At 68.5% G+C, this 422,156-nt stretch carries 395 protein-coding genes and 2 tRNA genes (1 of these 397 running past the window's edge); 189 read left to right on the top strand and 208 right to left on the bottom strand.

Going from position 1 to position 422,156, the window contains the following annotated elements:
* From AC07OH_RS16535 to mnhG, 8 genes are all read left to right on the top strand, one after another.
* Positions 1 to 267 (top strand): TRAP transporter large permease subunit (locus AC07OH_RS16535; RefSeq protein ID WP_495301410.1); only part of this gene is annotated, 267 nt, incomplete at its 5' end.
* A gap of 25 nt (positions 268 to 292) precedes the next feature.
* Entirely contained in the window at positions 293 to 679 is a 387-nt protein-coding gene (crcB, locus tag AC07OH_RS16530; protein ID WP_062468679.1) for a fluoride efflux transporter CrcB, read from the top strand.
* A gap of 76 nt (positions 680 to 755) precedes the next feature.
* On the top strand, positions 756 to 3,722 hold the full coding sequence (locus AC07OH_RS16525) for a monovalent cation/H+ antiporter subunit A (RefSeq protein WP_495301409.1): 2,967 nt from the start codon (positions 756 to 758) through the stop codon (positions 3,720 to 3,722).
* The gene (locus AC07OH_RS16520; protein ID WP_139701839.1) at positions 3,722 to 4,072 is read left to right on the top strand and encodes a Na+/H+ antiporter subunit C; all 351 of its coding nucleotides are present in this window, start codon (positions 3,722 to 3,724) and stop codon (positions 4,070 to 4,072) included. The genes AC07OH_RS16525 and AC07OH_RS16520 overlap by 1 nt, the downstream gene beginning before the upstream one ends.
* Positions 4,069 to 5,775, top strand: coding sequence for a monovalent cation/H+ antiporter subunit D (locus tag AC07OH_RS16515; protein WP_495301408.1), 1,707 nt, complete (start codon positions 4,069 to 4,071; stop codon positions 5,773 to 5,775). Before AC07OH_RS16520 ends, AC07OH_RS16515 begins: the two co-directional genes overlap by 4 nt.
* Positions 5,772 to 6,263 carry a Na+/H+ antiporter subunit E gene (locus AC07OH_RS16510; protein ID WP_489062474.1) on the top strand — a complete coding sequence of 164 codons (492 nt, stop codon included), beginning with the start codon at positions 5,772 to 5,774 and terminating at the stop codon, positions 6,261 to 6,263. The genes AC07OH_RS16515 and AC07OH_RS16510 overlap by 4 nt, the downstream gene beginning before the upstream one ends.
* Positions 6,260 to 6,538, top strand: coding sequence for a K+/H+ antiporter subunit F (locus AC07OH_RS16505; RefSeq protein WP_062468691.1), 279 nt, complete (start codon positions 6,260 to 6,262; stop codon positions 6,536 to 6,538). The genes AC07OH_RS16510 and AC07OH_RS16505 overlap by 4 nt, the downstream gene beginning before the upstream one ends.
* Entirely contained in the window at positions 6,535 to 6,885 is a 351-nt protein-coding gene (mnhG, locus tag AC07OH_RS16500) for a monovalent cation/H(+) antiporter subunit G (protein ID WP_495301407.1), read from the top strand. Before AC07OH_RS16505 ends, mnhG begins: the two co-directional genes overlap by 4 nt.
* 24 nt (positions 6,886 to 6,909) lie before the next feature.
* Here the strand turns inward: mnhG and AC07OH_RS16495 are convergent, their stop codons facing one another.
* Positions 6,910 to 7,905 carry an ABC transporter substrate-binding protein gene (locus AC07OH_RS16495; protein ID WP_167394993.1) on the bottom strand — a complete coding sequence of 332 codons (996 nt, stop codon included), beginning with the start codon at positions 7,903 to 7,905 and terminating at the stop codon, positions 6,910 to 6,912.
* Between the two features lie 120 nt (positions 7,906 to 8,025).
* On the opposite strand from AC07OH_RS16495, the gene AC07OH_RS16490 reads away from it, so the two are divergent.
* From AC07OH_RS16490 to AC07OH_RS16465, 6 genes are all read left to right on the top strand, one after another.
* Entirely contained in the window at positions 8,026 to 8,715 is a 690-nt protein-coding gene (locus tag AC07OH_RS16490; RefSeq protein WP_495301406.1) for a TetR family transcriptional regulator, read from the top strand.
* 80 nt (positions 8,716 to 8,795) lie between these two features.
* A complete protein-coding gene (locus tag AC07OH_RS16485) occupies positions 8,796 to 9,608 on the top strand; it encodes an ABC transporter permease (protein WP_495301405.1) in 813 nt (270 codons plus the stop codon).
* Positions 9,605 to 10,654, top strand: coding sequence for an NAD-dependent epimerase/dehydratase family protein (locus tag AC07OH_RS16480; RefSeq protein ID WP_495301404.1), 1,050 nt, complete (start codon positions 9,605 to 9,607; stop codon positions 10,652 to 10,654). The genes AC07OH_RS16485 and AC07OH_RS16480 overlap by 4 nt, the downstream gene beginning before the upstream one ends.
* A 10-nt stretch (positions 10,655 to 10,664) precedes the next feature.
* A complete protein-coding gene (locus AC07OH_RS16475) occupies positions 10,665 to 11,495 on the top strand; it encodes a GNAT family N-acetyltransferase (protein ID WP_495301403.1) in 831 nt (276 codons plus the stop codon).
* Between the two features lie 12 nt (positions 11,496 to 11,507).
* Entirely contained in the window at positions 11,508 to 12,575 is a 1,068-nt protein-coding gene (locus tag AC07OH_RS16470; RefSeq protein WP_495301402.1) for a dihydrodipicolinate synthase family protein, read from the top strand.
* The gene (locus AC07OH_RS16465; RefSeq protein ID WP_495301401.1) at positions 12,572 to 13,363 is read left to right on the top strand and encodes an ABC transporter ATP-binding protein; all 792 of its coding nucleotides are present in this window, start codon (positions 12,572 to 12,574) and stop codon (positions 13,361 to 13,363) included. Before AC07OH_RS16470 ends, AC07OH_RS16465 begins: the two co-directional genes overlap by 4 nt.
* 25 nt (positions 13,364 to 13,388) lie before the next feature.
* Here AC07OH_RS16465 and AC07OH_RS16460 read toward each other — a convergent pair whose 3' ends face one another.
* The 7 genes from AC07OH_RS16460 to AC07OH_RS16430 form a co-directional block, all read right to left on the bottom strand.
* Positions 13,389 to 14,411, bottom strand: a complete 1,023-nt coding sequence (locus AC07OH_RS16460) for an XdhC family protein (protein ID WP_062468715.1) — start codon at positions 14,409 to 14,411, stop codon at positions 13,389 to 13,391.
* A 16-nt stretch (positions 14,412 to 14,427) separates the two neighbouring features.
* A complete protein-coding gene (locus AC07OH_RS16455; RefSeq protein ID WP_495301400.1) occupies positions 14,428 to 15,090 on the bottom strand; it encodes an SRPBCC family protein in 663 nt (220 codons plus the stop codon).
* A 34-nt stretch (positions 15,091 to 15,124) separates the two neighbouring features.
* Positions 15,125 to 16,339: a vWA domain-containing protein gene (locus AC07OH_RS16450; protein WP_495301399.1), complete on the bottom strand. Its 1,215-nt coding sequence runs from the start codon at positions 16,337 to 16,339 to the stop codon at positions 15,125 to 15,127.
* Positions 16,340 to 16,361: 22 nt separating this feature from the next.
* Entirely contained in the window at positions 16,362 to 17,264 is a 903-nt protein-coding gene (locus AC07OH_RS16445; RefSeq protein WP_487850187.1) for an AAA family ATPase, read from the bottom strand.
* Between the two features lie 64 nt (positions 17,265 to 17,328).
* Positions 17,329 to 18,120, bottom strand: a complete 792-nt coding sequence (locus AC07OH_RS16440) for an FAD binding domain-containing protein (protein ID WP_495301398.1) — start codon at positions 18,118 to 18,120, stop codon at positions 17,329 to 17,331.
* Positions 18,121 to 18,154: 34 nt separating this feature from the next.
* Positions 18,155 to 20,539, bottom strand: coding sequence for a xanthine dehydrogenase family protein molybdopterin-binding subunit (locus AC07OH_RS16435; RefSeq protein ID WP_492677888.1), 2,385 nt, complete (start codon positions 20,537 to 20,539; stop codon positions 18,155 to 18,157).
* A 13-nt stretch (positions 20,540 to 20,552) separates the two neighbouring features.
* A complete protein-coding gene (locus AC07OH_RS16430; protein ID WP_099795899.1) occupies positions 20,553 to 21,050 on the bottom strand; it encodes a (2Fe-2S)-binding protein in 498 nt (165 codons plus the stop codon).
* Positions 21,051 to 21,240: 190 nt separating this feature from the next.
* On the opposite strand from AC07OH_RS16430, the gene AC07OH_RS16425 reads away from it, so the two are divergent.
* Positions 21,241 to 22,380, top strand: coding sequence for a helix-turn-helix domain-containing protein (locus tag AC07OH_RS16425; RefSeq protein ID WP_495301425.1), 1,140 nt, complete (start codon positions 21,241 to 21,243; stop codon positions 22,378 to 22,380).
* 10 nt (positions 22,381 to 22,390) lie between these two features.
* Here the strand turns inward: AC07OH_RS16425 and AC07OH_RS16420 are convergent, their stop codons facing one another.
* From AC07OH_RS16420 to AC07OH_RS16380, 9 genes are all read right to left on the bottom strand, one after another.
* Positions 22,391 to 22,768, bottom strand: coding sequence for a nuclear transport factor 2 family protein (locus AC07OH_RS16420; RefSeq protein WP_354347468.1), 378 nt, complete (start codon positions 22,766 to 22,768; stop codon positions 22,391 to 22,393).
* Between the two features lie 91 nt (positions 22,769 to 22,859).
* Positions 22,860 to 24,353 (bottom strand): M81 family metallopeptidase, encoded by a 1,494-nt coding sequence (locus AC07OH_RS16415; protein WP_495301397.1) that lies wholly within the window; start codon positions 24,351 to 24,353, stop codon positions 22,860 to 22,862.
* Positions 24,350 to 25,498: an ABC transporter substrate-binding protein gene (locus AC07OH_RS16410; RefSeq protein ID WP_495301396.1), complete on the bottom strand. Its 1,149-nt coding sequence runs from the start codon at positions 25,496 to 25,498 to the stop codon at positions 24,350 to 24,352. Before AC07OH_RS16410 ends, AC07OH_RS16415 begins: the two co-directional genes overlap by 4 nt.
* Positions 25,495 to 26,775 carry a Zn-dependent hydrolase gene (locus AC07OH_RS16405; RefSeq protein ID WP_495301395.1) on the bottom strand — a complete coding sequence of 427 codons (1,281 nt, stop codon included), beginning with the start codon at positions 26,773 to 26,775 and terminating at the stop codon, positions 25,495 to 25,497. The genes AC07OH_RS16410 and AC07OH_RS16405 overlap by 4 nt, the downstream gene beginning before the upstream one ends.
* 28 nt (positions 26,776 to 26,803) lie before the next feature.
* Positions 26,804 to 27,511, bottom strand: coding sequence for an ABC transporter ATP-binding protein (locus tag AC07OH_RS16400; RefSeq protein ID WP_493194076.1), 708 nt, complete (start codon positions 27,509 to 27,511; stop codon positions 26,804 to 26,806).
* Positions 27,508 to 28,275: an ABC transporter ATP-binding protein gene (locus AC07OH_RS16395; protein WP_495301394.1), complete on the bottom strand. Its 768-nt coding sequence runs from the start codon at positions 28,273 to 28,275 to the stop codon at positions 27,508 to 27,510. The genes AC07OH_RS16400 and AC07OH_RS16395 overlap by 4 nt, the downstream gene beginning before the upstream one ends.
* The gene (locus AC07OH_RS16390; RefSeq protein ID WP_495301393.1) at positions 28,272 to 29,231 is read right to left on the bottom strand and encodes a branched-chain amino acid ABC transporter permease; all 960 of its coding nucleotides are present in this window, start codon (positions 29,229 to 29,231) and stop codon (positions 28,272 to 28,274) included. Before AC07OH_RS16390 ends, AC07OH_RS16395 begins: the two co-directional genes overlap by 4 nt.
* A 7-nt stretch (positions 29,232 to 29,238) precedes the next feature.
* A complete protein-coding gene (locus tag AC07OH_RS16385) occupies positions 29,239 to 30,099 on the bottom strand; it encodes a branched-chain amino acid ABC transporter permease (RefSeq protein WP_062468750.1) in 861 nt (286 codons plus the stop codon).
* A gap of 88 nt (positions 30,100 to 30,187) precedes the next feature.
* The gene (locus AC07OH_RS16380) at positions 30,188 to 31,393 is read right to left on the bottom strand and encodes an ABC transporter substrate-binding protein (protein WP_495301392.1); all 1,206 of its coding nucleotides are present in this window, start codon (positions 31,391 to 31,393) and stop codon (positions 30,188 to 30,190) included.
* A 214-nt stretch (positions 31,394 to 31,607) separates the two neighbouring features.
* On the opposite strand from AC07OH_RS16380, the gene AC07OH_RS16375 reads away from it, so the two are divergent.
* Positions 31,608 to 32,372 (top strand): FadR/GntR family transcriptional regulator, encoded by a 765-nt coding sequence (locus AC07OH_RS16375; protein ID WP_489062442.1) that lies wholly within the window; start codon positions 31,608 to 31,610, stop codon positions 32,370 to 32,372.
* A 12-nt stretch (positions 32,373 to 32,384) separates the two neighbouring features.
* Here AC07OH_RS16375 and AC07OH_RS16370 read toward each other — a convergent pair whose 3' ends face one another.
* Positions 32,385 to 32,843: a GNAT family N-acetyltransferase gene (locus AC07OH_RS16370; RefSeq protein WP_495301391.1), complete on the bottom strand. Its 459-nt coding sequence runs from the start codon at positions 32,841 to 32,843 to the stop codon at positions 32,385 to 32,387.
* Between the two features lie 20 nt (positions 32,844 to 32,863).
* A complete protein-coding gene (locus AC07OH_RS16365; protein ID WP_062468761.1) occupies positions 32,864 to 33,844 on the bottom strand; it encodes a LysR family transcriptional regulator in 981 nt (326 codons plus the stop codon).
* A gap of 106 nt (positions 33,845 to 33,950) precedes the next feature.
* Here AC07OH_RS16365 and aptA point away from each other — a divergent pair, with 106 nt between their 5' ends.
* On the top strand, positions 33,951 to 35,306 hold the full coding sequence (gene aptA, locus AC07OH_RS16360; RefSeq protein WP_062468764.1) for an omega-aminotransferase AptA: 1,356 nt from the start codon (positions 33,951 to 33,953) through the stop codon (positions 35,304 to 35,306).
* A 22-nt stretch (positions 35,307 to 35,328) separates the two neighbouring features.
* The gene (locus AC07OH_RS16355) at positions 35,329 to 36,846 is read left to right on the top strand and encodes a CoA-acylating methylmalonate-semialdehyde dehydrogenase (RefSeq protein ID WP_095744313.1); all 1,518 of its coding nucleotides are present in this window, start codon (positions 35,329 to 35,331) and stop codon (positions 36,844 to 36,846) included.
* A 15-nt stretch (positions 36,847 to 36,861) separates the two neighbouring features.
* Here the strand turns inward: AC07OH_RS16355 and AC07OH_RS16350 are convergent, their stop codons facing one another.
* From AC07OH_RS16350 to AC07OH_RS16330, 5 genes are read right to left on the bottom strand one after another with little or no spacing between them, the layout of a single operon-like run.
* A complete protein-coding gene (locus tag AC07OH_RS16350; RefSeq protein WP_495301390.1) occupies positions 36,862 to 38,250 on the bottom strand; it encodes an FAD-dependent oxidoreductase in 1,389 nt (462 codons plus the stop codon).
* Positions 38,251 to 38,259: 9 nt separating this feature from the next.
* Positions 38,260 to 38,832, bottom strand: coding sequence for a phosphonate degradation HD-domain oxygenase (locus AC07OH_RS16345; protein ID WP_070063972.1), 573 nt, complete (start codon positions 38,830 to 38,832; stop codon positions 38,260 to 38,262).
* Positions 38,833 to 38,834: 2 nt separating this feature from the next.
* Positions 38,835 to 40,283, bottom strand: coding sequence for a phosphonoacetaldehyde dehydrogenase (gene phnY, locus AC07OH_RS16340; protein ID WP_095747021.1), 1,449 nt, complete (start codon positions 40,281 to 40,283; stop codon positions 38,835 to 38,837).
* Positions 40,284 to 40,304: 21 nt separating this feature from the next.
* On the bottom strand, positions 40,305 to 41,531 hold the full coding sequence (gene phnA / locus AC07OH_RS16335) for a phosphonoacetate hydrolase (RefSeq protein ID WP_062468779.1): 1,227 nt from the start codon (positions 41,529 to 41,531) through the stop codon (positions 40,305 to 40,307).
* Between the two features lies 1 nt (position 41,532).
* On the bottom strand, positions 41,533 to 42,279 hold the full coding sequence (locus tag AC07OH_RS16330; RefSeq protein WP_495301389.1) for a phosphonate utilization associated transcriptional regulator: 747 nt from the start codon (positions 42,277 to 42,279) through the stop codon (positions 41,533 to 41,535).
* A gap of 160 nt (positions 42,280 to 42,439) precedes the next feature.
* On the opposite strand from AC07OH_RS16330, the gene AC07OH_RS16325 reads away from it, so the two are divergent.
* From AC07OH_RS16325 to AC07OH_RS16305, 5 genes are all read left to right on the top strand, one after another.
* Positions 42,440 to 43,477, top strand: coding sequence for a putative 2-aminoethylphosphonate ABC transporter substrate-binding protein (locus tag AC07OH_RS16325; protein WP_495301388.1), 1,038 nt, complete (start codon positions 42,440 to 42,442; stop codon positions 43,475 to 43,477).
* A gap of 77 nt (positions 43,478 to 43,554) precedes the next feature.
* Complete coding sequence (locus AC07OH_RS16320) at positions 43,555 to 44,697, top strand: putative 2-aminoethylphosphonate ABC transporter ATP-binding protein (protein ID WP_095744307.1); 1,143 nt, start codon at positions 43,555 to 43,557, stop codon at positions 44,695 to 44,697.
* Entirely contained in the window at positions 44,694 to 46,418 is a 1,725-nt protein-coding gene (locus AC07OH_RS16315) for a putative 2-aminoethylphosphonate ABC transporter permease subunit (RefSeq protein WP_495301387.1), read from the top strand. The genes AC07OH_RS16320 and AC07OH_RS16315 overlap by 4 nt, the downstream gene beginning before the upstream one ends.
* A gap of 51 nt (positions 46,419 to 46,469) precedes the next feature.
* Entirely contained in the window at positions 46,470 to 47,600 is a 1,131-nt protein-coding gene (locus tag AC07OH_RS16310; RefSeq protein WP_307584858.1) for a 2-aminoethylphosphonate--pyruvate transaminase, read from the top strand.
* A gap of 77 nt (positions 47,601 to 47,677) precedes the next feature.
* Complete coding sequence (locus AC07OH_RS16305) at positions 47,678 to 49,120, top strand: MFS transporter (RefSeq protein WP_495301386.1); 1,443 nt, start codon at positions 47,678 to 47,680, stop codon at positions 49,118 to 49,120.
* A gap of 6 nt (positions 49,121 to 49,126) precedes the next feature.
* On the opposite strand, the gene AC07OH_RS16300 is transcribed toward AC07OH_RS16305, so the two are convergent.
* Positions 49,127 to 50,419 (bottom strand): SUMF1/EgtB/PvdO family nonheme iron enzyme, encoded by a 1,293-nt coding sequence (locus AC07OH_RS16300; protein ID WP_495301385.1) that lies wholly within the window; start codon positions 50,417 to 50,419, stop codon positions 49,127 to 49,129.
* A 167-nt stretch (positions 50,420 to 50,586) separates the two neighbouring features.
* Between AC07OH_RS16300 and AC07OH_RS16295 the strand changes: the two genes are divergently transcribed.
* The 3 genes from AC07OH_RS16295 to AC07OH_RS16285 all read left to right on the top strand — a co-directional run bounded on the left by AC07OH_RS16295 (position 50,587) and on the right by AC07OH_RS16285 (position 53,247).
* The gene (locus tag AC07OH_RS16295) at positions 50,587 to 51,126 is read left to right on the top strand and encodes a TRAP transporter small permease subunit (protein ID WP_489062425.1); all 540 of its coding nucleotides are present in this window, start codon (positions 50,587 to 50,589) and stop codon (positions 51,124 to 51,126) included.
* A 64-nt stretch (positions 51,127 to 51,190) separates the two neighbouring features.
* Positions 51,191 to 52,729: a TRAP transporter large permease gene (locus AC07OH_RS16290; RefSeq protein ID WP_062468805.1), complete on the top strand. Its 1,539-nt coding sequence runs from the start codon at positions 51,191 to 51,193 to the stop codon at positions 52,727 to 52,729.
* Positions 52,726 to 53,247: a hypothetical protein gene (locus tag AC07OH_RS16285; protein WP_307637887.1), complete on the top strand. Its 522-nt coding sequence runs from the start codon at positions 52,726 to 52,728 to the stop codon at positions 53,245 to 53,247. Before AC07OH_RS16290 ends, AC07OH_RS16285 begins: the two co-directional genes overlap by 4 nt.
* Positions 53,248 to 53,321: 74 nt before the next feature.
* Here AC07OH_RS16285 and AC07OH_RS16280 read toward each other — a convergent pair whose 3' ends face one another.
* The 4 genes from AC07OH_RS16280 to xseB form a co-directional block, all read right to left on the bottom strand.
* Positions 53,322 to 54,401: a TRAP transporter substrate-binding protein gene (locus AC07OH_RS16280; protein WP_354347505.1), complete on the bottom strand. Its 1,080-nt coding sequence runs from the start codon at positions 54,399 to 54,401 to the stop codon at positions 53,322 to 53,324.
* A gap of 130 nt (positions 54,402 to 54,531) precedes the next feature.
* A complete protein-coding gene (gene dxs, locus AC07OH_RS16275) occupies positions 54,532 to 56,376 on the bottom strand; it encodes a 1-deoxy-D-xylulose-5-phosphate synthase (protein ID WP_159277877.1) in 1,845 nt (614 codons plus the stop codon).
* A gap of 22 nt (positions 56,377 to 56,398) precedes the next feature.
* Positions 56,399 to 57,334, bottom strand: coding sequence for a polyprenyl synthetase family protein (locus tag AC07OH_RS16270; protein ID WP_495301384.1), 936 nt, complete (start codon positions 57,332 to 57,334; stop codon positions 56,399 to 56,401).
* Positions 57,331 to 57,597, bottom strand: coding sequence for an exodeoxyribonuclease VII small subunit (gene xseB, locus AC07OH_RS16265; RefSeq protein WP_062468817.1), 267 nt, complete (start codon positions 57,595 to 57,597; stop codon positions 57,331 to 57,333). The genes AC07OH_RS16270 and xseB overlap by 4 nt, the downstream gene beginning before the upstream one ends.
* 271 nt (positions 57,598 to 57,868) lie before the next feature.
* Here xseB and AC07OH_RS16260 point away from each other — a divergent pair, with 271 nt between their 5' ends.
* The 8 genes from AC07OH_RS16260 to AC07OH_RS16225 all read left to right on the top strand — a co-directional run bounded on the left by AC07OH_RS16260 (position 57,869) and on the right by AC07OH_RS16225 (position 66,745).
* Positions 57,869 to 59,014 (top strand): aromatic ring-hydroxylating oxygenase subunit alpha, encoded by a 1,146-nt coding sequence (locus tag AC07OH_RS16260; protein WP_495301383.1) that lies wholly within the window; start codon positions 57,869 to 57,871, stop codon positions 59,012 to 59,014.
* Between the two features lie 58 nt (positions 59,015 to 59,072).
* Complete coding sequence (locus AC07OH_RS16255) at positions 59,073 to 60,005, top strand: DMT family transporter (protein ID WP_369644206.1); 933 nt, start codon at positions 59,073 to 59,075, stop codon at positions 60,003 to 60,005.
* A 53-nt stretch (positions 60,006 to 60,058) separates the two neighbouring features.
* On the top strand, positions 60,059 to 60,967 hold the full coding sequence (locus AC07OH_RS16250; protein WP_489062421.1) for a sulfurtransferase: 909 nt from the start codon (positions 60,059 to 60,061) through the stop codon (positions 60,965 to 60,967).
* A gap of 29 nt (positions 60,968 to 60,996) precedes the next feature.
* Positions 60,997 to 61,554: a DUF2796 domain-containing protein gene (locus AC07OH_RS16245; RefSeq protein ID WP_495301382.1), complete on the top strand. Its 558-nt coding sequence runs from the start codon at positions 60,997 to 60,999 to the stop codon at positions 61,552 to 61,554.
* Positions 61,555 to 61,558: 4 nt separating this feature from the next.
* On the top strand, positions 61,559 to 62,305 hold the full coding sequence (locus tag AC07OH_RS16240) for an ABC transporter ATP-binding protein (protein WP_495301381.1): 747 nt from the start codon (positions 61,559 to 61,561) through the stop codon (positions 62,303 to 62,305).
* A complete protein-coding gene (locus AC07OH_RS16235) occupies positions 62,302 to 63,564 on the top strand; it encodes an ABC transporter permease (protein WP_495301380.1) in 1,263 nt (420 codons plus the stop codon). The genes AC07OH_RS16240 and AC07OH_RS16235 overlap by 4 nt, the downstream gene beginning before the upstream one ends.
* A 2-nt stretch (positions 63,565 to 63,566) precedes the next feature.
* Positions 63,567 to 64,193, top strand: coding sequence for a DUF3299 domain-containing protein (locus AC07OH_RS16230; RefSeq protein ID WP_070061814.1), 627 nt, complete (start codon positions 63,567 to 63,569; stop codon positions 64,191 to 64,193).
* A 188-nt stretch (positions 64,194 to 64,381) separates the two neighbouring features.
* The gene (locus AC07OH_RS16225) at positions 64,382 to 66,745 is read left to right on the top strand and encodes a DUF3300 domain-containing protein (protein WP_495301379.1); all 2,364 of its coding nucleotides are present in this window, start codon (positions 64,382 to 64,384) and stop codon (positions 66,743 to 66,745) included.
* Positions 66,746 to 66,785: 40 nt separating this feature from the next.
* Here AC07OH_RS16225 and AC07OH_RS16220 read toward each other — a convergent pair whose 3' ends face one another.
* Positions 66,786 to 68,057: a M20/M25/M40 family metallo-hydrolase gene (locus tag AC07OH_RS16220; RefSeq protein ID WP_495301378.1), complete on the bottom strand. Its 1,272-nt coding sequence runs from the start codon at positions 68,055 to 68,057 to the stop codon at positions 66,786 to 66,788.
* Between the two features lie 136 nt (positions 68,058 to 68,193).
* On the opposite strand from AC07OH_RS16220, the gene AC07OH_RS16215 reads away from it, so the two are divergent.
* Both AC07OH_RS16215 and AC07OH_RS16210 read left to right on the top strand, forming a co-directional pair.
* On the top strand, positions 68,194 to 68,832 hold the full coding sequence (locus AC07OH_RS16215) for a class I SAM-dependent methyltransferase (protein ID WP_495301377.1): 639 nt from the start codon (positions 68,194 to 68,196) through the stop codon (positions 68,830 to 68,832).
* Positions 68,833 to 69,038: 206 nt separating this feature from the next.
* The gene (locus AC07OH_RS16210) at positions 69,039 to 69,416 is read left to right on the top strand and encodes a hypothetical protein (protein WP_495301376.1); all 378 of its coding nucleotides are present in this window, start codon (positions 69,039 to 69,041) and stop codon (positions 69,414 to 69,416) included.
* 24 nt (positions 69,417 to 69,440) lie between these two features.
* On the opposite strand, the gene AC07OH_RS16205 is transcribed toward AC07OH_RS16210, so the two are convergent.
* On the bottom strand, positions 69,441 to 70,472 hold the full coding sequence (locus AC07OH_RS16205; RefSeq protein WP_495301424.1) for an asparaginase: 1,032 nt from the start codon (positions 70,470 to 70,472) through the stop codon (positions 69,441 to 69,443).
* 285 nt (positions 70,473 to 70,757) lie between these two features.
* Here AC07OH_RS16205 and AC07OH_RS16200 point away from each other — a divergent pair, with 285 nt between their 5' ends.
* The 9 genes from AC07OH_RS16200 (at position 70,758) to AC07OH_RS16160 (ending at position 77,799) form a co-directional block, all read left to right on the top strand.
* Positions 70,758 to 71,294, top strand: coding sequence for a GNAT family N-acetyltransferase (locus AC07OH_RS16200; RefSeq protein ID WP_495301375.1), 537 nt, complete (start codon positions 70,758 to 70,760; stop codon positions 71,292 to 71,294).
* Between the two features lie 189 nt (positions 71,295 to 71,483).
* Positions 71,484 to 71,924, top strand: a complete 441-nt coding sequence (locus AC07OH_RS16195; protein ID WP_495301374.1) for a surface-adhesin E family protein — start codon at positions 71,484 to 71,486, stop codon at positions 71,922 to 71,924.
* A 16-nt stretch (positions 71,925 to 71,940) separates the two neighbouring features.
* Positions 71,941 to 73,032, top strand: coding sequence for a hypothetical protein (locus AC07OH_RS16190; RefSeq protein WP_495301373.1), 1,092 nt, complete (start codon positions 71,941 to 71,943; stop codon positions 73,030 to 73,032).
* 129 nt (positions 73,033 to 73,161) lie between these two features.
* Positions 73,162 to 74,535: a chromate efflux transporter gene (chrA, locus tag AC07OH_RS16185; protein WP_495301372.1), complete on the top strand. Its 1,374-nt coding sequence runs from the start codon at positions 73,162 to 73,164 to the stop codon at positions 74,533 to 74,535.
* A gap of 10 nt (positions 74,536 to 74,545) precedes the next feature.
* On the top strand, positions 74,546 to 75,472 hold the full coding sequence (locus AC07OH_RS16180; protein ID WP_495301371.1) for a Fe-Mn family superoxide dismutase: 927 nt from the start codon (positions 74,546 to 74,548) through the stop codon (positions 75,470 to 75,472).
* A complete protein-coding gene (locus AC07OH_RS16175; RefSeq protein ID WP_495301370.1) occupies positions 75,469 to 75,927 on the top strand; it encodes a chromate resistance protein ChrB domain-containing protein in 459 nt (152 codons plus the stop codon). Before AC07OH_RS16180 ends, AC07OH_RS16175 begins: the two co-directional genes overlap by 4 nt.
* 134 nt (positions 75,928 to 76,061) lie before the next feature.
* Positions 76,062 to 76,358 carry a hypothetical protein gene (locus AC07OH_RS16170; protein ID WP_495301369.1) on the top strand — a complete coding sequence of 99 codons (297 nt, stop codon included), beginning with the start codon at positions 76,062 to 76,064 and terminating at the stop codon, positions 76,356 to 76,358.
* Between the two features lie 44 nt (positions 76,359 to 76,402).
* On the top strand, positions 76,403 to 76,768 hold the full coding sequence (locus AC07OH_RS16165; RefSeq protein WP_495301368.1) for a DUF2845 domain-containing protein: 366 nt from the start codon (positions 76,403 to 76,405) through the stop codon (positions 76,766 to 76,768).
* Positions 76,769 to 76,983: 215 nt separating this feature from the next.
* Complete coding sequence (locus tag AC07OH_RS16160) at positions 76,984 to 77,799, top strand: class I SAM-dependent methyltransferase (RefSeq protein ID WP_495301367.1); 816 nt, start codon at positions 76,984 to 76,986, stop codon at positions 77,797 to 77,799.
* 7 nt (positions 77,800 to 77,806) lie between these two features.
* On the opposite strand, the gene AC07OH_RS16155 is transcribed toward AC07OH_RS16160, so the two are convergent.
* Both AC07OH_RS16155 and AC07OH_RS16150 read right to left on the bottom strand, forming a co-directional pair.
* Positions 77,807 to 78,157, bottom strand: a complete 351-nt coding sequence (locus AC07OH_RS16155) for a DUF2200 domain-containing protein (protein ID WP_495301366.1) — start codon at positions 78,155 to 78,157, stop codon at positions 77,807 to 77,809.
* Positions 78,158 to 78,200: 43 nt separating this feature from the next.
* Positions 78,201 to 78,914 (bottom strand): helix-turn-helix domain-containing protein, encoded by a 714-nt coding sequence (locus AC07OH_RS16150; RefSeq protein ID WP_495301365.1) that lies wholly within the window; start codon positions 78,912 to 78,914, stop codon positions 78,201 to 78,203.
* A 204-nt stretch (positions 78,915 to 79,118) separates the two neighbouring features.
* Here AC07OH_RS16150 and AC07OH_RS16145 point away from each other — a divergent pair, with 204 nt between their 5' ends.
* The 8 genes from AC07OH_RS16145 to AC07OH_RS16110 are packed head-to-tail and all read left to right on the top strand — an operon-like array spanning position 79,119 to position 88,808.
* A complete protein-coding gene (locus AC07OH_RS16145; RefSeq protein ID WP_495301364.1) occupies positions 79,119 to 80,279 on the top strand; it encodes an NAD(P)/FAD-dependent oxidoreductase in 1,161 nt (386 codons plus the stop codon).
* A gap of 33 nt (positions 80,280 to 80,312) precedes the next feature.
* Entirely contained in the window at positions 80,313 to 81,764 is a 1,452-nt protein-coding gene (locus tag AC07OH_RS16140) for a M81 family metallopeptidase (RefSeq protein WP_495301363.1), read from the top strand.
* A 49-nt stretch (positions 81,765 to 81,813) separates the two neighbouring features.
* The gene (locus AC07OH_RS16135) at positions 81,814 to 83,391 is read left to right on the top strand and encodes an ABC transporter substrate-binding protein (protein WP_495301362.1); all 1,578 of its coding nucleotides are present in this window, start codon (positions 81,814 to 81,816) and stop codon (positions 83,389 to 83,391) included.
* Positions 83,392 to 83,406: 15 nt separating this feature from the next.
* The gene (locus AC07OH_RS16130; RefSeq protein WP_056574393.1) at positions 83,407 to 84,342 is read left to right on the top strand and encodes an ABC transporter permease; all 936 of its coding nucleotides are present in this window, start codon (positions 83,407 to 83,409) and stop codon (positions 84,340 to 84,342) included.
* A 25-nt stretch (positions 84,343 to 84,367) separates the two neighbouring features.
* Positions 84,368 to 85,285 carry an ABC transporter permease gene (locus AC07OH_RS16125; RefSeq protein ID WP_495301361.1) on the top strand — a complete coding sequence of 306 codons (918 nt, stop codon included), beginning with the start codon at positions 84,368 to 84,370 and terminating at the stop codon, positions 85,283 to 85,285.
* 13 nt (positions 85,286 to 85,298) lie between these two features.
* Positions 85,299 to 86,333 (top strand): ABC transporter ATP-binding protein, encoded by a 1,035-nt coding sequence (locus AC07OH_RS16120; protein WP_070095027.1) that lies wholly within the window; start codon positions 85,299 to 85,301, stop codon positions 86,331 to 86,333.
* Complete coding sequence (locus AC07OH_RS16115; RefSeq protein WP_495301360.1) at positions 86,330 to 87,331, top strand: ABC transporter ATP-binding protein; 1,002 nt, start codon at positions 86,330 to 86,332, stop codon at positions 87,329 to 87,331. Before AC07OH_RS16120 ends, AC07OH_RS16115 begins: the two co-directional genes overlap by 4 nt.
* Before the next feature lie 13 nt (positions 87,332 to 87,344).
* On the top strand, positions 87,345 to 88,808 hold the full coding sequence (locus AC07OH_RS16110; RefSeq protein WP_495301359.1) for an N-acyl-D-amino-acid deacylase family protein: 1,464 nt from the start codon (positions 87,345 to 87,347) through the stop codon (positions 88,806 to 88,808).
* A 106-nt stretch (positions 88,809 to 88,914) separates the two neighbouring features.
* Here AC07OH_RS16110 and AC07OH_RS16105 read toward each other — a convergent pair whose 3' ends face one another.
* The 5 genes from AC07OH_RS16105 to AC07OH_RS16085 all read right to left on the bottom strand — a co-directional run bounded on the left by AC07OH_RS16105 (position 88,915) and on the right by AC07OH_RS16085 (position 92,970).
* Entirely contained in the window at positions 88,915 to 89,133 is a 219-nt protein-coding gene (locus AC07OH_RS16105; protein WP_489062376.1) for a hypothetical protein, read from the bottom strand.
* A 131-nt stretch (positions 89,134 to 89,264) separates the two neighbouring features.
* The gene (locus tag AC07OH_RS16100; RefSeq protein WP_139701903.1) at positions 89,265 to 90,170 is read right to left on the bottom strand and encodes a ZIP family metal transporter; all 906 of its coding nucleotides are present in this window, start codon (positions 90,168 to 90,170) and stop codon (positions 89,265 to 89,267) included.
* Between the two features lie 112 nt (positions 90,171 to 90,282).
* Positions 90,283 to 91,182 (bottom strand): dienelactone hydrolase family protein, encoded by a 900-nt coding sequence (locus AC07OH_RS16095; RefSeq protein ID WP_495301358.1) that lies wholly within the window; start codon positions 91,180 to 91,182, stop codon positions 90,283 to 90,285.
* Positions 91,183 to 91,309: 127 nt separating this feature from the next.
* Positions 91,310 to 92,050, bottom strand: coding sequence for an aspartate/glutamate racemase family protein (locus tag AC07OH_RS16090; protein ID WP_495301357.1), 741 nt, complete (start codon positions 92,048 to 92,050; stop codon positions 91,310 to 91,312).
* A gap of 29 nt (positions 92,051 to 92,079) precedes the next feature.
* Positions 92,080 to 92,970: a transporter substrate-binding domain-containing protein gene (locus tag AC07OH_RS16085; protein ID WP_062468917.1), complete on the bottom strand. Its 891-nt coding sequence runs from the start codon at positions 92,968 to 92,970 to the stop codon at positions 92,080 to 92,082.
* A gap of 201 nt (positions 92,971 to 93,171) precedes the next feature.
* Between AC07OH_RS16085 and AC07OH_RS16080 the strand changes: the two genes are divergently transcribed.
* Positions 93,172 to 94,398 (top strand): D-amino acid dehydrogenase, encoded by a 1,227-nt coding sequence (locus tag AC07OH_RS16080; RefSeq protein ID WP_495301356.1) that lies wholly within the window; start codon positions 93,172 to 93,174, stop codon positions 94,396 to 94,398.
* On the opposite strand, the gene AC07OH_RS16075 is transcribed toward AC07OH_RS16080, so the two are convergent.
* From AC07OH_RS16075 to pdxR, 6 genes are all read right to left on the bottom strand, one after another.
* Positions 94,331 to 95,905, bottom strand: coding sequence for a PepSY domain-containing protein (locus AC07OH_RS16075; RefSeq protein WP_495301355.1), 1,575 nt, complete (start codon positions 95,903 to 95,905; stop codon positions 94,331 to 94,333). The genes AC07OH_RS16080 and AC07OH_RS16075 overlap by 68 nt on opposite strands.
* A gap of 17 nt (positions 95,906 to 95,922) precedes the next feature.
* Positions 95,923 to 98,088: a TonB-dependent receptor gene (locus tag AC07OH_RS16070; protein WP_495301354.1), complete on the bottom strand. Its 2,166-nt coding sequence runs from the start codon at positions 98,086 to 98,088 to the stop codon at positions 95,923 to 95,925.
* A 118-nt stretch (positions 98,089 to 98,206) separates the two neighbouring features.
* Positions 98,207 to 98,566 (bottom strand): DUF2946 family protein, encoded by a 360-nt coding sequence (locus AC07OH_RS16065; RefSeq protein WP_495301353.1) that lies wholly within the window; start codon positions 98,564 to 98,566, stop codon positions 98,207 to 98,209.
* Positions 98,567 to 98,642: 76 nt separating this feature from the next.
* A complete protein-coding gene (locus tag AC07OH_RS16060) occupies positions 98,643 to 98,942 on the bottom strand; it encodes a DMT family transporter (protein ID WP_495301423.1) in 300 nt (99 codons plus the stop codon).
* 26 nt (positions 98,943 to 98,968) lie between these two features.
* Positions 98,969 to 99,436, bottom strand: coding sequence for a carboxymuconolactone decarboxylase family protein (locus AC07OH_RS16055; protein ID WP_070061781.1), 468 nt, complete (start codon positions 99,434 to 99,436; stop codon positions 98,969 to 98,971).
* Positions 99,437 to 99,543: 107 nt separating this feature from the next.
* Positions 99,544 to 100,968: a MocR-like pyridoxine biosynthesis transcription factor PdxR gene (gene pdxR / locus AC07OH_RS16050; RefSeq protein ID WP_495301352.1), complete on the bottom strand. Its 1,425-nt coding sequence runs from the start codon at positions 100,966 to 100,968 to the stop codon at positions 99,544 to 99,546.
* Between the two features lie 141 nt (positions 100,969 to 101,109).
* On the opposite strand from pdxR, the gene AC07OH_RS16045 reads away from it, so the two are divergent.
* Positions 101,110 to 101,724: an FMN-dependent NADH-azoreductase gene (locus tag AC07OH_RS16045; RefSeq protein WP_495301351.1), complete on the top strand. Its 615-nt coding sequence runs from the start codon at positions 101,110 to 101,112 to the stop codon at positions 101,722 to 101,724.
* Here AC07OH_RS16045 and AC07OH_RS16040 read toward each other — a convergent pair.
* The 3 genes from AC07OH_RS16040 to polA all read right to left on the bottom strand — a co-directional run bounded on the left by AC07OH_RS16040 (position 101,721) and on the right by polA (position 106,811).
* Complete coding sequence (locus AC07OH_RS16040) at positions 101,721 to 102,623, bottom strand: LysR family transcriptional regulator (protein ID WP_495301350.1); 903 nt, start codon at positions 102,621 to 102,623, stop codon at positions 101,721 to 101,723. The two genes, AC07OH_RS16045 and AC07OH_RS16040, sit on opposite strands and share 4 nt — an antisense overlap.
* A 22-nt stretch (positions 102,624 to 102,645) precedes the next feature.
* Complete coding sequence (locus AC07OH_RS16035) at positions 102,646 to 103,932, bottom strand: M20/M25/M40 family metallo-hydrolase (protein WP_095946818.1); 1,287 nt, start codon at positions 103,930 to 103,932, stop codon at positions 102,646 to 102,648.
* Between the two features lie 62 nt (positions 103,933 to 103,994).
* Complete coding sequence (polA, locus tag AC07OH_RS16030) at positions 103,995 to 106,811, bottom strand: DNA polymerase I (RefSeq protein WP_495301349.1); 2,817 nt, start codon at positions 106,809 to 106,811, stop codon at positions 103,995 to 103,997.
* 97 nt (positions 106,812 to 106,908) lie between these two features.
* Here polA and AC07OH_RS16025 point away from each other — a divergent pair, with 97 nt between their 5' ends.
* From AC07OH_RS16025 to AC07OH_RS16015, 3 genes are all read left to right on the top strand, one after another.
* A complete protein-coding gene (locus AC07OH_RS16025) occupies positions 106,909 to 107,283 on the top strand; it encodes a hypothetical protein (protein WP_492677772.1) in 375 nt (124 codons plus the stop codon).
* 73 nt (positions 107,284 to 107,356) lie between these two features.
* A complete protein-coding gene (locus AC07OH_RS16020; RefSeq protein ID WP_495301348.1) occupies positions 107,357 to 108,406 on the top strand; it encodes a homoserine kinase in 1,050 nt (349 codons plus the stop codon).
* 171 nt (positions 108,407 to 108,577) lie between these two features.
* Positions 108,578 to 109,408, top strand: coding sequence for a BPSS1780 family membrane protein (locus AC07OH_RS16015; protein WP_495301347.1), 831 nt, complete (start codon positions 108,578 to 108,580; stop codon positions 109,406 to 109,408).
* A 6-nt stretch (positions 109,409 to 109,414) separates the two neighbouring features.
* Here AC07OH_RS16015 and AC07OH_RS16010 read toward each other — a convergent pair whose 3' ends face one another.
* The 3 genes from AC07OH_RS16010 to AC07OH_RS16000 form a co-directional block, all read right to left on the bottom strand.
* Positions 109,415 to 110,902, bottom strand: coding sequence for a DUF3999 domain-containing protein (locus tag AC07OH_RS16010; RefSeq protein ID WP_495301346.1), 1,488 nt, complete (start codon positions 110,900 to 110,902; stop codon positions 109,415 to 109,417).
* Entirely contained in the window at positions 110,899 to 114,735 is a 3,837-nt protein-coding gene (locus AC07OH_RS16005) for a DUF2339 domain-containing protein (RefSeq protein WP_495301345.1), read from the bottom strand. Before AC07OH_RS16005 ends, AC07OH_RS16010 begins: the two co-directional genes overlap by 4 nt.
* 109 nt (positions 114,736 to 114,844) lie before the next feature.
* Positions 114,845 to 117,292: a UvrD-helicase domain-containing protein gene (locus AC07OH_RS16000; protein ID WP_495301344.1), complete on the bottom strand. Its 2,448-nt coding sequence runs from the start codon at positions 117,290 to 117,292 to the stop codon at positions 114,845 to 114,847.
* Positions 117,293 to 117,494: 202 nt separating this feature from the next.
* Here AC07OH_RS16000 and AC07OH_RS15995 point away from each other — a divergent pair, with 202 nt between their 5' ends.
* Both AC07OH_RS15995 and AC07OH_RS15990 read left to right on the top strand, forming a co-directional pair.
* Complete coding sequence (locus AC07OH_RS15995; RefSeq protein ID WP_495301343.1) at positions 117,495 to 118,148, top strand: OmpW/AlkL family protein; 654 nt, start codon at positions 117,495 to 117,497, stop codon at positions 118,146 to 118,148.
* A gap of 220 nt (positions 118,149 to 118,368) precedes the next feature.
* On the top strand, positions 118,369 to 119,346 hold the full coding sequence (locus tag AC07OH_RS15990; RefSeq protein WP_495301342.1) for a GMP reductase: 978 nt from the start codon (positions 118,369 to 118,371) through the stop codon (positions 119,344 to 119,346).
* Between the two features lie 36 nt (positions 119,347 to 119,382).
* Here AC07OH_RS15990 and AC07OH_RS15985 read toward each other — a convergent pair whose 3' ends face one another.
* On the bottom strand, positions 119,383 to 120,249 hold the full coding sequence (locus tag AC07OH_RS15985) for an alpha/beta hydrolase (RefSeq protein ID WP_493194152.1): 867 nt from the start codon (positions 120,247 to 120,249) through the stop codon (positions 119,383 to 119,385).
* A gap of 88 nt (positions 120,250 to 120,337) precedes the next feature.
* Between AC07OH_RS15985 and AC07OH_RS15980 the strand changes: the two genes are divergently transcribed.
* Positions 120,338 to 120,413 (top strand) — tRNA-Ala (locus AC07OH_RS15980).
* 76 nt (positions 120,414 to 120,489) lie between these two features.
* Here the strand turns inward: AC07OH_RS15980 and AC07OH_RS15975 are convergent.
* Positions 120,490 to 121,197, bottom strand: a complete 708-nt coding sequence (locus AC07OH_RS15975; RefSeq protein WP_495301341.1) for an SDR family NAD(P)-dependent oxidoreductase — start codon at positions 121,195 to 121,197, stop codon at positions 120,490 to 120,492.
* Between the two features lie 151 nt (positions 121,198 to 121,348).
* On the opposite strand from AC07OH_RS15975, the gene AC07OH_RS15970 reads away from it, so the two are divergent.
* Both AC07OH_RS15970 and AC07OH_RS15965 read left to right on the top strand, forming a co-directional pair.
* Positions 121,349 to 121,424 (top strand) — tRNA-Lys (locus AC07OH_RS15970).
* Between the two features lie 124 nt (positions 121,425 to 121,548).
* Positions 121,549 to 121,833 (top strand): hypothetical protein, encoded by a 285-nt coding sequence (locus AC07OH_RS15965; protein ID WP_495301340.1) that lies wholly within the window; start codon positions 121,549 to 121,551, stop codon positions 121,831 to 121,833.
* Between the two features lie 5 nt (positions 121,834 to 121,838).
* Here AC07OH_RS15965 and AC07OH_RS15960 read toward each other — a convergent pair whose 3' ends face one another.
* Positions 121,839 to 122,840, bottom strand: a complete 1,002-nt coding sequence (locus tag AC07OH_RS15960) for an alpha/beta hydrolase (protein WP_495301339.1) — start codon at positions 122,838 to 122,840, stop codon at positions 121,839 to 121,841.
* Between the two features lie 152 nt (positions 122,841 to 122,992).
* Between AC07OH_RS15960 and AC07OH_RS15955 the strand changes: the two genes are divergently transcribed.
* Complete coding sequence (locus tag AC07OH_RS15955) at positions 122,993 to 123,979, top strand: DUF2272 domain-containing protein (protein WP_495301338.1); 987 nt, start codon at positions 122,993 to 122,995, stop codon at positions 123,977 to 123,979.
* Between the two features lie 46 nt (positions 123,980 to 124,025).
* On the opposite strand, the gene AC07OH_RS15950 is transcribed toward AC07OH_RS15955, so the two are convergent.
* From AC07OH_RS15950 to AC07OH_RS15925, 6 genes are all read right to left on the bottom strand, one after another.
* Positions 124,026 to 124,280: a DUF3297 family protein gene (locus AC07OH_RS15950; RefSeq protein ID WP_099795789.1), complete on the bottom strand. Its 255-nt coding sequence runs from the start codon at positions 124,278 to 124,280 to the stop codon at positions 124,026 to 124,028.
* A gap of 64 nt (positions 124,281 to 124,344) precedes the next feature.
* Positions 124,345 to 124,809 (bottom strand): ribonuclease HI family protein, encoded by a 465-nt coding sequence (locus AC07OH_RS15945; RefSeq protein WP_495301337.1) that lies wholly within the window; start codon positions 124,807 to 124,809, stop codon positions 124,345 to 124,347.
* A 29-nt stretch (positions 124,810 to 124,838) separates the two neighbouring features.
* Complete coding sequence (locus AC07OH_RS15940) at positions 124,839 to 125,309, bottom strand: DUF4124 domain-containing protein (protein WP_495301336.1); 471 nt, start codon at positions 125,307 to 125,309, stop codon at positions 124,839 to 124,841.
* A gap of 62 nt (positions 125,310 to 125,371) precedes the next feature.
* Positions 125,372 to 126,175 carry a DUF1295 domain-containing protein gene (locus tag AC07OH_RS15935; protein WP_495301335.1) on the bottom strand — a complete coding sequence of 268 codons (804 nt, stop codon included), beginning with the start codon at positions 126,173 to 126,175 and terminating at the stop codon, positions 125,372 to 125,374.
* Complete coding sequence (locus AC07OH_RS15930; protein WP_495301334.1) at positions 126,172 to 127,218, bottom strand: SAM-dependent methyltransferase; 1,047 nt, start codon at positions 127,216 to 127,218, stop codon at positions 126,172 to 126,174. Before AC07OH_RS15930 ends, AC07OH_RS15935 begins: the two co-directional genes overlap by 4 nt.
* Before the next feature lie 116 nt (positions 127,219 to 127,334).
* Positions 127,335 to 128,303 carry a LysR family transcriptional regulator gene (locus AC07OH_RS15925; protein WP_492677744.1) on the bottom strand — a complete coding sequence of 323 codons (969 nt, stop codon included), beginning with the start codon at positions 128,301 to 128,303 and terminating at the stop codon, positions 127,335 to 127,337.
* Positions 128,304 to 128,411: 108 nt separating this feature from the next.
* Here AC07OH_RS15925 and AC07OH_RS15920 point away from each other — a divergent pair, with 108 nt between their 5' ends.
* Genes AC07OH_RS15920 through AC07OH_RS15910 form a run of 3 tightly spaced genes read left to right on the top strand, consistent with a single transcriptional unit; the run spans position 128,412 to position 131,463 of the window.
* Positions 128,412 to 129,488, top strand: a complete 1,077-nt coding sequence (locus AC07OH_RS15920) for an aromatic ring-hydroxylating dioxygenase subunit alpha (RefSeq protein ID WP_495301333.1) — start codon at positions 128,412 to 128,414, stop codon at positions 129,486 to 129,488.
* 3 nt (positions 129,489 to 129,491) lie between these two features.
* Positions 129,492 to 130,442 (top strand): PDR/VanB family oxidoreductase, encoded by a 951-nt coding sequence (locus AC07OH_RS15915; RefSeq protein ID WP_495301332.1) that lies wholly within the window; start codon positions 129,492 to 129,494, stop codon positions 130,440 to 130,442.
* Positions 130,443 to 130,491: 49 nt separating this feature from the next.
* Complete coding sequence (locus AC07OH_RS15910; RefSeq protein WP_495301331.1) at positions 130,492 to 131,463, top strand: Bug family tripartite tricarboxylate transporter substrate binding protein; 972 nt, start codon at positions 130,492 to 130,494, stop codon at positions 131,461 to 131,463.
* A gap of 33 nt (positions 131,464 to 131,496) precedes the next feature.
* On the opposite strand, the gene AC07OH_RS15905 is transcribed toward AC07OH_RS15910, so the two are convergent.
* Positions 131,497 to 132,261 (bottom strand): AraC family transcriptional regulator, encoded by a 765-nt coding sequence (locus AC07OH_RS15905; protein WP_495301330.1) that lies wholly within the window; start codon positions 132,259 to 132,261, stop codon positions 131,497 to 131,499.
* Positions 132,262 to 132,360: 99 nt separating this feature from the next.
* On the opposite strand from AC07OH_RS15905, the gene AC07OH_RS15900 reads away from it, so the two are divergent.
* The 6 genes from AC07OH_RS15900 (at position 132,361) to AC07OH_RS15875 (ending at position 140,106) form a co-directional block, all read left to right on the top strand.
* The gene (locus AC07OH_RS15900; RefSeq protein ID WP_495301329.1) at positions 132,361 to 133,188 is read left to right on the top strand and encodes a sulfite exporter TauE/SafE family protein; all 828 of its coding nucleotides are present in this window, start codon (positions 132,361 to 132,363) and stop codon (positions 133,186 to 133,188) included.
* A 119-nt stretch (positions 133,189 to 133,307) separates the two neighbouring features.
* Positions 133,308 to 134,258: a hypothetical protein gene (locus AC07OH_RS15895; RefSeq protein WP_495301328.1), complete on the top strand. Its 951-nt coding sequence runs from the start codon at positions 133,308 to 133,310 to the stop codon at positions 134,256 to 134,258.
* Positions 134,259 to 134,311: 53 nt separating this feature from the next.
* Positions 134,312 to 135,838 carry an FAD-dependent oxidoreductase gene (locus tag AC07OH_RS15890; protein ID WP_495301327.1) on the top strand — a complete coding sequence of 509 codons (1,527 nt, stop codon included), beginning with the start codon at positions 134,312 to 134,314 and terminating at the stop codon, positions 135,836 to 135,838.
* A 286-nt stretch (positions 135,839 to 136,124) separates the two neighbouring features.
* Positions 136,125 to 136,814, top strand: a complete 690-nt coding sequence (locus tag AC07OH_RS15885) for a response regulator transcription factor (RefSeq protein WP_489061846.1) — start codon at positions 136,125 to 136,127, stop codon at positions 136,812 to 136,814.
* Between the two features lie 40 nt (positions 136,815 to 136,854).
* Positions 136,855 to 138,639, top strand: a complete 1,785-nt coding sequence (locus AC07OH_RS15880; RefSeq protein ID WP_495301326.1) for an ATP-binding response regulator — start codon at positions 136,855 to 136,857, stop codon at positions 138,637 to 138,639.
* 111 nt (positions 138,640 to 138,750) lie between these two features.
* Complete coding sequence (locus tag AC07OH_RS15875; RefSeq protein WP_495301325.1) at positions 138,751 to 140,106, top strand: DUF8696 domain-containing protein; 1,356 nt, start codon at positions 138,751 to 138,753, stop codon at positions 140,104 to 140,106.
* Positions 140,107 to 140,187: 81 nt separating this feature from the next.
* On the opposite strand, the gene AC07OH_RS15870 is transcribed toward AC07OH_RS15875, so the two are convergent.
* The 6 genes from AC07OH_RS15870 to AC07OH_RS15845 all read right to left on the bottom strand — a co-directional run bounded on the left by AC07OH_RS15870 (position 140,188) and on the right by AC07OH_RS15845 (position 144,366).
* Positions 140,188 to 141,348 (bottom strand): ABC transporter substrate-binding protein, encoded by a 1,161-nt coding sequence (locus AC07OH_RS15870; protein WP_495301324.1) that lies wholly within the window; start codon positions 141,346 to 141,348, stop codon positions 140,188 to 140,190.
* 103 nt (positions 141,349 to 141,451) lie between these two features.
* Positions 141,452 to 142,696, bottom strand: coding sequence for an Lcl C-terminal domain-containing protein (locus tag AC07OH_RS15865; RefSeq protein WP_495301323.1), 1,245 nt, complete (start codon positions 142,694 to 142,696; stop codon positions 141,452 to 141,454).
* A gap of 114 nt (positions 142,697 to 142,810) precedes the next feature.
* Positions 142,811 to 143,389, bottom strand: coding sequence for a dihydrofolate reductase family protein (locus tag AC07OH_RS15860; RefSeq protein ID WP_492677718.1), 579 nt, complete (start codon positions 143,387 to 143,389; stop codon positions 142,811 to 142,813).
* Positions 143,390 to 143,420: 31 nt separating this feature from the next.
* Positions 143,421 to 143,795: a hypothetical protein gene (locus tag AC07OH_RS15855; RefSeq protein WP_495301322.1), complete on the bottom strand. Its 375-nt coding sequence runs from the start codon at positions 143,793 to 143,795 to the stop codon at positions 143,421 to 143,423.
* Positions 143,796 to 143,858: 63 nt separating this feature from the next.
* Positions 143,859 to 144,014, bottom strand: coding sequence for a hypothetical protein (locus tag AC07OH_RS15850; RefSeq protein WP_495301321.1), 156 nt, complete (start codon positions 144,012 to 144,014; stop codon positions 143,859 to 143,861).
* A gap of 82 nt (positions 144,015 to 144,096) precedes the next feature.
* Positions 144,097 to 144,366 (bottom strand): hypothetical protein, encoded by a 270-nt coding sequence (locus AC07OH_RS15845; protein WP_495301320.1) that lies wholly within the window; start codon positions 144,364 to 144,366, stop codon positions 144,097 to 144,099.
* A gap of 112 nt (positions 144,367 to 144,478) precedes the next feature.
* Here AC07OH_RS15845 and AC07OH_RS15840 point away from each other — a divergent pair, with 112 nt between their 5' ends.
* Positions 144,479 to 144,766 carry a helix-turn-helix domain-containing protein gene (locus tag AC07OH_RS15840; RefSeq protein ID WP_495301319.1) on the top strand — a complete coding sequence of 96 codons (288 nt, stop codon included), beginning with the start codon at positions 144,479 to 144,481 and terminating at the stop codon, positions 144,764 to 144,766.
* A gap of 13 nt (positions 144,767 to 144,779) precedes the next feature.
* Here AC07OH_RS15840 and AC07OH_RS15835 read toward each other — a convergent pair whose 3' ends face one another.
* Complete coding sequence (locus AC07OH_RS15835) at positions 144,780 to 145,043, bottom strand: hypothetical protein (RefSeq protein ID WP_495301318.1); 264 nt, start codon at positions 145,041 to 145,043, stop codon at positions 144,780 to 144,782.
* Between the two features lie 353 nt (positions 145,044 to 145,396).
* On the opposite strand from AC07OH_RS15835, the gene AC07OH_RS15830 reads away from it, so the two are divergent.
* Positions 145,397 to 146,383: a LysR family transcriptional regulator gene (locus AC07OH_RS15830; RefSeq protein WP_495301317.1), complete on the top strand. Its 987-nt coding sequence runs from the start codon at positions 145,397 to 145,399 to the stop codon at positions 146,381 to 146,383.
* A 4-nt stretch (positions 146,384 to 146,387) separates the two neighbouring features.
* Complete coding sequence (locus tag AC07OH_RS15825; RefSeq protein WP_495301422.1) at positions 146,388 to 146,852, top strand: GNAT family N-acetyltransferase; 465 nt, start codon at positions 146,388 to 146,390, stop codon at positions 146,850 to 146,852.
* 4 nt (positions 146,853 to 146,856) lie between these two features.
* Here AC07OH_RS15825 and AC07OH_RS15820 read toward each other — a convergent pair whose 3' ends face one another.
* Together AC07OH_RS15820 and AC07OH_RS15815 are read right to left on the bottom strand one after the other, a co-directional pair.
* Positions 146,857 to 147,201, bottom strand: coding sequence for a hypothetical protein (locus AC07OH_RS15820; RefSeq protein WP_495301316.1), 345 nt, complete (start codon positions 147,199 to 147,201; stop codon positions 146,857 to 146,859).
* Positions 147,202 to 147,277: 76 nt separating this feature from the next.
* Positions 147,278 to 147,763, bottom strand: a complete 486-nt coding sequence (locus AC07OH_RS15815) for a DUF2165 family protein (RefSeq protein ID WP_495301315.1) — start codon at positions 147,761 to 147,763, stop codon at positions 147,278 to 147,280.
* Positions 147,764 to 147,862: 99 nt separating this feature from the next.
* Here AC07OH_RS15815 and AC07OH_RS15810 point away from each other — a divergent pair, with 99 nt between their 5' ends.
* Positions 147,863 to 148,219 carry a tetratricopeptide repeat protein gene (locus AC07OH_RS15810; protein WP_495301314.1) on the top strand — a complete coding sequence of 119 codons (357 nt, stop codon included), beginning with the start codon at positions 147,863 to 147,865 and terminating at the stop codon, positions 148,217 to 148,219.
* A 6-nt stretch (positions 148,220 to 148,225) separates the two neighbouring features.
* Here the strand turns inward: AC07OH_RS15810 and AC07OH_RS15805 are convergent, their stop codons facing one another.
* From AC07OH_RS15805 to AC07OH_RS15780, 6 genes are all read right to left on the bottom strand, one after another.
* The gene (locus tag AC07OH_RS15805; RefSeq protein WP_495301313.1) at positions 148,226 to 148,861 is read right to left on the bottom strand and encodes an FABP family protein; all 636 of its coding nucleotides are present in this window, start codon (positions 148,859 to 148,861) and stop codon (positions 148,226 to 148,228) included.
* Between the two features lie 79 nt (positions 148,862 to 148,940).
* A complete protein-coding gene (locus AC07OH_RS15800; protein WP_495301312.1) occupies positions 148,941 to 149,366 on the bottom strand; it encodes a hypothetical protein in 426 nt (141 codons plus the stop codon).
* Positions 149,367 to 149,384: 18 nt separating this feature from the next.
* Complete coding sequence (locus tag AC07OH_RS15795) at positions 149,385 to 150,713, bottom strand: adenylosuccinate synthetase (protein WP_495301311.1); 1,329 nt, start codon at positions 150,711 to 150,713, stop codon at positions 149,385 to 149,387.
* Between the two features lie 10 nt (positions 150,714 to 150,723).
* The gene (locus tag AC07OH_RS15790) at positions 150,724 to 151,695 is read right to left on the bottom strand and encodes a VWA domain-containing protein (protein WP_492677698.1); all 972 of its coding nucleotides are present in this window, start codon (positions 151,693 to 151,695) and stop codon (positions 150,724 to 150,726) included.
* A 40-nt stretch (positions 151,696 to 151,735) separates the two neighbouring features.
* Complete coding sequence (locus AC07OH_RS15785; RefSeq protein WP_495301310.1) at positions 151,736 to 152,677, bottom strand: BUD32 family EKC/KEOPS complex subunit; 942 nt, start codon at positions 152,675 to 152,677, stop codon at positions 151,736 to 151,738.
* A 16-nt stretch (positions 152,678 to 152,693) separates the two neighbouring features.
* Positions 152,694 to 154,004: a hemolysin family protein gene (locus tag AC07OH_RS15780; protein WP_489061873.1), complete on the bottom strand. Its 1,311-nt coding sequence runs from the start codon at positions 154,002 to 154,004 to the stop codon at positions 152,694 to 152,696.
* Positions 154,005 to 154,027: 23 nt separating this feature from the next.
* On the opposite strand from AC07OH_RS15780, the gene AC07OH_RS15775 reads away from it, so the two are divergent.
* Positions 154,028 to 154,879 carry a symmetrical bis(5'-nucleosyl)-tetraphosphatase gene (locus tag AC07OH_RS15775; protein WP_495301309.1) on the top strand — a complete coding sequence of 284 codons (852 nt, stop codon included), beginning with the start codon at positions 154,028 to 154,030 and terminating at the stop codon, positions 154,877 to 154,879.
* A 24-nt stretch (positions 154,880 to 154,903) separates the two neighbouring features.
* On the opposite strand, the gene AC07OH_RS15770 is transcribed toward AC07OH_RS15775, so the two are convergent.
* Positions 154,904 to 156,457, bottom strand: coding sequence for a M20/M25/M40 family metallo-hydrolase (locus AC07OH_RS15770; RefSeq protein ID WP_495301308.1), 1,554 nt, complete (start codon positions 156,455 to 156,457; stop codon positions 154,904 to 154,906).
* A 134-nt stretch (positions 156,458 to 156,591) separates the two neighbouring features.
* Between AC07OH_RS15770 and AC07OH_RS15765 the strand changes: the two genes are divergently transcribed.
* Complete coding sequence (locus tag AC07OH_RS15765) at positions 156,592 to 157,536, top strand: LysR family transcriptional regulator (protein WP_495301307.1); 945 nt, start codon at positions 156,592 to 156,594, stop codon at positions 157,534 to 157,536.
* Between the two features lie 2 nt (positions 157,537 to 157,538).
* Here the strand turns inward: AC07OH_RS15765 and AC07OH_RS15760 are convergent, their stop codons facing one another.
* On the bottom strand, positions 157,539 to 158,054 hold the full coding sequence (locus tag AC07OH_RS15760) for a response regulator transcription factor (RefSeq protein ID WP_495301306.1): 516 nt from the start codon (positions 158,052 to 158,054) through the stop codon (positions 157,539 to 157,541).
* Between the two features lie 235 nt (positions 158,055 to 158,289).
* Between AC07OH_RS15760 and AC07OH_RS15755 the strand changes: the two genes are divergently transcribed.
* A complete protein-coding gene (locus AC07OH_RS15755) occupies positions 158,290 to 159,327 on the top strand; it encodes an AraC family transcriptional regulator (protein ID WP_495301305.1) in 1,038 nt (345 codons plus the stop codon).
* On the opposite strand, the gene AC07OH_RS15750 is transcribed toward AC07OH_RS15755, so the two are convergent.
* From AC07OH_RS15750 to AC07OH_RS15715, 8 genes are read right to left on the bottom strand one after another with little or no spacing between them, the layout of a single operon-like run.
* Complete coding sequence (locus AC07OH_RS15750) at positions 159,324 to 160,289, bottom strand: ABC transporter substrate-binding protein (RefSeq protein WP_495301304.1); 966 nt, start codon at positions 160,287 to 160,289, stop codon at positions 159,324 to 159,326. The genes AC07OH_RS15755 and AC07OH_RS15750 overlap by 4 nt on opposite strands.
* Positions 160,290 to 160,323: 34 nt before the next feature.
* Positions 160,324 to 161,466, bottom strand: a complete 1,143-nt coding sequence (locus AC07OH_RS15745) for a c-type cytochrome (RefSeq protein ID WP_495301303.1) — start codon at positions 161,464 to 161,466, stop codon at positions 160,324 to 160,326.
* Between the two features lies 1 nt (position 161,467).
* Complete coding sequence (locus AC07OH_RS15740) at positions 161,468 to 162,256, bottom strand: ABC transporter ATP-binding protein (protein WP_495301302.1); 789 nt, start codon at positions 162,254 to 162,256, stop codon at positions 161,468 to 161,470.
* A complete protein-coding gene (locus tag AC07OH_RS15735; RefSeq protein WP_495301301.1) occupies positions 162,250 to 163,317 on the bottom strand; it encodes an ABC transporter permease in 1,068 nt (355 codons plus the stop codon). Before AC07OH_RS15735 ends, AC07OH_RS15740 begins: the two co-directional genes overlap by 7 nt.
* Positions 163,314 to 164,315, bottom strand: a complete 1,002-nt coding sequence (locus AC07OH_RS15730; protein ID WP_062482528.1) for an ABC transporter substrate-binding protein — start codon at positions 164,313 to 164,315, stop codon at positions 163,314 to 163,316. The genes AC07OH_RS15735 and AC07OH_RS15730 overlap by 4 nt, the downstream gene beginning before the upstream one ends.
* Before the next feature lie 32 nt (positions 164,316 to 164,347).
* Positions 164,348 to 165,172 (bottom strand): class II aldolase/adducin family protein, encoded by an 825-nt coding sequence (locus AC07OH_RS15725; RefSeq protein WP_495301300.1) that lies wholly within the window; start codon positions 165,170 to 165,172, stop codon positions 164,348 to 164,350.
* A 3-nt stretch (positions 165,173 to 165,175) separates the two neighbouring features.
* Positions 165,176 to 166,285 carry an LLM class flavin-dependent oxidoreductase gene (locus AC07OH_RS15720; RefSeq protein ID WP_062482534.1) on the bottom strand — a complete coding sequence of 370 codons (1,110 nt, stop codon included), beginning with the start codon at positions 166,283 to 166,285 and terminating at the stop codon, positions 165,176 to 165,178.
* A 33-nt stretch (positions 166,286 to 166,318) separates the two neighbouring features.
* Positions 166,319 to 167,317: an ABC transporter substrate-binding protein gene (locus AC07OH_RS15715; RefSeq protein ID WP_495301299.1), complete on the bottom strand. Its 999-nt coding sequence runs from the start codon at positions 167,315 to 167,317 to the stop codon at positions 166,319 to 166,321.
* A gap of 147 nt (positions 167,318 to 167,464) precedes the next feature.
* Between AC07OH_RS15715 and AC07OH_RS15710 the strand changes: the two genes are divergently transcribed.
* The 4 genes from AC07OH_RS15710 to AC07OH_RS15695 are packed head-to-tail and all read left to right on the top strand — an operon-like array spanning position 167,465 to position 171,895.
* Positions 167,465 to 168,697, top strand: a complete 1,233-nt coding sequence (locus tag AC07OH_RS15710; RefSeq protein ID WP_495301298.1) for an acyl-CoA dehydrogenase family protein — start codon at positions 167,465 to 167,467, stop codon at positions 168,695 to 168,697.
* Positions 168,694 to 169,665, top strand: coding sequence for an ABC transporter substrate-binding protein (locus AC07OH_RS15705; RefSeq protein WP_495301297.1), 972 nt, complete (start codon positions 168,694 to 168,696; stop codon positions 169,663 to 169,665). The genes AC07OH_RS15710 and AC07OH_RS15705 overlap by 4 nt, the downstream gene beginning before the upstream one ends.
* A complete protein-coding gene (locus AC07OH_RS15700) occupies positions 169,662 to 170,261 on the top strand; it encodes a cysteine dioxygenase family protein (RefSeq protein WP_390345733.1) in 600 nt (199 codons plus the stop codon). Before AC07OH_RS15705 ends, AC07OH_RS15700 begins: the two co-directional genes overlap by 4 nt.
* Entirely contained in the window at positions 170,258 to 171,895 is a 1,638-nt protein-coding gene (locus AC07OH_RS15695) for a rhodanese-related sulfurtransferase (protein ID WP_495301296.1), read from the top strand. The genes AC07OH_RS15700 and AC07OH_RS15695 overlap by 4 nt, the downstream gene beginning before the upstream one ends.
* A gap of 72 nt (positions 171,896 to 171,967) precedes the next feature.
* On the opposite strand, the gene AC07OH_RS15690 is transcribed toward AC07OH_RS15695, so the two are convergent.
* The 5 genes from AC07OH_RS15690 to AC07OH_RS15670 all read right to left on the bottom strand — a co-directional run bounded on the left by AC07OH_RS15690 (position 171,968) and on the right by AC07OH_RS15670 (position 177,712).
* Positions 171,968 to 173,437, bottom strand: a complete 1,470-nt coding sequence (locus AC07OH_RS15690) for a DEAD/DEAH box helicase (protein ID WP_139701960.1) — start codon at positions 173,435 to 173,437, stop codon at positions 171,968 to 171,970.
* A gap of 130 nt (positions 173,438 to 173,567) precedes the next feature.
* Entirely contained in the window at positions 173,568 to 174,443 is an 876-nt protein-coding gene (ypfJ, locus tag AC07OH_RS15685) for a KPN_02809 family neutral zinc metallopeptidase (protein ID WP_495301295.1), read from the bottom strand.
* Between the two features lie 112 nt (positions 174,444 to 174,555).
* Positions 174,556 to 175,122 (bottom strand): dCTP deaminase, encoded by a 567-nt coding sequence (dcd, locus tag AC07OH_RS15680; protein ID WP_062477547.1) that lies wholly within the window; start codon positions 175,120 to 175,122, stop codon positions 174,556 to 174,558.
* An 85-nt stretch (positions 175,123 to 175,207) separates the two neighbouring features.
* Positions 175,208 to 176,494 (bottom strand): guanine deaminase, encoded by a 1,287-nt coding sequence (gene guaD / locus AC07OH_RS15675; protein WP_492734426.1) that lies wholly within the window; start codon positions 176,492 to 176,494, stop codon positions 175,208 to 175,210.
* A gap of 102 nt (positions 176,495 to 176,596) precedes the next feature.
* Entirely contained in the window at positions 176,597 to 177,712 is a 1,116-nt protein-coding gene (locus AC07OH_RS15670; RefSeq protein WP_495301294.1) for a BMP family ABC transporter substrate-binding protein, read from the bottom strand.
* On the opposite strand from AC07OH_RS15670, the gene AC07OH_RS15665 reads away from it, so the two are divergent.
* Positions 177,711 to 178,649, top strand: a complete 939-nt coding sequence (locus AC07OH_RS15665) for a hypothetical protein (RefSeq protein WP_495301293.1) — start codon at positions 177,711 to 177,713, stop codon at positions 178,647 to 178,649. The two genes, AC07OH_RS15670 and AC07OH_RS15665, sit on opposite strands and share 2 nt — an antisense overlap.
* Positions 178,650 to 178,738: 89 nt before the next feature.
* Here the strand turns inward: AC07OH_RS15665 and AC07OH_RS15660 are convergent, their stop codons facing one another.
* On the bottom strand, positions 178,739 to 179,566 hold the full coding sequence (locus tag AC07OH_RS15660) for an SDR family NAD(P)-dependent oxidoreductase (protein WP_495301292.1): 828 nt from the start codon (positions 179,564 to 179,566) through the stop codon (positions 178,739 to 178,741).
* A gap of 104 nt (positions 179,567 to 179,670) precedes the next feature.
* On the bottom strand, positions 179,671 to 180,618 hold the full coding sequence (locus AC07OH_RS15655; protein ID WP_062477569.1) for a GlxA family transcriptional regulator: 948 nt from the start codon (positions 180,616 to 180,618) through the stop codon (positions 179,671 to 179,673).
* Between the two features lie 174 nt (positions 180,619 to 180,792).
* Here AC07OH_RS15655 and AC07OH_RS15650 point away from each other — a divergent pair, with 174 nt between their 5' ends.
* Entirely contained in the window at positions 180,793 to 182,058 is a 1,266-nt protein-coding gene (locus AC07OH_RS15650; RefSeq protein WP_495301291.1) for an MFS transporter, read from the top strand.
* Here the strand turns inward: AC07OH_RS15650 and AC07OH_RS15645 are convergent.
* The 3 genes from AC07OH_RS15645 to AC07OH_RS15635 form a co-directional block, all read right to left on the bottom strand.
* Positions 182,048 to 184,579, bottom strand: coding sequence for a penicillin acylase family protein (locus tag AC07OH_RS15645; protein ID WP_495301290.1), 2,532 nt, complete (start codon positions 184,577 to 184,579; stop codon positions 182,048 to 182,050). The two genes, AC07OH_RS15650 and AC07OH_RS15645, sit on opposite strands and share 11 nt — an antisense overlap.
* Before the next feature lie 114 nt (positions 184,580 to 184,693).
* Positions 184,694 to 185,503 (bottom strand): helix-turn-helix domain-containing protein, encoded by an 810-nt coding sequence (locus AC07OH_RS15640; RefSeq protein WP_495301289.1) that lies wholly within the window; start codon positions 185,501 to 185,503, stop codon positions 184,694 to 184,696.
* A 102-nt stretch (positions 185,504 to 185,605) separates the two neighbouring features.
* Positions 185,606 to 186,559, bottom strand: coding sequence for a LysR substrate-binding domain-containing protein (locus AC07OH_RS15635; RefSeq protein WP_495301288.1), 954 nt, complete (start codon positions 186,557 to 186,559; stop codon positions 185,606 to 185,608).
* Positions 186,560 to 186,665: 106 nt separating this feature from the next.
* Here AC07OH_RS15635 and AC07OH_RS15630 point away from each other — a divergent pair, with 106 nt between their 5' ends.
* The gene (locus tag AC07OH_RS15630; RefSeq protein WP_495301287.1) at positions 186,666 to 187,979 is read left to right on the top strand and encodes an MFS transporter; all 1,314 of its coding nucleotides are present in this window, start codon (positions 186,666 to 186,668) and stop codon (positions 187,977 to 187,979) included.
* Here the strand turns inward: AC07OH_RS15630 and AC07OH_RS15625 are convergent.
* Entirely contained in the window at positions 187,940 to 189,007 is a 1,068-nt protein-coding gene (locus AC07OH_RS15625; RefSeq protein ID WP_495301286.1) for an adenosine deaminase, read from the bottom strand. The two genes, AC07OH_RS15630 and AC07OH_RS15625, sit on opposite strands and share 40 nt — an antisense overlap.
* A 236-nt stretch (positions 189,008 to 189,243) precedes the next feature.
* Here AC07OH_RS15625 and fabA point away from each other — a divergent pair, with 236 nt between their 5' ends.
* The 3 genes from fabA to AC07OH_RS15610 all read left to right on the top strand — a co-directional run bounded on the left by fabA (position 189,244) and on the right by AC07OH_RS15610 (position 191,487).
* Positions 189,244 to 189,759 (top strand): 3-hydroxyacyl-[acyl-carrier-protein] dehydratase FabA, encoded by a 516-nt coding sequence (fabA, locus tag AC07OH_RS15620; RefSeq protein ID WP_056574156.1) that lies wholly within the window; start codon positions 189,244 to 189,246, stop codon positions 189,757 to 189,759.
* Between the two features lie 10 nt (positions 189,760 to 189,769).
* Positions 189,770 to 190,990 carry a beta-ketoacyl-ACP synthase I gene (gene fabB / locus AC07OH_RS15615; protein ID WP_495301285.1) on the top strand — a complete coding sequence of 407 codons (1,221 nt, stop codon included), beginning with the start codon at positions 189,770 to 189,772 and terminating at the stop codon, positions 190,988 to 190,990.
* Between the two features lie 101 nt (positions 190,991 to 191,091).
* Complete coding sequence (locus AC07OH_RS15610) at positions 191,092 to 191,487, top strand: nuclear transport factor 2 family protein (RefSeq protein ID WP_495301284.1); 396 nt, start codon at positions 191,092 to 191,094, stop codon at positions 191,485 to 191,487.
* 6 nt (positions 191,488 to 191,493) lie between these two features.
* On the opposite strand, the gene AC07OH_RS15605 is transcribed toward AC07OH_RS15610, so the two are convergent.
* The 12 genes from AC07OH_RS15605 to AC07OH_RS15550 form a co-directional block, all read right to left on the bottom strand.
* On the bottom strand, positions 191,494 to 191,871 hold the full coding sequence (locus AC07OH_RS15605) for a hypothetical protein (RefSeq protein ID WP_495301283.1): 378 nt from the start codon (positions 191,869 to 191,871) through the stop codon (positions 191,494 to 191,496).
* Between the two features lie 86 nt (positions 191,872 to 191,957).
* Positions 191,958 to 193,127, bottom strand: a complete 1,170-nt coding sequence (locus AC07OH_RS15600) for a BMP family ABC transporter substrate-binding protein (protein ID WP_489061924.1) — start codon at positions 193,125 to 193,127, stop codon at positions 191,958 to 191,960.
* A gap of 52 nt (positions 193,128 to 193,179) precedes the next feature.
* Positions 193,180 to 194,100 carry an ABC transporter permease gene (locus AC07OH_RS15595; RefSeq protein WP_056574139.1) on the bottom strand — a complete coding sequence of 307 codons (921 nt, stop codon included), beginning with the start codon at positions 194,098 to 194,100 and terminating at the stop codon, positions 193,180 to 193,182.
* A 3-nt stretch (positions 194,101 to 194,103) separates the two neighbouring features.
* Positions 194,104 to 195,267, bottom strand: a complete 1,164-nt coding sequence (locus tag AC07OH_RS15590; protein ID WP_062477508.1) for an ABC transporter permease — start codon at positions 195,265 to 195,267, stop codon at positions 194,104 to 194,106.
* On the bottom strand, positions 195,254 to 196,804 hold the full coding sequence (locus AC07OH_RS15585; protein WP_495301282.1) for an ABC transporter ATP-binding protein: 1,551 nt from the start codon (positions 196,802 to 196,804) through the stop codon (positions 195,254 to 195,256). The genes AC07OH_RS15590 and AC07OH_RS15585 overlap by 14 nt, the downstream gene beginning before the upstream one ends.
* Positions 196,805 to 196,912: 108 nt before the next feature.
* A complete protein-coding gene (locus AC07OH_RS15580; RefSeq protein WP_099795716.1) occupies positions 196,913 to 198,310 on the bottom strand; it encodes an NCS2 family permease in 1,398 nt (465 codons plus the stop codon).
* A gap of 76 nt (positions 198,311 to 198,386) precedes the next feature.
* A complete protein-coding gene (locus AC07OH_RS15575; RefSeq protein ID WP_495301281.1) occupies positions 198,387 to 199,382 on the bottom strand; it encodes a LysR family transcriptional regulator in 996 nt (331 codons plus the stop codon).
* Positions 199,383 to 199,476: 94 nt separating this feature from the next.
* Positions 199,477 to 201,936 carry a xanthine dehydrogenase molybdopterin binding subunit gene (xdhB, locus tag AC07OH_RS15570; protein ID WP_495301280.1) on the bottom strand — a complete coding sequence of 820 codons (2,460 nt, stop codon included), beginning with the start codon at positions 201,934 to 201,936 and terminating at the stop codon, positions 199,477 to 199,479.
* Between the two features lie 2 nt (positions 201,937 to 201,938).
* The gene (gene xdhA / locus AC07OH_RS15565) at positions 201,939 to 203,552 is read right to left on the bottom strand and encodes a xanthine dehydrogenase small subunit (protein ID WP_495301279.1); all 1,614 of its coding nucleotides are present in this window, start codon (positions 203,550 to 203,552) and stop codon (positions 201,939 to 201,941) included.
* A gap of 186 nt (positions 203,553 to 203,738) precedes the next feature.
* On the bottom strand, positions 203,739 to 204,536 hold the full coding sequence (locus AC07OH_RS15560; protein ID WP_495301278.1) for a TSUP family transporter: 798 nt from the start codon (positions 204,534 to 204,536) through the stop codon (positions 203,739 to 203,741).
* 141 nt (positions 204,537 to 204,677) lie between these two features.
* Positions 204,678 to 205,931: an NRAMP family divalent metal transporter gene (locus AC07OH_RS15555; protein ID WP_492677630.1), complete on the bottom strand. Its 1,254-nt coding sequence runs from the start codon at positions 205,929 to 205,931 to the stop codon at positions 204,678 to 204,680.
* Positions 205,932 to 206,076: 145 nt separating this feature from the next.
* Positions 206,077 to 206,991: a LysR family transcriptional regulator gene (locus AC07OH_RS15550; RefSeq protein ID WP_495301277.1), complete on the bottom strand. Its 915-nt coding sequence runs from the start codon at positions 206,989 to 206,991 to the stop codon at positions 206,077 to 206,079.
* Between the two features lie 86 nt (positions 206,992 to 207,077).
* Here AC07OH_RS15550 and AC07OH_RS15545 point away from each other — a divergent pair, with 86 nt between their 5' ends.
* The 4 genes from AC07OH_RS15545 to AC07OH_RS15530 are packed head-to-tail and all read left to right on the top strand — an operon-like array spanning position 207,078 to position 212,348.
* Positions 207,078 to 209,237 carry a thiamine pyrophosphate-dependent enzyme gene (locus tag AC07OH_RS15545; RefSeq protein WP_495301276.1) on the top strand — a complete coding sequence of 720 codons (2,160 nt, stop codon included), beginning with the start codon at positions 207,078 to 207,080 and terminating at the stop codon, positions 209,235 to 209,237.
* 14 nt (positions 209,238 to 209,251) lie between these two features.
* Positions 209,252 to 210,874, top strand: coding sequence for an indolepyruvate oxidoreductase subunit beta family protein (locus AC07OH_RS15540; RefSeq protein ID WP_495301275.1), 1,623 nt, complete (start codon positions 209,252 to 209,254; stop codon positions 210,872 to 210,874).
* Positions 210,875 to 210,888: 14 nt separating this feature from the next.
* Positions 210,889 to 211,881 carry a Bug family tripartite tricarboxylate transporter substrate binding protein gene (locus AC07OH_RS15535; protein ID WP_495301274.1) on the top strand — a complete coding sequence of 331 codons (993 nt, stop codon included), beginning with the start codon at positions 210,889 to 210,891 and terminating at the stop codon, positions 211,879 to 211,881.
* Between the two features lie 20 nt (positions 211,882 to 211,901).
* Entirely contained in the window at positions 211,902 to 212,348 is a 447-nt protein-coding gene (locus tag AC07OH_RS15530) for an acyl-CoA thioesterase (protein ID WP_495301273.1), read from the top strand.
* 18 nt (positions 212,349 to 212,366) lie between these two features.
* Here the strand turns inward: AC07OH_RS15530 and AC07OH_RS15525 are convergent, their stop codons facing one another.
* Positions 212,367 to 212,843: a low molecular weight protein-tyrosine-phosphatase gene (locus tag AC07OH_RS15525; protein ID WP_495301272.1), complete on the bottom strand. Its 477-nt coding sequence runs from the start codon at positions 212,841 to 212,843 to the stop codon at positions 212,367 to 212,369.
* Positions 212,844 to 213,097: 254 nt separating this feature from the next.
* Here AC07OH_RS15525 and AC07OH_RS15520 point away from each other — a divergent pair, with 254 nt between their 5' ends.
* The 5 genes from AC07OH_RS15520 (at position 213,098) to AC07OH_RS15500 (ending at position 218,383) form a co-directional block, all read left to right on the top strand.
* Positions 213,098 to 213,322, top strand: coding sequence for a hypothetical protein (locus tag AC07OH_RS15520; RefSeq protein WP_495301271.1), 225 nt, complete (start codon positions 213,098 to 213,100; stop codon positions 213,320 to 213,322).
* A 289-nt stretch (positions 213,323 to 213,611) separates the two neighbouring features.
* The gene (locus AC07OH_RS15515; RefSeq protein ID WP_495301270.1) at positions 213,612 to 213,827 is read left to right on the top strand and encodes a hypothetical protein; all 216 of its coding nucleotides are present in this window, start codon (positions 213,612 to 213,614) and stop codon (positions 213,825 to 213,827) included.
* Between the two features lie 214 nt (positions 213,828 to 214,041).
* Positions 214,042 to 214,785, top strand: coding sequence for a PA4824 family protein (locus tag AC07OH_RS15510; protein WP_495301269.1), 744 nt, complete (start codon positions 214,042 to 214,044; stop codon positions 214,783 to 214,785).
* Between the two features lie 24 nt (positions 214,786 to 214,809).
* On the top strand, positions 214,810 to 217,575 hold the full coding sequence (gene mgtA / locus AC07OH_RS15505; RefSeq protein WP_495301268.1) for a magnesium-translocating P-type ATPase: 2,766 nt from the start codon (positions 214,810 to 214,812) through the stop codon (positions 217,573 to 217,575).
* Positions 217,576 to 217,666: 91 nt separating this feature from the next.
* Positions 217,667 to 218,383, top strand: coding sequence for an MgtC/SapB family protein (locus AC07OH_RS15500; protein WP_062480849.1), 717 nt, complete (start codon positions 217,667 to 217,669; stop codon positions 218,381 to 218,383).
* Between the two features lie 117 nt (positions 218,384 to 218,500).
* Here the strand turns inward: AC07OH_RS15500 and AC07OH_RS15495 are convergent, their stop codons facing one another.
* From AC07OH_RS15495 to xdhC, 4 genes are all read right to left on the bottom strand, one after another.
* Positions 218,501 to 219,943, bottom strand: a complete 1,443-nt coding sequence (locus AC07OH_RS15495; RefSeq protein WP_062480847.1) for an NAD-dependent succinate-semialdehyde dehydrogenase — start codon at positions 219,941 to 219,943, stop codon at positions 218,501 to 218,503.
* Positions 219,944 to 220,118: 175 nt separating this feature from the next.
* Positions 220,119 to 221,462 carry a glycerate kinase type-2 family protein gene (locus tag AC07OH_RS15490; protein WP_495301267.1) on the bottom strand — a complete coding sequence of 448 codons (1,344 nt, stop codon included), beginning with the start codon at positions 221,460 to 221,462 and terminating at the stop codon, positions 220,119 to 220,121.
* Between the two features lie 69 nt (positions 221,463 to 221,531).
* Positions 221,532 to 222,743, bottom strand: coding sequence for a urate hydroxylase PuuD (locus AC07OH_RS15485; RefSeq protein WP_495301266.1), 1,212 nt, complete (start codon positions 222,741 to 222,743; stop codon positions 221,532 to 221,534).
* A gap of 215 nt (positions 222,744 to 222,958) precedes the next feature.
* Positions 222,959 to 223,765: a xanthine dehydrogenase accessory protein XdhC gene (gene xdhC, locus AC07OH_RS15480; RefSeq protein WP_495301265.1), complete on the bottom strand. Its 807-nt coding sequence runs from the start codon at positions 223,763 to 223,765 to the stop codon at positions 222,959 to 222,961.
* A 53-nt stretch (positions 223,766 to 223,818) separates the two neighbouring features.
* Between xdhC and AC07OH_RS15475 the strand changes: the two genes are divergently transcribed.
* The gene (locus tag AC07OH_RS15475; RefSeq protein WP_492677606.1) at positions 223,819 to 224,322 is read left to right on the top strand and encodes a hypothetical protein; all 504 of its coding nucleotides are present in this window, start codon (positions 223,819 to 223,821) and stop codon (positions 224,320 to 224,322) included.
* A 2-nt stretch (positions 224,323 to 224,324) separates the two neighbouring features.
* Here the strand turns inward: AC07OH_RS15475 and uraH are convergent, their stop codons facing one another.
* Entirely contained in the window at positions 224,325 to 224,675 is a 351-nt protein-coding gene (gene uraH / locus AC07OH_RS15470; RefSeq protein ID WP_070061690.1) for a hydroxyisourate hydrolase, read from the bottom strand.
* A 94-nt stretch (positions 224,676 to 224,769) separates the two neighbouring features.
* Here uraH and AC07OH_RS15465 point away from each other — a divergent pair, with 94 nt between their 5' ends.
* From AC07OH_RS15465 to AC07OH_RS15430, 8 genes are all read left to right on the top strand, one after another.
* Positions 224,770 to 225,444: a GntR family transcriptional regulator gene (locus AC07OH_RS15465; protein WP_056574067.1), complete on the top strand. Its 675-nt coding sequence runs from the start codon at positions 224,770 to 224,772 to the stop codon at positions 225,442 to 225,444.
* 8 nt (positions 225,445 to 225,452) lie between these two features.
* On the top strand, positions 225,453 to 226,415 hold the full coding sequence (puuE, locus tag AC07OH_RS15460) for an allantoinase PuuE (protein WP_062480836.1): 963 nt from the start codon (positions 225,453 to 225,455) through the stop codon (positions 226,413 to 226,415).
* Positions 226,412 to 228,199 (top strand): 2-oxo-4-hydroxy-4-carboxy-5-ureidoimidazoline decarboxylase, encoded by a 1,788-nt coding sequence (uraD, locus tag AC07OH_RS15455; RefSeq protein WP_495301264.1) that lies wholly within the window; start codon positions 226,412 to 226,414, stop codon positions 228,197 to 228,199. Before puuE ends, uraD begins: the two co-directional genes overlap by 4 nt.
* Positions 228,200 to 228,222: 23 nt before the next feature.
* Entirely contained in the window at positions 228,223 to 229,449 is a 1,227-nt protein-coding gene (locus tag AC07OH_RS15450; protein WP_495301263.1) for a M20 family metallopeptidase, read from the top strand.
* Between the two features lie 251 nt (positions 229,450 to 229,700).
* Positions 229,701 to 231,194 (top strand): NCS1 family nucleobase:cation symporter-1, encoded by a 1,494-nt coding sequence (locus tag AC07OH_RS15445; RefSeq protein ID WP_495301262.1) that lies wholly within the window; start codon positions 229,701 to 229,703, stop codon positions 231,192 to 231,194.
* Between the two features lie 30 nt (positions 231,195 to 231,224).
* Positions 231,225 to 231,962, top strand: coding sequence for an aspartate/glutamate racemase family protein (locus AC07OH_RS15440; protein ID WP_070061684.1), 738 nt, complete (start codon positions 231,225 to 231,227; stop codon positions 231,960 to 231,962).
* Positions 231,963 to 231,976: 14 nt separating this feature from the next.
* Complete coding sequence (locus AC07OH_RS15435; protein ID WP_495301261.1) at positions 231,977 to 232,738, top strand: GntR family transcriptional regulator; 762 nt, start codon at positions 231,977 to 231,979, stop codon at positions 232,736 to 232,738.
* Positions 232,739 to 232,971: 233 nt separating this feature from the next.
* Entirely contained in the window at positions 232,972 to 234,462 is a 1,491-nt protein-coding gene (locus AC07OH_RS15430; protein WP_070061682.1) for a nucleobase:cation symporter-2 family protein, read from the top strand.
* 29 nt (positions 234,463 to 234,491) lie between these two features.
* Here AC07OH_RS15430 and AC07OH_RS15425 read toward each other — a convergent pair whose 3' ends face one another.
* On the bottom strand, positions 234,492 to 234,887 hold the full coding sequence (locus tag AC07OH_RS15425; RefSeq protein WP_495301260.1) for a hypothetical protein: 396 nt from the start codon (positions 234,885 to 234,887) through the stop codon (positions 234,492 to 234,494).
* Positions 234,888 to 235,061: 174 nt separating this feature from the next.
* A complete protein-coding gene (locus AC07OH_RS15420; RefSeq protein WP_495301259.1) occupies positions 235,062 to 235,919 on the bottom strand; it encodes an aldo/keto reductase in 858 nt (285 codons plus the stop codon).
* A gap of 273 nt (positions 235,920 to 236,192) precedes the next feature.
* Here AC07OH_RS15420 and AC07OH_RS15415 point away from each other — a divergent pair, with 273 nt between their 5' ends.
* The 9 genes from AC07OH_RS15415 (at position 236,193) to AC07OH_RS15375 (ending at position 246,466) form a co-directional block, all read left to right on the top strand.
* Positions 236,193 to 237,284 (top strand): tartrate dehydrogenase, encoded by a 1,092-nt coding sequence (locus AC07OH_RS15415; protein WP_070061680.1) that lies wholly within the window; start codon positions 236,193 to 236,195, stop codon positions 237,282 to 237,284.
* Between the two features lie 197 nt (positions 237,285 to 237,481).
* A complete protein-coding gene (locus AC07OH_RS15410; protein WP_070061679.1) occupies positions 237,482 to 238,432 on the top strand; it encodes an ABC transporter permease in 951 nt (316 codons plus the stop codon).
* A complete protein-coding gene (locus AC07OH_RS15405) occupies positions 238,429 to 239,313 on the top strand; it encodes an ABC transporter permease (RefSeq protein WP_192195509.1) in 885 nt (294 codons plus the stop codon). Before AC07OH_RS15410 ends, AC07OH_RS15405 begins: the two co-directional genes overlap by 4 nt.
* A 6-nt stretch (positions 239,314 to 239,319) precedes the next feature.
* A complete protein-coding gene (locus AC07OH_RS15400) occupies positions 239,320 to 240,312 on the top strand; it encodes an ABC transporter ATP-binding protein (RefSeq protein ID WP_495301258.1) in 993 nt (330 codons plus the stop codon).
* Positions 240,309 to 241,136 carry an ATP-binding cassette domain-containing protein gene (locus AC07OH_RS15395; protein WP_495301257.1) on the top strand — a complete coding sequence of 276 codons (828 nt, stop codon included), beginning with the start codon at positions 240,309 to 240,311 and terminating at the stop codon, positions 241,134 to 241,136. The genes AC07OH_RS15400 and AC07OH_RS15395 overlap by 4 nt, the downstream gene beginning before the upstream one ends.
* A 52-nt stretch (positions 241,137 to 241,188) precedes the next feature.
* Entirely contained in the window at positions 241,189 to 242,682 is a 1,494-nt protein-coding gene (locus AC07OH_RS15390) for an ABC transporter substrate-binding protein (RefSeq protein WP_062479362.1), read from the top strand.
* Positions 242,683 to 242,689: 7 nt separating this feature from the next.
* Positions 242,690 to 244,090 carry an amidase gene (locus tag AC07OH_RS15385; protein WP_495301256.1) on the top strand — a complete coding sequence of 467 codons (1,401 nt, stop codon included), beginning with the start codon at positions 242,690 to 242,692 and terminating at the stop codon, positions 244,088 to 244,090.
* A 26-nt stretch (positions 244,091 to 244,116) separates the two neighbouring features.
* A complete protein-coding gene (locus AC07OH_RS15380) occupies positions 244,117 to 245,565 on the top strand; it encodes an aldehyde dehydrogenase family protein (protein WP_495301255.1) in 1,449 nt (482 codons plus the stop codon).
* 4 nt (positions 245,566 to 245,569) lie between these two features.
* Positions 245,570 to 246,466, top strand: a complete 897-nt coding sequence (locus tag AC07OH_RS15375) for an NAD(P)-dependent oxidoreductase (protein ID WP_495301254.1) — start codon at positions 245,570 to 245,572, stop codon at positions 246,464 to 246,466.
* Positions 246,467 to 246,519: 53 nt separating this feature from the next.
* Here the strand turns inward: AC07OH_RS15375 and AC07OH_RS15370 are convergent, their stop codons facing one another.
* The 4 genes from AC07OH_RS15370 to AC07OH_RS15355 all read right to left on the bottom strand — a co-directional run bounded on the left by AC07OH_RS15370 (position 246,520) and on the right by AC07OH_RS15355 (position 249,125).
* Entirely contained in the window at positions 246,520 to 246,915 is a 396-nt protein-coding gene (locus tag AC07OH_RS15370; protein ID WP_139702724.1) for a hypothetical protein, read from the bottom strand.
* 528 nt (positions 246,916 to 247,443) lie between these two features.
* Positions 247,444 to 248,154: an orotidine-5'-phosphate decarboxylase gene (gene pyrF / locus AC07OH_RS15365; RefSeq protein WP_495301253.1), complete on the bottom strand. Its 711-nt coding sequence runs from the start codon at positions 248,152 to 248,154 to the stop codon at positions 247,444 to 247,446.
* Positions 248,155 to 248,195: 41 nt separating this feature from the next.
* The gene (locus tag AC07OH_RS15360) at positions 248,196 to 248,522 is read right to left on the bottom strand and encodes an EthD family reductase (protein ID WP_495301252.1); all 327 of its coding nucleotides are present in this window, start codon (positions 248,520 to 248,522) and stop codon (positions 248,196 to 248,198) included.
* Between the two features lie 60 nt (positions 248,523 to 248,582).
* Entirely contained in the window at positions 248,583 to 249,125 is a 543-nt protein-coding gene (locus AC07OH_RS15355; protein ID WP_495301251.1) for a carboxymuconolactone decarboxylase family protein, read from the bottom strand.
* Between the two features lie 58 nt (positions 249,126 to 249,183).
* Between AC07OH_RS15355 and AC07OH_RS15350 the strand changes: the two genes are divergently transcribed.
* The 4 genes from AC07OH_RS15350 (at position 249,184) to AC07OH_RS15335 (ending at position 253,305) form a co-directional block, all read left to right on the top strand.
* Entirely contained in the window at positions 249,184 to 249,507 is a 324-nt protein-coding gene (locus tag AC07OH_RS15350) for a winged helix-turn-helix transcriptional regulator (protein ID WP_495301250.1), read from the top strand.
* A 196-nt stretch (positions 249,508 to 249,703) separates the two neighbouring features.
* A complete protein-coding gene (locus AC07OH_RS15345; RefSeq protein ID WP_495301249.1) occupies positions 249,704 to 250,120 on the top strand; it encodes a hypothetical protein in 417 nt (138 codons plus the stop codon).
* A 144-nt stretch (positions 250,121 to 250,264) separates the two neighbouring features.
* Positions 250,265 to 252,394 carry a tripartite tricarboxylate transporter substrate-binding protein gene (locus AC07OH_RS15340; protein ID WP_495301248.1) on the top strand — a complete coding sequence of 710 codons (2,130 nt, stop codon included), beginning with the start codon at positions 250,265 to 250,267 and terminating at the stop codon, positions 252,392 to 252,394.
* A 530-nt stretch (positions 252,395 to 252,924) separates the two neighbouring features.
* Entirely contained in the window at positions 252,925 to 253,305 is a 381-nt protein-coding gene (locus AC07OH_RS15335; RefSeq protein WP_495301247.1) for a cupin domain-containing protein, read from the top strand.
* Between the two features lie 129 nt (positions 253,306 to 253,434).
* Here AC07OH_RS15335 and AC07OH_RS15330 read toward each other — a convergent pair whose 3' ends face one another.
* The 6 genes from AC07OH_RS15330 to AC07OH_RS15305 form a co-directional block, all read right to left on the bottom strand.
* Positions 253,435 to 253,668: an ATP-binding protein gene (locus AC07OH_RS15330; protein ID WP_354348206.1), complete on the bottom strand. Its 234-nt coding sequence runs from the start codon at positions 253,666 to 253,668 to the stop codon at positions 253,435 to 253,437.
* A 71-nt stretch (positions 253,669 to 253,739) separates the two neighbouring features.
* Positions 253,740 to 254,414 carry a tRNA-uridine aminocarboxypropyltransferase gene (locus tag AC07OH_RS15325; protein ID WP_495301246.1) on the bottom strand — a complete coding sequence of 225 codons (675 nt, stop codon included), beginning with the start codon at positions 254,412 to 254,414 and terminating at the stop codon, positions 253,740 to 253,742.
* A gap of 142 nt (positions 254,415 to 254,556) precedes the next feature.
* Positions 254,557 to 255,549: a tetratricopeptide repeat protein gene (locus tag AC07OH_RS15320; protein WP_495301245.1), complete on the bottom strand. Its 993-nt coding sequence runs from the start codon at positions 255,547 to 255,549 to the stop codon at positions 254,557 to 254,559.
* A 41-nt stretch (positions 255,550 to 255,590) separates the two neighbouring features.
* Positions 255,591 to 256,295: a hypothetical protein gene (locus AC07OH_RS15315; RefSeq protein ID WP_495301244.1), complete on the bottom strand. Its 705-nt coding sequence runs from the start codon at positions 256,293 to 256,295 to the stop codon at positions 255,591 to 255,593.
* Positions 256,296 to 256,978: 683 nt separating this feature from the next.
* Entirely contained in the window at positions 256,979 to 257,332 is a 354-nt protein-coding gene (locus AC07OH_RS15310; protein WP_495301243.1) for a hypothetical protein, read from the bottom strand.
* Between the two features lie 96 nt (positions 257,333 to 257,428).
* On the bottom strand, positions 257,429 to 257,776 hold the full coding sequence (locus tag AC07OH_RS15305; protein WP_495301242.1) for a hypothetical protein: 348 nt from the start codon (positions 257,774 to 257,776) through the stop codon (positions 257,429 to 257,431).
* Between the two features lie 227 nt (positions 257,777 to 258,003).
* Here AC07OH_RS15305 and AC07OH_RS15300 point away from each other — a divergent pair, with 227 nt between their 5' ends.
* Positions 258,004 to 258,954, top strand: coding sequence for a class I SAM-dependent methyltransferase (locus AC07OH_RS15300; RefSeq protein ID WP_495301421.1), 951 nt, complete (start codon positions 258,004 to 258,006; stop codon positions 258,952 to 258,954).
* A 341-nt stretch (positions 258,955 to 259,295) separates the two neighbouring features.
* Here the strand turns inward: AC07OH_RS15300 and AC07OH_RS15295 are convergent, their stop codons facing one another.
* Entirely contained in the window at positions 259,296 to 259,568 is a 273-nt protein-coding gene (locus tag AC07OH_RS15295; protein WP_495301241.1) for a hypothetical protein, read from the bottom strand.
* Between the two features lie 495 nt (positions 259,569 to 260,063).
* Positions 260,064 to 260,978 (bottom strand): LysR family transcriptional regulator, encoded by a 915-nt coding sequence (locus AC07OH_RS15290; protein ID WP_235926729.1) that lies wholly within the window; start codon positions 260,976 to 260,978, stop codon positions 260,064 to 260,066.
* 235 nt (positions 260,979 to 261,213) lie between these two features.
* On the opposite strand from AC07OH_RS15290, the gene AC07OH_RS15285 reads away from it, so the two are divergent.
* Positions 261,214 to 264,759: an indolepyruvate ferredoxin oxidoreductase family protein gene (locus tag AC07OH_RS15285; protein WP_495301240.1), complete on the top strand. Its 3,546-nt coding sequence runs from the start codon at positions 261,214 to 261,216 to the stop codon at positions 264,757 to 264,759.
* A gap of 25 nt (positions 264,760 to 264,784) precedes the next feature.
* Here AC07OH_RS15285 and AC07OH_RS15280 read toward each other — a convergent pair whose 3' ends face one another.
* Complete coding sequence (locus AC07OH_RS15280; protein WP_495301239.1) at positions 264,785 to 266,254, bottom strand: HD domain-containing phosphohydrolase; 1,470 nt, start codon at positions 266,252 to 266,254, stop codon at positions 264,785 to 264,787.
* 150 nt (positions 266,255 to 266,404) lie between these two features.
* Between AC07OH_RS15280 and AC07OH_RS15275 the strand changes: the two genes are divergently transcribed.
* On the top strand, positions 266,405 to 267,019 hold the full coding sequence (locus tag AC07OH_RS15275; RefSeq protein ID WP_495301238.1) for a DUF308 domain-containing protein: 615 nt from the start codon (positions 266,405 to 266,407) through the stop codon (positions 267,017 to 267,019).
* Here the strand turns inward: AC07OH_RS15275 and AC07OH_RS15270 are convergent.
* Positions 266,988 to 267,962: a metallophosphoesterase family protein gene (locus AC07OH_RS15270; protein ID WP_495301237.1), complete on the bottom strand. Its 975-nt coding sequence runs from the start codon at positions 267,960 to 267,962 to the stop codon at positions 266,988 to 266,990. The two genes, AC07OH_RS15275 and AC07OH_RS15270, sit on opposite strands and share 32 nt — an antisense overlap.
* Positions 267,963 to 268,168: 206 nt before the next feature.
* Here AC07OH_RS15270 and AC07OH_RS15265 point away from each other — a divergent pair, with 206 nt between their 5' ends.
* From AC07OH_RS15265 to AC07OH_RS15230, 8 genes are all read left to right on the top strand, one after another.
* Complete coding sequence (locus AC07OH_RS15265; protein WP_495301236.1) at positions 268,169 to 269,410, top strand: 3-methyl-2-oxobutanoate dehydrogenase (2-methylpropanoyl-transferring) subunit alpha; 1,242 nt, start codon at positions 268,169 to 268,171, stop codon at positions 269,408 to 269,410.
* Between the two features lie 5 nt (positions 269,411 to 269,415).
* On the top strand, positions 269,416 to 270,429 hold the full coding sequence (locus AC07OH_RS15260) for an alpha-ketoacid dehydrogenase subunit beta (RefSeq protein ID WP_062472230.1): 1,014 nt from the start codon (positions 269,416 to 269,418) through the stop codon (positions 270,427 to 270,429).
* Positions 270,430 to 271,635 (top strand): dihydrolipoamide acetyltransferase family protein, encoded by a 1,206-nt coding sequence (locus AC07OH_RS15255; RefSeq protein WP_495301235.1) that lies wholly within the window; start codon positions 270,430 to 270,432, stop codon positions 271,633 to 271,635.
* 173 nt (positions 271,636 to 271,808) lie between these two features.
* Entirely contained in the window at positions 271,809 to 273,149 is a 1,341-nt protein-coding gene (locus AC07OH_RS15250) for a C4-dicarboxylate transporter DctA (protein ID WP_495301234.1), read from the top strand.
* Positions 273,150 to 273,154: 5 nt separating this feature from the next.
* A complete protein-coding gene (locus tag AC07OH_RS15245) occupies positions 273,155 to 273,862 on the top strand; it encodes a GntR family transcriptional regulator (protein ID WP_192195479.1) in 708 nt (235 codons plus the stop codon).
* A gap of 161 nt (positions 273,863 to 274,023) precedes the next feature.
* On the top strand, positions 274,024 to 275,133 hold the full coding sequence (locus AC07OH_RS15240; RefSeq protein ID WP_495301233.1) for an AI-2E family transporter: 1,110 nt from the start codon (positions 274,024 to 274,026) through the stop codon (positions 275,131 to 275,133).
* A gap of 145 nt (positions 275,134 to 275,278) precedes the next feature.
* Positions 275,279 to 275,716 (top strand): DUF2141 domain-containing protein, encoded by a 438-nt coding sequence (locus tag AC07OH_RS15235; RefSeq protein WP_495301232.1) that lies wholly within the window; start codon positions 275,279 to 275,281, stop codon positions 275,714 to 275,716.
* Positions 275,717 to 275,728: 12 nt separating this feature from the next.
* Complete coding sequence (locus AC07OH_RS15230) at positions 275,729 to 277,228, top strand: carotenoid oxygenase family protein (RefSeq protein WP_495301231.1); 1,500 nt, start codon at positions 275,729 to 275,731, stop codon at positions 277,226 to 277,228.
* Between the two features lie 51 nt (positions 277,229 to 277,279).
* Here the strand turns inward: AC07OH_RS15230 and AC07OH_RS15225 are convergent, their stop codons facing one another.
* Positions 277,280 to 278,353: an aromatic ring-hydroxylating dioxygenase subunit alpha gene (locus AC07OH_RS15225; protein ID WP_495301230.1), complete on the bottom strand. Its 1,074-nt coding sequence runs from the start codon at positions 278,351 to 278,353 to the stop codon at positions 277,280 to 277,282.
* A 350-nt stretch (positions 278,354 to 278,703) separates the two neighbouring features.
* Between AC07OH_RS15225 and AC07OH_RS15220 the strand changes: the two genes are divergently transcribed.
* Genes AC07OH_RS15220 through AC07OH_RS15210 form a run of 3 tightly spaced genes read left to right on the top strand, consistent with a single transcriptional unit; the run spans position 278,704 to position 281,096 of the window.
* Positions 278,704 to 279,732 carry an ABC transporter substrate-binding protein gene (locus AC07OH_RS15220; RefSeq protein ID WP_495301229.1) on the top strand — a complete coding sequence of 343 codons (1,029 nt, stop codon included), beginning with the start codon at positions 278,704 to 278,706 and terminating at the stop codon, positions 279,730 to 279,732.
* Positions 279,729 to 280,256 carry a nucleoside deaminase gene (locus tag AC07OH_RS15215; RefSeq protein ID WP_495301228.1) on the top strand — a complete coding sequence of 176 codons (528 nt, stop codon included), beginning with the start codon at positions 279,729 to 279,731 and terminating at the stop codon, positions 280,254 to 280,256. Before AC07OH_RS15220 ends, AC07OH_RS15215 begins: the two co-directional genes overlap by 4 nt.
* Before the next feature lie 9 nt (positions 280,257 to 280,265).
* A complete protein-coding gene (locus AC07OH_RS15210) occupies positions 280,266 to 281,096 on the top strand; it encodes an urease accessory protein UreD (RefSeq protein ID WP_095744141.1) in 831 nt (276 codons plus the stop codon).
* A gap of 20 nt (positions 281,097 to 281,116) precedes the next feature.
* Here AC07OH_RS15210 and AC07OH_RS15205 read toward each other — a convergent pair whose 3' ends face one another.
* The 3 genes from AC07OH_RS15205 to AC07OH_RS15195 all read right to left on the bottom strand — a co-directional run bounded on the left by AC07OH_RS15205 (position 281,117) and on the right by AC07OH_RS15195 (position 283,240).
* The gene (locus tag AC07OH_RS15205) at positions 281,117 to 281,611 is read right to left on the bottom strand and encodes a hypothetical protein (protein ID WP_495301227.1); all 495 of its coding nucleotides are present in this window, start codon (positions 281,609 to 281,611) and stop codon (positions 281,117 to 281,119) included.
* A gap of 52 nt (positions 281,612 to 281,663) precedes the next feature.
* Positions 281,664 to 282,083, bottom strand: a complete 420-nt coding sequence (locus AC07OH_RS15200; RefSeq protein WP_492734294.1) for a sel1 repeat family protein — start codon at positions 282,081 to 282,083, stop codon at positions 281,664 to 281,666.
* Positions 282,084 to 282,187: 104 nt separating this feature from the next.
* Positions 282,188 to 283,240: a YeiH family protein gene (locus AC07OH_RS15195; RefSeq protein ID WP_495301226.1), complete on the bottom strand. Its 1,053-nt coding sequence runs from the start codon at positions 283,238 to 283,240 to the stop codon at positions 282,188 to 282,190.
* A 70-nt stretch (positions 283,241 to 283,310) separates the two neighbouring features.
* Between AC07OH_RS15195 and AC07OH_RS15190 the strand changes: the two genes are divergently transcribed.
* Complete coding sequence (locus AC07OH_RS15190; RefSeq protein WP_495301225.1) at positions 283,311 to 284,195, top strand: LysR substrate-binding domain-containing protein; 885 nt, start codon at positions 283,311 to 283,313, stop codon at positions 284,193 to 284,195.
* Positions 284,196 to 284,250: 55 nt separating this feature from the next.
* Here AC07OH_RS15190 and AC07OH_RS15185 read toward each other — a convergent pair whose 3' ends face one another.
* Together AC07OH_RS15185 and AC07OH_RS15180 are read right to left on the bottom strand one after the other, a co-directional pair.
* Positions 284,251 to 284,457, bottom strand: coding sequence for a YbdD/YjiX family protein (locus AC07OH_RS15185; RefSeq protein WP_495301224.1), 207 nt, complete (start codon positions 284,455 to 284,457; stop codon positions 284,251 to 284,253).
* A 17-nt stretch (positions 284,458 to 284,474) separates the two neighbouring features.
* Positions 284,475 to 286,547, bottom strand: coding sequence for a carbon starvation CstA family protein (locus AC07OH_RS15180; protein WP_095744137.1), 2,073 nt, complete (start codon positions 286,545 to 286,547; stop codon positions 284,475 to 284,477).
* Positions 286,548 to 286,767: 220 nt separating this feature from the next.
* Here AC07OH_RS15180 and AC07OH_RS15175 point away from each other — a divergent pair, with 220 nt between their 5' ends.
* The 10 genes from AC07OH_RS15175 to AC07OH_RS15130 all read left to right on the top strand — a co-directional run bounded on the left by AC07OH_RS15175 (position 286,768) and on the right by AC07OH_RS15130 (position 298,033).
* Positions 286,768 to 287,172: a type IV pilin protein gene (locus tag AC07OH_RS15175; RefSeq protein WP_495301223.1), complete on the top strand. Its 405-nt coding sequence runs from the start codon at positions 286,768 to 286,770 to the stop codon at positions 287,170 to 287,172.
* Complete coding sequence (locus tag AC07OH_RS15170) at positions 287,166 to 287,726, top strand: prepilin-type N-terminal cleavage/methylation domain-containing protein (RefSeq protein ID WP_495301222.1); 561 nt, start codon at positions 287,166 to 287,168, stop codon at positions 287,724 to 287,726. The genes AC07OH_RS15175 and AC07OH_RS15170 overlap by 7 nt, the downstream gene beginning before the upstream one ends.
* Positions 287,723 to 288,868, top strand: coding sequence for a PilW family protein (locus tag AC07OH_RS15165; RefSeq protein WP_495301221.1), 1,146 nt, complete (start codon positions 287,723 to 287,725; stop codon positions 288,866 to 288,868). The genes AC07OH_RS15170 and AC07OH_RS15165 overlap by 4 nt, the downstream gene beginning before the upstream one ends.
* Positions 288,865 to 289,482 carry a pilus assembly PilX family protein gene (locus tag AC07OH_RS15160; RefSeq protein ID WP_495301220.1) on the top strand — a complete coding sequence of 206 codons (618 nt, stop codon included), beginning with the start codon at positions 288,865 to 288,867 and terminating at the stop codon, positions 289,480 to 289,482. The genes AC07OH_RS15165 and AC07OH_RS15160 overlap by 4 nt, the downstream gene beginning before the upstream one ends.
* 26 nt (positions 289,483 to 289,508) lie before the next feature.
* A complete protein-coding gene (locus AC07OH_RS15155) occupies positions 289,509 to 292,577 on the top strand; it encodes a pilus assembly protein (protein WP_495301219.1) in 3,069 nt (1,022 codons plus the stop codon).
* Between the two features lie 17 nt (positions 292,578 to 292,594).
* Entirely contained in the window at positions 292,595 to 293,119 is a 525-nt protein-coding gene (locus AC07OH_RS15150; protein WP_495301218.1) for a GspH/FimT family pseudopilin, read from the top strand.
* Between the two features lie 127 nt (positions 293,120 to 293,246).
* Entirely contained in the window at positions 293,247 to 294,095 is an 849-nt protein-coding gene (locus tag AC07OH_RS15145) for a DUF6502 family protein (RefSeq protein WP_495301217.1), read from the top strand.
* Positions 294,092 to 295,513, top strand: a complete 1,422-nt coding sequence (locus AC07OH_RS15140; RefSeq protein WP_495301216.1) for a DUF5666 domain-containing protein — start codon at positions 294,092 to 294,094, stop codon at positions 295,511 to 295,513. The genes AC07OH_RS15145 and AC07OH_RS15140 overlap by 4 nt, the downstream gene beginning before the upstream one ends.
* 107 nt (positions 295,514 to 295,620) lie before the next feature.
* Positions 295,621 to 296,913 carry an FAD-dependent oxidoreductase gene (locus AC07OH_RS15135; protein WP_495301215.1) on the top strand — a complete coding sequence of 431 codons (1,293 nt, stop codon included), beginning with the start codon at positions 295,621 to 295,623 and terminating at the stop codon, positions 296,911 to 296,913.
* Between the two features lie 208 nt (positions 296,914 to 297,121).
* The gene (locus tag AC07OH_RS15130) at positions 297,122 to 298,033 is read left to right on the top strand and encodes an amino acid ABC transporter substrate-binding protein (protein WP_495301214.1); all 912 of its coding nucleotides are present in this window, start codon (positions 297,122 to 297,124) and stop codon (positions 298,031 to 298,033) included.
* 47 nt (positions 298,034 to 298,080) lie between these two features.
* On the opposite strand, the gene AC07OH_RS15125 is transcribed toward AC07OH_RS15130, so the two are convergent.
* From AC07OH_RS15125 to AC07OH_RS15080, 10 genes are all read right to left on the bottom strand, one after another.
* Positions 298,081 to 298,638, bottom strand: a complete 558-nt coding sequence (locus tag AC07OH_RS15125) for a C40 family peptidase (RefSeq protein ID WP_495301213.1) — start codon at positions 298,636 to 298,638, stop codon at positions 298,081 to 298,083.
* Positions 298,639 to 298,740: 102 nt separating this feature from the next.
* Complete coding sequence (locus tag AC07OH_RS15120) at positions 298,741 to 299,391, bottom strand: DUF938 domain-containing protein (RefSeq protein WP_495301212.1); 651 nt, start codon at positions 299,389 to 299,391, stop codon at positions 298,741 to 298,743.
* A gap of 130 nt (positions 299,392 to 299,521) precedes the next feature.
* On the bottom strand, positions 299,522 to 301,711 hold the full coding sequence (locus AC07OH_RS15115; RefSeq protein ID WP_495301211.1) for a metallophosphoesterase: 2,190 nt from the start codon (positions 301,709 to 301,711) through the stop codon (positions 299,522 to 299,524).
* 296 nt (positions 301,712 to 302,007) lie between these two features.
* The gene (locus AC07OH_RS15110; protein ID WP_495301210.1) at positions 302,008 to 302,250 is read right to left on the bottom strand and encodes a hypothetical protein; all 243 of its coding nucleotides are present in this window, start codon (positions 302,248 to 302,250) and stop codon (positions 302,008 to 302,010) included.
* Positions 302,251 to 302,621: 371 nt separating this feature from the next.
* The gene (locus tag AC07OH_RS15105; RefSeq protein WP_495301209.1) at positions 302,622 to 303,296 is read right to left on the bottom strand and encodes a response regulator transcription factor; all 675 of its coding nucleotides are present in this window, start codon (positions 303,294 to 303,296) and stop codon (positions 302,622 to 302,624) included.
* 5 nt (positions 303,297 to 303,301) lie between these two features.
* Entirely contained in the window at positions 303,302 to 304,666 is a 1,365-nt protein-coding gene (locus AC07OH_RS15100) for a cache domain-containing protein (protein ID WP_495301208.1), read from the bottom strand.
* Between the two features lie 34 nt (positions 304,667 to 304,700).
* Entirely contained in the window at positions 304,701 to 305,639 is a 939-nt protein-coding gene (locus AC07OH_RS15095) for a VTT domain-containing protein (RefSeq protein ID WP_307637233.1), read from the bottom strand.
* Between the two features lie 150 nt (positions 305,640 to 305,789).
* Positions 305,790 to 306,800: an aldo/keto reductase gene (locus AC07OH_RS15090; protein ID WP_447741911.1), complete on the bottom strand. Its 1,011-nt coding sequence runs from the start codon at positions 306,798 to 306,800 to the stop codon at positions 305,790 to 305,792.
* An 89-nt stretch (positions 306,801 to 306,889) separates the two neighbouring features.
* A complete protein-coding gene (locus AC07OH_RS15085; protein ID WP_495301207.1) occupies positions 306,890 to 308,428 on the bottom strand; it encodes an alkaline phosphatase D family protein in 1,539 nt (512 codons plus the stop codon).
* A 115-nt stretch (positions 308,429 to 308,543) separates the two neighbouring features.
* The gene (locus AC07OH_RS15080; protein ID WP_495301206.1) at positions 308,544 to 309,788 is read right to left on the bottom strand and encodes a YVTN family beta-propeller repeat protein; all 1,245 of its coding nucleotides are present in this window, start codon (positions 309,786 to 309,788) and stop codon (positions 308,544 to 308,546) included.
* A gap of 153 nt (positions 309,789 to 309,941) precedes the next feature.
* Between AC07OH_RS15080 and AC07OH_RS15075 the strand changes: the two genes are divergently transcribed.
* Positions 309,942 to 310,520, top strand: a complete 579-nt coding sequence (locus AC07OH_RS15075) for a sigma-70 family RNA polymerase sigma factor (RefSeq protein ID WP_495301205.1) — start codon at positions 309,942 to 309,944, stop codon at positions 310,518 to 310,520.
* Positions 310,507 to 311,190 carry an anti-sigma factor family protein gene (locus AC07OH_RS15070; protein ID WP_495301204.1) on the top strand — a complete coding sequence of 228 codons (684 nt, stop codon included), beginning with the start codon at positions 310,507 to 310,509 and terminating at the stop codon, positions 311,188 to 311,190. Before AC07OH_RS15075 ends, AC07OH_RS15070 begins: the two co-directional genes overlap by 14 nt.
* 10 nt (positions 311,191 to 311,200) lie before the next feature.
* Here AC07OH_RS15070 and AC07OH_RS15065 read toward each other — a convergent pair whose 3' ends face one another.
* From AC07OH_RS15065 to AC07OH_RS15045, 5 genes are all read right to left on the bottom strand, one after another.
* Positions 311,201 to 312,442 (bottom strand): MFS transporter, encoded by a 1,242-nt coding sequence (locus AC07OH_RS15065; RefSeq protein ID WP_489059491.1) that lies wholly within the window; start codon positions 312,440 to 312,442, stop codon positions 311,201 to 311,203.
* 116 nt (positions 312,443 to 312,558) lie between these two features.
* The gene (locus AC07OH_RS15060; RefSeq protein WP_495301203.1) at positions 312,559 to 313,326 is read right to left on the bottom strand and encodes an enoyl-CoA hydratase/isomerase family protein; all 768 of its coding nucleotides are present in this window, start codon (positions 313,324 to 313,326) and stop codon (positions 312,559 to 312,561) included.
* Complete coding sequence (locus AC07OH_RS15055; protein ID WP_495301202.1) at positions 313,323 to 314,288, bottom strand: Bug family tripartite tricarboxylate transporter substrate binding protein; 966 nt, start codon at positions 314,286 to 314,288, stop codon at positions 313,323 to 313,325. The genes AC07OH_RS15060 and AC07OH_RS15055 overlap by 4 nt, the downstream gene beginning before the upstream one ends.
* 46 nt (positions 314,289 to 314,334) lie before the next feature.
* Positions 314,335 to 315,498, bottom strand: a complete 1,164-nt coding sequence (locus AC07OH_RS15050) for a CaiB/BaiF CoA transferase family protein (RefSeq protein ID WP_495301201.1) — start codon at positions 315,496 to 315,498, stop codon at positions 314,335 to 314,337.
* Positions 315,499 to 315,500: 2 nt separating this feature from the next.
* Positions 315,501 to 316,286, bottom strand: coding sequence for an enoyl-CoA hydratase-related protein (locus AC07OH_RS15045; protein ID WP_495301200.1), 786 nt, complete (start codon positions 316,284 to 316,286; stop codon positions 315,501 to 315,503).
* A 98-nt stretch (positions 316,287 to 316,384) separates the two neighbouring features.
* Here AC07OH_RS15045 and AC07OH_RS15040 point away from each other — a divergent pair, with 98 nt between their 5' ends.
* A complete protein-coding gene (locus tag AC07OH_RS15040; protein ID WP_495301199.1) occupies positions 316,385 to 317,197 on the top strand; it encodes an IclR family transcriptional regulator in 813 nt (270 codons plus the stop codon).
* 4 nt (positions 317,198 to 317,201) lie between these two features.
* Here AC07OH_RS15040 and urtE read toward each other — a convergent pair whose 3' ends face one another.
* The 10 genes from urtE to ppk2 form a co-directional block, all read right to left on the bottom strand.
* Positions 317,202 to 317,894, bottom strand: a complete 693-nt coding sequence (gene urtE / locus AC07OH_RS15035) for an urea ABC transporter ATP-binding subunit UrtE (protein WP_495301198.1) — start codon at positions 317,892 to 317,894, stop codon at positions 317,202 to 317,204.
* Between the two features lie 261 nt (positions 317,895 to 318,155).
* Complete coding sequence (gene urtD / locus AC07OH_RS15030) at positions 318,156 to 319,034, bottom strand: urea ABC transporter ATP-binding protein UrtD (protein WP_095744117.1); 879 nt, start codon at positions 319,032 to 319,034, stop codon at positions 318,156 to 318,158.
* Positions 319,031 to 320,248, bottom strand: a complete 1,218-nt coding sequence (gene urtC / locus AC07OH_RS15025) for an urea ABC transporter permease subunit UrtC (RefSeq protein WP_495301197.1) — start codon at positions 320,246 to 320,248, stop codon at positions 319,031 to 319,033. Before urtC ends, urtD begins: the two co-directional genes overlap by 4 nt.
* On the bottom strand, positions 320,245 to 321,792 hold the full coding sequence (gene urtB, locus AC07OH_RS15020; protein ID WP_495301196.1) for an urea ABC transporter permease subunit UrtB: 1,548 nt from the start codon (positions 321,790 to 321,792) through the stop codon (positions 320,245 to 320,247). The genes urtC and urtB overlap by 4 nt, the downstream gene beginning before the upstream one ends.
* A 184-nt stretch (positions 321,793 to 321,976) precedes the next feature.
* Positions 321,977 to 323,245 carry an urea ABC transporter substrate-binding protein gene (gene urtA / locus AC07OH_RS15015; RefSeq protein ID WP_495301195.1) on the bottom strand — a complete coding sequence of 423 codons (1,269 nt, stop codon included), beginning with the start codon at positions 323,243 to 323,245 and terminating at the stop codon, positions 321,977 to 321,979.
* 117 nt (positions 323,246 to 323,362) lie between these two features.
* Positions 323,363 to 324,046, bottom strand: a complete 684-nt coding sequence (locus AC07OH_RS15010) for a hypothetical protein (RefSeq protein ID WP_495301194.1) — start codon at positions 324,044 to 324,046, stop codon at positions 323,363 to 323,365.
* 127 nt (positions 324,047 to 324,173) lie between these two features.
* Positions 324,174 to 324,506: a nucleotide pyrophosphohydrolase gene (locus tag AC07OH_RS15005; RefSeq protein WP_492677463.1), complete on the bottom strand. Its 333-nt coding sequence runs from the start codon at positions 324,504 to 324,506 to the stop codon at positions 324,174 to 324,176.
* A 43-nt stretch (positions 324,507 to 324,549) separates the two neighbouring features.
* Positions 324,550 to 325,983, bottom strand: a complete 1,434-nt coding sequence (locus AC07OH_RS15000) for an MFS transporter (RefSeq protein ID WP_495301193.1) — start codon at positions 325,981 to 325,983, stop codon at positions 324,550 to 324,552.
* A 71-nt stretch (positions 325,984 to 326,054) separates the two neighbouring features.
* A complete protein-coding gene (locus AC07OH_RS14995; RefSeq protein WP_495301192.1) occupies positions 326,055 to 327,089 on the bottom strand; it encodes an extracellular catalytic domain type 1 short-chain-length polyhydroxyalkanoate depolymerase in 1,035 nt (344 codons plus the stop codon).
* A 49-nt stretch (positions 327,090 to 327,138) separates the two neighbouring features.
* Entirely contained in the window at positions 327,139 to 328,065 is a 927-nt protein-coding gene (gene ppk2, locus AC07OH_RS14990) for a polyphosphate kinase 2 (protein ID WP_495301191.1), read from the bottom strand.
* 158 nt (positions 328,066 to 328,223) lie between these two features.
* On the opposite strand from ppk2, the gene AC07OH_RS14985 reads away from it, so the two are divergent.
* Positions 328,224 to 329,867 carry an inorganic phosphate transporter gene (locus AC07OH_RS14985; RefSeq protein ID WP_492677457.1) on the top strand — a complete coding sequence of 548 codons (1,644 nt, stop codon included), beginning with the start codon at positions 328,224 to 328,226 and terminating at the stop codon, positions 329,865 to 329,867.
* Positions 329,868 to 329,876: 9 nt separating this feature from the next.
* Complete coding sequence (locus AC07OH_RS14980; RefSeq protein ID WP_489059512.1) at positions 329,877 to 330,917, top strand: transporter; 1,041 nt, start codon at positions 329,877 to 329,879, stop codon at positions 330,915 to 330,917.
* Between the two features lie 13 nt (positions 330,918 to 330,930).
* On the opposite strand, the gene AC07OH_RS14975 is transcribed toward AC07OH_RS14980, so the two are convergent.
* Positions 330,931 to 331,872 (bottom strand): LysR family transcriptional regulator, encoded by a 942-nt coding sequence (locus AC07OH_RS14975; protein WP_167394989.1) that lies wholly within the window; start codon positions 331,870 to 331,872, stop codon positions 330,931 to 330,933.
* Between the two features lie 146 nt (positions 331,873 to 332,018).
* Between AC07OH_RS14975 and AC07OH_RS14970 the strand changes: the two genes are divergently transcribed.
* From AC07OH_RS14970 to AC07OH_RS14935, 8 genes are all read left to right on the top strand, one after another.
* Positions 332,019 to 332,969, top strand: a complete 951-nt coding sequence (locus AC07OH_RS14970) for a Bug family tripartite tricarboxylate transporter substrate binding protein (protein WP_495301190.1) — start codon at positions 332,019 to 332,021, stop codon at positions 332,967 to 332,969.
* Between the two features lie 9 nt (positions 332,970 to 332,978).
* Complete coding sequence (locus AC07OH_RS14965; protein WP_495301189.1) at positions 332,979 to 334,553, top strand: GMC family oxidoreductase; 1,575 nt, start codon at positions 332,979 to 332,981, stop codon at positions 334,551 to 334,553.
* Positions 334,554 to 334,673: 120 nt separating this feature from the next.
* On the top strand, positions 334,674 to 335,531 hold the full coding sequence (locus tag AC07OH_RS14960) for a 3',5'-nucleoside bisphosphate phosphatase (protein ID WP_062482136.1): 858 nt from the start codon (positions 334,674 to 334,676) through the stop codon (positions 335,529 to 335,531).
* Positions 335,528 to 336,505 (top strand): DMT family transporter, encoded by a 978-nt coding sequence (locus AC07OH_RS14955; protein WP_495301188.1) that lies wholly within the window; start codon positions 335,528 to 335,530, stop codon positions 336,503 to 336,505. Before AC07OH_RS14960 ends, AC07OH_RS14955 begins: the two co-directional genes overlap by 4 nt.
* A gap of 16 nt (positions 336,506 to 336,521) precedes the next feature.
* On the top strand, positions 336,522 to 337,157 hold the full coding sequence (locus AC07OH_RS14950) for an L-threonylcarbamoyladenylate synthase (protein WP_495301187.1): 636 nt from the start codon (positions 336,522 to 336,524) through the stop codon (positions 337,155 to 337,157).
* Positions 337,158 to 337,200: 43 nt separating this feature from the next.
* A complete protein-coding gene (locus AC07OH_RS14945; RefSeq protein ID WP_495301186.1) occupies positions 337,201 to 337,872 on the top strand; it encodes a site-2 protease family protein in 672 nt (223 codons plus the stop codon).
* 17 nt (positions 337,873 to 337,889) lie between these two features.
* Positions 337,890 to 339,221, top strand: a complete 1,332-nt coding sequence (locus AC07OH_RS14940) for a tryptophan--tRNA ligase (RefSeq protein WP_495301185.1) — start codon at positions 337,890 to 337,892, stop codon at positions 339,219 to 339,221.
* Positions 339,222 to 339,297: 76 nt separating this feature from the next.
* Entirely contained in the window at positions 339,298 to 339,900 is a 603-nt protein-coding gene (locus AC07OH_RS14935) for a LuxR C-terminal-related transcriptional regulator (protein ID WP_056578680.1), read from the top strand.
* A gap of 78 nt (positions 339,901 to 339,978) precedes the next feature.
* Here AC07OH_RS14935 and shkS read toward each other — a convergent pair whose 3' ends face one another.
* Positions 339,979 to 341,394, bottom strand: coding sequence for a surface-behavior sensor histidine kinase ShkS (gene shkS / locus AC07OH_RS14930; protein ID WP_489059525.1), 1,416 nt, complete (start codon positions 341,392 to 341,394; stop codon positions 339,979 to 339,981).
* A gap of 203 nt (positions 341,395 to 341,597) precedes the next feature.
* On the opposite strand from shkS, the gene AC07OH_RS14925 reads away from it, so the two are divergent.
* Entirely contained in the window at positions 341,598 to 341,999 is a 402-nt protein-coding gene (locus AC07OH_RS14925; RefSeq protein WP_489059527.1) for a phage holin family protein, read from the top strand.
* A gap of 76 nt (positions 342,000 to 342,075) precedes the next feature.
* On the top strand, positions 342,076 to 343,086 hold the full coding sequence (locus AC07OH_RS14920; RefSeq protein ID WP_495301420.1) for a LacI family DNA-binding transcriptional regulator: 1,011 nt from the start codon (positions 342,076 to 342,078) through the stop codon (positions 343,084 to 343,086).
* Between the two features lie 34 nt (positions 343,087 to 343,120).
* Here the strand turns inward: AC07OH_RS14920 and AC07OH_RS14915 are convergent, their stop codons facing one another.
* Positions 343,121 to 344,323, bottom strand: a complete 1,203-nt coding sequence (locus AC07OH_RS14915; protein ID WP_495301184.1) for an MFS transporter — start codon at positions 344,321 to 344,323, stop codon at positions 343,121 to 343,123.
* 144 nt (positions 344,324 to 344,467) lie between these two features.
* Between AC07OH_RS14915 and AC07OH_RS14910 the strand changes: the two genes are divergently transcribed.
* Positions 344,468 to 345,379, top strand: a complete 912-nt coding sequence (locus AC07OH_RS14910; RefSeq protein ID WP_495301183.1) for a LysR family transcriptional regulator — start codon at positions 344,468 to 344,470, stop codon at positions 345,377 to 345,379.
* A 118-nt stretch (positions 345,380 to 345,497) separates the two neighbouring features.
* Here the strand turns inward: AC07OH_RS14910 and AC07OH_RS14905 are convergent, their stop codons facing one another.
* Positions 345,498 to 346,565 carry an L-idonate 5-dehydrogenase gene (locus tag AC07OH_RS14905; protein WP_495301182.1) on the bottom strand — a complete coding sequence of 356 codons (1,068 nt, stop codon included), beginning with the start codon at positions 346,563 to 346,565 and terminating at the stop codon, positions 345,498 to 345,500.
* A gap of 14 nt (positions 346,566 to 346,579) precedes the next feature.
* Positions 346,580 to 347,533 carry a 2-hydroxyacid dehydrogenase gene (locus tag AC07OH_RS14900; RefSeq protein WP_495301181.1) on the bottom strand — a complete coding sequence of 318 codons (954 nt, stop codon included), beginning with the start codon at positions 347,531 to 347,533 and terminating at the stop codon, positions 346,580 to 346,582.
* 179 nt (positions 347,534 to 347,712) lie between these two features.
* Between AC07OH_RS14900 and AC07OH_RS14895 the strand changes: the two genes are divergently transcribed.
* Positions 347,713 to 348,474, top strand: coding sequence for a glucose 1-dehydrogenase (locus AC07OH_RS14895; protein ID WP_495301180.1), 762 nt, complete (start codon positions 347,713 to 347,715; stop codon positions 348,472 to 348,474).
* 10 nt (positions 348,475 to 348,484) lie between these two features.
* Here the strand turns inward: AC07OH_RS14895 and AC07OH_RS14890 are convergent, their stop codons facing one another.
* Positions 348,485 to 349,852: an amidohydrolase gene (locus AC07OH_RS14890; protein WP_495301179.1), complete on the bottom strand. Its 1,368-nt coding sequence runs from the start codon at positions 349,850 to 349,852 to the stop codon at positions 348,485 to 348,487.
* Positions 349,853 to 350,033: 181 nt separating this feature from the next.
* Between AC07OH_RS14890 and AC07OH_RS14885 the strand changes: the two genes are divergently transcribed.
* The 4 genes from AC07OH_RS14885 (at position 350,034) to AC07OH_RS14870 (ending at position 357,042) form a co-directional block, all read left to right on the top strand.
* Positions 350,034 to 350,984, top strand: coding sequence for a LysR substrate-binding domain-containing protein (locus AC07OH_RS14885; RefSeq protein WP_495301178.1), 951 nt, complete (start codon positions 350,034 to 350,036; stop codon positions 350,982 to 350,984).
* 206 nt (positions 350,985 to 351,190) lie between these two features.
* Positions 351,191 to 352,417, top strand: coding sequence for an efflux RND transporter periplasmic adaptor subunit (locus AC07OH_RS14880; RefSeq protein ID WP_495301177.1), 1,227 nt, complete (start codon positions 351,191 to 351,193; stop codon positions 352,415 to 352,417).
* Between the two features lie 9 nt (positions 352,418 to 352,426).
* Positions 352,427 to 355,591 carry an efflux RND transporter permease subunit gene (locus AC07OH_RS14875; protein ID WP_159278060.1) on the top strand — a complete coding sequence of 1,055 codons (3,165 nt, stop codon included), beginning with the start codon at positions 352,427 to 352,429 and terminating at the stop codon, positions 355,589 to 355,591.
* Positions 355,591 to 357,042, top strand: coding sequence for an efflux transporter outer membrane subunit (locus AC07OH_RS14870; RefSeq protein WP_495301176.1), 1,452 nt, complete (start codon positions 355,591 to 355,593; stop codon positions 357,040 to 357,042). Before AC07OH_RS14875 ends, AC07OH_RS14870 begins: the two co-directional genes overlap by 1 nt.
* Before the next feature lie 28 nt (positions 357,043 to 357,070).
* Here AC07OH_RS14870 and AC07OH_RS14865 read toward each other — a convergent pair whose 3' ends face one another.
* From AC07OH_RS14865 to AC07OH_RS14855, 3 genes are all read right to left on the bottom strand, one after another.
* Positions 357,071 to 358,153: a hypothetical protein gene (locus AC07OH_RS14865; protein ID WP_495301175.1), complete on the bottom strand. Its 1,083-nt coding sequence runs from the start codon at positions 358,151 to 358,153 to the stop codon at positions 357,071 to 357,073.
* A gap of 97 nt (positions 358,154 to 358,250) precedes the next feature.
* On the bottom strand, positions 358,251 to 358,583 hold the full coding sequence (locus AC07OH_RS14860) for a hypothetical protein (RefSeq protein ID WP_495301174.1): 333 nt from the start codon (positions 358,581 to 358,583) through the stop codon (positions 358,251 to 358,253).
* Between the two features lie 214 nt (positions 358,584 to 358,797).
* Positions 358,798 to 360,225, bottom strand: a complete 1,428-nt coding sequence (locus AC07OH_RS14855; protein ID WP_495301173.1) for a short-chain fatty acyl-CoA regulator family protein — start codon at positions 360,223 to 360,225, stop codon at positions 358,798 to 358,800.
* Positions 360,226 to 360,345: 120 nt separating this feature from the next.
* On the opposite strand from AC07OH_RS14855, the gene AC07OH_RS14850 reads away from it, so the two are divergent.
* From AC07OH_RS14850 to AC07OH_RS14830, 5 genes are all read left to right on the top strand, one after another.
* On the top strand, positions 360,346 to 360,756 hold the full coding sequence (locus tag AC07OH_RS14850; protein ID WP_369631784.1) for an acyl-CoA thioesterase: 411 nt from the start codon (positions 360,346 to 360,348) through the stop codon (positions 360,754 to 360,756).
* On the top strand, positions 360,753 to 361,910 hold the full coding sequence (gene prpC / locus AC07OH_RS14845; protein ID WP_495301172.1) for a bifunctional 2-methylcitrate synthase/citrate synthase: 1,158 nt from the start codon (positions 360,753 to 360,755) through the stop codon (positions 361,908 to 361,910). The genes AC07OH_RS14850 and prpC overlap by 4 nt, the downstream gene beginning before the upstream one ends.
* 62 nt (positions 361,911 to 361,972) lie before the next feature.
* A complete protein-coding gene (acnD, locus tag AC07OH_RS14840; protein WP_495301171.1) occupies positions 361,973 to 364,567 on the top strand; it encodes a Fe/S-dependent 2-methylisocitrate dehydratase AcnD in 2,595 nt (864 codons plus the stop codon).
* A gap of 2 nt (positions 364,568 to 364,569) precedes the next feature.
* Positions 364,570 to 365,760: a 2-methylaconitate cis-trans isomerase PrpF gene (prpF, locus tag AC07OH_RS14835; protein WP_495301170.1), complete on the top strand. Its 1,191-nt coding sequence runs from the start codon at positions 364,570 to 364,572 to the stop codon at positions 365,758 to 365,760.
* 29 nt (positions 365,761 to 365,789) lie between these two features.
* Positions 365,790 to 366,653, top strand: coding sequence for an isocitrate lyase/PEP mutase family protein (locus AC07OH_RS14830; protein WP_307694644.1), 864 nt, complete (start codon positions 365,790 to 365,792; stop codon positions 366,651 to 366,653).
* 6 nt (positions 366,654 to 366,659) lie between these two features.
* Here the strand turns inward: AC07OH_RS14830 and AC07OH_RS14825 are convergent, their stop codons facing one another.
* The 24 genes from AC07OH_RS14825 to fliE form a co-directional block, all read right to left on the bottom strand.
* Positions 366,660 to 367,394: an RNA polymerase sigma factor FliA gene (locus AC07OH_RS14825; protein WP_139704662.1), complete on the bottom strand. Its 735-nt coding sequence runs from the start codon at positions 367,392 to 367,394 to the stop codon at positions 366,660 to 366,662.
* Between the two features lie 25 nt (positions 367,395 to 367,419).
* Entirely contained in the window at positions 367,420 to 368,223 is an 804-nt protein-coding gene (locus AC07OH_RS14820) for a MinD/ParA family ATP-binding protein (RefSeq protein ID WP_495301169.1), read from the bottom strand.
* A 5-nt stretch (positions 368,224 to 368,228) separates the two neighbouring features.
* Positions 368,229 to 370,553, bottom strand: a complete 2,325-nt coding sequence (flhF, locus tag AC07OH_RS14815; RefSeq protein ID WP_495301168.1) for a flagellar biosynthesis GTPase FlhF — start codon at positions 370,551 to 370,553, stop codon at positions 368,229 to 368,231.
* Positions 370,550 to 372,658, bottom strand: a complete 2,109-nt coding sequence (gene flhA, locus AC07OH_RS14810; RefSeq protein ID WP_159274400.1) for a flagellar biosynthesis protein FlhA — start codon at positions 372,656 to 372,658, stop codon at positions 370,550 to 370,552. Before flhA ends, flhF begins: the two co-directional genes overlap by 4 nt.
* Positions 372,655 to 373,797 (bottom strand): flagellar biosynthesis protein FlhB, encoded by a 1,143-nt coding sequence (gene flhB / locus AC07OH_RS14805; protein ID WP_495301167.1) that lies wholly within the window; start codon positions 373,795 to 373,797, stop codon positions 372,655 to 372,657. The genes flhA and flhB overlap by 4 nt, the downstream gene beginning before the upstream one ends.
* A gap of 134 nt (positions 373,798 to 373,931) precedes the next feature.
* Positions 373,932 to 374,576, bottom strand: a complete 645-nt coding sequence (gene cheZ / locus AC07OH_RS14800) for a protein phosphatase CheZ (protein ID WP_495301166.1) — start codon at positions 374,574 to 374,576, stop codon at positions 373,932 to 373,934.
* The gene (gene cheY, locus AC07OH_RS14795) at positions 374,573 to 374,965 is read right to left on the bottom strand and encodes a chemotaxis response regulator CheY (protein WP_056582361.1); all 393 of its coding nucleotides are present in this window, start codon (positions 374,963 to 374,965) and stop codon (positions 374,573 to 374,575) included. Before cheY ends, cheZ begins: the two co-directional genes overlap by 4 nt.
* 37 nt (positions 374,966 to 375,002) lie before the next feature.
* A complete protein-coding gene (locus tag AC07OH_RS14790; protein ID WP_495301419.1) occupies positions 375,003 to 376,094 on the bottom strand; it encodes a protein-glutamate methylesterase/protein-glutamine glutaminase in 1,092 nt (363 codons plus the stop codon).
* Positions 376,095 to 376,096: 2 nt separating this feature from the next.
* Positions 376,097 to 376,690: a chemoreceptor glutamine deamidase CheD gene (cheD, locus tag AC07OH_RS14785; RefSeq protein ID WP_062469392.1), complete on the bottom strand. Its 594-nt coding sequence runs from the start codon at positions 376,688 to 376,690 to the stop codon at positions 376,097 to 376,099.
* A complete protein-coding gene (locus AC07OH_RS14780; protein WP_495301165.1) occupies positions 376,687 to 377,514 on the bottom strand; it encodes a CheR family methyltransferase in 828 nt (275 codons plus the stop codon). Before AC07OH_RS14780 ends, cheD begins: the two co-directional genes overlap by 4 nt.
* Before the next feature lie 91 nt (positions 377,515 to 377,605).
* Entirely contained in the window at positions 377,606 to 378,910 is a 1,305-nt protein-coding gene (locus AC07OH_RS14775) for an EAL and HDOD domain-containing protein (RefSeq protein ID WP_495301164.1), read from the bottom strand.
* A gap of 22 nt (positions 378,911 to 378,932) precedes the next feature.
* A complete protein-coding gene (gene cheA, locus AC07OH_RS14770; protein ID WP_495301163.1) occupies positions 378,933 to 380,945 on the bottom strand; it encodes a chemotaxis protein CheA in 2,013 nt (670 codons plus the stop codon).
* Positions 380,946 to 380,995: 50 nt separating this feature from the next.
* Positions 380,996 to 381,904: a flagellar motor protein MotB gene (gene motB / locus AC07OH_RS14765; protein WP_489059555.1), complete on the bottom strand. Its 909-nt coding sequence runs from the start codon at positions 381,902 to 381,904 to the stop codon at positions 380,996 to 380,998.
* Positions 381,905 to 381,917: 13 nt separating this feature from the next.
* Complete coding sequence (gene motA, locus AC07OH_RS14760; protein ID WP_495301162.1) at positions 381,918 to 382,778, bottom strand: flagellar motor stator protein MotA; 861 nt, start codon at positions 382,776 to 382,778, stop codon at positions 381,918 to 381,920.
* Positions 382,779 to 382,840: 62 nt separating this feature from the next.
* Positions 382,841 to 383,431, bottom strand: a complete 591-nt coding sequence (gene flhC, locus AC07OH_RS14755; protein WP_062469371.1) for a flagellar transcriptional regulator FlhC — start codon at positions 383,429 to 383,431, stop codon at positions 382,841 to 382,843.
* A complete protein-coding gene (gene flhD / locus AC07OH_RS14750; protein WP_370680118.1) occupies positions 383,428 to 383,796 on the bottom strand; it encodes a flagellar transcriptional regulator FlhD in 369 nt (122 codons plus the stop codon). Before flhD ends, flhC begins: the two co-directional genes overlap by 4 nt.
* A gap of 350 nt (positions 383,797 to 384,146) precedes the next feature.
* On the bottom strand, positions 384,147 to 384,431 hold the full coding sequence (locus AC07OH_RS14745) for an EscU/YscU/HrcU family type III secretion system export apparatus switch protein (RefSeq protein ID WP_495301161.1): 285 nt from the start codon (positions 384,429 to 384,431) through the stop codon (positions 384,147 to 384,149).
* Positions 384,428 to 385,648 (bottom strand): flagellar hook-length control protein FliK, encoded by a 1,221-nt coding sequence (fliK, locus tag AC07OH_RS14740; protein ID WP_495301418.1) that lies wholly within the window; start codon positions 385,646 to 385,648, stop codon positions 384,428 to 384,430. Before fliK ends, AC07OH_RS14745 begins: the two co-directional genes overlap by 4 nt.
* Positions 385,649 to 385,679: 31 nt before the next feature.
* Complete coding sequence (locus tag AC07OH_RS14735; RefSeq protein WP_223301366.1) at positions 385,680 to 386,045, bottom strand: flagellar protein FliT; 366 nt, start codon at positions 386,043 to 386,045, stop codon at positions 385,680 to 385,682.
* Positions 386,045 to 386,464, bottom strand: coding sequence for a flagellar export chaperone FliS (gene fliS, locus AC07OH_RS14730; protein WP_495301160.1), 420 nt, complete (start codon positions 386,462 to 386,464; stop codon positions 386,045 to 386,047). Before fliS ends, AC07OH_RS14735 begins: the two co-directional genes overlap by 1 nt.
* Before the next feature lie 14 nt (positions 386,465 to 386,478).
* Positions 386,479 to 387,927, bottom strand: a complete 1,449-nt coding sequence (gene fliD, locus AC07OH_RS14725; RefSeq protein ID WP_492677414.1) for a flagellar filament capping protein FliD — start codon at positions 387,925 to 387,927, stop codon at positions 386,479 to 386,481.
* Between the two features lie 54 nt (positions 387,928 to 387,981).
* Positions 387,982 to 388,347, bottom strand: a complete 366-nt coding sequence (locus AC07OH_RS14720; protein WP_139700351.1) for a flagellar protein FlaG — start codon at positions 388,345 to 388,347, stop codon at positions 387,982 to 387,984.
* A 163-nt stretch (positions 388,348 to 388,510) separates the two neighbouring features.
* Positions 388,511 to 390,157 carry a flagellin N-terminal helical domain-containing protein gene (locus tag AC07OH_RS14715; RefSeq protein WP_495301159.1) on the bottom strand — a complete coding sequence of 549 codons (1,647 nt, stop codon included), beginning with the start codon at positions 390,155 to 390,157 and terminating at the stop codon, positions 388,511 to 388,513.
* 166 nt (positions 390,158 to 390,323) lie between these two features.
* Positions 390,324 to 390,641, bottom strand: a complete 318-nt coding sequence (fliE, locus tag AC07OH_RS14710; RefSeq protein WP_095946630.1) for a flagellar hook-basal body complex protein FliE — start codon at positions 390,639 to 390,641, stop codon at positions 390,324 to 390,326.
* 280 nt (positions 390,642 to 390,921) lie between these two features.
* On the opposite strand from fliE, the gene fliF reads away from it, so the two are divergent.
* The 14 genes from fliF to AC07OH_RS14640 all read left to right on the top strand — a co-directional run bounded on the left by fliF (position 390,922) and on the right by AC07OH_RS14640 (position 402,971).
* Positions 390,922 to 392,622 (top strand): flagellar basal-body MS-ring/collar protein FliF, encoded by a 1,701-nt coding sequence (fliF, locus tag AC07OH_RS14705; protein ID WP_495301158.1) that lies wholly within the window; start codon positions 390,922 to 390,924, stop codon positions 392,620 to 392,622.
* Positions 392,615 to 393,616 (top strand): flagellar motor switch protein FliG, encoded by a 1,002-nt coding sequence (gene fliG, locus AC07OH_RS14700; RefSeq protein WP_062469343.1) that lies wholly within the window; start codon positions 392,615 to 392,617, stop codon positions 393,614 to 393,616. The genes fliF and fliG overlap by 8 nt, the downstream gene beginning before the upstream one ends.
* Positions 393,603 to 394,376, top strand: a complete 774-nt coding sequence (gene fliH, locus AC07OH_RS14695) for a flagellar assembly protein FliH (RefSeq protein WP_495301157.1) — start codon at positions 393,603 to 393,605, stop codon at positions 394,374 to 394,376. Before fliG ends, fliH begins: the two co-directional genes overlap by 14 nt.
* A 4-nt stretch (positions 394,377 to 394,380) precedes the next feature.
* A complete protein-coding gene (gene fliI, locus AC07OH_RS14690; protein ID WP_159274390.1) occupies positions 394,381 to 395,808 on the top strand; it encodes a flagellar protein export ATPase FliI in 1,428 nt (475 codons plus the stop codon).
* A complete protein-coding gene (gene fliJ, locus AC07OH_RS14685; RefSeq protein WP_062469337.1) occupies positions 395,805 to 396,263 on the top strand; it encodes a flagellar export protein FliJ in 459 nt (152 codons plus the stop codon). The genes fliI and fliJ overlap by 4 nt, the downstream gene beginning before the upstream one ends.
* A 19-nt stretch (positions 396,264 to 396,282) precedes the next feature.
* Positions 396,283 to 397,614: a flagellar hook-length control protein FliK gene (locus AC07OH_RS14680; RefSeq protein ID WP_495301156.1), complete on the top strand. Its 1,332-nt coding sequence runs from the start codon at positions 396,283 to 396,285 to the stop codon at positions 397,612 to 397,614.
* A 117-nt stretch (positions 397,615 to 397,731) separates the two neighbouring features.
* Entirely contained in the window at positions 397,732 to 398,247 is a 516-nt protein-coding gene (gene fliL, locus AC07OH_RS14675) for a flagellar basal body-associated protein FliL (RefSeq protein ID WP_495301155.1), read from the top strand.
* A 30-nt stretch (positions 398,248 to 398,277) separates the two neighbouring features.
* Positions 398,278 to 399,279: a flagellar motor switch protein FliM gene (gene fliM, locus AC07OH_RS14670; protein WP_095946623.1), complete on the top strand. Its 1,002-nt coding sequence runs from the start codon at positions 398,278 to 398,280 to the stop codon at positions 399,277 to 399,279.
* Positions 399,272 to 399,700, top strand: coding sequence for a flagellar motor switch protein FliN (fliN, locus tag AC07OH_RS14665; RefSeq protein ID WP_354343156.1), 429 nt, complete (start codon positions 399,272 to 399,274; stop codon positions 399,698 to 399,700). Before fliM ends, fliN begins: the two co-directional genes overlap by 8 nt.
* Positions 399,697 to 400,167 (top strand): flagellar biosynthetic protein FliO, encoded by a 471-nt coding sequence (gene fliO / locus AC07OH_RS14660; RefSeq protein ID WP_495301154.1) that lies wholly within the window; start codon positions 399,697 to 399,699, stop codon positions 400,165 to 400,167. Before fliN ends, fliO begins: the two co-directional genes overlap by 4 nt.
* Positions 400,164 to 400,922 carry a flagellar type III secretion system pore protein FliP gene (gene fliP, locus AC07OH_RS14655; RefSeq protein ID WP_062469318.1) on the top strand — a complete coding sequence of 253 codons (759 nt, stop codon included), beginning with the start codon at positions 400,164 to 400,166 and terminating at the stop codon, positions 400,920 to 400,922. The genes fliO and fliP overlap by 4 nt, the downstream gene beginning before the upstream one ends.
* Complete coding sequence (gene fliQ, locus AC07OH_RS14650) at positions 400,919 to 401,188, top strand: flagellar biosynthesis protein FliQ (RefSeq protein ID WP_062469313.1); 270 nt, start codon at positions 400,919 to 400,921, stop codon at positions 401,186 to 401,188. Before fliP ends, fliQ begins: the two co-directional genes overlap by 4 nt.
* Positions 401,185 to 401,982: a flagellar biosynthetic protein FliR gene (gene fliR / locus AC07OH_RS14645; protein WP_495301153.1), complete on the top strand. Its 798-nt coding sequence runs from the start codon at positions 401,185 to 401,187 to the stop codon at positions 401,980 to 401,982. Before fliQ ends, fliR begins: the two co-directional genes overlap by 4 nt.
* Positions 401,983 to 402,092: 110 nt before the next feature.
* Positions 402,093 to 402,971, top strand: coding sequence for a hypothetical protein (locus tag AC07OH_RS14640; RefSeq protein ID WP_495301152.1), 879 nt, complete (start codon positions 402,093 to 402,095; stop codon positions 402,969 to 402,971).
* Between the two features lie 17 nt (positions 402,972 to 402,988).
* Here AC07OH_RS14640 and AC07OH_RS14635 read toward each other — a convergent pair whose 3' ends face one another.
* Genes AC07OH_RS14635 through AC07OH_RS14620 form a run of 4 tightly spaced genes read right to left on the bottom strand, consistent with a single transcriptional unit; the run spans position 402,989 to position 407,759 of the window.
* Entirely contained in the window at positions 402,989 to 404,116 is a 1,128-nt protein-coding gene (locus AC07OH_RS14635) for an FAD-dependent monooxygenase (protein WP_495301151.1), read from the bottom strand.
* Between the two features lie 41 nt (positions 404,117 to 404,157).
* Positions 404,158 to 405,987 (bottom strand): gamma-glutamyltransferase family protein, encoded by a 1,830-nt coding sequence (locus AC07OH_RS14630; protein WP_495301150.1) that lies wholly within the window; start codon positions 405,985 to 405,987, stop codon positions 404,158 to 404,160.
* Between the two features lie 9 nt (positions 405,988 to 405,996).
* On the bottom strand, positions 405,997 to 406,932 hold the full coding sequence (locus AC07OH_RS14625) for a VOC family protein (RefSeq protein WP_495301149.1): 936 nt from the start codon (positions 406,930 to 406,932) through the stop codon (positions 405,997 to 405,999).
* A complete protein-coding gene (locus AC07OH_RS14620; protein ID WP_495301148.1) occupies positions 406,923 to 407,759 on the bottom strand; it encodes an alpha/beta fold hydrolase in 837 nt (278 codons plus the stop codon). Before AC07OH_RS14620 ends, AC07OH_RS14625 begins: the two co-directional genes overlap by 10 nt.
* A 348-nt stretch (positions 407,760 to 408,107) precedes the next feature.
* On the opposite strand from AC07OH_RS14620, the gene AC07OH_RS14615 reads away from it, so the two are divergent.
* Positions 408,108 to 408,944 carry an IclR family transcriptional regulator gene (locus tag AC07OH_RS14615; protein ID WP_495301147.1) on the top strand — a complete coding sequence of 279 codons (837 nt, stop codon included), beginning with the start codon at positions 408,108 to 408,110 and terminating at the stop codon, positions 408,942 to 408,944.
* A 164-nt stretch (positions 408,945 to 409,108) separates the two neighbouring features.
* Positions 409,109 to 409,987 carry a Bug family tripartite tricarboxylate transporter substrate binding protein gene (locus AC07OH_RS14610; RefSeq protein WP_495301146.1) on the top strand — a complete coding sequence of 293 codons (879 nt, stop codon included), beginning with the start codon at positions 409,109 to 409,111 and terminating at the stop codon, positions 409,985 to 409,987.
* Between the two features lie 73 nt (positions 409,988 to 410,060).
* Here AC07OH_RS14610 and AC07OH_RS14605 read toward each other — a convergent pair whose 3' ends face one another.
* The gene (locus tag AC07OH_RS14605; RefSeq protein ID WP_489059587.1) at positions 410,061 to 410,432 is read right to left on the bottom strand and encodes a hypothetical protein; all 372 of its coding nucleotides are present in this window, start codon (positions 410,430 to 410,432) and stop codon (positions 410,061 to 410,063) included.
* A gap of 200 nt (positions 410,433 to 410,632) precedes the next feature.
* Between AC07OH_RS14605 and AC07OH_RS14600 the strand changes: the two genes are divergently transcribed.
* The gene (locus AC07OH_RS14600; protein ID WP_495301145.1) at positions 410,633 to 411,289 is read left to right on the top strand and encodes a dihydrofolate reductase family protein; all 657 of its coding nucleotides are present in this window, start codon (positions 410,633 to 410,635) and stop codon (positions 411,287 to 411,289) included.
* A gap of 97 nt (positions 411,290 to 411,386) precedes the next feature.
* On the opposite strand, the gene AC07OH_RS14595 is transcribed toward AC07OH_RS14600, so the two are convergent.
* From AC07OH_RS14595 to AC07OH_RS14555, 9 genes are all read right to left on the bottom strand, one after another.
* Complete coding sequence (locus tag AC07OH_RS14595; protein WP_495301144.1) at positions 411,387 to 412,010, bottom strand: pentapeptide repeat-containing protein; 624 nt, start codon at positions 412,008 to 412,010, stop codon at positions 411,387 to 411,389.
* Positions 412,011 to 412,158: 148 nt separating this feature from the next.
* Positions 412,159 to 413,370: a flagellar hook-associated protein FlgL gene (gene flgL, locus AC07OH_RS14590; RefSeq protein ID WP_159274373.1), complete on the bottom strand. Its 1,212-nt coding sequence runs from the start codon at positions 413,368 to 413,370 to the stop codon at positions 412,159 to 412,161.
* Positions 413,371 to 413,399: 29 nt separating this feature from the next.
* The gene (flgK, locus tag AC07OH_RS14585; protein ID WP_495301143.1) at positions 413,400 to 415,364 is read right to left on the bottom strand and encodes a flagellar hook-associated protein FlgK; all 1,965 of its coding nucleotides are present in this window, start codon (positions 415,362 to 415,364) and stop codon (positions 413,400 to 413,402) included.
* A gap of 111 nt (positions 415,365 to 415,475) precedes the next feature.
* A complete protein-coding gene (locus AC07OH_RS14580) occupies positions 415,476 to 417,194 on the bottom strand; it encodes a methyl-accepting chemotaxis protein (RefSeq protein WP_495301142.1) in 1,719 nt (572 codons plus the stop codon).
* A 10-nt stretch (positions 417,195 to 417,204) separates the two neighbouring features.
* Positions 417,205 to 417,732 carry a chemotaxis protein CheW gene (locus AC07OH_RS14575; RefSeq protein WP_307694672.1) on the bottom strand — a complete coding sequence of 176 codons (528 nt, stop codon included), beginning with the start codon at positions 417,730 to 417,732 and terminating at the stop codon, positions 417,205 to 417,207.
* Positions 417,733 to 417,748: 16 nt separating this feature from the next.
* Complete coding sequence (locus AC07OH_RS14570; protein WP_495301141.1) at positions 417,749 to 419,371, bottom strand: methyl-accepting chemotaxis protein; 1,623 nt, start codon at positions 419,369 to 419,371, stop codon at positions 417,749 to 417,751.
* 16 nt (positions 419,372 to 419,387) lie between these two features.
* Positions 419,388 to 420,968 (bottom strand): methyl-accepting chemotaxis protein, encoded by a 1,581-nt coding sequence (locus AC07OH_RS14565; RefSeq protein ID WP_495301140.1) that lies wholly within the window; start codon positions 420,966 to 420,968, stop codon positions 419,388 to 419,390.
* 190 nt (positions 420,969 to 421,158) lie between these two features.
* Positions 421,159 to 421,440, bottom strand: a complete 282-nt coding sequence (locus tag AC07OH_RS14560) for a hypothetical protein (protein WP_495301139.1) — start codon at positions 421,438 to 421,440, stop codon at positions 421,159 to 421,161.
* Positions 421,441 to 421,447: 7 nt separating this feature from the next.
* A protein-coding gene (locus AC07OH_RS14555) for a methyl-accepting chemotaxis protein (RefSeq protein ID WP_495301138.1) crosses the window boundary here: on the bottom strand, positions 421,448 to 422,156 show its end. The gene runs 857 nt beyond the window's last position; the window shows 709 of its 1,566 coding nt (coding positions 858-1,566); its start codon lies off the right edge, out of view; it ends in the stop codon at positions 421,448 to 421,450.

Here is a 422,156-nt window from a genome sequence, read left to right as displayed (position 1 = left end):
GTGGTGCTGCCGATGATCCAGAAGGCGGGCTTCGACCTGGTCTGGTTCGGCATCTTCATCGTGCTGCTGGTCGAGATCGCCGAGGTCACGCCGCCCGTGGGCTTCAACCTGTTCGTGCTGCAGAACATGACAGGCAAGGACAGCAACGTGATCGCCAAGGCCGCGATTCCGTTCTTCTTCTGTCTCGTGCTGTGCATCGCGCTGATCACGCTGTTCCCGGGTATCGTCACGATCCTGCCCGACCTGGTGATGGGCAAGGAGAAATGACAGTGCGACGACGACAAGGGAACGGATGCCTCCTCTATTGCCGGTTCTAGCGATCTGCGTGGGCGCCTCGTGCGGCGCCCTCGCCCGCTGGGGCCTGGGCCTGTGGCTCAACACCGGCGGCCCCGTGCCCTACGGCACGCTGGCCGCCAACCTCGTGGGCGGCTACCTCGTCGGCGTGGCGGTGGCCGTCTTCCAGGCGCTGCCGCAGCTCGACCCGGTGTGGCGCCTGCTGCTCATCACCGGCTTCCTCGGCGGCCTGACGACCTTCTCGAGCTTCTCGGCCGAAGTGGTCGCGCTGCTGCTCGGCGGACGCCCCTTGCTGGCGCTGGGCACCGGCCTGCTGCACCTGTGCGGCTCACTGGTGCTGACCTGGCTGGGCATTCGCAGCGTGCAGCTCGTGCTGGCTTCGTGACAGCGAAAAAACTGCTCGACCTCCTGCGGTTATAGACAGGGGTTCTCCAGAGGGTCGGTCGATAGAATCGACCCCAATGCCCCTCGCCCTTCTCGTCGCACTCCCCTTTCTTGCCAGCGTGCTGGCCGCGTTGATGCCGTCCAACGCGCGCAACCGGGAGTCGACCCTTGCAGGGCTCGTCGCATTGGGCTGTGCCATCCAGGTCGCATGGCTCTTTCCGCAGATCGCACACGGCAACGTGCTGCGCCAGGAAATCGAGTGGCTCCCCGCCCTCGGCCTGAACCTCGTGTTCCGCCTCGACGGCTTCGCGTGGCTGTTCTGCATGCTGGTGCTGGGCATCGGCGCGCTGGTGGTGCTCTATGCGCGCTACTACATGTCGGCCTCCGACCCGGTGCCGCGCTTCTTCTCGTTCTTCCTCGCGTTCATGGGCGCGATGATGGGCGTGGTGCTCTCGGGCAACCTGATCCAGATGGTGCTGTTCTGGGAGCTCACCAGCCTGTTCTCCTTCCTGCTCATCGGCTACTGGCACCACCGGCGCGACGCGCGGCGCGGTGCGCGCATGGCGCTCACCGTCACCGGCGCGGGCGGGCTGTGCCTTTTGGCCGGCGTGCTCGTGCTGGGCCGCATCGTCGGCAGCTACGAGCTCGACATCGTGCTGGCCTCGGGCGACATCATCCGCGCGCACGCGCTGTACCCGGTGGCGCTGGTGCTGATCCTGCTCGGCGCGTTCACCAAGAGCGCGCAGTTCCCGTTCCACTTCTGGCTGCCGCGCGCCATGGCCGCGCCCACGCCGGTGTCGGCCTACCTGCACTCGGCCACCATGGTGAAGCTGGGCGTGTTTCTCATGGCGCGCCTGTGGCCCGTGCTCTCGGGCACCGAGCAATGGTTCTGGATGGTCGGCGGCGCGGGCGCGATCACGCTGCTGCTGGGCGGCTTCGCGGCGATGTTCCAGCGCGACCTGAAGGCGCTGCTGGCCTACTCGACCATCTCGCACCTGGGCCTCATCACGCTGCTGCTGGGCCTGAACAGCCCGCTGGCGGCGGTCGCGGCCGTCTTCCACGTCATGAACCACGCGACCTTCAAGGCCTCGCTGTTCATGGCGGCCGGCATCATCGACCACGAGACCGGCACGCGCGACATCCGCAAGCTCAGCGGCCTGATGCGGCTCATGCCCATCACGGGCACGCTGGCCATCATCGCCAGCGCCTCGATGGCCGGCGTGCCGCTACTCAACGGTTTTCTCTCGAAGGAAATGTTCTTCGCGGAGACGGTCTTCATCCAGGCCACGCCCTGGATCGATTTCAGCCTGCCGGTCATCGCCACACTCGCGGGCATCTTCAGCGTGGCGTACTCGGCGCGCTTCGTGTTCGACGTGTTCTTCGGCCCGCCCTGCGGCCCCGACGTACCCAAGCCCCCGCACGAGCCACCGCACTGGATGCGCGTGCCGGTCGAGCTGCTGGTGCTGGTGTGCCTGGTGGTGGGCGTGGCGCCGGCCTGGTCGGTCGGCCCGATGCTCGCGGCGGCGGCCACGCCGGTGGTCGGCGGCACGCTGCCCGTCTACAGCCTGGCCGTGTGGCACGGCTTCAACCTGCCGCTGATGATGAGCTTCGTCGCACTGGCAGGCGGCGCCGTGCTCTACCTGCTGCTGCGCCGCCCGCTGGGCAGCGGGCGCCTGGAGCACACGCCGCTGCTGCACCGCTTCGACGGGCAGGTCATCTTCGAACACCTGATCGCGCTGCTGAGCGAAACCGGCCGGCGCAGCCGCCGCCTGTTCGGCACGCGGCGCCTGCAGTGGCAGCTGCTGTGGCTGGTGGTGGTGGCCGTGGCGGGCGCCGCAGCGTCGCTGTGGGCCACGCCGGCCGACCGCGGCACGCGCGAGCTGCTGCCGTTCTCGCCGATGTTCGCGATGACCTGGCTCATCGGCTGCACCTGCGCAGTGGCCGCCGCGTGGCAGGCCAAGTTCCACCGGCTCGCGGCGCTGATGCTGGCCTCGGGCGCCGGGCTGGTCTCGTGCGTCACGTACATCTGGTTCTCGGCCCCCGACCTCGCGCTCACGCAGCTGGTGGTCGAGGCCGTGACCACGGTGTTGATCCTGCTGGGCCTGCGCTGGCTGCCGATGCGCAGCAAGGATGTGGTGCAGCCCGCGCGCATGCGGCTGCGGCCCTGGGGCCGGCGCGGGCGCGACCTGCTGGTGGCCACCGTCGCCGGCTGCGGCATGGCGGCACTGGCCTGGGCCCTGATGACGCGCACCTTCCCGCAGAGCATCTCGCCCTTCTTCCTCGAACGCGCGCTCACCGAAGGCGGCGGCACCAACGTGGTCAACGTGATGCTGGTCGACTTCCGCGGCTTCGACACCTTCGGCGAGATCACCGTGCTGGGCATCGTGGCGCTCACCGTGTATGCGCTGCTGCGGCGCTTCCGCCCGGCCATCGAATCGATGGCGCTGCCGATCCAGCAGCGCCTGCAGGTCGACGACGGCAGCAGCGACCTGCTGAACCCGCGCCGCGCCACCGACTCCGCCATCGGCTACCTGATGGTGCCGGCCGTGCTGGTGCGCCTCGTGCTGCCGGTGGCCGCGCTGGTGTCGGTGTATTTCTTCATGCGCGGCCACAACGCGCCCGGCGGCGGTTTTGTCGCGGGGCTGGTGATGTCGGTCGCGCTGGTGCTGCAGTTCATCGTCTCGGGCACCGAGTGGGTGGAAGAGCACCTGCGCATCTACCCGCGCCGCTGGATCGCCATCGGCCTGCTGTTCGCGCTCGCCACCGGCGGCGGTGCCATCGCGTTCGGCTACCCGTTCCTGACCACGCACACCGCGCACCTGCACGTGCCGCTGCTGGGCGACATGCACGTGCCCAGTGCCCTCTTCTTCGACATCGGCGTGTTCGCGCTGGTGCTCGGCGCCACCATGCTGATCCTGACCGCGCTGGCCCACCAGTCCATCCGAAGCCATCGCTGGGCCGACGAACAAGAAGAGAAAGAAGCGCAGGCGCGCGCCGCCGCCGAAGCCGAAGAAGCGGCGGCCACCACCGGGGGGGCCCGCTGATGGAAATCGTGCTGGCCATCGCCATCGGCGTGCTCACCGGCTCGGGCGTGTACCTGCTGCTGCGCCCGCGTACCTTCCAGGTCATCATGGGCCTGACGCTCATCTCGTACGCGGTCAACCTGTTCATCTTCAGCATGGGCCGGCTCAAGGTCGACAGCGAGCCGGTGCTGCTCGAAGGCTTCAAGGCCACGCTGGCCAACACGGCCGATCCGATGCCGCAGGCCCTGGTGCTCACGGCGATCGTGATCGGCTTCGCGATGACCGCCCTGTTCCTCGTCGTGATGCTCGCCTCGCGCGGCCTGTCGGGCACCGACCACGTGGACGGTGAAGAGCGGGAGGCGGTGGAATGAACGACCTCTTGCACCTGCTCGACCGCTTCCTTGAGTTCAGCATGCCGCACCTGGTGGCGGTGCCCATCCTCGTGCCCATGCTCACGGCGGCGCTGATGCTGCTGATGAACGAGAACCACCGGCGCACCAAATCCTTCCTCAGCGTGGTCTCGGGCCTGGTGGGCCTGCTGGCCGCGCTCGCGCTGCTGCGCTGGGTGAACGCGGCCGACACCGGCGGCGGCCCGGGCTCCATCGGCGTGTACCTGCCGGGCAACTGGCGCGCGCCCTTCGGCATCACGCTGGTGGCCGACCGGCTCTCGACCATGATGGTCGCGCTCACGGGCGTGGTGGCCTTCGCGGCGTCGATCTATTCGACCTCGCGTTGGGACCGCGCGGGGGTGCACTTTCATCCGCTGCTGCAGCTGCAGCTCATGGGCCTGAACGGCGCCTTCCTCACGGGCGACCTGTTCAACCTGTTCGTGTTCTTCGAGGTGATGTTGGCGGCCTCGTACGGCCTGCTGCTGCACGGCTCGGGCCGGCTGCGCGTGCGCGCCGGGCTGCACTACATCGCGATCAATCTCGCGGCCTCGTCGCTGTTCCTGATCGGCGCGGCCATCCTGTACGGCGTGACCGGCACGCTCAACATGGCCGACCTGGGCGCACGCATCGCCGAGCTGGCGCCGGGCGACCGCGGCCTCGTGCACGCAGCGGCGGCCATCCTGGCCACTGCGTTCTTCGCCAAGGCGGGTGCCTGGCCGCTCAACTTCTGGCTGGTGCCGGCCTACAGCGCGGCCGTGTCGCCGGTGGGGGCGGTGTTTGCGCTGCTCACCAAGCTCGGCGTGTACACCGTGCTGCGCCTGTGGACCGTGCTGTTCGCGCCCGACACCGGCGCCTCGGCCGCCTTCGGGCAGGCCGCGCTGGTGAGCGTCGGGCTGGCCACGCTGTTCGTCGGCGCCATCGGTATCGTCGGCACGCAGCGGCTGTCGAACCTCGCGGGCTACAGCGTGCTGGTGTCGGCGGGCACGCTGCTGGCCGCCATCGGGCTGGGCGAGCCGGCCGTGTGGGCCGGCGCGCTGTACTACATGCTGAGTTCCACGCTCGCGGTGGCGGCCTTCTTCCTGCTGATCGACATGATTGAGCGCTGGCGCAACGCGGGCATGAGCGTCGCGCCGCACGAGGCGGCGGGCAACGCCCCTTTCCTGGCCGAAGACCTGCGCGCGCTCGACGACGTGAACCTCGACGACGACGCCCAAGCGCTCTACGGCCGCGCCATTCCGGCCGGCGTGGCCTTTCTGGGCCTGAGCTTCATGCTCTGCACCCTGCTGCTGGCGGGCCTGCCGCCGCTCTCGGGCTTTGTCGGCAAGTTCGCGATGCTCTCGGGCCTGCTCGACAGCAAGGTCGTCACCACGGTGGGCTGGACCTTCCTCGGGCTGCTGATCGTCTCGGGCTTTCTCTCGCTGATCGCACTGAGCCGCACCGGCATCCGCCATTTCTGGACGCAGCCCCACGCCACCATGCCCTCGCTGCCCGCGCTCGAGGTGCTGCCGGTGGCGGCCCTGCTCGCAGCCTGCGTCGCGCTCACCGTCTGGGCCGAGCCCGTGATGCAGCACGCCCAGGCCACCGCCGGCGGGCTGCGCACGCCCACCGCATACCGCGAGGCCGTGCTCGGCGCCAAGCAGAAGCCCAACCCGGTGCCCGCGAAGAAAGAGGAGGCCAAGCCATGAAGCGCTTGATGCCTTCCCCACCGCTGTCGTTCGCGCTGTTCGTCATCTGGCTGCTGCTCAACCAGTCGCTCGAAGCGGCCACGCTGCTGTCGGCCGCGGTGCTCGCCATTGCCGTGCCGCTGATCACCAAGGGCCTGCGGCCTGCCAGGGTGCGCATGCGCCGGCCCGGCGTGGCGCTGCGGCTGTCGTTCCTCGTCACCTTCGACATGCTGAAGTCGGCGTACGACGTGGCGCGGCTGCTGCTCACGCACCGCACCGCCGACATCTCGTCGCACTTCGTGCAGATTCCGCTCGACATGCGCGACCCCAACGGCCTCGCCGTGCTCGCGATGATCATGTGCCTCACGCCCGGCACCGCCTGGGGCGAAGTCTCGTTCGATCGCACCACGCTGCTGATCCACGTGTTCGACCTCGAGGACGACGCGGCCTTCATCGCCCTGATCAAGACCCGCTACGAACGTCCGCTGATGGAGATTTTCGAATCATGACGCCTGTTCTCTTCTGGGCCCTGAAGGCCGCGCTCTTCCTGCTGGCCGTGGCGATGCTGTGCGCCCTGTTCCGCCTGCTGGCCGGCCCGTCCGCGCAAGACCGCGTGATGGCGCTGGACTGCCTCTACATCAACGGCATGCTGATGATGCTGGTGCTGGGCATCAACTACGCGAGCAGCGTGTACTTCGAGGCGGCGATGCTGGTGGCGCTGTTCGGCTTCGTGGGATCGACCTCGATCGCCAAGTTCCTGCTGCGCGGGGAGGTCATCGAATGAGCGGCACTGCCCTGCCCCTGTGGGCCGAGATCATCACCGCCGTGTTCGCGGTGCTGGGCGCGGCCTTCGCGGCCATCGGCTCCTTCGGCCTGGTGCGCCTGCCCACCTTCTTCCGCCGCATCCATGCGCCCACGCTGGGCGCCACGGTGGGCGCGTGGTGCCTGACGGTGGCCACCATCGCCTACTTCTCGGTGCAGGGCTTCAGCCTGTTCCTGCACGCGATGCTGATCGTGCTGTTCATCGTGCTGACGGCGCCGATCACCACCATCTTCCTGATGCGTGCTGCCCTCTTCCGCGAACGGCAGAAGGGCAACACGAAAGTGCCGCCCTCCTCCGAGTCGCGCTGAAGCGGCTTCTTCCTTCTCCTTGCCTCAGTTGGGCGCCATGCGCACGCCCTTGTCGAGGAACTCGTTGGTGAACAGCGTCGCCGGGTCGTAGGCCTTGTCGATGCCGATCAGTGAGGACACGAGCTCGTAGTCGGCCTTCACGCGCGCACCGTCGAAGGCGCCGAGTGCCACCTTGGTGGTGGTGTCGTCGCGCATCAACTGCTTGATGCGATTCCACTGGTCGCGCTGGTTGTCGGGCGTGAGGCCGCTCACGCTGGCCTGCAGCGCCTGCAGGCAGGGCTCGAAGCTCTTCACGCAGGCGTCGTAGGCGCGCTGGGTCACGGCCACGAACTTCTTCACCTGGCCGGGGTTCTTCGCGAGGTACGGGCCGTTCACGATCAGCGAGTTGCCGTACACGTTCACGCCCGCGTCGCGCCACGGCTGGAAGCCCAGGTCGGCGCCGAACTCGCGCGCCTTCAGGTCGTGCTCGTTGTAGAAGTCGCTGATGATGTCGACCGACTTGCTCTTCAGCGCCGCCACCTTGGCCTGGGGGCTCACGTTGACGAAGGTCACGCTGGCCGGGTCGAGCCCCACCTTCTTGGCGAAGGCCGGCCACATGAGGCGCGCGGCGTCGCCGGGCGGGTTGCCGATCTTGCGGCCCGCGAAGTCCTTGGGCCCGTTGATGCCCGAGGACTTGAGCCAGTAGAAGCCCTGCGGGCTGTTGGCGTAGATGACCATCACGGCCTTCACGTCGGCGCCCTTGCCCTTGGCCTGGATCGTGGTGGGCAGGTCGGAAATGCCCAGGTCGCTGCCGCCGGTGCCCACGCGCTGCGCCGACACGGCCGAGCCCTTGCCGGCCTCGATGTTCAGGTCGATGCCCGCCTCGGTGTACCAGCCCTTGGCCTTCGCAAAATAGATCGGCGCATGATCGGCCGTGGGTGTCCAGTTGAGCATCAGGCTCATGGCATCGGCCGCGAACGCGGCAGGGGCCGAGGCCATGAGCAAGGCGGTGGCGCCGGCGGCCGACAACAGCTTTTTCATGCGGAACACTCCAAAAGAAGGTAAAAACAGGTCCTGAAATTCATATTACCAACTGTTTGGTTGACAGGCAATCCAGATCATCCAGACTGCGCTGCCCCTGCCGGGAGAATCAAAAACACCATGACCGCCACCAAGCCCGCGAGCCCCGCCAACCCCGCCCGCACCGCCGTCGCCACGAAACGCGAGCGCGACCCCGTCGCCGCCAAGCAGGCACTCATCTCTGCCGCGGTGGCCGAGTTCGCCACCAAGGGCTTCGCGGGCGCGCGCGTCGACGAGATCGCCGCCAACGCCGGGGTCAACAAGCAGCTCGTGTACCACTACTTCGACAGCAAGCAGGGGCTGTACCTGGTGGCGCTCGAATCGGTCTATGCCGAGATCCGCGAGAAGGAACAGAAGCTCACGCTCGACGAACTCGAGCCGTTGGAAGCCATGAAGCAGCTGGTGGCCTTCTCGTTCGACTACCTGGCCGAGCACCCCGAGTTCATCGCGCTGCTGGCCGACGAGAACCGCAACCACGGCGCGCACCTGCGCGAGTCGGAGCGGCTGCAGAAGATGCACTCGCCCTTCATCGAGATGCTCGAAGCCACGCTCAAGCGCGGCGTGGCGGCCGGTGTGTTCCGGCCCGACTTCGATGCGATCAACCTCTACATCTCGATCGCCGGCATCTCGTATTTCTTCTTCTCCAACAACCACACGCTGTCGGCCATCTTCGGCAAGCCGCTCGATGCGCGCGGCGCGCTGCTGCAGCGGCGCCGGCACGTGATCGAGTTCGCGCTCAATGCCTTGCGGCCCGACAAAGCTGTCGCATGAAAATTATCAACTAGTTGGTTGACTCGGGTCGTGGCGACTCCTATGATTCGCCGCATTGCTTCCTAGACCCAGGAATTGAGATGACGGCACCTGATGGCGCTCTGGCGCCCCCCGCACCTGCGCTCTTGTCGGGCGAGCGCCCCGAATGGCAGCGCTGGGCCCTCGTGGTCGCGGTGCACCTGGCGGGCATCGCGCTGTGGGAGCTGGCGGTGCGGATCTTCGCGATCCAGCCCTTCATCCTGCCGGCGCCCTCGAAGGTGCTGGCCACGCTGGCCAACCCGAACTACAGCTGGCTCAAGAACACCGGCGTCACCGCGCTCGAAGTGTTCGGCGGCTACGCGCTGGGCCTGGTGCTCGGCATTCTTTGCGCCCTGCTCTTCATCACCAGCAAGCGGCTGATGCTGCTGGTGTTTCCGCTGCTGGTCACGCTCAACATGATCCCGAAGGTGGCGATGGGGCCGCTGGTGATCGTGTGGTTCAGCTACGGCATCGGGCCGAACATCCTCATCACGTTCAGCCTGTGCTTCTTCCCGATCCTGCTGACCACCATCCGCGGCCTGAACGAGACCGAGCCCGAGCTGCTCGACCTCGTGCGCGCGCTCAAGGGCTCGCGCTGGCAGCTGTTTCGCTACATCCAGCTGCCGGGCTCGCTGCCGTACGTGTTCTCGGGCATGAAGGTCGCCACCATCCTCGCCGTGGCGGGCGCGGTGGTGGGCGAGTTCATTGCCTCGGAACGCGGCCTGGGCTATCTGATGATCCAGGTCCAGGCCTCGCTGGACACGCCCGCGGTCTTCATGGCCGTGCTGCTCATCACGGGCCTGGGCGTGCTGCTCTATCTGCTGGTGCTTCTGCTGGAGCACCTCTTCATCACCCAGGACGCAAGAATCCAATGACCTCCACGCCTGTCCTCGACGACCTGCCCTTTCCCGAGCGCTTCGAGAGCGAAGCCGCGCTTGAAGACTACCTGGCCACGCCCTCGCGCGACCTCGTGCGCGACATGGCCCGCCTCGACGGCGACCTGATGATCCTCGGCGTGGGCGGCAAGATGGGCCCCACGCTGGCCCGCCTTGCGAAGAACGCCATGCCCGGTCGCCGCGTGATCGCCGTCGCCCGTTTCAGCGAAGCCGGCGTGCGCGAAGCGCTCGAAGCGCACGGCATCGAGACCCTCGCCTGCGACCTGCTCGACCGCGCCGCCATCGCCGCGCTGCCGCCGTGCGCCAACGTGGTCTTCATGGCCGGGCGCAAGTTCGGCGCCGACGCCGACAACCCGCTGACCTGGGCCATGAACGCGCACGTGCCGGCGCTGGTGGCCGAGCACTTCCACGCCTCGCGCATCGTCGCCTTCTCGACCGCCTGCGTGTACCCCTTCGTGCCCGTGACCGGCCAGGGCGCGAGCGAGAGCGACGCGCCCAACCCGCCCGGCGAATACGCCAACTCGTGCGTGGGCCGCGAGCGCATGTTCGAGTACTTCTCGCAGCGCCACGGCACGCCCGGGCGGCTGTTCCGCCTGAGCTACGCCATCGACCTGCGCTACGGCGTGCTGGCCGACGTGGCACTCAAGGTGTGGCGCGGCGAACCGGTCGACGTGACCATGGGCCACGTCAACGTGATCTGGCAGGGCGACGCGAATGCGCAGGCGCTGCGCTGCCTCGCGGCGGCCACCGTGCCGACCTCGCCGCTCAACGTGAGCGGGCCCGAGACGACGTCGATCCGCTGGCTCGCGGAAGAGTTCGCGCGCCAGTTCGGCAAGCCCGTGACGATCGCCGGTCAAGAAGCACCGACCGCGTGGCTCATGAACACCGGCGAGGCCGAACGGCTGTTCGGCTATCCGCGCGTACCGCTGGCACAGCAGATCCGATGGGTTGCTGACTGGATCTCACGCGAGCAACGCCAGTACGGCAAGCCCACCAAGTTCGAATCGCGCGACGGCAAGTACTGAGCCCATGACCATGCCCGCCGTCGACACCCTTGCATCGATCACGCCCGGCATCGCCCCGATGCTCGACGCGCTGGTCGCCGCGAGCGGCTGGAACCAGACCGCGCACGACTGGCGGCTGTTCGAGCGGCTCGGTACGGTGCATGGCGTGCGTGACGGTGAAGGCCAGCTCATCGCCAGCGGCGCGGTGCTGCCGATGGAAGGCGTGGCCTGGATCAGCATGATCCTCGTGATGCCCGCCGCGCGCGGACAAGGCCTGGGCCGCGCGGTGTTCGCGCGCTGCCTCGACCAGGTGAAGACCGCCGGCCTCGTCGCCATGCTCGACGCCACGCCGCAGGGCGAGCCGCTCTATGCGAGCTTCGGCTTCACGCCGCTGTGGCGCCTCACGCGCTGGCAGCGCGAGGCCGCACCCGCCACCACATCGCTCGCCACCGACAAGCCGGCGCTCCACAGCCTGGCCGCACTCGACGCACAGGCGCTGGGTTTCGCGCGCTCCGCCGTGCTCGCCGACCTGCTCGGCCGCGAGGACAGTCGCTGCGTGCGCAACGGCCTGGGCTTCGGCCTCGTGCGCACAGGCCGCACCGCGCACCACATCGGGCCGTTGCTGTCGTCCGATGAGGCCACGGCCGCCGCGCTGCTGACGCAGGCCGCACGCGGCATCGACGGCCGCATCTACATCGACGTGCCCGACGACCGCAAGGCCATGACCGCCGCATTGCGCGCCGCCGGCTTCACACCGCAGCGCGGCTTCGCACGCATGGCGCTGGCCACGCGCGAGGGCGCGCGGCCGCCCATCGGACACCCCGCCTTCATCCACGCCATCGCCGGCCCCGAGTTCGCCTGAGGACCTTCGCCCATGCCACTGAACCGCTCCGACCTTCCCGCCGACGTGCTTGCGCTGCTGTCGCAAGGCACCGTCATCCCGGCGCATCCGCTCGCACTCGACGCGCATCGCCAGCTCGACCGCCAGCGCCAGCGCGCGCTCACGCGCTACTACGTCGATGCCGGCGTGGGCGGCCTCGCGGTGGGCGTGCACACCACGCAGTTCGCGATCCGCGAGCGCGGCCTGTACGCCACCGTGCTCGAGGCCGCGATGCAGGACCGCCTGGCATGGAACGACCGCCCGATGGCGATGGTCGCCGGGCTGTGTGGCCCGACCGCGCAGGCGCAGGCCGAGGCGCGCACCGCCGTGGCTCTCGGCTATCACGCAGGCCTGCTGAGCCTGGCTGCGCTGGCCGGCTCGTCGGAAGACGCGCTCATCGCCCATTGCGAGGCGGTGGCGCAGGAGATTCCGCTGATCGGCTTCTACCTGCAGACCGTGGTCGGCGGCCCGATCCTGTCGAGCGACTTCTGGCGCCGCTTCGCGCTCATTCCCAACGCGCTGGCGATCAAGGTTGCGCCCTTCAACCGCTACCGCAGCATCGACGTGGTGCGCGGGCTGGTCGATGCACGCGCCGAGGAGCGCGTGTTCCTCTACACCGGCAACGACGACCACATCGTGCTCGACCTGGCGCTGCCCTTTGCCGCGATGCGCGACGGCGCGCCCGTGCAGGTGCGCTTTCGCGGCGGCTTGCTGGGCCACTGGTCGGTGTGGACGTCGAGCGCGGTGCACCAGCTGCAGCAGATCAAGGCCGAGCTGGCCGCCAGTGGCGGCGCACTGAGCCCCAACCTGCTCGCACTCGATTCGCGCGTGACCGACTGCAACGCCGCGTTCTTCGACGTGGCGAACAACTTCCACGGCTGCATCGCGGGCTGCCATGAGGTGCTGCGGCGCCAGGGTCTGCTCGAAGGCATCTGGTGCCTCGATCCCGAAGAAGGTTTGGGCCAGGGGCAGTCGGCGGAAATCGACCGCGTCTACCACCAGCATGGCGACCTCTCCGACGACGCCTTCGTGCGCGACAACCTGGCGCGGTGGCTCGCATGAGCGCCGTGCTGCAACCGCAGGAGTCGGCGCCGCTGATCCGCATGCGGCAGCTGCGCAAGGTCTACCGCAAGCGCAACGAAGAATTCCTCGCCGTCTCCGACGTCACGATGGACGTGCATGCGGGCGACATGATCTCGCTGGTCGGCCCCTCGGGCTGCGGCAAGTCGACGCTGCTGAAGATCCTGTCGGGCCTGCACGGCCACGACGGCGGCACGCTCGAGATCGGCGGCCCCGGTGGCGCGGGCTTCAACCCGGGCCGCGACGTCGGCATGGTGTTCCAGCAGCCACTGCTGCTGAAGTGGCGCACCATCCTGGAGAACGTGCTGCTGCCCGCCGACATCCTCGGGCTGGACCGCAAGGCCGCCAAGGCGCGCGCACACGAGCTGCTCGACATGGTCGGCCTCACGGGCTTCGCCGACAAGCTGCCCTACGAACTCTCGGGCGGCATGCAGCAGCGCGCGGCCATCGCGCGCGCGCTCATCCACGACCCGAAGCTGGTGCTGATGGACGAACCCTTCGGCGCGCTCGACGCGCTCACGCGCGAGAAGATGAACCTGGAGATGCTGCGCATCTGGGAGCGCAGCCGCAAGACCTTCATCGTGGTCACGCACAGCATCCAGGAGGCGGTGTTCCTGGGCTCGCACTGCGCCGTGCTCACGGCCGGGCCGGCGCGCATGGCCGACTTCTTCCGCATCGAGCTGCCCGAGCCGCGCAAACTGCACGTGAAGACCAGCCCCGAGTTCGGCGAGTACGTGCGCCGCATCTACGACCTGCTGGGCGTGGACTGAGCCCCGCGCAGCAGGTCGGTTCAGCTCAGCTGGGTTGCAGCTGCTGGATTTCCTTGGCACGCGCCACTTCGACTTCGCGCGGCAAGGTCACCGCGTTCTTCACCGCCAGAATTTCCGCCATCACGCTCACCGCGATCTCGGGCGGCGTCTTGCTGCCGATGAAGATGCCGATGGGCCCGCGCAGGCGCGCGAGCGACTCGGCCGTCTGGTCGAAGTGCTCGATCATGCGGTCGCGCCGCGCGTCGGCGTTGCGGCGCGAACCGATGGCACCCACGTAGAAGGCCTCGCTCTGCAGCGCTTCGAGCAGCGCGAGGTCGTCCAGCTTGGGGTCGTGCGTGAGTGCGACCACGCAGCTGCGGCGATCGGGCTTGAAGGCCAGCACGGCGTCGTCGGGCATCTCGGTGGTGATCGTCACGCCGGACAGCGTCCACGCGGTGCGGTACTCGGCGCGTGGGTCGCACAGCGTCACGGCGAAGCCGCTGAACTTGGCCATGGTCGCGAGGTACTCGGCGAGCTGGCCGGCGCCGATGAGCAGCATGCGGTACTCGGGGCCGAAGGTGTTGGTGAGCTCGGTGTCGTTCACCGTGAGCTCGTCGGGCGCGGTCGCCTCGGCCAGCCGCACCGCGCCGGTGGCCAGCGTCACCGTGCGGCGCATGAGCTTGCCGCGTTCGAGCTCGGCGACCAGCGTGTCGAGCGCGTCGGCGTCGGGCGCGTATTCGAGCAGCAGCTCAAGCGTGCCGCCGCAGGGCAGCCCGAAGCGGTGCGCCTCGTCGGCCGTGATGCCGTACTTGACGAGCGCGGGCGGCGCGCCCAGCGGCACGTCTTCGCCCTTGCCGTGGGCGTGGCTGTAGCGCGCGATCAGATCGTCCTCGATGCAGCCGCCCGAGACCGAGCCGACCACGGCGCCGTCCTCGGCCAGCGCCATGATCGAGCCCACGGGCCGCGGCGACGAGCCCCAGGTGCGCACCACGGTGGTCAGCAGCGCGCGCTTGCCGGCACGCCGCCAGTCGCGCAGCGTGCGCAGCACCATGACGTCGAGGTTTTCCATGGCAGGGCCCTGTGCGTCAGGCGGCATCGCCCGGGGTGGCGGCGTCCTTGGCGTCCTCGCCGTCCTTCTTGCCGAAGCCCATCTTCTTCATGAGGCCCGACATCACGCCGGCCTTCTCGGCGGGTGCCTCGGCCGTCGCTTCCGCGGGCGGTGCGGGCGGCGGGCCGTAGCGGCTTTGCATCTCGGCCTCGAAGCGCTTGAAGAAATCGTCGGCGGTGGACTTGGCCGCGCCGTCGATCAGGCGCTGGCCGAGCTGGGCGATCTTGCCGCCGACCTGGGCCTGCACGGTGTAGTCGAGTTCGCAGCCGGCAGGGGTCGGAGCCACGGGGGCGGCTTCGGCAGCAGGTGCGCCCTCTGCGATGGGTGCGCTGTCGGCCACGGCCACCGGCTTGAGCGACACGCTCGACGAGCCCTTGGCAAACCCCGCCACGCCGCCCTGCCCCTCGAAGGTGAGCTTGTAGCCGTCGGGCGCGACGATGTCCGACAGCATCACCTTGCCGCTGAACTTGGCCGACACCGGGCCGATCTTCACGGCCAGCGCCACGCTGTAGGTGTTGTCGCCCGTGAGCTCGAACTTGTCGCAGCCGGGGATGCACTTCTTGAGCGTCTCGGGATCGTTGAGCGCGTCCCAGGCCTGTTGTTGGGTGACGCCGAGGCGGCGGTTTCCGAGCATTTCCATGGTGGGTTTCCTTTGTTCCTTCCTGAGTCCGGTCCTAGCGACTGGCGCGCATCAGCGCGGCCAGGCTGGCGGCCAGCTGTTCGAGTGCATTCAGATTGTGGACCGCCAGCATCGCGTCCGCATGGCGGTGCAGCACGGCGGCCCCACGCGCCAGAGGGGCGTAGCCCTCGAAGCGCAGCAGCGGGTTGAGCCACAGCAGCCGGCGCGAATGCCGCTGGAGCCACTGCAGCTCGGTCTCAAGCTGCGCGGGCTCGCCGGTGTCGAGGCCGTCGCTGATCACCAGCACCAGCGTGCGGCGGCCGATGAGCCGGCGCGCATGCGACTGGCGCAACTCGGTCAGCGAACCGCCCAGCCGCGTGCCGCCCGCGAAGTCGTCGATGGCCAGGCTGGCGGCTCCCAGCATGGCGTCGGTGTCGGCCAGCCGGAAGGCCGGCGTGAGGTCGGTCAGCCGCGTGCCGAAGGCGAACACGTCGCGCCGGCCGGCGCGCCGCGTGGCGGCATGCAGAAAGGCCAGCAGCAGGCGCGCGTAGCGCTCCATCGAGCCCGACACGTCGACCAGCACCAGCAGCGGCAAAGGCTGTTCACGCCGCGACAGCCGGGGCAGGCGCAGGATCTCGCCACCCGTGCGGGCCGCCTCGTGCAGCACGCCGGGCCAGTGCATGCGGGCGTGCGCGCTGCCCGCATCGCCGGCCGGGCGCAGGCGGCGCGTGGGCAGCCGGGGCACCGGCAGCGTGATGTCGCGCGCCAGCCGCTCGACCAGCCGGTACTCGGCCGCACCGAGCGCGTTGAAGTCGGCATGCTGCAGTCGCTGGCGGTCGCTGGCCGTCATGGCGGCGTCGAACTTGATCTCCTCGTCGGGCTTCGTCGGTGCTGCGGGCTTCACGGCATCGCGCGGCGGGCTCAGCGCCTCGCGCACGCGCGGGCGGCGTTTGGAGGGCTCGGCCTTGCCTTCGGCGCTGGGCAGCATCTGGGCGAGCAGCTTGTTGGCCAGTTCGGGGTCGCGAAACCACGCGTCGAAGAGTTCACGGAACACCAGGCGGTCCTGCTCACGGCTGACCATCACGGCTTCCATCGCGGCGCTCAGGTCGAGCTTGTCTTCGACGCCGACCAGCGTGACCGCCTCGGTCGCGAGCGCGATGCGCATGGCATCGGTGCGCACGCCGGCGCGGCGCAGTGCGCGGCCGAAGGCGGCGATGTTGCCTGCCAGCTTGCCGCTGCGAACGTCGCCGAGTTGCTGGATGCCGGCCATGTAGGTGCTGCCTCGGCCTCGCTTAGGTGGCGAGCGGTTCCTCGGGCCTCAGCAGATCGGAGGCCAGCTCGTGCGTCAGCGCCGCCACGTCGTCGCGCTGCTTGAAGAGGATGCCGGCGGTGTCGACGACCACTTCGGGGTCAAGTTCGACGGTGTCGAGCGCAATGAGCGCCCGCGCCCACTCCACGCTTTCGGCGATGCCGGGCGCGCGCTGGAAGGCGTTGACGAACGGCGCCGAGCGCAGCCGCGCGACGAATGCCGCCACCTGCGCCGACAGCACCTCGCCGGCCTGCGGCACCTGCGCGCGCACGATGGCCAGCTCGCGCTCGCGCTCGGGGTAGTCGAGCCAGTGGTAGAGGCAGCGCCGCTTCACGGCGTCGTTGAGTTCGCGCGTGCGGTTGCTGGTGAGCAAGGTGACCGGCGGCACCACGGCGCGCACAGTGCCCAACTCGGGAATGCTGACCTGGTACTCGCCCAGGTACTCGAGCAGGAAGGCTTCGAAGGGCTCGTCGGCGCGGTCGACCTCGTCGATCAGCAGCACCGAACCGGGCGCCGGCGTCTGCAACGCCTGCAGCAGCGGGCGGCGGATCAGGTAGTGCGGCTGGTAGACCTCGGCCTCCACGTCGCGCGCCGCACCCGTGGCTTCGGCCGCGCGCATGTGCAGCAGCTGCGCGGCGTAGTTCCATTCATAGAGCGCCTCGCGCTGCTCCATGCCGTCGTAGCACTGCAGGCGCAGCAGCTCGCGGTTCAGGGCCGTCGACAGCGCCTTGGCCAGCTCGGTCTTGCCGACGCCGGGCTCGCCTTCGAGCAGCAGCGGGCGCTGCAGCTTGAGCGCGAGGAACACCGCAGTGGCCAGGCGGCGGTCGGCAAAGTAGCCGGCCTGCCGCAAGCCGTCGGAAAGGGCGTCGATGGTCGGGAAGATCATGGGCAAGCGTAGCGGAAGACGCGAGGCTGTCGCGCCTTCCGGTGGGCGGCGGCGCTGGGCTGCTTCAGCCGAGTGCTTTGGTCACGGCGCGCTGCGTCAGCACGCTGATCAGGTTCGCGCGGTAGGCGGCCGAGGCGTGCAGGTCGCTGTTCAGGTCGCTCGCGTCGATCTTCACGGCCGCGGCGGACGCGGCGGTGAAGCTCTTGTTGAGCGCATCTTCGAGCCCGGCATGGCGGAACACGCCGTTGCCCGCGCCGGTGACGGCCACGCGCACGCCGCTGTCGTACTGCGCCAGGAAGATGCCGACCAGCGGGAAGTTGGAGGCCTTCTGGCGCAGCTTCTCGTACACCGCGCGCTTCGGGATCGGGAAGCGGATGGCGACGATCAGCTCGTCTTCTTCGAGCGCCGTGGTGAACAGGCCCTGGAAGAAGTCGTCGGCCACAATTTCGCGCTTCGAGGTGACGATGGTCGCGCCCGAGGCCAGCACCGCGCTCGGGTAGCACGCCGCCGGGTCGTTGTTGGCCACCGAGCCGCCGACGGTGCCCATCGCGCGCACCTGCCGGTCGCCGATGCGCGACGCGAGATCGGCCAGTGCGGGGTACGCGGCCTTCACGTCGGCGTTGTTCGCCACGTCGAGGTGACGGGACATGGCGCCGACGGTGATCGCGCCGCCATCCTTCTTGATGCCGGTGAGTTCCTTGATGCCGCTGAGGTCGACGAGCTGTTCAGGCGCCGACAGCCGCAGCTTCATCGAGGCCAGCAGGGTCTGTCCGCCGGCCAGTGGCTTGCCGCCCGCAGCGATCAGCCGGGTGGCATCTGCCACGCTGGCGGGCCGTTCGAGTGTGAAGGCATACATGGGGTGATTCCTTCTCTGTTATTTCTTGTGTCGTTCAGGGCTTGGCGGCGGCCTGCATCGCTTCCCAGACGCGGCTGGACGAAGCGGGCATGTCGAAATCCTTGACGCCCAGCGGCGCCAGCGCGTCGAGCACGGCGTTGATGACCGCCGGCGGCGACCCGATGGCGCCCGCCTCGCCGCAGCCCTTGGTGCCCAGCGGGTTGTGGGTGCAGGGGGTGCAGACGGTGTCGAGCTTGAACTGCGGGAAGTCGCCGGCGCGCGGCATGGCGTAGTCCATGAAGCTGCCGGTGAGCAGCTGGCCGGTTTCGTTGTCGTAGACGCAGTTCTCGAGCAGCGCCTGGCCGATGCCCTGCACCAGCCCGCCGTGCACCTGGCCCTCGACGATCATCGGGTTGATGATGGTGCCGAAGTCGTCCACCGCGGTGAAGCGGTCGACCTTGACTTCGCCGGTCTCTTTGTCGATCTCGACCTCGCAGATGTAGGTGCCACCCGGGAAGGTGAAGTTGGTCGGGTCGTAGAAGGCGGTTTCGTTCAGGCCGGGCTCGAGCTTGTCGAGCGGGTAGTTGTGCGGCACGTAGGCCGTGAGCGCGACCTGGCCGAACGGGATCTTCTTGTCGGTGCCCTTGACCGTGAACTCGCCGTTGGCGAACTCGATGTCGGCGTCGCTCGCCTCCATCAGGTGCGCGGCGATCTTCTTGGCCTTGGTCTCGATCTTGTCGAGCGCCTTCATGATGGCCGCGCCGCCCACCGAGATCGAACGCGAGCCGTAGGTGCCCATGCCGAAGGGCACGCGGCCGGTGTCGCCGTGCACCACGTCGACGTTCTCGACCGGAATGCCCAGGCGCGCGGCCACGACCTGCGCGAAGGTGGTTTCATGGCCCTGGCCGTGGCTGTGCGAACCGGTGAACACCGTCACGCTGCCGGTCGGGTGCACGCGGATCTCGCCGCACTCGAACAGGCCTGCGCGCGCGCCGAGCGCCCCCGCGATGTTCGACGGCGCGATGCCGCAGGCCTCGATGTAGCTCGAATAGCCCATGCCGCGCAGCTTGCCCTTGGCCTCGGTCGCCGCCTTGCGCGCGGCATAACCGTCGACCTCGGCCAGCACCCGCGCCTTGTCCATGCAGGCATGGAAGTCGCCGGTGTCGTACTGCAGCGCCACGGGTGTCTGGTACGGGAAGCTGGTGATGAAGTTGCGCTTGCGGATCTCGTCCTGGCCCAGGTTCATTTCCCAGGCGCAGCGCGACACCAGCCGCTCCAGCAGGTAGGTGGCCTCGGGCCGCCCGGCCCCGCGGTACGCATCGACCGGCGAGGTGTTGGTGAACCAGGCATCGACCTCGACGTAGATCTGCGGCGTGGTGTACTGGCCCGCCAGCAGCGTGGCGTACAGGATGGTCGGCACCGCGGTCGAGAAGGTCGACAGGTAGGCGCCCAGGTTGGCGTCGGTGTGCACGCGCATGGCCAGGAACTTGCCGTCCTTGTCCATCGCCATTTCGGCGTGGCTCACGTGGTCGCGGCCGTGGGCATCCGACAGGAAGCACTCCGAGCGTTCCGCCGTCCACTTGATGTTGCGGTTGAGCTGCTTGGCGGCCCAGGTCAGGCACACGTCTTCGGCGTACAGGAAGATCTTGGAGCCGAAGCCGCCGCCCACGTCGGGCGCGATCACGCGCACCTTGTGCTCGGGCAGGCCCAGCACGAAAGCCGTCATGAGCAGGCGCTCGACGTGCGGATTCTGGTTCGAGACGTAGAGCGTGTAGTCGTCGGTGCCGCGGCTGTAGCTGCCGATGGCCACGCGCGGCTCGATCGGGTTGGGAATCAGGCGGTTGTTGACGAGGTCGAGTTGGGTGACGTGCGCCGCCGTGGTGAACACGTTGTCGACCGCCGCCTTGTCGCCCAGCACCCACTTGTAGCACTGGTTGTCGGGCGCCTCGTCGTGCAGCGTGGTGCTGCCGGTCTTCTTTGCGGCATCGGCCACGCTCACGAGCGCGGGCAGCACGTCGTAGTCGACCACCACGGCCTCGGCCGCGTTCTTGGCCTGCTCGACCGTCTCGGCCACCACCATGGCGACGTGGTCACCCACGTAACGCACCTTCTTGATCGCCAGGATCGGATGCATCGGCTCCTTCATGGGGGTGCCGTCGGGGTTGTTGATGAGCCAGCCGCAGGGCAGCCCGCCCATCTTTCCTTCGATGTCCTTGCCGCTGAAGATGCCGACCACGCCGGGCATCTTCGAGGCCTCGGTGATGTCGATCGACTTGATGACGGCGTGCGCGTGCGGCGAGCGCACGAAGACCGCATGGCTCTGGTTGGCCAGCGTGATGTCGTCGGTGTAGTTGCCCGCGCCGGTCAGGAAGCGATAGTCTTCCTTGCGCCGCAGGGCCTCGCCGATGTGCGGCAGGTTGGAGAAGTCGGAAGCACCCATGATGCGGCTCCCTTCAGGCTGCGACGGTGGTCTTGACCGGGGTGCCCGAGGCCATGGCCTCGCCGCCCATCTTCACGGCCTTCACGATGTTCTGGTAGCCCGTGCAACGGCACAGGTTGCCCTCGAGCAGCTCGCGGATTTCCGATTCGCTCGATTTGGGGTGGTGGGTACACAGGTCGATGGCGCTCATGACCATGCCCGGGGTGCAGAAACCGCACTGCAGGCCGTGGCACTCCTTGAAGGCCGCCTGCATGGGGTGCATGGTGCCGTCGGCTTCGGCAATGCCCTCGATGGTGGTGACATCGGCGCCGGCCGCCTGCGCGACCAGGATGTTGCACGACTTGACCGCGCGGCCGTTCAGGTGGACCGTGCAGGCGCCGCACTGGGCGGTGTCGCAGCCGACGTGGGTTCCGGTGAGGTGGAGGTGCTCGCGGATCGCGTGCACAAGGAAGGTGTTCGGTGGGGCGTCGACCGTGACCGGGCGGCCGTTGACCTTGAAAGCGACCTGCATGTGGCTGTCTCCGTGGAAGGTGATGGCTGGTTCTGCGAGGCATCTTGGATGCCACCCTTTCGCACTATCCTAGGCAAAACCCTTGACACTTGCACAGACCGCTGGAAATTCTCAAAATGAAACAGCTTGTCGTCCCGCGAGCCCGGAAAAGCCGCCCGCCCTCCCCGCGCGAAGAAGAATCCACATGATGATGTCCGCTTCCGCCGCCCCACCTCCCGTCGAGCGTTCGTTGGCCATTGCGCAGGCGCGCCGCGACCTGATCGAAGGCGACGGCCCGCGTCCGCGCACCGGCGTGCGGGTCGACCCGGGCATCACCCGCTCGTGGCAGCGCTGCCTCGAGGCCGGCCGCCGGCCCCAGCAGCGCGTGAGCTTCGAGCCCGTGAGCCGCACCGCCAGCCGCGAGGTCACGGAATGCAACCGGGCCCTGGTCACGGCGGCGCGTCCGGTGATCGAAAGGCTCTCGCGCGCCATTGCCGACACCCGCTATTTCGCCATCCTGACCGACGCCCGCGGCATCGTGGTCGACGTGGGTACCCTGCCCGACGGCACCGACCCCGCCGCCCGCTATGCGCGCGACATCGGGCGCATCGGCGTCGACCTGTCCGAAAACGCCATCGGCACCAGCGCCATCGGCACGGCGCTGGCCGAGCAGGAATCGGTGTGGCTGCACCGGGGTGAACACTTCTTTGACGACACCAGTGTGTACAGCTGCGCCGGCGCCCCGCTCTTCGGCCCCCGGGGCGACTGCATCGGCATGCTCGACCTCACGGGCGTGCAGGTGGTCGAGCGGCCCGAGCTGCGCCACCTGGCCACCCTGTCGGCGCGCAGCATCGAGAACCTGCTGGTACAGCGCGAGCCCTGCGAGCTGCTGCTGCGGCTGCTCTGGCCCGGCTGCCCGAGCAGCGAGACCACCGAGGGCCTGCTGTGCATCGACGCCGCCGGCCATGTCACCGGCGCCAACGCGGCCGCCCGACAGATGCTGCACCAGCCGCTGGCCTGCCATCCGGGCGGCCTGCATTTCAACGACCTGTTCGCGCTGCCGCTGCACATGATGTTCGACGCCGCCCGGCGCGGCGACGCCACGCTCGAGGTGCCGCTGTGGTCGGGCCTGCGCGTGCAGGTGCGGGCCCAGCGCGGCGGCAGCGAGCACGGCGACGTACCCGGCGCCGCGACCGACGGCCGCCCCCGCCTGCGCGACGTGGAAACCGCGCTGATCCGCAAGGCGGTGAGCGACGCGCGCGGCAATGTGGCCGAGGCGGCGCGCACGCTGGGCATCAGCCGCGCCACGGTCTACCGCAAGCTCTGGCGCGGCCGGCCGGCGGGCGACTGACCCCACCCTTTCAGGCGCCCACGGGCACGCGGTCGAGGAAGCCCGTCACCACGCGCAGCTTGCCCGCGTCGACCTGCGCGAAGTCGGTGCCCTGGATCAGGTCGTCGGCGCCGCTCGGGCCCAAGGTCCACGAGAAGCGCAGGTTGTCGCCGTGCGCCTCGGCCTTGCCCAGCAGGTGGAAGCGAAAGCCCGGATAGCGCTGGTGCACCGCGCCGACCAGCGCGCTGATCTGCTCGCGGCCGCTGGCCTGCGCCATCGGGTCGACATAGCGGGCGTCGGCGGTCCAGCCGGCGTCGATGAGTGCGGCGCGGCGCGCGGCGTCGGTCTCGTTCCAGACGGCAATGTAGCCCGTGGCGATGGCATGGGCGTCGTGGGCGGCGGTGTTCATGGCGACTGTTCCTTTCGAGGGTTCGACCCGCAACAGCGCGGGGTGAAGGAATGGTCGCGGGGCACGCGCCGCGCGTCGATGACGTGGCAGGTTATGCGGGCGCGTCCATCGACGCGTTCGCATCGAGCGGAAACACCGGCCGGCGCACCTGGCTGAACGGGAACAGGCTGTAGTCCGAACTGGTCACACCCGGGCTGTCGCACTCCACCAGCGCCGCCGACAGCGGCTCGAACACCGGCCGGCAGTACATGCGCGACTTCAGCAGCAGGAAACGCTCCTTGCGCGGGTCGAGCCCGGCGCACTCGAACACGCCGATGTCCCACGGCTCCTGCGTGCGCTCGGTGACGACGATGCGCGCCGCGCCGATGTCGAACAGCACGGTGCGGCCCATGCTGCTGCGCTGGCCGGTGTAGGTGGGGCCGGTGATCACGTACTCGCCGTCGCTGACCGTTCGCACGACGCCCGTCAATTGCACCGGCGTCTTCGTGAGGCCAATGCCTTCCAGCGACACCTTGTTGCCCAGCGCCACCGTCACCTCGGCGCCCTCGCCCGCCGCGACCAGCGCGGCCACCGCCTCGGGGTCGCACAGCGGCCCGACGCCGATGCCGTCCAGGCCCTGCGCCAGCGCCTCCTGCAGCACGTCCATCGTGTCGCAGCTGCCACCCGACATGCAGTTGTCGCCGTGGTCGAGCAGCAGCACCGGGCGCGTGGCGCCGCCGGCGATGAGCTTCGCGCGCGCGACCGATTCGGCCAGCGGCTCGCTGCGGTAGATGAAGGCCTCGCGCTCGGCCCACATCTGCGCCGCGATGCGGTCGGCCGTGGCCTGCGCGCGCGCGGGCGATTGCGCGTCGACCACGATCACGCTCATGCACGGCGCCGTGATGTCCGACAGCGAGAAGCCCGCCAGGATCGACACCGCCAGCGACTCGGATTCCTCCGCCGCGCGCGCCGCCTCGATGGCCCGCTGCATCGCGCCGGTGAACGAGGCGCTGCGCAGCGTGTGCGCCATGAGCGGCAGCTGGCGCCAGCGCATGTGCGGCTGGCTGCGCCCGGCCAGCAGGTCGAACAGCAGGCGGCCGGCGTGCTCGCCGGTCTCGTACATGTCGACGTGCGGGTAGGTCTTGAAGCCGACGATCACGTCGGCGTTCTCCACCATCGCGGGCGTCACGTTGGCATGCAGGTCCAGCGCCACGCCGATCGGCACGCCGGGCGCCACGGCGCGCAGGCGCACCAGCAGGTCGCCTTCGCCGTCGGTGCTGTTCTGCGCCACCATCGCGCCGTGCAGGTCGAGCAGGATGGCGTCGCAGCCCGGCGCCGCATCGACGATGCACTGCGTGAGCGTGGTGTAGGCCTGTGCATCGACCGGCCCGCTCGGGTTGGCCGAGGCCGACACCGGCGTGACGAGCTGCGCGCCGGCCGCTTCGGCCAGGTCGATGAAGGCCGACATCGCGGTGCGCATGCCCTTGTTGTCGGCGTAGGCCTGCGCGCCGAAGGTCGGGCCGTCGGGCCCGAAGGCCGCGAGCGGCGTGGGCACGGGCGAGAAGGTGTTGGTCTCGTGGTTGAGACGGGCGATCAGGACTTTCATTGGGCAAACTTTCCGGCGCTGCCCAGCATGGTGATGTCACCGAAGCTGGAGCCGTTGCGGTTGTCGGGACGGAACGCGACCGTGAAGCCATTCAGGTTCATGGGCGGCGAGTTCTCGATGCTGCGGCGCAGCGACTCGGTGGTGATCGGCCCCTTCACGCGCTGCAGCGATTCCGCAAAGGCCTTGGCCGTGATGTAGCCCTCCAGCCCCAGGTAGGAGCCTTCGCCTTCGCCTTCGCCTTCGCTGCCCGCGGCCTTCCGCGCGCGCTGGTATTCGTCGACGATGGGAAAGCGCGTCTTCCAGAACGGCGGCACCACCTGCGACAGCACGATGCCGCGGCTCTTGTCGCCGAGTTCCTTGTACAGAAGGAACGAGCTCGCCACCGAGTTCGTGTAGATCTGCGGATGGATGGGCGCGGCCACCAGCGAGCGGATGATGTTGATCGCAGGCGTTCCGGCTGCGATGACGTACACCGCCTGTGCCCCGCTCGCGATCACCTGCTGCGCGATGGCGGGATGGTCCTTTTCCTTCGGATCGAAGCGCAGCGACAGCAGGGCCGGCCGCTTGTTCTTCTCGAGCGCGGCCAGCGCGTCCTTCTCGATGCCCTTGCCGTAGGCGTCGTCGCTGGAGACGATGGCGATGCGCGTCAGGCCCACGGTCGTCAGGTGGTTCATCACACGCGAGACCTCGTCGGCATACGACTCCCGCACGTGGAAGATCGGCACCTTCGGCCCGCGCAGCACCGCCGCGCCGGTCAGCCCGCCGAAGATGAAGCTGTCGTACTTCGCCGCCACCGGCACCATGGCCGCGCCGATGCCCGTGCCCATGGTTCCGAACAGGCAGACGACGCGGTCCGTGCCGAGCAGCCTCTCGGCATTGGCCGCGGCCTTCTCGGGGATGTAGGCGTCGTCGTAGGTGATCATCTTGACGGGCCGGCCACCGACGCCGCCCGCCTTGTTCAACTGGTCGAGGAACAGCGTCTGGCCTTCCATGAACGCGAGGCTGTTCGGCGTGAACGGACCGGTGAGCACCGCGGACTGGCCGACCAGGATCGGTTCTCCGGCCGCCAGGGCCGCCGTCGACGCCGTGACCATGCCCATCGCCAGCACGCAGTGAAGGCCGATGCGGCGAAGCGCCGCCCTCACGCGGCCGCTCCCGCGCTCTGCAGCATCGCCTGCAGCAGCACATTGCAGCCGGCCTCGAGGTGGTCGGGCTGCGCGTCCTCGATCTCGTTGTGGCTGATGCCGTCCAGGCAGGGCACGAAGATCATCGCCGCGGGGCACACGCGCGCGAGGTACACGGCGTCATGGCCGGCGCCGCTGATCACGTTCATCCATGTCATGCCCTGGTCCTGCGCAGCCTCGCGCACGGCCGACACCAGCGCGGGCGTGAACGGCTGCGGCGGGAAGTACACGACCTGCTCGGCCGTCGCCTCGACCTTGCCCTTGGTGGCGATGCGCTGCACGGCTTCTTTCAGCGCCGCGTCCATGGCCGACAGCACCACGTCGTCGGCCGCGCGCAGGTCGACGCTGAGCTTCACGCGGCCCGGGATCACGTTGCGCGAGTTCGGGTAGTTATCGATCCAGCCGACCGTGCCGCGCCCGTGCGGCGCATGCGCGAGCGCGATGCGGTTCACCTCGACCACGAGTTCGGCGGCGGCCAGCAGCGCGTCCTTGCGCAGCTCCATCGGCGTGGGGCCGGCGTGGGCTTCCATGCCCTGCACCACCACGTCGTACCAGCGCTGGCCCAGCGCGCCCTCGACCACGCCGATGACGCGTTCGTTGGCTTCGAGCACCGGACCCTGTTCGATGTGCGCCTCGAAGTAGGCGCCGACCGGCGACGCCGCCGCCGAGGCGGGCACGGCGCCCGCATAGCCGATGGCCGACAGCGCCTCGGCCACGCTCACGCCCTCGGTGTCGCGCTGCGCGAGTGCGTGTTCGAGCGTGAAGGCGCCGGCGAACACGCCCGAGCCCATCATCACAGGAACGAAGCGCGAGCCTTCCTCGTTGGTCCACACCGCCACCTCGACCGGCGCCTCGGTGGCGATGCCGGCGTCGTTCAGGCTGCGGATCACTTCGAGCCCCGCAAGCACGCCGTAGTTGCCGTCGAACTTGCCGCCCGTGGGCTGCGTGTCGATGTGGCTGCCGGTGGTGATGGGTGGCAGCGCGTTGTTGCGGCCCGCACGGCGCGCAAAGATGTTGCCGATGGCGTCCACGCGCACCTCGCAGCCGGCCTCGCGCGCCCAGCGCGTGAAGAGGTCGCGGCCCTGGCGGTCCAGGTCGGTGAGCGCGATGCGACACACGCCGCCCTTCTCGGTGGCGCCGAGCTGCGCGAGCTGCATCAGCGAGTCCCAGAGGCGCTGGCCGTTCACGCGCAGGGCGCGCACGTCCGTTGCGGCGGAAAGTTCGTTCGTTGTGTTCATGATTTCTTGCGACGAATGAATGGCGGGTTCAGGCGAGACCAACGCCGAGGTATCTGTCTTTCACGTCGTGGTCGGCCATGAAGGCGGCGTTGCCGGCCTCGTGCACGATCACGCCCTGCTCCACGATGTAGTGGCGGTCGGCCAGCTGCACGCAGACCTCGAGGTTCTGCTCGACCAGCAGGATGGCCACGCCCGCGGCCTTGATGGTCTTGAGCTGCGCGACGATCTCTTCCACGATCACCGGCGCCAGGCCTTCCACGGGCTCGTCCAGGATCAGCAGGCGCGGGTGGTTCATGAGCGCACGGCCGATGGCCAGCATCTGCTGCTCGCCGCCCGACAGCTGCCCGCCGCCGTTGCGCCGGCGCTCCTTCAGGCGCGGAAAGATGCGGTAGATGTCGGCCAGCTGCCAGGGCGAATCGCGCCGCAGGCCGAGCAGCAGGTTCTCTTCCACCGTGAGCAGCTTGAAGATGCCGCGGTGCTCGGGCACCAGGCACACGCCGCGCGTGGCGATGCGGTGCGGCGGCTGGCCCGCGAGGTCCGCGCCCTGGAAGCGCACGCGCCCTTTCGTGGGCGTGACGGCGCCGGCAATGCTCTTGAGCGTGGTCGACTTGCCCGCGCCATTGCGCCCCAGCAGCGTGACCAGTTCGGCCTCGCCCACCGTGAGCGACACGCCCTGCAGCACATGGCTCTTGCCGTAGTGCGCGTGCAGGCCTTCGACTTCGAGGATGTTGCTCATGCCTTGCCTCCGGTGATCATGTTGCCCAGGTACGCCGTGCGCACGCGCGCGTCGGACCGGATGTCGCCCGGCAGCCCCTCGGCCAGCACGCGGCCCAGCTGCATGACAGTCACGGTGTCGGAGATGTCCATCACGATGTTCATGTTGTGCTCGATCAGCACCACGGTGTGCGCGTCGCGCAGGCCGCGGATGAGCTGCTTCATGTCGTCGAGGTCGTCGATGCCCATGCCCGAGGTCGGCTCGTCCAGGAAGATGGCCTTGGGCTTTGCGGCCAGCGCCATGCCCACTTCGAGGCGACGCTGCTGGCCGTGCGAGAGCACGCTGGCGGGCGTGTCGGCCAGCCGTTCGAGGCCGACGCGCGCGAGCACCTCGGCCACCGTGTCGGCGCACGCGCGCTCGCCGATGGGTGCGCGCCAGCAGTTCATGGCCTGGCGCGGCGCAACGCCCTGCGCCGCCACGCGCAGGTTCTCGCGCACCGACAGGCTGGGAAACAGGCTCGTGACCTGGAACGAGCGCGCCATGCCGCGCTGCACGCGCTGGTGGTCGGGCTCGCGCGTCACGTCGTGGCCGTCGAACACGATGCGCCCGCCGGTGGTGGTTCCGGTGCCCGTGAGCATGTGGAACAGCGTGGTCTTGCCCGCGCCGTTGGGCCCGATCACCGAGTGCACGGTGTTGCGCCTGATCTTCAGGTCGACGCCGCCGAGCGCGGCGAACTTGCCGTAGTGCTTGGTGACGCCGATGGCTTCGATGAGGATGTCGCTCATGCCTGTTCTCCTTGCACGGCCGGCGCCTTGGCCTCGGCCACCGTCTTTCGGAACACCCGTCGCCAGGCGCTTTCGCCCAGACCCCAGAGGCCGCGTTGCATGCCGATGCTCACGCCGATCAGCAGCAGGCCCAGCAGCAGCAGCCAGCGCGGCCACAGCGTGGAGAGCCAGTCGGCCAGCAGCACGTAGAAGGCCGAGCCCAGCACCGAGGCGAACAGGTTGCCGGTGCCGCCGATCACGGTGATGACCAGGATCATCTCGCTCGTGTGGTACTCGGCATTCGACAGCGGCGCGATGCCGGTCATCATCGCGTGCAGGCCGCCGGCCAGGCCGGTGACGGCGCCCGAGATCACGAAGGCCAGCAGCTTGAAGCGCTTCAGGTCGTAGCCCACGGCGGCGGCGCGGTCCTCGTTGTCGCGGATGGCCAGCAGCGTGCGGCCGAAGACCGAGTCGGTCACCTTCAGCAGCAGCGCGAACGCGGCCAGGAAGATCACCGCCACGAAGGCGTAGTACTTCCACGGCGTGTCCATGAAGGCCGGGCGCGGCACGTCGAGCAGGCCGTTGTCGCCGCCCGTGAGCCCCGAGGCCGTGTAGGCGATGAAATAGAACATCTGCGCGAAGGCCAGCGTGAGCATCACGAAGTAGGTGCCGCGCTGGCGGATGGCGACCCAGCCGACCACCGCCGCGCCCAGCGCGCCCATGGCGATGGCCGCCAGCAGTGCGAGCGGCATCGGCAGTTGCAGCCGCGTGAGCAGGATCGCGATGGTGTAGCTGCCCAGCCCGAAGAAGATGCCCTGGCCGAACGAGAGCAGCCCCGTGTAGCCCAGCAGCAGGTTGCAGCCCAGCGCGGCGAGCGCGTAGATGAGCACTTCGCTCGCGAGCGAACCCGAGCGCATGAACAGCGGCAGCGCGAGCGCGACGATCAGCGCCAGCAGGAAGGTGTATTTCTTTGGCATGGCGCGTTCATCCTCTGCGGCCGAGCAGGCCATGCGGGCGCAGCAGCAGCACGGCGCCCATCGCGATGTAGATCATCAGGCTCGCCCCGGGCGGCCAGATGGTGCTCATGAGGCTTTGCACGATGCCGATCAGCACGCCGCCGACCAGCGCCCCGCTGAAGCTGCCGAGCCCGCCGATCACCACGACCACGAAGGCCACGCCCAGCGCCTCGACGCCCATGAATGGTTCGGCCCCGCGGATGGGCGCGGCGAGCACGCCGGCCAGCGCCGCCGTGGCCGCGCCGAGCGCGAACACCAGGCTGAACACGCGGAACACGTTGATACCCAGCAGCGAGACCATCTCGGTCGATTCGCTGCCAGCACGCACCGCACTGCCCAGTCGCGTGCCTTCGAGCACCCACCACAGCCCCACCGCGAGCACGGCGGTGAAGCCGATCACGAAGAGCCGGTACTTCGGGTAGATGAAGCTGCCCCACATCACCACGCCCTGCAGCAGGTCGGGCGTGGGCACGCTGTTGCCCAGCGGGCCCCAGAACACGATGACGATCTCCTGCACCGCGAGCGCCAGGCCCACGGTCACGAGGATGTGGAACTCGTGCGGCTTGGCGTACACGCGGCGCAGCAGCAGCTTCTCGGCCAGCCAGCCGAGCGCGCCGACGAACAGCGGCACCAGCACGAGCGCGGCCCAGAAGTTCAGGCCCCACTGCATGGCCTGGAAGCACAGGTAGGCGCCCAGCAGGTAGAAAGCGCCGTGCGCGAAATTCACGAAGCGCAGCAGGCCGAACACGATGGACAAGCCAACGGCCAGCAGGAAATACAGCATGCCGATGCCGATTCCGTTGATGGTCTGGAGCAGGTAGACGGACATAGGTGTCGTGGGGGTGGCAAACGTGCAGGCGGCACGCGCCCTGCCCGCGCCCAAGAACGGCGCGGGCGCGGCGCGAAGCCGGGCGGCGTCAGGCCAGCTTGCAGCCGGTCTTGTCGACGGGCAGGAAAGACTTGCCCGAGCTCACCACGTCTACGTAGTCGGCCGGGTTCGCCATCTTCGACTTCGCCTTGCCCTTGAGCAGGTAGTAGTCCTTGATCACCTGGTGGTCGGCCTTGCGGATTTCTTCCACGCCCGTGAGGCCGTCGAACTTCATGCCTTCGAGCGCGGCGATGACGGCCTTCTGGTCGACCGTGCCGGCCTTGACGATGCCGTCGATGAGGATCTTGGTGCAGATGTACGAACCGGCCAGGCTGTAGTTGGGCACGATCTTCAGCCTGTCGGCGGTGCGCTTCACGAGGTCCTTGTTGAGCGGCGTGTCGACCGTGTGCCAGTACTGCGCACCGAAGTAGACGCCGTCGCACAGGTCGGCGCCCAGCTCGTCGAACTGCTCCAGGCCCGAGGCCCAGGCCATGAGGATCGTCATGTTCTTGTGCATGCCGAAGCTCACCGCCTGGCGCAGCGCGGCCGACGACTGCGCGCCGAAGTTCAGCAGCAGCAGCACGTCGGGCTTGGCGGCCATCGCGTTGGTGAGGTAGCCGCTGAACTCCTTGTCGTTGAGCGAGTGGTAGCTGTTGCCCACGTGCTCGATGCCCTTCTCCTGGAAGATGGTCTTGGCCGCGCTCAAGAGGCCGTCGCCGAACACGTACTGCGGCGTGATCGTGTACCAGCGCTTGGCCTTGGGCATCGACGCGATCAGCGGACGCACCGTCTGCTCGATCGCACCGAAGGTGGGCACCGACCAGCGGAAGGTGGCGGGGTTGCAGTCCTTGCCCGTGATCTCGTCGGCGCCCGCGGTGGTGATGAACAGGCCGCCGGCCTTCTCGGCCTCCTTGCCCATGGCCAGGGCTTCCGACGACAGGATGCCGCCCGCGAAGAACTTGGCGCCCTGCTGCTGCGAGGCTTCCTGCACCTTGCGCACGGCGGTGGCCGGCTTGCCTTCGGTGTCCAGCAGCGTGTAGGCCAGCGGACGATTCAGCACCTTGCCGTACTGCTCGATCGCCAGCTTGGTGCCCAGGTCGGCGAACTTGCCGTTGGCTGCGAAGGCACCCGACATGGGCACCGGTGCACCGAAGCGGATCACGTCGGTGGCCTGGGCGATGGCCGAGCGGCTCATCAGGAGCGAGGCCGGGGCGGCCGACAGGGCGGCGAGCTGAAGGAGTTGTCTGCGTTGCATGGGGTTCTCCGGTCGTGGTGTGGGAAGTGGGGAAGAAAACACAGTGCCTGCGATCGCCGGCAATTTAAGCGGATAAATAGGATTAATATGTTGGTAAAAACCCGTTAGCAAGCCCCGTGCCCAAACCCAACCCGACCCTGCCGATGACGCCGTTAAGATCGCGCGCTGTTGCGCATCCCGCGCATCTCCCGATGTGCATGGATGGAGCGTTTTGATGAGAGTGGGGCACAACCCTCCGAAGCGGCAAAAGCTCTCGGACGTCATCGTCGAAGACGTCAAGCGATGGATCGTTGCCGAGCGCAAGCAGCCCGGCGACCGGCTACCGAACGAGAAGGAACTGATCGAGCTCTTCGGCTATTCGAAGAGCACGGTGCGCGAGGCGCTGAAGGCGCTCGAGGTGCGCGGGCTGATCTCGATCCGCACCGGCCCGGGCGGCGGCGCGTACCTGCAGCAGGTGTCGGTCGACCATGCGTCGGAGCCGTTGCGCAACTTCCTGCACTTTCACCACCTGGACGGCCACCACATCTACCAGCTGCGCAAGGCGCTGGAGCCCGAGCTGGCCGTGAGCGTGGTCGGGCGGCTCACGCCCGAGCAGTTCGCGCGGCTCGAAGAGAACGTGCGCCTGTGCACCGTCGAGCCCACCAACGAGGACGAGTTGCGCACCCAGCGCGAGGCCGAGCTGGCCTTTCACACGATGCTGGCCGAGGCCTGCCCCAATCCGGTGCTGTCCTTCATGTGCCGCTTTCTCAACGACCTGCTGCGCGACCTCGTCGTCTACAAGAAGGCGCTGGACCACCACCACTTCGGCGAGACCAACGTGGACTACCACACGCAATTACTGGCGGCGTATCGCAAGGAAGATGCCGACGAGGTGCGGCGGCTGATGGCGGAGCACATGGTGGATGCGGAGCACCACATGCATGAGATGGAAGCGCACATTGGCGCTAAGCATTTGTTGCTGCCCAGCGGACAGCGATAGCACCACAAAGGTCTAGAAGACCTTGCGGAACCGCTCGGCCCTGCCAAAACGCACGGCGACAGTGCCGTTCGCCTCGAATCCGCATCGAAGGTAGAACGACCCGGCGTGTGGATTGCCGGTGACCTGGAGCGCCGACGCACCCTGGCGCCGGGAAAGCTCAACACAGTGCGCGACCAATACCTTGCCGATGCCGCGACGCCATGCCTCGGGCTCGACGAACAATCCATCGAGTTCGGCGCTGCCGTCATCGTTGGGCAGCACGACAGCGAATCCCGCCGTCACGCCATGGATCTCTGCCACGAACACCCGGCCATCGACGATCTGGGCCAGAGGCAGTTCGATGGCGTCCGGGTCGGACTGAATCGCCTCGCGATCGCCAGGGTTCGCGAGCGATGCGCGCCGCTGCAAGTCTTCGAGTGCCCGGTGTTCCGACGCAAGTGCAGGGCGAATACGCAGGGGTGTTTCGGTCATCTGGGGTGGTTTCAGTGCCTTCAGATCTTCGCACCGCCATGCGCCTGCTCCAGGCACGCCTGAAACGCCAACACCGCCCGTGAAGGCTTCGGCGACCGCCGCAGCAGGCTCACGAACCGGCACGCATAGTTGAAGCGCGCCGGCAGCACCGCCTTCATCAGCCCGCGCTGCTCGAACACCTGCGCGTAGTGGTCGGGCAAAAAGCCCAGGAAGCGCCCCGACAGGATCAGCGTCGCGATCGCCTCCTGGTCGAACCCCGTCGCCTTGCGCGACAGCCGCGCCCGGTGGCTCAGCTCCATGTTCGGCGAGTGGTACCCCAGTCCCGCGAAATGGTGCTCGCCCAGTTTCGACCACGTGAGCTTGCCATGCGGGCTGTCGAACAGCGGATGCCCCTGGCCGCAGTACAGCAGCATGGTCTCGTCGAACAGGTCGGCATACACCAGGCTCTTCGAGCTGCGGTGCGCCGGGATGATGCCGATCTGGAAGTTGCCCTCCAGCACGCCCTGCTCGATGGCGTTGATGGAGCCCACGTGCACCGCCAGGTTCACCTCGGGCGCGATCTCGGTGAAGCGGGCAATGGCCTCGCCGATGCGCGCCTTCGGGTTGGTCGCGGTCTTGTCGAACAGCGCCACGTCGAGCTGGCCGCCCATGCGGTTGTGGATGTCGTCGATGCTGCCGCGAAAGGCGTCGACCGAGGCCAGCAGGCGCAGCGTCTCGTCGTACACGCGCTGGCCCTCGGCCGTGAGCGCAAAGCCCGCCCGGCCGCGCCGGCACAGCACGAGGCCCAGGCGCGTTTCCAGGTCTTTCACGTGGCGGCTCACGGTGGAGGTGCCGATGTTCAGCTCCAGCTCGGCCGCCGCCATGCCGCCGCAGTCGACCACGCTCTTGAACACCTTGAGCAGGCGCAGGTCCATGTCGCTGAGCTGCCCCAGCACGGCGCGGTTGCGGGTGCCCTGGGCAGCGGTTTCGTCGGCGGGCGAGGCCTTGGCCTTTACTTGCATGGATCGTCAAGTGAACATTGATATTGCGCCATTCTCCACACTGAAGGCGTTGCGAACAATCGGCGCATCCCTTCACCCCCGGAGCCCGCCCTGCGCGGGATGCGCCATGACCCTCGCCACACCCGCCATCGAACCCACGCCCACCGCGCGCACCGACGCCGCCTGGCTCGAGGCGCACTGGATGCCCTACACCGGCAACCGCAACTTCAAGGCCGATCCGCGGATCATCGTGGAGGCCAAGGGCGCCTACTTCACCGACAACGACGGCCGCAAGATCTTCGACGGCCTGTCGGGCCTGTGGTGCTCGGGCCTGGGCCACGGCCGCCCCGAGATCACCGAGGCGGTGAGCCGCCAGATCGCCAAGCTCGACTACTCGCCCGCCTTCCAGTTCGGCCACCCGCTTTCGTTCGAGCTGGCCAACAAGATCAAGGAACTGACGCCCGCCGGCCTGGACTACGTGTTCTTCACCGGCTCGGGCTCCGAAGCCGCCGACACCTCGCTGAAGATGGCGCGCGCCTACTGGCGCACCAAGGGCCAGGCCGGCAAGACGCGCCTGATCGGCCGCGAGAAGGGCTACCACGGCGTGAACTACGGCGGCATCTCGGTGGGCGGCATCGCAGCCAACCGCAAGCTGTTCGGCCAGGGCGTCGAGGCCGACCACCTGCCGCACACGCAGCTGGCCAGCAATGCCTTCTCTCGCGGCATGCCCGAAAGCGGCGCCGAGCTGGCCGACCGCCTGCTCGACCTCATTGCGCTGCACGACGCCTCGACCATCGCAGCCGTGATCGTGGAGCCCTTCGCGGGTTCGGCCGGCGTGGTGATTCCGCCCAAGGGCTACCTGAAGCGCCTGCGCGACATCTGCACGGCGCACAACATCCTGCTGATCTTCGACGAAGTGATCACCGGGTTCGGCCGCTGCGGCGCGCTCACGGGCGCCGACGCCTTCGGCGTCACGCCCGACATCATGAACATCGCCAAGCAGGTCACCAACGGCGCGCAGCCGCTGGGCGCCGTGGTGGCCAGCAAGGACATCTACGACACCTTCATGGCCGCCGGCGGCCCCGAGTACATGCTCGAGTTCCCGCACGGCTACACCTACGGCGCGCACCCCGTGGCCTGCGCCGCCGGCATCGCCGCGCTCGACGTGCTCCAGAAGGAAGACATGATCGGCCGCGTGCAGACGCTGGCCCCGCACTTCGAGAACGCCGTGCACAGCCTGAAGGGCAGCAAGCACGTCGCCGACATCCGCAACTATGGCCTGGCCGCCGGCATCACCATCGCCGCGCTGCCGGGCGAGCCCGCACGCCGCCCCTACGAGATCGCGATGAACTGCTGGAAGAAGGGCTTCTACGTGCGCTACGGCGGCGACACGATCCAGCTCGCACCGCCGTTCATCGCCGAGAAGGCCGAGATCGACCGCATGGTCAACGCCCTCGCCGACGCTCTGGCCGAAACCAACTGATCCCCTTTCGAGACCTGAAGACATGCAACACGACAAGAACGTCACCGCCACCATCGGCCACTTCATCGACGGAAAGCACGTCGGCGGCGGCAGCCGCGTGCAGCCGGTGTTCGACCCCGCCACCGGCCTGTCGGCCAAGAGCGTCGCGCTCGCCGACAAGCTCACGGTCGAGCAGGCCATCGCCTCGGCGCAGGCCGCCTTCCCGGCCTGGCGCAACACGCCGCCGCTCAAGCGCGCCCGCGTGATGAGCCGCCTGAAGACGCTGCTCGAGGAAAACGCCGACACCATCGCCGCGCTGATCACCGCCGAGCACGGCAAGGTGCTGGCCGACGCGCACGGCGAGCTGCAGCGCGGCATCGAGAACGTCGAGTACGCCAGCTACGTGCCCGAGCTGCTCAAGGGCGAGCACAGCAAGAACGTCGGCCCGTCGATCGACTCGTGGAGCGAGTTCCAGGCGATGGGTGTCGCGGCCGGCATCACGCCGTTCAACTTCCCCGTCATGGTGCCGCTGTGGATGTGGCCGATGGCCGTGGCCTGCGGCAACACCTTCGTGCTGAAGCCCTCGGAACGCACGCCCTCCTCCACGCTGTTCATGGCCGAACTCGCGCTGCAAGCCGGCCTGCCGCCGGGCGTGCTGAACGTGGTCAACGGCGACAAGGAAGCGGTCGACACGCTGCTGACCGACCGCCGCGTGAAGGCCGTGAGCTTCGTGGGCTCCACGCCCATCGCCGAATACATCTACACCACGGGCACGGCCCACGGCAAGCGCGTGCAGGCACTCGGCGGCGCCAAGAACCACGCGGTGGTGATGCCTGATGCCGACATCGGCAACGCCGTGAGCGCGCTCATGGGCGCGGCCTACGGCTCGTGCGGCGAGCGCTGCATGGCGATCCCGCTGGTGGTGGCCGTGGGCGATGCCACGGCCGATGCGGTGGTCGAAGGCCTGAAGGTCGAGATCGCCAAGATGAAGGTCGGCCCCGGCACCGACAACGGCAACGACATGGGCCCGCTGGTCACCCAGCCGCACTTCGAGAAGGTCAAGGCCTTCGTCGACGCGGGCGTGGCCGCCGGCGCCAAGCTGGTGGTCGACGGCCGCGGCATCCAGGTCGAGGGCCACGAAGGTGGCTACTACCTGGGCGCCTGCCTGTTCGACCACGTCAAGCCCGGCATGACGATCTACCAGGAAGAAATCTTCGGCCCGGTGCTCGGCGTGGTGCGCGTGAAGACGCTGCAGGAAGCCATGGACCTGATCGACGCGCACGAGTACGGCAACGGCACCTGCATCTTCACGCGCGACGGCGAGGCCGCGCGCTGGTTCAGCGACAACATCCAGGTCGGCATGGTCGGCATCAACGTGCCGCTGCCGGTGCCCGTGGCGTACCACTCGTTCGGCGGCTGGAAGCGTTCGCTGTTCGGCGACCTGCACGCCTACGGCCCCGACGCCGTGCGCTTCTACACCAAGCGCAAGACCGTCACGCAGCGCTGGCCTTCGGCCGGCGTGCGTGAGGGCACGATGTTCTCGTTCCCCTCGAACCGTTGATGCGGTAGCCGCGGGTCAGGCCTTGTCGGCTTTTCCCGCGGCGTTCGCGAGCTTGCTGAGCATGCGGTCCACCAGCCATGGCTGGCGGTCCTCATCCTCAGCGCGTTCCTTGCGGCGGATCGCGTTGCGCACGACGATCGAGCCCACATAGCGCATCGGCTCCGGCGGAAAGTAGCCCAGCGGCCCGTTCGTGATCGGGCTGCGCGTCCATGCGTTGTCCTGGTCGAGCACCAGCGACGACAGGATCTGCCCACCCATGTAGGTCGGCCCCACCCCGTTGCCCGAGTAGCCGAAGCCGTAGTAGATGTGCGGCGCCCCATCGAGCTTGCCGAAGAATGGAAAGCCCGTCACCGAGCGGTCGGACGGGCCGTTCCAGCTCGCGGTGATCGGCGTGTCGCGCAATGCCGGGAAGAACGAATGCAGGGCCTGCGTGAGCTCGCCCTCATAAGGCGAGCGCTCATCGAACACCTTGGCCATGCGGCCACCCCACGCAAAGGTGTTGCCGCCCTTGCCCAGCATGATGCGGCCGTCGACCGTGCTGCGGTAGTAGTACACGAAGGTGCGCGAGTCGAGCACCGACACACCGTCGGTCAGCCCGATCTGCTGCAGCAGCTCGGGGCAGCGCTCGGTGATGATCATGTCGCTCGACACGATGGCGATGGTCCGCTCGAACTGCGGGAAGCGGCTGGCCATCCACGCGTTCATCGCCAGCACCAGTTTCTTCGCGCGCACGCGACCGGTGGGCGTGTGCACTCCCACGGGCTGGTCGGTGCTGAAGTCGAGCATCGGCGTGCGCTCGTGGATGCGGATGCCCATGGCCAGCGCCACGCGCCGCAGCCCACGCACCAGCTTGCCCGGGTGCACAGTGGCGGCGATCGGCGAGTACACGCCGGCCAGGTTGCGCGCCGAGCCCGAGCGCCGCGCCACCTCGTCGGGCGGCAGCGCGTGGTACGAGTGGATGCCGCGCGCCTCCAGCGCCTGCATCATCGGATCGAGCGTGCCGATCTGCGCCTGCGAGGTCGCGGTGTAGAGCGTGCCGTCGCGCCGCAGCTCGGCGTCGATGCCGTGCGCCGCGCAGAAGTCGGCGATGTGCCCCACCGCCGCTTCCGACGCCTTCACGAGGCGCACCGCCTCGTCTTCGCCGAACAGCCGCCGCAGGGTCAGGAACTTGGCCGACCAGGTGAGCAGGCAACCGCCGTTGCGCCCGCTCGCGCCGGCGCCGCACAGGTCGCTTTCGAGGATGACGATGTCGAGCGCGGGCGCCTGCAGCTTGGCCTGGATGGCCGTCCACAGGCCGGTGAAGCCGCCGCCGACGATGCAGACGTCGGCGCTGGTTTCACCTTGCAGCGCCGGGGCCAGATCGCCATCGTTGAAGAGCGCTTGTTCGATCCAGAAGGGGCGCATCCGTGTGCCTTAAGCGGTGGTGAGGGCTTGCCGGTGTTCGGCGGAACTGATCTCGAGGTGCCGCACGAAGTGCGCGAGACCGGGCATGTCGGCATCGGCCAGCTTGGCCGTGTCGTCCCACTGCCGCAGGCGCACTGCGTCCATCGCATACGGCAGCGTCTCGAAAGCCTTGGCCTGTGCCTCGTCGAAGACGCCGCCCTGCAACTGCAGGCTGCGCTTCGAGTCGGGCGACAGCGCCTCCAGGTAGCCGGGCACGCGCGCGCACAGGAAGCGCTTGGCGTCCACATGCAACCGGATCGGCTCCAGCGTGGCCGGGCCGAACAGCGCGCGCAGGAACGGCAGGCAGCGGTACTGGTGCAGGTCGTCCAGCCCCTGCTGCGTCGGCGTGCCGCCGAAGTCGTGCAGCAGGTGGCCCAGGTCGTGCAGCAGGGCGGCGGCGATCAGCGCGCTGTCCGCCCCCTCCTGCTCGGCCAGGTGCGCCGACTGCAGCGCGTGCTCCAGCTGCGTGACCGGCTCGCCGTCGTACTGCGCATGGCCCTTGGTTTCGAAGAGGCCGACGATGTCGGGGATGCTGAGGCTCATGGTTACCAGGGCAGCGAGTAGGTCTTGGTGTTGGTGAAGCTCTTCATCGCTTCGAGCACGCCTTCCTTGTAGCCCAGGCCCGAATCCTTGATGCCGCCGAAGGGCGTGAGCTCCAGGCGGTAGCCGGGCACTTCGCGCACATTGACGCTGCCCACGTTCAGCTCGCGGATGAAGCGCGTGATGTAGTCCAGGCGGTTGGTGCAGATCGAGGACGACAGGCCGTAGGCCGTGCCATTGGAGATGCGGATCGCCTCGTCGATGTTCTTGAAGCGGATCACCGGCGACACGGGGCCGAAGGTCTCGTGCTTGGCGACGGTCATCTCGGGGTCGACGTGGTCGAGCACGGTGGGCGAGTACAGCGCGCCGCGGCGCTCGTTGCCGTACAGCAGCTTCGCACCGGCCGCGATGGCTTCGTTGACGACGGCTTCGAACTGCTTGGCAGCCGCCTCGTCGATCACGGTGCCCATGTCGGTGTCGGGGTCCATCGGGTCGCCGTATTTCAGCGCGCGGGTCTTCTCGACCAGCAGCTCGACGAAGCGGTCTGCGACCGACTCATGCACCAGCATGCGCTTCACCGCCGTGCAACGCTGCCCCGAGTTCTTGTAAGACCCGTTGGCAGCCAGCGTCGCCGCTTCTTCAATGTCCGCGTCTTCCATCACGATGATCGGGTCGTTGCCACCCAGCTCCAAAATCTGGCGCTTGTAGGTGGCCTTTCCCGCGATGTACTTGCCGATGGGCACGCCGCCCGTGAAGGTGACGAGGTCGACGTCGGCGTTGGTGAGCAGCTCGTCGGCAATTTCCTTCGGGTCACCCGTGAGCACCGACAGCATCTGCGGCGGCAGGCCGGCTTCGTACAGGATGTCGGCCAGCAGGAAGGCCGTGAGCGGCGTCTTCTCGCTGGGCTTCAAGACGATGCGGTTGTTGGTCGCAATGGCCGGCGCCACCTTGTGGATCACCTGGTTCAGCGGGTGGTTGAACGGCGTGATGGCGGTGATGGCGCCCAGCAGCGGCTCGCGCATCGTGTAGACCTTGCGGCTCTTGCCGTGGTGCGTGAGGTCGCAGGAGAACACCTGGCCGTCGTCCACCAGCGCCTGGTTGGCGGCGAACAGCAGCACGTCGGAGGCGCGGCCCACTTCGTACAGCGAGTCCTTGCGCGACAGGCCTGATTCGAGCGTGATGGTGCGCGACATTTCATCGAGACGCGAGGCGATGATCTCGCCGGCGCGCATGAGGATCTTGTAGCGCTCGTAGCGCGTGAGCGTGGGCTTGTAGTCGCGGGCGATGCGCAGGGCATTGCGCACGTCGTCCAGCGTGGCCTTGGGCACGGTGGCGATCACTTCGCCGGTGTACGGGTAGGTGACCTCGATGGTGCGGTCGCGGTGGACTTTCTCGCCGGCGATGCGCAGCGCTTCGCGGTGGACGGTGCCTGGCTTCAGGATGGCTTGGCTCATGAGTGCTTGCTCCGTGTGGCTTCAGCGTGCGTGGTTCAGGGCGAGGTCGAGCGCATCGAAGTTGCGCAGCCGGCGCCCGGGTGCAATGCCTTCGACCGGGCGGTTGCAGATCAGCGGCACCTTCTGCTCGGACACACCGCCGTGCGAGCGCAGCGGCACTTCGAGCGCCGACAGGTCATGGCGGCTGGCGGCGGTGCCGATGACGGTGCTCTGCTCGCTCACCACCACGATGTCGCCGATGCGGTCCGGCGGCAGCTCGAAGCGCTTGGCGGCTTCGGCGCGCGAGAGCACGAGCTCCATGCCCGGAATGCCCTTGATGCGTTCGATCCAGCCCGGCACGCTGGCTTCGTCGGGTGCGTACACAGTGGCGAAGGAACCGAGCGCGCCGTGATGCACCACGTACGGATCGGTGATCGGCAGGATCACGCGGGCCTTTTCGGCGCCGTACCAGCCGTCGAGCACGTCCTGCAGGTAGATCACGTTGGGCGAGCCGTCGGCGCCATGCTTGTCGTTCATGCCGTGGTCGGCGGTGAGCACGATGGTGGCGCCCAGTGCATCGAGCTGTGCGAGGTAGCCGTCCATCATTTGGTAGAAGGCGTTCGCTGCGGGGCTGCCCGGCGCGGCCTTGTGCTGCACGTAGTCGGTGGTCGACAGGTACATCAGGTCGGGGCGCTGCGACTCCATCAGCTTCACGCCGGCGGCGAACACGAACTCCGACAGCTCCGCGCTGTACACCGAGGGCACGGGCATGCCGACCATGTCGAGCACGTTGTCGATGCCGTTCTCTTCCATCGTCACCTGGTCCGACTTCTCCGACGAGAAGCAGATGCCCTTCATCTTGTGGCCCAGCAGCTTGCGCAGCTTGTCCTTGGCCGTGACCACCGCGAGCTTGGCACCCGCATCGGCGAAGGCCGCGAGCACGGTGCCGGCGCGCAGGTACTTGGGGTCGTTCATCATCACTTCCTGGCCCAGCTCACGGTCGAAGAAGTAGTTGCCGCAGATGCCGTGCACCGCAGGCGGCGCGCCGGTCACGATCGACAGGTTGTTCGGGTTGGTGAACGAGGGCACGACGCAATCGGCGAGCAGATCGGCACCGTCCTTGCGCATGCGGGCGATGTAGGGCGCCACGCCGGCTTCGATGGCCGCGTCGAGGTAGGCCGGCTCGCAGCCGTCCACGCACACGACCACGATCGGACGCGCCATCCAGCGATAGCTCCTGGCATTGACTTCAAGTGTCTCCGGTGTCATTTCAGACTTCCTTTTGGGGTGGGTGGTTCGGGGTAGCGGTGGTGTTGCTGAAGCTGGACGCATCGCCGTCGATGCGGCCGAAGGCCTTGTGCATGCGTGCGCGGCTGCCGGCCACGTGTTCGCGCAGCGCGCGCCCTGCCGTGTCGGGGTTGCCGCTGGCGATGGCGTCGACGATGTGGCTGTGCTCGTCGGCCGAGACCCGCAGGCCGCCGCCGCTGTCGAGCGCGCGCATTCTGAAAAGGTGCAGCTCCTTGACGAGCCGCTTGTAGGTTTCAGTGAGCTTCTTGCTGCCGGCGGTGTCGAGCAGGATCTCGTGGAACTGCAGGTTGAGCTGCGCGTACTGCTCCACGTCCTGTGCCTGGGCCGCCGAGCGCATGGCGTCGACCATGGCGCGCAGGCGCTCCACGGCGTCGGGCTGGATGGCCAGGGCCACGCGCCGGCCGATGATTTCTTCCAGCGCCTCGCGCAGTTCGTAGATCTCGTCGGCCTCCTCGAACGCGATCTCGCGCACGAAGACGCCGCGGTTCTTCTCGTTGCGCACGAGGCCCGCCTCTTCCAGTGCGCGCAACGCCTCGCGGATCGGGCCGCGGCTGGTATTGAAGCGCTGCGAGAGCTCGCTCTCGTTGATGCGGCTGCCCACGGGGAGCTCGCCCGTCATGATCAAACGCTCGATTTCTTCCTGCATCAGCATCGGCAGCGAGCTGGACTGGAGGAACGCGAGGGCGGCGGAGTGATTGCTGGTGACCATGGGGCGTATTTTCCCGAAGGATCGTCAACTGTCAACAATTTTTTATTGACAGTCATCAATCAGCAACCTACATTGCAAACACCGGATGGCGTTGCCCACCCTCGCGCCGGCGCCAGCCCTCACCCTTCTTCAGTGACAGCCAGCCTTTCAGGAGAAACAGATGACGATGAAACAAAGCACGCGCCGTCTCACGGCCGCCCTGTGTGTTGCGGCCCTCGGCCTCGTGTCCGGCAGTGCGTGGGCGCAAAAGACGCCGCTCCTGGTCTACACGGCGCTCGAGACCGACGCCATGAAGCTGTACAAGGACGCGTTCGAGAAGGCCAACCCCGACATCGAGGTGAAGTGGGTGCGCGACTCCACCGGCATCGTCACCGCCAAGCTGCTGGCCGAAAAAGCCAACCCGCAGGCCGACGTGGTGGCCGGCCTGGCCGCCAGCAGCCTGGCGCTGCTGCAGCAGGAAGGCATGCTGCTTCCTTATGAGCCCAAGGGCTTCAAGGAGCTGAACCCCGCGTACTCCGACGCCGCGCGCCCGCCCGCCTGGGTCGGCATGGACGTGTGGGCCGCGACCATCTGCTTCAACACGGTCGAGGCCAAGAAGCTCGGCCTGCCCAAGCCCGAGAGCTGGAAGGACCTGACCAAGCCCGTCTACAAGGGCACGATCTCGATGCCGCACCCCGCCTCCAGCGGCACCGGCTACCTCGACGTGTCGTACTGGCTGCAGAACATGGGCGACGCCGAAGGCTGGAAGTACATGGACGCGCTGCACCAGAACATCGCGCAGTACGTGCACTCGGGCTCCAAGCCCTGCAAGCAGGCGGGCGCGGGCGAGTTCCCCATCGGCATCTCGTTCGAGTTCCGCGCGCACCAGGTGAAGAAGTCGGGCGCACCGGTCGACCTGATCTTCCCCAAGGAAGGCCTGGGCTGGGACATCGAGGCCACCAGCCTCATGAAGACCAGCACGAAGCTGGCGCAGGGCAAGCGCTTTGCCGACTGGATGGCGAGCAAGGACGCCAACCAGATCAGCGCGCGCTGGTGGGCCGTGGTGGCCTACCCGGGCGTGGTCTCCAAGCTGGAAGGCATTCCGGACAACTACGAGAAGCTGCTGGCCAAGAACGACCTGAACTGGGCTGCCAAGAACCGCGAACGCATCCTGGCCGAATGGAGCAAGCGCTACGAAGGCAAGGCCGAACCCAAGTAAGCCCGACGGCATCCCCCGGTTTTCAATTCAAGGGTGCCGCCGCAGCTGGTGACGCCCTCCAACGACGAGTGCGAAAAATGGACATGACCGACACCCGCTTCATCGCCAGCCAGTTGACTCCCACCTCGGCCCCGCCCGCGGCCCTCGAGATCGTCGGTGTTCGCAAGGACTTCGAGACCTTCAGCGCGCTGCGCGACGTGCACCTGCGCGTGAACCCGGGCGAGATGCTGTGCTTTCTCGGCCCCTCGGGCTGCGGCAAGACCACGCTGCTGCGCATCATCGCGGGCCTGGAGACGCAGACCGCCGGGCAGATCCTGCAGAACGGCAAGGACGTCTCGTGGCTCTCGCCGGACAAGCGCGACTACGGCATCGTGTTCCAGTCGTATGCGCTTTTTCCCAACCTGTCGATCGCCGAGAACGTGGGCTACGGCCTCGTCAACAGCCGCGCGAAAAGGGGTGAGATCAAGGCACGCGTCGACGAGCTGCTGAAGCTGGTCGGCCTGCCGACCTCGGGCGCCAAGTACCCGAGCCAGCTCTCGGGCGGCCAGCAACAGCGCGTGGCCCTGGCCCGCGCACTGGCCACGCGGCCCGGCCTGCTGCTGCTGGACGAGCCGCTGTCGGCGCTCGACGCGCTGGAGCGCATCCGCCTGCGCGGCGAGATTCGCCGGCTGCAAAAGCAGGTCGGCATCACGACCATCATGGTCACGCACGACCAGGAAGAAGCGCTGTCGATGGCCGACCGCATCGTGGTGATGAACCACGGCGTGATCGAGCAGGTCGGCACGCCGATGGAAATCTACGAGCAGCCGGCCACGCCCTTCGTGGCCGACTTCGTGGGCAAGGTCAACGTGCTGCGCGCGATGGCGCTGGGCAACCAGCGCTTCCAGGTCGGCGACATGGAGCTGCAGTGCGACGCCTGCGACGGCGCCTTCGAGCCCGGCGACGCGGTCAACCTGTACCTGCGGCCCGAAGACCGCGCGGTGGAACACCTGCGCGAGGACACGCCCAACCGCCTGCAGGCCAAGGTCACGAAGGTCGAGTTCCTGGGCGGCCTGTGCATTGCCGAAGTGACGGCCGACGCGCTGCACGGCCAGACGCTGGGCCTGCACTTCTCGCTGAACCAGCTGCATGACCTGGACATCCGCGAAGGCAACACGATCGACATCGCGCTGCGCGCCAACCGCATCCGCGCCTTTGCCGCGCGCACGTCGAAGCCATGAACACGCTGGCACACCCCCGCCCGGCTTTGGCCGCGCGCCCCGCCCTGCGCTGGAGCCGCGACGAGACCATCGCACGCGCCATCCTGTTCGTGGTGATGGCGATGCTGTTCGTGTTCCTCATCGCGCCGCTCTTGACCATCCTGGCCCACGCGGTGCAGGACAAGAACGGCCGCTTCGTCGGCCTCGCCCACTTCATCACCTACTTCCAGACGCCGAGCCTGCTGCGCGCGGCCTGGAACTCGGTGTGGGTGTCGGCCGCGGTGGTGATGATCTCGGTGCCCACGGCCTTCGTGTTCGCCTACGCGCTCACGCGCAGCCGCATGCCGGCGCCGCTGAAGGCGGTGTTCCGGCTCATCGCGCTCATTCCGCTGCTCGCGCCCTCGCTGCTGTCGGCCATTTCGTTCGTGCAGTGGTTCGGCAACCAGGGCGCACTCAAGTTCCTGCTGGGCGGCGCCTCGATCTACGGCGCGCCCGGGATCATCCTGGCCGAGGTCTACAACACCTTTCCGCACGCGCTGATGATCCTGGTCACCGCGCTGTCGCTGGCCGACGGCCGGCTGTACGAGGCGGCCACCGCCCTGCGCACGCGCCCGTTCCGTCAGTTCATGACGATCACCCTGCCCTCGTGCAAGTACGGCCTGATCAGCGCGGCCACGGTGGTCTTCACCTACGTGGTCAGCGACTTCGGCGCGCCCAAGGTGATCGGCGGCAACTTCAACGTGCTGTCGGTCGACGTGTTCAAGCAGGTGGTGGGCCAGCACAACTTCTCCATCGGCGCGGTGGTGGGCATGCTGCTGCTCATTCCGTCGATCATCTCGTTCGTGATCGACTACGTGGTGCGGCGCAAGCTGAAGGCGCAGCTCACGGCGCGCTCGGTGCCCTACACACCCAAGCCACGCAAGGTGGCCGATGCGCTGCTCACGCTGTTCTGCACCGTGGTCTGCAGCCTGCTGCTGGCCACCATCGGCATGGCGATCTACACGTCTGCGATCTCGCTGTGGCCCTACGACCTGTCGTTCACGCTCAAGCACTACCACTTCGTGCTGGTGGAAAGCGACATGGCCGCCGCCTACGGCAACAGCCTGCTCGTGGCCATGGTCACCGCGGTGGCCGGCTCGCTCATCGTGTTCGTGGGCGCCTACCTGATCGAGAAGACGCGCAACCTGGGCCTCATGCGCAAGGGCATGCACCTGATGGCGGTGCTGTCGATGGCGGTGCCGGGCCTGGTGCTGGGCCTGGGCTACGTGATGTTCTTCAACCATCCGTCCAACCCGCTGAACTTCCTGTACCAGACGATGGCGATCCTGGTGATCTCGATGGTGGTGCACTACTACACCTCGAGCCACCTCACGGCGGTGACGGCGCTCAAGCAGATCGACAACGAGTTCGAGGCCGTGTCGGCGTCGCTCAAGGTGCCGTTCTTCAAGACCTTCCTGCGCGTGACGGTGCCGGTGTGCCTGCCGGCCATCCTGGACATCGGGCGCTACTTCTTCGTGGTGTCGATGGCCAGCCTCTCGTGCGCCATCTTCTTGTACACGCCGGAGACCATCCTCGCGTCGGTCGCGATCATGCACCTGGACGACGCCGGCGACATCGGCCCGGCCGCCGCGCTGGCCAGCCTGATCGTCGTCACCTCGACGCTGGTGTGCATCGCCTACGCACTGCTCACCCGCGTGCTGCTCGCACGCACGCAGGCCTGGCGCAACCTCGGCCGCGGCTGAACGAACCCCTCACCTCTCGCCCCTCATTCCCTTTCCCTGCCTGGAGACACCATGAGTCAAGCCGCCCACCCCATCCTGCTCACGCCCGGCCCCCTGACCACCTCGGACCGCACCCGCCAAGCGATGCTGCGCGACTGGGGTTCATGGGACGCCGACTTCAACCAGATCACGGCGCGCATCCGCAAGGAAGTGCTCAACATCGTGCACGGCACGGGCACGCACGAATGCGTGCCCCTGCAAGGCAGCGGCACCTTCTCGGTCGAAGCGGCCATCGGCACGATCGTGCCGCGCAACGGCCATGTGCTGGTGCCGAGCAACGGCGCCTACTGCCAGCGCCTGGCCAAGATCTGCAAGGTGCTGGGCCGCAAGCTCACCACCATCGACTACACTGAAGAGAAACAGGTCTCGCCCGCCGACGTCGACCGCGCGCTCGCGGCCGACCCGTCCATCACGCACGTCGCGGTGGTGCACTGCGAAACCGGCGCGGGCGTGCTCAACCCGCTGCACGAGATCGCGCTCGTTGTCGCCAAGCACGGGCGCGGCCTGATCATCGACGCGATGAGCTCCTTCGGCGCGCTGGAGATCGACGCGCGCAAGACGCCCTTCGACGCCGTGGTCGCCGCCTCGGGCAAGTGCCTCGAAGGCGTGCCGGGCATGGGCTTCGTCGTCATCAAGCGCAGCACGCTCGAGAAGTGCGAAGGCAATTGCCACTCGCTGAGCATGGACCTGTACGACCAGTGGGTCTACATGGAGAAGACCACGCAGTGGCGCTTCACGCCGCCCACGCACGTGGTGGCCGCGCTCGACACCGCCATTGCGCAGTACATCGAGGAAGGCGGCCTGCCCGCGCGCGGCGGGCGCTACACGCGCAACTGCAAGGCGCTGGTCGACGGCCTCGCCACGCTGGGCTTCCGGCCTTTTCTCGACCCGGCCATCCAGGCGCCGATCATCGTCACCTTCCATGCGCCGGACGATGCCAACTACAACTTCAAGACCTTCTACCAGGAGGTGAAGAAGCGCGGCTACATCCTCTACCCCGGCAAGCTGACGCAGGTCGAGACCTTCCGCGTGGGTTGCATGGGGCACTTCGGCGACGCAGGCATCCCGGGCGCGGTCGCGGCCATTGCCGACACGCTGAAAGCCATGGGCATCCGGCAGGTGACGGCGGCCGTCGCGGCCTGAAGCACCTCTGGGCAGACCGGCGCATTGCAGCGCCGGTCCTACAACGCGGGGGTGATGCGCTTCGCATAATGCCCCGCATGACGGTTCTGCGCAGCGACATCCCTGCCCGCCTGGACCGCCTGCCGTGGTCGCGCTGGCATTGGCGCGTGGTGATCGCGCTGGGCGTGGCCTGGATCCTCGACGGCCTCGAGGTCACGCTGGTGGGCTCCATCGGCGCGGTGCTGGAGCGGCCCGACACGCTCGGGCTCACGGCCGCAGAAATCGGCTGGTCGGGCTCGATCTACATCGCGGGCGCGGTGATCGGCGCGCTGGTGTTCGGCCGGCTCACCGACCGGCTCGGGCGCAAGAAGCTCTTCCTGCTCACGCTCGTGGTCTACACGCTGGGCACGCTGGCCACGGCCTTCTCCCCCAACTTCGCCTTCTTCGCGCTGTGCCGCTTCGTCACGGGGCTGGGCATCGGCGGCGAGTACGCGGCCATCAACTCGGCCATCGACGAACTCATTCCGGCGCGCGTGCGCGGGCGCGTCAACCTGGCGATCAACGGCAGCTTCTGGATCGGTGCGGCGCTCGGCGCGGCGCTGAGCCTCGTGCTGCTCGATGCGCGCGTGATCGGCCCCGTGTGGGGCTGGCGCGCGGGCTTCGCGCTGGGCGCGGTGCTGGCGGTGGCGATCCTGCTGGTGCGCCGCCACGTGCCCGAGAGCCCGCGCTGGCTCATCGCGCACGGACGCGCGGATGAGGCCGAGCGCATCGTCGCGGACATTGAGCGCGAAGTCGAAATGCAGCACGGCCCGCTGCCCGCCGCGCGCGGCCACGTGATGTACACCGCCGCGCGCCCCAACAGCCCGCCGATGCGCGAGGTGGCGCGCGTGCTGCTGCGGCGCTATCCGGCGCGCAGCGTGGTGGCGACGGCGCTCATGGTGTCGCAGGCCTTTTTCTACAACGCGATCTTCTTCACCTACGCGCTGGTGCTCACGCGCTTCTACGGCGTGGCCGAGGGCCGCGTGGCGCTGTACATCTTTCCGTTCGCGCTGGGCAACGTGCTGGGGCCGCTGCTGCTGGGCCCGCTGTTCGACAGCGTGGGCCGGCGCCGGATGATCGCGCTGACCTATGTGCTGGCCGGCGTGGGCCTGGCGCTCACGGGCTGGGCCTTCATGCAGGGCTGGCTCGACGCGCGCAGCCAGGCGCTGTGCTGGTCGGCGGTGTTCTTCCTGGCGTCGGCGGCGGCCAGCTCGGCCTACCTGACGGTGAGCGAGGTGTTCCCGCTGGAGATGCGCGCCATGGCCATCGCGATCTTCTATGCCATCGGCATGGGCGCGGGCGGCTTCGCGGCGCCGGTGCTGTTCGGGATGCTGATCGAGACCGGCAGCCGCGGCGCGGTGATGGTGGGCTACCTGATCGGCGCCGCGCTGGTCATCGTCGCGGGGCTGCTGGCGTTGCGCCACGCGGCCGATGCGGAACGCAAGCCGCTGGAGGAAGTGGCGCCGCCGCTGTCGTCGGAGGCTGGCGGCGAGCGGCCCTGAAGACGGCTACAGCGCGCAGGTGCGAAAGCCGAAGAAGCCGTCGTCGCTGTCGGGCAGCGCAAAGCCACGGCGACGCGGCGAACGCAGGCGCGCGCGCGTCGCGAACGAGGCGCCGCGCAGCACGCGCGCGCGGCCGAAGGCGGCCACCGGATCGAACTCGCCGCCGGCGCTCCACGGATCGGCCCGGAAGCCCGGCCAGGGTTGCAGCGTGCCTGCGGTCCACTCGTGCACGTCGGCCCAGCGGAAGCCCCGCCGCGCGGCCGTGTGGGCGGCGATTTCCCATTCGACCTCAGTCGCGATGCGCCGGCCGGCCCAGCGCGCCCAGGCGTCGGCCTCCCACCAGCTCAGGTGCACGGCGCTGTGGTGCCCGGCCGCGCGCACGGTGACGCCGAAGCGCTGCTGCAGCACCGAGCCGCCGGTGCCGTTGCGCGACACGCCGATCTGCTCCACATGGCGCGGTCCGCGCCGGCCTTCGGTCTGCGCGGCGAGCCAGCGCCAGCCGTCGCCGTGCCACAGCTCCTCGCGGTCGTAGCCGCCGTCGTCGACGAACTCGATGTACTGGTCCCAGGTGACGGGCTGGGCGTCGATCTCGAACTCGGGCACGTCGACGCGGTGCGCCGCGCCTTCCTGCGCGAACAGGAAGCCGCTGTGCTCGGGCAGGCCGAGCTCCCAGCGTGTGGCCGGCAGCAGCAGCGGCTCGCGCGTGACGGCGGTGGGCGGCTGCTCGATGTTCAGCGGCAGGCCCAGCGTCTGCGCCAGCACCACGAGCTGTTCGCCGCGCAGGTCTTCATGGAACAGCGCCAGCCGGTAGAAGTACAGGCCGGCATCGGTCTCGGCGGCGTTCTCGAGCAGCTCGAGCGTGCTTTCGAGGGTTTCGAGCAGGTAGGCCTTGGTCTGGCCCAGGCCCGGCAGGTCGGGCGACCAGCAGCGATCGGCCGCGCCCTGGGCCGGGTTCCACCAGTCGTCGGCGTCGGGGTCGATGGCGGCCAGCCGCGTGGGGCGCACGGGGCAGTCGATGCCGAAGGCGCGCTGGGTGTTGCGCCCGATCCACCATTCGGCGAACCAGCCGATGTGGCCGGCCAGCCAGACCGGCGGCAGCACGGCCGGCTGCTGCGTCACGCGCATGCTTTCGCCCAGCGCTTGTTCGAACAGGGACAGCAGGTGCAGCGTGTGGTTGCGGGCGTCGATGAGGGCCAGCGAAAGCAGATCGCGGCCGGCGCGGCGCATGTCGGGCGAGTCGATCGACAGGGGCGGGCTCGCCGCACCGAAGGGCGTCGAAGGCGGCGGGCTCGAAGACATGGGCCATTATGGCGACCGCCCGACAGGCCCTCTGGCGACGCGGATTCCGGGTAAACCCGAGTTTGTGTCAAGGCAATACTAAGGTTCACCGAGATACCATTGCGGGCTTTGCGCGCAGCCCCCACCAGGGGCCGGCGCTTCACCTTGGGCTTCGCGGGAGACACCCCTTGTCTGTATTCCTCAAATTCGCGGCCGTCATGGACTGGGTCAGCGAAAAATTCGGCAAATTTGCCGGCTATGCGGTTCTGGCCGCGTCGCTCATCTCGGCCGCCAACGCCTTCGTCCGGTACGGCTTCGACTTCAGCAACAACGCCTTCCTCGAGATCCAGTGGTACCTGTTCGCCGCCACCGTGATGCTCGGTGCGCCGGTGGTGCTGCGCTACAACGAGCACGTGCGCGTGGACATCATCTACGGCAAGCTCAAGGGCCACGGGCCGGTGTATGTCGACCTGTTCGGCCTGACCTTCTTCCTGCTGCCGGTGATGGGTCTCATGACCTACCTCACCTGGCCGTTCTTCTGGAACACCTGGGTGTCGGGCGAGATGTCGGGCAACATCGGCGGGCTGATCCGCTGGCCCGCCGCGCTGCTGATGCCCGTGGGTTTCTGCACGATGTTCCTGCAAGGTGTCGCCGAGATCATCAAGCGCATCGCCTACCTGCGCGGACTGATCGAGATGAACACGCACTACGAGAAGCCGGTGCAGTGATGGCGTTCGTCGCGCTTCGCCAGACCGCCCCGACACCGCCCGCACCGCAGGACAAGTAGACATCATGCACATGGAAAATTTCGCCCCGATCATGTTCGCGGGGCTCGTGGTGATCATGCTGATCGGGTTTCCGGTCGCGTTTTCGCTCTCGGCCCTCGGCCTGATCTGCGGCTTCTTCGCCATCGAGATGGGCTGGTTCCCGGCCGGCTTCATGGCCAACCTGCCGCTCAACGTGTTCGGCATCCTGTCGAACGAGACGCTGCTGGCCATTCCGTTCTTCACGCTCATGGGAGCGGTGTTGGAGAAATGCGGGCTCGCCGAGGACATGCTCGACTCGATGGGCCAGCTCTTCGGCCCGATCCGTGGCGGCCTGGGCTACTCGGTGATCATCGTGGGCTTCATCCTCGGCGCCATCACCGGCACCGTGGCCGGCCAGGTGATCGCGATGGCGATGATCTCGCTGCCGGTCATGATGCGCTACGGCTACAACATGCGTTACTCGACCGGCGTGCTCGCCGCCTCGGGAACCATCACGCAGCTGGTGCCGCCCTCGCTGGTGCTGATCGTCATGGCCGACCAGCTCGGCACCGACGTCGGCCAGATGTACAAGGGCGCCTGGGGCCCGTCGATCCTGCAGGTGGTGATCTTCGCGATCTACACCTTCCTGGTCTCGCGCATCCGCCCGCACTACGTGCCCGGCCTGCCCGCCACGGCGCGCACGCTGCACGGCTGGGCGCTGTGGGGCAAGTGCCTGCGCGGCATCATCCCCTCGGCCATCCTGATCTTCGCGGTGCTCGGCTCGATGGGCGGCCTGCCCTTCATGGACAAGGCCATCGCCACGCCGACCGAGGCCGGCGCCATGGGCGCGGTCGGCGCGCTGGTGCTGGCGCTCATTCACCGGCGCCTGAACTGGGCGCTGATGAAGGACGCAATGGAAGGCACCATGCGCCTCACGGCCATGGTGGTGTTCATCCTGATCGGCTCGCGCGTGTTCTCGCTGGTGTTCCAGGGCGTGGACGGCGCCAAGTGGATCGAGCACATGCTCTCGGGCCTGCCGGGCGGCCAGATCGGCTTCCTGATCGCGGTCAACATCTTCGTGTTCTTCCTGGCGTTCTTCCTCGACTTCTTCGAGATCGCCTTCATCATCCTGCCGCTGCTGGGCCCCGTGGCCCACAAGCTGGGCATCGACATGGTGTGGTTCGGCGTGCTGCTGTGCGTGAACATGCAGACCTCGTTCATGCACCCGCCCTTCGGCTTCGCGCTGTTCTACTTGCGGGGCATCGCCGACACCCTGTTCAAGAACGGGGCGTTGCCCAAGAAGGTGGAGTCGCGCGACATCTACCTGGGCGCCGTGCCCTGGGTCGTGATGCAGCTGCTGCTGGTGGCCATCGTGATCTTCTTCCCGCAGACGGTGACCGTGTTCCTCGAGAAGGAAAAGGTCGTCGACATCGACAAGGTCAACCTCGACATGCCGGTCGACCCGAACGCGCCGCCCGCCACCGACAACGGCGTGAACATGGAAGACCCGTTCGGCAACCAGAAGACGCCCGAGGAAACGCCGGCGCCGGCGGCCCCGGCGGCGGGCGAAGCCTCCAAGCCGTGAGCGACGCCCGCCCCGGCGACGCCCCGAACGACCACCCCGCAACGCAAGAAGGCGGCCCGCTCGAAAGCGCCGCCTTCCCGCCGCTGCTGCGCACGCTGGCGGTGGTGCTGGTGGTCGATCTCTTCGCCTTCGCGCTGTGGAGCCTGCCGTCGCTGCGCACCACCAGCTGGTCGGCCACCAGCCTGTTCGTCTTCGGCGTGGCGGGCCTGTGCGTGATCTGGGTCGGCTACTGGATCGTCTACAGCCGCACCCGCCTCGAAGGCGACGTGCTGACGCAGACCTGGCTGTGGAACAAGCGCGTGAGCGCGCAGGACGTGGCGCAGCTCAAGCTGGTGCACATCCGCATGCTCGAGCGCGTGATCGCGCCGCGCCTGCTGGTGCGCCGGCGCTTCGGCGGCATCACCTGGTTCCATGCCTACGATCCGCAGGTGCTGATCGCGTTCGGCGAACAGGTGGCGATGCGCACGCTGCCCTCCGCGCCACCGCCCTCCCCCGAACCCGACCCCGCGTCCAAATGAAAAAAGCCCCGCCGAAACCGGCGGGGCTTTTTTTCTTGTGAGGTGCGAAGCGCCGGGTTGCGGCGCCGCGTGCCTTACAGCTTCTGCTGTTGCATGAAGCGGTCGAAGGTGCCTTCGGTGTAGCGGAACCAGGCGTTCTGGTCGGCCAGGAACTTGGACCAGTCGCTGTAGATTTTCTTCCACTCGGGGTTGCTGTTGTTCAGGTCCGAGTAGATCTGCTGGGCCGACTTGAAGGCGGCGTTCATCACGTCCTGCGAGAACGGACGCAGCTTGGTGCCCGAGCCCACGAGCTGCTTGAGCGCGATCGGGTTCTTGGCGTCGTACTTGGCCGTCATCGTGATGTTGGCGTGCGCGGCAGCCGCTTCGACCACGGCCTTGAAATCGGCCGACAGGCCTTCCCATGCCTTGGTGTTGATGTAGAAGTCGAGTTCGGGGCCGCCTTCCCACCAGCCGGGGTAGTAGTAGAACGGGGCGATCTTGTTGAAGCCCAGCTTCTGGTCGTCGTACGGGCCGACCCATTCGAGACCGTCGAGCGTGCCCTTTTCGAGCGCGGGGTACAGGTCGGCGCCGGGGATCGATTGCGGGATCACGCCGAAGGGCTCGAGCACCTTGCCGGCGAACGGGTTGGTGCGGAACTTCAGGCCCTTCAGGTCGGCGACCGACTTGATTTCCTTGCGGAACCAGCCGCCCATCTGCGCGCCCGTGTTGCCGCCCGGCAGGTTGATGATGTTGTACTTGGCGTAGAAGGCGCGCATCAGCTTCAGGCCGTTGCCTTCGTACATCCAGGCGTTCTGCTGGCGGGTGTTCATGCCGAAGGGCACGGCGCAACCCAGGCAGAAGGTCGGGTCCTTGCCGTAGAAGTAGTAAGGCGCCGTGTGGGCCATTTCAACGGCGCCGCTCTGGATGCCGTCGACCACGCCGAAGGCGGGCATCAGCTCGCCGCCCGCGTGCACGGAGATCTGGAACTTGCCGCCCGTCATGTCGCTCACGCTCTTCGAGAACACCTCGGCGGTGCCGAAGATGGTGTCCAGCGACTTGGGAAAGCTCGATGCGAGACGCCAGCGAACGGTGGCTTGCGCGTGAACCGCGGGCGCGATGCCGGCAGCCAGAACGCCCGCGATGCCGGCGTTTTTGATGAGGGAACGACGATCCATTGAATTCACTCCGAGTGCTTTGGAAAAAACAAAACGCGGCTTGTGACCGCGTCAGGGACTTTTGTGAGTCCTTTTGATTGTAAAAACGCGCTTACAGGTGGCCGGCGGGGGTTTACCCTGCGACCTCTTGTCAAACGAAGCGTTTCTTGATCGCGGCGGCAATGCCGTCGGCATCGAGACCGATCGATGCGAGCAGCTTGGCCGGATCGCCGTGCTCGATGAAGCGGTCGGGCAGGCCCAACTGCAGCACCGGCTTCTGCACGCCGGCGGCCTGCAGGGCCTCGACCACCGCACTGCCTGCGCCGCCCATGATGGCGCCCTCTTCGAGCGTGACGAGCGCGTCGTGCGTGCCTGCGACCTGCAGCAGCAACTCGACGTCCAGCGGCTTGGCCCAGCGCATGTTGACCACGGTGGCGTCGAGCGACTCGGCCGCAGTGAGCGCCGGGTACAGCAAGGTGCCGAACGCGAGGATGGCGATGCGCTGGCCTTCGCGGCGAACCTCGCCCTTGCCGAAGGGCAGCGCGTCGAGCGTGAGGTGCGGCGTGGTGCCGGCGCCCGCGCCGCGCGGGTAGCGCACGGCCACCGGATGGTTCTGTTCGTAGGCGCTCGTCAGCAGCTGGCGGCACTCGCGCTCGTCGGCCGGGCAGGCGATGCTCATGTTGGGAATGCAGCGCAGGAACGGGATGTCGTACGCGCCCGCATGCGTGGCGCCGTCGGCGCCCACGAGGCCCGCGCGGTCGAGTGCGAACACCACGGGCAGGTTCTGGATCGCCACGTCGTGGATCAGCTGGTCGTAGGCGCGCTGCAGGAAGGTCGAGTAGATCGCCACCACGGGCTTCAGGCCCTCGCAGGCCAGGCCGGCCGCGAAAGTGACGGCATGCTGCTCGGCGATGCCGACGTCGTAGTAGCGGTCAGGGAAGCGCTTTTCGAACTCCACGAGCCCCGAGCCTTCGCGCATCGCGGGCGTGATGCCCACGAGGCGGCCGTCGTGCGCGGCCGTGTCGCACAGCCACTGGCCGAAGACCTGCGTGAAGGTCTGCTTGGCGGCCGTGGTCGACTTGACCAGGCCCACCTGCGGATCGAACTTGCCCGGGCCGTGGTAGGCCACCGGGTCGGCCTCGGCGAGCTTGTAGCCCTGCCCTTTTTTCGTGACCACGTGCAGGAACTGCGGGCCGTCCAGGTGCTTGAGGTTCTCGAGCGTGGGCACCAGCGAGTCGATGTCGTGGCCGTCGATGGGGCCGACGTAGTTGAAGCCGAACTGCTCGAACAGCGTGGCCGGCACGACCATGCCCTTGGCATGCTGCTCCAGGCGCTTGGCCAGCTCGAACAGCGGCGGCGCGTTGCGCAGCACGCTCTTGCCGACGCTCTTGGCGGCGGCGTAGAAGTTGCCGCTCATGAGCTGCGCGAGGTAGCGGTTGAGCGCGCCCACCGGCGGGCTGATCGACATGTCGTTGTCGTTCAGGATGACCAGCAGCTTGCAGTCGCACACGCCCGCGTTGTTGAGCGCCTCGAAGGCCATGCCGGCTGTGAGCGCGCCGTCGCCGATGATGGCCACGGCATGGCGCTTCTCGCCCTTCTGCTTGGCCGCCATGGCCATGCCGAGCGCGGCCGAGATGCTGGTCGACGAGTGGGCGGTGCCGAAGGTGTCGTACTCGCTCTCGGTGCGCTGCGGAAAGCCCGAGATGCCGCCGAGCTGGCGCAGCGTGGGCATGCGCTCGCGCCGGCCCGTGAGGATCTTGTGCGGGTAGGTCTGGTGGCCCACGTCCCACACCAGCCGGTCGTGCGGCGTGTTGAACACATGGTGCAGCGCCACCGTCAGCTCGACCGTGCCGAGGTTGGAGCTCAGGTGGCCGCCGGTGCGCGAGACGTTGTCGAGCACGCAGGCGCGCACCTCGTCGGACAGCTGCTTGAGCTGGGCCCGGTCGTACTGGCGGATCGGCGAAGGGTCGTGGAGAGTGGGAAGCAGCGGAGCCATGGAGGTGGGTTCTTTTTTCTTCTCAGCGGTCGCGGTCGACCACCATGTGGGCCAGGGCGCGCAGTGCCGAGGTGTCGGCCAAGCCGCTCTTGTTCAGCGCGGCGATGGCATCGGCAAGAAGCTGGCTCGCCTGCGCGCGCGCGCCGTCCAGGCCGAGCAGCGACACGTAGGTGGGCTTGTCGGCCGCGGCGTCCTTGCCGGCGGTCTTGCCCAGGGTTTGCGAGTCGGCGGTGACGTCGAGGATGTCGTCGACCACCTGGAACGCCAGGCCGATGGCAGCGCCGTAGTCGCGCAGCGCCGCCAGCGCGGCCGGCGACACGGTGCCGCAGGCGGCGCCCATCTCGACGCTGCCCTGCAGCAGCGCGCCGGTCTTCAGGCGGTGCATTTCGCGCAGCTGGGTTTCGTTCAGTGCGATGCCGACGCTGGCCAGGTCGATGGCCTGGCCGCCGGCCATGCCCTGGCTGCCGGCCGCGCGCGCCAGCAGGCGGCACAGCAGGGCCTGCATGGCCGCGGGTACCTCGTCGCCCTCGGGGGCGAGCAACTCGAAGGCCAGTGCCTGCAGCGCGTCGCCCGCGAGCAGCGCGTCGGCTTCGCCGAACTTCACGTGCACGGTGGGCTTGCCGCGGCGCAGCACGTCGTTGTCCATGCACGGCAGGTCGTCGTGCACCAGCGAATAGGCGTGGATGAGTTCGGTGGCGCAGGCCGCACGCAGCGCGGCGTGGGCGTTGCCGCCGACCGCTTCATTGGCCGCGAGCACCAGCAGCGGCCGCAGCCGCTTGCCGCCGTCGAGCACGGCATAGCGCATGGCGTCGCCCAGCAGCACCGGCGCGTCGACGCCGACCCAGCGCGACAGCGCCGCCTCGACCGTGGCCAGGTGGGGCTCGGCCCAGCCGGCCAGCGTCTTCGCGTCCCAGGGGGCGGTGGTGGAGGCGGTGGAGGTCATCGGGACGGCGCTCATTCGGCCGTCCAGGGCTTGAGGCTGCCCGCGTCGAGCACCTTGATCTGGTCCTCGACCGCCTGCAGCTTGTCGCGGCAGAAGCCGAGCAATGCGGCGCCGCGCTGGTAGCTGCCCAGCAGCTGGTCCAACGGCAGCTGGCCCGATTCGAGTTCTGCAACCAGTTGTTCCAGTTCCTGGAGCCCGGCTTCGTAGCTGGCGGGCAGCGGCCCGGTGTCGGGCGTCGCCGCCGGGCTGGTCGTGGAAGGAGAAGGCACCTTGGGCATGCAACGAATCGTGGATGAAACGAAGCATTTTAGGGCGGGGGCGCAACGAAGCGCCGGGCAGCCTGCGCACGCGCGCGCGACCCTTTGCAACACCCTGTATGGCGCCCGGCCATGCGAGGCCAAAACCCGGCGGGCGCAAAAATGCCCCCCGGGTACAATCCCCGCTTCCCCCGCCGGTCACCGGCACACCTCTTCGGGCCGTCACCCTTGCAGACGGCGCCTTCCGTTTTTTTCTTTTTTTCTCCCTGTGGGGAGCTTGGTCAGGTCCTCCATGTCTGATTTAAGTCTTCAACTGCAGCAGGCCGCGAGCCAACTTCCAGTTACCGCGTATTTCGACGAGGCCTTGTACGCCCGCGAAATGCAGAACCTTTTCGCGCGAGGGCCCCGCTACGTCGGGCACCGACTGGCCGTGCCCGAGCCGGGTGACTTCCACACCCTGCCGCAGGAACACCAGGGCCGCGCGCTGGTCCACACGCCCAAGGGCGTGGAGCTCATCTCGAACGTCTGCCGCCACCGCCAGGCCCTCATCCTGCAGGGCCGGGGCCAGCTCGACACCCAGACCGGCGGCAACATCGTCTGCCCCCTGCACCGCTGGACCTACGCCGCGAAAGATGCGCGCACCACCGGCACACTGATCGGCGCCCCGCATTTCGACCAGGACCCGTGCCTGAACCTGCACAACTACCCGCTCACCGAATGGAACGGTCTTCTGTTCGAGAAGAACGCCGACGGCAGCGGCCGTGACGTGGTGGCCGACATGGCGGGCCTGGGCCCGCAGGCCGACCTCGACTTCTCGGGCTACGCGCTCGACCGCGTCGAGCTGCACGAGTGCAACTACAACTGGAAGACCTTCATCGAGGTCTACCTCGAGGACTACCACGTCGGCCCGTTCCATCCCGGCCTGGGCAGCTTCGTCACCTGCGACGACCTGCGCTGGGAGTTCAAGCCCGAGTTCTCGGTGCAGACGGTGGGCGTGGCCAACCGCCTGGGCCGTGCGGGCAGCCCGGTCTACCAGAAGTGGCAGGAGCAGCTGCTCAAGTACCGCGACGGCAAGCCGCCCAAGTACGGCGCGATCTGGCTCACCTACTACCCGCACGTGATGATCGAGTGGTACCCGCACGTGCTCACGGTGTCGACGCTGCACCCGGTGAGCCCGACCAAGACGCTCAACATGGTCGAGTTCTTCTACCCCGAGGAAATCGTCGCCTTCGAGCGCGAGTTCGTCGAGGCCCAGCAGGCCGCCTACATGGAGACCTGCGTGGAAGACGACGAGATCGCCGAGCGCATGGATGCCGGTCGCCGCGCGCTCATGCTGCGCGGCGACAACGAGACCGGCCCCTACCAGAGCCCCATGGAAGACGGCATGCAGCAGTTCCACGAGTGGTACCGCAACGCGATGCAACAACCACGCGCCTGAACGCCGCCCCGCCCCGCACCCGCCGGGGCTTTCTTTTTTCTGATCTGGATGTCAATCGATGCAAGCGCTGTGGATGGTGCTCGGGGCCTTTCTGTTCGCCACCATGAGCGTGGTCGTGAAGGTGGCCTCGCAATGGTTCAACAGCGGTGAAATGGTCCTGGGGCGCGGCCTCATCGGCATCGTGTTTCTCTGGCTGCTGGCGCGCAACCGCGGCACCTCGCTGGCCACCAAGTACCCCGGCATGCACGCCTGGCGCAGCACCATCGGCGTGGTGTCGCTGGGCGCGTGGTTCTACGCCATCGCCCACATGCCGCTGGCCACGGCCGTCACGCTCAACTACATGAGCAGCGTGTGGGTCGCGGCCTTCCTGGTCGGCGGCGCGCTGCTGGCCTGGGTGCCGGTGCCCGGGCGCGACGGCCGCATCGAGCGCCCGCCGCTGCAGGGCCCGCTCGTGATGACCGTGCTCGCGGGCTTTGCCGGCGTGGTGCTCATGCTCAAGCCCACGGTGGGCGGCGGCGACGGCTTCGCGGGCATGCTGGGCCTGCTGTCGGGCGTCACGGCCGCCTTTGCCTACATGCAGGTGGTGGCGCTGTCGCGCATCGGCGAGCCCGAGCTGCGCACGGTCTTCTACTTCGCGGTCGGCTCGGCCGTGGCCGGCGCCTTCGCCACGGCCGCGACCGGGTTTTCAGGCGGCAGCTCGTGGACGTGGCAGCATGCGCTGTGGCTGCTGCCGATCGGCCTGCTGGCCGCCCTCGGACAGCTGTGCATGACCCGCGCCTACGCCACCGCCAAGACCCAGGCCGGCACACTGGTGGTGGCGAACCTGCAATATTCGGGCATCGTGTTCGCGGCCTTCTACAGTGTGGTGCTGTTCGACGACCGCATCGACGCGGCCGGCTGGGGCGGCATGGCGCTGATCATCGCCAGCGGCATCGCGGCCACCGTGCTGCGCCAGCGGGCCGTGCCGAAGGCGCCGGCCGAGGAACACTGAACGCAGCAGCCACGGCACCCATCGCCGAACCATTTTTCGAAGGAGCTCTCACCATGTACACCACCCTCATCTCCGTCGAACAACTCAGGCAGCTGCGCGAGGGCGACTCGCCCCTCATGGTGTTCGACTGCAGCTTCGACCTCATGAAGCCCGAGGCCGGCGCGCAGCTGTACGCCGCCGCGCACATCCCGGGCGCGCAGTACGCCAACCTCGACACCGACCTCAGCGCCAAGCACGGCCTGCCCGGCGCGCGCGGCGACGTGGTGGTGGCGCAGGACGACGGCGTGCCCGCCTCGGGCGGGCGCCATCCGCTGCCCAGCCGCGAGAAGTTCGCGGCCTGGCTCTCGTCGGTGGGTTTTTCCAACACGATGCAGGCCGTGGTGTACGACCGCAACGGCGCCAACTACTGCGGGCGCCTGTGGTGGATGCTCAAGTGGATGGGCCACGACGCCGTGGCCGTGCTCGACGGCGGCCTGCAGGCCTGGCAGGCCGCGGGCGGCGAAGTGACCGACCGCGAGGAGCCCGCGCGCTTCCAGTCGAACTTCGTACAGGGCGAGCCCTTGGCCAAGCTCGTGACCACCGACACCGTGGTGCGCCGGCTCGGTCAACCTGACCAGCAGCTGATCGACGCGCGTGCCGGTGCACGTTACCGCGGCGAGGTGGAACCTCTGGACCCGATCGCGGGTCACATCCCCGGGGCCCTGAACCGGCCCTTCGCCGACAACATCGGTCCCGACGGCAAGTTCAAGCCCGCCGCGCAACTGCGCGCCGAGTTCGAAGCACTGCTCGCGGGGCGCGATGCGGCGACCGTCGTCCACCAGTGCGGCAGCGGCGTGAGCGCCGTGCCCAACCTGCTCGCGATGCAGATCGCGGGGTTCGGGACGACCGCGCTCTATGCCGGCAGCTGGAGCGAATGGAGCAACACGCCGGGGCTGCCGACCCGGCAAGGCGCAGAACCATGATGCACACCCTGCACACCCGACTTCGACGCATGTCATCCGGCTTCGCACTGACCGCCGCCGCGCTGTTCGCGGCCGCCGCCCTTCCCGCACACGCCCAGCAACAGCACGCGCATGTGCACGGCCAGCTCAAGCTCGACGTTGCCATCGACGGGCCCACCATCGTGATCGCCATGGAGTCGCCGCTGGACAACATCGTCGGCTTCGAGCGCGCGCCCAAGACCGACGCCGAGAAGAAGACCGTCGAAGCCGCCATCGCCCAGCTGCGCGCGGCCGACAAGCTCTTCACCATCGACCCCGCCGCCAATTGCAAGCTCGGTCCCGTCGATCTGCGCTCCGGCGCACTCGGCCTGGGCAACCCCGACCCCGCCGAATCGAGCGGCCACGCCGACCTCGACGCTTCTTTTTCCTTCAACTGCACCCAGGCCGCCGCCGCGAAGTTCATCGATCTGAACCTGTTCACGGCCTTCAAGGGCGCACGCCAGATCGACGTGCAGATCGCCAGCGCGCAAGGCCAGTTCAAGCGCCAGCTGAAGCGCCCGAGCGGCGCGCAGGCGGCGCAGCCTTCCCGTCTGACGCTGGGCAAGTGACAGCGTGAGCACCACCCCGCAGGCCGAGACCACGCCCTTGCGCGCCGTGCTCGCCGCCGAAGCCCTGCGCTTCACCTGGCCCGGCGTGAAGACACCGTGCATCGACATCGAGGCCCTGCGCATCACGGCGGGTGAATCCGTGTTCCTGCACGGCCCGAGCGGCTGCGGCAAGAGCACGCTGCTGTCGCTCTTGGCCGGCGTGCTGGTGGCCGACGAAGGCCGCGTCACGCTGCTGGGCCACGACTGGTCCAAGCTCTCGGGCACGCAGCGCGACCGCGCCCGCGTGGCGCACGTGGGCTACATCTTTCAGCAGTTCAACCTGCTGCCCTACCTGAGCGTGCTCGACAACGTACTGCTGCCCTGCCGCTTCTCGGCGCGGCGCGAGGCGCAGGCCGCGCGCAACGGCAGCTCGCGCAACGAGGCCGAGCACCTGCTCGACCAGATGGGCCTGGACCGCGCGCTGTGGAAGCGCCAGGCGCTGCAGCTGTCCGTCGGCCAGCAGCAGCGCGTGGCCGCGGCGCGCGCGCTCATCGGCCAGCCCGAGGTCGTCATCGCCGACGAGCCCACCTCCGCGCTCGACGAAGACCGGCGCGAAGCCTTTCTCGACGTGCTGCTCACGGCCTGCGCCGTGAACCACAGCGCGCTCGTGTTCGTGAGCCACGACCAGCGCATCGCGCCACGCTTTGCGCGGCACGTGCTGCTGCCGGAGATCAACCGTGCGGCATCGAGCGCGATGGCGGTGGACGCATGAAGGCCCTCTTTTCCATTGCCTGGCGCAGCGCCTGGAACCGCCGTTTCACGCTCGCGCTCACCGTGTTCTCGATCGCGCTGTCGACCTTCCTGCTGCTGGGCGTCGAGCGCATCCGCACCGAGCTGCGCGAGAACTTCGCGTCGTCGGTCTCGGGCACCGACCTCATCGTGGGCGCGCGCACCGGCTCCACGCAGTTGCTGCTGTATTCGGTGTTCCGCATCGGCGCGGCCACCAACAACATCTCGTGGAAAAGCGTGCAGGCCTTGCAGGCGCATCCCGGCGTCGACTGGGTGGTGCCGCTGTCGCTGGGCGATTCGCACCGCGGCTTCTCGGTGCTCGCGACCACGCCCGAGTACTTCACGCACTTCCGCTACGGCGACCGCCAGACCTTGAAGCTGCGCGAAGGCAAGCCCTTCGACGCGCTGTTCGATGCCGTGGTCGGTGCCGAGGTGGCCGACAAGCTGGGCTACCACGTGGGCCAGAAGATCACGCTGGCGCACGGCAGCGGCGAACTCAACGTGGCCGAGCATGCCGACAAGCCCTTCACCGTGGTGGGCGTGCTCGCGCGCACCGGCACGCCGGTCGACCGCACCGTGCACATCGGCCTGGCGGCAATGGAAGCCATCCACCTCGAATGGGTGGGCGGCGCGCCGATGCCGGGCGTGAAGATTCCGGCCGAGCAGGTGCGCAAGTTCGACCTCACGCCCAAGAACGTGACGGCCGCGCTCGTGGGCCTGAAGAACCGCGCCGCCGTGTTCGGCGTGCAGCGCTGGATCTCCACCTACACCGGCGAACCGCTCATGGCCATCCTGCCCGGCGTGGCACTCGACGAGCTGTGGAGCGTGATCGGCATCGGCGAGAACGCGCTGCTGCTGATGTCGGCCCTGGTCGCGCTCGTGAGCCTGGCGGGGCTGGTGTCGGTGGTGATGGCGGGCCTGAACGAACGCCGCCGCGAGCTGGCCGTGCTGCGCGCCGTGGGCGCGGGCCTGCGCCACGTGCTGGCGCTGCTGGCGCTCGAAGGCGCGCTGGTCACCGTGCTGGGCGTGCTGCTGGGCGTGACGACGGCGGTGCTCGGCATCGCCCTGCTCTCGCCATGGCTGCAGGCGCAGTTCGGGCTGACGCTGAGCCTGTCCGAACCTACACTGAACGAATGGCTGCTGACGGCGAGCCTGCTGGTCGCCGGCTGGCTCGCGAGCCTGCTGCCCGGCATCCGGGCCTACCGCCTGTCGCTGGCCGACGGCCTTTCTCCGAGAATCTGACCATGACGAAGACCTCCACACCCCGCGTGCTCACCGCCCTGTCGATGCTGCTGGCCGGCGCCGGCCTCGCAGCCGCCGCCTGGGCCGCCGAGCCCGCACCGAAGGACACCACGGCAACCAACCCGCTGGGCGGCAAGCCGGCCGCCACCGCGCCCCAGGCCGCGGCGGGCCAGCCGCGCCAGATCAGCTGGGAAGAGCTGGTGCCCAAGGACTGGGACCCGGCCAAGGCCTTCAAGGGCATCGACCTGAGCACGCTCGACGACGGCGACCCGCGCGCCAACGAGCTGCTCATGAAGATGCAGGAGGTGTCGAACAACGCGCCCACCAACCCCGCGCTCAACGGCGTGGAAGTGAAGATCCCGGGCTTCATCGTGCCGCTCGAAGAGGCCAAGGGCGAGGTCACCGAGTTCCTGCTCGTGCCCTACTTCGGCGCCTGCATCCACACGCCGCCGCCGCCGGCCAACCAGATCCTGCACGTCATTCCGCAAAAGGGCGCCAAGTTCCGCGCCATGGACACCGTGTGGGTCACGGGCAAGCTGCAGACGCTGCGCAACGACTCGATGATGGGCGTGAGTGGGTACCACGTGAAGGCCAGCAGCGTCACCAAGTACTCGGGCGGCGCCAAGTAACGACTTAGAGGTCTTTCCCCGGGCGATCGCCACGTCGCCCGGTGGTCTCGTGGTCCTGCGCCGACAGCACAGACGGCGCACCGCCGACACAGACCGTTGCATCCGGGGCGCAGGCTGTGTCATCGCCTGCGCTGGCCCGCCGTTGAAGGAGTTCCGGGCACCCTGCCGGCGTCTTCAGGACATGCCAGATGACACCCTCTCCCCACCGCCCCCTCCTTCAGCGGCGCCTCATGGCTTCGCTGTGCGTCGCAGCGTTGTTCGTTGCAGGCTGCGACAAGCCCGCACCACCACCTCCCACCGCTGAAGCACCGGCCACCCAGGCACCCGCGCCCGTCGCCGCACCGGTGCCGGCCGCCTACACGCCGCCCTCGGCCGAGCAGCTCTACCAGCTGGTCGCGCCGATCGCGCTGTACCCCGACAAGCTCGTCGCGCAGGTCCTGGCCGGCGCCACCTACCCCGATCAGGTCACCGCGGCCCACGACTGGTTGCAGCAGAACCGCACGCTCAAGGCCGGCCCGCTCGCCGACGCCGCCAACCAGCAGCCGTGGGACCCGAGCGTGAAGTCACTCACCGCATTCCGGCCCGTGATGGACCAGATGGCCGGCAACATCCCGTGGACCACGTCGCTGGGCAAGGCCTACTACAACGACCCGGCCGACGTGATGAACGCGATCCAGGTGATGCGCCAGCGCGCGTCGAAGGCTGGTCGCCTCAAGAACAACGACAAGCTGCGCATCGCGCGCGCCGCGACGCCGCCCAACTACACGCCCGCGCCCGACATGCAGCCGATGTACGCGGGCCCCACGGTGATCGAGCCGCCCGAGGAGCTGATCACCATCGAGCCCGTGCAGCCCGACGTGGTGTACGTGCCGCGCTACGACCCGCAGGTGGTGTACGACGCACCCATGCCCGTCTACCCCGGCTATGCCTATGCCCCGCCGCCGGTGGTGGTCGAGCCCGGCTACAGCCCCGGCCAGGTGGCTGCGGTGGGCGCGCTGGCCTTCGGCAGCGGCGTGATCGTCGGCTCGGCACTGGAGCGCCACGGCTGGGGCTGGAACGCCTGGAACATGAACTGGGGCGCACCACGCTGGCGCGACCGCGCGGCGCCGCCGCCGCCGGCCTACCGGCCCGCGGTGGTCTACAACAACAGCACGTATGTCTCGCGCTCGACCACGGTGGTCAACAACGTGCGCAACGTCTACAACAACAACTACGCGGGCGATCGCAGCGGCCCGCCACCCGGCGCGGCGGCATGGCAGGCGGCGCAGCAGCAAGAGCAGCTGCAACAACAGGCGCGTGCCCAGCAGCAACAACAGCAGCAACAGGCGCTGATGCAGCAGCAGGCGGCCCAGAACCAGTTGCGCGAGCAACAGCAGGCGCAACAGGAACAGGCTCGGCGCCAGCAGCAGGTGCAGCAGGAACAGGCCTTGCGCCAACGCCAGGACCAGCAGGAGCAGGCACGGCGTCAGCAGATGCAGCAGCAACAAACGGTGCAAAACCAGCAGCGTCAACAGCAGGCGCAGCAGGAACAGGTGCGCCGTCAGCAGCAGATGCAACAGGACCAGGCCCTGCGTCAACGGCAGGATCAGCAGGAACAGGCACGGCGCCAGCAGATGCAGCAACAGCAGGCCGCGCAGGACCCGCAGCGTCAACAACAGGCCCAGCAGGAGCAGGCACGGCGTCAGCAGCAAGCGCAGCAGGAACAGGCACTGCGTCAGCGGCAAGACCCGCAGGAGCAAGCCCGTCGCCAACAGATGCAGCAACAGCAGGCCGTGCAGGACCAGCAACGTCAACAACAGGCGCAGCAGGAACAGGCACGGCGTCAGCAGCAAGCACAACAGGAGCAGGCACTGCGTCAACGCCAGGACCCGCAGGACCAAACCCGTCGCCAGCAGATGCAGCAGCAACAGCAACAGCAACAGCAACAGCAACAGCAACAGCAGGCCGCGCAAGACCAGCAGCGCCAACAACAGGCCCAGCAAGAGCAGGCGCGTCGCCAGCAGGCGCAGCAACAGGAACAGGCGTTGCGCCAACAACGCCAGGACCAGCAGGAGCAGGGCCGCCGCCAACAGATGCAGCAACAACAGGCGCAACAGGAGCAGCTACGTCGCCAGCAGGAACAGCAGCAGGCCCAGGCCGCCCAGCAACAGCAACGGCAGGCGCAGCAGGAACAGGCCCAGCGAGCGCAGCAGATGCAGCAACAGGTTCAACAAGAGCAGGCCCGTCGCCAGCAGCAGTTGCAACAGCAACAACAGGCGCAGGCCCAGGCCGCACAACAGCAACGCCAGGCCCAGATGGAACAGGCGCGCCAGATGCAGATGCAACAGCAGCAAGCCGCCCAGGCCCAGCAACGCCAGCAACAGGAGCAGATGCAGCGCCAGCAGATGCAGCAACAACAGCAGGCCGCGCAGAACCAGGCCCGTCAGCAGCAGCAGCACCAGCAGGAACAGATGCAACGCCAGCAGGCGCAACAGCAGCAGGCCCAGGCTCAGGCCGCCGCGGCGGCTGCCGCCCATCGCCGCCGCCCGGGCGATCCCAACGCACCGCAGTGAACCCGCGGCCCCTGCCGCGGGCGCACTGCGCGCCACCCACTCAGTTCTTGCCGATCTCGGTCAGCAGCCGCGTCACGAGGTACAGGCGCGGCACGATCGAGTCGACCTCGATGTACTCGTCGCGCGCGTGGTAGCCGAAGCCCGCAAGGCCGAAGCTCTCGACCACCGTGGCCTTGCCCGAGCGGCCCGCGAAGCCCGCGTCGGTGCCGCCGCCGGTCATCGGCGTCAGCGCCAGCTCGCGGTCGAGCTCCTTGTAGATCGCCTGCGCCTTCTCGGCCAGCGCGCGGCCCTTGTCGCCCGCGACGAAGGCCGGGCGGCCCACCTCGACCTTCACGCTGGTCTCGGTGTCGGGAATCAGTTTGCCGCTGGCGATCTTGGCCTGCAGCGCCTCGGTGAGTTTCTTTTCGGCGCCGGGCTGCGTGATGCGGATGTCGCCCAGCGCCTGCGCCTTCTCGGTGATCTGGTTGATCGGGCCGGTGGCGCGCGCCACGGTCCAGTTCAGCGTCACGCCGGGGATGTCCTTGGCGAGGTCCTTGGTCTGCAGCATCTGGTACGACAGCTCGTACAGCGCGTTGCGGCCCAGCTCGGGCGCGGCGCCGGCGTGCGCCGCACGGCCCTTCACCTCGAGCGTGGCCTGTGCGATGCCCGCCGCGCCGAGCAGCAGCGACTCGCCCTTGGCCACCGCCTTGGCAGCCGTCGGCTCGAAGGACAGCACCGTGTCGTGCAGGTCGGCCGTGGTGGCGATGAGTTCGCCCGAACCCACCGAGCCCACCTCTTCGTCGGGGTTCACGAGCACCGTGAGCGTGTCGTAGTCGCGCCAGCCCGCATCGGCCAAGATCTTCAGCGACGCCATCATCACCGCGAGGCCGCCCTTGTCGTCGGCGATGCCGGGGCCATAGATGCGGTTGCCGTCCACCTTGTAGGGCTGGCTGTTCAGGATGCCCGGCGCGTACACCGTGTCCATGTGGCCCTGCAGCATGATCTTGCGCTTGCCCGTGCCCTTGATCGTGCCGATGACGATGTCGGCGCCCGCGCCGGCCGAGGCCTTGCGGCGCTCCGTCTTGAAGCCGGCCGCCTTCAGGCGCCCTTCGATCACGTCGGCCATCTTCATCAGGCCCTCGACGTTCAGGCTGCCCGACTCGATGGCCACCATTTCCTTCAGGTTGTCGATGACGGCGGGCTGCGCCTTCTCGGCAGCGGCGAGCAGCTTCGCGTCGGGGGCCGCCTGCACGGTGGCCACGGCGCCGAGCGCCAGGCCGCAGGCCAGGGCGACGGAACGCAGGGAAAAGAAAGACGAGGTACGCACGGTCATGAGAGTCTCTTTTCTTGGAGTGATTGGCGGGCGCCAGCATAGCGACATGGCGGGCGAAGCGGCGCAAATCGGCGACAGCGCCGCCGCGGCGGTTTACAGTGCGCCGCATCCTTCTACACGCCGCAGATCCAAGACCATGAGCCTCGCGAACGACGCCAGATTCTGGGACCGCAGCTCGCGCCGCTACGCGAAGAGCGCCATCGCGGACGAGGCCGGCTACACGCGCACGCTCGAGCGGACCCGCGCCCTCTTCCAGCCCGACGCGCGCGTGCTCGAACTGGGCTGCGGCACCGGCACGACGGCCCTGCGCCTCGCGGGCCACGTTCGCGCGTACCTGGCGACGGACATCGCCGAGGGCATGATCGCCATCGCCGAGGAGAAGCACGCCGCCGCTCCGGTGCCCGGCCTGGCGTTCCGCACGGCGACCGCCGAGACGCTGACACCGGGCGAAGGCCCTTTCGACGCCGTGCTGGGCTTCAACTACCTCCACCTGGTGCGCGACCTGCCCGGCACGCTGCGCCGCATCCACGCCCTGCTCGCACCGCAGGGCCTGTTCGTCTCCAAGACGCCCTGCCTCGGCGACATGACCCCGCTCTTGCGGCTGGCCTTGTTGCCCGCGATGCGCGCGATCGGGCTGGCGCCGCATGCCGGTGTGTTCCGGGCGGCGGAGCTGGGAGCGCATCTGCAAGCTGCCGGCTTCGAGGTGCTTGCCACCGAGAACCACGCGACGAAGGGTGGCGAGAACCGTCCTTACATCGTCGCGCGCAAGCACTGACCAGGGCTTCGGCGCATGCCGTCGCCCTCACGCCAGACGGCACGCCCGCGCACACCATCGCCCTGCGCTTCGGTCTGACCGAGGTCGCTCGGCTGCTGCAGGCGGCGCGGGGCCTGCAGGCACGGCACCCCGGCCTCATCGGCACGCTCGACCCCACGCAGCTTCGCCTGCTGCCCGAACTCGCAGCCCAGGGCTGCAGCGATGCGGTGAAGGTGATGGTCACGCTCGGCTGGCCACTCGAGGTCCGCGGCGGCGACTGGGACGCCTCGGCGCTCAACCACGCCGTGTTCTGCGGCGATGCGGCGCTTGTCCGGTTCCTGCTCGAACACGGCGCCGACTGGCAGGCGCCTCACGGCTTCGGCGACAACGCCTGCGGCACCTTGTCATGGGCTTCGCTGAACGAGCCTGTCGACGGTGGCGACTGGGTCGGTTGCGCGCAGGCCCTGGTGGCCCACGGCATGCCTTCCGCACGGCCCGACCCGGAGAATGCGGACGGCGTGCTCATCGGTACGCGGCGCGGCGTGTTCTCGGACGAGGTCACGGACTTTCTGCTCGCGGCATCTGCTGGCGCGGCGCGCCCGTAGGGCCGATGGCCACGTGAAGAGGCCTCAGTACTTCCAGAAGATCTTCTGGATTTCCTTGGTATCGCGGGTCTTGGTCAGCGCCAGTGCCATCAGCAGGCGAGCCTTCTGGGGGTTCTGGTCGTCGACGACGATGTAGTCGTTCTTGTCGTCGTCGACTTCGCCGTTGCGCACCACGACGCCGCTGCCGGTGCGCGTGGCACGCACGATGAAGACACCCTTCGAGCGCGCGTCCTTGACGGCATCCGCGATGTAGTCCGCGATGCTGCCGTTGCCGGTGCCATCATGAATGATCGCCTTCGTGCCTGCGGCCACCAGTGCGTCGTAGGGCGCGCGGCTCATGTTGCCGTGCCCATAGACGATGTTGACTTCCGGCAGCGACCGGATCTGGTCGATGTCGAACTCGCTGGCAACGGTGTGCGGCCGGATCGGGGCCCGGTAGAACAGCGGCTTGCTCTCCACGACGTAGCCCAGCGGGCCATAGGGCGACTTGAAGGTCTCGACCTTCAGGCTGTTCGACTTGGTCACGTCGCGGGCCGTGTGGATCTCGTCGTTCAGCACCACCAGCACGCCCTTGCCCACGGCCTCCTTGCTGGCGGCAACGACGGCCGCGTTGTAGATGTTCAGCGGGCCGTCGGCGCTCAGTGCCGTGCCGGGTCGCATGGCCCCCACCAGCACCACGGGCTTCGTGCTCTTCAGCGTGAGGTTCAGGAAGTAGGCCGTCTCCTCGATGGTGTCCGTGCCGTGGGTGACCAGCACGCCATCCACGTCCCCGGACTTGAGCAGTTCGGAAACCCTGTGCGCCAGCTTGAGCAGCCGCTCGTTGTTGAAGCTCTCGGAGCCGATCTGGAAGATCTGCTCGCCCTTCACGTTGGCGACGTTCTTCAGCTCGGGCACCGCGGCAATGATCTTGTCCACGGCCACGACCGCGGACTGGTAGGCGCCGGTGTTGGCGCTCGACGCACCGACGCCGGCAATCGTTCCCCCGGTCCCGATCACGACCAGGTTGGCCTTCTTCGCCTCCTGGGCCAACGCCGGCACACTGCCTGCCGCCAGCATCAGGAATCCGCACGCAAGGTGGCGGGTCATCCGCATCATCGATAGCTTCATATGTCTCCGTGATTTGATTGAACGTCAGGCGCCGCCAGAGCGAAAGAAAACGATCGATCTGCCCTCGCGGCAGCACCAGGAAGCACGACTCCGCACTGCACTTTCACAGGGGAACGTCCCATGGCGAGGCGATTGTTGCGGATCGATCGGCGGGCCGGTTATCACTTTTTGCACGCAGCCCATGCCGCAGTCTCATGGGCTGGCGCGGTCGATGCATGCGCTACAAACGCCTCCATGCAGCCTCATCTTCGAACCCCGCGCCTGGTCCTTCGACCCTTCACCATCGCCGATGCGGATGACGTTCAGCGCATCGCAGGAGATGTGCGCGTCGCCGAGCCGACGGCCAACGTTCCTCATCCCTACCCCGATGGCGCGGCGCAGGCGTGGATCGCATCCCACGCGGACATGTTCAGTGCCGGAACCGGGGTCGTCTACGCCGTGACAAGCGCAGAGAACGGGGAGTTGCTGGGCGCCGTGCAACTCGCTCATCGGTCCACGCTCCACCGCCGCGCCGAACTGGGCTACTGGATCGCCTTTGCGCACTGGTCGACCGGCATCTGCTCCGAAGCCGTCGGCGCACTCATCCACTACGCACACCACGAACTCGGATTGAGTCGCATCGTCTGCAGCAGCCTTCCGAAGAACATCGGCTCTGCGCGCGTCATTCAAAAGGCAGGGTTCCTCCTGGAAGGGCACCTCGTGAAGCACGTGAACCACCGCGGCGCTTTCGAAGATTTGCTGACCTACGGCCTGAACCTGCCTGACAGATAGAAACAAGGCGCTCATGCCGGTTGCAGCCAGGCGGCGGCTTCGGGCCTCACTGTTTGCGCGAGATTCGATAGGATGACGGCGCCTTGGCTGCAAGCAGTCAAGCGTCGACCCCACTGGCTGAACCTCGCAGCGTGCCACCGAGAAGAACGAACGCGCGGGGCCCCCATTGACACACAGGGAGTGAACAGAATGAAGCCTCATCCGCTCAAGCACCGCGCAGTGCGGGCCTTCCACCTCGTCGCATCCGCCTGCGCGGCAGCGACCTTGCTGACGGCAGTGCCCGCGCAAGCCGCCGACAACTGGACCGAGATCGCCACCACCCCTCGCAAGAAGGTGCTGCTCCAGCGCGAGTCGGTCAAACCGCATGGCGATGCCGTGGAGGCATGGACGCTCTATCGCTACGAGGAGCTGCAGACCGACGTGGGCAAGACCCTGTTTCGCACCTCGCGCTATCTCTACGACTACGACTGCAAGGGCGGGCGCGAAAAGATGCGCCGCGTCATCAGCCACAACGGGCCGCTGGAGGTGCACGACATCGACCTCGCCCGGCGCAGCGATTGGAGGCCCGTGGGCGGCCCCACCACGGTGAGCGGCATCGTGTTCAAGCACGTGTGCGCTCAGGCACGTTGACCGGGATGACGACGCCTTGACGACCTCGCTCGACGACCTGGCCGTCGCCGCCATCGGGTACTCGCCTTCGGATGAAGAGTCGCGGGCGGCCGCACGCCCGCCGTATCCGATGCCGACCGCGCTGGTTCCGTTCCAGAACGCGGCGCGAACCGCCCTGCACGCGCGCCTGACGCAGGGACCCGACCCTGACCCCTTCTGCTCGCGGCGCCTCTACGAATCCGCCCTGCGTTTCAGCGCCTGCGTGCCCACTGTCATCAGTGAGCACACCGACTTCAACGTGAGCGACGCTGTCTGCATGCTGCTGGCGGGCGGGTTGATTCCGGTGGCCACGGCGCAACGCGCCATCGAGGTGAGCGCCTCCGACCTGGCGCCGCGCTTCCTGCAGCGCGCCATCGTCTACCGCCTGCTGGCCGACGGGGATCTGCCAGGCGCCATGCAGGCCGCGGCAAGCCCGCACTTCGGCGATGCGCAATGGGTCGGTTGGCGGGCCATCGGCGAGCACCATGCGGCGCATGCCGATGCGCGGGGGTTCCTGGCGCTGTGGCCGAACTATGCATCCCGCCACGAACGCCACTGGATGGACAACATGCGGCGCCAGTTGGTCAAGGCCGTCTCCCGCCGCCATGGTTGGCGCGACGCACTGGCGTTGACGCACGACAAGCGGATCGGCACCAAGGGCCACGTCCACGGCATGGCCTTCATCGCACTGCAGCCGCTGGCGAAAGAAACCGCCGTGCTCGAACTGGACCACCTGCTAGCCAGCGCGCCCGAACTGGCTGAGCTGGACACCTCATTCGATGCGCTGGCTCGCCTGCAGCTGCTGGTGGACGCCCTGCGCGCCAGCACGCCGCACGCACCTGCAGACGATCCCCCGGCCCTGGATGCGGTCCTGGCGCGCATCATCGCTGTCGACGCCACGGTCTCGAAGGAGCAAAGCCGGCGCCGGGACTGGCTGCTGATGGACTGCTGGCCTCTCATCGGCGATGCGGCCACGCTCAAGCGCGTGCGTGCCGCCATCCGCGCGCCGTCGTACAAGCGAGAGTTGGCGAAGCTCTCCAAGGACATTCCGGCGGTTTCGCCGGACAGCACAGGGGCCGACAGCATCTGACGATCTGGCCCACGTTGCCAGCAGGGAATATCCACTGCTACGATGCCCTTCCGCGGGAAAACAGCCTCCCGCGCTGCAAAGCAAGACGGTGTCCCGTCCAAGCGCTGGTGACCTTCAACGGAGTTTTCCGTGGACACCGCCTTGCCTGACGCCTCCTCTGCGCTTCCCGCGCCCCCTACGCCCATTTCCTTTGCTGAAGCGCTTCGCTTCTGGCTCAAGCTCGGCTTCATCAGTTTCGGCGGGCCCGCCGGGCAGATCGCGATCATGCATGCGGAGCTGGTCGAGCGGCGGCGCTGGATCAGCGAGAAGCGTTTCCTGCATGCGCTGAACTTCTGCATGCTGCTGCCCGGCCCCGAGGCGCAGCAGCTGGCCACCTACATCGGCTGGCTCATGCACCGCACGCGCGGCGGCCTCGTGGCCGGCGCCCTGTTCGTGCTGCCCTCGCTGTTCATCCTCATCGCGCTGTCGTGGGTCTACCTGCGCTTCGGCAACGTGCCGGTGGTGGCCGGCATCTTCTACGGCATCAAGCCGGCGGTCACCGCGCTGGTGCTGCATGCGGCGCACCGCATCGGCAGCCGCGCGTTGAAGAACCGGTGGATGTGGGGCATCGCCGCCGCGGCCTTCGTCGCCATCTTCGCGTTCGACGCGCCGTTTCCGGCGATCGTGCTGGCGGCCGGCCTCATCGGCCACTTCGGCGCGCGACGGGCGCCCGAGGTGTTCGCACTCGGCGGCGGCCATGGCAGCGCGCAGCAGCACTACGGCCCGGCGCTGATCGACGACGACACGCCCACGCCGGCGCACGCGCGCTTTTCCCGCGCGCACCTGCTCAAGATCCTGGGCATCGGCCTGGGCCTGTGGCTGCTGGCCATGGGCGTGCTCGTCGCGACCCAGGGCCTGCACGGCACGCTCTCGCAGATGGGATGGTTCTTCACCAAGGCCGCGCTCCTGACCTTCGGCGGCGCCTATGCCGTGCTGCCCTACGTCTACCAGGGGGCCGTCGAGCAGTACCACTGGCTTTCCGGCGCGCAGATGATCGACGGGCTGGCGCTGGGAGAAACCACGCCGGGGCCGCTCATCATGGTCGTGGCCTTCGTCGGCTTTGTGGGCGGCTGGCTGACGCAGGTGCTGGGGCCCGATTCGCTGTTCCTCGCCGGCGCGCTGGCGGCGACGGTCGTCACCTTCTTCACCTTCCTGCCCTCGTTCATCTTCATCCTGGCCGGCGGGCCCGCCATCGAGGCCACGCACGGCAGGCTGGGCTTCACGGCGCCGCTGTCGGCGATCACCGCGGCGGTGGTGGGCGTGATCCTGAACCTGGCGCTCTTCTTCGCTTACCACGTGCTCTGGCCACACGGCTTCGGTGGCCGCTTCGATGCGGTGTCGGCGGTGATTGCCGTGGCCGCGACGCTCGCCCTGTTCCGCTTCAAGGTCGGAGTGATGACGCTGCTCGGTGCCTGCGCGGCCATCGGGCTGGCGCTCACGTGGCTGTCTGCCCTGCCGCGCTGAAGGAGTTCCCATGGACGCTCGGCCCCAACCATTGCCCTTCGACCCCGCCACGCTGCGAGGCCTGTCGCAGAAGCTTCTGAACAGCCATCACCAGAACAACTATGGCGGCGCCGTCAAGCGCCTCAACGCCATCCGCGCAAAGCTCGCCACGGCATCTTTCGCCGCCATGCCCGGCTTCGAACTCAACGGCCTCAAGCGCGAAGAGTTCATCGCCACCAATTCGATGCTGCTGCACGAGCTGTACTTCGCATCGCTCGGTGGCGACGGCCGGACGATGGAGCCCGCCATGGCACTCGCACTGGCGGCCAGCTTCGGCAGCGTCGACCGATGGCGCGAGGAATTCGCAGTGATGGGCAAGGCGCTCGGCGGCGGCTCGGGCTGGGTGCTGCTCACCTTCCAGCCGCGCGAGGGCACGCTGGTCAACCAATGGGCCGCCGATCACACCCATGCGCTGGCGGGCGGCACACCGCTCCTGGCGCTGGACATGTACGAGCACGCCTACCACCTGGACCACGGCGCCGCCGCCGGCGCGTACGTCGATGCCTTCATGGCCAACATCGACTGGGCCCCGGTGTACGCGCGCTACCAGCAGGCGGTGCACGCCGCCAGCGAACCCTTCGGCGCAGCGCAGGACGACGTGGCCGGTTCGATGCTGCTCGACGTGCGCCGCGCCGGCGTGTTCGCGCAGGCCGCGTCGATGCTCCCCGGCGCCCGCTGGCGCGACCCGGCGGCGGTCGATCGCTGGGCCGCCGAGCTGCCGGCCGACCGCGCGCTGGTCGTCTACTGCGTCTACGGCCACGAGGTGGGGCGCAGCACGGCCCTGCGGCTGCGCGCCGCGGGCCTGGACGCACGCTATTTGCGCGGCGGCATCGACGGCTGGCAGGCCGCCGGCCGTCCGCTCGAACCCAAGCCTGCCGACCCAGGAGCCACGCCATGAAATGGATCACCCGCGAACGCCCGAAGATCGACCGCATCGCCTGCCCGTGGTTGATCCTGCGCTTCATCGACCGCGAGGCCGAGTTTCTCTACGTGCCGCCGGCCGACGTGCTGGCCATGGCGCAAAGCACCGGCGCCACGCCCTACGACATTCCGGGCGTGGAGATGAGCCACGTCGGCGAGCGCTGCAGCTTCGACGCCTTCCTCGCGAAGTACCGGCTCGCCGACCCTGCGCTGCACCAGATGGCCGACATCGTGCGCGGGGCCGACACCTCGCGGCTCGACCTCACGCCGCAGTCGGCCGGGCTCTACGCGATATCGCTGGGCCTGTCGCGCGTGTTCGCCGACGACCACGTCATGCTGCAGCACGGGCTGGTGATGTACGACGCGCTCTATGCCTGGTGCAGCGAGGGCCGCGGCGAGACGCACAACTGGCCGCCGAAGATGCCCGGGTGAAGCGGGTCGGAGGACGATGGCCTGCCTTGCCGGAAGCACGCTAACATTTCGCCCGGCTCCGCCGCTCCACCCGGGTCGGACCATCGCGAGGTCTGCGACAACCCAGGGTGTCACCGCAAACATGGAGCGTCCCGATGTGGAGCATCCTGGCCGACCTTGTCGTCGGCATCTTCGATTTCGTTCTCGATGTCCTGCTGTTCCGGGGCCTGCGCCGCAAGCATGGCCAGCGCAACCGCAGCGTGGCGGAAGACACCGTCGAGGTCGCGCGCTTCGATTTCGTCACGCTGACGTTCATCGCGCTGGTCAGCGTCGGTTTGATGCTGGTCCTGGCCCTCGGCTTCGATGTGCCGGCGGGCTGGAGCGTGGGCATCGGCATCACCGTCGGCGCGATCTGGGGCCTCTGGCGGTACGCCCAGCTGGTTCGTGAGTGAGCGATGACCGCATGAAGCATTCAAGAGGGTCAACGATGCCGGGCGTGACTCGTCTCGCGCGCCTGGCCACGGGGCTGTCGATCGCAGCCACCGCCCTGCTCGCGACCGGCTCGGCCTCGGCACAGTCCCTCGCCTGCAACGGCTACCTCGTCGGAAAAGGGGCATCTCCTGCGACCTTGCTCCAGACCTGCGGCGAGCCGGTCTACCGGCAGGCAGTCTGCGTGCCGATGGTGCAGCTCGGCTGGGTCCTCACGCCGTTCCGGCCGGGCAGCCCCGAGGCCGTGCTGGCCAATCAATGCGTACCGATGGAGGAATGGACCTACGACCGGGGGCCGGGCACCTTCTTCGGCATCGTGCGCATCTACAACGGCACCATCGAATCGGTGCGCGACGGCGACCGCGGCCGTTGAAGCGCCGGGAAACGCCCGGCAACATCTCCAGTACCCACTACAGGGGAGAACGCCCGCGCAACGGCGTTGACGCCGATGCCTGGCAGGGCCACCATGGCCCATCGTCCCCGTCACGCATGCCCAAACAGGCAACGGACGCGTTGGAGCAAGGGAGCAGGCCCGCTCTGCAATGAATGGTCAAGCCATGCACTGCCCAGAGCTATCAAGGAGTTCCCATGGCTGCCGAAAGCGACAAGGTGTTCGCGGGCTCGATCCCGAAGTTCTACGACACGCTGATGGTCCCCTTGATCTTCGAGGGCTACGCCACCGACGTGGCGGCGCTCATCGCGGCGTTCTCGCCCGGCGCGGTGCTCGAGACGGCGGCCGGCAGCGGCGCCGTCACGCGGGCGCTGGCACCCCAGCTGCGCGCCGACGCACGCTACGTGGTGACCGACCTCAACCCGGCCATGCTCGACTACGCCGTCACGCGGCAGGCGGCCGACAGCCGCCTCGAATGGCGGCAGGCCGATGCGCTCGCCCTGCCGTTCGACGACGCCTCGTTCGATGTGGTGTGCTGCCAGTTCGGCGCGATGTTCTTTCCCGACCGCGTCGCCGGCTACAGCGAGGCACGCCGCGTGCTCAAGCCCGGCGGGCGCTTCGTGTTCAGCGTCTGGGACCGCATCGAGGACAACGCCTTCGCCGACGACGTCACCCGCGCCGTCGCCACCGTGTTCCCGGACGACCCGCCGCGCTTTCTCGCGCGCACGCCGCACGGCTACCACGACGTCGCACAGATCCGCCAAGACCTTGGCCGCGCGGGGTTCACCGACATCGAGATCAAGACGCTCGAGAAGCTGAGCCGCTCGCCTTCTGCCAGCGAGGTGGCCATGGCCTACTGCCAGGGCACGCCGCTGCGCAACGAGATCGAGGCGCGCGATGCGAGCCTGCTTCAGCTCGCGACCGACCGCGCGGCCGAGGCGATTGCCAGCCGGCATGGCACCGGGCCGGTGGCTGGGAAGATCCAGGCGCACGTCATCGTGGCGACCGGCTAAACACGCACTACGCCCGCAGGATCTTCTCGATCGCCTTGCCCTTGGCCAGCTCGTCGACCAGCTTGTCCAGGTAGCGGATCTTCTGCATCAGCGGGTCTTCGACTTCCTCGACGCGCACGCCGCACACCACGCCCTTGATCAACGCACGGTTCGGATGCAGTGCCGGGGCCTGCGCGAAGAAGGTCCTGAAATCGTTCTGCTGTTCGACCTGCTGCTGAAGCCCCGCCGCGTCGTAGCCGGTGAGCCAGCAGATGACCTGATCGACTTCGTCTTTCGTGCGTTGCTTGCGTTCCGCTTTCTGGACGTACATCGGGTACACCTTCGCGAACGGCATCGCGAAAATCTTGTGCTCGGGCATCGTCATGTCTCCTTCAAGTCGGGCCGCAGGCTGACGCGGACGCTCAGCCCTTGCGGCCACCTGCGGTCTTCTTCGCCACCACGGTCTTGCGCGCCGGCTTCATCGCAGGCGCCTCGCGCGCCGACTTCATGTGCCCGCTCTCCCCCGAGGTCATGCCCACGATCTTCGCGAGCTGGCGGCTCACGCTCACGTAGGCGTGGCCGAGGCGGCTGTCGAAGTACAGCGAGTCGCCGCGCGCCAGGCGCACCACTTCGCCATTGTCGAAGTACACGTCGATCTCGCCCGACAGCACATAGGCGAACTCTTCGCCCGTGTGGCGCACGAAGTCTTCGGGGCCGTTGATGCGGCGCGCGTGCACGGTGCCGACGATGGGGCTCATCTGCTTGCCGGCGGCGGTGGTGCCCAGGAACTCGTAGGCGATGGCCAGCCCCTTGTAGACCACGCCCTTGCCCGCGCGCGTGACGACCGGGCCGTCGAGCTGCTCGGGCTTGACGCCGGCGCCCGCGAACATGGCGTTCATGTCCATCTCGAGCGCGCGGCCCAGCGCGGTGAAGTTCTCGTAGCCGAGCGCGAGCTGGCCGCGCTCGGCGCGCGAGATGGTGGTGATCGACACGCCGGAGCGCTCGGCCAGTTGCGCCAGCGTCCAGCCGAAACGCTTGCGCGCGGTGCGCAGGCGATGGCCGAAAGTGGTGCGGTCCAGCGTGGGCGGCTCTTCCTTCAGCTTCGCCCCGCCCCGGTTCCCTGTGTGTGGAGTCACGCTTGGCTTTCTCTAGGTATGCCGGGTGATTCTGCCAGCCCCGCGCCCGGCCGGCCACGCACGGCGCGACAGCCCCGGCATGCGTTTTGCGTATGCGCAAATTGCGTGTACGCAAATTTCACCTCGGTGGTGCACCCATGGTTTCCCCTTGGTTGGCGCAAATCAATTTGCGTATCCGCAAATTTCTACCTACACTTTTCGGCGATGACAACAAGCACAACCACTCCCGTCGCGGCCGACTACCTCGTGATCGGCGGCGGCATCGCCGGGGCCTCGGTGGCCCACTGGCTCGCCCCGCATGCCCGCGTGATCCTGCTCGAACGCGAAGCCCAGCCGGGCTACCACTCCACCGGCCGTTCGGCCGCGCTCTTCATGGAGAGCTACGGCACGCCGCAGGTGCGTGCCCTCACCATGGCCAGCCGCGCCTTTCTCGAACACCCGCCCGAAGGCTTCGCCGAGCACCCGCTGCTCACGCCGCGCGGCGCGATGATGGTCGCGGGCACCGAGCACCTGCACGAACTCGAGGCGCACTGGGAGCTGCTGCGCGCCATGGACGTCGGCGCCCAGCGCCTCGACGGCGAGCAGGCGCGCGAGATGGTGCCGGCGCTGCGCCCCGAACAGGTGGCCGGCGCGGTGTACGAACCCGACGCCTCCGACATGGACGTGCACGCCATCCACCAGGGCTACCTGCGCGGCATGCGCCAGGCCGGCGGCAAGCTGGTGTGCGACGCCGAGGTCACGGCGATGGAGCGCGTGGGCGACCGCTGGCGCGTGACGGCGGGCGGCGCGGTGTACGAAGCGCCCGTGGTGCTCAACGCCGCCGGCGCCTGGGTCGACACGATCGCGCAGCTGGCGGGCGTGCGCCCGCTGGGCATCGAGCCGCGCCGCCGCTCGGCCTTCATCTTCGCGCCGCCCGAGGGCCAGAGCGTCGCGCACTGGCCGATGGTGTTCGCCGCCGACGAGGGCTGGTACATCAAGCCCGACGCGGGCATGTTGCTGGGCTCGCCGGCCAATGCCGACCCGGTCGAGCCGCAGGACGTGCAGCCCGAAGAGATGGACATCGCCATCGCCATGCACCGCATCGAGGAAGCGACCACGCTCGCCATCCGCCGCCCCACGCGCACCTGGGCCGGCCTGCGCTCCTTCGTGGCCGACGGCGACCTGGTGGGCGGCTTCGCGCCCGACGCGCCCGGCTTCTTCTGGGTCGCGGCGCAAGGCGGCTACGGCATCCAGACCTCGGCCGCCATGGGCGAGGCCTGCGCCGCGCTGGCACGCGGCCTGCCGCTGCCCGAGCGCATCGCGGGCTTCGGGCTCACGGCCGAGATGCTCGGCCCGCAGCGACTGCGCACCGCCGCTGCCGCCTGACAAGAACAACCCACAACCCCAAGAGACCATCCCATGCGTGTCTTCAGTGCTTCCCTCGCCACCGAAACCAACACCTTCGGCCCGATGCCGACCGGCATCGCCTCCTTCAAGGACCGCGGCTACTTTCCCGCCGGCCAGCACCCCGATGCGCTGACGATCTACTCGGGCCCGCTGTGGGCCGCGCGCATCCGCGGCAAGGAAAAGGGCTGGACGCTGCTCGAAGGCATGGTGGCGGGCGCGCAGCCCAGCGGCATCACCACGCGCCATGCCTACGAAACCCTGCGCGACGAGATGCTGAACGACCTGCGCGCGGCGCTGCCGGTGGACATGGTGCTGCTCGGCCTGCACGGCGCGATGGTGGCCGACGGCTATGACGACTGCGAAGGCGACATGCTGGCGCGCGTGCGCCAGATCGTGGGCCCTGATGTGGTGATCGGCGCCGAGCTCGACCCGCACAACCACCTCACGTCCGCCATGGTGGACAACGCCAACGTGATGGTCTCCTTCAAGGAGTACCCGCACACCGACGTGCTCGAACGCGGGCTGGAGCTGGTCGACATCTGCGCCGCGGCCGTGGAAGGCAAAGTCAAGCCGGTGGCCGCGATGGTCGACTGCGACATCATCGTCACCGTCCACACCTCGCGCGAGCCGGCGCGCAGCTTCGTGCAACGCATGCAGGCGCTCGAAGGCAAGGACGGCGTGCTCTCGGTCTCGCTCACGCACGGCTTCTCGTGGGGCGACGTGCCCGAGATGGGCACCAAGGTGCTGGTCTACACCGACGGCGACCAGGCCAAGGCGAATGCGCTGGCACGCCAGCTGGCCGACGAGGTCATCGCCATGCGCGACGGCCTCACCGTCAACTACCCCAGCATCGACGACTCGCTCGACGAGGCGCTGGCCTTCGACGGCGGCCCCGTGGTGCTGGCCGACGGCGCCGACAACCCCGGCGGCGGCGCGGCGAGCGACTCCACCTTCATCTTGCGCCGCATGCTCGAGCGCGGCATCACGAACGCAGCCCTGGGCCCGATGTGGGACCCGATCGCCGTGCGCATCGCCTTCGACGCCGGCGTGGGGGCGAAACTTCAGATGCGCATCGGCGGCAAGATCAGCCCGCTGTCGGGCGACCCGCTGGACCTCGAATGCACCGTGAAGGCGCTGCAGGAAGACCTGGTGATGACGGGCCTGTCGAACACGCCCACGGCCATGGGCGACTGCGCGCTGGTCGAGGTGAACGGCATCGACATCGTGCTGATCACGCGGCGCAACCAGGCCATGGGCACCGACCTGTTCACGCAGCTGGGCTGCGACCTGGCGGCCAAGAAGATCGTCGTGGTCAAGTCGTCGCAGCACTTCTACGCGTCGTACTCGCAGGTGGCCAAGCACGTGATCTACGCCGGCGCACCGGGCGCCGTGACGCTCGACCTCACCACCCTGCCGTACCGCAAGGCTCGCCTGCCGAAGTGGCCCATCGGCGTCGCCGCCTGAACTCCCTCTTCTTCTTTTTTGTTTCGCCCCACCGACCGGAGAACCGACGATGACCCGACGAACGCTTGCCGCCCTCGCTGCCCTGGCCCTTTCGGCCGCCAGCCTTCCCGCGCTCGCCCAGACGCCGCCCAAGACACTCAAGGTGGTGGCGCATGCCGACCTGAAGATCCTCGACCCGACCTTCACCACGGCCTACATCTCGCGCAACTTCGGCCACATGGTGTACGACACGCTGTTCGCGCAGGATGCGACCGGCAAGCCGCAGCCGCAGATGGTCGAGAAGTACACGACCTCCAAGGACGGCAAGCAGTGGAGCTTCACGCTGCGCCCCGGCCTGAAGTTCTCCGACGGGGCCGCCGTGACCTCGGCCGACGCCGTGGCCTCGCTGCAGCGCTGGGCGGCACGCGACAGCCTGGGCCGCGCCATGACGGCCGTCGGCGCCGAGTGGAAGGCCACCGACGCGCGCACGCTCACGCTCACGCTCAACGAGCCCTTCGGCATGGTGCTCGACGCGCTGGCCAAGCCCTCGGGCTTTCCGCCGGTGATCCTGCCCGAGCGCATCGCCAAGCTGCCGGCCACCGCGCCCCTCACCGAAGTCGTCGGCTCGGGGCCCTTCATCTTCAAGCGTGACGAATGGGTGCCGGGCAACAAGACGGTGTTCGTGCGCAACCCGAACTACGTGGCGCGCAGCGAACCGCCGAGCGGCCTGGCCGGCAGCAAGAAGACCAGCCTCGACCGCGTCGAATGGCTCTACCTGCCCGACGCCAACAGTGCGATCTCGGCGCTCAAGCGCGGCGAGGTCGACTACATCGAGCAGCTGGCGCCCGACTACATCGCGCCGCTGCGCACCGACAGCAACATCAAGATCGGCTCCGGCGGCGCCTACCAGGGCTTCCTGGTGATGAACCAGCTGCACCCGCCCTTCGACAACCCGAAGGTGCGCCAGGCGCTTCTGCAGGCCGTGAACCAGGAACGCTTCGTCGCGGCCATGGGCTTCCCGCTGGACATGCGCATGGCCTACTGCGCCACCTGGTTCATCTGCGGCAGCCCCAACGACACCTCGGCCGGCGCGGAGCCTTTCCGCAAGGCCGACGTCGCCAAGGCGAAGAAGATGCTCGCAGACGCCGGCTACAAGGGCGAGAAGGTGGTGCTGATGGTGCCCAGCGACGTGCCCTACCTCAACGCCGAGGCGCTGATGGCCGCGCAGACCATGAAGAGCATCGGCCTGAACGTCGATGCGCAGACCATGGACTGGGCCTCCATCGGTGCGCGCCGCGCCAAGCGCGATGCGGCCGACGCCGGCGGCTGGAACATGTACGTCACGGTGGCCGGCGAGTTCGACGTGAACTCGCCCATCAGCAACGCCTACCTGGGCGCGGCCTGCGGCAACACGCTGCCCGGCTGGCCCTGCGACAAGAAACTCGACGAGCTGCGCACCGCCTGGCTGAAGGAAACCGTGCCGGCCAAGCGCAAGGAACTGCTCGACGCCTTCCAGTCGCGCGCCTACGAGGCCGTGCCGTACATCAACGCCGGCCAGTACTCGGCCGCATTCGCGGCGCGCGCCAGCATCAAGGGGCTGGACAAGATGTGGGCCGGCATGCCCACCGTCTGGGTGCTCGACAAGTAAGCCACGCGCACCGCCATGGGCTACATCGTTCGACGCTTTCTTTCCACGCTGCCGGTGATGGCGGTGGTGGCCGTGGTGGTGTTCCTGCTGATCCACCTGTCGCCCGGCGATCCGGCCGCGCTCATCGCGGGCGACCTCGCCACCACCGAGGACATCGACAAGCTGCGCGCCGCGCTCGGCCTGAACCTGCCGCTGTGGCAGCAGTTCGGGCTGTGGATCGGCAAGATCTTCACCGGCGACCTGGGCACCTCGATCTTCACGCAGGTGCCGGTGACGCAGCTGCTCGGCCAGCGGCTGGAGCCCACGGTGTCGATCGCGGCGCTGACCATGCTCATCACGCTGGTGACGGCCGTGCCGCTGGGCACGCTCGCGGCCTACTGCGCGGGCACCTGGATCGACCGCCTCGTGATGCTGTTCGCGGTGCTGGCCTTCTCGGTGCCTGTGTTCCTCGTCGGCTACCTGCTGGTCTACACCTTCGCGGTGCAGCTGCCATGGTTTCCGGTGCAGGGCTACGTGAACTTCTCCGAAGGCCCCGGCGCCTGGCTGCGCGCGCTGGTGCTGCCCTGCGTGAACCTGGCGCTGGTGTACATCGCGCTGGTGACGCGCATGACGCGCGCCACCGTGCTCGAGGTGCTGCACGAGGACTACATCCGCACCGCGCGCGCCAAGGGCCTGGGCGTGCTGCCGGTGCTGGGCCATGCGCTGCGCAACGCGGCCATTCCCATCGCCACCACCATCGGCGCGGGCATCGCGCTGCTGATCGGCGGCGTGGTGGTCACCGAGACGGTGTTCGCCATTCCGGGTGTGGGCCGGCTGGTGATCGATTCGGTGCAGCGCCACGACTACCCGGTGATCCAGAGCGTGCTGCTGCTGTCGGCGGGCGTGTACGTGCTGATCAACCTCCTGATCGATTTGAGCTACCGCCTGTTCGATCCGCGCATCCAGTACTAGAACAAAGAACGAGCCCCACGACGCCATGTCCACTGCCCTGCCCTTGCGCGAGGCCGATGCGCCGGTGCCCGCCGATGCCGCCGCTGCTTCCGCCGAAGACGCCCCTTTCGTACCGCCGCGCTGGCGCTGGGTGCGCAAGCACCCGACGCTGATCGTCGGCGCGCTGCTGCTCATCGCGGTGGCCGCGCTGTCCATCGCCGCGCCCTGGATCGCCACGCACGACCCGCAAGACATCGACCCGCTCGCACGCATGCAGACGGCCTCGGCCGAGCACTGGTTCGGCACCGACGCGCTGGGCCGCGACGTGTTCAGCCGCGCCGTGTGGGGCGGTCGCGTGTCGATGATCGTCGGCGCCTCGGTGGCCGTGCTCGCCACCTTCTTCGGCATCGCGCTGGGCCTGGTGTCGGGCTTCGTGCGCTGGGCCGACGGCCCGATCATGCGGATGATGGACGGGCTCATGGCCATCCCCGGCATCCTGCTGGCCATCGCGCTCATGGCCGTGACGCGCGCCAGCCTCACCACCGTGATCATCGCCATCACCGTGCCCGAGATTCCGCGCGTGGTGCGGCTGGTGCGCTCGCTGGCGCTCACGCTGCGCGAGCAGCTGTTCGTGGAGGCCGCGCACGCGGTGGGCACGCGGCTGCCGGTGATCCTCGTGCGGCACGTGCTGCCGAACATCGTGGCGCCGCTGGTGGTGCAGGCCACCTTCGTGGCCGCCGCCGCCGTGCTCACCGAGGCCGCGCTGTCCTTCCTCGGCGTGGGCGTGCCTTCGCAGACGCCGAGCTGGGGGAACATGATGGCCGAGGGCCGCAACTTCGTGACCGTGGCGTTCCACATCATCCTGTACCCGGGCCTGCTGCTGGCGGCCACGGTGCTCGCCATCAACCTGCTCGGCGACGGCCTGCGCGATGCGCTCGACCCGCGCCTGGCGCGGCAGCTGTGAAGAGGAACGCGCCATGACCATTCCCATGTCCCAGGCCACCCTCGCTCCCGGCGAGCCCTTGCTCGAGGTCGACAACCTGCGCACCTACTTCAGCACGCTCGCGGGCACCGTGCGCTCGGTCGACGGCGTGTCGTACACCGTGCGCGCGGGCCGCACGCTCGGCGTGGTCGGCGAATCGGGCTGCGGCAAGAGCGTGACGGCGCTCTCGATCCTGCGGCTGGTGCCCACGCCGCCCGGTCGCCACATGGGCGCGGTGCGCCTGCGCGGCACCGACCTGATGCAGCTGAGCGAACGCGAGATGCGGCAGATCCGCGGCAACCGCATCTCGATGATCTTCCAGGAGCCGATGACCTCTCTGAACCCGGTGCTCACCGTGGGCCGGCAGATCGCCGAGACGGTGCAGCTGCACCAGAAAGCCAGCCGCGCCGAGGCGCTGCAGCGCGCGGTCGAGATGCTGCGGCTGGTGCAGATTCCCGAGCCCGAGCGGCGCGTGAACGAGTACCCGCACCAGCTCTCGGGCGGCATGCGCCAGCGCGTGATGATCGCGCTGGCCCTGGCCTGCAACCCCGAGGTGCTGATCGCCGACGAGCCCACCACCGCGCTCGACGTGACCATCCAGGCGCAGATCCTCGACCTCATCAAGCGCCTGCAGAAGGAGCTGGGCATGGGCGTGGTGATGATCACGCACGACCTGGGCGTGGTGGCCGAGAGCTGCGACCGCGTCGTCGTCATGTACGCCGGCAAGAAGGTGGAAGAGGCCGACGTGGTCGACCTGTTCGACCGCCCGCTGCACCCCTACACCCGCGCGCTGATGGCCTCGATGCCCGCCATGAGCACCTCGAGCGCGCGGCTGCATGAGATTCCGGGCATGGTGCCCGCCGCGCACGAACTCGGGCGCGGCTGCGCCTTTGCCGCGCGCTGTGCGCAGGCACGCGAGCGCTGCCGCCGCGAGACACCGCCGCTCTCGACGCAGGGCGACGGGCACGTGGTCGCCTGCTTCGCGGTGCAAGAGCAATGGACCGACGAGGCTGCCGAGGTGAGCGCATGACGACGACAACGACAACATCCGCCCAGGCACCGCTCCTGCAGGTGCGCGAACTGCGCAAGCACTACACCTCGCCACGGCGCTGGCTGCGACCGACCAAGCCCGCGATCCAGGCGGTCGACGGCGTGTCGTTCAACGTCGGGCACGGCGAAACGCTGTCGCTGGTCGGCGAGTCGGGCTGCGGCAAGACCACCACGGCCAAGTCGGTGATGCGGCTGGTCGAGCCCACCTCGGGCTCGGTGCGGCTGAACGGCGAAGAGCTGCTGACCCTGCCCGCGAACGCGATGCGCCAGCGCCGACGCGACCTGCAGATCATCTTCCAGGACCCCTACGCCTCGCTGAACCCGCGCCTCACGGCCGGCGACATCGTGGCCGAGCCGCTGCGCAACTTCGGCGACGTGTCGGTGGTCGAGCGCCGCGAGCGCGTGCAGTGGCTGTTCTCGCGCGTGGGCCTGCGGCCCGAGGCGGCGAAGAAGTTTCCGCACGAGTTCTCGGGCGGCCAGCGCCAGCGCTTGGGCATTGCGCGCGCGCTGGCACTGAACCCCAAGCTCATCGTCTGCGACGAGCCCGTGTCGGCGCTCGACGTGTCGGTGCAGGCGCAGGTGGTCAACCTGCTGATGGACCTGCAGGCCGAGTTCGGCATCGCCTACCTGTTCGTGGCGCACGACCTGGCCGTGGTGCGCCACATCAGCCACCGCGTGGCCGTGATGTACCTCGGCCACATCGTGGAGATCGCCGACCGCGACACGCTGTTCTCGGCGCCGCGCCATCCGTACACCGAGATCCTGCTGTCGGCCGTGCCCGTGCCCAACCCGCGCACGCCCGCACGCCGCCTGCTGCTGCAGGGCGATCCGCCGAGCCCGGCCAACCCGCCCTCGGGCTGCCGCTTTCACACGCGCTGCCCGATGGCGCAGGCCGTGTGCAAGGAGAAGACGCCCGAACTGACGGAGCGCCCTTCGTCTTCCCAGGGCGGCCATTGGGTCGCCTGCCACTTCCGTTGAAAGCATTGCCCTCATGACCGACAAGACACCCCACTACGACCTCTTGATCCACGGCGGCACCGTGATCGACGGCACCAAGGCCCCGCGCTTCGACGCCGACGTGGGCATCGTCAATGGCCGCATCGCCGCCATCGGCAAGCTCGCGGGCCACACGGCCGACCAGACGCTCGACGCCACCGGCCGCATCGTCGCACCGGGCTTCATCGACTCGCACACGCACGACGACCAGGCCGTGCTGTCGCACGCGCAGATGCCCTTCAAGGTGTCGCAGGGCGTGACCACCGTGGTGGCGGGCAACTGCGGCATCAGCGCCGCGCCGCTGCGCGCCGACATGGACCTGCCCATGCCGCTGAGCCTGCTCGAGACGCCGCCGGAAGACCGCTTCACGACGTTTGCGGCCTACCTCGACGCGCTGCGCGCCACGCCCTCGTCGGTCAACGTGGCGGCGATGGTCGGCCACTCGACCCTGCGCGCCGTGACCATGTCCGACCTCGACCGCCCCGCCACCGACAAGGAGATCGCCGCCATGCAGGCGCTGGTCGAAGAAGCCATGCAGGCCGGCGCCATCGGCCTGTCGACCGGCACCTTCTACCCGCCGGCCGTGAAGGCGACCACCGAGGAGATCATCGAGGTCGGCCGCCCGCTCACGGCTCGCAAGGCGCTGTACGTGACGCACATGCGCGACGAGAGCGACCACGTGATGGAGTCACTCGAAGAAACCTTCCACATCGGCCGCGCGCTCGACATCCCGGTGGTGGTGTCGCACCACAAGGTGCAGAACACGCAGAACTTCGGCAAGACCAAGGTCACGCTGCCCTTCATCCAGGAAGCGATGAAGCACCAGTGCATCGGGCTCGACTGCTACCCGTACACCGCGGGCTCCACCATGATCCGCACCGACCGCGGAATGATGGACGGGCGCGTGCTCATCGCCTCCAGCGTGCCGCACCCCGAATGCGCGGGCCGCGACCTGAAGGACATCGCGGCCGAATGGGGCGTGTCGGGCGAAGAGGCCGCACTGCGCCTGTCGCCCGGCAGCGCCATCTATTTCATGATGGACGAGGACGACGTGCAGCGCGTGCTCGCCTTCGACGAAACCATGATCGGCTCCGACGGCATTCCGCTGGGCGACAAGCCGCACCCGCGCCTGTGGGGCACCTTCCCGCGCGTGCTGGGGCACTACAGCCGCGACGTGGGCCTGTTCCCGCTGGAGACGGCGGTCTGGAAGATGACCGGGCTCACGGCACGCAACTTCGGCCTGCACGAACGCGGCGCGCTCAATGTCGGGCACCACGCCGACGTGGTGGTCTTCAATGCCGCCACCGTGCGCGACACCGCGAACTACGAAACACCGACCGAGCCCGCCGAAGGCATCGACGCGGTGATCGTGAACGGCGCCGTCACCTGGCGCCATGGCGTGCACAGCGGGGCGCGCAACGGGCAGGTGATCACTCGGCGCGACGCGCAAGCGAACTGACCCCTTCCAGAGCTACCGTGGAACCGGCTTTGCCGGGCCACCGGTATCGCCCCCGGCAAGGGGGTTGGCGAAGCGACACGAAGTGTCGCGCAGCCTGGAGGAGCAGCTAATCCGGCGCGTTCATCACGCGGTCGAACTCTTCGTCGGCCGGCACGTTGTCGGCATCGAGCTCGCTGGCATCGGTGAGGTCGATGCCCGTTTCGTCCGACAGGTCGTCGGACGCATCGGCTTCGAGTTCATCGAAGTCGTCGGCAGGCGTGCTGTCGTCATCGTCGTCTTCGGACGACGAGGCGGTGCGCGCGGTGGCATCGGCGTGGGGCGTCATGATCGAATTCCTCGGCAGATGAGTAAACGGCCCTCTATGGTGCGCCTGTTTTGCCCCTTGCGGTGGATCGACGGGCTGACGTCGGTGTCGGAAAGTTTCCCGTCTCCCGAGGCCGACGACACTCGTTGTCGTCAGTCCTTGTGGACGTGGCCGTGCTCGCCGTGCCCTTCATCATGGCCGTGTTCGTGGCCATGCTCGCCGTGCGCCAACCGGCTCACGAGCGTGACCAGCAGGATGCCCGCGGCGAGCCACGCGATCTGCGCCGCGGTCTGGCGCGCGGGCAGGCGTTTCTGCAGCTGCGGAATCAGGTCGGCCAGTGCCACGTAGACGAAGCTGCTGCCCGCCAGCACCAGGAAGTACGGCAGCCAGCCATGCAGCTGGTCGACCAGCCACCAGCCCGCGATGCCGCCGAGCATGGTCATCGTGCCCGCGAGCGACACCTTCACCAGCGCCGCGCGCGAATTGGCCGAGCTCTGGCGCAGCACGACGAGGTCGCCGATGTGGTGCGGCACTTCGTGCGCGAGCACGGCCAGCGCGGCCACGAGGCCCAGGCGGATGTCGGCGACGAAGGCCGAGGCGATCAGGATGCCGTCGCCGAAGCAATGCACGCTGTCGCCGGTGAGCACGGCCCAGCCGCCGCCGCCCGTGGGGGGTGCGTGGTGGTGATGAGCGTGCGAATGGTCGTGATGATCATGGCCGTGGTGGTCGTGCGCGCCCTCTTTCGCCGGTGCGGCATCGCCATGGTGGTGCTCATGCCCGTGGTGCCACAGCTCGGCCTTGTCGAGCAGGAAGAAGAACACCAGCCCGAACAGCAGCACCGCAAACAGCAGCGCGGGCTCGATGCGGCTTTCGAAGGCCTCGGGCAGCAGGTGCATGAAGGCCGTGGCCAGCAACGCGCCGGCCGCCAGGCTCAGCAGGTGCTGCGGGTTCACGCCGCCGCCGCCGCTGCGCACGCCCACGCGCAGCAACAGGGCCGCGAGCCAGACGCTTCCGATGCCGGCGACCAGGGTCGCCACGAGAATTACTATCAAATTCATAGCTGCTTGCGCAAATGGGACGGCCGTTATGACCTTGTTCCGTTCATAAAAAGAGAAAGGCCGTCACTTCGGACGGCCTTCGGCGGAGGGTGGCTACGGGCGCCGTCTTCGGTCAGGCGACACCATTGGCTTTGAACCAGGCCGTGGCACGCTGCCAGCCGTCGTCCGCGGCGCTCTTGAGGTAGCTGGGGCGGTAGTCGGCGTGGAACGCGTGGCCTGCTTCGGGGTACACGACGAAGCTCGATGCCTTGGCCGCTGCAGTTCCAGTGGCCAGAGCAGCTTTCATCTTATCAACCGTGTCAAGGGGGATGCCCTGGTCTTTTCCGCCGTACAGGCCGAGCACCGGCGCCTGCAGGCTGGCGGCGATGTCGACGGGGTGTTTCGGCTGCAATTCGCTGGCCTGCCCGACCAGCCGGCCGTACCAGGCCACGCCGGCCTTGACCTTGCCCGTGGCCGCATACAGCCACACGATGCGCCCGCCCCAGCAGAAGCCGGTGATGCCGGCCTTGCCGGTGTCGCCGCCATTGGCCTTGGCCCAGGCCAGCGCGCCGTCGAGGTCGGCCATGACCTGCGCGTCGGGCACCTTGGTGACGACCTCGGCCTGCAGCTTGGGAATGTCGGTGTAGCCGCGCGGATCGCCCTGGCGCGCGTACAGCTCGGGCGCAATGGCCAGGTAGCCCAGCTCGGCGAAGCGGCGGCAGGTGTCGGCGATGTACTCGTGCACGCCGAAGATTTCCTGGATCACCAGCACCACCGGCAGCCCGGTCTTGCCGGCCGGCGCCGCGGCATAGGCGGGCACCTCGAAGCCGTTCACGGTGTACTTGATGGGGCCGGCCTTCAGGCCTTCGGCCGGGGTCGAGATGGCCGTCTGCGCGGCCACCGGCAGCACGGCGGCGGCGTAGCCGACACCGAGGGCGGCCTTGAGCGCGGTGCGGCGCGTGGCCCCCTGCTCGGTGCTGTCGCCGGGGCGCAGCGAATCGAATTCGGAACGGTTGTCGTCGAAGGAGGTCATGCACGGGCTCCGGTTGAATCGTCTGACAAGGGGGTGTGGCGTAGAAAAACGCACGCCGCAATGTAGGCGAAATCGGGCCGGGCCGTGTGACCGGACCGTAAAGCAGCCGGGCCGCTTCGGGCTGCGGCTACGTGCCGTAGGCCCGCCGTGCCAGCGCCTCGGCCAGCACCTGCGCCGGATCGACGAGGCGCAGCCCCGCCACCGCGGCCGAGCCCTGCAGGCCCAGCGGAACCTCGGTGCAGCCCATGATGATCGTGACCGGGCCGTGCCGCTCGGCCAGCCGCAGCGCGACCTCGGAGAAGCAGCGTTCGGCCAGCGGCAGGTTGCCAGCCTTCACGCCGTCGAAGATCCCGCGCATGATGGTCTGGCGCTCGTCGGCCGACGGCACGTGGCAGCCCAGGCCGGCCTCGGCCAGCGCCTCTTCATACAGCCGCACGCGGTAGGTGCCTTCGGTGGCCATCAGCGCCACCTCGGTCGCGCCTTGTGCGGCCAGTTGCCGTGCAGTTTCGCGCGCCATGTGCAGCAGCTCGACCTGCGGAAAGCGTTCCTGCAGGTTGGCGTGCCACGCATGCGCCGTGTTGCAGGCGATGGCCACGGCACGGCTGCCCAGCGCGGCCAGCCGGCCCAGCGCCTGCAGCATCGGTTCGAGCGGCTGGTGCGCGCCCTGCGCGTCGGAGGCCAGCGCGCCGGTGCGGTCGGGCACCGGCACCTGCGCCAGCCAGTGCTCGGGAAAGGACTGGTCGCGCACCGGCTCGCCGCGCGCACGCATCTGCTGCGCGCAGGCCTGCACGAAGAGCCGGACGAAGTCGGCGCCCGCCGCGGGGCCCATGCCCCCGAGGATGCCGACGACCTGTGTGGCTGCGACCATGTCTTTTCTCTTTCGCTCTCTCTGTGCGATCAGGTCGCTGGTTTGTCGCTGAAGGCTTTCAGGTTTTCCTTCAGCTGGTCGCTCATCGGCAGATTCAGCGGCACGTTCTTCGGCGGGATCGGCTGCATGAACCACTTGGTGTAGAGCTTCTCGAACTCGCCGCTCTTCATCATCGCGGTGAAGGTGTCGTCCACCAGCTTCTTGAAGGCCGGGTCGTCCTTGGGCAGCATGCAGGCGTAGGGCTCGACCTGCAGCGACTCGCCCACCACTTCGTAGTCGGCCGGGTTCTTCGAGTTGGCGATGAGGCCGAACAGCAGGATGTCGTCCATGGCGAAGGCCACGGCGCGGTCGCTCTCGACCAGCAGGAACGCGTCGGCGTGGTCCTTGCCGAGCACGATGTTCATGTCGAGGTTCTTCTCGGTGTTGTACTTGCGCATGACCAGCGCGTTGGTGGTGCCGGTGGTGCTGGCCACGGTCTTCTTCGCGAGGTCGGCGTAGTCCTTGATCTTGGAGGACTTCTTCGTCAGCAGGCGCGTGCCCGTGTAGAAGTGGTTCACCGCAAAAGCCACGTCCTTGCCACGCGCGGTGTTGTTGGTGGTGGAGCCGCACTCCAGGTCGATGGTGCCGTTGGTGATCAGCGGGATGCGGTTCTGCGAGGTGACCGCCATCAGCGAGACCTGCAGGTTGGGCTTGTTCAACTTCTTCTTCACCGCCTCGACCACGGCGTTGGAGAGTTCCACCGAGAACCCGATCGGCTTGTTCGGGCCGTCCAGGTAGCTGAAGGGCACCGACGACTCGCGGTAGGCGAGCGAGATCTTGCCGGACTCGGCGATCTTGGCGAGCGTGTCGGCAGCCTGCGCGGCCGGTGCAGTGAAGAGGACCGCGGCAGCCAGGGACGCCATCAAAACGGAGAGTTTCATTCGAGCCTTCATCGGTTGGATTGAACAGACAACCAGTGTAAGAAGGAGTGACACATCGGGACAATTCCAATTAACCCCGGGGTCATGCCCAAAGGTTATGGGCTGGGTTCTTTTGGCATTTCCGGGCACGGCGAGGGGCCTCTACAGTCGCACGCTGTCTCTTCTGTTCCCTTTCTTCTTCACTTCCGGAAAGTTGCCTCCATGCATGTGTGCGTGCTCGGCGCCGGCATCGTGGGCCTGGCGACCGCCTGGCAACTCGAGCGCCAGGGCCACCAGGTCACGGTGATCGACCGCGCGGCGCCCGGCGCGGGTGCCAGCGGCGGCAACGGCGCGCAGCTGAGCTACTCGTACGTGCAGCCGCTGGCCGATCCGTCGATCTGGACGCAGCTGCCCAAGCTGCTGTTCTCCCCCACCTCGCCGCTGAAGCTGCGCCCGCAGCTCGACCCGCTGCAATGGCGCTGGGGCCTGGCCTTCCTGGCCGCATGCAACGCCGCGACCTCGCGCGACACCACCGCGCAGCTGCTCGCGCTGGCGGCCGCGAGCCGCACCGGCTTCGAGGCCATGCAGGCCGACATCGCGCCCGACTGCGACTTCTCCGCCACCGGCAAGCTGGTGCTCTATGCCAGCGCCGCCTCGCTGGCCGGTGCGCGCGCGCAGGTCGAGTTGCAGCGCACGCTGGGCAGCGAGCAGCGCATCGTCACGCCCGACGAGTGCGTGGCCATCGAGCCCGCGCTCGCGGACTACCGCGGCCAGATGGCGGGTGCGGTCCACACGCCGAGCGAGTGCGCGGCCGACTGCCTCAAGGTGTGCGCCGAGCTGATGCGCGCACTGAGCGCGCGCGGCGTGCGCTTCATGCTCGGTGCCGATGTGCACGGCTTTGCGCGCAGCGAGGGCCGTGTCGCCGCCGCGCAGACCAGTGAAGGCGACATCGAAGCCGATGCCTTCGTGATGGCGCTGGGCTCGGCCTCGCACAAGCTCGGTCGCGCGCTCGGCGCCTACCTGCCGGTGTACCCGCTCAAGGGCTACAGCATCACGGTCGACGTCGACCCCGCGCCCGGCGCGGCGCCGCGCGTGAACGTGACCGACAGCGCGCGCAAGGTCGTCTTCGCGCGCATCGGCTCGCGCCTGCGCGTGGCCGGCATGGCCGAGCTCGTGGGACACGACGCAAGCATTCCGGCCACGCGCATCGAGACGCTGGCCGACGCCACGCGCGCCGTGTTCCCGCGCGCCAGCCGGCTGGCCGAGCTGCATCCCTGGACCGGCATGCGCCCCGCCACGCCGAAGGGCCTGCCGATCATCGGGCGGCTGCCGCATGCGCCGTCGAACATGCTGTTCAACACCGGCCACGGCGCGCTGGGTTTCACGCTGGCCTTCGGCTCGGCGCAGCGGATCGCGCAGGCGCTGGACGCGGGCCCGTCGCGCTTTTGAGCTTGCGACCGAGGCGCCGCCATCCGATCACCACGCCGGTCAGGCTCAGCAGCGCACCGCCCGCGCTGAGCGCGACCAGCAGCACGTCCCACAGCGGGCGGTGCGCGAGCAGCGGCAGCCAGTCCCAGCTGTGCAGCATCGCGAACAGCCAGCGGCTCAGGCGCCGCGTGCTGTCGCTGCGGCCGAGCACGGCGCCGGTCTGCGGATCGACATGGACCCAGGTGGCGTGCGTGTCGGCGAACACCACGCGCCAGACGGGCAGCGGCTTCTCGCTGCCGCCGGTCATGGTGTGCGCGTCGCGCGTGTAGTAGTGGCTGTCGTAGGCGGTGAGCACGTCGATGCGCGCGACCGCGTCGGGCAGCAGTTGCGCGACGGCGCTGCGCAGCGCCTCCGGGTCGATCTGTTGCGGCTGCGCGCTGGCCGCGTCGCGCACCAGCGGCCGGCCGCCGGCGGTGCTGGCCAGCACCAGCGTCTCCCCCGCCGCGCGCACCCAGCGCAATTCGCGGATGTCGCCGCGCGTGGAAGCCAGCAGTGCAGCGGGCGCCGCATCGCCAGCTTCTACGACGAGCGGCCCGCCCTGCATCGCCGCCATGCGCAATGCCGGCGCGCCGCTGTCGAACACGCGCCAGGGGTTCATCGACATCAGTCCGCTGAAGATCCACGTCAGCGTGACGAGCGCGAACAGCAGCCCGCTGATGTGATGCCAGCGCATCATGAAGCCCTGGTACGGCGAGTGCGAGCCGCTCTTGTAGGTGCGCCGGAAGCGCCAGCGCATCACGCCCACCACGGTGCCCGTGAGCGTGACGGCGATGCCGACGATCGACAGCCAGTTGACGATGTCGGCCCAGTAGCGGTCCAGGCCCGTGCCGCGCAGCGGGTAGAGCCAGTGGATCCATGCGCCGGCGTAGTTCCACAGCCGCTCGGCGCGCGGTGCATCGCGCACCACCTCGCCGGTGCGGCCCGAGATGTACAGCCGCGTGGCCTGCGCATCGGCCAGGTCGACCACATGCAGCGGGCGGTGTGCGTCGAGCCCGCGCGAATGGGTGAAGGCGTCTTCGTCGATGGTGCCCCGGTATCGGAGCACCACGGCCTCGCCCCCATAGGCCTGCGCACTCACGAGCGCGCGGGCGCGGTCGACCTGGCGCAGCACGACGCCGGTCTGGGCATCGACGACGACCACGCCGCGCCCGGGCGGTGATCGACGCGCGCCGGGTTCGGCCGCGCTCGCCGGCACCGCGAGGTACACCGCCTGCCCGCCGCTGGCGACCGCGAGCCGCAATTCTTGCAACGGCCCCGCGATACCGGCCGCATCGAGCGCCTGCCGCGGCCCCAGCAAGGGCGCCTTCGCATCGAGCGCCGGCAGGTGCTGCAGACGCTCGGCTTCGGTGAGCTTGGGGTAGCCCACGTACATCATCACCACGCCCGAGACGAACCACATCGCGAAGAAGGCGCAGACGACCACGCCGAGCCAGCGGTGGACCAGGAACAACCAGCGTTTGGCATGCATGGCGGTGCTCCCTGGGTTCAGAAGCTCACGCGCACCGACACATCGGCCGTGCGCGGCGCGCCGAGGTAGGCGAAGCCGGCGCCGACGTTCGCGGCGTACACGCGGTCGGTCGCGTTGCGCACGCGGCCCACCACCGTGACGTTGCGGTTCACCTGCCAGCTCAGCCCGAGGTCGAGCAGCGTGTAGCCGGGCCAGTGCATCGTGTTGGCCGCATCGGCGTACACCTTGCCCACATGCCGCACGCCCGCCGTGGCCTGCAGGCGCGGCGTGATGGCGTACGACACCCAGAGGTTCGCGACCACCGCCGGCGTGTTGGTCGGCGTGCGGCCCGCGAGCGACACGCCGCCCTGGCGGAACTGCTCGTAGCGCGCATCGACGTAGGTGAGGTTGCCCTGCAGCGACCACTGCGGCGTGGGCTGCAGCCCGAGCGCCAGCTCCACGCCCTTGGACGACTGCTCGCCGACCAGCACCGTGAGCGTGCTGTTGTTCGGGTCTTGCGTCGCGATGTTCTTGCGGCGGATGCTGTAGGCCGCGAGCGTGGCCGTGCCCTTGCCCTGCCAGAAGTCGAGCTTGGTACCGACCTCGACCTGGCGGCCGGTGGTGAGCTCGCTGTTGTTGCGCACGTCGGCGAACGAGGCAGTCGAGAGCACGCCCGATGGCGGATCGGCCGCCGTGGCGTACTGCGCGTACAGGTTGGCGCCGGGCGCGAAGTCCCACACCAGGCCGATGCGGCCGGTGGTGGGCCGGTAGCCGCGATGGAAGGTGGCCGGGTTCGCCGCATCCACGGTGCGGCGGTTGACCAGGTCGAGGTCGATGCGCTCGTGGCGCAGCGCCGTCACGAGGTGCAGCGACGGCTGCAGCGCGGTGCGGTTCTCCAGATACAGCGCGGTGGTCCGCACCTTGTTGTCGCGGTCGGGGCGGAAACCGGGCGTCATGCCCGGCACGTCGAAGAAGCGCTCGGTGGCGAAGACATACGGATTCACCGTGCTCACGGTGCCGGGCAGGCTGTTGGGAAAACGCGTCTGCCGGTTCACGCTGAAGTCCAGCCCGAAGGACCAGTCGCTCTTGAGCCCGCCGAGCTGCCCCTTGTAGAGGCCCTCGACGCGGTTGCCCCACACGTCCTGGTCGTGCCGCTGCAGCAAGGCGCCCGAGCGGATGACGGCCGTGTTGCGCGCGTTGTAGCGGTAGTTCTCGACGTTGCGGTAGTCGCGCAGCGCGTCGTAGGCATAGAAGGTGTTCTTGAACTGCAGCACGTCGCTGGCCTGCCATTCGGTGACCGAGCGCAGCCACTGCACGCGCTGCGCGTAGAGGCCGTCGGCGCTGTTGTAGTTCTTGAAGCGTGTGCCGCGGTCGATGCGCATCTCGCCGCCCGCCGGGTTCAGCACGGGCGTGCCCCAGTAGGGCCGCGTGACGTCTTCGTCCTGGTATTCGTAGGCCAGCGTGTGCTTCAGGCCGCCGCCGAAGTCCGACAGCAGCGAGGCCGCGAGCTGCGTCGACTTGCTTGTGGTGCCGTCGGTCCAGCCGTTGGCGTCGCGGTGGTTCACGTCGATGCGCGCGTAGTGGCTGCCCGCGCCGCCGTCGCCGGCGATGCGGCGGTTCAATCCGAACGAAGCCTCTTTCAGGTTCTGCGTACCGACACGCAGCTGCGCTTCGGCGAAGTCGCTGCGCTCGGGCGTCTTGGTGATGTAGTTGATCGAGCCGCCCAGCGCACCCGAGCCGAACAGGAAGCTCGACGGGCCGCCGATGGCTTCGACGCGGTCGTAGATCCAGCTGTCGACCGGGCGGGCCGCGATCGAGTACTGCAGGTTGATGCCGTTGAACAGCTGCGCGATCGAGCCGCTGCCGAAGCCCCGGTAGCTCACGCCGACGTTGCCGGGCGCGTCGTGCGCGGTCACGCCGGGCACGGCGCGCAGCGCCTCCTGCGTGTTCTGCGCGCCGCGCGCATCGAGCACCGCGCGGTTCACCACCGTGACGGAAGCCGGCGTCTCGCGCGGCGTGAGGCCCAGGCGGCTCGCGGTGTCGGCGGGCGTGTCGAGGTCGAGCCGGCCGTTGGGGCGCGGGGCGTCGTCGGCCACTTCGATCAGGGGCAGCGACGACACGGCGGTCTGGGCTTGGACAGGCGAACTGACGGCGCCGAACAAGGCAAGCAGCCCCAAAGCGGGGGCACGGGAAAGGGTAGGCATGGCATCTCTCTTGCGGCGGCGCTGGCGAAAACAAATGGAGCGCAGCGCCGGCCGCACAACGACCGGAAACGCACCGCGCGGCCCGTCCAGGCGGCGTCAGGTGCAGGAACGACGAAACTCAGGAGAGATGCGTGGGCGGCGCTCGCGCCGGCGGCGGCGAGGCCGTGGCTGCCGCGAGGCGGGCAGCGGGAATCGATTGCAGCGCGCGGCCCAGCGGCAGCGGCGTGGGCAGCGTCACCTGCACGGTGGCAGGCGGCGGGCCGGAGACCATGCACAGCGGGCAGTCCATGACCGCCATGCCGACTTCGGCGGCGCCGTCGTCGCCCTGCACGATGAGCTTGACGGTGCCGGCAGCGGAACACACCAGCTCCATCGCCTGCGGGTTCACGAGCGGCGACGCGCCCGCGATCAACAGCGACGCCATGAACCACGCCAGCACCAGGCGGTGCATTGCGCAGAAGGTTCGAAGGGCGTGCATGGGCGCGGATTATGGCGTGCCCCGGCGGCGAGCGTCTGGATCGCCAACGGGCGCTGCGGGGCTTTGCCGTGTTCTTTCAGGGGGCCGGGACGAGCTTGAGCCCCACCATGCCCGCGAGGATGAGCCCGATGCACAGCAGCCGCATCGGCGCGGCCGAGTCGCCCAGCACCACGATGCCCACGATGGCGGTGCCCGCCGCGCCGATGCCGGTCCAGACCGCATAGCCCGTGCCCATCGGCAATGTGCGCATCGAGAACGCGAGCAGCACCACGCTCGACAGGCCGGCAGCAACGGTGAACAACGCCGGTACCAGCCGCGTGAAACCTTCGGACGACTTCATGGCGAAGGCGAACGCGATTTCCAGCAGCCCCGCGATGCCGAGCCAGACTCAGGCCATGCCGTTCAGGCCCTGGCGGCAGCGGCAGCCGTGGCGGCCGGCGTGGCGCGGAAGGTCACGCCGAAGCGGTTGAAGGCGTTCATCAGGCTGATCGCGTAGGTGAGATCGACCAGCTCCTTCTCACTGAACTCGGTGGTGGCCGCTTCATAGTCGGCATCGGGAACGCCCGTCTCGGCGACGCGCGTCACCGTTTCCGCCCAGGCGAGCGCCGCGCGTTCGCGTGCACTGAACACGGCGCCCGCGTCGTGCCACACGGGCACCAGCACCAGCTTGTCGACCGCGAGGCCGGCCTTGAGCAGGTCGCGCGAGTGCATGTCGATGCAGTAGGCGCAGCCGTTGATCTGCGACACCCGCAGGTAGACGAGATCGACCAGTTCCTTGGGCAGGCCGGTTTTCTGGACGGCGACGTGCACCCCGCCGAAAGCCTTGTAGACCTCGGGCGAAACTTTGGCGTAGTCGATGCGATGGCTCATGAGAAGTCCTTGTATGTGCTGATGGGGAAGGACTCGATCGTCGGCCATCTTGGCTCAGTCAAGAAGAGCCATGAACAGCCTTCGGTTCTAGGCCATGATTTCCCGGATCACATCAAGGCCAGGATGCGCCGACCCAACTTCTCGGCCGTGGCCCGGGAGTCGACGTTCGTGAAGTTGACGAGCAGCGCCGAGCTGCCTTTGCCGCTCTGCGTCCATTCCGACAGCGCCTCCGCGAACAGGCCTGCTTCGCGCATGCGCGCCACGAGCTTGCGGTCCGACTGGCGGCCCGCCAGCCGCAGGATCAGGTGCATGCCGCCGGGCAGCGCGTCGATGCGCACGTGCGTGCCCAGCACGCTCGCCAGGCCGGCGCTCGTCGCTTCGCGGCGCTCGGCGTAGAGCTTGCGCATGCGCTGGATGTGGCGCGCGAAGTGGCCCTCCTGGATGAACGCCGTGACGATCGACTGCGTGAGCTCGGGGCTGCCGCCGGCAAAGGTCTGGAGGATCTGTTCGAAGCGCTCGACCTGCGCCGGCGGCACCACGAGGTAGGCCAGCCGCAGGCTCGGAAAGAGCACCTTGCTGAAGGTGCCCGCATAGAGCACGCGCCCGTCGCGGTCCAGGCTCTTGAGGGCCGGCAGGGGGCGGCTCACGTAGCGGTACTCGCCGTCGTAGTCGTCCTCGACGATCCAGGCGTTGTGGCGCCCCGCCCAGTCCAGCAGCGCCATGCGCCGCTGGAGCGACAGCGACACGCCCAGCGGGCTCTGGTGCGCCGGCGTGACCACGGCCGCGCGCGCACGCGGCGCCGACTTGATGCCTTCGGCCACGACCATGCCCTCCGCGTCCACGGGCACCGGGACGGTCGCGATGTGCATCTGCGCGAACAGTTCGCGCGTGGGCGGGTAGCCCGGGTCTTCCAGCCACACGCGGTCGCCCGCCTTCAGCAACGCCAGGCCGATCAGTTCGATGGAGTGGCGGTAGCCCGAGGTCACGAACACCTGCGACGGGGCGCAGGTGATGCCCCGCGACACCTGCAGGTAGGCGGCGATTTCCGCGCGCAGCGCCGGCTGGCCGTAGACGGAGGGATGGGTCATGTCGAGCGGCTGCATGGCACGCACGCAGCGCGCGCCCAGCCGCGCCCAAATCTTTCGGGGGAACTCGTCCAGCGCGGGCAAGCCCATCTGGAACGGCAGGATCGATTGCGGGCGAAAGCCGATCGACGAGGTGGCGGGCTCGGGCGCAGGCTGTGTAACCGTCGCGGGCGTTCGCGGCTTGAGGCCCGGCGTCACGATGGTCCCGGCCTGGCCGCGGGCCTGGATATAGCCCTCCGCGGCCAGCAGCGAGTAAGCGGCGTCGATGGTGCCGCGGGCCAGGCCCAGCTCCTGGGTCAACGCGCGCGCCGAAGGGACGCGGTCGCCCGGCTTGAGCAAGCCACTGGCGATGGCGCTGCGCAAACGCTCGTAGATCTGGCGGTAGAAGGGCTCGGCCGCTGCGGGGTCCAGAGGCGAAAGGTTGCTGCTGGTCTTTGCGGCGGTCATGGCTTATGGGGCCCGCTCCGAAAGAACGCGCCGTGGTGATGACGCCAAATTATGGCCCAGCACCCATCTTCATTCATGGCTCTATGAACTAGGCCATGTGGTTCCTAGACTTCCTGTTTCACAAGCACCGAAGTCGTCACCATGAAGATCCTGCATGTCGTTTGCAGCCCCCGCGGGGAAGCCTCCGAGAGCCTTCGGCTCTCCCAACAAATCGTCGCGCGGCTGCTGGCGCGCGAACCGGACGCCACGCTGGTGCGCCGCGTGATCGGCGGCAACGCCCTGCCCCACATCGACGCGAACTACGCGCTGGCCCAGCATTCGGCCACCGCGCAGACCACGCAGGACGGCGCCGTGGCCCGGTCCGACGAACTGATCCGGGAGCTGGAAGCGTCGGATGTGGTGGTCATCGGCACGCCCATGCACAACCTGGGCGTGCCCTCCGCGTTGAAGGCGTGGATCGACCATGTCGTTCGGGCGCGCCGCACATTCCACACGGGCCCGGGCGGCAAGGTCGGCACGCTGCGCGACCGCCCGGTGTTCATCGCCATTGCCTCGGGCGGCAGGTTCACGGGCGAACACGCGCGCCAGCCGGATTTCCTGACGCCCTACCTCAGCGCCATCCTGGGCATGGTCGGACTGAAGGACCTGAGTTTCTTTGCCGTGCAGGGCACCGGCCTCGGTGAGCAGGCCGTCGCCGAAGCGCGCGCGCAGGCAGACCACGCGCTGCAAGCGCACTTCGCCGCGCGCGTCGGCTAGATCGCTTCCTGGATCGCCTGCTGCATGCAGCGCGTGATGCCGCGCACCGCCACCGAATCGGGCCGGCCCGCAAAGCGCAGCGCGCGCACCGGCACCGGAATGTGCGGCTCCAGCGTCAGCACCTCGACCTTGGCGCGGTCGGCCGAGCGCGCCGTGCAGCCGTCGACCAGTGCCACGCCCAGTCCATGGTGCGCCATGGCCAGCGCCGCGTGGTAGGTCTGCACCGTGACCACGGCCTGCTGGAAGCCCACGCCCGCCTGCCGGCAGGCCTGGCTCAGGCTGGTGCCGACCGGGTCGCGGCCGTCGAGGCCGATCACCGGGCGGTCGATGAGGTCGTGCAGTGCCACCGAGCCGTTGCGCACCAGCGCGCGCGGCAGCATGCCCTTGGGCGCCACGCACACCATGCGGCTGTCGGCCAGCGTCTCCTGCGTGAGCGAGGGGTGCACCGCGGGGCTGAAGGCGAAGCCCACGTCGGCCTCCTGCAAGAGCAGCGCCGACATGATCTGCGGCGAGTGCAGCGACTCGACCGTGATCGCGTAGCCCGGGTGCATCTCGCGAAAGGCCTTGAGCGCGCGCGGCAGGATTTCGTAGCTCAGCGCGAGCACGCTGAGGATGCGCAGCTCGCCCGTGTCGTTGCCCGCGCGCAGGTTCGCCGCCAACCGCTGCACCTCGTCGAGCTGCGCGAACAGCCGCTCGATGTGCGGGTACAGCGTGAGCGCCTCGGTGGTCGGCGTGAGCCGCCCCTTGGCGCGCTGGAACAGCGGAAAACCCAGCTGCAGCTCGGCATGCTGCAGCGTGCGGCTCACGGCCGGCTGCGTGATGTTGATGAGCCGCGCGGCCGCGCTCACGCTGCCCGCGAGCATGATCGCGTTGAAGACCTCGATGTGGCGCAGCCGCATGGCCGACAGCGGTCGGGGGCGGTCAGCGGACGGTGGTCTTGCCCGTCGCGATGTCCATCACCATGCGCACGCCCAGATAGAGACGCGGCTCGATGGAGTCGATCAGCACGTACTCCGCGTCGGCCGTGTGCGCGCCGAAGCCTTGCAGGCCAAAGCGCTCGATGACCGGCGCCTTGGTCTTGAGCGAAGCAAACGCCGCGTCGGTGCCGCCACCGGCGGCCTTGTCGTCGGCGCCCAACGGGCGGCCCAGCTCGTCCTTGTAGATGGCCTGCGCATGCTTGGCGAGCGCGCGCGACGCGTCGGTGGCCTCGAGCGGCGGACGGCGGCGTTCGAACTTCAGCTCGACCTTGGCGTCGGGCACCAGCTGCTTCTTCACGCGCTCGTTCACCTGCTGCTCGATGCGGTCGTAGTCGGCCACCTTGAGCACGCGCACGTCGGCGCCCGCCGTGGCGCTGGCCGGGATCACGTTGCGGTTGGTGCCCGACTTGGAGATGGTCCAGTTCATCTTCAGGCCCGTGGACGGGTCGGACAGGTCGCGCATCTGCAGGATCTGATGCGACAGCTCGTACAGCGCGTTCACGCCCAGCTCGGGCGCCGAGCCCGCGTGCGAGGCCTTGCCCGCCACGTTCAGCGTGACCGAGGCAATGCCCGCGGTGGCCAGCGAGAGCTTGTCGTCCTTGATGGACGCGCCCTCGAACGACAGCACGGCATCGTGCTCGCCGCCCAGCTTGGTGAGCAAGGCGCGCGAGCCGGGCGAGCTGATTTCCTCGTCGCCGTTGATCAGCACGGTGAGCGTGCCGTAGTCCTTGAACTTCAGCGCCTGCAGCATCGACACCAGGTGCGTGATGACGGCCACGCCCTGCTTGTCGTCGGCAATGCCCAGGCCGTAGGCCTTGTCGCCGTCGACGCGGAACGGCTGCTTGTTGAGCATGCCCACGGTGTAGACCGTGTCCATGTGCGCGATGAGCATGATCTTCTTCGTGCCCGTGCCCTTGAAGGTGGCGCGCACCACGCGGCCGATCTTCTCGGGCGTGTCTTCCATGCGGTAGGCGTCGGCGCTCGGGTCGATGAGCTCGACCTCGCCGCCCAGTGCCTTGAACTTGGCGGCGATGAGGTCGGAGATTTTCTCGAGGCCTTCGATGTCGCGGCTGCCCGACTCGATGGAGACCAGCTCCTTCAGCGTCTCGAGCAGGGCGGGCTTTTCCTTGGCGGCCAGCGCGGCGATGCGAGCATCGGGCGCAGCGGAAGCGGTGCCGAGGAAGGCCGCGCAGACGGCGGCAAGCAGGAAGGTGCGGGGCTGGAGTTTCATGGAGGTGCTTCTTCTTTCTTCGGGATGTCTCGTTGGGTCGTGCGAACGTGGATCAGCGGGGATCAGTGGGCCTTGTCCCAGTTGGGACCGACGCCGATCTCGGCGAGCAGCGGCACCTTGAGCGCCGCCACGCCGGCCATCAGGCGCGGGATTTCGGTGCGCACCCATTCGATCTCGGCCTCGGGCACTTCGAACACCAGTTCGTCGTGCACCTGCATGATCATCCTGGTGGCGCGCTTTTCTTCGTCAAGCACGTTCTGTACCTTGACCATGCTGAGCTTGATGAGGTCGGCGGCCGTGCCCTGCATCGGCGCGTTGATGGCCTGGCGCTCGGCCGCCTTCTTGCGGGGGCCGTTGCCGCCGTTGATCTCGCTCAGGTAGAGGCGCCGGCCGAACACGGTCTCGACATAGGTGTGCTCGCGCGCGAATTCGACGATCTGGTCCATGTAGGTCTTCACGCCCGGGTAGCGCGCAAAGTAGCGCTCGATGTACGAGGCCGCGGCCTTGGTCTCGATGCCCAGGTTCTTCGCCAGGCCGAAGCTGCTCATGCCGTAGATGAGGCCGAAGTTGATGACCTTGGCGTAGCGGCGCTGCTCGCTCGACACCTGGTCGGGCGTGGTGCCGAACACCTCGGCGGCCGTGGCGCGGTGCACGTCGACGCCATCGGTGAAGGCGCGCAGCAGCGACTCGTCGCCGCTGATGTGGGCCATGATGCGCAGCTCGATCTGCGAGTAGTCGGCGCTGGCGATCACGCTGCCCGCCGGTGCCACGAAGGCCTCGCGCACGCGCCGGCCTTCGGGCGTGCGGATCGGGATGTTCTGCAGGTTGGGGTCGTTGCTGCTCAGGCGGCCCGTGACGGCCACGGCCTGCGCATAGTGCGTGTGCACACGACCGGTGCGCGGGTTGGCGAGCTGGCCGAGCTTGTCGGTGTAGGTGCCCTTGAGCTTGGAAAGGCCGCGGTGCTCGAGGATCTTGGCGGGCAGCGGATAGTCTTCGGCCAGCTTCTCCAGCACTTCTTCGTCGGTGCTGGGTGCGCCGCTCGGCGTCTTCTTGACCACGGGCAGGCCCAGCTTGGTGAAGAAGATTTCGCCGATCTGCTTGGGCGAGCCGAGGTTGAAGGGCTGGCCCGCGATGTCGTAGGCCTCCTGCTCCAGCGCCATGATGCGCGTGCCCAGGTCGTGGCTCTGCGCGGCCAGCGTGGGTGCGTCGATCAGCACGCCGTTGCGTTCGATGCGGTACAGCGCCTCGCTCGAATCCATTTCGAGCTGGTAGATGTAGGCCAGCTTTTCTTCCTTCTGCAGCAGGGGCCAGAGCGTGCGGTGCACGTCGAGCGTCTGGTCGCTGTCTTCGCACGAGTACTCGGCGGCCTTGGCGATGTCGACCTGGCTGAACGAGATCTGGTGCGCGCCCTTGCCGCACAGGTCTTCGTAGGAGATGCCGCTGCGTCCCAGGTGGCGCTCGGCCAGGGACGACAGGCCGTGCGGCTTGTTCACTTCGAGCACGTAGCTTTGCAGCATGGTGTCGTGCGCGTAGCCCTGCACCTCGATGCCGTGGTTGGCGAACACGTGGCGGTCGTACTTGATGTGCTGGCCGAGCTTTTTCTTGTCGGCGTTCTCGAGCCAGGGCTTGAGCCTGGCGAGCACCTCGTCGATCGGCAGCTGCGCGGGCGCGTCGGGGTAGTTGTGCGTGAGCGGAATGTAGGCGGCTTCGCCCGGCGTGACGCTGAAGCTGATGCCCACGATCTGCGCGACCATTTCGTCGAGCGAGGTGGTCTCGGTATCGATGGCCGTGAGTTCGGCGGCCTCGAGCCTGGCGAGCCAGGCGTCGAACTGCGCCCACTCCATGATGGTGTCGTACTTCAGGTTGCTCGCGGGCGCGGCGGCCTCTTGCGCTTCCAGCTCGGAAGGCTCGTCGAACAGGCCGCCCTGGTCCCGGTCGGCCTTGGTGGCGGCCTTCTTCTTGGCGTTCTCTTCGATCAGCTCGGGCGGCACTTCCTGCGCTTCGAGCGACTTGACGAGGCTCTTGAAGCCGAACTTCTCGTAGAAGGGCTTCAGCTCGGCCGTCTGCGGCGCGCCGACGGGCAGGCCTTCGAGCGAGGGCAGGCCTTCGACAAAGCCGTTCAGGTCGCAGTCGGTGCGGATGGTGACGAGGCGCTTGCTCAGCGGCAGCTTGTCGAGCGACTGGCGCAGGTTCTCGCCAGCGGCGCCCTTCACTTCCGCGGCGCGTTCGACCAGCGCATCGAGCGAGCCGTATTCGAGCAGCCATTTCGCGGCCGTCTTGGGGCCGACCTTCGGCACGCCGGGCACGTTGTCGACCGTGTCGCCGATGAGCGTCTGGTAGTCGACCATGAGGCTGGGCGGGACGCCGAACTCGGCCGTCACGCCGGCGATGTCGCGTTTCTTGCCGTTCATCGTGTCGATGATGGTGATGTGCTCGTCGACCAGCTGGCTCAGGTCCTTGTCGCCGCTGGACACGATCACCTCGACGCCCTGCGCGGCCGCCACCTTGGCAAGCGTGCCGATCACGTCGTCGGCCTCGACCTCGGGCACGGTGATCACCGGCCAGCCGAGCAGCTTGACCACTTCGTGGATGGGGTCGATCTGGCTGCGCAGGTCGTCGGGCATCGGCGAGCGGTTGGCCTTGTACTCGGGGTACCAGTCGTCGCGGAAGGTCTTGCCGGGGGCGTCGAAGATGCAGGCCGCGTAGTCGGCGCGCACCTCGCGGCGCAGCGCGGTCATCATGTTGATCATGCCCCGGATCGCCCCGGTGGCCGGGCTCTTCGGGTCGCCGGGCACGGCGCGCAGATCGGGCATCGCGTGGAAGGCCCGGTACAGGTAGCTCGAGCCATCGACGAGCAGCAGCGTTTTCTTGTCGGTCATCGGGGCATTTTGCCGTGCCCGGACCGGCGCCCCGAACGACACCAGGGTCGGCTGGCGGCCGACACGCCGCCAGCGGGTGCACGCCTACAATCTGCGCATGCCTAGCTCCCCACTCCTGGTCGCCCGCCGCATCCTGCTGGCGCTGGCTTTCGCCACCCCCTTTGCCGCGCTTGCGCAGGCACCGGCCGCGCCCGCCGCCCAGCCGGCACCGGCGGAACCGCTACAAAATCAGGAGCAGGCCGACGGCCGGCGCAACCAGAAGGTCGAGCACCTCCACACGGAAGACAGCGGCGCCTCGGTCGACGAGGTGCGCTACGGTGGCCGCACGCAGAGCATCAACGTCAAGCCCAAGTCGAACATGCCCGGTTACGAAGTGCTGCCCAACGACGGCGGCAGCGCCCGCCCCGGTGCCAGCGGCGACGCGAACAGCGGCGGCAACGGCCCGCGTGTCTGGAACGTGCTGAAGTTCTGACCGTGACGCTGTCGTTCTCCTTCCTGCCCTCCCTCTTTTCTCCCGCAGCCGCCGTCCGGCGCTGAGCATCGCCATGGCAGTTTTTACCGAAGTCCAGTTCGGCGAGGCAGACGCGCTCGTCCAGCGCCTTGGCATGGGCGCCCTGCGCGAGCTGCGCGGCATCGAGGGCGGCATCGAGAACACCAACTACTTCGCCACCACCGAGTCGGGCGAGTTCGTGCTGACGCTGTTCGAGCGCCTGAGCGCCGAGCAGCTGCCGTACTACCTTTGCCTCATGAAGCACCTGGCCGGTGCCGGCCTGCCGGTGCCCGCGCCCGTGGCCGACCCGGCCGTGGCACCACCGACCGGCCATGCGCTGTCGATCCCCGCGCAGGCGCCCTGCGAGCTGCTGCACCGCGTGGCCGGCAAGCCCGCGGCGCTGGTGCAGAAGTTGTCGGGCCACAGCGAGCTGGCCCCCACGGCCGCCCACTGCGCCGAACTGGGCGCCATGCTGGCCCGCATGCACCTGGCCGGGCGCGACTACCCGCGCATCCAGCCGAACCTGCGCGGCCTGCCCTGGTGGAACGAGACCGCCCCGGTGGTGCTGCCCCACATGGACGAGGCGCAGTCGGCGCTGCTGCGCGCCGAGCTGGCCTACCAGAACCATGTCGCCGAATCGTCGGCCTATGCGGCGCTGCCGCGCGGCCCGGTGCATGCCGACATGTTCCGCGACAACGTGATGTTCGCGACCGGCGGCGAGCCCGACGCGCCGCCGCGCCTCACCGGCGTGTTCGACTTCTACTTCGCCGGCACCGACACCTGGCTGTTCGACCTGGCCGTGTGCCTGAACGACTGGGCCATCGACCTGGCCAGCGGCCGGCATGACGCCGCCCGCGCCGACGCCCTGCTCGCCGCCTACGAAGGCGTGCGCGCGCTGAACGCCTCCGAGCGCGCCCTGCTGCCCGCGATGCTGCGCGCCGCCGCGCTGCGCTTCTGGATCTCGCGCCTGTGGGACTTCCACCTGCCGCGCGAGGCCAGCATGCTCAAGCCCCACGACCCGACGCACTTCGAGCGCGTGCTGCGCGAGCGCGCCACCCACCCGCACGCCATCGCCCACGTCTTAGAGCCGGCGCTGGCAGCCTAAAGAAGGTGTGACCGAACCCGCCATGCCCGCTCATCCCGCCCAGACACACCCACTCTGCGTTGCAAATGCTCGCCATAGCCCAAGCTATGGCTGCGCTTTGCGCCTTGATTGGGCGCGTCTGGGCGGCCTGCTCGGCCACGCCGGATTCATTCACACCTTCTGACCCCCCACATGAAACTCCACCTCGTGCCGGCGCGCACCGGCTTCGACTGGGTCCGCCTCGGACTCAAGACCTTCTGGCGCCAACCGCTGGCCTTCATCTCGCTGTTCTTCCTGCTGATGGCGATGATCTCGACGGTGTCGATGCTGCCGCTGCTCGGCAGCGTGCTCGCGCCGATCCTGCTGCCCTTCATGACGCTGGGCCTCATGGTCGCGACCTCGGTGGCCGCGACCGACAACGCCGACGGCCTGGGCAACGCGGGCGACCAGGGCCGTCCCACGGGCTCGGCCATGTTCATCGCGGTGTTCGACGCCATGCGCACCGAATGGCGCTCGCTGGTGGTGCTGGGCGTGATCTCGGCCGTGTACTTCGTGCTGGCCGTCACGCTGACGGCGCTGGTCGACGGCGGCCAGCTCATGCGCGCCTACCTGCTCGACGAAGCGGTGACGCCCGAGGTCATGAAGAGCAGCGAGTTCCTCACCGCACGCACGCTGCTGATGTGCCTGAACCTGCCGCTGTCGCTGGCCATGTGGCACGCGCCCGCGCTGGTGCACTGGCACCGCGTGGAGCCGGTGAAGAGCGTCTTCTTCAGCATCGTCGCGCTGTTCCGCAACTTCGGCGCCTACGCGCTGTTCGGCCTGGCGTGGTTCGGCGTGTTCATGCTCGCGGGCATCGCCATCGGCCTGCTCGCCACCGTGCTGATCGGCGTCGGCGCCATGGGCTCCGACGGCGCGGCCCTGGCGATCGGCAACATCCTGATGATCGGCACGGCGCTGGTGCTGGCGGCCATGTCTCTGGCCTCGACCTGGTTCACCTTCCGCGACAGCTTCGACGCGAACTGAGCCCGCTCAGTCGGTTCCAGCCCTGTCCTTGCGCAGGCTCGCGAACAGCGACCACGCCATGCCTGCGAGCAACAGCAGGCCCACGCCCAGCGCCCCCCAGAGCCACCACTTGCGCGACGGATCGTGCGGCGCCGTCTTGGGAACCGGTGCGAGCGCGGCGGCTGCGACAGCGGCCTCGACCGCCGCCACCGGCAGCGTGACCGAAGCGCCGTCCGCCACGACAGGCTTGTCCGCCGCGTAACCCGGAATCAGCGTGGACAGCGCGAGCGGCGCACCTGGCACCGCCCCCTGGACCGCGCCCGTCTCGGGTGCCGCACGCCATGTGAGCGAGAACGGCGCGCCGCCCTGCGCAAGAAACACCAGCGTGCGCGGCGTGGCCCCCACGGCAATCGTCGGTGGCGTGGCGCCGAGCACGCTCACCGGACCGGCGGTGCGCAGGCGCAGGCGCGAATACACGGCGCCGTCGAGCGCCAGCACCGGTGAACGCGCCTCCCCGCCGGCTTGGGCGAGGCGATACACCACCGTGTCGAGCAGTGGTGCTTCGCCGGGTCCCGTCGGCAGCGGCGTCGCTCGACGTTGCTGGTGCCGCAGCGCATAAAGCGGGTTGCGCGGCACGAACTGCGTCGACGCCGCCGAAGCCGGCACGGCATCGACCAGGCCCGACACGCCGACCTGCGCCAGCGTGTTGATGTCGGCCAGGTCGATGCGCAGGCTCTGCACCGGCAGGCCGCGCGGCAGCGGGTAGTCGCAGTAATCCTCCGCGCAGCGCTCCGGCTTGAGCGCGCCGGACCATTCGATCGGCGCCACCGGCTCGACCTCCTGCACGCTGTCGATCTCCACCTTGGCCAGCGGCGCGCCCTGCTGCGGATCGCTCCAGCGCAGGCGCAGGAAACGCGTGCGCAGGTTGCCCAGCTCGACCGCCATGCGCTCGATGGCCTGGCCGCCGTGGGCCAGGCGCACCAGCTGCTCATCGCCGCCGACCGGGCGCCATTGCCGCAGGTCGTCGCTGGCTTCCAGCCGGAAGGCGAACAGGCCGCGCGCATCGGGCGCGACCTCGAAACGCGCCTGCAGCAGGCTGCCCTTGACCTGGCTCACGTCGATGAGCCACTGCGTCGCGTCGCTCGGCTTGGAGGCGGCCTTGCGGTCCAGCGCCAGCGAGCCGTCGGGGCGCACGGTGAAAGCCAGTGCGGTGTCGCCCGCTGCCGTGTTGCCGGGCAACGCGAAGATCGGCACTGCTTGCGAAGCCGTGCGCGGCGCTGCCGCCTCGTTGCGCAGCCAGGCGTAGGGCACTGCATGCCCCGCGGCGTTCTGCACCCGCAGGTCGCTGAGGTCGCCATGGGCGGCACGGCCGTAGATGGCGAGTGGCAACGTGAGCCGGTGATACGGCCCCGCGCCCTGCAGCGCGATGGGCGCGGAAGTGACCGGCTGCGCCTGTGCAGCGCCTGCCGCGGCCATCAGCGCGACAAGGACAACATGAATCGAACGACCGCTCATGCCGAACCTCCTTCGGCCGGCGCCGGCGCCGGCGTCGACTCCGCCTCTTCCTTCTTCGGCGGCACCGGCGCGAAGTACCCCACCAGCAGCAGCAGCGCGCCAACGGCAATGAACGACACGATGCGGAACAACCCTCCGCGGTCCGCCAGTTCGACGAAGAACAGCTCCAGCACCACGACGCCAAGCAGCGCAGCGCCCGCGATCCACAGCGTGCGCACCCGGCGCCCATGGCCGAGCACCATCGCGACCACGCCGCAGATCGCCCAGGTGATCGACAGCGCCGCCTGCGTGAGCCACGAGGCATAGAGCGCATCGAAACGCCATTCCACGCCTGCGTAGTGATGGCAGGTGCGCAGCACCATGCCGGTCAGCAGCGCGAGGCCGGTGAGGCCGACTGCGCCCTTCGCGACCATCGGCTGCACGCGCGCGAACGAGCCCTGCGGCAGCGCGCGCCACCAGAGCACCAGCGCGAACAGCACGAGCCATTGCGCGAGTTCGAGCGGATTGAGCAGCGGCACGTAAGGCAGCGGCGCCGCATCGCCGGGGCTCACGGCGTTGGTGACCCACACCCATGCGAGCAGGTACACCGCCACTGGCGTCGCAGCGAACTCCAGGTAGGCGCTGCGGTATTCGCTGAGCGGCCAGCGCTGCAGCAGCACGCGCGAGCGCAGCGCCCACAGCACGAGCGCCGGCACGAGGGCCCAGCCCAACAGTTGCCAGCTCGACCACTCGGCGCCGATGCGGCCGAGCTGCCACTGGCATTCGCGCGCCGCCAGCAGCAGGAAGAGCCAGAAGCCCGCGACGTGGAACGGCGTCAGCACCGAAGCGTCGAGCCAGCGCTTCTGCGCACGCAGCAGGCGCAGGTGCCACACGAGCGCCAGCGGCCAGGCGATCCAGCCGAGTGCGCTCGACGGCACGTAGAACAGCGTCGGCCCGCCGGCGATGCCGTAGGCGGCGATCAGGCCGAAGCCGGGCAGCGTGGCGATCGTCGCCTGGCCGAGCTGCGACCAGTTGCGCCGGTGCGCCACGAGCGCAGACAGCACGGAGGTCACGAGCACCACCGCCACGGCGGCCGCGGGCACGTGGCCCGCCAACGCGTGCAGGTTCAGCACCCGGACGCTTTCGTCCAGCATGCCGACCAGCCACCAGCCCAGGCCCCAGACCACCGGCGTCCACAGCACCGCAGGCCATGCGCACCACGCGTTCACCCAGCGCTTGCGCGCCGTGCCGACGGCCCCGGTTTCGCGCGGCCGTGCTTCATCGCGCAGCCAGTCGCCGGCCAGCAGCGCCGTGAGGCCCAGCACCACCGGCGTCCAGAAGCCCAGATGCCCGAACGCGGGACGCAGCGCGCGCATGTCGCCACTCGCCTCCGCCAGCACGATGAAGAGCACCGCCGAGACCGCATGCAGCACGCCGGCGAACGCCGCGAGCGGCAGGTGCGCCATGCGCAGCGCGACCCACAGCACGACGGTGGCGGTCAGCGGCCACAGCAGCGCGGCCTGGGTGAGGCTGATCTGGAACAGCATCGCCAAGTGCAGCAGGCCCACGCCCGCGATCACGCCCACCACATTGCCGAGCGACCACACGGGCTGCACGCCACGTGCCAGGGCCGCACGGTGCGCCTGCCGCATCGACCAGGCGGCGCTGCCGAGCACGCTGAGCGCAATGAGGCACGCAGCCGCGGCGCCTTGCCAGCCGCTTTCGAGCGCCTGCTTCGCATCGAGCCCGTCGCCTGCGCGATGCAGCGTGGCAATGAAGCCCGCCACCGCCAGCGCCTGCATGCCGAAGCTCACATGGGTGAGTGGCAGCAACGCGAAGCGCACGGCGACGGCGAAAGTGGCCGACGCAAGCACGGCCGTCGCAGCCGCAGCCCACGGCGGCGTGAACCACTGCCACAGCAGCAGCGTGAGCGCAGCCATGCCGAGCCACGGCAAGGCGCTGCCGACGATGGCTTCGAGGCTGTCGCCCTCGTCGAGCTTGGCGCGGCGCTGCATGGCCCACATCGCGAAGGCGCTGACGGCCACCAGCAGCGGGCCGATCACCGAGCCCTGCAGCAGCGGGTGCCCCGCCGCCCCATCCGGCTGCGTGGCTTCGAGCAGCTTCCACACGGCGCCCGCGAACACCAGGAACGAGAAGGCGCGCGCATAGACGCGTCCTTGCCGCGCGCCCAGCCAGTACATGCCGGCCGCTTCGACCGCCCACGCCGCGCCGGTCCACTGCCCTTCGAGGCCGAGCGGAATGGCGAGCGTGCCGAAGATCACGCCGACGATGGCGTAGGCCTCCGCCAGCAGCGCGAGCCCCTTGGGCTGCGTCGCGAACACCAGCCGGCCCATCACGAGATAGAAGGCCGCGAGTGCCATGGCAGAGAACGCGGCGCCGTAGTCCAACGGACGCATCAGCAGGTACTGCATGCCGAACGCGACCATCGGCGTGCCGAAGACGAGCGAGCTGTCGACACGGCCCGCGCGGCGCAACGTGTCGAGCGCGCGCGTGGCCAGCGGCTGCGCGGGCTGCACCGGCGCATCGAACAGCGTGCGCCGCGCAAAGAACAAACCGATGGCGGTGAACAGCAGGAAGAACACGATGAGGAACGGCTGCACGGTGCCGTACTGGTCGTCGGTGTAGTACTTGTGCGCCCAGCCGGCCGCCAGCGTGAAGGTGCCCACGAAGCCGATCAGGTTCAGCACGCGCCAGGCCTTGAACCACGCGATCAGCACGATGCCCACGTCGAGCACCAGCAGGTAGGTGAAGAGGCCCACCGGCTGGTTCGAGCCGGTCGATGCCAGCACCGGCGCCGCGAAGCCTTCGAGCGCGGCGACGATGGCCAGCACCGGCGCGTTCTGCAGCACGGCCAACGCGGCGCTGAGCACCGCCACGCCGAAGAGGAAGGCAAAGCCCACGCTGGCCGGCAGCAGGCCGCTGAGCTTCATGGCCGCGAGCGTCGTGAGATAGAAGACGCCGATGCCCGCGCCCTGCAGGATCAACGCATAGCCCGCGCGCTTGTGGCGCAGCAGCCAGCCCAGCACCAGCAGGCCCGCGCCCACCAGCGCGACCGCGGCGTAGCGCAGCTCGATCGGCACCGTGACGCGTTCGGCCGTGTAGCGCAGCAGGAAAGCCAGGCCAAGGAAAAGGATCAGCACGCCGAGCTTGACCAGCATGTTGCCGCCGAAGATCAGGTTGGCGATCGGCGCAGGCAGGCGGTCGCGCAGCGGGACCGGTGGTGGTGGCGGCGGAGGCGGCGGGGGTGGACGGCGGACCAGCGGCGGCACGGTGTCCGGTGCAGGGGCCGCGACGGTCTCCGGCGGACGTGGCGCGGCCGGTTTGTCGACCGCGGGAATGGCGGGTGCGGCTGGCGCTTGTGCAGCGAGCTCCTTGGCAACGACGGCCGGCCGCGGAACCTGCAGGGTCGAGATGCGGGGCCGCGCCATCTCGGCGGCGCGTGCGGTCGCCGGTTGACCCAGCGGCAATGACGGCGACTCGGCCGCCGGCGTGCTGGCCATCGAGGTGGCGAGGTCGCCGACCGACGTTGCTGCCGGGGCAACGGTCACCTCGCCCGCGCCCTGCGCAAGCCGGCGTTCCAGCTGGCCGACACGCGCCTCGAGTTCGGTCACCCGCTGCTGCAGCTTCAGCATGCCGTCTGCCGACGGCGTACCGGCAACGCGGCCGTCCGACAACGCGCCTTCAGCCTCGGTGCGCTGCGGCTCGTCCTTTTTCTTCTTGCCGAGCAGCTTCTGGAACACGAGCGCGCCGACAAGCGCGAGAAGCAACGCCATGGGCAGCGATTCGAGCATCGCCCCAATGAACAGGCCGGCCATCATGCCTACGAACCACATCCCTGACTCCCCTTGTTTTGGCGAGCCCGGAGTGTACGACTGCTACAGGAGAAAAGACGTTCTAACGCCCGGCCCGTCTTTGCAGTCAGCTACAAATTTTGTAGCAAATTCAAACAGGCGTGAGCTTCGCCACCGACAGCGCCAGCCACTTCACGCCGTGGCGCGCGAACTTCACCTGCGCCCGCGCGTCGTCGCCGGTGCCTTCGAGCGCGGTCACCGTGCCCTCGCCGAACTTGTTGTGGAACACCTGCATGCCTGAACGCAAACCGTGCGACGGCGCGGTCTTCTGCGGTGGCACGGGCGGGCTGGCGAAGGTGTCCTTGCCGGCGCTGCTGCCGCCACCACCGTAGCGGTTGCCGCCGCCCCCACCGTAGCCCCCGGCACCGCCACGCGTGCTGCCGTAGCCGCCGCCGTAACCGAAGGCCGAGGGCGCAAAGCCCTGGTTCTTCGGCGTGAGCCACTTGAGCGCACTTTCCGGCAGCTCGTCGAAGAAGCGGCTCTTGACGTTGTAGCGGGTCTGGCCGTGCAGCATGCGCGTCTGCGAATGGCTAAGGTACAGGCGCTTGCGTGCCCGCGTGATCGCCACGTACATCAGGCGCCGTTCTTCCTCGAGGCTCTCGAAATCGCTCATCGAGTTCTCGTGCGGGAACAGACCCTCTTCCATGCCGGTGATGAACACGCAGTCGAACTCCAGGCCCTTGGCGGCGTGCACGGTCATGAGCTGCACCGCGTCCTGGCCGGCCTGCGCCTGGTTGTCGCCCGACTCGAGTGCCGCATGCGTCAGGAAGGCCGCGAGCGGGCTCAGCGTTTCGCCGGTCTCGGCATCGGGTGCCAGCGGCTCGTCGAGCACCGGCCGGCTGGGGTCGAGCCCCTGGCTGGCGGGCGACTGGCGCAGTTCGTCGACCGGCAGCGCCACGGCATCGCGGCCGAAGCCTTCCTGCGTGACGAAGCTTTCGGCCGCGTTCACGAGTTCGTCCAAGTTCTCGAGGCGGTCGGCGCCTTCGCGATCGGCCTTGTAGTGTTCGACGAGGCCGCTGTGGTCGAGCACCAGCTCGATGATCTCGCGCAGGCTCACGCCTTGCGTCTGCTCGCGCAGCACGTCGATCTTGGCGACGAAGGCCGTGAGGTTCGAGCCGGCCTTGCCGCCGACCGCGCTCACCGCGTCGTGCAGCGAACGCCCGGCGGCGCGTGCCGCGTCCTGCAGGCTTTCGAGCGTGCGCGCGCCGATGCCGCGCGGCGGGAAATTGACGACGCGCAGGAAGCTGGTGTCGTCGTCCTTGTTCTCGAGCAGGCGCAGGTAGGCCAGCGCATGCTTGATTTCGGCGCGCTCGAAGAAGCGCAGGCCGCCGTACACGCGGTACGGCACCGAGGCGTTGAACAGCGCCGTTTCAATCACCCGGCTCTGCGCATTGCTGCGGTAGAGCACGGCCATTTCCTTGCGGTCGAAGCCGTCGCGCGCGAGCTGGCGCATTTCCTCGACCATCCACTGCGCCTCGGCGAGGTCGGTGGGCGATTCGTACACGCGCACCGGTTCGCCCGGCCCCTGCTCGGTGCGCAGGTTCTTGCCCAGGCGCTTCTTGTTGTGGCTGATGAGCTCGTTGGCCGAGTCGAGGATGTTGCTGTAGCTGCGGTAGTTCTGCTCCAGGATGATCTGGTGGCGCACGTCGAACTCGCGCACGAAGTCGGTCATGTTGCCCACGCGCGCACCGCGGAAGGCGTAGATGCTCTGGTCGTCGTCGCCCACGGCGATCACGCTGTTGTGCTCGCCCGGCGTGAAGTGGCCGCCGGCCGCCGTGTGGCCCGAGAGCATCTTCAGCCACGCGTACTGCAGGCGGTTGGTGTCCTGGAACTCGTCGACCATGATGTGACGGAAGCGCCGCTGGTAGTGCTCGCGCACCGGATCGTTGTCGCGCAGCAGCTCGTAGCTGCGCAGCATCAGCTCGCCGAAGTCGACCACGCCTTCGCGCTGGCACTGCTCTTCGTACAGCTGGTAGAGCTCGACCTTCTTGCGGTCGTCGTCGCTGCGCGCTTGCATGTCGCCGGGGCGCAGGCCGTCTTCCTTGGCGCCGGCGATGAACCACTGCGTCTGCTTGGCCGGAAAGCGCTCGTCGTCGACGTTGAACTGCTTCATCAGGCGCTTGATGGCCGAGAGCTGGTCTTGCGTGTCGAGGATCTGGAAGGTCGAGGGCAGGTTGGCCAGCTTCCAGTGCGCGCGCAGCAGGCGGTTGCACAGGCCGTGGAAGGTGCCGATCCACATGCCGCGCACGTTGACGGGCAGCATCGAGGTCAGCCGCGTCATCATTTCCTTGGCGGCCTTGTTGGTGAAGGTGACGGCCAGGATGCCGCCGGCGGACACCTGCCCCGTCTGCAACAGCCACGCGATGCGGGTGGTGAGCACCCGCGTCTTGCCGGAGCCGGCACCGGCGAGGATGAGCGCGTTGCCCGCGGGCAGCGTGACGGCAGCAAGCTGCTCGGCGTTGAGGTTGTTCAGCAACGGCGAGGCAGGGCCGCCCGTATCGGCTGCGGACGCGCCGGGAAACAGGTCGTGAGGGAGCATGGGCTCCATTGTAGAAAGCTGCCCCGCCCAGGGCCCCGCCGGGCGCGCTTGCCCCTGCGGGCATGACCTGGATCAAGGCAGTGCCCACTGGCGTGCGCCGGCCCGCCGCGCTTGCGACAGATCAAGCGAGGCGGCAGTGCCCGGCGGGAGACTGCCTTCCAGTTGCCGGCCCTGCGCGCCGGCCGTCACGACTGGAGAACACATGCAAAAGAAACTCGCCCCCGCCTGCATCGCCGCCCTGCTCGGCGCCATGGCCGCCCTGCCGGCTGCGGCGCAGGAAGCCCAGGGCAACTGGCTGGTGCGCGCCCGCGCCGTGTACCTGAAGCCGGCGAACCACTCGGCCCCGGTGGCCGACCTGTCGATTCCGGCCGATGCCATCACGGTCAACAGCAAGACCATTCCCGAGCTCGACGTCACCTACTTCTTCACACCGAACATCGCCGCCGAGCTGGTGCTGACGGTGCCGCAGAAACAGACGGTCACCGTGCAACAGAGCGCGCTGGGCGGCCCGGTGGACATCGGCACCTTCAAGCACCTGCCGCCCTCGCTCATGCTGCAGTACCACTTCATGCCCACCGCGAAGATCCGCCCCTACATCGGCGCGGGCCTGAACTACACGCGCCTGAGCAGCGTCAACCTGCAGGTGCCGACGGTCGGCCGCCTGCAGCTGCAGAACGAAAGCTTCGGCTTCGCGCTGGGCGCCGGCGTCGACATCGAGGTGGCGAAGAACACCTACCTCAACCTCGACGTGAAGAAGCTGCGCATCCGCAGCGCCGTGAACATGAACGGCGTGCAGCTGTCGACGGTGAAGGTCGACCCGTGGCTGTTCGGCGTGGGCATCGGCTACCGGTTTTGACGAAGAACCGCACTGCGGCCGTCGGGTATACGCAGCAACCCATAGGGTCAATACGACCCGGCAACTTGCGCATCATCGCCATGGCCGTAAAATCAATCACCGGGCCCAAGTTTCTTGCGTCCGGTTTTTTTTGGCCGTCATTTTCATGACGCGACCACGAGAACCGGCCGGACCAAGCGCTCATTCGTTCCACTCAACGATTCCTTTCTGGAGCCTGGTCATGCAAATCTTCGATTACGACAACATCCTTCTGCTGCCGCGCAAATGCCGCGTGGAAAGCCGCTCGGAATGCGACGCCAGCGTCACGCTGGGCGAACGCACCTTCCGCCTGCCGGTAGTGCCTGCCAACATGAAAACGGTGGTCGACGAGTCGATCTGCCTGTGGCTCGCGCAGAACGGCTATTTCTACGTGATGCACCGCTTCGACCTGGACAACATCCAGTTCGTGAAAGACATGCAGGGCAAGGGCGTGTTCGCCTCGATCTCGCTGGGGGTGAAGAAGCCCGACTACGACACGGTCGACCAGATGGTGGCCCAGGGCCTCGTGCCCGAATACATCACGATCGACATCGCGCACGGCCATGCCGACAGCGTGAAGAACATGATCGGCTACCTCAAGGCCAAGCTGCCCAAGTCGTTCGTGATCGCCGGCAACGTCGGCACGCCCGAAGCCGTGATCGACCTCGAGAACTGGGGCGCCGACGCCACCAAGGTCGGCATCGGCCCAGGCAAGGTCTGCATCACCAAGCTCAAGACCGGCTTCGGCACGGGCGGCTGGCAGCTGTCGGCGCTCAAGTGGTGCGCGCGCGTGGCGACCAAGCCCATCATTGCCGACGGCGGCATCCGCGACCACGGCGACATTGCCAAGAGCATCCGCTTCGGCGCGTCGATGGTCATGATCGGCTCGCTGTTCGCGGGCCACGAAGAGTCGCCGGGCAAGACGGTCGACGTCGACGGCACGCTCTTCAAGGAGTACTACGGCTCGGCCAGCGACTTCAACAAGGGCGAATACAAGCACGTCGAAGGCAAGCGCATCCTCGAGCCCCTCAAGGGCAAGCTGGCCGACACGCTGGTCGAGATGGAGCAGGACGTGCAGAGCTCGATCAGCTACGCGGGCGGCCGCACGCTGATGGACATCCGCAAGGTCAACTACGTCACGCTGGGCGGCGACAACGCCGGCGAACACCTGCTGATGTAAGCGCGACGGGCGGCCTGTCCGCCCGTCTCTTTTCTTTCAGGCCTCGAGCAGTTGCACCGCGTAGCGGTGCAGCGCATGCGCCGGATCGGCCAGCGCATCGACCACGCCGAAGTGGTCCAGCCCCGGCAGCACCTCGCACACCGGCACGGTGTGACGGCCCCACGCCTCGCGGATCATCGCGTTGTGGCGGATGAACTCGGCGCTCTCGTTGCCCCCTACCGCCGCATAGAGCTGGCCGCGCGCCGGCGCGGGCCACAGCGCCGGGCTCGCGCGCCGCGCGTCGGCATCGGTGAGCTTCAGCGTGTGCTCGAGGAACGGCGTGCGCTGCAACGGACGCAGATCGAACAACCCCGACACCGACAACGCATTGCGCACCAGCTGCGCGGGCAGATCGGGCGCCACCGCCTTCCAGTCGCAGGCCAGCAACGCCGCCGCCATGTGGCCGCCCGCGGAATGCCCCGCGACGGTGATGCGCGACGGGTCGCCGCCATAGGTCGCCACATGGCGCCACGTCCATTCGAGCGCCCGCACCATCTGCAGCAGGATGCCCGGCACCGTCACCGGCTGGTCGACCGGGCCCGGGCACAGCGCGTAGTTGGGCTGCACCACGCAGATGCCGCGGTCGTGGAAGGCGGGGCTGATGAACGAGTGGTCCTTCTTGTCCATGGCGCGCCAGTAGCCGCCGTGGATGAAGACCAGCACCGGCGCATCGGGCACGGGCGCCGGGAAGACGTCGAGCGTTTCGTTCGGGCCGGTGCCGTAGGGCACATCGATGCGGCACGGCAGGGTGTCGCGCGCCGCGGCGGAATCGCGCCCCCAGCGCGCGAAGTACGCGGGGTGGTCCTTCACCCGCGCCAGGTTGTTGTACATGCCTTCCAGCCAGGCGGGATCGTGCGCTTCCATGCGGTGCTTGCTCCTAGTTTTTCCAGCCGGCATCTTGGCACGACAGCGTGCATGGAAAGGCGCAGCTCGATAAAATGCGAGCTGTGTTGGGGGGGTAGCTCAGCTGGGAGAGCGCCGCGTTCGCAATGCGGAGGTCGTGAGTTCGATCCTCATCCTCTCCACCAACCGACCCAGCAAAAAAGGCCTTGGCAATCGCCAAGGCCTTTTTCGTTTGCAGCTGTGCGTTGCCGACGGGAAATGTCAGGCGTCGAGCGTCAGGTGCTGGCCGTGCAGCGCCGCGGCGCCCGGCGATGCCAGGAAGCCGATGGTCTGCGCCGCGACCGTCGTGGAAACCCACTCGGCCGGATTCGCGTCGGGCATCGCCTGGCGGTTGGCCGGCGTGTCGAGCACGCTGGGCGCCACGCTGTTGATGTTCACGCCGTGCGGCGCGGCCTCGGCCGCCATCGATTCCACCAGCCGCTGCAGCGCGCTCTTCGATGCGATGTAAGCCGCCATCGCCGGCAGGCCGCGCGCCGCCACCTTGGCCGTCACCGCGATGATGCGGCCCGCGCGGCGCTCGATCATCGAGGGCAGCACGGCCTGCGTCACGGCGACGAACGACCAGGCGTTGAGATTCATCATCCGGTCCCAGCTCGCACGCGTGAGCGCATGCGTCGCCTCGCCCATCTCGAAGCCGCCGGCAATGTGCACCAGCGCGTCGACGCGGCCGAAGGCCTGCAGCACCTGGCCGGTGAGCGCGGCCATGTCGGGCGCCGAGGTCACGTCGCCGGCCAGCAGCAGGTGCTGCGAGTTGTCCAGGCCCGGGAAGACTTCGGCCAGGCGACCGGCGTGGTGATCGACCAGCGCCAGCCGCGCGCCCTGGTCAAGAAAGTGCTGGGTCACGGCCCGGCCCAGCGCGCCCGCGGCGCCGGTGATCAGGACATGGGGGGTGTTGCTTGCATCGCTCATCAAAATTTCTCCTCTGACAGGGATGGGGTCGGGCCCCGAAGGTCGCGCATCCTAACGCCGTCGTACAAATGTGCAGAAATTTTTTGAAGTCCCAAAAAGATTGGTATATACTCGTGGTCTTGCCAGAAAACACTAACAGTTTTCAAAGCAAGGGCTCTTAGCTCAGTTGGTAGAGCAGCGGACTCTTAATCCGTAGGTCGAGTGTTCGAGTCACTCAGGGCCCACCAACCAACATCGCGGAAACGCTGGAAAGCCTGCTACCCACAAGGTAGCAGGCTTTTTTCATGGTGCGTTCGCTTGTGCGTTTGCTTGCGCCAACGCTACCCTTCGCAAGCCCCATCTCGACATCCCGTGAAGAAATCCAAAACTGCGCCATCGCCGAAATCCTTCGACCTCAAGCAGCACTGGCATTGGGGCCGCGGCATGCGCCAGTTGCGCATTGCCGACTTCCTGAAAGACGGCCGCCTGCTGGTCCCCGGCGACCTCACAGGCGAAGGCCCGGCCACCGATGACGGCACCGGCGCGCTGCGCACCGTGGGCGGCGTCCAGGTCGGCAGCGCCGACTATGAAACCGGCCTGATGTGGGTCGGCCGCAAGCTGCGCGAAGGCGATCTGCCGAGCAAGCCCCAGGGCTGACGCAGCTACGGCGCCGTGACGCGCCGAAGAAACTGCAACGAGCGCTCCAAGGCAAGTCGCCCCGGCGCATCGTCGAGGTTGAACTGGTACTCGTGCGGCAACGCCGGCGTCTGGTCGGCGGGGAAGAACAGGCTGTCGACCTGCACGCCCTTCGCGGCCAGCGTCTGCGCCATCGACCGCGACTGCCCTTCGAGCGGATCGCCGTTGCCCGCGGTGATGAACGACGGCGGAAAAGCCCCGGTCACATAGCGGCGCACCGACGCGGTCTCGAAGGCCGGCGCGTTCTGGAAATCCTTGCTACCGCTGTACGACCAGAACACGGTCCGCAGGAAGCCGCCGAACGCGCCGTCAAGCTTGGCCTGCGCCGCGTCGTAGGCCCCGCAGTGCAACAGCATGCCGCGCAGCTGCTCGCGTGCGATGACGGGCGTGAGGCCCACGGCTTTCGCGTAGCCCGGCACGGCCACCGCGTTCGCAACCTGCGCGACGATGTGCGCCCCTGCAGAGTCGCCGGCCAGCACGAGCCGCGCCGGGTCCACGCCTAGCCTCGCTGCCTCACGCACGAGATAGCCCAACGCCGTGTTCACCTGCCGTACCGGTACTGGATAGCCTTCTCCGGGCGCGATCGAATAGCCGACCGCCACCACGGTGAAGCCCTGTCCCGCCAGCACGCGCGCGTAGTTGGCCACGTCGCGCCGGTGGCCCGAGACCCAGGCGCCGCCATGCACCCACACGATGGTGGGCAATGGCTGGGTGCCCGCCGAGGCCGGACGGAACACGTCGAGGTAGGCATCCGGGTCGGCTTCGTCGTAGGGCTGGTCGAGCACCGCCGAGATGCCGGGCGGCACATGCTTTTGCAGCGACTGCGATGCGGCGTCCGATCCCTTGCCGAAGGCGTAGCGGATCATCAGCACCGAGGGCCACGGGCTCCACTGGAATGCGGCATAGCCCACGATGGCAAGGCCGGCGATGACGGCAATGGTGCGGAGCAGGATCTTCTTGAGCTTCACCGTGGGGGCGCCTGCACCGGACGGCCCGGCGCTTCAGGGTGCGCAGCCCGCATTCTGCTTGGCTTGCTGCACGAACGCCCCCGCTATGCTCGCCTCACATGCCGCCACCACTCTCCTCCGCTCACAGACAAGCGCCCCGCCACGCCGCGCGCATGCTGTTCGCTGCCCTGGCGTTGACGGCAATGCCGGCCTTCGCAACGGCCGCCGCCGGTTGCCTTGCCACGGCCTCGCACATCCCGCCACCGTCCCGCGCCCTGGCGATGGCGGCGCTGGCCCGGCAGGAACACTCGGCCTTCGGCGGCCAGACGATGGATGCCGAAGGCCGGCTCACCGAGTCCGGCGATTCGGAAGCGGAAGACACGCGCCATGCGCCCGGCGCGCTGCCCGCGTGGCAACGCGTGCTGCGCTACTGGCGCGCGGTCGATCCGCCGAACGAACGGCTGCCTTACCTCGTGCGCTTCGGCGCCCTGCGCGCGGCCGACCGCACGCTGTTGACCGAGGCGCTGAACCAGGCGAGCACCGCGCGCCTGCAGGGCCTGGGCGTCGGCCCCGACCAGGGACTGGACACGTCGGACCAGCGCGCCCTCGAGGTGGCCCTGCAACGCGTCGCGGTGATCGACACGCCCTGGTCCGCCGCGTTCATCAGCTGGGTCGCACGCGAGGCCGGTCTCGGTGCCGATGAGTTCGTCTTTTCCGAGGCTCACGTCGACTACGCGGGCGCCGCATGGCAGGCCGGCCTCGACGAAGCGGCGGGCCTCGCGACGCCACAGGCCCTGCGCGCCTGCGACCTGATGCGCACGCCGCCGCGCCCGGGCGACCTGGTCTGCCAGGCGCGCGGCGCAAGCGGTGCTGCGCTCGACAGCTTCGAAAAGATCGGTGAGGTGCTGGCCGGACGCCCCACAGGCGGCGCGCCGTTGCCGATGCACTGCGATGTGGTGGTGAACGTGGACGACGCGGGCTTCGACACCGTGGGTGGCAACGTGCTGCAGTCGGTCACGTGGCGGCGCCTGGCCTTCACGTCCGGCACGCGGCTGCTGGACCCGAGCTACCTGCCCGAAGGCTGCACGACGGGTGGCGTGGCGTGCGTCGATCGCCACATGAGCCGGCAGCCGTGGTCGCTGCTGCTGCAGTGGCGTTGAAAGAAAGAGAAGAGAAGCAGGAACGGCGGCGATGCGCCGCCAGCCATCAGTCGCGGTAGTACACCTCGACAGCGCCCTTGAGCTTGATCAGCAGCGGATAGCCCTTGCGGTCCAGTGTGCGGCCGGCCGGCACCTTGATCCAGCCTTCGCTGATGCAGTATTCCTCGACGTCCAGGCGGTCCTTGCCGTTGAAGCGGATGCCGATGGGGTGCTCGAAAATGGCGGGAATGTGGTGCGGGCTGCGCGGATCGGTCGAGAGGTGATCGGGCAATGCGGGCTTGGAGGTGGCTTCTTCGGTCATGGGGAAACGGGTTTCTGAATCGACCCGAATGATAGAACCTGCCGCCCTCCCCGCTTCGCAGCGTCTACCGCCGCTTCTTCCAGGCCTTGGCGGGCGGCTTCGGCCCGAAGCCCAGCGCGGCCCGCGCAAGCGCGTCGGCCTCGGCGTTGCGGTGGCGCGGAATCCATTGCACGTGCGCTTCGTCGAAGCCCTGCAGCAGCGTGCGCGCCTCGTCGAACAGCGGCGCCATGCGCACGATCGGCCGCACGTCGGCCCCGCCGCTCAGCTGTTCGACCAGCGTGCTGTTGTCGCTGAAGGCCTGCACCGCCGTGGCGCCGCGCGCCTGCAGTTCGCGCAGCGCGAGCGTCAGCGCCCGCAGCTCGGCTTCGTTGTTGCAGCCCGTGGTGTGCGTGGCCTGCGAGAAGGTGTGGCGGGTGCCGTCGGGCTGGGTGATGACGACACCGACGCCCATGCGTCCGGGGTTCGGCATGGCACTGCCGTCGCAATGGACGACCCACGGGGGAAGGCGCTCAGGCGCAGCAACGGTCATGAAGAAAAAGGCAAAGGCGACGAACGCGCTCAGCAGTTGCTGCGCTTGATGCCCGCGAGATTGCAAGGCCGCTGACCGGGCGGCGGCCCGGGGTCGTGCGGCGGACGCGGCGGCCGGGGGTGATACCCGGGACGCGGCGGGCCGTAGTACGGATCACCGCCCCAGATGTAGGTCGGTGCCGGATCGACCGCGGGCGCCTCGCCCACCGGGTAGCGCGGAATGATCGCCGGCCCCGAGGGCGCGGGCTGCGACGGCGGCGCGGACGGTGCCGCGTAGTCCGGCCGGCGAGGCTCGGCCTCCTCGCTAGGGGCACGCGGCGGTGCGGGCGGCGGCTCGTCGATCCGCAGCTGCCGCGACTGCTTGGTGCCCGACGGGCAGGTGCCGTCGGTGTAGACGATGCGGCCGTCGCCGTCGGTGCAGCGCACCACCTCCGCCTGCGCGGCCGGTGCGGCCACGACGAGCCAGAGCAATGAAACAAGAAGGAAGGTGGGCGAGCGCATGGAGACGCCCTTTGTAACAGTGCGCGGCCGCGCGAACAAGCGAAAGAAAGCGCGGGGGCCGCTCACGCCTTCTCGTCGACAGACCGCCGCCGCGGCCCCGGCACGAAGGCCGGCGTGCGCGCGATGTAGTCGCGGTACGCGGGCCTCCGCTCGCCGATGTCGGCCTCGAGCATCCGCACGCCCGACACGCGCAGCAGCAGCCAGGTCATGAGCACCGGCGACACCGCGCTCCACGCCCCGGCCCAACCCGCGCCGGCCATCGCGATCAGCCACAGGCCCCACCAGACGCAGGCCTCGCCGAAGTAGTTCGGGTGCCGGCTGTAACGCCAGAGCCCGCGGTCCATCACCTGCCCCCGGTTGGCCGGGTCGGCACGAAAGCGCGCCATCTGCGCATCGGCCACGGCCTCGAAACCGATGCCGCACAACGCCAACGCGATGCCCGCCATGTCGAGCCAGCCCAGCGACGTGGGCACCGCCGCCATGCCCACGAACAGCGGCGCCGACACGACCCACGCCAGCACCGCCTGCAACCCGAACACGAGGTACAGGCTCTTCCATCCGAAGTGCGGCGCGTTGCGTTCACGGATCGCCTGGTAGCGGCGGTCTTCGCCGTGGCCCCAGTTGCGCCACGTGATGAACACGCCCAGCCGCCATGCCCACGCGCCCGCGAGCACAGCCATCCACCACCCGCGCGCACCGGTCGACGGCAGCAGCGCCAGGTACACGAAGCCCGCGCCCGCGATGCAGGCGGACCACACGCGGTCGACCAGGCTCGCATCGCGCCGCGCCAGGCTGGCGAGCCACGTCAGCACGGCCAGCACCGCGGTCCAGCCGAGCCCCGCGAGCGCGATCTGCAGCGTGCTCATGCGCGACGCGGCTCGAACAGGTAGTGGCTCACCCACCAGCGCTGTCCCTGCTCGAAGCCGAAGAGCTCCGCCACCGACATGAAGAACAGCCGCCAGCGCGTCCACCACAGGCCGGCGTCGGCGCCGTAGGTGGCCTGGAACAGCGGACGCAGCGCCTCGCGCCGCTCGTCCATGTTGCGCAGCCAGGCCTCGGCCGTGCGCTGGTAGTGGTTGCCGGCCCAGCGCCAGCGGCGCAGCAAGCGCAGGTCGTCCTGGCAGTACAGCGCGAGGTCGTCGCTGGGCATCATGCCGCCCGAGAAAAAGTAGCGGCTCATCCAGTCGCTCGCATCGCGCACCTCGAAGGGATACGGCGCCTCGCGGTGCGCGAACACGTGCATGAAGAAGCGCCCCTGCGGCCGCAGCCAGCGCGCCACGTTGGCGAAGGCCTGCGGCCAGTTGCGCAGGTGCTCGAACATCTCGACCGACACCACGCGGTCGAAGCGCTGGTCGGTGTCGAAGCGGTTGATGTCCTGCGTGAGCACCCGCACGTTGCCCAGCCCGCGCTGCGCCGCCTGCGCCTCGATGTAGGCGCGCTGCGACTGCGAATTCGACAGCGCCGTGATCCGGCTGCCCGGATACCGCTCGGCCATCCACAACGTGAGCGAGCCCCAGCCGCAGCCCAGCTCCAGCACGTCCTGCCCGTTGGCCAGCCCGGCACGTTCGCAGGTCGTGGCCAGCGCGGCGGCCTCGGCCTCTTCGAGCGTGCGCGTGCCTTCGGGCCAGTAGCAGCTGCTGTACTTGCGGTGCTGGCCCAGCACCTCGCCGAAGAAGGCGGCCGGCACTTCGTAGTGCTGTTCGTTGGCCTTCTCGGGCAGCGGCGCCAGGTGCGCCGCGCCCATGCCGGCAACGAAGTCCTGCGTCAGCTCGGCCGCTGCCAGCGCGTTGCCGGCGTGCAGCTCGGTCAGCCGCTCGCGCAGCAGGCGGCGGATGCCCCGGCGCACCACGGCGTCGGGCACCAGGCCCCGTTCGACCCAGCGGATGGCGAATGCAATGTCCTGCGGCATGACGGTGTGCTCCTCGGCAAAGGCACGTCGGGAAGCGTGCCACAGGCACCTGTACGCGGGGAAACTGGTTTTGGATGAGGTTCGCGGTGGAGAGAAAGTCGATGCCGCCGCGAGCGTCAACGCGACGGGGTTCGCACCCTCTTCCTGGCCGGGGGAGCGGCCTGCGTGGTGATGTGCGGGTAGTGCTCGAAGGTATGTTTCATCACATCGCGCAGCCAGACCACGGCCGGGTCGTGATGAAAGCGCGGATGCCAGTGCTGGTTGAGTTGAAACTGGGGCACGGGCACCGGCGGCTCGAAGATGCGCACCGTGCCCATGCGGGCGAAGACCTCCCCCAGCTCGCGCGGCACGGTCGCGAGCAGATCCGGGTGCTGGTCCATCAGCAGCGGAACCATCAGGAAGTGGGGCGTCGTCACGGCCACGGTGCGGCGAACGCCCTGGTCTTCCAGCACCTTGTCGTAGCTCTCCGCCAGATGGCCGGTGAGCGAAACCACGATATGCCGCATCGCTTCGAAGCGCTCGCGCGTGAGGGTGGCGCCGATGTCCTTGTTCCGCGTGCTGGCGATGGTCACGATGGGGTGCAGGAACAGGCGCTGATGAAACAGCCCTTCGGGCGCCGCACGGATGGACCCCACCGCCAGGTCGGCCTCGCCTGACGCAAGCAGCCCTTCGACCTGCTCAAGCGGCACCTGCAGCGTGCGCAGCGAGCATCCGGGCGCCTCCTTCTTGAAGCGCTCGAGCAGCGGGGGCAGGAACACCAGCTCGCCCATGTCGGTCAGGCACAGGGTGAAGATGCGCTGCGCCAGCGCAGGCTCGAAGCGGGCGCCGGCCAGGATTTGCTGGCGCACGGTGGCCATCACCTCGACCACCGCGGCGCGCATGCCCTCGGCCTTGCGCGTCGGTGCCATGCGGCTGCCGACCTTGACGAACAAGGGGTCGTCGAAAAAAGCGCGCAGCCGGTTGAGCGCGTGGCTCATCGCGCTCTGCGTCAGCCCGAGGCCCTGCGCGGCCTTCGTGACATTGGCCTCGCGAAACATCGCGTCGAAGACCGCCAGCAGGTTCAGGTCGAGGTTTTCCGCATGCATGCGGCGCATTCTAGGAATGACTGGCATGACGTTGATACATGAGAACCCTCGCCCTACGCTGTGCCCATGCCGTGACCCGAACGCGGCGAACAACAAAGGAGACGCCCCATGTTCATCCAAAACACCTGGTACGTGGCTGCCTGGGACAACGAGCTCACGCCGCAGGGCCTGTTCGCCCGCACCATCATCGGCGTGCCCGTTCTCATGTACCGCAAGGACGACGGCGAGATCGTCGCCATGGAAGACCGCTGCTGCCACCGCGGCGCGCCCCTGTCGGTGGGACGGAGAGAAGGCAACTGCGTGCGCTGCATGTACCACGGCCTGAAGTTCGACGCCTCGGGCCAGTGCATCGAGGCGCCGGCCCAGAAGCGCATTCCCATCCAGGCCAGGGTGCGCACCTTTCCCGTGGTGCAACGCCACCGCTGGGTCTGGATCTGGATGGGTGCCGCCGACAAGGCCGACCCGGCGCTGATCCCTGACACGCCCTGGCTGGACGACCCGCACTGGCGCAGCCTGGACGGCTACATCCACTACGACGTCAACTACCTGCTGATTTGCGACAACCTGCTGGACTTTTCCCACCTGCCCTTCGTGCACCCGACCACGCTGGGAGGCAGTGCGGACTACGCCGCCGCGCAGCCCAAGGTCGAACGCATCGACCACGGCGTGCGCATCACCCGCTGGGCCCTCGACACCGAGCCGCCGCCGTTCGCCCAGGCGGTGAAGGACTGGGGCAGCAGGGTCGACCGGTGGAACATCTACAACTTCACCCTCCCCGCCATCCTGCTGATGGACTCCGGCATGGCGCCCACCGGCCAGGGCGCCGCCGAAGGCAATCGCGAAGGCGCGATCGAGTTTCGCGGCTGCCAGGCCATCACGCCCGAGACGGAAAACTCCACCCACTACTTCTTCGCGCATCCCCACAACTTCGCCATCGACCAACCCGAGGTCACGCACTCGATCCACCAGGCCGTGGTGGACGCCTTCGATGAAGACCGCGACATCATCACCGCGCAGCAAAAGAGCCTGGCGCTGGCGCCCGACTTCAAGATGATGGCCTTCGGCATCGACGCCGCGCTGAACCAGTTCCGCTGGATGGTCTCGCGCCGGCTGGAAGAAGAGGCGCTCGAAGAAGCTGCGACCCGCCCTGCTTCCACTGCAGCGCCCGAACCCGTCAAGGCCTGAGCCATGAAGCTCGTCGTCACCCGCCTCACGCACGAGGCGCAGGATGTGCTCGGCCTGGAGTTGCGTGCGCAGGACGGTGCCGCGCTGCCGCCCTTCACCGCGGGCGCCCATGTGGACCTGCTGCTGCCCGGCGACATCCGCCGACAGTATTCGCTGGCCAACTCGCCGCTGGAGCGCCACCGCTACGTGCTCGGCGTGGGCCTGGCGCCAGCCTCGCGCGGCGGCTCGGCCTTCGTTCACCAGCGCCTTGCCGTGGGCGATGTGCTCGAGGTGGGCGCGCCGCGCGCGCTGTTCGGCATCGACCCGGCCGCCACCGAGCATCTGTTCGTGGCCGGGGGCATCGGCATCACGCCCCTCCTGAGCATGATCCTCTGGTGCGAGGCCCACGCGAGGCCCTGGAAGCTGCTGTACTGCGTGCGCACGCGGGCCCGTGCCGCCTACGCGTGGACGCTGGCGCGCCACCACGACCGCGTGCAGCTGCACGTGGACCAGGAAGCGGCAGGCACGCCGCCCGATCTGGCGGGCTGGCTGGCCGGCGCGGCCCCGGGCGCCCACGTCTACTGCTGCGGCCCGGAAGGGTTGATGAATGCGGTCGGCACAGCCGCAGGTGTTGTCGGTATCGACAAGGCGGCCACCCATTTCGAGCGCTTCACGCCGCCGGAACCAACCACTCCCGCGGCGCCGGCCAGCAGCTTCACCGTGGTGCTGCATCGCAGCGGCCAGCGGATCGAGGTCGCGCCGCAGCAGAGCCTGCTCGATGCACTGGAAGGTGCCCACGTCAGCGTTCCCTTCTCGTGCCGCGAAGGCATGTGCCGCAGCTGCGAGGTGCCGCTGCTCGAAGGCGAGGCCGAGCACCGCGACTTCGTGCTCAGCGACGAGGAGCGCGACCGCCACACCTGCATCCTGCCCTGCGTGTCCCGCGCACGCAGCGCCGTGCTCGTTCTCGATCTCTGACGCCCCCCAATAACAAGCAGACAACTCAACCCCACCACTGGAGACAACCATGTTCAGAAAAATGACGGCCGCCTGCGCAGCGATCACGCTGGCGCTGCCCATCGCCGCGCAGGAAAGCTACCCCTCGCGGCCGATCCGCCTCGTCGTGCCCTACGCGGCCGGCGGTGCGACCGACTTCGTCGCGCGCACCCTCGGCGATCGCCTCTCGAAATCGATGGGACAACCGGTGGTGGTGGACAACAAAGCGGGCGCGGCGGGCGCCATCGGCGCCGGCGAAGTCGGCCGCGCCAAACCCGACGGCTACACGCTGCTGATGACCATCACCGATTCGCAGATCAACAACACGGCGCTGTTCAAGACCCTGGCCTACGACCCGCAGAAGGACTTCGTCGGCGTCACGCAGGTGGTGCGCAGCCCGGCGCTGATTTCCACGCACCCCGGCACCGGCATCAAGAGCATCGAAGACCTGAAGGCCAAGGTGGCCAAGGGCGGCGCGAAACTGAGCTACGGGTCCTGGGGCGTCGGCGGGCTGGGCCACCTGGCCGGCGAGAGCCTCAACCGCGCACTGAATGCCGGCATGGTCCATGTGCCGCAGCGCGGCGAAGGGCCCGTGGTGACCGACCTGCTGTCGGGCACCATCGACCTCGGCCTGTCGTCGGTGCCCAGCGCCATGCAGCATGTGCCGACGGGCAAGGTCGTGCCGCTGGCCGTGCTGGGGCGCCAGCGCTCCACCACGCTCCCGCAGGTCCCGACCATGAGCGAGCTGGGCTTCAAGGACCCGCTCTACGACACCAACGTCTGGGTCGGACTGCTGGCACCGGCGAAGACGCCGCAGCCCATCGTCGACAAGCTGGCCCGCGAGGTGCGCGCCATCGTCGGTTCGCCCGACGTCAGCCAGCTGTTCGTGAGTCGTGGCTTCGAGATGATGAACAGCACGCCCGAGCAGTTCGCGGCGTCGTACAAGGAGGAGTTCAACGTCATCACCCGGCGGATGCGCGACCTGGGCGTCGAGGCGCAATGAGGCAGGCGACCGCCCCGCGCCCCATGAGGCACGTCACGTCGCCATGAACGCCGACGGCTTCTGCCCGAGCCGCTTTCGGAACATCGTGGAGAAGGCCCCCGGGCTGTCGTAGCCCAGCTGAAGCGCCACGGTGGTCACCGACTGGCCCGTGGCCAACTGGGCCATGGCCGAAAGCAGGCAGGCCTGGCTGCGCCATTCGGCGAACGTCATGCCCGTGTGCAAGCGAAAGAACCGGCTGAACGTGCGTTCGCTCTGGTGCAGCTGCCGTGCCCAGGCGAGCGGAGGCGTGCGCACGTCGGGCTGGTGCAGGAACGCGATGCACAACGCCGCCAGGCGTTGATCGCTGGGCAGCGGCGCAAAGAAGGGCAATGCAGCCGCACGGCGCACCTCCTGCAGCACCAGGGACATCAACAAGCCATCGCGGCCCCGCTCGTCATACAGCGCCGGCACGTCGATGGCCTCGATCAGCAGCTGCCGCAGCAAGGGCGACACCGCCAGCACTTCGCACAGCGAACCGCCGCGCGGTGCCGACGCGGGCTCGATGTAGAGGCTGCGGGTGCTGACGCCCACCATCTTCACCCGGTGCGGCTTGCCGGCGGGAATCCACACGCCGCTGTGGGGCGGAACGACCCACGCGCCGTCGTCCGTGCCCACCTCCATCAGCCCGGTCGCGCCGTAAAGAAACTGGGCGCGGCGATGGCTGTGCATTTCGAGCACGGTGCCCGGCGCATAGTCGGTGCCGATGGCCAGAACGGCACGCGGCGTGAGGTCGAGAGCGTCGAGGGACTGGTTGCGCACAGCGAATCGGTGGGTTGGCCGGAACGCAAATATTGTTGACCGAAGCGCGCACGCGCGCCAAGCCACCCCGCTCTAGCCTCGAGGCTTCTTTCTGTGTCGATGGAGTTGCTCGTGTCGTTGTATCTGTTGTTGGTGGTGTGTGGATGCCTGACGGGCGTCACCACCGTGCTGTTCGGTTTCGGCGGTGGGTTCGTCGTGGTCCCGCTGCTGTACCAGCTCTTGTCCCAGCTGAACGGGCCTGACAGCGCCGTCGGGCAGTCGGCCATGCAGATCGCCGTCGCCACCTCCACGTGCGTGATGATCTTCGGCGCACTACTGGCGACCTGGCGTCATCAGCGTGCAGGGACGCTCGACTGGTCGCAAGTCCGCCCGCTGCTGGGCGCCCTGGGTGCCGGCGCGGTGCTGGGTGCGCTGGCCGCCACCGCGGTGCATGGGGAATGGCTGCGCTGGGCATTTGCGGCGTACCTTGCGCTGACCATCGGGGACTGCTGGCTCCGGCCCGGCTTTCTTTCGCCGGCTGCGGCGCCCAAGGCCGCGCCCTCTGCCACGGCCACGACGCTGTCGGGGCTGGTGATCGGTGGGATCGCCGCATTCCTCGGGGTCGGCGGCAGCGTGATGACGGTGCCCCTCATGCGCCGTCGCGGCATCGAGATGCGCCGCGCGACGGCCATGGCCAACCCGCTGTCCCTGCCGGTGGCGCTGGCGGGCACGGCCACCTACGTGGCCTTGTCGACCACATCGACGCCGTCGTTCGGGCCATGGCATCTGGGGTACGTCGACGTGCGCGCAGCGGCGACGCTCGTGGTGGGCTCCTGGATCGGCATTCGCGTCGCCGCACTGTGGATCGGGCGCATTCCGGACCGACTCCACGCCAAGGTCTACCTGGCCTTGCTGATCGTGGTTTTCCTGGCGATGGTGGTGCGCTGACCGCGTGGGCCTGCGCGGCCGCATCAGGCGTTCCCTAGGCGACAGGCGCGGCGCACAGTCTTTGCCATCATCGCGAATTCGACTGCCGCCCGCCGCCTGCTACACGGAGCCCTCCCCCCATGACCTCGCCTTTCACCACCACCGCCCTGGGCCTGTGCGGCCCGCTGCGCCAGCCGCGCCAGATGCTGGCCGACCAGACCTACGACGACCACAAATCGATCCACGACGACGCGACGGCGGAAAACCTGGGCTTGCGCGCCGGGCCGATCGAGGGGCCGACGCACTTCAGCCAGTTCGATCCCCTGCTGTTCCACGTGTTCGGCCAGGCCTGGTTCGAGACCGGCTGCATCAGCGCCCACTACCAGAACATGGTGGTCGAGGGCGAATCGGTGCGTGCCTTTGTCGACCTGCCCGCGCCCGGCGCCACCTTCGTGCGCCTGCGTGCCGAGAAGGCCGACGGCACGCCAGTGCTGACCGGCACCGCATCGATCGGCGATGCATCGCAGCACCCGCACGAGCTGCGCCAGCGCATCGCGAAGCTGCGCCCGGCCCAGGGCCTGGTCATCAACCGCGACCTGCGCGTGGGCCAACGCGGCGCCGTCGTCGAGAAGATCCGCATGGGCTTCGACCAGCACATGGGCGACCACTACCCCTTCACGTTGGCGGACAAGCTCAAGGTCATCACCGAGCCCAGCGACTGGTACACGCCCGAAGGCGGCAAGGGTTCGCCGTGGGGCCGGGCCATCATCCCGACCGAGATGATCAGCGTGCTGCTCGGCTCCACCAGCGCCGAAGCCCAACTGAGCGGCCGCAAGCCGGCGGTGGGCCTGTTCGCCGGGCAGGAGATTCGCCTGATCAAGGGCCCGCTCTTCGTCGACCAGGACTACGAACTCGAGCGCGAAATCATCGCGCTGAGCGAAAGCGCGCGCACCGAGTCCGTGTGGATACGCACCCAGGTGTACGAGATGCCGTCGCGCACGCTGGTGGCCGAGATGATCCTCAATGGCGCGACGATGAAGGCGTCGTACCCGAACTACGAAGCCGAGGCCAAGGAGCTCGGGCTGGCCTGAGCGCGGCATCGGCCCCATCCACCGGGGCAGAATCCCCTCTTTTTGGGTGCCGTATGCCAGCTGTACTTGAAGGGGGTTGCCTCTGCGGCAAGGTCCGATTCAGCACGAGCCAGCCACCGCTGCGCACGTTCGCCTGCCATTGCACCTTCTGCCAGCGCATGACCGGCACGTCGTTCTACGCCGAGTCGCTCTTTCCGATGGACGCCGTGCAGTTCAACGACGGCGAACTGCGGCAGTACGCACATCACTCGGACGGCAGCCACAAGAAAGTCTTCGTTCATTTCTGCCCCTCGTGCGGCACGACGATGGGCCTGACCTTCGAACGCTGGCCCGACGTGCGTGCCATCTCGCGCGGGTGCTATGACGATCCGAACGCGGTCGAACTCACGAGCCACATCTGGACCCGCTCTGCGCAAAGCGGTGTGACCTTGCCAGCCGACGTGGATTGCTTTGCCAGGGCGCGAGCCACGCTGGATGGCGTGCCCGAAGTGGCGTCACGGCATGAAGCACCTGTGCTGGCTCGGCCATCGAGCCCCCCCCCTCTCGTGAAACACAGAAGCAAGGTCATCGTGGTGGGCGGCGGCATCCTGGGTGCGTCGGCCGCGTGGCATCTGTCCCGGGCAGGCGCCGCAGTCACGTTGATTGAACGCGCCCCCGACGATCGCTCCTCTGCAACCGCCTCCTCTTTCGGATGGGTGGGTGCCAGCGCGAGCACGCCTTCCGACAACCCGACAGCGTTCGCCGAGCGGTTGAAGGCACTGGAGGCGTTCGCCCGTCTCGCGCGCGAACTCGGTCCGTTGCCGATCGCAGCGCGCGGCGCGCTGCTCTGGGGGTCTACGGAAGATGAAACGGCCGCCATGATTGCCGAGCATCGAGCCGCCGGCACACGGATGGAGCGACTCTCCCGCTCCCAGGTCGCCGAAAAGGAACCGCTGCTGGCAGAACCACCCCCGCTCGCTGCCTGGGCGCCCGGCGACTTCGCGTTGGAGCCCTCCGCCTTCGCACGCCAACTGCTGGCAGGCGCGCAGGCTGCCGGGGCATGCATCCGCCACGGAACGGTTCAAGCCATCGAAGCCGCAGGCCGTCGGATCACAGGTGTCGTGATCGACGGGCAGACCCTGCCTGCCGACAGGGTGGTGCTCGCCAACGGCCATGGCGCGCGCACGCTGGCCGCAACGGTCGGCGTCGACCTTCCGATCCATGCATCGCCGGCCGTGTTGATTCGATTCGGTGCGCAGGCGCAGGGCATTCGCCACCTGATCTGCGCGCAGGACATGGAGCTGCGCCCCGCCCTGGGAGGCGGCCTTGTGTCTGCTGCCGACTGTCCAGAAGAAGGCGAGGCCGGCCTTCCTGCCCTTGCCGCGCGAACGGGCAACGCCATTGCGCATCTGCTTGGGGCCGCGACGGCGCCATCGCTTCTGTCCATCAACGCCGTGCAACGTCCCATGACCACCGACGGCAGGCCACTTTGCGGCGCTGTGGGAGACATCGAAGGCTTGTATGCCGTGGTCGCGCACCCCGGCGTGATCCTTGCCCCGCTCCTGGGTCGGCGCTGCGCCGAAGCTGTCCTGGGTTCTTGACTGCGGCAGGGCCTGCAAGGTTCGCGAGCGCTTCGACAACGACACGGCTTGGACGACAGCCGGCCACCATGGTCTTCCGAGCGGCAGTCAGGCACGCAGTTGCCATCGACGATCACTGTGCAGGGCGACCGTTGAGGAAGGCGACGCACGCAGCAAGCAGGTCGCCGCAACGGAATGCCCCACGGCATATGCCTTCATGCGTATGTCGTTCGACTTGCCACGACCAGCGTCCTCATGACTTTGGTCATTTCAGGTTCGAGATCGTCCGCACTAACATGCCCGGACCATGGCCACTGCCACACCCTTGCCGTCACATGCCGCACCGTTGCGCAGCGAGGCCGGCATTGCCATCCCCGCTCGGGGCATCCTGGTGGTCGACGACCACGAGCTGGTGCGATTGGGCCTGCGGGCGCTGCTGCTGGCAGAGACCGGCAGCGTGCCGGTGTACGAGGCACGCTGCCTCGCCGACGCATTGCACCTGTACGAACTCCATGTCGCCTCGCACTTCCTGGTGCTGCTCGATCTCGACCTGCCCGACTCGCAGGGGCTGGACACCCTCGTGCGCTTCAAGCGCGCCTTTCCCGCATCGCGCGTGGTCGTGCTCTCGGGCAAGGACAGCCACGCACTGCTGCAAGGGGCGATGGCACTCGGGGCGCAGGCCTTCCTGCCCAAGACCGGTCACCTGGGCGAGGTGCTGCGCTACGTGCGGGACAACGACCTGGTCGGCATGCCGGCCCGGCTGCCTGCGGCTCCCGTCACTGCGCACACGCAACCGGCGACGGCCGAATTGCAGCCGCAGCCGCAGCTCAATGCGCGCCAGGTCGAGATCCTCGACTGGCTGCTGGCCGGCAAGTCGAACAAGGAGATCGCGCAGCTCTCGCGCCTGACCGAGGGCACGGTCAAGAACCATGTGTCCACCCTGTTGCTGCTGTTCGGCATGCGCTCGCGGGCCCAGCTCATCAGCAGCCTGAGGTGATCCGCGCGCGCGGTGCGGCCTTCGACATGGCGATGCCCGCATGCCTGCGATGAATGACGACCTGCATCCGCCCGCGCTGGCCCAGCGGGTGCTGCGCGAGCAGGTGGCCACGGTGCATGCCAACGCGCCGGCCGCCTACCTCGCGGACTTCCTCACGGCACAGACGCTGGGCATCGGCCTGTTCGTGGCCACGCGGCGCTGGCAGGTGCTGCTGTGGATGGCGCTGCACCTGGCACTGACCCTGCGGCGCGCGTACCGGCGCTACCAGCGCAGCCCCGATGCGGCGGCCCACCCCGAGTACTGGGCCCGCTTCAATGCACGCAACGTGCTGGTGCGCTCCTGCGTCTGGGGCCTGGCGCCCTGGCTGTGCGTGCCGCCGGGGCGCAACCTCGGGCTGTGGGTGATGGTGATCGTCATGATGATGGGCGGCTGCGCCGGCGGTGCGCTGTCGCTGGCCGTTCTCAAGCGCAACATCCCCCGCTTCATCGTGCCCAGCATGGCCAGCCTGACCCTGGCGCTGGCCTGGCGCGGCGACACCGTGCACCTGTTCCTGGCCACCGGCTGCCTGCTGTACATGGGCGTCATGATCATCTTCGCGCTGCAGCACCACCGGCTGCTGACCGCCGCGCTGACCATGCGTTTCGAGAAGGAGGCGCTGGCCGAGCAGCTGAGCCACCAGATTGCCGCCACCCAGCGCGCCAGCGAGGAAAAAACGCGCTTTCTTGCCGCCGCCAGCCACGACCTGCGCCAGCCCCTGCACGCCATCGCGCTGTTCGGCGCCGTCATCGAGAAGAAGCTCCAGGGCAGCGACGATTGGAACCACGCGGCGCGGCTGATGGATGCGGTCGGAACGCTCGGCGATTCGCTGGACACCCTGCTCGACATTTCGCGGCTGGACGCCGGCGAGGTGTCGCCGCAGATCCGCCCCGTGGAACTCAACCCGCTGTTCCTCGCGCTCAACAACGTGTTCGCGGCGCAGGCGACCGACCGGGACCTGCAACTGCGGCTGCGTGCCACGCCGTGCTGGGTGCTGAGCGACCCGCAGCTGCTGCAGCGGCTGCTGTCCAACCTCGTGGACAACGCGCTCAAGTACACGGTGCGCGGCGGCGTGGTGGTGGCCGCGCGGGCACGCGGGCCGCTGGTGTGGATCGACGTCTGCGACACCGGCATCGGTATTCCGCACGAGCACCTGGGCCGCATCTTCGACGAGTTCTACCAGGTCGGGAATCCGGGGCGCGACCGCGCGCAGGGGCTGGGCATTGGCCTGTCCATCGTGCATCGGCTCTCGCGCCTGATGGCGCACCCGCTGCAGGTGCGCTCGCGCCTGGACCACGGCAGCCGCTTTCGCCTGGTGCTTCCGGCGGTGTCGGCCTCGGGCGTCGCGCCGCTCGCCGTGCGCCCGGACGCTGCCTTGCCGTTGCCGCAGCGCGTGCTGCTCATCGACGACGAAGCCGCGATCCGCCAGGCCGTCACCGGGCTGCTGCAGGCCCACGGCGTGGCCGTCGACGCCGTGGCCAGCGAGGCCGAAGCCGAGGCCGTGCTGGTGCAGGCCGCGCACGGAAGCGCCCCTGTCGAGGTGCTGCTGTGCGACGTGCGGCTGGCCGACGGTGCCGACGGACTGGCCGCTGCGCTGCGGCTGCGCGCACGCTTCGGCCCCGGCTTGCAGGTGCTGTTGATCACCGGGGAAACCGCGCCGCGGCGACAGCAGCAGATGCTCGAATCCGGGCTGCAGGTGCTGCTCAAACCCGTGGCCGCCGACAGGCTGCTGCAGGCCCTGGCCTCGCTGACCCCGCACGACACGGCGCACGCACGCATGCGCTCCTGAGCACTTTTTTTTCTCGCCAGGTCGATGACCTTCGACACTGGATTGCAGGTAGCACCGACCCTACCGTGGAGGCCTTCTCATCCACTCCATCTGAAAAAAGGAAGGCCTCTCATGAACACCCCTCGCCCCGTTTTCCGTGCATGGCGCACACCCGCCGCGCTGCTGATGATGAACCTCGCGCTGGTGGCTTGCGGTGGTGGGGGAGGCGGAGGCGGCGGCTTCCCCGGCTTCGCTGTCGCGCCAGCACCGGCCCCTGCGCCTGCCGCCCAGGGCACGCCACCGCCCACACCGGAAGACACCACGCCCGCCATCACGACGCAGCCGTCGGACACCACCGTGGGCCAGGGCGTGGCCGCCACGCTGAAGGTCCAGGCCGCGCGCGCCACGGCCTACCAGTGGCAGCGCAGCGCGGATGGCGGTGCCAGCTGGACCGATGTCTCCGGCGCCACCGGCGACAGCTTCACCACGCCGGCCAACCAGCTGGCCGACAGCGGCCAGCAGCTGCGCGTGCAGGTGACGGGCGCCAGCGGCAGCGTGACCAGCCATGCCGCCACGCTCACGGTCAAACCCTGGGTCGCCACCGTGCTGGCGACCACCGGCGTGACCTACAACCACCCCTACCAGCTCGTCCTGGACGCCAGCGGCGCGAACCTCTACGTGGCCATGGGCGGCAACGGCTCGGTCTATCGCATCGACACGGCCAGCGGCACCGGCACCGAAGTCACGCCGGGGTCGACCATGAATACGCCGTATGGCCTGGCACTGGCCGCCGACGGCACCCTGTACGTGAGCGACCAGCACCGCATCAACAAGATCGCCCCCAACGCCACCACCTACAGCACCTGGGTCGGCGGTGGCACGCCCGGCTATGCCGACAGCCCGGCCACGCCGATGTTCGACAACCCCGCCAGCATCGCGCTCGACGGTGCGGGCAATCTGTTCGTGGCGGACCTGGGAAACAAGCGCGTGCGCAAGGTCGCGGCCGATGGCACCACGAGCACGCTCGCAGGCGACGGCACGCAGGCCAACCTGGACGGGGTCGGCACCGCCGCCCAGTTTGCGCGCCCGCAAGGCCTGGCGATCAGCCGCGATGGCCGCACGCTGTACGACACGGACACCGACAGCCTGTGCCTGCGCAAGATCGACGTGGCCAGCGCCACCGTGAGCACGCTGCTGGGCGATTGCGCCAACGGCGGCGTGGTCGACGGAACGACCGCCACGCCGGCCCGGCTCGGCTTCTCCTACGGCGTGACGGTGGATGCGCACGACAACGTGTTCCTGACGCACGCCTGGGACGGCGTGGCGCGCGTGGTCACGCCTGCGGGCGAGATCAGCACGCTGCGCGACAGCACCGGCGCGGCGATCGCGTTCAATTTCCCGATCGGTGTGGCAGTGGCCAGCGACGGCAGCGTCTACGTGGGCGCCTCCAACGGCAACCAGATCTTCAAGCTCACGCTTGCGCCCTGAGTCTGAGTGGAACCGCCGGGTCTTCCGGCTCGCACCGCGCGAACCGAAGACCTGGCGAGCGACATGCCCCGGCCACCTCTCCTACCGACACTCGTTCCAGTACCCGTCCGGGTTCGCCTCCAGCGGCGTGGCGATCCGCTTGAGCGACGTGCGGCCCTGTGCGTCCTTCGCGACCACGAAGATGTGCCCGTCCTGCACCGGGAAACCGTTGCGCAGAAACTTGAAGCCGCTGCGCACCGACGCAAAGTCGGCCGCGTTGAGTGCGTTGCGCAAGGCACCGCGATCGGCGACGGAGCCCTTGGTCTCCTTCAGCGCACTGTCGATCAGGAGCGCCGCATCGAAACCTTGCGCCGCGTACTGCGAGGGAATGCGCCCGTGCTTCTTTTCGAAGGCGGCAACGAAAGCCTTGCTCGTCGGACTCGGCAGGTCGGGGCCCCAGACCGCGCCGGCCACCACACCAAGCGCGGCCTCCTTGAGCAGCGGCAATGTCGTGCCATCGACCGTGCCCACGGTCAGCAAGGGCACCTTGCTCAGCAGGCCCGAGCGGTTCACCTGCTGGATGAAGTTCACGCCCAGGTCGCCAGGCAGGAAGGCCACCACCGCATCGGGCGCGACGCGCTGGATCTGCGCCAGCGCCGCCGCGTAGTCGGTCTGCTGGGGCGGGACGTAGATTTCGCTGATCACCTCGCCCGAGTAGTAGCGCTTGAAGCCGCGCAGCTGGTCCTTGCCCGCTGCGTTGTCGGGCGCAATGAACAGCGTCTTCCAGTAGCCCTTGTCGACCGCGTAGCGCCCCACGATCCCGGCCTGGTACTCGTCCTGGTACGAGGCGAAGACGAACCGGGTGTTGCACTGCTTGCCGGCGATCGGCGCGGGGCCGGCATTCGAGCCGACGAACAGCATGCCCGCCCGGGCCATCGGCTTGGCCATGGCCATCATCACGTCGGAGAAGGTCACGCCGGTGACGAAGCTGACCTTGTCCTTCTCGATCAGGCTCTGCACCAGCTGCGCCCCGCGCTCGGGGTTGTGCTGGTCGTCTTCCTTGAGAACCGTCACGGGAACGCCGCCGAGCATGCCCTGGCGTTGCTCGACCGCCAGCATGAAGCCGTCGTACTCTTCCTGCCCGAGCGCGGCCCCAGGGCCGGAGAGCGTGCCGATGAAGCCGATGTTGACCTGCGCGGAAGCGGCCAGTGCCGCGGCGCCCAAGGTGCAGGCCACGAGGGCCGTGCGGATGCGGTGGATCAAGGTGTTCCTTGTGAATGAGTGAAGCGAGTCTCGCCTGTTCCCGGCCGCCCTTTCCCCGGAAGCAGGTTCACGACGCTGCTTCGGGACCGACGCTCACTGCACATCACTCGCGCACGAGCCGGACCCCGAGGGGCATCGGCTGCGCCTCGCAAGAGACATCGCCCCCACCGCCCAGCACCCATCCGCCGATCCATGCACGGGCCTCCCGCGTCGCGGGGCCGGCGGTGCAGACGGTGGAGGACCGATACCCTTCGCGCAGCGGCTGCGTGCCGGACGCCGGGAAATCGGCGGCGGGGATGTCGAGCTTCTTGAACCAGCGCTCTGCGAGGCTGTTCACCTCCTTGATGGTGGGCAGGCGCCAACCCGGTTGTGTGGCGGCGTGCTGCAGGGCTTGCACATAGCGGTAGCGCCCGGCCGTTCCGGTGCAGCGCTGGCCGTTCCATACCTGCGGCTCGTCGCAGCGGCGCCACGCCAGGCCGGTGTGGCGGTCTTCGACCACGCCGCCGGGCACGCCGCGCTCATCGGGCACTTCGCGCCAGCGGCCGGTCTCGGGCACTTCGGGGCCGCGCACCAGGCGCACGAACAACGGCTGCGGCTTTCTCTCCATCCTGCGGTTGCAGCTGTAGACGAACCCGAGCTTGAAGCTCACGCACCAGATGCGGGTCTGGTCGTCGGGCTCGGAGCTCAGGTAGTGGCCCGGCACGGTGTTGGGCAGCCATCGCGCATCGACGGCGGCCTGCTCGGCGGGCCACCGCCCCGTCCGTTCGTTGATCAGCTCCCCCAGATCGATCAGGCCGTACAGCTCGGCCACCGTGGGCAGGCGCCAATCGGTGAAGCCGCACAGGCGCATCGCGTTCACCTGCGCCACATAGGCCATGGCATCGCCCGGCCGCCCGTCGCCGTAGTAGGAATAGGCGTCGGTGTTGGCCCGGCTGCCGGGCGCTGGCTCATTGTGCGGACCGTAGCTGTCGATCAGCTTGCCGGTGCCTGGCGGACCGGCCTGTGTCCTCATCCACGCCAGCTTGCCGCTGTCGGGCTTGCCCTCCCAGACCAGCCCGGACACCCGGTCGCGCACGCACGAGGTCAAGGGTTGGCCGGCCACCGCCTCGTAGTCGGGTGGGCCCGCGCGCAACATGCCGTCCTGCTTGGGGATCAAGGCCAGCGGCCCCGCGTCCGTGCACGACTGAGGGGCGGATCTGCCGTCTTGCTGCAAGCCCAGGCACGTGCGCGCGCCGGTGGGCGGCACCTTCACTGTCGTCAGTCCGGCGGTGGTCGTCGGCGACTGCGCGGCGGCAGGCGCGGCGGCCCATCCCAGCAGAGCGATCGCGGTGGCTGTTGCGCGAAGCATGCGCAGTGCATAGGCGCGGGCGGCGGAAAGGCTGGAGGTATTCATGAGGAGTTCGAACGGGGCAGATGGGTCTGGCGTGACGCCGGATTTCACTCGCGCTGCCGGGCTGTTCGACTACCCGGCTTTCAAAGCGCCGGCGACCTTGTAGGCACTGACGAGGAGGCCGGACGGCATGGCTTTCGTGCTGACGAGTTCGAGGGAGCGCGGTGGGGTTCCCTGCGCGAAGAAGCGCTTTCCAGCGCCCACCAGGACCGGATAAACGACCAGCAGCACTTCATCCACAAGACCGTGTTCGAGCAGTGTCGATGTCAGCGTAGAGCTGCCCCAGAGAATCAGGTTCGGGCCCGCCTGCGACTTGATGCGGTGAACGCCCTCGACGACGTCCGGCCCCAAGCTTTCGAACGGACCCCACGAAAGGCTTTCGGGGCGGTGGGTCACGACATGCTTGGTCGCTGCATTCAGTCCATCCGCCATCGCGCTGCTCGGCGCCTTGGGCCAGTAGTCCGACCACATGTCGTAGGTGCGACGCCCGAGCAGCAGATCGAAGCGCCCGCCATGCGCGGCGAGCACCTCATCCCGGCCGGCCGGGCTGCGGTACGGCGCGGTCCAGTCCGCGTAGGGAAAACCGTCTTCGCCCGAGGTCTGGATCACGCCATCCAGCGAGATGTGCTCCATGATTTTCAGCGTTCTCATGCGGGTCTCCGTGCTTGGGGTGGGAGGGTGCTCAATGGGCCTGCGCATCAAAGTATGCCGGCCACGACAGCGGCGAAGCCTGGAGCCCTTCGGCCCCACGGAATGCAGACAGGGCTTTCGCGCGTGAGCCGAAGTTCATCGTTGCCACGCCGAGGTTGAAGAACGTGTTCCGATCGGTGGAGCCGAGTTCGACTGCACGCTTCAGGGCGGATGCAGCCTCTTTGTGCTTGCCTTGATCGGAAAGCACGGCGCCCAAGCACGTCAGGGCAAGGACATTGCCAGGGGATTCAACGAGCGCTTTCGAGAGCAACTCTTGCGCAGAGGCAAGGTTCGCTTCCCACTTGTCGGGGTGGTTCCATGCGTCCTCGACAAGCGATCGACTGATGGAGATGAAGTCCTCGCTCATAGGCTGTTCAGGTTTCTTTCGACTCTATTCCGTCCAGCACTCGACTGACCGGCCCCGGTCGATTCAGGTTGCAAGCAGATGTTGAAGCACCGCTCTTTGCACCGGCAAGAGGAGCTTCTTCTGCTCGTAGCCGGCGAAGTGCGGATAGCGACGAGGGTCCACCGAAAGTTCACCACCAACAGTGAACGGTGGCGTCGGCAGCAGCACGGGGTTGCCCATCCGCGCTTCGCCGAGATGGCGTTGCTGGATGAATACTTTTGAAGTGAGTCGCTAGGGCCTGGTTGCTATGGCCCGATCACCATCAGGTTTGCTTGAATGGCACGGCGTCGCGTTCGTCGCGCAATGCGCCCACAATTTCGTCGTGGCCATGGTTGTCACGCTTGATAGCAACAGCCCCTTCTTCGTCGACCGGCACCTGTGTGTTCTTCGACCACAAGACGTGTTGGCCGGTGGTGTCGTAAATGTCGGTTTGAGTTTTCCGAACGGACGACTCGACGTGCTGTGTCTGGATTACCTTTCCGACGCACTCACTTCGGATGAAGACGCCTGCTGCCACTCGAACGATTGCCATGGTTTCTCCTTGAACGCTGTTTGCGCGATTGTGCCGAAGCGCGCCGCACATTGCGCTCTCCGCACGGAAGCCTCCTCACTCGACTTTTTCCAAGAGCAGTGACAATCACCCAATGGCCCAAGGAAAACGAATTTCTTCCGACATCGGAGACGACGCGATCGCAGCGATCAAGGCGTTCGGTGCTGCCGCCAAGCTGGCGCGCACAACGGCTGGCGAGGGCCAGGCCGTTGCTGCCGCGCGCCTGGGCGTTCATGTCCAGACGATCGCGCGGATCGAATCGGGGGAGCCGGGCGTTGCCATCGGGCACGTGCTCGGCATGCTGGCGCTCTACGGCATCTCGACGACGCTGCAACAGCGACAGCAGCAACCACCGGCGGAAAACGGCGAGCGCCCCGCCTGAGCTGTCAGCCTAGCTAGGCATCGCCCACGGCCGCACGCAGCGACTGCAGCGTGGCCTCGGCGATTTCGATGCGCCGCTGCAGCTCTTCATTGACCAGCCGCACGAGCGCGCCGAGTTCGGTGCGCGTCGGGTACACATCGTCGGTGTCGTTCACACATTGCGGCACGATGAGTTTCTCGATGCACGCATACGCGCGGCGCACCATGTGAAAGCTGTCGAGGTCGTCGCAGGCCTGCAAGGCGAGCGATTCGGCTGTGACGGAAGGGGCGAGAGCCATGCGTGGCCTCCAGGCAGTTCGGTTTGCAACAACCGTCGCACCCAACGCCAATTGAGGGCGGCAGCTCGAACAGGTTGGCGTACCGGGAACTGCTTGCGCAAACCGGCGAGCCTCGCGGCTCCCTGCTCGAGCCGCCAAAAAATGGAGGCACGAACGACAAAGCCACAGAGTCTCTGCGGAGAAATCTGCGGCTTTCGTCGCAGCAGTTACACGGGACGCCAATCCCGGCCACGCCTGTTTTTGACGTGACGGCCGCAGTATAGCCACGCACCCCCACCCCCTTCACAGCGCAAAACCGAGATGCCCCTACGACCCGTGCCCCCTCCCCCGATGCTGGAACAATGCGCCGATCTATGGATGGTCTCGATCTCATCAAAACGTTCCGCGAAGTCGCGTTCCGGCGCAGCTTCTCCCGCGCGGCCCTCTCGCTGGGCATGTCCAAGGCCACGGTCAGCCGCTATGTGGCCGAGCTCGAAGCGCGCAGCGGCGTGCGCCTGCTCAACCGCTCGACCCGCTCCCTGAGCCTCACCGACGCGGGCGAGGTGCTGCTGGAACGCAGCACCGAGCTGGTGACGATGGCCGAGAACACGCTCAACGACCTGCAGGCGCACGGCTCGCACCCGCGCGGGCGCCTGCGCATGAGCGCGCCGCACGGGCTCATCGCGGGCTGGCTTTCGGACGTGATCGCGGAGTTCATCAAGCTCTACCCCGACGTGTACGTGAGCCTGAATTTCACCAACCACGACATCGACCTGATCGAGGAAGGCATCGACATCCACCTGACGGGCGGGCGCATCGACGACATGAACCTGATCGTGCGCCGGCTGGTGCGCTTCGACATGGTGGTGTGCGCGTCGCCCGCCTACTGGGCGCAGCGCGGCATTCCGCAGGTGCCCGAGGACATGGCGCGGCACGACGTGCTGAGCTATTCGCCGATGCCCACCACGCACCTGCCGTTCGAAACCGACGGCAAGGCGCACGAGGTGGCGGTGCACAGCCGCATGGAGGCCAACGACGCAGTGGCGCTGATCGAGCTGGCGCTGCGCGGCGTGGGCGTGGCCTACGTGCCCGAGCCGCTGGCGCAGTCGCACCTGGAGCGCGGCGCACTGGTGCCGGTGCTGCGCGATTACATGCCGCACGAGCATTGGCTGTACGCCGCCTACTCGCAGCGCCGCCACAACAGCGCGGCGATGCGCGCGATGCTCGACTTTCTCGAAAAATCGATGGGGCCGGTGCCCGAACCGATGCCCGCGGCAGTGCCGGTGGCGCTGCCGGCCTGTCCCGTCAACGCCGCCATCGTGGCGCGCAACACACCCGTGCCCAATGGAAAGGCCCCCTGAGTTCATGACCACGCCCGCGCTCCTGATCCGCCCACCCAAGCCCGACGACTTCGCCGCCTGGAAGCCGCTCTGGGACGGCTACAACGCCTTCTACGGCCGCGAGGGCCCCACGGCCCTGCCCGACGCGATCACGCAGGTCACGTGGCAGCGCTTCTTCGATCCGTACGAGCCGGTGCATGCGCTGGTGGCCGAGCGCGAGGGGCAACTGGTGGGGCTGGTGCATTACCTGTTCCACCGCAGCACGAACCGCATCGAACCCAACTGCTACCTGCAGGATCTGTTCACGCAATCGTCCGAACGCGGCCAGGGCGTGGGCCGGCAGTTGATCGAGGGCGTGTACGAACAGGTGCGGCTCGCGGGCGCGCACCGCGTGTACTGGCAGACGCACACGACCAATGCGGCGGGGCGGATGCTCTACGACAAGATGGCAAAGCACGAGGGCTTCATCGTCTACGCGACGATGGTCTGATCGATCAGTACTTGATGGTGACGCCGGCCTTCACGCCGGTGTTGGCCTTGCCGTCCGAATGCGCGCCGCCCGAGAAGGAGACGTCGCCGCCGGTCTTGGCACCGACCGAATAGGTGGGCCGCTTGCCCGACGTGTCGGTGCCGGCCTCCAGCGCACTGCCATCCGGGCGCTGCACGCCGACCGTGGCGCCGTTCGTGCGGGCCGAGGTTTCGGTGGAGTTCACGTTGGGGGCGATGTAGGCCGTGCCCTTGTCGTCGCTGTCGATGGGCACTTTGACGGGCTCCGCAATGGCCACGACGGCCGCTGTGCAAGCAGCCACACCCAGGCACGCAAGAATCACTCTGTTCATGGGGACCGATGGTGGGTGCTGACCGTCGCGCGGGCTGTGGGCGTGGCCTCACGGCGCGCGTAGGACGAAGACGGCATCAATGCCACGACTGGTTGAACAGGAAGAACGCCGCGAGCACCCACAGCAACAGCACGAGGTGCGTGAGCTGCAAGCCATCCTGCCGAATCCAGTAGGCGAACCACAGGCCGCCCAGGTGCATGGCGAAGAGGAAGGCGGCAAAGCCGGCGAGCCCCAGGTTGAGCCACGGTCGTGCGGCCGCCAGGTCGCCGCCGACCACCAGCATCGCGCTGCCGGCCCAGAACGCCAGTGCCGCCACCAACTGCAGTGCCAGCACCACGCCCAGCGCCGCGCGGTGCAGTGCCACCGAGCGGATGGCCCGCGTGAGCAAGGGCGTGTCGATGGCGGGATCGACGCGCAACGGCGCCATCGACATCGTGCCGCCGACCGCGAACGCCGAGCCCGCAAAGCCGCGCCAGTTGTTGCGCACCGCAATCGACAGCCACAGCGCCATGCCCAGCGCGTGAAGGGACTGGAACAGCCAGACAGAGGTAGGGAGATTCATCGGGGCGCCTGTGGCGTTAAATATCAAAGATTATTCTTTGATATTGACGCGCCCGCCGGTCTGCGCTCAAAGTCCCTCAAGGAAGGTCGAACGAACGCCATGAACACCGCCGCCCCCACCCCACCCGGCCCCTCACCGGAAGCGCTCGAACGCCTGCTGGCCGCCGGCCGCGACGGCGCCCTGCTGCGCATGAGCCTCGCACTGGCGCACCACCGGCGCGACGACGCGCCCACGGCGCGGATGCATGTGGAGAAGGCGCTCGCCTTCGACCCCGAATTCACGGCCGCATGGCGGCTGCAGGGTCTGCTCGCGCTGGCGCTCGGCGATTCTGCGAAGGCCGAGGCCTCGTTCACTCAGGCGCTGGAGGTGGCGCAGCGGCGCGGGGAGCTTCAGCTGGTGAAGGAACTCACCGTGCGGCTGCGGCGCCTGCGCACGCCGAAGCCGCCCGCCGACTGAACGGCCTCAGGCCGCCGCCGTCTTCGCCAGCGGATTGAGCCCGGGCTCGCCGACGCGCGTGAGCGTGTTGCGATCGGTGTGATGGAAAGGCTCGGCCTGGCCCAGGATCTGCATCACGGTGTCCTGGTCGTACGACCAGGTGCCGTCGGCGTTGATCTTCACCGTGATGTTCCACGCCAGCGTGGTGAAGGCACGCTCCAGGAACGGGTTCGACACGATGCCGTTCACCAGACTGCCGTGCTCGGCGCTGAGCGTGAACTCGGTGTCGCCGGGCTTCACGTGGCCGCTGGCCATGGCCACCTGTCCGCGCGGAATGGCCAGCGTAAGGAACACGGTGCTGGTGGCCGGCTCCCACAGCCAGTAGCCGACCTGGTCGTGGTACATCTTGGTGAGGCCGGGCTTGTGGATGTAGGTGTGGTAGCGCAGGCCGTACAGCAGCTGCGGGCCGTTGGTCTGCGCGTCGATGGGCTGCAGCTCGTAGTGTTCGACGTACACCTGCGTCTTCGGGCCGTCTTTCTTCGGCTTGACGTCGACGCCCTTCGTGCCCTCCCAGATGCCCGCCATCGGCCGCAGCGGACCGAGGTTGGCGAGCGTGTCGGGATCGGCCGGGGGTTCGGTGTAGATGTCTTCGGGTGTGGTCATGGTGTGTGTCGTGGGAGAAAGAAAACGGAGAGAAGCTTGTCGGTTCTGATTCTGCTTGAGTGCCGCCGCAGGTAGGTCGTCAGAGCGTGCCCCAAACCTGCACGAGCCCGACGAGGTGCACCACACCGTACACGAAGCACACGAGCGAGCTCCACACCCAGAAAGCGCTGAGACGGCGCCGGTCGAACAGCCACATCGCGACGGCGACGAGCCCGCGCAGCAGGTACACGGCCGTGATGGCGGGCAGCACCAGCGCCTGCAAGGGCAGTGGCTGCAGCACGCCGGCACCCGCGAGCGCGTAGGCGGCCCACACGCCCAGCATGCCGGCGATGACCAGCGTGACGGCCACGGGGTACAGGTGGCCGGCCTCTGCGCTCGCGGCCATGCGCTCGCCCGCGCCGAAGAAGCGGTACCAAGCCGGGCCGCCGAAGATGACGCACACATGCAAGAGCGCGGCGATGGCGCTCAGCACGGCGCCGGCGATCAGGAAGACGTTGGAGGTCACGCAGGCTTTCTCATGAGATCAGAGCAGCAGGTCGCGCGCGCGGACGGCCTCGCGCACCGGGCCGAACGCGCCGAAGCGCACGGGCAGGCCGCTGAGGGCTTCCGCGCGCTGCACCCACTCGGGTGCGTTGGCGACGGGGTGCGGGTCGTACAGGGGCTGGGCGCCTTCCAGCAGGCGGGTCAGCACGTGCTGGTGGTCGAGGTCGGGTGCGTCGCTCAGCGGCAGCGACGACAGCGTGTGGCCGTCGGCGCCGCGGTAGCCGGTGCACCAGCGCAGGTCCGCGTGCGCGAGCGTATCGAGGTGGCTGGCGAGCAGCCCGTCGAGCGGACCGGCGGCAGCGAGCGCGTAGCGCAGCAGCACGGCGTCGGGATGGCCGCGGCGGAACGCGCCCTGCCAGCCCTCGTCGGCGTTGTGCGGCTCGGCCAGCCGCGCATCGAGCGCGCGGTCGTGCGTGGGTAGCGGCCCGGCGCCGTGCCGCGTGAGGTGGCTGCGCAGCACGCCCAGGTGCTGCACGGGCGACGCGATGCCCACGTCGCGCAGCACCGCCTCGACGGCGGCGGTGGAGACGGTGCTCCAGGTCGTGTGCGGATGAAAGCCGCGCCACTCGTCGAGCAGCACGCCCTGCGCGCCTTCGAACAGCACGGTGCCGGCGCGCGCGAGCCGTTCGCCGATGGCATCGGCGCTCGCGGGCGGCGACTGGCGCAGGCAGGGCTGCACGGCGTCGAGCCAGCGTGGTGCGAGCGAGGCATCGGCGAGCACGGCCAGCTCTTGCGCGGCGTCTGCCGACGAAGGCAGCGCGTTCGCGAACTCCCGGTGCAGCGCGAGGCGCAAGGCCTCGAGCCTGTCGAGCGTGCGCGCGGGGTGAACAAGGTCGCCGTAGTGCAGCGTCGTTTCAGGCGCGGCCAGTGCTTGCCGCACGGTCTCGCCCACACCGACGCCACAGCTGCCATGCGCGGCGGTGCCGCGTGCCCATTCGCGCAGGCGGCCAGCAGCCTGATGGAACGGCGTGGTCACGCGGCAGCGCGCATCGACGAACAGGCGAGCAAAAGCGTCGGGCACGCCCGCGCGCTGCAGCACCTCGGCCTCGACGCGCAACGCCGTCGGGTGCACCACCACCGGGCTGACGAGCACAGTCGCCACGCCGGCATGGAAGCTGCCCGCGCCGAACTGCGAGAAGGTGTGGTGGCGGCCGTCGGCCAGCACCACGTTGTGGCCGGCCTGCGCGCCGCCGTTGAAGCGCACCACGGTGTGGGCACCCCAGGCGCCGCACAGGAAATCGGTGAAACGGCCCTTGCCGCAGTCGCCGAAACCGAGGCCGAGCAGCGAAGCGTAGCGCGTGGAGCTCAATGGCAAACGGTCAACCGAAGAGCCGCTTCCACCACGAGCTGCGCGCCCCATTGCCCGCAGCCGGCGTCGCGCGGCGCGGTGCAGTCGGATCGAGCAGCGCGGCGTAGCCGTCGAGCGCGTGCAGCACGCCGCCCACGCGTTCCTTGGCCATGCCGGTGGCGCCCATCACGCGGGCCAGCGCGTCGAGATTGGGCACGGCCTTCTCGGTGAGCGCGACGATGCCGGCGGCCACAGCGCAGGCGTCGTCGGGCGAGTCCATGCAGATCACGTGGTCGCCCAGCAGCTCGCGCCAGCGCGGCTCGCAGCGGCGGCGACGTTGTGCGTCGGGGATCAGGAAGAACAGGTGCGTGGTCTCGGCGGCGGCGGCGATGACTTCCTCGATGGGAATGTCCTCGTCGAGCTTCTCGCCGATGAGCCCTTCGACCTGGTGGCGCGACACGGCCGGGTACGGCAGCTCGTCGCCGGTGACGAACAGGTAGCCGCGCTTCTTGCGCTTGACCCAGCAGTCCATGTCGGTGTGCTGCGCCATGACGTAGAAGGCCAGCTCGTAGCTTTCTTCGCCGCTGCCCCCGCCGCCGCCTTCGAGGTAGCTCCAGGTGAGCCACTGGTCCATGAGGTTGGCGGTCGATTCGAACTGCCCCACCTGCAGCGGTGCCTGGTCGGAGGTGGCGTCGCCGATGGCCATGAACAGCAGCTGGGGGTCGGCCACGCCGCAGTCCGTCAGCAGCTTCATGAAGGTGGGCAGCTCGCGGCGCGCGAGGGTCTGCGGGATGTCGCCCATCGAGCCGGTGACGTCGAGCGCGAACACGATGCCCAGCGAGTTCGGGTGGTCGGCGTTGTCGCGCGACTCGCGCACCTTGAGCCCCTGCGGGTTCATGAGCGCGTGCGTGGCGGTCTGCGTGAAGACCTCGCTGCCGGACTTGGCTGCGCGGTCGGCCACGATGGCCGCGTGGGCGGCGTGCGAATAGTTTCCGTAACCCATGGAGGTGCTCCTTCGTGAGGAAAAATTGAAAGGCTGACTGCTAGCCGGCCGGCGCGGGGTCGAAATGAACAAAGCGCGGCGGCCCGAAGGCTTCGCGCGAAGCGGCCGACAGTGCCTGCTCGATGCCCTGCGCGCCCAGGCGCTCGCAGGCGATGGCGTCGTCGCTGCACTCGCGCAGCAAGGCGGCGAGCGGTGCGGGCACAGCACCATCGGACAGCAACGCGCGCACGCTGCGCGCCGACGCCATCAGGTCCCGGCCGATGGCGCCGCCGGACACGTCCTGCTTCGCCTGCGACCAGCCGATCAGCAGCACGCCGTGGTCGCGCGGATGCACGAGCGCATGCGCAGGCGTGAGCGCGCGGTGCGTCCAGCCGGCGCCGTGCACGAAGGCCAGCACCTCGAGCATGCGCCGCCAGAGCCAGACGGCATGGCGCGCATCGATGCCTTGCGGATTGGCCTGCTGCACTTCCTGCAGGCTGCCCCAGAAACCGGTCGGGTGGCGCAGCACGAGCGCCTGCCGCTCGCCATCGCCCAGGCCCTGTGCCGCGCCCAGGCCCAGCGGCTGCGGCAGCCGCCGCGTGAAGTAGGCCGCACCGGCCACCGACAGGGCTTGCAGCGCCTGCAGCACGGCGGCCTCGCGCGCCAGCACGGCGTTGCCGGCCTCGTCACGCGCAAGCTTGATCGTCACGCGCTCGGGCAGCGCGCCGAGCCGTTCGGCCAACAGCACCTCGCTGTGCTCGCCCTTGCCCAGCGGCGCGAGCACGCGGTAGTGCGCGCCGCGCCATTGCAGCAGCCGGCCGGTGTCCGCGAGCTGCGCCGCGTTGGCGCGGCGCCAGGCGGCGCGAAAGCTCTCGCGCTCGACGGTTTCGGTGCCGCGCGTGATGGTGGCGCCGCAGTAGCCGCAGTTGACGGTGCGCCAGCGCGCCGCGCGCGGCAGCGGGGCCGAGCATTGGGGGCAACTCAGTGCAAGCAGCGACAGCATGGCCGCGCCCTCCTCTTCAGTCTTCTTGCGGCGCCGCCGGGTCCGGCGACGCCAGCACGCGGTCGATGCGGCGCCCTTCGAGCGCCACGATCTCGAAGCACCAGCCGGCGCAGTCGATGTGCTCGCCCACGGCGGGCAAGTGGCCCGACACGGACATCAGCAGGCCCGCCACGGTGTTGTAGCGCCCGCGCTCTTCGTCGGGCAGTTCGCGGATGCCCAGGCGCGCGCGCAGTTCCGACACGGGCATGAGGCCGTCGAGCTCCCACACGCCGTCGGTGCGCTGGTGGGCCCAGGCATCGGCCTGCATGCCGGGTTGCAACTCGCCGGTGATGGCCTCGAGCAGGTCGCGCGGGGTCATGAGGCCCTGCACCACACCGTACTCGTCGACCACGAACACGAGCCGGCCGGCGCGCGTGCGGAACTGCTCGAGCAGCTCCATGCCGGTGAGCGTCTCTGGCACGAACACGGCCGGCGTGGCCTCCTGGCCCAGCACGCCGGTGTGGGCCGAGCCCAGGCGCAGCAGGTGCGCCACGCTGATCACGCCGACCACGTCGTCCAGCGAGTTGCGGCACACGGGGTACCACGAGTGCACGAGGTTGAGCGCCGCGGCGTCGGCCACCTTCTGCAGCGCTTGCGCCACGGTGTTGGAGGCGTCGAGCCATTCGATGTCGGCGCGCGGGATCATGAGCGACGACAGGCGGCGATCGTCCAGATGGAACACGTTGCGCACCATCTGGTGCTCGTGCTGCTCGATGACGCCGGCGTCCACGCCTTCTTCGAGGCTGGCCGAGATTTCTTCTTCGGTCACCGAGCGCGCGGCGTTGGCGTCGATGCGCAGCAGCTTCAGCGTGGTGGCGGTGGCACCGGCCAGCAGCCACACGAAAGGCTTGGCGCCCTTGGCCAGGCTGCGCATGGGGCGCGACACGAAACGCGCCACCGGCTCGGGGTACAGCTGGCCGATGCGCTTGGGCACCAGCTCGCCGAAGATGATGGTGAAGAAGGTGATGCAGGTCACCACCACCGCGGTCGACACGACGCTGGCGGTGCCGGCGCCCATGCCGACGCTTTCCATCCACACCGCGAGCGGCGCCGCAAAAGCAGCTTCGCCCACGATACCGCTGAGCATGCCGATGGACGTGATGCCGATCTGCACGGTCGAGAGGAATTGCGTGGGCGATTCCATCAGCTTCAGCGCGGCCTCCGCCCCGGTGTCCCCCGTTTCGGCCAAGGCCGCGAGGCGTGCGCGGCGGCTGGTGGAAAGGGCCATTTCGGACATTGCGAACACCGCATTGAGGGTGGTCAGCAAGGCCAGCAGGAAGACATCCATGAACAGGGGGAGAGAATGAGGGAATGTCACTTTACTGTATCGGCGACGTCCAGGGCTGCGATGCCCCCCTGGGCCGGCTGCTCGACAAGATCGATTTCTCTCCCAGCCGCGACACCCTCGTGGTGCTCGGCGACCTGGTGAACCGGGGCCCCGATTCGGCCGCGGTGCTGCGCCGCCTGCAGGGCTACGGCGCCTCGGCGTTGAGCCTTCTGGGCAACCACGACCTGCACCTGCTGGGCGTGGCGCACGGCGTGCGCAAGGGTGGCCGCAAGGACACGGTGGCCGAACTGCTGGCCGCGCCCGACAGCGAGGCGATGCTCGACTGGCTGCGCCAGCAGCACATGGCGCTGCACCTGCAGATCGGCGGCGGCGACCTGCTGATGGTGCATGCCGGCGTGCTGCCGCAGTGGACGGTGGGCGACACGCTGGCGCTGGCGTCGGAGGTCGAGTCGGTGCTGCGCGGCCCCGCGCTGGGCGACTTCCTGCACGAGATGTACGGCAACACGCCCGACCACTGGGACGACGCGCTCACGGGCCACGCACGGCTGCGCGTGATCGTGAACGCGCTCACGCGCCTGCGCTACTGCACGCCCGAGGGCGTGATGGAGTTCGAGAGCAAGGACGGCGCCATTCCCGGCCCCGAGGGCTACCTGCCGTGGTTCGACGTGCCGGGCCGCAAGACGGCCGCGGCCACCGTCGCCTTCGGCCACTGGTCGACGCTGGGCTGGCTCTCGCGGCCCGACCTGCTGTCGACCGACACGGGCTGCGTGTGGGGCGGCTGCCTCAGCGCGGTGCGCTTCGGCGCGACGCTGGACCAGCGCGAACTGGTCCAGGTGAATTGCGAGCAGGCGCAGAAGCCCGGCAAAGGGGCCTGACGGGCACCCGCCCCGTTCGGAGGCTCAGAACCCGTGCGTCATCAGCGCGTAGACCGTCTGCACGCCGGTCACGTAGTTGCCCATGCGCAGGTTCTCGTTCGCCGCGTGCTGGTTGTTGTCGGCGTTCACCAGCGGAATGATCGCGAACGGCACCTGCAGCACGCGCACGATTTCCGCGGTCGGCACGGTGCCGCCCATCATGCGGATGCGCACCGGCTCGGGCGTGGTGCCGAAGGTGTCGGTCAGCGCCTTGTAGGCCCACTGGCCGATCGGTGAATTGATCGGCGAGCCCGCCGCATCGGCCCCCTCGCTGCGGTAGCTGAAGCTCGCGATCTTGTCGTAGCGGGCACGCTCCTCGTCGGTCGGCGCGCCCTTCACGAGGTGGTAGCCCTGCTTGACGATGTGCGCCTCGATCAGCTTGCCCAAATAAGGCGCGTCGGAGTCGGGCGTGGTGCGCAGGTCCATTTCGGCCTCGGCCTTGTCGGGGACGATGTTCGCCACCTTGTCGCCCACGGCCGCCGAGGCCATGCCGCGCACGTTCAGCGAGGGGTACTGCATCGCCTCCTGGTAGTTGGCGCCGACCTTGTCGGTGCGCGCGATGCCCAGGCGGCGCTTGAGCGCGGCCTCGTCGTCGGGCACGGCGGCCATGATCTTGCGCTCGGCCTCGCCGATCTTCACGCGGTCGTAGTAGCCGGGCACGGTCACGCGCCCGGTGTCGTCCTTCATCGTGGCCAGCAGGCTGGCCAGGCGCTGCGCCGGGTTGGGCGCGTAGTTGCCGTAGTGCCCGCTGTGCAGCGGCACCTTGGCGCCGTACACGGTGAGCCGCGCATCGGCCGCGCCGCGGTTGCCGAACACCAGCGTGGGCCGGTTGGTGGCGTGCATGGGGCCGTCGTGGATCACGATGGCGTCGCTGCGCAGCAGCTCGCGGTGCGCCTGCATGACCTGGCTGATGGACGGCGAGCCTTTTTCTTCCTCGCTGTCGAGGATCACCTTCACGTTGACCGCCGGCTGGCCGCCGCCGGCCTTCAGCGCGTCGATGGCGGCCAGCAGCATCATGATCGGGCCCTTGTCGTCGGCCGAGGCCCGGCCGAACACGCGCCACTCGGGGTCCAGCGGGCCGCTGAAGAGCGGGGCCGCGTCGATCTCTTCCCACTCGCCCTTGTCCGTCTTGCGCTTGAGCACAGGCGTCCACGGGCTCTTTTGCGCCCACTGCGCGGGGATCACCGGCTGGCCGTCGAGGTGCATGTAGAAGAGCACCGTCTTGCGCGCCGGGTCGCTGCCCGGGAACTCGGCGTAGAGCATCGGCTTGCCGCTGTTGGGCAGCTGCTTCGTCGTGAAGCCGCGCTTGCGGAAGGCCTGCTCCAGCCAGTCGACGTTCTTGCGGATGTCTTCCGGCACGGTGGCGTCGTTGGGCAGGGCCAGCAGCTCGAAGTACTCGCGGTAGGTGCCCTGCGCCTGGCGCTCGGCCTGGGCCGGCGAGAGTTCGGCCGACTGCGCGAGGCCGTGGCCCAGCAGCAGGACGGCCGTGGGGAGCAGCGCCATCAGGCGGCGGGGAAAGCGGGGGGAACGAGTGGGCATGGATGGCAGCGCAGAAGGGAGCAGAACGAGGAACGGGGTGTCTGCGCAGCATAAAAAGCGGGCAGCTTTTCAACAATTGCTATTTTCTTGAGCTACCTTTGCATTTCTTGCAAACCTCCTACTCCCTCATTCCCATGCCCAGCCGTCGCCTGCAGGAAACCTCGCTGCGCTACTTCCTCGAAGTGGCCCGCACCGGCTCGCTCACCGAGGCCGCCGCGCGGCTGAACGTCAGCATCTCGGCCGTCAGCCGCCAGGTGGCCGCGCTCGAAACGCTGGTGGGCGCGCCGCTGTTCGAGCGCCGGCCGCGCGGCATGGTGCCCAGCGCCGCGGGCGAACTGCTGGCGGCGCACGCCCTGCGCGGCGCGCTGGAGGCCGAGCGCGTGCTGTCGGACATCCAGGCGCTGCAGGGGCCGCTGAGCGGACGCGTGCGCATCGCCTGCTCCTCGGGCTTCGCCAACGAGTTCCTGCCGCGCACCATCGCGGCGTTTCGCGCGCAGTACCCGGGTGTGCGCTTCCGGCTCGATGCCACCGGCCCGACGCAGGTGAGCGATGCCGTGCTGCTCGGCGAGGCGGACATCGGCCTCACCTACAGCCGCGCGGCGGTGCGCGGCATCCGGGTCGAGCACCGCCAGCCGGCGTCGGTGTTCGTGGTCATGCGGCCCGACCATGTGCTGGCCGCCTCGCGCAGCGTGACGCTGGCGCAGATGCATCCCTTTCCCATCGCACTCAGCAGCCCCGAGAACACGGTGCGCCAGCTGTTCGACGTGGCCTGCAGCAACCGCGGCCTCGTATTCGAACCCGTGCTGGTGAGCAACCGCTTCGAGGCCATCGCCAATTTCGTGCTGCAGGGCGGCGGCCTGGGCATCACGGGAGAGATCACGGTGCGCGACCGCGTGCAGCGCGGCGAGCTGGTCGCGGCCGAGATCCGCGAGCCCGGCATGCGCGGGCGTTCGGTCGAGTTGCAGACGCTGGCCGATCGCACGCTGCCGGAGGTGGTGCGCACCTTCCTGGACTGTCTGCGCGAGCAGCTGCCGGCGGCCGGCCGCACGCCCACGCCGCGCACACGCAAGGCCGCCTGAACTCAGCCGCGCGCGGGCCCGGCCCCCGGGAACCTGATCACCCGGCGCTGCGTCGCGCCCGAGGGGCGCAGCAGCCCGCGCCGCGTGGCCTCGTGCACGGCCTGCGTGCGCGAATGGACCGACAGCTTGCGGTAGATGCTCTTGATCTGGCTGGCGACCGTGCTGTCGGAGCGGTGCAGCGCCTCGGCCACGCGCCGGTTGCTCCAGCCCTGGGCCACGAGTTCGAGCACCTTGAGTTCACGCGGCGAGAGCAGGCCCTCGTCGCCGGCGTCTTCCTGCGCCCGGTCGAGCCCGTGCGCCGCCAGGGCCGCCTCCTCGATGTCGCACAGGATCTGCCGCGCCGTGCGCGCAGCGGCCCACACGTCGCCGCGCTCGACCGCCGCCATCAGGTTGGCCAGCTCCAGCTGGTTGGCCTGGGCAAAGAGCCGCGCCGCGGCATTCGCGGCCACGGCGGGGCTCAAGGGCGGTGCGTCGTCCAGTTCCGAAATGGCACGCAGCTCGGCGCTTCCTTTGGACATGTCAATGCTCGCTCGGTCAATCAACGCTGGGGGAAAAAGTAAACCCGGTGTCCCTTTGCAATGAAATTGCCATGCAGGACGCCTGCTGCGAGCCTGAGGGCGCTTTGTAAACAGCCTTGACCATCCGTCTCAGTTCTTGGGAGAATTCCGCGAAATCTGTGATTTTTTAACGCTTAGTTAGTACTATTTGGCGGAACAGCCCGCCACACGCCCTGGCGCTGTTCCGACCTCGCCCATGACATCCAGCGCCGCCGCGGCCCCCGAACGCCCCCTCTCTCCCCCGGGCGTGGCGCACAGCCACTTCGACGTGCGCGCGGAGCCGCCCGACCGGCAGTTCCTGGCCTGGCGCGCACGCGTCGGCCATGTGATGGACGCGCTGCCCTCGCGCGACGCGCTCGAGCGCCCCTTCAACGCCGCGATCGACCGCTACGACGTGGGCGGCCTCGTCTTCACCGAATGCCGCTCCGACACGCTGGTGCTGGAGCGCTCGCTGGCCCGCGTGTCGACCGACAGCGTGCGCGACTTCGTGTTCCATGTGTTCGAGGAAGGTGGTGTGGACGACCTGCGGGTGCGCGCCACACCGGGTGCACGCCGCAAAGGCGAACCGCCACCCGCCCCCACCGGCACGCCCACGATCCTCGCGCTGGACATGAACCAGCCGGTGCGCATGCGGCGCCACGACTGCCGGGTCCACACTTTCTTCGTGCCCGGCACGCTGGTGCAGGAAAGCTTCCCCGACCCCGAGGCCATCCACGGTCGCATGCTCACCTGCACCACGCCGCTGGCACGGCTGGCGGCGGGGCACGCGATCTCGCTGGCGCGCGACATCGGCGGCATGACGCCGGCGGCCGCCCAGAGCGCGGTGCGCACGGGCGCGCAGCTCGTGGTGTCGGCCTTCGGCAAGCAGGCCGGCTTCGACGGCAACGCGCGCGCGGCGGCACGCGCCGCCATGTTCGACCGGGTGCGCCGCCATGTGCAGACCCACCTGCACCGCGCCGACCTCACGCCCGAGAGCGTGCTGGCCGCACTGCAGCTGCCGCGCCCCACGCTGTACCGCATGTTCCAGCACGAAGGCGGGCTGGGCAGCTACATCCGCAGCCTGCGACTGCGCCAGGCGGCGAGCGACCTGGCGCGCTACCCGCATGTGATGGTGACCGACATCGCGTATAGCGCGGGCTTTCGCAGCGCCTCGGATTTCAGCCGCGCCTTTCGTCGCGCCTACGGCATTGCGCCGCAGGACTTCCGCGTGCAGGCGCTCGAACGACGTCCCTAAGCAGCTGCGTTGAAGAAGCCCGTGTCGAACGTGCCCTTCACGTCGAGCGGCTGCTTGATGAGCCCCACCTGCCGGTAGAAATCGGCCGTGCCCTGTTGGTCGGCGATGACCTGCGCATCGATGGCAATCCACTGCTGCTGGCGTCGTTCGAACTGCAGCTTCGCCGCCTCGGGCGGAATGCCGATGATGCGTGCGAGCGTGGCCGAGAACGCATCGACATTGCGGTACGACCAGCGCTGCGCCTTCACCACGCGCTGCAGAAAGTCCTGCAGCACCGGCCGCTTGGCAGCAATGGCGGCGTCGGTCGCGGCGAGGTAGCTCAGCCCCGGCAGCAGGCCGCGTCCGCTGACCAGCACGCGCGCATGGCGGCTGATTTCGGCGAGCGCGGTGTAGGGCTCCCACGTCGCCCAGGCATCGACCGAGCCCTGCGTGAGCGCGAGCTTGGCATCGGCCGGCGCGAGGAAGCGCAGGTTCACGTCCTCGGGCTTCAGACCTGCGGCCGTGATCGCCTTGAGCGTGACGTAGTGGCCGATGGAGCCGCGGTTGGTGGCGATGCTCTTGCCCTTGAGCTCGGCAGCAGTCTTCAGCGGCGAATCGGGCCGCACCAGCACCGCCGTGCCGTAGGCGTCCGAGCGGTTCGCGCCGATGGCCTTGACGCGCGTGCCGGCCGCGAGCGCGAAGATCAGCGGCGCATCGCCGATGGGGCCCGAATCGACCGCGCCCGCGTTGAGCGCTTCGGCCAGCGGCGCGGCGGCCGGGAACTCCGACCACTGGATGTCGTAGCTCAGGCCTTCGAGCCCGCCCGCCGCTTCGAGCAACGCGCGCAGCCCGCCCTTCTGGTCGCCGGCCTTGAGCACCGGGCGACCTTGTGCACGCACGAAGGCGGGCAAGGTGGCGGTCGTGGCCGCAGCAAGGCCGCCGGCAAGCAGCTGGCGGCGCGATCGGTCGAGGTGTGAGGTCATGGGTTCGTTCTCCGTGGAAGCAGTGAAAAGGAAATCAGTGGATGAAGCCGCCCTTGACGAAGCGCACCGGCTCGGCGTCCATGCGGGCGATGAGCGCGCCCAGACCATCGGGCGGCAGCACGGTGCCTTTCGCCAAGGCTGTCGGCGGGCTGTCGCTGCGGCACAGCAGGTCGTCGTCGGACCAGCCGGCCTGTCCCGGCAGTCCGCGCACGCGCAGCCAGCCGTCGCGGTCGGCGATGAGCTGCATGCCCGCAAGCTGGTCGGTGCCGGCGATGAGCGCCAGCGCCTCCCAAGCGGCCGGTGAGTCGGCCACGCAATCGGCGGTGATGCCCGCCGCCTTCGCCCCGGGCGGCAGCAGCTGCACCGTCACCAGGCGCGGGTCTTCGCTGGGCGCGACGGCGCCCGCCACGACGCGCACGCGCTGCCCGCGCCACTGCGCGAGCGACCGGGGCGCCTGCGCGCCGCAGCGCACCGCCATGTCGGGCAGGCCGACGGGCTGTGGCCAGTGGCCCTGCGCGCGCAGGCTCTGACCCGCGCCTTGCGCCTTCATGTAGTCGATGAGCGCCCAGGCATCGGCCCCGTCGAGCGGGCCGCCGAAGCCGGGCATGGTGGCGGTGCCGTGAAGCACGCGCCAGAGCAGGTCGCCATCGGCGCGGCGCCACAGCAGCGGGCCCGTGAGGTTCGGCGGCCACACGGCCAGCGAGGCGGCCAGCGGCCCTTCGCCCTTGCCGTCGGTGCCGTGGCAGCTCACGCAGTGCTGCGCGTAGAGCACGCGGCCTTGCGCGATCGATGTGGCCGTGAAGCCGGTCGGCGACGCGTGGAAGCTCGCCGGCGTCGCAGGCACGAGCACGACGTTCGCGTGGGGCCAGGGCGCGGCGATCAGCAGCATCGGCACCAGCGCGAGCAGGTACCAGCGCGGGCGCCGCCAGAGCAACGCGACCGACAGCAGCAGCACCGCCACGCCGACGCACACCAGCGTCCACGCGAGGCTGCGCGCCTGCCCCAGGTCGATCAGCAGGTTCTCGCCCGACAGCCGGTGCGCCCACGGCCACGCCGGCTGGCCGTGCACATGGCGCACGAGACCGAGCGCATCGAGCACGCGCAGCAGCTGCAGTTGAGCGCCCTGGAGCAGGCCGATCAGCAGGTTGAGCCAATCGGCCTCGGGCTTGCTGTTCATGTCACCAGGTGGCGTCGAGCCCCAAGTGGCGCAGTGCCTCGTGACGAAGTTCTGCCAGCCGCGCATGGCCCCGATGCCGCGGATACGGCAAATCGACCACGAGCTCCGCCGCGATGCGCGCCGGCCGGTCGCTCAGCACGATCACGCGGTTGGCGAGGAACAGCGCCTCTTCCACGTCGTGCGTCACCAGCAGCGCCGAGAAGCCCGCGCGCTGCCACAGGTTGACCAGCTCGCTCTGCATCGCAATGCGCGTGAGCGAGTCGAGCTTGCCCAGCGGCTCGTCGAGCACCAGCAGTTGCGGGTCGTTGACCAGCGCACGCGCCAGCGCCACGCGCTGCGCCATGCCGCCCGAGAGCTGGTGCGGAAAGGCTTTGGCGAAGTCGGTGAGGCCGACGAGCTTCAGCGCTTCGTCGACACGCCCGCGCTGCGCCTTGAGCACGCCGCGCGCCTGCAGGCCGAGCGCCACGTTGTCCCACACGCTGCGCCAGGGGTAGAGCGTCGGGTCCTGGAAGACGACGATGCGCGACGGGTCGGGCCGCGTGATGGGTGCGCCGTCCTGCGCGATGCGCCCGGCCGTGGCGGGCTCCAGCCCGGCCACGAGACGCAGCAGCGTCGACTTGCCGCAGCCGCTCGGCCCGAGCAGCGCGACGAACTCGCCGGGCTTCACCGTGAGGTCGATGTCGTCGAGCACCTGCAGCGGCCCGGCCGGCACGTCGAACCAGTGGCTCACGCCCTGGATGTCGATCTGGGCGCCGGCCTGGCGCACGTTGGCTTCTGCGGTGGCTACCATTTCACGGTCCCCTTCTGCCACGACAGCACGCGGTCGCGCACCTTGAACAGCAGCGTGATCAGGCCCGAGCACAGCAGCGCCATGACGATCAGCGCGGCATACATGTTCGAGTACGAGGCCCAGCCCTGCGCCCACGACAGGTAGAAGCCCAACCCGGCCTTCACGCCCATCATCTCGGCCGTCACCAGCACCGAGAAGGCGGCGCCCAGCCCCATGAACAGGCCCACGAACACCTGCGGCAGCGCGGCGGGAATCGCCACGCGCAGCACCAAAAAGCGCTCGCTCGCGCCCATGGTGCGCGCCACGTCGTAGTAGTTGCGGTTGACGCCCGCCACCCCCGACCACGTCAGCACCGCCACCGGAAAGCCCGTGGCCAGCGCGATGAGGAACACGGCCGCCGCGTAGCTCGACGGAAAGAAGAAGAACGCCAGCGGCAGCAGCGCCGAGGCCGGCACCGGCCCCACGAAGCGCAGCACCGGATGCACCCAGTAGCCCGCGATGCGCGACCAGCCGATGGTCACGCCCGTGAGAAAGCCCGCCAGCGCACCCAGCACGAAGCCGTGGGCAAGCAGCCGCGCCGAATGCGCCAGGCTTTCGCCGAGGCGGCGCCAGTCGTCGATGTAGGTTTCGATGAGGCTCTGCGGCGGCGCGAAGAACGGCGTGGGCAGCAGCGCGAGCTTCGCGGTCGCGATTTCCCAAAGGGCGAACAGCACCGGCAGCGCCACCAGCCACGGCCCGGCCGGTTGCAGCGTGCGCGCCGCGCGACCCGCGCGCGCACCGAGCAGCGCCACGAGCAGCAGCACCGCACCGATGGCGATGGCGGCAATGCCGAACTCGTCGGTGTACGCCCAGTCGCTGAAGCCCACGGCCTTGTTGGGCCAGTAGACGGTGAGCAGGCCCAGCGCGACCCAGCCCGCGCTCGCAAGCGCGCCGGTGCGCCAGAAGCCTTCGGCGGGGCGCGCGAACACGGCGGCCGGCGCGGCCTTTTCGATGCCAGGGCGGCGCCAACTGCCCGGCGCCGATGGCGGTGCCTCGAGCACCCGGTCGATGACGGCGCTCATGCCAGCGGATCGAAGGACACGTGCTCCGCGAAGCGCACCGGGTCGGTGGTCTTCTTGAGCACGCCGACGCCGCGGAAGTCGCGCGCGTAGAACTCCACCTCGTCGCGCAGCTTGCGGCCCAGCGGGTGGTGGTTGTGCGTGAGCGTGCCCAGCAGCGCGCGCAGGTCTTCGACCGGCACCTTGGGCGAGTACTTGGCGAAGAGCTTGGCCGACTCGTTCGGGTTCTCGGCCACGTAGTCGGAGGCCTGCGCGATGGCGCGCACCAGCGAGGCGACGGTGGCCTTGTCCTTGCGCACCAGCTCGCCGCGCGCGCCGACGATGCAGCAGACCTTGTCCTTGTACTCGCCCGAGAGGTTGCTCGCGAGTTCGACGAAGGTGCCCTGGTTGCGCTTCTCGATGAGGTACACGTTCGGGTCGCCGTCGGCGATGGCGTGGATCTCGCCCTTCTTCACCGCGATGTCGAGCAGGTCGGCCGGGTACTGGCGCCAGGTCACGTCGCGGTCGGCGTCGATGCCGTTCTTGGCGAGCAGGATCGAGAAGAAGTTCTTGCCCGGGCTCGCGATGTCCGACACGCCGATGATCTTGCCCTTGAGGCTGGCCAGGCTGGTGGCGCCCGCGTCCTTGGCGCCCACCAGGCGCACGCAGCCGCCGTGCGAGCTGCCGACGATCTTCACGTCGAAGCCCGACTCGAGCGGCTTGAGCCAGCGGTGGATCATGCCCACGGCCGCGTCGGCCTTGGCGGTGGCGAGCGACTCCAGCAGTTGGTCGGTCGAGCCCGTGTAGTTGATGAGGTCCACCTGCAGGCCGTTGCGCTCGAAGTAGCCGCGCTCCTGCGCCACCACCACGGGCGAGAGGCAGAACGCAGCGGCGTTCCAGGCGAAGGTGAGCTTGCGCGCCTGCTGCGAGAAGGCCTGCGAGGCGATGAGGCCGCCCGAGGCGACCACGGCGGCCGCGGCGCCGGTGCGCAGCACGCTGCGGCGGGAAAGGGATGCGTTCATCGGGGAAAGGCTCCGGGGGTTCGTCGTCATCGTCAAAGCAGGAGTTCGGGTTCGGCTTCGAGCAGGCCTTCGTACAGGCTGTCGAAGGAATGGATGGCGCCTTCGGGCCCGCCGATCTGGCCGTGCGTGTGGCGCGCGGTGGCCTCGTCGATCGGCTGCGGCGTGCCCGCAGCCTCGGCCAGCAGCTGCGTGTGGCAGGCGTTGTCCAGCGCGATGTACCACCACGCGGCGGCCTCCACGGTGGGCCCGGCCGTCAGGATGCCGTGGTTCTTGAGGATCGCGCCCTTCCTGTCGCCCAGCGCGCGGGCGATGCGATCGCCCTCGCTGGTGTCGACCACCATGCCGGTGAAGTCGTCGAACAGCGCCACGTCGTCGTGGAACACGCAGGCGTCCTGCGTGAGCGTGTCGAGCTTGCGGCCCAGCGTGGACCAGGCCTTGCCGTAGGTCGAGTGCGTGTGGGCGGCGGCCACGATGTTCGGGTTGTGCTCGTGGATCGCGGCGTGGATCGCGAAGGCGGCCTTGTTGAGCGGCCGGTCGCCGACGACCGTCTCGCCCTTCGAATTGACGAGCAGCAGGTCGGACACCTTGATGCGCGAGAAGTGCACGCCCAGCGGGTTGACCCAGAAGTGGTCGGTCAGCTCGGGGTCGCGCGCCGTGATGTGACCGGCCAGGCCCTGCGCGAAACCGAAGCGCGCGAACAGGCGGAAGGCGCCCGCCAGGCGCTCCTGCCGGTGGCGGCGTTCGGCCTGCACGGTGGGGCGCGGCGGGATGGGGTCGAACCAGTGCTTCTGCTGCGGGTTCGCGTGCAGCTTCAGCGGCTGGGCTGTGTTCCGGTCGATGGAAAAAACGGCACTCATGGCTCAGGCTGCCTTGCGCTGCGACTGCAGGCGCTGCGCGACGAGTTCGCGCGTGCGCGGAATCAGCGCGCGGCCGTAGTCGGTCGCGTCTTCGAGCGGATCGAAGCCGCGGATCAGGAAGGTCGTCACGCCCAGGTCGTAGTAATCGAGCAGCGCATCGGCCACCTGCTCGGGCGTGCCGACCAGCGCGGTGCTGTTGGAGCGCCCGCCGATCTCCTGCGCGACCGCGGTCCACAGGCGCTTGTCCAGGCGCGAGCCCTTCTCGGCCGCGGCCAGCAGGCGCTTGGCGCCTTCGCTCTGCTGCGGGCCGCCGCGGTTGTAGCCCTGCACCACGCGCAGGCGTTTCGTCTCCGCCAGGATGTTCTCGGCGCGCGCCCATGCGGCCTCTTCGGTGTCCGCCAGGATCGGGCGGAACGACACCGAGAAGCGCACGCTGCGCCCGTGCTTCGCGGCTTCGGCGCGCACGCGGGTCGTGAGTTCGCGCGCCTGGTCGAGCGATTCGCCCCACAGCGCGTACACGTCGGCGTACTTGCCCGCGACCGGAATCGCCGCCTCCGACGCACCGCCGAAGTACACGGGCACGTGCGGCTTGCCGTGGCGGGTCTGCACCGGCTTCACTTCGGAGAACGCGTTCTGGAAACGGTAGTGCGCGCCTTCGTGGTCGAAGGGCTTCTCGGCCGTCCACACCTTGTGCAGCACCTCGAGGTACTCGTCGGTGCGGGCGTAGCGCTGGTCGTGGTCGAGCCAGTCGCCGTCGCGCTTCTGCTCTTCGTCGGAGCCGCCCGAGATGTAGTGCACGCCGAGCCGCCCGCCGCTGAACTGGTCGAGCGAGGCGAACTGGCGCGCCGCGAGCGTGGGCGCCACGAAGCCCGGGCGGTGCGCGAGCATGAAGTGGATGCGCTCGGTCACCGAGGCCGCGTAGGCCACGGTGAGCGTGGCGTCGGGGCTGGTGGAATGGTGCGGCACCAGCACGCGGTCGAAGCCGGCGTTCTCGTGCGCCTGCGCGAAGGCACGCACGTAGTCGCGGTCGATGGCCGGGCCCTTGGCGGCGTGGATCTCCGAGACCTTCTGGCCCTGGATCATGCCGATGAATTCAACGTCGTTCTGGCTCATGGTGTCCTCGTGGATGCGGATGGAATGAAGGGGTCAGGCGGCAGGAAGCCGCAAGAGGTTCTCGAAGCGGCGGTCCCACAGCGGCTTTACGTCGGCCGGGCCGTCGAGCACGCCGATCTTCTGGAAGGTGTCGGCCACGTCCTGGTGGCTGCGCACCACCGCGTCGGTGACGGGGCCCAGGCTGTAGTCGCCGCTGCGGCCGTTGAACAGCTCGACCAGGTCGCCCACGGGCACGCGCGTCTCGGCCGACTGCGCGCGGGCGTAGGCCAGGAAGTTGCCGTTGATCCAGGCGAACGCGCGCTGCAGGCGCTGCAGCAGGTCGCCCAGCGCCGCGCGCCGCAGCGTGTCGTCGAGCGCGCGCGGGTTGGCGTAGATGGGAAAGTTGCCCGACAGGTAGCCCACGCCGGTCTTGAGCGTGCGCGCGCCGTACTGGGTGCGCGCGAGCTGGCCGTTGTAGCCATAGATGGCCCACGCATCGAGGTCGCCGCGCGCAAAGGCCGAGAGGCCGTCGGCGGGCGTGAGGCTCACGGGCTGGATGTCGGCGAACGACAGGCCCGCCTCGGCCAGTTGCTTGGCCAGGTAGTAGTGCGAGGTGGTGGCGCGCACGTAGCCCACGCGCTTGCCCTTGAGGTCGGCAATGCTGCGGATGGCCGAGTCCTTGCGCGCCAGCGTGGCCTGGTTGTTGAGGTCTTCGTGCGTCACGGCCACGAGCCGCACGCTCGACTTCTGCCGCGCCGCGAACACCGGCGGAATCTCGCTGCCCGAGCCCAGGTCGAGCGCGTCGCCGTTGATGGCCTCGATGTGCAGCACACCGTTGTTGAGCTCGCGCCAGTCGATCTTGTAGGGCGTGTCGGCCTGGCCCGAGGCCGTGAGCAGCGGGCGCCACAGGCCCTTGTAGGTGCCCACGCGCAGCGTCACGCCCGACAGGTCACGCGACGGTGTGGCGGCCTGCGCCACGCCCGAAGCCGCCACGCCCCATGCGGTGGCGGCCTGCAGCAGGCGGCGTCGGTCCAGCGGGAAATCGGGTGTCATGGCTTGTGTTCTTTCTTCTTCACTCACGCTCGAGGAGAAGCGAGACCGTACCGAGGCGGGCCTCGAAAACGAACGCAGAAAAACGAATTTGGATATGCGCGATGCATCCTTCGCGCGCTGGCAGCGGGCCTTTACCGTGCGGGCACCATGAGTGCACTCCCCTTGCGCCGCGCGCCGGCCGTTCCCGACACAGACACCCCGCCCTCCATCGACCCCGCCGTGCTGGCCCGCCTGTCGGACCAGTTCGCGTCCACGGCGGCCGACCACGACCGCAGCGGCGCCTTTCCGCGCCAGAACTTCGAGGCGCTGCAGGCGCACGGGCTGATCGGCCTCGTCGCGCCCGCCGCATACGGCGGTGGTGGCGCCACGCTGGCCACGGCACGCCGCGTGATCGCGGCGGTGGCGCGCGGCGAGCCCGCCACCGCGCTGATCCTCACCATGACCTACCTGCAGCACCAGACGCTCGCGCGCCGCGAGAGCCGCTGGCCCGCGCACCTGCGCGAGCGCGTGGCACGCGATGCGGTGGTGCACGGCGCGCTCATCAACGCGCTGCGCGTGGAGCCCGCGCTGGGCTCGCCGGCGCGCGGCGGCCTGCCCGGCACCGTGGCGCGGCGCACGCCCGAGGGCTGGCGCATCGACGGCCACAAGCTCTACACGACCGGCATCGAGGGCCTGTCGTGGCTGGCGGTCTGGGCGCGCACCGACGAGGCCGCGCCGCGCACCGGCGTGTTCCTGGTGCCGCGCGACGCGCCCGGCATCCGCGTGATCGCGAGCTGGGACCACCTGGGCCTGCGTGCCTCGGGCAGCCACGAGGTGGTGTTCGAGGACGTCGCCATTGCCGCCGACCACGCCGTCGACCTGCGCGCGCCCGCCGACTGGGCGCCCGGCGCCGGCAGCCAGACCGACATCGACGCCCAAGCGGCGCAGCAGGCCTGGATGGTCGTGCTGCTGGGCAGCCTCTACGACGCCGTGGCGCGTGCTGCGCGCGACTGGCTGGTCGACTTTTTGAACCGGCGCGCGCCCGGCAGCCTCGGCGCGCCGCTGGCCAGCCTGCCGCGCGTGCAGGAGCAGGTGGGCGAGATCGAGGCGCTGCTGCGCACCAACCGCGTGCTGCTCGACGACGCAGCCGCCGCGGTCGACAGCGGCCACACCCAACACGCAACCGACAGCGGCCTGCTCAAGCACACCGTGACCACGCACGCCATCCGCGTGGTCGAACTGGCGTTGCAGTTGAGCGGCAACCACGGCCTCACGCGCCAGAACCCGCTCGAACGCCACTACCGCGACGTGCTGTGCAGCCGCATCCACACGCCGCAGAACGACGCAATCCTGGTCGCGGCGGGCCAGCGTGCGTTGCAGGCCTTCGGAGGTGCGGCATGAGCGCGCTGCCAATTTCCCGCCGCACCTGGCTCGCGCAAGGCGCCGCGCTGTCGCTGGCCGTGGCCGGCCCGCTGCGCGCCATAGCGCAACCCCAGGCCACGCTGGTGCTCGGCGACCAGGCCGGCGGCCTGCGCTCGCTGTTCGAGGCCTCCAAGGCCCTCGACGACGCGCCCTTTGCCTACCGCTGGGCCAACTTCCAGGGCGCCGCGCCGCTGTTCGAGGCGCAGCGCAGCGCTGCGGTCGACACCGCGATGGCCGGCGACCTGCCGGTGCTCGCGGCGGCCGTCGGCAAGACGCCGCTGAAGATCGTCGCCACGCGCGTGGGCAAGGCCGAGTCGCTGGGCATCGTGGTGCAGCCCGACTCGCCGCTGCGCCGCGTGGCCGACCTGCGCGGTCAGACGGTGGTCGTCTCGTCGGCGCGCGGCAGCATCTCGCAGTACCAGCTCTACGGCGCGCTCGAAGAGGCCGGCGTGCGGCGCGACGAGGTCACGGTGAAGTTCGTGCTGCCCACCGACGCGGCCGCCGCGTTCGCGTCGAAGCAGATCGACGCCTGGGCCATCTTCGACCCCTACTACGCCATCGCGCTGCAGCAGGGCGGGCGCATCCTGCGCGACGGGCGCGGCATCAACACGGCGCTGGGCTTCATCACCGCGAGCGAGCATTCGCTGGCCGATGCGGCCAAGCGCGCGGCCATCGTGCAGTTCCTCGAGCGGCTTGCCCGCGCGGGCGACTGGGCGCTGGCCAACCCCGAGGCCTATGCGCAGGCCTACAGCCAGCTCACGCGGTTGCCGATCGCGTCGGCGCGGCTCATCACGGCGCGCGCCTCGGTGGCGGGGCGGCCCGTGAGCGAGGCCGACATCGTCGCGCTACAAACTGTGGCCGACCGCTCGGCGCGTGACGGTATCCTTCCCACACGCGTGGATGTGCGCGCGATCACCGACACCCAACTCTGGAAACGCCCCGCATGATTGCTCCGCTGCGCGATTTCGTCGGCGCCTTCGGCCGGCTGCTCGACAGCCGGCCCGACGAGCCGCGCATCCTGTCCGAAGGCGGCGCGCTGCTGCGCACGCTGGTGGCGCGCGACGACTGGCTGCCCGACGCCTTCGCCGTGGCCGACCCGACCTACTACCAGCAGTTCCTGCTGCACGCCGACAGCACCGAGCGCTTCTCGGTCGTGAGCTTCGTCTGGGGACCTGGCCAGGCCACGCCGATCCACGACCACACGGTGTGGGGCCTCATCGGCATGCTGCGCGGCGCCGAGTACAGCCAGCCTTACGCACTCGACGCCGACGGCACCGCGCGGCCCCGGGGCGAGCCGGTGCGGCTCGATGCGGGCCATGTCGAGGCCGTGTCGCCCACCGTGGGCGACCTGCACCGCGTGCACAACGCGCACGCCGACCGCGTGTCGATCAGCATCCACGTGTACGGCGCCAACATCGGCGCCGTGCGCCGCCACACCTATCCGGCCGAAGGCGGGCGCAAGCCCTTCGTCTCCGGCTACTCCAACACGCTGCTGCCCAACCTGTGGGACCGCTCCGCCGAACTCCGAAACACTGCCGCATGACGACGACAACGACCGCCCCCTTTCCCCTGCTGCCCTTCGCCGCGCTGCGCGAACGGCTGATCGCGCGCGAGGAGACTGCGCTGCTCGACCTGCGCGAAGAAGACCCGTTCGCCCAGGAGCACCCGCTGTGGGCCGCCAACCTGCCGCTGTCGCGCATCGAGATCGAAGCGTGGCGACGCATTCCGCGGCGCGACACCTTCATCGTGCTGTACGGCGCGCACGACGGTGTCGATCTCGCGCCGCTGGCGGCACGCACCTTCGCCGCGCTGGGTTACACCAACGTGCACCTGCTCGACGGCGGGCTCGAAGGCTGGCGCGCGGCGGGCGGCGAGCTGTTCCGCGACGTGAACGTGCCGAGCAAGTCCTTCGGCGAACTGGTCGAGCACGAGCGGCACACGCCGTCGCTGTCGGCGCCCGAGGTGAAGGCGCTCATCGACAGCCGCGCCGACGTGGTCGTGCTCGACGCGCGCCGCTTCGACGAATACCAGACCATGAGCATCCCCTCGGCCACCAGCGTGCCGGGCGCGGAGCTGGTGCTGCGCGTGCGCGAGCTCGCGCCCGACCCGGCCACGCGCGTGATCGTGAACTGCGCGGGCCGCACGCGCAGCATCATCGGCACGCAGTCGCTCGTGAACGCGGGCATCCCGAACCCGGTGGCGGCGCTGCGCAACGGCACCATCGGCTGGAAGCTCGCAGGCCAGGTGCTCGACCACGGCGCCGATCGGCAAGCACCGGTCACGGTGTCGGACGCGAACCGCACGCAGGCGCAGGCCGACGCGCGCCGCGTGGCCGACGCCGCGGGCGTGCGCCGCATCGCCCTCGACGCGCTCGGCACGCTCGAAGCCCCGGGCCGCACCGTGTACCGCTTCGACGTGCGCACGCCCGAGGAGTACACCGCCGGCCACCTGCCCGGCTTCGCGAGCGCGCCCGGCGGGCAGCTGGTGCAGGAAACCGACCACCAGGTGCCGGTGCGCGGCGCACGCATCGTGCTGGCCGACGACGACGGCGTGCGCGCATCGATGAGCGCCTCATGGCTCGCGCAGATGGGCTGGGAGGTGTACGTGCTCGACGCGGTGCCACCGGCCGCCGCGCTCAGCGAAACCGGCACGCCGGCGTCGGCCTACCCGCCCGTCGCGGCCACGGTCGCCGAGATCACGCCGCAAGCCTTGGCCGAGTTGCTGAAGCAGCAGCCCGCCACCGCCGTGATCGACGTGACCACGAGCGCCAACTACGTGAAGCGCCACATCCCCGGCGCCTGGTACGCGATCCGCGCGCAGCTGGCGCAGGCGATCGACCGCCAGGCCCTTCCCTCCGCCCCGCGCTACGTGCTGACCTGCGGCAGCAGCCTGCTCGCGCGCTACGCCGCAGCCGACCTGCGCGCCCTGCTCGACGCGCGCGGCCAGCGCGACGTGGAGGTGCAGGTGCTCACGGGTGGCAACACCGCCTGGTTCGCCGCCGGGCTGCCGGCCGAGACCGGCGAGACCCGCCTGGCCACCGCCCGCACCGACCGCTACCGCCGGCCCTACGAAGGCACCGACGCGCCCGCAGAAGCCATGCAGGCCTACCTGGACTGGGAGTTCGGGCTGGTGGAACAGCTGGGGCGCGACGGCACGCATCACTTCCGCGTGGCCTGAGCGCGAAGAGCGCAGACGAAAAAAAGCCGGGCATGCCCGGCTTTTTTGCTTTCACTGTCGCGCGACCCCGGCTCAACCCGGCTCGGCCGCCTTGAACAGTGCCGCGACCTTGCGCTTGCTCTTGATGTTGCTCGAGATGCCGCGGGCGGGTGCGGCCTTGGCCGACGCTTCCCAGGCCGGTGCGGCTTCGCGCTCGCCGGACTCGTAGGGCTTGTCGAAGAACGGATCGCGCGGCGCGGACGGTGCGCGGTGCGGGCGACCGCCACCGCTCATGCTGCGGCGGGTGTCGGCTTCGCGGCGTTCGCGCGGCTGGTCGAGCACGTCACGTGCGTCGCCGGCTTCGCCTTCTTCACGCCAGTGGCGGCGTCCGTCGTTGATGCGGCCACGCGGGCGGTCTTCTTCGAACTCGACAGGTTCGAGCTCGATCTTCTTCTTGATCAGCTTCTCGATGTCGGCCACCAGGCGCGCATCGTTGCCGCCGCTGGCGAAGCTCACGGCCAGGCCCGAGGCACCGGCACGGCCCGTGCGGCCGATGCGGTGCACGTAGTCTTCGGCGTTGAACGGGATGTCGAAGTTGAAGACGGCGGGCACGTCCTTGATGTCCAGGCCGCGGGCCGCGACGTCGGTGCACACCAGCAGGTCGACTTCGCCGGCCTTGAACGAGGCGAGCGCCTTCAGGCGTTCGTCCTGGCTCTTGTCGCCGTGCAGTGCGGTGGTACGCAGACCGTCGCGCTCCAGCGAGCGTGCGAGGCGCGCGCAGCCGAGCTTGCTGTTGACGAACACGAAGGCCTGCGTAATGCCGCGCTGCTTGACGATCTGCTTGAGCGCACGGCGCTTGTCGTCGTCAGAGACGCTGTAGAAGTGCTGTTCGACGGTGGAGGCCGTTTCGTTCGGCCGTGCCACTTCGATGGTGACCGGGTTCTGCAGGTAGCTGCTGGCCAGGCGCTTGATCTCGGGCGAGAAGGTGGCCGAGAACAGCAGCGTGGTGCGCTGCTTGGGCAGGTAGCTCAGGATGCGCTGCAGATCGGGCAGGAAGCCGATGTCGAGCATGCGGTCGGCCTCGTCGAGCACGACGTATTCGACCTGGTTGAGCACCGCGTTCTTGGCTTCGATGTGGTCGAGCAGGCGGCCTGGCGTGGCCACGAGCACTTCGACGCCCTTCTTCAGCTCCAGCGTCTGCGGCTTCATGTCGATGCCGCCGAACACGACCGTGCTGCGCAGGTTGGTGTACTTGGCGTACAGCTTGACCTGCTGCGCGACCTGGTCGGCCAGCTCGCGCGTGGGCAGCAGCACCAGCGCACGCACCGGATGCCGCGCGGGCGAGGTGGAGGCGTTTTCGTGCTTGAGCATGCGCTGCAGCAAGGGCAGCGAAAACGCCGCCGTCTTGCCGGTGCCGGTCTGCGCGGCGCCCATCACGTCCTGGCCTGAAAGCACGACCGGAATGGCCTCTGCCTGGATGGGCGTCATGGTCTCGTAGCCCATTTCGGCCACGGCGCGGGCCAGCGGTTCTGCCAGCGAAAGATTGGAGAAGGACATTGTCATTGAGCCTTCTATTGTCGCACTGCCGCAAAAAACGGCAGTGACAACGAAACGACAACATCCGCGCAGGCCGAATTGCTATTTATTTAATAGCAAAAGCCCCAATGAATCCGGGGCTCTCGGGAGACAATCTTTACAGATTGCGCGTGTTGAAAGTGTCGCAGGACTTCATTTCACCCGTCTGATAGCCCGTGCCGAACCAGCGTTGGCGCTGTGCACTGGAGCCGTGGGTGAAGCTGTCGGGCACCACCGCACGGCCTGCAGAACGCTGCAAAGCGTCGTCGCCGATCTTCTGCGCGGCGTTCATGGCGGCCTCGATGTCGCCCGGGTCGAGCCACTTCTTCGATTCCTGCGAGTGGTGCGCCCACACGCCCGCGAAGCAGTCGGCCTGCAGCTCGACGCGCACGCTGATGGCGTTGTTCTGCGACTGGCTCAGGCGCCCGCGCATGCCGTCGACCTTGGCGGTGATGCCCAGTTCGTCCTGCACGTGGTGGCCCACCTCGTGCGCGATGACGTACGCCTGCGCAAACTCGCCGGGTGCGCCGAGCTGGTTCTTGAGGGTGTCGTAGAACGCGAGGTCGATGTAGACCTTCTTGTCGCCCGGGCAGTAGAACGGCCCCATGGCCGATTGACCCGTGCCGCAGGCCGTGGGCGTGGCGCCGCGGAACAGCACGAGCCGGGGCGCCTGGTAGTTGCCACCGCTCTTGCGGAACAGATCGGTCCAGACCACCTCGGTGTTCTTCAGCACGGTGGAAACGAAGGCCGCTTCGCGGTCGTTCGACGGCGGCTTGGGTGCCGGCCCCTGCTGTTGCTGCACCTGGACCGGATCACCGCCACCGCTGAGCAGGCCCAGCACGGTGAGCGGATTGATGCCGAAGACCCAGCCTGCGATGAGCGCGACCGCGATGGTGCCGATGCCGATGCTGCGGCCACCAAAAAGGCCTCCTCCACCACCGCCGTCACGGCGGTCTTCGACGTTGTCGGATTGTTCGTTGCCTTCCCATCTCATCGCAGTCTCCTTGCCGGCTTGCTGAACGGTGTATTTGCCGGAACGTCGCAGGATGGTACTTGGCCCGGCCGCCCGGAACGTAACCGGCGGTCAGGATGCCTGTATCAGGCTGTCAGGTCTTGGGCAGCGTGACGCCGCGCTGGCCCTGGTACTTGCCGCCGCGGTCCTTGTAGCTGGTCTCGCAGACCTCGTCGCTCTCGAAGAACAGCACCTGCGCGCAGCCTTCGCCCGCGTAGATCTTGGCGGGCAGCGGCGTGGTGTTGCTGAACTCCAGCGTCACGTAGCCTTCCCATTCGGGCTCGAACGGGGTCACGTTGACGATGATGCCGCAGCGCGCGTAGGTGCTCTTGCCCAGGCAGATGGTCAGCACGTTGCGCGGGATGCGGAAGTACTCCACGGTGCGCGCCAGCGCGAAGCTGTTCGGCGGAATGATGCAGTAGTCGCCGTGCATGTCGACGAAGCTCTTCTCGTCGAAGTTCTTCGGGTCGACCACCGTGCTGTGGATGTTGGTGAAGACCTTGAACTCAGGCGCGCACCGGATGTCGTAGCCGTAGCTCGAGGTGCCATAGCTGATGATCTTGTGGCCGTCGTTCTCGCGCACCTGGCCCGGTTCGAAGGGATCGATCATTCCTTCGTTCTCGGCCATGCGCCGGATCCATTTGTCGCTCTTGATGCTCATATGCGCTCGCTGATGCTGCTGCGGGGGAAATCGGGGCCGAATTGTGGCATGGGCGCCCTGCGCGCCCTCCCCCCGCCGGCGCCGCTCAGCCCGCCTGCGAAATCACCGTGCGCTCGACCAGCCGGTCGTCGCCCAGCACGATCATCGCGAACAGCAGCTCTTCGAGGTTGTTGGCCAGCGAGGTCTTGCGCGCCAGCAGCGGCGTGGCGGACGGGTTCAGTACCAGGAAGTCGGCCTCGCAGCCCGGCTGCAGGTTGCCGACCACGCCGTCGAGCCCCAGCGAACGCGCCGCGCCGCCGGTGTGGTGCCACCACAGCCGCGAGGGCGCGATGCTCAGGCCGGTCTTGGTCTGGCCCTCGCGACCGACGTAGTACGCGGCCAGCATGGTGTGGAAGGGGCTGAAGCTGGTGCCGCCGCCCACGTCGCTGGCCAGGCCGTAGGGTTGCTCGAGGCGATCGGCCGCGCCGAAGTCGAAGAAGCCGCTGCCCAGGAACAGGTTGCTCGTGGGGCTCACGGCGGCGGCCGTCTTGGTCTCGTGCATGAGCGCACGGTCGGTGTCGTCCAGGTAGATGCAGTGGGCGTACACGGCGCGTTCGCGCAGCAGGCCGAAGTCGGCGTACACATCCAGGTAGGAGCGCGACTTGGGGTACAGCTCGCGCGCCCACTTCACCTCGTCGCGGTTCTCGGCCACGTGCGACTGGATCCAGGTGTCGCCGTACTTCGCAGCCAGCTCGCCGGCGCCGCGCATCTGCGCGTCGGTGCTGGTGGGCGCGAAGCGCGGCGTGATGGCGTAGCCCAGGCGATCGACGTTGTGCCACTTGCGGATCAGCGCCTCGGTGTCGACCAGGCTCTGCTCGGTGTCGTCACGCACGCCGTCGGGCGAGTTGCGGTCCTGCAGCACCTTGCCGGTGATCATGCGCAGCTGGCGGCGCTGCGCGCTCTCGAAGAAGGCGTCGACCGAGGCGACGTGCGAGGTCGCGAAGGTCAGCGAGGTGGTCACGCCGTTGCGCAGCAGCTCGTCGAAGAACACGTCGGCCACCACGCGCGAATGCGCGGGGTCGGCGAACTTGGCTTCCGCCGGGAAGGTGTAGTTCTCGAGCCAGGGCAGCAGGCCGGCGGCGGGCGCGCCGATGATGTCGGTCTGCGGGTAATGCACGTGCATGTCCACGAAGCCCGGCGCCAGGATGCGGCCCGGCAGGTGGGTGGTGTGGGCGCCGGCATGGCGCTGCGACACGTCGGCATGGCTGCCGGCGTCGAGCACGCGCTGGCGGCCGGTGCTGTCGGGGGCGACGACCAGCAGGCCGTCTTCGTCGAAGACAGGCAGGCCGGCGGCATCGAATCGCAGGAGGGAGGCGCGGTAGGCTTTTTTCATCGTGGATTCGGAGGGTAATCCAGCCCCGGACGGCGGGAATTGCCCTGCGCGTATGAGTGCTATACGCGCAACGCTCTCTTCAAACGGGGCAAAGGGCCGCGCTCAGCGCGTCACCCGCCCCTGCACGCCCTCGGCCAGCCAGTTCATCTGCAGGATCTGCTCGTCGCTCAGCTGCGCGCCCTTGGCGATCGCGACGCGGCCTTCGTTGTCGCGCACGTCGGCCGCCACCGCGCGGAACGGCTGCAGCTTGCCTGCCGCGATGTCCTTCTGCCGCGCCTGCACCTCGTCCTGCACGGCCTTGGGTACCTTGGTGCCGAAGTCGCCGACGCGGATCATTCCTTCCTTCACGCCGCCCCAGAGGTTGCCGCTCTTCCAGGTGCCGTCGAGCACAGCCTTCGCGCGCTGCGTGTAGTAGCCGCCCCACTGGTGCGTGACCGCGACGATCTGCGCGTCGGGCGCGATCTTGCGCATGTCGGAGTGGTAGGCCACGGCCATCTTGCCGCGCTCCTGCGCGGCGGCCATCACGGCGGTGGAGCCGGTGTGGAAGGCGAGCACGTCGGCGTTCTGGTTGAACAGCGCCATCGCAGCGTCGCGCTCCTTCGGCGGATCGAACCACTCGTTGAGCCACACCACGATCACCTTGGCCTTCGGGTTCGCCGAGCGCATGCCGAGCGTGAAGGCGTTGATGCCCTGCAGCACCTCGGGAATCGGAAAGCCCGCGACGTAGCCGGCGATGTTGGTCTTCGTCATGCGCCCGGCCGCGATGCCCGCGAGGTAGCGGCCTTCGTAGTAGCGGGCGTTGGCGGTGGCGACGTTGGGCGCGGTCTTGTAGCCGGTGATCGACTCGAACTTCACGCCGGGGAAGTCCTTCGCGACCTTCAGCGTCGGCTCCATGTAGCCGAAGCTGGGCGTGAAGATCAGCTGGCTGCCCTGCTGTGCAAGGTCACGGATCACGCGCTCGGCATCGGCCCCTTCGGGCACGTTCTCGACGAAGACAGTGTTCACGCGGGGGCCCAGCGCGGCCTCGACGGCCTTGCGGCCTTCTTCATGCTGGCGCACCCAGCCGGCATCGGTGACCGGCGTGACGTAGACAAAGCCGACCTTCAGCGCGTCCTTGGCGGGAGGCGGCTTCGGCGGCGCGGTCTGGGACAGGGCGGGAGATAAAAAGCAAGCGGCTGCCAGCGCCAGAACGGCGCGGCCCGCGAGGTTTTTGTACATGGTGTTCCTCTACATGGCCCCGGAAAAGCAAGACCCCGCAGCAGGCCGGGACGCCCTGCTGCGGGGTTCGGATTTTAATGCCGCAGCCTCCCGCCAGCCATGGCCGCCGCAGAACGCGAACGCATCCTGCCGAACAGACGCATCGGATGCCGCGGCCAGGAACGCCGCACACTCACTACGATCCGTGCCTCCGCATCACACCCTGCCAGCCATGACCCTCAGCATGCATTTCGACTTCACGCCGCTGCCCCGAACGCCCGTGCTCGAGCCATGCATCGTCGCCAACGCGGCGGGCTACGACCTCTTCACCAACGAGACCGTCACCCTGGCCTTCGGCACGAAATGCGTGATGGTGAAGGCCAAGAACCGCGATCCGATCCCCTTGCCCTACTTCGAGCTGGCCGAGCTCACGATCGAGAACCGCGAAGTCGCGACAACGGGCGAGACCACGCAAGGCCTGGCGGGGCGGGAACACATCTCCGCCACGACGCAACCGACCCTGCAGAGCTTCATTTCCTTCGTCACGCATCTCGGCGAACTGCACCTGTTCTACCGCGGCATGCCGCCGACCGTGCTGCGCATGGCACTGGCCGAGGCCTTCGCCGTCTGGCGCCAGCACCAGCCGGAATGGCTCGAGAAACGACGCAAGGTCATGGACGCCTATGCCGACAGCGAAGGACTGGACGCGCAGACACGCGACGCGCTGAAAGCAAGATTGCTGACACCGATCGTGCCGCCTGCGTCGGCCGCGCCGCTCTCGTTTCCTTCCGCCGGCTTCCCCACCGACGACATGCCGGCGCCGGACACCTTCGACCCCGCGACCCGCCTCGGCGTGTGCCCCTCGTGCAATGCGGAGATTCCGTACTTCTCCGAGGAATGCCCCCAGTGCCGGGCACTTTTCGGACCAGACTCCGCATGGCAGGTGCGGCCGCTCTGACCGCCCCTGAAGTGAAGCCAGGCTGGCGGAGTTCCCCGGGCACGTCTTCTTCGTGCACGACCGACGGCCTCACCCACCGAACGCAGGCGTCATGCCGGTAGCGCGGTGGCGCCAACGCCATAGCGCGCCGCCGGCGCCGTGCTCGACAACCGCCCCGACATCGCACGCCGCGCCGCATCGAACGCATCCCACTCGGCCAGATCAGGCAGCGCCGGAATCGTGACCTGCTCGCCCTGGTCGAGCCCCGCAAGGGCCGCGTCGACCATGTCCTGCGCCGTCATCACGATCTCCTTGGGCAGGTGCGCCATCGGCACGCCCGCGACGCCCCAGAACTCGGTGGCTGTCGCACCGGGCAGCACCGCCTGCACGCGCACGCCCTTGTCCTTCAGCTCGTGCTGCAGCGACTGGCTCAGCGCCAGCACGAAGGCCTTGGTGCCGCCGTACACGCCGTTGAGCGTCTCGGGCGAGATCGCCACGATGGAGGCGATGTTCACCAGCGTGCCGCCGCCGCGTTCGACGAAACCCGGCACGGCCGCATAGGTGAGCCGCGTGAGTGCGCTCACGTTGAGCTCAATCATGTCCTCCATCTTGTCGATGTCCGAGCCGAGCAGCGGCGCGGCGGCACCGAAGCCGGCGTTGTTCACCAGCAGGGTGATGTCGCCGCGGGTGCGCAGCACGGCTTCCACGGAGGCGATGTCCTCCCGGTCGGACAGGTCGGCCGGAAGAACCTCGACCTTGCGCCCGGTTTCGTCCGAGAGCTTCGCGGCCAGCGCGGCGAGGCGCTCGCGGTTGCGCGCCACCAGGATCAGGTCGAAGCCGCGCCGCGCGAGGCGGTCCGCATACACGGCGCCGATGCCCGACGACGCGCCGGTGATGAGGGCCGTGCCCTTGTTCAGATTTGCTTGCGTTGCAGTCATGGAGTTTCCTTCGTCGCCACGGATGCGTGGCCGTGGGGAGAAGTTTCTTCCTGCAAGGCTATGGCGTAAATGTCATATAAACCACCTTTCAGGACATGCGCTGCTCAAGCGGTCGCAGCCTCCCGCCGGGCCACGCGGCGCACGCTCTGCGGCGGATGCCCCAGCGTGCGCAGGAAGGCGCGGCGCATGCGCTCGGGGTCGCCGAAGCCCGTTTCGCGCGCGACCACGCCGAGCGCGAGGCTGCCTTCGTCGATCAGCGCGCGTGCCGCCTCCACGCGCAGGTTCTCGACCGCATGCGCCGGCGACTGCCCGGTCTCGGCCTTGAAGGCGCGGCTGAACTGGCGCGGGCTGAGGTGCGCGACCTCGGCCAGTTCGTCCACCGACAGTGTCTCGCGCAGGTTGGCGCGCGCATGCACCAGCGCCTTCTGGATGCGGTCCGACTTGGGTGCCAGCTCGAGCAGCGCGGAATGCTGCGACTGCCCACCCGCGCGGCGGTGGTACACGACCAGCTTCCTCGCCGCGAACCGTGCCGCCTCCACGCCGAGGTCTTCCTCCACCAGGGCCAGCACGAGGTCGATGCCCGCCGTCATGCCGGCCGAGGTCCACACCGGCCCGTCGTTGATGAAGATGCGGTCGGGCTGCACCTTGACGGCAGGGTGGCGCTTCTGCAGTTCGCCCGCAAAGGACCAGTGCGTGGTCGCCCGGCGTCCGTCGAGCAGGCCCGCATCCGCCAGCCCGAAGGCGCCGGTGCAGATGCTGGTCACGCGGCGCGCGTTGCGCAGCCCCGCGCGCAGGAAGCGGCACATCTTCTCGGACGTGGGCGCGATGAAGAGCGCGCCGCTCATCACCAGCGTGTCGAACTTCCCCGTGCCGAAGCGCTTGCTGTCGGTGACCACGCCCGACGAGCTGGTCACGGGGCCGCCCTCTTCCGACAGCAGCTCGACCTGGTAGACCTGCTTGCCGGCATGGAGGTTCGCGAGCTCGAACGCGGCAATGGCAGCGAGGTCGAGGATCTGGAAACCGGGGAAGACGAGCATGCCGATGCGTTTCATGGCCATGTCCTGAAAAGAGGGTTGTTTGAAGCAGCAGACACAAGGCTAGACCAACCCGTCCCACCGCGCCAGCGGGAGGGATACGGCCTGCGCCCTTCCCGCGCCGCGATGGGTGCCCCCACCAATCGGCAAGCGCCAGCCCGCGCGGGCCGTCCCACAATGGGCGTTCCCACCATGACCAACCCGACGACAACGACAGCCGGCGCCCCTGCAGCCGAACCGGGCGCCCACGCACACTGGCAGCGCAACCTCGCCGTCTGCATGTTCGGCTCCTTCACGACCATCATCGCGATGACGCTGCTGCTGCCCTTCCTGCCGCTGTACGTCGAGCAGCTTGGCGTGAAGGACCACGCGGCCATCGTGCAGTGGTCGGGCGCGGCCTATGGCGCCACCTTCCTGAGCGCCGCGCTGGTCGCGCCGCTGTGGGGCCGGCTGGCCGATCGCTACGGGCGCAAGCCGATGCTGATCCGCGCGAGCCTCGGCATGGCCGTGGCGATGGCATTGATCGGCCTCGCGGCCAACGTGTGGCAGCTCGTGGGCCTGCGACTGCTCGCGGGCCTGCTGGGTGGCTATGCCTCGGGCTCGATGGTGCTGGTCGCCACGCAGACGCCGAAGGACCGCACGGGCTGGGCGTTGGGCACGATGTCGTCGGCCATCATGGCCGGCAACCTCGTGGGGCCGCTGGTGGGCGGGGTGCTGCCGCCGCTGGTCGGCATCCGCAACACCTTCTTCGCGGCCGGCGCGATGATCTTCATCGCCTTTCTCGCGACGGCCTTTCTCATCCGTGAAGAGAAGAAGGCGCCCTCCACCGCGAAGCAACGCGGCGCCTCCGACGACACCGGCTGGGCTGCCGTGCCCGACAAGCGCCCGCTGGTCGCGATGCTCTTCACCGGCATGCTGCTGATGCTGGCGAACATGTCGATCGAGCCGATCATCACGGTCTACGTCGCCACGCTGCTCGACGACCCGCAGCGCGTGACGATGATGGCCGGCCTCGTGATGTCGGCCGCCGCGCTCGGCAGCATCCTCTCGGCCTCGCGGCTGGGCAAGCTGGCCGACCGCGTGGGGCACTGGAATGTGATCGTCGGCTGTCTCGCGGTGTCGGCGCTGCTGCTGGTGCCGCAGGCCTTCGTCACGGCGGGCTGGCAACTGGTGGTGCTGCGCTTCCTGATGGGGCTGTCGCTCGGCGGGCTGCTGCCCTGCATCGCGAGCGTGATCCGCCATAACGTGCCCGAGCGCGTGGCCGGCAACATGCTGGGCTACTCGACCTCGGCGCAGTACACGGGCCAGGTGGCGGGCCCGCTGCTCGGCGGCTTCGTGGGCGGGCACATCGGCATGCGCGCCGTGTTCCTCGGCACCTGCGTGCTCATGGCCGCAGGCGCCGGGTGGAACTGGCTCGCGCAGCGAGCCGCGTCCCGTACGTCGTCCGCTACTCGCTGACGACGGCGCTGCGGTAGGCCGCGTCGCCCTTGATCTCCGCTTCGGAGAACGGCACCTTCAGCCACTGACCCGCGCTGTAGGCCCGGGTGTAGTCGGCGTTGTGCGCCGAGGCCGGGTCGTCCGACAGCGAGAACGTCAGGAAGGTGTGCGCCTCGACGCCGCCCTCGGGGAAGCGCACGATCTGCATGTAGCTGTTGCCGTTCGGGTTGCCGTCCATGGTGTAGCCGCCCTTGTCCAGACGGTTCTCGGAGCACGCGATGGTGAAGTAGCCCGGGCCGTGGCAGCCGCCGTACAGCGGAATCTTCTGGCCGCTGCGCGTGGCGAACAGGTAGTCGCCGCGCTGTGCATCGAGTGCGAAGCCGCTGGCCTCCACGCGCGCGACGGCCGCGCCGAAGGCCTGCTGCAGGGCACTCGCGGCGCCGGCCTTCAGGTCGCGCGGCGTGTGGATCGGATCGCTCGCGCTGAAGGGCACGTTGTAGAGCGTGGCCGCGGATTGCAGCGACGCGCGGTTCCAGAACTCGTCCCAGATGTGTGCGCCGCGCGCGCCGATCGTGCCCGTGTTGTTCCAGGCCCTGAGCACCGCGCAGGCCGGGCCGGTGTCCACGTCGCGCCCGATGGCGGCGCCGCCTTGCGGATCGGTTGCCACGTTGATCGTCGGCGTCGCACACACCATGGCCAGCGCCTGGTCCTTGAACAGCTCGGCCGTCAGCACGCGACTGTTGAGCACCATCTGCTTGACGGTCTCGGGCGTGGCCGCCTTGCCGGCGTAGCTGTCGGCGCCGTCGATGCGCGCCTGCGCCATCAGGTTGCCCAGGCGCGTTCGGAAGCTCACGGCCTCCGTGCCCGCGGGCCCCATGATGGCCGGGTAGCCGGTCATCGGCGCCTTGGGGTTCGCGAGCCAGTAGCTGTCGTTCGAGTTCTCGACGTAGTCGTCGCGCAGCAAGCTCGGCAGACGGGCCGCGCCGATGGCGCCCTTCTGCGCCGAGTCGGCATCGGTCTGCCAGTCGCATTCGCTCTTCGAGCCGTCGAAGAAGGGCACGCGCGGCAGCGAGGCGCCGGCCGCCGCGCCCAGCGGCGTCGTGCAACTGGCCACCTGGGTGGGCGACACATTGGGAATCGCGCCGATGTCGGCATACCAGGCCTTGGCCGCGCCGCGGCCCACGGCCACCGTGTTGACCCACGGAATGGCCGCCTCCTCGCGCTGGATGGCGATGAACTCGTCCAGCGACTTGGCCTGGTTCCAGCGCAGCCAGTTCTTGAAGGTGCGGTAGTTCTCGCCGTTGATGTCGCGGATCGCGAAGGCCGTGGTCTGGCTCCAGGCGAACGGCGGACCGAAGGTCGTGAGGTTGACCATCGGCCCGTACTCCGACTTGTAGAGCGTGCGCGTCACCGACGCCACGCTGCCGTCGGCCTGCTTCACGTTGACGGTGATGTTGAGCGCCTGCATCTTCACAGGCTTGCCGTCGCGCATGTAGCTGGTCGGGTCGCCCGCCGCGAGCTTCAGTTCGTAGAAGCCGAAGCGACGCGCGGTCGACACCGTGTGGCTCCACGCGATGTTGTCGTTGAAGCCGATGAGGATCACCGGAATGCCGAGGAACGAGGTGCCGCTGATGTTGAGCTGGCCCGGAATCGTGAGTTGCGCCTGGTAGAAGCGATCCGGTCCGCGCCAGTACCAGTGCGGGTTGCCGAAGAGCAGCGGGCTGCTGTCGCCGGTGGCGGCCGTGCCGAAGCCGATCATGTTGCTGCCCACGCCCTCCTTGCCACCGACCTGCAGCTCAGGCACGTTGACGACCGCCGCCAGCTGCAGCGCGGCCTTCTTCGCGCCGCTGCGCGCAGCCATCTTGGTGGGCGCGGCCGGTGCGGGTGCGATCGCATTGGCGATGTTCGGCAGGAAGTTGCTATAGCCGCCCGCGAGGTTGGCCGCGTACATGCGGCGGTAGATGTCCTCGGCCGTGATGGGCTTCACCCAGGCTTCGCTGCGGCAGGCCTGGTGCGCCGTGCCGCCGGCCTTCACGTCGCGCACGTAGCGGTTGTAGCCGGCGGCGAAGCCCTCGACCAATTGCTTCAGGTTGTCGGGCTGGGCCGCGATCATCTTCGCGAGCACATCGGCCGAGATCACCTGCTTGTGGAAGAAGTCGGAGTCGATGTTCTTCGGCCGCGCGATGGTGCTGCTGGCCACGAGCTGCGCGTCGCCGCCGAGGTACTGAGAACGCTCGCCGCGGTAGGTGAGGAAGGAGTCGGCCATCGTGCACAGGTCATCTTCCGCCTGCGCAAAACCGTAGCCGTAGCCCACGCCGGGCCAGTTGTCGGCCTTGATGTGCGGCACGCCCAGGGCGGTGCGGCGGATCTCGGCCTTGTAGCTGCCTTCGGCCGGTGGGTTGGTGGGCGGGTTGCCGCCGATGGGAAAGAACGGGAACCCGTTGCCGCCGCCACCACCGCCACCGCAAGCGGTGAGTGCAGCGGCCGTGGCCAACGCGAGCAGGGACAGCGGCATGGCGCCGCGCGGGGATGTCTGTCTCATGGATGTCTCCGGTTGATGCTCTCTTGATGGAGCACCGCCAGCTTAGGCAGGCAGACCGGCTGCGGCTTGAACGCAGCCGCTGTCCTGCGACAGCGCCTGGAGACTACTGAAGACTCAGTGTGCCATCCCGCGCCCCCACGCGTGCGAGGCCTGCTCGTCGGCCGTCACGCGCACCTGGTTCGACAGGAAGGACGGCGACAGGCCGAAGTAGCGCTGGAAGGTGCGGCTCATGTGCGCCGCGTCGGTGAAGCCGCTGACCAGCGCCACGTCGGTCAGCGGGCGGCGCGCGGTGAACTGCTGCACCGTGCGGCGCACCTTGGTCCACAGCGCATAGCGCTTGATCGACACGCCCACCTGCTGCGCGAACAAATGCGTGAGCCGGTCGGGCGAGAGAAAGGCCAGCGCCGACAACTCGCGCAGCGGGATCTGCCCCGCATGCGTGCGGATGGCCTGCAGCACGCGGTCGATGCGTGGGTCGATGGCGGCCTGCAGCTCGGGGCTCTCGGTGATCGACGTGACCAGCTTCGCGCTCAGCATCTGCAGGCGCCGGTCGGACAGCGCGCCGTGCTGCGCCGGTTCGAAGTCGTCGCGCGTGCGGCCGAAGCGGCGCGCGTCGATCGGCTGGATGCCGTGGCCGCCCATGTGCCGCGAGAGCATGCGGTAGGCGCTGGAGGCCGGGTCGAGGTTGAGCGACAGCAGCCCGCAGCCGTCGACGTCGAGCCGGCGCGACACATGCGGCCCCACCAGCGCGGCCGTGCAGCGCACGCGCGTGCCGTCGACCGCCTCCAGCGTGAAGGGATGGCCGCTCACCGAGGCCAGCAGCGTGGCCGACGAACGCGCCGTGAGCCCCGACTGGATCGCCGGTGTGATGTAGAGGAACCTGTCGTCCCACAGGTGCAGGGAGTTGTGCCGCGTAATGGTCATGCCGCCTCGCTTGGGTCTTGTCTCTTGCGCTTGTCTTGTCTCCAGCGGCGGATTCTCACGCATTGCGCCCCCGGCCCCGGCAAGGGCCTGCGCTCGGCGGGGTCAGCGCGGTGGCACGGCCTGCAGCTGCGCATGCTGGCGCACCGCCTCCAGCAGCAGCGTGGCCAGCCGGCTCGCCGGCGCCTCGGCGCGGGCCTGCGCGCGGTACAGCACGAGCGAGATCTGCGGCAGCGCCGGCAGCGAGAGCACCGAGCGATCGAGCGTGCGCACATGCGAGGGCAGCCCGAACGGCGTGCGCACCGTGAGGCCCAGGCCGGCCGACGTCGCGGCCCACAGCGCCGCCAGGCTGGCACTGCCGAAGGCGCGGCGCCACGGCAGGCCGGCGCGGTCGAGCGCGGTGATGACGATCTCGCGCAGCGGGCACGGGGCGTCGAGCATGATGAGCGGCAGCGGCTCCTTGCTCTTCACGGCGCGAACGCCCGCGCGGTGCTCGCGCTCGGTCCACCAGGGCGCATCGACGCGCTCGGGCGCCGTGGGGCCGATCCACAGCAGCGGCATCCGCGCCACGCGCTCGGCATGCGGCGACAGCGGCTGGTCGCCCGCGTCCCAGGCCAGGGCCAGGTCGAGCTGGCCCAGCTCGAGCCGCTCGCGCAGCTCGCCGCTGCGCGCCACGCAGGCCTCGATGCGCACCTTGGGGTGGGCGCGCGCGAAGCGGCCGAGCACGGCCGGCAGCAGCGTCTCGCCGAAGTCTTCCTGCAGGCCCAGCCGCACCCAGCCCTGCAGGTCGACGCCGCGCAGCGCGGCGCTGGCCTCGTCGTTGAGTTCGAGCATGCGGTGCGCGTAGGCCAGCAGCGTCTCGCCGGCATCGGTGAGCGCCAGGCCGCGGCCCTCCTTGCGGAACAGCACGGTACCGGCCTGCGCCTCCAGCTTCTTGAGCTGCGCGCTCACGGCCGAGGTCGAGCGGCCCAGCTTGTCGGCCGCGCGCGCGTAGCTGCCGAGGGCCATGCCGGTGGAGAAGGTGCGCAGCACGTCGAGATCGAACATCACCTGGGTCATCGCGGGTCCTTGCATGAGGCTTTTCGATCATCCTGAATTTCAGGACGATCCGCTCATTATTTTCTGATTTTCAAAACCTTTGCAGCGGCGGACACTGCGCTGCAACATGACCCCATCGCCCTCCTCCCCTCCGTTGTCGCCCCGCCACCGCTGGAAGGTGCTCGCCGCCGGCGTGGCCGCCAACGCGGCCTTCTCGGTCGCCTTCAGCGGCATTCCCATGACCGCCGTGCTCATGCGCACCGGCTACCAGCTGGACAACGCCGCGCTCGGCCTGGTGCTCGGCCTCATGGGCCTGGGCATCGCCGTGAGCGAGCTGCCCTGGGGCCTGCTGACCGACCGCTGGGGCGACCGCCCCGTGCTGCTGGCCGGCCTGGGCAGCACGGCGATCGCGCTGGTCGCGATGGCGCTGTGGGCCGCACCGGGCGCCGGCCATGTGCCGGGCCTCGGCGTGCTGGGCGCGGGGCTGCTGCTGGTGGGCCTGCTCGGCGGCAGCGTGAACGGTGCGAGCGGGCGCGCGGTGATGACCTGGTTCGACGCCAGCGAGCGCGGCCTCGCCATGAGCATCCGGCAGACCGCGGTGCCCCTGGGCGGCGGCATCGGCGCGCTGGTGCTGCCTTTCGTCGCCCTGCACTTCGGCTTCGCCGCGCTGTACGGCCTGCTCGCGCTGCTGTGCGCGCTGAGCGCGGCGATGAGCTGGGCCTGGGTGCACGAGCCGCCCGTGGCGCCCCGCCACGCGAACGTGGAAGCGCCGGCGCCGAAGACCGGCCCGCTGCGCGACGTGCGCGTGTGGCGCATCGTGGCCGGCATCGGCATCCTGTGCGCGCCGCAGTTCGCGGTGCTGTCCTTCGGCACGGTGTTCCTGCACGACTTCGGCCACGTGGGCCTGGGCACGATCACCGCGGCCATGGTCTTCGTGCAGGTCGGCGCGATGGCGATGCGCGTGTGGAGCGGCCGCTGGACCGACCGCCGCCGCAACCGCCCGGCCTACCTGCGCGCCTGCAGCGCGCTCAGCGTGCTGCTGTTCGCGGGCCTGGCTGCGCTGGTGATGGCGGCGGGCACCGAGGCGCCTTCACCCGCGCTGCGCGGGGCGCTGATCGCGCTGCTGGCCGTGAGCGGCGTGTGCGTGTCGGCCTGGCACGGCGTGGCGTACACCGAGCTGGCCACGCTGGCCGGCGCGGCGCGCGCCGGCACCGCGCTGGGCATGGCGAACACCAGTGTGTTCCTCGTGTGCTTCGTCACGCCCTTTTCCATTCCTCACCTGCTGGCGCTGCAGGGCTGGCCGGTCGTGTGGCTGGCGGCCAGCGCCTGTGCGCTGGTGGCCATGCCGCTGCTCGTGCCGCGCCGCAACGCCGGTCCCGGCGCCTGCACGGCCGAGCTGACTCAGAAGGTCGCGAAGACGGCGTTGAGCCGGTCGACGTAGGCGCGCTTGGCGGCCGCGTCGATGAAGCTGCCCTCGAAGCTGTTGGCCGCAAGCTGCCAGGCCTGCTGCACGCCCAGGCCGGTGGCGGCGAAGGTCTGCGTGAAGTTCTGGTTCATGTAGCCGCCGAAGTAGGCCGGGTCGTCCGAGTTGACGGTGGCGACCAGCCCCGCGTCGAGCAGCGCACCCAGGTTGTGCTGCGACAGGTCGGGGAACACGCACAGCTTGAGGTTCGACAGCGGGCACACGGTGAGCGGAATGCGGTCTTGCGCCAGCCGCTTCATCAGCGCCGGGTCTTTCGCGCTTTGCACGCCGTGGTCGACGCGCTCGACCTTCAGCACGTCGAGCGCGCTCCACACGTAGGCCGGCGGGCCTTCTTCGCCCGCGTGCGCGACGAGGTGAAAGCCCAGCTCGCGGCAGCGTGCGAACACGCGCGCGAACTTCTCGGGCGGGTGGCCGACCTCGCTCGAGTCGAGCCCCACGCCGATGAACTTGTCGCGGTACGGCAGCGCCTGCTCCAGCGTCTCGAAGGCATCTTCCTCGCTCAGGTGGCGCAGGAAGCACAGGATGAGCGAGGCGCTCACGCCCAGCTTGGGCAGTGCATCGACGCAGGCGCGGTGCAGGCCGTTGACCACCGTTTCCATCGACACGCCGCGCGCCGTGTGCGTCTGCGGGTCGAAGAACATCTCGGTGTGCACCACCTGGTCGGCCGCGGCGCGCTCCAGGTAGGCCCAGGCCATGTCGTAGAAGTCCTGCTCTTTCAGCAGCACGCTGGCGCCGGCGTAGTAGATGTCCAGGAAGGTCTGCAGGTTGGTGAAGGCGTAGGCCTTGCGCAGGTCTTCCACGCTGGCATACGGGATCGAGACACCGTTTCGCTGCGCGAGCGCGAAGATCAGCTCGGGCTCGAGCGAGCCTTCGATGTGCATGTGCAGCTCGGCCTTGGGCATGGCACGCAGCAGCTCGGGCAGGCGTTCGGCGGGAATGCGCTGCGCGAAGCTGGGGTCGAAGAGGGGGCGGCTGGAATCGGTCATGGGGCGTGGGAAATCGACGTTGTGATCGCGCACAGCATAAGGGCAGACACCCTGCGCGGCATCCCCGAAAACGTATACGCTGCCAGCCCCATTTCCCCCAAACTGATCTGGGTCAAATCGGGCCATGGCGGATGCGCTAGGCTTGGACCCCGGCAGGCCCGGCATCGGGCGTGTTCTCCCTCCAATCCGCGCGCAGCGTGCATTCGTGCCCCTGGCGCCGTCCTTGATCGACTCGCATGACCCTACAAAACGCCTTCACCCGCGAAGACCTGCTGCGCTGCAGCCGCGGCGAACTGTTCGGCCCCGGCAACGCACAGCTGCCCGCCCCGAACATGCTGATGGTGGACCGCATCACCCACATCAGCGCCGAGGGCGGTACCTACGGCAAGGGCGAACTCACGGCCGAACTCGACATCACGCCCGACCTGTGGTTTTTCGCCTGCCACTTCGAAGGCGACCCGGTGATGCCGGGCTGCCTGGGCCTGGACGCCATGTGGCAACTGGTCGGCTTTTTCCTCGGCTGGCAGGGCCTGCCGGGCCGCGGCCGCGCCCTGGGCTCGGGCGAAGTGAAGTTCACGGGCCAGGTCCTGCCGACCGCCAAGCTCGTCACCTACAGCATCCAGATCAAGCGCGTGCTCAAGGGCAAGCTGAACCTGGCCATCGCCGACGGCTCGGTGAGCGTCGACGGTCGCCAGATCTACACCGCCGAGGGCCTGCGGGTCGGCGTGTTCACCTCCACCGACAATTTCTGAGGGTTTCCCCATGCGACGCGTCGTCATCACCGGTCTGGGCATCGTTTCGTGCCTGGGCAACGACAAGGAGACCGTCTCCGCCAACCTGCGCGCCAGCCGCCCCGGCATCCGGTTCCAGCCGGCCTACGCCGAAATGGGCCTGCGCAGCCAGGTGGCCGGCTCCATCGACCTTCCCCTCGAAGACCTCATCGACCGCAAGCTTTATCGCTTCGTCGGCCACGCGGCGGCCTATGCCTACCTGGCCATGAAGGACGCCATTGCCGATGCCGGCCTGACCGAGGAGCAGGTGTCCAACCCGCGCACCGGCCTCATCGCCGGCTCGGGTGGCGCCTCCACGCTGAACCAGATGGAAGCGCTCGACCTGCTGCGTGAAAAGGGCGTCAAGCGCGTCGGCCCCTACCGCGTGACGCGCACCATGAGCAGCACCGTGTCCGCCTGCCTGGCCACGCCCTTCAAGATCAAGGGCCTGAACTACTCCATCGCCTCGGCCTGCGCCACCAGCGCGCACTGCATCGGCAACGCCATGGAGCAGATCCAGATGGGCAAGCAGGACATCGTGTTCGCCGGCGGCGGTGAAGAAGAACACTGGACCCAGTCGTTCCTGTTCGACGCCATGGGCGCGCTGTCCACCAAGTACAACGAGACGCCTGAAAAGGCCTCGCGTGCCTACGACGCCGAGCGCGACGGCTTCGTCATCGCCGGCGGCGGCGGCATGGTCGTGGTCGAGTCGCTCGATCACGCACTGGCACGCGGCGCAAAAATCTACGCCGAGATCGTCGGCTACGGCGCCACCTCCGACGGCTACGACATGGTCGCGCCCAGCGGCGAAGGCGCCGTGCGCTGCATGCAGATGGCCATGTCCACCGTCGACGCGCCCATCGACTACCTGAACACCCACGGCACCTCGACGCCCGTCGGCGACGTCATGGAAATGAAGGGCGTGCGCGAAGTCTTCGGCGACAAGGCGCCGGCCATCAGCTCCACCAAGAGCCTGTCGGGCCACTCGCTGGGCGCCGCCGGCGTGCACGAGGCGATCTACTGCCTGCTGATGATGGAAGGCAGCTTCATGGCCGGCTCGGCCAACATCGAGGCGCTCGACCCCGAAGTGGCCGACATGCCGATCCTTACCGCCACGCGCGAGAACGCCACCGTCGACACCGTGATGAGCAACAGCTTCGGCTTCGGCGGCACCAACGCCACGCTGGTGCTCAAGCGCTGGCAGGGCGCGTAAGAACGCCTGCCGGCCCCGTCGCGCCCGCGACGACGGGCCTGCGGGCGCTTCGCTAGACTGGGTTTTTCGTTCTTCCATCCATCCACCGCGCGAGGAGACCCATGGCGATCGACACCCTTTCCACCTGGCACCGGCTCGTCAAGACACGCGACGTGGCGGGCCTCGATGCCCTGCTGGCCGACGACGCCGTCTTCCTTTCGCCCGTGGTGCACCGGCCGCAGGTCGGCAAGGCGATCACGAAGCAGTACCTCGCCGCGGCCTTCCAGGTCTTCTTCAACGAGAGCTTCCGCTACGTGCGCGAACTCCAGGGCCCGACCGATGCCGTGCTCGAGTTCGAACTCGAACTGGATGGCATCGCCATCAACGGCGTGGACATGATGAAGTGGAACGCCGAAGGCCGGATCACCGAGTTCAAGGTGATGCTGCGGCCGTTGAAGGCGGTGAACCTGATCCACCAGAAGATGGCGGCGCAGCTGCAGGCGGTTGCGCAGCAGTAAACGCGCTCAGGGGCAGGCCAGTTCCGTCCTGGCCACGGCACACAGCCGGGCCTTCTCGGCCGCGGGCAAGGTGAGCCCCGGCATCAGCCCGTCCAGCCGCAGCACCGCCGGGTAGAGGCGCGTGTCCTGCGGGTTCTTGCGGTAGGCACGCAGCACCAGTTGCTGGCTTTCCTTGCCGCAATGCCGGCGCTGCTGGCGCGCCACTTCCTTGTCGTGTGCCGAACCGTCGCCGTTGAATTCGCCGGCGAAATGAAAGCACATTTCCGCGTCGTCCACGGCCTTGCGCAGGCGATGCTCTTCTTTCGAGAACGTCGGCGGTGCGGCGAACGACATCGACACGGCCAGCAGTGCCGCACCTGCCGCCATGACCCTGTGCAGCTTCATGGTGTGAATCCCTTTCCTGAATGAAAAAAAAGGGCCGTCCGCAGACGACCCTTCTCGTGGCAATCGCCGAAGCGATCGACCAATGATTACTTCTTGTCGCCGCCCGGCACCTTGCCTTCCACGCCCTTGACGTAGAAGTTCACGCCCGACAGGAACTTGTCGTCGGCGACCGCGTCCTTGGCGATCAGTTCCTTGCCGTCCTGGCCGACGATCGGGCCCTTCCAGATCGAGAAGCTGCCGTCCTTCAGGCCCTTCTTCACTTCTTCGACCTTGGCCTTGGCTTCGGCGGGCACGTCTTCGGCGATCGAGACGATGTCGATCGCGCCTTCCTTCACGCCCCACCAGGTCTGGCCGGTGGTCCACTTGCCGTCCAGCGCATCTTGCGTGGTCTTGATGTAGTACGGCGCCCAGTTGATGATGGCCGAGCCCAGGTGGGCCTTCGGGCCGTAGGCGGTCATGTCGGAGTCCCAGCCGAAGGCGCGCTTGCCCTTTTCTTGCGCGGTCTTCAGCACGGCCGGCGAGTCGGTGTTCTGGAACAGCACGTCGGCGCCGCCGTTGATCAGCGCGGTGGCGGCTTCGGTTTCCTTGGGCGGGCTGAACCACTCGTTCACCCACACGACCTTGGTGGTGATCTTCGGGTTGACCGACTGCGCGCCCAGCGTGAAGCTGTTGATGTTGCGCAGCACTTCAGGAATCGGCACCGAGCCGACCACGCCCAGCGTGTTGCTCTTGGTCATGGAGCCGGCGATCACGCCGGCCATGTACGCGCCTTCGTAGGTGCGGCTGTCGTAGGTGCGCATGTTCTCGGCGGTCTTGTAGCCGGTGGCATGCTCGAACTTCACGTCCTTGCTGTCGTTGGCGACCTTGAGCATGGGCTCCATGTAGCCGAAGGTGGTGCCGAAGATCAGCTTGTTGCCCTGGCCCACGAAGTCGCGGAACACGCGCTCGGCGTCGGCCGACTCGGGCACGCTTTCGACAAAGGTGGTCTTGATCTTGTCGCCGAATTCCTTCTCGAGCGCCTTGCGGGCGTTGTCGTGTGCGAAGGACCAGCCGCCGTCGCCCACGGGACCGACATAGGCGAATGCGATGTTCAGCGGGGCTGCTGGCGCGGGGGCCGGCGCGGCGGCGGGGGCCGGTGCCGGCGGTGCAGCGGGGGCGGCCGCCTCTTCCTTCTTGCCGCAGCCGATGAGGGCCGCCGAAGCCACCGCGGTGAGTGCCGCGAGCTTGAGCAGGGAACGCTTGTTCAGATCATTCATTGTCGAAATCCTCAGAAGAAAAGGACGGGTTGGCAAAAAAACGAGAACGCGATTATGAGCCGGGGTAGAACGGTTTCCCCATCGAGGCCGGCATGTTGATGCGGATGAAGGCGGGGTTGCGCGAGATCAGCGCCAGCACCACGATCGGCGCGATGTACTGGGCCATGCTGAGGAACTGCGAGGGCACGTCGACGCCGCTGCTCTGAAGGTGAAAGCCGAGCATCGAAACGCCGCCGAACAGGTAGGCGCCGAGCAGCACGCGGATCGGGCGCCAGGTGGCGAAGGTGGTGAGCGCCAGCGCGATCCAGCCGCGGCCGGCGACCATGCCCTCGACCCACAGCGGCGTGTACACGGTCGACAGGTACGCGCCTGCCAGCCCGCACAGCGCGCCGCCCGCGATCACCGCCAGGAAGCGGATGCGCCGCACCGGGTAGCCCAGCGCATGCGCCGACTCGGGCGATTCGCCCACCGAGCGCAGCACGAGGCCGGCGCGGGTGCGGTACAAAAACCAGATGAGCCCGATGGTCAGCAGCACGGCCACATACACCATCGGGTGGTGCCGGAACAGCGCCGGGCCGGCCAGCGGAATGTCGGCCAGCACGGGAATGGCGAAGGGCGTGCTCTCGGGCAGCTTGGCCTGCACGAAGCTGATGCCGGCGAAGGCCGAGAAGCCCACGCCGAACAGGCTCAGCGCCAGCCCCGTGGCGTACTGGTTGGTGTTGAGCCAGATCACGAGCACGCCGAAGAAGGCCGCGAGCAGCGCGCCGGCCGCCATGCCGGCCAGGAAGCCGAGCCAGGGGTTGTGCGTGATGACCACCGTCGCGAAGCCCGCGATGGCGGCGCACAGCATCATGCCCTCGGCGCCGAGGTTGACGATGCCGGCCTTCTCGTTGATCAACAGGCCCAGCGCCGCGATGGCGAGCACGGTGCCCGCGCTCAGGGTCGAGCCCAGCAGGAGTGCGTAGCTTTCCATGGTTCAGAGACCCCCTTCGGTGGCACGCGCGGTCGGCGCAACGGGCGCGGTCGGCGCGGTGATGGGCGTGCTGACCTGCAACGAACTCGTGGTCAACGTGGCGGCCTTGGCGCCGGCCTTGCGGCGGATGCGGTAGGCGATGAGCGTGTCGCAGGCCAAGAGCGTGAACAGCAGCAGGCCCTGGAACACGCCGGTGAGCGACTTGGGCAGGCCCAGGCGCGACTGCGCGAGTTCGCCGCCGATGTAGAACATGCTCATCAGGATGGCCGAGAAGATCATGCCCACCGGATGCAGCCGCCCGACGAAGGCCACGATGATGGCCGCGAAGCCGTAGCCTGCGGGCACGTACGGCGTGAGCTGGCCGATGGGGCCCGCCACTTCGAGCGCGCCCGCCAGGCCGGCCGCGCCGCCCGAGGTGAGCAGCGCGATCCACACGGCGCGGCGTGCCGAGAAACCGGCATAGCGCGCCGCCGCGGGCGCCAGCCCGCCGACCTGCTGCGCAAAGCCCGCGCGCGTGCGGAACAAAAACACCCACAGCGCGCCTGCGCCGACGAGCGCGATGATCAGCCCGATCGACACGCGCGAACCCTTCATGAGCCGCGGGATCTGCGTCACCGCCTCGAAGGTCTTGGTTTGCGGAAAGTTGTAGCCCTGCGGGTCTTTCCAGGGGCCGAAGACCAGGTAGCTCAGCATCAGCGTGGCCACGTAGACCAGCATCAGGCTCACGAGGATTTCGTTGGCGTTGAACTTGTCGCGCAGGAACGCGACGATGCCCGCCCACACCATGCCGCCCAGAATGCCCGCCAGCAGGATGGCCACGACGATCCAGCTGCCGGTGCTTTTGTCGGCCAGCAGCGCCACGCCGCCCGCCGCGATGGCGCCGCAGACGAACTGCCCTTCGGCGCCGATGTTCCAGACGTTGGAGCGAAAGCACACGGCCAGGCCGAGCGCAATGATGAGCAGCGGCGTGGCCTTCACCATCAGCTCGCCGATGGCGTAGCCGCTCTTGATCGGTTCGTAGAAGAACACCTGCAGGCCCTTGACCGGGTCCTTGCCGAGCGCGGCGAACAGTGCCACGCCGATGAGCACGGTGATCAAGAGCGCCAGGATCGGCGAGCCATAGCTCCAGAAGCGCGACAGCTCCGGGCGGGGTTCAAGCTTGAGCATGCGCGCCCTCCTTCTTGTTGTTGTTCTGGTGGGGCTGTGCCTGCGGCCACAGGCCGCTCATCCACTCGCCGATCTGCGGCAGCGTGGCCGCCGCGCGGTCGATCGAGGGCGACAGCCGCCCCTTGGCGATCACGTGCAGCCGGTCGCAGATGTTGAACAGCTCGTCCAGCTCCTCGCTGATCACGAGCACGGCGCAGCCGGCGTCGCGCAGCGCCAGGATCTCGGCGTGGATGAGCGCCGCTGCGCCCACGTCCACACCCCAGGTCGGCTGCGAGACGATGAAGAGCTTGGGGTTGGCGTCGATCTCGCGACCGACGATGAACTTCTGCAGGTTGCCGCCCGACAGCGAGCGCGCCGCCGCGCCCGGGCCGCCGGCCTTCACCTTGAAGCGATCGATGATGGAACGCGCCTGCTTGTCGAGCTCGGCGGTGCGGATCCAGCCGCCCTTGCCCACCGCATTGCTGCGCGTGAGCAGCAGGTTGTGCGCCAGGCCCAGCGTGGGCACGGCGCCGCGCCCCAGCCGCTCCTCGGGCACGAAATGCAGGCCCAGCGCACGCCGCGCACGCGGGCGCAGCCGGCCTGCCGGCTGGTCGAACACGCGCACCATGGCGGGCTCGGCGCGCACGTCCTCGCCCGAGAGCGTGTACAGCAGCTCTTTCTGGCCGTTGCCCGAGACGCCGGCGATGCCGACGACCTCGCCCGCGCGCACGTCGAACGAGATGCCGTCCAGGTCGACGCCGAACTGGTCTTCGCGCGCCAGCTTCAGGCCCTGCACGCGCAGCGCCACCGCGCCGGCATGCAGCGGGCGGTGCTGCAGCGGTGGCGGCTCGCTGCCGATCATCAGGCGCGAGAGCGACTCGGTGCTCTCGTTGCGCGGGTTGCACACACCTGTGACCTTGCCGCCGCGCAGCACGGTGCAGGCCGTGCACAGCTCCTGGATCTCGTGCAGCTTGTGGCTGATGTACAGGATGCTGCAGCCTTCCGAGGCCAGCTTGTTCAGCACGCCGAACAGGCGGATCACGGCCTGCGGGGTGAGCACCGAGGTCGGCTCGTCCAGGATCAGCAGCTTGGGGTTGGTGAGCAGCGCGCGGATGATCTCCACCCGCTGCATCTCGCCCACCGACAGCGTGTGCACGGGGCGCGCGGGGTCGATGTCCAGCCCGTACTCGCTGGCCTTGGCCGTGATGCTGCGGGCCACCTCGGCCAGCGCGAGCGACTTGTCCAGGCCCAGCCAGACGTTCTCGGCCACGGTGAGCGTGTCGAACAGGCTGAAGTGCTGGAACACCATGCTGATGCCCAGCGCGCGCGCCTGCTGCGGGTTGCGCAGGTTCACCGCCTGGCCGTCGAAGGTGACGGTGCCTTCGTCGGGCTTGACCGAGCCGTAGATGATCTTCATCAGGGTCGATTTGCCCGCGCCGTTCTCTCCGAGCACGGCATGGATTTCGCCGGGCTGCACGGCCAGGGAGATGTCGCTGTTGGCCACCACCGCGGGGTACCGCTTGGTGATGTGCGCCAGCTGGAGTCTGGGGGTTGTCATGCCGGGTTTCGTGGGTTTGTCTCGTTCAACTGCAACAAAGCGGGGACAGCTATAAGTTTAATAGCGTCCCCGCGACCATCGGCGCCCGACGGCGCTCTACTCAGCCTCTCAGTGCCCGCCGATGTAGGCGAACTTGAACAGGAAGATCGCCGCGATCACCCAGACCATCGCATGCACTTCCCGTGCCCGGCCGGTGCACAGCTTGAGCACCGCGTAGGTGATGAAGCCGAAGGCCAGGCCGTTGGCGATCGAGTAGGTGAAGGGCATGGCCAGCGCCGTGACGGCGGCCGGGATCACCTCGGTGGTGTCTTCCCAGTCGAGCTCGACCAGGTCGCGCAGCATCAGGCAGCCCACGAAGAGCAGCGCCGGTGCGGTGGCGTAGGCCGGCACCGAGCCCGCCAGCGGCGAGATCATCAGGCAGGCCAGGAACAGCAGCGCCACGACCACGGCCGTGAGGCCGGTGCGGCCGCCGGCTTGCACGCCGGCCGCGCTTTCCACATACGCCGTGGTGCTCGAGGTGCCCAGCAGCGAGCCCGCGAAGATCGCGCCGCTGTCGGCCAGCAGCGCCTTGTTCATGCGTTCCATCTTGCCGGGCACCAGGAGGCCGGCGCGCTTGGCCACCCCCATCAGCGTGCCGGTGGCGTCGAACATCTCGACCAGGAAGAACACCAGCACCACGTTCAGGATGCCGCCCTTGAGCGCGCCGAGGATGTCCAGCTGCATGAAGGTCGGTGCGATGGACGGCGGTGCGTCGAACACGCCGTGGAACTTGTTGCCGCCGAAGAAGAACGACAGCACCGTCACCAGCATGATCCCGATCAGGATCGCCCCGCGCACCTTCAATCGGTCGAGCGCCACGATGACGAGAAAGCCCAGCGTGGCCAGCACCACCGGCGCCGAGTGCAGGTCGCCCAGCGTGACGAAGGTGGCCGGCGAGGCGGCGACGATGCCCGCGCTCTTCAGCGCGATGAGCGCCAGGAACATGCCGATGCCCACGGTGATCGCCGTTCGCAAGGACTGCGGTATGCCCGCGATGAACAGCTCCCGCAACCCGGTGACCGTCACGATCAGGAACAGGCAACCCGAGATGAACACCGCGCCCAGCGCGACCTGCCACGTGTAGCCCATGCCGAGCACGACCACGTAGGCGAAGTAGGCGTTCAGGCCCATGCCCGGCGCCATGGCGATCGGGTAGTTGGCGTACAGGCCCATGATCAGCGTGCCGATGGCCGCGATCAGGCAGGTGGCGACGAAGACGGCGCCCTTGGGCATGCCCGCGTCCCCGAGGATCGACGGGTTCACGAAGATGATGTAGGCCATCGTCAGGAAGGTCGTCAGCCCTGCGATGACTTCGGTGCGCACGGTGGTGTTGTGCTCGGTCAGCTTGAAAAAGCGTTCCAGCAGACCGGCGTTGGCCGGTGCGGTGGCCGCACGCAACGGCGCCGCCTCGGTGGCCCCGGCGGCCCGGGGAGTGGTGGCCTTGGGCACCTCTTCATACCTGTTCATTTCGCTTGTCTCCAGCTGTTGTATGTGGCGGTTCGTTCATCGTTGCCTCGGTCGCGACGCCGGCGCGACGGAGGGCTCAGGGAGGATCGGAAAGCGGCTCAGCCGGCAGGGCTCGGGCAGTGGCGGCAGGCGCGGCATCGAAGCCGGGCCGCAGCGACGCCGCCACGCCCTTGATGCATTCGCGCAGCCAGCGCGCGGAGCTCGACGAATGCGTGCGTTCGTGCCAGAGCTGGTAGTACATGAGGCGCGGCAAGGCAGCCGGGCACTCGAGGATCTTCACGGGCAGCCGTGCGGCAAAGCGCTCGCAGTACTGGCGCCCGGTGGTCAGCACCAGCAGGCTCGAGGCCACCATGTCGGGTATGAGGCTGAAGTGCGCGCAGCGCGCCGTGATGTTGCGCTGCCGGCCCAGCTCGTCGAGCATCTGGTCGATGATGCCGCGCCCGCCCGGGTGCATGGGCGTGGGCGCGATGTGCTCGGCCGCCAGCCAGGTTTCCAGGTCCCACCCGCGCCGCACGGCCGGATGGTCCTGGTTGACCAGCGACACCACCTCGTCGCCGAAGAGGCGCGCCATGTGCAGGTCCTCCGGCGGCTTGAGCCAGTTGCCGATCACCAGGTCGACCTGCCCGAGCGCCAGGTGCCCGTGGTAGTCCGAGTCGGGCGAGAGCGCATGGATCTCGATCTGGCACAGCGGCGCCTCGCGCTTGACCTGCGCCACCAGCAGCGGCAGGAACAGCGGGTCCATGTAGTCGCTGGCCGCGATGCGGAAGGTGGTGGCCGCCGACTGCGGCTCGAAACCGCGCGCATCCGAGAACAACATCTCGGCCGCCCGAAGAATGCTGGCCGCGGGCTCGATCATGCGCAGCCCCGCGTCGGTGGGCACCATGCCCGAGCCCGAGCGCACCAGCAGCGGGTCGCCCGACAACTCGCGCAGGCGCTTCAGCGCGGCCGAGACGGCCGGCTGGTACATGCCCAGGCGAATGGCGGCGCGCGAGACGCTGCGGTCGGTCAACACGGTGTGAAGCACCCGAATCAGATGAAGGTCGATCTTGTCGAAAAGCGCCTGGTCTCTCATGGCTGTTCACACCTTTCTTGTCTGTGCGAACAGTTATACAGCGCAACATTTGGAGAACGGAAGGACGCTCGGACCGTGCGAGCACGGCCGGTGCTCATTCGCCAGAGGCTGCCTGCACCGCGGTCAGGGCGCGGAGGATGGATTCGCTCGTGGCCGGCGCCTTCAGCGGCGGATCGACCCGGTGTCCGCCCGCGGCCGACACGGCATCGCGGATCGCGAAGAACACCGAGAACGGCAGCAACAGCGGCGGTTCGCCCACGGCCTTGCTGCGGTGGATCGAGTCCTCGAAGTTCTGGCCCTCGAACAGGCGCACGTTGAACACCGGCGGGCAGTCGTTGGCCGTCGGGATCTTGTAGGTGCTCGGCGCGTGCGTCGTGAGCTTGCCGCTTTGCGGATGCCACACCAGCTCTTCGGTGGTGAGCCAGCCCATGCCCTGGATGAAGGCGCCTTCGACCTGGCCGATGTCCACGGCCGGGTTCAGCGACTTGCCCGCGTCGTGCAGGATGTCGGCGCGCAAGAGCTTCCATTCGCCGGTGAGCGTGTCCACCACCACTTCGCTCACCGCCGCGCCGTAGGCGTAGTAGTAGAACGGGCGGCCCTGCATCTTGTCCTTGTCCCAGCTCAGGCCGGGCGTGGCGTAGAAGCCGTCGGACCACAGCTGCTTGCGGTCGAGATACGCCTCGCCCACGACAGTGCTGAAGGCCAGCGTGCGGCCGTTCACCTCGACCTGGTCGTTGGCAAAGCGCACATCGGCGGCGTTGCCACCATGGCGCTCGGCGGCGCAGGCGGCCAGGCGTTCGCGGATCTGGCGGGCGGCGTCCTGTGCGGCCTTGCCGTTCAGGTCGGCGCCGGTCGAGGCGGCCGTGGCCGAGGTGTTCGCCACTTTCGTCGTGTCGGTCGCGGTGACACGCACGCGCTCGAAGCTCACGCCCAGTTCGTGCGCCACCACCTGCGCCACCTTGGTGTTCAGGCCCTGGCCCATCTCGGTGCCGCCGTGGTTCACGAGGATCGAGCCGTCGGTGTACACGTGCACGAGCGCGCCGGCCTGGTTGAAGTGCTTCACGTTGAACGAGATGCCGAACTTCAGCGGCGCCAGCGCCAGCCCGCGCTTGAGCACCGGGCTCTTCGCGTTGAAGGCGGCGATCTCTTCGCGGCGCAGGCGGTAGTCGCTGGTTTCTTCGAGCTCGGCCACGAGTTCGTGGACGATGTTGTCGGTCACGGTCTGGCGGTAGGGCGTGACGTTGTTCTCGCCCTTGCCGTAGAAGTTGACGCGCCGCACGTCGAGCGGGTCGCGCTTCAGCTCGCGGGCCACCGAGTCCATGATGTTCTCGATGGCGATGGCGCCCTGCGGGCCGCCGAAGCCGCGAAACGCGGTGTTGCTCTGCGTGTTGGTCTTGCCCGAGAAGCCGTGCATGGCCACGTTGGGCAGCCAGTAGGCGTTGTCGAAGTGGCACAGCGCGCGGGTCATCACCGGGCCCGACAGGTCGGCCGAATGGCCGGCGCGCGAGACCATGGTGATCTCGGCGCCGAGGATGCGGCCCTCGTCGTCGTAGCCCACGTCGTACTCATACCAGAAGCAGTGGCGACGACCGGTGATCATGAAGTCGTCGTCGCGGTCCAGGCGCAGCTTCACGGGGCGCTGCAGCTGGCGCGCCGCAATGGCCGCCACGCAGGCAAAGATCGCCGACTGCGATTCCTTGCCGCCGAAGCCGCCGCCCATGCGCCGGCATTCGACGTGCACTTCGTTCGAGGACAGGTGCAGCGCATGCGCCACCAGGTGCTGCATCTCGCTGGGGTGCTGCGTCGAGCAGTGGATGTGCAGCGTGCCGCCCTCCTTCGGAATGGCGTAGCTGATCTGGCCTTCGAGGTAGAACTGTTCCTGCCCGCCCACGTCGAGCGTGGCCTGGTGGCGATGCGGTGCCTTCGCGATGGCGGCGCGCACGGCGGCCTCGTCGCCTTCGTTGGCGGCCCCGCCGCTGCGCACGATGTGCATCGGCGGCACCACGTACTGGCCGCGCGCATGCGCGTCCTGCGGTGTGATGACGGGCGGCTGCGCCTCGAGGGTGATCGCGTCCTTGGCCTTGGCGGCGGCGCGGCGCGCGGCATCGCGGGTTTCGGCGATCACGGCGAACACGGGCTGGCCGAGGTAGCGGATCTGGCCGCCGTCGTTCACGGGCAGCAGGATCGGGTCATCGTGAATGATCGAACCGCAGTCGTTGGTGCCGGGGATGTCGTCGGCGGTGAGCACCGCGACCACGCCGGGCATGGCGCGGATGGCGTCGAGCGACAGCGCCGTCACGCGGCCGTTGGCCACCGGCGACAGGCCCAGCGCGCAGTGCAGCGTGCCGGCGAGTTCGGGAATGTCGTCGATGTAGGTGGCTTCGCCGGCCACATGCAGGTGCGCCGACTCGTGCGGGCGGCTGATGCCCACGCGCATGCCGCGGTCGTGCGCCAGCGCTTCGGCGCCCACGTCGATGCGGGCGGCGGTGTTCTTCAGGTAGTCGGCAAAGGCCTCGGCGGGCTGCAGCAGGCGGGCGTCGATGGGTTTGTTCATGGTCAGAGTCCTTCCGCCGCCACCTTGGCAACGACATGAGGCATCACGCTCCAGACGCTGGTTTCCTCGAGGGACAGCGCGTCCTGCGTGCGGGTTTCGAGCCACAGGCGCTGGATCAGGTTCTGCGCCACCTGCAGGCGGTAGTCGGCCGAGGCCCGCATGTCCGAGAGCGGCTTGAAGTCTTGCGCCAGCGCCAGCTTGGCGGTCGCCACGCTGGCCTGCGTCCAGGGCTTGCCCACGAGCGCGGCTTCGGCGTTGGCGGCGCGCTTGACGGTGGCGGCCATGCCGCCGAAGGCCAGGCGCACGGCCTTCACCGTGTCGCTGCCGGCTTCCAGTTCGATGGCGAAGCCCGCGCACAGCGCCGAGATGTCGCAGTCGAAGCGCTTGCTGATCTTGTAGGCGCGCACCTGGCGACGCATGGCGGCCAGCGGCACGGCCAGGCCCTGCACGAACTCGCCGGGCTGCAGCTCGTTCTTCATGTAGTCGAGGTAGAACGCGGGCAACGGCATGCGGCGCACGACGTCGCCGCGGCGCAGCTCGATCTCGGCGTCGAGCGACATCAGCACCGGCGGCGAGTCGCCGATGGGCGAGCCGTTGGCGACGTTGCCGCCCATGGTGCCGGCGTGGCGGATCGGCGGCGAGGCAAAGCGCAGCCACACGTCGGCCAGGCTGGGCACGCGCGCCACCAGCGCGCCGAAGGCGGCTTCAAGCGAGGCGCCGGCGCCGATGTAGAGCTCGTCGGCGCGCTCCTCGACCGCCTTCATCTCGGCCACGTCGCCGACATAGATGATGTCGCCGAGGTCGCGGAACTGCTTGTTGACCCACAGACCGACGTCGGTCGAGCCGGCCAGCAGCTGGGCGCGCGGCTTCTGCACGCGCAGTGCGGCGAGCTGGGCCAGGGTCTTGGGGGCGTGGAAGTGGTCGATGCGGGCGCCGAGCGGGGCGGCGTAGTCCAGGCCGTCGTTCTTCAGCGCGGTGAGCGCGGCCACCACGGGGGCGGTGTCCAGGCGCACGGCCGGCAGGTCGAACATGCGCTGGCCGGCGTCGAGGATGGGGCGGTAGCCGGTGCAGCGGCACAGGTTGCCCGACAGGTCATCGGCCAGCTGCTGGCGCGTGGGCTGCGTGCCCTCGGCCTGGTGGTGTTCGTAGGTGGCCCACAGCGACATCACGAAGCCCGGCGTGCAGAAACCGCACTGCGAGCCGTGGCAGTCGACCATGGCCTGCTGCACAGGGTGCAGCGGGTGGACGGCGTGCTTGGCGGTGGGTTCCGTCTTGGGCTTGCACTGCGACGCGCACTGTCCCTTGAGGTCTTCGACCGTGAACAGCGCCTTGCCGTGCAGCGTGGGCAAAAACTGGATGCAGGCGTTGACGGTCTGCAGCTGCAGGCCGTCGACCGCGCCGGGTGCGTGGGCGTCGGTGGCCAGCTCGCCGATGACGACGGTGCAGGCGCCGCAGTCGCCTTCGTTGCAACCTTCCTTGGTGCCGGTGCAGCGCGCATCTTCGCGCAGCCAGTCGAGCACGGAGCGGGTCGGATGGACCCCGCTGACGTCGACGATCTTTCCGCGATGGAAGAAGCGGATCGGTTGAATCGGTGTACTGCTGCTCTCGGTGCTCATGCTTTTTCTGGCTCGTGGGCGGCCCGTCATGGGCCAGTCATGGACGTTAGCGGCTTGCGTGGGGTCTTGCATACGGGCACGCCCATAACGCGTATGTGAGGGTCGGTATGCCACGTCCGGGGAAACCCTTGGATTGACGCTGCAATTCCCGGGCCACGCCGGAAACCGAGGGTTTTCAGCCGTTTTTCAGCCGTGTGCGATGGCGGTCCAGGCGGTGGCGAGCAGCGTCACGCCGGCCACGAAAAGCAGCCCGGCGACCAGCCATTGCAAGGTGCGCGGCTGCAGCTTGTTGGGCAGGCGATGGTGCAGCCGCGTCGCGGCGTAGACCACGGGCATGGCGCAACCGGCCAGCAGCGCCGAGTGCCACGAGAAGTGGCCCGTGGGCAACACGATGACCAGCCGCACGAGCGAGTTGAAGGCGAACATCAGCAGCAGCGCGCGGCGCACCAGTTCGCGGTCCAGCGGCTGGCGGTACATGTGGAACACGATGGGCGGGCCCGAGGCCGAGAACAGCCCGCCCAGCACGCCCGAGAGCCCGCCGATGAGGGCGAAGCTGGTGCGGCCCGACACGGCCGCCAGCGGCTTGCCCTGCAGCAACAGCAGCACGGCGCAGACCAGGATCGACACGCCCAGCAGGCCCCGCAGCCACGACACGGCGCTGCCGCTGAGCCACACGAGCAGCATGAGCCCGACGATCACGCCGACGGTGCTGCCGTTGAGCGCGGGCTTCATCAGCTGCCAGGGCACGGGGCCGGGGCGCGCTCGGAAGTAGGTCCAGGCGTTGATGAGGCTCAGCACGGTCGCGGCATTGGCCGCGTCGTTCACGCTGGCGATATCGAACACCGACACCAGGCCCAGCAGGATGAGGCTGAACGCAAAGCCCGTGAGGTTCTGCGCGTAGGTGGCCAGGCCCACGCAGGCCATGAAAATGAGCACCGGGACGGCGCCGGAAAGCACCGCCTGCACCGCGGACGCCGTCAGCACGCGCGACGGCGCGCGAGGCGGTGGAAGAAGGCGTGGGAGGGGAAGGAAGAAACGGACATGCAGGGGGACATCAGGGCAACGGAAACGCCGCGGGGCGGCCACCCGAGAATACCGCGCCCGCCGAGCCCTTGGCGACGGCGCTCAGTGCACCATGTCCCAGCCCATCATCAGCGCGGCGAAGCCCATCAGCGCGGTGCCGCCCCAGCCGAGCCAGCGGATTCGCCGCCCGGAGGTGAACGCCCCCATCACCTTCTCGCGGGTCACCAGGACCATCATGGCCGCCATGATCGGCACCGCCACCACGCCGTTGATGACCGCGCTCCAGTACAGCGCCTTCATGGGGTCGACGGGCGTGAAGTCGAGCCCCGTGCCCACCAGGGTGGCCACGGCGATGATGGCGTAGAACTCCTTGGCCTCGCGCCAGTGCCGCTCGAGCCCCTCTTCCCAGCCGAAGGCCTCGGCCACCGCGTAGGCCGCCGACGAGGCCAGCACCGGCACGGCCAGCAGCCCGGTGGCGACGATGCCGCCGGCGAACAGCCAGAACGCGAAGTCGCCGGCCAGCGGGCGCAGCGCCTCGGCGGCCTGCGCCGCGGAGGTCACGTCGTGCACGCCGCCCGCGTACAGCACGGCGGCGCCGACCACCATCACGAAGAACGCGATGAGGTTGGAGAAGGTCATGCCCATCCAGGTGTCGATGCGCACGCGCCGCAGGTCGTGGCGCACCTGCTTGTCGGTGCCGCGCCGCCCGCCCTTCAGGCGCCGTTCCTCGACCTCCTGCGAGGCCTGCCAGAAGAACAGGTAGGGCGAGATGGTGGTGCCCAGCAGCGCCACGAGCATCATCCAGTAGTCGCCGCGCCACTGCAGCTTCGGCACGACGAGGTCGTGCAGCACCTGCGCCCACGGCACCTGCACCACGAACACGGCCGCCACGTAGGCGAACAGGGTGAGCGTCAGCCACTTGAGGATGTGGGCCAGCTTGCGGTACGGCACGAACACCTGCAGCAGCACGGTGACCACGCCGAAGATCAGCGAATGGAAGTGCGCGCCGCCGCCCACCACCAGCTGCAGGGCCTCGCCCATGGCGGCGATGTCGGCCGCGATGTTGATGGTGTTGGCCACCACCAGCAGCGCCACCAGCGTGACGAGGAAACCGCGCGGCATGTGCTCGCGCAGGTTGGCCGCGACGCCCTTGCCGGTGACGCGGCCGATGCGGGCCGACACGAGCTGGATGGCCACCATGAACGGCAGCGACAGGAACACGGTCCACAGCAGGCCGGTACCGAACTGGGCCCCGGCCTGGGTGTAGGTGGCAATGCCCGACGGGTCGTCGTCGGCCGCGCCGGTGACGACGCCGGGGCCGACGTGGCGCAGGAAGGAGGGGATGCGTTTCTTCATGTGGTTCTGCTGGCTTGGGGCGCTGCGGCTCGGGGCGCATGCACAGGACACCGGGGCACGCTGCCAGTCAACCGACGCTCTGGCAATGAGCCCGTCGATGGTGGCACGCCCAACCTGACCACCACATGAATCGGACGCCGCCGCCTCAGGCCTTTTCCGAGAACAACGCCACGATCACCTGCCGCAACCAGCGGTTGCCCGGGTCGGCCTCGAAGCGCTTGCTCCAGTGCAGCGACACGGTGAAGTCGCGCAGCGGAAACGGCGGCTCGACGATGGCGTAGCCGCCCTCGGCCGCGAAGCCGCGCGCGATGTTGCGCGGCATCACCACCGCCAGGTCGGTGGCGCGCACGATGGCCGGCAGCACCATGAAGTGCTCGGTCGTCAGGCGCAGGCGGTCTTCGAGGTTCAGCAGCTGCAGGATGCGCAGCGTGTCGGCGTGGGTGCGCACGGCCACGTAGTCGAGCTCGTGCAGCGCGGCCAGCAGCGCCTGGCCGCTGCGCCGGCGCTTCACGAAGGGGTGGTCGTGGCGCAGCAGCACGATGTAGCGGTCTTTCAGCAGCTGCGTGCGCTGGGTGTCCTCCACGTGCGGCAAAAAGCCGAAGGCGAAGTCGACCCTGCCGCTGTCCAGCGCGGTGGCGATCTCGCCCGGCGCGAGCGGCATGGTTTCCACGCGCACGCCCGGTGCCAGCTCGCGCAGCCGCGCCATCAGCGCGGGCAAGAAGCGGCCCTCGCCGATGTCGCTCATGTGGATGCGAAAGAGCTTGCGCGAGGCCGCCGGGTCGAAGCGCTCGGGCTCGGCCAGGGCCTGCTGCAGCATCGCCAGCGCCGACTGCACGGGCACCGCCAGCCGCTCGGCGCGCGGCGTGGGCGCGACGCCGCCGAGGCTGCGCGTGAACAGCGCGTCGCCCAGGAGCAGGCGCAGCCGCGTGAGGCCGTGGCTGGCAGCCGGCTGCGTGAGGCCCAGCGCCTCGGCGGCGCGGCTCACGTTGCGGGTGCGGTAGACGGCGTCGAACAGCCGCAGCAGGTTGAGGTCGACCGCGTCGATATGCACCCCATTCATATTCGATAGCTGGGTCATTGCATTGAAGTATGACGCAGCTCCGCCCACACTCCCGCGTTCTCCCACGACAAGAAGCACGAGACACGATGGAAGTTTCATTCAGCAAGGAAGTGGAAATGCTGCGCCTGGGCGCAGGCGACACCTTCCACGGCGAGGGCATCCTCGCGATCACCAAGGGCCTGCTGCAGTCGGGCGTGGCCTACGTCGGCGGCTACCAGGGCGCACCGGTGTCGCACCTGCTGGACGTCATGGTGCAGGGCAAGGCCTACATGGACGAGCTGGGCGTGCACGTCGAGGCCTGCTCCAACGAGGCCTCGGCGGCGGCGATGCTCGGCGCCTCCATCCACTACCCGCTGCGCGGCGCGGTGACCTGGAAGTCGATCGTCGGCACCAACGTGGCGGCCGATGCGCTGTCCAACCTGTCGTCGCCCGGCGTGACCGGCGGCGTGCTGATCGTGGTGGGCGAAGACTACGGCGAAGGCGCCAGCGTGATCCAGGAGCGCACGCACGCCTACGCGCTCAAGTCGAGCATGTGCCTGCTCGATCCGCGGCCCGACCTGGGCGTGATGGTGCGCATGGTCGAGCAGGGCTTCCAGCTCTCGGAGGCGTCGAACATGCCCTGCCTGATGGAGCTGCGCATCCGCACCTGCCACGTGCGTGGCAGCTTCGACTGCAAGGACAACATCGCGCCCGCCGTGTCGACGCGCGCGCTGATGGACGAGCCCGCGGGCTTCGACTACATGCGGCTGGCGCACCCGCCCGTCACCTTCCGCCACGAGAAGCTCAAGGGCGACGAGCGCATGCCGGCCGCGCGCCGCCACATCGTGGCGAACGGCCTCAACGAACTGATGCCCGGCCGGCGCCACCCCGACCTGGGCATCGTGGTGCAGGGCGGTCTGTACAACGCACTGATCCGCAGCCTGCAGCAGCAGGGCCTGGCCGATGCCTTCGGCGACACCGACATCCCGATCCTGGTGCTCAACGTGACCTACCCGCTGGTGCCCGAGCAGGTGGCCGACTTCTGCGTGGGCAAGCGCGCGGTGCTGGTGGTGGAAGAAGGCCAGCCCGAGTACATCGAGCAGGACATCGCCACGCTGCTGCGCCGGCGCGACATCCAGACGCCGCTGCACGGCAAGGACCTGCTGCCGCAGGCCGGCGAGTACGGCGTGGAGGTGCTGTCGGGCGGCCTCGCGGCCTTTGCCGAGCGCTACCTCGGCGCGAGCGAGGCCGCCACCTCGGCGCAGGCCTGGCTGGCCGGCAACCGCGAACGCCGCGAGGCGGTGGCGCGCCAGCTCGACGCGCCGCTGCCCAACCGCCCGCCGAGCTTCTGCGTGGGCTGCCCCGAGCGGCCGGTGTTCTCGGCCCTCAAGCTGGCGCAGCAGGAGACGGGGCCGGTGCACATCGCGGCCGACATCGGCTGCCATGCCTTCGGCACCTTCGAGCCCTTCTCGATGGGCCACTCGATCCTCGGCTACGGCATGAGCCTGGCCAGCCGCGCGGGCGTGGCGCCGATGATGAACCGGCGCACGCTGTCGATCATGGGCGACGGCGGCTTCTGGCACAACGGCCTGCTCACGGGCGTGCAGAGCGCGCTGTTCAACGATGACGACGCGGTGCTGCTGATCTTCAAGAACGGCTACACCTCGGCCACCGGCACGCAGGACATCATCTCCACGCCCGACGACGAGATCAAGGAACGCGCCGTCGACAAGCAGCAGAGCCTGGTCGACAAGAACCAGACCATCGAGGCCACGCTCACGGGTCTGGGCGTGAAGTGGATGCGCACCGTGACCACCTACGACGTGGAGCGCATGCGCAAGACGCTCACCGAGGCGCTCACGAGCGACTTCAACGGCCTGAAGGTGGTGATCGCCGAGGGCGAGTGCCAGCTCGAGCGGCAACGCCGCATCAAGCCGTGGATCGCCGGCCTGCTCAAGAAGGGCCAACGCGTGGTGCGCGTGAAGTACGGCGTCGACGAGGACGTGTGCAACGGCGACCACGCCTGCATCCGCCTGTCGGGCTGCCCCACGCTCACGCTCAAGGACAACCCCGATCCGCTGAAGGTCGACCCGGTGGCCGTGGTCATCGACGGCTGCGTGGGCTGCGGCCTGTGCGGCGCCAACGCGCACGCGGCCACGCTGTGCCCGAGCTTCTACCGCGCCGAGGTGGTGCAGAACCCGAAATGGCACGAACGCCTGCTGCACGGCCTGCGCAGCGCGATCGTCGGCGCCCTGCGCCCGGCATGAAAGAGAACCGAGACATGGAACAGAACCGTCCCACCACCCTGCTCGTCTGCGCCCTCGGCGGCGAAGGCGGTGGCGTGCTCACCGAATGGCTGGTCGACGCCGCACGGCATGCGGGCTACGCGGCGCAGAGCACATCGATCCCCGGCGTGGCGCAGCGCACCGGCGCCACCACCTACTACCTCGAAGTGTTCCCGGTGCCGATGGCGCAGCTGGGCGGCCGCCGCCCGGTGTTCAGCCTGGGCCCGGTGCCGGGCGCGCTCGACGCGATCGTCTCGTCGGAGCTGCTGGAGACCACGCGCCAGATCGGCAACGGCATGAGCGCGCCGCTGCGCACGCTGGTCATCAGCTCGTCGGCGCGCGTGCTCACCACGGCCGAGCGCATGGTGCCCGGCGACGGCCGCGCCGACGCGCAGCGCCTGCTCGACGTGGTCAAGGCCTTCAGCCGCGAGCACCACGTGCTCGACATGGGCGCCATGGCGCGTGAGGCCGGCACGGTGGTCAGCGCCGTGATGCTGGGCGCGATCGCGGGCAGCGGCCTGTTCCCGTTCCCGCGCGAGGCCTACGAGCGCGCGGTGCGCGGCGGCGACGAGGCCGCACCCGACAAGCTCGGCAAGATGGCCGCCGCCAGCCTGCGCGGCTTTGCCGCCGCCTTCGAGGCCGTGCGCGCGCCGCGCGCCCAGGCCGCCTTCGTGCAGGGCGTGCTGGCCGGCGACGACACGCGCGACGCGCCCCCGCCGCCGCAGCCCCTGCCCGACGACGTGGCGCGCCGCTTTCCGCCGGCCGTGCACGACATGCTGGCGCTCGGCCATGCACGGGTGCGCGACTACCAGGACAACGCCTACGCCGCGCTGTACGCCGATCGCCTCGTGCGGGTGCTCGAGGCGGAGCGCGCCGCCGACCCGTCGGGCGCGCAGGGCTTCGCGGTCACGCGCGAAATGGCGCGCTGGCTGGCGCTGTGGATGGCCTTCGACGACATCGTGCGCGTGGCCGCGCTGAAGGGCCGCGCCAGCCGCGCGCAGCGCGTGCGCCAGGAAGTGCGCGCCGGCGACGACGACCTCGTGAAGGTCTTCGACCACTTCAAGCCCGGCGCGCCCGAATTCGCGGCGCTGCTGCCGCCGTCGCTCGCGCGCCGCGTGACCGCCTGGGACCGCGCCCGCCAGTCGCGCGGACTCTCGCCCTGGGCCTTGCCGCTGCAGGTGGGCAGCCACTCGGTGCTGGGCATGGCCTCGCTGCGCGTGCTGGCCTCGCTCACCTGGCTGCGCCGGCGCGGCAGCCGCTTTGCCGAAGAGCAGGCGCTGATCGAGCGCTGGCTGGCCGCCGTCGAGACCGGCACGCGCACGCACTGGGCGCTGGGCCGCGAGCTGGCGCTGTGCGGCCGGCTCATCAAGGGCTACGGCAGCACCAACGAACGCGGCAAGCACAACCTGCTGCACGTGATCGACGAGCTCGCGGGCCGCGCCGCGCTGCAACCCGCCGCACGCGCCGAGGCGATTGCGGCGGCCCGCGAGGCCGCGCTCGCGGACGAAGGCGGCAAGGCGCTGGACGCCGCGCTCACGCGCCACGGCGCCGCGCCGCGCCCGGTGCAGGCGCAACCCATCCGCTGGATGAAGCGGCCCAAGACAACGACCACGATCTGAGGAGACAAAGAACCATGACCCCACGTTCCGCCCCCGTTTCATCGCGCCGCCTGCTGCTGGCGCTCGCGTTGGCCAGCACCGCCCTGTGCGCGCCTGCCGTGCACGCCGACACCTGGCCCTCCAAGCCCATCAAGGTAATCGTCAACTTCCCGGCCGGCGGCGCAGCCGACCAGCTCGCGCGCGCCGTCTCGCAGCCGCTGCAGGAGGCGCTGAAGCAGCCCGTGGTGATCGAGAACCGCGGCGGTGCCAACGGCAACGTCGGCGGCGAGGCCGTGGCGCGCGCGGCGGCCGACGGCTACACGCTGCTCATGAGCTCGGGCGGCATGGTGTCGGTGAACCCGCACCTGTATGCGCGCATGAGCTTCGACCCCGCCAAGGACCTGGTGCCCGTGGCCGCCGCCGCGCGCGTGCTGGTGTTCCTGGTCACGCGCCCTTCGCTGCCGCCGACCGACGTGAAGTCGTTCATGGCCTACCTCAAGGCCAACCCCGGCAAGCTCTCGTACGGCTCGCCGGGCAACGGCAGCTCGCCGCACCTGGCGGGCGAGATGTTCAAGAGCCAGGCCGGCCTGTTCGCGCTGCACGTGCCGTACCGCGGCGCGGCGCCCGCCTTGCAGGACCTGCTGGCCGGCCAGATCGACTACGCCTTCGACCCCGGCATTGCCCTGAACCAGGTGCGCGCCGGCAAGCTCAAGCTGCTGGCCGTGGGCAGCCCGCACCGCTCGTCGCAGTTCCCCGACGTGCCCACGCTCGACGAGGCCGGCCTGCGCGGCTTCGACGCCGACACCGTCTTCGGCTTCTACGCGCCGGCCGGCACGCCGCCCGAGGTGGTGGCGCAGCTCAACACGCAGATCAACCGCGCGCTCGCGCTGCCGGCGGTGAAGGAGCGCATCGCGGCCATCGGCGGCGAGCCGGCACCGGGCACGCCGGCCGACTTCCAGCGCCGCGCGGCGGCCGATTCGCAACGCTTCGGCGCGCTGATCCGCGAGCGCGGCATCAAGGCCGACTGAGCAGCCGGGACAATCGACGGATGAGCAGCACCCCCTCTCCCACCGACGCTTCCGGCAAGGAAGTCGTCTACACCGCACGCGTCGAGTTCGGCGACTGCGACCCGGCCGGCATCGTCTGGTTTCCCAATTTCTTCCGCTGGATCGACGCGGCCTCGCGCCACTTCTTCGCCGAGTGCGGCGTGCCGCGCTGGGAGGAAACGGCCCAGACGCTCGGCGTGATCGGCACGCCGCTGGTCGACACGCACACGCGCTTCGTCAAGGCGGCCAGCTACGGCGACACGCTGCAGATCGCGGTGCGCATCACCGAATGGCGCGACAAGAGCTTCGTGCAGACCTACCGCGTGACGCGCGGCGACGACCTGATCCTCGAATGCGAAGAGGTGCGCATCTTTGCGGCCAAGCGCGAAGGCGGCGGCATCCGTGCGGTGCCGATTCCGCCGACGATCCGGGCGCTCTGCACGGGCTGAGCCACGAGGCCTGCCCGTTCAGGCCGCGTCGCGACGCAGCTGCGCGAGCAGGCCTTCCACGCCGAGGTCGATCAGGTCGAAGGCCTCGATGAAGGCCTGGTGGCCGCCGTACCACGGGTCGGGCACGTCGCCGCCGATGGCCTCGGCGAACTCCGAGAGCAGGCGCACCTTGCGCGCCGCATCCGCGGGCGCACGCCTGCGCAATGCGGCGCAGTGCTGCTGCGTCATGCCGATGAGCCAGTCGAAGCGCTCGAAGTCGGCCGCGCGCACCTGGCGTGCGCGGTGCGCGGGCATCGCGATGCCGCGCCGCAGCGCCTCGGCCACCGAGCGCGGGTCGGGCGGATTGCCGCGCTCCTCGTCGGAGATGGCGGCGCTGTCGACCTCCACCGCGAAGCCCACGCGCTGCGCCTTGTGGAGCAGCAATGCGTGCGCGGTCGGCGAACGGCAGATGTTGCCGGTGCAGATGAACAGGATGGCCGGGGTGCTTGGTTTCATGCGCGCCAACTATAGGCACGAGGAGCAGGCATTCGGCATAGGCCACCCTACCCATCGCATCCCCCGGTCGGGGGATGCCACGAGGGAGCGAGGGCGAATCGCACCCCTCTCTCCAATGGACAGCTCCCATATCTTCGGTATCGCCTGACACAACTCCTTGCGCTTCACTACGGCCCATGGTCAGTGCAAAGGAGGTCACGATGCCCCGACCCAGTCTTCACAGCGCGAGCATCACGCTGAAACTTCCCTTCGACATGAGCGCCGCGCAAGAGGTCGAGGCCCTGCGCGCCGCGGGCATTCCGGTGGACGACCTGGGCAATGCGCTGTCGGGCTTCCTGTTCGTGCGCTTCAGCGACGGCTGGCGCGGCGACTCGAACGTCTTCCGCTGGTTTCCGAGCCCCATCGAGCGCAGCGCGAACGACGCCCGCCTCCACCTCGCGCCACCCCGGCGCAGCCTGTTGCTGCATGCCAAGGGTTGACGCTGACAATGATGCGGTGCAACAATCCGGAAATCATCATTTCGGAGCCCCGTGCGTGGACAGTGCCAGTTGGATCAGTGACAAGACGCGTGCCTCGGCAGGCGTGACACCCCCGGCCCTCTAGCGCAGGCAGCTCCCGCGCTGGCGGCCGCCGTGTCCGCAGCGCGAACCCCTTGCCCCTCGGGCAAGCGGCTCCCCCTACCGATTCCCGTTGTTCTTCGTCGCTGACTTTGTCAGTCAGCTTGCGTGCGTCCGTGCGCGAGGCCCTTCAGCGTGAAGGAGCCTTGTCATGCGCCAGTTTCAAATTCGTCCGTTGCATCCGCAGGTGCGACCGTCGCACGGTCGTCCGTCGGCGCACGCCAGTGCACCTGCGCGCGTGAACCCGGCGCCGCACGTCGACGACGAGCAGGCCCTGGACCGCGCCGCCGCGCTGTGGACCACGCGCCGCATCCGCAGCTTCTTCCTGCTGCTCGAACAGCCCGGCCACGGCACCACGCGCCGCTGAAGCCCGCCCCTGCCACCCCACAGAACAGGAGGCCCCCATGGACCCGGACCCTTGCTTGCGCCGCTGTGCGCCGCCTTCCTTGCCCGATCGATCCCCCATTCACCTCGCAGCCTGCCGCGCTGCGGAGGAGCGCCGCCGGCTGACTGCTGAGTAAGCACGTCGTCACGGGCGTTTCCTTCCTTCGCGGCGCGCCGCATCCGAAGGAGAAACGCCCATGACCCGCGAACGCCTGCGGCGTGTCGTACGGACGGCCACGGCCGCCCGCGCCACCGCCCGCCCCTTTGCCTTTCGCCGCCCCGCGCCAAGCCGCGCGTGGCTGGCCACCCTCTGCAGCCTGGCCGCCACGCAGACCCACGCCGCCGGCGGCCACCATTCGGTGGACGACGCCGCCATCCTCGATCCGGGCCAGTGCCAGATCGAGACCTGGGGCGGCCAGCGCCTCGTGCACCTCGGTCCGGCCTGCCGTGTCGGCCCCGTCGAGCTGGGCCTGAACCTCGAACGTGAGCGCGGTGCCGATGGCCGCACCGTGCGCGCCGGCCCGCAGATCAAGTGGGCCTTCGCGCTCACCGACACGCTGAGCACCGGCGTGCTGGCCTCGGCCACATGGCAACGCAGCGATGCCGGCCATGCCTCGTTGCGCCTGGCCGACCGCAGCGTGGTGATCCCCGTCACCTGGCAGTTCGACGACGCCTGGCGCGCCCACCTGAACCTGGGCCGCGACTTCCATCGCGCACAACCGAGCACCAGCCACTCGGGCGCGGCGCTCGAATGGGCCGCCCTGCCCGCGCTGTCGTTCGTGGCCGAGCGCTTCCGCGAAGGCGGGCGCAACGCCTGGCGCGCCGGCCTGCGCTGGGCGGCCACGCCGGCCCTGAACGTCGACCTCAGCCATGCCCGCGACCTGCGCCACGACGGCCCGCGCGGCTGGACGCTGGGCCTCACCTGGGCGTTCGCTCGCTGAGCGCCCCCACACAGGAGAAAAACAATGAAGAACGTCCTGAAGTCCTTTTTCGAAAGCTTCCTGCACAGCCGCCACATGCGGCACCACTTCGAGCGCTGGCAGACGCTGCTGAGCGCCAAGCCCAGCAACCGCGGCTCGGCCGCGATGCCGCCCGAGATCGCCAAGGCGCTGGCCGCTGCCTCGCACACCGACGCGGGCGAAGTGCTGGTGCGCCTGAACAGCTCGTCGCAAGGCCTCACCGAAGCCCACGCGCTCGCGCTGCGCAAGCGGCTGGGCAGCAACGAGGTGCGCCACGAGCAGCCGCTGCCGTGGTGGAACCACCTGTGGCAGTGCTACCGCAACCCTTTCAACCTGCTGCTGACGGTGCTCGCGCTGGTCTCCTACATCACCGAGGACACGAAGGCCACGGTGGTGATCGGCAGCATGGTGCTGCTGTCGACCGTGCTGCGCTTCCTGCAGGAGTCGCGCTCCAACAAGGCCGCCGACCGGCTCAAGGCGATGGTCAGCAACACCTCGACGGTGCTGCGCCCCGCGCCTGGCGAGAAGGCCGGCCGCGCCGGTGACGAGGGCTTCGACCTCGCGCACGCCGGCACGCAGCGCATCGAAGTGCCGATGCGTGACCTCGTGCCCGGCGACGTGATCGCGCTGTCGGCCGGCGACATGATCCCGGCCGACGCGCGCCTGCTCTCGGCGAAAGACCTGTTCATCAGCCAGTCGGCGCTCACCGGCGAATCGATGCCGGTGGAGAAGTTCGCAGCCACCGCCGCCGACCACCAGGCCGGCGTGCTGGAGCGCGACAACCTGCTGTTCATGGGCACGAACGTGATCAGCGGCACCGCCACCGCGGTGATCGTGCACACGGGCGAGCGCACCTTCTTCGGCGCGCTGGCCCAGCGCGTGAGCGCGACCGACCGCGGCACCACCGCCTTCCAGGCCGGCATCAACCGTGTGAGCTGGCTGCTGATCCGCTTCATGCTGGTGATGGCGCCGCTGGTGCTGGTGATCAACGGCGTGACCAAGGGCGACTGGTGGGAGGCGGCGCTGTTCGCGCTGTCGATCGCGGTCGGCCTCACGCCCGAGATGCTGCCGATGATCGTGACGGCCACGCTGGCCAAGGGCGCCGTCGTGATGTCGCGCCAGAAGGTGATCGTGAAGCGGCTCGAAGCGATCCACAACTTCGGCGCGATGGACGTGCTGTGCACCGACAAGACCGGCACGCTCACGCAGGACCGCATCGTGCTCGAACGCCACACCAACGCCTGGGGCGAAGACTCCGACCACGTGCTGCAGCAGGCCTACCTCAACAGCTTTCACCAGACGGGGCTGAAGAACCTGCTCGACAAGGCCGTGCTCAGCCACGCCGAGGTGCAGCTGGACACGCAGCTGCAGACCGGCTGGCGCAAGGTCGACGAGGTGCCCTTCGACTTCTCGCGCCGCCGCATGTCGGTGGTGGTGGCGCACGGCGAGGACGAGCACCTGCTGATCTGCAAGGGCGCGCTCGAAGAGATCCTGTCGGTGTGCACCTCGGTCGAACGCGGCGCCGAAGTGCTCGCGCTCGACGCCGACGTGATGGCGCGCATCCACCGCGTGGCCTCGGAGCTCAATGCCCAGGGCCTGCGCGTGGTGGCCGTGGCCAGCCGCACGCTGCACGCCGGCGCGCGCAAGCCGGCCTACGGCGTGGCCGACGAGGCCGGGCTCACGCTGCTGGGCTACGTGGCCTTTCTCGATCCGCCGAAGGAATCGACCGCGCCCGCGCTGCAGGCGCTGGCCGCGCACGGCGTGGCGGTGAAGGTGCTGACCGGCGACAACGAGCTGGTCACGCGCAAGGTCTGCGGCGACGTCGGCATCGACGCCGGGCGCATGGTGCTGGGCCACGAGGTCGAGCGCATGAACGAGGCCGAGCTGCGGCAGGTGGTGGAAATGCGCCAGGTGTTCGCCAAGCTCACGCCCGCGCACAAGGAACGCATCGTGCAGGCGCTGCATGCCAACGGCCGCGTGGTCGGTTTCATGGGCGACGGCATCAACGACGCGCCCGCGCTGCGCGCCGCCGACATCGGCATCTCGGTGGACGGCGCGGTGGACGTGGCCAAGGAATCGGCCGACATCATCCTGCTGGAGAAGAGCCTGATGGTGCTGGAGCAAGGCGTGGTCGAAGGCCGCCGCACCTTCGCCAACATGCTCAAGTACATCAAGATCACGGCCAGCTCGAACTTCGGCAACGTGTTCTCGGTGCTGGTGGCCAGTGCCTTCCTGCCCTTCCTGCCGATGCTGCCGCTGCACCTGCTGGTGCAGAACCTGCTGTACGACGTGTCGCAGATCGCGATCCCGTTCGACAACGTGGACGAGGAATTCCTGAAGACGCCGCAGCGCTGGAACCCGGCCGACCTGGGCCGTTTCATGGTGTTCTTCGGGCCGCTGAGCTCGGTGTTCGACATCCTGACCTACACCGTGATGTGGTTCGTGTTCGCAGCCAATTCGGTGGAACACCAGACGCTGTTCCAGTCGGGCTGGTTCATCGAGGGCCTGCTGTCGCAGACGCTGATCGTGCACCTGATCCGCACCCGCAAGATTCCGTTCCTGCAAAGCCGCGCGGCCTGGCCGCTGTTGGCCATGGGCGCGGCCATTGCGGCCGTGGGCATCTGGCTGCCGATGGGGCCGCTGGCGCACTACTTCAAGCTGCAGGCACTGCCGCTCGCGTACTTCCCGTGGCTGGTGCTGATGCTCGTCGGCTACGCGACGCTGACGCAGGCCGTGAAGGGCTGGTACGCGCGCAAGTACGGCTGGCAGTAAGACAACAAGAACCACCCGGCGGACGCAGGGTCGCGGCTGTCACACAAGGCCGCTACCCTGCTTCGCACACAGAGGATCAGGAGGATCACGCATGGAAGCCATTCGCCACATCAACCTGCCCTCGCTGCTGGACACCCTGGTCAGCGTGGGCGCGGCCTTTCTGCTCGGCTCGCTGATCGGCTTCGAGCGCCAGGTGCGCCAGCGCACCGCGGGGCTGCGCACCAACACGCTGGTGGCCGTGGGCGCGGCCGTGTTCGTCGACATGGCGGCCCGCCTGGGCGGCCCCGACGGCGCGGTGCGCGTGGTCGCCTACGTGGTCTCGGGCATCGGCTTTCTGGGCGCCGGCGCGATCATGAAGGAAGGCGCCAACATCACGGGCCTGAACACGGCCGCCACGCTGTGGGGGTCGGCCGCGGTGGGCGCCTGCGCGGGCGCCGACCTGCTGGGCGAGGCACTGATCGCCGCGCTCTTCGTGCTGGCGAGCAACACGCTGCTGCGGCCGGTGGTGAACCGCATCAACCGCCGCCCGGTGCACGAGGAATCGAGCGAGGCCACGTACACGGTGCGCGTGATCTGTTCACGCGCGGCGCGGCCCGAGGTGATGGACCAGCTGCTGGTACAGCTGGAAGCCGCGAACTACCCGGTGCGCGACATCGACCAGCACGCCTTCGGGCAGGCCGACACGGAGATTGCAGCGACGCTGTACGCCACCGCGGTCGAGCCCGAAGAGCTCGACCAGGTGATCGCGGAGCTGGAAACGCTGGAAGGCGTCCAGCAAGCCTTCTGGAACGCCAGCGCGGAGGATTGACCTCCGGCCCATTCGAGGAACACCGCGGAACCGGCTTTGCCGGGCCGCAGGTGTTGCCCCCGGTGAGGGGGTTGGCGAAGCGACACGAAGTGCGCGAAGACTGGGGGAGAGCCCAGTTCAGACGCCGAGGATCGAAACAGCCTTGGTGTTCAGGTACGCCTCGATCGCCTCGGGGCCACCTTCCGAACCGTAGCCCGAATCCTTCACGCCGCCGAACGGCATTTCCGGCGAGGGCGTGGCGGGCTGGTTGATCCACAGCATGCCCAGCTCGAGCTTCTGGCTCAGCAGGTGCGCGCTCTTGATCGACTTGGTGAAGGCGTAGCCGGCCAGGCCGAACGGCAGGCGGTTGGCTTCGGTGATGGCTTCTTCGAGCGTGTCGAAGCCGCGGATGGCGGCGATGGGGCCGAAGGGTTCGTTGTTGAACACGTCGGCGTCCAGCGGCACGTCGGTGATGACGGTGGGCGCGAAGAAGTTGCCGGTGTCGCCGACGCGTTCGCCGCCGGTCGCGACCGTGGCGCCCTTCTTGCGCGCGTCTTCCAGCACATGGGCCATGGCCGTGAGGCGGCGGGCGTTAGCCAGCGGGCCGAGGTTGGTGCCTTCGACCAGGCCATCGCCCATCTTCAGGCCTTCGGCGTGCTTGACCAGCAGGCTTGCGAACTCATGGCGCAGGCTGTTGTGCACCAGGAAGCGGGTCGGCGAGATGCAGACCTGGCCCGCGTTGCGGAACTTGGCGGCACCGGCGGCCTTGACGGCCAGCGCCACGTCGGCGTCTTCGGCCACGATCACCGGGGCGTGGCCGCCCAGTTCCATCGTGACGCGCTTCATGTGCGAACCGGCCAGCGCGGCCAGCTGCTTGCCGACCGGGGTCGAGCCGGTGAAGGTGACCTTGCGGATGATCGGGTGCGCGATGAGGTAGCTCGAGATCTCGCCCGGGTTGCCGAACACCAGGCCCACCACGCCGCCCGGAATGCCGGCGTCGACGAAGGCCTTGAGCAGCGCGGCCGGCGAGGCCGGGGTTTCCTCGGGCGCCTTCACCAGGAAAGAGCAGCCGGTGGCCAGCGCGGCGCCGAGCTTGCGCACGATCTGGTTGACGGGGAAGTTCCACGGCGTGAAGGCCGCGACGGGGCCGACCGGCTCCTTGATGACCAGCTGCTGCGCGGCCAGGTTGCGCGAGGGCACGATGCGGCCGTACACGCGGCGGCCTTCGTCGGCGAACCATTCGATGATGTCGGCGGCGGCCATCATTTCGACCTTGGCTTCGCCCAGCGGCTTGCCTTGTTCCTGCGTCAGCAGCTTGGCGATGTCCAGGGCGCGTTCGCGGATCAGGCCGGCGGCGCGGCGCATCACGGCGGCGCGCTCGTTGGCGGGCGTGTCGCGCCAGGCTTCGAAGCCGCGCTGGGCGGCGGCCAGGGCACGGTCGAGGTCGACGATGCTGGCGTGCGCCACCTTGCCGATGGCCTTGCCGGTGGCGGGGTTCAGCACGTCGAGCGTCTTGCCGTCGGCGGCGTCGACCCATTGGCCGTCGATCAGCAGGCGGGTGTCGGTGTAGGTGGCGGTCATGGCGAACTCTTTCCTTCGAGGACTGGATGGTGAAAACGAAACGGGAAATCGGGCGCGCGGCGCGGCACCCCGTGGGGGTGCGCATGCGACAACGGCGGCCAAGCGCCGCCGGGGCCGTAGATTAACCTGAGTTCACAAAGCTTGCCGGCGGCCCCCGCCAGGGGCCGGGGCGCGCCTACAGCACGAGGATCGCGCGGAAGTCGTTGACGTTGGTGTTCGTCGGACCGGTCACGAACAGATCGCCGATGGCGTCGAAATAGCCGTAGGCGTCGTTGCGGTCGAGGTGGTCGGACAGCTTCCTGCCCTGCGCCGTGGCGCGCGCCAGGGTGTCGGGCGTGACGAAGGCGCCGGCGTTGTCTTCCACGCCGTCGATGCCGTCGGTGTCGGCGGCCAACGCCCACACCTGCGGCTGGCCCATGAGCGCGCCGGCCAGACCCATGCAGAACTCGCCGGCCCGCCCGCCGCGGCCCTTGGCCTGGCCGGGCTGGCGCGGGCGGATGGTGACGGTGGTTTCGCCGCCCGACAGGATGACGCAGGGCCGGGCGAAGGGCTCGCCGCGCAGGGCCACGGCGCGGGCGAGCGCCGCATGCACCTTGCCCACTTCGCGCGATTCGCCTTCCATTTCGTCGCTCAGCACGTGCACACCGATGCCGGCGGCGCGCGCGGCCGCGGCGGCGGCTTCGAGCGACTGCTGCGGCGTGGCGATGAGGTGGGTGCTGTGGCCGGCGAACGCGGCGTCGTCGGGCTTGGGGGTTTCGAGCGCGCCGCTTTCGAGCTGCGCGCGCACGGGCGGCGGCACCTCGATGCCGTAGCGGTCGAGGATGGCCAGCGCGTCGGCGCAGGTGGTGGCGTCGGGCACGGTGGGGCCGCTGGCGATCACGGCCGGGTCGTCGCCGGGCACGTCGCTGATGGTGAGCGTGACCACGCGCGCCGGCGCGCAGGCCGCCGCAAGCCGGCCGCCCTTGATGCGCGACAGGTGCTTGCGCACGCAGTTCATCTCGCCGATGTGGGCGCCGCTGTCGAGCAGTTGCTTGTTGATGCGCTGCTTGTCGGCCAGCGTGAGGCCCTCGGCCGGCAGCACCAGCAGCGACGAGCCGCCGCCGGAGATGAGGCACAGCACCAGGTCGTCGGCCGTGAGGCCCTGCGTGAGCGCCAGGATGCGCTCGGCCGCCTGCTGGCCGGCCGCGTCGGGCACGGGGTGCGCGGCCTCGACGATCTCGATGCGCTGCGGCACGCCTGCGGGGCGCGGCGGGATGTGGTCATAGCGCGTGACGACCAGGCCCGACAGCGGGGCGTCGGCCGGCCACAGCGCCTCGAGCGCCTGCACCATCGAGCCGCCGGCCTTGCCGGCGCCCAGCACCACGGTGCGGCCCTTGGGCGGTTTCGGCAGGTGCGCGCCCAGCGTGGACAGCGGCAGCGCGCGGTCCACCGCCACGCGGTACAGGTGTTCGAGGAAGGCGCGCGGGGCTTCGCGCGGGTCGGGAACGGCGGTTGCGGAGGGCGAGGTCGATGCGGTCATGGCTTGCGTGTTGTCTCGGTTGGCGATTGTGCGACGACCGGCGGCCCACCCCTGCAGGCCGCTGCGCCTCTAGTTCGTCTTGGCGCCGGCCTGGAACCAGCGGCTGATCAACGCCCGCTCTTCGTCGGTGATGTTCGTCGCGTTGTTCATCGGCATGATCTTGGTCACCACGACCTGCTGGTAGATCGCCTGGGCGTGCGCCGCCACCTGGTCGGGCGTGTCGACGCGCACGTTCTTCATCTGCACGGCCGCGCCGTGGCACATGAAGCAGCGCTGCTCGAGCACCTTCTGCACGTCCTGGAAAGCCACGGCGGGCGCGGCCTGGGCGGCGGTGGCCGCCACGGGCGCGGCCGGCTCGGGCTTCATCCACACGATGGTCAGGCCCAGCACCGCGATGCCGACCATGGCGTAGGGCAGCGGGTTGCCCGCGTTGCCCAGCTTGAAGCGGTGACGCACCACGAAGAACTGCCGGATGGCCGCGCCGCCGAGCATGATCAGCAGCAGCACGATCCAGTTGTACTTGTGCGTGTAGGTGAAGCTGTAGTGGTTGCTCAGCATCGCGAACAGCACCGGCAGCGTGAAGTAGGTGTTGTGCACGCTGCGCTGCTTGCCGCGCTGGCCGTGCACCGGATCGACCGGCCGGCCTTCGCGCAGCGCCTTCACGTTCTTGCGCTGGCCCGGGATGATCCAGAAGAACACGTTGCCACTCATGGTGGTGGCCATCATGGCGCCCACCAGCAGGAAGGCCGCGCGGCCCGCGAACCACTGGCAGGCCAGCCAGGTCGCGAAGGCGATGAAGACCGCGATCAGTACACCGACGATGGTGTCGCCGTTCTTGCGACGCCCGAAGATCTGGCAGATGCCGTCGTAGACCATCCAGAACACGACGAAGAAGGCCAACGCCACGGCAATGGCGGCGCCAGGCTGCCAGTCCATCTTGCTCTTGTCGATGAGGTACGTGCTCGCGTTCCACAGGTACGACATCGTGAAGAGCGCAAAGCCCGTGAGCCAGGTCGAGTAGCTCTCCCAGTACGACCAGTGCAGGTGGTCGGGCAGCTTCTTGGGCGCCAGCGCGTACTTCTGGCTGTTGTAGAAGCCGCCGCCGTGCACGGCCCATTGCTCGCCGCCCACGCCCTTGTCGAGCGATTCCTGGTCCTGCGGCTTCTCGAGGCTGTTGTCCAGCATCACGAAGTAGAAGGAGGCGCCGATCCAGGCGATGGCGGTGATGACGTGGACCCAGCGCAGCAGCAGGTTGGCCCAGTCGAGGTAATAGCTTTCCATGTGCTCTCTCTCAACCCTGTTGGCGCGTGGGGGCGCCAAGGAGGGGTTTCAGCCTGCTCACCACCGCGGGCGCTGTAAGCAGAGAAAGTGCCGCGAACGCAGGTCCGTTGAAATGGACCTCGCTCCGCTGCGGCTTGTTGTGGACCGAAAGTGTATACAGTTTTGGCACGAAGCGGGATGCTATTTGCGGCGTCGTCGCCAAGGGAAAACCCTGTTCAGCCCAGTGACTGCAACAACTGTGCCGCCACGGCGACCGCGATCACCTCGGGTTCCTTGCCCGTGATGCCGGGCACGCCGATCGGGCAGGTGACGCGCGCCAGCTCGTCGGCCGTGAAGCCGCGCGCCTCCAGCCGGTGGCGGAAGGTGGCCCATTTGGTCTTGCTGCCGATGAGGCCGATGTAGGGCAGGTCGTTGCGCGCGCGCAGGCGCTTCAGGCAGGCGATGACGATGTCCAGGTCTTCGGCGTGGCTGAAGCTCATGATCAGCACGCGGCTGCCGGGCGCGAGCGCGGCCACCGCGTCCTGCACGGGCTCGGAATGCTCGGTGTCGATCTGCGCGGGCAGTGCGTCGGGGAACACGCCGTCGCGGCTGTCGATCCAGCGCACCGAGAACGGCAGCACGGCCAGCAGGCGCGCCAGCGCGGCGCCCACATGGCCGCCGCCGAACAGCGCCACGGGCTCGAGCTGCGCGACCAGTTCTTTCTGCAGCGCGGGCGCGTCGGCCGCGCCGATGCGCCGGTAGGTCAGGAACATCACGCCGCCGCAGCACTGCCCCAGGCTCGGGCCCAGCGGGTAGCGCTGCACGCCGTCGAGGCTGCGGGTGCCGGCCAGGATCTCGCGCGCTTCCTGCGTGGCCTGGAACTCGAGCTGTCCGCCGCCGATGGTGGCCGTGAGGCCATCGGCCCAGACGGCCATCCAGGTGCCGGCCTCGCGCGGGGCCGAGCCCTGCGTCGATTCGACGCGCACCAGCACGGCGTCTTCCTGTTGAAGACGCGCCAGCAATTGATCGACCGCACCGTTCATGCCCGAAACCTTCGGTTGCCTGGCCCGCAACGACTCACGGTATAAACCCGGCGATGATGACGAACCGCCAGCTTACGCCGCGCCGCCTCGCCTGGGCCGCCACTGTTCTTTCCGCCTTGTGGCTCGCCGGCTGCGGCTCGACGGGCTCGGTGCCCGGCCAGCTGAGCGGCGCCAGCAGCGCACAGGGCAGCGGGCCCGCGCCGCGCGCCTCCAGCGCGGCCACCGCGCGCGACTACCGCCGCGACGCCGCACGCCACATCTACAACGCCAACCCCTCGCGCATCTACAAGGGCCAGATGCCGCCGCTGCTGTACGCGGTCGGCACGCTGCAGGTGAACCTGGACACCGGCGGCAAGGTGGTCTCGATGCACTGGCTGCGCGCGCCCAAGCACGCGCCCGAGGTGATCGCCGAGATCGAGCGCGCCGTGCTGCAGGCCGCGCCCTTCCCGCCCGCCCAGCGCCTGGGCGCGGTCACGTGGACCGACACCTGGCTGTGGGACAAGAGCGGGCGCTTCCAGCTCGACACCCTGACCGAAGGGCAGCAACAAGGCGACTGACCTCAGGAGCCGCGGTACGTGGAGTAGCTCCACGGGCTCACGAGCAGGGGCACGTGGTAGTGCTGGTCGGTGTGCGCCACGCCGAAGTCCAGCGCCACCTTGTTCAGGAAGTTCGGCTCCGGCAGCGTCACGCCGCGGGCCTTGAAATAACCCGCCACGTCGAACACCAAGCGGTAGGTGCCGACCTTGATCGAGTTGTTGTCGTAGAGCGGGCCGTCGCTGCGGCCGTCCGAATTCAGCGTGAAGCGCTTCACCAGCGTCGCGGCGTCGCCGTCGGTGGTGTACAGCGCCACCTCCATGCCGGCCGCGGGGCCGCCGTGCATCGTGTCCAGTACGTGAGTGCTCAAGCCCATGGGGCCTCCTTCAAAGGGTGTCGGATCGGTGAGATCGGGGTGCGGGAAATTCCGGTGGACAAAAGTGTATACAGTTACCGGCTTTGGGTCTATCATGAAAAACATGGAGTCCTCCACCACCCGTTCGATCGTCGATGCCCTCACGAAGGCCATCGTCGAGCACCGCCTTCAGCCCGGCACCAAGCTCGCCGAGCAGAAGCTGGCCGATCACTTCGGCGTGTCGCGCACCTTGGTGCGCCAGGCACTGTTCCAGCTCTCGCAGAACAAGCTGATCCGGCTCGAGCCGGCGCGCGGCGCCTTCGTGGCCGCGCCCGCCGTCGACGAGGCCAAGCAGGTGTTCGCCGTGCGCCGCATGCTCGAGGCCGAGATGACCCGCGCCTTCGTGCGCAGCGTCACGCCCGCCAAGATCAAGGCCCTCAAGGAGCACGTGGCGCTTGAGAAATCGGCCGTCGGCGGCGAAGACGTGTCAGGCCGCACCGAGCTGCTGGGCGACTTCCACGTGCGCATGGCCGAACTCATGGGCAACCAGGTGCTGGCGCAGATCCTGGGCGAGCTGATCTCGCGCTGCGCCCTCATCACGCTCATGTACCAGAGCACCAGCGCCGCCGAGCACTCCAACGACGAGCACGCCGACATCGTGAAGGCGCTGGCCGCGCGCGACGAGGAACTCGCCGTGCGCCTCATGACCGAGCACCTGGAACACGTCGAGGCCAACCTCACCTTCGACCGCAAGGTCCCGACCAACGACATCTCCCTCGCGCTGTCCTGATCCACACCATGACCGTCTACGACACCACCCTGCCCTACCCGCGCGACCTGATCGGCTACGGCCGCAACCCGCCCCACGCCCGCTGGCCCGGCGGCGCGCGCGTGGCGGTGCAGTTCGTCCTCAACTACGAAGAAGGCGGCGAGAACGCCACGCTGCACGGCGACGCGGGCTCCGAGCAGTTCCTCTCCGAGATGTTCAACCCGGCGAGCTTCCCCGACCGGCACATCAGCATGGAAGGCATCTACGAGTACGGCTCGCGCGCCGGCGTGTGGCGCATCCTGCGCGAGTTCGAAAAGCGCGGCCTGCCGCTCACCGTCTTCGGCGTGGGCATGGCGCTGCAGCGCTACCCCGAGCTCACGGCCGCCTTCAAGGAACTCGGCCACGAGATCGCCTGCCACGGCTGGCGCTGGATCCATTACCAGAACCTCGATGAAGCCACCGAGCGCGAGCACATGCGCCTGGGCATGGAAGCCATCGAAAAGCTCACCGGCGAGCGCGCGCTCGGCTGGTACACCGGCCGCGACAGCCCGCGCACGCGCCGCCTCGTGGCCGACTACGGCGGCTTCGAGTACGACAGCGACTACTACGGCGACGACCTGCCCTTCTGGATGAAGGTGCAAAAGACCGACGGCAGCGTCGTGCCCCAGCTCATCGTGCCCTACACGCTGGACTGCAACGACATGCGCTTTGCGCTGCCGCAGGGCTACTCGCACGCCGACCCGTTCTTCCAGTACATGAAGGACACCTTCGACGCGCTGTACGCCGAAGGCGACCCGAACGGCGACGACAGCCCCAAGATGATGAGCATCGGCATGCACTGCCGCCTGCTCGGCCGCCCCGGCCGCATCACGGCGCTGCAGCGCTTCCTCGATCACATCGCCACGCACGACAAGGTCTGGGTCTGCCGCCGCGTCGACATCGCACGCCACTGGAAGCAGGCACATCCTTTCGAAGCCGGAGCCGCATCATGAGCACCCCTCTCCTCACCCTTGCCCAACTCAACGCCGCGGGGCCGGCCGCTGCCGTCGCCATGCTCGACGGCGTGTATGAACACTCGCCCTGGATCGCGCAGCGCGCGCTGGTGCAGCGCCCCTTCCGCTCGCTCGCGCATCTGAAGCACGCGCTGGTGCAGGCGCTGGCCGCCTCGTCGGCCGACGAACAGATCGGCCTGATCCGCGCCCACCCGGAGCTCGCCGGCAAGGCCATGGTCAGCAAGACGCTCACCGCCGAATCGACCAACGAGCAGAACAAGGCCGGCCTGACCGACTGCACGCCCGAAGAGTTTGCGCAGATCCAGAAGCTCAACGCCGACTACAACGCCAAGTTCGGCTTCCCGTTCATCCTGGCGGTGCGCGGCCCGCGCGGCACCGGCCTGGCCAAGCGCGAGATCATCGAGACCTTCGCGCGCCGGCTGCACAACCACCCGAGCTTCGAGCTCGGCGAGGCGCTGCGCAACATCCACCGCATCGCCGAGATCCGCCTGAACGACAAGTTCGGCGCCGACATCACGCTCGGCAACGACGTGTGGGACTGGCAGGAGCAGCTGTCGGTGCACACCGACCCCGGCTATGCCGAGAAGGGCCAGCTCACCGTCACCTACCTGACCGATGCGCACCGCGCCTGCGCCGCGAACATCTCCGGCTGGATGCGCGACTGCGGCTTCGACTCCGTGCACATCGATGCGGTCGGCAACGTGGTCGGCCGCTACGAAGGCGCCACGCCCGACGCCAAGACCCTGCTCACCGGCTCGCACTACGACACCGTGCGCAACGGCGGCAAGTACGACGGCCGCCTGGGCATCTTCGTGCCCATGGCCTGCGTGCGCGAACTCAAGCGCCAGAACCGCCGCCTGCCCTTCGCCTTCGAGGTCGTCGGCTTCGCCGAAGAAGAAGGCCAGCGCTACAAGGCCACCTTCCTCGGCTCGGGCGCGCTCATCGGCCACTTCGACCAGCGCTGGCTCGACCAGAAGGACGCCGACGGCATCACCATGCGCGAGGCCATGCAGCACGCAGGCCTGAAGGAAGAAGACATTCCGAAGATCCAGCGCGACCCGGCGCGCTACCTCGGCTTCGTCGAGGTGCACATCGAACAGGGCCCCGTGCTCACCGAGCTCGACCTGCCGCTGGGCATCGTCACCTCCATCAACGGCAGCGTGCGCTACGTGGGCGAAGTCATCGGCATGGCCAGCCACGCCGGCACCACGCCCATGGACCGCCGCCGCGACGCCGCCGCCGCCGTGGCCGAACTCATCCTCTACACCGAGCAGCGCGCCGCGAAAGACGGCGACTCGGTCGGCACCGTCGGCATGCTCGAAGTACCCAGCGGCTCGATCAACGTCGTGCCCGGCCGCTGCAAGTTCAGCCTCGACCTGCGCGCGCCCAACAACGCGCAGCGTGACGCGCTGGCGAACGACGTGGTCGCTGCACTGAAGGACATCTGCCAACGCCGCGGCGTGCGCTACGAGCTCGAGGAAACCATGCGCGCCGCCGCCGCACCGAGCGAACCCACCTGGCAGCAGCGCTGGGAACAGGCCGTCGATGCGCTGGGCATTCCGCTTTTCCGCATGCCCAGCGGCGCCGGCCACGACGCGATGAAGCTGCACGAGGTGATGCCGCAGGCCATGCTCTTCGTGCGCGGCATCAACTCGGGCATCAGCCACAACCCGCTCGAGTCGAGCACCAACGACGACATTCAATTGGCCGTGCAGGCCTTCCAGTTGCTGCTGGACAACCTCGCCACCGAACAAGCCCACTGACCGACCCCACAAGAACAACCACCATGACCGACTACGCCAAACTCGACGCCTGGATCGACGCCCACTTCGACGAGGAAGTGCAATTCCTGCAGCAACTGGTGCAGGTGCCCACCGACACGCCGCCCGGCAACAACGCGCCGCACGCCGAGCGCACCGCCGAGCTGCTGAAGGACTTCGGCCTCGACGCCGAGAAGCACGCCGTGCCCGCGCAAGAGGTGAAGGACTACGGCCTCGAATCGATCACCAACCTGATCGTGCGCCGCAAATACGGCAACGGCGGACGCACCGTGGCGCTCAACGCCCACGGCGACGTGGTGCCGCCCGGCGAAGGCTGGACGCACGACCCGTACGGCGGCGAGATCGTCGATGGCAGCCTGTACGGCCGCGCCGCCGCCGTCAGCAAGAGCGACTTCGCCAGCTTCACCTTCGCGCTGCGCGCCCTCGAGGCCGTGGCCAAGCCCACAAAGGGCAGCATCGAGCTGCACTTCACCTACGACGAAGAGTTCGGCGGCATCCTCGGCCCGGGCTGGCTGCTCGAGAAGGGCCTGACCAAGCCCGACCTGATGATCGCGGCCGGCTTCAGCTACGAAGTGGTCACCGCGCACAACGGCTGCCTGCAGATGGAAGTGACCGTGCACGGCAAGATGGCGCACGCCGCCGTGCCCACCACCGGCATCGACGCCCTGCAGGGCGCCACCAAGATCCTGAACGCGCTGTACGCGCAGAACACGCTCTACCAGAAGGTCACGTCGAAGGTCGAGGGCATCACGCACCCGTACCTGAACGTGGGCCGCATCGAGGGCGGCACCAACACCAACGTCGTGCCCGGCAAGGTCGTGTTCAAGCTCGACCGCCGCATGATCCCCGAAGAGAACCCGGTCGAGGTCGAGGCCAACATCCGCCAGGTGATCGCCGATGCCGCCGCCGAAAGCGCGGGCATCACGGTCGAGATCAAGCGCATGCTGCTCGCCAACTCGATGAAGCCGCTGGCCGGCAACAAGCCGCTGGTCGACGCGATCCAGAAGCACGGCGGCGAGCTGTTCGGTGAGCCCATCAAGGCCATGGGCACGCCGCTGTACACCGACGTGCGCCTGTACGTCGAAGCCGGCATTCCCGGCGTGATCTACGGCGCCGGCCCGCGCACCGTGCTCGAGTCGCACGCCAAGCGCAGCGACGAGCGCGTGGTGCTCGAAGACCTGCGCCGCGCGACCAAGGTGGTGGCGCGCACGCTGGCCGACCTGCTCGCCTGAGCGCGCAGAAGGTGGCGGCTCAGTAAGCCGCGCGCCCTCATCCCCCGGCCCCTCCAAGGCGCCATGTCCCTCGCGGGGCATGGCGCTTTTTCTTTGCCCCGGCCCGCCCCGCATCAGGGAATCTACGGATATATGATTCCCCGCATGGTCTTGATTGAGTTCAATTTTTGTATACAAATAACGCACCCATAAAGACGGCGCGAAATTTGCGTCAAAAAGTCCCTCATCCCAACCAAGTACGAGGAAAGACCATGAGCACAGTCGCCAGCCATGCCCCCGCCGGGGCCAGCGAAGCCGGCATCGCGCCGCACGCGGAATCGAATGCCCTCATCAAGCCGGGCTACGACCCGCGCCTGACCAACGAGGACCTCGCCCCGCTCAAGAAGCAGACCTGGGGGCAATACAACATCTTTGCGTTCTGGATGTCCGACGTGCACAGCGTGGGCGGCTACATCACGGCCGGCAGCCTGTTCGCGCTGGGCCTGTCGAGCTGGCAGGTGCTGGTGGCGCTGCTGGTGGGCATCGTCATCGTGCAGATCTTCTGCAACCTGGTGGCCAAGCCCAGCCAGGTGACCGGCGTGCCCTACCCCGTGGTGTGCCGCGCCTCGTTCGGCGTGCTGGGCGCCAACATCCCGGCCATCATCCGCGGGCTGATCGCGGTGGCCTGGTACGGCGTGCAGACCTACCTGGCCTCGGCCGCGTTCATGGTGCTGGCGCTGCACATGGCGCCGGGCCTGGCGCCGTACGCCGACGTGGCGCAGTACGGCTTCGTCGGCCTCTCGGCCCTGGGCTGGGTGGCGTTCATGGTCATGTGGGTGCTGCAGGCCTTCGTGTTCTGGCACGGCATGGAAGCGATTCGCAAGTTCATCGACTGGGCTGGCCCGGCGGTGTACGTGGTGATGGCCGTGCTGTGCGGCTGGCTGGTGTGGAAGGCCGGGTGGAGCAACATCGACCTGAACCTGGGCGGCATCAAGTTCCAGGGCTGGGACGCGCTGCCGGTGATGCTCTCGGCCATCGCGCTGGTGGTGAGCTACTTCAGCGGCCCGATGCTCAACTTCGGCGACTTCTCGCGCTACGGCAAGAGCTTCGACGCGGTGAAGAAGGGCAACTTCTGGGGCCTGCCGGTCAACTTCGTGTTCTTCTCGCTGCTCACGGTGATCACCACGGCCGCCACGTTGCCCGTTTTTGGTGAACTGATCACCGACCCGGTGCACACCGTGGGCAAGATCGACAGCACCACGGCCGTCGTGCTGGGCGCGCTGACCTTCATGATCGCCACCATCGGCATCAACATCGTCGCCAACTTCGTCTCGCCGGCCTTCGACTTCTCGAACGTGGCGCCGCAGCACATCAGCTGGCGCACGGGCGGCATGATCGCCGCGGTGGGCTCGGTGTTTCTCACGCCCTGGAACCTTTACAACAGCCCCGAGGTCATCCACTACACGCTGGACGTGCTGGGCTCGTTCATCGGGCCGCTGTTCGGCATCCTGATTGCCGATTACTACATCGTGCGCAAGCAGCAGATCGACGTCGACTCGCTCTACACCATGAGCAAGCAGGGCAAGTACTGGTACAGCGGCGGCTACAACCCGAAGGCGATCCAGGCGCTGGTGCCCTCGGCCCTCGTGCCCATCCTGTGCGTGATGGTGCCGACGCTGCGCGGCGCCGCCAACTATGCGTGGTTCATCGGCATGGGCCTGGGCTTCATCCTGTACGTGCTGCTGAACCGCAACAACAAGACTTGAAACTGTAGAGAGTAAGAAAGGGACCGCGCCGTGCGCATCAAGATCATCAACCCCAACACCACCTGGAGCATGACCGAGAAGATCGGTGCCTGCGCCCGCGCGGTGGCGCACGCCGGCACCGAGATCGTGGCCGTGAGCCCGGCCATGGGGCCGGTCTCCATCGAGAGCCACTACGACGAGGCGCTGGCCGTGCCGGGGTTGCTGCAGGAGATCGCGGCGGGCGAGCGCGACGGCATCGACGGCTACGTGATCGCCTGCTTCGGCGACCCGGGCCTCAAAGCCGCACGCGAGCTGGCGCGCGGCCCGGTGGTGGGCATCGCCGAGGCCGCGATGCACCTGGCCAGCATGATCGGCAGCCGCTTCAGCGTGGTGACCACGCTGGGGCGCACCATGGGCCAGGCCTGGCACCTGGCCGAGATCTACGGCATGGAGCGCTTCTGCGCCAACGTGCGCGCCTGCGAGCTGCCGGTGCTCGAGCTGGAAGAGCCGGGCTCCAACGCCCGCGAGCGCATCGTCGACGAATGCCGGCGCGCGCTGGAAGAAGACGGCGCCGACTGCATCGTGCTCGGCTGCGCCGGCATGACCGACCTGTGTGCGCACATCGAGCAGGTGCTCGGCGTGCCGGTGATCGACGGCGTGGCCGCCGGCACCAAGCTCATCGAATCGCTGGTGGCGCTGAAGCTGCGCACCAGCAAGCGCGGCGAGCTGGCAAGGCCCTTGCCCAAGCCCATGATCGGCGCGCTCGAGGCCTTCACGCTCACGCGCTGAGCCACAATCGGCGGATGCCCCGCGCCAGTTCCAAACCCTCCGTCCCTTCCGCCGCCCCCGTTGCCGAAACGGCCGAGAACGGCATGGCGCCGGCCGACAAGAGCAGTTCCATCGAGAGCATCGCCAACGACATCGCCACCGCGATCGTCGAGAAGCGCCTGCCGCCCGGCACCTGGCTGCGCGAAGAGGCGCTGGGCCGCGTCTACTCCGTGAGCCGCACCAAGGTGCGCGCGGCGCTGCTGATGCTGTCGAAGGACAAGCTCATCGAGATGATTCCCGACAAGGGCGCCTTCGTCTGCCAGCCCACGGTCGACGAGGCGCGCGAGGTGTTCGCGGTGCGCCGCATCCTGGAGCGCGAGGTGGTGCGCCTGTTCATCGCCAACGCCCGGCCGCGCGACTACCAGACGCTCGAGCAGCACATCAAGTTCGAACGCACCGCGCTGCGCCAGAGCACCACCATGGGCACGGTGCGCGAGAAACTGCTGGGCGACTTTCACGTGGCGCTGGCCGAAGCCACCGGCAACCACACGCTGGCCGAGATGGTGCGCGAACTCGTGGCGCGCAGCTCGCTGATCGCGATGCTTTATCACTCGTCGAACGACCCGCACTGCTCGTCCGACGAGCACTCCGACTTCCTGCGCCTGTGCCGCAAGGGCGACGTCGAAGCGGCCGTGACCTGCATGATCGAGCACCTCGAACGCATCGAGGCGAGCCTCGAACTGGGCACCGAGAAGCCCGACCGCCAGCTCGACCTGGTCAAGGCGCTGCTGGCCTGAGCCGCTAAGCCGGAGCGTCGCTGACGCGCCCCACTCCCCATACCTGAGCGCCGGCCGAAACGCCGGATGCCCCGGCGCGCGCCTCCCACAGCGCTTCTTCGCCGGATTCGGGTTTACCTGAATCTGGATTGCCGCATAAATTGTATACAGTTTCGCGTACACAACTGGTGTGCGCGACGGCCCTCCGACGCGCATCACTGCTCCCGTTCCCCTCGCCGCGCCAGGAGACAACGATGACGGCAGATTCCCTTTCCAGCAATGTCCATCCCGTGGACCAGCGCCTGCCTTCGGGCAAGCTCGCGGCCCTCGGCCTGCAGCACGTGCTCGTGATGTATGCGGGCGCCGTCGCGGTGCCGCTCATCGTGGGCCGTGCGCTCAAGCTCTCGCCCGACGAGGTCGCGCTGCTGATCTCGGCCGACCTGTTCTGCTGCGGCATCGCCACGCTGATCCAGGCGCTGGGCGCCACGCAGTGGTTCGGCATCAAGCTGCCGGTGATGATGGGCGTGACCTTCGCCTCGGTGGCGCCCATGGTCGCCATCGCCAACGCCAACCCCGGGCAGAACGGAGCGCAGCTGCTGTTCGGCGCCATCATCGGCGCGGGGGTCATATCGATACTGATCGCGCCCTTGGTGAGCCGCATGTTGCGGTTCTTTCCGCCGGTGGTGACGGGCACGATCATCGCGGTCATCGGCATCAGCCTGATGCGCGTGGGCATCAACTGGATCTTCGGCAACCCCGTGGGCCCGACGGCGCCCGCGCTGGTCGACCCGGTGTACGCCAAGTGGCTGGCCGAGGTCACCTCGCCGGGCAGCTCGATCCCTGCGGTGCCCAAGGGCTTCGCGATCATGCCCACCGTGCCCAACCCCAAGTACGCCGATCTGTCGGGCTTCGGCGTGGCCGCACTGGTGCTGGTGTCGATCCTCCTGATCGTGAAGTACGCCAAGGGCTTCATCGCCAACATCTCGGTGCTGCTGGGCATCGTGATCGGCGCGGTGGTGGCCTCGCTCACCGGCCTCATGACCTACGAAAAAGTCGGCAAGGCCGCCTGGGTCGACGTCGTGCTGCCCTTCCACTTCGGCATGCCGCTGTTCGACCCGATCCTGATCCTCACGATGACGCTCATCATGATCGTCGTGATGATCGAATCGACCGGCATGTTCCTCGCGCTGGGCGAAATGACCGACCGCAAGATCAGCCAGCAGGACCTGGCCAAGGGCCTGCGCACCGACGGCCTGGGCACGCTCATCGGCGGCATCTTCAACACCTTCCCGTACACGAGCTTCTCGCAGAACGTGGGCCTGGTGGCCGTCACCGGCATCAAGAGCCGTTATGTCTGCGTGGCCGGCGGCGTGATCCTGATCGTGCTGGGCCTGCTGCCGAAGATGGCCGCGCTGGTCGAGTCGCTGCCCACCGTGGTGCTCGGCGGCGCGGGCCTCGTGATGTTCGGCATGGTGGCCGCCACCGGCATCCGCATCCTGTCGGGCGTGGACTTCAAGACCAACCGCCACAACGCGATGATCGTCGCCGTGGCCATCGGCGTCGGCATGATTCCGCTCATCGCCCCCAACTTCAAGCAGTGGATGCCGCACTCGATCCACTCGCTGATCGAGTCGGGCATCCTGCTGGCGTCGATCACGGCCGTGCTGCTGAACCTGTTCCTCAACGGTGCGAAGCACGATGAAGAAGCGGTGATCGCGGCGGCCAAGCACGCCGACGCGCACTGAGCTCCTGCCGACGACCTCCCAGGCCGAACCTAGGAGTGGACGTAGCCGGTTCGCGCCATGAAGGTCGCGATCAATGCAATGACGAAGGACGCGATGGATGTCAGGAATCGCGAGACGAACAATGCGTCCTTCTCGCCTTTGAGCAAGGGCGCAATCACTCCGTCGAGCTTTCCCACCACGTATCCGGAGATCAGCAACGTCGCGCCTTTCTCTATTTCCTTGAAGGCATCGACTTCGGTGCCATCGAGCGGGAATCTGAGAATTCCGTAGCCATAGCCAAGCAGCGCGCTCACCGTGCAAAGCAGCAAGCTCAAGGGCCGTCCCCGCTCATCGGCTGGTCCGGCAAACCAGATGCAGACCAGCACCGCGACTGCGGCGATAAAAAGAAAGACGAAGCCGCCGATAACCGTGGGATGCAAGTTCATGTCGCCAACCCTCCTTGATGCCTGGGAACAGAAGTCCTCAGGCATTTCAATAAAAAAGGGGTGACACACACATCCCTCGTTCGAGGGATTCCGCTGGCCGAGCTGCAAGCCTCTCACGCCAAGGCGTGACAGAGCATCAAGAAGTCCTGCGCAGGTCTCAGCGATGCAGCGACTTCAAATCATCGCCAACGGCGTCTTGCGCTTCGGCACCGGATAGATCCGGTCCAGCGCCGCCAGGGTCGTCGCATCGAGCTGCAGCTCGGCGGCGGCCCTGTTTTCTTTCAGGTGCGCGCTGCGCACCGCCTTCGGAATCGCCGCCACGCCCGGGCGCGCGATGACCGCGGCCAGCGCCAGTTGCGCGGCGCTCACGCCGAGCTCGACCGCCAGCCGGCCCAGTGCCTCGTCGCCCGCCAGCGCGCCCTGGTCGATCGGGCTGTAGGCCATCAGCGGCATGCCGCGTTCGCGCTGCCAGGGCAGCAGGTCGAACTCGGGGCCGCGCTCGCCGAGCGACAGGTACACCTGGTTGGCCGCGCAGGCCGAACCGTTGCCGATGACCTGCGCCAGCTCCTGCATGTCGTCGGTGTCGAAGTTGCTCACGCCCCAATGACCGATGCGGCCGGCCTCCACCAGTTCGTGCATCGCCTCGACCGTGTGCGCCAGCGGGTGGTTGCCGCGCCAGTGCAACAGGTACAGGTCGATGCGCTCCAACCCCAGCCGCGCCAGGCTGCGCTCGCAGGCCTGCCCCGTGCCGCGGCGGCTGGCGTTGTGCGGGTAGACCTTGCTGACGATGAAGAGGTCTTCGCGCTGCACATCGCCCGCGCGCAGCGCCTCGGCCACGGCCCGGCCGACCACGGTCTCGGCGCCGCCCTCGCCGTACATCTCGGCCGTGTCGATCAGGCGGTAGCCCAGGCCGATGGCCTCGCGCACCGCGGCCACCTCGGCCGCGTGGCGGGTGGCGTCTTCGCCCATGCGCCAGGTACCGAGACCAAGAACCGGCATCTCGCCGCCGGTGGGGAGTGGAAGTGTTCGCATGGGCACGATGGTACGCAGGCCCTTTGGGCGGGTGCCCGGGTGCGGGTTTTCCGCCCCCGGCGCCTTCTAATTTTTCGAAGCTCAAGTCAGTTCGATGACCATCAATTGCTTATCTTCCGCCGTGTTCTGGCGTTTTTGCCTTCGCTTTTTATCAATGCCCGGTGGGTGCCAACCCCCATCGCGCGCGCTCCACCCGCTCCTAGAATTTTTTGACGGCCCGGTGTCACAAGCGTCGGCGCTCTTATCGAAACGGTTCAGGAACAGGTTGAGTCAATGCAGCAGAAGCAAAAGCACAGGATTGCCGTCATTCCCGGAGACGGCATCGGCGTCGAAGTCATGCCCGAGGGCCTTCGCGTGCTCGACGCGGTCAGTCGGCGCTTCGGCATCGATTTCGCGTACGACCATTTCGACTGGGGCTCCGACCACTACGTGCGCACCGGCCTGATGATGCCGGCCGACTGGGCCGACAAGATCCAGGGCCACGACGCGATCTACTTCGGCGCCGTGGGCGATCCTGCCAAGGTGCCCGACCACATCGCCGTGTGGGGCCTGCTCATCAAGATCCGCCGCGACTTCGACCAGTATGTGAACCTGCGCCCCGTGCGCCTGATGCCCGGCGTGCCCGGCCCGCTGGCGCACCGCAAGCCCGGCGACATCGACTTCCTCGTCGTGCGCGAGAACACCGAAGGCGAATACACCTCGGTGGGCGGGCGCCTGTTCGAAGGCACGCCGCGCGAAATGGCGATCCAGGAAGCCGTGTTCACCCGCGTGGGTGTCGACCGCATCATCGACTACGCGTTCCAGCTCGCCAACCGCCGCAAGCGCAAGAACCTGGTGGCCGCCACCAAGTCGAACGGCATCTCGATCACCATGCCCTACTGGGACGAACGCTTGGCCGAGATTGCCACGCGCTACCCCGACGTGGCCACGAGCAAGTACCACATCGACATCCTGTGCGCGCACTTCGTGCAGCACCCCGACTGGTTCGACGTGGTCGTGGCCTCCAACCTGTTCGGTGACATCCTCTCCGACCTGGGCCCCGCCTGCACCGGCACCATCGGCATCGCGCCCTCGGCCAACCTGAACCCCGAACGCAAGTTCCCCTCGCTGTTCGAACCCGTGCACGGCTCGGCCCCTGACATCGCAGGCAAGGGCATCGCCAACCCCATCGGCCAGATCTGGTCGGCTGCTCTGATGCTCGACCACCTGGGCGACAACGACCCCGTGTACGCACAGGCCTCGGCGGCCGTGCTCTCGGCGATCGAGACCGTGCTCAGCGAAGGCCCGCGCACGCGCGACATGGGCGGCACCGCCAACACGGTGGACGTGGGCCGCGCGATTGCCGAGTGCATCGCTTCGGCATGACACCTCCCGCCCCTCTTTTTCGCAGGAAGCGAAACGCGCTGCGCACACCCGCAGCGTGCCCCCGTGCTCAGGGCACTGGGTGCTTCCCGCAGCGAAATGAAGGAGGAGGCCGCAGGCCGGGGGACATTCGCGGAGGGAAGTACCCGGTGGCCTGGGCACACGCCCTGAACAGCGACAAACAACGGAGCCACTGAACCATGGGCCTGTTCCTGCTCAAGCGCACCTTGACGCTCATCGGCACGCTGATCGGCGCGTCCGTCATCGTGTTCCTGGTGCTCGAAATTCTCCCCGGCAATGCCGCGCAGATGCTCATGGGCCCCGACGCCTCGCCCGACGCCGTCGCCGCCCTGGCCACCAAGCTCGGCCTCGACCAACCCGCCTGGACCCGCTACTGGCACTGGATCGGCGGCCTGCTCACCGGCAACCTCGGTGACAGCTATGCCTACAGCTCGCCCGTCATCGACCTGATCCTCGAGCGCCTGGCTCTCACCGTGCCGCTGGCCGTGATGGCCATGGCCCTGACTGTCGTCATCGCCCTGCTCGTGGGCGTGACGGCTGCGGCGCGCCATAACAAGCTCGGCGACGTCGGCCTCATGGGTATGGCCCAGGTCGGCATCGCCATTCCCAACTTCTGGTTCGCGATCCTGCTGATCCTCGTGTTCTCGGTGCAGCTGCAGTGGTTCTCTGCCGGCGGCTTCGAGGGCTGGGGCGAAGGCATCTTCGCGGGACTGAAATCGCTGCTGCTGCCGGCACTGTCGCTGGCTGTGGTGCAAGCGGCCATCCTCGCGCGCATCACGCGCTCGGCCGTGCTCGAGGTGATGCGCGAAGACTTCGTTCGCACCGCGCGCGCCAAGGGCGTGTCGCAGCGCATGGTGCTGTGGACCCACGTGCTGCGCAACGCGATGATCCCCGTCATCACCGTCATGGGCATGCAATTCTCCGAGCTGCTGGCCGGCACCATCGTGGTGGAGAACGTGTTCTACCTGCCGGGCCTGGGCCGGCTGATCTTCCAGGCCATCAGCAACCGCGACCTGATCGTGGTGCGCAACTGCGTGATGCTGCTCGCGGCCATGGTGGTCATCGTGAACTTCGTGGTCGACGTGCTCTATGCCGTGATCGACCCGCGCATCAAGGCGAGCGACATATGAGCGCCATCCTCTCCCCTTCCGTGCCCGCATCCGCCGCGCCCCTCGCGCCCGGCTTCTGGCGCCGCGCGGTCAAGCACCGCAGCTTCGTCATCGGCGGCGTGTTCGCGCTGCTGCTGTTGCTGGCGGCTCTGATCTCCTTCGTCTGGACGCCGTGGTCGCCTTACGCGATGGACATGGCGAACAAGATGCAAGGCCCCTCGGCCACGCACTGGCTCGGCACCGACGCCTTCGGGCGCGACGTGGCCTCGCTGTTGCTGGTGGGTGCGCGTGCGTCCATCCTCGTGGGCGTGATCGCCGTGGGCATCGGCCTCGTGGTCGGCACGGCGCTGGGCCTGCTCGCGGCTGCGAGGCGCGGCTGGGTCGAGGAAGCCGTGATGCGCCTCTCGGACTTCACGCTCGCCTTCCCCGCCATCCTCTCGGCCATCATGATGACCGCCGTGTTCGGTGCCGGCATCGTCAACGCCATCGTCGCGATCGGCATCTACAACATCCCGACGTTTGCACGCATCACGCGCGCTTCGGCCAACGCCATCTGGTCACGCGAATACGTCGCCGCCGCGCGCGCCTGCGGCAAGGGATCGTTCGCGATCACCATGCAGCACGTGCTGCCGAACATCTCCGCCGTGCTCATCGTGCAGATCACCATCCGCTTCGCCATCGCGATCCTGGCCGAGGCCGCCCTCTCCTACCTCGGCCTCGGCACGCAGCCGCCACAGCCTTCATGGGGCCGCATGCTCAGCGAAGCCCAGACCCTCATGTTCCAGCAGCCGCTGCTGGCCGTCTTCCCCGGCATGGCCATCGCCTTCGCGGTGCTCGGCCTGAACCTGCTGGGCGACGGTCTGCGCGACCTGCTCGATCCGCGCCTGGCCCGCGCAAGGTAGACCGCCATGCCCCTTCTCGAAGTCAACGACCTCCACATCGGCCTGCAGACGCAACGCGGCCCGGCCGAAGCCGTGCGCGGCATTTCCTTTTCGCTGGAGCGCGGCGAAACGCTGGGCATCGTCGGCGAGTCGGGCTGCGGCAAGTCGATCACCGTGATGTCGCTCATGGGCCTGCTGCCCTCCACCGCCAAGGTCACGGGCAGCATCAAGCTCGACGGCCAGGAACTCGTCGGCCTGCCCGAAAAGCAGATGTGCCAACTGCGCGGCAACCGCATCGGCATGATCTTCCAGGAGCCGATGACGGCCCTGAACCCCGTGCACACCATCGCGCGCCAGGTCGGCGAACCGCTGATGCTGCACCGCGGCCTCACCAAGGCGCAGGCGCGCAAAGAGGCCCTCGACCTGCTCGACCGTGTCGGCATTCCCGACGCCGCCTCGCGCCTCGACGCCTACCCGCACCAGTTCTCCGGCGGGCAACGCCAGCGCATCGGCATCGCGATGGCCTTGGCCTGCGGTCCCGACCTGCTGATCGCCGACGAGCCCACCACCGCGCTCGACGTGACGATCCAGAAGCAGGTGCTCGACCTGATCCAGGGCCTGGTCGCCGAAATGGGCATGGCGCTGATCCTCATCTCGCACGACCTCGGCGTGATTGCCAGCAGCGTGCAGCGCATGCTCGTGATGTACGGCGGCAGCGCGGTGGAAAGCGGCCCCACCGAAACGGTCTTTGCCGACCGCACCCACCCCTACACGCGCGGCCTGTTCGCCGCGCGCCCCGCGCTCGGCGCCGTGCACGCGGGCCGGCTGCCCACCATCCGCGGCAGCGTGCCCGAGCTGGTCGACATTCCGCGCGGCTGCGGCTTCGCGGGCCGCTGCGACTTCACGACCGACGCCTGCCACACCACGAAACCGCCGGTGACGCGCCAACCCAACGGCCATGCGGTGAGCTGCCTGCACCTCGACGCCGTCGCCGCGCACGCCACGCTGGCCGCCGCATGAGCACCCCGATGACTTCGACGTCTTCTGCCTCCACCCCGCTGCTGCAGGTGACCGACCTCGTGCGGCACTACGCCCTGCCGCGCGAAAAACTCTTCGGCCCGCCGCCCACCGTGAAGGCGCTCAACGGCGTGAGCTTCGAGGTGCAGGCAGGCAAGAGCGTGGGCATCGTCGGCGAATCGGGCTCGGGCAAGTCGACCATCGCGCGCCTCGTGATGGCGCTGGACACACCCACCTCGGGCAGCGTCGCGCTCGAAGGCCGCAACCTGCACGCGCTCTCGAAGGCCGAGCTGCGCACCGCGCGGCGCGACTTCCAGATGGTCTTCCAGGACCCCTACGGTTCGCTCGATCCGCGCCAGACCGTCGCACGCATCGTCGCCGAGCCGCTCGAAGCGCTGGCCGAAACGCGGCGTGCCGAGCAGCGCGAACGCGCCGCCGAAGCGCTCGCGGCCGTCGGCCTGCGCACCACCGACCTCGACAAGTACCCGCACGAGTTCTCCGGCGGCCAGCGCCAGCGCATCGCCATCGCACGCGCGCTCATCACGCGCCCCAAGCTCATCGTCGCCGACGAGCCCGTGAGCGCACTCGATGTGTCCGTGCAGGCCCAGGTGCTCAACCTCATGCAGGACCTGCAGCAGCAGTTCGGCATCAGCTACCTGCTCATCAGCCACGACCTCGCGGTGGTCAACCACCTGTGCGACGAGGTGTGCGTGGTGTTCAAGGGCCAGATCGTGGAACGCGGCCAGCCCGCCGAACTTTTTGCCCACGCGCAACACCCATACACACGCACCCTGCTGTCGGCCGTGCTGCACACGCCATCGCGGTAGGCCCGAACGGGTCGAACCGGTAGCCTCTTTTTTCTTCCAGGAGAACCCCCGAATGTTGAAGCGACGCACCCTCATGGGCACCGCCATCGCCGCCGCGATCCCCGGCGCCTTCCCGCTGTTCGCGCAGGCCCAGACCGGCAAGAACATGCTGACCATCGGCATGCCGCTGGAACCGCCGGGCCTGGACCCGACCACCGCCGCCGCCTCGGCCATTGCCGAGATCGCACACTACAACATCTTCGAGACGCTGACCAAGATCAACGCCGACGGCAGCGTGACGCCGCTGCTGGCCGAGAGCTGGACCGTGTCGCCCGACCTGAAGACCCACACCTTCAAGCTGCGCAAGGGCGTGAAGTTCGAGAACGGCGAGGCCTTCGACGCCGCCGCCGTCAAGTTCAGCTTCGAGCGCGCGGCCGGCGAGAAGAGCACCAACAAGGACAAGCGCTTCTTCAGCGAGATCAGCCTGAAGACGCCCGACGCCGACACGGTGGTCATCACCACCGCGCAGCCCAACCCCGACCTGCTCTTCATGCTCGGCCAGGCCACCGCCTGCATCGTCGAGCCCAAGAGCGCCGACACCAACGCCACCAAGCCCGTGGGCACCGGCCCCTACAAGCTCGACAGCTGGCAGCGCGGCTCGGCCTGTTCGCTGGTGAAGTCGCCGACGTACCGCAACCCGGCGCTGGCCAAGGTCAACAAGTTCGTCTTCAAGTTCATGTCCGACTCGGCGGCGCAGACCGCGGCGCTGATGGCCGGCGACATCGACATCTTCCCGCGCGCCGGCACGCGCAGCGTGGGCCAGTTCCGCGCCAACCCGCGCTTCCGCGTGCTCGAAGTGGGCACGCGCAGCAAGGTGATCCTGGCGATCAACAACAAGCGCAAGCCGCTGGACGACGTGCGCGTGCGCCGCGCCATCCTGGCCGCGGTGGACCGCAACGTGGTGATCCAGGGTGCGGCCGACGGCTTCGGCAAGGCCATCGGCAGCCACTACCCGATCGGCGCGCCGGGCTATGTCGACACCACCGGCATCAACCCCTTCGACATCGCCAAGGCGAAGAAGCTGCTGGCCGACGCGGGCGTGAAGACGCCGCTCGAACTGCGCATGACGCTGCCGCCGCCTTCGTACGCGCGCCAGGGCGGCGAGGTGATCGCAGCCCAGCTCGCGGCCATCGGCATCAACGTGAAGATCCAGAACGTCGAATGGGCCCAGTGGCTCAGCGGCACCTTCGGCGGCGGGCACGATTTCGACCTGAGCATCGTCGCGCACGTGGAACCCTTCGACCTCGTGAAGTACACCGAGCCCGACTACTACTGGGGCTACGACTCGAAGAAGTTCCGCGATCTGTACGCCTCGGTGCAGAGCGAGCCCGACGAGAAGAAGCGCAACGCGCTGCTCGGCGAGGCGCAGAAGATGCTCGCCAACGATGCCGTCAACGGCTTCCTGTTCCAGGCCGTGTTCCCCACGGTCGCACGCAAGGAAGTGAAGGGCCTGTGGCCGAACATGCCGATCGTCGCGAACGACCTGGCCGCCATCTCGTGGGGTTGATGCGGCGATGACGAAACCTCTTTACGCCCTGGGCGTGCAGGAACTGCACGCCGCCTACGCCGCCAGGGAACTCTCGCCGGTCGAGGTGACGCGCGCGGTCAACGAACGCATCGCGGCCTGCGAGCCGCAACTGCGCGCCACCTGGCTGTTCCGCCCCGAGGCCGCGCTCGAACAGGCGCGCGCCTCCGAAGCGCGCTGGCGCGCCGGCGCGCCGCGCGGCACGCTCGACGGCGTGCCCGTGACCATCAAGGAAAACCTCGCGACCGAGGGCGACCCGATGCCGCTGGGCACCGCCGCCTACGAACTCGTGCCGGTGAGCTACGACTCGCCGCCCGCCGCGCGCCTGAAGGCCGACGGTACGGTGATGGTCGCCAAGACCACGATGCCCGACCTGGGCATGCTGTCGTCGGGCCTGTCGAGCTTTCACGACCTCTCGCGCAACCCGTGGGACACCTCGCGCACGCCGGGCGGTTCCAGCGCGGGCGCCGGTGCGGCGGCCGCCGCAGGCTACGGCCCGCTGCACGTGGGCACCGACATCGGCGGCTCGCTGCGCCTGCCGGCGAGCTGGTGCGGCATCTTCACGCTCAAGCCCAGCTTCGGCCGCATTCCGCTGAGCTCGCCCTACATGGGCCGCTGCGCCGGCCCGATGACGCGCACCGTGGCCGACGCGGCGCTGATGATGGCTTCGGTCGCGCAGCCCGACGACCGCGACTATTCGGAACTGCCGCCGCCCGTGATCGACTGGAACGCCTTCGAGGTCGATCCGTCGTTCCTCAAGGGCAAGCGCGTGGCACTGCACATGGACGCGGGCTGCGGCCTGCCGCTCGATCCGCAGATCGCGCAGGCCATCCGCGATGCCGCCAAACGCATCGAGGCCGCTGGCGCTCACGTCGAGGAAATCCCGGCCTTCATGACGCCGCAGATGCTGCAGGGCATGGACCACTTCTGGCGCATGCGCTCGTGCCTGGACATGCAGGCCATGAGCGCCGAACAGCGCGCGAAGATCCTGCCGTACATCCGCGAATGGGCCGAGAGCGCGGCCGGTTTCTCGGGTGCGCACGTCTTCGACGGCTACAGCCAGTTCGTCGCCACACGCGCGGCCACGGTCGCCGCCACCAAGGCGTACGACTTCGTGATCTCGCCGGTGTCTCCGAACATGCCCGCGCCCGCGGACCATGCCTCGCCCACCAACGACCCGATGCGGCCGCTGGAACACATCGGCTTCACGGTGCCCTACAACATGTCGGAACAGCCTGCCGCCTCGGTCAACTGCGGCTACTCGGCCGAAGGCCTGCCCATCGGCCTGCAGGTGGCCGGCCGCCGCTTCGACGACCTGGGCGTGCTGCAGTTCAGCCGCGCCTTCGAACAGATTCGCGACGCCCAGAAGCCCTGGCCTGAGCCAATCTGAACCGCAATACGGAGACACACCTTCCCATGAACGCCACCCACTACATCGACGGCCGCCGCGTGGCGTCCGAAGCCGACGCCACCATCGACGTGATCGACCCGAGCGACGGCCAGAAATTCGGCGAGATCGCACGCGGCACCGCCGCCGACATCGACGCCGCCGTGGGCGCCGCGCGCCAGGCCATGGGCGAGCACTTCGACGGCCCCTGGGGCGCCACCACCGCACTCGAGCGCGGCCGGCTGCTCGCCAAGCTCGGCGCCGCCGTGATGCAGCACCACGAAGAGCTGGCCCAGCTCGAGGCGCGCGACACCGGCAAGGCGCTGCGCGTGGCGCGCAACGACGCGACCGCGCTGGCGCGCTACTTCGAGTACTACGCCGGCGCCTGCGACAAGCTGCACGGCGACACCCTGCCCTACGAGCGCGGCTACACCGTGCTCACCGTGCGCATCCCGCATGGCGTGACGGGCCACATCATTCCCTGGAACTACCCGATGCAGATCGCGGGCCGCAGCGTGGGCGCCTCGCTCGCCGCGGGCAACGCCTGCGTGGTGAAGCCGGCGGAAGACGCAAGCCTCTCGCTGCTGCGTCTGGCCGAGATCGCGACCGAGGTGGGCTTTCCGGCCGGTGCGCTCAACGTGGTCACGGGCTACGGCAAGGAAGCCGGCGCGGCGCTGTGCGCGCACCCGGGCATCGACCACATCTCGTTCACCGGCTCGACCATGACCGGCCGCAGCGTGGGCCTGGCCGCGGCCGAGCGCCACTGCCCCGTGACGCTGGAGCTGGGCGGCAAGTCGCCGCAGATCGTGTTCGCCGACGCCGACCTCGACGCGGCCGAGCCCGTGCTGCTCAACGCCATCATCCAGAACGCCGGCCAGACCTGCTCGGCGGGCAGCCGCGTGCTGGTCGAGCAGTCGATCTATGAAGAGGTCGTGCAGCGCCTTGCCAAGCGCTTCACGGCCGTGCGCGCGGGCACGCCCGCCGAAGACCTGGACATGGGCCCGCTCATCAACGAGAAGCAGTTCCGCCAGGTGCGCGACATGGTCGCGACCGCCGAGGCGAGCGGCATGAAGGTGGCGGCGCGCGGCACCGTGTCGCCGCAGGCACCGTCCACCGGCTACTACCAGGAAGCCGTGCTGTTCCGCGACGTGCCGCATGACAGCGACCTGGCCCAGCGCGAGGTCTTCGGCCCGGTGCTGGCCGTGATGCCCTTCGCCGACGAGGCCGAGGCGGTGCGCCTGGCCAACGGCACCGACTTCGGCCTGGTGGCCGGCGTGTGGTCGCGCGACGGCGGGCGCCAGCTGCGCATGGCGCACAAGCTGCATTGCGGCCAGGTCTTCGTCAACAATTACGGCGCTGCGGGTGGTGTAGAACTGCCGTTCGGCGGCGTGAAGTCGAGCGGCTTCGGCCGCGAGAAGGGCTTCGAGGCCCTGCTCGGCTTCACGACCCTCAAGACCATCGCCATCAAGCACGGATGAATTCATGACCACCACAGAACAGCAACAATCAACCTCGCGCAAAGTCGGCCTCATCGGCGTCGGCCTGATGGGCCACGGCATCGCCAGCAACATCGTCAAGCACGGCCACCAGCTCACGGTGCTGGAGCACGCGGGCAACCAGCCGATCGACGACCTGCTGAGGGCCGGCGCCACCTCGGTGAAAGATGTGGCCACGCTGGCCGCGCAGGTCGATGTGCTGATCCTGTGCGTCACCGGCACGCCGCAGGTCGAGGCCGTGATGCTGGGCGACAACGGCGCGCTGAGCACGCTGCGCCCCGGCACCGTGGTGATCGACTGCTCCACCGCCGTGCCCGCCTCCACCGCCAAGGTGGCGCAGGCGGTGCTTGCCAAGGGCGGCCGCTTCCTCGACACGCCCATGACCCGCACCGCCAAGGAGGCCGCCGAAGGCCGCCTGAACCTGCTGGTGGGCGGCGACGCCGAGGTGCTGGCCTCGTGCCTGCCGCTGCTGCGCTGCTTTGCAGAGAACGTCACGCACGTCGGCGATGTGGGCGCGGGCCATGCGATGAAGCTGCTGCACAACTTCGTGTCGCTGGGCACCGTGGCGCTGCTGTGCGAAGCCGCGGCCTGCGCGCAACGCGCCGGCGTGAAGCCCGAGGTGTTCGTCGACGTGCTCGCCAAGGGCGGCGGCAACGGCGTGGCGCTGGAACGCCTCAAGCCCAAGCTGCTGACGGGCAGCACCGATTCGCTGAAGTTCTCGATGGCGAATGCGAAGAAGGACCTGGGGTACTACAACGACATGGCGGAGCAGGCGTCGGCCAGCCATGGCATCGCGCAGGCTGTGGATGCCTTGCTGGCCCACGGGGTCGAAACCTTCGGGCCGGATCGCATGGTGCTGGACCTGGTCGAAGCGCTGCGCTGACATTCTTCGGGGCGCGTGCGAAGCGCTGAGCTGAACCGCCCCATCTCACGCCATCACTCGAACCGTATCTCGGCCACGGTCGGCGCATTCGGCTCCCTGGTGGTGGCATTCGCAAGGGCACCATCTTTCTCGTTCCTGAACCAGTAGCGACACCCGGTTCGAGAAATCATCGTCACGCACATCGAGCCGTCGGCGTTGAGCACCCATTTGCCCGACGCCTTGCCGGGCCCGCTCTGGTTGACGAAGTCGACGCGGCCATCCGCATGGAACTGCCAGCGCGAGACCATGCCCGTCGAGAGATTGCTTGAAACGATGGGCTTGCCGATCAAGGTGCTTTCGACCTCGGCTTTGCTCAGGAACACGCGGCCCCGGATGGGCAGGGGCTCCTCGGAGATGGCGGGCACGACGGCGATGCAAAGCAGCGCGCGGATGGCGTAGCGGGTGAACATGACATGCCCCTCTGACGTCGCGCAGCCGGCATGCGTTCAGCCGTGCGCGTGCGTCCAAGCGCCTGGTTGGCCTGTCAGCAACGCCCGATGGCGTTACATGGCATTAACTAAAAAGCGCTACTTTTCTGCGCGCCAGATCCGGCCGGCGTACGCGAACGAGGCCTGCTTCTTCCTGCGCGCCACAGCCACGCCAGGAGGCGTTGGCCCAAGATCGAGACGAGGAAGGCGGCGTTCTTTTTCTGCGACGACACGGCTTGTGCTCCGATGGCCCCTCGGCAAGGTGGCCGGAGGGCGTTGTGGGGTGGCCTGCGCCAACTCCGTGGCAACGGCGCCGACGACGGCGAAAGAACACTGTGAAGGCAACTGTGCAGTTGCTTGTATGGCGCTGTGTCGTGGGTACCGCGCTTTTGAACGGCCTGTTGATTTCTGCGCAGGCGTGACCCGCGTCGACGGTCGCATCGACAGGGTCGGCGCTGGGCAGCCGTCGATCGCTTTGCGCGATCGCCAGTCCAAGCCAGCCTGACCGCTTCAGCGTTGCCGGATGGCGGTCGCCAGCTCAGCGCGCACGGCCGCGAACACGGCAGCAGGATGGGCGGCACGCGATATGGGACGGCCGATGACCACGTGCGTCGCGCCCGCCCCGATGGCCTGCGAGGGCGTCGCAGCCCGCGCGTGGTCATTCTTTTCATCCCCTGGAAGCTGCGTGCCCGGCGTCACGATCAGGGCATCGGGCGGCAGGATCTCGCGAAGCAGCCTCACCTCCAATGGCGACGACACAACGCCATGGCAACCAGCCGCGGCTGCCAGACGGCCCAGTCGTGCGACCTGCTCTGGAACCGTCGAGCCGACGCCCACCTCTTCCAGATCCTGGTCACTCATGCTGGTGATGACGGTGAGCGCCAGAACCTTGAGTTGAGGGAACGGGCTCGCGGCCTCGACCGCCGAGCGAAGCACGGCGGAACCGCCCGAGGCGTGCACAGTCACCATCGAAGCCCCCAGGTGTCCGGCTGCGGTGACCGCACCGGCCACCGAGCTTGGAATTTCCAGCAGCTTGAGGTCTAGGAAAACGCGCTTACCTGCATCAACGAGCTCGCGAACGACCGAAGGTCCGGCCGCCGTCAGCAGCTGCAGGCCGACCTTGTAGTGCGTGGTCGCTGCGCCCAGCTGCTTCACGAGGTCCGCCGCCAATGCGGCGGCAGGGAAGTCGAGCGAAACGATGATGCGGCTGTCTGTACTCATTGACTTGTCCTCCATGCCGACGCCCCGCGCTCGGAAGAAACTCAGGCTTCCGAACGCTCCACGATCACCTCACTGATCTGCACCATGGGTTGAATGTCCGTGTAGTTGGCGATGTCGCCCCGGATCTCCTCCTGGTGCTGGGCAGAGGCTGCCCGGTACGCTTCGACAGAAGTGCAGACGAATTCGCACTTCGCGATGTACGCAGGGTCGGTGCCCGCACCACGCCCCGAGATTCCCTTGTCCACCATGTAGTACAGGCACGCTGCGCCGAGCAGTCGTTTCATCATGGGCATGTGCCGCTCGCGGTAGTACGCGTGATCGAAGCGCGCGCCTGCGGCGTAGGGGTACATGACACTGACCTTGATCATCGAGATTTCTCCTGTGGTTGCACGCTGGTTGGTACGCCGACAGCTCGGCCAGACACCGACTCAAGCGGGGAATCGCGCGCCCGACGCTTCCAAGGGCAGGCGCAGCCCGTTCGTGAGGTAGCTGACGGTGCGATAGAAGCCGGCCAGCATCAGCAGTTCGATGATGGCTTCTTCGCTGAAGTACGTTCGCAACGCGTCCCACAGTCCATCGTCGATGTCGGCGTGCGCGTGCAAGGCGTCGCACAGGCGCAGAAGCACCTGGTCCTCGGCCGACCAGCAGGCGTCGTTCGCCGACGCCGTGACGGTCGCCTGAACCTGCTCCGGCGTCAGGCCGGCGAACCTTGAGAAGGCCGTGACGTGGACACCCCATTCATATTCGGATTTGCACAATGCCGTTGTGCGATGAATCACGATTTCGCGCTGTCGGATGCTCAAGTGGCCTTTGTCCAGCAGCCCGCCGGCAAAGAACTTTTGAAACAGACGCGCGTCGCGTGCCAACGTCGTGAACAGCCGCAAGGGAGGCTGTCCCTTCATCACCCTGTCGAGTGACCTGGAAATGTCTTCGCCAAATGGTGGCGTTGCGGGTTCGATGCGTGCGGGCATGCAGACTCCTGATTCAATGGCCACGCCATCGTAGGCACGTTGCTGTATAAAGTAAAGCATGACGACACCTCGCATCGGCCAACCCGTTCGCGGCTCCACCACCGGCCGCCCCCTCATGGTCGCGCTGGACCTGCTGGGCCGGCGCACGGCGCTGCGCGTGCTCTGGGAACTTCGGGAGGGCTCGCTGACCTTCAGGGCCCTGCAAGACGCTTGCGAGACGAACACCCGGTTGCTCAACACGCGGCTCACTGAACTGAGGGAAGTCGGCCTGGTCGAACATGCCGAGGGTGGCTATCGACTGACGGACGAAGGACGGCGGCTTTCGAAGGCGTTGAAGCCGTTGTCAACCTGGGCGGACCAGTGGGGGCATGGAAAGCGATGAGAAGGTGACTCGCGCCATGGCGTACCACCGCTGAGCATCAGCGGCGAATGGCTCCGCCTATGATCAGAAACGTTTTTTTGGAGGAGACCGTGACCGGCATGTTCGCGCTGCCCAGCTTGTCTCGCAGGTCGTGCGGGACACATCGCCTCAGTCCCATGGAAGACCTATGAGAAAAATCTTGCCTCTCTGCCCCCTCGTGTTGCTGTTCGCCCTCTCGGGTCAGGCCATTGCAGGTGCCAATACGGCGCGACTGAACTGCACGGGGACTCGCGCGGGGCATGCACTCACCTTGGTGGGTGATGTGCCCGCCTCCATCGTGGAGATCGATCTGAAACTCTCCTACCGCGGGCAAACCATGCGCCTGGTCTCACCACAGGCAGAAACCTCCGAGTCCACTGACTTTCGTCGTGGCATCTTCAGGTTGGAGGCTGTGCTGTCCGGTTCGAACAGGCTCCAGCTTCAAGCCAAGCCCAAGAGCATCAAATACAAGGGCAGCATGGGTGCCGGCAGACTCAACGCCAGCTTTGGCGCCATCCTCAAGAATGCGCCTAAGCCCTTTCAATCCGCGCTGAAAGGGGCCGAGCTCACTTGCATCTATGCATACGAAGTTTGAGCGAGGGCCCACAAATCGTTCAACCGGGCAGACAGCCGCCGCGCGTTCAACCGCGAGCGCCTCGGCGAACTGCGATGCCTGCGATGGGATGGCCTCCATCTACGGCCACGACCCGAGGCTGAACCCTTGTTTCTTGCTCGCCCGATGAAGCGGCTGCGTCTCTTTGCCGCCCTGCTGTGGCTCGGCATCGCCCTCGGTCCGGCCCGCGCAGCGCCACCGACCTACCAAGAGCTGTACGCCAATCCGGAGCGCACCATGCCGATGCAGCCGACCTGGCAACTGCAGCCAGTGGATGCACAGGCGCCACCGTGGGAAGACATCTTCACCTTCACCATCGGCATCGCCCCCAACCTGATCGAACGGGCGCGTTGGTTGAGCCTGAATCCGGGCAAGCACAGCGAGCGCGCCCCCGCGTTGTTCGACGGCCTCGACGGGCGCGTGCTTTTCCTTTCACCGACGGCGCGCAGCTTCTGCGGCGGCCGCTGGCAGGTCGTGCGGCAGGAATACATCTCCCTCAATCCCGCACTGCAGCCGCTGCACCGGGTGTGGCTGGTGGAGCGAAAGCCCGGCGGCGGACTGCGCGCCACCACGGCCAACGGGCGCATCGATGCGCAAGGCCAGTGGGCCGTTCCGCCCGTGAGTTGCGATGGTCAGGACACGATCTCCGCAGACTCCCCCGCGGCCCTCTCCTACCTGATGCCCGACGGATCCAGGCCCGTGCCTTCCGAGCTGCAGGTGGACACGGTGTTCGCACAGCCCGGCTTGCGCGATGCACGGGGACAGTGGAGCCCCCCCGCCCCGCCGCGGGACATCACCACTGCACAGTGGATGGACTACAAGCGGCAGATGGTGACGCCTGGCTCCACCGGCTCGGGCCTGATCGACGCGCGCGGACGCATGGTGATTCCGTTCATCTTCGGCGAGCGGCCCGACGCAACCGCCCAGCGGCGCATCCGGCTGTGCACCGCCGCCGGGCTGGACCTCCAGCGCAACGCCAGCACGCCGCAGGTGTGCCGCTGGCAACGACTGCACGGCGGCAGCGATGCCGGCGCCGCGCTGCGGCCGGTCAAGGACGCGGACACCGGCCGATGGGGCTACCAGAACGCGCAAGGCCGATGGGCGATCGCGCCGCAGTTCGAATCCGCGCGCCGGTTCCGTCATGGCTACGCCGTCGTCTCAGGCGCGTTCCCAGAGGACTGGCGGCCGCCCGGGTGGCAGGACGACCGGCCGATCATCCGGCAATTCCACCGCATGGGCCGCCATTGGGTGGTCGAAGCCCTGGTACGCAACACGTCCACGGGCGGCGCATGGGAAATACGCTATGGCCTGATGAACGATGCGGGGCAATGGCTTGCCGCCGTGCCGCAGCCCGCGCTGCACGTCACCGTGCTGGTTCCGCCCGGTGGCCGCAGCGGCCACTATGCCGAGATGCTGGCCAGCCACTTGCCCCACCTGCTGGGACGCGGCGTGCAGGTCGATCACGTGCCGAAAGCCACCGAGGCCGACTATCGCCGGCTGATGACGGACGGCGGCAACGAGAAGGTCTTGCTCGCGGCACTGCGGCTGCCGCGCGGAGGCATCCAGGGCGTGCACCAGCCCGCGCCGATCGATGCGCTGATGCATTCCCTTCGCCCCGTCACGCTGCTGACGTCGGAGCCTCTGGTGCTGGCCATCGACAGCACGAAGGCCGACACGCTGGGCATCCGCAGCACGGACGACCTGCTGGCCTACGCACGCGCCCACCCGGGCAGCCTGCGCATCGGCACGGGCGACGACGGCTGGACGGGCCACCTCGCCTTCGGCCAGTTCCGCGCACGCAGCGGCGTCGACGTGCAGCGCGTGGTCTTCAAGGGCATGTACCCCGACTCGGACGTCATCACGAAGGAGCATGCGGTGGACCTGCTGTTCGCGCCCGTGAACGGCGTGGCGGTCGCCGTGCGGCGCGGCCAGTTGCGCGTGCTGGGCACCACCGCCAACCCGGCGCACCCGCAAAGCTTCGAGGGGGTGCCGTGGCCGACGCTGGCGTCGAGCGCGCCCTTGACCGGCTACACAGCGTACGATCACTTCAGCCTCTGGGCGCCCGCGAATTCGGAGGCCGCGTCCAATCGCATAGTGCAGGAAGCCGTGGGCCAGGTGCTTGCCAAGCCCGAGGTGCAGAAGCATTTGCAAGACCTTCGAGTCGTCGGCGGAGGCGGTTCGCCAGAGAGCCTGCTGGCGCTGGAAGACGAAGAGCGCGAACGCTGGATGCGTGCGCTTTCATCACCGGTGCGTTGAGGGCGCTGCTGCGTTGCCTTGCCGAGAACGTCACGCACGCCGGCGATGTCGGCGCGGGCCACGCGAAGCGTTTGCCGGACTTCGTCCATCGCAGGTTGAACCATCCCATCTCGCACCATCACTCGAACCGTATCTCGGCCACGGTAGGCGCATTCAGCTCCCTGGTCCTGGCATTCGCAATGGCACCGCCTTTTTCGTTTCTGAACCAGTAACGGCAGCAGTTCGAGCAGCGCGCGCTGCGAGGCCGGGTATCCACTCCAGTCGTCCATCCCGAGGCGTTGCGCCGGGAGCCCGAATCGAACGGGGCCCAGCGACTGCGCGGGTCCGTGCTGTCGCTGGTGGTGGACGAAGATTTTCTGTAACCCGGCTTACGCAAACTGCCACATGAAACCCGCTGCAAGAGCGGCACTTTCGTGCAAGAAGCAGATCACCGCAAGCCTGGCCCAGGACTACCATTCCATCGTTCACGTGCGGTTCGGCACGAGACTGCCGCGGACTGTTTGCTCACTCGTGCCGCAAGGAGAGTCGCGATGGCAAGTCCGATGAACGTCAACAAGCTTCAGACGAAATCCCATAACGAACCGGATGAGGTTCGACAGCCCGAAAAGACCCGGGTCGAAGTGGTCCGCCTCGAGGGCTACACGCTCGGACGCTTCAAGTTCGAGCCCGGGTGGCGCTGGTCGAAGTGCATCAAGCCAGTCGTGGGCACGGACAGTTGCCAGGTGGCTCACGTCGGGTACGCGGTGTCCGGCCGGATCACCGTGCAAATGAATGACGGCTCGCAGACCGTCATCGAGGAAGGCATGTCGTACACCATTCCGCCGGGTCACGACGCATGGGTCGAAGGCAACGCTCCGTTCGTCGGGCTGGAGATGATGAGCGCGGAGGAATACGCAAAGTCCAAAAGCTGACCCGAGGTGAAAGGCCTCGGGAAGGGACTTCTTCGGGATGGTCGAACGGGGCGTGACACTCGCGACCGTCCGGCTCACGCGCCCGGGTCTACGGAGTGCATGGGCGGCGAGCCGGGCGCCGAGGGCGTTTCAGCCCTTTCGCATGGTGATCGCATGAAAAGGGCAAGTCACTGCGCAATCGCTGCAGCCCGTGCACCGATCCGCGTCTTGAAGCGTCGACGACTTCTTCCATTGCTCGACTTCGAGACTGAGAAGGTGAAGGTCGCACGCGGCGACGCACCAGCCGCAGCCCGTGCAACGCGCGGCGTCAACAACGGGCAGCCAACCGGGTCGGTGCGGGCGGCGAGGCTGATGTACGTCCATCCATGATTCCAACGAGCCGTATCGGCCGGAAGGTAGCATGCCGGCGGCTCCAGTCGGCCAAAACCAGCCATTTAGCCGGTCACTTGAATGAACCCCGTAGCCCTTGGTCGAGGGCAGGACTTGTCGGTTTGCGCGTTTCGCTGCCCACCAGCCTGCTCCAAGTGCTCTACAAACCCGTCGAAGGCATTCAATAAGGGCTGGAACCGCGCCGCACCGCCTTCCAGTTGGCCCAAGGCGTAGCAGGTCGCCTCCAGCGTGGACAGTTGGTCGGGCCCATGGGCTTTGCGGATACGGTAGTGCGAAGGCGGCAGGTTGTGCAGGGCCAAGCGGGGCAACTGTTGCAGTGGCGGGCTTTGGTAGAGCATCTTTCGGCTTTTGCGCCAGGTGCCGTCCAGCACGACCAGGCGCAGGCGCGACGGGGCTTGCGGCCACTCGGGCGGTAGCGGGGATGGGACCCGCAGGTCCGGCGCGGTATCTTGCAGACTGTCCGGGTACAGCAGCAGCGTGTGCTTGCCATCCACCGGCCAGACGGGCACGGCAAATGCCTCACCCACCACCAAGCGGCAGTGCGCCAAGCTGAGGTGCAGCAGGCGAGCACTGCCTTTGGTTTGGTGTACCTCGAGCGGGTGCTGCAGCACTAGTACCTCCACTGCGTGGGCGGTGGGCGCGACCCAGCGGCAGATGCAGGCGCTGAGCGGGCGCAGGCAAGCGGTGCACTGGGGGCGTGGGACTAAAGCGACGGACATGACTGGATTTTGTTCAGCGTGCCTGGCTAGACAATGCGTGGAAGGAGATGTCTCTTAGCCTTGGCGCGACGACCGGCAGCTTTGGACAGTGTCGAAAGACCGCAGTGGGCCCACAAGAGACATTCCTGGGCGCCTGAACCGGTCATTGTCGGGCGTCCCAGCGCGCAGCAGCCTCCAAGTCCTCTTGCCATTCATGTTCAATCAGTTGCGGCAGCAGGGGCTTGGGCTGGAATTGCGTCACCCGCTGATCCACCTCCTGACGCTGTTCAGGCTTGAGTTGGGCGCCCCATTGCTGGCGTAGCTGCTCCAGGCGCTCGCTTGTGTATTCGTCCTTGACGCCCGTCTTTCGCGCCAATTCGATCCAGGTCATGGCTTGCACCACGTCCTGCTTGCGCCCGTCACCAAGGTACATCAGGGCCAATTGATACATGGAAATTGCATCTCCTTGATTGGCCGCCCGCGAGAACCACTTGTAGGCCTCGTCAAAATCTTTCTTGACACCTCGGCCCTGCCAATAGTGGACGCCAATGACCTGCGCAGCGCTTGCATACCCCTTTTCTGCAGCCTTCACGAACCACGGGATAGCTTCCTTAAAGTCGGAGATACCGCACATGTCACCCTCATAAGAAGAGGCCAACATTGCATAGGCATGCCCCCATTCCTGCGCTGCGGCTTGCAAGGCAAATTGCCGACCCTTCGCGCAGTCGCGCGCTACACCCAGCGTCCCATTGAAGTAGTAAAGCGCGAGTCTGGCCTGTGCGCCGGGGTCATTCCCAGCTGCGGCCCGGCTGTACCAGGCCGCAGCCTTTGACCAATCCTTTTCCTGCCCCCAACTCAGACTGTAGTAGTGCCCGATGTAACGCTGAGCCAGCGCGCTACCCTCCTCGGCGGCCAGGTGTACTTGCGAGAAGCCTTGTTCGCACTGCTGCGCCTTGATCGCTTCCAGCCCCTCCCGTAGACCGGCGTGGGCGTTAGAGCTAGCCAGCGCAGAGAAAGCGATTGCACCTATGACAATTAGTTCTTTGCCCATGTTCATTCTGTCAAAGGTCAAAGTGGCGAACGCTTTGACGATGAAGTTGACGTCCGTACCTAGCCGACTGTAGCCGGACGAGCTGATGGCGAAAAAGGGGCGCACCAGAAATTCGCGAGCCCATAAGGCCGTCGATCGTCGGGCGACTATTGGCTTGCCTTCAATTCACTTGCTATGGCTTCAACGGCACTCAACATTGCGCGTTTCACGCGCTCGCTCACGAAAGCCCCTCTGCTAGTAGAGTCCGACCCCTGAGGGTCCAGTTGTAAGACTGTGCCCTTCACGCGTCTTGAATCGACCGCAAGGTCGTAGTTGACGATGACTGCCGGCAGATTGCTCGGATTCCGGTCGACAGCCAGCTTGGGCGAGTTGGCTCGGCAAGCGCTGCTCGCCATGGCGCCCACTATCGCTGTCCCTAGCGCCGTGCCGACAACCCCTGCACCCGATGTGGGCGGTGCCAGGCCATAAGCGGCCCCAGTTGAATCGGCACCGCCACGGCTGCTGGGGCGAAGAATCGATTGCCAATTGTTGAACACCTCGAACGTGTCGATCTGAACGGTCTTCCCGGCAAATTCGCGACCCAAGCGAGAGTCGAGGGCGCTCATCAAGTACGAAAGGCGTCCCGGCTCCGTTTGTTCGTCACCCAGGCGGTAGACGCCATACCAGCAATCCGTGATGTTCCCCGACATCACTTCTGCTCGCTTCTGGTCTTCGCTTCTTTTGTCGACGAGTTTGATTGACGGATTCTGAGGTCCACTTTCGACGTCAAGAGCGTACTTGCTTGAGGTCGCGCACCCACTCAGAAGCGCAGTACCGACTGCTAGAAAGAGCAGGAGAGTTGGTGGGGTCATTTCGCTATTGCTGTCCCATTCGCTCGAAACATGGACTTTGTTGTACGAATTGGCAGGTCTCGATGAACGTCGGCTCCTGGCCGACTGTAGCCGGTCATGCCGAGGCGTACGTTGAAACACGTCATCTCACGGGCACGACACCGCTCCGCGTCGTAGACATTTCAGTTCAACAGCCATCTTTCCTGAGGAAGGCATCTGCGGGCGTCTCCGAGTTTCAGTTGCCCCGATATCTCGAACTCGCACACAACCGGAGTTTTGTCAGGCGCTTGGATATAGACGGACCTCACGTCCCCATATTCCACTCGAACGCGAGCGAATAGCTGACCATTGGAAAACCAAACGCTCCTACATCCAGAGTACTGAGGCGGAACCGTGCTTGGATATATCAGGAGAGTTGTGCCATGAGTTTCTTGGACTTGAGCGTTGCTTGGTGGTGCACTCAACTCGCAGCTTTGTCGCCCGCCGTTAGGACTGAAGCACGCAACTAACAACAGCGCACCGCAAGCCGCCATGAATGCTCTAAGGAACATGTCTCTCCTTATCTGTTCTTGCGCCGTACTCGTCCACGACACTAGATCCCGCTAAGTCTGCTATCGGGCGAATTGAGCGCCACCAGCGAGCGTCCGGTCTTGGCCGACTGAAGCTGGTTGCAGCCGCTTGCCAGATGCGGGCGTCACCTGCTGCTACTCGGCATCCGCCTCATCGTCACGCTGCCACTGCTCGGTCTGCTCAATGCCAGCTTCACTTTCAACAAGAAAGTGATAGGAATGGTCGAATCTGAAGGCGTTCGATTGCTTCGCTGCTCTCCACGCAACGGGCGAGTCGGCGTACTCAAAAGAAACATCCTCGGGCCGCGCGAGTTGAGCGGTAGCACGGCGAAATATTTTGCCGGTCACCTGAACATTGAATTCAAGCACCGCTCCCAACGTCCTCGGTTCGTAGTAGTCGCCACAAGCAGCAACCGCATCGGCAAAGTCCGCAAACGGGCGCCTCGCAACAATTTCGCGTTTGTCTTGGAAGACAGAAAGAAAGTACATCTTTGACGCGCAAGATCAGAATCAAGCTCACTGTAGTTGGGGGGCCGCGGCGTTAGTGGAGGGCGTTGGCGAAGGTCCGCTGTTGGCCGTCATCGGCTATTTGCTGGACTCCAGCAGCTTCAATGTCTCAGCGGGAAGTACACCATCGGGAAGAAGCTTGCTTTTGAGCGCCGACGGCCTAAAGCCGGTATTGTCGTAGCTTCCCACCATGAGCCATGTTTGCCTCAGCTTCACGCGTAGGTCGCCAATGCCGTTGCAACTGGTACCACTTGGTTCCCCGACGCCGATAGTCGCGACAATCGTCGGTTGATTCCCTCCGCGCCACGAACGCAGCACCTCAAAATCGACTTCTTGCTCAGAGACCATCTGCGGGCGAGGTGGTAGGTCCTCAACCGCAACAACTTTTGCAAGCATGACCACTTGCAATGAGTCCCGTTGCGTCAAGAATGCTTCCAGGTCATACGCGGATGGCGCGAGGCTGCATGCCGCCGAACAAGCTGGTATGGCGCCGAGCAATGCTCCTCCAGCGGAGCTGAGCCATTTTCGAAACCCCATAGTCCTCCCATCGGCAGCCTACGTCACCTCTCTTCTGAGGCTTGGCGGTCCAGTTCGCCCAGTGAAGTCTTGGCCAGGACCACCGCGATATCCGGTCAGAATGGGAGTCTATGCCTATGCAGCCCCTGTTCGACGCAATCGCTTCAATGTCCGCACCGGTGGATGCGCAGCGCATCTTCCACGGGCGCGGTGGGCTTCATCCAACGTGCGCTCACTTGTCGCTCGACTTTTTCCCACCGGTTTGGGTGTTGACCAGCTTCAAGCCTGTGACCGACGGCGAACTGGCTGCAATTGGCGCCGCACTGGAGCGTCGCTGGTCACAGTTGGCACCGGGTGAAACGCTGCAGTGGGTGTTTCAGTGCCGGCATGAAGGCCAGAGCAGCACACAACTCATGGGCGGTTCGGTGCCCGACCCGCATTGGGTCACCGAGGACGGCGCTCGCTATCGCGTTAACGTGGGCCGGGGCCAGAACCACGGGCTGTTTCTCGACATGGCCGAAGGACGGCGCTGGGTTCGTGCGTTTGTGAAGGCGCGCCCAGACGCCCGGTCGCGCGTCAAGGTGCTCAACCTGTTTGCTTACACCTGCGCGTTTTCGGTGGTCGCATTGCAGGCAGGGGCCCGGCACGTCACCAACCTGGACATGAGCAAGGGCGCTCTGGCCGTGGGACAACAGAACCACCGCGCCAACGGCGTGCTCGCCGGCGCGAGCTTCCTCCCTCATGACCTTTTCAGTTCGTGGGGAAAAATCGCGCGCGGAGGCCCTTACGGGCTGGTCATCGTTGACCCACCAAGCTATCAAAAGGGAAGTTTCGTTGCCACCAAGGACTACGCCCGGCTGATCAAGCGCTTGCCTGACCTGCTGGAGCCCGACGGCCTTGTCCTGCTATGCCTCAATGCCCCAGAACTGGGACCAAAATTCCTGCAGGAGCAAATGAGCGCGCTGGCGCCGGAGCTGGATTTCGTGGAAAGACTGGCGAACCCAAGCACCTTTCCCGACGTGTCCGACGAGCGGTCGTTGAAGGTGTTGGTGTACCGGGCACCGCCGGGTGTTCAACCCGAGGTCTGAAGGGTGCGCTACGCACTAGCGCCACGGGCGGACGGCCCCATGGAGCGCCTTCGTGTGAATTGAAGCAAGCTGTCGAATGACTGGTCCTGGCCGATAGTACCCATTCGCGCTGGGCCGAGGGGATGTCAGCAACCACTGCAAAGCGGGCGCCTGCCTTGTCTGCCGACGATCAGCAGTGGAGCGCATAACTGCCACCAAGACCTACCCGCGAGCAACCTCGACCGGGCCAAATTGGGTCCATCGCGAAGACTTCAGCCCGGGCGGCATGGCGGCGCAGATCGTGCCCGGAAGGACCCGGCCCGTCAGGCGGGCCGCGAGATCCGCAGCCCGCAGCCTCACCGCTAACTTCCAGTCTCAAGCGCCCCACGCCGCGCCTTCTCACTCGCCTGAAACAACTCCCCCGCCTTGCGCGCCAGTTCCGCCGCAAGCCACAGCAGGTTGTCCAGTTGCCGGGGCCCTTCGCCGCTGCACCAGTCGATGTCTTCCCCGTGGCAGACCCACAGCAGGGCTTCGAGTTGGGCGAGTGTGTTTTCGAGAAGGTTCGCCGGGTCTTCGTGGGCGTTTCCGGCGGGGGATACCGGCGTGCGGGGCCGGGCTATAGTCTTGGTAGCCATTTTTGTGCGGTTCCTTCCAAGGTGGTTGCACGAACTTGGTTAGACGGCTGGGGTGCTAGTTACACCCCGGCCGTCGCCTTTTGATACCTCGCATTTGCATCGCTGCTTTCGCACCGACAACCTGCCGCGAGGCAAGCAGCCTTTCAACATTTCAATGGCTGTGTGTGGTGTCTTCCGGGTCCCCTTGGTGGGGTTTTGAGTGGCAGGGGCAGCTACTTTAGAGAAGCGCCCGGCGCAGTGCCGATTTCGTGCGGCACGAAGTCTCGAAGCGCGCCAACAAATGCAGCTTCCGCAATGCGCCGCGCGCCGGCCTCGTGAGCGGCGCCGCGCCAGTCCGCAGCAGCGCTGAACACGCTCACGTCGATGGCGTGCTCCCCGCAGCGAAATCAAGGAGGAGGCCGCAGGCCGGGGGACATTCGCGGAGGGGAGTACGCCGTCGGCGTGGGCGTCGCCCTGGACAGCAGCAATTGCAGCGCAAAGGCACGCCGAGAAAAACTAAGGCATTCCTCGCGCCAACAAATGATCCACCAACCGACGCTGCGGAAAGCTCAACGCCTCCTGCCGCGTACACAGGTACATCCGTCGTGACGCCCACGCATCGGTGAGGTTGATGAAGCGCAGCTTCATCTCCTTGCGGTAGGTCACCGCCGCCCCCTCGGGCAGGATGCCCACGCCCATCCCTGCTTCGATCATCCTGCACACGGCCTCGAAGCTCTTCACGCGCACGCGCAGGCGCAGCACCTTGCGTGCGCTCATCGCGGCGTCTTCCATGGTGCGGGAGATGGCCGAGTCGTCTTCGAGCCCCACGAAATCGAAGTCGAGCAGTTCTTCGAACGACACCTCGCGCCCGCGCCACGGATGCTTCTGGCGCACGATGGCCACGAGCCGGTCGGTGCGGTACGGAATGAAGTGCAGCGCCGGGTCGACCGCCTCGCTGGTGATCACGCCCACGTCGGCCTGGCGGTCGCGAATCGCCTGCACGATGTAGACGCTGCGGTGTTCTTCCACGCTCACGCGGATCTCGGGGTAGCGCAGCCGAAAGCTGGCCACGTCGTCGGGCAGGAACTGGCCCATGGCCGACGCGTTGGCGTGCAGCCGCACGCGGCCGGTGGCGCCCTGCGCGTAGTCCGACAGGTCGGCGCGCATGCGGTCCACATCGCGCAGGATCTGGCGCGCGTGCATGGCCAGCGACTCGCCCGCACCCGTGGGCGTGACGCCCTTCGAGGTGCGGTTGAGCAACCCCACGCCGAGCTGGCTCTCGAGGATGGCCAGGCGCCGGCTCGCGGCCGACAGCACCATGTGGCTCTCGGCGGCCGCCTTGGACAGGCTGCCGTGCTCAATGGCGCGCAGGAACAGCGCCAGCGAATCCAGGTCGGGTCTCATCGGGTCCTCGGTCGATCGGGCGGACATTGTCGGGCCTGTGCGGTTGCGGCCGCGTGGCCGAAGGCCTTTCGGCGAATCGACGGCGGCGGCGATGGTTCTTCCGGAATGCGGGTTTCCCCGTCGAAACGAAGAAGCACTTTCGGTCCGAGGTGCGAAAGAATCGTCGCTGTCTCGGCGGCAACCCCGGCGAGGCGTTTCGCGGGCCGGCCCTCTACCGGGGCCACGCCGCATTCCACGAGTCCTACCCGGAGTCCTTTCTCTCATGGCAACCCACGAACTCGCCAGCGTTGCGCTGGACGACAAATACACGGCCACCGAAGGCCGGATCTACCTGAGCGGCATCCAGGCGCTGGTGCGCCTCATGCTCGTTCAGAAATGGCGCGACCAGCAGGCCGGCCTGAACACCGCGGGCTTTGTCTCGGGCTACCGCGGCTCGCCGCTCGGCGGCCTGGACGAAGCGCTGTGGAAAGCCCAGCCGCAGCTCGAAGCCAATGCCGTCAAGTTTTTGCCCGGCGTGAACGAGGAACTGGCCGCCACCGCCGTGTGGGGCACGCAGCAGGTGCACCTGACCGGCGAGAGCGCGGTCGATGGCGTGTTTGCCATGTGGTACGGCAAGGCGCCCGGCGTGGACCGCTGCGGCGACGTGTTCAAGCACATGAGCCACGCGGGCACCTCGCCCAAGGGCGGCATCCTGCTGGTGGCGGGCGACGACCACGGCGCGTCGTCGTCCACGCTGCCCAACCAGAGCGACCACCTGTTCGCCGCCTCGATGATTCCCATGCTCTACCCGCAGAGCGTGGAGGAATACATCGAGCTGGGCCTGCACGGCTTTGCGATGTCGCGCTTTGCCGGCCTGCCGGTCGGCTTCAAGGCGCTGGCCGACACGGTGGAGTCGTCGGGCTCCATTGCCGCGGGCGCACTCGACGTGCACACGCGCCTGCCGAAGGACTTCGCGTTCCCGCCCGGCGGCGTGCATGCGCGGCTGTCGACCGACACGCTCGGCGTGCAGGCACGCAAGCAGGAAGCGCTGATGCAGGACTACAAGATCTACGCCGCCATCGCCTACGCGCGCGAGAACCGCCTGAACCGCGTGACCATCGATTCGCCCCAGGCACGGCTGGGCATCGTGGCCTCGGGCAAGTCGTACCGCGACGTGCTCGAAGCGCTGGAAGAACTGGGCATCGACGCCGACGAGGCCGCGCGCATCGGCATCCGCCTGTTCAAGGTGTCGATGCCCTGGCCGCTGGAGCCCGACTCGATCCGCGAGTTTGCCGACGGGCTCGAAGAAATCCTGGTGGTCGAAGAGAAGCGCCAGATCGTCGAGTACCAGCTCAAGGAGCACCTGTACAACTGGCGCGAGAACGTGCGCCCGCGCGTCATCGGCAAGTTCGACGAACAGGGCGAATGGGGCGCGCACCCGCGCGGCCAGTGGCTGCTGCCGGCCACGGCCGACTTCTCGGTGGCGCAGATCGCGCGCGTCATCGCCGGGCGCGTGGCGCGCTTTCACACCAGCGACCGCATCCGCATGCGGCTGGCGATCCTCGACGCGAAAGACGTGGTGCTCGGCAAGGCCGTGGCCACGCCCTCGCGACCGGCCTGGTACTGCGCGGGCTGCCCGCACAACACCTCGACCAAGGTGCCCGAAGGCAGCCTGGCGCTCGCGGGCATCGGCTGCCACGTGATGGCCACCGCCATCTACCCCGAGCACAACCGCACCACCACGCACATGGGCGGCGAAGGCGCGCCGTGGCTGGGGCAGGCGTGGTTCTCCAAGCGCAAGCACGTGTTCGCGAACCTGGGCGACGGCACCTACTACCACTCGGGCTCGCTGGCGATTCGCGCGGCCGTGGCGGCGGGCGTGAACATCACCTACAAGATCCTCTACAACGACGCGGTCGCGATGACGGGCGGCCAGCCGGTCGACGGGCCGATCACCGTGCCGCGCATCGCGCACCAGGTGGCGGCCGAAGGCGTGAAGCGCATCGCGCTGGTGGCCGAGGACCCGACCCGCTGGGCCGACCGCAGCCTGCTGCCGCCCGACCGCGGCGGCTTCTTTGCGCTGAGCGTTCACCACCGCGACGACATGGACGCGGTGCAGCGCGAGCTGCGCGGCTTCGAGGGCGTGTCGGTGCTGATCTACGACCAGGTGTGCGCGGCCGAGAAGCGCCGCCGCCGCAAGAAGGGCGAATTTCCGCCCGCCGCGCGGCGCGTGTTCATCAACGACGCGGTGTGCGAAGGCTGCGGCGACTGCGGCGAGCAATCGAACTGCACCGCCCTGCTGCCCAAGCCAACCGACCTGGGCCTGAAGCGCAGCGTGGACCAGAGCGCGTGCAACGCCGACGAGTCGTGCATCAAGGGCTTCTGCCCGAGCTTCGTGACGGTCGAAGGCGTGAAGCCGCGCAAGCATGCACCCGTGGCCGTGAAGGCCGCCGAGGAACCCGCCCTGCCCGCGCCGGTGCCGCTCGCGCTCGAAGGCATGCACAACATCCTCATCACCGGCATCGGCGGCACGGGCGTGATCACCATCGGCGCGCTGATCGGCATGGCGGCGCACCTCGAAGGCAAGGGCGTGAGCGTGCTCGACATGACGGGCATGTCGCAGAAGAACGGCTCGGTCACGTCGCACGTCCGCATTGCGCGCGACGCGGCGCAGCTGAAGGCGCAGCGCATTCCCACCGGCGAGGCCGACCTGATCCTGGGCTGCGACATGCTCACGGCCGGCGCGCCCGACGCCATCGCGCGCATGCGGCCGGGCCGCACCTATGCGCTGGTCAACACCTTCGAGCAGCCGACCGGGCACTTCGCGCAGCAGCCCGACTGGCAGTTCCCGGCCGCGCAGGTGCGCGCGCTCATCGAGGAATCGGTCGAAGGCCGCGCCGACTTCATCGACGCGACGCAGCTGGCCACGCGCCTCATGGGCGACGCCATCGCGGCCAACCTGTTCCTGCTGGGCTTCGCGTTCCAGAAGGGGTTCGTGCCGCTGTCGGCGCAGGCGCTCGACAAGGCCATCGAGATCAACGGCGTGGCCGTGAAGGCCAACCAGGCCGCGTTCCGCTGGGGCCGCAAGGCAGCGCTCGACCTCGCGGCCGTCACGCGCCAGGCCGCGCCGGCGCAGGTGGTGTCGCTCCAGAAGCCGCAGAGCTTCGAGGTGTTGGTGGCCGACCGCACCGCGTTCCTCACGTCGTACCAGAACGCGGCCTACGCACGCAGCTATGCAGACTTGGTCGAACGCGTGCGCGACGCCGAACAACGCACGCGCGGCAGCACGGTGCTGGCCAAGGCCGTGGCCTCGGGCCTCTTCAAGCTCATGGCCTACAAGGACGAGTACGAGGTGGCGCGCCTGTATGCCGACCCGCGCTTCATGGAGAAGCTCGGCGAGCAGTTCGAAGGCAAGCCGGTGCTGCGCTTTCACCTGGCGCCGCCGGTGCTGGGCCGTCGCGATGCCGAAGGCCGCGCGGTCAAGACCAGCTTCGGCCCATGGATGCTCGGCGCCTTCCGCGTGCTTGCCAAGCTGCGCGGCCTGCGCGGCACGGCGCTCGATCCGTTCGGCCGCACCGCCGAGCGCCGCATGGAGCGCCAGCTGGTGGCCGACTACCGCGCGATGGTCGAAGACCTGCTCGCGCGCTTCGAACGCATCGACTTCGACACCGCGCTGGCGCTGGCGCGCCTGCCGGAGCAGATCCGCGGCTTCGGGCATGTGAAGGAAGAAAGCATCGTGTCGGCGCGCGTGCGGTGGGAGATGCTGCGCGGGCAGCTCGACAGCGCGGCGCCTGCGCGGGCGGTTCGGCCGGAGCCTGTGGCCGCCTAGTCGATGGAGCGGCCAGCGCGGCCCGCTACAGCAGGCCTCTGGCAGAGGCCTTCAGCGTGGCGGCCGCGCGGGTCGAGCAACCGAGCTTGCGGAACACGCGTTCGACGTGCGTGCGCACCGTGCTCGCACTGATGCCCAGCGCACGCGCGACCTGCTTCGTGTTGTCACCCTGGCTGATGCAACGCAGGACGTCCAGCTCGCGCTGGGACAGCGACGCGTCGTCCTGCGCGGGCACCACGGGCTTCGCAGGCGTGCCCGATAGCGCACAAGCGAGCAGCGCACTGATGACCTCCGCGTCGAAGCGACCGGCCTCGACGTCCGCCTGCATGCGATCGCGCGCCTGGGCATCGGTCAGTTCGGGTCGCCACGGGCGGCGGGTGCGGTGCGACACCCATTGCTCGGCCGCCGCGACGACCTGCCCTTCGAGCGGCATCGACGCGCCGGAGCGGCCACGAAAGTAGCCGGAGCCATCGCGCCGCTCGAAGGCGAACGAGGCGATCTCCGCTTCTGCCGCGAGACCGTCGATCTGCCCCGCCGCGCGGGACGTCCAGTACGGCACGAGCCGCAGGCGCTCCATCGACGCGGCCGGCAGCGGCTCGGGCGCATTCCAGATGGCGTTGGGCACCGCGGCCCGCCCGATGCCGTGGATCAGGCCGGCCCGGTGGATGCGATGGCACATCGCTTCGCTCATGCCCAGCTGGGCGCCACAGTCGCGCGCCAGGCGGGCCACGCGCCGCGAGTAGCCCGTCATCCAGGGCAGCTTGAGGTCGCTCACGTCGCCGACGAGTTCCAGCCCGACGCGCCGGCGCATCGACACCGGCGGGTCGGCGGCATCGGTCCACGGCGCGGGCGACGCATCGAGCCGCGTCATCCACGCCGCAGCGTGCGGCGCGCAGGCGTCGACCAGGAAGCCGGGGTAGAGGCTGTCGGCGCGCCCCCTCGCGAGCGTGAGGGCTTCGTCGAGCCCGTAGAGGCGGCTGAAGATTTCGAGATCGCTCGCCAGGGCCACGACGTAGGTCGCCAGCGGCACGCCCTCGCCCTGCAGCAGGCCGGGGACGCCGCTGCCGTCGTAGGCCTCGAAGACGGCGCGCAGTGCGGCTTCGGCCTCGGGCCCCAGGCCGAGCATGTTCGCGATGTCGCCGGCAATCTCGCAATGGATCTGGGCCATCGCCACGACGGCCCCGGGGATGGACGCCTGGCGGGGCTGGCGCAGGCGCGGTTGCGCGGAGGCCAGAAGCGCTCGCCGACCCAGCACGTCGTCTTCCAGGAAGTCCGCGAACTCCTGCGCGTTCGCCGTGCAGCCCGACCAGCGCAGCAGCGCCACGTGTTGCGCGACCTCGACCTGCGCCGCGTGGCAGCCGGCCTGCGTCGCGATCATGCCGGCCAGCCAGGCGGTGCGCAGGGAATGGTCGATAGGCTGGCCCATGCTCAGGTCGCCGATGAAGGCGAGCGCGCGGGCCGCGTCGAAAGCGGTGAGGGTGGTGTCGTCGGGCATGGGATCGCGGGGGCGAGCGCACAGCATCGCACAGCCGCCGGTGGGGCGCGTGTCGGTCATTCGACCGATACCGCGGTCCGGGGGAACGCAGAAGAATCGTTGCACCCGCCTCGTGCGAGGCGCGCCCCCTCCTCCTACCTCCCCCCTTCCATGTCCGACATCATCCAATCCCCTTTGCAGCCGGCCGCCTGGCTGCGCAAGCTCTACCTCACCCGTGCGGCCTTTTCCTTCGTGTGGGTCGCGCTGGCCTTCACCGTCGCCAGGCAGTCGCCGGTGCTGACGGCGATCCTGCTGGTCGTCTATCCGGCGTGGGACGCGCTGGCGAACCTGGTGGACGCCCGGATGACGGGCGGCCCCCGGGCCAACCCCAGCCAGATGCTGAACACCTGGATCAGCGCACTGGTCACCGTGGCCGTGGTGGCCTCCCTGGTGCTCGGGCTCCAGATCGGCCTGGCCATCTTCGGCGCCTGGGCCATCGTGTCGGGTCTTCTGCAGCTGGCGACGGCCGTTCGCCGCCGAAAGCGCCATCGGGGGCAGTGGGTGATGATGCTGAGCGGCGCGCAGTCTGCGCTGGCCGGCGGCCTCTTCGTCGCACGGCAAGGCACCGACGCCCCGGTCCTGCAGACGCTCGCAGGCTATGCGACGGTGGGCGCCGTGTACTTCCTGATCTCCGGGCTCGTGATCCTGCTTCGCAAGCCGCAGGAGCGGCCCGTGAACCCGCTCACCGCCACGCCTACAGCATCTTCCACTTCTTGCGGTCGATGACGCGACGGCGCGTGTCCATGTTCAGCTGCGACAGCTCGATGCTCACCTGGTCCTTCGTGATGTCGACGAGCCCCCAGTTGCACTGCAGCGCGCCGACGGTGACGGCCGTACGCAGCGCGGCGCCGGAAGACGTGGCTTCGAACAGGCTCCAGGGGCCCGCCGGCCACGGCACGGCGAAGCGGTTCTCATGCACGTCGCCGCTGAGGATGAGGATGCGGCGCTTCTCCGCGAGCTTGAGGATCGCTGCGTGCTCGGCCGCGCAATCCATCCAGGTCTCGCCGTGGCGGGCTTCGAAGGTGAGGCCGCTGGCGATCAGGTGCACGGTCTTCTCGTCCGAGTCTTCGATGGCCTTCTTCAGTTTGTTCATCTGCTTCTTGCCGAGCACGGCGTCCTCGCCGCCCTTGGTCTTGTAGCTGCGGCCGTCGGTGAGGTGCAGCATCACCGGACCATCCGCATCGCCGACATTGCTCAGCATGAGGGGCCGGTAGCCGGGTTCGGGAACGCCCGAGGCCCAGGGATCGCCGGCCTTGGGAAAGGTCTTCGGATCGTGCGAATCCAGCGCCTTGCGGTATTCCTGGAACGCCGCGCGGGTCGGGTCCAGCAGGTGCCGGTAAGACGGCTGTCCCTCGATCTGCGCACCGCAGGCGCCGTTCCACAGAAAGTCGTGGTCGTCCCAGATCGGATGGATCTGCAGGTCGGTCTTGCGCACGAGCTTGGCGAACTCCTTCTGGTTCAGCTGGTCGCGCAGCCGGCCGAAGGCGTGGATCGCGAAGTCGTTCGCGCCCATGGCCTTGACCGCGCCCATGCTGGAGCCGTCCGCGTCGTAGTAGGCCGAGTCGCCCAGCAGCACCAGGTGCGTGGCGCCGGACGCGCCCACCTGGTTCCAGACAGGTTGCTCCTTGAAGGTCTGGGCACTGAAGCAGGAAGTAAAGGCGATCTTCATCGGGAGGCTCCTCGTTGTGGGTGCGCGGATGCTAGGAGCCGCCCCGAAACGTCGCCTCCCCCATCCATGGGAGGCGCATGCCGCGGGCCGCAAGGGCTCGGCGGCACCGACGGTCGGAAAGAACGCGGCCTCGACCGGCTGCGCCCGCGCCCGAAATTCGCTAGGCTGTGGTGGCGCGCGATGCCATCGAGCGCGGAGACAACGCGATGAGCCAAGGCACATCTCTTCGTCTGCATGTACCGGAGCCCACCGGGCGGCCGGGGCACGAGACCGATTTCTCCTACCTGCACCTGTCGCGTGCCGGCGAGGTGCGAAAACCCCCGGTCGACGCATCGCCGGCCGACACCAGCGACCTGGCCTACACGCTGGTGCGCGTGCTCGACGACGACGGCCGCGCCGTCGGCCCGTGGGCGCCGCCGGCCGACCCCGAGCTGCTGCGCCGCGGCCTGCGCGCGATGATGAAGACACGCGCCTTCGACGCCCGCATGCTGATCGCGCAGCGGCAGAAGAAGATCTCCTTCTACATGCAGTGCCTGGGCGAAGAGGCCATCGCCACCGGCCACGCGCTGGTGCTGCAGCAGGGCGACATGTGCTTTCCCACCTACCGCCAGCAGGGGCTGCTGCTGGCGCGCGACGATGTGACGCTGCTGGAGCTGACCTGCGAGTTGATGTCCAACGAACGCGACCCGCTCAAGGGGCGGCAGCTGCCGGTGTGCTATTCGATGAAGCGGGCCGGCTTCTTCTCGATCTCGGGCAACCTGGCCACGCAGTTCATCCAGGCGGTGGGCTGGGGCATGGCCTCGGCGATCAAGGGCGACACGCGCATCGCCTCGGGCTGGATCGGCGACGGCGCCACCGCCGAGTCCGACTTCCACACGGCGCTGACCTTCGCGCACGTCTACCGCGCGCCGGTGATCCTCAACGTGGTCAACAACCAGTGGGCGATCTCGACCTTCCAGGCCATCGCCGGCGGCGAGGCCACCACCTTCGCGGCGCGCGGCGTGGGCTGCGGCATCGCGTCGCTGCGCGTCGACGGCAACGACTTCCTGGCGGTGCTGGCGGCCTCGCGCTGGGCGGCCGAGCGCGCCCGCAGCAACCTGGGGCCGACGCTGATCGAGTGGGTCACCTACCGCGCCGGCGCGCATTCGACCTCGGACGACCCGTCGCGCTACCGCCCGGCCGACGACTGGGCGCATTTCCCGCTGGGCGATCCGATCGCGCGCCTGGCGCAGCACCTGACGGCCATCGGCGCCTGGTCGCAGCAGGAGCACGCGCAAACGCAGGCCGACTTGCAGACGCAGGTGAACACCGCGGTGAAGGAGGCCGAGCGCTTCGGCTCCATGGCCGACGGGCACGTCGCGGGCGACGCCGCCCTGTTCGAGGACGTCTACAAGGACATGCCCGAGCACCTGAAGCGCCAGCGCGAACAGCTGGCGTCCGAGGGGTGACGGCCATGGCCTCGATGACGATGATCCAGGCCCTGCGCTCCGCCATGGACGTGATGCTCGAGCGCGACGACAACGTGATCGTCTACGGCCAGGACGTGGGCTACTTCGGCGGCGTGTTCCGCTGCACCGAAGGCCTGCAGGCCAAGTACGGCCGCTCGCGCGTGTTCGATGCGCCGATCAACGAGGGCGGCATCGTCGGCTCGGCCATCGGCATGGGCGCCTACGGCCTGCGCCCGGTGGTGGAGGTGCAGTTCGCCGACTACGTCTATCCGGCCTACGACCAGATCGTGTCGGAGGCGGCGCGCCTGCGCTACCGCTCGGCGGGCGATTTCACCGCGCCGATCACCATCCGCATGCCCTGCGGCGGCGGCATCTACGGCGGCCAGACGCACAGCCAGAGCCCGGAGGCGCTGTTCACGCACGTGTGCGGGCTGCGCACGGTGATGCCTTCCAATCCGCGCGATGCCAAGGGCCTGCTGATCGCCTCGATCGAGAACGACGACCCGGTCATCTTCCTGGAGCCCAAGCGGCTGTACAACGGCCCCTTCGACGGCCACCACGACCGGCCGCTGGTGCCCTGGTCGGCGCATCCGCTGGGCGAGGTGCCCGAGGGCTACTACACGGTGCCGCTGGAGTCGGCCACGGTGTTCCGCCCCGGCGCCGACCTGACGGTGATCAGCTACGGCACCATGGTCTTCGTCTGCGAAGCGGCCGCGCGCGAGACCGGCATCGATGCCGAGATCATCGACCTGCGCAGCCTGTGGCCGCTGGACCTGCAGACGCTGGTCGCCTCGGTGAAGAAGACCGGCCGCTGCGTGATCGTGCACGAGGCCACGCGCACCAGCGGCTTCGGCGCCGAGCTGACGGCGCTGGTGCAGGAGCATTGCTTCCACCACCTGGAAGCGCCGATCGGGCGCGTGGCCGGCTGGGACACGCCCTACCCGCATGCGCAGGAGTGGGCCTACTTCCCGGGCCCCGCGCGCGTCGGTGCGGCCTTGCGCCGCGCCATGGAGAACTGAATGGGCACGCTCACGATCAAGGTGCCGGACCTGGGCGAAGGCATCGCCGAGGTGGAGCTGGTGGCGTGGCGCGTGCGGCCCGGCGACACGGTAGCCGAAGACCAGGTGTTGGCGGACGTGATGACCGACAAGGCCACGGTCGAGATTCCCTCGCCGGTCGCGGGCCGGGTGGTCGCGCTCGGCGGCGAGGTGGGGCAGCAGATCGCGGTGGGCGCGGAGCTGATCCGGATCGACGTGGCTGACGGCGGTGAGGCGCGGGAGGAGGCGCCGGCCGTATCGACGCCGGCGCCTGCACCGGCACCGGCACCAGCCGAACGCGCGCGCCCCTCGGCCGGCAAGCCGCTCGCCTCACCCGCGGTGCGCCACCGGGCGACGGTCCTCGGCATCGATCTGCGGCAGGTGCCGGGCAGCAGCGCGGACGGCCGCATCCTGCACGAGGACCTCGACGCCTGGCTGCTGCGCCGGCCCGGTTCGCCGGCACCGGATGCCGCGCGCTACGCCGAGCGCCACGACGAGGAGGCTGTGCCCGTGACCGGCGTGCGCCGCCGCATCGCGCAGCGCATGCAGGACGCGATGCGCCGCATCCCGCACTTCACCTACGTCGAGGAGGTCGACGTGACCGAGCTGGAGTTGCTGCGCGCCCGCATCAACGAACGCTGGGGCGGCGAGCGGGCGCACCTGACGCTGCTGCCGCTGCTGGTGCGCGCGGTGGTGCTGGCGGTGCCGCGCTTCCCGCAGATCAACGCCCGCTTCGACGACGAGGCCGGCGTGCTCACGCGCCACGGCGCGGTGCACGTCGGCATCGCGACCCAGACCGCGGCCGGCCTCATGGTGCCGGTGCTGCGCCACGCGGAAGCGCGCGACCTCTGGTCGAGCGCGACCGAGATCGCCCGGCTGGCCGACGCCGCGCGCGCGGGCCGGGCCACGCGCGACGAGCTGAGCGGCTCGACCCTCACCGTCACCAGCCTGGGCGCGCTGGGCGGCATCGCCTCCACGCCGATCATCAATGCGCCCGAGGTGGCGATCGTCGGCGTCAACCGCATCGTGCAGCGCCCGGTGATGCTGGGCGGCGCGGTGGTCGCGCGCCGCATGATGAACCTGTCCTCCTCCTTCGACCACCGCGTGGTCGACGGCCAGCTGGCGGCCGAATTCGTGCAGGCCGTGCGGGCTTCGCTCGAATGCCCGGCGCTGCTTTTCATCGAGTAGCCGCCCCGCACAGACCTCACCCGCCCCGACGTGCGGCGGGGGGCCCCGCCCGACCGGAACGCCCCGGGAATACCCTCTGAACCCCCTGCAATCTTCTTGCCTACAGTTCTTGTATGCAAGAAAAAGCGATCCTTGCATGCAAAACCTCGACACGACAACGACAGGAGATTTCCATGCCTCGCTTTGCCAAATCGCTCTTCGGACAGGTGGTCATCGCACTGGTGATCGGCGTGCTCGTCGGCCTCTTTGCCCCCGAGTTCGCCGCCAAGCTCAAGCCGCTGGGTGACGGCTTCATCAAGCTGATCAAGATGATCATTCCCGTGCTGGTGTTCTGCGTGGTGGTGCACGGCATCGCCGGCGCGGGCGACCTCAAGCGCGTGGGCCGGGTCGGCGTGAAGGCGCTGATCTACTTCGAGGTGCTGACCACCATCGCGCTGGCGATGGGCCTGGTGCTGGCCTTCGTGTTCGAGCCGGGCGTGGGCATGAACGTCGACCCCAAGACGCTCGACGCCAGCGCGATGAGCGCCTATGCCTCCAACGCCGACAAGCTCACGAGCGGTGGCACGGTCGAGTTTTTGATGAAGCTCATTCCCACCACGGTGGTCGCCGCCTTCGCCACCGGCGACGTGCTGCAGGTGCTGCTGTTCGCGGTGCTGTTCGGCTGCGCGCTCTCGCTGCTGGGCGACCGCGGCGCGCCGGTGGCGGCGGTGGTGGATGCGCTCTCGCTGGTGCTGTTCAAGATCATGGGCATCATCATCAAGCTGGCGCCGCTGGGCGTGCTGGGCGCCATTGCCTTCACGGTCGGCAAGTACGGCATCGGCTCGCTCAAGCAGCTGGGCATGCTGGTCGCCCTCTTCTACGGCGCGGTGCTGATCTTCGTGTTCGTGGTGCTGGGGCTGGTGATGCGCTTCTCGGGCTTCAGCCTCTGGAAGCTGCTGCGCTACCTGCGCGAAGAGCTGGCCATTGTGTTCGCCACCACCTCGTCGGACAGCGTGCTGCCGCAGATCATGGCCAAGCTGCGCCGCATGGGCATCCGCGACTCGACGGTGGGCCTGGTGATTCCCACGGGCTACTCATTCAACCTCGACGCGTTCTCGATCTACATCACGCTGGCGGCCGTGTTCATTGCGCAGGCCACCAACACACCGATCTCGATGGCCGACCTGCTGACCATCCTGGCGATCGCGCTGGTCACCTCCAAGGGCGCGCACGGCGTGCCGGGCTCGGCGATCGTGGTGCTGGCCGCCACGCTGCATGCGATTCCGGCGATTCCCGCCATCGGCCTGGTGCTGGTGCTGTCGGTCGACTGGTTCATGGGCATCGCCCGCGCGCTGGGCAACCTGATCGGCAACTGCGTGGCCACCGTCGCGATCGCCGCGTGGGAAGGCGACATCGACCGCGAGCGCGCACACGCGGTGCTCGACGGCACCTACTCGCCCGACGACGAGCCGCTGGCTGAAGCACCTGTGGCGCCCGTGGTAAACACCGGCACCGCCGCTTCCACCGCCCACTGAAAAAAATGCCCGCCGACGTCAGCCCCACCGCCATCGCCGAACGCGTCGTCGAGGCCATCCTCGCGCAGAAGCTCGCGCCCGGCGACCGGCTCGGCGAGCAGGCGCTGGCCGAGAACTTCTCGGTCAGCCGCACCATGGTGCGCGAGGCGCTGATGCAGCTGCAGGCGCGCGGTTTCGTCGAGGTGCAGTCGCGCCGCGGCTGGTACGTGGTGGAGCCCTCGGCCGAGGAAGCGCGCGACGCTTTTTCGGCACGCCGCATCGTCGAGGCCGGCATCCTGGCCGCGAGCGAGGGCCGGCCGCTGGGCCAGGTGATCCGCAAGCTGCGCGACCACATCGCCGACGAGCAGCGCGCCATCGAAGGCGCCGACGCCGCCACGCGCGCCTTCCTGCTGGCCGACTTCCATGTCTGCCTGGCCGAGCAGATGGGCCACCAACTGCTGGTCGACGTGCTGCGGGACCTCACGGCGCGCACCACGCTGGCGGCCACGCTCTACCAGTCGAAGCACGAGGCCGGACAGTCGTGCGCGGAGCACGGCGCGATCGTTGAGGCGCTCGAGGCCGGCAACATCGAGCAGGCGCGCCAGCTCATGCTCGACCACATCGGCAATGTCGAACGGGCGCTGGAGGTCGACGCCACCACCGAGCCCGATGCGCCGAGCCGGCTGCGCGCCACGCTGGCACCCGTGGCGTTGCCGCGCGCAGCCAAGCGTTAGCGCTGTGCATTTGTGCCGCCGCCAGCTATCAATTGAGTAGCTGACACACGCCGCCGGCCTTAGGCCCGCGGCGTTTTTCCTTGGCAAGCCTGCTGCATCGCACAAGGGCGCGCCGGCTGACACGGCGACGGGTTCCGGCTCGGCTACAGTCCGAGACACTTATGAACTCTCCCCAACTCCAGCGCGGCGTCTTCCTCGCCCTGCTTGCTGCTGTCACCGTCGCCTTTCTGTGGGTGCTGATGCCGTTCTTCGGCGCGGTGCTCTGGGGGGTGGCGCTGGCGATCCTGTTCACGCCGCTGTTCAAGTGGCTGCTCAAGAAGATGCCCGGCCGGCGCAACGTGGCCGCGCTGTCCACGCTGGCGATCTGCCTGTTCATCGTGATCCTGCCGCTGGCGATGGTGGGCGTGTCGCTGGTGCAGGAGGTGGCGCTGATCACGCAGAGCATCCGCTCGGGCCAGATCAACTTTGCGGCCTACTTCCAGCAGATCCTGGACGCCACGCCGCAGTGGCTGCTGAACATCGTGGAGCGTTTCAACCTGGGCGACATGGCGGCCTGGCAGGCGCGCGTCTCGGCCATCGCGGGCCAGGCCAGCCAGCTCATCGCCAGCCAGGCGCTGGCCATCGGGCAGAACACCTTCGACTTCGTGGTGAGCTTCTTCGTGATGCTCTACCTGCTGTACTTCCTGGTGCGCGACGGCACGTCGCTCTCGAAGACCATGCGCGACGCGCTGCCGCTGGCCAAGCCGCACACGCACTACCTGCTGAACAAGTTCACCACCGTGATCCGCGCCACCGTGAAGGGCAACGTGGCCGTGGCCATCGCGCAGGGCACCATCGGCGGGCTGGCTTTCTGGTTCCTGGGCGTGCAGGGCGCGCTGCTGTGGGCGGTGCTGATGGCCTTCCTGTCGCTGCTGCCGGCCGTGGGCGCGGCGCTGATCTGGGGCCCCGTGGCCATCTACTACCTGGCCACCGGGCACTTCTGGCAGGGCGGCGTGCTGATCTTCATCGGCGTGTTCGTGATCGGCCTGGTCGACAACATCCTGCGTCCCGTGCTGGTGGGCAAGGACACGCAGATGCCCGACTACATCGTGCTGATGTCCACCATCGGCGGCATGGCGATCTTCGGCATCAACGGCTTCGTGATCGGGCCGGTGATCGCGGCGCTGTTCATGGCGGCCTGGAGCCTCTTTGCGGACTCGGGCCATGTGGGCACGGGGCACGCGGTCGAAGAGGCCGCGCAGGCCCCGAAGGACGGGCAGGACAAGGCCTGACACCGGTCGCGGCCCTTCCCGGGCCGCGGCGTTCGCTCCCTCTGCGCGCATTTCGCGCACGCATTCGCGCATTCCGTCGCATGACGCTGGGCACCGCCCGGCGACTGCGGGATCGTCGGGCCCTCCACCCACCACGAGGCCTGCCATGCACCTTCCCGCTTTCCTCTCCCGCCCCGCCGCGCGCGGCCTGATCGCCGCTGCCGCGCTCGCCCCGCTCGGCGCCCTGGCCGCCGACCTGAACCTGAGCGTCGCCGACGGCCCGGCCGCCGGCGCCACGCTCTACGTCGCGCTGTACAACGACGCCACCAGCTACGCCGAGAGCAAGGCCCTCGCCTCGCAGACCGCGCCCCTGCGCGAAGGCAAGGCCCGCTTCGTCTTCACCGACCTGGCGCCGGGCCGCTACGCGCTGCGCGTGTTCGCCGACGAGAACGGCAACGGCAAGCTCGACACCAACCTGGTGGGCATGCCGATCGAACGCTATGGTTTCTCGAACGACGCCAAGGGCAACCGTGGCGCGCCCGACTTCGAGGCCGCGGCGCTGCGCATCGACGCCGACGCCCAAGCCGTCATCCACCTGCGCTGAGGAGACACGGCCATGGAACGACGCGAACTCCTGCGCCTGCTGGCCACGGCCGGCGCCCTGCCCCTGCTCGCCCCGCTCGCACGCGCGGCCGGCACCACCGACGACTGGCAAGCCCAGTTCGAAGCCGCCGACGCCCCCTGGAAGATCGGCTTCGCCACACCGCCGGGCGACCTGCCCCTGACCCGCGCCACCGTGCGCGGGCGCTTCCCCGACGCCGTGGCCGGCACGCTGTTTCGCATCGGCCCGGCCGGCCACGACCTGGGCGGCGAGCGCTACCACCACTGGTTCGACGGCGACGGCATGGTCCACCGCTTCGTCATCGAGGGCACCGACGTGCGCCACCAGGGCCGCTACGTCGCCACGCCCAAGCGCGTGGCCGAGGTGAAGGCCGGCCGCCACCTCACCGAAGCCTTCGGCACCATGCCGCCGGGCGTGGAGCCGCCCACCTCGGCCGACGCCATCAACGTCGCCAACACCAGCGTGCTGCCGATGCAGGGCGAGGTGCTGGCGCTGTGGGAAGGCGGCTCGGCCACGCGCATCGATGCGCGCACGCTCGACACGCTGGGCGTGAAGACCTGGCGCGCCGACCTCGCGGGCATGCCCTTCTCGGCCCACCCCAAGGTCGACCCGGACGGCACGGTGTGGAACTTCGGCGTGAGCTCGGGCCAGAGCCTGCTGGCGCTGTACGAGATCGCGCCCGGCGGCGCGCTGCGCCGCGCGGCCGTGGTGCCGGTGCCCGAGCTGCCCATGGTCCACGACTTCGCCGTGACCGCGCGGCACCTGGTGTTCCTCATGCCGCCGCTGGTGTACGACAGCAAGCGCAAGGAGGCCGGCGCGAGCTTTCTCGACGCCCACGTCTGGCGGCCCGAGCTCGGCATGCGCGCGCTGGTGGTCGACAAGCAGGACTGGGACAAGCGCCAGCTGCTGGAGCTGCCGGCCGGTTTCCTGTTCCACGTCGGCAATGCATGGGAAGAAGACACGCCGCGCGGTGCACGCATCCACATCGACTACGTGCGCACGCAGAACGCCGAGTCGGTGTTCACCAGCAACCGCGAGGTGATGCGCGCGCGCCGCGTGCGCCGCAACGAGCCACGCCTGACCGTCGCCACGCTCGACCTGGGAACGGGCAAGGCCACGCAGCGGGAACTGCCGCTGGAGGCTGAATTCCCACGCATCGATCCGCGCCGCGTCGGCCTGCGCCACCGCCAGGTCGTGCACGCCACGCAGACGCGTGCCGACGTGCCCGGCTTCGGCGCCGTCGCGCGCACCGACATCGAGAGCGGACGCAGCCAGCGCTTCAGCTACGGGGCGCAGGCCATCGTGGAAGAGCACGTCTTCGTGCCCGACGGCGCCAAGGCCGGCTGGGTGCTGGGCACTGCGCTGGACTTCGCCCGGCAGCGCACGGTGCTGTCGTGCTTCGCCGCCGACCACCTGGCCGCCGGGCCGGTGGCGCAGGCGACGCTGCCTTACGCGCTGCCGCTGGGGTTGCATGGCGCCTTCGTGAAGGCCTGAACGACTGACCGCTGCGGCCACGCGCACGCGGGGCCCGCAGCGGCATCGCGTTCAGGCGGCTTTCGCGATCGGGATCGTCAGGCCCCGGTGCACCTCCGCCTCGCCATGCCTGGCCAGCAGCTGCATCAGGTGCTTGCGGATCAGCATGCCCGGCCGGTCGGACTCCATCGAATACTCCACGCCGCGCCGGCGCGTGTCGACCAGCGCATCGGGGTCGGTCGATTCGAGGATGTCCTTGTCCTCGCACGTGATCTCCTCGTCGAAGTCGATCAGCATCTGCGCCGCGCAGTCGGCCTCGGTGTCGTTGCGGAACAGCCACTGGCACAGCTGCATGCGCCCGTCGTCGATGGGCGTGAAGCAATTGATGATGATGTGGCGGACGCCGCTGGGGTACTCAATGTCGAGGCGGCGCGCGAACGGCAGGAAGTAGGCGTTGCGCATGTGGCGCGTGGTGATCGCATCGGTCACGCCGCTGATGGCGTGGAACTTCACCGGGTTGGTCGCTTCGATCACCGTCTCGGCATGGAAGCCCGACTCGTTTTCCACCAGCTCGTACCTGCTCGGCTTCGGGCTTGCGGCCACGCCGAAGGTGGCGCGGTGCACGAAGCTGAAGTGCGAGTTGTCGAAGGAGTTTTCGAGCGCGCGCATCGGGCTGGTCTGCCACTCCTCGTAGAACTGGAAGATGGTGCGGTAGCCCGGGTCGTCGAACTCGGGAATGGCCGGGATGTCGGCAATGGGTTCTTCCAGCGCCACCCAGGCGTAGCCGTAGCGCGCGGTGCAGGGGTAGGCCGTGGTCCTGTACTCGGGCGAAATCTTGCGGTCGGGCTCGTACTGTGGAATGCGCACCACCTGGCCGCTGCGGTCATAGGTCCAGCCGTGGTAGCCGCACTGGATCGCGCCCTGCCCGCAGGCCTTGCCTTCGCCGTCCACGCACCAGCCCTTCGACAGCTTCGCGGTGCGGTGGCAGCAGCGGTCGCGCAGCGCGGCCGGCTGGCCGTCGGCGTCGAGGAACAGAACGATGTCTTCGCCCAGCAGCCGGAAAGGCTTGGGGCCATGGGCCAGTTCGGTGAGCGGCATGACGGCATGCCAGAACTTGCGGAAGACGGGTTGTCGGGTGACGAGCATGGGCGAACTCCTTCGTTGTTGCGTGGGGGGACGAACGTGAAAGAGCAATTTCCTGCTTCGTCGGCATGCCGGTTGAAAGGCATGCGCGAGGCTGAACGCTTCTACTCTGCGCCGATCGACTTGCAATTAGCGCGCCCGGATTGTGGCGCGCCCTTGTCGCACGTCCAAGCCCCACGCCGCGATGCCCGAGCGCCGCACCCTGGCATGCCTCATGCAAGACAGCGGGCAAGAGTAGAAGCGTTCAGCAGCGCACGCACCAACCCCGTGCGCCCGCCCGGAAATTGCTCTTGAGGCGCCTCCCGCCCGCGGTGGGAGGCATCCGTCAAGACCACCGACTCCGAGGCCCCACCATGCAACGCCGATCCCTTCTTGCCGCCGCTGCCGCCACCCTCGCCGCCCCTGCCGTGTTCGCGCAGGGCGGCAAGCTCACACCGCTGAAGTTCACGCTCGACTTCCGCATCAACGGCCAGACCGCACCCTTCTTCTTGGCCCAGGCCAAGGGCTACTACCGCGACGAAGGGCTGGACGTGACGATCGACACCGGCGCCGGCTCGGTCGCGTCGATCACCCGCATCGCCAGCGGCGTCTACCAGCTGGGCCTGGGCGACATCAGCTCGCTGGTCGAGTTCAACGCACAGAACCCGGGCACGCCGGTGGTGCAGGCCGTGTACCAGTACTACAACCGTGCACCGTTCGTGATCATCGGGCGCAAGGACCGCGGCGTGACGACCGACTTCAAGAGCCTCACGGGCAAGAAGGTGGCGGCCGCCGCCGTCGAGTCCACGCGCCGCGCCTGGCCGATGGTGGCGCGCAAACAGGGCATGCGCGGCGACGCCTTCCAGTGGCAGACCACCGACTTCAGCGCGCGCGACAACGTGATGGTGCGCGGCGACGTCGATGCCGCCACCTACTTCCACGATTCGGCCGTCTCGCTCTTCGCGCGCATGAAGGCCGACGAGCTCTCGGTGCTCAAGTACGCGGACGCGGGCGTCAACCTGTACGGCAACGCGATCCTGGCGAGCAGCAACCTGATCGCGCAGAACCCGAAGGTGGTGGCGGCTTTCTTGCGCGCCACCAACCGCGCCATCGTCGAGACCTTTGCCAACCCGGTGCCCAGCATCGCGGCCATGCGCCAGCGCGAACCGATCCTGGACGAGAAGGTCGAACTCGAACGCTGGAGCCTCACGGCGCAGTACGTGGGCGCGGCGGACACGCGCGGCCACGGGCTGGGCGACATCCGCAAGCTCACGCTCGAACAGCAGGTCGACGAGGTGGCCGACACTTTCGGCCTCAAGATGCGGCCTTCGGCCGATGCCCTCTTCAACGGCGCGATGCTGCCGGCGCGCAGCGAGCGCCTTCTTCCCGCACCCAAGGCATGAATCTTCCTGAAAACTCCACGCCCGCGCTCCCCGAAGAAACCACGCTCGACGAGCGCGACGGCCGCTACCTGCGCAAGGCCATCGTGTGGTCGCACGCCGCGCGCCGGCGCGGCAACCGGCCCTTCGGCTCGGTCATCGTCTCGGCCGCCGGCGAGGTGCTGGCCGAGGCCGCGAACAGCAACGCCGAAACCGGCGACTGCACCGCGCACGCCGAAGTGAACGCGCTGCGCGCACTGGCCGGTCGCGGCCTCACGCGCGAGGAACTGGCGGGCGCCACGCTCTATGCCTCGGGCGAACCCTGCGTGATGTGCGCGGGCGCGATCTTCTGGTCGAACATCGGCCGCGTGGTGTTCGGCATCGACGCGCAGCGGCTGCGCGTGTTCCGTGGCGAGCGGCAGGACCAGCGCGACGCGGAACTGTCGTGCCGCGACGTGTTCCGCGCCTCGCCGCATCCGATCGAGTGCATCGGTCCTGCCTTGATCGACGAAGCGGCTGCCGCGCACGACGGCGCCTGGAAGACCTAGACTCCCCGCATGCCCTGGCACGCCCGTCTCCACCTCGCCTACCAAAAAGAAGCCGACCGCAGCGTCGCCCGTTTCCGCCACGACGGCCCGCTGCGCATCCTGCAGAGCCTCTACCCCGAGGGCGATGCGGTGTGCCACAACGTGCTGGTGCATCCGCCGGGCGGCCTCGTGGGCGGCGACACGCTCGACATCGACATCGAAGCCGCCGACGGCAGCCACGGCCTGATCACCACGCCCGGCGCCTCGCGCTTCTACCGCTCCGAAGGCGAAACCGCGCTGCAGCGCACGCGCATCCGCCTCGCACCGGGCGCGCGGCTCGAATGGCTGCCGCTCGAAGCCATCTGCTACAGCGGCTGCCAGGCCGAGAACCGGCTCACGCTCGAGGTCGCACCGGGCGCCGAGATGATCGGCTGGGACGTGTGCGCACTCGGCCTGCCCAACGCCCACCAGCCCTTCGAACGCGGCACCTACCTGCAGCACATCGAGGCGCCCGGCGTGTGGCTGGAACGCGGGCGCATCGACGCGAGCGACCACCGCCTGCTGCAAAGCCCGCTGGGCCTGGGCGGCCACCGCTGCCTCGCTTCGCTGTTCGTCGTGGCCGGCTCGCCGATGGCCAAGGCACGGCGCGAGGCCCTGCTGGCGCAGGCGCGCGGGCTGCTCGACGTGCACGAACTGCACGAGAGCGCGGGCGCGACCAGCCCGCATGCGGAAGTGGTGGTGCTGCGCGTGCTCGCGCCGGTGGTCGAGCCCGCGATGCAGCTGCTGCGGCAGGTCTGGCAGGCGTGGCGCAGCGAGCTGTGGCAACTGCCGGCGGCCACGCCGCGCATCTGGGCGACCTGAGGAGCAGGCGGCCGTCGCCGCTACTGTCGTGTCTTCAGGCGGTAGGTGCCGTTGAACGGATACGGGGACGAACCGTTCTGCCCCACCGCCTGCACGTCGACCGTCAGCGTCTTGCCCGAGAAAACGAGCGCGCCCGTGAGACGCGGCCTGCGCTCCTTCTCGTAGTGCTCCTGCAGCCGGAGGTCGCGAGGGTGCGTGGAAGGCGCCTTCTTCTCGGCCGCCTTGTCGAATCCGCTCACCTCGTACACCGAGGCGTCGGCTGCGTCGATACGCCCTTCGATCGACGGCACCCGGATGCGGGATTCGAGTTCGTAGCTGCGATGAAAGATCAGCGCCACAGGGTCATGCACCATCAGGCCCCGGGTGGCGTAGAGCGTGACCTCGTACCCGTCAGCGGTCGGGGTGACGGTCGCGTCGGGCTTGTTGCCTGTTGCCGTGCACCCGGCGAGTGCGAGCACGCACAGGAGCCAGGACACGGTGCGCATGCGTCGGTTCGCGGGAGAAGGAGTGGGCATGCAAGGGCGCGCTCGTGAAGGAGCGCCGAGTATGGCCGCACAGCCCCCGCCATCAACCGCAGGCGATCTTTCCGGACGGCGCGCTGCGCAGCCTGTTGAGAAACGCCAGCTGCACCCTGGCCGTTTCGCTGCCCTGCCCGGCGGCGCGCAGCATCCACGTGCGCGCTTCGCAGCGGTCGGCCTTCACGGCCGATCCGTACAGCGTGGGCCCCGTCAGCAGCACCATGCCCAGCATCTCCTGCGCCTCGGGATGGCCTTCGGTGGCGGCCTGGCGCAGTTGCTCGAGCATCGTGCGGTAGTCGCGTGCGGCCTGCGCTTCGAGGGCGAGCTGGTAGCGCTGCTCGGTCTGCAGGTCGACGTTTGCGTCGAAAGGCTTGGCCGCGGCGATGGCGGCGACGAGGCACAGCGTGCCTGACAGAAAGATGCGCCAGCGCAGCGACCAACTGGCGATCTGGTTGAGTTCGGATGACATCGGTTTTTCTCCACGGGTTGCGTGGCACCGATGGTCCCGCGAAGGCGCGCGCAGGAGAAACTGGAATTCACGCAGGACGCCTCAGGCGCCGCCTGAGCCCCCGCTCAAAACATCGCCAGCACGGCCGCATTCACCGCATAGCCGCCGGCCGTCAGGAACACGAACAGCAGCGCCCCGAGCTTGAGCGGTTGCGCCCCGGCCTTGCGCAGGCTCGCGGCGCTGGTGCGCAGGCCCATCGCGGCCATGGCGGTGGCGAGCAGCAGCGTGTCGAGCTGCACCAGCGCGGCGACCAGGGCGCGCGGCAGCACGTCGAGCGAATGCACGGCGCTCACGGCGATGAACAGCACCGCGAACCATGGCACGCGCACCTGGCGCCAGCAGGAACCCAGGCTCGCCGCGCCCGGCGTCGACGCCGCCACGCGGAACGACAGGCCCATGAGGAACGGCGCCAGCATCATCACGCGCAGCATCTTCTCGACCACGGCCGCGTTGGCCGCGCCCGGGCTGACGGCCTCGCCGACCGCGACCACCTGCGCCACCTCGTGGATGGTGGAGCCCGCGAAGAGACCGAAGGCATGCTCCGTGAGCCCGAGGTACGGATAGACCAGCGGGTACGCCACCATCGACAGCGTGCCGAACACCACCACCGTGGCGACGGCGATCGACACCTTGTGCTCTTCGCCGCGCACCACGGGCTGCGTCGCCATCACGGCGGCGGCGCCGCAGATGGCGCTGCCTGCGCCGATGAGCGCGGCGGTCTCGCGGTCGAGCCCCAGCCAGCGCGTGCCGACGCGCACGGCGAGGCCGAAGGTCAGCGCCACCATCGCCATCGCGATCAGCACGCCGGGCCAGCCGACGGCGCCGATGTCGCTCAGCGAGATGCGAAAGCCGTAGAGCACGATGCCCGCGCGCAGCAAGGCGCTGCGCGCGAAGTCCACGCCCGCGCCGGTGCGCGCCGACACCGCGGGGAACACCGTGTTGCCCGCCACCATGCCCAGCGCGATGGCCAGCGTGAGCGCGCTCAGGCCCAGGTGCACCATCGGCGGCCATTCGGCCAGCAGCGCGGCGGCGGCCGCCAGCAGCGCGGACAGCAACACGCCGGGGCCGCAGCGGCGAACGAAGGAGAAACCGGGCAAGGAGGCGGCAAGGGAGGACATGGACCCGACTTTAGGAATCGACACCCCATGAGTCAAAGACATAAACTTCACCGATGCATGAAGTTAAGTTATGACCCTGAACCTGCACCTGGTGCGCTTGTTCGTCGCCGTGGCCGAGGCGGGCAGCTTCTCTCGCGCGGCCGAGGGCCTGTGGATCAGCCAGCCGGCGGTGTCCAAGGGCATCCGTGAGCTGGAGCACCAGCTCGACCTGACGCTCATCGAGCGCGGCGCGGGCAAGGGCTTTCGGCTCACGGAGGCCGGCGCGTCGCTGCTCACACATGCGCGCGGCATCTTCGCGATGGAGCGCGCGGCGCTGGACGATGTGCGTGCGCGCGTCGGCGTGCAGCGCGGCAGCCTCACGCTGGGCGCCAGCACCACGGTGGCGAGCTACTGGCTGCCGCCGCAGATCGCGGCCTTCTGCGCCGCCTTTCCGGCGGTGGTGCCGCGCGTCACGGTCGGCAACACGCAGTGGGTGTGCGAGCAGCTGCTCGAATGCCGCATCGACCTCGCGCTGGTCGAGGGCCGGGTGGACGAAGAGCGCGTCGAGGTGCGCGAATGGACCACCGACCCGCTCGCCATCGTCGCGCCGCCCGATGCCGCCCTGCCCCGGCGCGGCATGACGGCCGCGCTGCTGGGCCGGCAGAACTGGATCCTGCGCGAGCCGGGCTCGGGCACGCGCCAGGCCACCGAGGCGCTGTGCGCGGCGCACGGCATCGACGCGCCGCCGTGGATGGAAATGGCGAGCAACGAAGCCATTGCGCGCACCGTGGCCAGCGGGGTCGGCATCTCGATGCTGCCGCGCGTGGTGGTGGCCGACATGCTCGCGCTGGGCACGCTGCGCGAGCTGAAGCTGCCCGGCGCGGTGCTGTCGCGGCCGCTGTACCGGCTGGCGCTGAAGAACCGGCCGCTCTCGCCGGCGGCGCTACGCATGGCGCAGATCCTCGACGCCTCGTGACATGAAAAAGGGCGCACCACGTGCGCCCTTTGTCGTTGTTGTCAGCCGACTGCCGCTAGCAGCAGCGGCCCTTGCCCGCGCCGTAGCGCGCCTCGAGCCGTTCGCGGAAGAATTCCTCGTAGCTCATCGGCGCCCGGTCCGGGTGGGTGGCCGCCATGTGCGTCAGGTAGACGTCGTAGTCGGGCAGCCCGACCATGAGCCGCAGCGACTGCTTGATCGAGCGGGCGATGTAGCGCCCGGCTTCGGGCATGGCGAGGGCCATGGCGTTCTTCCGTTCGTTCAGTGGGCGGCGGACGAAGCCGCGCCCATCGCCTCGAACGGCGTCTCCTGCGTGGTCGGCCGGTTGGCCGCGCGGGCTGCGAGGCAAGCCTTGATGCTGTAGACCAGCACGCTCAGCACCACGAAGATGAACAGCGCGCACAGCGCCGCGTCGAGCCGGTCGTTGAAAACGATGCGCGACATGGCTTCGGGCGTCTTGGCCGGCGCGATCAGCACGCCGTTGGCCAGGCCGTCGGCGTACTTGGCGGCGTGCGACAGGAAGCCGATCTTCGGATCGCTCGAGAAGATCTTCTGCCAGCCCGCCGTCAGCGTGCAGGCCAGCAGCCACACGGCCGGCGCCGCCGCCACCCAGGCGTAGCGCTCGCGCTTCATGCGGAACAGCACGACCACGCCCAGCATCAGCGCCACCGCGGCCAGCATCTGGTTGGAGATGCCGAACAGCGGCCACAGCGTGTTGATGCCGCCCAGCGGATCGACCACGCCCTGGTACAGGAAATAGCCCCAGGCCGCCACGCACAGCGCGGTGGCGATCAGGTTGGCCGGCAGCGAGTCGGTGCGCTTGAGCGCAGGCACGAAGCTGCCCAGCAGGTCCTGCAGCATGAAGCGGCCGGCGCGCGTGCCGGCGTCCACCGCGGTGAGGATGAAGAGCGCCTCGAACAGGATCGCGAAGTGGTACCAGAAGGCCATCATGGCCTGCCCGCCGATCACCTGGTGAAGGATGTGGGCCATGCCCACGGCCAGCGTCGGCGCGCCGCCGGTGCGCCCGAGGATGGTGGTCTCGCCCACGTCCTTGGCCGTCTGCAGCAGCATCTCGGGCGTGACCACGAAGCCCCAGCCCGAAATGGTGGCGGCGGCCTGTTGCACCGTGGTGCCGACCAGCGCGCCCGGGCTGTTCATCGCGAAGTAGATGCCCGGCTCGATGCACGAGGCCGCCACCAGCGCCATCACGGCGACGAACGACTCGGCCAGCATGCCGCCGTAGCCGATGAAGCGCGCGTGGCGTTCGTTGTCCAGCATCTTGGGCGTGGTGCCCGAAGAGATCAGCGCGTGGAAGCCGGAGACGGCGCCGCAGGCGATGGTGATGAACAGGAACGGGAACAGGCTGCCCGACCACACCGGGCCGTTGCCTTGCGCAAACTGCGTGATGGCGGGCATCTGCAGCGTGGGCATCACGACCACGATGCCGATGGCCAGCGCGATGATCGTGCCGATCTTCAGGAAGGTCGACAGGTAGTCGCGCGGCGCCAGCAGCAGCCACACCGGCAGGCTGGCGGCGACGAAGCCGTAGCCCACGAGCATCCAGGTGAGCGCCTTGCCGTCGAAGGTGAAGGCCGGGCCCCACACCGGGTGCTGGCTGACCCACTGTCCGCCGAAGATGGCCGCCATGAGCAGCACGAAGCCGATCACCGACACCTCGCCGATGCGGCCCGGGCGGATGTAGCGCAGGTACACGCCCATGAACAGCGCCACCGGAATCGTCGCGGCCACCGTGAAGCTGCCCCAGGGCGATTCGGCCAGCGCCTTCACCACGATCAGGGCCAGCACCGCCAGGATGATGATCATGATCATGAAGGTGCCGAACAGCGCGATCATGCCGGGCACCACGCCCATCTCCTGCTTGACCAGGTCGCCCAGCGAGCGGCCGTCGCGGCGCGTGGAGATGAACAGGATGATGAAGTCCTGCACCGCCCCCGCGAACACCACGCCCGCCAGCACCCACAGCAAACCGGGCAGGTAGCCCATCTGCGCGGCGAGCACCGGGCCCACCAGCGGGCCGGCGCCCGCAATGGCCGCGAAGTGGTGGCCGAACAGCACGTTCTTGTCGGTCGGCACGTAGTCCAGGCCGTCGTTGTGGCGGTGCGCGGGCGTCTTGCGGTTGGCGTCCAGCCCCAGCACCTTGTCGGCGATGAACAGGCTGTAGTAGCGGTAGGCGATCAGGTAGGTGCAGAGCGCGGCGGTCACGACCCAGAGGGCGTTGATGCTTTCCCCCCGGCTCAGGGCGACGGTGCCCAGCGCAAAAGCGCCGAGCACGGCCACGGCCAGCCACACCAGATGGCGGCGAATGTTGGGCATGCGGATGTCTCCTCGATATGAACCGGGCGAGTGTTCCCCGCCCGCCGCCGGGCCGCATCCGTCGCACTGCGTGGGCCGGGCGGGTGGAATTGCCTAATGGATAACCCCTAAACACCTCTTGCAGGGCCGGCATCGTCGGTGCCATGAAGCGTTTGTGTTTACGTTAAATGTGATAAATTCACATTCACTAACAATGTGAAACAACTCTGACGAGTCCACGATGACCCAGCATTCGCAGACGCGCACAAGCCGCGGCTTCACATTGATCGAGGTCATGATCACGGTGGCCATCGTGGCCATCCTGGCGTCGATCGCCCTGCCCAATTACCGGCAGTACGTCATCCGTTCGAAGCGCTCGGCGGCCCAGGCGCAGATGATGGACATCGCCAACCGGCAGCAGCAGTTCCTCATTGCCAACCGCAGCTATGCCGACAAGACGGCACTGACCACCAGCGGCTACAGCCTGCCCTCCGAGGTCAGCGGCAACTACAGCTACGACGTCACGCTTCAGGCCTCCGGCCCACCCACCTTCACGATCACCTTCACCGCGATCGGCGACCAGCAAAGCGACGGCAACCTCGGACTCACCAGCGAAGGCGTGAAGACGCCGGCCAACAAATGGTGAGCGCCACCTTGCAGCGCCAGCGCGGCACCACGCTGATCGAGGTGCTGGTCACCCTGCTCGTCCTGGCCTTCGGCCTGTTCGGCCTCGTGGGGCTGCAGGCCCGGCTGCAGGCCTCCGAAATGGAGTCGTACCAGCGCTCGCAGGCGCTGATCCTGCTCAACGACATGGCCAGCCGCATCGCCATCAACCGCCGCGTGGCGGCCAGCTACGCGACCAGCGCACCGCTGGGCGGAACCGATGCCTGCCCGACCGGCACCGGCACGCGCCAACAGATCGACGCCAGGGAATGGTGCAACGCACTGCAGGGCGCCGCCGAGTTCTCGGGCAACGACAAGCTCGGCACCGTGATCGGCGGGCGCGGCTGCGTGGAAGACATGGGCAACAACGAGTACCTCGTCACCGTCGCCTGGCAAGGCCTCGGACCGATCTCGGCGCCGCCGGCCGGCGTGGCCTGCGGCAAGGACCTCTACGACGGCGGCACCGGTTCGAAGTGCATCAACGACCTGTGCCGCCGCACCGTGACCACGCTCGTGCGCATCGGCTCGCTCTCATGAACCCGAGGCGCCCGTCCCCCGCCGCACGCCGCGCCCAGCGCGGGCTGACGCTGATCGAGCTGATGGTGGCCATCACCATCATGCTCATCGTGATGGCCGCGCTGCTCACGCTGTTCCTCAATGTGAGCGGCTCCCAGCGCGAGATGGAACGCGTCAACCGCCAGATCGAAACCGGGCGCCTGAGCATCTTCGTGCTCGAGAACGAGATCTCCCACGCGGGCTTCTGGGAAAACTACATGCCCGAGTTCGACGACCTCACCGTCAGCGCCGCGCCCACGCACGTGCCCACCGGCGCCGTGCCCGACCCGTGCCTGGCCTACTCGGCCGCGAACTGGACCGAGGACTACAAGCGCCAGTTGCTCGACCTGCCCGTGCAGGTCTACGACAGCGTGCCCGCCACCTGCACCGACCTGCTCACGCACAAGAAGGCCAGCACCGACGTCCTCGTGGTGCGCCACGCCGACACCTGCCTGCCCGGCACACCCCACTGCGACGCCGACGTGGCCGGCGCGATGTACTTCCAGTCGTCGCTGTGCGGCACGCAAAAGCCCTCGTCGTTCGACCTCTCGACCGGCGCCTTCGACCAGATGTTCCTCAAGGACTGCACCACTCCCTCGCCCAAACGCAAGCTGGTGACCGACATCTACTACGTGCGCGACTACGCCGAGGCCGTGGGCGACGGCGTGCCCACGCTGTCCCGCTCGCGCTTCGACCTGGTGGGCGGCACGCTCGCGCAGCAACCGCCCACGCCGCTGATCGAAGGCGTCGAAGGCTTTCGCGTCGAGCTCGGCCTGGACACGCTGAGCAAGACCGGCGCCGCCGTCAACTACGCCCAGGCCATCGCCTGGGCCGACCCGGCGAACAAGTCGACGCCGTCCAACCGCGGCGACGGCAGCCCCGATGGCGCCTTCGTGCATTGCAGCACCGCCTCGGCCTGCACCGCCGACCAGCTGGTCAACGTGGTGGCCGTGAAGCTGCACGTGCTCGCGCGCGCCACCGCCATCTCGCCGGGCCACACCGACACGCGCACCTACCAGATGGGCGCCGCGACGCTGGGGCCGTTCAACGACCACTACAAGCGGCACGCGTTCGCGACCACCGTGCGCCTGACCAACGTCACCGGCCGGAGGGAAACGCCATGAAGCCACGCGCGCACGCCGGCCGCCCCGCCCCAACCCAGCGCGGCGCCGCGCTGATCATCGGGATGATCATGCTGCTGCTGATCACGCTCGTGGTCACCGCCGCCTTCAACCTCAGCGGCGCCAACCTCAAGGCCGTGGGCAACCTGCAGACCCGCAACGAAGCCGTGGCCGCCGCCAACCGCGCGATCGAGGAAGTCGCGGCCAGCCTGCTGGTGCCCGGCAGCGACGGCACCCCGTCGCTCGCGCCGCCGCAAGGCACCGTGAGCATGGTCGACATCAACAACGACGGCGTGGACGACTACAAGGTCGTCGTCGCCCCGCCTGTGTGCGTGCGCGCCACCAAGGCGGTCGACAGCGGCGGCGGCGGCAGCACGGGCCCGGGCGGCATCACCGGCGGCGCGTCCAGCAGCGGCTCGGGCCTGGGCGCCCTGCCCGACCAATACAACGCCGTGTGGGACATCAGCACCACCGTGACCGACGTCACCTCTGGCGCCACCGGCATCTCGACCTCCGTGCGCCAGGGCGTGCGGGCACTGCTCAACAAGGCGCAGTTCGATGCGCTGTGCGCGCCGCCGCCCGTCGCGCCAGCCGAACCCGCGCCAGCCGCCTCTTGAACCACGACGATGAACGGGTCCCCGCCATGACAAGGAAACTACTCACCACGCTGTGGGCCGCCGTGCTGCTCGCGTTGCCGCTGCAGGCCGCGCAGGCGGAGGACATCGACCTCTTCGTGGGCTACAACCCCAGCGCCACGCAGGCCCCGAACGTGCTGTTCGTGCTGGACAACACGGCCAACTGGAACCAGCCCTTCTCCGCCGAGATGACCGCGCTCGCCACCGCTTTCGAAAGCCTGGAGGCCAACAAGTTCAAGGTCGGCCTGATGATGTTCACCGAGACCGGCCAGGGCAACTCGAACAGCGACGGCGGCTACGTGCGCGCCGCGGTGCGCACGCTCGACGGCGACACCAAGTCGAAGTACGGCGCCCTGATCCGCAGCCTGGACAAGATCGCCGACAAGTCCAACGGCGGCAAGGCCGGCAAGACCATGGCCGAGGTCTACCGCTACCTGGCCAGCGCCGCGCCCATCGCCGGCAACGGCAAGGTCAAGGCCGACTACACCGGCAACGTGAGCGGCACCACGGCATCCAAGGCCATCTACGCGCTCACGCGCAACGCCCTGGCCAGCGTCAACGCCAGCACCTACGTCGGCCCGAGCACCGAGAACTGCATCGGCACCTTCGTCATCTACATCAGCAACGGCGCGGCGCAGGACAACAACAACGACAGCACGCTCTCCAGCGACGCCTTGCGCGCCGCCGGCGGCGACGCGACGCAGATCACGCTCACCACCAGCGGCTCGCAGGACAGCACGGCCGACGAATGGGCGCGCTTCCTGCAGACCCGCATGGGCGTCAAGGTCTACACCATCGAGGCCGCCAAGGCCGCCCAGGGCCAGGGCCCGGGCTGGAGCGCGCTGCTGCAGAGCATGGCCACGCAGAGCAAGGGCGAGTACTACGACATCTCGGGCAAGCCCCAGCTCGGCGCCGCGCTCGGCGAGGCGCTGAACGACATCTTCAGCAAGATCCAGTCGGTCAACAGCGTGTTCTCCTCGGTGAGCCTGCCCGTGAGCGTGAACACCCAGGGCACCTACCTGAACCAGGTGTTCGTGGGCATGTTCCGCCCCGACGAGAACGCCTTTCCGCGCTGGAACGGCAACCTCAAGCAATACAAGCTCGGGCTGGACAGCAGCAGCCAGCTGATCCTGCAGGACGCGGACGACAAGAACGCGGTCAACAACCAGACCGGCTTCATCGCGCCCTGCGCGCGCAGCTTCTGGACGCCCGCCGCCAGCGACAGCGACGCCTACTGGAGCTTCCGGCCGTCCGGCGACTGCCTCAGGAAGGAAGCCGCGGACAGCCCCGACGGCAACGTGGTGGAAAAAGGCGCGCAGGGCTACATGCTGCGCGGCGTCGTGCCGGCCGTGCGCAACATGAAGACCTGTGCGGCGGGCAGCTGCACCGCGCTCACCACCTTCGACGACGGCAACACGGCCATCACCATGGCCGCACTCGGTGTCGCCGCAACCGCCGACCGCACCAAGCTCATCAACTGGGCGCGCGGCCTGGACAACAAGGGCGACGAGAAGCCCGACGCCCAGGGCAACCCTGTGCCCTCGAGCGCCATGCGCCCCTCGGTGCACGGCGACGTGGTGCACTCGCGCCCGGTGGCCATCAACTACGGCACCGATGCTGCACCCCAGGTGGTGGTGTTCTACGGCGGCAACGACGGCGTGCTGCGCGCCATCAACGGCAACCGCAACACGGCCATCGGCGGGGCCGCGGCCGGCTCCGAGCTGTGGTCGTTCATGCCACCCGAGTTCTACGGCAGCCTCAAGCGGCTGTACGACAACACCACGCGCATCAACTTCCCCGGCCTGCCCGTCAGCGTGGGCGCGGTGGCACCCAAGCCCTACGGCATGGACGGCGCGGTCGCGGCCTACCGCCAGGGCAGCACCGCCTGGCTCTACGCCAGCATGCGCCGCGGCGGCCGACTGGTCTACGCCTTCGACGTCTCGTCGCCCGCCGCCCCCACGCTGAAGTGGCGCAAGGGCTGCCCCAACCAGAACGACGACACTGGCTGCGACACCGGCTTCGATGGCATCGGCCAGACCTGGTCGGCGCCGAAGGTGCTGCGCGCCACCGGCTATGGCAGCGGCAACAGCCCGCTGCTGGTGTTCGGCGGCGGCTACGACAAGTGCGAAGACGTCGACACCAACAGCGCCGCCCAGGCCTGCGGCAGCGGCGTGAAGGGCAACCGGATCTACGTGCTCGACGCCGACACCGGCGCGCAGCTCAAGGTGTTCACCACCGCGCGGCCCGTGGCCGGCGAAGTCACGGTCCTCACCGACGCCCTGGGCATCGCCACGATCGCCTATGCCGCCGACCTGGGCGGCAACGTGTACCGCATCGCCATCGGCAGCGCGGCGCCGTCCGCCTGGACCATGACCCAGATCGCCTCGCTCGGCTGCGACACGGTGACCACCTGCACGCCCAACCGCAAGTTCATGTTCGGCCCCGACGTGGTGACCGACAACGGCGCCTACGTCGTGCTGCTGGGTTCGGGCGACCGCGAGAAGCCGCTGCGCCACTACAACGTCGCACTCGGTGTGGCCAACCGCTTCTACATGCTGGTCGACAAGCCCACCGACGCCACCTGGCTGACCAGCGAGGCCGACCGCTGCGGCACCGGCAACGAGGTGCTGTGCCACGCCTCGCTGCAGGCCATCACCGACACCAGCACGCCGACCTCGTCCGACCTCGCGACCAAGAAGGGCTGGTACCTCGGGCTCGCCGCCGGCGAACAGGTCGTGACCGGCTCGGTGACCGCCTACGGCACCACCACCTTCAACACCCACACGCCCACCAACCCCAACACGCAGTCGTGCCGCGCCGACCTCGGCACTGCGCGGGTCTACAACGTGTCGTACGTCAACGCGGCCGCCCAGGGCACCAACGGACGCTTCCAGAACGTGGTGGGCGGCGGCCTCGCGCCCACGCCCGTCGTGGGCCGCGTCCAGCTCGACAGCGGCGGCATGCGCGACGTGGTGATCGGCGCCAACCCCGACTCCTTCCTCAGCCCCAAGGGCACCGCGCCCAAGGCCGCGTTCAAGCAGCCCAAGGGCCGGGTCTACTGGTTCATCCAGAAGTAAACGCCGAGCCCTTCCGCATGCGCAACGTTCGTCCTGCCCCTGCACGCGCCCATGCGCGCGGCTTCACGCTCATCGAGCTGATGGTCACGCTGGCCGTGCTGGTGGTGCTGATCGCCATCGCCGTGCCCTCGTTCGACAGCATCCGGCTGTCCACGCGGCTGAGCAGCTACGCCACCGCGCTGGTCGCGGGCACCCAGCTGGCGCGCAGCGAGGCCATCAAGCGCAACGCCCCCATCACGCTGTGCGCCTCGGCCGACGGCACCAGCTGCAGCACCAACGGGCAGTGGGAATCCGGCTGGATCGTGCGCAGCGACACGCAGGTGCTGCGCGTCGAGCCCGCGGCCGCCAGCGGCTACCGGCTGCGCGAGGCCGGCGGCGCCAGCGCCGTCGTGTTCCAGGCCACCGGCCTGGGCGCGGGCCAGAGCCGCATCACCATCTGCCGCGCCACCCCGAGCGCCGACCCATCGCGCGCCGTGAGCATCAGCGCCACGGGACGCACCACCGTCACCCGGTCGAGCGGCGGCACCTGCGCCGCGACCTGACCCGCCCGGCCTGACTGGCCGAGGGGGTCCACCGGACCAACGACAATAGGGCCCTGTGGCAAGCCCGGGCGCCGGTCCCGCCTTTCTTGCCTTGACGACCTTCACCAGGAACAACGCTCCCGCATTCATGGAACACCGGCTGGACTGGGCCCTTGCCGCCTGCGCTCGCATCCTCAGGCCCGTGGTCCGGCTGGCGCTGGCCATGGGCGTCAAGCACCCGCACCTCGAAGCCCTGCTGCGCGACCTGCTCATCGAGGAAGCCCAGCGCACCTGGCGCGGCCAGGGCGTGACCAAACCCAACCTCAGCCAGATTTCGGTCACCACCGGGCTGAACCGCAAGGTCGTCACCGCCAAGGTCCGCGCCACCGTCGACCCACTGCCCCACACCGAGCTGTCAGCGGCTGCCAAGACTTTTACGTTGTGGTTACAGATGACCACCGACGACGACTCCCTGCGCCGCCTGCCCGTCGTCACCGAGGGTGACGGGCCGTCGTTCGAGCGCGTGGCCCGACTGGCCAGCCGGGGCAACGTGCACCACCGCACCATCCTCGACGAGCTGGTGCGCCTGCAGATGGTGGCCGAGAGCGACGGCAGCGCCGAACTCACGGCCGACGGCTTCGTGCCGGTGGAAGACCTGCAATCGATGCTCGCCTTCCTGGGCGACAACGGCCGCGACCACCTGCTGGCCGCCGTCTCCAACACCCTGGGCGACAAGCCCCGCATGCTCGAGCGCGCCGTGTACGCGCGCGGGCTCTCCCTGGCCGACTGCACGGCCATCGAGCGCCTCGTGCGCGAGCGCTGGGCCGTCCTGCACCACGAGCTGGCCCGCGAGATGACCGAGGCCGTCGACCGCGTGCCCCCCGAGGCCAAGGCCACCACGAAGGCGCGCATCCGCGTCGGCATCTACACGTACTACGAAGACGAAGAAGGCGCGCCCGCCCCTCGCGCGCCAAAGAACAACGAGCCTGCCCGATGACCACGATCTCCCCCTCCTTGCGACTGGCGCGCGGCCTGCTGCTGGCCGGCGCCATGGCCCTGCTTCTCTCCTGCGGAGGCGGCGGCGGTGGCGGGGGTGGCACGACCGGCTTCGGCGTGCCCGGCACGACGGCCACCGGCACCGGTAGCAATGGCACCGGTAGCAATGGCACCGGCAGCAACGGCGGGGGCGGCGGCGACGGCAGCGCCGGCGCGGGTAACGCCGCAGGCTCCGGCGGCAGCAACGGCACGGGCAACGGGACCGGCACGGGCAGCGCCGGCGGCGGCGACAGCACCGCCAGCAACACCAACGGCGACGGCTCGGGCGTGGGCTCCGGCGGCACCGGCGTGACCGCGGACGCCGCCGGCATCGGCGCGGCCGACGGCCTGGGCAGCGTGATCCTCAACGGCCTGCGCTACAACACCGACAGTGCCACCTTCAGCCTCGAGGACACCACCGAGCTGCAGATCGGCATGAGCGCGCGCATCGCCGGCAAGGTCGACGCCAACTTCACCAGTGGCATCGCCGCCACCGTCGTCTCGGCCGCCGAGCTGCGCGGCGCCGTGTCGGCCATCGACCTGAAGGACGGCAGCTTCACCGTCATGGGCGCCCGCGTGACCACCGACAACGCCACCGTCTGGGGCGACGCCAAGGGCACCGGCGACCTCGTCGACGGCGCCGTGGTGCAGGTGTGGGGCCTGCCCGCCGCGCCGGGCATCCTGCGCGCCACGCGCGTGCTGGTGGCGCCCGCCACCACCGCCCCGCTGGCGACCGGCACCGTGCAGAACCTCGACCGCGGCGGCCAGCAGTTCACCCTCGGCCTGCTGACCGTCGACTTCGGCGGCGCCGCCTTCGGCCCCGGCATCGATGCCGCGAGCCTGGCCAACGGCGCCATCGTCCGCGTGCGCGGCACGGCGGCACCGGCCGCCGGCCGCTTCACCGCCACCCAGGTGCAGGGCTGGTACGCCATTCCCTCGGCCGACGGCATCGCGCTGCAGCTGGCGGGCGTGGTCACCGACTTCGCCGCGCTCGGCGACTTCCGCGTGCTGGGCAACAAGATCGACGCGCGCAACGCCCAGATCACCGGCGGGCCCAGCGGCTCCATCGGCAACGGCGTGAAGGTCGAGGTCGACGGTTTCCTCTCGGGCCAGGTGCTCGTGGTCAAGAAACTGCGCATCCGCCACGTGCCCGGCACCGGCGGGCCCGTGTCGTTCACCGTGATCGGCGCCATCGGCGGCTACCAGTCGGCCGCCGACTTCACCGTGCGCGGCCAGCGCGTGGATGCCAGCGGCTCCGGTACCATCTTCGAAAACGGCACCGCCGCAGACCTGGGCAACGGCAAGCGCGTGACCGTTGTCGGCGACCATGTGGTCGACGGCGTGCTCATCGCCCAGCGCGTGAGCTTCACGCTGCCCTGAGGTCCGGGCCCCCGGCGGTCCGGCCGCGCAGTGCATGCACCCAGGGTGCACGCACCGCGCACCCCACAGGCCACGCCACCCATGGCGCGACCGGATCGATCGGAGCCATGGACACCCACACCACCTCTGCGCCCGCGCCCACCCCGTCGCCCCGCTGCTGCATCGCCGGCGGCGGCCCGGCCGGCATGGTGCTGGGCCTGCTGCTTGCGCGCGCGGGCGTGCCCGTCGTCGTGCTCGAGAAACACCTCGACTTCCTGCGCGACTTCCGCGGCGACACCGTGCACCCCTCGACCCTCGAAGTGCTGCACGAACTCGGCCTGCTCGACGCCTTCCTGCAGCGCCCGCACAACCGCATCGAAGAACTGCGCGGCACCTACGAAGGCCGCGGCGTGACCATTGCCGACTTCAGGCGGCTGCCCACGCACGCCCGCTTCCTGGTGCTCATGCCGCAGTGGGAGTTCCTGGACTTCATGTGCGACGAGGCGCGGCGCTACCCCGGCTTCGAGCTGTGGACCGACGCCGAGGCCATCGGCCTGCTGCAGGACAAGGGCCGCGTCAACGGCGTGAAAGTGCGCGTCGGCGCCCGCAGCCCCGACAGCGGCGGCCCGAAGGACATCGAGCTGCACGCCTCCCTCATCGTGGCCGCCGACGGCCGCCACTCCACCTTGCGCGACGCGGCAGCGCTGCCGCACATCAGCTACGGCGCGCCCATCGACGTGCTGTGGATGCGCCTTCCCAAGCTGCCCGGCGACCCCGAAGCCACCGGCGGCCACATCGCCGCGGGCCACCTCCTGGTGACGCTCAACCGCGGCGACTACTGGCAGTGCGCCTTCGTCATCCGCAAGGGCGGCAGCGCCGAACTGCAGTCGCGCGGCATTGCCGCCTTCCACGCCGAGATCGCGCGCATCGCGCCCTTCTTTGCCACGCGCCTGCCCGAGGCCCTGCCCGACTGGGAGGCCGTGAAGCTGCTCGAAGTGAGCGTCGACCGGCTCGAATCGTGGTCGTGCCCCGGCCTGCTGTGCATCGGCGACGCCGCGCACGCCATGTCGCCCGTGGGCGGCGTCGGCATCAACCTCGCCGTGCAGGACGCCGTGGCCGCCGCCAACCTGCTGGCCGCGTCGCTGGCCGGCAGCGCCACCGACAAGGAAATCGACAACCTGCTGCCCCAACTGCAGCGCCGTCGCGAATGGCCCGTGCGCGTCACCCAGGCCGCGCAGCGCCTCGTGCAGGACCGCGTGCTGATGCCCGTGCTCAGCCGCAGGGCGGCTGCATCGACCGAGCCCCGCCCCATGCCCTGGCCCCTGCGCCTGCTGGGGCGCTGGCCGTGGCTGCGCACCCTGCCCGCGCGCGCCGTGGGCATCGGCGTGCGGTCGGAACATGTGACCTCCCCCCGCAAGTAAGCGCGCCCCGACGGCGTTGCCTCGCGGTCGAAACCGGTGGGCCCGGACGACCGGGATCAGGCGCGCGCGTCGTTTTCTGACGGGGCCCAATTCATTGCGAATTGCATGATCCGGCGGGCACAATCAAAAAATCAATTCGAAATAATTTCCAAATTCTTTCGCCGCCCATTAATTAACAATTAACCAGAATTACCAACAGGAGGTTGCTTTGTCAGGAAATAAATTCTCAATTTTCATTTGTTCTCTTTTTGCCAGCGCCGGGCTGCTTTCTCTCCCTGCGCATTCGCAACCCTCCGCATCGCGCGACGATGCGCTGTCGCGCATTGCAAACAACGGCTACTTCACCATCGGCCACCGCGCGGCCACCTTCCCCTTCTCTTATGTCGACGGCGCCACCCAGAAGCCCCAGGGCTACACCGTGGACATCTGCCAGCGCATCTACGAACAAGTGAAGGCCGAACTCAAGCGCCCCGACCTCAAGCTGCGCTACAGCCTGGTGGACGGCAAGAACCGGATTGCCGACGTCAGGAATGGCGTGGTCGACGTCGAGTGCGGCGCCACCACCATCACGGCCGAGCGCCAGAAAGACATTGCTTTCAGCTACGCCTTCTTCGTGTCCGGCGCCCGGTTCATGGTGAAAAAGCAATCGGGCATCCAGAACGAATTGGACCTTCGCGACAAACGAATTGCCGTCGCCGAAGGCACCACCACCGAAAAGGTGCTGCGCTCGGTGTCCGCCAACATGTTCCTCAACGCCAAGGTCGTGCCGACCAAGGACGCGGCCTCGGCGTTTGCCGCGCTCGAAAAAGACGAAGCCGATGCCGCCATCACCGAAGACGCCGGCCTGTGGGGGTTGGCGTCCAAGAGCAAGAGCCCTCAAGACTTCAAGCTGATCGGCAAATTCCTCACCCAGGAGCCCTACGGCATCGGCTTCAGGAAAGACGATGCCCGCCTGGCCGAACTGATCGACAAGACCCTGCTGGGCCTGTTCGCCTCGGGCGAGGCAGAAAAGATCTTTGCCTACTGGTTCCAGACCGGCCCGCACGTGGGCGAGCCTTTCGAGAAAAGCCGGCTGCTGTCAGACGCCTTCCGCCGCCCCAGCAAGTTCTCGCCCCTCTGAAGGAAGCAGCCCGCAGGCCCGCGCCATGCGGCCTGCGCTCCTCGGCGTCAGCCGGGCCGGCGCGCCTGCGTCGGCTGGCGCGACCAGTACACGCCGTCGAGCCGGTCGAGCCGCACCTCGCCGCCCGTGGACGGCGCGTGCACGAAACGCCCGTCGCCCACATAGATGCCCGCATGCGTGGGCGACGCCGACCCGAACAACACCAGGTCGCCCGAGCGAAGCTCCGACATCGGCACCGGCCGGCCGAAGCCCGCCATGCGCGACACCGTGCGCGGCGGCACCTGCCCCACGCTGTGGCGGTACACGTAGCCGATGAGCCCGCTGCAATCGAACCCGCCCTCGGGCGAGTTGCCGCCATAGCGGTACGGCGTGCCGACCAGCCCCAGCGCATGGATCGTGATGCTGTTCGACTGCTCCGACGTCAGCGGCGGGATGTTGCTGCTGGGCACCGAACCACCGGGCGCACGCGTCGACGGCGGGCTCGCGCAGCCGACGGCCAGGAGGCAGGCGGTGACGGCGGGGATCAGTCGGAACAGGAGCCGCTGCTGCAGCAGCGACAGCGATGCGGGGGAATGAGGAGGCGTCGGCAATGGTGTGTCGAGCATGGGCGCAGGCCGGTCTTGTGGACGTGGCCCGACTCTAGCGCGAGTGGACCGGATCGCAATGCAGAGCCCCTTGGCGGGCGACAACGCCCTCACCCGTCCTCGTCATCGGTTGAAGCCAAAGACCAGCAGCAGGTTGTTCGCCGGCATCGCGTGCCGCTCGCGTTGCGCGAGGCCGACACGGCGGGCCTCAGCCACCACGTCGTCGAGCCGGCGAATGCCCCAGGCGGGATTGCGCGCGCGCAGGTCTTCGTCGAACGCCAGATTGCTCGGCGCCGTGGGGCCGTGCTGTGCTTCATCCTCGAAGTAAGGCCCGTAGGTGATCAGCACGCCGGCGCCGGCACGCAGATGTCGCGCGGCACCGGCCATCAGCGCGGCGCAGGTGGGCCAAGGTGCGATGTGCAGCATGTTGGCGCAGTAGATGGCGTCGAACTTTTCTTCTTCTTTGCCTTCTTGAGCGAACGCGGAGCCTTGCGAGGGCCACTGCGGCGCCATCACGTCGAGCAGCAGCGGCGGGCGCAGATTGGGCAGCGCGGCGTGTTCGACGCGACTGGCGATCGCGGGGAGCGAGCGGACGTCTGCGTCGGTGGGCTGCCAGGTCCATGAAGGCATGGCGGCGGCGAACCAGGCGGCGTGTTGGCCTGTGCCGGAGGCGATTTCCAAGGCGGTGCCGCGCTCATCGAGGATGCGAGTCAGGGCATCGAGGATGGGTTGTTTGTTGCGGTCTGCGGCGGGGCTAAAGAGTAAATCAGCCATTCAACTTAGAGCCGAATCGAGATGGATCAATCGTATTTTTGTAAAACAGGTGACCTCCGCCAAACGAAAAAATCGATCGAATCTCAAACACAACAAGTCACCCGTAGAAATTCCCCTTTGCCCGCAATCCTCATACCTTAAATGTTCTTGGGGAAATGGACTTCGATTTTGACCACATGCGTTCACTCACATCAAAATCATAAGTTATCACCTGAACAGTATCATTTCGCCCTTCTCTACTGATAAATATTCTATTAAATTGAAGTGGCTGCTCTCCTCGTTCATTTTTTGCAACGCCACTACTACCGCAACCCACAACAACCATTGAGTTAGTTCCATCGCCTAGCATTTCCGCATGTGCGTGATGTCGATGCCCATGTAGAACCAGAGAAAAACCTGCTGACAAGAGTCGCTTTTTTACCATTGCCGCATCAGAGAGTAAACTTTCAGCAGCGATAGTAGATTCAATTGTATTTACCGGCACCAGATGATGATGAAACATGGCAACACGAACCGAATCAGCCCACTTCGGATGCGAATTTGCTTCCGCCAAAGCGTTGTCAAGCTGGCTTTCTCCGATATATCCTCGATGATCAGATGGACTCTCAAGGGCCGCAGAATTCATCGAAATAATCAAAAGCGAGGGCCCTCCCTCTACGAAAACTATTTCATACAATCGTTCTGGTGGTGTATCCGCCCCGTATTGAGGTCCGATGGAAATGGAATTTCGAAACGAGACATAAGGCGAAAAAGCCAAATGCTTAGCTTCCGGATCCGCCTTAATCAACCCCCAATTAACATCGTGATTTCCAGGACAAGTCACTACATTTAGACTTTGCCCTGAAACCCCCTCGATAAATGAGCGAACCGCTCTAAGTGAACTGGTAGCCTCCCGAAACTCCGTTGTCAGCCCCATTTGCGTCACATCGCCACTCACAAGAATTGCCATGGGATTCATTTTTTCAGCGCCAATGCTTTTTGACAAAAACCGATCGAAGCTCGGCTTATCGGCACTTGGTATGGAATCAAAAGCTGCAGGCAATGAAGAGAAGAAATGATTTGCTCCAAAATGGATATCAGAGAATTGCAAAATTTCTGTTCCACTTTGAGTATGCGTTGCCTCAAATGAATTCTGCCCATCCGACTTAGAAAGGCGTATCGGAGTTGCGACAGTATATGCTTGAAAAAGTCGATCACGAAAGGCATACGTCTGATCCGTCACCTTAACAATTTCCTGTCCATATTGCTCCTTTTGCAAGTCACCCGCATAGTAAGACGGATTTGTTACGCCAGAAGACTCAGCTGTCGGATATACACTTGAAGTGTGCGCTGAAGGGGTGGCTGCATTTGCAAAAAGCCGTAGAACAGTTTCTCGTTGGGTTGAGTGCCCAATCGCCTTTCGATATCGTTCCTCTAGCCCAGAGTCTGTTTTATTTCTTGCCACATACTCCAACGCAACATTAATATCACTTATCCCAATCTCTTGCTGCTTTGTTGTAAATGCGCCCAAAAATGACTGCCGGCCAATCAAATGAAGCAGATATGGCTGTCCATGCACAACTCTAACCAGTTCCTTTTTTGCCTCCTCCGTAAATCGAATCTCATTGCCAACCAACTCTTCAGCCTTTGTCACAACGGCACGGAGTTCGGCCTCTGTCATTTCCTCAAGCGGAAGTTTTCCAGTATTTAGTTGACGCTCAATGGATTGATGATCTCTGACCAACTCTTTTTCGGTGTTTGCTATTCCCGTAACAACGAAAGAAACTTTAGGCTGGCCAGCCTTAATAAAAGACGCAAAGCCATCGTGGTTTTTAATTAACTCAAACTCATCAACGAAAATTGCGAGACCATTTGCATAGTGTTTTGCAATTGTCGTTGCTCGCCGCCAAAAATCGGAAACACGATCTGGATCAAGACTATTCAACTCTCGGTATGGCGGAGGCTCACCAAACAGTTCATGCAGATACGGGAATTTCGAAAAACAATTTCCATCGATAGTCAATCGATAGAGAAGTTGATTCAAATTATTGATTGACTCATCACGAGTTATGAAGCACGTTGCGAAGTCAAAATTCTCGTCTGCGAGAGGCGATTCAATATGCTCTAGGAGTTGCTGATTTCCATCCGCTATCAATTGAAGTTGACGTGCAAGAGATGATTTTCCGATCCCTCTGGATCCATAGATAAAGACGTGATCTCCAGCCAACAACAACTGCGTCCCAGCAATTAACTGATCCCCTCGGCCAGAAAATCTACGTGGATCTGAAATTTCCTTTGCGGGCTGAAATGCGGATAGAACTTCTGAATAGGTTGTTGTCATTATAAAGATTCTTGCAATTTAATTTCCAACTCACTCTTAAGGCGACGCTGAAATCGATAGGAATGGAGTAATCGACACCTAGCCGAATTCATGCATCCAAACGACACAATCTAGCTACTGAAGGCGATTGAAAGGCTTGAAACAAGATGTGTGATGTGGATTGTCGTGGAAGGGCCAACGACGGTGTGGCGTACTTTCCCTTGCACGAGGAAATCCAACTCCAGGTTGACAAGGGATCCTCCTTCAGGTCGCAGGCGTCTCTCTTAACGATCTCAAGTCGCGTGGGGAAAAGTGTTTCACCTATCTCCACCCTCCTGAAACAACGCCGCCGCATCCCGCGCCAAATCCGAAGCGATCCAAAGCAGGTTGTCCCGATGCCCAGCCCCCGCGTCTTCAAACCAGCCATCGCCGGCGCCGTGGCAGCACCACAGCAGTGAGTTCAGTTGTTCCAGCTTGCATTCCAGCAAGTCTGCTGCGCTCGGGGTGGTTGCGTGGGGAGAGGTCGACCCGGTAGCGCGGGCCATAATTCGTTTAGCCATTTGTTGTGCTCCTTCTCAAAGTTTGCACGTCACTTGGTTAGACGGTCATGGTGTTCGCGCACCGTGGCCGTCGCCTTTTGTGCCTCACGTTCGCATCGATGGCCCGCCGTGAGGCGAGGCGGTTCATTCGTTCACTCAATCAGTCAGTGGTCCGTGGTGTGGTGTGGTGTGTGCTGCCCTCCTCGCCCACATGGCGGGTCGTTTCATCACAGGGGCATTCACTGTAGAGAAGTCCCGCCCGGCGCACAGAGCAATTTCGCCGAGGAATGCGCGGTTCGCGCAAGTAATCGCGCTGCGGCAGCGGCGATTCACAAAGCCCTGACAGTCAGGCCCTGAAAGCAGGGCCCGAGCCCCGCATCGACAGCAGCGCCTCAGCCCTGCCCGCCGAACTCGCGCGCGTGCTCCACCGCGTACTTGATGAGCTCCGCCTGTCCTTCGATGCCCAGGCGCCGCTTGATGCTCTGGCGGTGCGCCTCCACGGTGCGCACGCTCAGGCCGAGGTCGCGCGCGATCTGCTTGCTCGATTCGCCGCGGCCGAGCGCGCTCAAGATTTCGCTCTCGCGCGGCGTGAGCAGCGGGCGCGGGGTCTGGTTGCGAAAGAGTTTCTTCGACACGGCCGGGCTCAAGAACGTGCCGCCCGCCGACACGGCCTCGATGGCCGCCACGATCTCTGCAGCCGGCGCGTCTTTCAGCACGTAGCCGCGCGCGCCGACCTGCAAGGCCTTCTGCACGTACTCGGGGTTGTCGTACATGCTGAGCATCACGATGTGCGGCGCGGGCTGCTGGTGCTGCGGCTGTTGTTGCAGCAGCAGCGCCGCCAGCTCGATGCCGTTCATGTCCTTCATTCCCACGTCCATGAGCACGAGGTGCGGCTGCGCGGGGCCGATGAGTGCCAGCGCCTCGGCCGCGCTGCCGGCCTCGCCCACGATCTCCAGGCCGGGCATGGCGCCCAGGCGCGCGCGCAGGCCGTCGCGCACCAGCGGGTGGTCGTCGACCAGGAACAGGCGCACGACAACGGGAGCAGCAGCGGTAGGGTCTTCTGTCATGGCCGCTATTCTGGCTTTGCACGCCGCACGGGCACTTCGGCCACGATGGAGGTGTGGCCCCGGCCCGAGCGCATGCGCAGCCGGCCTTCGATGGACTCCATGCGCTCGCGCATGTTGCGCAGGCCGATGCCGCGCTGCGGGTCGAGCTGCATGGCCTCGACGTTGAAGCCGACGCCGTCGTCGCTGATCTCCAGCCGCACGGCCTCTTCGTCGAAGCTCAGTGCGATGTGCACCTGTTGCGCACGCGCGTGTTTATGCACATTGGTCAACGCTTCCTGCGTGACGCGAAAGAGCGCGGTCTTGGCTTCTTGCGACAGCTCGAAGGGTTCGCCCTCGACCATGATGGATGCGTCCACGCCGCCTTCTTCACCGAACTCGGCGCCCAGGCGCTCCAGCGCGGCGGGCAGGCCCAGGGTGTCGAGCAGCGCGGGGCGCAGCCGGTGCGAGATGCGGCGCACCTCGGTGAGCGAATCGTTCAGCCGCTGCAGCGCCTTGCCGAGCGCGGGCGGCGGCGACTGGTGCGCGCGGTCGAGCTGCTCCACCGCCGATTCGATGAGCAGCTTGGCCGACACCAGCGTCTGGCTGGTGCCGTCGTGCAGTTCGCGCGCGAGGTGGCCGCGCTCTTCTTCCTGCGACTGCACCACGCGGCGCGCGAGCAGGCGCAGCTTGGCTTCGGCCGTGCGGTGCTCGCTGAGGTTGAGCAACAACCCGGCCGCGCTGACCACGCCCAGGCACAACGCGGCGATGCCGGCGATCCACAGCAGCGTGGCGGTGACGTTGGCGTTCATCTGCCGGTCGAGGGTGTCCATGGTCGACTGGATGTCGTCCAGGTACAGGCCGGTGCCGACCATCCAGTTCCAGCGCGGCAGCGCGGTGACATAGCCGAGCTTGGGCGCCATCTGCGCGCTGGAGGGCTTGCGCCATTCGTACTCGACGTAGGCACCGCCCTTGTCGCGTGCGCCCTTGATCAGCTCCTGGATGGTGAAGCGGCCGTGCGAATCGCGCAGGTTCCACAGGTTCTGGCCCACCAGCTCGGGCTGGCGCGAGTGCATGAGCGAGTTGCCGTCCATGTCGTAGACGAAGAAGTAGCCGTCGTCGCCGTAGTTGAGTGTGGCCAGGCGGCGCAGCGCCTCGGTGCGCGTGGCCTCGTCGTCCAGGCCCGACTCGTACAGCGGCAGCAGGTTGCTCACGGCCAGGTCGACGTAGCTGCGCAGCTCGCTGCGACGCTGGGCCATGTAGCTGCGCTCGATGAGCGCCCGCTCGCGCTGGGCCAGGTCGTGCTCCTGGTGACGCACGGCCAGGGCCACGAGCACCAGCGCAACCAGCAGGGGCGCAACGGCCAGCGCGACGATCTTGGTGCGGAGGTTCATCGTCGGGGTGGGGGCCTCGTTCGTCCTGGTGCGTTCAATGCACGCTGGTCGGCCGCCCCGCAGCCACCCACGCATCCAGCCCCCCCGTCAACGGCAGCGCCCGCCGCGCCCCACGCGCCAGCAGCACGCGCGCGGCCTGCGCGGCCGAGACTTCGTTGGGGCAGTTGCAGTACAGCACCACGTCGCGGTCGGGGTCGATGGTGAGGTCCAAGTTGCGCTGCTGCAGGGCCTTGAGGGTGTACGACAGCGCGCCAGGAATGCGGCGCGGGTCGACCTGCACGCCGGCTTCGCCGCGCACGTCGATCACCAGCGGCGGCACGTCGCCGCTCATCAGGTCGAACAGCTCGTCGACGCTGATGCGCGGCATGCCGGTGAGCCGCGCGAAGGCACGGCGGCGCCAGTAGCGCACGGCGAGCATCACGAGCAGCACCACGCCCAGCGCGGCGGTGGCGATGCCGCCGGCCTGGGCCAGCACAGCGAGCACCTGCTGGATCTGGTCGCGAAAGAGCCAGCCCAGGCCGAGGAACAGGCCCGTCCAGACCAGCGCGGCCACAATGTCGAAGCCGACAAAACGCCGCACCGACATGCCCAGCGCGCCGGCCATGGGCGGCGCCACCACGGAGACGCCGGGCACGAACTTGGCGGCCACGAGCGACATGCCGCCCCAGTCGGAAATGAGCGATTCGCCGCGCCGTACGCAGGAGTCCTGCGACAGCGAGATGCGGCACAGCAGCCGCATGAAGCGGTAGCCGAAGCGGCGCCCGGCATAGAACCACGCGCCGTCGCCCAGCAGGTTGGCGACCACGGCGGCCAGCACCACGCCGACCACCGACACGTCGCCCGCCGCCAGCAGCGCGCCGGTGACGACCAGCACGGCCGCGGCCGGCACGGGCAGGCCCAGGCGCGCGGCGAAGCTGGCGGCAAACACCACCAGGATCGCGTTCTGCACCAGCAGCGACATCAGCTGCGCCATGCTGCAGGTCGCCGTTCGGTCGTTGCCAGGGGCCGCAGGGCGGCGCGCCGGGAGGGGGTGTGGGATGTGCTCATGCCGGGCGCGATTCTCCCGCATGACCCAAGCACGTACTGCGCGCAGGCCATCCGGGGCGCCCGCACGCCCGTTCGCTCAGCGGGGCGCGTCGCCCTTGCGGTACTCGGCGGTGAGCGCGTCGAGCTTCTGCTTGAGCGCCGGGTCGAGCGTGTAGCTGGCGGCAGCCACGGTGGCGTCGAGCTGCTCGGGGCGGCTGGCGCCCAGCAGCGGCGCGGTGATCAGCGGGTTGGCCATGACCCAGGCCACGGCCAGCGTGGCCAGCGGCACGCCGGCTTCGTCGGCCAGCGCGTGCAGCTGGGTGACGGTGTCGAAGCTGCGGTCGTTCCAGTAGCGGTCCTGGTACATGCCGCCGGCGGTGCCGAGGGTGAAGCGGGTGTTTTCCTCGGGCTTGGCGCCGGGCTTGTACTTGCCGGTGAGCAGGCCGCCGGCCAGCGGGTTGTAGGGAATCACGCCCAGGCCCTCTTCGGCCGCGAGCGGCAGCAGCTCGCGCTCGATCTCGCGGAACAGCAGGCTGTAGCGCGGCTGCACCGACACGAAGCGCGTGAACCGGTGCAGCTCGGCCTTGCCCAGCGCGCGGGCCAGGCGGTAGGCCAGGAAGTTCGACACGCCGATGTAGCGCGCGCGGCCCGACTTCACGATGACGTCGAGCGCCTCGAGGCTTTCCTCGAGCGGGGTCTCGCGGTCGTCCATGTGCAGCTGGTACAGGTCGACGTGGTCGGTCTTCAGGCGCTTGAGCGAGAGGTCGATGGCGTCGAGCAGGTGTTTGCGCGAGGCGCCCTGGTCCCAGGGGTTGGGGCCGACCTTGTTGACGGCCTTGGTGGCGACCACGAAGCGGCGGCGGCCTGCGGGGCCCTGCTTGTCGAGCCAGTTGCCGATGATCTCTTCGGTGCGGCCGGTGGTCTCGATGGTGCCGCCCAGCGGGTACACGTCGGCGGTGTCGAGAAAGTTGATGCCGGCGTCGGCGGCCTTGTCCAGGATCTGGTGCGACACGGCCTCGTCGGTCTGCAGGCCGAAGGTCATGGTGCCCAGGGCCAGGCGGGACACGGTGAGGCCGGTGCGGCCCAGGCGGGTGGTGGGGATGCTCATGCAGGCTCGCTCCGAGAAGGTGAGAGAGGGAGGGAAAGAGGCGGCGGCCATCATAGGCACGGCCGCGCATTCCTGCAGGCGCTGGAGATTCAGGTGGATTCGAGGTGCACGCCGGGCGCGCCGCGTTCGACGGAAAAGCGGGCCATGGTCGCGACGGGCGAATCGGCGTTCTTCTCGTCGTCCACCGCGCGGAACTCGACGGCGCAGCCGCGCGCGTCGAGCGTCATGAGGCCGTAGCCGCGCTTGTCGGCGCGACCGTAGCGCAGGTGTTCGTTCTTCTCGCGCATGTGGGCCACGCTGGCGGCGCTGGGCCCTTCGGAGGTGATGGCGCCGCCGACGAACTCGGTCGCGACCACGGGCCCCTGCGGCGCGCGGCGCAGGTCGGCGGCCCAGAAGGCGTGCACGTCGCCGCCGAGCACCAGCGCATCGCCGCCGCGCGACGGGTTGGCGGCCAGCGCGTCGAGCAGGCGCGTGCGCGCGGCGGCGTAGCCGTCCCAGCCGTCCATCCAGTAGCCGTGGCCGGGGCCGCGCTGGCGGTCGGCTTCGGCGAGCAAGGTCGGTTGGGCGATGACGGTCCAGCGCGCCGGCGGCGTGGCGAGTTCGTTCGCGAGCCAGGCTTCCTGCTGCATGCCGAGCAGGCTGCGCTCCGGGGCCAGCCGGTCGGCGCAGTCGACCAGCGGCTTGGTGCTGCGGCCCGGGAGGCAGGCGTGGTGCGAGCGGTACTGGCGGCCGTCGAGCAGCATCACGTCGAGCATGCGGCCAAAGCGATGGCGGCCGTAGATGGTCGCGCTCGCGCCGCGCGGGCGCATGGAGGCGGGCACGGGCATGTGCTCGTACCAGGCCTGGTAGGCGGCGGCGCGGATCGCCAGGAACTGCGCCGGGTCGGGCGTGCGCGGCGAAACGTCGTCGGTGTAGTCGTTGGCGACCTCGTGGTCGTCCCAGGTCACGAGCCACGGGAAGGCGGCGTGTGCGGCCTGCAGGTGCGGGTCGGTCTTGTAGAGCGCGTAGCGGTTGCGAAAGCCGGCCAGGTCGGTGGGAATGCCGCTTTCGTGCCGACGCACGTTGTGCGAGCCGCGCGTGCTTTCGTAGATGTAGTCGCCCAGGTGCACGACGAAGTCGAGCGGCTGCGCGGCCATGTCGCGGTAGGCGGCGTAGTAGCCCTCCTCGTACTGCTGGCACGAGGCGAAGGCGAAGCGCAGCGGCTGCACGGTGGCGTCATCGTCGGCCGGCGCGGTGCGCGTGTGGCCGACGGGGCTGCGCGTGCCGGCGGCGGTGAAGCGGTACCAGTAGGGGCGGCCCGCGCGCAGGCCCCGCACCTCGACATGCACCGAGTGCGCAAGGTCGGCCGTGGCGTGGGCTGTGCCCTTCGCCACCACGCGCCTAAAGCCTTCGTCGTCGGCGACTTCCCAGCGCACCTCGACCGGCGCATCGCCCATGCCGCCGCCTTGCAGCGGCTCGGGCGCCAGCCGCGTCCAGAGCACGACGCCGTCGGCACTCGGCGTGCCCGAGGCCACGCCCAGCGTGAACAGCGCCCGGGACGCGGGCTGCGCATTCAGCCTCAGGAAGGGATGGCCCAGCGACGCGGCCGCGAGACCGCCGAGCAGCAGGTGCCGGCGGGGGAGTTTCATTGCCGCGTTCTTTATTCGCACGCGGCGGGGTTCACATCGACATCGGTCATCCCCGGCAATGTCGTCCGGTTCGCGCTCCCCTGTCAATCGGCCCGGCTGCGACCGGCACTCGGCACTACCGCGCCGCCACCGTGACCCGGGCGGTCATGTACGGATGCACCGAGCAGACGTAGTCGTACACGCCCGGCTTGTCGAAGGCGCGGGAGAAATTCTTGCCGGGCAGCAGCAGGTCGACGCCCGTCGAACCGTCCTTGAAGACCAGGCCGTGCGGCGCGCCGTCATCGTTCTGCCAGGTCACGTGCTCGCCGGCCTTGACGCTGATCTGCGCCGGCTCGAAGGCAAAGTTGCGGATGGCCACGTGCGTCGAGGCCCCCGCGTGCGCGCCTTGCGACGCGGCCACGTGCTGCACGGCGATCTTGCGCGGCGCATTGCCGACCGCCACGGTGTGCATGGCGCCGCCGCCCAGGTCGACCACGCTCACGTCGTTGGAGCCCTCGTTGCTGACCCACAGCTTCTTGCCGTCGGCCGACAGGTCGAGCCAGTGCGGCTGCTTGCCCACGCCGATGCTGCGCACCGCCGCGTGTGTGGCCGGATCGAACAGCAGGACCTCGCCCGGGCCCTGCACCACCACCGCGCCGTTCGCCATGCCCGCGAAGTGCTGCGCGATGTGCGGCGACACGCCCGTGGGAATCGGCGCGCCCCACTGGTTGGTGGCCGCGTCGAGCACCTGCACCGCGGGCACGCCGGCCAGCGTGAGGTACAGCGCCTTGCCGTCGTGGCCGAACTCCAGGTCGCGCGGCGGCTTGTCGAGCGGGATCTGCGTGACCACGGCGCGCGTCGCCATGTCGATGACGACCAGCGCGAAGTGCCCCGGCTCCTGCGACGCAACGTACGCCTGCCGGCCGTCGGGCCGGATGGCGATGGTGTGTGGCTTGGGCACCGGCACGGTGGCGCTCACGCCGTGCGCCGAGGTGTCGACGAAGACCACGCGGTCGTCGCCGTTGACGGCCACCAGCAGCCACTTGCCGTCGGCGGTCATGGCCAGGCCCTGCGGGCCCTTGCCGACGTCGATGGCGCGCGTCACGCGGTCGCTCGCGGCATCGATCTCGCTCACGGCGGCGGCGCCGGAGCCGCTCACGTACACGGTGCGGCCGTTCGGCGTGAGGACGATGCCGTCGGGCCCCGCCGCCACCGGCAGCGTGGCCACGACGCGCTCGGACGCCGTGTCGATCACGCTGACCGTGCTGTCCTTGAAATTGCCGACATAGGCCTTGGGGCCCGCGGCGAGCGCGGGGACCGCCGAAGCCGCCAGGGCCGAAAGAACGACGAGGATGCGTGCGAAGCCGGGTATGGCGATCATGGTGAAAACCTCCTGGGGAAGAAGCGAAACAAGCAGAATCCCTGAGGGGCATGACGCATGGCATGCCCTGCTTATTCCCGTCGGGCCGAAAAAATTTCGGAAAGCGCTGGAATAAAGCGCCGGGCTGCCACGTCACGCAGGAAGAAGGAGCCCTTGAGCCTGTCGACCGACCGCACACGCCAGTTCGAAGCCGCCGCGTTGCCGCATCTGGATGCGGCATGGAACCTGGCGCGCTGGCTCTTGCGCGACGACCAGCTGGCCGACGACGCGGTGCAGGAGGCGTACCTGCGCGCGTTCCGCTTCTTCGACGGGCTGCGCGGCGAGAGCGCGCGGCCGTGGCTGCTGGGCATCGTGCGCAACGCCTGCTACGACTGGATGCGGCAGAACCGTCAGCTGGCCGACCAGGTGGAATTCGACGAACTGCGCGACAGCGAAGCAGCTTCGGCGCCCTCTTCTTCGCCCGACGCGGGCGATCCGGCGCGGCAATGGGAACAGCGCGTGCAGGGCGAGCGCGTCAACGCCGCCATCGACGCGCTGCCGCCGGTGTACCGCGAGGTGATCGTGCTGCGCGAGCTGGAGGAGATGCGCTACGAGGACATCGCGCGCATCGCGGGCGTGCCGCTGGGCACCGTCATGTCGCGGCTGTCGCGCGCGCGGGCGATGCTGCGCGAGAGCCTGCGCGACGAACGTCCCGGCGACGCAGGAGGAAGGACACACCATGTCAATGTCTGACGAGGAACTGGGAACGCTGGTCCGGCGCCATGCCACGCGGCACGCCCCGCCCGAGGGGCTGGCCGGGCGCGTCGCGCGCGCGGTGCGTGCCGAAGCCGCCGTTGCACCGGCCCCAGCCGCAGCCCCGGTACGGCAGCGCCGCGGCATGTGGCCGGGGTTGGCAGGATTCGCCACCGGCGCGGCCACGGCCTGGGGCCTGGCGCTGGTGCTGCTCGCCACGCCGGTGCCGCCTGCGGATGCGCTCACCGAAGGCGTCACCGCCAACCACGTGCGCTCGCTGATGGCCTCGCACCTGGCCGACGTGGCCTCGTCCGACCAGCACACGGTGAAGCCGTGGTTCGCCGGCAAGCTCGACTTCTCACCGCCGGTGGTCGACCTGGCGGCGGAGGGTTTTCCGCTGACGGGCGGACGGCTCGACTACCTCGACCGCCGCACCGTGGCGGCGCTGGTCTACCGCTCGGGCCCGCACGTCATCAACCTGTTCGTGTGGCCGGCGCCGGATGCCCAGACCCAGCCGACCGTGCGCTCCGCGCGGCAGGGCTACCAGCTGGTGCATTGGACCCAGGGCGGCATGCAGGCCTGGGCGGTGTCGGACCTGAATGCAGCCGAGCTGCAGAACTTTGCGGCGCTGCTGCGCGAACGCACCGCGCCGGCGGCTTCGCCGAGGTAGCGGGCTCGGTTCAGTACGCGACGGCCACCGGCCGCCGCGCATCCGCACGCGCGCTCGCCACGGCCCAGGCAAAGATGCCCACGCCCGCCAGTGCCAGCAGCGCGCCGACCCAACCGGTCGAGGTCCAGCCCAGGCCCGCCGCAATGGCGACGCCGCCGAGCCAGGCGCCGAGCGCGTTGGCCATGTTGAAGGCCGAGTGGTTGAGCGCGGCGGCGAGCGTTTGTGCGTCGCCGGCCACGTCCATCAGGCGGATCTGCAGGGCCGGGCCGATGGCGACGGTGGTGCCGATGAGGAACACGGTGAAGGCTGCCGTCACGACGTGGTGCGCGGCGAAGGTGAAGCTGGCGAGCACCAGCGCCGCGTAGACGAGCACGCCGCCGATGGTGCGCATGAGCGACTTGTCGGCCAGCCGCGAGCCCACGAGGTTGCCGGTGACCATGCCCAGGCCGAACAGCGCGAGCACGAAGGGCACGCCGCCCAGCGGCAGGCCGGCCACCTCGATCAGCGTGGGCTTGATGTAGCTGAACACGGCGAACATGCCGCCGAAGCCGATGGCGCCGATGCCCAGCGTGAACCACACCTGCTTGCGCTTGAGCGCGCCGAGTTCGCGCCAGGGGCTGGCGCCGGCGGCGGGTGCGATGTCGGGCACGTCGCGGCGCAACAGTACCACGGCGACGAGCGCGATGACGCCCACGAACACGAAGGCCGCGCGCCAGCCGAACAGCTGGCCCAGCCACGCCGCGATGGGCACGCCGACCAGCGTGGCGCCGGTGAGCCCCAGCATCACGAGGCCGACGGCGCGTGCGCGCCGCCCCGGCGGCGCGAGCGTGGCGGCCACGAGCGCGGCCACGCCGAAGTAGGTGCCGTGCGGCAGGCCGGTGGCAAAGCGCAGCAGGTTGAGCGACAGGTAGCCGGGCGCCATCGCGCTGGCGAAGTTGCCGGCCGCGAACACGGCCATCAGCGCGATCAGCAGCGCGCGGCGGCCCCAGCCGGCGGCCAGCACCGCGAGCACGGGCGCGCCGATGACCACGCCCAGCGCGTAGGCGCTGATGACGTGGCCGGCCTGCGGGATGGTGACGGCGATGTCCTTCGCGACCTCGGGCAGCAGGCCCATGATGACGAACTCGCCGGTGCCGATGGCAAAGCCGCCGACGCCGAGCGCGAGCACCGCGCGCAGGAACTGGGCGGACGAGACGGACGGTGCAATGGCGGTGGTTTCCGCGCCTTCGCGGGCGGACGGTGAGGCGTTCAAGGCCGGGCTCCTGGGGGGTGCCCGGCGGACGCGGGCAAGGCCCGATTCTAGGGTAAACCCTTAAATTGTGAAGATCCTCTCGTGCGCCGCGTCGGTACCGTCTTGCAGACGAAGCCTCAGCGCCGCTGGAACTGCGGCGCCCGGCGCTCGGCCATGGCGCGCACGCCTTCCTTGAAGTCGTCGGTTGCGAACTGCACGCACTGCACCTCGCGCTCGTGGCGGTTGGCCTCGGCCACGGCGTCGGCCAGGCCGCGCCGCAGGGTGGCGCGCGTGGCTTCGACGGCGAGCGGTGCCGACAGCGCGATCTCGCCCGCCAGCGCCAGCGCGCTCGCGCGCACCTCGTCGGCCGGCACCAGCTGGTCGACGAGGCCGATGCGCAGCGCTTCCTCGCCGCCGATGCGCTGCCCGGTGAAGAACAGCAGCCCCGCCTGCTGCGCCCCCACGAGGCGCGGCAGCGTCGCGCTCAGGCCGAAGCCCGGGTGAAAGCCCAGGCGGTTGAAGTTGGCGCTGAAGCGCGCCTCCGCGCAGCTCACGCGGAAGTCGGCCGCCACCGCGAGGCCGAGGCCCGCGCCCACCGCCGCGCCGTGCACCGCGGCGACGAGGGGCTTGGCGCTGCGAAAGAGCCGCATCGCCTGCGCGTACAGCGGGCCGGGGTCGCGCGAGGTGCCGTCGTCGTCCCCGCTGTTGAAGTCGGCGCCGGCGCTGAAGGCGCGCCCCTCGGCGGCCAGCACGATGGCGCGGCAGCCGGGGTCGGCGTCGAGCCGGTCGAGGTGGTCGGCCAGCTCGCGCAGCAGCGCCTCGTTCACGTAGTTGAAAGGGCCGCGGCGGATTTCGAGCAGCGCGACGTGCGCGTGGCCCGCGTCGAGGGATGCGATGTGGCTCATTGGACCTCCAGCTTGGCGATGTCGACGTAGCCCTTCCACTTCTCGCGCTCCTGGCGCTCGAAGGTGGCAAGGTCGGCGAGGCTGACCTTGGCCGGCGCGAAGGCAAAGCCCTCGAGCCGCGAACGGATCGGGTCGGTGGTCACGGCCTCGTTGATCCAGGTGTTGAGTTTCTGCTGGATCTCCACCGGCGTCGCGGCCGGCACGGCAATGCCGAGGAAGCCGCCGCGGATGGTGAACTTCGGGTACGTCTCGGCGATCAGCGGCAGCGCCGGGTAGCGCTTGAGCCGCGCGTCGCTGTGCACGGCCAGCGCCCGCAGCTGGCCCGAGGCCACGAAGGCGTCGCCGGCCACGGTGTCGGTGAACACCACCTGGATCTGCCCGGCGATGAGCTCCGACATCGCCTGGCTCACCTGCTTGTAGGGAATGGGCACCAGCTCGATGCCGGCCTCGTGCGCGAACAGCGCGCCCGTGACTTTCGAGGTCGCGTTGAAGTGGCCGTAGTTGATGCTGCCCGGTGCCTTCTTCGCGGCGGCCACGAACTCCTGCAGCGTCTTGTAGGGCGCGTCGGGCTGCACCAGCATGTAGGTGGAGCCGGGGCCGAAGGAGCCGACCAGTCGGAAGTCCTTGCCCGGGTCGTAGGGCAGCTTGCGGAACAGGCTGGGGTTGGCCAGGTGCGTGGACGTGGTGGCCAGCAGGAGCACCGAGCCGTCGGCCGGCGCGTTGCGCACCGCCTCCACGCCGATGATGCCGTTGCCGCCGGGGCGGTTGTCGACCACCACCGCGCGACCGGTCTTGCGCGTGAGGAATTCGGCCAGCATGCGCGCCGAGATGTCGCCCGAGCCGCCGGGGCCGAAGGGCACGATGATCTGGATCGGCTTGTCCTTGTCCTGAGCAAGCGCGATGCCGGCGGTGGCCGCGAACGGCAGGCCCGCCAGCCAGGCGAGGCAGTGTCTTCTGTGCATGGGATGTGTCTCCTGTCTGTTTTCGAATGTCGTGGCCGGTGGGCGCTCAGCCGAGCGCCCCGGCACCCAGCGCCTCGTTGTGCTCGCCCACGCCGGGCGCGCGGGCCCGTACCTGCGGGCGTTCGCCGTCGAAGGACAGCGGCAGCCCGACGATGCGCAGCTCCTCGTCGGGCACGGTCTGGAAGATGCCGATGGCCTCGGTCTGCGGCTGCGCCAGCACCTGCGCGAAGTCCTGGATCGGCGCGCACGGAATGCCCAGCGGCTCCAGCGCGTCGAGCCACTGTTGCGTCGAGCGGGTGCGGAACACGGCCTCCAGCGCGGGGATGAGCAGCGCCTTGTGCTGCACGCGCAGTGCGTTGCTGGCAAAGCGTTCGTCGCGCGTCCACTCCTCGTGGCCCGTGGCGCGCGCCAGCTTGGCGAACAGGCGGTCGTTGGCGGCGGCCACGACGATCTCGCCGTCTTCGGTGGGCAGCGCCTGGAACACCACCACGTTGGGGTTGCCGCTGCGGTGGCGCTCGGGCTGACGGCCCGTGGCGTGGAAGCCGGCCATCATCACCTGCAGCCAGCCCAGCGCGGTCTCGAACAGCGAGGTGTCGACCACGCAGCCCTGCCCCGTCGTCGCACGGCGCAACAGCGCGGCGATGCAACCCAGCGCCGCCCAGATGCCGGTGCCCAGGTCGAGCACCTGCATGCCGACGCGCGCCGACGGGCCGTTCTCGGCGCCGTTGATGCTGAAGATGCCCGCGAAGGCCTGCACCATCGGCTCGTAGCCCGGCGCCAGGCGCATCGGCCCCTTGTGCCCGAAGGCCCAGAGCGAGCAGTACACCAGCCGGGGGTTGAGCGCGCGCAGCACGTCGGGGCCGAGCTCCAGTTCTTCGAGCGAGCCGGGGCGCATGTTCTGGATGAACACGTCGGCCTGCGCGGCGTGTTCGCGCAGCCACTGCACGTGCGCCGGGTTCTTCAGGTCGAGCGCGATGCTCTTCTTGCCGTGGTTCATGGCCTGGAAGGTGGTCGCGGTGCCGCGCCAGAACGGCGGGCCCCAGCCGCGCGCGTCGTCGCCCGCGCCGGGCCGCTCGATCTTCACCACCTCGGCGCCGAGCGAGGACAGGATCTCTCCCGCGTACGGCCCGGCGATGTTCTGCCCGACCTCGATGACCTTGATGCCGGCCAGCGGCTGCGCGGCGGCGATGTGGTGCAAAGGGTTCGTCATGTTCAATGTCCTGTGAATCGGGGGGCGCGTTTTTCGAGGAAGTGCTGCACGCCCTCGCGGAAGTCGTCGGTGTCGCGGCAGGCGGCAATCTCGCGGTCGGCCTCGCGCGTGGCCTGCCCCAGCGTCTGGTAGCGGGCGGCGCGCAGCTGCTGCTTGATGACGCGGGTGGCGCGCGGCGACGCCGCATTCGCGATCTCGCCGGCGCGTGCGAGCACCGCGTCGAGAAAGCCCTCGGCCGGCAGCAGGCAGGCCAGCCCCATGCGATCGGACTCTTCCGCCATCACGGTGCGGCCGGTCAGCAGCAGGTCGGCGGCATGCATCGGGCCGATGAGGCGCGGCAGCAGCCAGGCCGTGCCGTGCTCGGCCACGAGGCCGCGGCGCGCATAGGGAAAGCTGAGCTTGGCGCCGGCCGCCACGTAGCGCAGGTCGGCATGCAGTGCGAGGCACAGCCCGACGCCCGCCGCCGCGCCGTTGATCGCGGCGATCAGCGGCTTGTCGAAGCCGCCGAGGTAGCCGTAGCGCTGCGCGAGGTCGTCGTCCGAGGGCGCCTGCGGCACGGGCGGCCGGGCGGCTGCGCCCAGCACCGCCATGTCCATGCCGGCGCAGAAGCCGCGACCGGCGCCGGTCAGCACGGCGCAGCGCACGTCGTCGTCGGCCTGCGCCAGGTGGATGGCTTCGCGCAGTTCGGCCTCCAGCGTGGGGGTCCAGGCGTTGAGCCGGTCGGGGCGGTCGAAGGTGATCGAGGCGACGCGGTCGGTCACCGCGTACCTGAGTTCCGTGAATTCCAAGCGTGTCTCCGGTTCGTTGCTCGCCCTGTGTCGGGCATGGGCTCAGTATTCCGGCGCACCCTGGCGGTGACAATGCTGCAATTTCGCTGACCGAAATCATGCCCACGCCCCGCTCTACCTCCACCCGGGCCGAAACGCAGTCGACCGGCACCTTCGTGCGCAGCACGCCGGGCAGCCATTCGCTCGAGCGCGGGCTGGCGTTGCTGCGCGCCTTCCGGCATGGAGTGGACGTGCTGACCAACGCCGAGCTGGCCGACCGCACGCAGCTGCCGCGGCCCACGGTGAGCCGCCTGACGCGCTCGCTGGTGGATGCGGGCTTTCTTGCCTACGACCTGGAGCAGCGCGGCTACCGGCTGACGGCCGCGTGCCTGAGCCTGGCCCTGTCGTTTCGCACCTCGGAGCAGACGCTGGCGCAGGCCCTGCCGCTGATGCGTGCGCTGGCCGAGGGCCGCCGCGTGAACGTGGGCCTGGCGGTGGCCGACCAGCTGGAGATGGTGTACCTGGACTCGGTGCGTTTCAGCCGGCTGGGCATCTTCCGTCGCATCCTGCCGGGCTCGCGCCTGCCGATCGCGAGCACGTCGCTCGGGTGCGCTTTCCTGGCGGGCATGCAGGCGACGGAACGCAAGGCCTTGCTGGGCCAGCTGCGCAAGGCGCACGGCAGCGACTGGCCCGCGCTGCAGCGGCAGGTGGATGCGGCGCTGCGTGCGGTGGACGCGCAAGGCTATTGCCACGCGAACTGGGCGCCGGGCATGACGGCGGTGGCGCTGCCGCTGCGTGCGCCGTCAGGCAGTCTCTATGCGATGAACGTGAGTTTTCCGACGACGGGTGAGGTGTCTACGGATGCACTGCAGGCGCACGCCGACCTGCTGCTGCGCCTTGCCTCCGACCTGCGCAAGACGTGGGCGCGGTAGCGCGTCAGATCGCGACGAGCTGGCGCACGCCCTGCGCTTCCATGTCCTTGCCCAGGCCGCGCGCAATGACTTCGCCGCGCTCCATCACGAGGTAGTCGTCGGCCAGCTCCTGCGCGAAGTCGTAGTACTGCTCGCACAGCACGATGGCCATGTCGCCGCGGTCGGCGAGCATGCGGATGACGCGGCCGATGTCCTTGATGATGCTGGGCTGGATGCCCTCGGTGGGCTCGTCGAGGATCAGCAGCTTGGGCTTGGGCGCGAGGGCGCGGGCTATCGCCAGTTGCTGCTGCTGCCCGCCGGAGAGGTCGCCGCCTCTTCGGTTGATCATCTGCTTGAGCACGGGGAACAGCTCGAACAGTTCCGCAGGAATGGGCGTGCCGCCGCTCTTGTAGGCCAGGCCCATGCGCAGGTTCTCCTCCACCGTGAGCCGCGCGAAGATCTCACGGCCCTGTGGCACGAAGCCGATGCCGACCCTGGCCCTGTCGTACGGCGTGGCCTTGTGGATCGGCTTGCCTTCGAGTTCGATGCTGCCACTCTTGATGGGCACCAGGCCCATGAGCGACTTCAGCAGCGTGGTCTTGCCGACGCCGTTGCGGCCGAGCAGGACCGTGACCTTGCCGAGTGTGGCCTGGAAGCTCACGTCCCGGAGGATGTGGGAGCCGCCGTAGTACTGGTGGATGTTCTTGACTGTCAGCATGGTGGGATGCCTTCCTTGGTCTTTATCGGGGGCACCCGGTGGGCGGCACGGCGCGGTCGGCCCCACTGTGCCGGCCCTTCGGGCTGCCCTGCGGTGCTCGCGTTTCGCGGGGTCTCGCAGAACTCGCTGCGCTCAGACAGCTGCGAGCCCTGATCCGCGAAACGCTGCGCTCCTCGGCGGCACAGAGGGGCCGCCCACGCCGCACCGCACACCGGGCACCTGTGATGGGTTGCGCATCGGCTGCTCCGTTGTTGGGGGAAATCAGCGGCCAAGGTAGACCTCGATCACGCGCTCGTCGGCCTGCACTTCGTCGAGCGTTCCCTGCGCGAGCACCGAGCCATCGCACAGCACGGTCACGATCTCGGAGATGGTGCGGATGAAGCTCATGTCGTGCTCCACCACCATCAGCGAATGCTTTCCCTTGAGCGTGAGGAACAGCTCGGCCGTGCGGGCGGTTTCCTCGTCGGTCATGCCGGCCACGGGTTCGTCGAGCAGGAGCAGCTTCGGGTCCTGCATCAGCAGCATGCCGATTTCGAGCCACTGCTTCTGGCCGTGGCTCAGGTTGCCGGCCAGGCGCGAGACGCTGTCGGCCAGGTGGATGGTCTCCAGCACCTCGGCCAGGCGGTCGCTCTGCGCCGAGTCGAGCCTGAACAGCATCGACGCGCGCACGCCCTTGTCGGTCTTGAGCGCCAGCTCGAGGTTCTCGAACACGGTGAGGTGCTCGAACACCGTCGGCTTCTGGAACTTGCGGCCGATGCCCAGCTGGGCGATGTCGGCCTCGCGATGGCGCAGCAGGTCGATCGTGCTGCCGAAGAACACGGTGCCCGAATCGGGCCGGGTCTTGCCGGTGATGATGTCCATCATCGTGGTCTTGCCCGCGCCGTTGGGGCCGATGATGCAGCGCAGCTCGCCCGGTGCGATGTCGAGCGAGAGCTTGTTGATGGCCTTGAAGCCGTCGAAGCTCACGCTCACGTCTTCGAGGTACAGGATGCGGCCGTGGGTGATGTCGACCTCGCCCGGCGTGGCGATGCGGCTGAAGCCTGCGGTGCGGCCGCCCGATTCGGTCTGGCCCGTGGCCGCGTGCAGGCCGGCCGCGCGTGCGGCGCGCTCGGCGCCGGCTTCCATCAGGTCGGGCGTCATGCGCGGGCTCCCTTCGCGTCCACGGGCAGCGAGACCAGCGCCTCGGGCTCGACGCCCTTCTCTGCGGCGATGGCGCGGCTTGTGTGCGCCGCCGGCTCGGGCGGCGCCTGCGTCTTCTCCCTCGACAGCCACTGGCGCACCAACCCCACGATGCCGTTCGGCAGGAACAGCGTGACAGCAATGAACAAGGCGCCCAGGAAGTACAGCCAGTACTCGGGGTAGGCCACGGTGAGCCAGCTCTTGGCCCCGTTGACGATGAAGGCGCCGAGGATCGGACCGATCAGCGTGGCGCGCCCGCCCACCGCCGCCCACACGGCGATCTCGATGGAGTTGGCCGCACTCATCTCGCCCGGGTTGATGATGCCGACCTGCGGCACGTACAGCGCGCCGGCCACGCCGCACATCACGGCGGAGATGACCCAGATCGTGAGCTTGTAGGGCAGCGGGTTGTAGCCCGAGAACATCACGCGCGTTTCGGCATCGCGGATGGCCTGCAGCACGCGGCCGAACTTGCTGCCGATGAGCCACTTGGCGAACAGGAAGAAGCCCAGCAGCGTGAGGCCGGTGAGCGCGAAGAGCGTCATGCGCATCTCCTGCGTGGCGATCGGGATGTTCAGGATGCGCTTGAAGTCGGTGAAGCCGTTGTTGCCGCCGAAGCCGGTCTCGTTGCGGAAGAACAGCAGCATCGCCGCGAAGGTCATGGCCTGCGTGATGATCGAGAAGTACACGCCCTTGATGCGCGAGCGGAAGGCGAAGAAGCCGAACACGAAGGCGATGAGGCCGGGCACCGCCACGATGAGCAGCAGCGTCATGCCAAAGCTGCCGCTGAAGGTCCAATGCCAGGGCAGTTCCTTCCAGTCGAGGAACACCATGAAGTCGGGCAGGTCGCTCTTGTAGTTGCCGTCGCGGCCGATCTGGCGCATGAGGTACATGCCCATCATGTAGCCGCCCAGCGCGAAGAACAGGCCGTGGCCCAGTGACAGGATGCCGGTGTAGCCCCAGATCAAATCCATGGCCAGCGCGCAGATCGCGTAGCACATGATCTTGCCGACCAGCGCCACGGCGTAGTCGCTCATGTGCAGCGGGCTGTCGGCCGGCACCCAGATGTTGAGCACCGGCGCCACCGCGCACACGACGATGAGCGCGACGAAGAAGGCCGTCCAGCCCTTGCCGCTCAGCAGCGGCCCCTTGGTTGGGAGTACGACCTTGCTCATGCTTCTGCGCTCCGGCCCTTCATGGCGAAGATGCCCTGAGGTCTCTTTTGAATGAAGATGATGATGAAGACAAGCACCGCGATCTTCGCGAGCACCGCGCCCGCCCAGCCTTCGATGAACTTGTTGAGAATGCCCAGCCCCAGCGCCGCATACACGGTGCCCGCGAGCTGGCCGACGCCGCCCATCACGACCACCATGAAGCTGTCGACGATGTAGCTCTGGCCCAGGTCGGGGCCGACGTTGCCGATCTGGCTCAGCGCACAGCCCGCCAGGCCCGCGATGCCGGAGCCGAGCGCGAAGGCGTAGGTGTCGATGCGCGCCGTGTTCACGCCCATGCACGAGGCGATCGGGCGGTTCTGCGTGACACCGCGCACGAAGAGACCGAGGCGCGTCTTGCCGATGAGCCAGCCCATCGCGAGCAGCACGAGCGCCGCGAAGACGATGATGCAGATGCGGTTCCACGGCAGCGTGACGTTGCTCAGCATGGTGAAGCCGCCGCTCATCCAGCCGGGGTTTTCGACGCCCACGTTCTGCGCGCCGAAGAGCGTGCGCACGAGTTGCTGCAGCATCAGGCTGATGCCCCAGGTGGCGAGCAGCGTCTCGAGAGGACGGCCATACAGGAAGCGGATCACGCCACGCTCGAGCACCGCGCCCACGAGCGCCGAGGCGAGGAAGGACACGGGAATGGCGGCCACCAGGTACCAGCCAAACGCCGCCTCGGGCATGTACTTCTGGAAGATGCCCTGCATCACGTAGGTGGCGTAGGCGCCGATCATCATCAGCTCGCCGTGCGCCATGTTGATGACGCCCATGAGGCCGTAGGTGATGGCCAGGCCCAGCGCGGCGAGCAGCAGCACCGAGCCCAGGCTGATGCCGCTGAACACGGCGTTGATGCGGTCGCCCCAGACCAGCGCGCCGTCGATGTTGGCGATCGATGCGGTGATGGCCGCCTTGACGTCGGCCTCGGTTTCGTCGGCCAGGCGTTGGTTGAGCAGCAGCTTGGTGTCGGGGCTGCGGTTGTTGCCCAGCTCCTTGGCCGCGGCCAGGCGCTTGGCCTTGTCGGCGCTGGTGAGCATGCTGGCGGCGCGCACGAGTTCGAGCTGCGCCTTGATCTTGGGGTTGGTCTCGGCGGCCAGCGCCTTCTCGACCATGGGAATGCGCGACTCGTCGGGCTCCTTGAAGAGCGCCTGCGCAGCTTCGGCGCGCACCGCGTCGTCGGTGCTTGTGAGCTTGAGCGCGGCCTGCGCGGCATCGAGCGCGCCACGCATGAGGTTGTTGTTGACGACGTCTTCGGCGGTGTCGGGCACCTTCAGCTCGGCGCCCGTCACGGGGTCGTAGCCCTTGTCGTCCTTCATCACGAAGACCTTGTCTTCGGTGTACTTCACGGCGTCGTCGGCCATGGCCTGGATGAAGGCGGCGGTCTTGTCGTCGGCGGTGAGGACGGCCTTGTTGAGCGCGGCGATGCGGGCTTCGGATTCGCCAGAGGCGATGGCCCGGGCTTCGTCGGCGGTCAGCGCGTGGGCGGCCGACGCTGCGAGGAGCATGGCGGCGAAGGCGCAGTGAAGGGTTCGTCGAAGCATCATGAAACTGGAAGTTGGGGTTGGCCCCTTCCCCTTCCGGGGGAAGGTTGGGATGGGGGCACGCGGCGCTCATTCAGGCGCTGCGACCTGATCGACCGCCGCTTGCCCCCACCCCTGCCCTCCCCCAGCGGGGGAGGGAGAAACACACTTACATCGACTTGCCGGCGGGGTAATCGGGCTTCTTGTCGTTGCCTTCGATGTACGGGCTCCACGGCTTGGCCTTGACCGGGCCCGGCGTCTTCCACACCACGCTGAACTGGCCGTCGGCCTTGATCTCGCCGATGAACACGCTCTTGTGCAGGTGATGGTTCTTCTCGTCCATCTTCGAGACGATGCCCGACGGCGCCGTGAAGGTCTGGCCGGCCATCGCCGCGATCACCTTGTCGGTGTCGGTCGACTTGGCCTTCTCCACCGCCTGCTTCCACATGTGGATGCCGATCCAGGTGGCTTCCATCGGGTCGTTGGTGAGCGGCTTGTCCTTGTGGCCGGCGATGTTCTTGGCCTTGGCGTAGTCGCTCCACTGCTTGATGAACGCGGCGTTGGTCGGGTTCTTGATCGACATGAAGTAGTTCCATGCCGCAAGGTGGCCCACGAGCGGCTTGGTGTCCACGCCGCGCAGTTCTTCTTCGCCCACCGAGAAGGCGACCACCGGCACGTCCTTGGCCTTCAGGCCCGCGTTGCCCAGTTCCTTGTAGAAGGGCACGTTGGAGTCGCCGTTGATGGTCGACACCACCGCCGTCTTGCCGCCGGCCGAGAACTTCTTGATGTCGGCGACGATGGTCTGGTAGTCGCTGTGCCCGAAGGGGGTGTACTTCTCGTCGATGTCCTTGTCGGCCACGCCCTTGCTCTTGAGGTAGGCGCGCAGGATCTTGTTGGTGGTGCGGGGGTACACGTAGTCGGTGCCCAGCAGCACCCAGCGCTTGGCGCCGCCGCCTTCCTTGCTCATCAGGTAGTCGACGGCCGGAATGGCTTGCTGGTTGGGCGCGGCGCCCGTGTAGAACACGTTCTTGGAGAGCTCTTCGCCCTCGTACTGCACGGGGTAGAACAGCAGGCCGTTCATTTCCTCGACCACCGGCAGCACCGACTTGCGCGACACCGAGGTCCAGCAGCCGAAGATCACCGAGACCTTGTCCTGGCCGAGCAGCTGCTTGGTCTTTTCAGCGAACAGCGGCCAGTTGGAGGCCGGGTCGACCACCACGGGCTCGAGCTGCTTGCCCAGCACGCCGCCCTTCTTGTTGATGTCGTCGATCGCCATCAGCACCGTGTCTTTCAACACGGTTTCCGAGATGGCCATCGTGCCCGACAGCGAGTGCAGCACGCCGACCTTGATGGTGTCGGCAGCAAATGCGGGCGCAGCAGAAATGCTGGCCAGCGCGACGGCGGCGGTGAGCGCCTTGAGGGTGAAACGACGTTGCATGTGGACTCCTACTCCGGGTGGGTTGAACCTTGTCGACAGCGCGGGGCTGGCGATGGAGAGGAGTCTGCGGAACGCACCACAAAGGGGAAATACGCCGGGTGGCGTACACGGAGGTACTCAGGCGGGGGGACGGGCCGGGGCTGCCGGCGCCCCGCCCTGCGGCTGGCCGGCGCGCATGCACATCTCGTCGAGGAAGCCTCGCTCCAGCCTGTCGCCATTGGCCTTTGCATCCCGCGCCCAGGTACAGGCGGGGGCAAAGTCGTTCCTCAGGTAGTACACGAATGCCATGTTGGCGCGGGCGTTGCGCGCCGTCGCCGAGACCTGAAGGGCCTTGTTCAACTGGACCCGGCTCTCCTCCAGGCGTTTCTCCTGCCAGAGGAAATGGCCGTAGTCGACGAACGCCTCGGCATCGACCACCAGTTTCGACGTGGCCAGTCGGAAGAAGCGCTCCAGGTCGGGCGACGCGTCGCCGCGAACGGCCATCACCAAAGCGAAGCCGTGGTACGTGTTGCCGTTCTCAGGGTCCAGCAGCCACGCCTGGTTGAAGCGCGCCATGGCCGTCGTCAGGTCTCTCTTACCCCAGGCTGTCCAGCCCCGTTGGATGGCCTGCCGGGCGCCCTCGGCGCGCGAGAGGCCCTGCTTCTCCATCGACGCGATGAAGTCGGCATCGGCGTTCTTCATTGCTTCTGTTTTCGCGCGACCGCCGTACATCGGCAACTGGTTGATCGGCAGCGGGTCGGCGGATGCGACAGCTGCGGTGAGCAGCAACAAGGCTGCGATGGCGATCCAAAGACGTTTCATTCGAGTCTCCCTGTGTGTTCTTGGTGAATAGACAGGGCAGGCTAGTGAGCGCCCGGCGGCGCGGGCCGCCAAATCGCGAAAGCATCACCGTGCGATACCCGAGGGACATCGCCGGGCGACGCCGGGCTCAGGGATCGCGCGGGGTTTCGGCCGGGTACTTGCGCGCGTTGACGATCATCTTGCGCCGCGCCGCATCGGCCAGATCGACGCCGAGCTGGTCGGCCAGTTGCAGCAGGTAGAGAAGAACGTCGGCCATCTCGGCGGCCACCTCCTCGCGTTTTTCCGGCGCGAGCGTCCGGCTCTGGGCCTCCGTGAGCCACTGGAAATGCTCCAGCAGTTCGGCGGCTTCGACGGACAGCGCCGATGCCAGATTCTTCGGTGAATGAAAGGGCTCCCAGCCCCGCGCGCTTGCGAACGCGCGCAGCGCCTGGGTCAGGTCTTGAAGATCGTCGGCGGCCATGTCGCTCCTGGAAAGTCCCCGGGAGTTTGGCATGGCCGCACGGCTACGCGATGCGGCTGCCCCGCCGGTGCAGCACCGCCACGAGCAGCGCCGACACCATCAGGTACACCAGCGCCACGCCGAATGCCGCCGTGTAGTCCGCCTCGCGCCCCAGCTGCCCATAGAACAAGATCCCGATCAACGCCACCCCCAGCGCATTGCTCGCCTGCTGCACCATCGACAGCACGCCCGACGCCACGCCCGCATGCTGCGGCGGCAGGCCCGCGAGCACGGTGGACACCAGCGGCGCCATCACCATGCCGAGCCCCGCGCCCTGCACGAACAGCAGCGGCACCATCCACGCCACGACATGCGTATGCCCCGGCCAGCCGGCCACGTTGGCGCATTGCAGTGCATGCCCCGCCGCGAGCACGAGGGCGCCGAGAGCGATGGGTGGCTTGCCACCGAAGCGACGGGCGATGCGGCCGCCGGCCATCGAGGTCGCGAAGAAGCCGACGGCCAGCGCCGTGAAGACGATGCCCGAGTGGAGCGCGCCCAGCCCCATCCCCTGCTGCAGGTACAGCGCGAGCACGAAGTAGAACGAGGCGTTGCCCGCATAGAAGGCCAGCGTGGTGAGCAGCCCGGTCACGAAGCGGCGGTTGGCGAGCAGCACCGACGCCACCAGCGGCGCACCGCCGCGTGCCGCAAGGCGGCGCTGCTGCCCCGCGAAGAGGCCCCACAGCGGCACCGCGGCGGCCAGGCACAGCCAGCTCCACAGCGGCCAGCCCTGCTGGCGCCCTTCGACCAGCGGCAGCACCACGGCCACCGAGCCGGCCGCAACCAGTGCAACACCTGCCAGGTCGAGCCGGCTGCTGCCACTGCCCTGCGTCAAAGGCGGCACCACGCGCGGCGCGAGCACCAGCGCCAGCAGGCCGATGGGCACGTTGATGAGAAAGCAGCTGCGCCAGCCGAGCCCCGCGAGGTCGGCATGGATCAGCACGCCGCCCACCAGCTGCCCCAGCGTGGCGCCCAGGCCCAGCGTGAGCCCGTAGGCTGCGAAGGCCCGTGCCCGGTCTTCGCCCGTGTAGGCGAGGCCGATCATCGCGAGCACCTGCGGCTGCAGCAGCGCGCCGGCCAGGCCCTGCAGCACGCGCGCGGCCACGAGCAGCTCGGCATTCGGTGCCACGCCGCAGGCGGCCGAGGCCAGCGTGAACAGCAGCAGGCCGAGCATGAACATGCGGCGCCGGCCGAACAGGTCGCCCAGACGGCCGCCCGTGACCAGGCCCGCGGCGGTGGCCAGGCCGTAGCCCGCCACCACCAGCTGCAGCGTGCCCGCGCTGGCCTGCAGGTCGTGCTGCATCGATGGCAGCGCGACGTTGACGATGAAGAAATCGAGCACCACCAGGAAGGTGCCGCTGAGCATGACCCACAGGCCCAGCGGGCCCGGTGTGGCGGACGTGATCGACGGGGCAGGAACGGCAGGGTTCGACGAGGTCATGGCCCCCACTGTCGGCACCGGCGGGCATCGCGGCAATGACCTCCAAGGTCATGCGCGCAAGGCGCAGGCGCTCAGCGCTTGTCGAACTGCGCAGACGCAAACGCCCAGGTCATGCGCGTGGCGTCGGGCCCGAGCGGGTCGCTGAACAGCTGCCCCCGCGCCCCGCCGCTCCACGAGTGGCCGAGCCCCGCGATCTCGCACAGCGTGACCAGCGTGGCGCCCTTGCGCTTGAAGTCGGTCACGCGCATGGCGTGGCGCTTGCCGCGCTGCAGGTTGCGCGGCGTGCCGGGGCGCGCGCCCAGGGCGGTGGCCCAGACGGCCGCACTGCTCACGGCGTTGCTGGGTGCCACCACGGTGTCGGCGTCGCCGTGCAGCACCAGCATCGGTGGCAGCGTCGCGAAGACGGCCGCGGCGCCCATCGCCTTGCCGACCGCGGTGACGGGCATCGGCGGCACGTGCTCGCCGCGCATCGCACCGAGCGCGGTGGCCGGCGACTTGGCGGCGCCGGGCGCCACGCCCGAGTGCATGACCACGGCGCGAAAGCGGTTCGGGTAGCGCGTGGCCAGCAGCGCCGCCATGCTCGCACCCGCCGACAGGCCCGCCACGGCCACGCGGTCGCGATCGGCGGGGTACAGCATGCAGGCCTGGTCGACGGCGGCCATCAGCGTGGCGGCCTCGGCGTCGGCCTTGCCGGAGCGGCGCTCGTACCAGTTCCAGCAGCCCTGCGGATGGGCGATGCGGTCCTGCTCGGGATAGAGCACGAGAAAGCGCTGGCGCGCCGCGAGCGTGTTCATGCGCGTGCTGGCCGCGAAGTCGCGCCCGGTCTGGCCGCAGCCGTGCAGCATGACCATGAGCGGCAGCTTCTCGCCGGGTTGCAGTTCCAGGCCGGCCGGACGGAACAGGTGAAAGCCGCGTGCACCGCCGGGGCCGAGCGCCATGCCACTGAGCCAGTCACCCTTGCCGGGCGGTGGCTTGAGCCGCTCGGCGGTCGCGCGCCGCACCCGGCCGGCCACGCGCTTGCCGTTGCTCAGCGTGAGCTTGGTGAGCGCCTTCAGGTTGCGCTCGTAAGCGCGGGCGAAGAAGGAAGCGGTGGAGCGACGGGCCATGGCGCAGTGTGCAGGCAAAGCGCCATGTGGCCAAACGGCCGCGAAGCCCTCAGTAGATTTCCGGCACGATCATGGTGGCGGGCACAGGCTGGCGCAGGTAGTCGTCATGCCGCTCGCGCGCAGGCAGCTCGACCGGCGCGTGCGCCACTTCCTGGTAGGGCAGCTGGCCCAGCAGGTGGCTGATGCAGTTCAGGCGCGCCTTCTTCTTGTCGACGGCCTGCACCACCCACCACGGCGCCTCGGGGATGTGGGTGCGCTCCAGCATGATCTCTTTCGCCTTGGTGTATTCCTCCCAGCGGCGGCGGCTTTCGAGGTCCATGGGGCTGAGCTTCCACTGCTTGAGCGGGTCGTGGATGCGGCCCAGGAAGCGCATGTGCTGCTCGTCGTCGGTGATGGAGAACCAGTACTTGATGACCTTGATGCCCGAGCGCACGAGCATCTTCTCGAACTCGGGCACGGTGCGGAAGAACTCCTCGTACTCGTCGTCGCTGCAAAAGCCCATCACGCGCTCGACGCCGGCGCGGTTGTACCAGCTGCGGTCGAACAGCACCATCTCGCCGGCGGCCGGCAGGTGCGCCACGTAGCGCTGGAAGTACCACTGCGTGCGTTCGCGGTCGTTGGGCGCGGGCAGCGCGGCCACGCGGGCCACACGCGGGTTCAGGCGCTGGGTGATGCGCTTGATGACACCGCCCTTGCCCGCTGCATCGCGGCCTTCGAAGAGGATGACGACCTTCTGCTTGCTGTGCTGCACCCAGTCCTGCAGTTTGACCAGCTCGCCCTGCAGGCGAAAGAGCTCCTTGAAATAGGCCTGGCGCGCCGCCTTGTCGGACACGGAAGACACGGCCGAGCCGGGGTCGAGCCCGTCGAGGTTGCGGTCTTCGATCTCCAGTTCGAGCTCTTCGTCGTAGCTGTCGATCAGGTCGCGGGCGATGCGTTGCATCAGGTCTTCGTGGTCGGGAAGTGCGCTCGTCAGCATGATGAAAGGGGGAAAGAGTGGCGGGTAGACAAAAAGCATGCTGCACCCGCCGCATGACGGCGGCGTGACGGTTTTGCGGCGGGTTCCTGTCAGCCGACACGCCGTTGTCACATGGCGCGAACACCATCCGGAGCACTACAACAGCCCAAAAACCGTCCATGAACACGCTCGCCGCCCCGCCCTCGCAAGCACCGGAGATGCCGGCCGCGCCCAGCGCGGCGCACCGGCCCCAGCTCGACGCCAAGCCCGGCGCGATCACGCTGATTACCTTCGTGGGCCTGCTGGCCGCGGGCCTGTTGTTCACGGCCTGGAGCCTGGTGGGCGACGTCACGGCCTCGGGCGCGCCGGTGACGACCTGGGTGCCTTACATCCTGCTGGGCGTGGCGCTGCTGATTGCGCTGGGCTTCGAGTTCGTCAACGGCTTCCATGACACGGCCAATGCCGTGGCCACGGTGATCTACACGCACTCGCTGCCGCCCAACTTCGCGGTCGTGTGGTCAGGCTTCTTCAACTTCCTGGGCGTGCTGGTGTCCAGCGGTGCGGTGGCCTTCGGCATCATCGCGCTGCTGCCGGTGGAGCTGATTCTTCAGGTGGGGTCGGGCGCGGGCTTCGCGATGGTGTTCGCGCTGCTGATCGCCGCGATCATCTGGAACCTGGGCACCTGGTGGCTGGGGCTGCCGGCGTCGTCTTCGCACACGCTGATCGGCTCGATCATCGGTGTGGGCGTGGCCAATGCGCTGATGCACGGGCGCGACGGCACGAGCGGGGTCGACTGGGCGCAGGCCACCAAGGTCGGCTATTCGCTGTTGCTGTCGCCGATGGTGGGCTTCGGCTGCGCCGCCCTGCTGCTGCTGGTGCTGCGCGCCTTCGTGAAGAACCGCGCGCTGTATGAAGAGCCCAAGGGCAGCACGCCGCCGCCGTGGTGGATTCGCGGCCTGCTCATCCTCACTTGCACCGGCGTGTCGTTTGCGCACGGCTCGAACGACGGGCAAAAGGGCATGGGCCTGATCATGCTGATCCTGGTGGGCACGGTGCCGATGGCCTATGCGCTGAACCGCGCGATGCCCGCGAACGAGACCGTGAAGTTCGTGGCGGTGGCCGAGATGGCGCAGAACGCGCTGAACCGCAAGGCGCCCGCCACCCTGCCCGCGCTGGAACCCGCCGCCGCGCGCGACACGCTCTCCACCTACGTGCGCACCCGCGAGTTCAACGACCGCGTGGTGCCGGCGCTCGCCGTCACGGCCGGCAGCATCGGCCAGCAGGTGCGCCAGCACGGCTCGCTGGCCGCGGTGCCGGCCGAGGCGGTGGCCAACGTGCGCAACGACATGTACCTGGCCTCGGAGGCCATCCGCCACCTCGACAAGAGCGGGGCCGCGGCCTTCGACGACGAGACCAAGCTGCGCGTCAACACGTTCCGCCAGGAGCTGGACAGCGCCACGCGCTTCATTCCGCTGTGGGTCAAGATCGCGGTGGCCATTGCGCTGGGCCTGGGCACCATGATCGGCTGGAAGCGCATCGTGGTCACCGTGGGCGAGAAGATCGGCAAGACGCACCTGAGCTACGCGCAGGGCGCCTCGGCCGAGCTGGTGGCGATGTGCACCATCGGCGCGGCCGACATGTACGGGCTGCCGGTGTCGACCACGCACGTGCTGTCGTCGGGCGTGGCCGGCACCATGACGGCCAGCGGCTCGGGCCTGCAGATGTCCACGCTGCGCAACCTCGCGCTGGCCTGGGTGCTGACGCTGCCGGTGGCCATGGCGCTGTCGGGCTCGCTGTACTGGCTGTTCACCCGTCTTTTCTGATCACACACCTTGTCGTCGGTATTCCATGACCTGTCCGCCCAGACCTACGGCGGCGACGAAGCCGGGCTGATCTGCGGCTACCTGTTCGATGCCGCAGCGCCGGAGCCGGCGCGCGCCATCGATTCGGCGCAGGCCGCCGCGTGGCTGGCTGCGCACAACGGCACGGAGGACGACGGCGGCGCCTACGTGTGGCTGCACTTCAACCTCAGCCACGCGCACGCGGAGCGCTGGTTGACGCGGCACGCGGCGCTGTCGGACACCTTCTACGAGACGCTGCACGAAGGCCTGCCCTCCACGCGCATCGAGCGCGCGGACGACTCGCTGATCGCGGTCATCAACGACGTGCACTTCGAGTTCAGCTTCGAGCCCTCGGACATTTCGACGCTGTGGATCAGCGTCGGCCCGCGCCTGGTGGTCACGGCGCGCACCAAGCCGCTGCGCTCGGTCGACGCGCTGCGCACGGCCGTGAAGGCGGGCGAGGCGCCGCGCTCGAGCACCGAGCTGCTCGAGCACCTGCTGCGCGCGCAGGCCGACGTGCTGGTGAAGATCGTGCGCGGCGTGACCTCGCGCATCGACCGCATCGAGGACGAGCTGCTGGCCGGGCGCCTGGACCACAAGCGCGCACGGCTGGGCGTGCTGCGCCGGCTGCTGGTGCGGCTGCAGCGGCTGCTGGCGCCCGAGCCGGCCGCGCTGTTCCGCCTGCTGCAGGGCCCGCCGGCCTGGATGGCCGAGCCCGACGTGCAGGAGCTGCGCGGCTCGACCGAGGAGTTCTCGGTGGTTCTGCGCGACATGCAGGCGCTGCAGGAGCGCATCAAGCTGCTGCAGGAAGAAATCGCCGCCAACGTCAACGAGGACAACAACCGCAGCCTGTTCGTGCTGACGGTGGTCACGGTGCTGGCGCTGCCGATCAACATCCTGGCCGGCCTGTTCGGCATGAACGTGGGCGGCATTCCGCTGGCGGAGCACAAGCACGGGTTCTGGATCGTGGTGGCGATCGTCGCCACCTTCACCGCCGTGGCCGCCTGGACGGCGTTTCGCAAGAAGCGCTGAGGCGCGGTCGCACTCAATCCGACGGCAGCGGCGCGGCAGCCGCGTCCTGCATGCATTGCAGGAAGACGCGCGTGGGCGTGTTCATCGCCTCGCTGCGCAGGCGGAAGGCGCACATGGGGCCGCGCAGCAGCTCGCCCGGCATGGCGATGCGGCGCACGAGCCCGCGCCGCTCGAAGTCTTCGGCGTAGTGGTTGGCGGTGGCCCACAGCAGGCCCGAGCTGCGCACGAGGTGCAGCGCGAGCGGGGCCGAGTCGGCCTGGATGTCGGCCGGATGCGGGCCGCCCGGGCGGCGGTGCACCGACAGCATGCGGTCCAGCTTGGGCCGCAGCGGCGTGCGGTGCGGCGGCAGCACCCAGCGCTCGTTGGCGGCCTCGGCCCAGGTCGGTGCGCGCTTGAGCGCCAGCCGGTGGCGCGGCGCCGCCACGATGCTGCTGAACTCCTCGTACAGCGGCGTGACCTCGACGCGGTTGAGGTCGACCGTCCACTCCGCGTGCGCGAGCATGAGGTCGATGCGCCCGTCCTGCAGCGCGCCGTGCAGGTCCTCGATCTCCAGCGTCTGCACCATCGGGCGCACGTGGGGCAGCATCTGCGAGGCCTGCAGCAGCGCGGCCGCGAGCCGCTGCGCCGAGAACACGGGCAGCACGCCCAGGCGCAGCTCGCCGCTCACGCCCACGCGCAGGTCGCGCAGCGACTCCTCGGCCAGCATCAGTTCGCCCAGCACGCGGTCGGCGTGCCGGACCATGCTCAGCCCCGCCGCCGTGGGCGAGATGCGCTTGGTGGTGCGCTCGAACAGCCGCACCTGCAGCGTGGCCTCGAGCTGGGCCAGCGTGCGCGACAGCGCGGGCTGGGTGGTGTTGAGCAGCTCGGCCGACTTGCTCAGGCTGAGCGTGCGGCCCAGCTGGCTGAGCAGCCGCAGCTGGCGCAGCGTGAGGTTTCGTTCCAGGAAGGAGGCCATGGCCATTTATATCGGCAACGGTATGAGTACGCTCGGATTTCTCATTTGTCGCCCTCCCCCGGCCTGCCCAGAATCCGCCCACCGCCCTGGCACCCCGGAGACCTGCGATGACCGACCCAACGAAGCGATCCCTTTGCGCCGCCCTCATGGCCGCCGCCACCCTGCTGGCCGGCCTGCTGCCCGCCGGCGCCGCGGCCCAGGCGTACCCGTCCAGGCCCGTGCGCCTGATCGTGCCGTGGGCGCCCGGCACGCCGGCGGACGTGGCGGGCCGCGTGGTGGCCGAGCGCATGGCGGGCGCGCTGGGCCAGACCGTGTTCGTCGAGAACCGGCCGGGCGCGGCCGGCACCGTGGGCCTGGGCGAGGTGCTGCGCCAGCCGGCCGACGGCTACACGGTCTACATGCTGTCGTCGGCCTCGCTGGTGGCGCCGCTGCTGTTCCCCAGCCAGTCGCTCGACCTGCTCAAGAGCCTGGAGCCGGTCGGCATGACGGCCTGGAGCTACAACGTGCTGGTGGCGCCCGCCGCCTCGGCGCTGGGCTCGCCGCGCGAGCTGGAGGCCGCGGCCAAGGCGCGGCCGGGCACGCTGAGCTTCGGCTCCGGCGGCAACGGCACGCCGGCGCACCTGGCCGGCGCGCTGTTCGCCCAGCAGACCGGCAGCCAGCTCACGCACGTGCCGTACAACCAGTTCCCGATGGCGGTGGGCGACCTGCTGGCTGGCCGCCTGGACACCATGTTCCTGACCGCGTCGGCGGCGCTGCCCCACATCCAGGCCGGCAAGCTGCGCGCGCTCGCGGTGACCGGCGCGCAACGCCTGCCCGCCCTGCCCGCCGTGCCCACGATGATCGAGCAGGGCTACGCGGGCTTCGAGCTGCGCTCCTTCGACGGCATGACGGTGCGCAGCGGCACGCCGCGCGAGATCGTCGAGCGGCTCGGCGACGCGCTCGCCAAGGCGCTGGCCGCCCCCGAGGTGCGCGAGCGCCTGGCCACGCTGGCGCTCGAGCCGGAGCCGATGACGCCGGCGCGCTTTCGCACCGTGCTGGCGGCCGAGTCGGACAAGTGGCTGCGCCTGGGCCGCGGCGCCGGCATCAAGGCCGACTGAGCGCGCACGATGCAGGCAGACATCGTGATCGTCGGGGGTGGCTCGGCGGGCTGCGTGCTGGCCGCCCGCCTGAGCGAAGACCCCGCGCTGCAGGTGGTGCTGGTCGAGGCGGGGCGGCCCTCGCGCAACCCGTGGCTGCGCATTCCCATCGGCTACTTCAAGACGGTGGGCCACCCCCGGCACGACTGGCGCTTCGAAACCGACCCCGAGCCCGACATGGCGCAGCGCCGCCTGCCCTGGCCGCGCGGGCGGGGGCCGGGCGGCTCCAGCCTCATCAACGGCATGCTGTACCTGCGCGGCCACCGCGCCGACTACGACCAGTGGGCCGCCCTGGGCAACCCGGGCTGGGACTGGGACAGCGTGCGCCCCTACTTCGACCGCTCGCAGCCCGCGGCCGACGGGCCGTTGTGGGTGTCCGCGCTGCCGCGCGATGCGCTGTCCGATGCCTTCATCGCCGCGGCGGCGCATGCCGGCATCGCGCCCACGGCCGACTTCAACGGCGGAGACAACAGCGGCGCCGGCTACTTCCGGATGACGACGCGCCACGGCCGGCGCATGGACACCGGGCGGGCCTTCCTGGCGCCGGCACTGGGCCGGCCCAACCTGCGCGTGCTGTCGGGCGCGCAGGCGACCCGCGTGTGCTTCGAGGGGCGGCGTGCCGTCGGCGTGGAATGCGTGCGCGACGGCAAGGTCGAGCGCGTCTCGGCGCGGCACGAGGTGATCCTCAGCGCCGGTGCCATCCAGTCGCCGCAGCTGCTGCAGCTCTCGGGCGTGGGCCCGGCCGGGCTGCTGGGCCGCCTGGGCCTGCCGGTGGTGGCGCCGCTCGAGGGCGTGGGGCGCAACCTGCAGGACCACCTGCAGGTGCGGCCCAGCTACCGCTGCCACGGCATCGAGACGCTCAACGACATCGCCCACAGCCGCTGGCGCAGCGCGCGCGAGTTCATGCGCTACCTGCTGACGCGCGGCGGCGCGCTGAACGGCGGCGTCTACCGCGCCGGGGCCTTCTTTCCGGCGGGCGACGATGCCGCGGGGTGGCCCGATGCGCAGATCCACTTCGGGCTGGTGAGCTTCGAGCGGCCGCACCAGCCGCCGCACCCGTTCCCGGGCGTGACGCTGTCGGCCTGCCTGCTGCGCCCGCACAGCCGCGGCGAGATCATGCTGCGCTCGGCCGATCCGCTGGCGGCGCCGTCGATCCAGCCGCGCTACCTGTCGCACGAAGCCGACCGCGCGCTGGCCGTGCGGCTGGTGCGCAAGATGCGCGAGATCGCCGCCGCACCGCCGCTGGCGCGCTACCTGGCGCAGGAGCACGAGCCCGGGCCCGCGCTGGCCAGCGACGCGCAGCTGCTGGACTGGGTGCGCCGCCGCGGCGGCAGCATCTTCCACCCGGTGGGCACCTGCGCCATGGGCCCCGCCGACGATGCCGCCGCGGTGGTGGACGCCCGCCTGCGGGTCCACGGGCTGCAGGGGCTGCGCGTGGTGGACGGCTCGGTGATGCCGCGGCTGGTGTCGGGCAACACGAACGCGCCGATCATCATGATCGCCGAGCGCGCCGCCGACCTCGTCAGGCACGACCTGCGCGCCTGAGCGGCCACGGGACGGCGCGCGCCAGGCCGCTTGGGCGATGAGGTTAATGCTATTTATCTAGTAGCACCGCGAAGCATCCACACGCCGATGTCGGCGGGCGAGAGCGCCTAGAATCGGCCGGTGTCTTCTACTCTCAATGCCGATCTTCACTGCCACTCCGTGGTCTCCGACGGCACATTGACGCCCGAAGCGCTGGCAGCCCGCGCGGCCGCCAACGGGGTCGAGCTCTGGGCCCTCACCGACCACGACGAGGTCGGCGGCCAGCACCGCGCCGCCGCGGCCGCGCGCGAAAACGGCATGCGCTACCTCACGGGCACCGAGATCTCGGTGACCTTCGCGAACGAAACCGTGCACATCGTCGGCCTGGGCTTCGACCCCGACGACGCCGCCATGTCGCAGGGCCTGTACGACACGCGCGGCGGCCGCGGCAAGCGCGCGCAGGAAATGTCCGAGGGGCTGGCCAAGGTCGGCATCCACGGCGCCTACGAAGGCGCGCTCAAGTTCGTCGGCAACCCCGAACTGATTTCGCGCACGCACTTCGCGCGCTTCCTGGTCGAGCAGGGCCACTGCCGCGACACCCCCGAGGTGTTCCGCAAGTTCCTCACCGAAGGCAAGCCGGGCTACGTGCCGCACCGCTGGGCCTCGCTGAAGGACGCCGTGCACTGGATCACCGCCGCCAAGGGCATGGCCGTGATCGCGCACCCGGGCCGCTACAAGTTCACGGCCAACGAGGAGTACGCGCTGTTCCTCGAATTCAAGGCGCACGGCGGCCAGGCGATCGAGGTCGTCACGGGCAGCCACACGCCGGCCGAGTTCGTCGAGTACGCCGACAAGGCGCTCGAGTTCGATTTCGCCGCCTCGCGCGGCAGCGATTTCCACAGCCCCGACGAGAGCCACTGCGATCTCGGCAAGCTGCCACCGTTGCCCGGCAGCCTCACGCCGGTGTGGGAACTGCTCGGCCACCGCATCCAGCAGTGAGCCAGAGCCCCGGGCCCGGCATCGACAGCGCGGCCACCGCCGCGCTCGCCCAGGCACGCGCCGCAGCGCAAACCCGCCGCCGCACCGAATCCGAACGCATCCTCGCGGGCATCGGGCTGGTCATCCTGGCGGTGTCCTGCTTCGCCACGCTCGACACCGCCACCAAGTACTCGACCCTGGCCGTGCCGATCCTCATGGGCGTGTGGTTCCGCTATGCCTTCCAGGCCGTGGCCACCACGCTGGTGCTCTTGCCGCTGCGCGGCACGGCCCTGCTGCGCACGCAGCACCCGCGCTACCAGGCGCTGCGCGGGGCGCTGCTGCTGGGCTCGAGCCTCTTTGCCTTTTTGAGCCTGCGCTACATGCCGCTGGCCGAGTTCACGTCGATCGTGCTGATCGCGCCGCTGGTGATCACGCTGCTGGCCGCCACCACGCTCAAGGAGCAGGTGTCGCCGCTGCGCTGGACGCTGGTGGCCGGCGGCTTCATCGGCACGCTGGTCATCCTGCGCCCGGGCGGCGGCAGCTTCAGCTGGGCCATGCTGCTGCCGCTGGGGCTGGTGCTCACCAACGCCTGGTTCCAGGTGCTCACGAGCAAGCTCGCGCAGACCGAGAACCCGCTGACCATGCACTTCTACACGGGCTGGGTCGGCACGCTGCTGGCCTCGGTGGCCGTGCCCTTCGCCTGGACCGCCCTGCCCTCGTGGGAATGGTGGGCGCTGCTGTGTCTCATGGGTTTCATGGGCACGGTGGGACACTTCATGCTGATCCTGGCCTACCAGCGCGCGCCGGCCTCCACCCTCACCCCGTACCTGTACGCGCAGATCGCCTTCGCGATGCTGGGCGGCTGGCTCATCTTTTCCCACGTGCCCGACCGCTTCTCGCTGATCGGCATGGCGATGATCGCCGTGTGCGGCGCCGCCGGCGCGTGGCTCACCGTGCGCGAACGGCGTGTGCCGATCGAGCCTGCGGAATCCTGATCAGGAGCAACTCACCATGGCCCAGTACTTCGAAGTCCACCCCGAGAACCCCCAGCAGCGCCTCTTGAAGCAGGCCGTGGCGCTGCTCGCGCGCGGCGAGATCGTGGCGGTGCCCACCGACTCCAGCTACGCGCTGGCCTGCCACCTGGACGACAAGGACGCGGTCGACCAGTTGCGCCGCATCCGCCAGGTCGACGAGAAGCACCACCTCACGCTGCTGTGCCGCGACCTGAGCGAGCTGGCCAACTACGCGCGCGTCGACAACAAGCAGTACCGCCTGCTCAAGGCCGCCACGCCCGGGCCCTACACCTTCCTGCTCGAAGCCACCAAGGAAGTGCCGCGCCGCGTGAGCCACCCGCAGCGCAAGACCATCGGCCTGCGCGTGCCCGATCACAAGGTGCTGCTGGAGCTGCTGGCGCTGCACGGCGCGCCGCTCCTGGCCACCACCCTCATCGCGCCCGGCGAGACCGAGGCGCTGAACGACGCGCAGGAAATCCGCGAGCGCTTCGAGAAGCAGATCGGCGCCGTCATCGACGCCGGCGCCTGCCCGTCGCAGCCGACCACCGTGGTCGACCTCACGCCCATGGGCACGGGCGACGACCCGGTCGTGGTGCGCCAGGGCCGGGGTGCACTCGCGGTGCTTGGCCTCTGACAAACGGCTCGGCCGCCTCATTCCTCTCTGACACAATCGCGCAGTGGATATTTCCAATCTGATACAGACCGTTCTGATTTACGCACTGCCGGTGATCTTCGCGATCACCGTGCACGAAGCGGCGCACGGCTACGTGGCCCGCCACTTCGGGGACAACACCGCCGCCATGATGGGCCGCGTGACGCTCAACCCGCTGAAGCACATCGACCCCATCGGGACCATCCTGATGCCGCTGATGCTGTACTTCGCGACCTCGGGCGCCTTCCTGTTCGGCTATGCCAAGCCGGTGCCGGTCAACTTCAACCGCCTGCGCCATCCCAAGCGCGACATGGTGTGGGTCGCGCTCGCGGGCCCGGCCTCCAACTTCATCCAGGCCATCCTGTGGGCCGTGCTGCTCATCGTGATCGTCGCGGTCGGCGTCAATGAAACCTTTTTCATCAAGATGTGCCAGGGCGGCGTGCTGGTCAACCTCGTGATGTGGGCCTTCAACCTGTTCCCGCTGCCCCCGCTCGACGGCGGCCGCGTGCTGGCCGGCCTGCTGCCCAGCGGCCCGGCGCAAAACTTCCTGGCGCGCATCGAGCCCTACGGTTTCTTCATCGTGATGGCGCTGGTGCTCGCCGGCATCGTCAGCAACTACTGGCTGCGCCCGCTGATGGATGCCGGCTACTTCGTGGTCAACCTGCTCATCACGCCGCTCAAGGCAATGCTGCTCTAAGTCTCTCCTTCCGTCACATGGCTTCGTCTTCTCCCGCTCCCCTGCGCGTCCTGACCGGCATCACGCCGTCGGGCACGCCCCACCTCGGCAACTACGTCGGCTCGATCCGCCACTCGGTGCGCCAGAGCGTCGCGGCCGGCGTCGAGAGTTACTTCTTCCTGGCCGACTACCACGCACTCATCAAGGTGCAGGAGCCTGCGCTCATCCAGCGCTCCACGCTCGAAATCGCGGCCAGTTGGCTGGCCTGCGGCCTCGACCCCGAACGCGTCACTTTCTATCGCCAGTCGGACATCGCCGAGATCACCGAGCTCACCTGGTTCCTGACCTGCGTCACCGGCAAGGGCGTGCTCAACCGCGCCCATGCCTACAAGGCCCAGCTCGACAAGAACATTGCCAAGGGCGAAGAGCCCGACGCCGATGTCACCGCCGGCCTGTTCATGTACCCCGTGCTGATGGGCGCCGACATCCTGATGTTCAACGCCCACAAGGTGCCCGTGGGCCGCGACCAGGTGCAGCACATCGAGATGGCGCGCGACATGGCACAGCGCTTCAACCACCAGTACGGCGAGCACTTCACGCTGCCCGACGCCGAGATCGACGATGCGGTCGCCACCTTGCCCGGCCTCGACGGCCGCAAGATGAGCAAGAGCTACAACAACACGATCCCGCTGTTCGCGCCGCGCGCGCAGCTGCAAAAGCAGATCGCCAGCATCGTCACCGACTCGCGCGCGCCCGGCGAGCCCAAGGACACCGAGGGCTCGGCCCTGTTCCAGATCTACCAGGCCTTCGCCAGCGCCGAAGAAACCGAAGCGCTGCGCAAGGCGTATGCCGACGGCATCGCCTGGGGCGACGCCAAGCAGGTGCTGTTCGAGCGCATCGACCGCGAAGTGGCGCCGCTGCGCGCGCGCTACGAGGCGCTCATGAACGATCCGGCCGAGATCGAGCGCATCCTGCTGCTGGGCGCCGAGAAGGCGCGCAAGCTGTCGCGCCCCTTCATGACCTCGCTGCGCCACGCGGTCGGCCTGCGCAACCTCGCGGCGGGCCGCGACGGCGCCGGTGCCAAGGCCGCCAAGGTGGCGAAGCCCAGCTTCAAGCAATACCGCGAAAAGGCCGACGGCCTGTTCTATTTCAAGCTGCTCGATGCGCGCGGCGAAACCCTTTTGCAAAGCCGTGGATTCGCGTCGCCGCAGGAAGCGGGCCGTACCATCGCCGACTTGCAGGCGCAACGCGGCGCGGCGCTCACGGCACTGGCCGCGCAGCTCGAACCGGTCGACGCGCAACAGGCTCACGCCGCCACCGAGGCGCTGGAGGCACTGGCGGGGGCAACGTCCACCACCCAGGGACATTGATCCGGCAACAACCCGCGGGCCATCCGCCGGCGGGTGTGACAAGAGAGAAGACGGTGCGATCACAAAGGAAGAAAACATGAGCATTTATGTCATCGACGACCACCCCCTGATGCGCGACGCGATCGTGATGGTCCTGCGACGCCTGCGCCCCGCCGAGAACATCGTCGAGCTCGAGCGGCTCGACAAGCTCGCCAGTTCGGTCCAGCAGCGTGGCGCGCCCACTCTTTTCTGCCTGGACCTGAAGCTGCCGGACACCAATGGCGTCTCGGGCGTGATCGCGGTCAAGCAGGTCTATCCGAACGTGCCGATCGCCGTGTATTCGGCAGCCCCGGCCGCCGACATGGAAGACGCCTGCATCGAGGCTGGCGCCGACACCTACATCGAGAAGTCGGCCAGCTCCAACGAGCTGGCAGCCGCCCTGCGCGGCCTGCTGATGGCCGGGTCGGAAGACGACACCGAGGAGATGCCGGCCGCCAACAGCGGCAAGCTCTCCAAGCGCCAGACCCAGCTGATCGCCATGCTCGACAAGGGCATGAGCAACCGCGACATCGCCACAGACCTGGAGATCAGCGAACACACGGTGAAGGTGCACCTGTGGCGCCTGTTCCGCCGTCTGGGCGTGAAGAGCCGTACGCAGGCCCTTCACTATGCACGGACGAATGGATTGCTGTCGGGCTGAGCCTGAAAAGCTGGCTTGACTTGATCAGGAACCGCGCCTCGTGCGCGGTTTTTTTATGGCCGGGACAACAACCGCCGCTCAGCCGCCCGACGCACTCACCCGCGCCTGCGCCACCGCCTCGTCGGCGTCGTGCAGCGCCACACGGAACACGCTGCCGCTGCCCAGGCGCGAACGCACGCTGACCGGGTGCCCCAGCACGTGCGACAGCCGCGCGACGATGGCCAGGCCGAGGCCGAAGCCGTCGGAGGTGCCGGCGTGGTCGGCGACCTTGTAGAACTCGAGGAACACGTCGCGCAGGTGCTCGGGCGCGATGCCGATGCCGGTGTCCCACACCTCCACGCGCATGCCCTCGCGGGTCTGACGCGCGGCCAGCAGCACGCCGCCTTCGGTCGTGTACTTGATGGCGTTGGCGAGCAGGTTGCCGATCATGCGGCGCACGCGGATCGGGTCGGTGAGGAACGAGCCCTCGGTCACGTGCACCCGGAAGTCCAGGCCCCGGCTCTCGGCCACGGGGCGGTATTGCAGCTCCAGGTCGTGCAGCAGCTCGGCCACGTCGACGCGCTCGATGTGCAGGCGCACCTGGCCCGCGTCGATGCGCGCCAGGTCGAACATGGAGTCGAACAGCGCGTTCACCGCGTGGGTGGCGCGCACGATCTTCGGCGCGAGCTCGAGCACCAGCTCGGGCTCGTTGCGCAGCCAGTCGGCGTACAGCGACAGCGCCAGCACGGGCTGGCGCATGTCGTGCGCGGCGCTGGCCAGGAAGCGGTTCTTCATGGCCACGGCCGACACCGCTGCCTGCCGCTGCTGCGTGAGCGACTTGATCAGGATGTGGTTGTGGAACAGCAGCTCCAGGCTGTTGCGCGCGGTCTCGTGGATGTTGCGCCCGGCGCGCAGCAGCAGGAACCAGTGCAGGATCGGCAGCAGCGGCATCAGGTAGCCGTACTGGAACTGCGGGCTCTGCAAGGTCACGGCCACGAGGCGCACCAGCACCGCGCCCAGCATGGTGATGAACAGCGTGTTGACGTAGCGCTTGAGCAGCGGCGGGTGCAGCGCCAGCCCGTTGAGCGGGAAGGTGCCCACACCGGCCACGATGAGCCAGCTCATGAACTGGTTGACCTGCGGCGTGCGCTCGAAGAACAGCAGCACCGAGCAGCCCCACACCACCGCGCTGGTGCTCCACACGAAGCCGTAGCGGTCGGTGAACTGCTGCTGCGCGACCGCGCTGCGCCCGGCATAGCGCACGGCGTACACCCGCGCACCCCAGGCCCGGCAGGCGGTGGCGATCAGGCCGGCGGCCAGCCAGGTCAGCAGCTCCCAGCGGGGCACGTGGCCCCAGCTCAGGCCGACCATGGCGGGCATCAACGCCGCCGAGACGAGGTAGGAGCCGCGCGCCGAGCGCATCAGGCTGCGGATGAGTTCCCCGCGCACCCACGACTCGGCTTCGTCGGCCGATGCCGGTGCAGGTGTCACGCTTGCGATCGACGCATTCGCCATGGGTGCATGACCGTGGTGGATTCGGCCAAACCAAAGAAGGATGGAGACAAACGCCTGCGCAGGCGCCGGAAGGTCGCGATCTTAACGGGCCGCCCCCTGCTGTTCGAGCCACCCCGCGCAGAAAATCCGCCCGCGCCTGCCCGTGGCCCATCCACTGCGGCGCCCCGCATTACCATGGCGCCTGCCGCCACACACCGCACCCTATGCTGAACCACATCACCCCCTTCCTCGTCCACTGGGCCATCACCGGCATCTCGCTGTGGGTCGCCAGTCATCTCTTCAAGGGCCTCAAGTTCGAGAGCACCTCGGCGCTGATCGTGTCGGCGCTGCTGCTCGGCCTGGCCAACGCCATCGTCAAGCCGCTGCTGATCGTGCTCACGCTGCCGCTGACGCTGCTGACCTTCGGGCTGTTTCTTCTGGTCATCAACGCGCTGATGATCCTGCTGGTGGCGGCGCTGGTGAAGGGCTTCAAGGTGTCGGGCTTCTGGACCGCCCTGTTCGCGAGCATCTTCATCTCGCTGCTGAGCATCGTCATCGGCTCGTTCGTGACGGGCGGCGATCCGGCCGAGCAGATCCAGATGCCGCAAGGCGGCAACTGGCTCTGAGCGGGCCCCTCTCCCGCGAGACCGCACCTTGCCCCCGCGCCCGCAGGCCGCCGCGCCCCCCGCCCGCCCGGTGACCATGGCCGACGTGGCCGCGCGCGTGGGCGTGTCGAAGATGACGGTCTCGCGCGCGCTCAACCGCCGCCCCGGCAGCGGGCGCCTGGCCTCCGAGGCACTGCGCGCGCGCATCCTCGCGGCCTGCGAGGAGATGGGCTACGTCATCGACCAGACCGCGCGCACCTTCTCGAGCAAGCGCTCGGGCTTCGTGGCGGTGCTGATTCCGTCGCTCAACAACTCCAACTTCTCGGACACCGCGCAGGGCATCACCGCCGCGCTCGAGGCGCGCGGCCTGCAGCCGCTGCTGGGCCACACCGACTACCGCCAGGACACCGAGGAGCGGCTGATCCGCTCCATGCTGATGCGTCGGCCCGAGGGCGTGATCCTCACGGGCGGCGTCCACACGCCCGCCGCGCGCGCCATGCTGCAGGCCGCCGGCGTGCCGGTGGTCGAGACCTGGGACCTGCCGGCCGAGCCGCTCGGGCACACGGTGGGCTTTTCCAACGCCGACGCGGCGGCCGCGATGGTGCACCACCTGCACGGGCGCGGCTACCGGCGCATCGCCTTCATCGGCGGAACCTCCGGGCGCGACACGCGCGGCGCCGACCGCCAGCGCGGCTACGCCCGCGCGATCCGCGAACTCGGGCTGCCCGACGGGCGGGTCATCAGCTTCGGCGAACCGCCGATCTCGATGGTGCAAGGCGGCGAGGCCGTGCGCCAGCTGATGCGCCAATGGCCCGACGTCGACGCGGTGCTCTGCGTGTCCGACCTGTCGGCCTTCGGTGCGCTGATGGAATGCCAGCGCCAGGGCTGGGACGTGCCGGGCCGCATCGCGATCGCGGGCTTCGGCGACTTCGAAGTCGCGCGCGCCTGCCATCCGCGCATCACCACCGTGGCGGTGGACTGCGTGGGTATCGGCAAGGCGGCGGGCGAACTGCTGCTGCGTGTGATGGACAGTGCGCGGGACGGGCACCGGCCGCCGACGGAGACGGTGATGATCCCGTTCCACATCGAGCAGCGCGAAAGCTCCTGAGGCGGTTGCGCGATATACGCCGCGCCCTTCGGAATCAGTGGGACGACCGGTGCGGCTTCGCGGGAAAACCGTGCGCACGCGATGCCCAGGCAATCAGAAGGCCGGGAAGCAACAGCGCCAGCAATGCCCATGGAAAAGCGCCGACGCCCGATGTCTCCAGCAGCACGCCACCGACGATGCCGCCGCCCGCAATGGCGATGTTCCACACCGTCACGAGAATGGATTGCGCCACGTCCGCGCCGGGGCCGGCTGCTTCGGCCGACGCGGTCTGCAGCAAGGCCCCGGAGCCGCCGAAGGTCAGCCCCCATGCGGCCACCGCGACATAGACCACCACCGGTTGCGTGCCGGCGACGCCCAGGGCCAGCGACGCCAGCGCAAAGCCCGCGAGGGCGAGCAGCACCAGCGAGCGCAGCATGCGGTCGATGAGCAGCCCGCTGATCCAGATGCCCGCCAGCGACGCCACGCCGAAGACCAGCAGCACCGCATCGACCCGATCAGACAGGCCGGCCGGCGCCAGGAACGGCATCACGTAGGTGTATAGAATGCTGTGCGCCAGCACCCACAGCGCAAGCACGGCCAGCACCGGTCGCACGCCGGGCGTGACGAAGATCCGGCGCACCGGCGCGCGCTTTTCGGCCGCCTGCCCCGGGTAGTCGGGCACCTGCAGGAAGACCCAGGCCATCACCGCCAGCGTGAGCAGCGACATGCCGCCGAACGCGGTGCGCCAGCCCAGCATGGCGCCCATCAACGTCCCCAGCGGCACGCCCAACGACAACGCCAGCGGTGCGCCCAGCCCGGCCACTGCCAGTGCGCGCCCCCTGAGGTGCTCGGGCACCATGCGCCGCGCATAGCCCGCCAGCATTCCCCAGATCAGGCCGCCCGCCATGCCGGCCATGAAGCGCGCAACCAGCGCGACGGCATAGCTCGACGTCAGCGCCGTGAGCGTGTTGAAGGCCAGCACGGCGACCAGCGCCGCGATCAGCAACGGCCGGCGCCGCCAGCCCAGCGTGGCCGCCGTCAGCGGAATGGCCGCGACCAGCGAGCCGATGGCATAGAGGGTCACGAACTGGCCCGCGAGCGCTTCCGACACGCCCAGGTCCTGGCTGATGCGCAAGAGCATGCCGGCCGGCATCGTCTCGGTCAGCAGTGCCAGGAAGCCGGTCATCGACAAGGCCAGCAAGGCGGCCACGGGCAGTCGTTCAGCGCGCTGGCCCACGGTGGCGGTTGTGGTGGTCATTCAGTTGTTTTCCATCGTCTGTGCCCGCGTTGGCCGGGTGGCCCGCGTTGGCGTTCACCGCAGTGTGGGCGTGAATGCATCAATGAAAAATGGGCTAAAGTTTCAAATACATATGACTCCCAAGTCATCAATCAAAGTCAGGCCATGGACAACCTGGGTTCGCTGAACGTCTTCGTTCGCGCTGGCGAAACGCGCAGCTTCACCGCCGCGGGGCAGCAGTTGGGCATCTCGGCCTCGGCCGTCAGCAAGGCCATCGTGCGGCTCGAAGAACGGCTGGGCGTGCGGCTGTTCCATCGCTCCACGCGCACCGTCCACCTGACGCCGGAAGGCGCGCTGTTCTTGGAGCGCTGCCGGCGCATCCTCTGCGAGGTGGAATCGGCCGAAGCGGAACTGCTGCAGACACAGAGCGCACCCCGCGGCAAGCTGCGCATCAGCCTGCCGTCGGTGGGCACGCTGTTCATGCCCAAGCTGGCGGCGTTCAAGCGGCTCTACCCCGACATCGAACTGGACATCGACTACGCCGACCGGCTGGTGGACGTCATCGAGGAAGGCTTCGACGCGGTCATCCGCACCGGCGAGCCCGGCGATTCACGGTTGATGGCGCGCCGCATCGGCTCCTGCCGCAAGGTGATCGTCGGTGCGCCGGCCTACTTTCGCCGGGCCGGCGTGCCGCGCGAACCGCAAGACCTGGCAAGCCACGCCTGCCTGCTCTATCGCTTTCCCAGCACCGGCAAGCTGGACGTGTGGCCGTTGGGCCTGGCGGCCGGCGCGCCCGCCATCGACCTGCCGGCCAGCATGGTGACCAACACGCTCGATCCGCAGGTCTGCTTTGCCGAGCAGGGGCTGGGCATTGCCTGCGTGCCGGAGATCGCCGTGCGCCAGCAACTGGAACAGGGCCGCCTGGTCACGGTGCTGGACGACCACAACCGCGAACACATGATCTTCCACGTGCTGTGGCCGTCGAGCCGGCAGCTGTCGCCCAAGATCCGTGTGTTCGTGGACTTCATCGCGCAGCACCTGTTCCCGCTTTCGGATGCGCTGCAGCAGCCGCCGTGAACCGCGGTGAAGCGAGCCCCGTCACATCGACGCGGGAGGCAAGAACCTCGACGGGGACGACCCCGAACGGGTCTGTTTCAAGTCCGTTCGCTGACCGATCAAGACACCCGGCATTCGCTCACTGCGAGACGGCCGCGGTATCCGCAAAGTCGATCAGCACCTTCATCGCCTTCTGCCGATCACTCGCCAGCTCGAAGGCCTCGCGCGCCTGCCCCATCGGGAAGGTGTGCGACACCACCGGCGACAGGTCGACGCGGCCTTCGTTGATGAGGCGCACGGCCAGCGCGAACTCGGCGTGGAAGCGGAACGAGCCGCAGATGCTGAGCTCCTTGGCCACCACCAGGTTCTGCGGAATGCGCACGTCGCCGCCCAGGCCCAGCTGCACGACCACGCCGCGCGGGCGCATCGTCTCCAGGCCGTCGCGCAGCGCGCGCTCGTTGCCCGAGCATTCGAGCATCACGTCGAAGCTGCCCTTGCCGGCCGCGTGCGCCGCCACCCAGCCGGTGTCGCTCGCGGCGTTGATGGCGTGGTCCGCCCCCATCGCGCGCGCCACCGCGAGCGGCTCGTCGACCACGTCGGTGGCCGTGATCTCGGCCGCGCCGTGCACGCGCGCCGCCGCGATGGCCAGCACGCCGATCGGCCCGCAGCCCGACACCAGCACCCGCTTGCCCAGCAGCGAGCCGGCGCGCGACACCGCATGCAGCCCGACCGAGAACGGCTCGGCCAGCGCGGCCAGGCGCAGCGGCACGTGCGCGTCCACCTTCACGCATTGCGTGGCCTCGCACAGCAGCATGTCGCGGAACGCGCCCTGCACATGCGGCGTGCGCATCGCGCTGCCGTAGAAGCGCATTTCCAGGCACTGGTTGGGCAGGCCTTCGAGACAGAACTTGCAGGCGCCGCAGGGGCGGCTCGGGTTCACCGCCACCTTGTCGCCGATGCGTACGGTCTGCACGCCGGGCGCCACCGCGACCACGGTGCCGGCCACCTCGTGGCCCAGCACCATCGGTTCCTGGATGCGCACGGTGCCGAAGCCGCCGTGGCGAAAGTAGTGCAGGTCGGAGCCGCAGATGCCGCCCATGCCGACCTTCACGAGCACCTGGCCGGGGCCGATCTCTTCCACCTCCTGCGCGTCGAGCCGCAGGTCGTCGGGCGCGTGGATCACGAGGCACATGCAACGCAGACGCATGGAATTCTTTCCTTTCAGGCCACGGGTGTGACGAGGGGGCGGCCCGCGAAGTGGGCCTCGAGGTTGCGGCGCACCAGCTCGCCCATGGCGCGGCGGGTCTGCTCGGTGCCGCTGCCGTTGTGCGGGTGCAGCACCACGTTGTCGAGCAGCGCAAAGCGCGGGTCGATGCGCGGCTCGTTCAGGAACACGTCGAGCGCGGCGCCGGCGATGGCCTTGCGCTCCAGCGCGTCGAGCAGCGCGCCCTCGTCCACGGTGGAGCCGCGCGACACATTCACCAGCCAGCCCCGCGGCCCGAGCGCCTGCAGCACCTGCGCATCGACGATGCCGCGCGTGGCCTCGCCGCCGGGCAGGATGACGATCAGCACATCGCACCAGTCGGCCATGGCCGCCAAGCTGGCGAAGTGGCGGTGCGGGCTGTCCGGCTGCGGCGTGCGGGTGAAGTAGCCCAGCGCCATCTCGAAACCCGACAGCCGCTGCGCGATGGTGCGGCCGATGCGCCCGAAGCCGGCGATGCCCACGCGCTGGCCGAAGAAGCGCGTGGCCAGCGGCATCGCGCCCTGCACCCAGGCGCCGCCGCGCACGAACAGGTCGGCCGCGGGCACGCGCCGCTGCAGCGCCATCGCCAGGCCCACGGCGAGGTCGGCCACGTCGCCATTGAGCACGTCGGGCGTGTTGCTCACCTGGATGCCGCGCGCCCGGCAGGCGGCGAAGTCGACGGCATCGGTGCCCACGCCGTAGCAGGCGACCAGCTCGAGGTTGGGCAGCGCGGCGATCAGCTCGCCGCTCGCGCCCAGGTCGCCGCGCGTGGCAATGGCGCGGACCTGCGGCCCGTGGGCGGCAAGAAAGGCGGCGCGGTCGGGCGCCTCCCAGAGGCGGTGCAGCGTGTAGGCCGCCTGCATCGGCGCCATGTCCCAGTCGGGGTACGCGCCCGTCATGAGCACGTGAGGGGGTGTCGCGTCGGCGGTCAAGCGGGTCTCCTGCAAAGGGATGGAACGGTGGATACCGGTAACTCTATCCACCCGCCCGGCAGGGCCGCAAGACCGGATTCGCCCGGTTGACGCGACAAATAGATACCGGTAACTTATTCACGCTGTCACACACCGATCCACCGGGCCCGGCAGGGGCCCGCCTGCAGGAGCTGCGCTGGATGAAACTGTTCGATCTTTCGGGCCGCACCGCCCTCGTCACCGGCGCCAGCAAGGGCATCGGCTACGCGCTGGCCGAGGCGCTGGCCACGGCCGGCGCGCGCGTGGTGCTCAACGCGCGCAGCGCCGCCCCGCTGGCGGCGGCCCGCGACGCACTGCGCGCCAAGGGCCTGACGGCCGAGGCGGCGGCCTTCGACGTGACCGACGCTGCGGCCGTGGAAGCCGGCGTGGCGGCAGTGGAAGCCGACATCGGCGCCATCGACATCCTCGTCAACAACGCCGGCATGCAGCACCGCGGGCCCTTCGCCGAATTCCCGATCGACGCCTGGCACCGGATCACCACCACCAACCTCGACAGCGTGTTCCTCGTGGGCCGCTTCGTGGCGCAACGCATGATCGAGCGCCGGCGCGGCAAGATCATCAACGTGTGCTCGGTGCAAAGCGAACTGGGCCGCCCCGGCATCGCGCCCTACGCCGCCACCAAGGGCGCCGTGAAGATGCTGACCAAGGGCATGGCCATCGACCTGGGCCCATACGGCATCCAGGTCAACGGCCTGGGGCCCGGCTATTTCAAGACCGAGCTGACGCAGGCGCTGGTGGCCGACGAGGCCTTCACCGGCTGGCTCTCGGGCCGCACGCCGGCCGGGCGCTGGGGCGAGGTTGAGGAGCTCGGCGGCGCGGCCATCTTCCTGGCCAGCGACGCCTCGAGCTTCGTCAACGGCCACATCCTGTACGTGGACGGCGGGATCACCGCCAGCCTGTAGCCGGCGCGGTTCAGCGCTGCTGCGCGCCCGCCATGTAGTCCACCGTGAGCTGCGTCAGCGTGCGCACGCCCACCAGCAGGCTGGCCTCGTCGACGAAGAAGCGCGGCGAGTGGTTGGGCTCGGCCTTGTTCGCATCGCGGCCGGCCGGCGTGGCGCCGATCATCACGAACAGGCCGGGCGCCTTCTGCGCGAAGAACGAGAAGTCTTCGCCGCCGGTGCCCTTCGGGATCACGATCGGCGTGGCGCCGGGCACGCGCTGCAGGCTGGGCACCATCTTCGCGGTCAGGGCCGGGTCGTTCACGGTGGGGGCGTAGCCGTCGGCCTCGACGCGGACCTCGGCCGTGCCGCCGCCGCTTTGCGCGATGTGCGAGGCGGTCTCGCCCATGCGCTGGATGATGAACTGGCGCATCTCGTCGTCGTAGGTGCGCAGCGTGCCGCTCATCTCCACCGAGTCGGGAATGATGTTGTAGCGCGTGCCCGCGTTGAAGGTGCCCACGCTGAGCACCGAGGGCTCCTTGGTCACGTTGACCTGGCGGCTCGCGATGGTCTGGAAGCCCAGCACGATCTGCGAGCCCAGCACGATCGGGTCGACCCCGCTCCAGGGCTGCGAGCCGTGCGTCTGGCGGCCCTTCACGCTGACCTTGAAGGTGTCCGAGCTCGCGGTGATGGGGCCGGGCTTGTAGCCGATCTGCCCGGTGTTCAGCGCCGAGACCAGGTGCAGGCCGAACACCGCGTCGGGCTTGGGCGCGTCGAAGGCGCCTTCGGCCAGCATGCGGCGCGCGCCGCCGATCTCGGCATTGGGCAGCTTCTCTTCGGCCGGCTGGAAGATCAGCTTCACGGTGCCCGGCAACTGCGCCTTCATCGAGGCCAGCACCTCGGCCACGCCCATGAGGATCGCCACGTGGCCGTCGTGCCCGCAGGCGTGCATCACGTCGACCGTCGCAAAGCCCCACTGGGCACGCGCCTTGGAAGCAAAGGGTACGTCGACCTGTTCCTTCACGGGCAGCGCGTCCATGTCGGCGCGCAGCGCCACCACCGGGCCGGGCTTGCCGCCGCGCAGCGTGGCGACCACGCCGGTCACGGCCACGCCTTCGCGCACCTCGTAGCCCAGCGCCTTCAGGTGGGCCGCGACCAGCGCGGCGGTGCGCTTTTCCTGGTTGCCCAGCTCGGGATGCTGGTGGATGTCGCGGCGCCAGTCGATCACCTTCTGCTCGATGGCCTTGGAGCGCTCGGCGATCAGCGGGTACAGCGGCACGGCGGCGGCCGGCGCGGGCGGCGTGGCCGCAGCAGGCGCCTCTTGCGCCGAGGCGCACAGGGACGAGACGGCAAGGACGATGGGCAGGCACAGGCGCGTGGCCGGACGGAATCGGTGGGACATGGTGATGTGTTGTGAGAAAAGCAAGGAAGGGAAGGACCCGCCGGGCGGGAGCCCTTCGTCCGCACGGCCCGTCGGGCCGGCAGCCGATGCGCCCTTGTCTGCCGCCCGACCCCATGAGCGTAGGAAGGCCACCGATTGGCGTCCAATCGCTTTTGCATCGACTGATAATGATTGCCTATCGATGGCTGCCGACACACCTACGCCCTCCTCCGTGCTGCACGAGCGGCTGCTCGCGCGCCTGCGCCTGCGGCACCTGAAGCTCATCGACGCGCTGGCCGCGCACTCGCACCTGCGCCGCGCGGCCGAGGCGATCCACATCAGCCAGCCGGCGGCCACGCAGATGCTGCAGGAGGTCGAGGGCCTGCTCGACACGCCGCTGTTCGAGCGCCACGCGCGCGGCATGCGCATCACCGAGGCCGGGCGCCTGCTGGCGCTGCACGCGCGCATGGTGATCGACGCCATGCAGGTGGCCAGCGACGGCCTCGCGGCGCTGGCCGCGCAGGAGACGCGCGCGCTGCGCATCGGCGCCATCGAGGCGGCCATCGCCAGCGTGCTGCAGCCCGCGCTGAACCTGCTGCATGCCAAGCACCCCAAGCTGCGCCTGTTCATCGAGGAAGGCAACATCGAGCGGCTCACGATCGGCCTGCGCGCGGGCGCCTTCGACGCCGTGCTGCTGCGCCAGCCGGCGCGCGTGCCCGACGCCCACCGCTTCGTGCCGCTGCGCAGCGACGAGGTGGTGGTCATCGCCGGCATCGGCCACCCGGCCGTGCAACGCAAGCGCCTGCGGCTGCGCGACCTCGCCGATTCGCGCTGGGTGCTGCCACCCGCGCACTTCGCGGTGCGCCAGGTGATGGAGGCCGCCTGGGCCGCCGAGCGGATCGTGCCGCGCCCGCATGCCATCCAGGTGCTCACGCCGCACCTGGTGCGCGCCCTGCTCTCGCAGCCCGACGTGGTGGTGCCGGTGCCGCGCACGGTGCTCGACCAGCTCGACCGCGCGGCCGTGGCCGAGCTGCCGCTGCGCATGAACGCGCCCATCGCGCCGCTGGGCATCCTCTACCGCACCGACAACGCGGTCGGGCCGCTGCAGCTGCTGGTCGATTTCCTGGTCGCGCAGGCGAAGAAGAAACCATAGAGAGCGCTTCAGGCGGGTTTTTCATGCGGGCAATGCCCCGCTTCACACCCGCTTAACTGTGGGGCCGCACACTCGACGCCACCCGCCCGTCCCCTCGGGACATGGCACGGTTTCCGCTCTGTAAAGTTCGCCGCCCCCGCGCCGCGGCATTGAACTCGACGGCGCGAGCCCGCTCCATCTTTGGCTTTCGTTACTTCTGCCTGTCCATGCCCGTCCACTTTGCCTCCCGCTCCGCCCCGCTCCTCACGGCCCTGTGCATCGCCGCCGCCCTCGCGGGGTGCTCGCGCACCAATGTGGAGGCCCCCGGCGCGGCCAAGGCGGCCAACGCCCCCGCGAAAGAAGTCGGCATCGTCACGCTCAAGTCCGAGGTGCTGGCCCTGAGCACCGAGCTGCCCGGTCGCACCGCGGCCCCGGTGATCGCCGAGATCCGCCCGCAGGTCGGCGGCATCCTCAAGGAGCGGCTCTTCACCGAAGGCTCGCAGGTCAAGGCCGGCCAGGTGCTCTACCAGCTCGACCCCGCCTCGCTGCAGGCGGCCCACGCCAGCGCGCAGGCCAGCGTGCGCAAGGCCGAGTCGGCCCTGGCCACGGCGCGCACGGTCGCCAAGCGCAATGCCGAGCTGGTGAAGATCGACGCCATCAGCCGCCAGGTGTTCGACGAGACCCAGGCCGCCGAGCAGCAGGCCGAGGCCGACCTCGGCGTGGCCCGCGCCGCCGAGCAGACCGCGCGCATCCAGCTGGGCTACACGCGCATCACCTCGCCCATCACCGGCTGGGCCGAGCTGTCCACGGTCACGCCGGGTGCGCTGGTCACAGCCAACCAGGCGGCGGCCATGACCACCGTGCAGCAGCTCGACCCGATCCACGTGCACGTCACGCAGTCCAGCAGCGAGCTGCTGCGCCTGAAGCGCGAACTGGCCAGCGGCCGGCTGCAGCGCGCCAGCGACGCCGAGGCGCGCATCCAGCTGCTGCTGGAAGACGGCAGCCCCTACCCGCACGCCGGGCGCCTCACCTTCAGCGGCGTGACGGTCGATGCCGGCACCGGCAGCGTCACGCTGCGCGCCGTGGTGCCCAACCCCGACAAGCTGCTGATGCCCGGCATGTACGTGCGCGCCGTGCTGCAGGAAGGCGTGAACGACGCCGCGCTGCTGGTGCCGCAGCAGGCCGTCACGCGCGCGCCCGACGGCAGCGCCTCCACGCTGGTGATCGATGCCGAGGACAAGGTTCAGAAGCGCCCCATCCGCATCGGCCGCGCCATCGGCACGCGCTGGCAGGTGATCGACGGCCTGGCCGCGGGCGACCGCGTGCTCATGGAAGGCTCGCAGCGCGTGAAGGTGGGCGACAAGGTGCGCACGGTCGACCTGGGCGCCAGGCCGGCGGGTGCCGCCGTGGCGAGCGCCACGCCCGACGCTGCTTCCGCCACCGTCGCGCGCTGAGGCCCCGCCATGGCCCAGTTCTTCATCGACCGCCCCATCTTCGCGTGGGTGCTTTCCATCGTCGTCATGCTCGCCGGCCTGATGGCCATCCGCACGCTGCCGCTGGAGCAGTACCCCGACATCGCGCCGCCGCGCGTGTCCATCAACGCCACCTACACCGGCGCTTCGGCCAAGACGGTCGAAGACTCCGTCACCCAGGTCATCGAGCAGCAGATGAAGGGGCTGGACAACCTGCTGTACATGCAGTCGACCAGCAACTCGTCGGGCGTGGCGCGCCTGTCGCTCACCTTCAACGCGGGCACCAACATCGACGTGGCCCAGATGCAGGTGCAGAACAAGCTGCAGCAGGCCATGTCGCGCCTGCCGCAGCAGGTGCAAAGCCGCGGCGTCACCGTGACCAAGGGCGGCAACGACTTCCTGCTGATCGTCTCGATGTTCTCCGGCGACGGCAGTGCCTCGGCGGTGGACGTGGGCGACTACATCAGCAGCAACCTGGTCGACGTCATCAGCCGCGTCGACGGCGTGGGCGAGGTGCAGACGCTGGGCACCGGCTACGCCATGCGCCTGTGGCTGGACCCCGACAAGCTGCGCAAGTACGCGCTCATGCCCTCCGACGTGGGCAGCGCCATCACCGCGCAGAACGCGCAGGTCTCGGCCGGCCAGCTCGGCGCGCTGCCGGCCGGCGCGCAGCAGCAGCTCAACGCCACCATCACGGCGCGCAGCAAGCTGAAGACGGTCGAGGAGTTCGAGAACGTGGTGCTGCGCGCCACGCCCGACGGCGCCGTGGTGCGCCTGCGCGACGTGGCCCGTGTCGAGCTGGGCGCCGAGAACCTCACGGTGCGCTCGGTGCTGGGCGGTCGTCCGGGCGCCGGCATGGGCATCGTGCTGGCCGACGGCGCCAACGCAGTGCAGGTGGCCGAGGCCGTGAAGGCCAAGGTGGCCGAGCTGCAGCCGCTCTTTCCCAACCAGATGCAGACCTTCGTCAGCTACGACACCACGCCCTTCGTGAGCGCGTCGATCGACGAGGTGGTGAAGGCGCTGGCCGAGGCCATGGTGCTGGTCGTGCTGGTGATGTACATCTTTTTGCAGAACTTCCGCGCCACGCTGATCCCGGCCATTGCCGTGCCGGTGGTGCTGCTGGGCACCTTCGGCGTGCTCTCCGTGGCGGGCTACTCGATCAACACGCTCACCATGTTCGGCATGGTGCTGGCCATCGGCCTTCTGGTGGACGACGCCATCGTGGTGGTGGAGAACGTCGAGCGCGTGATGCACGAAGAGGGCCTCTCGCCCAAGGAGGCCACGCGCAAGTCGATGGCCGAGATCACGCCCGCGCTGGTGGGCATCGCGCTGGTGCTGTCGGCGGTGTTCATCCCGATGGCTTTCTTCGGCGGCTCGACCGGCGTGATCTACCGCCAGTTCTCGATCACCATCGTCTCGGCCATGGCGCTGTCGGTGTTCGTGGCGCTCACGCTCACGCCGGCGCTGTGCGCCACGCTGCTCAAGCCCGTCGCCAAGGGCGGCCACGCGGCCCCGCGCAAGGGCGTGCTGGGCGCGGTCGACCGCTTCTTCGCGGGCTTCAACCGCCGCTTCGACCAGGGCGCCGACCGCTACCAGGGCATCGTCGGAGGCATCGTGCGGCGCGGCAAGCGCAGCCTCGTGGTGTACCTGCTGATCGCGGCCGTGATGGCGCTGCTGTTCATGCGCCTGCCCACCTCCTTCCTGCCCGATGAAGACCAGGCCTTCCTGCAGGTTCAGGTGACGCTGCCGCCGGGCGCGTCCGACGCGCGCCTGCAGCCGGTGGTCACGCAGATGCAGGACTACTTCACGAAGCAGCCCGAGGTGGTGAGCGTGAACGTGATCACCGGGCAGAACGGCGACCAGAGTTCGGCGCGCGCCTTCGTGAAGCTGAAAGACTGGGCCGAGCGCGAAGGCGCCGGCCAGTCGGCCGCCGAACTCGCGCGGCGCGCCAACAAGGAGCTCTCGACGATTCGCGACGCGCGCATCTTCGTGCTGCTGCCGCCCGCGGTGCGCGGGCTCGGCGCCAACGCGGGCTTCAACTTCCACCTGAAGGACATCAACGGGCTGGGCCACGACGCACTGGTGAAGGCGCGCGACCAGCTCATCGACCTGCTCTCCAAGCGCCCCGAGGTGGCGAACGTGCGCAGCAACAACCTGGACGACACGCCGCAGTTCGCGGTGGACATCGACGACGCGCGCGCCGGCGCGGCCAGCCTGGCCACGTCCGACATCGACAGCACCCTGTCGAGCGCGATGGGCGGCACCTACATCAACGACTTCCTGGACAACGGCCGCGTCAAGCGCGTGTACATGCAGGGCGACACGGCCTTTCGCATGCTGCCCACCGACATCGACCGCTGGAGCGTGCGCAACAGCCTGGGCCAGATGGTGCCGTTCCCGGCCTTCTCCAGCTCGCGCTGGACCTACGGCTCGCCGCAGCTGCAGCGCTACAACGGCAGCCCCAGCTACGAGTTCGTCGGCGATGCCGCACCGGGCGTGAGCTCGGGCGACGCCATGGCCGCCGTCGACGAAGTGATGAAGCAGATGCCCGCCGGCATCGGCTACGAATGGACCGGCGCCTCGTTCCAGGAGCGCCTGTCGGGTGCGCAGGCACCGGTGCTCTATGCCATCTCGATCCTGTTCGTGTTCCTGTGTCTTGCGGCCCTGTACGAAAGCTGGTCGGTGCCGTTCTCGGTGATCCTGGTGGTGCCGCTGGGCATCGTGGGCGCGCTGCTGTTCACCAGCCTGCGCGGCCTGAGCAACGACGTGTACTTCCAGGTCGGCCTGCTGACCACGGTGGGGCTGTCGTCGAAGAACGCGATCCTGATCGTGGAGTTCGCCAAGCAGCTGCAAGAGCAGGGCAAGGGCGTGATCGAGGCGACGCTGGAGGCCGTGCGACTGCGGCTGCGCCCCATCCTCATGACCTCGCTGGCCTTCGGCTTCGGCGTGCTGCCGCTGGCCATCGGCACCGGCGCGGGCGCGGGCGGCCGCCAATCGATCGGCACCGCGGTGCTGGGCGGCATGGTGGTCGGCACGGCGCTGGGCATCTTCTTCGTGCCGCTGTTCTTCGCGATGATCCGCGGCTGGCTGGAAGGCCGCCGCAAGCCGGCCGACACACCGCCGGATGCCTTGCCCGCGGAACAGGGAGCCCAGTGATGAAGCGCACCACCCTGCCCCGCCTTCCCCTGCGCGCACTGGCCTGCGCCGCCCTGGCCTCGGTCGTGCTCGCGGGCTGCGTCAACCTCGCGCCCGCCTACGAAACGCCCGCCTCGCCCGTGCCATCGGCCCTGCCCTCGGGCGGCGTCACGACGACCACACCCCTGGACATCGGCTGGCGCGACTTCTTCGTCGACAAGCAGCTGCAGGGCGTGATCGAACTCGCGCTCGCCAACAACCGCGACCTGCGCGTGGCGGCGCTCAACATCGAGCGTGCGCGCGCCCAGTACGGCATCGCGCGGGCCGACCTGTTCCCCACCGTCAACGCAGGCGCCGCCGGCACGCGCTCGCGCACGCCGGGCAGCCTGTCGACCAGCGGCGAATCGCGCATCGCCTCGCAGTACAGCGCCAACCTCGGCATGACGGCCTACGAGCTCGACCTGTTCGGGCGCGTGCGCAACCTCGGCGAATCGGCGCTGCAGGGCTACTTCCAGACCGAGGAGACGCAGCGCAGCACGCAGATCAGCCTCGTGGCCTCCGTCGCCACGGCGTGGCTGCAACTGGCCGCCGACGAGCAGCGCCTGCAGCTGGCGCGCGGCACGCTCGAGAGCCAGCGCAAGTCCTTCGAGCTGGTGCAGCGCAGCCATGCGCTCGGCGCGCAGTCGGGCCTGGCGCTGGCGCAGGCGCAGAGCACCGTCGATGCCGCGCGCGCCGACGCCGCGGCCTTCGACAGCCAGGTCGAACAGGACCGCAATGCGCTGGCGCTGCTGGTCGGCGCCACGCCGCCGCCCGAGTTGCTGCCGACCGCCGCCACGACCGCCGACGTCGCGCAACTGCTCGTGCCCCCGGCCGGCCTGTCGTCGAGCGTGCTGCAGCAGCGGCCTGACGTGCGCGCCGCCGAGCACGCGCTGCGCGCGAGCAACGCCGACATCGGCGCAGCGCGCGCGGCTTTTTTCCCGCGCATCGCGCTCACCGCCTCGGCCGGCACCGCGAGCAGCACGCTCTCGGGCCTGTTCACCAGCGGCAGCAAGGCCTGGAGCTTCGCGCCGTCGATCAGCGTGCCGATCTTCGACGGCGGTGCCAACCGCGCCAACCTGCAGGTGGCGCAGGCGCAGCAGAAGATCCAGGTCGCGACCTACGAGAAGGCCGTGCAGACCGCCTTCCGCGAAGTGGCCGACGCCCTGGCCGAACGCCGCACGCTGGCCGAGCGCCTCGACGCACAGCGCTCGCTGCGCGCCGCGACCTCGCGCAGCTTCGCGCTCTCGCAGTCGCTCTTCAAGAGCGGCGCCGCCAACTACCTCGACGTGCTGGACGCGCAACGCAGCGACTATGCGGCGCAGCAGACGCTGATCGGTTTGCAGCTCACGGAGCAGACGAACCGGCTGGCGATCTACAAGGCGCTGGGGGGTGGGTGGAGCGAGGCGTCGGGCACGCCTCCCTCCTCGCTCTGACTCTGTCGGAAGGAGCCCTCGAGGCGCGCTAGCGTGCCTCGAGGGTCCATGGGACGTAGGGTTCGAGAACGGTACATCCCGAGAGCTTCATCGTGCTCTTCACACTGTTCTCCGCAGTGAGCATCACCACCGTCCCGGCTGAGTAGGACACCCATTCGCAAGCGACCGATGGCGATGCGTCAGAGAAACGCGACGCCGGAATCACCCGCTCATCGAATGTGAAGTCTCCCTTCGGCTTTGGAAGCTGCCCGATCAGAAGCGATCTTCCACTTCCTGTCCCCGTTCTCGCTTTGACGACTGCGTCGAAGTTTTTCGTGGTGACCTCGTTCGCCTCGTACCGCAGGTCGCGAGCGAAGTAGAGCTCGAACCGGCGATTCCTGAATCGCTCGGGCACTGGGTCGACACGCGCTTGCAGCACCTCGTCGACTGCGAAGCACTGCTCGGACAGACATTGATCACCGGCATCCATGAAGAGCCAGACCTTGTCCCCCTCTTGAAGGACCAACGCAGGCGATGCGTTCGCGTTCTTCTTCGGCAGGGTCACATGCAGGAACTGTCGCTCCGGGAACGATGGCTTCGGATCCGATTCGTCGGGAAACAAGGCGTCTTTGCCAAGCCAGACCAGGGACGTCCAACCGTAGGCGTCGACGAAGTAGCCGATGAAGGTGTCCGGCGCGTTGTGCTTCGCGATCGTCGGCCGGCCAAAACCATGGACGCCGGAGAAATGCGATCGCAACGAGAACCCGAAACGGCCCTCTGTGACCTTGGCAATTTTCGAAGGATCTTGCAGGGCAAATTTCCTGACAGACCAGCCCACAGGGCGGACCAGCAAAGAAACGTCGAGGGGGCCGCTGCAGCCTTCGACCGTTGCCCTGCTGGACAGCCGGCATTTTTTCAAGAGATGCAGATCCTCATTGGCATCGAGATTCATCAGCTTCATCTCGACCATCCTCTCGGTCTCTGCATCGCGCGAGACAGAGGGGATCAGGACCGGCGGGCATCCTGCAAGGCACAAGAGAACGCCAAGGGATGCGATGGCCTTGCAGGCGCTTGCCAAAGAACGGTTGTGACGAGGTTTCAAGATTTGGAGATCATTCACGCTGTGCTTCATGTCCCAAGGCAGTCTCCCGATTTCTTCACCCGCAGATGCGGGCCCTGCCGACCGCGTGCATCTCCGAAGGTTGCCGCTGCTCATGCCCCCTGGCATGTCAACGGCTCCCGAAGTGGGCAAACACCAGTATCGCCAGCGGTATCCCAAGAAAAAGCCCTGCGATGCTGACGGCACGTGTTCTGGTCCATCCCCCGATGATCCACACCACCAGAAACATGACTGCCAAGAATGCAAGTCCGAAAACCGCAAGGTAGCCAATAGCGGCTGGTATCGAATTCAGATTTCCGTTGACGCTCGCGTCGTCCGACAGCTCAAGAATCAACGCCAGCGCCGGTAAGAAAGAGATCCAGAAGAAGAACGCCCAGGACGAGCGCGACATTTCGGCATCGACGTCCGTGCGCTGCCCGTCTTCCACAGGTTGGCCGGACATGTCAGGCCTTCGCGCGCAGCAGCGGCAATGTTCGGACGCACGCGCAGCAGACGGTCGTGCTGACGCTCGAGGAATGACCCTCGCTCTGGATACCTGTGGCCATTCGGCTCTACTCCCTGTTGATGCAACCATCATAGCCACGGCCCTGTGCGAACCTGCGCGTCGCTGCGAACCCTCTTCGGAATCGGACGAGCGGGCTGTACCTTGGTCCTACCTACGCGCCGGCCACGGCATAGGGCGTGAACCTGCTTTCGTTCTCGTTCACATCCAGCGGCCGCCCGATGAACGGGAACGCCCGCTGCGGGCAGGCCACGCGCTCGCACACCTTGCAGCCCATGCCGATGGGCGTGGGCACGTCGGGGTCCTTCAGGTCCAGGCCCTTGGCGTAGACCAGGCGCGGGGCGTGGCGGATGTCGCAGCCCAGGCCGATCGAGAAGGTCTTGCTCGGCGAGCCGAAGCCGCGCTGGCCGTGCGACACGGTGCGCGCGATCCACAGGTAGGCGCGGCCGTCGGGCATGCGTGCCAGTTGCGGCAGCACGCGCCCGGGCTGCGCGAAGGCCTCGTACACGTTCCACAGCGGACAGGTGCCGCCGGTCTTCGAGAAGTGGAAGTGCGTGGCCGACTGCCGCTTGGAGATGTTGCCGGCCCGGTCCACGCGGATGAAGAAGAAGGGCACGCCCGACGCGCCCGGGCGCTGCAGGCTGCTCAGGCGGTGGCACACGGTTTCGAAGCCCACGCCGAACTGGCGCGCGAGCAAATCGATGTCGTAGCGCAGCGCCTCGGCCGCCTGCAGGAACGGACCGTAGGGCAGCAGCACGGCGGCCGCGAAGTAGTTGGCCAGCCCGATGCGCGCGAGCGCGTGGGCCGGGGCGTCGCCGAAATCGGCCTGCACGACCAGCGATTCGATCAGCGCGGCCTGCTCCAGCAGCGCCAGCTGCGTGGCCAGCTGGAAGGCCTGCTGGCCCGGCTCCAGGCCCGCCGACAGGCGCAGCACGCGGCGGGCCGGGTCGTAGCGGCGCTGGCTGTCGAGCGCGCCCTCCCCTTCGTCGCCCGGCACCACGCGCACGCCGTGGACCGAAAGAAGCCGCTGCTGGAGCCATTCGGCGAGCGGTCCGCCGTTCGCACGGGCCTCGGCGGCGAGCGATTCGGCGGCCGTGTCGAGCGGGTCGAAATGGTTCTGGTGGGCAAAGAAGAAATCGCGCACCACCTCGAAAGGCATGGGCCGGCTGCGCGAGATGTCGCCGCGCCCGTCGCCGATTTCGGCGGCCATGAGCTCCAGCCGCTCCTGCGCCTCCTGATGGCGGCGGTGCAGCGCCAACAGCGCGCGCGCCACGGCGGGCATCTGCGACGCCACCTCGCGCAGCTCGGGCAGCGCAACCGCCTCGCCGCCGGGGTTGTCCGCCAGCGCCTCGCGCATGCGCGCCACGAGCCGCGCTTCTTCGTCTTCGGAGAACTGCTGCACGTCGACGCCGAGCGTCTTGCTGATGCGCAGCAGCACGGCCACGGTGAGCGGGCGCTGGTTCTGCTCGATCTGGTTCAGGTAGCTCGGCGACAGGCCCAGCATCTGGGCCAGCGCCACCTGCGTGAGGCCGCGTTCGGCGCGCAGCGTGCGCAGGCGCACGCCCATGAAGGTCTTGCTCATCGGGTCACCTCGTGGGTCTTTGCGATATTCGCAATATTTGCAAAATCAGCCATCTTCATTCGCAATGATTCGCCAATTCAGGCCTTCATTATGGGCGTTCGATTGCGTAAATTGCGAAGCATGACAAACCGATCCGCCGCCATCGAGCTGACCGACATCGTGTTCCCCGAGCACGCCAACCACTACGGCACGCTGTTCGGCGGCAACGCCCTGCTGCTGATGTCCAAGGCCGCGTTCCTCGCCGCGCGCGCCTTCGCGAAGTCCGACGTGGTGATGGCCAGCCTGGGCGACGCGCAGTTCCTCGCGCCCGTGCCCGTCGGCCATGTGCTGCGCCTGCGGGCCTGGGTGACGCGCGCCGGGCGCAGCTCGCTCACGGTCTGCGTCACCGGCGCGGCCGAGCCGCCCGACGGCGAAGCCCGCCCTTCGCTGAAAGGCCTGTTCGAGATGGTGGCCGTCGATGGCCGCGGCCGTCCCGCGCGCCTGCGCAACGCCTACCTGCACACCGTGCCCACAGACAAGGAACCCGCATGAACGACACCGCCACCCCCACCGGCTTCAAGCCCAAGAAATCCGTCGCCCTGTCGGGCGTGACCGCCGGCAACACGGCGCTGTGCACCGTGGGCCGCACCGGCAACGACCTGCACTACCGCGGCTACGACATCCTGGACATCGCCGAGGTCTGCGAGTTCGAGGAAATCGCGCACCTGCTGGTGCACGGCAAGCTGCCCACGGCCGCCGAGCTGCGCGCCTACAAGGCCAAGCTCAAGGCCATGCGCGGCCTGCCCGCGAGCCTGAAGGAGGCACTGGAGCAACTGCCCGCCAGCGCGCACCCGATGGACGTGATGCGCACCGGCGTCTCGTCGCTGGGCTGCCTGCTGCCCGAGAAGGAAGACCACAACCTGCCCGGCGCGCGCGACATCGCCGACCGCCTGATGGCCTCGCTCGGCTCGATGCTGCTGTACTGGTACCACTGGTCCACGCAGGGCCGGCGCATCGAAGTGGAAACCGACGACGACTCCATCGGCGCGCACTTCTTGCATCTGCTGCACGGGCGCAAGCCCGGCGCGCAGTGGGAGCGCGCGATGCACACCTCGCTCAACCTCTATGCCGAGCACGAGTTCAACGCCTCCACCTTCACGGCGCGCGTGGTCGCGGGCACGGGCTCCGATGTGTACTCGGCCATCACCGGTGCCATCGGCGCGCTGCGCGGCCCCAAGCACGGCGGCGCGAACGAGGTGGCCTTCGAGATCCAGAAGCGCTACGACGCACCCGACGAGGCCGAGGCCGACATCCGCCGCCGCGTCGCCGCCAAGGAGGTCGTGATCGGCTTCGGCCACCCGGTCTACACCGTGAGCGACCCGCGCAACGTGGTCATCAAGGGCGTGGCGCGCACGCTGTCGCAGGAGGCCGGCTCAACCAAGATGTTCGACATCGCCGAGCGGCTCGAGGCCGTGATGTGGGAGGTGAAGCAGATGTTCCCCAACCTCGACTGGTTCAGCGCCGTGAGCTACCACATGATGGGCGTGCCCACGGCCATGTTCACGCCGCTGTTCGTCATTGCGCGCACCTCGGGCTGGGCGGCGCACATCATCGAGCAACGCATCGACAACAAGATCATCCGGCCCAGCGCCAACTACACGGGCCCCGAAGACCTGAAGTTCGCGCCGATCCAGGATCGGAAGTAAAAACACGAGAAGAAGAAAAAGCGCCCGTGCCTGCGCGCGGGTGCCGAGCGACAAGCGCCCCCATGAACACCGACTACCGCAAGAACCTTCCCGGCACCGCGCTGGATTACTTCGATGCACGCGAAGCCGTCGAGGCGATCCGCCCTGGCGCCTGGGCCACGATGCCCTACACCGCGCGCGTGCATGCCGAGAACCTCGTGCGCCGCTGCGACCCGGCGATCCTCGTGCAAAGCCTCACGCAGCTCATCGAGCGCCGGCGCGACCATGACTTTCCGTGGTTCCCCGCGCGCGTGGTCTGCCACGACATCCTCGGCCAGACCGCGCTGGTCGACCTGGCCGGCCTGCGCGACGCCATCGCCGAACAGGGCGGCGACCCCTCGCAGGTCAACCCCGTGGTGCCGGTGCAGCTCATCGTCGACCATTCGCTGGCGGTGGAGTGCGGCGGCTTCGACCCCGATGCCTTCGCGAAGAACCGCGCCATCGAGGACCGGCGCAACGAAGACCGCTTTCACTTCATCGAATGGACGAAGCGGGCCTTCCGCAACATGGAGGTGATCCCGCCGGGGAACGGGATCATGCACCAGATCAACCTGGAGCGGATGTCGCCCGTCGTGCACGCGCAGGACGGTGTGGCCTACCCCGACACGCTGGTGGGCACCGACAGCCACACGCCGCACGTCGATGCGCTGGGCGTGGTCGCCGTGGGCGTGGGCGGGCTCGAGGCCGAGAACGTGATGCTGGGCCGCGCCTCGTGGATGCGGCTGCCCGACATCGTCGGCGTGCGGCTCGCGGGCCGGCCGCAGCCGGGCATCACGGCCACCGACGTCGTGCTCGCGCTCACCGAGTTCCTGCGCGCGGCGAAGGTGGTGGGTGCGTACCTGGAGTTCCACGGTGAAGGCGCGGCCAGCCTCACGCTGGGCGACCGCGCGACCATCTCCAACATGGCGCCCGAGTACGGCGCCACCGCGGCGATGTTCGCCATCGACACGCAGACGCTCGACTACCTGCGCCTCACGGGCCGCGCCGACGAGCAGGTGCGCCTGGTCGAGGTCTATGCGAAGCAGGCGGGCCTGTGGGCCGACACGCTCGCCGAGGTCGTGTACGAGCGCGTGCTGCAGTTCGATCTGTCGACGGTCGTGCGCAACATGGCCGGCCCGTCGAACCCGCATGCGCGCGTCGCCACGGCCGACCTCGCCGCGCGCGGCATCGCCGCGCCGTGGGACGACGTGCCCGGCCAGATGCCCGACGGCGCGGTGATCATCGCGGCCATCACCAGCTGCACCAACACCAGCAACCCGCGCAACGTGATCGCCGCGGGCCTGCTCGCCCGCAACGCCAACCGCGTGGGGCTGGCGCGCAAGCCATGGGTCAAGACTTCGCTGGCGCCCGGCTCGAAAGCGGTCACGCTCTACCTGGAAGATGCGGGCCTGATGCGCGAGCTCGAACAGCTGGGCTTCGGCGTGGTGGCCTATGCCTGCACCTCGTGCAACGGCATGTCGGGCGCGCTCGATCCGGCCATCCAGCAGGAGATCGTCGATCGCGACCTGTACGCCACGGCCGTGCTCTCGGGCAACCGCAACTTCGACGGCCGCATCCACCCGTATGCGAAGCAGGCCTTCCTGGCCTCGCCGCCGCTGGTGGTGGCTTACGCCATCGCGGGCACGGTGCGCTTCGACATCGAGAAGGACGTGCTCACCGTCGTCGACGGCAAGGAGATTCGCCTGAAGGACCTCTGGCCGAGCGACGAAGAGATCGACGCCATCGTCAAGGCCAGCGTGAAGCCCGCGCACTTCCGCCAGGTGTACGAGCCGATGTTCGCGATCCAGCCCGACACGGGCGAGCAGGTGGCGCCGCTGTACGACTGGCGCCCCGCCTCCACCTACATCCGCCGCCCGCCGTATTGGGAAGGCGCGCTGGCCGGCGAACGCACGCTCACGGGCATGCGCCCGCTGGCGATCCTGCCGGACAACATCACGACCGACCACCTGTCGCCGTCGAACGCGATCCTGCTGGACAGCGCGGCCGGCCAGTACCTGCAGCGCATGGGCCTGCCCGAGGACGACTTCAACTCCTACGCCACCCACCGCGGCGACCACCTCACGGCGCAGCGCGCCACCTTCGCCAACCCCACGCTGAAGAACGAGATGGTGCGCAAGGCCGACGGCACGGTGCGCGCCGGATCGCTGGCGCGCGTGGAGCCCGAGGGCGAGGTGATGCGCATGTGGGAGGCCATCGAGACCTACATGCTGCGCAAGCAACCGCTGATCATCGTGGCCGGTGCCGACTACGGCCAGGGCTCGTCGCGCGACTGGGCCGCCAAGGGCGTGCGGCTGGCCGGCGTGGAAGCGATTGCGGCCGAGGGCTTCGAGCGCATCCACCGCACCAACCTGATCGGCATGGGCGTGCTGCCGCTCGAGTTCAAGCCGGGCACCAACCGCCTCACGCTGGGCCTGGACGGCACCGAAACGTACGATGTGACCGGCGCGCGCACCCCGCGCGCCGACCTTACGCTGGTCGTGCACCGCCGCAATGGCGAACGGTTCGACGTGCCCATGACCTGCCGCCTCGACACCGCCGAAGAGGTCTCCATCTACGAAGCCGGCGGGGTGCTGCAGCGCTTTGCGCAAGACTTCCTCGCCGCCACGAAAGCCGACTGACGATGCCGCACACCCCGCAGATCAAGATCCCCGCCACGTACATGCGCGGCGGCACCAGCAAGGGCGTGTTCTTCCGCCTGCAGGACCTGCCCGAGGCGGCGCAGGTGCCGGGCAAGGCGCGCGATGCGCTGCTGCTGCGCGTGATCGGCAGCCCCGACCCCTACGGCAAGCAGATCGACGGCATGGGTGCGGCGACGTCGAGCACCAGCAAGACCGTGATCCTCTCGAAGAGCGAGCGGCCCGGCCATGACGTGGACTACCTGTTCGGCCAGGTGTCGATCGACCGGCCCTTTGTCGACTGGAGCGGCAACTGCGGCAACCTCTCGTCGGCCGTGGGCCCGTTCGCGATCAGCAACGGCCTCATCGATGCGGCACGCGTGCCGCGCGATGGCGTGGCGGTCGTGCGCATCTGGCAGGCCAACATCGGCAAGACCATCGTCGCGCACGTGCCGATGACCGGCGGTGCGGTACAGGAGACCGGCGACTTCGAACTCGACGGCGTGACCTTCCCCGCGGCCGAGGTGCAGCTCGAGTTCATGGACCCCGCTGCCGAGGAAGACGGCGCGGGCGGCGCGATGTTCCCGACCGGCAACCTCGTCGACGACCTCGACGTGCCAGGCCTCGGCACGCTGCAGGCCACGATGATCAATGCCGGCATCCCCACCGTCTTCGTGAACGCCGAGGCGCTCGGCTACACGGGCACCGAGCTGCAGGACGCGATCAACGGCGATGTCGCCGCGCTCGCCCGCTTCGAAGCCATCCGCGCGCATGGCGCGCTGCGCATGGGCCTCATCCGCACGCTGGACGAAGCCGCCAGCCGCCAGCACACGCCCAAGGTCGCCTTCGTGGCGAAGCCCGCGGGCTACACCGCATCGAGCGGCAAGGCCGTGGCGGCCGGCGACATCGACCTGCTCGTGCGCGCGCTGTCGATGGGCAAGCTGCACCACGCCATGATGGGCACGGCGGCCGTGGCCATCGGCACGGCCGCCGCCATTCCCGGCACGCTGGTGAACCTCGCGGCCGGCGGCGGCGCGCGCGAAGCCGTGCGCTTCGGCCACCCCTCGGGCACCTTGCGCGTGGGCGCGCAGGCCCGCCAGGTCGATGGCGAGTGGCAGGTGACCAAGGCGGTCATGAGCCGCAGCGCCCGCGTACTGATGGAAGGCTGGGTCCGCGTGCCCGGCGACACCCTTTGAGCTTTCAGATCCATTCACAGGAAATCCCGATGTCGACTCGCAAGACCCTCCGTTCCCTGGCCGAGGCCCGCCGCGGCGTGCTGGTGCCGGGCGCCTTCAACGCGCTGTCGGCGCGCGTCATCGAAGACCTGGGCTTCGAAGCCATTTACGTCACCGGCGCGGGCGTCACCAACATGTGGTTCGGCCTGCCCGACCAGGGCTTCATGGGCCTGCACGAGATCGCTGACCACACGGCGCGCATCCGCGACGCGGTGAACCTGCCGCTGATCGTCGATGCCGACACCGGCTTCGGCAACGCGCTGAACGTGCGCCACACGGTGCGCGTGCTGGAGCGTGCGGGCGCCGACTGCATCCAGTTCGAGGACCAGGTCGCGCCCAAGCGCTGCGGCCATTTCTCGGGCAAGGAGGTGATCTCCACCGAGGAAGCCGTCAACAAGATCAAGGCCGCCGTCGATGCCCGCACCGACCCCGACCTGCTCATCATGGCCCGCACCGACGCAGCGGCCACGCTGGGCTTCGAGGCCGCGATCGAGCGTGCGCAGAAGTTCAGCGAGGCCGGCGCCGACATCCTCTTCGTCGAAGCCGTCACCACGGCCGACGAGATCCGCGCGCTGCCGCAGCGGCTGGCGAAGCCCCAGCTCATGAACATGGTGATCGGCGGCAAGACGCCGATCTTCGGCGCCGAGGAACTCGGCGGCCTGGGCTACGGCATCGTGCTGTACGCCAACGCCGCGCTGCAGGGCGCGCTGGCCGGCATGCAGAAGGCGCTCACGGTGCTGCGCGACACGCGGCGCATGGACGAAGACCCGTCGCTGGTCGCGCCCTTCGCCGAGCGGCAGCGGCTGGTGCGCAAGCCCGAGCTCGATGCGCTCGACGCGCGCTACGCCAGCTGAGTTTCTCTACAGAGAATCCTTCAGCTTCGCACGCAGCCGGCTCACCGCCTGCCCGTGCAGCTGGCACACGCGCGACTGGCTCACCTCGAGCACCGCACCGATCTCGCGCAGGTTCAGCTCTTCCTCGTAGTAGAGCTTGAGCAGCAGCTGGTCGCGCTCGGGCAGCGCGCCAATGGCGTCCACCAGCTGGTGGCGAAAGCCGCTTTCGAGCAGGCGCGCCAGCGGGTCGTCGAAGTCGCCGCGCCCCTTGCGCGCCTCCTGCGCATGCAGGTCGAGAAAGGGGTTGTCGGGGTCGCCCTTGGCGAAGTCTTCCACGTACAGCAGCTGGCAGCCCTGGATGTCCTGCAGCATCGACTGGTAGGTCTCCAGGTCGACCTTCAGCTCCTTCGCGATCTCGCCTTCGGTGGGCGCGCGGCCCAGCCGGTGGCCCAGCGCCTGGATCGCCTTCTCGATGCCGCGCGCCGACTGGCGCAGCCCGCGCGACCCCCAGTCGCTGGCGCGCAGCTCGTCGAGCATGGCGCCGCGGATGCGCTGGCTGACGAAGGTCTCGAACTGCGCGCCGCGGTGGTCCTGGTAGCGGCTCGACGCATCGAGCAGGCCGAGCATGCCGGCCTGTATCAGGTCGTCCAGCTCCACGCTGGCCGGCAGCCGCGCCATCATCTGCAGCGCGATGCGGCGCACCAGCGGCTGGTGCTGTTCCAGCAGATGCGATTTCTCGATGGTGCCCTGTGCGGTGTACACGGCCGTCCGTCCTCGTGGTCGTGTCTCAGGCCGCGAGCGCCTGCGGGAACACGGCCGGCCGCGCGGGCGTGCGCCAGGTCCAGCGGCCCATGTCGTCGGCAATGGCGCGGAAATCGACCGCCGCCGCGCTGGCCGGAAAAGCCTCGACCACGGTCTGGCGCAGCCGCGCCGCATCAGCCAGCCAAGGGTCGGTGCGCACCCAGCCCGCGGGCAGCAGCGACAGCGCGAGGTAGCGGCTGGCGGCCTGCGCGAGGTTGTGCATGACCTGCTGCGCGGTGCCCGCATCGGCCACGCCGTTGAGCAGAAAGCGCAGCTGCTTCAGCGCATGCGCGCGGTGCAGGCGCTTGATGCCCGCGTAGGCCGAGGTGATGGCCGCCGGGTGCGGTTGCAGCACGAGCAGCAGTTCGTCGGCGCCCTGCGCCAGCGGCGACAGGCAGCCTTCGTCGTCGAAGGCCGCATCGACGAGCACGATGCCGCGCGGCCACAGCGTGCGCGGGTCGAGGGTCGCGCCGGGCGATGCGGGCAGCACCTGCACGCCGCACACTGCGCTCGCAGCGGCCTGGTCGATCCGCAACCGCCGACTCGCCACATCGGCCAGCGTGCCACGCGGGCCGAGCGCCCACACATCGCACACCGAGCGCATCGTCGGATGGTGTTCGTCGAGCAGCAGCACGTCCTTGCCCTGCTGCGCCAGCGCCGCGCCCAGGCTCATCGCGGCCGTGGTCGCGCCCGCGCCGGGGCCCATGCCCGCGACGGCGACGACGCGCACCGGCGCCTGCCCGAGCAGCCGGCGCAGCCCGTCGGCCTGGTCCGTGACGCGTGCGCTCATCGCCTTCAGCCCAGGCGTTCCAACGCGCGCGGCGCTTGCGCAGGCGCTGCCGATTCGGTGCCCAGCGCATCGAGCAGCAGGAACAGCTTGCCCACGCCCGCGTACAGCGCGCCGCCCGTCAGTGCGCGGCCGGCGCGCGCGGCGCGGCCCGTGAGCTGGCCTAGCAGCAGGCGCGTGCGGTCGGCCCATTCGCCTTCGGCCTGCAGCAGGCGCCACACGGTGGTCGTGACCTGGCCGGCGACGAGCAGGCGCTTCATCATGTGCGGGTCACCGGGTTCTCCCATGCCGCCCGCGAGCTGCACGCCGTCGCGCAGCAGGCGGAAGCACGGCTCGGCGTCGGCGGCCCAGCCCTGCCATTGCGCGAGCTGCAGTGCGCCGACCTCGGCACCGAGGTTGGTGAGCACGCAGGTGTGCGACAGCAGCTTGCGGCTGCGCGCATCGACCACGCGCACGGCCACGCAGCGCAACGTGGGCAGGGTGTCGCGATCGCTGGCGGTACGTGGCAGCACCTCGACCTGCGCTTCGCATTGCAGCGCGGCCTTGCCGCGATAGTGCACGGGCCGATCGGTCGTGTCGTCGAACGCGAAGGCCAGGCGCGCGAGCGTGGTTGCGGTGCCGGTGTGCACGTCGGTCACGGCCGTGCTGCCCGGCGCGCGCGCCAGCCACTGCGTGCCTTCGGCCTGCCACGCCAGCATCTGTTCGACGGCCGGCGGCTTGCCCAGCACGTGCACGAGGCGCTTGCCGAAATCCTGTTGCTGCAGCCACTGCGCCTGGCGCTGGCCCGGTGCCGCCGACTGGCGCGCCGCGGCGGTCGAAAGCCACTGGTTCGGCGCAGCCAGCGGCAGGCCGCTGCGGTCCGACAGCAGCAGGCTGCCGTGGCACACGTAGGCGTCGCCGCTGTCGGTCGCGCGCAGGCCCACCTGCCCGGCCAGCGCGAGCACATGGGTGTCGCATCCCGCAGCCACCTCGCCACGCGCAAACGCCGACAGCTCGTGCAGCACGGCCTTGGCATCGACGGCCTCGTCACCGGCCTGCCGCCACAACGTGCGCGCGCCATCGAAGCCGATGTGCGCACCGGCCAGCGCGCCAGCGGTCGTCGCCAGCTCCTGCGCGTCGTGCGCCATCGCACGGATCAGGCTCTGGTAACGCAGGCGCAGGCGATCGGTTTCGCCCTGTGCCTGCGGCGAAGGCGCGGCCTCGTCGGGCAGGTCGGCTTCCGCCGGCACGAAGAGCGGGCTGTGCTGGCGCGGCTGGAACACGCTGTCCACCAGCTGCACGCGGTCGGCACGCAGCAGGTTCTCGGGCACCTTCTGGCCGCCCGAGATGTAGTGCACCGGCAGGCGGTGGCGGATCACGGTGTCGATCAGCGCGCCCGGGTGCGTGGCCTCGTCGACCTTGGTGAAGATGCAGCCCGCCAGCGCATGGCCCTGGCGGTAGGCGTGCACCACCTCGTTGAGCGTGTCGCCGTGGCTGGTGGCGTTGAGCAGCAGCAGCCGCTTCACCGGCCGCTGGCTGCTGCCGAGCATGGCGATCTGCTCGGGCACGGCGCGGTCGCGCTGGCTCATGCCGACGGTGTCGATGAGCACCATGTGGCGGTCGCGCAGGTCGTGCAGCACCAGCTGCAGGTCGGCCGCGTCCTTCACGGCATGCACCGGCACGTTGAGGATCTGGCCGTAGATGCGCAGCTGCTCGTAGGCGCCGATGCGGTAGCTGTCGGTGGTGACGAGCGCGAGCTTGTCGGCGCCGAAGCGCATCACGCAGCGTGCGGCCAGCTTGGCGGTGGTGGTGGTCTTGCCGACGCCGGTCGGGCCCATCAAGGCATAGACGCCGCCCTGCGCGAACAGCGCGTCTTCGTCTTCATGCACCGGCACCGCGCGCACGAGCTCGGAGCGCACGAAGGCCATGCCGTCGGCGTAGCTCTGGCCCGTGGGCAGCTTCTCGAGCATGGCCTTCGACAGGCGCGCGCTGAAGCCGGCGCCCAGCAGCGTGCGCAGCAGGCGACCGCGCACCGGGTCGCGGCGCTGGCTGTCGCTCCAGACCACGCTGGCAAGCTGTTCCTCGATCATGCCGCGCATCGAATGGAGTTCGCTGAGCACAGTGGGGTCGGCCGGTGCGGCCGTGGCAGGTGCGACTGCGGGCACCGCGGCCTGCACGGTCTGCTGCACATCGCCCTCGGCCATGGCGACGATTTCGACGCCCTGCGCGGTGGCGCGGTGCGTGAGAACGATGGCCTCGGCGCCGAGCGATTCGCGCACCAGGCGCAGGGCCTCGCGGCCGGTGGCGGCGACGAATTTGCGTGCGGTGGTGCGCACGTCGGTCTGTGGATTCAAACGGCTCGTCCTCCAATGGCGGCGGTGATCTTGATGGTCCGGGCGTCAGGGATCTCGGCGTGCGAGAGCACCTTGAGCTGCGGCAGGCTGCGCCGCAAGAAGCGCGACAGCAGCACGCGCAGCGCGTGCTGCACGACCAGCACCGGCGCCAGCCCCATCTGCTCCTGGCGCACCATGGCGGCCTGGGCCTGCTTGAGCAGGTTGTCGGCAATGCCCGGCTCGATGCCGCTGCTGTTGTTCAGGGCCTGCTGCAGCACGCTGTCGAGCGAGCCGTCCAGGCCGATCACCTGCATCTCCTCGTCGCCCGGGAACAGCTGCTGCGTGATGGCGCGGCCCAGCGCCAGGCGTGTGAGCGTGGTGAGCTCGGTCGGGTCTTTCACCGTGGGCGCGTGCTCGGCCATCACATCGAGGATGGTGCGCATGTCGCGGATCGGCACCTCTTCGTCGAGCAGGTTCTGCAGCACCTTGTGCAGCGTGCTCAGCGACAGCACCTTGGGCACCAGGTCTTCGGTGAGCTTGGGCGCGGTCTTGGCGATCTGGTCGAGCAGCTGCTGCACCTCCTGGCGGCCCAGCAGCTCGGCCGCGTGGGTGTGGATCAGGTGGTTCAGGTGCGTGGCCATCACGGTGCAGGCATCGACCACGGTGTAGCCGTACACCTGTGCCTGCTGGCGCAGGCTGGCGTCGATCCAGGTGGCCTCCAGGCCGAAGGCCGGGTCGCGCGTGGGCGTGCCGGTCAGCGTGCCCGTCACCTGGCCGGGGTTGATCGCCATCCACTGGTTGGGGAAGGCTTCGCCGCGGCCGATCTCCACGTCCTTCAGGCTGATGACGTAGGCGTTGGGCTTGATCTCCAGGTTGTCGCGGATGTGGACCACCGGCACCAAAAAGCCCAGCTCCTGCGCGATCTTCTTGCGGATGCTCTTGATGCGGCCCAGCAGCTCGCCCTGCTGCGACTGGTCCACCAGCGGGATCAGCCGGTAGCCGACCTGCATGCCCAGCGGATCGACCATGGCCACGTCGTCCCAGGTGGCTTCGGCCTGCTCGGCCGAGGCCGGCACGCCTGCCCCTTGCGTGGCGGCGGCCGCGGCGGCCTGTTGCGCGGCGGCCTGCGGCTTGCGCTGCACCAGCCGCTTGCCGAGCCACACCAGGCCGCCCGCGATCAGCAGGAAGGCCAGATTCGGCATGCCGGGGATCATGCCCAGCAAGCCGACGATGCCGGCCGTGAGGAACAGCACCTGGGGGTTGGAAAAGAGCTGGCCCGTGAGCTGGCTGCCCACGTCCTCGTCAGTGGTCACGCGCGAGACGATCACGCCGGCCGCGGTGGAGATCACCAGCGCCGGAATCTGCGCCACCAGGCCATCGCCGATGGCCAGCAGCGTGTAAGTCTTGCCGGCCGTGGAGAAGTCGAGCCCGTGCTGCAGCATGCCGACCACCAGCCCGCCGATGATGTTGATCACCATGATGAGCAGGCCCGCAATGGCGTCGCCGCGCACGAACTTGCTGGCGCCGTCCATCGAGCCGTAGAAGTCGGCCTCCTGCGCCACCTCGGCGCGGCGCTTGCGGGCGATCTCTTCGCCGATCAGGCCGGCGTTGAGGTCGGCGTCGATCGCCATCTGCTTGCCCGGCATCGCGTCGAGCATGAAGCGCGCGCCCACCTCGGCGATGCGGCCCGCGCCCTTGGTGATCACCATGAAGTTGATGAGCACGAGGATGATGAACACCATCACGCCCACCGCGAAGTTGCCGCCCACCAGGAAGTGGCCGAAAGCCTCGATCACCTTGCCGGCCGCGTCGGGCCCGGTGTGGCCGTGCATCAGCACCACGCGCGTGGAGGCCACGTTGAGCGACAGGCGCAGCAGCGTCGAGAACAGCAGCACCGCCGGGAAGGCCGCGAAGTCCAGCGCCTTCATGGTGTACATGCTCACCAGCAGCACCATCACCGACAGTGCGATGTTGAAGGTGAACAGCAGGTCGAGCAGGAAGGGCGGCAGCGGCAGCACCATCATGCTCAGGATGAGGATGATGAGAATCGGGCCCGCCAGGCCCTTGAACTGCGAGCCGGAGAAGATCCGCGCCGGCAGGCGCATCAGGTCGTTCAGTCCGTTCATGCGACCGCCGGCGAGTACTGCAGGTCGGCCGGCACCGGCAGGTCGGTCGGCGTGCGCGGCGCCTCGCCGCCCTCACTGTTCCAGCGCTTGAGCTGGTACACCCAGGCCAGCACCTCGGCCACGGCGGTGTACAGCCCGGCCGGAATTTCCTCACCCAGCTTCGTGTGGCGGTAGAGCGCGCGCGTGAGCGGCGGCGCCTCCAGAATCGCGACCTTGTGCTCCCTGGCCATCTCGCGGATGCGCGCGGCCACCAGCTCGGTGCCCTTGGCGACCACGCGCGGCGCGCGCATGTCGCTGTCCAAGTACTGCAGCGCGACGGCGAAGTGCGTCGGGTTGGTGAGCACGATGTCGGCCTTGGGCACCTCGGCCATCATGCGGCGGCGCGCCATCTGCTGCTGTTGCCGGCGGATCTGCGCCTTGATGTGCGGATCGCCTTCGCTTTCCTTGTGCTCCTGGCGCACGTCCTCGCGCGACATGCGCAGCTTGCGGTAGTAGTTCCACAGCTGGAACGGCACGTCGACGAGCGCGACGAGGAAGAGCGTGGCGGCGATCAGCGCGCAGTGCTTGGCCACCAGCACCAGCGCATGCGGCAGTGCCTCGTGCGCGGGCTGCGACATGAGCGCTATCACGGCCTCGATGTCGTCCACGATGACCCACCACGCCACGCCGCCGATGAGCGCCGACTTGGCCAGCGCCTTCACGAGTTCGGCCAGCGCCTGCGCCGAGACCATGCGGCCGATGCCGGCCAAGGGATTGAGCTTGCCGAAATTCGGCGCGACGGCCTTGCCGGAGAACATCCAGCCGCCGAGCATCAGCGGCGCCGCCACGGCGGCCACGACCATCATGGCGAACAGCGGCCCGATGGCGATGAGTGCATGCAGCACCATGAGCCCGCTCTGCGAGAGCATGTGCGCAGGGTCGAAGGCGCTGGCGCGTTCGAACTGCAGGCCGCGTCGCAGCGCGCCGCTCAGGCTCGCGCCGAGCGACTCGGCCGCCAGCCACAGGCCGGCGCTCGCGGTGGCGAGCATGACGAAGGTGGTGAGCTCGCGCGAACGGGCCACGTTGCCTTCCTCGCGCGCCTTCTCCAGGCGCCGCTCGGAGGCGGGTTCCGTTTTCTCGAGATCGCTTTCCTCAGCCATTCATGCTCCGAACCAGCACTGGCGAAGTACGCCTTGCCCAGAACCAAATTATTGGATCCGGTGGTGCGGAACAATCTGCCGATCAGGGCCGGTATCGCCCTGCAATTCGGCCAATCAAGCAGGCTGCAAGCGGCTCAGAAGCCGAGGCTTTCGAGCAGGTCGTCGACCTGCGCCTGGTCGGTCACGGCGTCGGGATTGCCGGGCTTCACCTGCGGTCCGTTCTGCAGGCTCTGCACGGCCTCGTGGCGCTTCTCGGGCGGCGAGTTGTCGATCAGCACCTGCAGCAGCTGCGTCTCGACGTCGTTGACGACTTCCATCATCTTCTTGATGACCTGGCCGGTGAGGTCCTGGAAGTCCTGCGCCATCAGGATCTCCATGAGCTGCGTGTTGATGGCGCTGGCGCGCTGGGGCACGTCGTTCAGGTAGCCGCGCGTGTCCAGCACGAGCTCGCGCGCCTGGTCGAGTTCGATCGGGTTCTCGAACCACTGGTCCCAGCGCTGCGTCAGGGCCTTGGCGTCGGTGGCCAGGGCTTCCTGCAGCGGCTGCGCCACGTCGATGGCGTTGAGCGCGCGGTGCGCCGCGCGCTCGGTGGTGGCCGCCACGTAGTTGAGGCGGTCGCGCGCATCGGGAATGGCCTGCGCGGCCTTGGCCACCTGCTTGTCCAGGCCCAGCTCGCGCAGGCCTTCGCGCAGCTGGCGCGTGAGGTGGCCGATGCGGCCCAGCAGTTCTTCGGTGGTGTTGTTGGTGGCGTCTGCCGCGCCGAGAGTGTCCTGGCTCATGCCTTGGCCAGCTTCTCGAAGATCTTGGTGATCTTCTCTTCCAGCGTCGCCGCGGTGAAGGGCTTCACCACGTAGCCGTTGGCGCCGGCCTGCGCGGCCGCGACGATGTTTTCCTTCTTGGCCTCGGCCGTGACCATCAGCACCGGCAGCGTCTTCAGCTCGGGGTCGGCGCGGATGGTCTGCAGCATGGTCAGGCCGTCCATGTTGGGCATGTTCCAGTCGGAGACCACGAAGCCGAAGCTGCCGCCGCGCAGCTTCTCCAGGCCGGCCACGCCGTCCTCGGCCTCGTCGACGTTGAGGAACTCCAGCTCCTTCAACAGGTTGCGCACGATGCGCCGCATGGTCGGGAAGTCATCCACCACCAGGATCTTGATGCTCTTGTCGATCACGATTTTTTCCAGCTCCACAGGTCGTTGTTCAAACTCGTCATACCCGGTTCGCACGTTCACCGAACGTGCGAAGGTGCGCCATCACGCGGCGACTGATCTCGTTCAGCGGCGACACCTCGTCCACCGCGCCCAGCGCCACCGCCTCGCGCGGCATGCCGAAAACCACGCAGCTGGCCTCGTCCTGCGCCAGCGTGTGTGCGCCCGCGCGCCGCATGCGCAGCAGGCCCTCGGCGCCGTCCTTGCCCATGCCGGTGAGGATGATCCCGATGGCGTTCTTGCCCGCGTGCTTCGCCGCCGAATCGAACAGCACGTCGATCGACGGCCGGTGGCGGTTCACGGGCGGCTCCTGGTCCAGGTGCGCCACGTAGTTGGCGCCGCTGCGCGCCAGCGACAGGTGAAAGCCGCCCGGCGCGATGTAGGCATGGCCCGGCAGCACGCGCTCGCCCTGTTCCGCCTCCTTCACGCGGATGCGGCACAGGCCGTCCAGGCGCTGCGCGAAGGAGCGCGTGAAGCCGGCCGGCATGTGCTGCGCGATGAGCACCGCGGGCGCGTCGGGCGGCAGCGGCTGCAGCACCTCGCGGATGGCCTCGGTGCCGCCGGTGGAGGCGCCGATGATGAGCAGCTTCTCGGTGCTCAGCAGCGGGCTGCGCAGCAGCGCCTCGGGCGCGGCCTCGTGGGCGGGGCGCGCTGCGGTGGCCGCGGGCCGCGCGGGCAGCAGCCGCGCACTGGCCGCCGTGCGGATCTTGCCGGCGATGAGTTCGGTGTAGTTGAGCAGGCCGTCGCGCACGCCCAGGCGCGGCTTGGTGACGAAGTCGATGGCGCCCAGCTCCAGCGCGCGCAGCGCGATCTCCGAGCCGCGCTCGGTGAGCGAGGACACCATGACCACCGGCATCGGCCGCAGGCGCATGAGCTTCTCGAGAAACTCCAGCCCGTCCATGCGCGGCATTTCCACGTCAAGCGTGAGCACGTCGGGGTTGGTGACCTTGATGAGGTCACGCGCCACCAGCGGGTCGGCCGCGGTGCCGACCACGGTCATGTCGCTCTGGCTGTTGATGATCTCGCTCATCACGCTGCGGATCAGCGCCGAATCGTCGACGCAGAGCACCTTGATCTTTTTTTTGCTCGTCAGGCTCACCGGCTTCCTTTGGTTCTGTCGATCTCGTGCGGTGCGGCGGGCACCGACAGCCGGCGCAGCAACTCGCCTTCGTCGCGGCGCACCCGCAGCACCTCGGTCTGTGCGCGCAGGCGGCGCACCACGGCCTTGCCGCTCTCGGGCAGGAAGCACACGCGGCGCGCGTGCGGTCCGCGCAGGTCCTGTGCCGCGACTTCGATGCGTTCCGCCTCCAGGTAGCGCAGCACGAAGTCGGCGTTGCGGTCGCCGATGTTGAGCGTGGTCATGCCGGCCAGCACGGCGCCGCCGCCGAACACCTTGGCCTGCAGCCGCTCGCGCCGCGCGCCCGCGCGCACCAGCTCGCGCACCAGCACGTCCATGGCGAAGGCCCCGTAGCGCATCGAGCCGCCACCGGGCTCGCCGTCGTCGGGCAACATGAAGTGGTTCATGCCGGCCACGCCCGCCTGCGCGTCGTGCAGGCAGGCGGCCACGCAGGAGCCGAGCACAGTGCTGAGCACGGTGTGGTCGGTGGTCACGTAGTACTCGGAAGGCAGCAGCTTGACGGCCATGCGCCCGACATCGCGGTCGAAGTAGTGGTGGCTCGCCAGGCTCATGCGAGGCCCGGCGTGCGCGACAGCTCGTACACCGTCTGCCCCAGCGGGCGGAAGGCCGGGTTGACGAGCGAGGCGTTCTCGGAGTGCCCGGCGAACAGCAGGCCGCCCGGCTTGAGCAGCGGCGCGAAGCGGTCGAGCACCTTCTTCTGCGTCGGCTTGTCGAAATAGATCATCACGTTGCGGCAGAAGATCGCGTCCACCGGCTCCTTCACCGACCAGGCGCTGTCCAGCAGGTTCACGCGCGAGAACTTCACCAGCGTGGCGACCTCGGGACGCACGCGCACCTTGCCGGCATTGGTGCCGGTGCCCTTGTTGAAGAAGCGCCGCAGCCGCTCGGGCGACAGGCGCCGCACCTGCTCGGTGGTGAAGACGCCGGTGGCGGCCTTGGCCAGCACCGCGGTGTCGATGTCGCTGGCGATGACGCGGGCCGAACCCGCGCGCTCGCCCAGCGCTTCCATCAGCGTGATGGCGATCGAGTACGGCTCCTCGCCCGTCGAGGCGGCGGCGCACCACACGGTGACCGGGCCCGGCCGCTTGCGCACATGGTCGGCCAGCGTGGGAAAGTGGTGCGCCTCGCGAAAGAACGAGGTGAGGTTGGTGGTGAGCGCGTTGATGAACAGCTGCCACTCGTCGCCGTCGTGGCGCGCCTCGAGCTGGTCCAGGTACGGCGTGAACGCCGGCAGCTGCAGCTCGCGCAGGCGCCGCGACAGCCGGCTGTACACCATCTGCCGCTTCTGCTCGCCCAGGGCGATGCCGGCGCGGCGATGGATGAGGGTCCGGATTCTGGAGAAGTCGTGGTCGGTAAAGTGGAACTCGGTCGTCACAGCCAGCCTGGAAGCGTGACTTTCAATGGTCACGGAAACCGCCGTTTCCAATCGGCCGATCAGACGCGCAAAAGCCTTGCATTTCCGGGGGTCAGGCAGGTGGTGCGGTCACGGCCGGGCCGGCGTCGAGCGCCCACACCAGCGCCGACAGCTGCGCGGCGTTGACCTGCGCGGCGCTCAAGAAGAGCGCCTCCGACAGGCGCGCGGCGCGGCCGTCGTCGGTCTCGCAGCTTTCGGCCAGCGCCACGAAGGGGCCGTAGACGCCGCTGCGCGACAGAATCGCCTGCTGCACGGCTTCGGTGAGCTGCACCTTGCGCAGCACGCCTTCCATCGGCACGCCCAGCAGCTGGTCGAGCAGCGAGAACATGCCCGCCACGAACAGGTTGTCGGCCTCGCTGGGCGGCAGCATGCCCTGCCCCATCAGCTCGACGAAACGTCCGCGCAGGATGGCCTTCTTCATCATGAAGGGCGAGCTGACCTTGTTGCTGGTGGCCAGCAGCAGCGACAGCCAGCGGTACAGCGGCGAGTAGCCGAGCATGGCGACCGCATGGCGCAGCGAGTGGATCTCGACCGCCAGGCCGACCGAAGGCGAGTTGATGTAGCGCAGCAGCCGGTAGGTGAGCGCCGCGTCGTGCTTGAGCGCGCCCTCGATGGCGCGCACGTCCTCGTTGCGCAGGATCATCTGCATCAGGTGCACGATAAGCTGCGACTCGGGCTGCAGCGCGTCGGCGCTGTCACGCGCCGGCGGCAGGCGCACAGCGCCGTCGACGAAGACCTGCACGCCGCGCGCGGCGCAGGCCTCGAACTCGGCCCAGTTCGCCACGCGCGCGGCGATGGGCGCCGGGCCAGTGGGCGACACGTCCGCCAGCTGGGAGGGCAGCACCTCGCGGTGCGTGACGATGGCGCGCAGCTCATCGTCGTCCGGCAGCGCGACGCCGCCGCACAGCATGAAGCCGAAGCCCTGCTCGCGCAGGAACAGCAGGATGGAGCGCATGTCGGCGTCCATCAGCTCGTCGGCCTTCATGCACAGCACGACGTTGCGCGGCGGCAGCGACTGCAGCTCGCTCTGGAACAGCGCATCGACCGTGACGTCGACGAACACCATCTGTGCGCCCAGCAGCCAGCCGTGGCCACCCGGGTTCAGGTGCAGGCCCAGCGTGTCCATGAGCGCCTTGACGCCGGCCGCCGCACCCGCGTCGGTGCCTTGCCCGGCCGCGCGCCAGGCCATGCGGTAGCCGACCACGCGGCGCTTGCCGTCGAGCAGCATGGCGTAGGCCACGTGGCCGTCGGCACCGACTGCGGGCGCGATGGCGGGCGTTGTGTCGGCTTGCGCGCCGTTGCCGTTGCCGTTGCCGTTGCCGTCGACGCCGGGGCGCCGGAAGAAATCGAACCTCATGCGGCCGTCCCTCGCGTCGGGATCAGGAAGCGAACGCGTCGGTGCGGCGCGCGGCGCCCGCCAGGGCCGCCGCGCTGGCGGCCTGCGCGCGCTGGATGCGCGGCATCGCGCCCACGTCGACGATGAAGGCCACGCTGCCGTCGCCCACGATGGTGGCGGCCGAGATGCCCGGCACCTTGCGGTAGTTGGTCTCCAGGTTCTTCACCACCACCTGGTGCTGGCCGAGCAGCTCGTCGACCAGGAGCGCGAAGCGGCTGTCGTCGGCCTGCACGATCACCAGGATGCCCTGCGTGGGCTGCGTCTGCGCGCCGGCCACGTCGAACACGCGGTGCAGCTCGATGAGCGGCAGGTACTCGCCGCGCACGCGGATCACGTGGCCGTCGGCGGTGATGGAGTGCAGGTGCTCGGGCAGCGGCTGCAGCGACTCGATCACGTAGCTCAGCGGCAGGATGTAGGCCTCGCTGCCTACGCGCACCGACATGCCGTTGAGGATGGCCAGCGTGAGCGGCAGCACGATGCGCGTGGACGTGCCCTGGCCGCCGCGCGAATGAATCTCCACATGCCCGCCCATCTCCTGGATGTTGCGCTTGACCACGTCCATGCCCACGCCGCGCCCCGAGATGTCGGTGACCTGCTCGGCCGTGGAGAAGCCGGGCGCGAAGATCAGCTGCCACACCTCTTCGTCGGGCATGGCATCGTTCACCGGCAGGCCCTGCTGGCGCGCCTTGTCGAGAATGCGCTCGCGGTTCAGGCCCGCGCCGTCGTCGCTCACCTCGATCACGATGTTGCCGCCGTGGTGCTGTGCCGACAGCAGCAGCTGGCCGGTGGCGTCCTTGCCCTTGGCCAGGCGCACCTCGGGGGCCTCGATGCCGTGGTCCAGGCTGTTGCGCACCAGGTGCGTGAGCGGATCGACGATGCGTTCGATGAGGCCCTTGTCGAGCTCGGTCTCCTTGCCGTAGGTGTCCAGGCGCACCTGCTTGCCGAGCTTGGCGCTCACGTCGCGGATCACGCGCGGGAAGCGGCTGAACACGTAGTCCATCGGCATCATGCGGATGGACATCACCGATTCCTGCAGGTCGCGCGCGTTGCGCTCCAGGTGGCCCAGGCCGCTCAGGAAGCGCTCGTAGGCCACGGGGTCGAGCACGGTCGCGGCCTGCGTGAGCATCGACTGCGTGATGACGAGCTCGCCCACGAGGTTGATGAGCTGGTCGACCTTCTCGACGTCGACGCGGATGGAGCTGGACTCCTTGGCGCCGGCGGGCACGGGCGCGGCGGAGACCGGTGCAGGCGCGGCGGGTGGCTGCACGACCGGTGCTTCAACTGCGACCACAGGTTCGGCAACGTCGGCCACCTCGCGCGTGATGTCGATCTGCGATTCGTCGATGACGAAGCAGCACACGGCCACGATGTCGTCGGGGTCGCAGGTGGTGGCCAGCCGCACGGTCAGCTGGTCGTTGCTGCGTGTGCGCGTCAGCACGGTGCCCAGGTTGGCCAGCTCGCCGGCGAGCAGCTCGCATTCGCTGTCGGACAGGCGCGCGAAGCGCACGACCAGCACGCCGTCGCTGCTGCCGCCTTCCTCGGCCGGCGCAGCGGCTTGCACGGCAGGCGCCGGTGCGGGCGCGGGTGCCGGCATCGTTGCGGCGGCAGCGTTGTTCTCCATCGCCAGTTGCTGCAGCACGCCGCAGATGTGGGCGACCCTCTCGGCGTCCGGCTCCTTGCCGGCCTGGTAGGCGGTGAGTTGTTCTTGCAAGGCGTCCTTCGTTTCCAGAAAGGCATCGATCATCGGAGCGCTCAGGTGCAGCTGCCCGTGGCGGGCCCTGTCCAGCAGCGTTTCGAGCACGTGCGTGGTGTGGGTCAAGGCGGTGAAACCGAACGTGGCCGCGCCGCCCTTGATGGAGTGCGCCGCGCGGAAGATGGCGTTGAGCTGCTCGCCGTCGGGCGCCTCGACGTCGAGGTCGAGCAAGAGCTGCTCCATCTCCGCCAGCAGCTCGATGGCTTCGACGAAGAAGGCCTGGGTGAATTGACTGAGGTCCATCTGTGGTGCTCCGGGGCCCGCGCTTGCGCGAAGCCGCTTCCTTGTTCTTGTTATCCCGCCGCGTGTCCTGCCGCGGTGCGCGCCTGCGCGGCCGGTGGCGGCAGGCCGATGCGCGTGGCGCCGGCGTCGTTGCTGTTCTCGCGCTCGATGCGCTCCTGCGTGCGGTGGTTCAGCAGGATGATGCTGATGCGGCGGTTGATGGGGTTGCGTGGGTCGGCGCGGTCCAGGTGCATGCTGTCGGCCAGGCCGATCACGCGCAGCACCTTGTCCTCGGTCATGCCGCCGGTCACCAGTTCGCGGCGCGAGGCGTTGGCGCGGTCGGCCGAGAGCTCCCAGTTGCCGTACGAACGGTCGTTGGTGTAGACGATGGCGTCGGTGTGGCCCGACAGCGTGAGCTTGTTGGGCAGGCCGTTGAGCACCGGCGCCAGCTCGCGAAGAATGGCGCGCATGTGCGGCACCACGCGCGCGCTGGCCAGCTCGAACATCGGACGGTTCTCGCTGTCCACGATCTGCAGGCGCAGGCCTTCGGTCGTGATGTCGATGAGGATCTGCGAGCGGAACTGCTGGAACACCGGGCTCTTCTCGATCAGCTCGTCGAGCTTCTTCTTCATCTCGGCCAGGCGGCTGGCATCGGCCGCGTCCTCGCTGTCGGCCTCAGTGTGGCGCACCTCGCCCTCGGCGTGCATCACGTCGGCGCCGCCGCCGGGAATCATGCTGGTGCTCATGCTGCTCTTGTCGCCGCCGGCCAGCGCCACGCGCAGCGGCATGCGGAAGTGCTCGGCAATGCCTTCGCGCTGCTTGGGGCTGGAGATCGACAGCAGCCACATCACGAGGAAGAAGGCCATCATGGCCGTCATGAAGTCGGCGTAGGCGATCTTCCAGCCGCCGCCCGCATGGCCGCCGCCGTGCCCGCCACCGTGGGCGCGCTTGATGATGATGCGGGGCTTCGCGTCGCTCATGGCCGTTAAGGAATCAGCGTGCCTTGACTTCGCGCACGTGGTCGTCCAGCTCGGTGAACGAGGGGCGCTCGGTCGAGAACAGCACCTTGCGGCCGAACTCCACGGCCAGCTGCGGCGCGTAGCCGTTCAGGCTGGCCAGCAGCGTGACCTTGGCGCACTGGTAGATCTTCATGCCCTCCTCGACCTTCTGCTCGATCAGCGAGGCCAGCGGCGACACAAAGCCGTAGGCCAGCAGCACGCCCAGGAAGGTGCCGACCATGGCGTGCGCGATGAGCGCGCCCATTTCCGACGGCGGCAGGTGGGCCGAGCCCAGCGCGTGCACCACGCCCATCACGGCCGCGACGATGCCCAGCGCGGGCAGTGCGTCGCCCACGCGCGAGAGGCTGTGGCCGGGCACGGCGGCCTCGTGGCGGATGGTGTCGATCTCGTGGTCCATGAGGGCCTCGATCTCGTGGGCGTCGGTGTTGCCGCTGATGACCAGGCGCAGGTAGTCGCACAGGAAGACGGTGATGCCCTCGTGCGCCAGGATGGTCGGGTAGCGACCGAAGACCTCGCTTTGCTCCGGCGCTTCCACGTCGGACTCGAGCTTCATCATGCCCTCCTTGCGGGCCTTCGCGAGCAGCTCGTACAGCAGCGCCAGCAGGTCCATGTAGAGCTGGCGGTTGTGCTTGGAAGAACGCAGCAGCAGCGGCAGCTCCCGGATGGTCGCCTTGATGGTCTTGCCGTTGTTGCCCGCGATGAACGCGCCGAGCGCGGAGCCGCCGATCATGAGCAACTCCACGGGCTGGAACAGCACGCCGAAATGCCCGCCCATGAGGCCGTAGCCGCCGAAGACGGCGCCGATCACCACCAGATATCCCACCAGTACCAGCACGCGCTTCCCCTATGCCCTGAGGCATCCAAAACAAAAAACCCGCGCCGGGCGCCGGGGCACTTTCACGAGACGGCGCCGCCGATGTCGAGCACCGGGCCGCCGGCAATCAGGCCGCCGCGGCGCACCGGTTCGAGCTTGGGCTTGCGCGCCTTGCCCGCGCGCGAGGGCGGACGGCACAGCACGCACACATAGCCGTGCTTGTGGTCGTGGGCATGCGCCACGAAGTGGCCGCCGCAGCGGCTGCACGGGCTCAGCTGCAGCATGTCGCTGTCGAAGAAACGCACCATGGTCTCGGCGCGCGTGAAGTCGAGCACGACCTCGCTACCCTGCGACTCGACCTGCTCGGTGTACAGGCGGTAGGCCTTGATGAGCGCGGGCAGTTCGCCCTCGCCGGCCTCGTCGCGCATGAAGCGGTAGATGTTGTAGAACATCGACGAGTGGATGTTGGCCAGCCAGGTCATGTACCAGTCGGTGGAGAACGGCAGCAGGCCCTTGGGCGGCGAGACGCCCTTGAGTTCCTTGTACAGGCGGATCAGGCGCTCGCGGCTGAGCGCGACCACGGCCTCCAGGAACTGCAGGCGCGCGCCCAGGCCGATGAGCTCGACCGCGAGCTGCACCTGCCGGACCTCGCCCAGGATGCTCTTGGCAGTCATGCGCTGGCCGAACCTGCTTTGCGCATCTGCGGCTGGGCTTGGGCCTGTGCCTGGCGCGCGCTCATCAGGATCGACATGTGGGCCTGCTGCAGCGCAGGCTCCTTGCCCTCGCCGACCACCGCGAACATGGGCCGGTCGTCCAGGCGGAAGCTGCACAGCAGGAAGTTGGACGCGGCCAGCTTCACGATCTGGCTGAGCGACATGTTCATGAGCAGATCGGCCAGTTCGCGCCCCACGCCGAGGCGGAACATGGCTTCCGCCCGGTCCCGCTTCACGAGCTTCTGCGCGAGCAGCATGTAGGCCAGATTGATCTCGCCGATTTCCTTCGAAATCACGCCGCCTGCGTTGACATTGCAATTTTCCACGTCTACTTCCATTTCCGATTCCATGTCGACTCCGCACGTCCATCCAACATGTATACATTATATACACACTTATTTACACTTCGAAGACAAAGTAGACCAAAAAGTAATAGGGTCTTGACGTGGCTGCCAACGGTGAACTTCGAAACTCCCTCTGGAGAAGCGGTTTCATTCCCGACGCAGGCGCGCGTTCATGGAGCGCAAGCAATTGTTACGAGCATGCGTATTCCGGCAATTGGCAATCCGCTCGCCAATTGAATTTATAAAGACTATCGAACACCGTCGGGCGTTAATCGGCGGCTTTATTCAGGGTCTTTCAATAGGTCAATGACTTTCCATAGAACAACCGCCGCTCAGGGTGCCGCCGCCTCGGCGCCGCCCTCCAACCGGTGAATCCAGGCCATCACTTCCGCGACCGCCTGGTACAGCTGCGGCGGGATCTGGCGGTCGAGGTCGATCTGCATCAGCAGCTTCACGAGGTCGGCCGACGCATGCACATACAGCCCGTGCGCGCGCGCCTCGCGCAGGATCGATTCGGCGACCACGCCATAGCCCTTGGCGACGACGACGGGGGCCTTGCGCGTGTCCGCGTGCGAGAGCACGACGGCGCTGTGTCGGTCGCGAAGCTCGTTGCTCATGCCGCCGCCTTCTCCGTGACCTGCAGCTGCTGCAGTTGAAGACCGACAGCCTCGAAGCGTTGCGCGAGCCGGCCGGCGTCGCCGCGCAGGCGGGCCACGGTGGCGTGCTCGCGCGCCTGCAATTGCGCCTGCACGGTCGGGCCGCTGAGGCTCAGGCGCAGGTCGACTTCGCCCAGGCGCGGCAGCACGAGCGACACGGTGGTCGACCAGCGGCGTGTGGCTTCTTCTTCGATGGGTTCGCCTTCGCGCGCGTTGGAGCTGGCGGGCTCTTCCTCGATGGTCCACGCCATCGGCACCTCGGGCCAGGCGTGGCCGCTCCAGCGAAAGGCGGCGCTGGCCAGCAGGTCGAGCTGCTGGTGCACGACGGTGACGGCTTGTGGGTGGATCACTTCGGCGCTGCGCGGAGTGGGTGTGCTGGCGACGTCGGCCGCAGCGCGTGCGTGTTCTGCGAGGCGGGGCGCGGGCATTTCCGGCGCGGCGTCGGAGAGGCCGTAGGCCGCCTGCACGCGCGCCGCATCCGGTGCGGGCGCGGCGGTGGTCTCGCTGCGCGCAACCGCACGCGGAGCTTGTGCGATCTCGGCTTCCGGCGCGTTGACCTGCGGGGCCTGCGCCCGCGCATTCGGCGCGGGCGGCGTTGCAGCATCGACCGCAGTCAGCACCGTCGCCGCAGCCACCAGGCCCTGCCCCGTTGTGTTTGTCGTCATCGCCATCACCGGACTCGCCCAGCGCGCCTGCGGCTCCCGCGCCATCTGCGCGAGCGTGCGCGTGCCGGCCGCGAATTCGGCGAGGTGCGATTCGTAGAAGAGCCCGCTGTCCGTCACCGTCTGCGCCAACGTGCCCGCGAGTGCCGCGGTGTTCGTTCCCTGGCGCGCGACGGGCAGCAACAACGGCGCCTCGCCCCGCACCGGCCCCGGCGCGGCCTGCAGGTCGGCCAGCACCGCGCCGATCACGCGCGCGGCCAGCGACAGGCGGGTGTCGATCGAAGACGGCGCACCGCCGGCGGGCGGCGCAGCCACCTCGCCACCGGACGCGCCCGACGGCACCAGCCGGTCCAGCGCTGCGCGCGACGGCAGGCGCACGTCGTTCGCGGTCTTCGGCACGGCCACCGCCGCACCGGGCGCGCCCACCGTGGTCTCCGGCCGCAGGCCGAGCAGGTCGAGCGGCGGCGTCAGGCGCGCGGCCCTCAGTGCATCGATCAGTCCGGTGAGTCCCAGCATGGCCACGGTGGTGTCGTCCTGTCGGTTCGCGTCAGTGCGCGAGGCCGTAGGCCTTGCCCAGGTTCTTCTGGTGGTTGAGCGAATCCATGCGGCGGATCAGGTCGTCGAGTTGCGGCTTGATGAGCCCCGACAGCTCGGCCTGCTCGGTGCAGATGCGCTCGAGCAGGCGCAGCACCAGGTCGCGCTGCGCGGGCTCCAGCGACGCCAGCGGCTGGATCGCCTTCAGACGCTCGACCGACGCCGAGCACCGGGCCTCCAGCTCGGGCAGCTGCCCCCATTCCTTGGCACGGGCCAGCGCCAGCATCGTCGAGATGCACGCGGCCAGCTGCTCGTAGCAATGAACGATCTCGCTGCGCACGGCCATCTGTTCCTGCCCCCAGGTCACGCTCTGCATCATCAGTTGGAAGGCCTGTCGTCGATCTCGCGCCAGGCGGACGCCAGGTGGTCGAGCAGGCGGTCGGCCTCGTCCAGCGCCTGCACGTCGTTGCGCAGGTTGGCCAGCAGCAGGCGCTGCACCACGTAGTCGTACAGCGACGAGAGGTTGCCGACGATCTCGCCACCGGCCTCGCCGGCCGCCTCGGCATCGAGGCTGGCCTTCAGGCCGTTGTCGACGATGTTGATGGCCTTCGAGATCGCCTGTCCCTTGGCGCCGATGTCGCCGGCCGCCATGTGCAGGCGCGCCGCGCCGATGGCGGTCTTCGCGCCGTCGAACAGCATGTGGATCAGTTGCAGCGGCGACGCGCTCATGGCGCGCGTCTCCACGCCGACGCGCGCGTAGACGCCGGCACCGGTGCGGGAGTGGTGAGAGCTGTACATGTCGCGTCCTGTCCTCAGCCCTTGCTGGCGTTCATCGCGTCGAACTGCTGCGCGAGGTACTTCAGCGTGCCGTTCATCTTGTTCATCGCCACGTCCAGCTGCACGAACTGCTTGCGATAGCGCTCCACCGTCGCGTCGGCGCGCTCCTTCATCGCGGTGTACTGGGTGTCGAGCTGCTTGAGCGAGCTCGTCACGCCGTCGGTGGCGACCTTGAGCGCGCCCTTGGTGCCGGTGAGGTCGTCGACCAGCGCCGTCAGCTGCTTGCCATAGCCGGCGGTGCTGCCGGTGCCGCTGGAGAACAGCTTCGCCACGCCCTCCAGGTTGGTGTCGATGGCCTTGTCGAGCTTGTCGTTGTCGATCGCGAGCGTGCCGTCCTTCTGGAACGAGATGCCGATGGACGTGAGCACCTTCAGGTCGTTCGGGCCGCCCACCTGCGGTGCGACCAGCGCCTGGCGGATGCGCGTCTGCAGGTTGCGCAGGGTCGAGTCGCCCACCAGCGGCGCGGCGGCCTTGGCGTCGGTGTCGAAGGCCGTGAGCGACTTCGCGGTGCTCTGCAGCGCGTTGTAGGCCTTCACGAAATCGGTGATGGCCGTCTTCACCGACGTCGTGTTGGCCTTCATCACCAGGCTGAGCTTGCCGGTCTGCACCAGCGTGAGCGTGGTGCCCTGGATGGCGTCGGTCACCGAGTTGCTCGTGCTGGTGACGGCGATGTTGTTGACGGTGAGCTTGGCGTTCTGCGCCGCGGCGGTCTGCTTCAGGTTCTGCGTGCCGGCGGGGTCGTTGCCCAGCAGGTTCTGCAGCGCGGCGTCGCCGTCCACCGAGATGCGCATGGCCGAGGCCTCGCCGGTCTGCGTGGAGGTGAGCACCAGCCGGTTGGGCGTGCCGCTGCCGTCGTTCACGATGGTGGCCGACACGCCGGCGTTGGCCGCGTTGATCGCATCGCGGATGCCGCCCAGCGTGTTGTTGGTCGCATCGATGGTGATCGGCTTGGCCGTGCGCGTGGCGTCCTTGTCGAAGGTGGCGCCGGTGTACTGGCCGGTCGCCGGGTCCAGCGTGCCGCCGGAGACCTTGCCGAAGTCGATGGTGATCTTGCCGCTGCCGATCGCGGCGGTGGTGCTGGCCTGGCCCTTCGCGATGACCGACTGCGCCTGCGCCAGCTGCGAGATGTCGATGGCATAGGTGCCGACCGACCGCGGGTCGGTGCCGCTCGCCGCCATGATGCCGCTCACGCTGGGCGTGCCGGTGATGGCCTGGAACAGCGCCGGGTCGCCCAGCTTCTTGGCGGCCGCCTGGATGCCGGTGAGCGCGCTTTGCAGCGTGCCGTAGGCCGAGAGCTTGCTGTTGTAGCTGGTCTGCTTGGCCTTCAGGGCCACCAGCGGCTGGTTCTCCGCGGTCTGCAGCTGGGTGAGCAATGCGCCCAGGTCAAGGTTGGCGCCAACGCCGATGCTGCTGATCGATGCCATGTCGGGGGTGTCCTGAAATGCGAATGAAATGAAGAGGTCTGGAGCGGGTCGTGATCAGGCTTGCTGGCTCACCAGAAGCCCGGCCTGCCGGTCCATGACCTTGGCGATGCGAACGACCTCTTCGGTCGGAATCTGGCGAATGACTTCGCCGTTGCTGCGGTCGACCACCTTGACGATGAGCTTGTCGGTGTCGCGGTCGACCTCGAACTGCAGGCTGATCGAGCGGCTCTCGAGCGAGGCGTTGACGGACTTCACCGCCATCTCGATCTGCACCGGCGTCGCCTCCTCGACCTCGGCCTCGGCCTTGCGCAGTGCGGTGGCCTCGGCGGCGGCCGCAGCGGCGCCGCCGGTGCGGCCGGCGAGCAGTTGCTGCAGCCAGGGGCTTTCCACGGCGGAGGCGGCGGGTACGGGCTGGGACATGGTCTGCGTTCTTCTTCTGGAGTTCGTTGTCCTGTGCGGCCTCGCCACCAGCGTGACCGCACAGGACAACGCAGGCGGCTTCGGGTCGCCCCGAAGGCCTGCGAGCAAAAAAGCAAGACACCGGGCGCCGCCCTCGCGAGGGGCGCCCGGCGGTCTCAGCGAATCAACGCAGCAGCGACAGCACGCCTTGCGTGGTCTGGTTCGCCTGTGCCAGCACCGAGGTACCGGCTTGCTGCAGGATCTGCGCGCGCGTCATGTTCGACACTTCCACGGCGTAGTCCGAGTCTTCGATGCGCGAACGCGACGACGACAGGTTGGTGATGGTGGTGCCGAGGTTGGCGATCACCGAGTCGAAACGGTTCTGCACCGCACCCAGCGAGGAGCGCAGCTTGTCGACCTTCGACAGGGCGGCGTCCAGGGCCTTGAGCGGGTCGACCGTCGAGGTCTTGCCGCTGCGGGCGTTCAGCGTGAAGGCGCCGGACTTAGCCGAATCGGCGTAGACCGTGTTGCCAGCGCCGTCGGTCACTGCGCCGTTGCTGTGCACGCTGTAGGTCGACACGGTGGTGGCGGAGTTGCCGAACGAGCCGTCCGCGCCCACGTAGGCGCCGGTCACCGTGCCGCCAGCAGTGATCGTGACACCTGCCACGCCGCCGATGGTCGATGCCCCCACGGCGATACCAGCACCTGCGGCCAGCTTGTCGTTCAGCGCAGCGGCCGAGATTTCGTCGCCGGTCACATCGAAGTTGGCCGAAGCGGCAGTGGCCGTGTAGGTCGTGCCGCCCACCTTGATGGTGCCGCCCGTGCCGGTACCCGACGCCATGCTGGTCGTCAGGCTCGTCAGCGTGGCTGCCTGAACGCCGGCGCCGGCGCTGTTCTGCGTCAGGTTGCCCGCGTTGTCGACAAACAATGCAGAGCCGTCGGTCGCCGTGATCGTGCCGGCGCTGTCGATCTTGACGTCCAGCGAGGTGCCGCCGATCGTGACCGTGGCGGTCTTGCTCGAGCCCGCTGCGGGCTGGAGCGAAGCGATCGTGGCAGCATTCGTGCGGCCCGTTTCACCGAAGGTGAAGGCGGACTTCGCAGCGTTGTAGGTGTAGGTGGAGCCACCGGCGACGACCGAGTCGCCCGCCTTGGCGCCTGCCAGCAGCTGGCTGCGCGTGGCCAGCGTGTTGATGGCCGTGACGTCGTACTTCTGCGTGCCGTTGACCGGTGCGCCGTTGGCGACAGCGCCAGCCAGCGTCAGGTCGTCCTTGGTGGCGGCCTTGTTCAGCGTGCCCGTGCCGTTCACGTTGAAGCTTTCCAGACCCAGGGTCTTGGCGCTGATTTCCTGCAGGTCGATGTCGATGGTTTCGCCATCGTTCGCGCCGACTTGCACCGTCAGCTTGCCGGCGTTGGCCGACAGGACCTTCACGCCGTTGAACTGGGTCTGCTCCGAGACGCGGTTGATTTCGTCCAGGCGCTGGCCGATTTCCGACTGGATCGAGTCCAGGTCGGTGGCCGAGTTGGTGCCGGTGGCGGCTTGCACCGACAGGTCGCGGATGCGCTGCAGGTTGTTGTTGACTTCGGTCAGCGCGCCTTCGGTGGTCTGCGCGATCGAGATGCCGTCGTTGGCGTTGCGCGCGGCTTGCGTCAGGCCCTTGATGTTGGCGGTGAAGCGGTTGGCGATGGCCTGGCCGGCGGCGTCGTCCTTGGCGCTGTTGATGCGCATGCCGGAAGACAGGCGCTCGATGGCCGTGTTCAGGGCCGATTGCGACTTGTTGAGGTTGTTCTGCGTGAGAAGAGAAAGGCTGTTCGTATTGATGACTTGCGCCATGTTCGACTCCTGATTGACAAAAGGTTGTGGACTCCGGCCATCGGCCGTAACGCTGGACCCGCTTCCACGGTGAGACTCAAGCCATCGTTGAAGGGGATATCGGCGGATGTCCGCAAACCTTTAGGGCCGCAACGAAAAAAGTTCTACGTTGCCGCCCTCTGCCTCGTCATGCCTGCATGCTCATGATTTCCTGGTAGGCCGTCACCAGCCGGTTGCGCACCTGCAGCCCGGTCTGGAACGCCACGTTGGCCTTCTGCAGGTCGACCATCACGTCGTTGAGCGCCACGCCGGGCTTGCCCAGCTCGAACGATTCGGCCTGCGCATAGGCCTGCTGCTGCGCGCCGCTGATGTTGGCGAGCGAGCGCTGCAGCTCGGCCGCGAAGCCGCCGGCGCCGGCCGGTGCAGAGGTCGCGGGCCCCATGCCGCTGGCGAGCGCGGTGGCGCGCATCTGCTGCAGGACGGATTCGATGGCATTGATGGACATGGGGAAAAGTTCACTTCCAGCTGACTTGACACGGAGCGCGCGAGCGCTCCAACCGGCAGGCAGCGTATCAAGGGAAGACCCCCATTCAAACGCGCAACTGAGGGCAAAACCCCCGGCTGTTCGACCGATCGAATTCCACATCGCCTGCTGACAATCGTTCGCGAAACCACAGGCCGCGCACGACGTCGCCGGCCACCGGCATGACATCCCAACACCGAATTCCCTCTCTCACACCGGCGCCGGCCCTGCGCGGCGCAACGGCCCCGGCGAAGGCGCGCCGATGAGCACGGCCGCGCCCACGGGCGGTCTGGCGGCGGGCGCCAACGGCCTGCCCCCGATGCTGGAGCGCATGCGCGCGCAGCCCCGGCTGCCGCTGATCCTCGGCGCCGCGGCGCTGGCGACGGTGGCGGCCGCTTTCTTCCTGTGGAGCCGCGGCCCTGACTACAAGGTGCTCTACACCAACGTGTCGGACCGCGACGGCGGCGCGATCATCGCGTCGCTGCAGCAGATGAACGTGCCCTACAAGTTCGCCGAGGGCGGCGGCGCGATCCTGATCGCGGGCGACAAGGTCGCGGAAACGCGCCTGAAGCTCGCAGCGCAGGGCCTGCCCAAGGCCGGCGGCGTGGGCTTCGAACTGATGGACAACCAGAAGTTCGGCACCAGCCAGTTCGCCGAGCAGGTCAACTACCAGCGCGGGCTCGAAGGCGAGCTGGCGCGCTCCATCGAATCGATCGGCAGCATCGAAGCCGCGCGCGTGCACCTGGCGCTGCCCAAGCCCTCGCTGTTCGTGCGCGACCAGAAGAAGCCTTCGGCCTCGGTGGTGCTCACGCTGATGCGCGGGCGCAGCATCGACGAAGGCCAGGTGAGCGCCATCGTGCACATGGTGTCCGCCAGCGTGCCCGACCTGGACGCCAAGAGCGTCACGGTGGTCGACCAGCGCGGCAACCTGCTGTCGTCGGCGCGCGGCACCAGCCAGGGGCTGGACGTGAGCCAGCTCAAGTACGCGCAGGAGATCGAGCAGGGCTACGTGCGCCGCATCGAAGCCATTCTTCAGCCGCTGGTGGGCGCGAGCAATGTGCGCGCGCAGGTCGCGGCCGAGATCGACTTCTCGGTGGTGGAGCACACCGACGAGAAGTACCGGCCCAACCAGGACCCGGCGCAGGCCGCGATCCGCAGCCAGCAGTCCAGCGAATCGGCGCAGCACAACGGCGCACCGCCCGGCGGCGTGCCGGGCGCGCTGTCGAACCAGCCGCCGGTGAACCCGACGGCGCCGATCACCGCGCCCAAGCCGCCGAACGCTCCGGGCGCACCGAACACGCCGAACGCATCTCCCGCCGCTGCACCGGCCGGCCCGAGCAACACGCGCAAGGACGTCACGACCAACTACGAGCTCGACCGCACCATCCGCCACGTGCAGCAGGCCGCCGGCGGCGTGAAGCGCCTGTCGGTCGCCGTGGTGGTGAACCACCGCGACACAGTCGATGCCGCCGGCAAGGCCAGCGCCCGCGCGCTCGCGCCGGCCGAACTGGAGCAGATCCGCAACCTCGCCAAGGAGGCGATGGGCTTCAGCCAGGAACGCGGCGACTCGCTCAACGTGGTCAACAGCGCCTTCGCCCGCGACGGCGACAGCGACGCCGGCCCCGCGCCCGACGTGCCGTTCTGGCGCGACCGCGACAACCTCGCGTTCGGCAAGACGCTGGTCCCCTACCTGCTCATCGGCCTGCTCGCGCTGTTCGCCTGGTTCGCCGTGGGGCGCCCGCTGATGCGCCGGCACCTGGCCGCGCCGCCACCCGCACCGCCCGTGGCCGATGCGAGCGCCGTGGCCCCCACCGGCACGGCCCCGGCCGAGCCCGAAGAAACATTGCAGCAGCGCGAGTCCGCACGCCAGAAGGCCGACATGGACTACGCCCAGCAGACCGCCGACAAGGACCCCAAGCTCGTGGCCGCCCTGATCCAGCACTGGATGCACTCCGATGACTAGCAGCGAAGCAGGAACCCGCAAGAGCGCCATCCTGCTCATGGCGCTGGGCGAAGACCGCGCCGCCGCCGCGCTGCACCTGCTGCCCACCTCCGAGGTGCAGGCGCTGGGCCTGGCCATGTCCAAGCTCAGCGCGGTGTCGCGCGACGAGCTGGCCTCGGTGCTGGCCGAGTTCCGCCAGGAGACCGAGCAGCTGTCGGCGCTGCACCTGGGCTCGACCAGCTACATCCGCGCCGTGCTCAAGAAGGCGCTGGGCGACGACCGCGCGAGCAACCTGCTGGAAGACATCCTGCAGCCCGACGAGCCGCACGGCGGCATTGAGCGCCTGAACGAACTCGAGGCCGGCGAAGTGGCCGAGCTCATCCGCGACGAGCACCCGCAGATCCTCGCGACGCTCCTAGTGCACCTGGACCGCATGAAGGCGTCGGAAGTGCTCGAGAAGCTGCCCGCGCGCCTGCGCCACGACGTGATCATGCGCGTGGCCACCTTCGGCGGCGTGCAGCCGTCGGCGCTGAACGAGCTGACCGAGGTGCTGACCGAGATGCTCGCGGGCCAGGGCCTGCGCCGCAGCCGCCTGGGCGGCGTGCGCACCGCGGCCGAGATCGTCAACCTGATGAGCACCACGGTGGAAGAAGAAGCGATCGCCCATGTGCGCGAGCAGGACGAGGCGCTGGCCCAGCGCATCGTCGACGAGATGTTCGTGTTCGAGAACCTGCTGGGCCTGGAAGACCGCAGCATCCAGCGCCTGCTCAAGGACATCGAGAGCGACTCGCTCATCATCGCGCTCAAGGGCGCGCCGCTGGAGCTGCGCGACAAGTTCCTCAGCAACATGTCGCAGCGCGCCGCGGAAACGCTGCGCGAGGACATGGAGCTGCGCGGTCCCGTGCGCGTGTCGCAGGTCGAGACCGAACAGAAGGCCATCCTGCAGGTCGCCCGCCGTCTGGCGGACGCCGGCGAGATCGTGATCGCGGCGCCTGGCACCGATGACTTCGTCTGACCCCGGCGCTTTCGGCGCCTCCAACAGTTCGCGCGAGCGCCTCGCCGCCATCCACGCGGCCGCGCGCCAGGCCGGTGCCGGCACGCCCGCGCTGTCGGCGTGGGAGCGCTGGGAGATGGGCACGCTCGATGGCAAGGCGCCGTCGGGCACGGCGCTCTCGCGCCACACGGCGCAGCGCCCTTCGCCACCGCCTGCGCCTCCCGCACCCAAGGTCGACCTCGCCGAACTGGCCCGCATCCGCAAGGAAGCGCGCGCCGCGGGCGAAGCCGAGGGCCGCGCCGCCGGGCTGGCCGAAGGCCGCCAGGTCGGCCACACCGAAGGCCTGGCCACGGGCCTCGCCGCCGCCAGCGTTCACGCCGAACGCCTGCGCGCACTGGCCCGTTCGCTGCCCGAGGCGCTGCGCGGCGCCGAGGCCGAACTGGCCGAGACCGTGCTCGCGCTCGCGCTCGACGTGGCGCGCCAGGTGGTACACCGCACCTACCAGGCCGAGCCCGAGTGGGTGCTGCCGCTGGTGCGCGACCTGCTGCATGCCGAACCCGCGCTGCGCGGCGAGCCGCGCCTGCTGCTGCACCCCGACGACCTCGCGCTGGTGAAGAACAGCCTGGGCAGCGAGATCGAGGCGGCCGGCTGGCAGCTGCGCGCCGACGACAGCTTGGCGCGCGGTGGTTGCCGCGTGCAGTCGGCGACGGGCGAGCTGGACGCCAGCCTGTCCACGCGCTGGGAGCGCGTGGGTGCGGCGCTGCGTGGCGACGCTTCCTGAGCCGATGCAGACGACGGCCACAAACCCTCACCTGAACAGCGTGCGCGCCGTGCTGGAACAGGCGCGCGCCGACGTCGCCCGCAGCACGACCACCACCGCCTCGGGCCGCCTCACGCGCGCCGTCGGCCTCGTGCTCGAGGCCGTGGGCCTGCAGCTGCCCGTGGGCAGCGACTGCCTCATCGAACTGCCGCCCGGCCATCCGCAGCGCCATGCCGAGGCCGAGGTCGTCGGCTTCGCCGGCGACCGCCTCTTCCTCATGTCGCAGACCGAAGTGGCGGGCCTGCTGCCCGGCGCGCGCGTGTTCGCGCGGCCCGGCCTGCGCGAGCCCGGTGCGACCGGCGACGCCCACACCAAGCGCCTGCCCGTGGGCGAAGGCATGCTCGGCCGCGTGGTCGATGCGGCGGGCCGCCCGCTCGACGGGTTGGGCCCGCTCGACGTGGCGCGCCAGGTGCCGCTGGCGGCGCCGCCGATCAACCCGCTGTCGCGCGCGGCCATCGACTCGGTGCTCGACGTGGGCGTGCGCGCCATCAACGCCATGCTCACCGTCGGCCGCGGCCAGCGCATGGGCCTGTTCGCCGGCTCGGGCGTGGGCAAGAGCGTGCTGCTGGGCATGATGGCCCGCTACACCAGCGCCGAGGTGATCGTGGTCGGCCTCATCGGCGAACGCGGTCGCGAGGTGAAGGACTTCATCGAGAACACGCTGGGCGAGGAAGGCCTGGCCCGCGCCGTGGTGGTGGCCGCGCCGGCCGACAACTCGCCGCTGCTGCGCCTGCAGGGCGCGGCCTACGCCACCTGCCTGGCCGAGTACTTTCGCGACCAGGGCAAGGACGTGCTGCTCATCATGGATTCGCTCACGCGCTATGCGATGGCGCAGCGCGAGATCGCGCTGGCCGTGGGCGAGCCGCCCGCCACCAAGGGCTACCCGCCCTCGGTGTTCGCGCGGCTGCCGGCGCTGGTGGAGCGCGCCGGCAACGGCGCACGCGACGCGCAGGGACGCGGCGGCTCGATCACCGCCTTCTACACCGTACTCTCGGAAGGCGACGACCAGCAGGACCCGATCGCCGATTCGGCGCGCGCGATCCTAGACGGCCACGTCGTGCTCTCGCGCACGCTGGCCGAGGCGGGGCACTACCCGGCCATCGACATCGAGGCCTCGATCAGCCGCGCGATGACGTCATTGATCGCGCCCGCGCAGTTCGACACCGTGCGCCGCTTCAAGCAGATGCTGTCGCGCTACCAGCGCAACCGCGACCTGATCAGCGTGGGCGCCTACGCACCGGGGCACGACCTGCAGCTGGACCAGGCGATCGCGATGTACCCGCGCATCGAGGCCTTCCTGCAGCAGTCGATGCACGAGCGCACCGGCTACGAGGAGGCCATCGCCCACATGGACAGCCTGTTCACGAACACACCTTCCCCAGGACGCCCATGAGCAGCAGCAAGCTCCCCCTCGGCATGCTCATCGACCTGGCGCAGAGCCAGACCGACGACGCCGCGCGCCGCCTGGGCGCGCTGCAAAGCGCGCACCTGAGCGCGCAGCAGAAGCTCGAGCTGCTGCTGCAGTACCGCCAGGACTACCACGCGCAGCTCGACACCTTGATGCGCGGCGGCCTGCCGTCGTCGCAGTGGCGCAACTACCGCAACTTCCTCGGCACGCTCGACCACGCGATCGCGCAGCAGCGCGCCATCGCCGAGCGGGCCGGGCACCAGCTCGACCGGGGCCGCACCGACTGGCAGCGCGAGAAGCGCCGCCTCAGCTCCTTCGACACGCTGGCCGATCGCGTGCGCGCGCAGGAGCTGATGGCGCAGGCCAAGCGCGAACAGCGCGACAGCGACGAACGCGCCGCCCGCCAGTTCTTCGACCGCGCCTCGCACCCCACCCACTGAATCTCCTCCAGGAACCGACATGCCTCCCATGATCCCGCCGACCGTCACGCCTGCCGCCACCTCGCCGGTCGCGCAGGGCGGCGCACGTGGCCGCAGTGCCGACGAAGCACAGGGCCGCGCGTTCGGTGCCGCGCTCGAACGTTCGCGCGCGAGCCAGGCCGAGAAGGCGTCGGATGCCGACACCGTGGTGGCGGATGCCAAGCCACTGCGCAAGACGGAGCTTTCTGAAGAGATGCGGGATGCGCAGCCTGCGGAACCGGACCTTGCTTTTCTTGCAGCCGCCGTCACACCGCAACAGGCCTTGGTGCTTGCGGGAGGTGCGGCCACGCAGGGCAGCAGTGCGCCAGAAACTTCACTGGCGCCGGTCACGCCTGACGCGCAAGCCGGCCTGCCTGCAGGCACGGTGCGCTTGAGCAGCGACGCCGCCCCCACACCCGCGCCCGCCATCGCCACCGAAGACGCTTCTGCCCCCACTGCAACCGTCGTCGCGCAAGGCGCAGCGGCTGAAGCCGACAACGCGGCGCCGCCGTCGCTGTACGAGATCGTGCGCGCCGCCGTCGCTGCGCAGCCGATGGCTGTCGACGGAAAGAAGCCGGCTGCTGCACCTGCAGGCCCGCCCGTCGGCACCGCCGCATCAGGCCGCGCCGGCGCACCGCGCACCGTGAGCACCACGACCACCGAACAGCTCGCAGCCGCAGCGCAAGCCCAGCCTGCCGCTGAGGCGAAGCCGGCCACAACGGAAGCCGCCCCCGTCGCCGCAGTGTCGGCCGGCACCTCGGGCGACGACGCAGCGACCCCATCCGCCGCACCGTTCGCGCTGCAACAGCCCGCTGCCGCGTCCACAGAGCGCACGACTGAAAGCCCTGCCGCACGCCCCGCCGTGCACACGCTCGCGCCCGAAGTCGGCAGCGAGAAATGGGCGCCCGCACTCGGCCAGCAGCTCGCGCGCATGAGCCTCGGCGGCACGCACACGGCCGAGCTGAACCTCAACCCCGCCGGCCTCGGCCCGCTGAAGGTCACGCTGTCGGTCGGCGAGCACCAGGCGCAAGCCGCGTTCGTGTCGGCGCACGAGAGCGTGCGCAAGGCCGTCGAGGCCGCGCTGCCGCAGCTGCGCACCAGCCTGTCGGAGCAGGGCATCACGCTGGGCCAGACCTCGGTCGGCGCGGACACGCGCGCGCCGTTCGGGCAGGACGCCGCGTTCGCGCAGCAGCAACAGCAGCAACACCAACGACAGGGCGCATGGCGACCTCAGGGCACCTCCGCTGCCACCGACATCGCCCGCACGGCCACGGCAGCGCCCCGCCCCGTTGCCACCCCACGCACGGGCCCGGGCCTCGACACCTTCGCCTGAAACCGCCCCACCCGCTTCCCGCAATGAACGGATGTGAAGCGCCTTTGTGCGCTTGTTCGGCCGTTCGCCGGCGGGCGACTTCGCAAAGAATAGATCGGACCCGTCCACCGTTTCACCATGGCTACCTCTTCTCCCGCCGCCACCGCGGCTGCGTCGGTCGCGACCGACCCGCCGGCCTCGCGCCGCACCTCGAAACTGCTGATCGGGCTCGTGGCCGCTCTCGGCCTGGCCGCGGCCGGCGCGGCGGCCTACGTCTTCGTGCTGCCCCGCTTCACCGAACACGCTGCCGCCGAGACGGCCAAGGCGCCGGTGCCCGAGAAGCCCATCTTTCTCATGCTCGAGCCTCTGACCGTCAACCTGCAATCGGAAGGCCGCTCGCGCTTTTTGCAGATCGGCTTGGCGCTGAAGCTGCGCGACGAGCAGGCCAAGGCGCAGATCGTGGAGTTCATGCCCGAGCTGCGCAGCCGCCTGCTGGTGCTGCTGTCGAACCGCCCGCCCGAATCGCTGGTCACCTCGGAAGACAAGGCCCGGCTGGCCACGGAGATCCACAGCGCCTTGAACGCGCCGCTGGCCGAGGGCCTGCCCGAGCTGGGCATCGCGAGCGTGTCCTTCAACTCCTTCGTCGTGCAGTGACGACGATGCCCGTTTGCGGACCCGCGATCCATGGCGTATGAACAGGTGCTCTCCCAGGACGAGGTCGATGCGCTGCTGCAGGGCGTCACCGGCGGCGACCTCGACCAGGCCGCCGCGCCCGCGCCGCCGCCCGACGGCCTGCCGGCCTACGACCTCGGTGCACCTGACCGCGTGGTGCGCAACCGCATGCACACGCTGGAGGTCATCAACGACCGCTTTGCGCGCGGCCTGCGCAGCGCGCTGCTGAACTTCATGCGCCGCAGCCCCGACATCTCGGTGGGGCCGGTACAGATCCAGCAGTTCGGCGAGTTCGTGCGGCACCTGCCGGTGCCCGCGAACATCAACATGGTCCACATGAAGCCGCTGCGCGGCACCGCCCTCTTCGTGTTCGACCCGAAGCTGGTGTTCCTCGTGGTGGACAACCTGTTCGGCAGCGACGGGCGCTACCACGTGCGCGTGGAAGGGCGCGACTTCACGCGCACCGAGCAGCGCATCATCAAGCGCCTGCTCGACCTGTCGCTGCAGTGCTACGGCGACGCGTGGCAGCCGGTGTATCCGCTGGCCTTCGACTACGTGCGCGCCGAGATGCACGGCAAGCTCGCCAACATCGTGGCGCCCAACGAGGTGGTGATCAACACCACGCTGCAGATCGAGTTCGGCCCCATCGGCGGCTTCCTGCACGTGTGCCTGCCCTACTCGATGATCGAGCCGATCCGCGACCTGCTGTCCAACCCGATCCAGGACGAGGTCGAGGTCGACAAGCGCTGGGTCACGCAGATGTCGCGCCAGATGCAGGCCGCCGACGTCGAGCTCACCGCCGACTTCGTGACCATGCCCTCGACGCTGGGCGAGGTGATGAAGCTGCGCGTGGGCGACGTGATTCCCATCGAGCTGCCGGCGACGGTGGTCGCCAAGGTCGGCGGCGTGCCCGTGATGGCCTGCGGCTACGGCACCTCCAACGAGCGCTACGCCCTGCGCGTGCAACACATGATCTCCCACCAAGACAGCGATTCGAAGAACGACCATGACTGACAACACCTCTGCCGCCAGCGACGCGGACGACTGGGCCAGCGCACTGGCCGAGCAGACCGCGGCCAGCGCGCCCACGCCCGACCCGGCCGTGGCCCCCGCAACGGCGCAGGTCTTCCAGCAGATCCAGGACGCGCCGGCTGCATCGTCCGCCACGCCCGTGGACATCGCGCGCGTGCTCGACGTGCCCGTGCAACTCACCGCCGAAATCGGCCGCACGCGCATCACCATCAAGAACCTGCTGCAGCTGTCGCAGGGCTCGGTGGTCGAGCTCGACGGCCTGGCCGGCCAGCCGCTGGACGTGCTGATCAACGGCTACCTCATTGCGCAGGGCGAGGTGGTGGTGGTGAACGAGAAGTACGGCATCCGCCTGACCGACATCGTCACGCCCTCCGAGCGCATGCAGAAGCTCGCGCGCGCATGAACCTGGCGCGGGCGTCTTCGCTGCTCGCGCTGGGCCTGCATGCGGCGCATGCGGTCCACGCCGCGCTGCCCACCGTGCCCACGCCGGTGCGCGAAGCCGCGCCGCCCGTTGCGGTCGGCGGCGCGGGCCTGCTGCAGGCGGGCTTCGGCATGGCGGCGGTCGTCGGCCTGATCTTCCTGTGCGCGTGGCTGGCGCGGCGCTTCGGCCTGCAGCGGCTGGGCGGCGGCCAGGTGGTGAAGGTGGTGTCCACCGCCATGGTCGGCCCGCGCGAGCGCGTGGTCGTGGTGGACGTGGCCGGCCAGTGGCTGGTGCTGGGCGTCACCAGCAGCCAGGTCCGCACGCTGCACACGCTGCCGGCTCAGGCCACGCCTGCGGCAGTCACACCCATGTCGCCACAGAACCCGGTGGGCCTGTTCGCCCAGAAGCTGCGCGACTCCCTCGCGGGCAAGGCGCGCACCGCGCCATGACGCGCCCTGCCCTGCACCGCGGCCTGCGCACCGCCTTGCTGCTGCTCGCCGCCACGCTGCCAGCCGCCGCGTGGACGCAAGGCCTGCCCGGCCTTACGAGCACGCCGGGCCCCGGCGGCAGCCAGACCTGGTCGCTGAGCGTGCAGACGCTGGTGCTGCTGACCTCGCTCACCTTCCTGCCCGCGCTGCTGCTGTCGATGACCAGCTTCACGCGCATCCTCATCGTGCTGGGCCTGCTGCGCACCGCCATCGGCACGCAGACCTCGCCGCCCAACCAGATCCTGGTGGGGCTGTCGCTGTTCCTCACCTTCTTCGTGATGTCGCCGGTGTTCGACAAGGCCTACACCGAGGCCTACGTGCCGTTCTCGGAAAGCAAGCTCAGCGCCGAGAAGGCGCTGGAGCGCGGCATCGCGCCCTTCAAGACCTTCATGCTCAAGCAGACGCGCGAGACCGACCTGGCGCTGTTCGCGCGGCTCGCTAAAGCGCCCGAGATGCAGGGGCCCGAGGACGTGCCGCTGCGCATCCTGCTGCCGGCCTTCGTCATCAGCGAGCTGAAGACGGCCTTCCAGATCGGCTTCACCATCTTCATTCCCTTTCTCATCATCGACCTCGTGGTGGCGAGCGTGCTGATGTCGATGGGCATGATGATGGTGCCGCCCGCGTCCATCGCGCTGCCCTTCAAGCTGATGCTGTTCGTGCTGGCCGACGGCTGGCAGCTGCTGATCGGTGCGCTCTCGCAGAGCTTTTACTTATGACGCCCGAATCCGTCATGACCATGGGCCACCGGGCCATGGAAATCTCGCTGCTGCTGGGTGCACCGCTGCTGCTGGTGGCGCTGGTGATCGGCCTGGTGGTCAGCATCTTCCAGGCGGCCACGCAGATCAACGAGGCCACGCTGTCCTTCATTCCCAAGCTGCTCGCGGTGTTCGCGACGCTGGTCATCGCCGGGCCGTGGATGCTCGACCGCATGCTCGACTACATGCGCGCCCTGTTCGCCAGCATCCCGCAGATGCTGGCGTGACGCCCTCGGTCTTCTCCGTCACCTCGGGCCAGCTCGAGGCCTGGCTGGTGGCCTTCCTCTGGCCTTTCGTGCGCATGCTGGCCATGGTCTCGACGGCGCCGGTGTTCGGCGAGCCCTGGGCGACACGGCAGGTGAAGGTGGGCATCGCCGCCGTGCTGACGCTGGTGATCTCGCCCACGATCGGGCCGCTGCCGGCGGTGCCCGTGGTGTCGGCAGGCGGCCTCTGGATCATCGTGCAGCAAGTGCTGGTCGGCGCCGCCATGGGCTTCTCGATGCGGCTGGTGTTCACGGCCGTGCTGGCTGCGGGCGAGTACATCGGCCTGCAGATGGGTTTGTCGTTCGCGTCCTTCTTCGACCCCATGAGCCACGGCAGCACGATGGTGGTGTCGCGGTTGCTGAACATGCTGGCGATGCTGATCTTCATGGCGCTGGACGGCCACCTGCTCATGCTGGAGGCGCTGGCCGCGAGCTTTCACACGCTGCCCATCGCCGATGCGCCACTGGCGGCCGGTGGCTGGATGTTCCTGGTGCTGGCGGCCGGCGACATCTTCGCGAGCGGCCTGCTGCTGGCGCTGCCGCTGATCACCGCGCTGCTCACGCTCAACCTCGCCATGGGCATCCTGAACCGCGCCTCGCCGCAGTTCAGCATCTTCGCAGTGGGCTTTCCGCTGACGCTGCTGGCGGGGCTGGTGATGCTGCAGCTGCTGATGCCGCACCTGGCGGCGTTCCTGGAGCCGCGGTTTGCGGAATCGCTCTCGACCATGCTGCGATTCACGCAGGGACTGCGGCGCTGAGGGGTGAAGGGCTGCTTGCGGCCAGCCGGCTGGTTTGAAGGACAGCAGGGTCACGGGATGACGCGCCACTCCCACTAAGATGATTCCGGCCGCAACACGGAAGGTCGCGCATGTCACACCCCATTTATCTGTCCAGTTCCTCCCTGCCCCGGATGCCGGAAGGCAGCCGCAACGAATGGCGCAGTTTCTTCGGCCATGGCGCGGAGCTGGAGGCCAACGCGTTCTTCCCGTTGTTCTGGCGGGCACTCTTCAGCACCAGCGACATCCGGCATGCGCGCTTCATCGATGAATACGACATCGACGACGAAGCCTCGGCCGTCGACCGGGAGGAATGCCTGGCGGATTTCGGCGCCGACGCGACCTACCCCTACCTCGTCACTGACAAGGCCGCAGCGGTTGCGCGGCTGACGGAGCGGCGTGAAGCGATCCTCGGCGCCGTCGGAGAACGCTACCGCCCGATCTACGCGTCCTTCGAAGCACTGATTGCGCAGCACTTCGGGGACTACCTCCTGCTGCGCACCTCCGGCTTGCCGGATGCGGCCGACGCCGAGCCATGGCTGCGCGCCGATCTTGGGGACATCGACGGTCTCCACGACGGCAAGGCGCTCGACAGCCTGATGTCGGATCTTGCGAGGCACGATGCGGACCCGATCTGGACCTTGAGCGGCATCGCGTCATCCAGCGATGGCGCCTGGCCCACGCCGGCGTTGCGAGAACACTTCCCCGACCCGCGACAAAGGAAGGCCCGCAGACCGCCGACCACACAGCAGATCGACGAACACGATCGCGCGTTCGCGGAACCCAAGGCGCACACTGCGAAGAGCTGGCTCGACCCCGCCCTGGAATGGCTGGGCGCCTTCGTGGCTGCAGGTGCGGCCTTGGGCGCCTACTACTTCACCCAATCGACTTGGCTGGCCGTGCTGGCCTTCTTGTGCGTCGCCGTGGCATTGGGCTTCGGCATTGCGAGGCTGCGCGCCCCGAGGCGCTGACCGCGCGCGAGAAACAACTAGGTGGCTTCGGCGAACTTCGCCGCGCAGTCACGCAGATTCTGATTGCGCTCGTCCAGCGCGTCCTGCGTGGCGGGCACCATCAGCGGTGCCCCGACCGTTGCGAATTGCTGGCAGTGCTCGACATAGGGACGAAGGCGCTCGTGATACAGAGGACTCGCCTGCGTCATCTGGCCGCCGCACTCGGTCCACGTGGTGGCCAGGATCTCTGCGGACACCATCGCCAGGGTGGTGCCCAGGCCGGACAGCAGTGCGGCGCAGTGACCGGCATCGCCGATCACCGCCACATTGCCGTTGATCCAGCTCGGCATGCGCGTCTGGCTCACGGAATCGAAGTAGAAGCCCTCGGCGTCGGGCGCCGTGAAGGCGGCACGCATCTGCGGCACCTGCCAGGCATCGACGCGCGACATGAAACGGTCCACCAGGCGACGCTGCGACGCGATGTCGCGGAAGTCGTAGTCGACCTCCTCGCTCGCGACGATCATCATGCCCTGCGGGCCGTCGCCAGAATCCCGCACCGAGATCTTCAGGCCCGGAACGTTCAGCATGGCCCGTTGCCACGTCCTGTCCTTCGGGAGGTCCACGAGCGCCACGTAGTGCCCGAAGTGCTTCACGTAGTCGTGCTCGGGTCCGAATGCCAGCCTGCGCACGTTCGAATGGAGCCCGTCGGCACCCACGACGAGGTCGCAGTGGTGCTGCGTGCCATCGGCCAAGGTCACGTCCACTCCGGCGTCGCTGTCGTTGATGGAGGCAATGGAAGACGAGAAGTGGAACGCGACGTCTGACGGAATCGACCGACGCAGAATCAGGTTCAAGCGATCCCGCGAAATTTCGACGTCGTCATCGGTCTGGTTGCCGAACCACCGCATGTCGAAGGAGGCCACCTGCGCACCGGTGCCATCCAGGATGGGCGTGGGGTCGCCCGGCAGCACGCGCTCCGCGAGGATTTGCGGCAGGATGCCCATGCGCTCGGCGGTTCCGATTGCATGGCCGCGAACATCGATCGGCGCGCCGCCCGCGCGCAATCCGTTCGAGCGCTCGACCACGGTGACCTTGTGGCCGAGGCGGGCAAACCAGTGGGCGGCGGAAAGGCCAGCCATGCTGGCGCCGGAAATCAGGACGTTCATCGAATAGCTCCAGATGTAGTGAATGGTGGTGCCAGTGGGAATCAGCGCGCCGCCGCGTAGCCCTGCATGCCGCGTGGATTGGCCGCGGCCCTGAACATGAAGCGGCCGGGGCCAATGCGTTCACGCGCGCAAGCCGACAGCCGCCCCTCGGACCAGGCATCGCCGACGACCACCTCGTGCCCGCGGCGGCGCAATGCCTCGATGCTCTGCGCAGGAAAGCGGCTCTCGACGGTCAGGCGCTGTCTTTCGACCAGGCGCGGCCAGAAGGACGCGGTGAAATGGTTCATGTGCCAGGCCGGCGCGTCGATGGCTTCCTGCATGGTCATGCCCATGCGCAGATGGCGCACGGCAAATGCGGTCTGCCATTGGTCCTGCTGGTCGCCGCCCGGCGTGCCGAAAGCCGCATAGGCCCGGCCTTGCCTGAATGCCAGGGACGGGCTGAGCGTCGTGAGCGGCCGGAAGCCCGGCCGCAGCGCGTTGCGCATGCGCCGGTCGAGCCATGTCATCTGCAGGCGTGTGTTCAACGAGAACCCCAGCCCCGGAACCACGGGGCTGCTGGACAGCCATCCCCCGCTGGGCGTGGCCGCAACCAGGTTGCCCCAGCGGTCGGCCACGTCGATGTGGCAGGTGTCGCCCACGACGATCTCTTCGGTCGGTTGCCAGGCCTGCGCCGGCAGCGCCGCGAACGTGGGTTCGCCGGCGCCGAAAAGAAAGCCGCCTGCCGCCAATGCGCGCGAATGGTCTTCATGCAGCGACAGCTGCGGGGCCAGGCCAGCGGGCCTGCCGGGACGGATCAGGGACGAGGCCCTGTCGTCGATCAGTGGGCGGCGCGCAGCCGCGTACGGCATCGAGAGCAGCTCCTCCAACGGAACATCGATCGCACGGGGATCGGCATACCAGGCATCGCGATCCGCAAAGGCCAGCTTGGCCGCCTCCACCATGCGGTGCACGAGCTCATCGCCCGTGGGGTCCAGCCCCTCAAGGGCATCGGCCTGCAGGAGATTGAGCTGCTGCAGCATCACGGGGCCCTGGCTCCACGCGTCGCACTTGGCGATCGCAAAGTCGCCGTAGTCGCAGATGCGAGGCGCTTCATAGGTGGGCCGCCAGCGCGCCATGTCCTCCCCGCGCAAAAGCCCCTGTTGCCGCTCGCCCGAAGAGTCCATGACTTCCGTTCGGTAGAAGGCGTCGATGCGATCGGCCACAAAGCCCTGGTACCAGCCGCGCAGTGCCGCATCGATCTGCTGCTCACGCTGAGTACTCGCCTGCTCGGCCTCCTCGAGCAGGCGCAGGTAGGTGTCGGCCAGCGCCTGGTTGGTGAACAGTTTCCCCAGCGAGGGCACGTCGCCCCCCGGCAGATAGATGGCCGCCGACGTCGGCCATTGCGTCTCGAAGAGCGTGCGCACCGCGACGATCGCCTGCACGATGCGGGGCACGAGCGGGTAGCCGTCGCGCGCGTACTGGATGGCCGGCTCCAGCACGGTGCGCAAGGGCATGGTTCCGTGGTCGCGCAGTAGCGTCATCCAGGCACCGAACGCGCCAGGGACGCATGCCGGCAGCAGGCCGATGCCCGGGACCAGCTGCAGGCCCAGCGACTGGAAATGCTCGATGGTGGCCGCCGCCGGCGCCACGCCCTGCCCGCACAGCACCTGGGCGCGCGCGCCCGACTCGTCCCAGAACAGGATCGGCACTTCGCCGCCCGGGCCATTCAGATGCGGCTCGACGACCTGCAGCACGAAGCCCGCGCAGGCGGCCGCATCGAAGGCATTGCCGCCGCGTTCGAGAATGGACATGGCGCTCGCCGTGGCGAGCCAGTGCGTCGACGCGGCAGCGCCGAACGTGCCCTTGAGTTCAGGGCGGGTGGTGAAGCTCATGGTGGTGCGTCAGGCGGGGTCTGTATCGGGTGCAGGGACGGCATGCATGCGAAGGCCGGGGGCCAGGATGCCGGCCACGGCCTGCAGGAGTTCCACCTGCTGCGCCTGCACGGCGGGCTCGCGCAGCACGGCGTTCAGCACGCCGACGCACACGCCGTCGGCGACGATGGGAACGTTCAGCAGCGACCTCCCGCCGAGGTCCAGGATCCTCTGGTGGTCATCGAAGTTCTGCCGGATGGCGTCGACGCCGTCACTGCTCAAGACCTGGGCCCCCCGCAGCACGGTCTCGCCGAAGTGGGAGCCTTCCTTGTCCTTCGTTCCCCCCACGGGATACGCGTGTTCGTCGCTGGAATACACGCGCTGCAGGCGCATGGAGCGGCCAACGCGCGCATTGATGCTGAACAGCACGGGGCGCAGATGCTTGTCCACGATCCTGGCGACCTTTCGGTACCGGGTCGCCGCGTCCGGGGCGTCGCTGAATGCGGTTGTCAGGTCGGCGTACGCGCCATCCGGCAGGGTGCCTTGGGCACTGCCGAGCGCATCGGCAGGAAAATTCAGTTCGATCGTGACCCCATCCGGGTCGTTGACGAAGATCTGCTCCAGACTGGATTTCGGGATGCTTCGGCGCCGGTACGGAATCGACTGCCGCGTGAGCCGCTGCTCGAACTCCTGCAGGTCGCTGGCGAAAAAGGCAATGTGGTCGACGGCGCCGCTGCCGTGCAGCGTTTCGCCCGGGCTGCGTCCGAAGTGATGGAGCATGGCCGGATCGTCATTGGCCTGCGCCAGGTGCAGGCAGACCTGCGAGCCGATAGCCAGCCACGCGCCCGGGAAAGGCGCCCACGGCCGGGGTGCATCGCGCATGCCCAGCGCCTCGATGTAGAAGCGCCGCGAGGCCTCGATGTCCTTGGTGAGCACGAGGAAGTGGTTCAGGTCTGTCAAGGGCATGTGGCGTGTCCCCGGGCTGCGTCGGACAGAAGAAGAAACTGCGTGAGCGCTGCGGCGAGCTGCGCGGGGGCTTGCATGGCCGTGGCATGCCCCACGCCAGGCAGAACGACGGAACGGCAATCGGGAATCGCGCGCGCGATCGAGAGCGCCACCTCCGGCGGGACCACGGCGTCGGCATCGCCCGTGAGCACCAGGGTGGGCGCGGCGATCGCACCGAGGTCGGCATCGAGGCTCGACGCGACGGCTGCGGCGCGTCGCCGGGTGCCGTCATCCGCCGGCCTGACCTTCAAGAAGAAGCCGCGCAGCTCGGGTCGCTCGGCCAGCAAGGGCGCGGTGAAGAACAGGGTCGCGAGTGCCTCGGCGCTCTCGGGCAAGGCCGCGCGCAGTTGCGACAGCCGGGCCACGCCCGCAGGGTTGAGTTCTGCCATCGCATGAGGAAGCGGCCAGGTGCTTCCCAGCACGAGCCGATCGACCACGTCAGGATGCAGCAGCGCGAGCGCCTGCGCGACCCGGCCGCCGAACGAGGAGCCGAACACATGGGCGCGCTGGAATCCGAGATGGACGATCAGGCGATGGGCATCGTGCGCCAGCGCTTCCAGGCTGGCGGCGTGTGCGGGTGCCGTGGTCTCTCCGCACTCACGCTGGTCGTAGGAGATGACCGTGAAGGCGGGGCTCAGCAGAGGCACCAGCTCGGCGAACATCTGCCGCGTGGCCTCGGCGCCATGCATCAGGAGGAGTGCCGGCCCCTGCCCTTGCAGCGCGTAGGCCGTACGCACGCCCTCGTGATCGAAGAAGCCTTGCGTGGATCGTTGCAGGGGGTCGGCCATGGAGACGGTCTTTCAGCGAATTCAGTGCAGTGGAGGGGTGCGTGGCGCAGTGCGTCCTTGCAATGAAGTCTAGGCACGAACGCGCACCCGCAGAAGCCTCATTTCTCCTGGATCGATCACATCGTGAGAATCCACGGCGCCTGAATATGGGTCCGACCTCCTCGCTCATTATTCTTTCAGAACAGCGGTCAGAATTTGATTCTCACCATGTGAGCCGACACGGATGACTTCGGGTGCCCTTCGACCCTAGCATTGCCGCAAGTTCAACGACGTCCTTGCTGGATTCCCGGGTTCATCTGCCTGTCTGCCTCACGACCTGACTGACCTCTGAACGAAACGGACCTGCCCATGATCGATTCCCGCCATGAGCCCTCGGATGCGCGCAGCGGCGCGCAAGCCGTCGAGCGAAGCCTGTCGATCCTTCGGCTGCTGGCGCTTCGCCCTGCCGACGGCTTGCGCATCAAGACCATCTCGCAAGCCACCGGACTGCACGTCGCGACGTCGTCGCGCATGGTGCGCGCGATGCAGCAGCTGGGCTTCGTGGAACAGGACCCGGACACGCGGCGCTACAGGCTGGGCTTCGGCGCCGCGCTGCTGGGCGCGGCGACGGCGTCGCGCCTCCAGGTGAATGCCGAGATTCGCGGACTGATCGACGACCTGGCGGACAAGACCGGCGAGTCGATCTACCTGTGCGTGCGCCAGGGCCTGTCGGCCGTGTTCGTGTACCGCGCCTCGGGCTCCTTTCCCATCCGGGCAGTGACCGTCGACGTCGGCACGCATGTGCCTCTCGGCGTGGGCGCCGCGGGCATGGCCATCCTGTCGACGCTGCCCGATGAGGAGCGCGAGCAAGTGCTGCAGCGTGTCGCGCCGCTGGTGCCCGAATACCGGCTGAAGATGAGCGATGTGACGGAGCTGATGGCCCGCGCAGAGGCGCAAGGCTACGCACTGATGGACGGGCGCACGTTCCCCGGCATCCACAGCGTGGGTGTCGCCGTTCCGGCCAACCGGCAGCACGTTCAGGCAGGCCTCAGCCTGTCCGCCATCGCCGAGCGACTGGACCCACAAAGGCAGGCCACGGTCGCCAAGGATTTGCGCACGGCAGCGAGCCGCATCGCCAAGCTGGAGTTCTTCAAGCACCTGCACGCACCGGCGAGCCAACGCCCGGGCGGCGCCGTGTTCTGGTGATCCGCTTTTTTCTTCCCACCCCACCCCATCCACTGCAGGAGAGCCTTGTGAAATCGATCCCCCACCGGAAGCTGTCGTCCACGAATCGCCGAGCCCTGCTCCAGACACTGGGTGCGGTGGCCCTGGCAGCACCATCGCTCTCCTTTGGGCAGGACCGCCCCGCCGTGACCCGCATCGTCGTGCCGTTCGCACCCGGGAATGCGGTGGATGCCTCCGCACGCCAGCTGGCCGAGGCGCTGCGACGCACCACCGGCCGCAACCACATCGTCGACAACAAGCCCGGCGCCGGCGCGATCATCGGCAGCGCCGAGGTGGCGCGCGCCAGGCCCGACGGGTCCGTCTTGCTCTTCACCACCGGGGGCCACACGACCAATGCGGTGCTCTACGGCAAGCTGCCCTACGACTCGCAAAAAGACTTCACCCCCATCTCGCAGGTGACGAGTTCCCCGGGCTTCGTCATGCTCGTTCGCGCAGACGCGCCGTACCGGACCCTCAACGACCTGATGGCGGCGGCGCGTGCCAAGCCGGGCACCATCACTTTCGCCTCCTACGGCACCGGCAACACCACGCACCTGGTGGGAGAGCTGTTCGCGCGCGCCGCCAACCTTCAGCTCGTGCATGTGCCGTACAAGGCCTCGCCGATCCCGGACCTGCTGGGCGGCCATGTGGACTTCCTGTTCATCGGCACCTCGAGCGGCCTGCCCTTGATTCATGAGGGAAAAACGCGCGGCCTGGCCATCACGTCGGCCTCCCGCATCTCCTACCTTCCCGAGGTGCCCAGCGTCTCGGAGTTCGGCCTCAAGGGCGTGGACATCCCGGCGTGGTCAGGGCTGTGGGGGCCCAAGGGCATGTCACCGGCACTGGCCACGGCCATCCGGGACGACGTGGCGAAGGCGATGCAGGAGCCTGCGTTCCAGGCATCGCTGAAGACTTTCGCCAGCACATCGGTCGTGACCACCCCGCAGCAGTTCTCGGACACGGTGTCTGCGGAGATCGCGAACTACAAGCGGCGCCTTGAACCGCTGGGCATCCAGCTCGACTGAGTGCGTTCCTCGGGCAGACCGCGTCGCATCGATACCGGCCCTTCAACCCCCTCGCGCACAGCCGTTGCCGGCATCAATCGCGGTCTTCGTAATAACGGCGGTGCTGCTCACGCTCCCATTGCCGGCGACGCCACTCACGGCGCTCCGCGCGGCGCTCTTCCCAGCGCTGCGCGCGACGCTCCTCCCACCGCGATCCGGGCTCGTAGTAGACAGGTGCCGGGCTGGAGTAGACCGGCTGGGCAGGCTGGTAGTAGGTCGGGGCCGGCCTCGAATAGACAGGCGCCGGCTCGTAATAGACCGGTGCGGGCTCGCTCACGACCACGCCGGGCACGTTGACGCCAATGGACCAGCTGGTGCCCGCGTTGGCCGATGCGGCGGTGAACAAGGCGCCGACAGCAACAAGACCTGCGGCACCCAGCTTGAGAGCGATTCGGGGAAAAGTCATTTCATCTCCTGGAGGGCAAGAAATCGCCCTGATGCATCACCAACGCCCGGCCTTGCGGCGCCGCGTACATCGCCACGGTGAAGAACGTTCCCAAATGTCACACGGTCAACGGGCACACCAGGGCCTGACTCGGCTGCCCCTCCCCCGTGGCGGGCGCGCCCGGCGCTAAACTGCGGCTCCGTTTTTCAGGAGACCACGCCATGACCCGATTGCTCGTGCGCAGCTTCGGCGTTTCGCTCGATGGCTTTGCCGCCGGCCCGGACCAGAGCCTGGCGCATCCGCTGGGCGTTCGCGGCCCGGAACTCATGGACTGGTTCTTTCCCACGCGCATCTGGCAGCAGATGCAAAAGACGGGCGAGACCAACGGCGAGACCGGCATCGACAACGAGATCGCCGAACAAGGCTTCGCCGAGATGGGCGCCTGGATCCTCGGTCGCAACATGTTCGGCCCGGTACGCGGCCCCTGGCCCGATGACAGCTGGAAAGGCTGGTGGGGTGACGAGCCTCCCTATCACGTGCCAGTCTTCGTGCTGACCCACCATGCCCGCGCGCCCCTGACGATGCAGGGTGGCACCACCTTCCACTTCGTCACCGGCGGCATCCACGATGCACTGGCGCAGGCGAAGGCCGCCGCAGGTGCGCGCGACGTGCGCTTGGGCGGCGGCGTGGCCACCGTGCGCGAATACCTGAAGGCCGGGCTGATCGACGAACTTCACCTGGCCGTGCGACCGGTGCTGCTGGGACAGGGCGAGGCCCTGTTCGCAGGCCTGGACCTGCCGGCACTGGGCTACCGCTGCGAACGGCAGATCGCAGGCGAGCGCGCCACGCACATGTTCCTGCGCCGCAACGCAGCCTGACGTCACGCCGGGGCACGGGGCACCGTCATGACGCGAGCCACCACGGCAGGTCGCTTTCTTCCTGCAGCGTGTTCATCGCACCCGCGCTGTCTCGTGTCTATTCCTCCGGCCTGACGTCCATGCCCAGCGCCTCGGCGATGGTCAGCGCCTGCACGGCCGTGATGATTGCCCCCTGAAGCTGTACGTGCTGCGGCTCCAGTGCACTCAGGTCACTGCCACGCAGGTCGCATCGCGAGAGGTTGGCGCTGTGCAGCCAGGCACCCGACAGATCGACGTCGCGAAGCACGCCGCCGTCGCATCGTGCGCCCGTGAGGTCGACCTCTCGCATCCGTGTGCCGGTGAACGACGCCTTGCGCAGGTCGGCACCCGGCAGGCCGGCAAATGACCAGTCGCCGCCGACCGCTTTCATCACCTCGAACATGCAGCCATCGAACATGCTGCCGACGAACTTGCAATCGATGAAGCTGGCATCGAAGAACTTGCAGGCGACGAACGTGCAATTGACGAAGGCCGCATCCGTGTGGACGGACGCATTGAAGCGCGCGCTTCGGAAGGTGCAGTCGGTGAACACCGACCCGGTGTTTCTGGCCTCCGTCATGTCCAGATCGCTGAACAGGACAGCGGTGTAGGTTTGCCGGTCGATGTCTTTCCCGTACCAGCGCTCTCCAGCCAGGGTGGTCTGGGTCGCAGGTGCCGGTGCCCCATATGCACGTTCGGCCATGGATCGATTCTCCGAGGAAGGTGGGGGTGGTGCGCGGCGGCCAAGCGGACGACCGACGGCAGCCCGTCGACGCATTCTGCCCGCGTCCATCGCGACGATCGGCTTCCCCCCTCCAGTGGCCAGCACGCAGCCGCTGGCTACCCCACCCTCACAGGTAGTTGAAGAGCGAAATGCTGTTCAACTTGGCAAACGTCATCTGCGTCGCCTGCAGCGACGACTGCCGCTGGTAGAACTCGGAAATCGCCGTGTACGGATCGAGGTCCTCGATCGACGACAGGTAGCTTTCTTCCTGCAGCTTGTTCATCGCACCGGCGCTGTCGAGCGCCTGCAGCTCGACCTGGCGCGAGCCCACCGACGACAGCACGGTGAGCACGTTGTCGTGCGCGTTCGTGACCTTCACGTTGGCGGTGCTCAAGGCGTTACGCAGCTGCGCCTGGGCCGCCGCGCCACCACCGTTGAGCGGTGCGCGCAGCGCCGTCACCAACTCGCCCAGGGCCGCGAAGATGTCGGTGCCGGCGTTCTGCGCGGTCGACACGTCGAAGCTGTCGCCGTTGGCCGGCGTGCCGCTGATGGCGATCTGCACGCCGCCGAACGAGATCGGGGTGCCGGCGGTGAACGGGCCGCTCGCGGCCACCACGGGCGGCGTGTCCTTGGTCATCACCGTGTAGTCGGTGCCGGTGAAGCGGATGGTGAAGTCCTTGCCGTAGTTCGGTGCGGTGGCGTCGGTGATGCTCACGGCGCCGAACACGCCCGAGCCGGTGTTGGCAGGTGAGCCCGAGGTCACGTAGCCCGCGCCGCCCTGCACCGACTGGAAGATGCTGCGGCCGTCGTCCGAGGTCGACATCTGGCGCGCCACGTCGATCTGCATCAGCCGCTCGCCCTGGTCGCCCACGTACTGCACGCCGCCGCCGGCGGCCATCACGAAGGGCGGGCTGCCGCTCTTGTAGCCGGCGAACAGGTACTGGCCGCTGCCGTTGTCGCTGTTGGCCACACCCACGAGCTGCTCCAGGCTGCTCTGGATGGCCGTGGCAAGCGAGCCGCGATCGGCGTCCGACAGGCCGCCGCCGCCGGCTTGCACGACCAGCGTCTTCACGTGCTGCAGGATCGACGTCACCGAGTCGAGCGCGTTCTCTTCGGTCGACAGCGCCAGCGCCGCGCGCTGGCGGCTGGTGGCGAACTGGGCGCCCTCCGCCAGCGTCTGGCTCACGCCGAGCGCGCGCGCCGCCCCCACCGGGTCGTCGCCGGCCGACAGGAACTTGGAGTTGGTCGCCAGCTGCTGCTGGACCTTGAACAGCTTCTGCTGCTGCAGGCCCATCGACTGCAGGCTCTGTTCGTAGAAGGATTGGGTGCTGATGCGCATCGCGGGTCCTGGGATCTGTACAAAAGGGTTCAGCTGCGGATGCCGAGGATGGCGTCGAACATCGCCGAGGCGGTCTGGATCACCTTGGCGTTGGCCTGGTACATCTGCTGGAACATCAGCAGGTTGCCGGTTTCCTCGTCCTGCACCACGCCGGAAATCGCGCGCTGGCTGGCCTTGATCTGGCCGGTGACGCTGTCCTGCGTGACGGCGGCCACCTTGATCGACATGGCGCGGTTGCCGACGTCGCTCACCAGCTGCGAGTAGGCGCCGTTGAAGGTCGCGGTGCCGTTCGACATCGTGGTCTTGCGCTGCAGCGCGCCCAGCAGCAGCGCATTGCCGCCGTCGGAGACACCGCCCGTGTTCTTGCCGATGGTGAAGGTGTCGCCCTGCGCGGGCGCGCCCGTCATGGCCACGGTGATGCCGTCGAAGCTCATCTTCGCGCCGGCCGTGTACGGCACGGGCGTGCCGGCCGGGTAGCTGGTGGCGGTGCCGTTGGCCAGCGTGACAGTCACGGCCGAGCCGGCCGGAAAGCCCGACAGCGTGCCGGTGCCCGCGTTGAAGCTCAGCGTGACGTTGCCGGCCAGCGGCGAGCCCGGGTAGGCCGCATCGACGCTGGCCGCGCCCAGCGCGCCGCTGCCCTTGTTGCCCGCGGTGTTGCCGGTGATCACGGGCGACGCGGCGGCCACCTTGGCCGGGTCGCGCACCAGCACCTCGAGGTCGCGCGCGCCGGTGCGCGTGGGCTGCACCAGGAACGAATCGCCGGCCTGCGCCGTGCCGCTCGCGGCCGTGAGGCTCACGCCGTCGAAGCTGATCGGGAAGGTGGTGAAGCTGCCCATCGGCGTCTTGTCCGACAGCCGCGTGACCGTGTAGGTGAGCGTGCCCGCCACGTCGGTGACGCTCACGTTGTAGTCGCTCGTGGTGAGCTTGGACGCATCGGTCAGCGTGGCGCCCAGCTCGAGGTTGCCGACGTTGCCTGCGTTGGCGATCGTGCCCGGCACGGCCTGCGAGAAGAAGTTCTGGCCCAGCGCACCGTTCAGGTCCACGCCCAGCTTGTGCTGCGCGTTCACCGCGTCGGCCACCGACATGGCGAGCCGGCCGACGGCGTTCTGCGTGGGGATCAGCGTGTCCTTGCGGAAGGCCATGAGGCCGCCGAGCACGCCGCCGGTGAAGGCGCTGTCGTCGAGCTCGACGGTGTTGCCGGCAAAGCCCGACAGGGCCACCACCTGGCGCGTGGGGTCGGCCGACGACGTCACCGCCGCCATCTTCGAGGCATGGTCGCCCACCACCAGCGACTGGCCGGTGGCGATGAATACGTTGTACTTGCCGTCGTCCTGCTGCAGCACGCGCACGTCGACCACCTGGCTCAGCTCGCTCACGAGCTGGTCGCGCTGGTCGAGCAGGTCGTTCGGCGCCTGGCCGCCGGCCACCGCGCTCATCTGGCTGATCTGCTGGTTCAGGCTGGCGATCTTGGCGGCGTAGGTGTTGATCTGGCTCACGCTGCCCACGATCTGCTCGTTGACCGAGGTGTTCAGGTCCGACAGGTACTGGTCGGTCGCGCGGAACTTGCTGGCCAGCGACTGCGCCGCGCTGATCATCTGCTGGCGCGCCGCCGGGTCGGCCGGCGTGTTGGCCACGCCCTGCACGCTGGTGAAGAAGCTCTGCATCAGCGGCGCGATGCCCGAGGTCTTGTCGGCCAGCAGCTGGTCGATGCGGTTGACCTGCACGCCGTTGGTGGCCAGCGCGGCCGACTGCGACTGCGCGGTGGCCAGCTGCGCCGTGAGGTAGCGGTCGTAGCTGCGCGACACGGTCGTCACGTTGGCGCCCGAGCCGATGAAGCCCGAGCCGCTGGCAATGCCGCCGGCGGAGGCGATCTGCGCGATCTGGCGGCTGTAGCCGGCCGTGTACACGTTGGCGGTGTTGTGGGCCGTGGTCATCAGCGCGGTGCGGGCGACCGCGAGGCCGCTCAGACCTGTGTAGAACATGCTTCCGGACATGAGGCTTTACCTGTCAAAGGGGTGTGGGGGAGCGGCATCACGCGATGCCTCCCCATGGTTATCGGCAGCGCGCGCCCGAAGTTGAGGGCGCGCGGTGTCATTGCGCCTGGCTCAGAACTCGGACCAGTCGCCCTTGGCGTCGCCGGCCATGGCGAGCTGTGGTGTGCCCGTCGGTTCGCGGCGTGCAGGCAACGCCTTGGCACGTGGCTTGGGCGTCGGCTTCGGCGGCTTGGGAATCGGCGTGATGCGCGTGAAGCTGGCGCGGGTGGTTGCGACCGCGTTCGCGTCGAGCTTGAAGACGCTCACGGCCTGCACGAGGCTGCCGGCCTGTTCCTGCAGCGACTGCGCGGCGGCCGAGGCTTCTTCGACCAGCGCCGCGTTCTGCTGCGTGACCTGGTCCATCTGCGTGATCGCCTGGTTGATCTGCTCGATGCCGGAGGTTTGCTCCTGGCTCGCGGCGGTGATCTCGCCCATGATGTCCGTCACGCGCTTGACGCTGCCCACGATCTCTTCCATCGTGCGGCCGGCTTCTGCAACCTGCTTGCTGCCTTCTTCGACCTTTTCCACCGAGTCGCCGATCAGGGTCTTGATTTCCTTGGCTGCGGCTGCGGAGCGTTGAGCCAGGCTGCGAACTTCGGAGGCCACGACTGCGAAGCCTCGGCCTTGCTCACCAGCGCGGGCAGCTTCGACCGCCGCGTTCAACGCGAGGATGTTGGTCTGGAACGCAATGCCGTCGATCACGCCGATGATGTCGACGATCTTCTTGGACGAGGCGTTGATCGAGCCCATCGTGTCCACGACCTGCGACACGACCGCGCCACCCTTCACTGCCACTTCCGAAGCAGAAACCGCCAGCTGATTGGCTTGACGCGCGTTGTCCGCGTTCTGCTTCACCGTCGAAGTCAGTTCTTCCATCGACGCCGCCGTCTGCTCCAGCGAACTCGCCTGCTCTTCGGTACGCGAAGAAAGATCCTGGTTGCCCGAAGCGATCTGCCCCGACGCCGTGGCAATGGTCTCCGTGCCCGTGCGCACTTCGCCCACCACCTTGGCGAGATTCGCGTTCATGTCCTTCAGCGCCTGCATCAGCTGGCCCGTCTCGTCGCGGCTGTCCACGCGGATGTTCGCGCTCAGGTCGCCGGCCGCCACCGTCTCGGCCACGCCGACCGCCTTGGCCAGCGGGCGCACGATGCTGCGCGAGATGAAGAAGGCGAACAGGCCGCCCAGCAGCACCGTGAGCGCCGTCAGCAGCAGCCGCAGGTTGAAGCTCTTCGCATTCGCCGCGTCGATGGCGTGGCTCATGTCGTCGATGGCGCGGCGTTCGATGGCCAGCAGCTCGAGCACGCGGTTCTCATACGCCTTGGCCGCCGGCTGGAACGACAGCTGGTAGGCGCGCACGGTCTCGACCGTGTTGCCGCTGGCCTTGGCGCGGGTCACGTCGTCCTTGGCGGCCTGGTACTTGGCGCGCAGCTCGACGATGGACTTGTAGGTCGATTTTTCTTCGTCGGTGACCAGCAGCGCCTCGACCTTGGCCATGGTCTCGCTGCCCTTCTTCACGCTCTCGGAGATCACGTCGGCGAACAGCATCGGCAGCGCCTCGTCGGTGGTGCGCGCGATCATCGAGGTGCGCGCGATGGCCGAGTAGGTCAGCACGTACCAGTCGGCAATGAGCCGCTCCTTGGCCAGCGGGCTCTGCATCATGATGCGCGTGGCCTCGGCGTTCCTGTGCGCGGAGACCAGCGCCACGGCGCTGGAGATCACCGACAACCCGAGCACGATGCCGAAGGCGAGGGTCAGGCGGGTGCCGATGCGAAGGTTCGAAAAGAATGTCATGGGGTGGTCCTCAAACGGTGGCGGCGGCTTCGATGAGGCCCATTTCTTCGCTGGACATCAGCCGGTCGATGTCCACCAGGATCAGCATGCGTTCGTCCAGCGTGCCCAGGCCGATCAGGTAGTCGGTGTCGAGCACCGAACCCATCTCGGGCGCCGGCTTGATCTGCTCGGCCGTGAGCGTGATCACGTCCGACACGCTATCGACCACCATGCCCACCACACGGCCCGAGATGTTCAGAACGATCACCACCGTGAACTGGTCGTAGGTGGGTGCGCCCAGCTCGAACTTGATGCGCATGTCGATGATCGGCACGATGATGCCGCGCAGGTTGACCACGCCCTTGATGTAATCCGGCGCGTTCGCGATGCGCGTCACGGCGTCGTAGCCGCGCAGTTCCTGCACCTTCTGGATGTCGATGCCGTATTCCTCGTCGCCGAGCTTGAAGGTCACGACCTCCAGGCGGTTGGCCACGGTGGACGCGGACGGCGCCGCGCCATTCGCGCGCGGTGATGTGGTGTCTCTGGTGTTGTTCAACATGTGTTCTTCTCCTCGTTCAATACGCATCCCGGGCGCCGGCACCCTCGCCCGCCCCGGTCCTGAATACCCCTGCGGCCCGGACCAGGCCCTGCGCCTGTTCCTGCAGCGACTGCGCCGTGGCCGAGGCCTCTTCGACCAATGCAGCGTTCTGCTGCGTCACCTGGTCCATCTGTGCGATGGCCTGGTTGATCTGCTCGATGCCCGAGGTCTGCTCCTGGCTCGCGGTCGTGATCTCGCCCATGATGTCGGTCACGCGCTTCACGCTGCCGACGATCTCCTGCATGGTGCGGCCGGCCTCGGCCACCTGCTTGCTGCCCGCCTCGACCTTCTCCACCGAGTCGCCGATCAGGGTCTTGATTTCTTTCGCCGCAGCCGCCGAACGCTGCGCGAGGCTGCGCACTTCCGACGCGACCACCGCAAAGCCCTTGCCCTGCTCGCCCGCGCGGGCCGCCTCGACAGCCGCGTTCAGCGCGAGGATGTTGGTCTGGAACGCGATGCCGTCGATCACGCCGATGATGTCGACGATCTTTTTCGACGAGGCGTTGATCGAGCCCATCGTGTCCACGACCTGCGACACCACGGCGCCGCCCTTCACCGCCACTTCCGACGCGGAGACGGCCAGCTGGTTCGCCTGCAGCGCGTTGTCCGCGTTCTGCTTCACGGTCGAGGTCAGCTCTTCCATCGACGCGGCCGTCTGCTCCAGCGAGCTGGCCTGCTGCTCGGTGCGCGAGGACAGGTCTTCGTTGCCCGAGGCGATCTGGCTCGACGCCGACATCACGCCCGCGACGTTCGCGCCCACGTCCGCGACGATGGCGAAGAGGTTGGCGCTCATCTGGTTCAGCGCGCGCAGCAGCCCCGCGATCTCGTCGCCGGGCCGCACCGTGAAGCGCACGAGGTCGCCGCCGGCGATGGTGCGCGCCACCTCGATGGCTTCATCGAGCGGACGGAACACCGTGCGCCCGAGGAACGCACCGAGGCCCAGCCACGCCAGCGCGGCGCCGAGGCTGCCCGTTGCCACGGCGGTGGGCAGCCAGCTGTGCGCGCCGGACATAGCGGCCAGGCGGGACGCTTCCATCCAGCCCATCACACCCAGGCCTGCTGACAACGCCGCCGCCGCGAGGGTCACGCCGAACACGCGGCGCCGCACCGGGATGCGCCGCAGCCGCGCCAACGGATGGGCCCAGCCGCTGCGCACCACCTCGCCCTGCAGCAGTTCGAGGCCCTTGGCCTCGCCCTCGCGCATGCGGCGGTAGAGCGCATCGGCGGCAGCCACGTCGTCGCGCGCGGGGCGGCTGCGCACGGACATGTAGCCCTCCACGCGCCCCTGGTGACGGATCGGCGTGACGTTGGCGAGCACCCAGTAGAAGTCGCCGTTCTTGCGCCGGTTCTTGATCAGGCCGGTCCAGGGCAGGCCCTGGTCGAGCGTGCGCCACAGGTCGGCGAAGGCCTCGGGCGGCACGTCGGGGTGGCGCACGATGTTGTGCGCCTTGCCCAGGAGTTCGGCGGCCGTGAAGCCGCTGGCCGCTACGAAGGCCGGGTTGACGTAAGTGATGCGTCCCTTGAGGTCGGTGCGGGACACCAGGGCCTCTTCCTTCGAGAGTTCGTATTCGATGTCGGTGACGGGCAGGTTGACACGCATGGCCGGTGTGTCGCCTTCAGGCCAGGGCCAGCGCGTTGCCGTGGCTGCTGCTGCCACCGAGGCGGAACACGCCGACGACCTGCGACAGGCTGCCGGCCTGCTCCTGCAGCGACTGCGCGGCGGCCGAGGCTTCCTCGACCAGCGCCGCGTTCTGCTGCGTGACCTGGTCCATCTGCGTGATCGCCTGGTTGATCTGCTCGATGCCGGAGGTTTGCTCCTGGCTCGCGGCGGTGATCTCGCCCATGATGTCCGTCACGCGCTTGACGCTGCCCACGATCTCTTCCATCGTGCGGCCGGCTTCTGCAACCTGCTTGCTGCCTTCTTCGACCTTTTCCACCGAGTCGCCGATCAGGGTCTTGATTTCCTTGGCTGCGGCTGCGGAGCGTTGAGCCAGGCTGCGAACTTCGGAGTCCACGACTGCGAAGCCTCGGCCTTGCTCACCAGCGCGGGCAGCTTCGACCGCCGCGTTCAACGCGAGGATGTTGGTCTGGAACGCAATGCCGTCGATCACGCCGATGATGTCGACGATCTTCTTGGACGAGGCGTTGATCGAGCCCATCGTGTCCACGACCTGCGACACGACCGCGCCACCCTTCACTGCCACTTCCGAAGCAGAAACCGCCAGCTGATTGGCTTGACGCGCGTTGTCCGCGTTCTGCTTCACCGTCGAGGTCAGCTCTTCCATCGACGCCGCCGTCTGCTCCAGCGAACTGGCCTGCTCTTCGGTGCGCGACGACAGGTCCTGGTTGCCCGAGGCGATCTGCCCCGAGGCCGTGGCAATGGTCTCCGTGCCCGTGCGCACTTCACCCACCACCTTCGCCAGGTTGGCGTTCATGTCCTTCAGCGCCTGCATCAGCTGGCCCGCTTCGTCGCGGCTGTCCACGCGGATGTTCGCGCTCAGGTCGCCGGCCGCCACGGTCTCGGCCACTTCGAGCGCATGGCCCAGCGGGCGCACGATGCCCAGCGTGAGGCGCCACGCGAACAGCGCGCCCACCGCCAGCGCGATGGCCGACAGCACGAGCAGCGTGGTGCGGCCTTCGGTGTGGTCGGCCGCGATGCCCTTGGCGGCGGCGTCGATCTTCTCGCGCTGGTGGTTGGCCAGGTTTTCGACGGCGCCGGCGTAGACGGCGAGCGCCGCGCTGAACTTGGTGTCGACCAGCACATTGGCTTCGTCGATCTTCTTCTCGTCCTTGAGCTTGTTGAGCGTGCCCACGGTCTCGAGCACGACGACGCGCGCCGCGACCACCGCGGCATAGAGCGCCTTTTCTTCCGGCGTGGCGAGCATGGCTTCCAGCTGCTTCTGCGCTGGCGTGATGCGCGCCGAACCCGCCGCCTGGAGCTTGGCGAAATAGGCCGCCACCTCGGGATCGGTGGTCTTGACCATCGCGTAGTTGGCCACCGTGTTCGACTTGAGCAGGCTGAGCCATTCGGCCGCCAGCCGCTCCTTGACCAACGCGCCCTGCACCATCTCGTCGGTGGCCTGCCCCACGTTCGTGAGGCGCAGCACGCCCGTGCCCGCAATGAACGCCATCAGCAGCAGCAGCACCGCGAAGCCGAGCCCGAGGCGGGTGCCGATTTTCAGATCCTTCAAACTCATTGCGCTTCTCTTCCTTCAATAACGGGGGACGGTGGCCGCATCGCGCGGCGGGCCACCGGCATGACATGACGGCATGGCGGGGCAGCGGCCTGCGCCACCCCGTCTCCCTGTTATCGGCAGCGCGCCGCCAGACTTGAGTCTTTTTTCTAAAGAAAGGCGCGAATCGGGGCGCGAGCGCATGCGTGCTCTGTCAGGCGTCGGTGGCGTTGACGTGCTGGAACACCCGGTCCAGCCGCTCGGCCACCTTGGCGTCGTGGTGGCTTGCACGGGCCCGTGCGTGCGCCGCGAAGCCCGCTAGACCCAGGCCCGTCAGGCAGGCGGCGCCGGCCAACGCCCACACGGTATGGAGCGCCCAGGCGCAGCCGGTGCCGACATGGAAGCCGAGGAAGAGCGCCACGGCCAGCAGCAGGAGCAATGCGGCGAAGCCCATGCCGACGCGGCGCAGGGCTTTCGGATGGAAATGCGTGGACACGGGGCGTTCAGGCCGCAACGGCTTCGTCGGCGTCGAGCTTGAAGGTGCTCACGGCCTCGACCAGCGCGCCGGCCTGCTCCTGCAGCGACTGCGCGGCGGCCGAAGCCTCTTCGACCAGCGCCGCGTTCTGCTGCGTCACCTGGTCCATCTGCGTGATCGCCTGGTTGATCTGTTCGATGCCGGAGGTTTGCTCCTGGCTCGCGGCCGTGATCTCGCCCATGATGTCGGTCACGCGCTTGACGCTGCCCACGATCTCTTCCATCGTGCGGCCGGCTTCGGCGACCTGCTTGCTGCCTTCTTCGACTTTTTCTACCGAGTCGCCGATCAGGGTCTTGATTTCCTTGGCGGCGGCTGCGGAGCGTTGAGCCAAGCTGCGAACTTCCGAAGCAACGACGGCAAAGCCTCGGCCCTGCTCACCAGCGCGGGCAGCCTCCACAGCCGCGTTCAGGGCCAGGATGTTGGTCTGGAACGCGATGCCATCGATCACGCCGATGATGTCGACGATCTTCCTGGACGAGGCGTTGATCGACCCCATCGTGTCCACGACCTGCGACACGACCGCGCCACCCTTCACCGCGACTTCCGAAGCAGAGACGGCCAGCTGATTCGCCTGCCGCGCGTTGTCCGCGTTCTGCTTCACCGTCGAAGTCAGCTCTTCCATCGACGCCGCCGTCTGCTCCAGCGAACTCGCCTGCTCTTCCGTGCGCGACGACAGG

It is taken from the genome of Variovorax sp. GW821-FHT10C12 (assembly GCF_059415405.1).
Note: the sequence above shows the minus strand (reverse complement) of the source record. Positions and strands in the feature narration are given on the sequence as shown.

Bases quoted from the DNA above. Each gene is read 5' to 3' on its own strand.
- AC07OH_RS16055 (WP_070061781.1), bottom strand. From the start codon at position 99,436: ATGAGCCATCGCATCGACTACGCCAAAGTTTCGCCCGAGGTCTACAAG.
- AC07OH_RS15695 (WP_495301296.1), top strand. From the start codon at position 170,258: ATGACGACGACAACGACCGCCCCCTTTCCCCTGCTGCCCTTCGCCGCG.
- AC07OH_RS16515 (WP_495301408.1), top strand. From the start codon at position 4,069: ATGAACGACCTCTTGCACCTGCTCGACCGCTTCCTTGAGTTCAGCATG.
- AC07OH_RS16365 (WP_062468761.1), bottom strand. From the start codon at position 33,844: ATGCAAGTAAAGGCCAAGGCCTCGCCCGCCGACGAAACCGCTGCCCAG.
- AC07OH_RS15225 (WP_495301230.1), bottom strand. From the start codon at position 278,353: ATGCTCGTCACCCGACAACCCGTCTTCCGCAAGTTCTGGCATGCCGTC.
- AC07OH_RS15445 (WP_495301262.1), top strand. From the start codon at position 229,701: ATGAGCACAGTCGCCAGCCATGCCCCCGCCGGGGCCAGCGAAGCCGGC.
- AC07OH_RS15540 (WP_495301275.1), top strand. From the start codon at position 209,252: ATGGAACAGAACCGTCCCACCACCCTGCTCGTCTGCGCCCTCGGCGGC.
- AC07OH_RS15200 (WP_492734294.1), bottom strand. From the start codon at position 282,083: ATGTCATCCGAACTCAACCAGATCGCCAGTTGGTCGCTGCGCTGGCGC.
- AC07OH_RS15380 (WP_495301255.1), top strand. From the start codon at position 244,117: ATGAACGCCACCCACTACATCGACGGCCGCCGCGTGGCGTCCGAAGCC.
- AC07OH_RS16260 (WP_495301383.1), top strand. From the start codon at position 57,869: ATGTCTGATTTAAGTCTTCAACTGCAGCAGGCCGCGAGCCAACTTCCA.
- AC07OH_RS15510 (WP_495301269.1), top strand. From the start codon at position 214,042: ATGACCCGCGAACGCCTGCGGCGTGTCGTACGGACGGCCACGGCCGCC.
- AC07OH_RS16070 (WP_495301354.1), bottom strand. From the start codon at position 98,088: ATGCCTACCCTTTCCCGTGCCCCCGCTTTGGGGCTGCTTGCCTTGTTC.
- AC07OH_RS16425 (WP_495301425.1), top strand. From the start codon at position 21,241: ATGTCCGCTTCCGCCGCCCCACCTCCCGTCGAGCGTTCGTTGGCCATT.
- AC07OH_RS14630 (WP_495301150.1), bottom strand. From the start codon at position 405,987: ATGAGCTTCACCACCCGCCCTGAACTCAAGGGCACGTTCGGCGCTGCC.
- AC07OH_RS15805 (WP_495301313.1), bottom strand. From the start codon at position 148,861: ATGACCACACCCGAAGACATCTACACCGAACCCCCGGCCGATCCCGAC.
- AC07OH_RS15395 (WP_495301257.1), top strand. From the start codon at position 240,309: ATGAGCACCCCGATGACTTCGACGTCTTCTGCCTCCACCCCGCTGCTG.
- pdxR (WP_495301352.1), bottom strand. From the start codon at position 100,968: ATGACCGCCGCAAAGACCAGCAGCAACCTTTCGCCTCTGGACCCCGCA.
- AC07OH_RS16120 (WP_070095027.1), top strand. From the start codon at position 85,299: ATGACCATTCCCATGTCCCAGGCCACCCTCGCTCCCGGCGAGCCCTTG.
- AC07OH_RS15340 (WP_495301248.1), top strand. From the start codon at position 250,265: ATGAAGCGGCTGCGTCTCTTTGCCGCCCTGCTGTGGCTCGGCATCGCC.
- AC07OH_RS15010 (WP_495301194.1), bottom strand. From the start codon at position 324,046: ATGAAACGTCTTTGGATCGCCATCGCAGCCTTGTTGCTGCTCACCGCA.
- AC07OH_RS14565 (WP_495301140.1), bottom strand. From the start codon at position 420,968: ATGAGTTTGAAGGATCTGAAAATCGGCACCCGCCTCGGGCTCGGCTTC.
- AC07OH_RS15390 (WP_062479362.1), top strand. From the start codon at position 241,189: ATGTTGAAGCGACGCACCCTCATGGGCACCGCCATCGCCGCCGCGATC.
- AC07OH_RS16510 (WP_489062474.1), top strand. From the start codon at position 5,772: ATGAAGCGCTTGATGCCTTCCCCACCGCTGTCGTTCGCGCTGTTCGTC.
- AC07OH_RS15355 (WP_495301251.1), bottom strand. From the start codon at position 249,125: ATGCCCGCACGCATCGAACCCGCAACGCCACCATTTGGCGAAGACATT.
- AC07OH_RS15135 (WP_495301215.1), top strand. From the start codon at position 295,621: ATGGACACCCACACCACCTCTGCGCCCGCGCCCACCCCGTCGCCCCGC.
- AC07OH_RS16300 (WP_495301385.1), bottom strand. From the start codon at position 50,419: ATGTCTTCGAGCCCGCCGCCTTCGACGCCCTTCGGTGCGGCGAGCCCG.
- AC07OH_RS16380 (WP_495301392.1), bottom strand. From the start codon at position 31,393: ATGCAACGCAGACAACTCCTTCAGCTCGCCGCCCTGTCGGCCGCCCCG.
- AC07OH_RS15650 (WP_495301291.1), top strand. From the start codon at position 180,793: ATGACCAACCCGACGACAACGACAGCCGGCGCCCCTGCAGCCGAACCG.
- AC07OH_RS14570 (WP_495301141.1), bottom strand. From the start codon at position 419,371: ATGCGTGTCAACCTGCCCGTCACCGACATCGAATACGAACTCTCGAAG.
- fliS (WP_495301160.1), bottom strand. From the start codon at position 386,464: ATGTACAGCTCTCACCACTCCCGCACCGGTGCCGGCGTCTACGCGCGC.
- AC07OH_RS15050 (WP_495301201.1), bottom strand. From the start codon at position 315,498: ATGACGAACCCTTTGCACCACATCGCCGCCGCGCAGCCGCTGGCCGGC.
- AC07OH_RS15515 (WP_495301270.1), top strand. From the start codon at position 213,612: ATGCGCCAGTTTCAAATTCGTCCGTTGCATCCGCAGGTGCGACCGTCG.
- AC07OH_RS14970 (WP_495301190.1), top strand. From the start codon at position 332,019: ATGGCCGCCGCCACCCTGCTGGCCGGCCTGCTGCCCGCCGGCGCCGCG.
- AC07OH_RS16160 (WP_495301367.1), top strand. From the start codon at position 76,984: ATGGCTGCCGAAAGCGACAAGGTGTTCGCGGGCTCGATCCCGAAGTTC.
- AC07OH_RS15690 (WP_139701960.1), bottom strand. From the start codon at position 173,437: ATGACAATGTCCTTCTCCAATCTTTCGCTGGCAGAACCGCTGGCCCGC.
- AC07OH_RS16370 (WP_495301391.1), bottom strand. From the start codon at position 32,843: ATGACCGAAACACCCCTGCGTATTCGCCCTGCACTTGCGTCGGAACAC.
- AC07OH_RS15770 (WP_495301308.1), bottom strand. From the start codon at position 156,457: ATGCCCACTCGTTCCCCCCGCTTTCCCCGCCGCCTGATGGCGCTGCTC.
- AC07OH_RS15665 (WP_495301293.1), top strand. From the start codon at position 177,711: ATGGTGTTCCTCTACATGGCCCCGGAAAAGCAAGACCCCGCAGCAGGC.
- AC07OH_RS15100 (WP_495301208.1), bottom strand. From the start codon at position 304,666: ATGAACCTCCGCACCAAGATCGTCGCGCTGGCCGTTGCGCCCCTGCTG.
- AC07OH_RS14580 (WP_495301142.1), bottom strand. From the start codon at position 417,194: ATGACATTCTTTTCGAACCTTCGCATCGGCACCCGCCTGACCCTCGCC.
- AC07OH_RS15810 (WP_495301314.1), top strand. From the start codon at position 147,863: ATGAACACCGCCGCCCCCACCCCACCCGGCCCCTCACCGGAAGCGCTC.
- AC07OH_RS16080 (WP_495301356.1), top strand. From the start codon at position 93,172: ATGCATGTGTGCGTGCTCGGCGCCGGCATCGTGGGCCTGGCGACCGCC.
- AC07OH_RS16230 (WP_070061814.1), top strand. From the start codon at position 63,567: ATGACGAAGACCTCCACACCCCGCGTGCTCACCGCCCTGTCGATGCTG.
- AC07OH_RS16170 (WP_495301369.1), top strand. From the start codon at position 76,062: ATGTGGAGCATCCTGGCCGACCTTGTCGTCGGCATCTTCGATTTCGTT.
- AC07OH_RS14870 (WP_495301176.1), top strand. From the start codon at position 355,591: ATGAAGCGCACCACCCTGCCCCGCCTTCCCCTGCGCGCACTGGCCTGC.
- AC07OH_RS15820 (WP_495301316.1), bottom strand. From the start codon at position 147,201: ATGAACAGAGTGATTCTTGCGTGCCTGGGTGTGGCTGCTTGCACAGCG.
- AC07OH_RS15575 (WP_495301281.1), bottom strand. From the start codon at position 199,382: ATGAGAGACCAGGCGCTTTTCGACAAGATCGACCTTCATCTGATTCGG.
- AC07OH_RS15145 (WP_495301217.1), top strand. From the start codon at position 293,247: ATGGAACACCGGCTGGACTGGGCCCTTGCCGCCTGCGCTCGCATCCTC.
- aptA (WP_062468764.1), top strand. From the start codon at position 33,951: ATGACCCTCGCCACACCCGCCATCGAACCCACGCCCACCGCGCGCACC.
- AC07OH_RS15850 (WP_495301321.1), bottom strand. From the start codon at position 144,014: ATGGGCAACCCCGTGCTGCTGCCGACGCCACCGTTCACTGTTGGTGGT.
- AC07OH_RS15735 (WP_495301301.1), bottom strand. From the start codon at position 163,317: ATGAGCGCCGTCATCGACCGGGTGCTCGAGGCACCGCCATCGGCGCCG.
- puuE (WP_062480836.1), top strand. From the start codon at position 225,453: ATGACCGTCTACGACACCACCCTGCCCTACCCGCGCGACCTGATCGGC.
- AC07OH_RS14950 (WP_495301187.1), top strand. From the start codon at position 336,522: ATGGCCCAGTACTTCGAAGTCCACCCCGAGAACCCCCAGCAGCGCCTC.
- AC07OH_RS15945 (WP_495301337.1), bottom strand. From the start codon at position 124,809: ATGACCGTTGCTGCGCCTGAGCGCCTTCCCCCGTGGGTCGTCCATTGC.
- AC07OH_RS14625 (WP_495301149.1), bottom strand. From the start codon at position 406,932: ATGCCCTTGACAGACCTGAACCACTTCCTCGTGCTCACCAAGGACATC.
- AC07OH_RS14615 (WP_495301147.1), top strand. From the start codon at position 408,108: ATGATCGATTCCCGCCATGAGCCCTCGGATGCGCGCAGCGGCGCGCAA.
- AC07OH_RS15185 (WP_495301224.1), bottom strand. From the start codon at position 284,457: ATGGCCCTCGCCATGCCCGAAGCCGGGCGCTACATCGCCCGCTCGATC.
- AC07OH_RS16390 (WP_495301393.1), bottom strand. From the start codon at position 29,231: ATGCCAAAGAAATACACCTTCCTGCTGGCGCTGATCGTCGCGCTCGCG.
- fliF (WP_495301158.1), top strand. From the start codon at position 390,922: ATGAGCACGGCCGCGCCCACGGGCGGTCTGGCGGCGGGCGCCAACGGC.
- AC07OH_RS16405 (WP_495301395.1), bottom strand. From the start codon at position 26,775: ATGAACACAACGAACGAACTTTCCGCCGCAACGGACGTGCGCGCCCTG.
- AC07OH_RS15975 (WP_495301341.1), bottom strand. From the start codon at position 121,197: ATGAGCGATGCAAGCAACACCCCCCATGTCCTGATCACCGGCGCCGCG.
- AC07OH_RS16495 (WP_167394993.1), bottom strand. From the start codon at position 7,905: ATGAAAAAGCTGTTGTCGGCCGCCGGCGCCACCGCCTTGCTCATGGCC.
- AC07OH_RS15270 (WP_495301237.1), bottom strand. From the start codon at position 267,962: ATGAAGATCGCCTTTACTTCCTGCTTCAGTGCCCAGACCTTCAAGGAG.
- AC07OH_RS15430 (WP_070061682.1), top strand. From the start codon at position 232,972: ATGACGGCAGATTCCCTTTCCAGCAATGTCCATCCCGTGGACCAGCGC.
- AC07OH_RS14735 (WP_223301366.1), bottom strand. From the start codon at position 386,045: ATGATGCAGAGCGTGACCTGGGGGCAGGAACAGATGGCCGTGCGCAGC.
- AC07OH_RS15080 (WP_495301206.1), bottom strand. From the start codon at position 309,788: ATGATCGCCATACCCGGCTTCGCACGCATCCTCGTCGTTCTTTCGGCC.
- AC07OH_RS15260 (WP_062472230.1), top strand. From the start codon at position 269,416: ATGGCCTCGATGACGATGATCCAGGCCCTGCGCTCCGCCATGGACGTG.
- AC07OH_RS16345 (WP_070063972.1), bottom strand. From the start codon at position 38,832: ATGAGCCTCAGCATCCCCGACATCGTCGGCCTCTTCGAAACCAAGGGC.
- AC07OH_RS16005 (WP_495301345.1), bottom strand. From the start codon at position 114,735: ATGTGGTTCGTAGGCATGATGGCCGGCCTGTTCATTGGGGCGATGCTC.
- AC07OH_RS14640 (WP_495301152.1), top strand. From the start codon at position 402,093: ATGTCACACCCCATTTATCTGTCCAGTTCCTCCCTGCCCCGGATGCCG.
- AC07OH_RS15005 (WP_492677463.1), bottom strand. From the start codon at position 324,506: ATGGCCGCCGACGATCTTCAAGACCTGACCCAGGCGCTGCGCGCGTTC.
- AC07OH_RS15830 (WP_495301317.1), top strand. From the start codon at position 145,397: ATGGATGGTCTCGATCTCATCAAAACGTTCCGCGAAGTCGCGTTCCGG.
- AC07OH_RS16485 (WP_495301405.1), top strand. From the start codon at position 8,796: ATGACGGCACCTGATGGCGCTCTGGCGCCCCCCGCACCTGCGCTCTTG.
- AC07OH_RS15180 (WP_095744137.1), bottom strand. From the start codon at position 286,547: ATGCCCAACATTCGCCGCCATCTGGTGTGGCTGGCCGTGGCCGTGCTC.
- AC07OH_RS15325 (WP_495301246.1), bottom strand. From the start codon at position 254,414: ATGTCCGTCGCTTTAGTCCCACGCCCCCAGTGCACCGCTTGCCTGCGC.
- AC07OH_RS14890 (WP_495301179.1), bottom strand. From the start codon at position 349,852: ATGTCCCACCGATTCCGTCCGGCCACGCGCCTGTGCCTGCCCATCGTC.
- AC07OH_RS16315 (WP_495301387.1), top strand. From the start codon at position 44,694: ATGAACACGCTGGCACACCCCCGCCCGGCTTTGGCCGCGCGCCCCGCC.
- AC07OH_RS16520 (WP_139701839.1), top strand. From the start codon at position 3,722: ATGGAAATCGTGCTGGCCATCGCCATCGGCGTGCTCACCGGCTCGGGC.
- AC07OH_RS16220 (WP_495301378.1), bottom strand. From the start codon at position 68,057: ATGACCGTGCGTACCTCGTCTTTCTTTTCCCTGCGTTCCGTCGCCCTG.
- AC07OH_RS16310 (WP_307584858.1), top strand. From the start codon at position 46,470: ATGAGTCAAGCCGCCCACCCCATCCTGCTCACGCCCGGCCCCCTGACC.
- AC07OH_RS14830 (WP_307694644.1), top strand. From the start codon at position 365,790: ATGTCGACTCGCAAGACCCTCCGTTCCCTGGCCGAGGCCCGCCGCGGC.
- AC07OH_RS15590 (WP_062477508.1), bottom strand. From the start codon at position 195,267: ATGCTCAAGCTTGAACCCCGCCCGGAGCTGTCGCGCTTCTGGAGCTAT.
- AC07OH_RS15070 (WP_495301204.1), top strand. From the start codon at position 310,507: ATGTCAATGTCTGACGAGGAACTGGGAACGCTGGTCCGGCGCCATGCC.
- AC07OH_RS16375 (WP_489062442.1), top strand. From the start codon at position 31,608: ATGAGAGTGGGGCACAACCCTCCGAAGCGGCAAAAGCTCTCGGACGTC.
- AC07OH_RS14595 (WP_495301144.1), bottom strand. From the start codon at position 412,010: ATGGCCGAACGTGCATATGGGGCACCGGCACCTGCGACCCAGACCACC.
- AC07OH_RS16455 (WP_495301400.1), bottom strand. From the start codon at position 15,090: ATGGAAATGCTCGGAAACCGCCGCCTCGGCGTCACCCAACAACAGGCC.
- AC07OH_RS14985 (WP_492677457.1), top strand. From the start codon at position 328,224: ATGAACACGCTCGCCGCCCCGCCCTCGCAAGCACCGGAGATGCCGGCC.
- urtE (WP_495301198.1), bottom strand. From the start codon at position 317,894: ATGCTGACAGTCAAGAACATCCACCAGTACTACGGCGGCTCCCACATC.
- AC07OH_RS15550 (WP_495301277.1), bottom strand. From the start codon at position 206,991: ATGAATGGGGTGCATATCGACGCGGTCGACCTCAACCTGCTGCGGCTG.
- AC07OH_RS15785 (WP_495301310.1), bottom strand. From the start codon at position 152,677: ATGCTGTCGCTGCTTGCACTGAGTTGCCCCCAATGCTCGGCCCCGCTG.
- AC07OH_RS16215 (WP_495301377.1), top strand. From the start codon at position 68,194: ATGAGCCTCGCGAACGACGCCAGATTCTGGGACCGCAGCTCGCGCCGC.
- AC07OH_RS15895 (WP_495301328.1), top strand. From the start codon at position 133,308: ATGACCTCGCCTTTCACCACCACCGCCCTGGGCCTGTGCGGCCCGCTG.
- AC07OH_RS16330 (WP_495301389.1), bottom strand. From the start codon at position 42,279: ATGGTCACCAGCAATCACTCCGCCGCCCTCGCGTTCCTCCAGTCCAGC.
- AC07OH_RS16320 (WP_095744307.1), top strand. From the start codon at position 43,555: ATGGACATGACCGACACCCGCTTCATCGCCAGCCAGTTGACTCCCACC.
- AC07OH_RS16195 (WP_495301374.1), top strand. From the start codon at position 71,484: ATGAAGCCTCATCCGCTCAAGCACCGCGCAGTGCGGGCCTTCCACCTC.
- AC07OH_RS16125 (WP_495301361.1), top strand. From the start codon at position 84,368: ATGTCCACTGCCCTGCCCTTGCGCGAGGCCGATGCGCCGGTGCCCGCC.
- urtB (WP_495301196.1), bottom strand. From the start codon at position 321,792: ATGCTCCTCGCAGCGTCGGCCGCCCACGCGCTGACCGCCGACGAAGCC.
- AC07OH_RS15775 (WP_495301309.1), top strand. From the start codon at position 154,028: ATGTCACTTTACTGTATCGGCGACGTCCAGGGCTGCGATGCCCCCCTG.
- motB (WP_489059555.1), bottom strand. From the start codon at position 381,904: ATGAGCGACGCGAAGCCCCGCATCATCATCAAGCGCGCCCACGGTGGC.
- AC07OH_RS15240 (WP_495301233.1), top strand. From the start codon at position 274,024: ATGAACTCTCCCCAACTCCAGCGCGGCGTCTTCCTCGCCCTGCTTGCT.
- AC07OH_RS14910 (WP_495301183.1), top strand. From the start codon at position 344,468: ATGGACAACCTGGGTTCGCTGAACGTCTTCGTTCGCGCTGGCGAAACG.
- AC07OH_RS14995 (WP_495301192.1), bottom strand. From the start codon at position 327,089: ATGGCCCGTCGCTCCACCGCTTCCTTCTTCGCCCGCGCTTACGAGCGC.
- AC07OH_RS15090 (WP_447741911.1), bottom strand. From the start codon at position 306,800: ATGAGCATCCCCACCACCCGCCTGGGCCGCACCGGCCTCACCGTGTCC.
- AC07OH_RS14820 (WP_495301169.1), bottom strand. From the start codon at position 368,223: ATGAGCGCACGCGTCACGGACCAGGCCGACGGGCTGCGCCGGCTGCTC.
- phnA (WP_062468779.1), bottom strand. From the start codon at position 41,531: ATGACACCGGAGACACTTGAAGTCAATGCCAGGAGCTATCGCTGGATG.
- AC07OH_RS15750 (WP_495301304.1), bottom strand. From the start codon at position 160,289: ATGACCTCACACCTCGACCGATCGCGCCGCCAGCTGCTTGCCGGCGGC.
- AC07OH_RS15085 (WP_495301207.1), bottom strand. From the start codon at position 308,428: ATGAAACTCCCCCGCCGGCACCTGCTGCTCGGCGGTCTCGCGGCCGCG.
- AC07OH_RS14720 (WP_139700351.1), bottom strand. From the start codon at position 388,347: ATGTCCCAGCCCGTACCCGCCGCCTCCGCCGTGGAAAGCCCCTGGCTG.
- AC07OH_RS16100 (WP_139701903.1), bottom strand. From the start codon at position 90,170: ATGAATTTGATAGTAATTCTCGTGGCGACCCTGGTCGCCGGCATCGGA.
- AC07OH_RS16145 (WP_495301364.1), top strand. From the start codon at position 79,119: ATGACAACAAGCACAACCACTCCCGTCGCGGCCGACTACCTCGTGATC.
- AC07OH_RS15140 (WP_495301216.1), top strand. From the start codon at position 294,092: ATGACCACGATCTCCCCCTCCTTGCGACTGGCGCGCGGCCTGCTGCTG.
- AC07OH_RS14635 (WP_495301151.1), bottom strand. From the start codon at position 404,116: ATGAACGTCCTGATTTCCGGCGCCAGCATGGCTGGCCTTTCCGCCGCC.
- AC07OH_RS16020 (WP_495301348.1), top strand. From the start codon at position 107,357: ATGGCAGTTTTTACCGAAGTCCAGTTCGGCGAGGCAGACGCGCTCGTC.
- shkS (WP_489059525.1), bottom strand. From the start codon at position 341,394: ATGGCGAATGCGTCGATCGCAAGCGTGACACCTGCACCGGCATCGGCC.
- AC07OH_RS15115 (WP_495301211.1), bottom strand. From the start codon at position 301,711: ATGACAACAACCTATTCAGAAGTTCTATCCGCATTTCAGCCCGCAAAG.
- AC07OH_RS15985 (WP_493194152.1), bottom strand. From the start codon at position 120,249: ATGGAAGCGCACGATCCCGCCTGGCTGGAAGGCATGTACAACAACCTG.
- AC07OH_RS15370 (WP_139702724.1), bottom strand. From the start codon at position 246,915: ATGTTCACCCGCTACGCCATCCGCGCGCTGCTTTGCATCGCCGTCGTG.
- AC07OH_RS16180 (WP_495301371.1), top strand. From the start codon at position 74,546: ATGGACGCTCGGCCCCAACCATTGCCCTTCGACCCCGCCACGCTGCGA.
- AC07OH_RS15425 (WP_495301260.1), bottom strand. From the start codon at position 234,887: ATGAACTTGCATCCCACGGTTATCGGCGGCTTCGTCTTTCTTTTTATC.
- AC07OH_RS16065 (WP_495301353.1), bottom strand. From the start codon at position 98,566: ATGCACGCCCTTCGAACCTTCTGCGCAATGCACCGCCTGGTGCTGGCG.
- AC07OH_RS15300 (WP_495301421.1), top strand. From the start codon at position 258,004: ATGCAGCCCCTGTTCGACGCAATCGCTTCAATGTCCGCACCGGTGGAT.
- AC07OH_RS15545 (WP_495301276.1), top strand. From the start codon at position 207,078: ATGGAAGTTTCATTCAGCAAGGAAGTGGAAATGCTGCGCCTGGGCGCA.
- AC07OH_RS16525 (WP_495301409.1), top strand. From the start codon at position 756: ATGCCCCTCGCCCTTCTCGTCGCACTCCCCTTTCTTGCCAGCGTGCTG.
- AC07OH_RS15495 (WP_062480847.1), bottom strand. From the start codon at position 219,943: ATGACCGCCACCTACACCGACACCCGCCTGCTGATCGACGGCCAATGG.
- AC07OH_RS15535 (WP_495301274.1), top strand. From the start codon at position 210,889: ATGACCCCACGTTCCGCCCCCGTTTCATCGCGCCGCCTGCTGCTGGCG.
- AC07OH_RS15150 (WP_495301218.1), top strand. From the start codon at position 292,595: ATGCGCAACGTTCGTCCTGCCCCTGCACGCGCCCATGCGCGCGGCTTC.
- prpC (WP_495301172.1), top strand. From the start codon at position 360,753: ATGAACGACACCGCCACCCCCACCGGCTTCAAGCCCAAGAAATCCGTC.
- AC07OH_RS15530 (WP_495301273.1), top strand. From the start codon at position 211,902: ATGAGCAGCACCCCCTCTCCCACCGACGCTTCCGGCAAGGAAGTCGTC.
- AC07OH_RS15285 (WP_495301240.1), top strand. From the start codon at position 261,214: ATGGCAACCCACGAACTCGCCAGCGTTGCGCTGGACGACAAATACACG.
- fliL (WP_495301155.1), top strand. From the start codon at position 397,732: ATGGCTACCTCTTCTCCCGCCGCCACCGCGGCTGCGTCGGTCGCGACC.
- AC07OH_RS16140 (WP_495301363.1), top strand. From the start codon at position 80,313: ATGCGTGTCTTCAGTGCTTCCCTCGCCACCGAAACCAACACCTTCGGC.
- AC07OH_RS14920 (WP_495301420.1), top strand. From the start codon at position 342,076: ATGGCCGACGTGGCCGCGCGCGTGGGCGTGTCGAAGATGACGGTCTCG.
- fliQ (WP_062469313.1), top strand. From the start codon at position 400,919: ATGACGCCCGAATCCGTCATGACCATGGGCCACCGGGCCATGGAAATC.
- AC07OH_RS15170 (WP_495301222.1), top strand. From the start codon at position 287,166: ATGGTGAGCGCCACCTTGCAGCGCCAGCGCGGCACCACGCTGATCGAG.
- AC07OH_RS15485 (WP_495301266.1), bottom strand. From the start codon at position 222,743: ATGGAAAGCTATTACCTCGACTGGGCCAACCTGCTGCTGCGCTGGGTC.
- AC07OH_RS16355 (WP_095744313.1), top strand. From the start codon at position 35,329: ATGCAACACGACAAGAACGTCACCGCCACCATCGGCCACTTCATCGAC.
- AC07OH_RS15235 (WP_495301232.1), top strand. From the start codon at position 275,279: ATGCACCTTCCCGCTTTCCTCTCCCGCCCCGCCGCGCGCGGCCTGATC.
- AC07OH_RS14895 (WP_495301180.1), top strand. From the start codon at position 347,713: ATGAAACTGTTCGATCTTTCGGGCCGCACCGCCCTCGTCACCGGCGCC.
- AC07OH_RS16035 (WP_095946818.1), bottom strand. From the start codon at position 103,932: ATGAAACTCCAGCCCCGCACCTTCCTGCTTGCCGCCGTCTGCGCGGCC.
- AC07OH_RS15060 (WP_495301203.1), bottom strand. From the start codon at position 313,326: ATGAGCCACATCGCATCCCTCGACGCGGGCCACGCGCACGTCGCGCTG.
- fliP (WP_062469318.1), top strand. From the start codon at position 400,164: ATGACGCGCCCTGCCCTGCACCGCGGCCTGCGCACCGCCTTGCTGCTG.
- AC07OH_RS15175 (WP_495301223.1), top strand. From the start codon at position 286,768: ATGACCCAGCATTCGCAGACGCGCACAAGCCGCGGCTTCACATTGATC.
- AC07OH_RS14680 (WP_495301156.1), top strand. From the start codon at position 396,283: ATGCCTCCCATGATCCCGCCGACCGTCACGCCTGCCGCCACCTCGCCG.
- AC07OH_RS15055 (WP_495301202.1), bottom strand. From the start codon at position 314,288: ATGCACAGAAGACACTGCCTCGCCTGGCTGGCGGGCCTGCCGTTCGCG.
- AC07OH_RS15220 (WP_495301229.1), top strand. From the start codon at position 278,704: ATGCAACGCCGATCCCTTCTTGCCGCCGCTGCCGCCACCCTCGCCGCC.
- AC07OH_RS16225 (WP_495301379.1), top strand. From the start codon at position 64,382: ATGACACCCTCTCCCCACCGCCCCCTCCTTCAGCGGCGCCTCATGGCT.
- AC07OH_RS16135 (WP_495301362.1), top strand. From the start codon at position 81,814: ATGACCCGACGAACGCTTGCCGCCCTCGCTGCCCTGGCCCTTTCGGCC.
- AC07OH_RS15745 (WP_495301303.1), bottom strand. From the start codon at position 161,466: ATGAACAGCAAGCCCGAGGCCGATTGGCTCAACCTGCTGATCGGCCTG.
- urtD (WP_095744117.1), bottom strand. From the start codon at position 319,034: ATGACGCCCGACCTGATGGAAGCCGGCGCCGAGCGCGCCGCACGCGCG.
- fliI (WP_159274390.1), top strand. From the start codon at position 394,381: ATGCAGACGACGGCCACAAACCCTCACCTGAACAGCGTGCGCGCCGTG.
- AC07OH_RS16465 (WP_495301401.1), top strand. From the start codon at position 12,572: ATGAGCGCCGTGCTGCAACCGCAGGAGTCGGCGCCGCTGATCCGCATG.
- AC07OH_RS15600 (WP_489061924.1), bottom strand. From the start codon at position 193,127: ATGAATGATCTGAACAAGCGTTCCCTGCTCAAGCTCGCGGCACTCACC.
- AC07OH_RS14745 (WP_495301161.1), bottom strand. From the start codon at position 384,431: ATGAGCAACGAGCTTCGCGACCGACACAGCGCCGTCGTGCTCTCGCAC.
- AC07OH_RS14600 (WP_495301145.1), top strand. From the start codon at position 410,633: ATGACCCGATTGCTCGTGCGCAGCTTCGGCGTTTCGCTCGATGGCTTT.
- AC07OH_RS16090 (WP_495301357.1), bottom strand. From the start codon at position 92,050: ATGGTCGCAGCCACACAGGTCGTCGGCATCCTCGGGGGCATGGGCCCC.
- AC07OH_RS14875 (WP_159278060.1), top strand. From the start codon at position 352,427: ATGGCCCAGTTCTTCATCGACCGCCCCATCTTCGCGTGGGTGCTTTCC.
- AC07OH_RS16460 (WP_062468715.1), bottom strand. From the start codon at position 14,411: ATGGAAAACCTCGACGTCATGGTGCTGCGCACGCTGCGCGACTGGCGG.
- AC07OH_RS15955 (WP_495301338.1), top strand. From the start codon at position 122,993: ATGCTGTTCGCTGCCCTGGCGTTGACGGCAATGCCGGCCTTCGCAACG.
- AC07OH_RS15930 (WP_495301334.1), bottom strand. From the start codon at position 127,218: ATGCCGCAGGACATTGCATTCGCCATCCGCTGGGTCGAACGGGGCCTG.
- AC07OH_RS15120 (WP_495301212.1), bottom strand. From the start codon at position 299,391: ATGGCTGATTTACTCTTTAGCCCCGCCGCAGACCGCAACAAACAACCC.
- AC07OH_RS15110 (WP_495301210.1), bottom strand. From the start codon at position 302,250: ATGGCTAAACGAATTATGGCCCGCGCTACCGGGTCGACCTCTCCCCAC.
- AC07OH_RS15315 (WP_495301244.1), bottom strand. From the start codon at position 256,295: ATGACCCCACCAACTCTCCTGCTCTTTCTAGCAGTCGGTACTGCGCTT.
- AC07OH_RS15525 (WP_495301272.1), bottom strand. From the start codon at position 212,843: ATGAAACCAAGCACCCCGGCCATCCTGTTCATCTGCACCGGCAACATC.
- dxs (WP_159277877.1), bottom strand. From the start codon at position 56,376: ATGGCTCCGCTGCTTCCCACTCTCCACGACCCTTCGCCGATCCGCCAG.
- AC07OH_RS14965 (WP_495301189.1), top strand. From the start codon at position 332,979: ATGCAGGCAGACATCGTGATCGTCGGGGGTGGCTCGGCGGGCTGCGTG.
- AC07OH_RS15865 (WP_495301323.1), bottom strand. From the start codon at position 142,696: ATGCTTCGCGCAACAGCCACCGCGATCGCTCTGCTGGGATGGGCCGCC.
- AC07OH_RS14865 (WP_495301175.1), bottom strand. From the start codon at position 358,153: ATGAAGCACAGCGTGAATGATCTCCAAATCTTGAAACCTCGTCACAAC.
- AC07OH_RS15475 (WP_492677606.1), top strand. From the start codon at position 223,819: ATGATGACGAACCGCCAGCTTACGCCGCGCCGCCTCGCCTGGGCCGCC.
- dcd (WP_062477547.1), bottom strand. From the start codon at position 175,122: ATGAGCATCAAGAGCGACAAATGGATCCGGCGCATGGCCGAGAACGAA.
- AC07OH_RS15125 (WP_495301213.1), bottom strand. From the start codon at position 298,638: ATGCTCGACACACCATTGCCGACGCCTCCTCATTCCCCCGCATCGCTG.
- ypfJ (WP_495301295.1), bottom strand. From the start codon at position 174,443: ATGAGATGGGAAGGCAACGAACAATCCGACAACGTCGAAGACCGCCGT.
- AC07OH_RS16205 (WP_495301424.1), bottom strand. From the start codon at position 70,472: ATGCTGGCGGCAGGCAGTGTGCCGGCGTTGGCCCAGGAGGCGAAGAAG.
- AC07OH_RS15715 (WP_495301299.1), bottom strand. From the start codon at position 167,317: ATGACACCCGATTTCCCGCTGGACCGACGCCGCCTGCTGCAGGCCGCC.
- AC07OH_RS14715 (WP_495301159.1), bottom strand. From the start codon at position 390,157: ATGGCGCAAGTCATCAATACGAACAGCCTTTCTCTTCTCACGCAGAAC.
- AC07OH_RS15280 (WP_495301239.1), bottom strand. From the start codon at position 266,254: ATGCCCGACGACACCACCCTCACCGCTTTCGACGCGGCCCGCGCGCTC.
- AC07OH_RS16095 (WP_495301358.1), bottom strand. From the start codon at position 91,182: ATGACCTCCTTCGACGACAACCGTTCCGAATTCGATTCGCTGCGCCCC.
- AC07OH_RS15585 (WP_495301282.1), bottom strand. From the start codon at position 196,804: ATGACAACCCCCAGACTCCAGCTGGCGCACATCACCAAGCGGTACCCC.
- ppk2 (WP_495301191.1), bottom strand. From the start codon at position 328,065: ATGCTGACGAGCGCACTTCCCGACCACGAAGACCTGATGCAACGCATC.
- AC07OH_RS15190 (WP_495301225.1), top strand. From the start codon at position 283,311: ATGACCCTGAACCTGCACCTGGTGCGCTTGTTCGTCGCCGTGGCCGAG.
- AC07OH_RS15580 (WP_099795716.1), bottom strand. From the start codon at position 198,310: ATGAACAGGTATGAAGAGGTGCCCAAGGCCACCACTCCCCGGGCCGCC.
- AC07OH_RS15990 (WP_495301342.1), top strand. From the start codon at position 118,369: ATGCAAATCTTCGATTACGACAACATCCTTCTGCTGCCGCGCAAATGC.
- AC07OH_RS16400 (WP_493194076.1), bottom strand. From the start codon at position 27,511: ATGAGCAACATCCTCGAAGTCGAAGGCCTGCACGCGCACTACGGCAAG.
- AC07OH_RS14860 (WP_495301174.1), bottom strand. From the start codon at position 358,583: ATGTCCGGCCAACCTGTGGAAGACGGGCAGCGCACGGACGTCGATGCC.
- fliG (WP_062469343.1), top strand. From the start codon at position 392,615: ATGACTAGCAGCGAAGCAGGAACCCGCAAGAGCGCCATCCTGCTCATG.
- fabA (WP_056574156.1), top strand. From the start codon at position 189,244: ATGACCCTACAAAACGCCTTCACCCGCGAAGACCTGCTGCGCTGCAGC.
- flgK (WP_495301143.1), bottom strand. From the start codon at position 415,364: ATGTCCGGAAGCATGTTCTACACAGGTCTGAGCGGCCTCGCGGTCGCC.
- AC07OH_RS15835 (WP_495301318.1), bottom strand. From the start codon at position 145,043: ATGGCTCTCGCCCCTTCCGTCACAGCCGAATCGCTCGCCTTGCAGGCC.
- AC07OH_RS15855 (WP_495301322.1), bottom strand. From the start codon at position 143,795: ATGAGCGAGGACTTCATCTCCATCAGTCGATCGCTTGTCGAGGACGCA.
- AC07OH_RS15780 (WP_489061873.1), bottom strand. From the start codon at position 154,004: ATGGATGTCTTCCTGCTGGCCTTGCTGACCACCCTCAATGCGGTGTTC.
- AC07OH_RS15625 (WP_495301286.1), bottom strand. From the start codon at position 189,007: ATGACCGATTCCAGCCGCCCCCTCTTCGACCCCAGCTTCGCGCAGCGC.
- AC07OH_RS16350 (WP_495301390.1), bottom strand. From the start codon at position 38,250: ATGCGCCCCTTCTGGATCGAACAAGCGCTCTTCAACGATGGCGATCTG.
- uraH (WP_070061690.1), bottom strand. From the start codon at position 224,675: ATGGGCTTGAGCACTCACGTACTGGACACGATGCACGGCGGCCCCGCG.
- AC07OH_RS15655 (WP_062477569.1), bottom strand. From the start codon at position 180,618: ATGAAACGCATCGGCATGCTCGTCTTCCCCGGTTTCCAGATCCTCGAC.
- AC07OH_RS15160 (WP_495301220.1), top strand. From the start codon at position 288,865: ATGAAGCCACGCGCGCACGCCGGCCGCCCCGCCCCAACCCAGCGCGGC.
- cheZ (WP_495301166.1), bottom strand. From the start codon at position 374,576: ATGAGCCAGGACACTCTCGGCGCGGCAGACGCCACCAACAACACCACC.
- AC07OH_RS15995 (WP_495301343.1), top strand. From the start codon at position 117,495: ATGCAAAAGAAACTCGCCCCCGCCTGCATCGCCGCCCTGCTCGGCGCC.
- AC07OH_RS15400 (WP_495301258.1), top strand. From the start codon at position 239,320: ATGCCCCTTCTCGAAGTCAACGACCTCCACATCGGCCTGCAGACGCAA.
- AC07OH_RS14975 (WP_167394989.1), bottom strand. From the start codon at position 331,872: ATGGCCTCCTTCCTGGAACGAAACCTCACGCTGCGCCAGCTGCGGCTG.
- AC07OH_RS15755 (WP_495301305.1), top strand. From the start codon at position 158,290: ATGACATCCAGCGCCGCCGCGGCCCCCGAACGCCCCCTCTCTCCCCCG.
- prpF (WP_495301170.1), top strand. From the start codon at position 364,570: ATGCCGCACACCCCGCAGATCAAGATCCCCGCCACGTACATGCGCGGC.
- fliN (WP_354343156.1), top strand. From the start codon at position 399,272: ATGACTGACAACACCTCTGCCGCCAGCGACGCGGACGACTGGGCCAGC.
- AC07OH_RS15335 (WP_495301247.1), top strand. From the start codon at position 252,925: ATGGCAAGTCCGATGAACGTCAACAAGCTTCAGACGAAATCCCATAAC.
- AC07OH_RS15890 (WP_495301327.1), top strand. From the start codon at position 134,312: ATGCCAGCTGTACTTGAAGGGGGTTGCCTCTGCGGCAAGGTCCGATTC.
- AC07OH_RS15765 (WP_495301307.1), top strand. From the start codon at position 156,592: ATGCCCAGCCGTCGCCTGCAGGAAACCTCGCTGCGCTACTTCCTCGAA.
- AC07OH_RS15790 (WP_492677698.1), bottom strand. From the start codon at position 151,695: ATGGGTTACGGAAACTATTCGCACGCCGCCCACGCGGCCATCGTGGCC.
- acnD (WP_495301171.1), top strand. From the start codon at position 361,973: ATGAACACCGACTACCGCAAGAACCTTCCCGGCACCGCGCTGGATTAC.
- AC07OH_RS15840 (WP_495301319.1), top strand. From the start codon at position 144,479: ATGGCCCAAGGAAAACGAATTTCTTCCGACATCGGAGACGACGCGATC.
- AC07OH_RS15250 (WP_495301234.1), top strand. From the start codon at position 271,809: ATGCCTCGCTTTGCCAAATCGCTCTTCGGACAGGTGGTCATCGCACTG.
- AC07OH_RS16445 (WP_487850187.1), bottom strand. From the start codon at position 17,264: ATGATCTTCCCGACCATCGACGCCCTTTCCGACGGCTTGCGGCAGGCC.
- AC07OH_RS16270 (WP_495301384.1), bottom strand. From the start codon at position 57,334: ATGAGCGCCGTCCCGATGACCTCCACCGCCTCCACCACCGCCCCCTGG.
- AC07OH_RS15350 (WP_495301250.1), top strand. From the start codon at position 249,184: ATGACGACACCTCGCATCGGCCAACCCGTTCGCGGCTCCACCACCGGC.
- AC07OH_RS16155 (WP_495301366.1), bottom strand. From the start codon at position 78,157: ATGCCCGAGCACAAGATTTTCGCGATGCCGTTCGCGAAGGTGTACCCG.
- AC07OH_RS15290 (WP_235926729.1), bottom strand. From the start codon at position 260,978: ATGTCCGCCCGATCGACCGAGGACCCGATGAGACCCGACCTGGATTCG.
- AC07OH_RS16440 (WP_495301398.1), bottom strand. From the start codon at position 18,120: ATGTATGCCTTCACACTCGAACGGCCCGCCAGCGTGGCAGATGCCACC.
- AC07OH_RS15465 (WP_056574067.1), top strand. From the start codon at position 224,770: ATGAAAAACATGGAGTCCTCCACCACCCGTTCGATCGTCGATGCCCTC.
- AC07OH_RS15640 (WP_495301289.1), bottom strand. From the start codon at position 185,503: ATGACCATTACGCGGCACAACTCCCTGCACCTGTGGGACGACAGGTTC.
- AC07OH_RS15405 (WP_192195509.1), top strand. From the start codon at position 238,429: ATGAGCGCCATCCTCTCCCCTTCCGTGCCCGCATCCGCCGCGCCCCTC.
- AC07OH_RS15720 (WP_062482534.1), bottom strand. From the start codon at position 166,285: ATGAGCCAGAACGACGTTGAATTCATCGGCATGATCCAGGGCCAGAAG.
- fliH (WP_495301157.1), top strand. From the start codon at position 393,603: ATGACTTCGTCTGACCCCGGCGCTTTCGGCGCCTCCAACAGTTCGCGC.
- AC07OH_RS14905 (WP_495301182.1), bottom strand. From the start codon at position 346,565: ATGCGTCTGCGTTGCATGTGCCTCGTGATCCACGCGCCCGACGACCTG.
- AC07OH_RS15595 (WP_056574139.1), bottom strand. From the start codon at position 194,100: ATGGAAAGCTACGCACTCCTGCTGGGCTCGACCCTGAGCGCGGGCACC.
- fliM (WP_095946623.1), top strand. From the start codon at position 398,278: ATGGCGTATGAACAGGTGCTCTCCCAGGACGAGGTCGATGCGCTGCTG.
- AC07OH_RS15705 (WP_495301297.1), top strand. From the start codon at position 168,694: ATGAGCGCGCTGCCAATTTCCCGCCGCACCTGGCTCGCGCAAGGCGCC.
- AC07OH_RS16250 (WP_489062421.1), top strand. From the start codon at position 60,059: ATGTACACCACCCTCATCTCCGTCGAACAACTCAGGCAGCTGCGCGAG.
- AC07OH_RS15165 (WP_495301221.1), top strand. From the start codon at position 287,723: ATGAACCCGAGGCGCCCGTCCCCCGCCGCACGCCGCGCCCAGCGCGGG.
- AC07OH_RS16110 (WP_495301359.1), top strand. From the start codon at position 87,345: ATGACCGACAAGACACCCCACTACGACCTCTTGATCCACGGCGGCACC.
- AC07OH_RS15420 (WP_495301259.1), bottom strand. From the start codon at position 235,919: ATGCGAACACTTCCACTCCCCACCGGCGGCGAGATGCCGGTTCTTGGT.
- AC07OH_RS16385 (WP_062468750.1), bottom strand. From the start codon at position 30,099: ATGTCCGTCTACCTGCTCCAGACCATCAACGGAATCGGCATCGGCATG.
- AC07OH_RS15155 (WP_495301219.1), top strand. From the start codon at position 289,509: ATGACAAGGAAACTACTCACCACGCTGTGGGCCGCCGTGCTGCTCGCG.
- urtA (WP_495301195.1), bottom strand. From the start codon at position 323,245: ATGCAACGTCGTTTCACCCTCAAGGCGCTCACCGCCGCCGTCGCGCTG.
- fliJ (WP_062469337.1), top strand. From the start codon at position 395,805: ATGAGCAGCAGCAAGCTCCCCCTCGGCATGCTCATCGACCTGGCGCAG.
- AC07OH_RS15605 (WP_495301283.1), bottom strand. From the start codon at position 191,871: ATGAAGCTGCACAGGGTCATGGCGGCAGGTGCGGCACTGCTGGCCGTG.
- AC07OH_RS16235 (WP_495301380.1), top strand. From the start codon at position 62,302: ATGAAGGCCCTCTTTTCCATTGCCTGGCGCAGCGCCTGGAACCGCCGT.
- AC07OH_RS16015 (WP_495301347.1), top strand. From the start codon at position 108,578: ATGAAACTCCACCTCGTGCCGGCGCGCACCGGCTTCGACTGGGTCCGC.
- AC07OH_RS15310 (WP_495301243.1), bottom strand. From the start codon at position 257,332: ATGTACTTTCTTTCTGTCTTCCAAGACAAACGCGAAATTGTTGCGAGG.
- AC07OH_RS15635 (WP_495301288.1), bottom strand. From the start codon at position 186,559: ATGACCCAGGTGATGTTCGATCTCGACGTGCTGCGCACCTTCTCCACC.
- AC07OH_RS15295 (WP_495301241.1), bottom strand. From the start codon at position 259,568: ATGGCTACCAAGACTATAGCCCGGCCCCGCACGCCGGTATCCCCCGCC.
- AC07OH_RS15670 (WP_495301294.1), bottom strand. From the start codon at position 177,712: ATGTACAAAAACCTCGCGGGCCGCGCCGTTCTGGCGCTGGCAGCCGCT.
- xdhA (WP_495301279.1), bottom strand. From the start codon at position 203,552: ATGAGCACCGAGAGCAGCAGTACACCGATTCAACCGATCCGCTTCTTC.
- AC07OH_RS15410 (WP_070061679.1), top strand. From the start codon at position 237,482: ATGGGCCTGTTCCTGCTCAAGCGCACCTTGACGCTCATCGGCACGCTG.
- AC07OH_RS15230 (WP_495301231.1), top strand. From the start codon at position 275,729: ATGGAACGACGCGAACTCCTGCGCCTGCTGGCCACGGCCGGCGCCCTG.
- AC07OH_RS16025 (WP_492677772.1), top strand. From the start codon at position 106,909: ATGCCTAGCTCCCCACTCCTGGTCGCCCGCCGCATCCTGCTGGCGCTG.
- AC07OH_RS15555 (WP_492677630.1), bottom strand. From the start codon at position 205,931: ATGAAGAAACGCATCCCCTCCTTCCTGCGCCACGTCGGCCCCGGCGTC.
- crcB (WP_062468679.1), top strand. From the start codon at position 293: ATGCCTCCTCTATTGCCGGTTCTAGCGATCTGCGTGGGCGCCTCGTGC.
- AC07OH_RS15875 (WP_495301325.1), top strand. From the start codon at position 138,751: ATGAACACCCCTCGCCCCGTTTTCCGTGCATGGCGCACACCCGCCGCG.
- xdhC (WP_495301265.1), bottom strand. From the start codon at position 223,765: ATGAACGGTGCGGTCGATCAATTGCTGGCGCGTCTTCAACAGGAAGAC.
- AC07OH_RS15935 (WP_495301335.1), bottom strand. From the start codon at position 126,175: ATGAGCACGCTGCAGATCGCGCTCGCGGGGCTCGGCTGGACCGCGGTG.
- AC07OH_RS15095 (WP_307637233.1), bottom strand. From the start codon at position 305,639: ATGGCGCAGCTGATGTCGCTGCTGGTGCAGAACGCGATCCTGGTGGTG.
- AC07OH_RS16075 (WP_495301355.1), bottom strand. From the start codon at position 95,905: ATGCATGCCAAACGCTGGTTGTTCCTGGTCCACCGCTGGCTCGGCGTG.
- AC07OH_RS16010 (WP_495301346.1), bottom strand. From the start codon at position 110,902: ATGAGCGGTCGTTCGATTCATGTTGTCCTTGTCGCGCTGATGGCCGCG.
- fliO (WP_495301154.1), top strand. From the start codon at position 399,697: ATGAACCTGGCGCGGGCGTCTTCGCTGCTCGCGCTGGGCCTGCATGCG.
- AC07OH_RS15105 (WP_495301209.1), bottom strand. From the start codon at position 303,296: ATGACAGAAGACCCTACCGCTGCTGCTCCCGTTGTCGTGCGCCTGTTC.
- fliE (WP_095946630.1), bottom strand. From the start codon at position 390,641: ATGTCCATCAATGCCATCGAATCCGTCCTGCAGCAGATGCGCGCCACC.
- AC07OH_RS14880 (WP_495301177.1), top strand. From the start codon at position 351,191: ATGCCCGTCCACTTTGCCTCCCGCTCCGCCCCGCTCCTCACGGCCCTG.
- AC07OH_RS16115 (WP_495301360.1), top strand. From the start codon at position 86,330: ATGACGACGACAACGACAACATCCGCCCAGGCACCGCTCCTGCAGGTG.
- AC07OH_RS16130 (WP_056574393.1), top strand. From the start codon at position 83,407: ATGGGCTACATCGTTCGACGCTTTCTTTCCACGCTGCCGGTGATGGCG.
- AC07OH_RS15255 (WP_495301235.1), top strand. From the start codon at position 270,430: ATGGGCACGCTCACGATCAAGGTGCCGGACCTGGGCGAAGGCATCGCC.
- AC07OH_RS16395 (WP_495301394.1), bottom strand. From the start codon at position 28,275: ATGAGCGACATCCTCATCGAAGCCATCGGCGTCACCAAGCACTACGGC.
- flhB (WP_495301167.1), bottom strand. From the start codon at position 373,797: ATGGCTGAGGAAAGCGATCTCGAGAAAACGGAACCCGCCTCCGAGCGG.
- AC07OH_RS16200 (WP_495301375.1), top strand. From the start codon at position 70,758: ATGCAGCCTCATCTTCGAACCCCGCGCCTGGTCCTTCGACCCTTCACC.
- AC07OH_RS15885 (WP_489061846.1), top strand. From the start codon at position 136,125: ATGGCCACTGCCACACCCTTGCCGTCACATGCCGCACCGTTGCGCAGC.
- AC07OH_RS15520 (WP_495301271.1), top strand. From the start codon at position 213,098: ATGAGCGCCGCGCAAGAGGTCGAGGCCCTGCGCGCCGCGGGCATTCCG.
- AC07OH_RS14940 (WP_495301185.1), top strand. From the start codon at position 337,890: ATGGCTTCGTCTTCTCCCGCTCCCCTGCGCGTCCTGACCGGCATCACG.
- AC07OH_RS15940 (WP_495301336.1), bottom strand. From the start codon at position 125,309: ATGCGCTCGCCCACCTTCCTTCTTGTTTCATTGCTCTGGCTCGTCGTG.
- guaD (WP_492734426.1), bottom strand. From the start codon at position 176,494: ATGAAAAAAGCCTACCGCGCCTCCCTCCTGCGATTCGATGCCGCCGGC.
- AC07OH_RS15210 (WP_095744141.1), top strand. From the start codon at position 280,266: ATGCCCTGGCACGCCCGTCTCCACCTCGCCTACCAAAAAGAAGCCGAC.
- AC07OH_RS15435 (WP_495301261.1), top strand. From the start codon at position 231,977: ATGCCCCGCGCCAGTTCCAAACCCTCCGTCCCTTCCGCCGCCCCCGTT.
- AC07OH_RS15950 (WP_099795789.1), bottom strand. From the start codon at position 124,280: ATGACCGAAGAAGCCACCTCCAAGCCCGCATTGCCCGATCACCTCTCG.
- AC07OH_RS15915 (WP_495301332.1), top strand. From the start codon at position 129,492: ATGAAGCTCGTCGTCACCCGCCTCACGCACGAGGCGCAGGATGTGCTC.
- AC07OH_RS14855 (WP_495301173.1), bottom strand. From the start codon at position 360,225: ATGAGCAAGACCTTCATGGGCGTGCGCCTGCGCACGCTGCGCGCCGAA.
- urtC (WP_495301197.1), bottom strand. From the start codon at position 320,248: ATGAGCAAGGTCGTACTCCCAACCAAGGGGCCGCTGCTGAGCGGCAAG.
- AC07OH_RS16505 (WP_062468691.1), top strand. From the start codon at position 6,260: ATGACGCCTGTTCTCTTCTGGGCCCTGAAGGCCGCGCTCTTCCTGCTG.
- AC07OH_RS16435 (WP_492677888.1), bottom strand. From the start codon at position 20,539: ATGGGTGCTTCCGACTTCTCCAACCTGCCGCACATCGGCGAGGCCCTG.
- mgtA (WP_495301268.1), top strand. From the start codon at position 214,810: ATGAAGAACGTCCTGAAGTCCTTTTTCGAAAGCTTCCTGCACAGCCGC.
- AC07OH_RS16470 (WP_495301402.1), top strand. From the start codon at position 11,508: ATGCCACTGAACCGCTCCGACCTTCCCGCCGACGTGCTTGCGCTGCTG.
- AC07OH_RS15040 (WP_495301199.1), top strand. From the start codon at position 316,385: ATGCCCACGCCCCGCTCTACCTCCACCCGGGCCGAAACGCAGTCGACC.
- flgL (WP_159274373.1), bottom strand. From the start codon at position 413,370: ATGCGCATCAGCACCCAATCCTTCTACGAACAGAGCCTGCAGTCGATG.
- AC07OH_RS15500 (WP_062480849.1), top strand. From the start codon at position 217,667: ATGGAAGCCATTCGCCACATCAACCTGCCCTCGCTGCTGGACACCCTG.
- AC07OH_RS16480 (WP_495301404.1), top strand. From the start codon at position 9,605: ATGACCTCCACGCCTGTCCTCGACGACCTGCCCTTTCCCGAGCGCTTC.
- AC07OH_RS16175 (WP_495301370.1), top strand. From the start codon at position 75,469: ATGAAATGGATCACCCGCGAACGCCCGAAGATCGACCGCATCGCCTGC.
- AC07OH_RS16045 (WP_495301351.1), top strand. From the start codon at position 101,110: ATGAAGATCCTGCATGTCGTTTGCAGCCCCCGCGGGGAAGCCTCCGAG.
- AC07OH_RS15710 (WP_495301298.1), top strand. From the start codon at position 167,465: ATGAGTGCACTCCCCTTGCGCCGCGCGCCGGCCGTTCCCGACACAGAC.
- AC07OH_RS15000 (WP_495301193.1), bottom strand. From the start codon at position 325,983: ATGACCTCGTCGAACCCTGCCGTTCCTGCCCCGTCGATCACGTCCGCC.
- pyrF (WP_495301253.1), bottom strand. From the start codon at position 248,154: ATGAGTACAGACAGCCGCATCATCGTTTCGCTCGACTTCCCTGCCGCC.
- AC07OH_RS16415 (WP_495301397.1), bottom strand. From the start codon at position 24,353: ATGAAAGTCCTGATCGCCCGTCTCAACCACGAGACCAACACCTTCTCG.
- AC07OH_RS14850 (WP_369631784.1), top strand. From the start codon at position 360,346: ATGACAAACCGATCCGCCGCCATCGAGCTGACCGACATCGTGTTCCCC.
- AC07OH_RS14620 (WP_495301148.1), bottom strand. From the start codon at position 407,759: ATGGCCGACCCCCTGCAACGATCCACGCAAGGCTTCTTCGATCACGAG.
- fliD (WP_492677414.1), bottom strand. From the start codon at position 387,927: ATGGCATCGATCAGCAGCATCGGCGTTGGCGCCAACCTTGACCTGGGC.
- AC07OH_RS15860 (WP_492677718.1), bottom strand. From the start codon at position 143,389: ATGAGAACGCTGAAAATCATGGAGCACATCTCGCTGGATGGCGTGATC.
- AC07OH_RS15700 (WP_390345733.1), top strand. From the start codon at position 169,662: ATGATTGCTCCGCTGCGCGATTTCGTCGGCGCCTTCGGCCGGCTGCTC.
- AC07OH_RS15815 (WP_495301315.1), bottom strand. From the start codon at position 147,763: ATGAATCTCCCTACCTCTGTCTGGCTGTTCCAGTCCCTTCACGCGCTG.
- AC07OH_RS15360 (WP_495301252.1), bottom strand. From the start codon at position 248,522: ATGATCAAGGTCAGTGTCATGTACCCCTACGCCGCAGGCGCGCGCTTC.
- AC07OH_RS15385 (WP_495301256.1), top strand. From the start codon at position 242,690: ATGACGAAACCTCTTTACGCCCTGGGCGTGCAGGAACTGCACGCCGCC.
- AC07OH_RS15725 (WP_495301300.1), bottom strand. From the start codon at position 165,172: ATGAGTGCCGTTTTTTCCATCGACCGGAACACAGCCCAGCCGCTGAAG.
- AC07OH_RS15645 (WP_495301290.1), bottom strand. From the start codon at position 184,579: ATGAGACAGACATCCCCGCGCGGCGCCATGCCGCTGTCCCTGCTCGCG.
- AC07OH_RS16450 (WP_495301399.1), bottom strand. From the start codon at position 16,339: ATGGCCGGCATCCAGCAACTCGGCGACGTTCGCAGCGGCAAGCTGGCA.
- AC07OH_RS14605 (WP_489059587.1), bottom strand. From the start codon at position 410,432: ATGACTTTTCCCCGAATCGCTCTCAAGCTGGGTGCCGCAGGTCTTGTT.
- AC07OH_RS15265 (WP_495301236.1), top strand. From the start codon at position 268,169: ATGAGCCAAGGCACATCTCTTCGTCTGCATGTACCGGAGCCCACCGGG.
- AC07OH_RS16430 (WP_099795899.1), bottom strand. From the start codon at position 21,050: ATGCAGGTCGCTTTCAAGGTCAACGGCCGCCCGGTCACGGTCGACGCC.
- phnY (WP_095747021.1), bottom strand. From the start codon at position 40,283: ATGAGCCAAGCCATCCTGAAGCCAGGCACCGTCCACCGCGAAGCGCTG.
- AC07OH_RS15880 (WP_495301326.1), top strand. From the start codon at position 136,855: ATGCCTGCGATGAATGACGACCTGCATCCGCCCGCGCTGGCCCAGCGG.
- uraD (WP_495301264.1), top strand. From the start codon at position 226,412: ATGAGCACCCCTCTCCTCACCCTTGCCCAACTCAACGCCGCGGGGCCG.
- AC07OH_RS16490 (WP_495301406.1), top strand. From the start codon at position 8,026: ATGACCGCCACCAAGCCCGCGAGCCCCGCCAACCCCGCCCGCACCGCC.
- xseB (WP_062468817.1), bottom strand. From the start codon at position 57,597: ATGCCCAAGGTGCCTTCTCCTTCCACGACCAGCCCGGCGGCGACGCCC.
- AC07OH_RS16040 (WP_495301350.1), bottom strand. From the start codon at position 102,623: ATGCGGCTGCGCCACATCGAGGTCTTCAACGCGATCATGCTCGCGGGC.
- AC07OH_RS16085 (WP_062468917.1), bottom strand. From the start codon at position 92,970: ATGAAACTCTCCGTTTTGATGGCGTCCCTGGCTGCCGCGGTCCTCTTC.
- xdhB (WP_495301280.1), bottom strand. From the start codon at position 201,936: ATGAACAAACCCATCGACGCCCGCCTGCTGCAGCCCGCCGAGGCCTTT.
- AC07OH_RS14925 (WP_489059527.1), top strand. From the start codon at position 341,598: ATGCTGAACCACATCACCCCCTTCCTCGTCCACTGGGCCATCACCGGC.
- AC07OH_RS15415 (WP_070061680.1), top strand. From the start codon at position 236,193: ATGCAGCAGAAGCAAAAGCACAGGATTGCCGTCATTCCCGGAGACGGC.
- AC07OH_RS14885 (WP_495301178.1), top strand. From the start codon at position 350,034: ATGGCTGCCGACACACCTACGCCCTCCTCCGTGCTGCACGAGCGGCTG.
- AC07OH_RS15205 (WP_495301227.1), bottom strand. From the start codon at position 281,611: ATGCCCACTCCTTCTCCCGCGAACCGACGCATGCGCACCGTGTCCTGG.
- fliK (WP_495301418.1), bottom strand. From the start codon at position 385,648: ATGCTGGGACTCACCGGACTGATCGATGCACTGAGGGCCGCGCGCCTG.
- AC07OH_RS14775 (WP_495301164.1), bottom strand. From the start codon at position 378,910: ATGAGGTTCGATTTCTTCCGGCGCCCCGGCGTCGACGGCAACGGCAAC.
- flhC (WP_062469371.1), bottom strand. From the start codon at position 383,431: ATGACTGCCAAGAGCATCCTGGGCGAGGTCCGGCAGGTGCAGCTCGCG.
- AC07OH_RS16420 (WP_354347468.1), bottom strand. From the start codon at position 22,768: ATGAACACCGCCGCCCACGACGCCCATGCCATCGCCACGGGCTACATT.
- AC07OH_RS15610 (WP_495301284.1), top strand. From the start codon at position 191,092: ATGGCGATCGACACCCTTTCCACCTGGCACCGGCTCGTCAAGACACGC.
- AC07OH_RS15760 (WP_495301306.1), bottom strand. From the start codon at position 158,054: ATGTCCAAAGGAAGCGCCGAGCTGCGTGCCATTTCGGAACTGGACGAC.
- AC07OH_RS15740 (WP_495301302.1), bottom strand. From the start codon at position 162,256: ATGGTAGCCACCGCAGAAGCCAACGTGCGCCAGGCCGGCGCCCAGATC.
- flhA (WP_159274400.1), bottom strand. From the start codon at position 372,658: ATGAACGGACTGAACGACCTGATGCGCCTGCCGGCGCGGATCTTCTCC.
- AC07OH_RS15825 (WP_495301422.1), top strand. From the start codon at position 146,388: ATGACCACGCCCGCGCTCCTGATCCGCCCACCCAAGCCCGACGACTTC.
- AC07OH_RS15910 (WP_495301331.1), top strand. From the start codon at position 130,492: ATGTTCAGAAAAATGACGGCCGCCTGCGCAGCGATCACGCTGGCGCTG.
- AC07OH_RS15330 (WP_354348206.1), bottom strand. From the start codon at position 253,668: ATGGACGTACATCAGCCTCGCCGCCCGCACCGACCCGGTTGGCTGCCC.
- AC07OH_RS15925 (WP_492677744.1), bottom strand. From the start codon at position 128,303: ATGCATGCGGAAAACCTCGACCTGAACCTGCTGGCGGTCTTCGACGCG.
- AC07OH_RS16280 (WP_354347505.1), bottom strand. From the start codon at position 54,401: ATGGATCGTCGTTCCCTCATCAAAAACGCCGGCATCGCGGGCGTTCTG.
- AC07OH_RS14915 (WP_495301184.1), bottom strand. From the start codon at position 344,323: ATGACCACCACAACCGCCACCGTGGGCCAGCGCGCTGAACGACTGCCC.
- AC07OH_RS15490 (WP_495301267.1), bottom strand. From the start codon at position 221,462: ATGACCGCATCGACCTCGCCCTCCGCAACCGCCGTTCCCGACCCGCGC.
- AC07OH_RS16245 (WP_495301382.1), top strand. From the start codon at position 60,997: ATGTCATCCGGCTTCGCACTGACCGCCGCCGCGCTGTTCGCGGCCGCC.
- polA (WP_495301349.1), bottom strand. From the start codon at position 106,811: ATGACCGACAAGAAAACGCTGCTGCTCGTCGATGGCTCGAGCTACCTG.
- cheD (WP_062469392.1), bottom strand. From the start codon at position 376,690: ATGAGCCTGGCGAGCCACCACTACTTCGACCGCGATGTCGGGCGCATG.
- AC07OH_RS15195 (WP_495301226.1), bottom strand. From the start codon at position 283,240: ATGTCCTCCCTTGCCGCCTCCTTGCCCGGTTTCTCCTTCGTTCGCCGC.
- AC07OH_RS16255 (WP_369644206.1), top strand. From the start codon at position 59,073: ATGCAAGCGCTGTGGATGGTGCTCGGGGCCTTTCTGTTCGCCACCATG.
- AC07OH_RS15630 (WP_495301287.1), top strand. From the start codon at position 186,666: ATGACCCCATCGCCCTCCTCCCCTCCGTTGTCGCCCCGCCACCGCTGG.
- AC07OH_RS16105 (WP_489062376.1), bottom strand. From the start codon at position 89,133: ATGACGCCCCACGCCGATGCCACCGCGCGCACCGCCTCGTCGTCCGAA.
- AC07OH_RS15900 (WP_495301329.1), top strand. From the start codon at position 132,361: ATGGAGTTGCTCGTGTCGTTGTATCTGTTGTTGGTGGTGTGTGGATGC.
- cheA (WP_495301163.1), bottom strand. From the start codon at position 380,945: ATGGACCTCAGTCAATTCACCCAGGCCTTCTTCGTCGAAGCCATCGAG.
- AC07OH_RS16290 (WP_062468805.1), top strand. From the start codon at position 51,191: ATGCACATGGAAAATTTCGCCCCGATCATGTTCGCGGGGCTCGTGGTG.
- AC07OH_RS15375 (WP_495301254.1), top strand. From the start codon at position 245,570: ATGACCACCACAGAACAGCAACAATCAACCTCGCGCAAAGTCGGCCTC.
- AC07OH_RS15215 (WP_495301228.1), top strand. From the start codon at position 279,729: ATGAATCTTCCTGAAAACTCCACGCCCGCGCTCCCCGAAGAAACCACG.
- AC07OH_RS15845 (WP_495301320.1), bottom strand. From the start codon at position 144,366: ATGGCAATCGTTCGAGTGGCAGCAGGCGTCTTCATCCGAAGTGAGTGC.
- AC07OH_RS15450 (WP_495301263.1), top strand. From the start codon at position 228,223: ATGACCGACTACGCCAAACTCGACGCCTGGATCGACGCCCACTTCGAC.
- AC07OH_RS15730 (WP_062482528.1), bottom strand. From the start codon at position 164,315: ATGAACGCATCCCTTTCCCGCCGCAGCGTGCTGCGCACCGGCGCCGCG.
- AC07OH_RS15245 (WP_192195479.1), top strand. From the start codon at position 273,155: ATGCCCGCCGACGTCAGCCCCACCGCCATCGCCGAACGCGTCGTCGAG.
- fabB (WP_495301285.1), top strand. From the start codon at position 189,770: ATGCGACGCGTCGTCATCACCGGTCTGGGCATCGTTTCGTGCCTGGGC.
- AC07OH_RS14575 (WP_307694672.1), bottom strand. From the start codon at position 417,732: ATGTTGAACAACACCAGAGACACCACATCACCGCGCGCGAATGGCGCG.
- AC07OH_RS15920 (WP_495301333.1), top strand. From the start codon at position 128,412: ATGTTCATCCAAAACACCTGGTACGTGGCTGCCTGGGACAACGAGCTC.
- AC07OH_RS16325 (WP_495301388.1), top strand. From the start codon at position 42,440: ATGACGATGAAACAAAGCACGCGCCGTCTCACGGCCGCCCTGTGTGTT.
- AC07OH_RS16000 (WP_495301344.1), bottom strand. From the start codon at position 117,292: ATGCTCCCTCACGACCTGTTTCCCGGCGCGTCCGCAGCCGATACGGGC.
- AC07OH_RS16475 (WP_495301403.1), top strand. From the start codon at position 10,665: ATGCCCGCCGTCGACACCCTTGCATCGATCACGCCCGGCATCGCCCCG.
- AC07OH_RS16305 (WP_495301386.1), top strand. From the start codon at position 47,678: ATGACGGTTCTGCGCAGCGACATCCCTGCCCGCCTGGACCGCCTGCCG.
- mnhG (WP_495301407.1), top strand. From the start codon at position 6,535: ATGAGCGGCACTGCCCTGCCCCTGTGGGCCGAGATCATCACCGCCGTG.
- AC07OH_RS15660 (WP_495301292.1), bottom strand. From the start codon at position 179,566: ATGACTGCAACGCAAGCAAATCTGAACAAGGGCACGGCCCTCATCACC.
- AC07OH_RS15275 (WP_495301238.1), top strand. From the start codon at position 266,405: ATGTCCGACATCATCCAATCCCCTTTGCAGCCGGCCGCCTGGCTGCGC.
- AC07OH_RS14935 (WP_056578680.1), top strand. From the start codon at position 339,298: ATGAGCATTTATGTCATCGACGACCACCCCCTGATGCGCGACGCGATC.